The organism is Castellaniella sp. UC4447_H14 (assembly GCF_052978285.1).
Genome location: NZ_CM129666.1, coordinates 1,919,504 through 2,370,722, shown reverse-complemented (window position 1 = coordinate 2,370,722; position 451,219 = coordinate 1,919,504). Strand labels below are relative to the sequence as shown.

The following is a 451,219-nucleotide window of genomic DNA, read 5'->3' as shown; positions in this document are numbered from 1 at the left end:
TCGAGCAGCTCCTCATCGTCGACCATGTCGCACTTGTTCAGGAACACGATGATGTAGGGCACCCCCACCTGGCGGGCCAGCAGAATGTGCTCGCGCGTCTGCGGCATCGGCCCGTCGGCGGCCGAGACCACCAGTATCGCCCCGTCCATTTGCGCCGCGCCCGTGATCATGTTCTTCACGTAGTCGGCGTGCCCCGGGCAGTCCACGTGCGCGTAGTGCCGGTGCTCGGTCTCGTACTCCACGTGCGAGGTGTTGATCGTGATGCCGCGCGCCTTCTCTTCGGGCGCGTTGTCAATCTGGTCGTAGCCCTTGGCCTCGCCATGGCCGCTCTTCTTGGCCAGCACCGTGGTGATGGCCGCCGTCAGCGTCGTCTTGCCGTGGTCAACGTGCCCGATCGTGCCCACGTTCACGTGCGGTTTGGTCCGTTCAAACTTGCCTTTTGCCATGGCTGACTCCTGACTAGGGAAATAGAGAGCTAGTAGCTGAAAGTTGTGGTGCCCATGATGCGGATCGAACGCATGACCTCTCCCTTACCAAGGGAGTGCTCTACCACTGAGCCACATGGGCGGTATTTCAATCGATTACTGTCGAACCCAGTCCGCTGGAGCGGGTGAAGGGAATCGAACCCTCGTCGTAAGCTTGGAAGGCTTCTGCTCTACCATTGAGCTACACCCGCGATTCGGTACCCCGTGACAGCCCCCTGTTGTTCAGCCAGGGGATCGCCTGGTGGTGGGGGTTGGATTCGAACCAACGTAGGCGCAAGGCCAACAGATTTACAGTCTGCCCCCTTTAACCACTCGGGCACCCCACCGCAGCGAACTGTGGATTATGGGGAAATTGTGTTTCTGTGTCAAGCCGCAGGAGCGCCAGGGCCTGGCCGGCGGTCGGTCAGGCCGCTGAATCCTGGCGGGCAAGGATGTCGCCCAGGCCCTGGCGCTCCAGCAGCGCGTCCAGATGGTCCCAGTCGGTGAAGTCGATGACGAGCTGTCCGCCCTTGCGGGCGCCCGTCCGGATGCGGACTTTGGTCGCCAGGTGATCGGACAGCGCCTTTTCCAGGCGCAACAGATCGCCGTTGCCGGCCGCCTTTGCATGGGTTGTCCGAACGCCCGGCGCGGCGAGCGCCGCGTCCTGGTCGCGCAGCGCCCGGGCGACGCGCTTTTCAGTTTCGCGCACGGACAGGCGGCGGGCGATGACCTCGTTGGCCAGCAGGATCTGCAGGGCGGGGTCTGTGGCGAGCAGCGCGCGGGCGTGGCCCATGTCGATGTCGCCCGCCAGCAGCATGGTCTGCACGGGCTCGGCCAGGTTCAGCAGCCGGAGCAAATTCGTGGTCGTCGAGCGCGACCGGCCGATCGCGGTGGCGGCCTGTTCGTGCGTAAGGCCGAATTCATCCAGCAGGCGGCGCACGCCCTGCGCCTCTTCCAGTGGATTGAGGTCCTCACGCTGGATGTTTTCGATGAGCGCCATGACTGCGGCGTTCTCGTCGGCGACTTCGCGCACCAGGACCGGCACGTGGTCCAGGCCCGCCAGCTGGGCCGCGCGAAAGCGGCGTTCGCCGGCGATGATCTCGTATTGGCCGGCGGCCGCCTGGGGCAATGGCCGCACGAGGATGGGCTGCATGATTCCCTGTGTGCGAATCGAGTCGGCCAGCTCGTTGAGAGCGCTTTCGTCCATGTGGGTGCGAGGCTGATAGCGCCCGGCGAACAAGGCCGAGACGGGAAGCTGGCTCGGGGTATCGGCGGCCCGCTGCTTGCCCACGGTGGCCAATGCGTCGCTGTCGGCTCCCAGCAGTGCGTCCAATCCGCGGCCCAGGCCCTTTTTTCGAGTTGCCATGATGTTCTCCTGTCTATGCGGCGGCACGCCGGTTTGCGCCCACCCGGCGGATGAGTTCCTCGCCAAAGGCCAGGTATGCCTTGGCACCACGGGAAGAGCGGTCATAAACCACGCCGGGCATGCCGTGGCTGGGCGCCTCGGCCAGCCTTACATTGCGCGGCACGATGGCTTTGAAGACCTTGTCGCCAAAATGGGATTCAAGTTGATCGGAGACCTGCTGCTGCAGGGTGACCCGGGTGTCGAACATGACACGAAGCAGGCCGATCAGCTCCAGATCGGGATTCAGGTTCCGGTAGATGCGCTTGATGGTATTGACCAGATCGGACAAGCCTTCGAGGGCAAAGTACTCGCATTGCATGGGAATGATGACCCCGTGCGCCCCCGCCATCCCATTGAGCGTGAGCAGTGACAAGGTCGGGGGACAATCGATCAGGATGAAATCATACCGGTCACTGACCTGCAGCAGCGCCTGCTTGAGCTGGCCCTCGCGGTTCTCCATCTGGACCAGGTCGATTTCGGCGCCAGAGAGCTCGCGGTTGGATGGCAGCACGTCGTAGCCGCCGGACTCGGAGTGGACCGTGGCCTGTTCCACGGTCGTCTCCCCGATCAGCACCTGGTAAAGATTGACGGCAACACCGTTCTTGTCAATGCCGCTGCCCATGGTCGCGTTGCCCTGTGGATCCAGATCCACCAACAACACACGCTTGCGATGCTGCGCCAGCGAGGCGGCCAGGTTGATGGCCGTCGTCGTCTTGCCAACGCCGCCCTTCTGGTTGGCAATGCAGAATATGCGCGCGCCGGGTTTGGAATTGGGTTCAGTCATGGGGTTCCTTTGAGCCGAGTTCCAGCAGGCATCGTTGTGCCTCCATTTCAGGGACATGAAGCGCCAGATTGCGCTGCACTCGCCATCCCATCGCGGTTTCGAGTTCCTGTCGTTCCGCGTCGGGGAATTGTCCCTTCATCGCCAGCATCACGCCACCGGGCGCGCGATGGTGCGACGCAACGCGCACGAAGTGAGCCAAAGAGCTGAACGCACGCGAAATCACGATGTCGGCCCGCAACCCTTCCAGCGACTCCACCCTGCCCTGCAGCGCCCGTACATTGGACAGCCCCAAGACGCCCGCCGCCTGATGGATGAACGCAGTTTTTTTGCCCACTGCGTCCACACAGGTGATCTTCCAGTCGGGTTCGCAGATGGCTAGCATGATACCCGGCAAACCAGCCCCCGAGCCTATGTCCGCCACGGTCGTGTCGCGGCCTTTGCGGTAAGCTCGCAGCGCAGGGAGGATGGCCAGACTGTCGAAAACATGCTGAACCAGCATCTGCGAGGGATCCCTCACCGCGGTGAGATTGTAGGCACGGTTCCAGCGCTGGAGTTGCGCCAGATAATCCAGCATGAGCGGCGCGCGCCCTGCTTCATCCGCAAGGTCCAGGGCCTGCAGCGCATCAGCGAGTCGCCCCTGGAAGTCCGCCGCGGCCGGACTCATGCCGCCTTGCGCCCGTGGGAGTGCCGCTTCAAATGGACCAGCAGCAGAGAGATGGCCGCTGGCGTCACACCGGAGATGCGGCCCGCCTGGCCCACCGTCCGGGGCTGCGACAGCTTCAGACGCTGGCGCACCTCGATCGACAGCCCGGTGACGTCCTCATAGTCGAAATCATCAGGTATGGCTTGCTCCGTCTGCATGCGCTGGCGCTCGATCTCGGAAGACTGGCGTTCGACATAGCCTGCGTACTTCACCTGGATATCGACCTGTTCAGCCTGCACGGCATCCTGCAGCCCGGGACCGGCCAATCGGACACCGCCGGAGTCTTTCAGGTCCATCAGCGCCGCGTAGCTCACGCCCGGCCGCTTCAGGAGATCCAGCAGGCTGGGGTGCCGGTCCAGCCGGTGCACCGACATCGCCTCCTGTGCCTGTGCATCCAGGACCGCGGGGCTGACATGGGTACTGCGAAGGCGCTCGATCTCCGCCGCGACGGCGTCGCGCTTGCGGCAGAAAGCCGCCCACCGGGCGTCATCCACCAAGCCCAACGTGCGCCCGACTTCCGTCAGCCGCTGGTCCGCGTTGTCTTCCCGCAGGCTCAATCGGTACTCGGCGCGCGATGTAAACATTCTGTATGGTTCTGTTACACCTTTAGTTACAAGGTCGTCCGCCAGCACTCCCAGGTAGGCGGTACTGCGCTCCAACGTCCAGGGAGCGCGGCCGAGCGCCTGAAGAGCCGCGTTGGCGCCAGCGTACAGTCCCTGGGCGGCTGCCTCTTCGTAACCGGTGGTTCCGTTGATCTGGCCCGCAAAGAAAAGCCCACCGATATCGCGCGTTTCGAACCATGGGTGCAGGTGTCGGGGATCGAAATAATCGTATTCGATGGCGTAGCCAGGCCGCATAATGCGGGCGTTACCGAGCCCCGGCAGACTTCTGACCAGTTCATATTGCACATCGAACGGCAGGCTGGTGGAAATGCCATTCGGATAGATTTCGCACGACGACGCCCCTTCCGGCTCCAGGAAGACCTGATGGCTCTTCTTGTCGGCAAAACGGTGAATCTTGTCTTCTATCGAGGGGCAATAACGGGGTCCTATTCCCTCTATGGTTCCGCGATCACTGTACATGGGCGACCGATCAAGACCGGACCGCACTATCTCGTGCGAACGTTCCGTCGTATGCGTGATCCAGCACGGAACCTGTCCGGGATGCATATCGGCCGAGCCCAGAAACGAAAATACCGGGACGGGGTCAGTATCACCCGGTTGAACCTCGGTCTGGCTGAAGTCGATGGTCTTCGCATCGATGCGGGGTGGTGTCCCCGTCTTCAACCGGCCTTGCGGGAGCTTGAGCTCCTTCAACCGCTGCCCCAGACTAGTCGCCGGGGGGTCCCCCGCGCGCCCTGCCTCGTAATGCTCCAGACCCACGTGCATCAAGCCATTCAGAAATGTCCCTGCTGTGAGAACGACTGCCCGCGCTCGGAAGTCCAGCCCGATCTGTGTCCGGGCGCCGGCAACGCGGTCACCCACGACGATAAGGTCCACCACTGCCTGCTGAAAGATGGTCAGATTCTGCTGGCCCTGCAAGATCATGCGAATGGCTCGCCGATACAACGACCGATCGGCCTGTGCCCGCGTCGCACGCACGGCAGGGCCCTTGGATCGATTCAGAATCCGAAATTGGATCCCCGCCAGATCGGTGGCCCACGCCATTGCGCCACCCAGGGCGTCGACCTCCTTGACCAAATGTCCCTTGCCAATTCCCCCAATAGAAGGATTACAGGACATCTGGCCCAAAGTGTCCATGTTGTGGGTCAGAAGCAGGGTGGACGCGCCCATACGGGCAGCCGCCAACGCGGCCTCGGTTCCCGCATGGCCACCGCCAATAACCAAGACGTCAAATTCTTCTGGATAGATCATGGGATTGAAATCAGAGAGGTGCGGCGATTATACTTCGCGGCCCTGTGTAGACCAAGATCGGCAATGTTCCACGTGAAACGTCGGTGGTGGAACGTCCGTCATGTGTTCCACGTGAAACATCGGTCGCCCTTTCGAACGTTCCACGTGAAACAACTGCAAATGATCGCCAGTCTGATGCCACAGCACGAAGCACGCTCAAGATACGAAACGTAGCCTCTACGATTAGGCGGCACGCGCCGGTAAAGCAGGCTCGGTCCAATACGCCTGAATTGTCAGTGCAAAGTCGGCGGAAAGAGGGTCTACAACGAAGCCTGGCCGAACTTCCCGCCCTCCACCGTTAGTGGAGGCAGGGCGGGAAGCCGGCGATGTCTCTACTGTGACGTCCAGAGACATCAGAAGATCAGGGTACTGTCCAGGATCGGCGGGCAGAGCCCCCCGGGCGGCGCACGCCAAACCGACGGACATCAACGCGCCGCACCTCTTCCTGCTATCGACGCCCCGTACGTCAGCACGCACCACGCAGCCCGGCCCTAATAGCAACACCAGCGTCCCTACGCTGACCGCCGCGTCCAAATTAAATGCGAGGCCGCTTCACAAAACAAGAAGCAACACCACAGCCCCTGCGCCGGCTATTGAACGTGCCAACTACCCAGACAGGGGATAACACTGTGGACAACCCAGGTAAAACCGGCGTACAACTCTAAAGCCGACCCGATGAAAAAAGGCACCCCTCGGGGTGCCTTTCAATGCGAGTACCGCGACGCCTACAGCGGGCGGATCTCAGCGGCCTGGGGGCCCTTCGGGCCGTCCTTGACTTCGTATTGAACCGCCTGGCCTTCGTTCAGGCTGCGATAACCGCGACCCTCGATAGCGGAGAAGTGCGCGAACACGTCCGAGCCGCCGGCGTCGGGGGTGATGAAGCCAAAGCCCTTTTCAGCGTTGAACCATTTAACTTTGCCCGTTTGAGCCATGATCTGAAACGTCCTAAATGAATGAGAAAAAACAATGAATCCAGAACGCTGAAACGATACAGATCACACCCGGCGGAAACGCGATGGGCCAATCGATGCGAAACGTGCGTGCTGCTTGAATTGCATTGCAACAGGGAGCATAACCATGGGTAGACAAAAGTCAAATCATAGTTTACCCCTACTTGAAATTGTATTCGCGCCCCCGAAACGAATACAGATCAAACCGTCACATAACCCGTCAATTCGACCAATAAACAACACTTTCAGACATGAACCTGCTATCCAAACTACCAAACGTGGGCATTACCATTTTCACCGAAATGAGCGCCATGGCCTTGCAACACCACGCCATCAACTTGGGGCAGGGCTTCCCGGACTATCAACCGGCTGACGGGCTGATGCAGGCTGTGAACGATGCGATGTTGGCCGGTCACAACCAATATGCGCCCATGGCGGGCATGCCGATACTGCGGGAAGCGATCGCCAGCAAGGTGCAGGCCCAGCACGGCAGGGTCTACGACGCCGAGGAAGAGATCACGGTGACCGCCGGCGCTACCGAAGCACTGATGGCCAGCATTCAGGCACTGGTCGGACGGGGCGATGAAGTCATCCAGATCGATCCTTCCTATGACCTGTATGCGCCGGCGATCGCCCTTGCGGGTGGACATAGCGTTCGTGTCCCGATGTCGCCCCCCACGGAGGATCGGCTGGAGTTCGCGATCGACTGGGATGCCGTCCACGCTGCCGCATCGGAGCGCACACGAATGATCATCCTGAATTTTCCTCACAACCCTACCGGGCTGATCCTCAAAGATTCCGACCTGGATGCGCTCGAACAACTGATCACCCGCCATCCCAGAATCGTGGTTCTGTCGGATGAAGCGTACGAACACATCGTCTTCGACGACGAAGAGCAGCGCAGCGTGATCCGGCGTCCGGCCCTGGCTGAAAACAGCGTGCTCATCTCCTCCTTCGGGAAGACCTTTCACGCCACGGGATGGAAGATCGGCTACTGCTGCGCGCCCGAGTCCATCATGCGAGAGATCCGCCGGGTCCATCAGTTTCTTGTGTTCTCAGTGAATACGCCCATGCAGGTCGGCGTGGCTCACTATCTGAAGAATTCGAACGCCACCGCCGGCTTGTCGTCGTTCTACCAGCAAAAACGGGATCGCCTGGCTCATGGCCTGGCCGGCACACCGCTGACGCCCCTGCATTCGGCCGGGACCTTTTTCTTGCTGGTGAATACCTCAGCACTCGGGAGCGGGTCTGAGAAGCAGCTTGCCATCCGCCTGACACTCGACATCGGGGTCACCACCATTCCCGTGTCGGCATTCTACGAGAACGCAGACGATGCCCGCGCCAACCACAACCTGCTGCGCCTGTGCTTTGCAAAACAAGATTCCACGCTGGACCGTGCGATCGAGAGACTACAGGCCTTGAACTAGCCACGGCGGGCCGTAGCGTTTCCAATGACCATGAGTTCCTGCCTGGCGGTTTGCGTTCGCTGGAGGGTGAGAGGGTAAGGGTTTTACTGTTATCTCTTATATCAAACTGATAAGACTAATGGGTGCCTGTTGATAACTGGAACAACCATAATTATATATATGAATCAACAACTTGAAAGAAATTTGTCTGTGTGCAGTCGTGTGGACCCGGTGGGGACGGATTGGGGACGAAATCACTGAGCGCCAGAAACGCGTCTGTTGTGAACAAGTTGTAGACAGACAACCCACAACCGACGCCTATTGAGGTTATCCACAGGCCCTTGGGGTGGTTGCATACAGCTCTCCGTTGTCGAACAGTAGCGTACGCTCCGGCCAGTTCATGGCGGCGAGCCTGAAATGATTGGGGCTTGCTGCCCCGCCGTCGCTCTTGCGATCGCGCCATCGCGCACCGACCGAATAGTCCAGGCAAAAGGCCTGGCGGTTACGGCCATGCCATTCGGTCGGTGCAATGCCTTCGAAGAGCGTGCCGTATCGCCACGCGGTCGGGTCCGTGGCCGGGTGAAAGAGCCGCCAGTAGTGCCCGATCAGCACGGGGGTGGGATCGGGATCGTACTGCCACCAGGCGGTACGGTCCGAATAGCGCCAGCGGTTGCCTGAGAAGAAGGGACGCGGACTGCGCGCTTCAATCCCGGAAGTCAGTCGTTTGATCGGGTTGAGGCGCTGCTCCAGCGACTCGTAGTCGGCCACGGCATCAAGATACGGAGGGGGGTCGTTGCGGTTTTCCAGCTGGCCGGCCCAGCGGTCCATCTCAGCCCGGTAGCGGGCGTAGAGATTGTCCTTTTGGGCCTCTTTCGCGATACGCTGTTGCCAGTCATGAATGAGTGTCAGTATGCTGCCCGTGGGTGCCTCGGCAATGCTCGCTATGGAGGCCGCATCCCAGGCGGCGTGAACGATGCGCAAGCCCGGCATCTGCAGCGCCAGGGGCAAGGTGCACAAAAATTCGCGGATAGCCGGACGCTGTGCCGCGCTGGCCCGCGAAAAAGGCGCGTAGTAACGGGTGTCGGACTGTTGCCGGCTATCGAAGAACCAGCCTGAACCGTCCTTGGCATCATTGGCGAGCAGGTTGATTTCGTGATTGCCGAGGATGGCCATGGCGCGGCCCTGCTCGACGAGCGCCTGGACGCGGTTGATGACACCGACACTGTCCGGTCCGCGATCACAGAGGTCCCCTATGAAGATCAGCAGCCGCTGTCCGGCGCCCGGCTGCCGCTCCAGATGGACGAGGAGCTCATCGAGCGCCTGGCACTCGCCATGGATATCCCCGATCACGGCCAGCGGCCGCTCGGGCAGTGTCTGCAGAAGTGTCGTCATACCCCATTCTCCTTCTCGGCGTGATTGACGACAATGGGCATAAACATGCATAGCTTACTGAGGTGGCCATCGTGAGCCGGTACGAAATCAGCGGTTGGCAGGACAGCACGCAGCCGGGCTCTGGCGGCATGGTGCTGAAGAACCGGCTGTCCATCGTCAGTCGCCGCGACATGGACGCCGCCGAACTCGAATTGCTGCACAAGCTCTATCTGTTCGTATTGCGCGACCATTTGCCGCTGGGCCCCGTGACCGTGCGCATGATTCGGGACTGGCATCGCCGCTGGCTGGGGAACCTGTACGATTGGGCCGGACATGAACGCTCCGTGAATATGAGCAAGGGCGGGTTTCCCTTCGCGGCCGCCAGCCGCATTCCGGATCTGTTGCAGGCGTTCGAGCGCGACGTGCTGCTGCGCGAGACACCCTGCCGGGGAATGGATCATCGGAAACTGGTTTCCGCCATCGCCAGGACGCATGTGGAATTCATTCTGATTCACCCTTTTCGGGAGGGCAACGGACGAATTTCACGCCTGCTGGCGGATGTGATGGCGTCTCAGGCCGGGGTGGGGCCGCTGGATTACGGCGCCTGGGAGTCTGACCGCAACCGGTACATCCTGGCGATTCAGGCCGGCATGTCGGGCGACTACGCGCCTATGTGCGATCGCGTGGAGCGGGTGCTGCCCGGATAGCGCGGATCCAGGACGGATCCACCGGGCGGAATGCGCCGGGTGCAGCGTTATGCGGCCGTCAGCGGAACGGCGAGCTCCAGCGAACGGAACAGAGTCTCCGTTTGCAACTGCTGTTCGATTTCGCGACTGGGCTGCCCGGTTTCAATGGCCGTGGAACTGGCCACCGCACGCCGGATGCGCTGCGGGTCCACCGATCCGGTGGTCGTGGCAGAAGAGGTCACAACTGGAGAGGCGCTGGAAAGCATGGTTCATTATACTGCGCCGCCACGAACGGTTTCGGAAAGAATGATGCAGTTTCGCTACTGCGGAACTAAAATTGTCGCCAATGCGCGTCCCGGGCGGACGCGGGTGGCCCTGTTGGCTACGCAGGACTCGCCACGTAACAACACTGTCTCACAAAAAGCTTTGACGGAGATTCTCTTCATGCTGAAGATGACGGGTGCGGACACTATCCAGTTGCTCGAGGGATTGAGGGCCTATTCCCGGACAGGAATACGTGGGCTGAAGCGCGTGGTGGGCACGACCTCGCCCGGGCTGTTTCTGCGGGAATGGGTGGCACAGCCCGGAATCGTGGGAGCCATCTGGCCCAGTTCGCATCGTCTGGCACACGGCATGGCGCAACACATCCCCATTCGCGGGGATGGTCTGGTGGTGGAAATTGGCGCCGGAACGGGCGTGGTGACGCAGGCCCTCCTTGAAAAGGGTATTTCGCCGGACAGGCTGCGCGTGGTCGAACGTTCACCTTCGTTCGTTCATCACCTGCGCAAGCGCTTCCCGGCGGTTCCAGTGCTCCAGGGGGACGCAACCGCGCTGGATAGTCTGCTGCCGGAGGGGGTGCCGGTAGACGCCGTCGTCTCGAGCCTGCCGCTGCGCTCGTTGGCCCCAGCCGATGTGACGGCCATCCTGGATCAATGGTGCAACCTGGTGCGGCCTGGCGGTGTTCTGGTGCAGTTCACCTATGCCTTGCGGGGGGAGCCGCCCGCCTTTGCCGACTGTTTCGTGCAGTGTGGTCGCCAGTTCGTCTGGGGAAATCTCCCGCCTGCCAAGGTCATGAGCTTCGTGCGCCTGGCTCATTGAAGACTGCGGTTCACCCGCCGCAGGCGGCTGGCTGTCCGATCCACCCTTGGTCCAGGTAGCCCTGAATGATTGTTCGCCACCCCGCGATGGAAGCGGGGAGTTCCCGCCGGTATGTCCCGAATCTGTGGGACGTTTTTGCTTTTGCGCTCATACTGACCGCCCTTATCCTGATCTACAAAGGGGGCCACGAAACCTTTGCGCCCCTGGCCGTACTGGCGCGGCATCCGGTTTCACTCGATCCTGCCAATCTGCCGGAATACGCCTTGCGCACGACTTTGCGCATGCTGGCCGCGATGGTGATATCGCTGCTGTTCACCTTCATCTATGGATCGCTGGCCGCCAAGAATCGCCGCGCCGAGCAGATCCTGATTCCGCTTCTGGATATCCTCCAGTCAGTGCCGATCCTGGGGTTCATTTCCTTCACGGTGGTGGGCTTCATGGCCTTGTTCCCGGGGCGTGTCGTGGGTGCGGAGCTCGCCGCGGTTTTCGCCATCTTCACCAGCCAGGCGTGGAACATGACCTTCAGCTTCTATCAGTCGCTGAAAACCGTGCCGGAGGATCTTTTGGAGGTGTCACGCAGCTTTGGCTTGTCGTCCTGGCAGCGGTTCTGGCGGCTGGAAGTCCCGTTCTCCATGCCCGGCCTTGTCTGGAACATGATGATGTCCATGTCCGGCGGCTGGTTTTTCGTGGTGGCGTCGGAGGCGATCTCGGTGGGCAACACGACCATCACCTTGCCGGGCATAGGCTCTTATGTCGCATTGGCGATCGCACACCGGGATTTGCACGCCATCGGCTGGGCTGTCGTGACGATGTTGGCCGTCATTCTCGTGTACGACCAATTGTTGTTCCGTCCCCTGGTCGACTGGAGCCGGAAATTTCGTGTGGAACTGACAGGAACCGATTCCGGCAATCATTCCTGGCTGTTGGTGCTGATCCGTCGATCCAGACTATTGCCCGCAGGGTTCGCGCCCATCGGAGAACTCTTCAGCGGACTGGTGCGTCGCCGCGTGCCGACCGTGCCGATCCCATCGGCGAGCGCGCGCCTGGAGCAGGCCGGCCTATGGGCCGGACGAGCCTGGCAAGCTGCAGCTGCCGTCGTGGCCGCCATCATGATCTGGCACATCATTGCCTTTGTGGCGACGGGAGCGAGCTGGTCGGAGTTCAGCAAAGTGCTTGCGCTGGGACTCCTCACGTTACTGCGGGTTGTGGTTCTGACGATTCTGGCGACGCTGGTCTGGGTACCGGTCGGAGTCTGGGTGGGGCTTCGGCCGAAGGCGGCTGAAAGGGTCCAGCCGCTGGCGCAATTTCTCGCGGCGTTTCCCGCCAATCTGGTGTTTCCGTTTGCCGTCGTCGTCATCGTGCGCTTCCATCTGACGCCCGACGTCTGGCTGTCGCCGCTGATGGTCCTGGGTACTCAGTGGTACATCCTGTTCAATGTCATTGCCGGTGCCAGTGCATTCCCAGGCGATCTGAAGGAGGCGGCTGCGAACTTCCATGTGGGCGGCTGGAACTGGTGGCGCAAAGTCATTCTGCCCGGCATTCTGCCGTACTACGTGACCGGCGCCATCACGGCCAGCGGTGGCTCCTGGAACGCCTCTATCGTGGCCGAAGTCGCGAGCTGGGGAGACACGACATTGCGCGCACACGGCTTGGGCGCCTACATTGCCGAAGCGACCACCGCGGGAGATTTTCCCCGCGTCGTACTCGGGATCGTGGTGATGACGGCATTGGTGACCCTGCTGAATCGCGCGGTCTGGCATCCGCTGTACCATTTTGCCCATCGCCAGCTTCGTCTGGGTTAGTGTCGACACAATACAACCGAACGGGACACTAGGAATTTCGCGATGATGAATGAAACTCCGCTGCAGCCCGCAGTCGCTCCCGCCCCCCTGGTGAATCTGGAGGGCGTGCGTCAGATCTATCACAAGAGCGACAAGGCGGATCTGGTGGTGCTCGATGACGTTTCCATGAAGGTGGATGCGGGTGAAATCGTCGGGCTGCTGGGGCGTTCCGGTTCGGGAAAGTCCACGCTGTTGCGCATCATTTCGGGTCTGCTGCTGCCTACGGACGGAACGGTACGCTGGTGCGGCGAACGGGTGTCCGGACCTTGCAAGGGTCTGTCCATGGTGTTCCAGAGCTTTGCGCTGTTTCCGTGGCTGACCGTCCTGGCGAACGTGGAAATCGGACTGGAGGCTTTGGGCGTGCCCAAGGAGGAAGGGCGGCGCCGTGCGCTGGAAGCCATCGATCTGATCGGGCTGGACGGGTTCGAAAGCGCTTATCCCAAAGAGCTGTCGGGCGGCATGCGCCAGCGCGTCGGCTTTGCCCGTGCGCTGGTGGTGCATCCCCGCCTGATGCTGATGGATGAGCCATTTTCCGCGCTGGATGTGCTGACGGCCGAGACGCTGCGTACGGATATCGTGCAGCTCTGGATATCCGGCAAGCTTCCCATCCAGTCCATTCTGATGGTGACGCACAACATCGAGGAAGCCGTCCTGATGTGCGATCGGTTGCTGGTGTTTTCAGCCAATCCGGGGCGTGTGGCTACCGAGATCCGCGTGGACCTGCCGCGGCCTCGCAATCGGCTCAGCCCGCAGTTCCGGGAATTGGTGGACGATATCTACGGCTTGATGACCCAGACCGTGCCCGACGAGCGCCCGGGCCGGCGCCTGGGCGAGATACTGACGGCCTCCGGCATCGGCATGCCGCTGGTCAGCGTCTCCACCAATCGTCTGGCGGGGATGGTGGAAACCTTGACGGCGGAGCCGTACCAGGGGCGGGCCGACCTTCCGGATCTGGCGGAGCGGCTGCAAATGGAAGCCGACGAGCTGTTTCCCGCCATGGAGACGCTGCAATTGTTGCGCTTTGCAACCATGGAGCAGGGTGACGTCCATCTTACGGACGTCGGCCGGCGTTTCGCGGACTCTGACGTGGACGCGCGCAAGCGGCTGTTCGGCCAGCAACTGCTGGCCCATGTCCCGCTGGCGGCGCTGATCGGGCGGGTACTCGAGGAGCGTCCCAGTCACCGGGCGCCTTTCGTCCGGTTTTCGGCCGAACTGGAAGACACCATGTCGGAGGAGCGTGCGGAAGAGACCATGCGGGCCATCATCTCGTGGGGCCGCTACGGGGAACTGTTCGGATACGACGAACAGACGCGCGAGTTCAACCTGGAAAATCCTTGAGCGGTCTGCGCGGAAAACATACCGAGACGTGCAGACCTTGCTGGCGGCCGGGATCCGCGAAATCCAGCGCAATATCGGCGCCCAGACGGTAAGCGATGGCGCGGACGATAGCCAGACCTAGCCCGGACCCGGTCTGTCCGCTGCCCAGCGTGCGGTAGAAGGGGTCGAACACGCGTTCGCGCTCGGCCGGGGCGATGCCGGGCCCGGTGTCGCAGACGTGCAGCGTGACCGATTCCATATCCTGCGTGACGGCCAGATTCACGCGGCCGCCTTCGGGTGTGTAGCGGATGGCGTTGTCCAGGAGGTTCTTCGCCAGTGTGATGAGCTCCAGTTCGTTGACCTGGATCCGTGTGTCCTCGGTTCCTTCCAGTCCGATATCGATGTGCCGGGCCTCCGCCAGCGGCATCAGGTCTTCCAGCGCGCGCCGCAGTGTGTGCTGGACCGAGACTGGGGTGGGAGCGTGGGCCGCCGGCGATTGTGCCCTGGCCAGTGCCAGCAGTTGATTGAGCAGCTTGCGCACCCTCTCGATTCCGGCCCGCAACTCGGCCAGCCGCGCTTGCGCTTCGGGCGCCATGCCGGCCTGGGACAAGCGCTCTGCTTGTAGCGAAAGTGCCGTCATGGGCGAACGTAGCTCATGGGCCGCGTCCGCTACGAAGCGGCGCTGAGCCTCCATGGACTGGCCCACGCGTCCCAGCAGCCGGTCAATGGCGCGGGCAAATGGGCGCACTTCTGTGGGAAGCTGGTGGTCCCCGATGGGATGCAGGTCTTTGTCGTCCCGCTGGTCGATGCTGGCCGAGAGCGTTGCAATGGGGCGAAACATGTTGCGCACGAGCCATATTACGATGATGACGAGGATCGGAACGAAGACCAGCAGTGGCATCACAGTCCGGAATGCGCTGTGGGTCGCGATCTCGTCCCGGAAGTGGATTTCCTGCGCGACCGCAATGCGCTGCCCGCCGGCGGTTTTGGGTACGACAACGCGATAGGTTTCGTGCCCCAGGGCGAGCGTGTGCCGACCGGTGCCCAAATCGTTGGGCAGCGCCAGCGCATCTTCGCCGTCTTCGTGGACGCTCAGGTTCGGCTGATCCGGCCGCAGCGGCCACACCAGAACCCGGGCATCGTCGTCCCGATCGCGCACACGCAGGGCGCGGACTTCATTGATCGGCTGCTGGCGGAGTACCTCTGCGATCTGGTAGAGAATACTGTCCTGCAGCTTGTGAGCCTCGTGCCGGGCCGAGAAGAATGATACGGTACCCGCTGCCATGGCCATGAGCAGGATTGCCAGCGCGAGCACCCACGAAAGCTGGAGCTGGATCGAATCCCGGCCATGCGAGGCCACCATCCTCAAGCGCGTTTTGAGACCATCCATCCCAGTCCTCTGACATTGCGGATGATGTCGGCGCCCAGCTTGCGCCGAAGACCATGGATCAGGAATTCCACGGCGTTGCTTTCGACCTCTTCGCCCCAGCCATAGATGCGGTCTTCGAGCTCTCGACGCGACAGGATGGCTCCCGGGCGTATCAGTAGCGCGTGCAGCAGCGAGAATTCGCGCGCGGACAATGCGGCAGGCTCTCGACCCGGCACGCTGGCCATCTTGGTCACCGGGTCCAGCATCACCAGGCCATTGCTCAGTGCTGGCGCTCCGGTGCCCCCTTTGCGGCGCAGAACGGCCCGCATCCGGGCCAGCAATTCGGCCATGTCGAAGGGCTTCATGAGATAGTCGTCGGCTCCGCCGTCCAACCCCTGCAGACGATCGTCGAGCGCGTCCCGCGCGGTCAGGATGAGCAGCGGCACCGGATCACCGGCGGCACGAATGCCGGCCAGGACCTCCAGCCCGTCCTTGCCGGGCAACCCCAGATCGAGCAGTATCAGGTCGTAATGCTGCGCGCTGGCTGTGGTCAGCGCGCTCGGGCCGTCGCGCACCCAGTCGGCGGCATAAGAGGCATCTTTCAGGGCAGCCTGGACGGCCGCCCCTATCATGGGGTCGTCTTCCACCAAAAGTACGCGCATGGATTTCCTGGGCGGGCGCTGTGGGCCTTACGGCAGCATGCGGCGCAATGTGTTGTCGCGCATCCAATAGTGGTGGAACAGTGCGACCAAAGCGTGCAGACCGACGAGGTAGTAGCCGACGTTGCCGATGGTTTCATGGATTTCCTGCAATGTCTCGGCGAGTGGCTTGTCCGGCGGGACGAGCGGCATCAGATGCACGCCCAGGGGCAAGTCGAGCGTGCCTTTTGCGCTCACCACGAACCATCCAAGAATGGGCATGATGACCAGGAACGCGTAGAGCGTGACGTGCATGGCTTTGGCCATGGCGAGCTGCCAGTGCGGTGGTTCGGGAGCGATGGCCGGTGTCCGGTCGTAGAGGCGCCGCACCAGCAGGCGGGCCAGCACGATGCCGAATACCGTGATGCCCATGAGTTCGTGCCACCCCTGCATGGCGTCGCGCGCCGGGCTCTTCTTGGGGAAATATCCCTTCAATTCGATGAAGGCGTAGACGGCGATCAGCAGGAGCAGCGTGAGCCAGTGCATGAAAATGACGGCTGGCTGGTATCGGTCGCGGCGCATGGGGATTGCCGTGGCCTCAGGCCGCGACGGGCGGTTCAGAGTGTCTGTCATGGAGCTTCTCCGCAATGGTGTGGTGTTCACGCGGGACAAACGATACGGGAATAGACTTAGCCGGACCTTAGCGCATTTTCGGCCGTGGCCGCAGGGATCCGTGGCAGTTTGTTGCTTGCGCAACCCGGGATTGATGGCCTTTCTTTGACATAGGATAATTTTTACGCCCGAAAGAGCGTTGCTGTCGTTTCGCTCGCGCTCAAAAAGGATTTATACATTGCAGGTGCTGGTTGCGGTGTCAGCGCCGCCATCCTGATCGGAACGACCGGTTGGCGGATGGCCCATTCGGGTCGGACACTGGCCGCACCCTATTGCAGGATGAGATCGCATGTCAGACAGACAGAATCAAGAAAAGGCTCCGCACGCCTGGCCGGCCATGGCCAGCACGGCCTTGCGGGTTGCCTTCGGCATCATCTGGGTGGTCAACGCCGCCTTCACCTGGACCGACCAGTTCGCCGCGCATTATGTCGGCTATCTGCACAATGCGGCACAGGGCCAGCCGGCCTGGTCGGCCTTCTGGTTCAACAACTGGATCGCGATTGTCACTCCCAACGCCGGGCTGTTCATCTGGCTCACTCGCCTGATCGAAACGGCCCTGGCGCTGGCGCTGGTGCTGGGGTTTGCCCGCAAAACCGTGTATGTGGCCGGGGCGCTCTTCAGTCTGTTGGTCTGGAGCACGGCCGAAGGCTTCGGCGGCCCGTATGCCGTCGGCGCCACCAATATGGGCATCGGCATAGGCTACGTCCTCATCTTCATTGCGCTCATCGTCATCAATTACCGCTTTGGCCCCAGCCCGTACAGCCTGGACTATCACATCGAGCGGCGCTGGCGCGGCTGGCGGTCTGTGGCGGAGTGGAACCCGGACCCGGCGGTGGCGGGTGCTCACCCCGTCTCCTGGCGGATCCAGGGCTCGGTGCTCTTCGGCATCGCCCTGTTGCTGTTCTTCCTGATTGCGGGTCTGCACAGCAGTCTGAACGTGCAGGCGCCATCGCCCGCGGCCGCCGCGGCCGCCGTCTCGCCGCTGTCGCTCGCTTCGAACAAGCCGATCGCGAAGGCGCGGGACGCCACCCTGCCTCCGGTGCAGGAAGGGCCCGAGGCCACCGTCCACATCGATGCCACCGATCACTCGGTGGAAATCGCCAGCGGCGTGCAGTACCAGGCGTGGACCTTCGGCGGCACCGTTCCGGGTCCGGTGATTCACGTGCGCCAGGGACAGACCGTGAATGTGGTGTTCACCAATCACGGCACCATGCACCACTCCATCGACTTCCATGCTGCGATGACGCCGCCCAGCCTGCATTTCGTGGACATCCAGCCGGGTGAGAGCCTCAAGTTCTCCTTCGTGGCGAAGGTGCCCGGGGCGTTCGTCTATCACTGCGGCACGCCACCCGTATTGCTGCACATGGCCAACGGCATGTACGGCGCCATCATTGTGGATCCGGCCGAACCGCTGCCGCACGCGGACAAAAGCTATGTGCTGGTGCAGGGCGAGTGGTACACCCAGCAGATTTCGGGCAATGTGATGGGACCCGATTTCGGCAAGATGACCAAGGAGCAGGCCGACGAGGTCGTCTTCAACGGCGCGGCGTTCCAGTACCGCGATCACCCGCTGGCGGCGGAGCCGGACAAACGCGTGCGCCTGTACATGGTGAACGCGGGGCCCAGCCTGTGGAGCTCGTTCCATGTGATCGGCGCTATCTTTGACAAGGTCTACCCGGACGGAGATGCCGCCCACGCCTTGAGCGGCGTATCGACGTACACGGTGGGACCGGGGGCGGGTGCTGTGTTCGACCTGGTGATTCCGGACGCCGGCCATTATGCTTTCGTTGACCATTCGATGGCGCACATGGCGCTGGGCGCGGTGGGGATCCTGAACGTGCAGGCGCCAGGTGGCGCGCCGGTCGAAAAGCCTCCGGTCGAAAAAGCGCCTGTGCAACCCGTCGCGGCACCGGCGGCCGCTGCGCCGGCCACTCCGGCGGGCCCCTATGTGTTCGATGCCAAGCGCGCCGAGTCGCTGTATACCGCCAACTGCGCGGCCTGCCACCAGGCGACCGGTGCCGGATTGCCGGGCGCCTTCCCGCCGCTCAAGGGCAATCCCGTGGTGCTGGATGCGGATGCGACCAAGCACATCCACGTCGTGCTGAATGGCCTGCAGGGCGAACCCGTAATGGGAACGACCTATCCCAGCCCCATGCCGGCCTTCGGGGCGACGCTGAAGGATGCCGACATTGCCGACATCGTCAATCACGAGCGGACCTCATGGGGCAATCAGGGAAAGCAGGTCACTGCCGACCAGGTGGCGAAGGTGAGGGCGCAGAAGTAGCGCGTGCCTCTGGTCGCGTGTCAGGCGATGCCCAGCGCGCCGCCTGACACACGACCCGCCCCTGATCTCTTCGCCAGGTCGATGAGCGACTCGCAGACGGGCGACCGGGTCGAACCGCGACTGCTGATGCATACCACCCAGCGCCGCAAATCCGGGAGCGGAATGGGTTGCCTGCGAAGCTGCATGCTCAGTAGCTCGGCATCGGGTATCAGATCGGGCAGCACGCAGACGCCCAGCTTGCAGGAAACCAGGCGCAGCATCGTATCGACGGTCTCGACCTCGGCGATGACGTTCCTGTCCAGCTTTGCCCGGTGCAGCATCTGGCGCAGTGCGTAGTATTTCGGAAAAGTGATCAGCGGCTCGTCCCACGGGCGCGAATCGTCGGAAGGGAGTTCGGCCGGAGTGTCCTGGTGGTGGACCAGACACATGTGCTCCTCGAACAGATGGTCAATCGTCAGTCCGTCCACGGCGACGGCTACGTCATAGACAAATCCAAGATCGGCCTTGCCCGAACTGACCAGATCGACGACGTCCGGCGATCCGCGACCGAGCAGATAGGTGTTCACCCCGGGGTGTCGATCGTGGAATTGCGCCAGAAGCCGCGGCAAAAAATAGTGGCTGAGGGTGTGGACCATGGCGATTCTGAGGGAACCGTGCATCGTGCCTGCTTCCAGGCGAAGCAGCTCCAGTGTGTGGTCTATGGTTCCGAACGCCGGCCGGATGGCGCGGTCCAGCCGCGTGCCGATGTCGTTGAGTTCCACGCCGCGCCCCGTGCGCATGAAAAGCGGGCGGCCGATTTCGTCTTCCAGTTGCCGGAGCTGTCGGCTGAGCCCGGATTGGGAGATCCCGATCGCTTCCGCTGCCTTTGAAAGCGATCCGGTCTCGGCAATGACCAAAAAATATCGAAGTCTTTCGTCGAGCATGCTGCCTCAGTCGGGGTCCATTTTTGAACGGCAGTCCCTGACGCGCGATAAACGCATATCAAGTATGACCGTGGGTTCATGGTTAATGTACCTCCAGTTCTCAATAATTCGAATATCCGATTCATCCGGATATTTCAGAGGGGCGGCCCCGTGGTGGCGCGCTTCATAAAAAATCATGACGAGACAGGAGGACGCAATGGAAACCACTTCAAGCGGCGGCGATGAGGACAATCGAAGGACGGGCCGGCGGGAACACGTGACTGCCGCCCTGGCGAGCATGGCCGGGACCACGATCGAGTGGTACGACTTTTTTCTCTACGGAAGCGCGGCAGCGCTGATCTTCAACAAGATATTCTTTCCGTCGTTCGATCCGCTGACCGGCACGCTGGCCGCGTTTGCAACCTATACCGTGGGCTTTCTGGCGCGGCCGCTGGGCGGTATCGTGTTCGGCCACTTCGGGGATCGCGTCGGACGGAAATCGACCTTTCTGTTTACGCTGCTCCTGATGGGGATCCCGACGGTCCTGATCGGGTTCGTTCCGTCCTACGATTCGATTGGCTATGGGGCGGCCATCCTGTTGACTCTACTGAGGATCCTCCAGGGGCTGGCCATCGGCGGGGATTGGGGCGGGGCGGTATTGATCGCGGTCGAGCACGCCCCCAAGGGGAAGCGCGGATTCTTCGGCAGTCTGCCGCAGACGGGTGTGGCCATTGGCCTGCTGCTTTCGGCATTCGCGCTGGCGCTGATTTCCCGGCTGCCGGAAAAGGAAATGCTGAGCTGGGGCTGGCGCCTTCCGTTCATCGCCAGCACCGTGTTGCTGATCATCGGGTGGTATGTGCGCATCCGGGTGAGCGAGTCTCCCGCGTTCAAGAAGATGAAAGCGGCTGGCCACATTGCTCACTCTCCCGTGACGGAAACGCTGCGCAATCACATGCCCGCCACGCTCAAGGTGATGGGTGCCCGCTTCGGCGAGGTGACGTGGTTCTACACGGTGGCCACTTTTTCGCTGGCCTACGCCACCCAGACGCTGGGCTTGTCCAAGGAGTTGATCCTCCATGCGGTCATGTGGGGCGCCGCGGTGTCCATCGTGACCATACCGTTCTGCGGCCACATCGGAGACCGGATCGGACAGCGCTGGGCCTTCGGCCTGGGCGCGCTGGGGGTCATTTTCTTCAGCGGCTATTTCTTCACGATGCTGCGGTCGGGTGATTCCCTGGTGATCACGATGGCCATGATCCTGGCGATTGGCGTGATTTACGCCCTGTTGTACGGATCGGAAGGTGAGCTTTTTCCCAGTCAGTTCCCGCCCGAGGTCCGCTACACCGGAATTTCCATCGGGGTTCAGGTGTCCGGCGCAATTGGCGGCGGTCTCGCCCCGCTGATCGCGACGGCCCTGCTGAAGTTCGGGAATGGCGATCCGCAGTATGTGACGCTTTATCTGGTGGTGCTGGGCGCCATCACGCTCGTCAGCAGTTGGCTGATGAGGAAGAGTGACCGAGTTGATCACGATGTTCTGGTAGAAAAGGAGTCTATAGCATGACCAAGCCAAAGGCCGAGCTCATCAATTACAAAGAGTTCCTCAAGAAAAGCGAAGAGCGCGCGGTTCGCGCGAATATCTGGAAATGGCAGGACATCGACAAGAAGCTGAAGGAAGTCTCGAAGGACGACCCCCTGAGCGACGGCCGGTGGGCGGTGTCATTGGTCCACGAAGATACCGGCAAGGCCTATGGCGTATGCCCGAGCCTGAACATGCTGGTGCAGGTCTTCGAGCCGGGCAAGCATGCCAAGCGCCATCGCCACTCGAATTTTGCGATCTTCATCGTCCGCCAGGGGAGCGGCTATTCCATCATTGACGACCAGAAAATCGAGTGGCAGGCCGGCGACGTCTTTTTCGCGCCGCCGTGGGCGCAGCATGAGCACTGCAACACGTCCCAAACGGAGCAGGCGGTGCTTTATACCGTCCAGGACGTACCCAGCGTCACCGACATGGGCGTCTGGTTCTTCCAGGGGTCCGAAGGCGAGGGCTTTCAGCACCGGGTCACCGAGAGGAACGAGTAGGCGCGCGCCCGGCGTCTGATCTCACAGCGGCGGGATCACCCCGTTCACGCCGACTGTGACGCGGCGGGCGGTGACCCGCCCGTCGGCTTGCCGGGTAGCAAAAAAGGACACGTGTTCGCCCGGTTTCAGCGCGCCGCGGTCACTGGGCGTCAACAGGACAATGGGCGCCTTGGCCGGCACCAGGACCTTCTGTTCGCCGCCTTTGTAGCGTAGCGTCAATACACGGCCGTGGACGTCCGCCACAGCGGATTCCACCGTCGCGTTGGTCATGGTGTTTCCCTGCGCCATGGGATGGTGGCCCTCGCCTGTGCCGCGCATGTTGTCGGCAAAGATATGCACCTCGATTGCGACCAATTCGCCGTTCGGGCCGCCGGGATGGGCGGCCGTGCCGACGAATCTGCCGGGGGCGACATCGGCCAGGCTGGCCGCGGTCATTGCCATCACGGTGGCGTCGGGCTCCAGTGTGATGGCCAGGTCGCCGCCTTCGTTGGTCTTCACCGTCAAGACGGACTGGGCGAGCTTTTCGATCTGGCCATGTATCGGCGCCTTCTGCGCGAAAGACGGACCGGAAGCCGCAATCAGCAGTGCGGCGGCAATGAGGTGGGCAAATTTCACGATGAGATCCTCTACCGTCGGCGAGGGCGGCTTGTGAGGGCGGGGCTATCTGGCGCCCACCGTGCCAACGGAAGCCGGCCTCTCTGCTGGAATGCATCAGGCGATGCTCATCGGTTCCCGCCCTGAAATACTACGCTTTTGTCCGGACGGCGGCGGTATTGCGCGGACCCTTTTCTTGCGGTGGCGCCGGCCCCTGTGAAACAGTACGATGGCTCATCCGCAGGCGGCACGCGACGCCTTTCGCGGGCATTCACCATTCTGGAGGGGTTCGTGGATCCGACGGCTTTTTGCGTTCTGGACGATCCGACGCTGATCAAGCGCTCGGCGGACGGCGAGGTCGGCGCGTTCGATGCACTGATGCGCCGCTATAACCAGCGGCTCTATCGCACCGCGCGCAGCATTCTGCACGACGAGGCCGAAGCCGAAGACGCTGTCCAGGATGCTTGGTGGAAGGCTTACAGCCATTTGCGGGATTTTCGCCTGGAAGCCGCGCCGGCTACATGGCTGACCCGCATCGTGGTCAATGAAGCCCTGATGCGGCGCCGGCGAAACAAAACGCGTGAAGCGATCATCCAATCCATGGATGTTGACTTGCAGGAACAGGACACCATGTTGATGACTGACGATTCTTGCGACACGTCGCGCGGCTCCGAGCCTGACCGCCAGGCCTGGAGCGCTGAGCTGCGCGGCCTGATCGAGCAGCACATCGACGCGTTGCCCGACAAGTACCGCGCGGTTTTCATGCTGCGCGGCGTCGAAGACCTGTCCTCGGCCGAGGTGGCCGCAACCCTGGACATTCCGGAAGCCACGGTACGCGTGCGGTACATGCGGGCGCGCCGTTTGTTGCAGGATGCGCTGCGCGGCGAGCTGGATGTGCACGCGCACGATGCGTTTTCGTTTGCCGGCGAACGCTGCGATCGGATTGTGGACGGCGTCCACGCGCGCATGCGCGCCGCGGGCGTTCTTGAGCGCTGAATTTATTGGACGACGAATGAAGCCATGAGTGGCGCGCCGCGCGCGGGGGCGCGGCGGGCCATCGGCGGCAGTATGTCAGCGGCCGATGCCGTGGCCGTAGACGAGCCGGCCGCCCAGCCAGCCACCCACGGCCAAGGCTATGAACCCCAGCGCATCCAGGACCAGGGACAGCGTGTCGGGCGCCAGCGGCTGCACATGGTCCAGCCGTGTCAGCAGGCGTGCGGTGAACAGCGCGAACGCCGTCAGCATGACTCCCATGTGCAGATAGGTGTCCCGCAGGGCCGGGCCGTCCGGCACCCGGGCCAGTTCCCAGAGCCCTGCCAGCATCGCCAGCACGGCTACCGAACACCCCACCGCGAGCAGGCCGCCCGACCATTGCCAGGCCGATTCACCGAGCCAGATGCTGGCAAAGTCCGCGGCCGTGGCCAAGGACCAGCAGGCCACTGGAAAGTGGACCAGCGCGGGGTGCACAGGATGCCGCATGATGTCAGAGCACCACGCTGAGCACGGTCAGGAAGCCGATGATGGCCAGGATCGCGTGCGTGAAGACGATGGCCTTGGGCGGCAGGCGTTTGCGCAGGTGGAAGGACGCCAGGAAAAAGCCGCCCAGTGCGGCGATCAGCAGGATGATGAAGCCCACCAGAACGGGCTGCGTGGCCGAACCCTCCACCAGGCCGACGATCAGCAGGATCAGGCCGATGGCCCCCAATAGCGCGTGTACCACCGACAACGCCCAGGGCGCGAATTTGTCTCGCAGTACGCTGGACGCGAGGACCAGGCCGCCGAGGGCGCCGATCCCAAAGAACCATAAGGCAGTGATGACCATTTTGATGTTCTCCCAAGTGAGCTCCGGTCGGCGGCTGGTGCCGCCTTATTGGAGAGTCGTGCAATAGATGCGTGGTACAGGCGGGGCGTTTCAAAATCTGGAAATTCCTGGCTGTCCCCGGCGACCTTTGTCTCGCAGGCATCCGCTCCCTTAGAATCGGGATTTTGCGGAGACACTCCGATGGCATTGCGCGACTACATAGGTGAGCAGCTCCTGGGCGTGCTGGCTTCGTATCAGGAATTGGGCGTGGTGCATCACATCGGCATGGTCTATCCGCGCTCGAACAACGAGTTGCGCGTCTTCATCCCGAAAGGCCATGCGCTGGTCCCGAACACCCTGGTCACCCTGCATCTGGACAATCGCACCGGGGTGGACGAACTGGATGCCGACTTGCATGTCTACCGAACCTCGTACAAGGGCCGGATCACTGGCGTGGACGAGAACTGGATCACGCTGTCACCGGTGGAGTACATCCTGGTTCACGGTACGCGCGTCGTGGAGACCTATCGCAGGCCTGACTACGAGTTTCCCGCGGATGTGCGCCTGGAGTCGCCGCTCCCCATCTCGTCCCTGCAACGCTTGGGCCCCGTGCGCGAAAAAGAGCATGACAACAAAGTCGGCATACTGACCACGCTGGCCGAGGGGCAGCCCCACACCACCGTGCTGGCGTTCCTGAACACCGAAGCCGATGACGTGTTTCTGGTGTCGGTGCCGGGCACCTTCAAGCTGCGCCTGCTCAAGCGCGACCCGCGGTGCTTTTTCATCATCGACGAGCGCGCCAAGTTCATCTTCGAGCGGGCCATCGACTGGAACTACACCATCCTGGAGATGATCGCGCACCAAGTCCCGCCGGACTCGCCGCTGTATGAGGAGGTGCGGGCCGCCTTCATCTTGAAGAACCCCTTCGAGGCAAGCTTCTTCCTCATGGAGGGCATGGAGATGTTGCATCTCAAGTGCCGTGACGTGGTGTTCTCGGGGGAGCCGCGCCCCCGGTCATGATTTGTGCGGGATTGCCCGCGCCCACCTGTGATAGGCTGAAGGGCATCACGATGCTCTTGTGAGGCTCATGGTGCAAGATCCGTATCAGGTCCTGGGCGTGGCGCAGACGGCGTCCGCAAACGAGATCAAGAAGGCCTATCGTGGCCTGGCCAAGAAGCTCCATCCGGATCTGAACCCGGGCGACAAGGCGGCCGAAGAAAAATTCAAGCAGGTCTCGCTCGCCTATGGGCTGTTGGGCGACCCTGAAAAACGCAAACGCTTCGACGCGGGCGAGATCGACGCCACCGGCGCGGAGCAGCCTGAACGCCAGTTCTATCGGGACTTTGCCTCGGCTGATCACGGCAATCCCTATACCAACGAATCCGGTTATGCGGACTTCGCCGGCGACGACGTATTCGCCGAACTCTTGCGCCGCAGCCGCCAGGCGCATGCCAACCGGCGCGGCGAAGACTTGCTCTACAGCCTGTCCATCCGTTTTGTCGAGTCGGTCACGGGGGCGAGCCAGCGGATCACCTTGCCCGACGGCAGTACGCTGGATGTCACCATCCCGCCGGGCATTCTGGATGGCCAGACGCTCCGCCTGAAGGGCAAGGGCGCGCCCGGCCACGGCTCCGGGGCGCCGGGCGATGCGCTCATCAAGATCGAGGTGCTGCCCGATCCACGCTTCAGGCTGGAGGGCGTCAATGTGATCGTGGAGCTGCCAGTGTCCCTGTCAGAGGCGGTCCTTGGCGGCGAGGTGCGCGCACCGACCCCCGCGGGCGACGTGATGCTGGCAATCCCCAAGCATTCCAGCTCGGGCACCACGCTGCGCCTGAAAGGCAAGGGCGCCCCGCGCCGCGAAGGCGGATTCGGCGACGAGCTGGTCCGGCTGAAAATCGTGTTGCCGAAACCTCCGGACCCGGAACTTGAAGCGTTCGTGGCCGGCTGGGAAAAGGGGAGGGCACACAATCCGCGCCAAGGTGAATCATCATGATCATGACCCGTGAGGAATTCCTGATCCGCGCGAATCTTCAGGAACAGACCCTGGAGTTCTGGCTGGAACAGCAGTGGCTGATCCCGGACGAACAGGTGGCCGAAACCCGCTTTACCGATTGCGACATTGCCCGCGCCGGCCTGATCCGGGATCTGCAGCAGGATTTCGGCGTCAACGACGACGGGGTGGCGCTGATTCTGCATCTGGTGGACCAGCTTCATGGCGTGCGGGAGGCCCTGAGTCTGCTGGAGGAGACGAGGCGGGTGAAGTGAGGGCAGCGAGCTGGAGCTGCGCGAGACCGTGCGCGGCGGTCCATGCGGGTGTGGAGTTCAGTCGCCCGTGCCGCCTGATGCGCGAGCGCGGTTTGCGGCTGCTACGCGGAGCGCGCCGTCAGGATGTCCCTGAAACTCTTCAGAACGTATTCGACGTCGGCCGTATCGACCTGGAAATGCGTCACCATGCGCGCCTGTCGTTCACCGATCTTCTTGATGAGGACATGACGTGCCTTGAGTTGCTCGATCAAGTCGTCCAGGCCCGGATTGCGGGTGGTCAGCTCGATGGCGACGATGTTGCTTCGGGGCTCTGGGGTCAGCAGGCCTATCCCCGGCAGGGCCGCCAGACCTTTTGCCAGCAAACGTGCGTGCGCATGGTCGGCATGCATGTGTTCCCGCATGGTCTGAAGCCCCACCAGCCCCGCGGCTGCGATGATGCCCGACTGCCGCATGCCGCCGCCCAGCCGTTGCCGGATGCGCCTTGCTTTCTCGATGAACGCCCGAGACCCCAGCAGCAGCGAGCCCAGCGGGCAGCCCAGCCCTTTGGTGAGGCAGACCTGCAGCACATCCGCCTGCTCGGCGAGCGCGGACAACGGCACACCGAGCGCGGCGGCGGCGTTGAACACGCGAGCGCCATCGAGATACACCGGTACCCCGTGCGCCCGGGCGAGGCTGCGCACCCGGATCATGTTGTCCAGTGAACAGACGTCGCCTGCATTCAGGTTGTAGGTGTTCTCCAGGCAGATCAGACCGGTTGCCGCCGACTGGATGCTGCTGCTTCGCAAGGCGCTCTGCATCTGGTCCAGGTCGTATTGGCCATGGGGCGCGTCGATGACCCGGGGCTGAACCTGGGACAGAGTGGTGAGTCCCGCCACTTCCATGTTGTAGACGTGGGCGTCGCGTCCCACGATCACCTCATCGCCGCGCTGGGTCAGCGCCATGACCGCCACCTGGTTGGACATGGTCCCCGAAATGGTCAGCAGCGCGGCCTCCTTCCCGAAGAGCGAAGCGGCCACGGCTTGCAGTTCATTGGTGGTGGGGTCTTCTCCCAAAATGTCGTCTCCGACCGGCGCGCGCGCCATGGCTTCGCGCATGGCGTCGGTGGGCAGTGTGTCAGCGTCGCTGCGCAATTCGATCATCCGGGCCACGTGGTCATTCTCCTTGTGGATGCCGCCGGTTCCGGAGCTTGCAAAGCCTGGGCCGTGACGGGGGCGATCACTCCGACGCCGCAGTCGAAACCGTTGTTGTCGTGGGCCCTGGAAGTCTAACGCAGGGGCTTCGCCAAGTGTGGCGCCCGGGGTCCCGGTGCCGATAGAATGGCAGTGATCTTCAGGACTTCTCAAGGACCGCCATGGACGACGTTACGGTTACTCCACTTTCGGACGCGGAGCGTTCGGCGCGCAATCTCGCTACGGTCGTCTACGGCCTGCAGCTCCTGGGCGTCTTTCTGGGCGGCGTTCCCACCATCATCGGCGTCATCATCAATTATGTGAAACGCGACGATGTGCGGGGAACCCTCGGCCAATCGCACTTCCGCTGGCAGATCCGCACATTTTGGTACGCCCTGTTGTGGGCGGTGATCGGTGGGGTGCTGATGGCCGTATTCATCGGTGTGGCCATCCTGATCGCCGACGGCATCTGGGTCATCTATCGCGTCGTCAAGGGATGGCTGTATTTGAACGATCGCAAGGAGATGTACGCGTAGTTCGCGGGTTGGAAAAGAGTCGGCCATGAATGTGATCATCGAAGATCGGCCTGCGCTTCGCCTGGCGGCCGTCCCGCATGTCGGTCCGTACGACGGAATCTCCGAAGCCTTTCAGCGCCTGGGCTCCATAGTCGGTCCTGCCGGCCTTGTGCGGGAAGGCACTCTGATGCTGGCGGTCTATTACGATGACCCGCACACCACGTTGGCCGGCCAGCTTCGCTCGGATGCCTGCATTTCGGTGCCTGATGGCGTCGGCCTGCCGGCCGGCGTTGTTGAAAAGCGATTGCCGCCAGGCCGCTATGCGCGCACGACGCATGTTGGTGCGTACTCCTCCCTGGGCGATACATGGTGCCGCCTGACGCGTGAATGGCTGCCGGGTAGTGGTTACCGAAGAGGGGATGCGCCCAGTTTCGAGGTGTACCGGAACACCCCCTCCGATACGCCGGCTGATGAGCTGCGTACGGACCTGTACGTTTCGATTGCGTGATAGGCAGCGCGCGGGCGATGCAGAATTGCATCGGCTTTGCCCTGACGATCGTCTCGATCACATCGATTCGATCGTATGCAGTTTTCGACGATGCCGTTGCAGGTACTGGGCATTGCGATGGTCACTTCGCCACAGCATTGCCATCCTCAGGCTGCTCGAAAACCCGTCGGCCCGAAGACCTTTCGGCCGCGCACCGCGCTGAGGACCCATGCGCCCCCGGGTGGCATAGACGCGACGCCGGATCTACTCCCATTTGAGCAACTGGAAGAAGCGCTCGGCCAGGGCTACAAGGTAACGTAAGCGCCGGAGCTCCATAGCAGAACCTCAGAGATTACCCGAACCCACCTCCACGACAACCTTGCCAAAGGGCCCGGCTTCCAGATGGTCGAGTGCCTCGTTTAAATCGTTGAATCCATATCGACGGGCAACAATTGGTGTGATTCCCGTGCGGTCGATCGCGCGAACCAGATCTTCCAAACCGCTGCGATGTCCCACGCCAATGCCTTGCACGGAAACCTGCTTGCGCAGCAAAGGCCCCGTTGGTCCGGAGAATGAGAAACCATCGAATACGCCAATCACGGAGATACGGCCCTGGATCGAGACAGCCTCAACAGAGCGCCCGAAATTGGCACCACCAGCCATCTCCAGCACATGATCCACGCCACGGTCATTGGTCATCCGATATACCGCTTCTACCCAATCTTCGCGCAGACGGTTGATGACATGGAACGCGCCAAGCAGCTTGGCGCGTTCCAGTTTTTCATCGCTGGAGGACGTGACGATGACCGAAGCGCCGTGCGCTACTGCGATCTGCAAGGCAAACAGCGATACGCCGCCGGTGCCTTGGATGAGTACGGTCTGCCCCGCGTGCAGGTGGCCGTATCCCACCAAAGCGCTCCAGGCCGTCAGCCCGGCTACCGGCAGCGTACTGGCCTGCACATCGTCCAGACTGTCCGGCGCATGCACGAACCAGTCTTGCGGAAAAGCCACATATTCGGACAGCACGCCAGGCAGGACACCCCCCAAGGTGCGATATGGAGGGTTGCGGGCAGTGCCATACAACGGCCGTCCGCCCAGCCACTCGGCCTCAAAGCTCGAAATGACCCGCTGGCCAGGATGGAAACGCTCTACACCGGCGCCCGTTGCGATGACTTCGCCGGCAAGGTCCGATGCGGGAACGACGGGAAAGGTCGGCGGCAATCCCGCACCTTCCTCAATGGCGCTCTTGTCGCGGTAGTTGAGGGAAACGGCATTGACCTTGACCAGGATTTCGTTTTCTTCAGGTGACGGTACTGGCACGGTGATGAGTTGCAAATTCTGGCGTCCAGGCGCGTTCAGGCGCCACTGCTTCATGGTTTGATCGGACATAAAACCTTCCATTCGTTGTTTTCGTGAATAGCTGGCCAAATATTTCGTCTTCGGTGCGCTTTGGTACGGATCCAGTTCATGGCAAGATGCTGCTCTGAAGCCTGGGTCTTACTGTCGCATACCGATCGCCAGGCGATTGAAGGCACTCATCAGTGCGATGGCGAAGCTCAAGTCTGCGATTTCCGCGTCGCTGAATTGCGCCTTGAGCCGTTCAAAGTCCTCGTCGGGAGCGTGACTGTGGGCTACATCCACCAGGGCTTCCGTCCAAGCCAGTGCCGCACGTTCGCGCTCGCTGAAATAAGTACTCACATGCCAGCCTGCCAGGCTGTCCAGCTTCGCGTCCGGTATCCCACCAGCCCGCAAGGAGGCCGTATGCATCTCCAGGCAGAACGCACAACCGTTTATCTGTGAAGTTCGCAGATACACCAGATCGATCAGCTGTTTCCCAAGGTCGCTGTTTGTCAGGGCCCTTTTTGTGATACTCAGACCCCGATAGGCTTCAGGTGAAAGGGTTTGGTAGGGCAAACGTAGTGAGCTCACGAGGTATCTCCAGTAGAGAGTGAAGGGACAAGGAACGTCACGATCCACGTTGCAGCGAGGCAAGCGCGATGCATAGCACCAGCAGGCCGATTGCGGAAAACATCCCAATACGCATTCCGCCGTAATCGGCGATCGACCCACATAGCAAGGGTCCCGCTGTCTGCCCGAGCGAGAACATGACCGTCATCGCCGCGATGATCCGCGTCCATGCATGTGAGGGCACGAGTCCGCGCGCGTAGTCGAGGTGAGCGAACGCGCTGGCCATCAGCGACCCCCCGAACAGAGTTGCCGAGAGCATGACCGCGGCAATACCGTGCAGCAACAGCAGAACCAGGCCGCTTGCAATCAGTACGCTTGTGGTCAGGACCACCCCGCCGCTGCCACGCAGCCGCCCGAGCAGCGGTCCCCACACAATCATCGAAGCGCTGACCGCCAGGCCCGCGACGAGCCAGAAGTCCACGATGCGTGTCTGGCCGTAGCCAGCGGCATGAAGGTAGGCGATCACGAACGTCATCAGGGCGTAGTAGCCCGCACCGTAGAGAAAATAGGCTCCCAAAATTGGGCGCAGCCGACCCAGCGAGACACTGGCCCCGTCGGCGGTCGCAGCCGTCATTGGCGGAACGCGCCTCACCGCCGGGACCGTCAATGCGATCGCTATCAGTGTCATCAGACCGAGCACGATCCAGCTTCCGGCCCAGTTCCATCCCGAGGCCAGCACGGGTGGAAGGAGCAGGCCGCTCAGGACCATGCCGATCCCCGCGCCGGACCCGTAAATGATGGTGAACAAGCTGCTGCGGCCCGAGGCGGCACCTGCCCGCGCGGCGAGGCTGAAGCCGGCGATGAACACGCAGCCTGTGACGAAACCCGCAATGAAGCGCAGCAGGAGCAGCGCCGCATAATCGTGGAACAGCGCCATGGCCAGGAGCGATGCAGCGGTCAGGAGAAGTCCGTGCACGAACACGCGCTCCGTGCCGAGCCAGCGCTCGGCGTGTACCGTCAACAGTGACCCGAGCAAGTAACCCACCGCCATCGCGGTACCGAGCGAACCAGCCTGGGCAAAGCTCCAATGCAAGTCGTGCTGCATGGCGGGCAGCAACAAGGAGTACGCAAACCGCGCGAAGCCCAGCGCGGCGGCTGCGCCCATTGCCAGGCCAGCCGGCACCCACAGGGAAACGCCGGACGATTCGACGGCCTGTTCACGACCAGGCCGGGGGCCGAGGGTGTTGCCGCTGGAAGAGTCCATTTCGAGCTCCGCAATTCGTCAAGCAGGAATCAGCAAGGTATGCCCGCATGACATTGAAATCCAACGAGATTTTTTGACCCGATAGGTGAGCTGAGCTAACATTTCGCGATGTCGGATCGCCTCCCTTCACTCAAGGCTCTACGCATCTTCGAGGCCGCCGGGCGCCATCATGGCTACACCCGTGCGGCAGAGGAATTGTTCCTGACGCACAGTGCCGTGAGCCACCAGATCAAGGCGCTGGAGGCTGAACTCGGAACAAAGCTGTTTCGGCGTGCGGGCCACTCCATGTTGCTGACCGAGGACGGCCGGCGACTTTACCTTGCGGTGAACAAGGCGCTGACGCTTATCGCAAAAGGCGTTGCGGACGTACGTGCGGATGACAGGCCGCAGACACTGAACATCAGTGCGCCGCCTTCACTGGCGATCTGGCTGGTACCGCGACTGGTGGACTTTCGGCGTCGCCATCCGCACCTGGAAATCAACCTTAGCGGGACCATCGCGCTGGCCGATTTCGATCATGACGATGTGGATCTTGCCTTGCGGTCCGGCAACGGTGACTGGCCGGGCCTGCGCGCGGATCGGCTTCCACTGGACGGGCTCGTTTATCTGGCGGTGTGCAGCCCGACCTATCGCGACGGACGCTTGCCGCGAACGGTAGCGGAATTGCGCAAGTGCACCCTGATTCATCACCCCTTCATGTCCTGGGTCGAATGGTTCAAGAGCGCGGGGGCGAACGTGGAACCGCCCATACCGGGACCTCATTTCAATGAATACCCGCTCGCGATGCAGGCTGCGGTCTCCGGACAGGGCGTGATGCTGGCCAATTCGGTCATGATCAGCGCGGAACTCGCCAGCGGCCAGTTGGTGCGTGTGTTGCAGGCCCAGCCAGCGTCTCTCCAGTCGTACGCTTATTACATCGTCTTTCCGGAAGACCGGGCACTATCGCCCAAGGCCCGCGTGTTCTGCCACTGGCTGGTGAAGCAGTGTAATGACCCCGCGGAACCTGCACAGATCAGGCGGCTGATGCGAAGGCCTCAGCCGGGGTTTTCATGTTCAGCGCCTGGTGAGCGTGCGTGAGGCCGCTCAAGGCGTGGACATCGCCCCATCAGTCGTCGCTTGTCGGCGATGCGCTGATCTTTGCCGAGAAGCTCGACCAACCGCGACTCGCACGGGGAGATGTCATACCCTCGCCGCTGCGAGATCATGAACGTGAGAGAACCGAGGTGCCAAGCGTGACGTTCGAGCTCGACGAGCCGTCCGCTCGCCAGATCGTCCCGAACGAGGTGGCGTGGCAAGTGGCCCCAGCCCAGACCGGCGGCGAGAAGATCACGCTTGGCGCCGAGATCGTTAACCAGCCACTGGCGCTTGCCTGCTACGCCCTGTTGGGTCTTTCCCGCTCCCGGCTGGTTGTCCGTGACGACGATCTGAACGTGCCTGCCAAACTCGTCCATCGGGATGGGCTTCCGCGTTGAAGCCAGCGGGTGGGATGGCGCGCACACGGTCACCATCTCCGCCTCACACAGCCACTGGCGTTCGATGGCATCCGGGTTCACCTCGGGCACGTTCTCGATCGTGACGGCCAGGGCACACACCCTTTCGAGTACCAGGTTCTCTCCGCCTTGCATGGTCGTGATTCGCAGGTCGATCACTGCGTTGCGGAACTCCGCTTGCAGCGTCCGCAAGCAATCGATCAGGTGATGGCGCGGGAAGTAGGCATCGATCGCAACTGAAACTTGCGGCGCCCCGGTTCTGGCGATCGAGCTGGCACGGTCCTTCATCTCCTCCGTGCGTGAGATCACGGCTCGCGCGTCCGGCAAGAGGCTGCGCCCCGCCGCGGTGAGTTGAGCCTTTCGTGTGTTTCGCTCGAACAGCTCGACATCAAAGGCGCTTTCCAGCGCCTTGATGGCATGACTGATGGCCGACTGTGCGCGCCTGAGTTTCTGCGCGGCGCCTGAAAAGCTTCCCTGATCGCATACCGCGACGAATGCGCGCAGTTGGTTGATAGTGACATTGTCGAGCATGTGTCATCTAAATAGTAGATTTAATAATGCGATATTTCGTCAATTGTTTTGATATGTCAAGGAATCTAGACTGCTCTCTATCGATAAAGGACTTCATGACCGCCAGCGAAGTCGCTGTCGACGGCGGCCTGGCCCAACTCTGATAAAGGAAGATCAAATGGAACACGCTCTCAAAGGAAAAACCGCTCTTGTTACTGGAGCGTCGCGGGGCATTGGCCGCGCCATTGCCGAACGTCTTGCAAAGGATGGCGCAACGGTCGCGCTGACCTACAACGCGAGTAAATCTGGCGCAGACCAGACAGTCGCAGCCATCGAGAAAGCGGGTGGCGCTGCGTTCGCGATCCATGCAGACCTCGTTGACCCGGCGACTGTCCCGACCTTGTTCGAAAAGCTGGACGATGAGTTCACCCAGCGAAACGGAAGCAAAGCGCTCGATATCTTGGTCAACAACGCTGGCAATTCCGGGTGGGTGGGCTTCAAAGACGCCACGCCTGACAGTTGGGACACCCTGATGGCGGTCTACGCTCGCGCACCTTTCTTTATCGTTCAGTCCGCTCTGGATCGCCTCGCCGATGGTGGACGCATCATCAACATCTCTTCCGCTGCCGCCACGAAGCCTTTGGCAACCGCGCCTGTCTATTCAATGGCCAAAGCGGCCATCAATACCATGACCCAGGCGCTCGCGTCCGAGCTGGGGCCGCGCGGAATCACCGCAAACGCCGTCGCGCCGGGCTACACGCGAACGGACGCGAACGCCGCCTTCCGAGAGAATCCCGACCTCGTGAAGGCGGTCGAGGCCGACATTGCGCTGGGGCGCTTTGGCGAGCCTTCGGAAATCGCCGCCGTCGTGGCGTTCCTGGTTTCTGATGAAGGCCACTGGGTGACCGGCCAGACGATCGAGGCGAGCGGGGGCTACAAGCTCTGACCGCGCCGAGAACTCAAGCGTGCTTACGGTGCGCATCCAGCCCAGGCCTTATTGGCGCATGCTGAGCGCCAGGCGACTGAGGCGATGTAGCCGTTCACGCTGCAACGTATCGGCCAGCGGCTCCGGAGTGTGACCCAGCGCAACGGAGTCGGCGGCCACAGCCTGCACGGCAGCGTCCAGGCGCGCTGATCCCGCCCGCCACCAGTCGGCCAGCAATTGATCAGGGGAATACACGTCCAGCCTCTGGCGCCGCAATTCGGATCGATCGAAATCCTTCAGATTCCATGTCATCACATGCACCGCGGGAGGGCGCTGCAAGCCGCAGCGCGCTCGCCGCGCCAGGCCGGCCGCAATCACATGAAGATCCTTCGCGTCGCTGTAGCGCAAGCCGACTTCGTAGGGGCCGGTATTGACCTCCATTGCGCCGGGGAAGCGCTGGTTCATGGCGCTCCATTGTTCCGCCAGCTTTTCAGGCGAAATCTGCCACACGCGGGCCGCGTTGCGGCGCCATTCCTCGCCGATGCGTTCGGTCCAGATCGGCTGGAACACGCCCTGATCGGCCAGACGCAGCAGCAATCGGCGCTGCAGCGTGGACATCAGCACGCAGGCATCGAGGACGATGAAGGGAGGGGCAGAGCAAAGCATGGGGGAGTGGCGAACTTTCGTAGTGAAACTCGGTCAATCCAAACCGGCCCGAAGGTCGCTACATAAAAGTTGTTTCGAGCGGCTGTCACCCATGCACGGTGGGCCGAATCAGATTTTCGGCTGGAATTCCCAGCCCCTTGTGCAGTCGCCAGATCATGGGCAGCGTCAGGGAGCGTTTGCGATTGAGAACCTCGTAGACACGGTTACGCTGGCCAATCATGGGCTCCAGATCCTTTGCTGTCAGCCCAGCCTGCTCCATCCGAAATTTGATGGCCTCCACTGGGTCAGGCAAATCGATCGGGAAGTTTTTGGCCTCATAGGCTTGGACGAGTGTGGTCAGGACATCCAGGAGGTCCCCTTCAGGCGTGCCGGCATCGGGGTCATTCTCCATGAGTCTGGAGACCGCCTTTAGCGCTGCCTTGTAATCTGCATCAGTATGGATTGGGCGGATGTCCATGGTTCACTCCATTTCTACGGTTTCGGCGTCGATCTTGTCGTACTCCGCGTGGGTGCCGAGGAATTTGACGTAAACGATGCCCAGCTTGTAGGCGATGGCAACGATGAGTCGATAGTCGTTGCCCTTGATGTTGAAGACGATGCGTCGGTTTTTCAGCACGCTGGCGCTGCGGTATTGGGCCTTGATGTCGGCTGGTTGTGCCCATCGAGCCTGAGTGGCTTCATCGAACCAGGCCTTGAGGGGCTGCTCTGAAGCAGGGTGGACTTCCCAAAAGCGGCGCAGGGTGCTGGCGGCGATCACTCTCATGAACATAGAGTAGTCCCAAATTGGGACTAACGCAAGTTTGTTCTGGGACTTGCTGCGCAGTTCAGTCCTTGAGTGCGGTATCTCCCCAGCGCATGATGTCCTCGATGACAGGCTGTACTGCAGTGGCCCGATCCATCGGGGCATATCTTCTCCGGCTCTACGGGCAATTGCGTGGAACGTGACCCGGTTGCGCCGAGCGTGCCCAAGAAGACGGCTGCGAGGGCCTGGCCACCACCTCGCATGGCGAGACAGCTTACACTCGTTGATGCCGTTGGTGCGGCGGTTCTCATGGGGTCGATTCTGATGGTGTTGAACACTTCTGCAATGCGTTGTTGTGTCAAGCGATGGGCCCGGATGCCGGAAATCAGGGTGGTGTGGGCCAAGTACCCTGCGCTGGTTCTCTGGTGCCTGACGCTGCTGTTGCTTTCACCGGTGGGTAGCGTTCGCGCTGCAGCCCAAGATGTGTCCTTCCCGGCGCGGGTGCAGCAGGGGGCGATGGTGATCGGCAAGGTAGCCCCAAAAAGCAAGGTGATCTATGACGGGCGCACGCTCGCCGTCACCGACTATGGCACCGTGGTGTTTGGTGTCGCGCCCGATGCCACCGGCCCCCTCCATCTGCGCGTGACCCCGCCCGGCGGCGCAGCCCTGTCCGTGGATCTGGCCGTGCAGCCGCGCGACTGGCCGGTCGAGCGGATCAGCGGGCTGCCGCCCAAGACTGTCTCACCTCCGCCGCAGATTGCGGCCCGGATTCGTCGGGAGCAGGCCCGGGTGGCGGCGGCACGTGCGACCAGCGATGCGGGGATGGGTTTTGCCGAGGCCTTTATCTGGCCGGTGCATGGTCGCGTTTCAGGGCGCTTCGGTAGCCGGCGGATTTATAACGGGATTCCTGGTGCCCCACATTCGGGCATGGACGTTGCCGTCCCGACCGGCACACCGGTCAAAGCGCCAGCCAGTGGCCGGGTGGTGTTTGCCGATCCCGGCCTGTATCTGACCGGCGGTACAGTGCTGATTGACCATGGTTATGGCATTGGCTCGAACTTCCTGCACCTGTCCCGCCTGGACGTCCACGTGGGTGACGTGGTGAGCCAGGGCCAGGTCATTGGGCTGGCAGGCGCGACAGGGCGTGCGACCGGACCACACCTGCACTGGGGCATGACATGGTTCGAGATGCGTATTGATCCGTTGCTGGTGCTGGATCGCACGCGGTGACTTGCGGTCGTACTGGAGCAGGTCGTGACTGGCGGAATTGGGTACCGCGGGGCGACTTTACCCGCGCATAGCGGGATGGTCCCGGGGATGAAGGGCACGCGCACAGCGAGGCCAGCATGATGTGCGCCGCATCGCGGGCGCGCAGGGCCGCGTTTTGCAGCGTGCTCGCCATCCCGCGGGGGAGTGCTTCAGCGTTCCAGCCCTGCGCGGTGTTCCTCATAGTGGATGGCCGTGATGACCGCCGCGCGCCGGAAGGGTTCCGGCGGCATCCAGTTGGGCTCGCCGAGGCTCTGGACGTCCGAGAGTTCTTGTGACTGCTCGCCCATGATCATTTCGGCAAGGAGCTTGCCATAGATTGAGCCCTTGAGCACGCCGGCGCCGTTGCAGCCCAGTGAGGCGTAAATATCCTTGCCCACTGGCCCGAAGTAGGCGGCTCCGTTGCGGGTCAGCGCCGTCACGCCGCCCCACACGTATTCGAATTCGTGGCTCTCGAGCGCGGGGTATCGGCGGCGGTAGTAATCCGTGAGCATGGCGCGGACCTTTTCCATGGGCTGCGCGGTCTCGTAGGAATAGGCACTGCGGACCATGAAGCGCCGATTCTGGATCTTGCGCAGGGTCGTGCCCAGGCGATTGGCGGGGATGAGGCCCCACTCGACGCCTGCTCCGTGGAGTGCCAGGTGCTCGTCGTCCATCTCGGGCGTCATGCCGGCGTAGGTAAAGATGATGACGAGTCGGTCACGCGCGAAGCCCAGGCGTTTGGCGAATCCATTGTTGGCGAGCACCAGTTTTCCCGCACGCACTTGTCCACCGGGGATGTAGACATCGTAAGGGCCTTTGCCGCGAATTTCGCTCACGGGGTTGTCCTCGCGCAGTTCTACGTTGGGCGGCAGCGTGTCGGCGAGGCCCCGGACGAAGGCGGCCGGCTGGATGAAAATGTTGTGTCCGGTGCGGATGCCGTAGCGGTAGTAATGCGAACCCGTGACGGCTGCCAGTTCAGTGCCTGAGAGCTCCTGACATTCGATGGCGCAGTCCTTGTAATGCGCGGCTGCGGCTCTCAGGCCCGCCTCGCCGTGGCGCGTGGCCGCACCATGGTATTTGCCCGCGACGTTCCATGCGCAATCTATCCCGTGGGTCTGCACGATATCTTGCAGCCAGCGTACGCCGGCTTCATAGACACGGGTCTGCTTGCGCATCACTTCGGTCGGACCTGTGTGGCCTGAAAGCTTGGTGTTGTGCGGCAGGCTGATGATGAAGCCGGAGTTGCGCGCCGAAGAGCCTTCGCCCACTTCGGAGGATTCCAGCACCAGCACCTGCTTGCCCGGGTTCAGCTCGGCCAGGCGTCGAGCGGCGGCCAGGCCGGTGTAGCCGGCGCCGATGATGACGAAATCGTAAGCCGCCTCGGCAGGGCGGCCGACGGCGGGTTGCCTCTTGGGCAGAAGTGCGTTCCACCCCGATTGGTTCTCGTAGATGGGGTAGGTAGCGGTACGCGGCACGACAGACTCCTTGGACGGAAGAAATGGGCCACCCGGCGAATATTTCTGGTGCGACGCGCCCGGGGTAGGCTCAGTGGGGGGTGTCGCGATTGAAAAGTGTGCGCGGGTCAACTTTGCCGTTCGAGGCTTTTCATGACTTCCGCCTGTACCGTCGCCCAGATCCGCGATTTCAGACCGGTGTATTTCTCGCTGAGCTGCACGTCGGCATTGCGCGGATGTGGCAGGTCGTTATGGATGTCTTGCACGACACGTCCCGGGTGTGCGCCGAGAATCACGATGCGCGTCGACAGCAGGATCGCCTCGTCGATGGAGTGCGTGATGAAGACGATGGTCTTCTGGCTTTTCTCGTAGATAGAGACGAGCTGTTCCTGCAATACCTGTCGCGTCATGGCGTCCAGTGCCGCGAAGGGTTCATCGAGCAGGATCACGTCCGGGTCGTTGGCAAGCACCCGGGCGATGGAGACGCGCTGGCGCATGCCGCCCGAGAGCGCCTTCGGGAAGGCGTGGACGAAGTCCGTCAGCCCGACCATCTCGATGTACTTCATCGCGTGGGCCTCGCGTTCGCGTTTGCCGACCCCGCGCAGCTTCAGCCCGAAGGCCACGTTCTCGATGACTGTCATCCACGGGAAGAGGGCGTATTGCTGGAACACCATGCCGCTGCTCGGGTCGACGTCCTTCACCTCGTGGCCGTTGACGAGAATGCGCCCGGACGTGGGGGGCGTGAAACCTGCGATAAGATTGATGAGTGTGGATTTGCCGCAGCCCGACGCACCCAGGAGCACGAGGAACTCGCCCTTTCGCACTTCCAAATCGATGCCCTGCAGGACTTCGAGGTTGCCGAACTTCTTGCCGACGTTTTCAATGTGTATCATTGCCATGTTCGCGTTTCCTAGCGTTGCCAGGCGAGCAGCCGATTTTCGATGACGCGCCAGATGACATCGATGATGAGCACGGTGATGCTGATCATCACCATGCCGAGCACGACCGTGTCGGTCTGAAAAAACTCCTTGCCGTTCATGATCATGAAGCCGAGGCCCGTTTTTGCCGCCACGAGTTCCGCGGAGATCACGCAGGTCCAGGACAGCCCCAGGATGATCTTGAAGCCACTGATGATCTGGGCCATGCTGGCCGGCAGGATCACCTCGCGCATGACTTGCACCGGTGATGCGCCCAGATTGCGGGCGGCCAGGATCAGGACAGGGTCCACGTTGCGCGTGGCTTCGATGACATAGAGTAGGGCCGGCGCAATCGTCCCCATGAAGACAATGCTGTACTTTTGCGTCTCGGTGATCCCGAACCACAGCAATGAGAGCGGGATCCAGCTCATGGAAGGCAGGGGGCGCAACAACGAGATGAAGGGGTCGAAGACTGCGCAGAATCGCCGCGAGGTACCCAGCACGACCCCGAGCGGGATGGACACGACAACGGCGGCTAAGAAGCCCACCATCACGCGCCGAGTCGAAGCCCAGATGTTGATGGCCAGCGTACCGCTTTCGGTGTCCTGTATGCCCCGCAGCAGCACGTCTGACGGCGCGGGTAGGAAAATGGGGTCGACGAGCCCGGTGCGGCATGCGAACTCCCAGATGGCAAGAAACACCAGCACGGAAACGGCGCTGATGGTGATCAGGTTTCTCTTCTTCTCTTTCATGGTGGAGCCCAGGGCGACGTGTGGCGGCGCGATGTATTCGACGGAAGATGTTTGCGATGGATGGGGCGCCCCGTGTGAATGTGTGCCCCGGCGTCTGGATCAGACGAACCTGGGCGTAATCCAGTCACTCACCTTGGGGGCCTTGTCGATCTGCTTGTAGGTCACGAGCATGTCCGCGAGGGCCTGAAGGCCGGTCACGAATTTGCCGCTGGGGTTGAGCAGGTCCTTTTGCTGCGCAAGATCGTACCAATCTGCGTCGCGCACGGTTTTTGCCTGCTCGGCTTCGCTCAGGCTGGTGAGTGTCGTGAGAATCTTTGCGCACTCATCCGGTTTGTCGCGCAGTTGCAGGCAGGCGTTGAAGTAGGCGCCCATGAAGTGTTTCAGGCCCTGCGGGTGTTTCTTCTCGTAGGCGGTGCGCACGACCAGTACGTCGGGGCCCGGCGTGACGCCATATTTCTTGTAGAGGCTGAAGCTGGTGTCGTCGAAGAGCAGCTTCATGCTGGGCGTCGCCTTGATCGTGTTGAAGTAGGGAGTCCAGGTCGCGCAGGCGTCGATCTGCTTAGCCTTGAGGGCGGCTGGAATTTCGGGAGCGCCCACGTTCACCACGCTCACGTCCTTGTCCGGGACGAGCCCGTGGCTCGCGAGCAGATCAAGCACCAGCAGGTGGCTGCTGGAGGCGAAGGTCGTGCCGATGGTCTTGCCTTTGAGGTCTTCGATGGAGTTGACGCTGTCGTGCATGAACAGGCCTTCGACGCGCCCGAAGTTTTCGGGGATGCCGATGATCTGGAACTGTCGCGCGCCCCGCGCCATGAGTGCGATAGCCGAGACCACCCCGGTGCCGGCGATGTCGATGTTGCCGGCCATGAGCGCCGTGAGACGCGCGGACGATGTGCCGAACGATTCCCACTTGAGGTCGACCCCAGCCCGCTTGAAGCCGCCGTCCTTCATGCCGACGTAGGCCGGATAGTGGCCGAGCCAGGCCGAGCCTCCGTAGGTGACCGGTGTGGAACTCTCTTTGGCGAGCGCGGTGCGCGCAAGCCCCAGGGGTAAAGCCGCACCGGCGGCGACGGAAGCCGCGGAAGTGAGGAAATGTCTGCGCGTATAACGGTGGCTCATTGAGTGTCTCCTTGGTGGTTGGTTATGTGACATGCGGAATCTTCATCCAGGGCATGTACTGTTTGATGGCCGGTAGCACGTGTTGGTCAAGCGCGCTCCGGCTGCTGCGAAAAATTTGCTCCGCAGCCTCCTCGTTCTCGCCCTCGCGGTAGATGAGGTAGATCATGCGTAGGAGGGCGGGGCCCGGCAGGGGCAGCAGGGCGATGTGATCCAGGTGGGCGGCTCCCTGGATGACGCATAGCGGCGAGGTGATGGCCCACCCCAGGTCGTTGGCAATCATGGCGAGTACGACGTCCGCAGTGTCGATTTCGACAAAGTTCGGGACGCTCACCGCGCATCGGCGCAGATGGCGCTCGATTTTGTCGCCGAAGTGCGAACGCGCGCTGAACCGTATGAAGGGAAGTGCGCGGGCGCAGCTATTCAGATCCAGCCCCTGGAACTGGTCGGCGCGGTGACGCGGCACGGCTATCAGAAACGGCTCCTGGAAGAGCGGAAGCCTCATCAGGCCATCGACGTCGTCGTTGCGGTCCGAGGTGATGATGAGGTCGAGCTGGCGGTTCAGGAGGCCCCGCGCGTGCGTGTTTGCGAGCCCCGACCAGGCCCGGATATGGTCGGTGCTCTTCACCATGTCCTTGAGCAGATAGGGGCCCACGGTGGCCGAGAATGAGTCAATCATTCCCAGACGCACCTCGACGTGGCTCAGAAGGGCCGCTTCGCGGGTCTGCGCGATGAGCTTGTCCATGTCGGCCACGATCTGACAGGCGCTACGATTGAGTGACACCCCGGCTTGCGTGAGACGCAGGGGCCGCTTGGTGCGGTCGACGATATGGGCCCCGACAGTGCGCTCTACCGCGGAGATGGCCTGCGAGACGGCTGACTGCGTCAGGCTGAGCGTCTTTGCCGCTTCCGTGAAGCTGCCGCTCACGGCTACGGCCATCACCACGCGCAGCGCGCGGATATCCAGCGATTGAGCATCATTCGAGGTCATGGTGGACCAGCCCCCTGAAACACCGGACACAGTCACCCACTTAAAATAGCAAGTAGGCATACGACTGTGTTTATGACCAACAGCAAGCAGGAAGTGATGGAATTACTGACCCAGCCGGAGCGTCGGCGGCGCTGGTCGGTGGAACAGAAGCTGGCCATGGTGCGCGAGAGCAACGAGCCTGGTCAGACGGTTTCGATGGTGGCGCGCCGCCATGGTGTGAACCCGAACCAGCTGTTTCACTGGCGCAAACTGTACCAGGACGGCGGCTTGTCGGCAGTGGATGCTGGCGAGCAGGTGGTCGCGGCCTCGGAGCTTGCCGACGCGCTCAAGCAGATCCGGGAGCTGCAGCGCATGCTGGGCAAGAAGACCATGGAGAACGAGATTTTGCGCGAAGCGGTGGAGTACGGCCGCTCAAAAAAATGGATTGCGCGCTCGCCCTCGTTGCCAGGGGAAGACCGGTGAAGCGGGTCTGTGAAGTCCTCGGCGTGGCGCGCTCGAACATGGCAGTCAGGCTGGCACGATCAGCGGATTGGCGCGATGGCCGCACGGCCCGCCCGACGCAGGATACGAAGTTGGTCGAAGAGATTCATGAGCATATTGGTCAGTTGCCCAGCTACGGCTATCGGCGAGTCTGGGCGCTGGTGCGGCGAGAGCGGGAGCAGCGGCTGGAGCCGCCGGTCAACGCCAAACGGGTCTACCGGGTGATGCGCGACCATGGCCTGCTGCTGGAACGTCGCCGGCAGCCCCAGGCGCCTGCGCGGTGCCACGATGGGCAGATCGCCGTCCTGCGCAGCAATCAGCGCTGGTGCTCTGACGGGTTCGAGTTCCGCTGTGATGATGGCAGCCCCTTGCGGGTGACCTTTGCCCTGGACTGCTGCGACCGTGAAGCGATGAGTTGGTCGGCGACCACCGCTGGTCATAGTGGCGACGTGGTGCGCAATGTGATGCTGGCGGCGCTGGAACACCGGTTCGGCAATACCGATCGGACGCCGCAGCAGATCGAGTGGCTGAGCGATAATGGCTCGGGCTACATCGCATCAAAGACGCGAGAGTTCGCCAGACGCATTGGCCTGAAACCGCTGACCACGCCCGTGCGCAGCCCCCAGAGCAATGGCATGGCCGAGAGCTTCGTGAAGACAATCAAGCGTGACTATGTCGCCTTCATGCCCAAGCCCGATGTGTCCACGGCGTTGCAGAATCTGGCGATTGCCTTCGAGCATTACAACGAGCGGCATCCCCACAGTGCGCTGAAATACCGGTCTCCCAGGGAGTTCAGGCGCCATCAGGATTTATCAACCCAAGGGTGATTCTGTGTCCGGTAATACGGGGGCAAATCCACATGGCTTGATCCATAAGTAGATAATAATGTGAGCGAAGGTCCACCCAGTTGCTATTATCATAGTATTAGTGATTCTAATAATCATGTTTGGGTTTCGCCGTATTGGCTGCCGGCTTCGCGGACCAGACAGCAACCTCTTCCATGCGTGAGATCCGCTCATGGCCGCCACCGTCATTCTTGCGTTGCACCTTGCCGTCATCGCCTTCAACGCGGCGGGCTGCATTCTTGTCCCCGTGGGCGCGCTTCGTGGCTGGCGTTGGGTCCGTGTGTTCTGGTGGCGCATGGCGCATCTTGCAAGCCTGGCGATCGTTGCCCTGCAAGCGCTTCTGGGCCGGGTGTGCTTCCTGACGACCTGGCAGGCCGACCTGTCAGGTTCGGGCCGCACGCAGCCACTCATTGCGGGCTGGATCAACCACCTGTTCTATCTGCCGCTGCCGCTTTGGGTATTTTCCGCAGCCTATGTCGTCATGTTCGCGTATGTCGTCGGGCTTTGGGTGTGGGTACGCCCGCACTGACCGGGCACCCTATATTTAAGATTGGCCCCGGGGAGTGGGCGAACGAGTGGGCGAGCGCCTACCGTTGGCTGTGAACAACCTGCTGGGTTTAGACAGCTAGACTTCGGAAATTTCGAGTACGGGGGGAGGGGGCCATGCGCTTCTCCAAAGGAAGTCTGCTGGGAAAGTGCTGTTTCCCGGCATTGATCGCCTCTTCCTCGGGCCGCTGTTTATAACGGGTACATCTGAGATTCCATCGCGGCGATTTGCCAGGCCCGGAAATCTAATACTAGAGGGTTTGGGTCGATTCACCCGGCATCAGCAACTTGCCGTAAAGCCCGCTCGAAGGTTTCGGGGGCCTGGCCGCCCTGGATCAAGTGACGGTCGTTCAGGATGATGGAAGGGACGGAATTGATACCCTGCTGGGTATAGAAACGTTCGCGGGCTCGTACTTCTGCCGAGTACTCGTCAGAATCCAGAAGCTCGCGCGCGCGATCCTGGTTCAACCCCGACTCGCGGCACAACCTGATCAGAGTCTCGTGATGGCCGGGATTCTCGCCGTCAGTGAAGTACGCCTTCAAGAGCGCATGCTTCAAGGCCAGTTGATGGCCTTCGAGACCGGCCCAGTGCAGCAACCGGTGCGCATCGAAAGTGTTGTAGGTGCGTGTGCGTTTGTCCATGTTGAAGGTGAAGCCGACCTCGCGGCCCCGTGCCGTGATGGCTTCGCCATTGTGGTGGACCTGTTCCGGCGTCATGCCGTACTTGCGCGATAGGCGCTCGACGGTATTCTGCCCCTGGGGTGGCATGTCCGGGTTCAGCTCAAAGGGTTGGAAATGAAGCTCCGCCTCGATTTCGCCATCGATCTTGGACAATGTGGACGACGACAATTATCTTGAGCGGTTGGCGCGCACCGTAGGGACGCGGAATGTGATGGGGGTTTTACAGTGATTGCCTCGATAGGGAGGCGGTCCATGCCCGGCAAACGCATCACGGATCATCAGATGACCCAATACAAGAAATTGCGCGTGACCCACGGTCAGGAGACATCGGCCGCAAAAGTTGGTATCAGCGTAGCCAGTGCCCGGCGCCTGGAGGGGCGCGACCGCCCGCCTTCGCAGCGCACGGAACGCCATTGGCGTACACGAGCTGATCCGCTGTCCGAGGTGTGGGTCAGCGAGATCGTGCCGATGCTGCAGGCGGAGCCGGACTTGATGACGGTGACGATACTCGAGGAGCTGCAGCCCCGCCACCCGGGGCGGCTGGGCGATTCGAAGCTCAGGACGCTGCAGCGACCCCTATCGCGGACGGAGGTCGCTTTACTCCGAATTTTTGTCAGCCCCTGCCTGCCTTTCAGAAGAGCTTACGCTAGCTTGCCGGACAGGTAGTGAAACCTTGATTCGAACTCATGATGCTAATATGTAAATCCAATGTAGCGTGCCGCACACACGCAGGGTCGAATGTTGTCCGGTAAATTTGGGTCGGCAATCTTTATGCTCATATTAATAAGCTCTTTATTAGTTGTTGACGGATCTCGACGAAGGGAGCTGCGTTAGCTATTTTGGTAGTGTTGCGCTCACCCGCGTCACCAAGGCAATTCACCAATCTACGTTATATATGAATAAGAAGGAAACCTATGCGGCTTAAATATCTATCAATAAGCGGATTATTTGGAAAAAAGCATGTGGACTGTGCGTTCAACAGCGACCTTAACATATTGACTGGCCGTAATGGGTCTGGGAAGACAACAATTCTGAAGCTTGCTTGGTTCATCATGAGTGGCAACATTCTTCTCGCTTTGAAAGAGATAGACTTCAAGACCTGTTCTATTGTGACTGATAAATATTCATGCACCGTGATTAGAACAGGCCCTGTCTATTGCCGTGTCGAGCTTGAAATGAACGGAGAAAAGCGCGTCTATGAAGACGACGCGACCAGTGATGATATATTCTCCGAGTCCGCTGAAGACAAGGCAAATCCGGTAATAAGCTCTATCGGAGGCTCCATCTTCTTTCCCACCTTTAGACGAATCGAGGGTGGGTTCTCCATGAACTCCTCAGTAGCGACTCCTCGCACAAGGAGCTCACGAGCGGAGTCCGAAGTGAATGAAGCGCTCGCTGCTCTTTCGAGAAATCTGACTAACGACAATCACACTTTTGTGGCCTCGATAGCTACCCAGGATATCTCAACCCTGCTATTGCGAAAACACGCACTAATCTCTGAAGAAATCAATGCGTTTCAGGGCGAGGTTTCTAGGAGCGTAATTGATAAAATTCGACATTACGAAAGTACACAAACCGTTAAACAGGATGCGGATACTCTCCTTTCGGAAACTCGCACAGAAATCGAAAAGATAGAGCAGCACCGCTCTGCCTCGATGCAGCCGCTAGACGCGATTCGCGATCTAGCGGAGAGGCTCTTTCAGCATTCTGGAATTTCGTTTCGTAAGCGGCTTAGTTTCGGAGATGCCGCAGAGGCCGTGAGTAGCGATGCGTTATCGGCGGGGGAAAAGCAAATGTTGAGTTTCATTTGCTATAACGCATTTCATAAGAATTCTGTGGTCTTTATTGATGAACCAGAATTGAGCCTCCATGTGGATTGGCAGCGACAACTCTACTCGATTCTGAATTCGCAAGGCTCCGGAAATCAGTTTATTTTTGCAACACACTCTCCTTTTATTTATGGGAAATATCCTGATAAGGAAGTAGCTCTTAGCGAAGACAGAGGTGATAAAAATGGCGAGTGAGAAGCCGCGGCCGACGGTAGACGAACTATTTGAATTATTGAAACGCAGCGGGCTGCCAACAATACTGGTGGAAGGCAAAGACGACATAATTTTCTACAGAAATGTTGAACAAGGCCTAAGCAAACTAGGACTGGATGTATTGCCCGCGGGGAACAAAGACGCGGTACTAAAGTTGCTCTATAAGCTTCATGAACAGCATGTTAAAAATCCCATAATATTTATTGTTGACAATGATCTCTGGGTGCATTCTGGAAAGGACGTTAATGATGCAAGGTTGATAACTACGGAAGGTTACTCAGTTGAAAACGACATATTTTCCGATGGTGATCTCTGTGCCCTCTTGAACGAACGCGAGCTAGTCACATTTCAGGCTGAGCTCCAGCGTTTTATCCGGTGGTACGCTCTCGCAGTAAGTAGACAGCTTCGGGGTATCCCATGTGAATTTCGTACGCATCCAAAAAAAGTACTAGAGTCGCCTGAGTTCTGTGAGCAGCAACTTAAACTGTTCGACGGCGAAACGTACCCGGCTGATTTGTATAACGAGATTACCTCGAACTACCAGAGGCTTTTGCGTGGAAAATCTCTATTTGGCCTATTGCTTCGGCAACTCTCCGGAGCACATCGCAAGACCAAGTTCGGAGTACACCAGCTTATGGAGTTTGGGGCCTCACGCAAAGGAGAGAAATATGATCGTATCTGTACTTTGGTTCGCGAAGCATTCTCTAAATCAAAAGTAAATCCGATTTCATCCGGTGCGGCAGTAACAGAATCGGATTTTTCTAAAAACCACATAGCGTGTTGATAATTAAAATGCTAGCTGGGCTTGTGTATTATTCGCTGAGGCGGTGCAGGTTCTGCTGGGGCCTTACAATGCCACCAGGGTCGGCTTCTTCGGTACGCCGAGGTCAGAGTTCTCCTATATGAGCCGCCTCGAGAGCGTCGAGCGGCTTCAGGCTGGCATCCGCCAATACATCCACTACTACAATCACGAACGTATCAGGACAAAACTAAAAGACCGGAGTCCAGTGCAATACCGAACTCCGGCCTTGGCCGCCTAATCCGCCACCGTCCAACTTCTGAGGGTTAGTTCAAATAAGCAGACACGTATGCTCTATCGGATACCGGAACGGCTCAAGATGCGTTCTCCGGACAGATACGATTCTCTGTCTAGTTGTTTGGCACCGAGGTTCTCGGTTCAACGGAGAGTACGGGGTGTACCGATGGAGACAGGTATACACGCGCTAGATTCCTAGGCCGTGTAAACGTATGGTCGTTACCGTCCGGCGAACACACATTGACGGTCGCCGTCAGGCGGCCGCAGTTCTTTCTCAGGCGGGCTGCCAGCGATGCGGCAGCAGCTCCCCGATCCGGCTGTTCGGATGCGTGGGCAGTCGCGTGAGCACGTCCTTCAGATACGCATAAGGGTCGTGGCCGTTCAGTTTGGCCGATTGCACCAGGCTCATGACGGCGGCCGCCCGTTTGCCGGCCCGCAAGGAACCCGCAAACAACCAGTTATGGCGGCCCACGGCGATGGGCCGGATCTGCTGTTCGATCCGGTTGTTGTCGATGGGAAGCCACCCGTCGTCCAGGTAACGGGTCAATGCCCCCCAGCGCTTGAGGCTGTAGTCCAAGGCTCGTGCCGTGCCTGAGCCCTCCGGCACGCGGGAGCGCTGCGCGAGTAGCCAGGCGTGGTATTTGTCGGCCAGCGGCCTTGCAGTCCGCTGTCGCCGCGTCAGCCGTTCATCGGGGGACAGGTCGCGCACCTCGCGCTCGATGGCGTACAGGCCGCCGATGTATTCCAGCGCCTGCGCGGCCAGCGGGCTTTGGCTGGCCGCGTGCAGATCGAAGAACTTGCGCCGGGCGTGCGCCATGCAGCCCACCTCGGTGATCCCTTGGGTGAAGCACGCCTTGTAGCCGACGTAATCGTCGCACACGAGGCTCCCGGTCCAGTCGCCGAAGAACTCCCGGGCGTGCGCGCCGGCCCGTCCTTCGGTGAAGTCGTAGACGACAGCCCGCAGGTCCTCGAAGGCGCCCGACGCGTAGGCCCACAGGTACGCCTTGTGCGTGGCGCGGCTACCGGGCTTGAGCAACCTGACCGGCGTCTCGTCGGCATGCAGCACGCGGTGCGAGAGGATCTCCTCGCGCAGCGCCGCGACCAATGGTTGCAGCGCAAAGCCGCAGGCACCGACCCACTCAGCCAGCGTTGATCGCGCAATGCGCAGACCCGCCCGGGCAAAGATGCCTTCCTGGCGGTGCAGCGGCAGGTGGTCGGCGTACTTGGCCACCAGCACATGGGCCATCAGGCGGGGCGTGGCCAAGCCCTTGTCGATCACGTAGGCCGGCATCGGCGCCTGGGTGATTCGCTCGCACCGTGGGCAGGCCAGGATCGGGCGCACGTGGCGCTCGACGGTAAAGGCGCCGGGCGTGTAATCCAACTTCTCGCTCACCTCATCGCGCACGAACTTCAATTGGCAGCCACAGGTGCAGGTGGCATTGTGCGGTTCGTGGCGGATCTCGATGCGGGGCAGCTGCGGGGGCAGTGTCGCGCGCCTGGGTTGGTCCTTGGGTTCGGAGGGCGGTGTGGTCTGAGGGTTCAGTGCCGCCAGTTGCGCCTCGATCTCAACCAGGTCCTCATCGACCGCGTCTTCCAGAAGGCTGTCCTGCACACCGGGCGGCAGCTGTTCGCCGCGCTTGCCAAACCGGAAGCGGCGCAGCATCGCGATCTCTAAGGTCAGGCGCTCGTTCAGGGTCTTGGTCGAGAGCAATTCCTGCGATCTGCGCGCGAGCTCTTGATCCTTGTCCCGCAGCGTCACCATGAGGCTCGCGGCCAGCGCGCGCAGTTGCGCGGCGTCCATGTGCGACAGTGCTTCGGGTGCCTCGGTCGTCATGGCGGGCAGTATGCCAGCGGGCGTTGCGTCGCACCATTGGCATCAGCACCGATTGCAAGGCCCGTGCCAGATCAGATGCGGTCGATGACGCCCGCCGCGCCCAGGCGCTGCCAGGGCAGGCCCAGCACCAGGGCGCCGATCTGTTCGTCGGACAGTTCCATGCGGGTGGCCCCCGGCGCGGGCCAGACGAACTTGCCTTGGTTCAGGTGCCGGAGCGCGAGCCACACGCCGATGCCGTCGTGCACGAGCACCTTCACGCGGGTGGCGCGGCGGTTTGCAAAGACATAGGCGTGGTGCGGGTGCGCCGCGCCGAAGACGCGCACCACGCGGGCAAGCGTCGCCTCCAGGCCGGCGCGCATGTCCATGGGATCGACCGCCACCCAGATCCGATCGATACGGATCATGACAGGACCTGGCGCGCCCATTGGGCGAGCGACTGATGCTCGGTGGCGGGCCAGCGAATCGTCATCGATAGTCCACCGGCGGCCAGACCCACTTCAATGGTGGCCGCTGGCGGCACGGTTGAAGGCGGCTTTGCAGGCTGGGCGGCCACCAGGGGAGCTACCTGTCGAGTGGCCTGAACCGGAACGAACGGCAGCCAGCTCGCCGACTCGCGCACAGTGACCGTCTGGCCGGCGTCAATCGAGGTATCGAGTTCGTGCAGACCCAGACGCTCGTGCTCGATCACCCACCGGTGCAGCACATTGGGGTTCATGTCGTGCTCGATGGCCACCGCCGCCTGCGAGACGGTCGGATCCACGCACTGGGCCACCAGCTCGGCCTTGAACTGAGCGGTGTAGGTGCGCCGGCGGCGGCGCGGCTTGCCAATCGGATCTTCGTACATACGTGTCCACGACAAATAAGCGGACACGTATGCTCTATCGGATACCGGAACGGCTCAAGATGCGTTCGCCGGACAGATACAAATCATTCCCGGTACTGACGGGAAGGAAATCCGTGAAGGAATTCCACTTCACTCGAAAAACCGGGGACAACGGAGCTTCAGCATGAATGTTCGCCAGCGGTATTCACTTGCGTTATAGAGGAGCCTTACTTCCCTATGCCGTTGGCAGATGGTTGGCACTAGGACAGATCGCTATCATGTTCCTCTTCAGTCGCTAGACTCTGATTCTCGTGGCGCTCAATACGGCGTCGATGTCCGCCAAGAGAGATAGTTAACTCGTTGCCTTCGAGCTTCGCCTGTAGGTCTCTGAGGATGAGGCTACGTTCGACCGTATCACGTTCGATAGCGTTCTCAAAACTTGATACGGAAGCCACGGGCACGCGGACGTAGCGCTCAATGAACGACGCCATCGTTGCCCCTGCTTCATCCTTAAGGTGTCCCCAAGCTGCATCGCCCACATAAGTAGCGCCGCCCGCGTCGCGGTACGCGGCCTGGAGTTCAGTTAGTTTGCCGTTTTTTGTCGGATCCAAAACGACAAGAATTGGCTTCGCCCCTGAAGTTCTGCAATCACGGGCGAAGGAAAGCTCCTCGCCGAATCGACCCTGACCGCTGGCTGCGATAGTCACGCGCAGCTTAAGTTCGTATGCAAGCGGGGTTCCATCGGGCAGTACTTTCCAGCAGTCAATCTGCCGGCCCTTCGCCGGGTTATCGGTCCGTTTGACAACACGCTCACGCGCCGATTTTGGTTCGCCACCAATGGAAGCAGCAAGGATAGGCTCGAAGAGATAGCCCGTTTCCTGCGCAGACCGATTGTCGAGGTCATAGAAAAATTTGCGCCAGGTGAGCCAGGAAGCAAGTGCTTCCGGTGGAAAGTCCGGGCCGTATTCCATGAGCGCTCTCGGAGAGACCTGCACCATGGTCGGCATGGGCTGCTGCTGAAGAATTAGTCCATATTTGCGCCGCCGCTTGTGCAACTCGGTCAGGCACTTCAAGTAAGTCATGAAGTCCGGATCCAGTGATGTACCTGCATCAAGCATATCGACCACATCGAAGGACGTAACCGTTGCATCGTGAGCGGTGAACCAATCGACCGCTGTGTCGTAGTACTCCTGCCTCGGGGCGACCTTCGGCCAAAGTGCGGGGAAGGCGCACATCATCTCGTCGCTCTTACCGATATCGGCGGCCACAAGTGCAATTACCTTCGCCAGCTCTCCGGCCTCCATAAGCGCCCGCATGTTAGTAGTGTTTGTGATAGTAAGTAGCTTGGTGAGCTGCCGCGACCTCTCCGCGCTAAGCCGTTGCCGTGTGGCCATCAAAAACCAACCTCCCTTGATACATTTCTGTGAGCAGCGCTTCTGTTGACTTGAGGGCTGGACTCATCCCCAGCGCTTCGGTAAGAACGAATCCCAGAAGCTTCGCGGGCTTTCCATCTGCTGGCCGCGTATCCCCGCCGAACGACCCGTCGATCTCTTGTAAGTGCTTGGCAAGCAGCTCAGCAGCGAGCGGCGGAACTGCGTTTCCAATTTGTTGCATCACGCTGGCGTTGTTGCCTACCCACTGGTACTTATCAGGGAAGGTCTGGATGCGGGCGCATTCTCGAATGGTTAGTGGACGGTGTTCACTAGGATGGATAAATTCCCGAGCGGCGGCGCTCGTAATCGTAAGGCTTTGCAAACTGTCGTGCAAGCGTTTGATGCCTGACGGTGCGCCACCTCGTTTTTCGGTTGGCGTACCGTCCGAAACTCTCCGGTTTGCACGTCGTTTGTAGCTGTCATGCCAAAGCTCAGGCGGAAGGTCCTTCATCGTCTGGCCAGGCTTGAGTAGTTCCACCTGCATGCGCCCGGCAGGCTCCATTCGGATGTGGTGAGTCACGGCACCTAGGACGTTACTCTTCCGCATGCGGGCGTCAAAAGCATTGACTGGGTCAACGCTCGGATACGGCACTAGCGCATCCTTTGTACTCACTGCTGGACCGAGTCCCGCGATCGCTTCAGCGAGGCTGGGTGCCATGGGCCTGCCAGAAGACTTTTTGGCCTTGCCGCTGTTAAACGAAAACAGTTCATTGGGAAACTGGAAATTAATGCCAAGCCGGTTACCGATTATTAGCACCCGTTTGCGCGTCTGCGGCACGCCATACGAGGCGAGGTTCACCTTCTGCAGCCGAACCGAGTACCCCATGTCAACAAACTCGCGGACCAGACGCGCAAGATCTTTGCCACCGCCAGAAGTCAAAAGGCCCTCGACGTTCTCGAAGATGAACCAGCGGGGCGCTAGCGTCTCAACGATGTTGAGGTAGTTGAAGATAAGTTGGTTGCGAGGATCGGAAGAATTTCGCGGTCCAGCGGTGCTAAAACCTTGGCACGGGGGGCCACCGATAACAACAAATGGTCTGCGGCCACCAGCCAGCTTTTCAAGTTGGGTCGGTTCGACCGTACTCAGGTCGAGCTGATGACAGGGGCTGCCAATATTCAGCTGGTACGTCTGGCAGGCGTCAGCGTTAATCTCAGTCCCGAAAAGCGGCTTTAGCCCGGCCTGGGTGAATCCGGCTGAGAACCCGCCAGCTCCGGAAAAAAGAGATACAACAACGTCGTCTTTACTCATGCTGTGTCTCATTGGCGTGGCGCGATAACGCCGACGGGTTCGTAAACAGTGGTTCGAGACTCGCCATAACGACGGGCCACCTCAGCCCCCCGGATGTGTGGATCTCGCAGTAGCATTTTGATTTCACGCACTTGTGGATTGTCCAGTGTCGGTTTCGGGCCACCAACTCGACCCCTAGCGCGAGCAGCAGCTTGCGTTCGCTCTCGAATCAAACCACGTTCGAATTCGGCCAGCGCTGCGAACATGTGAAAAATTAACCGGCCAGCAGCAGAGCCCGTTAACGCGCCTCGCGGGAAATTTCATGTGGTTTGCCGTGACGCCGTTTTTTCAAGGCTCGGAGCCCACCCAAAACCTAGGGCGATTTATCCTGCGCAACACCATGGCCTGGATCATATGCCACCCCAAGTTGAACTGCGTAGCCGCGATGCGCTGTTCTCCAAGGCGCGCCGTGTTTTACCTGTGAGATTCTGTGCAACAGTCGACCAAGAGAAAAGGCTGATGAGAGCAGTAACTAAGAAAGCCCCCATCAATTTCAAGCTTCTCGAGTTCGACAGTTGGGGAGTTCCATTTCACAGCGAATGGCCAACTACTCGCACAGCACTTGGCCATCTTTTCCGAAATCCAACAAAACTCAAACGTCAATATTCCCCGCCTGCAGCGCATGCGCCTCGATGAACTTGCGGCGTGGCTCCACGTCGTCCCCCATCAGCGTGACGAAGATTTCGTCGGCGGCGATGGCGTCCTCGATGCGGACCTGCAGCAGGCGCCGCGAGGCGGGGTCCATGGTGGTGTCCCAAAGCTGTTCCGGGTTCATTTCACCCAGGCCCTTGTAGCGCTGCTTGCTGATGCCGCGTTCGGCTTCGGTGCGCAGCCACTGCATGACTTCGCGGAAGTCGGCGACGGGCTTTTCCTTCTGCTTGTCGCCCAGGCCGCGGCGGATGACGGCGCCTTCGCCCAGCAGACCCATGAAGGTCTTGGCGGTGCGGGCCAGGATGGCGTAGTCGCCGCCTCGCACGAAGCTGCGGTCGAAGAGGCTCACGCGAAGGTTGCCGAAGTGGGGGCGTATCACGGCCAGTCGCCATGCCTCTTCGGTGTCGTCATACTGCGCTTCCACGTGGACCGGGTGCGGATCCTGCGGGTCGCGCAGCGCGGCTTCCATGGCGGCGGCGCTGGCGCGTGCGGCGGCTTCGTCCGCGAGGGTGATCGTCACGCCTTCGGCCATGGCCGACAGCGCCTCGGTGTCCAGCGTACGCGACAGGCGGGCGATTACGGCGTCCGCGGTGACATACTGACGCGCCAGATCCATGAGCGCATCGCCGCTGATGACCGGTGCGTCCGTGCGCGGCAGCAGTTCCGTGTCCTTCAGGGCGAGCTGCAGCATGAACTGGCCTTCTTCGGCGTCGTCCTTCAGGTAGCGTTCCTCGCGTCCGACCTTGACCTTGTAGAGCGGCGGCTGGGCGATGTAGATGTAGCCCCGCTCGACCAGAGCTGGCATCTGACGGTAGAACAGCGTCAGCAGGAGGGTACGGATGTGGGCGCCGTCCACGTCCGCGTCAGTCATGATGATGATGCGGTGGTAGCGCAGCTTGTCGATGTTGAAATCCGGGCCGATGCTGGTGCCGAGCGCGGTGATGAGCGTGGTGATCTGTTCGCTGGAGAGCAGCCGATCGAAGCGCGCTTTCTCCACGTTCAGCACCTTGCCGCGCAGCGGCAGGATGGCCTGGAACTTTCGGTCGCGCCCCTGTTTGGCGGAGCCGCCGGCGGAGTCGCCCTCGACCAGGTACAGCTCGCACAGCGCCGGGTCCTTCTCCTGACAGTCGGCGAGCTTGCCCGGCAGGCCGGCGCCTTCGAGGACGCTCTTGCGGCGCGTCATTTCGCGCGCCTTGCGAGCGGCTTCGCGGGCCCGGGCGGCTTCGACGATCTTGCCGCACAGCGCGCGCGCGTCGTTCGGGTTCTCGAGCAGCCAGGTTTCGAGCGTGCGGCTGACCGCGTCTTCGACGGCGGGGCGGACTTCGCTGGAAACGAGTTTGTCCTTGGTCTGGCTGCTGAACTTGGGTTCGGGGACCTTGACCGACAGCACGCAGGCCAGGCCCTCGCGCATGTCGTCGCCCGTGGTGTCGACCTTGGCCTTCCTGGCGAGTTCGTTGTCGGCGATGTATTTGTTCAGGACCCGCGTCATCGCGGCGCGCAGCCCGGTCAGATGGGTACCGCCATCGCGCTGCGGGATGTTGTTGGTGAAGCACAGTACGGTCTCGGCGTAGCTGTCGTTCCACTGCATGGCGACTTCCACGCCGCAGCGCACGCCGCCCGCGTCGGATTCAGTGGACACCGCGAAGATGTTTTCGTGCAGGACGGTCTTGGAGCGGTTGATGTATTGCACGAAGCCGCGCACGCCGCCCAGGTAGGCCAGGTCCTCGTCCTGGCCGGTGCGTTCGTCCGCCAGCCGGATCTTGACCCCGTTATTCAGGAACGACAGTTCGCGCAGGCGACGGGCCAGGATTTCGTAGGTGTATTCGATGTTGGTGAAGATCTCGGCGTCGGCCAGATACCGCACGCTGGTCCCGGTGCGGTCCGTGTCGCCCGTGATCGCGAGTGGCGCGACGCGCTCGCCGCGGTGGAATTCGATCTGGTGCTCGTGGCCGTTGCGCCAGATGGTGAGCTTCAGCCATTCGGACAGGGCGTTGACGCAGGAGACGCCCACGCCGTGCAGGCCGCCGGACACCTTGTAGGAGTTCTGGTCGAACTTGCCGCCGGCGTGCAGTTCCGTCATGACGATTTCAGCCGCGCTGCGGTGCTGCTCGTCGCTCTTGTGGATCGCGGTCGGGATGCCGCGGCCGTTGTCCACCACCGAGATGCTGTTGTCGGCGTGGATGGTCACCACGATTTCGTCGCAGAATCCGGCCAGGGCCTCGTCGATGGCATTGTCCACGACTTCGAAGACCATGTGGTGCAGGCCGGTGCCGTCGGACGTGTCGCCGATGTACATGCCGGGACGCTTGCGCACGGCCTCCAGGCCCTTGAGCATCTTGATCGAGTCGGCGCTGTAGCTGGCGTCCGGGTGGCGGTGGTGGGTTTGTTCTGGCATGGAAATCCTGTGATTGAATCCGGGGCGGCGCGGGACCGGCCGGGTGTCCCGCGTGGAGGGGACGCTAGATGCGCATCGGCATGACGACGTACTGGAAGGAATCGTCGTCGGGCAGCGTGATGAGGACCGACGCGTTGACGTCCGGTTGCACCGACCAGCGGATGGTCTCGGTCTTGACGTTGGCGAGCACGTCCAGCAGATAGCTGACGTTGAACGCGACGTCCAGCGGTTCCTGGGCGTAGTCGATCTCCAGTTCCTCGCGCGCCTCTTCCTGTTCGGCGTTGGAGGCCGAGATGCGCATCAGGTTGCCGCCGAGCTCCAGCCGCACGCCCCGGAGCTTGTCCGTCGTGAGGATGGCCGCCCGCTGCAGGCAGGCCTGCAGCGATTCGCGGTTGACCGTGAAGTGGCGGGTATAGCCGGTGGGGATGACGCGCTTGTAGTCGGGGAACTTGCCCTCGACCAGCTTGGAGATGACCTCGATCTGGTCGAAGCGGAAGCGGATCTGGTTGGACGTCAGGTCGATCTGCACCATCGATTCGGCATCGTCCGACAGCAGCCGCTGCATTTCATGCACCGTCTTGCGCGGAATGATGACGTCGTTCTGTCCGGTCAGCCCCTCGATGGCGGTGGCGCTGTGGGCCAGCCGGTGGCCATCCGTGGCCACGGCGTTGATCCGCGCCGGCTCGGTGACGAAGAGCAGACCGTTCAGATAGTAGCGGATGTCCTGCTGCGCCATGGAGAAATGCACGCGGTCGAAGAGATGCTTGAGCGCCTTCTGGGACATGCTGAAGGAGGCGTCCCATTGTTCGGGTTGGGAAACAGTGGGGTAGTCGTCCGCCGCCAGCGTCTGCAGCGCAAAGCGGCTGCGGCCCGCGTGCACGGACAGTTTCGCGTCGTCCAGCGACAGCTTCACGTCGCCCGTGTCGGGCAATGCCCGAAGGATGTCCAGCAACTTGCGCGCCGCCACCGTCGTGGCCTGGGTTTCGGCCCCGGCGCCGAAATCGGCGTGGGTCGTGATCTGGACTTCCAGATCGTTGGCGATGAAGGATACCTGGGGACCCTGCTGGCGGATCAGCACGTTGGCCAGAATCGGCAAGGTATTGCGCCTCTCGACGATCCCCACCACAGTCGTCAAGGGTTTGAGCACGGCATCGCGGGTCGCTTGTATCAGTTGCATCTTCTTATCCTTTGAGGGTTTGCTCGAGTACATGGAGCGCGTGATTCAATTCGGTCTGTTTGGCGCGCAGATCGGTGATCTTGCGCACCGCGTGCAATACGGTGGTATGGTCGCGCCCACCGAACAGGTCGCCGATTTCGGGCAGGCTTTTCTGGGTGAGCTCCTTGGCCAGGTACATGGCGATCTGCCGGGGGAGTGCGATATTCGCGGGGCGCCGCTTGGAGTACATGTCGGCGACCTTGATTTTATAGAAATCGGCCACCGTCTTCTGGATGTTTTCGACCGTGATGAGGCTATTGGAGACGGACAGCAGATCCTTCAGCGCTTCCTTGCAGACTTCGACGGTCAGCACGTCGCGCCCGTGGAACCGGGCGTAGGCGGATACCTTGCGCAACGCGCCCTCCAGTTCCCGCACATTGCTGCGCAGATGCTTGGCGATGAAGAAGGCGACTTCTTCGGGCATGGTGATGCCCTCGGTCTGGGCCTTGCGCAGCAGGATCGCCACGCGCATCTCCAGTTCGGGCGGCTCGATGGCCACCGTCAGCCCCGAGTCGAAGCGCGAGATGAGCCGGCTGTCGATGTTGGCCAGCTCTTTGGGATAGGTGTCCGAGGTGATGATGATCTGCTTGCGGTGCGCGACCATCGCTTCGAACGCGTAGAAGAACTCTTCCTGGGTCCGGTTCTTGCCGGCGAAGAACTGGATGTCGTCGATGAGCAGCAGGTCCAGCGAATGGTAGTAGCGCTTGAAGTCGTCGAAGGCCCGGCGCTGGTAGGCCTTGACCACGTCCGATACATATTGGTCTGCGTGCACGTAGCGGACTCGCGTGCTCAGCCCATTGGCCAGCAGCGCGTTGCCGATGGCGTGAATCAGGTGGGTCTTGCCCAGACCCACGCCGCCGTATAGGAAGAGCGGGTTGTACGACACGCCGGGGTTTTCCGCGACCTGCATCGCGGCCGCCCGGGCGAGCTGGTTGGCCTTGCCGATCACGAAGTTGTCGAAGGTCAGTTCCTGGTTCAGGTGGGACCGGTCCTGGACGGCTTCTTCGGTCGCCGAGGCCACCGGGCTGACAGCGGCAGCGCTCGCCGGCTGGGGGACTGGCGCCTGGACCCGGATGGCGACGGCCGGCGCTGTTGCGCCGGCGGGTGCCGGGCCGCGCGCCGGTGTCGTGGCCGAGAGTTCGAACTGCACCTGGACCGATTGCGAATACCAGTCGGCCGCCAGGGATTCCAGCCGGGACGAAAAGTTCTTGCGCACCCAGTCGAGCTTGAAGCGATTGGGCGCACCGATTCTCAGGATCGCGAGTTCCTCGTCGTAACCGAGGGGGACCAGCGGCTTGATCCAGGCACTGATCTGCTGGGGGGGAAGTTCCTGCTCCAGCTGCTGGAGACAGGCCTGCCAGAATTCATTCATAACAGTCATTGGGCGAAACCTCGATTCTACCCTTTCCCGTCGCAGGTTATCCACAGGGCAGCGGCGCGACTGGCCGGTTTCCCGGGGGATAACAACATAAACGATTGACGGCACATCGAAAATTTGCTGAAATAGTGGGCTTTTCGATCCCATGGGCGTGTCTGGCCCGTGGACTTCTCGTCTTTTCCAGAGCTCTTTGGATTCACCATGAAACGCACTTATCAGCCTTCCGTTACCCGCCGCAAGCGCACCCATGGCTTTCGCGTTCGCATGAAGACACGCAGCGGCCGCGCTGTTCTGAATGCGCGCCGTGCCAAGGGCCGCAAGCGCCTGGCCGTCTAGTTCAGTGACCGGATGCGGGATCTGGCCGCATCCTTCACCGACCGCCATGCCATCCGCTTTTCCTCCGGCGGCTCGGCTGCATCGCCCCTCGGAATACGCAGCAGCCCTGAAGGGGCGACGTATCGCCCGAGGGGCTTTGTTCGTGGTCTCCAGCCCCCGCCAGCCCACGGGCACAGGCGCCGGGGCTCGTCTCGGGCTCATCGTGCCCAAGCGCCAGGTGCCCCTGGCGGTGGGCCGCAACGCCATCAAGCGTGTGGTGCGCGAGGCCTTTCGGCTGCGCCGGGCCTCGTTGCCTGAGGGTGACTGGGTGTTCCGGCTGGTGGCCCGGCCCGACGCGGGCAGCCTGACGGCGCTGAAGCGCCAGGTGCGGCTCGAAGTGGACACGCTGCTTTCCCGGATAGCGCCATGCTGATGCGTGCGTTGTTCATCGCGCCGATCCGCTTTTATCGATATTTTCTCAGCCCCTGGGTGGGGCAGCAGTGCCGCTTCACCCCGACCTGTTCGGCCTATACGATAGAAGCGATTGAAACTCACGGGGTTTTGCGCGGTCTATGGTTGGGTATCCGCCGTGTGGCGCGCTGCCACCCGGGTTGCCAGGGCGGCTTTGATCCCGTACCGCCCGCCGCGGGCGGTTCGCGCCGCCGGTGACTTCTGTCGCGAATCCGGCGCCTCAAGCGGGTGTCAGCTCCGCTACGTTAAACTAGTGAGCTTTTTGCTCCGACCTCTACGAAATTCAGGCGCCATGGACATTCGACGCACCATCCTCTGGATGATCTTCTCGTTTTCGCTCTTGCTGTTGTGGAACAACTGGCAGGTGTATCGGGGTCAGCCTTCGCTGTTTTCCCTGACCCCGCCCGCGACCCAGACGGCCAAGCCCGATGCGGCCAAACCGGCGACCGCGCCACACGCCGCGGCCGGCGAGGGGATTCCTTCGTCCGCCGCCCCGAACGCGCCGGCGTCGCAGGCCAAGGTGCCAACGCCCGAAGCGGTGCCCCAGGGCGAACAGGTGCATGTGAAGACGGGTGTGTACGACCTGACTTTCGACACCATGGGCGCGCAACTGGTGCGCGCGGACCTGCTGGCTTACAAGAATCAGGAGGCCACGACCGGGATTCTTCCCTGGTTCAAGGGTCTGATGGGACACAAGCCGCCCAAGGACGCGGGCGGCCCGATGTATCTGCTCAACAACCAGCCGGGCGACATGTATGTGGCCCAGACGGGCCTGGTGGGAGCGCCGCAGGGCAGCAGTTATCCGACGCACCTGACGCCGTTCACGCTGGTGGGGTCGGGCCCGGTCGTCAAGGGCGACACGACCGAGATTTCGTTCGAGGCGACGTCGGACCAGGTGCGGGTGGTCAAGACCTTCATCCTGAGCAAGGATGGTTATGACATCCATGTGCGCAACGATATCTACAACCTCGGCAGCCAGCCCATTGATCCGTCGCTGTACCTGCAACTGACGCGCGACAGCCACGAACCGCCCAACACCACGGGGTACTACACCACGTTCACCGGGCCGGCCGTCTATTCGCAGGAAGACAAGTTCCAGAAGATCAAGTTCGAGGACATCACCAAGGGCAAGGCCAGCTACGTCCAGCAGGCGGACAATGGCTGGATCGGGATGGTGCAGCACTACTTCGCGTCGGCCTGGGTGCCCAAGCAGGGCGTGGTGCGCACTAACCAGGCGCTGGCATTGCCGGGCGACCTGTTTGCGATCCGCACCATCGAGTCGGTGGGCACCATTGCCCCGGGTGAGCACAAGACCGTCGATGCTCAGCTCTGGGTCGGGCCGCAGGACCAGCAGGCCATGAGCGCGGTGGCGCCGGGCCTGGAGCTGGTGGTCGATTATGGCTGGGTGACGATCATCGCCAAGCCCATGTTCAAGTTCATGATCTGGCTGCACGGGCTGGTCGGGAACTGGGGCTGGACGATTGTGCTGCTCACGCTGCTCATCAAGCTGGTGTTCTACCCGCTGTCGGCCGCCAGCTACCGCTCGATGGCGAAGATGAAGCTGGTCGCGCCGCGCATGAAGCACCTGAAGGAGAAGTTCGGCGACGACAAGGCGAAGATGAACGCCGCCATGATGGAGATGTACCGGACCGAGAAGATCAACCCGTTGGGCGGCTGCCTGCCCATGGTGGTGCAGGTCCCGGTGTTCATTGCGCTGTACTGGGTGCTGCTGGGCAGCGTGGAAATGCGCGGCGCGCCGTGGGCCTTCTGGATTCACGACCTATCGGTGAGCGACCCGTGGTTCATCCTGCCGGCGTTCATGATGCTGACGATGTTCCTGCAGATCAAGCTCAACCCGACGCCGCCGGATCCTACCCAGGCGAAGATCATGATGATCATGCCGCTGGTGTTCGGCGGGATGATGTTCCTGTTCCCGGCGGGCCTGGTGCTGTACTGGTGCGTGAACAACACGATTTCCATCATCCAGCAGCGGGTCATCATGAAGCGGCTGGATCACGAGAAGGCGGCTTCGGCGTCTAGCTGAGTGTGGTTCTTCGGGCTGCCCGCTGGCGCGGCCCGGGCGTGTGGGCCTGCGTCGGGCACCGGCCAGCGGCCCGGCCGGACGGCCGGACTGCCTGGATCTGCCTCGTCCGAGCGGGCGCCGCCAGAAACCGGCGCTTTGCGCCGGTCGGCTGGCGACGAATTCCCCGCTCTCCCTTCGTCAGCCTCCGGCGCTGGCCGCGACCGTGCCGGATGCAGGTCCACACGCCCGGGCCCGGATTTCTCGGGTCGTGTGAGGGGGCTGGCGCGGCGTGGCTTTTCCGCAATGTTGGCTGCCGGTTCCGGGCCGACAAGGCGGGAGCGGCGCTATTGATTGGTATCTTTTGAGCGAAACTGATGCCGGTAAGTGACTCGGATCCCATCATTGCGATTGCCACGGCGCCGGGGCGGGGTGGAATTGGGGTGATCCGCATTTCCGGTCCCGATCTGCGCGCATGGGCACAGGCGTGGTGTGGTCAGCCGATGCAGGCGCGCCATGCCCATTTTCTGCCGTTTCGTTCGGTGGCCGGCGAGGTGCTGGACGAGGGGCTGGCGCTGTTTTTTCCGGGGCCGCATTCTTACACCGGCGAGGACGTGCTGGAGCTGCAGGGGCATGGCGGCCCGGCGGTCCTGCGGCGGGTGCTGGAGGACTGCCTGGCGCGTGGCGCCGACATCGGATTGCGCCTTGCCCAGCCGGGCGAATTCACGCAGCGGGCATTTCTGAATGGGCGCCTGGATCTGGCGCAGGCCGAGGCGGTGGCCGATCTGATCGAGGCCAGTTCCTCGGCGGCGGCGCGCAGCGCGATGGCGTCGCTGTCCGGCGCGTTCTCGACCGAGATCGATGGGCTGAGCGAGCGCATCGTGAAGCTGCGGATGCTGGTCGAAGCCACGCTGGACTTCCCGGAAGAGGAAATCGACTTCCTGGAAAAATACCAGGCCGCGGAGCGCCTGCGGGCTGTGATGGACAGCCTGGAGGGCGTGCTGCGCACGGCGCGCCAGGGCATGGTGCTGCGCGACGGCCTGCATGTGGTGTTGGCGGGCCAGCCCAACGTCGGCAAATCCAGTCTGCTGAACGCGCTGGCGGGCGATGACGTTGCCATCGTCACGCCGATCGCCGGCACCACCCGCGATCGCGTGGTGCAGCAGATCCAGATCGAGGGCGTTCCGCTGCACATCGTCGATACCGCTGGCCTGCGCGAGACGGACGACGCAGTCGAGCGCATCGGCATCGAGCGAAGCTGGACCGAGATCGGGCGCGCCCAGGTCATCATTCATCTGCAGGATGCCCGCCAGCCCGATGATCCGCTGGACGCGGACATCGTGCGGCGGCTGCCCGCGGGTGTCCCGGTGCTGAGGGTCTGGAACAAGGTGGATCTGCTGGCGCCGGGAGAACGGGGATCAGTCGCCGCCCTCGGCGACCCGATCGCGGCATCCGATACCGGGTCGGCGGCGCAGGCTGTGGACGGCTCCGCCAAGTTGCGACAGGGGGGGTCGGAACAGGAGGCATCTCCCGTTCTGATATCCGCCCACACGGGCGAGGGGCTGGACGCGCTGCGCGCCCGCCTGCTGGAGATCGCCGGCTGGACGCCGGGGGCGGAATCCCCGTGGCTGGCACGAGAACGCCATGTCCGCGCATTGGAAGAAGCCCGCAGCCACCTCGAGCTCGCGGCGGGGCACGCCGCCCATGGCGACCAGACCCTGGACCTGTTCGCCGAGGAGTTGCGCCTGGCCCACGAGGCGCTGTGCGAGATCACCGGCCAATTCACCAGCGATGATCTGCTGGGCGAGATTTTCTCGAGTTTTTGTATCGGGAAGTGATGTGAGGTGCGCGGATATCCACGGATGTCGCTGTTGCACGGATAGCGTGTTCTTCGGGCACTCCGCGGTCCAGTGACGGAATTGTGTGCCGCGCGGCGAGCGTATCGCTAGTCGATCTCCAGAATGGCCGCTTGTAGTAGGTCACTCGGTAGTTTTTGTCGTCAGAGGTAGTTGTCAACCATTGGTTTACGACTGCCTTCCTCCGGCTGCGGCATTACTGATCCGTTTTCCTCTTCAACAGCTTCTTCTTCGCTGATTCGATCTGCTGGATGCTGTTGTCCGGCACGGGCAGGCTTTCCGGCATGGTGCCTCCCAGTTCCTTGATGGTTTGGCGTACCTTGCGGCCCACGTCGAAGTGAGTCTGGTTGGCTTGCCCAGCGGGCTGTCCACGCCGGCATCCTTCGCGACAGCGGCAAGGTGCTTGTTGTGCAGTGCCAGCTCGTTGCGGATAGCGAGGCGCTTGTCATCCTCGGACAATTGTGCGAATTTCACATCGTCGGACAGTTCCTGACGACGAGTCTGGATGGCGAAGTAGGTCTGCCCGTTGGCGATGACGGCCTTGGAAGGGTCGCCGTTTTGCACGATCAGGTAACAGGCATAGCGTGACAGGCGTAGGTCGTCGACCTCACGGCGGGCACCGGAGCCGATCTCGACCATTTTGCGCGAGTCCGCAAAATGGTTGGCTACGGACTGTCCACTCATGCGGCAGGCCTCCTGCGCTTTTTCCAGGACAGGCAGGAAGTTGCGCCATTGCGGATAGTCGAGTACAGGGGCAAGGTCGCGTGCCAACCAGTATTCGTTGTCTCCTTCGTCAAGATGGCGAATACCTTCGAAGGTAGTGTCGTGTTGTTTTTCGATCTTCTTGCCGGTCATGTCCCGTATCCTTGTGAGGAAAGCCTGCGCCAGACACTCTAGGCCATGGCACGCTCTGGTGACCTGAGATCAGGTGGCATAGAGTCGCATTAAATCGGAAAGGATCCGGTTTAACAAGCGATCGCCAAATTGTCCCCGGAACGCTCTGACATCCACCCTCCGGCCGCGCGCTACACTCAACCGTTGCAGATGCAGCGCCAAAGCGGGCCAATGACGACACTCCCCACGCCGACTCCGGTTTCTTCACCCGACGATTACGTACGACCCACTCTGTTGCTGGTGCTGACCGTGGCCCTGGTCGGTGTCTTTGCGTTCATCCAGGTCTATTCCGTACAGTCCATCCTGCCCGAATTGCAGCGCGATCTGCATGCTTCGGTGGTGCAGGTGGGTAACTCGGTGGGGATGACGGTGCTCGCGGTCGCATTGATATCGCCTTTTGTCGGCATGTTGTCCGACGTGGTGGGGCGCAAGTGGCTGATCGTGGGATCGGTGTTCGCATTGGCGATTCCCACGGCTTTGATCACCCAGGTGCAGACGGTGCACGGACTGCTCATCCTGCGGTTCCTGCAGGGGCTGGCGGTGCCGGGAGTCTCGGTCGTCATCATCGCCTACATCGGCGAGGAATTCCGGGGCGCGCCCATGGTGCGCGTCATGACCATTTACGTGGCCGGGTCCGTGCTGGGCGGGTTCCTGGGGCGCTTCCTGATGGGGCATCTGACCGAATTCATGGCCTGGCGGGCCGCTTTCGGGGTGATGGCCGCGCTGAACCTGGCGGGGGCGGTGGTGGTGTGGCGCGGCTTGCCCGCGTCGCGCCATTTCGTGGCCAAGCGCGGCATCGCCAGCAGCTTGAGCACGCTGGGCCAGCTGCTGCGCAATCCCTCGTTGCAGGCGGCCTGCGCGCTGGGGTTCACCGTGCTGTTTGCCCTGGTGGGCCTGTTCACGTTCGTCAACCTGCACCTCGCGGCGGCTCCCTATCATTTCAGTTCCGGGGCACTGGCCAATATCTTTGTCGTGTACCTGCTGGGGGTGGCAATCACGCCCATGGCGGGGCGCCTGATTCCGCGATTCGGGGTGCGCCGCACGGTGCTGGTGGCGGTGGGGACCTCCGCCTTCGGCGTCCTGCTGACGCTGGTGCAGCCGGCCTGGGGCATCGTGGTGGCGTTGGCGGTTGCGGCCTGCGGGGTGTTCATCACGCAGTCGGCCACCATGAGTTTCATCGCTTATCGCATCACCAGCGGGCGCTCATTGGCGAGCGGCCTGTATTACGCGGCCTACTATTGCGGCGGGTTTTCCGGCGCGTGGGTGGGCGGGATTGCCTACACGCTGGGAGCCTGGCCGGCAACGGTTGCCACCTTGATCGCCACGCAGGCGATCGGCTGGTGGGTGGCCTGGCGGTTCATGCCCAGGACGGTGCCGGCGGTGCGTTAGCGTCAGCGGTCCGGGCGTTTCGAGCGTGGCCGAGCCGGTGGCTGTGTGCAGGTTCTCTGATTGGTTTGGTGGAGCGACGTGATGACAGACTCGACGGACAAGGCGGCGGACAAGGCGAAATCCATGAATCCCCCCGATCACTTCTCCTCGGTCGCCCGCGCGTACGCGCAGGCGCGCCCGCATTACCCGCCCGAGCTGTTCGAGTGGCTCGCCACCTTGAGTTCCGGGCACGCGCTGGCCTGGGATTGCGGGGCCGGCAGCGGCCAGGCCTCGATCGCGCTGGCGCGCCATTTTGATCGTATCGCGGCCACGGACCTGAGTGCGGCCCAGATCGCACAGGCGGCGGCCCACCCCGCGGTCACCTATCGTGTGGCGCCGGCCGAGGCCAGCGGGCTCGGGAGCGGAACCGTGGATCTGGTGGCGGTCGCCCAGGCGCTGCACTGGTTCGACCATGCGCGGTTTTTTGCCGAAGTCGCGCGTGTGCTGGCACCCGGGGGAGCTTTCGCAGCCTGGACCTATGGCACCCTGTCGGTGGAAGACGAGCCGGTGAATGGCCTGATCCAGACGTATTACCACGAGACGGTGGGGCCCTACTGGCCGCCGGAACGCCGCCATGTGGAAGACGGTTATCGCTCGATTCCGTTTCCGTTCACCCGCATTGACGCGCCCCTGTTCCGGATGGCGCTGGACTGGACGTTGCCGGAGCTGTTGGCCTATTTCCGGAGCTGGTCGGCGACTGCTCGCTACGTCCGCGATCGTGGCCAGGATCCAGTGGTGCCGTTTGGCGAGCAGTTGAGTCGGGTGTGGGGCGACGCGGATGTCCCCCGCCGCATCATTTGGCCGCTGACGGTGTTGGCGGGCCGGCCACGGTCATGATAAAAAACCGGACTTTCGCCTCCCGCTTCGGGGCGCCGTGACGCTGTCCGCACCGCCGGATACCCTGGTCACCGTTCATTCGAGCAAGCATGCCTCTCTCCATTCACAGTCTGTACAGCTATCCGGTAAAGTCCTGCGCGGGGATCGCGCATTCGAAGATCGCCGTCACGGAGGCCGGCCTGGAGTATGACCGGCACTGGGTCATCGTGGATGCCCAGGGCGTCTTCATGACGCAGCGCCAGTACCCGCGCATGGTGCTGGTTCGTCCCGAACCCGTGGCGGACGGCCTGTGGTTGCGGGCGCCGGGTCAATCGGACTGCTTCGTTCCGCTGCCGGCGGCGGATGCGCCGGCTGTGCCGGTGGCCATCTTCGGCACGGAGACGCTGGGCGCCGATCAGGGCGATGAGGCGGCGCGCTGGCTGAGCGCCTTTCTGGGGCTGCCGTGCCGGCTGCTGCATGTCCATCCGCAGGCTCATCGCCCCGCCAGTCCGAAGCATGTGACGCACTGGCTGGCACAGCATCCGGATTGGCCGCTGGCATTCTCGCCGCCTGGCCGGCACGAGTTTGGCTTTGCCGACGGCTTTCCCTTCCTGGTCGTCAACCTGAACTCGCTGCGGGAGTTGAACGGACAACTGGCGGCACAGGATTTCGCGCCGGTGGACGTGATCCGCTTCCGTCCCAACATTGTGCTGGAGGGTCTGGAGCCCTACGACGAGGACCATCTGGCCGGGTTTCGGACGGGTGGGCTGGGGTTTGCCTTCGTCAAGCCGTGCGCCCGCTGCCCCATCCCGAATGTCGACCCGCACACCGGCAGGACCGCGCCGGAGCCCGGCCGCACGCTGGCGCAGCATCGGCAATTCCCCCAAGGCGTGCTGTTCGGGGTGAACGCCATCGTGTCGCTGCCCCAGAAAACCGCCTGGCTGGCAGTGGGTGATCCCATCGAGCCCGAATACGATTTTGGCGAGACCGTCTGAGCGCCACCTGGCCGTGCGAGCGGCTCCGGCGAGCCCCGGTCGATCGCGCAATCGTCCGGGCCCGCGCGGGGACTATCAGTAAAGCTCAAGCTGGACGGGCCGGTGGAGCGCGTCCTGTGGGTCTTCGATGGGCTCCAGCTTGCTGACGCGCACGCCCAGCAGGCGCAGGCGCCGGTCCAGCGTCACCCGCTTCAGGCATTGACCGGCCGCCCGGTGGATGGCTTCCGCATCCGCCACCGGCGCGTCCAGTGTCAGATCCCGCGTGACGATGTGGAAGTCGTCGAAGCGCAGCTTGATGCCCACCGTGGCGCCGCGCACGCCCTTGCGCACGAGGTCCTGCGACAGGTGCTCGCACAGTTCCAGGAAAATTTGCGACAGCACGGCGCGGTCATGCCGTGCATGCAGGTCTCGTTCGAAGGTGGTCTCGCGGCTGATGGTCTTGGGCTCGGACTCGGTCACGACGGGGCGGTCGTCGCGGCCATGCGCCACGTCCAGCAGCCATTGCGCCGTGCCCAGTCCGAAATGCTGTTGCAGCAGGTCTGGCGCGGCGGCCGCCAGTTCCGCGATGGTGATGATGCCCAGCGCCTGAAGCTTGCGCGTCGCCTTGGGCCCGATGCCGTTCACCTTGGAGGCGGGCAGCGGCCAGATCCGGCGTTCCAGGTCGCCCGGCCCGATGATGGTCAGGCCGTCGGGCTTGTCCAGGTCCGAAGCGATCTTGGACAGCAGCTTGTTGGGCGAGATGCCTACCGAGCAGACCAGCCCGGTCGCGCCGAACACGGCCTGTTTGAGCGCGCGTCCCAGCGTGGCCGACTCCTCGTCCAGGCCCGTCAGGTCCAGATAGATTTCATCGATGCCGCGATCTTCGATGTGCGGTGCGACCGCCGCCACGGCGGTCTTGAAAAGGCGTGAGTAGTGGCGATAGGCCTGGAAGTCCACCGGCAGGACAATGGCGTCAGGCGCCAGGCGCGCGGCCTTCATCATGCCCATGGCCGAATGCACGCCCAGCGCGCGCGCCTCGTAGGTGGCCGTGGTGATGACGCCGCGGCCCACGTAGTCGCGCAGCCGTGCGTACTGGCCGTTTTCGGGCGGCGGCGCCCATCCGCCAATGACGACAGGCCGACCCCGCAGGTCGGGGTAGCGCAGCAGTTCCACCGATGCGAAAAACGCATCCATGTCCAGATGCGCGATGCGGCGTTCGCGGAGGGGTGGCGGGATCGAGACCGTCATGATGACGCCATGCTACTGCAAGGCGCCGCCCGCCACGAGTCTTACAGAACCGTCAGTTTGACGTCGACGTTGTTGCGCGTGGCGTTGGAGTACGGGCACACGACGTGAGCCTTGTTCACCAGGTCCTGCAGCTTCGCGTGGTCCACGCCGGGAGCGGAGATCTTCAGTTCCACGGCGATGTTGAAGCCCTTGGAAATGGGGCCAAAGCTGACCGAGCCGTCGATCTTGGTGCTGTCGGGCAGTTTCACGCTTTCCTTGCCGGCCACCAGCTTCAGGGCGCCCAGGAAGCACGCCGAGTAGCCGCAGGCGAACAGTTGCTCGGGATTGGTACCCGGGCCGCCGTCACCGCCCATTTCCTTGGGGACGGACAGGCTGACCGACACGCGGCCGTCAGACGATTTGGCGCTGCCATCGCGCCCGCCTGTGGCGGTAGCGTGGGCGGTGTAGAGAACTTTTTCCAAAGTCATTGCGGACTCCTCGTGGTGCGAATCGGTGGATGGCGCCGGCACCACAGACGGCGGCATCCCGGAAGCGGCGCGTTCAGTCCTGCGCCGCTGTGGTTTCGGGTTGGGTTTGCGCGCGTTGCAGCTGTGCGCGCAGCTCTTCGAGCTCGGCCTTCAGCGCTTGCGCCTGCGCGGGGGGGCAACCCGTCGCGCACAGCACGCTCTGCGGCACGCCCTGCGCGCGGGCCTTCAGGGCCTGGCCGGACTGGGTCAGGGTCAATACGACCCGGCGCTGGTCCCGCGCCGTACGATCGCGCCGGAGCAACCCGAGTGCCTGAAGACGTTTGAGCAGGGGGGTCAACGTGGCCGAATCCAGATAGAGGCGGTCGCCCAGCTCGGTAACGCTCAGCCCATCATGCTCCCACAGGACGAGCATCACCAGGTATTGGGGGTAGGTCAGCCCCAGGTCCGCCAGATGGCGCCGGTAGATCTTCCCCATGGCCAGCTGCGCGGAATACAGCGCAAAGCAGAGTTGCGCATCCAGCGCGAGGCTGGGATCGCGAAGGGTTGAAGGACCGGTGTTCGTCGACATGGATTCATTTTATATAGCGTGCTATTCAATAGCAAGCGATATAAGGGATTCCAGGCCCATGCACCGCCCATTTCGGCACCGCGCACCGTCCGAATGGAGGCGAGCGTGTGAAGCGGTTCGTTCGTCAAGGCATGCCGGGCGCCATAAGCGGCATAATGCCAATTTGTCCACGCACAGGAGCCCCCATGATTCGCGAACTCTGCCACATCGTCGTGAAACCCGGCACGCAGGCCGGCTTTGAAGCCGCCGTCCAGCAGGCCTTGGCGATCTTCAAGCGGTCGAAGGGATGTCACCAGGTGGAGCTGCATCACGTCATCGAGAAGCCCGAGGACTATCTGCTCATCATCCATTGGGACAAGCTGGAGGATCACCTCGAAGGCTTCCGCAAGTCGCCTGACTATCAGGAATGGCGCGGGCTGGTGGGCGGGTTCTTTGCCCAGGCGCCCGACGTCGTGCACGCCAACGCCGTCATCTGATTGCAGCCGGGTTCTACAGAGCCCGCACAACCGCGGCATCATGAGGCGGCCCGCGTCGCGCGACGCGGGCTTCATCCGGAGTTTCCATGCCCTTCAAGGACATCGTCGCCGCCCTGATCGTCATCGTGGTCTGGGGCGCCAATTTCGTCGTCATCAAGGTGGGCGTGGATACGGTCCCACCGATGCTGCTGGGCGCGTTGCGGTTTTTCTTCGTCGCCTTTCCAGCCGTGTTTTTTGTCCCGCGCCCCCGGGTGCACTGGAAATATGTGGTCGGCTACGGTGCGACCATCTGTTTCGGGCAATTCGTATTCCTGTTCCTCGCGATTTACCTGGGCATGCCGGCCGGCCTGGCTTCGCTGGTGCTGCAGGCGCAGGCCTTTTTCACCGTGGTGATCGCCGCAGTGGTCTTGCATGAGGGTGTCCGGCCGCACCATATCCTCGGAATGGGACTTGCCGTCGCGGGGCTGGTGCTGCTGGACACGGGGGCTGGCGCAACGACCGTCCCGCTCGTCGGCTTCGTCTTGACGCTCGTGGCGGCCCTGAGCTGGGCGGCGGGCAACGTCACGCTGAAGTGTGCCGGTTCCGTCAGCATGCTGTCGCTGGTCGTGTGGGGGGCGCTTCTGCCGCCGCTTCCATTCCTGCTGCTGTCAGCAGGCTTCGAGGGCACTGACCGGATCGTCGACGCCCTCGCGAATGCGGGGTGGCGGCTTGTCGGCGTGGTCGTGTATCTGTCGGGGATTGCGACGCTGGTGGGCTATGTATTGTGGGGGCGGCTGCTCGCCAAGCATCCGGTGGCCAAGGTGGCGCCCCTGAGTCTGCTGATTCCGGTCGTAGGCCTGCTGTGCGCCGACTGGTTTCTCGGGGAGCGCCTGGGTTTCTGGCAGTGGGCGGGCGGCTTTGTGGTGTTGATCGGACTTGTCGTCAACCTGTTTGGCGGCCGTTGGCTCGCCGGGGCTGCGGGGCGCGCTTCAACCGTCCTAAAATGAACGCTTTGTCGGCGCATGTGCGCCGTGCTTCCTGGAGTGGAAACTGACCCATGGCTATTGATCGTGCGGGGCTCGATGCCCTGATGGAAATCACTTCGCGGCCTGAACTGATCTTCGTGCGCGGCCAGGGCTCCTGGCTGGAAGACCAGGCCGGCAAGCGGTACCTGGATTTCATGCAGGGCTGGGCGGTGAACTGCCTGGGCCACAACGCTCCCGCAATGGTCGAGGCCTTGACGCGACAGGCCAATACGCTGATCAATCCCTCGCCCGCCTTCTACAACCAGCCCTCCATGGATCTGGCCCGGCGGATCGTCGGCGCGTCCTGCTTCGATCGCGTTTTCTTCGCCAACAGCGGTGCCGAGGCCAACGAAGGCGCCATCAAGCTCGCGCGCAAATGGGGCCAGTTGCACCGCAACGGCGCCTACAAGATCATCACCTTCGATCACAGCTTCCACGGGCGCACCCTGGCCACCATGTCGGCATCCGGCAAAGCAGGCTGGGACAAGAAATTCGCGCCGCAGGTCGAGGGTTTCCCGAAGGCGAATCTGGACGATCTGGACTCGGTGCGGGCCCTGATTGACGATCAGACGGTGGCGGTCATGCTCGAGCCCGTACAGGGCGAGGGTGGCGTCATTCCGGCGACGCGCGAATTCATGCAGGGTCTGCGCGCGCTGACCCGCGAACACGGCCTGTTGCTCATCGTGGACGAAGTGCAGACGGGCATGGGTCGCACGGGGCGTCTCTTTGCTTACCAGCATTCGGATATCGAGCCCGACATCATGACGCTGGGCAAAGGCATTGGCGGCGGGGTGCCGCTGTCGGCACTGTGCGCGCGCGAGGCGGTGAGCTGCTTCGAGCACGGCGACCAGGGCGGCACCTACAACGGCAATCCGCTCATGACGGCCGTTGGCGTGGCGATCTTCGATACGCTGACGGCTCCGGGGTTCATGGAAAGTGTGAACGCCCGCGCGAAGCAGCTTTCCGACGGACTGAACCGGTTGTCCACGAAGTGGGGCATGAAGGGCGAACGCGGCGCGGGCCTGCTGCGTGCGCTGATCATGGACCGGGACGACGGGCCTGCACTGGTCCTGGCGGCCCGCGAGCGCGCCCCGCAGGGGCTGCTCTTGAATGCCCCTCGCGGCAACCTTCTGCGCTTCATGCCGGCGCTGAATGTCAGCGCGGATGAAATCGACACGATGTTGCTGTGGCTGGACGATCTGGTGGCCAAAGTGCGCGGCTGATGCCGCCTCGGGCGCCATGCGGCGGGGCCGCCACGCGCCAGGCCACAAAAAGGCCGCCGGACCTAGTGTCCCGTTTGGTTAGTTTGTGCACTTATATTCGGATGCATGGGCTTGCCAGACAAGGCGCAAACCGCAGCGATAGCAGTGGCTATCGCGAGGATTTGCAACGCCGTATGGCGAGCCCAGGCGCCGAAGACAAGTATTCGAATTAGCCAAACGGGACACTAGGGGTCCAGCGGCCTTTTGCCATGGTGCCAGAATGATATCGACGCGGCGAAGCGCCGGCCCGCTCGTTCCGCGCGGACCGGCCCGATACCGTCAGGCGTGCGCCGCCTCTCCCGCCTTTTTCACCTGACGCCAGTGGTGCAGCAGCGGCTCGGTGTATCCATTGGTCTGTTCCAGGCCCTTGAAGATCAGGTCGCTGGCCGCCTGGAACGCGCAGGACGTATCGAAATGGCCGTCCATCGGCTCATACAGCGGGTCGCCGGCATTCTGCTTGTCGACCACGGCGGCCATGCGGCGCAGCGTCTTTTCGACCTGGTCGCGATGGGTAATGCCATGCAGCAGCCAATTGGCGATGTGCTGGCTGGAAATGCGCAGCGTCGCGCGATCTTCCATCAGGCCCACGTCATGGATGTTGGGGACCTTGGAACAACCCACGCCTTGATCGATCCAGCGCACCACGTAGCCCAGGATGCCTTGGCAGTTGTTGTCCAGTTCCTGCTGGATCTCTTCAGGCGTCCAGTTGGTGTTCGCCGCGACCGGTACGGTCAGGATGCGGTCGGTGTAGTCCTCGTGGTGGCCTTCCAGGGATTTCTGGACTTGCACCACGTCCACCATGTGATAGTGCAGGGCGTGCAGCGTGGCCGCGGTGGGAGACGGCACCCAGGCGGTGTTGCCGCCGGCCTTCACGTGGCCGATCTTCTGTTCCAGCATGGCGGCCATCAGATCGGGCATGGCCCACATGCCCTTGCCGATCTGGGCGTGACCGCGCAGGCCGCACTCCAGGCCGGCCTGGACATTGTTCAGTTCGTAAGCCTTGATCCACTCCTGATTCTTCATGTCGCCCTTGCGCACCAGGGCGCCGGCATACATGGAGGTGTGGATTTCGTCCCCGGTGCGGTCCAGGAAGCCCGTATTGATGAAGACGACGCGGGCTGTGGCGGCCGCAATGCAGGCTTTCAGGTTCACGCTGGTGCGGCGTTCCTCGTCCATGATGCCCATCTTGATCGTGTCCGGAGCCAGGCCCAGGACCTTCTCGACGCGGCCGAAGAGTTCGCTGGCGAAAGCGACCTCGTCCGGGCCGTGCATCTTGGGTTTCACGATGTAGATGGAGCCGGTGCGGGAATTCAGTCGTGCCTTGAGGTCATGCATCGCAATGAGCGACGTGAAGGCGGCGTCCAGGATGCCCTCGGGAACCTCTTGGCCGTCGCGGTCCAGGATGGCCGGATTCGTCATCAGGTGGCCGACGTTGCGGATGAAGAGCAGCGCGCGGCCATGCAGCACCCCCCGGCTGCCGTCGCGGGCCGTGTACTCGCGATCGGCGTTCAGGCGGCGGGTGATCTTCTTGCCGTTCTTGACCAGGTCCTCGGTCAGGTCGCCCTTCATGAGGCCCAGCCAGTTGCGGTACGCCAGAACCTTGTCCTCGGCATCCACGGCGGCGATCGAGTCTTCCAGGTCGATGATGGTGGTGACGGCCGACTCCAGCAGAATGTCCTTGATGTGTGCCGCATCGGTCTTGCCGATGGGATGCTGCGCATCGAACTCGACTTCGAAGTGCAGGCCGTTGTGGCACAGCACGACCGCGTCGGGCGCCTCGGCGCCGCCGCGATGGCCCAAAAAGGCTTCCACGTTGCGCAGGCTGGTCTTGTTGCCGTTCTTTAGCCCGATTTCCAGCACGCCGCCCACCACCTTGTAGCTGACCGCGTCGTTGTGCGAGCCGGTGGCCAGCGGGATGTTGTCGTCCAGGAACTGGCGGCCGAACGCGATGACTTTCGCGCCCCGCTTCGGGTTGTAGCCGGCCGTTTTTTCGGCGCCGCCCTCGTCCGCAATCGCATCGGTGCCGTAGAGTGCGTCGTACAGGCTGCCCCAGCGGGCATTGGCCGCGTTCAGTGCATAGCGCGCGTTGGTGATCGGCACCACGAGCTGCGGGCCGGCCTGCGCGGTGACTTCCGTGTCCACGTTGGCGGTCGTGACTGCGACATGGGCCGGCGCGTCCTTTAGATAACCGATCTTTTTCAGATGGGCACGGTAGGCTGCCGGGTCCTTCACGGGTCCCGGGTGCTGCTTGTACCACTGGTCCATGGCGCCCTGGATGCGGTCGCGTTCGGCCAGCAAGGCGCGGTTCTTCGGGGCCAGGTCGTGGATGAGGGACGCGAGACCCTCCCAAAAAGCATCAGCCCGAACGCCGGTGCCCGGTAGGGCTTCGTGTTCGATGAATTGGTGCAGCGAGGCTGCAACCTGGAGTCCGTGAGCGGCGATTCGATCTGACATAGGGCCTTCCTGTTGGAGCTTATGCGTTATCGGCCATTATAGGTAGTCTTATATAAGACTTGAACGACGGAGCGGTATATTCAGAATGTACTTAAAGTATGTATCGAGGCGGTGTCAGGGCGTATCGGTTCGTACCATTCCGGTGGGAATTCCGAAATCCGGGCAGTGCCGGCAATCAGAGGGCCTTGGTCTGGCCTGTGGCTTCGGGTGAGCCGTCGCTCGCCAGCACTCGCAGGACGGCGTCGCGCTTTTCCAGCAAATGCTGACGCAGAATGGCGGACAGCCGCTGGCCGTTACGGGCCTCCAACGCTTCGATCATGTCGCTGTGTTCGGCCATGGCCTTGTCCCACTTCGCGGCTTCGAAATTGGACCGGAAGCGCAGGGCCTGAAGGCGGCGGTTCGTCGTCAGGTAGACCTGCCGCAGCGCGGCGTTTCGGGCGGCCTGGTTGATATGGTCGTGGATGAGACTGTTCTGCTTGTAATAGCCGGGCAGGTCCTTCTTTGCATGGCAGGCCAGCATGACGTAATGCATGGCTTTGATCTGCACGACTTCTTCTTCGGTGATGCGTTCGCATGCCAGCCGTCCGGAGAAGCTCTCCAGGCAGCTCATGAGTTCGAACATTTCGCGGATCTCCGCCTCCGACATCCGATAGACGGAGGCCCCTCGATTCGGGGTGATCTCGACCAGGCCTTCGGCGGCCAGCACCTTGATCGCTTCCCGAAGGGGGGTGCGTGAAATGCCCAACGTATTGCAGAGCTCTCGTTCGTTGAGCTTCGTCCCCGCGGGAATGGAACCTTCCACCACGAAGTTGCGAAGCCGTTCGACGAGCACATCGTGCAGATGCAGCCGCGTGACTTTCGAAAGCGCAACGGGCTCATACGCCAGAGAGGAGGATATCGAATCTTGCATACAAAAACCTTGCTCTTGTTCCACCCCCAATGTTACCACATGCCTCGCCGCAGACTAGTGCCCCCTATAGGGTAATTACTGCCTTTCGAACGCTTATCCCCAATTCCATTTTGGTCGCAGGTTTGATAAAGTATTTTGCATTCAAAATCCTTTTAGCTTTCTAGATATCGAGTGCGGTGCGGTGTACGGATCATGGTCAACGGCCAAGTGGTCGATGGCCAGGTCATCGGGGCGGTCGGCGTGTCGGGCGTGAAGTCCAGCCAGGATGTCGAGATCGGCAAGGCCGGCATCGCGGCGCTCCTGGCGAGCCAGCACTAATCAGCGGTCCGCCCGCGGGCGGATTGCCCTCAACTCCATTATTCAAGGATCCACAACAATGCTGCAGCTCAGCGCTCACCCATCCGGCCGGCACTTTCTCCAGATTCCCGGCCCGACCAATGTTCCCGAGCGGATACTTCGGGCGATCGACAATCCGACCATCGATCACCGTGGTCCCGAGTTCGGCGCGTTGGGCCAATCCGTGCTTGCGGGCATGAAAAAGGTCTTTCGCACCGAGGGCCATGTCGTGATCTACCCGGCCTCCGGCACGGGCGCCTGGGAGGCGGCGCTGGTGAACACCCTGTCGCCCGGGGACCTGGTGCTGATGGCCGAGACCGGACACTTTGCCACGTTGTGGAAGAAGATGGCCGAGCGGCTGGGCATACGGGTGGAGTTCCTGCCGGGCGACTGGCGCCGCGCGGCGGACCCGCGCGACATCGAAGCGCATCTGCGGGCGGATGCGGGCCACGCGATCAAGGCCGTGTGCGTGGTGCACAACGAGACGGCGACGGGGGTGACCAGCGACATCAAGGCGGTGCGCGATGCCATCGATCGCGCGGGCCATCCGGCGCTGTTGATGGTGGACACCATCTCGTCGCTGGGGTCCATCGATTATCGGCATGACGAATGGGGTGTGGACGTCACGGTTTCGGGCTCGCAGAAGGGCCTCATGCTGCCGCCCGGGCTGTCGTTCAACGCCATCAGCGAAAAAGCGCTTGCCGCCAGCGAACGCAACACGCTGCCGCGATCGTTCTGGGACTGGCACGCCATGATTGCCAGCAACAGGACGGGTTATTTTCCGTATACGCCTTCGACCAACTTGCTCTATGGTCTTCACGAGGCGCTGGACATGCTCTTTGCCGAGGGCCTGGAGACGGTGTTCGCGCGCCACAAGCGCCATGCCGAAGCCACGCGGCGGGCCGTTCGGGCCTGGGGCCTGGAGATCCTGTGCGCGGATCCGGAACGCTACAGCCCGGCGTTGACGGCGGTGATGATGCCCGAAGGGCACGGCGCGGACGCCTTCCGCAAGGTGGTTCTGGACCATTTCAACATGTCGCTGGGCCAGGGGCTGTCGAAGGTGAAAGACAAAGTCTTCAGGATCGGTCACCTGGGCGATCTCAATGACCTGACGGTTTGTGGGACATTGGCGGGGGTGGAAATGGGGCTGGAACTGGCGCACGTGCCTCACCAAAAGGGCGGCGTGCAGGCGGCCATGGATTATCTGGCTGAAAAGTCGGAAGTTCGTTCCCGGGCTGTATAGGTTACATAGAGCTGCGCGCTGTGAGGCATGCCGACGAGCTAGATCGGAACTCTGAGGACGATGCTCACGCTACAGCCCGCTCCGGTAATGGCCTCGGGCTCTGGCCGGATGTTGGCGAATGTTGTTTTCAACTAATAGTGGGAGAAATCAGTGGAACATATTGTGCGAGAGAAGGAAGCGTACTTCGAGAAAACCCAGAGGGAGATGGAAAAATATTTCCATATGCCCGATTGGTCAATCCCACAAAAGATCGCCCTGACTTGCAGAATATTGGCCGATCAGGGGCATGAATCGGGGCTGGCGGGGCAGATCACAGCCAGGGGCGAAAAGCCGAATACTTATTGGATGTTGAGCTTCGGACTCGGATTTGATGAGGCGCGTGCTACCAACATAGTTTTGGTTGACGACGATCTAAACATATTGGACGGAGAGGGGATGGTAAACCCATCGAATCGCTTCCACCTGTGGGTCTATCGGCACCGACCGAATGTTCGCGCCATAGTTCATACGCACCCGCCCTACGTATCAGCTTTATCCCTTATTGGTGAACCGCTCGTCGCCGCACACATGGACACGAGCATGTTCTACGACGATTGCGCCTATCTACCTTATTGGCCTGGTGCCCCCGTGGGAGACGAGGAAGGAAAATTGATACACGAAGCGCTGGGCGATAAACGTGCAATCCTCCTCGCCCATCACGGGCAACTGGTCGCTACCCCGTCCATTGAGGAATCCTGCGTGTTGGGAATCTTTATCGAACGGGCCGCCCGTATGCAGATACTGGCTCGGGCTGCCGGCACAATACAAGCCCTGGATCCGAAGAATGCGAAGGAAGCGCATGACTACAGACTGAGCAAGAAATCAATAGAAGGCAACTTTCACTACTACGCCAGAAAGCTCCTCAAGAAGGAGGGCGACGAAGGGCTGCAGTGATACGTCTTCGCGAGGTACCCCTACAGGGCCAAGTAAATCCTCGTGGCGATGGGCCAGCGCTTCGGAACTGGCCCGTTGTCCCGATAGCAAGAATAGGTTGCCCTATTGTTGCGTGGAACCTCGCCATTTGGATCAGCCATCAGCCGTGAATGAATTTTCCGCCAGTCATAGGAGGGAATCACAGTATGTCGTACATAACCATCTTCATCGACCCGGAGTGCCCGACGTGCAGGAAGGCGCTTACTTTGCTGAAGGGAAGCGGTGCGCAACTCAACATAATCGAGTATATGGGGACGTCATTGACTGAACCACAGATTAAAACGTTGTTATCTGGACTTGGCTTGACTGCACGCGAGATGTTGCGAGAGAAGTCACCCCTCTATGAGCAGCTCAATCTGAAGGACCCCGCCTGGAACGAAGAGGAATTGATTGTGTTTATGTCGAAGCACCCGGAACTCATTAGTCGGCCTATCGCCGTTTCCTCCAAGGGAATGAAACTCTGCAGGCCGGCAGAGTTGGCCTTGGATCTGCTCTGACAATGGGAAGGCATGTGACGCCTGTTAGATGGACTCCAATTCCGAGTCTGCGCGTGCTAGGAGACTTAGCTTTCCAGAATAGTGGCAAACCGTTCTTGTGGTGAAGTAGTGCCATGATCCACTAGATCAACAGATACAGCAGCACTTTCATCGCATAAGGAGACAAACCATGAGACATATAAAACAACGTCGATTCGGTGGGTGTACAAAGAAACTGTTAAAGAAGATGGGTTATCTGGCGGTTGGCGCTTTGGCTCTTGCGAGCACATGCGCCCAGGCTGCGTGGGAGCCCAGCAAACCCGTGACTTTCGTGGTAACGGGGGGGTCGGGTGGTGGAGCGGACCAAATTGCGCGCCTTATCCAGACGATCGTTGCAAAACACAAGTTTTCCGACAAGCCTTTTATTGTCGTCATCGAGAATGGCGGTGGTGGTGGCCAAGGCTTTATGGACATAAAGAACAGTAAAGGGGACGCCAATAAGATAATGATCGCCCTCGCAAACCTTTATAGTGTTCCGTTAGCTACAGGACTGCCATTCAATTGGCGCGATACGACCCCTGTGGCCCTCATGGCCATGGATCAGTTCGTATTGTGGGTTAACTCGAAGTCGCCCTACGCGACTGCTGCCTCATACATCAAGGCGGTGAAGGCGAAGCCCGGGAAATTCAAGATGGGTGGAGCGGGCGCGAAGCGCGAAGACGAGATCGTCACCAAAATGATAGAGCATGCAACCGACACCAAATTCACGTTCATTCCCTATCGAGGGGGTGGCGAAATCACGGCCCAGTTGGTAGGGGGCCACATTGACTCTGACGTAAACAACCCGATCGAGCATCTCGCTACGTGGAAGGCGGGGCAGGTGCGGCCGCTGTGTGTGTTCGACAAGCAGCGCATGCCCGACAAAGAGCCCATAGCCGATGGAAAGTCCTGGAATAGCATTCCTACTTGCGAGTCCGAAGGGATAAAGGCCAGTTATCAGATGATACGGGGCATCTTCATGCCGAAAGGTGTGACCGAAGATCAAACGGCTTACTACGTCGACTTGATGAAGAAAGTGCGGGATACGCCTGAGTGGAAGGACTTCATGAAACATGGCGCCTATAAGGACAATTTTCTGACCGGTTCCGCGTTCTCCCAGTTTCTCGCGGGGGACGAGGAGAACTTGAAACAGGTAATGGAAGCAACCGGGATGATCAGCAAATAGGGCATGCTGTGGAGCTGGCATATTTAAGCGATAGCCAATGATAGCCGTAGAGCTATTCGCATTTTCGCCTTGAAGTCGCAGACGAGATGGAGCAGACAAAGATGGAAAATGGCAAGCACGGCGACCGAAATTTCGCCGTATCGTATCTTGGTGTTGAGCTTGTCGTCTCGGCAATACTCTTCCTGACCGGTCTGGCGATCATTTTCGACAGCCAACGCATGGGTGCAGGGTGGTCGGGCGGAAATCTGCAGCCGGGGTATTTCCCCATGCGGCTGGGCATACTCATTAGTGCCGTCAGCGCGGCAATATTTGTGCGTGCCCTATTCAAACGGTCCAAGCCAGCGAAGGAGTTCGTCACAAACACCGAGCTCGGGCGAGTTCTGGCTGTCTTGGTGCCGACGATTTTGTATGTCGTGGGTATCCAGTTCATTGGGATCTATGTCTCGTCTGCTTTCTTTATCGGTGCGTTTATGCGCATTGGTGGCAAACAGGGGTGGGTCAAGACCATACTGGTCAGTATCGGTACCAGTGTGGTGTTATTTGTTCTGTTTGAGGTCATTTTCCTCATCCCGCTTCCAAAGGGTCCGCTTGAAATGCTTTTAGGTTATTGAGGCCCGGCTGTTTCGAGGAAATACGTCAAGAGAGGAGTTTACGTGGAACAGCTTGATCTTCTACTTCATGGCTTCACGGTTATCCTTAGCTGGCACGCGATTGCCGCGATGTTGATTGGTATTTTGCTCGGGGTGTTGGTGGGGGTACTGCCCGGGCTGGGCGGTCCGAATGGCGTTGCTATCCTCCTGCCACTGACGTTCAGTATGCAGCCGGTACTTGGCATAGTGATGCTCTCTTGCATCTATTGGGGAGCGCTTTTCGGCGGTGCGATCACTTCCATTTTGTTTAATATCCCGGGGGAGCCATCGTCTGTGGCGACGACGTTTGACGGATACCCGATGGCACAGAACGGCAGGGCCGCCGAGGCGCTTACGTTGGCGTTCACGGGTTCGTTTATTGGTGCATTCGTAGGGGTCGTGATCATTACTTTTCTCGCCCTCTTGCTCGCAAAATTCGCATTGGAATTCGGTCCGCCAGAATTCTTCGCGGTCTACTTGCTGACCTTTTGCAGCTTTATCGGGATGAGCAAGGGGACCGCCTTGAAGACCATCGTGGCGATGATGCTGGGGTTTGCATTGGCGGCGGTCGGAATGGATTCCATGAGTGGGAATATCCGGCTGACGTTTGGTGTGACGTCTCTCATGCAGGGCATAGATTTCTTGACGGCCGTGATCGGACTATTTGGCATCGGTGAGATTTTGCTCACGGTTGAAGAGGGGCTTGTATTCAAGGGGAAAAGTACCAGGATTGGACTTGGCGTTCTGTTCAAGACGTGGGGTCAATTGCCTCGCTATTGGGCGACCGTGGTGCGTAGTGCGGCCATTGGCTGCTGGATGGGCATCACTCCGGGCGGCGCAACAGCGGCGTCGTTCATGGGCTATGGGATTTCTCAGCGCTTCTCGAAAAACGGTCCGAAATTTGGGACCGGCGAACCCGAGGGAGTGATTGCCCCCGAGACCGCTGCGCACGCGTCGGGCACCAGTGCGTTGTTGCCGATGCTCGCGCTCGGGATTCCTGGCTCGGCCACTGCTGCGGTGTTGCTAGGAGGCTTGATGATCTGGGGTCTGGAGCCTGGCCCTCTTTTGTTTGTCGAGCAGAAAGATTTCGTATGGGGTCTTATTGCGAGTATGTATCTCGGCAATATTGTCGGCCTTATCGTTGTGTTGGCGACGGTCCCGCTTTTTGCCGCTATTATGAGAATCTCATTTTCCATCATGGCGCCCATCATCATAGTGATTTGCGCAATTGGTGCCTACACCGTGAACAATTCGATGACAGATGTGTGGCTCATGCTTTTGTTCGGAATCGTCGGATATTTGTTCAAGAAGCTGCATTATCCCCTTGCACCGCTCATTTTGGCGATGGTGCTGGGTGATCGCACGGAAGATGCATTTCGGCAATCGATGTTGAGTTCACATGGCAGCGCTGCCATATTCTGGTCAAATTCTCTTGTGACTACGCTTATCGCCCTTGCTTTGCTGCTGCTGGTATGGCCGCTTGTTGCTTCGATGCTGAAGTTTTCCTCGCGCATGTTGGCGGGCCGGGGGGCATAACTTGGTAGACGTATTTTTGTCGATTCGCGGGACACGATATTCATCATGAACATGCCGGTTCCACCAAAGGTCATTCGTGCGGGCGCCAAGCGTAACGAGCTTGCCGAGCGCCTGTCGCGCGATGTTCAGGGCGAAGTGCTGTTCGATCGGGGCGATCGGGGGCGCTATTCGACGGACGCTTCGATCTACCAGGTCGACCCCATCGGCGTCCTGGTGCCCAGAACGTTCGAAGACGTCCGGGCGGCCGTCGACATCTGCGGCGAACTGCAGGCGCCTTTCGTCGCCCGCGGGGCCGGCACCTCGCAGTGCGGCCAGACCGTGGGCCAGACGGTAGTGCTGGACCACAGCAAGTACCTGAACCGGATCGTGGATTTCGATGCCGCGGCCATGACCGTGACCGTGGAGCCGGGGATCGTGCTGGATCAGCTCAATGCGTGGCTGCGTCCGCATGGCCTATGGTTTCCCGTGGACGTGAGCACCTCGGCCCAGTGCACGCTGGGCGGCATGGCCGGCAACAATTCCTGCGGGTCCCGCTCGATCGTGTACGGCAACATGGTGCATAACGTTCTGGGCGTCGACGTGCTGCTGGCGGATGGGACCGAAGGGCATTTCGGCCGGCTCGAGCACATGACGGCCGATGGTTCCCGCATTGGGCAGATCGTGCAGCGCCTGCGTGAAATCGCGGCACGAGAGCATGACGAGATCGCCCGCACGGTTCCCAAGGTCTTGCGCCGGGTGGGCGGCTACAACCTGGACATCTTCAACCCGCAAAGCGTCCGCCCCTATACCGCGGATGGCCATGTCAATCTGGCGCACCTGCTGGTCGGCAGCGAGGGAACGCTGGCCATTACGCGCCGGCTGACGCTCAAGCTCTCGCCGCTGCCGGAACACAAAGTGCTGGGGGTCATCAGTTTTCCCAGCTTGTATCGCGCGTTGGACACGGCTCAGCACATCGTGAAGCTGGGGCCGGAAGCGGTGGAGCTGGTGGATCGCACCATGATCGACCTGGCGCATGACAATCCCGCGTTTGGCCCGGTCATCGATCGCGCGCTCACCGGGGACCCGCGCGCCCTCCTGCTGGTGGAGTTCGCCGGTTCCGGCCGGGACACACAGTTGCGCAAGCTGGACCAGTTGGTGGAACTCATGGGCGATCTGGGCCTGCCGGACACGGTGGTCCGCATGACGGATGCCGCCGACCAGAAGGCGCTCTGGGGCGTGCGCAAGGCCGCCTTAAACATCATGATGAGCATGCGGGGCGACGGCAAGCCCGTATCCTTCATCGAGGATTGCGCGGTCCCGCTGGAGCACTTGGCGGAGTATGCCAGCCGGCTGACCGACGTGTTCCAGAAATACGGCACGAGCGGCACCTGGTATGCCCATGCCTCGGTGGGAACTCTGCACGTCCGTCCTATCCTGGACATGCGCACCGGCGGCGCGGAACTCATGCGGTCCATCGCGCAGGAGGCCAGTGCGCTGGTGCAGGAATACAAGGGCGCGTACTCGGGTGAGCACGGCGACGGTTTGTCGCGCAGCGAATGGATTTCCTGGCAGTTCGGTCCGTCCCTGACGAAGGCCTTTGAGGAAATCAAGGCGCTCTTCGACCCGAAGGGGCTCATGAACCCCGGCAAGATCGTGCGCAGCCCGAAGATGGATGACACCACGCTCTTCCGGTTCAAGCCGTCTTATCAGGTACTGCCCTTTGAGCCGGCGCTGGACTGGTCCGCCTGGAATGTGACGCAGGATCCCGCCCGTCAGAAAGTGGGCGCCCCCGGTTCGGGCAGCGATCCGACCAAAGGCTTCAGCAAGGCCGTGGAGATGTGCAACAACAACGGCCATTGCCGCAAGTTCGATGCCGGGACCATGTGTCCCAGCTATCGCGTGACACGCGACGAGCGCCATCTCACGCGCGGCCGGGCCAACACCCTGCGGCTGGCGCTCTCGGGCCAAATGGGGCCGGATGCCTTCACCTCGGAGGAGGTCCGCGAGAGCCTGGACCTGTGTGTAGGGTGCAAGGGCTGCAAGCGCGAGTGCCCGACCGGCGTGGACATGGCCAAGATGAAGGTCGAGTTCCTGTACCAATGGCACAAGGAACACAAGATGAGCCTCAAGGACAGGCTCATTGCCAGCATGCCGAAGTGGGCTCCGTGGGCGGCCCGTTTCCCTTCGTTCTTCAATGCGCGCGACCGGGTACCGGGAGCGGCCTGGCTGTCCGAGAAATTTCTGGGGTTCTCGGCGCGGCGCTCGCTGCCCAGGTGGCGGCACGATACCTTCCTCTCCCAGGCGCCGCATGATCATGTGGACGACGCGGACGTGGTGCTGTTTGCCGATACGTTCAACAACTATCTGGATTCGGAAAACGCCCGCTCGGCCCTCAAAGTGCTGCAGGCGGCTGGCTACCGCGTGCATGTGGCCCGTGCCGACGCGTCGGATCCGGCCAGGGACCGGCCGCTGTGCTGTGGCCGCACGTACCTGTCGGTAGGCCTGGTCGATCAGGCTCGCGAAGAGGCCCGCAGGGTCATCCAGGCCCTGCGTCCCTTCGTCGCGCGAGGTGTCCCCATCGTGGGCCTGGAACCGTCCTGCCTGCTGTCCTTGCGCGACGAGTTCCTGGTCATGGGCCTGGGCGACGATGCCAAGGCCCTGGCCCATCAATCTTTCCTCTTCGAGGAATTCCTGGCCCGCGAGCATAAGGCGGGACGGCTGAACCTGCCGCTGAAAGCCCTGCCGCAGAAGCGTGCGCTTCTGCATGGACATTGCCATCAGAAGGCATTCGACGCGGTCCGGCCCGTACAGACCGTGCTGGGATTGATTCCGGATCTGGACGTCAGCCTCATCGAGTCGAGCTGCTGCGGCATGGCGGGCAGCTTTGGCTACGATGCCGGCCATTTCGACATTTCGATGAAAATGGCGGAGCTTTCCCTGCTGCCCGCCGTGCGTCAGGCCGGCCCCGATGATCTCATCGTGGCGGACGGGACCAGCTGCCGGCATCAGATCGCCGACGGCGCGGGGCGGCAAGCGGAACACGTGGCGCGTGTGCTGGAGCGTGCTCTGGCATAGAGCCGAATTTATCAAGTTCATTTGAGGATGAGTATGAAAACGAAACCGGTGTTGGGTGTCGAAGACGTCAAGACGATCATTCAGGCGTCCAGCAAGTACGCCCTTGAACATGGCTGGAACGTGACGATTTCCGTCGTCGATGACGGCGGTCATCTGCTCGGTCTGTTGCGGCTGGATGGCGCCGCGCCCATGACCGCGGTGATCGCCCCGGGCAAGGCGCGTACGTCTGCGCTGGGTCGCAAGGAATCCAGCGCTTACGAAGAATCCATCAACGGCGGGCGTTACGCCTATCTGTCGGTACCGTCGCCGGTCATGCTCGAAGGTGGTGTGCCGATCGTGGTCGATGGCCAGGTCATCGGGGCGGTCGGCGTGTCGGGCGTGAAGTCCAGCCAGGATGTCGAGATCGGCAAGGCCGGCATCGCGGCGCTCCTGGCGAGCCAGCACTAATCAGCGGTCCGCCCGCGGGCGGATTGCCCTCAACTCCATTATTCAAGGATCCACAACAATGCTGCAGCTCAGCGCTCACCCATCCGGCCGGCACTTTCTCCAGATTCCCGGCCCGACCAATGTTCCCGAGCGGATACTTCGGGCGATCGACAATCCGACCATCGATCACCGTGGTCCCGAGTTCGGCGCGTTGGGCCAATCCGTGCTTGCGGGCATGAAAAAGGTCTTTCGCACCGAGGGCCATGTCGTGATCTACCCGGCCTCCGGCACGGGCGCCTGGGAGGCGGCGCTGGTGAACACCCTGTCGCCCGGGGACCTGGTGCTGATGGCCGAGACCGGACACTTTGCCACGTTGTGGAAGAAGATGGCCGAGCGGCTGGGCATACGGGTGGAGTTCCTGCCGGGCGACTGGCGCCGCGCGGCGGACCCGCGCGACATCGAAGCGCATCTGCGGGCGGATGCGGGCCACGCGATCAAGGCCGTGTGCGTGGTGCACAACGAGACGGCGACGGGGGTGACCAGCGACATCAAGGCGGTGCGCGATGCCATCGATCGCGCGGGCCATCCGGCGCTGTTGATGGTGGACACCATCTCGTCGCTGGGGTCCATCGATTATCGGCATGACGAATGGGGTGTGGACGTCACGGTTTCGGGCTCGCAGAAGGGCCTCATGCTGCCGCCCGGGCTGTCGTTCAACGCCATCAGCGAAAAAGCGCTTGCCGCCAGCGAACGCAACACGCTGCCGCGATCGTTCTGGGACTGGCACGCCATGATTGCCAGCAACAAGACGGGTTATTTCCCGTATACGCCTTCGACCAACTTGCTCTATGGTCTTCACGAGGCGCTGGACATGCTCTTTGCCGAGGGCCTGGAGACGGTGTTCGCGCGCCACAAGCGCCATGCCGAAGCCACGCGGCGGGCCGTTCGGGCCTGGGGCCTGGAGATCCTGTGCGCGGATCCGGAACGCTACAGCCCGGCGCTGACGGCGGTGATGATGCCCGAAGGGCACGGCGCGGACGCCTTCCGCAAGGTGGTTCTGGACCATTTCAACATGTCGCTGGGCCAGGGGCTGTCGAAGGTGAAAGACAAAGTCTTCAGGATCGGTCACCTGGGCGATCTCAATGACCTGACGGTTTGTGGGACATTGGCGGGGGTGGAAATGGGGCTGGAACTGGCGCACGTGCCTCACCAAAAGGGCGGCGTGCAGGCGGCCATGGATTATCTGGCTGAAAAGTCGGAAGTTCGTTCCCGGCCGTTGGAGGAATAAGTACACCGACAGGGCTGCCATCCCGGAAGCCCGCTGGAGCCGCGAGGCGGTTCAATCTAAAGGAGACAACGATGAAATCCCAGAAGAACGGATTCAGGAAGATGGCGCTGGCGGCACTGCCGCTGGCTCTGGCGGTCGGCTTTGCGGCACCCGCCGGCGCGGCGGGCTGGGAACCCACCCGCAATGTCGAGGTCATCGTGCCGGCGGGCGCGGGCGGCGCGTCCGACCAGATGGCGCGCATGATCCAGCACATCGTGCTGCAGCACAAGCTGATGAAGCCCTCCATGCTGGTGGTGAACGAAGGAGGCGCCAGTGGAGCCGAAGGGATCATGGACACCAAGGCGTCCAGCGGCGATCCCTACAAACTGATGGTGGCTTTCTCGGCGATCTACACGCTGCCCATTGCGGTCAAGCTGCCGTTCAATTGGCGCGATCTGAACCCGGTCGCGATGATCGCGCAGGATGAATTCCTGCTCTGGGTCAATTCCGCGACGCCTTACAAGACGGCAAAGGACTATCTGGACGCCGTGAAGGCCGCTCCTTCGGGCAAGTTCAAGATGGGCGGCACGGGCGCCAAGCGCGAAGACCAGATCATCACCGAGGCACTGGACAAGGCAGCAGGTGTCCGGTTCACGTATGTGCCCTACAAGAGCGGCGGGGAAGCCGCGACCCAGCTGGTCGGCAAGCACATCGATTCGAATGTCAACAACCCGAGCGAAAACATTGCCCAGTGGCGCGGTGGCGCGCTGCGGCCCCTGTGCGTGTTCTCGGAGCACCGCATGGTCTACGACAGCGTCGTCACCGACGGGAAGGCATGGAAGGACATTCCGACGTGCAAGGAAGCCGGCTACGACGTGCAATACCAGATGCTGCGCGCCTTCTTCCTGCCGCCCAATACCACTAAAGAACAGGCCGACTTCTACGCCGACATGCTGAAGAAGGTCATCGCCACGCCCGAGTGGAAGTCTTATCTGGCCAAGCAGGCCCTGCATTCCGACTATCGGACCGGCAAGGACTTCACGGACTTCCTGACCAAAGACGAGGCCTATCACAAGAAGGTCATGGAAGAAGCCGGCCTGGCTGCCAAGTAACTGAACCATCAGGAGACTCGAATGGATCCGACACCTAGCGATCGGCCAAGAAAGGGATTGACCTACAGCGGTGTCGGAGCACTGACGGCCGGGGTCATCTTTCTGCTTGGCGTGATCATGATGACCGACAACAGCCGTATTGGGGCGGGATGGTCGACGACCGGGCCCCAGCCCGGGTATTTCCCGTTCCACATTGGTGCCATCCTGTGCATCGCGGCACTCGCCGTCGGCTTTCAATCCTTGTTCGGGAAGAACCGGAACCTGAAGATCTTCGTCACCTGGGACCAGCTCAAGCGTGTGCTGATCGTGCTGGTCCCGACGGTGGTGTACGTCTTTCTCATCCAGTACATCGGGATCTACGTGGCGTCGGCGATATTCATCGGCGGGTTCATGCGCGTCCTGGGCAAGACCACCTGGTTCCAGACGATTGCGGTCAGCGTCGGCGTGAATCTGGTGCTGTTCTGGATGTTCGAGATTCAGTTCATGGTGCCCCTGCCAAAAGGGCCACTCGAAGCCTTGTTCGGCTACTGAGACAAGCAGGAGTCACATTTCATGGAAAACATAGAAGCACTGTTTCACGGCTTCTCCATCCTGATGACCTGGTACAACGTCGGGATGATGATCATCGGCCTGGTGCTGGGGGTGATCATCGGCGTGCTGCCGGGGCTTGGGGGGCCGAACGGGGTGGCGATTCTGCTGCCTCTGACCTTCGGCATGTCGCCGACCTCGGCCATCATCATGCTGTCCTGCATTTACTGGGGATCGCTCTTCGCCGGCGCCATCACGTCCATCCTGTTCAACATTCCCGGCGAACCCTCATCGGTGGCGACGACGTTTGACGGCTACCCGCTGGCGCAGCAGGGGCGGGCGGGAGAAGCGCTGACGACTTCGTTTACCGGCTCCTTCATCGGCGCGCTGGTGGGCGTGCTGCTGATCACGTTCCTGGCGCCGTTGGTCTCCAAGTTCGCCCTGAGATTCGGGCCGGCGGAATTCTTCGCGGTGTTTCTGCTGACCTTCTGCAGTTTCGTGGGCACGGACCGCAAGGCGCCGTTCAAGACCATCATCTCCATGATGCTGGGCTTCGGGTTGTCCGAGATCGGGATGGACACCGTGAGCGGCCAGCTGCGCATGACCTTCGGGATGCCGGGGCTGCTGCGTGGCATTGATTTTCTGGTCGTGGTCATCGGGCTGTTCGGCATTGGAGAAATCCTGGTCAGCATGGAAGAGGGTCTGGCCTTCGAAGGGAAGACCGGGAAGATCAACCTCAAGGTCGTCCTGCAAACCTGGAAAAAGCTCCCGCGTTACTGGATGACCATCATCCGCAGCACCCTGATCGGCTGCTGGATGGGGGTGACGCCGGGCGGTGCCACGGCCGCGTCCTTCATGGGATACGGGATCGCGCAGCGCTTCTCGCCGCGCCGGGACAAGTTCGGCACCGGAGAGCTCGAAGGTGTCATCGCGCCCGAGACGGCGGCGCACGGAGCGGGCACGTCGGCCCTGCTGCCCATGCTGGCGCTCGGGATTCCGGGTTCGGCGACGGCTGCCGTGCTCCTGGGTGGGTTGATGATCTGGGGTCTGGATCCTGGCCCGATGCTGTTCACCGAGCACAAGGACTTCGTCTGGGGCCTGATTGCGAGCATGTATCTGGGCAACATCGTCGGGCTGATTCTCGTGATGTCGACGGTCCCGTTCTTCGCCGCCGTGCTCCGGATCCGGTTTGCGATCATCGCGCCCATCATCATCGTCCTGTGCGCGATTGGCGCCTACACCGTCCATAACGCCCTCCTGGATGTGTGGTACATGGCGCTTTTCGGAGCCATCGGCTACGTCCTGAAGAAGCTCGACTACCCGCTCGCACCGCTGGTGCTGGCGCTCGTGCTGGGTGACCGGATGGAGGACGCCTTCAGGCAAGCCATGCTGGGACCCAACACCGGACTGCACGTTTTCTGGTCGAACGGGCTGGTGGGATCCATCACCGGACTGGCGTTGCTGCTGCTGGTGTGGCCGCTGGTGCCGTTCGTCTGGCGCCTGCTGCGGCGGCGCGGGAGGCTTTGCGGAACCGCCGCGACGGCGGGGAAGTGAGGCATGACATTGGACCCTATGAATTTTGGAGACCGCTCGAATGGCTGAACTAGTGGTGCTGGAACGTGACGGGGGCGTGGCCACCGTCACCCTCAATCGGCCCGAGAAGCTCAATGCCTTGACCAAGCCGTTGTGGCGCGATCTCGGCGCCGCGATACGCGGATTGTCCAGCGACGAGTCCGTGCGATGCGTGGTCTTGCGCGGCGCCGGCGAAAGGTCGTTTTCCCCGGGCAACGACATCTCGGAGTTCCGTACGGAGCGGGCCGACAAGGCCATGGCCATCCGCTACGGACAGGTGATGCGCGACACGCTCCAGGCTCTGGAACAGTGCCCGCATCCCGTGGTGGCCCGGATCCACGGTATCTGCGTCGGGGGCGGCCTCGAGATCGCGTCTCTGTGCGATATCCGGATCTGCGGTCAATCCAGCCGCTTCGGCGTCCCGATCAAGAACCTGGGCCTGGTCATGTCCTACCACGAGCTGGCGCCGCTGGTCGGCCTGGTGGGACCGGGTGTGGCCGGCGAAATCCTGCTGGAGGGCCGGATCTTCGACGCTCAGGAAGCTCTGGCCAAGCGGCTGGTGACCCGGGTCGTGCCGGACGACCGGGTGGCCGATGAAGTCGGCTCGACGGTGCAGCGCATCGTCGAAGGCGCCCCACTGGCCGCGCGCTGGCACAAGGCATTCATTCGGCGCATCCAGGAGCCGCAACCGCTCTCGGACGCGGAGCATGAAGTCTGCTTCGATTGCTTCGATACCCAGGATTTCCGGGAGGGCTATGACGCTTTTCTGGCGAAGCGCAAGCCCGTCTTCCGCGGACTGTAAGGGGAGCATTCAATGAGCACGCACACCAGACACACCGGGCCGCTTGCGGGAATGCGCGTCCTGGAGCTGTCACAGATCATGGCGGGTCCCACCTGCGGCATGATGCTGGCCGATATGGGAGCCGACGTCGTCAAGGTCGAGAAACTGCCGGGCGGCGACGATTCGCGCGGCTATCGCGAGCCCGCCGTCAACGGGGTCTCGGCGCCCTTCATGATCCTGAATCGAAACAAGCGCGGGATGGCCCTCAATCTGAAGGAACCCGAGGGCAAGGAGATCCTGCTGCGCATGGTTCGCGATGCCGATGTGCTCACCGAGAACTACCGGTTGGGGACCATGGAAAAGCTGGGACTGGGATATGAGGTGCTGCGCGCCGTCAATCCGGGCCTCATCTATTGCGCCGTCTCGGGATATGGCAGGACCGGGCCCTATCGCGCCAAAGCAGGGTTTGACCTGATTGCCCAGGGCTTCTCGGGACTCATGTCCGTGACCGGAGAGCCAGGCCGGGAGCCCGTCAAGACGGGCAATCCGGTGGCCGACATCAACGCCGGGCTTTTGTCGGTTTCCGGGATCCTGGCGGCCTACGTCCACAAACTGCGGACTGGCCAGGGCCAGATGGTGGACACTTCGCTCATGGAAGCCGCCATGCAGCAGACGTACTGGCAGGCTGCCAGCTATTTCGCGACGGGCGATTCGCCGGGGCCCACCGGCTCGGCTCATTTGCTGACGGCGCCCTATCAGGCTTTTCCCACTCGCGATGGCTGGGTCAACATTGGCGGGGCCAACCAGGGAAACTGGCAGCGCATTGCCGATGTCCTGGAGCACCCGGAATGGCGCAGCGACCCCAGGTTCGAGACCAATTCGAAGCGAATGGAGAATCTGCAGGAACTGTGCGCGGCCATGAGCGCCGTACTGAAAACGCAGGATACGGCTTTCTGGGTGGATGCATTCGATGCCGCCGGGGTGCCGGTGGGTCCGGTGAACACCATCGGGCAGGCGCTGAGCCATCCGCAGGCCCTGGCGCGCGACATGGTGGTCGAGCTGGATCATCCGCAGGCCGGACATACGCAGGCACTGGGCTGCCCGATCCATTTTTCGCTGACGCCCACGCGGATCGACCGACCGGCGCCGGTGCTGGGCCAGCACACGCGGGAGTTGCTGCGCGAGTATGGCTATGACGATGGCGAGATCGCGCAGTTCGTCTCCGCGGGTGTGGTGCTTGACGCGGCGGTGGCCTGACTGGCGCCGATGCTGAAGGCAATGCGAAACATTCTTCCAAGGCAGATTTGAAATGGGTTGGGATACGCCGGCTTTCTGGCTGGGTTTGCTGGAGGTCATCTGGGTCAACATTCTGCTGTCTGGCGACAACGCCGTGGTGATTGCGCTCGCCGCCCGTTCGCTTCCCGAGTCCCGGCAGGTTCCCACGATCGCCCTGGGGGCCGGTGCGGCCGTGGTGCTTCGCGTGATCCTCACGCTGGTGGCGGCTGAACTGCTGCTGTTGCCGTGGCTGAAGTTCGTGGGCGGCCTGTTATTGCTTTACATCGGGATTTCGCTGCTTCTCCCGGAGAAGGATGGGGGCGGTCCGGTCCGCGAGCAAAACGGCATGCTGGCTGCGATCCGGACCATCATCATTGCCGATCTGGTCATGAGCCTGGACAACGTCGTGGCGGTTGCCGCGGCGGCCCATGGCAGCCTGGTGCTGCTCGTCCTGGGCCTGGCCATCAGCATTCCGCTTGTGGTGTTTGGCAGTACGTTGCTCCTGAAGGTGACGGAGCGCTTTCCTTTCATCGTGTGGGTGGGCGGCGCCCTGATCGGCTATATCGCCGGCGAAATGCTGGTGTCCGATCCGGGCGTGCATGAATGGGTCACGCGCCTGTTGACGGCATCGAACGTTTCGCAGGAAGGATTGATCGTGGCTGCGGGGGGCCTGGGTGCCCTTACCGTCCTGGTCACGGGGAAGTTGATGGGGCGTGGTGCTGAATCGAGCTGCTGATGACTCGGTTCCGTCGCGAACCTGAAGGTCTGAGTCGCCCGTCTGTTCAAACAGAAGTTGGGGGTACATTGGGCAGCCGGCCGGGTTTCATGAACCCGAGCCACGATACCGTTTCGTAGGTCCGGGGTTTTTCGACGGAGGAGTATATGAGACGGAATGCACTCTTGCTCACGGCCATCCTGATGGGCGTGGCGGCGGGTCCCACGCAGGCGAAACCGGATGCGTCCGGGCTGATGGAGGCAACGATTCAGGGCACGCACGCGCAGTTCGCCGCCGGCTCGCTGACGTGCCATCAACTGGTCGCGTTCTACCTCGACCGGATCCACGCGTACGACCAGAAAGGCGCGGCCATCGACGCGATGTTGTACGTCAATCCCGAGGTGCTGAAGGAAGCCGACGGTCTGGATGCCGCTCACAAGACCGGCAGCCCACTGCCGCCGTTGTGGTGTGTGCCTATGGTTCTGAAGGACAACTATGACACCCGGGACATGCCCACCACAGGCGGCTCGAAGTCATTGCGGGGTGCCCGGCCCGCCCAGGACGCCACTGTGGTCGCGCGGCTGCGCAAGGCCGGCGCGCTGATGCTGGGCAAGACGAATCTGTCCGAATTTGCACTGACGGGCGTCACGCGGAGTTCACTGGGTGGCCAGACGAAGAATCCCTACGATCTCACGCGCACGCCCGGCGGATCTTCCGGAGGGACAGGCGCTGCCCTCGCGGCGAATTTCGCGCTGGCGGGCACGGGCAGCGACACCGTCAATTCCGTGCGCTCGCCGGCGTCCGCCAACAGCGTCGTCGGTTTACGCGCGACGAACGGCCTGATCAGCCGTGCGGGAATCATCCCCGTCTCGACGACACAAGACTCCGCAGGTCCGCTCGCCCGCACGGTCAGTGACGTGGCGATCCTGTTGCAGACAATGGCCGGGTACGATCCGGACGACCCCAAGACCGGCCTCGCGGCCGGCCACGTCGCGCCCTCCTATGTCAGCGCCCTGAAGCCGGATGGTCTGAAGAATCTGCGCGTCGGTGTCCTGAAGACTCTGTTCGGCACCGAGGAGAAAAACCAGCCGGTCAACAAGGTCATGGCCCACGCCATCGACGTCATGAAGCAGCAGGGCGCGGTCGTTACTGAAGTCGAGAATCCGGCGCTTTTCACGGACAAGCTGGGCAAGACGGATGATGTCCAGAAATTCGAGTACCAGCAGCTTCTCGACGGCTATCTCGAAGGGCAGGGCGCGCACGCTCCCGTGCATACGCTGCAGGCGGTTCTGGCATCGGGCGGTTATGACAAGCAGACGCTGCAGGGCTTCCTGACTGACGCCGAAAAACACAGCATGAATGAACCGGAGTACTGGAAGCGGATCACCAATATCCGGGACCTGCGCATTGAGCTCGCAAATTTCATGGCGAAAAACAAGTTGGACGTCCTCGTGTTTCCGGAACAGCGAGAGCTGGTCTCGGAGATCAGCACCCTCAATCAGCCTGCGCGCAACGGGCACCTTGCGGCGTTGACCGGATTTCCCGAAATCACGCTTCCGGCAGGCTTCTCGGATGCCACGCAAACGGCTCCGCTCGGTGTTCCGGTAGGGTTGTCGATTCTGGGCCGCCCGTGGTCCGAGTCCATGCTGCTGCATGCCGCTTACAGCTTTGAGCAGGCGACCCACGCGAGAAAGCCGCCCAGCTCCACACCCGCGCTTTCGGAGTGAAAACCGCAGCGGACGGTTGGGCCGCGCCTTGCAGCGCGAAGATCTGAGTCAGTGTGGGGACGGACGACCGTCGCAGGCGAAGACTCACCCGTCTCCAGCACGGCCCAATGGCTAGTTTTCGCGGCACAGCCGCCGTCATTCTTGGGCGAACAGTGCCTCGAGATCGACCTCGGTATCGATCGGATCCAGTTCAAGGCTCTCCTGAATATGATCCAGATGATGCAGAATGAGTTCGACCGCGGGGGCCTCGCCTTCCTCGGTGATGGCGTGGACGATGCGAGCATGTTCGTCGGCTCGGCAGCTGAGGGTAGTGGAGGCGCTGTAGAGACTGATGATCAGGCAGGTCTGGGTCGACAGTTCGCGTGTCGTGCGCAGCAGCGCCGAATTTTCTACCAGTTCGGCCAGCAATACATGGAATTCACCGGATAGCCGGATGATGCGGGGCTGATCGTTCTGTCGGCGTGCCTCTTCTTCTCGGGCAAGATGTTGGAGCAGCTGCGCCTTCTTCTGGTCGGTCAGGGTGTGGACCAGCTTGCTGACCGTGAATGGTTCAATCAGCCGCCGCGCTTCGAAAACATCCTTGGCGTCCTGCACGGTCGGTTTGGCCACGTAGGCCCCTTGGTGAGGCACCAGTTCGACCACCAAGTCATGAGCCAGGCGCGCCAGCACCTCGCGGATGCGGGTGCGGTTGACAGAAAAAATAGTCGCCAGCCGGCCTTCAGCCAATTTGGTCCCGGGCGGGATGCGATGTTCGAGGATCGCTGTGTACAGCCGGTCCGCGATCTCGGACGGGCCGAGGTCGTGCGACTTTTGCGGTGCGCGCATGGGTTCGTTGCCGGCGGTGTTGCCTGCCGTGTCGAGTTGCATGTCGAATATTTTAGCAGTGTGGTGTCCGTTTCATTGTGTCGCGCCGGTCGGGTTCCGGCCGCCTCGGCCGCTTCACGAACGGCGAGCCAGGAGGTCGGCAAGCGGAGCGGGAAGCCCGCTATTGGGTTTGATCGGCGGCCGTGCGAAACTGCCTTCGACAGCGCCTTGTGGCGCGAGTTTTGCGAGGGTCTCGGCGTGGCAGACGGCGCTCGAGACGCCGTCGACCACGGGGACCGGCAGCCGGTCCTTGACGCGCCGGGCCAGCCCGGCCAATGGGGCGCCCGCCAGGATGATGACATCGGCGTGATCCTGCGTCACGGCTTCCTGGCAAAGGGCGACCAGCTTTTCGGCGTGGTCGTCCTGGACCGTCCCAATGTCGCGCAGCGGGTCCTGGAGGTTCCGGATGCTGGCCAGCCGCGAGGCCAGGCCGTTGCGCTCCACGTTTTCCCGATACCATGACGTGATCCGCGAAGAGATGGCGATGATGGAGAAGCGCTGGCCGAGCATGCTGGCGGTCATCAGCGCCGCCTCGGTCAGTCCCACGACCGGAATGTCCATGGCCTCTCGCAGCCCGGTGATGCCGGGATCCCCGAAAGCCGCCACGATCATCGCGTCGTGGCTCGGAGCGTGTTCGGCTGCGAGCAGCGCGGTGGCGTAACCGGCGATCAGGGACTCGAAGCGCGTCTCGATGTAGGCGACACCGAGCTGCGCCGTCAATGTCGTGATCCGCGTATCCGGCGCGGCGACGCGGCGGGCTTCAGCGTCTATCAGTTCGCTGACGCTGGTTGAAGTGTTTGGGTTGATGATCAGTAGCCGCATGATGTTGTCTTGTGGGTATGTGGTTTTGGCGTGGATCTGACACCGTCAATCGAACAATTTCCCCCAGCCCTTTACGGTTCCGGGGGGAAATCCCATCATCTGCAGTGCTTTCCAGATGACGACTGACACTGAATCGTACAGGGGGATGCCGGTCTCGCGCTCCAGGGCGTCCGCCAGATGCGCGGCACGCAGGTTCGTGCACATGACGGTCATGGCGTCCGGGCCGGATTGGGCGATGGTTCGCAGCAACCGCGCCAGCGTGTCGGGTTCCACGAGCCCGAATTCATGATTGACCGTCAACCCGAGGTGCGCCTCGTGCGGGCACTCTATCCCCATGGCCCGGTAGTTGCCGATGATGAGCGCCTGTACTTCATCGATGTAGGGCGATACGAGTCCCAGCGTCCGAACGCCAGTGCGCTGCAGCAGTTCGTTCAGGGCCAGGACCGAGGTGGTCGCGGGGATCCCTGTTTCCCGTTCGATGGCGCGGCAAAGCGCGATGTCCTGTTCGACCCCGAGCCAACTCGCGGCCGTCCCGCTCCAGCAGATGACGCTGACCTTGGCGTCGGCCAGCAGTCGGGCTGCTTGCAGGATGGTGGCTATGTCGAATTGGCCCACCGACTGCCGCCGCATGGAGATCTCTGTCACCGTAAAGCGCGAGAAGTGGGCCGAGACACCGTCGACTCCCGCTACGATCGCGCTGGTCAGCGGCTCCAGTGCGGTATTCGAGGACGGCGTCAGGACCCCGATGAATTTTCTGGTTGTCATGCGCGGCCTCTCAGATGGGGATCTTCTTGTCGTAGTCGATCAGCAGCGTCGAGGCGAGCAGGAGTCCGAGGCCAGCGCCGGTGAACATCATGAGAGCGTAAAAATATGAACCGGTGTTCTGGACGATCAGGCCGACGATGATGGGCACTCCGATGCCGGCGACGTTGCCGCCGAGGTTCATGAACCCGCCCAGGAAACCAACCCGCCGCCGGGTGCCGATGATGGACGGGATCGCCCAGAAGACTCCGCACCAGCGCAGGAAGAACAGCGTGGCGGACAACAGGGCGACGACGGCGATGGGATTCTTTACTTCGGACACGCTGAAGATGGCAATCGTGGCAAGGATGGACGCGATCCCGAACAACGTTCGCAGGACTCGCCCCTGGCGGCCGCCCGCGCTGATCCATTTGTCGGCGATCCAGCCTCCCACGAGTTCACCGATGAAGCCGGCGAAGAACATGATGAAGACCGCTCCACCCATTTCCTTGATGTTGAAGCCGTGCACTGCGGCCAGGTAGTTCGGCATCCAGGTCAGCAGCCCGTAGAAGAGAGTATTGAAGAACATCCAGCCCAGGAACATGCCCCAAACGGAACGGTACGCGAGAAACTGGATCAGGCTTCCCCCGGACGTGTCCGGCTCCAGGGCTGCGTCGGCGGCGTGGGCGGATTCGATATATTCGGCTTCCGCATCGTTGACGTCCGGGTGCTGCCGCGGATGATCGCGGATGACGCGCCAGGCCAGCCAGCCCGCGAACATCGTTCCGACACCAGCGACGATAAAGGCCAACCGCCATGATCCGAACCAGCCGATCAGTGCCGAAATCACGAGGGCTCCCAAGGCGGACCCCAGTGGGGCGCCGCCGTCCAGCAGGGTGGCACCCCGGCCGCGTTCGGTCTGCGTCATCCAGATGCCGTTGAGCTTGCCACCGGCGGGATAAATGGGGGCCTCGGCGGCACCCAGGCCCAGACGGGTCGCGGCGAGACTGATCCACCCCGTGCAGACGCTGGCGATGGCCTGGAACAGGCCCCATCCTATCGTTGCCCCCACGATCGTTTTCCGGGGGCCAAAGCGGTCGGCCAGCATCCCGCCGGGGATCTGCATCAACGCATAAGTCCAGAAGAACGAGCTCAGCAGAATTCCTTGGGTCGCGGGACTGATCTCGAAGTCCTTGGAGATCAGAGGCATGGCGACCGAAATCGAGGCGCGGTCGATATAGTTGATCGAAATCAGCAGCAACATCAGTAGAAAGATGTGCCACCGGACTCGGGTGGGCTCAGCGGCCCCCGAGAGGGCGCCGGCGCTTGCCGGCAACGTGGTTGCTGCTTTATCCATGATTGTCTCCGTCGTGTGCGTCCAGGTGGACGCCCCTCTTGACGGTGCCATCGTACCCTTCTGTTTTCCTTGTCCAAATAAGTGTTTACACTAGTGTCAACAATAGTGTTGAGAAAATATCATCTCGGCTGTGGATCGTGCGAAACGGCTTTGCACGATCGAAAGCCGGAACGGAGCTACCGTGGATTCACCATACGATTTGCTGATTGCGAATGCCGAAGTCGTCACCGCCTCGGACCGCTTTGTGGCGGACATTGGCATCCTGGACGGAAAAATCCAGGCCCTGGGACGTGGCTTGGGCGCCGCCCGGGAAACCATTGATGCACGAGGCCTGCTCGCGCTCCCGGGCGGGGTGGACGCCCACTGCCATCTCGATCAGCCGCAGCAAGTGGGCCGAATGGCCGACGACTTCAAGTCGGGGTCGCGGTCGGCCGCCTGCGGCGGTACGACGACGATCATCCCCTTTGCGGCACAGATGAAAGGCCAATCGTTGCGGGCGGCGGTGGAAGACTATCATCGGCGGGCCGCCGACAAATCATGTCTGGACTACGCCTTCCACATGATCATCACGGATCCAACGCCTGAGGTCCTGACTCGGGAACTGCCTGGTCTGATCCAGGAGGGCTACACCTCGTTCAAGGTCTACATGACTTACGACGATCTGAAGCTCAACGACAGGCAGATTCTGGATGTGCTGGACGTCGCCCATCAGGAGGGTGCGCTGGTCATGGTGCATGCCGAGAATTCCGACTGCATCGGCTGGCTGACGGACCGCCTGACGGGCAACGGCCACACCGCGCCAAAGTACCATGCCGTATCGCGGCCGCAGGCCGTGGAGCGCGAGGCCACACATCGGGCGATCACCTTCTCGGAGCTCGCGGATGTGCCGATCCTCATTGTCCACGTGTCGGGCAGCGAGGCCATCGAACAGATCCGTTGGGCGCATGGGCGCGGCCTGCGGATCTTTGCCGAGACCTGCCCGCAGTATCTCTATCTGACGGCGGCGGACCTGGACGTGGATGGCTACGAAGGGGCGAAGTGTGTGTGCAGCCCGCCGCCGCGCGATCCGGCGAACCAGGAGGCGGTATGGCGAGCGCTTTCCCACAACGTCTTCTCGGTGTTTTCGTCGGATCATGCGCCGTATTCGTACGATGATCCGGACGGCAAGAAGCCGCACGGACACGAGCAGCACTTCCACCATATCCCCAATGGCATTCCCGGGCTCGAGACGCGCCTGCCGCTGCTGTTTTCAGGTGGCGTCGTGGGCGGTCGCATCAGCATCCACCAGTTCGTGGCGCTTACCGCGACGCAGCCTGCGAAGCTCTATGGGATCTATCCGCGCAAGGGCTCCATCATGGTCGGCGCCGATGCGGACATTGCGCTCTGGGATCCCACCCTGCAGGTCACGATCCGCAACCAGCGCTTGCATCACAACGTGGACTACACCCCCTACGAGGGGATCGATGTGACGGGTTGGCCCATCATGACGTTTTCCCGTGGACGCCTGATCAGCAAGTCGTTCGACTTTTTGGGCCAGGCGGTCGCGGGTCAGTTCATCCGCTGTGGCAAGCCGATACTTTCGTTCTGACCGGATTCCAACGGACCCTATACCCTGGCCACGTGCAGCAGGTTCGTGCTTCCGCTTCGGCCGAAGGGCAGCCCGGCGATGACGATGATGGTGTCGCCGGGGCCGGCCAGCCCCGAGTCGCGGGCGCTGCGGGTCGCGCAGGCGATCATCTCGCTGGATTCCTGAAGCTGCTCGGGGAAGTGGATCGGCCGCACGCCCCACGCCAGCGCCAGGCGCCGCGCCGTGGCAAGCTCCGGCGTCAGCGCCAGGATGGGCGTGGTGGGCCGTTCCCGGCTCGCGCGCAGCGCGCTGAAGCCTGAGGCCGTGTAGGCGACCGTGGCGGCGGGTTGCAGCAGTTCCGCCACATTACGCAACGCGTAACAGATGGCCTCGGGGATGGTGGGTTCGGCGCCGCTGTGAGTGGCATCCAGGCCAGTTCGCCAGCTCGGGTCGGACTCCACCTCGCGGATGATGTGTTCCATGATGGTCACGGCTTCGACGGGATACTGGCCCGATGCGGACTCGGCCGACAGCATCACGGCGTCCGCGCCGCTGTAGACGGCAGTGGCTACGTCCGAGGCCTCGGCCCGCGTGGGCACCGGGGAACTGATCATGGATTCCAGCATTTGGGTTGCCACGACCACGGGTTTGCCAGCGGCGCGGGCGCTGCGCACGATGCGCTGCTGCAGCACGGGGACGCGCTGCGGCGGGAGTTCCACGCCCAGGTCGCCGCGCGCGACCATGATGCCGTCGGCCTCCTCGACGATGGCGCTCAGGTGCTCGATGGCGGCGGGCTTCTCGAGCTTGGCCATGATCCAGGCGCGCTTGCCCACCAGGCTGCGGGCTTCAATGATGTCTTCCGGGCGCTGGACGAACGAGAGTGCCACCCAGTCCACGCCCAGCGACAGGCCGAATTCCAGGTCGTCGCGGTCCTTGGCGGTCAGCGGTGAAATCGGCAGGATCACGCCCGGCACGTTGACGCCCTTGCGGTCCGACAGCGGCCCGCCCACTATCACCGTGGTCTCGGCGAAGTCCGAGCCGTGGCGGTCGACGTGCAGGCGCAGCTTGCCGTCATCCAGCAGCAGGTCGGTGCCGTCTTCCAGCGCCGCGAAGATTTCCGGGTGAGGCAGGTTGGCGCGCGCGGCATTGCCGTCAGCGGGGTCCAGATCCAGGCGGAAGGCCTGTCCGGGTTGCAGCGTGACCTTGCCGCCGATAATGCGGCCCACGCGCAGCTTGGGTCCCTGCAGGTCCATCAGAATCCCGATGGGGCGGCCGATCTCCTGTTCGATCTGGCGAATGATGCCGTGGCGCTGCGCATGGTCCTCGTGGGTGCCGTGGCTGAAATTCAGCCGGAAGACGTTGGCGCCGGCCAGCGCCAGCGCGCGGATCTGCTCCGGGCTGGAACTGGCGGGCCCCAGCGTCGCCAAGATGCGTGCGCGTCGTTCGGTCGTCATGGTGGTATGTCTCCTGCGCCCCGGCTCACAAAACCAGGAAGGCGCGAAAATCGTTCACGTTGGTCAGTGTGGGGCCCGTGATCAGCGAGTCGCCCAGGCGCTCGAAGAATCCATGCCCGTCGTTGTTGTCCAGGTGGGTGCGCGGCGGCATGCCCGCAGCCCAGGCGCGAGCCAGCGTGTCTGGCGTGATCAGTGCGCCGGCGATCTCTTCCTGGCCGTCGACTCCGTCCGTGTCGCCCGCCAGTCCGTAGACGCCCGGTGCGCCGTCCAGGGCGATGGCGGCGGACAGCAGGCACTCCACGTTGCGCCCGCCTCGGCCCTGGCCGCGCACGGTCACGGTGGTTTCACCGCCCGACAGCAGAACGCAGGGCGGCGCGATGGGCTGTCCATGGGCGCGCGCCTGCAGGGCGATCCCGGCTAGAACCTTGCCCACGTCGCGTGCTTCGCCTTCGAGGCGGTCGCTCAGGATCAGCGGCGTGATGCCTGCCAGGCGAGCCTCGGCAGCGGCCGCTTCGAGCGCCATCTGGGGGGTTGCGATCAAGTGGGTTTCCACGCGGGCCAAGCGCGGGTCTCCGGGTTTGAGGGTCTCCCCCTCGCCGGATTCCAGCAGGTGCCGCGCGCCATCAGGCAGATCGATGCGGTAGCGGCGCACGATATCAAGCGCATCGGCGCAACGGGTGGGGTCCGCGACGGTCGGGCCGGATGCAATGTCGCAGGGCTGATCGCCCGGGACATCGGAGATCATCAGATTGACGACACGAGCGGGCGCGCAGGCGGCGGCCAGGCGGCCGCCCTTGATGCCCGACAGGTGGCGGCGCACGCAGTTCATCTCGGAGATCGTGGCGCCGGACTTGAGCAGGTCGCGGCTGATGGCCTGCTTGTCCTCCAGCGTCACGCCCAGCCCCGGGACCGGCAGCAAGGACGACCCCCCGCCCGAGATCAGGCAGACCACCAGATCGTCTTCGGTCAGCCTGCGCACCTCTTCGAACAGCAGTTGCGCTCCGACTTTTCCGGCCTGGTCCGGTACAGGGTGCGCGGCCTCCAGGATCCGGATGCGCTCACAGGGGACGTCGTAGCCATAACGCGTGACCACCACGCCCTGGAGCGGACCCTTCCATTGGCGTTCGAAGGCTTGGGCCATGGCGGCTGAGGCCTTCCCGGCCCCGATGACGATGGTGCGGCCCTTGGGCGCGGGCGGCAGAAATGCCGTCATGCAATGCTCAGGCTGCGCGGCGCGCACGGCAGCCTGAAAGAGTCGCGTCAGGAGCGCGCGGGGCTCGATCGTCATGGATCTGTCCGAAGAAAGGAAGGAAGGGCGCGAGTGCCCATACGGTACGTCACTTTACTGTCCGATCTCGTGGTTGGCGAGCAGTTCGAGCGCACGGACCATGCCGGAATGGTCCCAGGTGGCGCCGTTGTGCGCTACACAGGCGTTGAACAGTTCCTGGGCGACGGCGGTGCTGGGCAGCGACATCCCGAGCTGTTTCGCGGTGGACAGCGCCAGGTTCAGATCCTTCTGGTGCAGGTTGATGCGAAAGCCCGGATCGAACGTGCGCTTGATCATGCGTTCGCCATGCACTTCCAGGATTCGGGAGCTTGCGAATCCGCCCATGAGCGCCTGACGGACCTTGACCGGGTCGGCGCCGGCCTTGGATGCCAGCACCAGAGCTTCGCTGACGGCCTCGATGGTGAGCGCCACGATGATCTGGTTGGCAACCTTGGTGGTCTGGCCGTCGCCGTTCTTGCCGATCAGTGTGACGTTCTTTCCCATCAGGTCGAAGATCGGCTTGCAGGTATCGAAGGCTGCCTGGTTGCCGCCGATCATGATGGTGAGGCTGCCGGCCTTGGCGCCCACTTCGCCGCCCGAGACGGGGGCGTCCAGATATTCGCAGCCCAGCGCATTGATCTTGCGGGCGAATTCCTTGGTTGCCACGGGCGAGATCGAACTCATGTCGATGACGATCTTGCCTTCCGACAGGCCGGCCGCCACGCCGTTCTCGCCGAACAGCACCGCTTCCACGTCGGGCGTGTCTGGCACCATGATGATGATGATTTCGGCCGTTTTCGCGACTTCGGCGGCGTTGGCCAGCGGCTTGGCGCCCGCGTCCAGCAGGCTCAGCGGAGTCTTGCTGCGAGTATGGGTCACCAGCGTGTGGCCGCCCTTGATGAGGTTGGCCGCCATGGGGGTGCCCATGATGCCCAGACCGATGAAGCCGATAGTTGCCATGTGAATTCTCCTGTTCAGTGATTGTCGGAAGCGGTCAGGCCATCGCCTCGATCCAGCCCAGCCCGTCTTCAGTGCGCGTGGTCGGCTTGTATTCGCAGCCGATCCAGCCGTCGTAGCCGATGGCGTCGATGTGGCGCAGCAGCCAGTTGAAGTTGATTTCACCCGTCCCGGGCTCGTGGCGTCCAGGGTTGTCCGCCAGTTGCATATGGCCGATGGCCCCCAGGTGCCGGGATATTGTGTTGGCCAGCTCGCCCTCCATGCGCTGCATGTGATAGATGTCGTACTGAATCTTCAGATTGTCGGAGCCGACCTCCGCGATCAGCTCCACCGCCTGCTGGGTGTGCGACAGGTAGAACCCCGGTATGTCGAAGGTATTGATGGGTTCCATGACCAGCAGGATTCCGGCCTTCTTGAGTTCCCCGGCGGCGTAGCTCAGGTTCGCCACGAACGTGTCATGCACGGCCTGGGGGTCTGCGCCCGCGGGCGCCTTGCCGGCCAGGCAATTGACCCGGGGGCAGTCCAGCGCCTGGGCATATTCCGCAGCCTTCGCCACGCTCTGCCGGAATTCGGCGATGCGGTCGGGATGGCAGGCAATGCCGCGCTCGCCCGCCTCCCAGTCGCCCGCCGGCAGGTTGTGCAGCACCTGCACCAGACCATTGTCCTTCAGGCGTTGGGCCAGCTCATGCTTGTCGTAGGCGTAGGGAAACAGATATTCCACGCCTTTGAAGCCGGTTCTGGCGGCGGCCTGGAAGCGGGCCGGGAAGTCGAGTTCCGTAAAGAGCATCGACAGGTTGGCGGCAAGTTTTGGCATGGTCGTGAGTCTCCTTTGTTGAATGAGGTTGAAGCCTGAATGTCAGTCCAGCAGCGTGATGGCGGTCGGCGCGTCTTCCCCGTGCTCGGCCATTTCCTCGAATTCGTGGATGGCGTCGATGTCGTTGCCCATCGAAATGTTGGTCACGCGTTCCAGGATGAACTCAACCACGACGGGGACCCGGTACTGCCGGATCCAGGCACGCGCCTGCGCGATGGCCGGTTGGATTTCCTCCGTCTTCTTCACGCGGATCGCCTTGCAGCCCAGCCCTTCGGCCACCTTCACGTGATCGACGCCGTAGCCATCGGTCTCGGGCGAGTTGATGTTGTCGAAGGAAAGCTGCACACAGTAGTCCATGTCGAAGCCACGTTGCGACTGGCGGATCAGGCCCAGATACGCGTTGTTCACCACCACGTGAATATAGGGTAGATTGAATTGTGCGCCTACGGCGAGCTCTTCGAGCATGAACTGGAAGTCGTAGTCGCCGGACAGTGCCACGATCTCGTCGCCGGTCTCGGCGGCCACCACGCCCAGCGCGGCGGGAACCGTCCAGCCCAGCGGGCCGGCCTGCCCCGCATTGATCCAGTGGCGGGGGCCGTAGACGTGCAACATCTGAGCGGCGGCGATCTGCGACAGCCCGATGGTGGTGACGTAACGCACGTCTTTGCCAAACGCTTTGTTCATTTCCTCGTACACGCGCTGCGGCTTGAGCGGCGATTGGTCGAAGTGCGTCTTGCGCTGCATGGATTTTTCGCCCTTGCGTGCCCGGCATTTCCGGGCCCAGGCGCCGCGGTCGCGCAGTCGGCCGCCGGCCTTCAGTCGCCGGGCTTCCGCGATCATGAGACGCAGCGCCGCATCCGCATCCGATGCGATGCCGAAGTCGGGGCCGAAGACCTTGCCGATCTGCGTGGGATCCACGTTGATGTGCACGAAGGTGCGGCCCTTGGTATAGACCTGGGTCGAACCCGTGTGGCGGTTGGCCCAGCGATTGCCGATCCCCATCACGAAGTCGGAGGCCAGGAAGCTGGCGTTGGCGTAGCGGTGCGCGGTCTGCAGCCCGACCATCCCGGCCATGAGCGGGTGGTCGTCCGGAATCACGCCCCAGCCCATCAAGGTCGGCACCACGGGTACCCCGGTCAGCTCGGCGAATTCCTGGAACAACGCTTCCGCGCCGGAACTGAAGATTCCGCCGCCGGCCACGAGCAGCGGGCGCTCGGCGGCGTTCAGCATGGCAACCGCCTTGGCGGCCTGGGCAGGCGTGGCGGCGGGTTTGAAGACGGCGAGCGGCTGGTAGGTCTCGACGTCGAATTCGATTTCCGCCATCTGCACGTCGAAGGGCAGGTCGAGCAGCACCGGGCCTGGCCTGCCGGAGCGCATGAGGTGGAACGCCTGCTGGAGCATGTGGGGCACAAGTTCGGGCTCGCGTACGGTCACGGCCCATTTGGTCACGGGCTTGGCGATAGCTTCGATGTCGACGGCCTGGAAGGCCTCCTTGTGCAACTGCGCACGAGGCGCCTGGCCGGTGATGCACAGAATGGGAATCGAGTCGCCGGATGCGGAATACAAGCCGGTGATCATGTCCGTTCCAGCCGGGCCCGAGGTGCCCAGGCAGACACCGATGTTGCCGGGTCTGGCGCGTGTATAGCCCTCGGCCATGTGCGAAGCGCCCTCGACGTGGCGCGCCAGGATCGGGGTGAAGCCGCCGTGCTGGCGCAGTGCGGAATACAGCGGGTTGATGGCGGCGCCGGGCACGCCGAACAGGGTAGTGATGCCTTCTTTCCGCAGGACGGCCGCGGCGGCGTCCACTGCTCTCATCTTGGCCATGGTGGCTCCTGGTGTTTTGGGGGTGGGGACCCGTCGTACGGGCTTGGCGTCTGCCGGCCCCGTGGGTTCAGCAGGGGGCCGAGTCCAGAATACGGAGAAGCGTGGGACACGGGAATGCCAGGAGAGGACATTTCTGTACATACTTAAAGTATGTGTTAGCGAGTATCCTGTCAGTATTGCGGGGTCGATTTCGGCCGTGTGGCAAAGATCGCTCAGGCCCACCTTGTCGGAGAAATCCATTGAATCAAAAGCAGTTCACGGCCATTGCGGGGTAAAGGGCCTGCCATGAGCCGGTACACCGAAATACACAGTTTTGTATTGATTGCCGAACGAGGCAGCTTCGCAGCGGCCGCGCTGGTGGAGGGCGTCACGCCGGTGATCATGGGTCGCCGGCTGACGGCTTTGGAGAAGCGTCTGGGCGTGCAACTCATGCACCGGTCCACCCGCGGCCTGGTGCTGACGGACCTGGGGGAACGCTACCTGGAGAAGTGCCAGCAGCTCATCCAGGACTTCGACGAAGCCGACGCCAGCATTATGGTCCGGCGCCAGACGCTGACCGGCCATCTGGTCGTTTCGGCCCCCGCGTCATTCGGCCGTTTGCATGTGGCGCCGCATGCGCTGACGTTCCGGACGCATTATCCCGAGCTAGCGCTCTCCTTCAATTTCACGGATAGCGTGGTGGATCTGGTGCGCGAGGGTTACGACATGGCCATTCGGATCGGTGAAGTCACCGACCCCAATTACGTGGCAGTCCGCCTGTACCCGAATCAGCGTGTGGTCTGCGGCACGCCCGAGTATTTCGAACGCTACGGCGTGCCGCGCGTGCCGGAAGACCTGTCGCGTCACAACTGCCTGGCCTTCAACCTGCAGGGTGGGCAGCATCGCGGCTGGACCTTCCTGCGGGACGGCAAGCGATTCGCGGTGCGGGTCCGGGGCGATCTGGCCTGCAACGATGGCGAGCTGCTCTACCATTGGGTGCGCGCCGGGCTGGGGGTGGGCTGGCGCTCCACCTGGGAGATCCAGCGGGAGCTCAAGCGCGGCGAACTGGTCACTGTGCTGGATGATTACGCGCTGCCGGCCTACGACATCCAGGCGGTCTACCCCCAGCAGCGCTATCTGCCTGCGAAGGTTCGGTATTTCATCGATGCGCTCCGGAACCATTATCATGAGTCCGGTTACTGGGAAGGACAAGGGATATCTTGAAAACCGAACGCGCGCACGCTGCGGGCAAGCCGGCCGCTGCATCGGCCATGCGCGATGAAACGGTGCGGGCCGAACCCGGGGCCGACACGCGCCGCGGCAAACGCCTGGCGCTACTGGCCCTGGCCAGCATGGCAGTCGTGTGGGGCTACAACTGGGTGGTCCTGAAGAAAGTCATGGAATTCGTGGGGCCGTTCGATTTCTCGGCCTTGCGCAACCTGTTTGGCGCGCTGTTCCTGTTGGGCCTGCTGCTGGTGCGTAAAACCTCGTTGCGCATTCGAGCGTGGCCGCGCGTGCTGTTGCTGGGGATGCTGCAGACGGCCGCCTTTTCGGCGCTGATCCAGGTGGCGCTGTTGGAGGGTGGGGTGGGCAAGACTTCCATTCTGGTCTATACCATGCCGTTTTGGGTGATTCCCATGGCGTGGTTTGCATTTGGTGAGCGTATCCGGGGGCTGCAGTGGGGCGCGCTCAGCCTGGCGGCCGCGGGTCTGATCCTGATCCTGGAGCCCTGGCATAGGCAAGGCAGCGTCTTGAGCGAAGTGCTCGCCGTTGGGGCGGGGCTGTGCTGGGCGCTGGCCATGATCGTGACCAAGTGGATCCGCCGCGATTTCCCCATGGATGCTCTGCCGCTGACCGCCTGGCAAATGGTTTTCGGCGCGCTGGCGCTGTGTCTGGTGGCCTTGTGGATTCCGGAACGGCCGGTGGAACTGGCCCCGTATTTTTTCGGTGCCCTGATTTACAACGCTGTCCTGGCCACGGCGATTGCCTGGTTCTTGTGGATTTTTGCGTTGCAGCATCTATCGGCCGGAGTCGCGGGCATGGCGGCGCTGGGCGTGCCGGTCGTCAGTGTGATGTCCGGGTGGCTGCAACTGGGCGAACGGCCAAGCCATGTCGATCTGTTGGGGATGGTCCTGATTGCCGTTGCCCTGCTGGCGCTCAGCCTGCAGTCGGTCGGGAAGAAGGAATGATGCCCGCCGCTGAGATTCAAGACCCGAACTTTGTACCAACGAGGAATACTCATGAAATATCTCGGAGTTTGTTCGACACTGCTTGCCGGCCTGGCGAGCGTGATGTTCTCGGCGAATGCGCTGGCGGCGCAAGACGTCATCAAGATTGGTGAACTCAACAGCTACAAGAGCCAGCCGGCCTTCCTGGGACCATACAAGAACGGGATGGACCTGGCCCTGGACGAAATCAACAGGGCGGGCGGCATCGACGGCAAGCAGCTGAAGCTCATCATTCGCGACGACAACGCCAACACCGGTGATGCCGTTCGCGCCGCAGAGGATTTACTGGCATCGGACAAGGTGGATGTGCTCATGGGCACGTTCCTGTCCAATGTCGGCCTGGCCGTGTCCGACTATGCCAGGCACAAGAAGCGGTTCTTCCTGGCGAGCGAGCCGCTGACGGACAAGATCGTCTGGAAAGATGGCAATAAATATACCTATCGTTTGCGCGCTTCCACCTATATGCAGGTGGCGATGCTGGTGCCGGAAGCGGTGAAAATGCACAAGAAACGCTGGGCGCTGGTGTACCCGAACTACGAGTACGGTCAGTCTGCGGTGGAGACCTTCAAGGCGCTGATGAAGGAGGCGCAGCCGGACGTGGAATTCGTGGCTGAGCAGGCCACCCCGCTTGGCAAGATCGATGCCGCCAATGTCGTGCAGGCGCTGGCCGATGCCAAACCCGATGCGATGTTCAACGTCCTGTTCGCAACCGATCTGGCCAAGTTCGTTCGAGCCGGCACTCAGCGGAACTTCTTCAAGGGCTTGTCGGTCGTCAGCCTGCTGACCGGTGAGCCGGAATACCTGGATCCGCTGGGTGACGAAACCCCGGTGGGCTGGGTGGTGACCGGCTATCCCTGGTATGCCATCGACACCCCGGAACACAAGGCGTTCCTCAAGTCCTATGAGGACAAGTATCACGACTACCCGCGTCTGGGCACGATCGTGGGCTACACCGCCGTCAAGTCTCTGGCGGCGGGGATGAAAAAAGCGGGTTCCACCGACACGGATGCCCTGGTCAAGGCGTTCGCCGGCTTGAAGGTGGACATGCCGTTCGGCCCCATTACCTACCGCGCGATCGATCATCAGTCCACCATGGGCGCCTATGTGGGTACGCTCGCCAAGAAAGACGGCAAAGGCATCATGACCAACATCCGCTATGTGAATGGGGCCGATGTGCTGCCCCCCGACGATGTGGTGCGGACGTTGCGGCCCGCCTCCGCCCGGTAGCCGCATGCCGTAAGGTCGGGCGCGCAGCCTCCGGTATCCTCCGCGTGAGGCAGGACACCGGAGGTCGTGCGCAGGCCCGTGCGAAGGGATAAGAATGGGATTTTCCGGCTTGGTCGTGCAGCTCCTGAATGGGCTGGTGGAGGCCTCCTCTCTGTTCATGCTGGCGGCGGGCCTGTCGCTGATTTTCGGCGTCACGCGGATCGTGAACTTCGCCCATGGTTCGCTCTACATGCTGGGTCTGTATGTGGCCTACACCCTGGTGCATTCCTTCGGCGGCACGCCATTGGGCTTCTGGGTGGCTCTGCTGGGGGCCTCCTTGCTGGTCGGTGTCCTGGGGGCTGCCGTCGAAATCGTCTTGCTGCGTCGAATTTACCGGGCCCCCGAATTGTTCCAGTTGCTGGCCACGTTCGCCCTGGTGCTGGTGTTCAACGACATGGCGCTGTGGCTGTGGGGTCCCGAGGATTTGCTGGGGCCCCTGGCGCCGGGCCTGAGCGGCTCGATCAGGATTCTGGACCGTTACTTTCCGGGCTATGACCTTCTGCTGGTGTTCGTGGGGCCCGCTGTCCTGGGCCTGTTGTGGATGCTGCTCACGCGCACCCGATGGGGCACGTATGTGCGGGCGGCCACGCAGGATCGTGAAATGCTGGGGGCGCTGGGGGTCAATCAGGCCTGGCTCTTCACGAGCGTCTTTGCCCTGGGGGCGTTGCTGGCGGGGCTGGGGGGCGCTTTGCAGATCCCCAGAATCCCGGCTGACCTGACGCTGGATCTGAGCAGCATCGGCGATGCGTTCGTGGTGGTCGTGGTGGGTGGTATGGGCTCCATTCCCGGTGCCTATGTGGCCGCGCTGATCATTGCGGAGCTCAAGGCCCTGTGCGTGGCGCTGGGCACGGTGTCTTTCGCGGGTCTCACGTTCGCGCTGCCCAAGCTCACGCTGGTGCTGGAGTTCGTTTTCATGGCCGTGGTGCTGGTCTTCCGACCGTGGGGACTGTTTGGCCGCCCGCAGGGCGTCAGCCGCAACTCGGCCCCGGTCGAGACTCCCCTGCGGCGCCCGGGCCCGGCCTTCCGAGCATCCATGGTCGGGTTGGTGGCCGTGCTGGCGCTCCTTCCTTCGCTGTCCGGCCTGATGCCTTATGCGCCGATCCTGATGCTGGACGTGATCATTGCGGCCTTGTTTGCCTTGAGCCTGCACCTGATGATGGGACCTGGAGGCATGGCGTCCTTCGGGCATGCCGCTTTCTTCGGCTTGGGGGCATACGGGGCGGCTTTGTGCCTCAAGGCTGCGGGTTTTCCCGTGGGCTGGGCCCTCGTGCTGGGACCGGCGGTGGCAGCCATCGGCGCGCTCATCATTGGCTGGTTCTGCATTCGCCTCTCGGGGGTGTATCTGGCCATGCTGACCCTGGCGTTTGCTCAGATCGTGTGGTCGGTGGTCTTCCAGTGGGATGACTTCACCGGAGGGTCGAATGGCCTCATCGGTTTGTGGCCGCCGGCCTGGCTCGATGGGAACGTTTACTACTATTTCGTCCTGGCAGTCGTGGTGCTTTCGGCCTGGGCGATTCGCCGCATCCTCTTTTCCCCCTTTGGCTATGCCATTCGCGCCTGCCGGGATTCGGCGCTGCGCGCCGGGGCAATCGGCATCGACGTGCAGCGGGTGCAGTGGCTGACCTTCATCCTGTCGGGCGCTTTCGCAGGCCTGGCGGGCGCGTTGTTCGTGTTCTCCAAGGGGAGTGTCGGCCCGGAGGTTATTTCCATCGGCAAGTCCGTTGATGCCCTGGTCATGGTGCTTCTGGGCGGCTTGCAAACGCTGATGGGGCCAGTGGTGGGGGCGGCAGTGTTTCACTTGCTGCAAGATTATTTCATGGGCGCCACCCAGTACTGGCATGCCTTGTTTGGGGGAGTCATCCTGGTGCTGGTGTTGCTTGCACCTCACGGGATCGTGGGCTCGCTCAGGGATCTTGCAGGCCGCTGGAAGGCGCGTCACTCGGCAGTCGGGGAGAAGTCTGCATGAGCTTGCTGGAAGTCAGAGACCTGTCGAAGCAGTTTGGCGGCAACTGGGCTGTGGATGGAATCAGTTTCGACATCGCCAAAGGGGAGCTGCTGGCCATGATCGGCCCGAACGGCGCCGGCAAGACCACGACGTTCAACATGATCGATGGCCAGCTCCGTGCCACGGCCGGTTCGGTGAAGCTGCGGGGTGCCGAACTGTTGGGCCTCAGCCCGCGCAATATTGCCCGGCTTGGAGTGGGGCGCACCTTCCAGATCGCCGCGACATTTGCTTCGCTGACCGTGGTGGAAAACGTGCAGATGGCGTTGCTGGCCCATCGTCGGCAGATTTATTCCTTTTTCAGCGTGGCGGCCCGGCGCTTTCGTCGTGAGGCCATGCGCCTGCTGGAGCAGGTCGGCATGGACTCTCAGGCGGACCGTCCGTGCAGCCAGCTCGCCTACGGCGACGTCAAGCGGGTGGAACTGGCCATGGCATTGGCCAACGAGCCCAGCCTGTTGCTCATGGATGAGCCCACGGCCGGCATGGCGCCGAGAGAGCGCAACGAACTCATGGCGCTGACCAAGCGTCTGGTGCTCGAGCGCGAGATGGCTGTGTTGTTCACGGAGCACAGCATGGACGTGGTGTTTGCCCACTCCGACCGGATGATCGTGCTGGCGCGCGGCCAGATGATCGCCGAAGGCGATGCGGAAACCATTCGCAATCACCCCAAGGTACAGGAGGTTTACTTTGGCAGCGGCAAGACTTTCGGCAGAAACAAATCGCCGCGGGTGACGATATGACGGGCATGGCTTCAGGGCAGACACTGCTCAGCGTCACCGGCCTGAATGCCTGGTATGGCGCTGCGCATATCCTGTTTGATGTCAGCCTGGAGGTGGGGCGCGGCGAAGTGGTGGCCCTCATGGGACGCAACGGTGCCGGCAAATCCACCACGTTCAAGTCCATCATGGGCCTGATGGACAGAAGCAAGGGCGGGCGCTTCTTCATGGGGCATGATATCGGCGGCCTGCAACCTTACGAGATTGCCCGCCTGGGCCTGGGGTTCGTCCCGGAAGACCGGCGAATCTTCAGTGACCTGACCGTGGCCGAGAACCTGGAAGTGGGGCGGCAGCCGGCCCGGTGCTGGTCCGATGGTACGGCAGCCCTGAACTGGACGCCCGAAGCCCTGTATGCATTGTTTCCCAATCTGGGGGCCATGCAGCGGCGTCCAGCGGGGCAAATGAGCGGCGGGGAACAACAGATGCTCACGGTGGCCCGGACGCTCATGGGCAACCCCTACCTGGTATTGCTCGATGAGCCGTCCGAGGGCGTGGCGCCCATCATCGTCGAACAGATGGCCGATATGATCCTGGGGCTGAAAAAGCAGGGCATCAGCATTTTGCTGTCGGAGCAGAACGCCCCGTTTGCCGAGCTGGTGTCGGACCGCGTCTACGTCCTGGAGAAAGGCCAGATCCGCTATAGCGGCTCGATGGCTGAACTCATGGCCGACGACGGTGTGCGTCGCGCGTATTTGACGGTATAGGAAATCCGGCCCGCTCGTTGAGGAGCCAGAAGAGGACGGACCATGCCGATGTCCCGTTGTGACACGAATCCCCAGGCGGGGCTGCGTCAGCGCTGCTCCAGCGGGGGAATCATGCTGACCGCTTCCATCCCGACCACATCGCAGTTCTCGCCCGGCCCCGCGCGATCGATGATCAGGAAGTTCGACACCTGATCCAGCGCGAGCAACGGGTGGTGCCAGACGCCTTTGGCGTAGTTCACGCCCTGGCCGCCCTCGCACAGGAAGACCCGCAGATCGTCGACCGTCGGCGTGGAGGCAGGGTCGGCCACGACCACCAGGTACGGGCGATCCGACAGGGGGATGAACGCCTGGCTGGCCTTCGGGTGACGTTCCATCATGGTCACCGGGAATGGCAGGGAGCGCGGCTGCCCCCGAAAAATCGAGACGATGACGCGGCCGTCCGGGCCGGCGTCGATGTGGGCAAGATCGTGATAGCGCTCGGTATTGCCGTCGTTGATGGTGAAGTGCCGCACGGAGTCGTCCGCCTGGATGACGTCGCCAAAGGGCGCGAAGGCCTCGCGCGTCAGCGGTTCTATCGTCAGGTGAACCATAAATTGCGCGTCCAGCCGGAAGCGGGCGATCTGCGCGATCTGGTCCAGGCAGGTGGCCAGTTCGGCGTCCCTGTCATTATGCAGGCGTTCTTCGATGGCTTCCATGATCTGGTAACGGCTGCGGCCCTTGACGGCAATGATGAACGGCATTCCGTAGCGCTCGCGGTAGGCCGTGTTCAGACGGCGGAGCCGGCTGAGTTCGTCGGGACTGCATTGGTCCAGGCCCGCGCCGCGTTGTTCGCTGCTTGATGCGCTGGTGAGCGTGCCCGCGGCGGCCTCTTTGCCTGCGAGCTCGGGGTGCGCCATGATCAAGGCAAGCTGTTCGTCGTGGCTGGCCCGTTGCACGACCTCCACCATGGCCCTGTGCAGCGCCTGCACGGAAGCAAACGGACGGGCGGCCCAGGCGCGCTCGGGAATCCAGGGGGAGTGCTCGAAAATGCCCCCAAGTGCGCGGGCGAAGTCGGTCTGGGGGAGGGCGGAAAGCTCGTTCAGTGTCATGGCGGCCAAGGTAAAGGGGGCGGCGCCGCGGCGGTTCAACGGTCCGGGGCGCTCCAGTCAGCAGTCTACTGGCGTTCCGATACCGAATGGTAGGTGCGATTCTGAATAATCGGTATTCGTGTTTTCCGATACAGGCCCTCGTGCCCGGTCGGAGCGGATACGCGACTGTCCACGCATCGAGCCGGTGAAACTCCGGGCGGCGATCCCGCCGCCCGGAGCCCGGTCAGTGGCTGCCGTCCGGCACGGTCTGAGTCTCGATGTATTCCATGAGCCCTTCCAGGCCGCCTTCGCGTCCCAGCCCGGAACTGAGCATGCCGCCAAAAGGCGCGATCGCGGCGGGCCCCGTGCCAGTGTTATAGGCGCAATGGCCGAAGTGCAGGCGCGCGATGATGCGGTGCGAACGGGCCCGGTCCTTGCCGAATACGTAGGCGGCGAGGCCAAATTCCGTGTCGTTGGCTCGGCGGATCACTTCATCGTCGTCATCGAAAGGAATCAGGGGGATGAGTGGCCCGAAGGTTTCCTCGTGGCAGCAGCGCATCGTGTCGTCCACGCCGCCAACGACGGTAGGCGTGAAGAACAGACCGCGTGTGGCATCCAGCGCATCCGGCTGGCTGCCGGTCAGCAGCGTGGCGCCTTTGTCCAGCGCATCGGCCAGATGTCCCTTGACCTTGGCGAACCCGTTTGCATTGATCAGGGGGCCGATGTCGACTCCTTCCTTCATGCCGTCGCCGACTTTGAGCTTGCTGACCCGTTCGGTGATCTTTCGTGCAAAGGACTCGTAGACGCTCTTTTGCACGTAAACGCGATTGGCACAGACGCATGTCTGTCCCGCGCCGCGGAACTTGTTGATCATCAGACCGTCCGCCGCAGCGTCCAGATCCGCATCATCCAGCACGATGAAGGGCGCGTTGCCGCCTAGCTCCAGGCCGAGGCGCTTGACGCGACTGGCGGCCTGCTGCATCAGCAGTCGACCGGTGGCCGTCGATCCGGTGAATGACACCATGGCCACGTCGGGGGAATCCATCAGTTCGGCACCGATCTGCACTGCGTCGCCGATGACCAGATTGATCATGCCCTTGGGCAGATCCAGCGTTTCCGCCATGACCTGGAAGAGCGCAATCATGGTGAGCGGCGTGTCGGGAGCCGGTTTGATGACGGAGGGGCAGCCGGCGGCAAGCGCTGGTGCGATCTTCTTGGCGATCATGGCGATCGGGAAGTTCCACGGCGTGATCAGGCCCACGACCCCGACCGGCCGTTTGTAGATCGTCCAGGCGCAGCCCTTGACCTTGTCCGGCAAGGCTTCAGGGGCGGTGCCCGCTTCGACCCGTTTGGCGTAGTAGTCGAAAAAGCTCGCCGCATATTGGACCTCGCCCTGCGCTTCTTTCCAGGGTTTGCCATGCTCCAGGCAGAGGATGCGCCCTATCTCTTCCTGTTGCGCCAATAGTGCGTCGCGGGTCGCTTCCAGCCAGTGGCGCCGCGTGGCCACATCGGTGTCGCTCAGGAGTGCGCGCTTGGCCGATGCAATGGCGCGTCGTGTTTCGGCGGCGCCCATGAAAGGCACGTCGGCCAGTTTTTCGCCGGTGGCCGGGTTGAAGACATCCAGCCGCCTGCCGGAGTCGGCAGCGATCCATTGGTCGTTGACATAGCCGGAGAGGTGAGAAAGCAAATTTGAACGGATCATGTCGTACCCCTGTTATGAATCGAGCGTGATGCTATCCCGCAGCCCGGAACCCGAGGCAAGGTGGTCGAAGCCTTCGTTGACCTCTTCGAGTTTGAAGGATTTGCCCAGCAATTTGTCCACGGGCAGCTTGCCCGCCTTGTATAGCGACACATAATGGTTGATCGCGATGGCGGGAACCCCGGACCCCAGGTAGCTGCCGCGGATGTCCCGCTCCTGTCCGACCAACTGCGAGATCGGCAGACTGAACATATGCTTCGGGTGCGGGAGTCCTGTGGTCATTGTGACCCCGCCCCTGCAGGTCAGCTTGTAGGCCGCTTCGAACGCGGGTACCGCCCCCGCCGCGTCGTAGCCAATGTCGACGGGACCGCCCGCGGCATCCAGCAGTTCCTGGTCGGACTTGATGGTCCGGGGATCGATGACGTGCGTGGCGCCCAGGGTCCGCGCCAGTTCCCGTTTGCCGGGATCCAGTTCCACGCCCACGATGCGCTGGGCGCCGGCGGCGACGGCCGCCATGAGCCCGCTCAGACCCACGCCTCCCAGGCCCACGATGGCGATGGAATTACCGGCCCTGATGCCCGAGCGGTTGATGACGGCGCCCGCGCCAGTCAGCACCGCACAGCCGAAGAGCGAAGCCTCCTGGTGCGACAGCTCCGCTTCGATCTTCACGCAGGAACGTTGCGACACGACGGCGTAGTCGGAAAAGCACGATACGCCCAGGTGGTGATTGATTTCCTCTTTGCCCATGTGCAGGCGGCGCTCTCCGCCGAGCAGCACACCGTTGGTGTTGGCGGCAGCCCCCGGCTCGCACAGCGCGGGGCGTCCCGACATGCAGGGGTTGCAGTGGCCACAGCTGGGCACGAACACCGTGACCACATGGTCTCCAGGCCGAAGCTGGTCCACTCCCGGGCCGACCTCGACGACTTCGCTGGATGATTCATGGCCCAGCGCCATCGGCATGACGCGCGGGCGGCTGCCGTTGATGACCGACAGGTCGGAGTGGCACAGGCCGGCAACCTTGACCTTGATCAGGACCTCGCCGAAGCCCGGAGGCGCCAATTCGGCCTCTTCAATGTGAATCGGTCGGCTTTGCTGATACGGAGCCGGCAATCCCATTTCTCGCAGTAAAGCAATGCGTGTTTTCAAGATAACTCCTTCCGTTCTGGATCATGGGCGTCCGTTCGAGATGGCGCCACGTTCAATGTTGAATACGGTGTCGAGCAACTCCGCGGAGTGCCGCAGGTCGGATTCGGCGATGATGATCGACAGGCCGCCGCTCTTGAGATTGGCAATCACCTCCGCGATCCGGCGGGCCAGTGCCGGCGCCACGCCCTCGAAGGGCTCGTCGAGCAGCAGCAGTCGTGAGCCGCACATCAGCGCGCGGCCGATCGCCACCAGCTTTTGCTGTCCGCCGGAGAGTTGCTGGGCCTTGCGGGGGGCGAATTCCCGGACTTCCGGGATCATGCGGCAGACTTCCTCCCAACGCTCCTGGGTGTCCGCGCGCTTCATGGCCCACGAGGGGACACAAATGTTCTCTTGTACCGAGAGTTCCGGCACGAGGCGCCGGTCTTCCGGCATGTAGCCTATGCCCAGGCGTGCCCGAGTCCAGGCGGGCGCGGTAGTGAGCGGCTTGCCGTCGAACAGAATCTGACCGCGCCGCGCGGGAAGCAGCCCCATGATGCTGCGCATCAGTGTGGTCTTGCCCGCGCCGTTGCGCCCGATCAGGCCCGCCATTTCTTGCGGGGCGAGCTTCAAGGCAATCTGGCGCAAAATGCCGACAGGTCCGATCGATACGTCGAGATCATGGATTTCAAGCATGTTGGGCCTCACTCCTGTGGGCGCCGGCAGCTTTTTCCGCGAGGGCTGCCGGGCCGCCGATGACGTGCGTCAAGACTTCCGCGTCCGTCAGCACCGCCTGGGCCGCGCCGTCAGCCAGGACGCGTCCTGAATAGAAGGCCAGCACCCGTTCAGAGTAACGCTGGACGATGTCCATGTCGTGTTCCACGAACAGCACCGTGACATTCCGGGACCGCACGACTTCCATCACCCGGTCCATGATGTCGAATTTCTCTTCCGCGCTGACCCCGCTGGTGGGTTCGTCGAGAAACAGGACCTTGGGGCTGGCCACCATGGCCATGGCGATATCCAGCAGTTTGCGCAGTCCCTCGGGCAGGGTGCTGGCCTTCGTGTCGCGGTGCGCTGCGAGCCCGAATTGCTCGAGCACCTGGTCAGCGGCCTCCCAAAGCCCGCTCTCGAACCCCGGGACGCGGTGCGGCGTGCGTGCCAGCATGGATCGGCGGCTGTTGCGCAGGACGATGCCGAGTCCTATCCCCAGATTCTCGCGGACCGTCAGGCTGTCGAACAATTGGGGAATCTGGAACGAGCGACAGATGCCGATCCGTGTGACTTCGCGGGGGCTCAGCGATGTGATGTCGCGCCCGTCATACAGGATGCGGCCGGAGTCGGGCTTCAGATATCCCGTGATCATGTTGATGAAGGTGGTCTTGCCGGCCCCGTTGGTACCGATCAGCCCTACCACCGTGTGGGGGGCGATGCTGACCGTGATGTCGTCGGCCGCTGTGACGGCGCCGAATTGTTTGCGCAGGCCGGCTGCTTCGATAATGGCGGTCATTTGAGTGCCTTCGCTTGCCGGTGTTGGAACAGGGACCACAAACCGCCTGGCAGGAAAACGATGATCGCCAGCATCACGGCTCCCAGCATGAGCTGCCAGATCTCCGGTGTGTATTGGGTGGCGAGGCTGCGTACCGCTTCGAACAGGATGGCGCCGAGAAAAGGCGCGATCACGCTCCCCGTGCCTGCCAGGATCGCGACGAACAGGAATTCGCCTGAAGTCGCCCAATAGGACATTTCGGGGTCCACATGGCCCACGACGACGGCCGCGATTGCGCCGCCCGCACCCGCCAGGGCGGCGGCGATGAGATATTTGACGTAAACCGACCAGTACACGTCGGCACCCATGTATTCGACGCGGATTTCGTTATCGCGGATCGCCGTGGAAAGGCGTCCCAGCGGGGTGTGGAAATAGCGGTACATGCCGCAGACGGCCAGGAATGCCAAGACGCACACCAGGATCAGCAGGCCGAGCTGGCCGTGGCTGTCGGCCAGCGGGTGGCCGAAGAGCGCGGCGGGTTTGACGTTGACCCCGTCGGTGCTGCCCAGCGTCGTTGTCTTGACCAGGCCGCCGTACAGCACCATCGAGAAGGCCAGGCTCAGCATGGCGAAGAAGATGTTGCGATAGCGTGCCATGAGCAGGCCCAGGACTGCGGCGACGGCAACCGCGACCGCGATTCCCAGGATGATTTGCAGCAGGACGTCGTCGACACCCAGAAATTCGCTCAGGACCCCCGCGGTATAGGCGCCCAGGCAGTAGAACAGGGCTTGACCGAACGAGACCAGCCCGGTGCGCAGCAACAGCAGCAGGCCCAGGACAACCAGCCCTTTGGCGAGCGCCAGCGTGAGCAGGAATTGCCAACTGCCGAAGACGGCACCGAAGGCGATGATGGCGATGGCCAGCACGGCAAAGAGGCCGTAGTTTTTAGAGGAGTACATCATATCTTGCGCACCTCGGCACCCGCGAAAAGGCCTTTGGGCCGGAAGATGAGGACGATGGCCATCACGAGATAGACGCTGAAAAGTTCGGCCTCGGGAAGATAGTGGACGGCGGCGGCCCGGGTGATCCCCACGATGAGCGCCCCCAGGGCAGCACCGGGCAGGCTGCCCAGTCCCCCGATGACGACGACCGCAAAGGCCAGCACGATGACCTCCACGCCCATGCCGGGGACGACTGAAATCATGGGGGCCGTGATGGCGCCGCCGATCGCCGCCAGGATGGCGCCCACCGTGAAGGTCGTCAGGTAAAAGCGCCCCACGTTGATCCCCATGGCAACGCTGACTTCCCTGTCGTGTATCACCACGCGCAGGAGCTTGCCGGAGCGCGTGCGTTTGAGCACCCAGCTCATGGCGCCGCCAATCAAGAGCGCGACCGCCAGCAGCAGGAGATCGTAAGTGGGGTAGATGAGATTGCCGAATTCCAGCGTACCCAGCAGGCCGTAGGGTTCGGCGAAGAAGTACGGATCCACGCCCCACGCCAGCTTGATGAGGTCTTCCAGGATGAGCAGCAGCGCGTAAGTGGCCAGCAGCAGGGTGACTTCGTCGCGGCCATACATGAAGCGCAACAGACCGCGTTCGATGACGAGGCCGGCCGCGAGCCCCGCGACGACGGCTGCCACGATGAGAATGGCGTAGCTGCCGTATGGCGAATAGCCGTGGGCGAGCCAGACGCCCCCCAGGGATGCGGCGGCATAGGCGCCCAGCGCGTAAAGACTGCCATGAGCCATGTTCAGGATCTTCATGACGCCGTAGATCAGCGTCAGGCCCGCGGCAATCAGGAAGAGCCAGGAAGCGTAGATGATCCCATCCGCCAGCACAGCAGGAATCTGATTCATAACAAAACCTCGGTGGAGGGCGACAGGCCGAAAAAGCCTGTCACCCGGGCACTGATTCCTTATTTCTTGAAGCCGTTATTGATCCATTCCGTGCTCTTGACGCCATCGGGCGGTGTCACCTTGTCGGCCGGGAAGCGCACGATGTCGACCACCTTGAGCTTGCCGTTTTCATGCTTGACGGTGCCCACGGCTGTTCCCTGGACGGCTTGGTGGCCCTTGCCCAGACCCAGGGTCACTTCGCCGCCGGGGCCGGTCCAGGTCAGGTGCTCGAACGCAGCGATGATCTGGTCCTGTGTGGGCGTCTGGCCATTGTTGGCGGCCTTGGCCTTTTCATAGGCGGTTTTCACGCCCAGGATGGCCTGCGTGATCTTGTACGCGGGATAGCTGGGGGGAATCGAATAGCGGTCTTCGAACGTCTTGCGGAACCAGGTGTTCATTTCGGATTCCGGTGCCAGCATGTCGAACGGGCCCCGGGCGCCAATGATGGTGCCGTCGGGAATCTGTGCACCCAGTTTCTGCACGGCGGTTTCCCCCGCCGTGAGAATGACCTTGCTCTTCTTGAACAGGCCGCGTGCGGCTCCCTGCAGGATCAATGCATCGGTGTCGCCGCCCCAGAAGCTGGACATCACCACGTCGGCCTTGCTCGACAGCAGTGTGGAGATTTCGGCTCCGTACTGACCGGCACCCAGTTTCGGGAACTGGGTCGTGGCGACCTTGGCATGCGGATACAACTGGGTCATCGAGGCCTTGAAATCCGCCCAGTTGTCCTGCCCGTAGGCGTAGTTCTGGTTGATGCCGGCGTAGTTGCTGACCTTGATGCCGCGCGCCTTCAAATACAAGGCGGCACTGACGTTGTCCATGGTTCCCATGGCACCGGTGCGGAAGACGTAGTGATAGGAATTGTCCTCGAAGATGCGCGGTGTGCCGCAGTCGAACAGTACCGTGAGCTTCTTGAGCTCTTCGGCCACGGGCGCCACCGCGAGGCAATCGCCGCTGGAGATGTAGCCAACCACCATGTCCACGCCTTGCTGGCCGACCAGATTGCGGTATTCAGTCACCGCCTTGGTCGAACCGCCCGCTTCATCGATGATCTTCAGTTCGATGGGGGTGCCGCCGAAGCCCTTGGTGTTGTAGGGCGCTGGGGTGGTGCCGGCGTTGATCTGGTCGGCAATCAGCTCCGCTCCGTTGCGAGCCGGAATGCCGAAGGTGCCGGCTGCGGAACCGGACAGGAATGTCACCACGCCGATCCTGATGGGTTTTTCCGCTGCGGCAACGTTGCCCGCCACGCCTACCGATAGTGCGCCAATGGCGGCGCACAGCGCCGTTTTGCGCGTCAAGCTGTTCAAACCGAATTTCATGGAGCTCTCCTTTTGGCTTCCTTGACCTGCCCGGAACAGCCCCTGTTTGCAGGGGCTGTTCCGGGCTACTGTCCCGCGCGGGCTGGTGCCCGGTACTCGGGACTCTTTGAGTGGAATCCTTGGAGCGCAAGCGGGATGTCCTGGCGCTTCGGCGGTTCGCATGGACGATTGCAGTCTCGGTCAATCGTTCAATATAATGAACGCCGTTGCGTATAATGAACGGCGTACATCTTATGAAATGTATGGGTAAGGGTCAATCTGTTACCACAGAGGGTTATCCCTTAGGCATACCCTATCGGCGGGCCGGTTTCGGCGGTCATAGGCGTTCAGCAAGGGGGTTCTTTTGACGGCAGACAAGCTTTCCGCACCGGCTGTAGCCAGGGCTACGGCCATCCTCGATCTCATTGCCCGCTCAGGGTCCCCGCAGTCCCTGGCGGACCTGACCCGCGCCCTTCAGCTACCGAAGAGCAGCATCCACGGGTTGTGTGCGACGCTGGAGCACCTGAACCTGCTGACGCGCCTCGAAAGCGGCCAGATGACCCTCGGGCCGCATGTGGTGATGTGGTCGAATGCGTTCCTGGCCCGGATCAACATTACCCAGGAATTTTTTGCCTCCTGGGACGAAATGCGGGTCTTGCCGGAGGAGACCATCACCTTGTCCGTGCGCGACGGACAGGAGGTCGTCTACATCGCCTGCCGCAATGGCAGCCGGCCGCTAGGCTACACGTTCAAGACCGGCATGCGGATTCCCGCCGTCTACACGGCGACGGGGCTTGCCATGCTGAGCACGCTGCCGGACCAGAGCGTGAGCCGGCTTTTCGCCGGGCCCGACCTGCCGTGGCCCACACCGTTCACGATGAAGGGCCTGCGCGACTTCGAGTCGCTCATGGTGGAATTGAGCGCGGTTCGGCACCGCGGCTATTCGATCGACCGGGAAGGCGTGCGCGAGGGGATGTACTGCTTTGGTGCCCCGGTGTTCGACTCCCACAACCCGGAAGCGGTTGCGGGGGTCGCCGTCAGCATCCTGGCCAACGAAGTGGACGTCGATCTCGAAAAGCGGGCGGGTATGGCCATGCGCAAGCTGGCCGACCGCCTGTCGGAACGCCTGGGCGGGCTCACCACCGGCCGCGGCGCGTGGCACCACAAATCGAACATCAGTTAGCGGCCAACCGAGCGGGCGGTGCCTATGGGTGAATCGGATCGGGTGCCGGCGCCGCGCCGGCCGTCAGGCTGGCCTGCAGCATGGCAGCGACCTTGGCAATGCACTGGCGCAGCCATGCCACCTCCGGTGAGCCGTGACAGCGTCGGTGCCATAGCAGGTAGAAGCGCATGGGAGGAAACGGGAACGGCGAAGGCAGAATGGTGATGGGCAAATAGCGCGCGTAGTGCTGTGCGAATTGCCGGCCGGTGGTGAAGATCAGGTCGGTGCGCAGCAACATGCCGGCCACCTGGCCAAAGTACGGGATGGTCATCTGGATGTTGCGATGCAGTCCCTGGGACGCCAGGTATCCGTCGATGAAGCTCTGGCGCTCCGACACATAGGGGAACGGCGCCAGGTGCGGCAGGTCCAGGTATTGCTTCAGGCTCAGCGGGCGGCTCGCAACTGGGTTCTGGCTGCCCACCATACAGACGACTTCGTCGTCGAAGAGGCGCGCCATGTGCATCTGCAGCGGAGGCTCCAGCCAGTTGCCGATCACCACGTCCAGGCCGCCGTTTTCCAGGCCCCCGACATAGTCGTAATCCGCATTGATCGGGTGTACGATGAATTTTGCATGAGGTGCTTCGCGCCGCACGATTTCGGCGATGTTCGGCAGGAACATGGCGTCCAGATAATCCGGTGCCCCCAGATGGAACTCCCGTGCCGAGGTCGTCGGCTCGAAGGCGCCAGGCAGTTGGGTGATGCGTTCGATCGCACTCAGGGCATCGTTGGCGTGGGACAGCAGTTCCACTCCCCGTTCGGTGGGCACCATGCCTGTCTTGCTGCGCACCAGAATGGGATCGCCGGTGATTTCCCGCAGGCGCCGCAACGAATTGCTCAGCGCCGGTTGGGACAACCCCAGCTTGATGGCTGCGCGCGAGACGCTCTGCTCGGTGAGCAGGATCTGCAGGATACGCAGGAGGTGGGTGTCCATGGGTTCGCGGGCTCTTTGCATTCGGTCTATTATTCCCGGCTCGCCGCGAGCCGTCCATGGTCGGCGGCGGATCTGGAAGGCTGGCGAAGCCTCCGGTCGGTACCTGGCCCGGTCATTGCATGATGACCACCATCATTTTCCATGAATGCCCGTGCCAACCGCCCGGTGCTATCTTGACGGCATAAAGACGGGTGCGCCTTGCGCCCGCGCCAGCATGAAAGGTACTGATATGGAGACAAGCACCATCCGGTTTCATTATCGTGGCGAGGTCCACGAGGTCTCGGATCAGCCGACCACCCGCACGGTGCTGCAATATCTGCGTGAAGACCTTGGCTGCATGGGCACCAAGGAGGGATGCGCCGAAGGCGACTGCGGCGCCTGTACGGTCGTGGTGGCCGAGCCCGATGGCCACGGCGGGGTGGCGCTGCGCGCCGTCAATAGCTGCATCCAGTTCCTGCCGACGCTGGACGGCAAGGCGTTATACACCGTCGAGGATCTGCGCCAGCCGGACGGCGCGCTGCATCCGGTGCAGCAGGCCATGGTCGATTGCCATGGCTCGCAGTGCGGGTTCTGTACCCCCGGTTTTGTCATGTCCCTGTGGGGCCTGTATCTGGCGCACGAACCCCAGGGTGCCGCGCCGACGCGCATCGAGGTGGACGATTGCCTGTCGGGCAATCTGTGCCGCTGCACAGGCTATCAGCCCATCGTGCGGGCAGCTTCGGAAATGTACGCCTATCCGCGTGTGCCGTTTGATCGCGACGCGCTGGCGAAGGTGCTGGCCAGGCTGCAGCGCGACGATACCTTTGAATATGCCTATGACGGCCATACTTTCCATGCGCCGCGCACGCTTGCGCAACTGGCGAAGCTGCGACTGGACTATCCGGATGCCCGGATCCTGGCCGGCAGCACGGATGTGGGGCTGTGGGTCACCAAGCAGTACCGCGACCTGCCGCATCTGATTTACATCGGCCAGGTCGGCGAGCTGCGCGACATCCACCCGGAAGGCGACGAGCTCTACATCGGTGCAGGCGCTTCGTTGAACGAGGCCTATGACGCCCTCATCGGCTTCGTGCCGGAACTGGCCGAGCTGCGGCAGCGCTTCGCCTCCATGCCGATCCGCAATGCAGGCACGATGGGCGGCAATGTCGCCAACGGTTCGCCCATTGGCGATTCCATGCCGGCGCTGATCGCGCTGGGTGCCCGCATCGTGTTGCGCCAGGGCGAGCGGGTGCGCGAGATGCCCTTGGAAGATTTCTATCTGGCCTACCAGAAGAACGCCGCCAAACCTGGCGAATTCGTTCAGGGCTTGCGGGTGCCGGTCGAGATCGCGGGTCGGCAGTTCCGCGCGTACAAGCTTTCCAAGCGCTTCGATCAGGACATTTCGGCGGTCTGCGCGGCCTTTGCACTGGTGCTGGACGAGCACGGCCGCGTGCAGTCCCTGCGCACCGGCTTTGGCGGCGTGGCCGCCACGCCCAGCCGCGCGCGTGCGGTCGAGGCGGCGCTGCAGGGTCAGCCGTGGGACGAATCCCACGTGCGCACCGCCATGGACGCCGTGAAACGGGACTTCGAGCCGCTGTCGGACATGCGCGCCACCAGTGACTACCGGCTGCTGGCTTCGCGCAATCTGCTTTACCGCTTTTACCTGGAAACCGCCCCTGGGGCGCCGCTGGCGACGCATCAGGTCAATGTAGCCGTGCTGGCTGATATCGCCTGAGGAGGCCACCATGAACATGCGCGTCAATATTCCGGTCGAACTGGACCGGCTGGCGGTCGGCAACGATCGTATTCCCCGCCCCGTGGTGGGCGAGCCGGCGGCGGGCGCGGCCAGCCCGCACGAGTCCGCGGCGCTGCACGTCAGCGGGGAAGCTGTCTATACGGACGACATCCCCGAGTTGCGCAATACGGTCTATGCGGCCCTGGGACTGTCGGACAAGCCGCACGCCCGAGTCAAGGGCATGGACCTGGACGCGGTGCGCAAGGCGCCCGGCGTGATTGCCGTCCTGACGGCCACGGACATCCCGGGAGTCAACGACTGCGGGCCCGTGATTGCGGACGATCCCATCCTGGCCGACGGTCTGGTCCAGTATGTCGGTCAACCGCTGTTCGTCGTGGTCGCCCGTTCAACGGGTGAAGCCCGCCGGGCTTCGCGCCTGGGTAAAGTCGAATATGAGCCGCTGCCGTTCCTGCTGACGCCTGAGCAGGCGAAGCACGCCCGCTCGGGCACCACGGATGAGCTGCGCCTGATCCAGGGCGACGTGCAGCAGGCGCTGGACGGCGCGCCGGTCCGGTTGCGGGGGACATTTTCCTGCGGTGGTCAGGAGCAGTTTTACCTCGAGGGGCAGATCGCCTACGCCATTCCGCGCGAAAAAGAAGGCATGCTGGTGCAGTGTTCCACCCAGCACCCCACCGAGATGCAGCATGCGGTCTCGCACGCCCTGGGCTGGCAGCGCCACCAGGTCGAAGTCGAGTGCCGGCGTTTGGGCGGGGGGTTTGGCGGGAAGGAATCGCAGTCCGCGCTCTTTGCCTGCGTCGCGTCGGTTTGTGCGCATCGGCTGCGTCGGCCGGTCAAACTGCGCGCCGATCGCGACGACGACATGATGATCACCGGCAAGCGCCATGGCTTCTACTATGAATACGACGTGGGGTTCGACGACGACGGCCGTATCCTGGGCGTGAAGCTGGACATGACGCTGCACTCCGGATTTTCGGCCGATCTGTCCGAGGCCGTGGCCAGCCGGGCGCTGGCGCACTTCGACAACGCCTATTACATACCGGCGGCCGACATCCACACGATGTGCGGCAAGGTCAATACCCAGTCGGCCACGGCTTTTCGCGGTTTCGGCGCTCCGCAGGGCGCACTCATCACCGAAGTCCTGATCGACCGGGTGGCGCGTCAGTTGGGCAAGGATCCGCTGGACGTGCGCCGCATCAATCTGTATGGCACGGACTCGCGCAACGTCACGCCGTACGGCGAGGTCGTCGAAGGCAACCTGCTCGAGCCCATCATGAGCGAACTGGAAGTCAGTTCCGACTACCGTGCGCGCCGCGAGGCGGTGCGCGATTTCAACGCCCATAGTCCCATCCTGAAAAAAGGCCTGGCCATGACGCCGGTGAAATTCGGGATCTCGTTCAATGTGCCGGCCTTCAATCAGGCGGGTGCGCTCGTGCATATCTACCGCGACGGCTCGGTGCTGGTGAATCATGGCGGCATCGAGATGGGACAGGGGCTGAACACCAAGGTCGCGCAGATCGTGGCCAACACGCTGGGCCTGGATCTGGAGTGCGTGCGCCTGACGGCCACCGACACCTACAAGGTCATCAACACCTCGGCCACGGCGGCCTCCACGGGTTCGGACTTGAATGGCAAGGCGGCCGAGGACGCGGCGCTCACGCTGCGCGGGCGGCTCGCGGAATTCGCCGCGCGCAAGTACGGTGGCAAGGCTGAAGACGTGGTGTTTGCCTGGCGTCAGGTCAGCGTCAACGGCAAGACCCTGCCATTTGCGCAGCTGGTCGAGCAGGCCTACTGGGATCGCGTGCAGCTCTGGTCCGACGGTTTCTACAAGACGCCGGACATCAGTTGGGACAAGGCCACCAGCCACGGCCATCCTTTCTATTATTATGCCTTCGGCTGGGCGGCGTCCGAGGTCGTGGTCGACACGTTGACCGGTGAATGGAAGCTGCTGCGCGCCGACATCCTGCATGACGTGGGTGCGTCGATCAACCCGGCCATCGACATTGGCCAGATCGAGGGCGGCTATATTCAGGGAGCCGGGTGGCTGACGTCCGAGGAACTGGTCTGGCGCGACGACGGCCGTCTTATGACGCATGCGCCATCGACCTACAAGATCCCGGCGATCAGCGATTGTCCGCGCGACTTCCGCGTCCGGTTGTTCAAGACGCGCAACCATCAGGACTCGGTGCATCATTCCAAGGCGGTGGGCGAACCGCCCCTGGTGCACGGGATCAGCGTCTTCAACGCCATCAACGACGCCATTGCGGCGGTCGGCGACGGCCGGCAGTCGCCGGACCTGCGCGCGCCCGCCACGCCTGAAGCCATTCTGAACGCGGTCGAGGGCCTGCGGCAACGCAGCGCTGCGTAATGGGCGAATGGATTGACCAGGCGCTCTGGTGTCTGGATCGACACCAGCCGGTGGTGCTGATCAGCGTCGCGTCGGTGCGGGGTTCCGCGCCGCGCGAAGCAGGCGCCAAGATGCTGGTGGCGGCTGATCGCCAATGGCTGACCGTGGGCGGCGGCAATCTGGAGTGGCAGGCGGTACGAAGCGCGCGGGACTGGCTGGCGGCTCCGGCCGACAGGCCCGACCGCTGGCTCGAGGAAATGCCCCTGGCGGCCGCGCTGGGCCAGTGCTGTGGCGGACTGGTGCATCTGCTGTTCGAGCGTCTGCGCGAGTCCGACCGGGTCTGGCTGGAAGCGGCCCGGAATCGCCTGGCGCACCTCGAATCCTTTGAGCGGGAAGTGGGGCTGGGCGGCCCGGGCGTGGCGCCGTGGGTGAAGCTGCGGGACGCGGGGGCCGCCTCTCACCCTGCCAACCGTTTTCAGGCGAGCCGCCTGCTGGACGTTGCCGATTTCCGCGGCTGCCCCGTTTTCACGGAGCCCGTGCAGCCGGACGGCCTGAACATCGTGGTGTTCGGCGCGGGGCATGTGGGACAGGCCCTGGTCGGCATCCTGGGGACGCTGCCGTGCCGGGTGACCTGGGTGGATGCGCGAGAGGAACTGTTTCCGGACCGGGTGGCGCCCAATGTGATCATCGAGGCTACCGATACGCCGGAAGCCGTGATCGACGAGGCGCCGCCGCAGAGCTGCTTTGTCATCATGACTCACGATCACATGCTCGATCAGCGCCTGTGCGAGCAGCTCATGCGGCGTGACGATGTAGCATATTTCGGCCTGATCGGGTCGCGCACCAAATGGCGCCGGTTCCAGCAGCGGTTCGCGGCCAAGGGCATTCCGCCCGAGCGCTACGCGCAGGTCATCTGCCCGATCGGTGATCCCGGCATCGAAGGCAAGCAGCCCGCCATCATCGCCGTGGCGGTTGCCGCCCAGCTCATGCAGCTCAGGACCCGGCGTGCGCGAAGCGCCGTCGCGCGCTGCCTGCCACATCCTGCGTCGGTCATTACCTGAAAAAGCCGGATGCGGGCCGTTTTGCCGCATGCGATCATCATTCCTGGAGACATTCATGACCTCGACGTCGAACACCCAAGCCGTGCCTGGCGTTCAGGCCTACCGGGCGCAGTTGCTGTATTTTCGGGACACGCCGAAAGCGGAGGACGACGCCTGCGAATGGGTGTCGGACGGGCTGCTGGTGGTGCGCGACGGCCGCATTGAACAGTGTGGCGATTATGACCGCCTGGTGTCCGAGCTGGAACCAGGAACGGAAATCCACGACTGGCGCGGCCATCTGATCACGCCGGGCTTCATCGACACCCACATTCACTATCCGCAGACGGACATGATTGCATCGCCGGCGCCCGGCCTGTTGCCATGGCTGGAGCGGTACACCTTTCCGACCGAGGCGCGCTTCGAGGATCCGGACTATGCACGGGGTGTGGCGCGCTTCTTCCTGGACGAGCTGCTGCGTTGCGGCACCACGACGGCGCTGGTGTACTGTACGGTTCACCCGGGATCGGCGCAGGCATTCTTCGAGGAAAGCGATGCGCGCAATCTCCGCATGGTCGCCGGCAAGGTCATGATGGACCGCAACTGCCCGGAATACCTGCGCGACACGGCGCAGTCCGGGGCGCGCGACAGCGAGGCGCTGCTGAATCGCTGGCATGGCATCGGGCGCCAGATGTACGCGCTGACCCCGCGCTTCGCGCCCACTTCCACGCCGAAGCAATTGGCGTTGTGCGGCGAGCTGGCGCAGCAGTACCCGGACGTGTTCGTCCAGACGCACGTGGCCGAGAACCGGGACGAGGTGAAGTGGGCCATGGCGCTCTATCCGGGTCACCGCAGCTATCTGGACATTTATGACCAGTATGGGTTGCTGCGTCCGCGCGCCGTGTACGGACACTGTGTCTGGCTGGATGACGACGACCGGCGCCGCATGCGCGATTCCGGTGCCGTGGCGGCGCATTGTCCAACTTCGAACCAGTTTCTCGGCAGCGGGCTGTTCGATTTTGCGGCCGCCCGGGATTTTGGGATGCCGGTGACGCTGGCGACGGACGTGGGGGGCGGCTCGTCTTTTTCCATGCTGCTGACGATGAACGAGGCACACAAGGTCGCGCGCCTGTCGGGCCATTATCTGACGGCACGGCGCATGTTCTGGCAGGCGACGCAGGGTGCCGCTCGCGACCTGCGGCTGGATGGTCAGGTGGGAACGCTGGCACCGGGCGCGGAGGCGGACTTCATCGTGCTGGATCCCAGGGCCACGCCCTTGCTGGCGAGGCGCAGCGCCGCAGCGGGATCGCTCGAAGAGCTGTTGTTCGCGCTGGCGATGCTGGGCGATGACCGCGCGATCGCCGCCACTTACGCCGCCGGCCGGGAAGTGCATCGCCGTCAGTAGGGCGGGCGTATCGGGGATTGTCACACCGCTGTCACCTAGACCTGCCATAATCCGCCGCATGGACAAGTTCTTTGATGCCACGCGCCCCACCAGGCTGCCGGCGCTGATTCCTTTTTCCAGCTATGACGACGCCGATGCGGCGGTCGACCGGCTGCTGGAAATCTATCAGCGCAACACGGCATTCATCCGCGAGGCCTTCCGCGAATACAGTGCCGGCAGTCTGCCGCTGGGGCAGCGGATTCGCGCGTGTTATCCGGCCATCCGCATCCGTATCCACACCTATCCCGATGTGGATAGCCGCCTCTCGTACGGCCACCTGGTGGAACCCGGCCTGTACCTGACCACCGTGACGCGTCCGGCGCTATTCCATGGGTATCTGCGCGAGCAGGTCCGGCTGTTGCTGCGCAACCACCATGTCCCCGTGGAGATCGGTGAGTCCGATCTGCCGATCCCGCTGCATTTTGCCTTTCCGGAAGACGAGTACGTAGAGGGTGAATACTCGGAAGTCCCGGGACACACGCTGCGCGACCATTTCGACGTGCCGGACCTGGCGGTCACCGATGATGCGATCGTGAATGGCACCTGGCATGGGCGTCCGAACCAGCCCCGGCCGCTGGCACCGTTCACCGCGCCGCGCGTCGATTATTCGCTGCAGCGGCTGCAGCATTACACGGCGACGTCGCCCGAACACTTCCAGGACTTCGTGCTGTTCACGAACTATCAGTTCTATGTGGATGAGTTCGTCCGATGGGCGCATTCGGCGCTGCTTTCGGGCGATAGCGGTTATACGGAGCTGGTGGAACCAGGCAATTACGTCACCAGCCGTGACGGCGCGGAGCCCGAACGATCGGGCCGTCCCCCGATGCCGCAGATGCCGTCCTATCACCTGAAGCGGCCGAACCACACCGGGATCACGCTCATCAATATTGGCGTCGGCCCATCCAACGCCAAGACGATCACCGATCACGTGGCCGTGCTGCGCCCGTCGGCGTGGCTGATGCTGGGGCATTGCGCGGGGTTGCGCACGACGCAGCGGCTGGGCGACTATGTGCTGGCACATGGCTATGTGCGCCAGGACCATGTGCTGGATGACGACCTGCCGCTGTGGGTGCCGGTGCCGCCGCTGGCCGAGGTACAGGTCGCTCTGGAAGACGCGGTGGCCGAGGTCGCGGGGCTCTCGGGGTGGGAACTGAAGCGCATCATGCGCACCGGGACGGTCGCGACCATCGACAACCGCAACTGGGAACTCCGTGACCAGCAGGAGCCGGTCCAGCGCCTGTCGCAGTCGCGCGCCATTGCGCTGGATATGGAATCGGCCACGATCGCGGCAAACGGATTCCGTTTCCGGGTGCCATATGGCACCCTCCTGTGCGTGTCGGACAAGCCGTTGCACGGCGAGCTGAAACTGCCCGGCATGGCCACCGACTTTTATCGGACCCAGGTCAACCAGCATTTGCACATCGGGATCCGTGCGCTGGAGCATTTGCGCGACATGCCCAGCGAACGCCTGCATTCTCGCAAGCTGCGCAGCTTCATCGAGACGGCCTTCAAGTAATCCCCGAGCACTGCACTAGGGGGCTCGCGTGCCCCGCGCGAAGCCCTGCCATCGTTGCCGGTGCCGTCTCTTCCGGAGTGCGGCGTCAGTGGGGCGCCACCGCCAGGCGCCCCAGCGTCTCGTACTCCGCTTCGCTCAGTTCGACGCCAGCCGCCGCCACGTTCTGCGCCAGATGTTCCGGGCTGCAGGTACCGGGGATGGGCAGCATCACGGGCGAGCGCTTCAGCAGCCAGGCCAGTGCGATGGCGCTTGGCGTCACACCGTGGTGCTGTGCGACTTCCTCCAGCTTCGACCCGGGCTTGGCCAGCTGCCCGGCATTGAGCGGGAACCAGGGAATGAAGCCGATGCCGTGCTGCGTGCAGTAGTCCAGTACGGCCTCGCTCTTGCGGTCGCCCAGGTTGTATTGGTTCTGCACCGTCGAGACCGGAAAGTGATGCTGCGCCTCCTCGATGTCGGCGATCTGCACTTCGCTCAAGCCCACGTGGCGGATCAGGCCCTCCTGGCGCATGTCGGCGATGACCTGGAATTGCGCTTTGCGGGGCGTGTGCGGGTCGATGCGGTGCAGTTGCCACAGATCGATGCGTTTCACCGCCAGCCGCCTCAGGCTCATCAGCACGCATTGACGCAGATAGTCCGGGTTGGCCAGCGGCACCCATTGGTCCGGGCCGTGGCGCAGCAGCCCGCCCTTGGTGGCGATCAGCATGCCGCTGTACGGATGCAGCACCTCGCGGATCAGGTCTTCGCTCACGAACGGCCCGTAGCTGTCAGCCGTGTCGATGAAGTTCACGCCGAGCGCCGGCAGGCGTTTCAGTGTGGCGCGCGCCGCGACGAGGTCTCGGGGCGTGTCCCAGATGCCGCGGCCGGTAAGGCGCATGGCACCGTACCCCAGGCGGTGAATGGGAATGTCGCCGCCGATCTTGAAGGTGCCGGAAGCGGCTGCATTCGGGTTTTGGGTCATGAACGAAGCTCCTGTCATGAATGGTTCACGGGTGGGTCAGTATTTTCGGGTTGCCGTTTCCGTCCACGGTCTCCAGCGTGATCGGTCGGCGCCACACGAGGGCAATGTATTCCAGCACTTTTTGCGCGCGGTCCAGGTCCAATCCGCAGCCGTCGGTCGCGTGGTCGTGGCGCAGCGTCAGGCTGCCATCATTGCCCAGCCCGACGGCCTGTACGTGCGGCGCCCCGAAGTTGAACTTGGGTGCGATCAGTTGCTCCCTCAGCGTGGCGATGTCCGCGTCCTCGATCCTGACGCGTGCCCCCGCCCTCGAGTCGCCACTGATGCGATAGCTGAGCAACTGCAGCTTTTCCGCCAGGCCATCATCCAGGTGATTGCGGATGAAGCTGCAGTCGTCCTCCTCCGCTCGGATGCGCAGGGCGCTCTCCAAGCCCTCCTTTTCGATGATCTGTTCCCACATGGTAAATCCAATGTGATAGGGGTTGATGCCCAGCGCAATGTCGCGGCCCGTGGCAAAGGGCCGGATGACGTCGGAATGGGATTTGATGGCGTCCACGTACAGGTCGTTGGGCAGGAAGTCGGCCTCGCGCAGCAGGCGCGCGTGCCAGTAGCTGGCCCAGCCTTCATTCATGATCTGGCAGGCGAAAACCGGATAGAAATAGAACGATTCCTCGCGAACGGCCAGGAAAATGTCCCGTTCCCATCCCTCCATGTCCGGCGCATAGCGGGCGGTGAACCACAGCAGATCGGACTCCGGCTGCGGCGGGATCGGCGCGCGGCGCCGCTGAGGCGCGGGCGGCGGCTCCTCGCCGGGCAGCCCGGCGTAGCGGGCGCGGAAGCCAGTGGCCTTGCGGCCCGGGACAGGCTCGATGTACAGCGGGTAATCGGGCCGGTGGATCGGGTGGTCCACATCGATGTGCTGCTCCAGCGCCAGCGCTGCATCCAGCACCATCTCCACACGCCGTAGCCCGTGCTCTTCAATGGCGTCCTGGATGCTGCGGGCCCGTTCCGCGGCTTCGGTCACGATGTGGTATCCCACCTGTTGCTGCATGCGCGCAAACAGGGCATTGTTTTTGGAAAAGTCGGCGTGCCCGAGCACGTGCGCCGTGACCAGCGTGTTTTGCGCCAGACCGTTGTCGGTGACCAGGTAGGCGCGGTTCGGGTTGCCCGGAAACACGACCTCGAAGATATGCGAACCCCCCATCCGGTGCTGTACCTGCTGGTGGATGTAGCGCACGCCGAATGACCAGTGCGGCATCCGGATCGGAAGGCCGTAGACGGCGACTTCCATCATGAAGGTATTGGGGACTAGCTCGAAGTCGACCGGATGGAAGTCCAGTCCGTTGCGGGTGGCCAGCGTCTCGATCTTCTGGATGTGGCGGGTGAGTTGCTCCAGGCCCCATTCATTCTCGGCTTGCATGGCGGACCTCCGTGCCGGCCTCGGCCCGCGCCTGGAGCTGGAAGAAGCGGCGCACGGCATCCCAGACGTCACCGCGGTCATGGATGGTGTAAGTGCCCGCCGGGTAATTGCGCGATTCCAGTGCGCGAAACAGGCGGCCGGTTTCGGAGAGGCCCGATTCATGGGGATTCTGTGGTGTTTCCACGAAGCCCATGAAGTTGACGATGTCCCCCAGTTTGCACAGCAGATTTTCGGCGAGCGCCTGGTCGTCGGCAAAGTTTTCGCCATCCGAGGCATAAAACAGGTAATGGTTGTAGCGCCCGGCGGGGTAGCGCTGGGCAAAGATGTCCAGCACCAGCTTGAAGGCGCTGGAAGCGGCCGTGCCGCCGGTGGCCGCGACCTGGAAAAATTGTTCTTCGGTGAATTCCCAGGCTTCGCTGGTGTGCGCAATGAAGAGGATTTCCAGCGCGTTGCCATATTGCCGGCGCAGACCCTGTATGGCCCAGAAGAAAAAGGATTTGGCCAGCTTGCGCCGCTCTTCATCCATCGAACCGGACACATCCAGCACCAGCGCCACCACGGCATCGGTCGCCGGCCGCTGCCGCCGGGCCAGTTGCCGAAAGCGCAGGTCTTCATCGGAAAACGGCGTGGCGCCTTCGGCCTGGGCGTGGCGCCGCTTGATCGCTTCTTTCAACGTCCGGCGCCGATCCAGGCGAGCATTCGGCCCGTGCCGGCTCCAGCCCTCGCGCACCAGGTCTTCATCCCGCAGCGCATCGCTGACACGGGGCTTCAGATCCGGCAGATGCAGTTCTTCCCAGATCCAGTCGACGATGTCTTCGATTCTGAGTTCCAGCAGGAAGCGCAGCTCGCCATCGCCGTTGCCCCCCGCTCCGGCCTGACCGCCTTGGTCGCCCTCGGCCTGGCCGGGCCGGTAGACGTCGTTGGGCTGGCCGCCCCCCTGGCCCACCCCCGAGTGCTCGGCCGACGGATTCAACCGGAAGCGATAGTGTTCCAGGAAGTGGACCGGGATCCGCACGGTGCGGCCTGCGGGACGGCTCAGGATGTCCGAGCCGGCGATCATCTCCGGCAACTGCTCGCGCACGGCGCTGCGGACTTTGTAGTTGTGCCTGAGCCAGTCCCGCGCTCCGCGCGAAAACAGATCGTACCAGTGGTGCGCCTGCGCCAGGTTGGACGGTTGCCGGGGATCGGACCGGTTCATGGTGCGTCTCGTCCGGCGTCTATTCCTGCGCCAGAAGCGTGGTCACATAGTTGAGCGCTTCGTGCGCGCTGTGCGCGTCGTACCCATACTCGTTGACCAGGCGTTGTTCGACGGCGGAGATCTTTTCCAGCGTCTCCGTGTCGGCCCGAGTGGTCGAGGCGACCAGGCGCAGTACGTCGCGCCGTTCTTCGAACAAGTATTGCTCGATGGCCTCGCGCAGGCGCGCGTGATCCGCCAGCGTGAATTTGGCGCCGCGCTTGTAACTGCCCAGCGCCTTGCGCACGATCTCCTGCCGGAACGACGTTTTGCCGGAATCGGAAATTCCGATCTTGGTCTCCACACTGCGCAGGAAACGCTCGTCGGCATCGCGCTCTTCGCCCGTGATGGGATCGCTCACCTTGCGGCTCTCGAGCACCGCTTCGACTTCATCCAGGTATTTGTCCAGCAGCTCCTGGGCCTCGGTCTGGAAGGACACGAACATGGCCTTGTGCACGTCTTCCTTGACCCAGCGGTTGTAGAACTCCTTGCGCGTGGTCACCAGGAAATCGGTCCATTGCTTCTTGACCTTGGGGTTCATGCGGGCGTCCGATTCGATCGCATCCTTGAGCGCCAGCATGACTTCCATCGTGGTCAGGCTCTTCGTTTCGGACTGGCTGATGGCGCCGGCCAGCGCGTTGACGATGAAGCGGGGGGAAACGCCGTCCATGCCCTCGTCGGGCTGTTCGCGGATGATGCGTTCGGCGTCGGCGTCCGACACGCCTTCCACCGCTTCGTGCGCATGGATGCGCAGCTTCTTGCTCAGATCCAGGTCCTGGCGTTCGGAGGGTTTCAGGCGAGTGAGAATGGCGAATACGGCCGCCACGCGAAGCGCGTGCGGGTCCAGGTGCACCTGCCGGAACGAGGGTGTGGTCGAGGTCAGCTTCTGATAGATCCGCGCCTCGTCGGTGTAGCACAAGGTGTAAGGCACCTGCACGATGACCATGCGGTCCAGCAGGGCCTCGTTCTCCTTTTCCTGCAGGAACCGCCGGAACTCCGCCATGTTGGTGTGCGCAACGATGGTCTCGTCGATGTAGATGAGCGGGAAACGGGATACCTTGACGACCTGTTCCTGGGTGAGGGTCAGCAGCAGGTACAGGAACTCGCGCTTGACCTTCAGAATTTCGATCATCTCCAGCAGGCCCCGGTTGCCGGCATAGACCGCCCCGGACCAGGACCATGCGCGCGGGTCGCCTTCGTCGCCGTATTCGGCGACCTTGGAAAGGTCCACCGAACCCACCAGGTCCGCGATATCGGCCGTGGTGGGATCGTGTGGCGCATAAGTCCCCACCGCGGTGCGCCCTGCTTCGTTGATGAAAATGCGGCGGATCGGCACGCGGGTGAAGTCGCCGCCGTACTTTTCCTCCAGCAGGGCTCGCGTGAAGGGCGACGGCTCGCCGTTGATCTCGACGCCGTATGAGCTTCTGAATTCAGGCAGTTTGTCGCGCGGAATCAGCAGCAAAGGCGATTCCTGGATCGGGCTTTCCTGTATCGCGTACAGGGCGCCTTCGTCGGTGTGGCTGTAGGCCTCCAGGCCGCGCTTGAGCAGCGTCACCAGACTGGATTTGCCCCCGGACGGTGGGCCCAGCAGCAACAGCAGGCGCCGGCCAACTTCGGAACCCTCGCTGGCGGCCTTGAAATAGTTGGCCACCCGTTCCAGTGCCTGGTCGATACCGAACAGATCATCTTCAAAGAGTTTGTACCGAGCCCCGGCGCCGTCCGATTTTGCGGCCTCGATGCCGCGCCAGCAGATCATGTCCCAGATGTACTGATGGCTGGATCTGGCGGCACGCGGCGGATCGCTGGCGACAATGTCGCGCAGGTAGTCGCCGAAGCTGCCTTCCCAATGCTGGGCTTGCTGCTTGCGCGAATATTCTGTCAGCGATTCGATGAATTCAGAACGGGGTCGTCCCGTCCCTTCGTTGTGGTCGGCCACGGCTCTCCTCCCATCGTGTGATGGCAGCCCGCGGACACCGGTCATGTGCGAGTCAGTCCGTGTCAGCAGGCATGCCACCTGGAAACGTTTGACTTCGTGTGGTTGGACACCCGTCCGGCCGCGAAGTTCAGAACTTTGCGTGGCCTGGAGCATGTGCTGTGCCCGGGCGCAACCGCCGACTTCAGCCCTCCCAGATCATCTTTGCAGAGACGATGATGGCCATGGTGACCATGACAACACGAATCAGCCGATGGCCCCGATTTACCGCGATGCGTGCACCGAGGGTGCCGCCTATCCATTGGCCCGCCAGCATGGGCAGACCGAAGGCCCAGATGATGTTGCCGTGCAGACTGTAGAACACAACCGCCACCAGATTGCTCGAAAGATTCAGCAGCTTGGCGTGGCCGGTCGCCTTGGTGAGGTTCATGCCCAGCAGGGTGACGGCCGATATCGCCAAAAAAGTGCCGGTTCCGGGACCGAAAAACGCGTCGTAGAAGCCGATCAGCGGGGCGACCGTGGCAGCGTACAGCGCATGCGGGATGCGTTGTGTGCGGTCCTGGGCCCCCACTCGAGGGGACAAGAGAAAATATAGTGCGAAGCCGATCAGCAGGACAGGAATGAGCTGCTTCAGAATGTTGCTGTCAATCCGGGTGAGCGACCATGCACCCGCCAGTGCACCCGCAAACGAGGCGAGGATCATCCACCGGCTTTTCTTCAGGTCTATCTGGCGCTTGCGCAGAAACTGCAGCGTGGCCGCGGCCGATCCGGCAAAGCCGCCGGCCTTGTTGGTGGCGATGGCCGCGCCCGGAGGCAGCCCCACCGCCAGGAGCGCCGGGATGGTGATGAGGCCGCCGCCGCCCGCGATGGCATCGATGGTACCGGCCGCCAAGGCGACGAAAAACAACAGAAAAGCGGTGTCCAGTGTGATTTCCATGGCGGAATGAAGGCGGACGGGAGGCGCGTGTGGCCGGGGCCAGCTCGGGCCAAACAGGCTGACCCCGGCGAAAAGGCCGCCGTGGCGGCCCCGGTCAGGGTTCAGCGTTTGGCGATGTCGGCCTGGGCTTCCTTGACCAGATCCGGACCGATCTGCTTGGCCCACTTGTCGAATACCGGCCGGGTGACTTTGGCAAAGGCCGAGATCTGATCCGGCGAGAGGGTGGTCACTTTCACGCCATGGCCTTCGATCTCTTTCAGCAGCGAGTCGTCGGTGGACGTCACCCCCTTGCGCGCGATGACGATTTCCTGTTTGCCGGCCTCGATGGCGGCTTCGCGCACGATCTTCTGGTCTTCCGGCGACCAGGAGGCCCAGACGTCCTTGTTCACCACGAAAACCAGCGGATCGGCCACATAGTTCCACAGCGTCAGGTATTTCTGCCCGACATCGTAGAGCTTGGCTCCGGCATAGATGGACAGCGGGTTCTCCTGGCCGTCCACGGCACCGCTGGCGAGTGCCGGCTGCGCATCGGCCCAGCTCATCTGCGTGGGGTTGGCACCGAGGGCCGTGAAGGTGTCGATGTACAGCGGCGATCCCACCACGCGCAGCTTCATGCCTTTGATGTCGGCCGGGGCCTTGACCTCGCGCACCGAGTTGCTGAGCTGACGATAGCCGTTTTCACCCCAGGCGAGCGGGACCACGCCTTTCTTCGACAGGATGTCGAACAGCCTTTCACCCACCTTGCCGTGGGTCAGCGCGTCGATGGCGGGATAGTCGGGCATGAGGAACGGCAGCGAGAACAGATTCAGTTCCTTGACCTGCGGCGACCAGTTGATCGTGGAACCGATCGCCATGTCGATCACGCCCTGGCGGATGGCCGTGAATTCCCGCGTCTGGTCCCCTTGCACCAACGAGGTGCCGGGATAGACCTTGATGTTGATGCGCCCCTTGGTGCGTTCGCGCACCAGGTCCGACCAGATCACCGCGCCCTGGCCCCACGGGAAGGTCGTGCCCACGACGATGGACAGTTTGTATTCTGACTTGTAGTTGGCCGCCTGGGTGGGTGCGGCGATGGCCAGTGCGCTGACGGCGAAAGCGGCCGAAGCCATGAGTCGTTTGATGGACATGCGAGTCTCCTCTGAAAAAATCCCCGATGAATTCTGTCTGATTTGGGTGAAGCGTCAGTATCCCAGATAATGCGGCAGCCACAAGGCGAGCTGGGGGAACAGCACGACCAGCACCAGCGCCCCCATCATGCCGCCCACCATCCAGAGCACCCAGCGCACCGTGCTTTCCATGGGCACCTGGGCGATCTTGCATGACACCATCAGGTTCACGGCGACGGGCGGCGTGAACTGCCCCACGGCCACCATCAGCGTGAGGACCACGCCCAGCCACACCAGATCCCAGTGGAACGCCATGGCGACCGGCTGGATCAGCGGCACGAAGATCAGGAAGATGGAAATGCCATCCAGGAACATCCCCGCCACGATGAGCAGCAGGATCAGCAGCGCGAGCACGCCATACGGCCCCAGCCCCGAATGCACGATGGCGTTGGTCAGGGGGTCGATGATGCTCAGCGTGGACAGGGACCAGGCGAAGATGCCGGCCAGCGTCACGATCAGCAGGATCACCGCCGAGAGTTCGCCCGCTTCGCGCAGGATCGGAAACAGATCGCGCCATGACATGGTGCGGTGCACGAACATGCCGATGAACAGACCGTAGAACACGGCCACCACGGCCGCCTCGGTGGGCGTGAAATAGCCCATGCGCATGCCGCCCAGAATGATGACCGGTGCCGACAGCCCCCAGACCGCCTGGTACAGGCTGCGCCAGAACGGCGGACGGGGCTCCCTGCGGGCCTCGGCGCCCATGTTGTGCCGGCGGGCGAGCCATATGGCTGGAATGATGAGACCGATGCCCGCGAGGATGCCCGGAATCATGCCGGCCGCGAACAGGGCGGGGACGGAGGCCTGCGGCACCAGGATGGAATACACGATCATCGCGATGGAGGGCGGAATCAGGATGTCGGTCGCGGCGCCCGCGGCCACCACGCTGGCCGAGTAGGCGCGAGGATAGCCCGCCCGGTTCATGGCACCGATCATGATGGCGCCCACTGCGGCGGCGCAGGCCGGTCCCGAACCGGAGATGCCGCCCAGGAACATGGCGACGGTGATGGCGACCACCGCCAGCATGCCCGGGCCATTGCCGGTGATGGACTGGGCCAGCCGGACCAGCCGTGCGGCGACGCCGGACCTGTCGAAGATCGAACCCACCAGGACGAACATGGGGATCGCCAGCAAGGGATACTTCGCCAGCCCCGCATAGAAGCTTTGCGCGACGGCCATGAGCCCGAACCAGTGCGTGTCCGGGTTGGCCAATCCGATGGCCACTGTGCCTGCGGCCCCCAGCGCCACGCCGACCGGCGCGCCGATGGCCATCAGGACCACGAACATCGTGAAGAGCAAGGTGGGAATCATGGATGCAGTCTCCATGCGCGCTGCAGCATGCCGATCAGGCGCAGCGAGATCGTGGTGGACAGCACCGGCAGCCACATCGAATACCACCAGGTCGGTACGCCGATGGCGGGCGACGTGTCCCCCCAGTTGTAGTCGTCCAGAGCCATGCGGCCCAACAGGACCGTCAGAGTGATGAAGAACAACAGGCAGACGCCGTTGGCCGCGAGCGTGAAGCGCCGTTGGCGCGCGGGGGTGCCTCCGTCGGCCAGCAGCTCGATGCGGATGTGCAGGCGCCGCACGAAGGCGGACCCGCTGGCGCTCATGGTGAGGACAACCAGGAGAAAAATGGAGATTTCCTCGGTCCAGGCAAAAGACTCGGACGTGAGATAGCGGACGATGACGTTGGCGAGCGTGATGCAGGCCAGAATGGACATCGTGAGCACGGTGACCCAGTCTTCCAACAGCAGCGGGATGCGAACGGGGGGATCGGGGGGTGGCGTGTAGAGGCCTGCGGGGTCGGCGGCGTGGTTCTCTGGCATGGGTGCTGCGGGTGGCGAGGTTGGAGCACGGTTGAAACAAGACCCTTCATACTACAGCCAGATGCTGCTTTTGCCAGTTCGGGCATTCCCGGGACCAGCGGCCACGCGGCCGGCCCATGTGTCGTCGCCGATCGGGGGCCCGGGTGGGCGGGGACAACCCGACGGTGCCGGTGAAGGGGAAGGCGTGGATCGGTCCCGATCGTTGATAAACTGGCGTGCAGTGACGTTTTTTGTCCACGTTTACATTCCGATCATCCGAGGTTCTTTCCGGTGAATGCTTCCGTTCCTTCCGCATCCCTTTCGGCGGCGACCACGCCTTCCGTGGCTGTGGGCCGCAATGGCGCCCAGGTTTTGCTGGACGCGTTGATTGCATTGGGAGTGGACACGGTGTTCGGCTATCCGGGGGGCGCGGTCTTGCCGCTTTACGATGCGCTCTACAGCGAACCGCGCATTCGTCACATTCTGGTGCGCCATGAACAGGCCGCCATGCACGCGGCCGAGGGCTATGCCCGCACCACGGGGCGCACCGGCGTGGTGTTCGTCACGTCCGGTCCTGGCATGTCCAATACCACGACGGGGCTGCTGGATGCGATCTGCGACTCCATTCCGGTGCTGTGCATCAGCGGCCAGGTGGCGACCAGCGCGATCGGGACGGACGCGTTCCAGGAATGCGACGCCGTGGGTATCTCGCGGCCCGTCACGAAGTGGAATGCCCAGATCAAGCGCGTCGAGGACGTGGCCGGCCTTGCCGCCAAGGCGCTGCGGCTCACCCGCAGCGGTCGGCCGGGTCCCGTGCTGCTGGACTTTCCGAAGGACCTGCAGATGGCGCAGGTGCCTGCGGAATGCCGGACGGCGGCCCCGGAACCGGTGACCACCGCCGAGGCGCTGTCGCCCGTCACCGAAGCGAACCTCAAGCGGGCGGCCGCACTGATTGCCCGTGCCCGGCGCCCGGTATTCTATGGCGGGGGCGGCCTCATCAACTCCGGGCTGGACGCCTGCCACGCCTTTCGCAGCCTGGTGCAGGCCACGCGCGCGCCTTGCACGCTGACTCTGATGGGATTGGGCGCCTATCCGGCCGACAACGATCAATTTCTGGGCATGTTGGGGATGCACGGCACGCTGCAGGCCAATCTCGCCATGCACCACGCGGACCTGATCGTGTGCGTGGGAGCGCGGTTCGATGATCGCATCACCGGTCGCCTGTCGGATTTCTGCCCCTTTGCGGAAAAGATCCACCTGGACATCGATCCGGCCTCCATCGACAAGGTGGTGCGCGCCGATGTGGCGCTGGTGGGCGACTGCTATCCCTTGCTGCGAGCGCTGCACAAGGAACTGGATCCGCAGGCGCTCGATCCCCGCCGCCTGGATGAATGGTGGCAGCGCATCGGTGTCTGGCAGGCACGCGACTGCCTGAAGGTGACGCCGTCGGATCAAGTCATCCTGCCTCAGGACCTGATGCAGCGCGTGGACCGGCTGCTGTCGGGCCAGGATGCCATTGTCGCCACGGACGTGGGACAGCACCAGATGTGGGCGGCCCAGTATATCCGCGTCAATCGGCCTCAGCGCTGGCTGACGTCGGGCGGCGCGGGCACCATGGGCTATGGTCTGCCGGCCGCCATCGGTGCGCAGATCGCCCATCCCGACAAGACGGTGGTGTGTGTGAGCGGCGATGCCTCGGTGCTGATGAATATCCAGGAACTGGCGACCGCCATGCAGCATGGTGCGCCCGTCAAGCTCATCCTGTGCAACAACGGCCACATGGGCATGGTGCGCCAGTGGCAGGAACTGATTCACGAGGGCCGTTACAGCCATAGCTATAACGCGTCGCTGCCGGACTTCGTGGCGCTGGCCCGGGCGTTTGGCTGGGGCGCGGCGCGTGTCGAACATCCTCGTGACCTGGACGCCGCGCTGGCCGCTTGTCTGGCCCACGATGGGCCGTATTTCCTGGACGTCGCCGTGGTGCCGCTGCAGAACTGTTTTCCCATGATGCCCGCCGGCTGCGGGCATCAGCAAGTCATGCTGTCCGAAGACACGTGGTACGTGGAAGAGTGACTTTCCGCGCCCGGGCGAGCAGCGTGTGCCCCCTGGTTTTCTGTATGTCTGACTCGAGGACTTTTCATGGCCATTCGCATTGTTGACGTGCGAGAGGTGACCAAGCGGATCGCTTCGCCCATTCGTAACGCCTACATCGACTTCTCCCGGATGACGACCAGCCTGGTGGCGGTAGTGACCGATGTGGTGCGGGACGGTGAGCCCGTCATCGGCTACGGATTCAATTCGAACGGTCGCTACGGCCAGGGCGGCCTGATCCGGGAGCGCTTCGCCCCACGCCTGCTGGAAGCCGATCCGGCTTCCCTGATGGACGACGCTGGCGACAACCTGGACCCCGTGCGTGTCTCCGGCGCCCTGATGTCGAACGAGAAGCCGGGCGGCCACGGCGAGCGATCGGTGGCGGTGGGAACACTGGACATGGCGGTCTGGGACGCGGTGGCCAAGATTGCGGGAAAGCCGTTGTTCCGTCTGCTGGCCCAGCGTCACGGCGTGCAGCCCAATCCCAAGGTTTTCGTCTACGCGGCCGGCGGATACTACTATCCCGGCAAGGATCTTGGCGCCTTGCGGGCCGAGATGCGCCGCTATGTGGATCGCGGATACAACGTCGTGAAAATGAAAATCGGCGGGGCGCCGATCGAGGACGACCGTCGGCGCATCGAGGCGGTTCTGGACGAAGTCGGCACCGAGGCGCGGCTGGCGGTGGACGCCAACGGCCGGTTCGATCTCGAGTCGGCCATTGAGTACGCGCGCATGTTGAGCGACTACCCGCTTTTCTGGTATGAGGAGCCGGGGGACCCCCTGGATTATCGGCTGCAGGCCGTTCTGGGGCAGTTCTACGAACGGCCCATGGCAACGGGCGAGAACCTGTTCAGCCATCAGGACGCCGACAATCTTCTGCGCTATGGGGGCATGCGGCCCGACCGCGATTTCCTCCAATTCGATTGCGCGCTCAGCTACGGGCTGGTCGAGTATCTGCGCACGCTGGACGTGGTGAAAAGCCATGGCTGGTCCTGGGACCGCTGCATTCCGCACGGGGGCCACCAGATGTCGCTCAATATTGCCGCGGGACTGGGCTTGGGAGGAAACGAATCGTACCCTGATCTTTTCCAGCCCTACGGCGGGTTTCCCGATGGCGTGAAAGTCTCCGATGGGCATATCATCATGCCTGACATCCCCGGAATCGGGTTCGAAGGCAAGTCCGATCTCTATGCTGAAATGCAGGCCCTGAAGTGAAAACACATCGTATTGCAGTCATCCCCGGAGACGGGATCGGGCGTGAAGTCATGCCGGAGGCGCTGCGGGTTCTGGAAGCCCTGCGCCAGCGGTACGGGTTGTTGCTGCAGTTCGAGCCTTTCGATTGGGCCTGCGCGGAGTTCTGGCAGCAGCACGGGACGATGCTCCCTGACGACTGGTTCGAGCGCCTCCGGGGGTTCGATGCGATCCTGTTCGGGGCAGTCGGCTGGCCGGAGGTGGTGCCCGACCACGTGTCCTTGTGGGGATCGTTGCTGAAGTTTCGCCGCGGCTTCGATCAATACATCAACCTGCGCCCGGTCCGCCAGATGGCCGGAGTGCCCGCGCCGCTCGCCGGCCGCAAGCCCGGCGAGATCGATTTCCTGGTGGTGCGCGAAAACACCGAAGGGGAGTACACGAATCTCGGGGGCCGCATCTACGAAGGCACCGACCGTGAGGTCGTCATCCAGGAGTCGGTCTTTTCTCGCCACGGGGTCGATCGGGTGCTGAAATTCGCGTTCGATCTGGCGGCCCAGCGTCCGCGGCGGCACCTTACCGCAGCCACGAAATCCAATGGCATTGCGATCAGCATGCCCTACTGGGACGAGCGCCTCGCGGCCATGGCGACCCAATATCCGGGCGTGACCTGGGACAAGCACCATATCGACATATTGTGTGCCCGGTTCGTCCTGCAGCCGCAACGCTTCGACGTAGTGGTGGCGTCCAATCTTTTCGGCGACATCTTGTCTGATCTAGGGCCCGCCTGTACGGGCACGATCGGCATTGCACCGTCGGCCAACCTCAATCCCGAACGGCGCTATCCGTCGTTGTTTGAACCCGTGCATGGGTCGGCCCCCGACATTTACGGTCAGAACATCGCAAATCCGGTGGGGATGATCTGGTCGGCTGCCATGATGCTGGACTTCCTGGGCAGCACCGATGAGGGGTGCCGGGCGGCGCATGATACGCTGATGTCAGCCATCGAACAGGTGCTGGAACACGGTCCCCGCACGCCCGACCTGGGCGGGAAGGCCAGCACCCAGATCATGGGCCAGGCGATCGCGGATCTGGTTGCGGCGGCCTAGTGTCCCGTTCGGTCGGTTTGTGTCCTTGAATTCGGATGCATGCGCCATCCAGACAAGGCGCGAACCGCAGTGATGGCAAGGGCTATCACGAGGATGTGCAAGGCAGTATGGGTGGCGCAGGCGCCGAATTCAAACATCAGGATTGACCGAATGGGACACTGGCCGCCGGCGCGTCAATCGAGGCGGTTCAGCGCAGCCGCCAGGAAATCGACGAAAGTCCGCACACGCGTGGACAGCTTGTACCGCTGGGCGTAGATCGCGTAGATGTCCGCGTCGGGGGTCGTGTAGTTCGGCAAGACGGTTTGCAGGCGGCCGTCGGCCAGGTATTCCCGGATGTCCCACTCGGCCCGCATCAGGATGCCGTGGCCGTCCAGCGCCCATTTGACGGCGATCTCCCCGTCGTTGGTGGCGAGGTTTCCGTGGATGCGGACCGTCTCGGTCTTGCGGGTGGCTTCCCGCCCGCTGGAGAGACGCCACACGCCGTATGCCTGGTCGCCCTGACGGATTCCGATGCAGTTGTGGCGGATGAGGTCATGGGGGACGAGCGGCACCCCGTGCCGCTTCAGGTACCCGGGCGAGGCGCACAGCAGGCGGCGGTTGGCCACCAATAGACGGGCCACCACCCGGGCGTCCGGTGGCTCCCCGAAGCGGATGCACACGTCGAACGCATCGTCGGTCAGGGGCGGGGGCGTCACGGACAACTGGAGCCGCACTGAAACCCCGGGGTAGGCCGACACGAACTGCGAAATGATGGGCGCGACATGGCTTCGGCCGAATCCGAGAGTGGCATTGACGCGCAGCAGCCCCGTCGGGCGTTTGCGCGCGCCGCCCAGCAGTTCGCCCAGTGTGTCGATTTCGTCCAGGATGCGGCGGGCGTGTTCCAGGTAGACCTCGCCTTCCGGGGTGAGCATCATGCGCCGCGTGGTCCGCCGGATGAGAGGGATCGCGAGGCGCCGCTCCATCGCGGACAGCCGCTTGCTCACGGCAGCCGGCGTCAGGCCCAGTTCGCGTGCGGCCGCACTCAGGTTGCCGGCCGAGGCCAGCGTCGAGAAGAAGGTGAAGTCGGCCGCCTGGATCGGGTCCTGCATCGTGCTAGAGGCCGCAGGTCTCGGGCATCTCGCGGATCTCGAGATGCACGTCGGCTTGCGTCAGGTCGATGGATTGCAGGGCATAAAGCGCGTCCACGAAGCCCACGGCAAAACTGGCGGGACCCGCGGCGATCTTGCCCGCTGCTTCGCCCGCGAGCTTGAAATGGGCGTGCGCGGCGATCGTGGCCTCGAAATCGCTGGCCAGCCGGGTTCCGTCTGCGGCCCGCTGGGCCGCCAGGTAGGCCGCCGTCAGCGAACCCAGCGAACAGCCAGTGCCGATGACGCGCGGCATGAGCGGGTGGCCGCCACCCACGCGGGCCAGGCGCACGGTACTGCCGGAGACTTCGACGATGGCATCGCGCGCGCCCGAGACGGCCACCACCGCTCCCGTGGATTGGGCGAGGCTCATTGCCGCGACCAGTACCGCGTCGACCTCGTCGGTCGCGTCCACGCCGCGCCCGCCGGCGCCTTGGCCGGCCAGGGCGGCGATCTCCGAGGCATTGCCGCGGATCACGCTGGGATGGCATTCGGCCGCTTGCTGGATGCGCGTCGTCCGAAAATCGATAACGCCCACGCTGACGGGGTCCAGCACCCAGGGTTTGCCGAGTTGACGGGCGACACGAACGGCCGCGTCGGCCGCGAGCAACTGGTGGCTCGTGGCGGTGCCTAAATTGATCAGGATGCCGTCCGCCAGCCGGGCGAACTGACCGGCGTCGGCCTCGTGGTCCAGCATCGCAGGTGCGGCGCCAACGGCCAGCAGCACGTTGGCGCTGAATTGCTGGACGACCGTGTTGGTGATGTTCTGAATGAGAGGCGCAGCGGCGCGCAGCCGCGCGTGCAGAGCAGGCAAATCCAGAGCCATGACAATTCCTACGCTAGCGCTAACCAGATCAGGTTCGATGGGTCTGTTCTCAGCGCACTGTCATCGCTGTCCGGCCATGTGGCCGTTGGTGGAAGAGCAGGGAGCACCCCATGTCATGGGAGCACTTTAGCAGATTCGCGGATCTGCCGTCCCGCATGGTCTCGGAACCCCGACGCAGGCGAAGTCCGGTTTTTTCGCGCGACGGTCTATGTTTTGACAGGTAAGGACGGCCGGCTACACGCAGCGGCCGCCGTCCACTTCCAGGCAAACGCCCGTGATGAACGTGGCCTCGTCGGAAGCCAGGTACAGGCAGGCGTTGGCCACGTCGTCCGGCGTGGAGAAGCGTCCCAGCGGGATGCCGGCCACGAACGTGGCGCGATTCTCGGGGGTGTCGGGCTGTCCCATGAAGTCCGCCAGCAGGCCGGTGGCTCCGATCACCGGATTCACGCAGTTGACGCGGATGCGGTCGGGGCCCAGCTCGGCCGCCATCGATTTGCTGGTGGTGACCACGGCGCCCTTGGTGCCGTTGTACCAGGTCAGGCCGGGGCGCGGCCGGATCGCGGCGGTGGAGGCGATGTTGACGAAGACCCCGCCGCCCTGCCGCCGGAAATGCGGCACGAAGCTTTGCGCGCTCAGGAAGATGCTTTTTACGTTGATCGCGTAGATGCGGTCGAATTCGGCCTCGCTGACTTCCAGCATGGGGCGGTTGCGGTGCGTGGTGCCGGCGTTGTTGACGACGATGTGCAGGGCGGAATAGTGCGCCAGCGTCTGGTCGCGCAGCCCGTCCATGCTCGCGGCGTTCGCGACGTCGACGGCGACGAAATGGGCCCGTCCGCCGGCGGCCTGGATGCGGGCCACGGTTTCCTGGCCGGCCGCTTCGTTGATGTCGGCCACCACGACGCGGGCGCCTTCGCGTGCGAATGTTGCGGCAATGCCCCGGCCAAATCCCGAACCGGCACCTGTCACGATGGCGACTTTGTCCTGTAGACGCATGCTTCCTCCTCTAGTGTCTCAGCCGTGGTGGATCGCCACGGTTTTCAGTACGGTGAAGCCAAGCAGTGCTTCGAAGCCTTTTTCCCTTCCGTACCCGCTGGATTTGACGCCGCCAAAAGGCAGTTCCACCCCGCCGCCGGCACCGTAATTGTTCACGAAGACCTGGCCGCAGCGAAGCTGGCGGGCGAGCCTGAGCTGGCGCGCGCCATCGCGGGTCCAGACGCCTGCGACCAGGCCGTATTCGGTGCCGTTGGCCAGATCCAGCGCGTGCGCCTCGTCACGAAAAGGCTGCGCGACCAGCACGGGACCGAAGATCTCCTGGCGGGCCAGCGCGCTATCGGCCGGTACATCGCGAAAGAGCACGGCTTCCTGGTAGTAGCCGGTGGGCGGCGCCCCCTCCATGATGCGCCCGCGCGCGGCCTCCGTCAGGCGCTCCTCGCGCGCCACGTTCAGCATCTGGCGAACGCGCTCGAACTGTTTCCGGTTCACCAGCGGGCCCAGGTCCGGATGACGGGAAGGAGGGCCGGCGCGCAGCTCGCGGAAGCGTTCCGCAATCCGTGCAATGAACGTTTCGTAGATGCTTTCCTGGACGAGCAGGCGGCTGCCGGCCGAGCAGGTCTGGCCGCTGTTCTGGATGATCGCGTTCACGATGACCGGGAGCGCCTCGTCCAGGTCAGCGTCCTCGAACACGATCTGCGGCGACTTCCCGCCGAGTTCCAGTGTCACCGGGCAGTGGCGGCGGGCGGCGGCTTCGGCGACCCGTTGGCCCGTGACCGTGGATCCCGTAAAGGAAATGTGCGCGATGCCCGGATGCGCCGTCAGCGCCGCGCCGGCCTCGTGGCCGTACCCCGTGACGACGTTCAATACGCCGGCGGGGAAGCCGACCTGCGCGGCCAGCTCGGCCAGGTACAGCGTGGAGAGGCTGGCGTCCTCGGCCGGCTTGACGACACAGGCGTTGCCGGCGGCAAGCGCCGCCCCCACGCTGCGCCCGAAGATCTGCATGGGGTAGTTCCACGGGATGATGTGGCCGGTGACGCCGTGCGGCTCGCGGATCGTGAGTACCGTGTAACCTGTTTCGTAGGGCAGGGTTTCGCCGTGCAGCTTGTCGCAGGCCCCGGCGTAGTATTCGAGGTAGCGCGCCAGCGCCAGGACATCGTTGCGGGACGTGGACGGCGCCTTGCCGGTGTCGCGGCCCTCCAGTTCTGCCAGTGTGTCGGCGTGCTGCAAGACGGCCTGGCACCAGCGTGCCAGGAGACGGCCCCGGTCCCGGGCGGAGGTCACGGCCCAGGGGCCATTGAGGTGCGGGCCCATGGCGGCCTGTGCGGCCCCGACGGCGCGATGCACGTCATCGGCCGAGCCGCGCGCCAGCTCGTCGAAAGGCTGCCCGTCGGCCGGATCGATCACGGAAATCGTCCGGCCGTCGGAAGCCGGGACGGGGGTGTTGTCGATGAAATGATGGGCGGGCATGGGGCGGTTCCGGATCAGGCGGCTGAGATTCTGCGGCTCAGGGTTGCGTGATGTGCGTAGAGAGTGGAGGGAACCCCGCTATTCTAGTGTGCCGTCGGGCGCATTCGCGCGCACCGGCAAACCGGACGGCACACTAGTGTAGCGTCCGTGTCGAAGGGTGGCTTTCGCAACACGCATGCTGCAATGCGGAATTACCCTATAAGGCCGGCTCGGATGGCTATTTGCGCCGCTTTCCGCGTTGCGGGGCGGCGCGTATCGTGTTTGAATATTCCGAACTTTTTGCGCACCGTCCTGGTCGATTCAACAGGCGCGCGTCATAGCGGGAAGCTATAAAGGTCACAAGGAGACTGCGAAATGGCAAGGGGAACGGGATTGATTCGTTGGCTGGCGGCCGCCGCCTTGGTGGGCGCGGCGGCGACGCCCGTTCTGGCGCAGACCACGCTGAAGATGGCTTATGCCTTGTCGGAGACATCGCACTATGGCGTTGCGGCGGCGGCGTTTGCCAAGTCGCTGGCGGCCAGCGACCCCGCCTTCAAGATCCAGCAGTTTCCGAACAGCCAGCTCGGCGGCGAGCGCGAGGTCATCGAAGGCCTCCAGCTGGGCACCATCGACATGGCGATCGTTTCCACCGGTGCGACGCTGAATTTCGTACCGCAGACTGGGGTGTTCGACATCCCGTTCCTGTTTCGCGACCTCGCGCATGCGCGCAAGGTGCTGGACGGCAAGATCGGCCAGGACATGCTGGCGCAGTTTCCCAAGCGCGGCCTGGTGGCACTGGCCTGGGGCGAGCAGGGCTTCCGCCATCTGACCAACAATGTCCGGCCCGTGAAGACTCCGGCGGACATCAAGGGGCTGAAGATCCGTACGACGGAAAACCCGATTCACATCGCAGCTTTCCGCCAATTGGGCGTGCTGGCCACTCCGATGGCCTGGCCCGAGGTCGCGACGGCCCTGCAGCAGGGCACCATCGACGGTCAGGAAAATCCCCTTTCGGTGCTGGTGTCGGTGAAGATCTGGCAACTGCAGAAATATCTCTCGCTCACGGCCCACGTCTACGGGCCAGCGCTCATCATGATTTCGCCCTCGGTGTATGACGGGCTGTCGGATGCGGACAAGACGAAGTTCAAGGATGCGGCGCACGCCGCAGTGGTCGCCATGCGCGCCTACGTCGACCATGTGGAAAAGGATGGCGTCGAAACCCTGAAGAAAAACGGCATGCAGGTCAACACGGTGGATCACGCCGCCTTCGTGAAGGCGGTGGAGCCCATCTATCCGCAGTACTACAAGCAATTCGGCAAGGACCTGGTCGAGTCCATCCGCAATACGCAGTGATCTGCCGCGCAGCGAGGCTATGCATATCCTGGGCTTGATTGATCGCGGGCTGTTCCGGACGGTGTCCTGGGTGGCCCAGGCGCTGCTCTGGTCGGCGGTGGCCGCCGGCTTCTATCAGGTGCTGGCGCGTTTCGTTCTGGAATCCCCATCGGCATGGTCCGAGGCCTGGACGCGCGCTTCCATGATCTGGTCCGTGATGCTGGGCGTGGCGCTGGCGTTTCGCCAGGGCGCCATGCTGGGGGTGGATCTCCTGCACAACCTGCTGGAACCGCACAAGGCGCGGCTTCTGGAGCACCTGGTCCTGCTGATCGTGGCCGGGTTTCTCGTTTTCCTGGCCTGGGTGGGCGTGGACATGACGTGGCGGGTGCGGTTCCAGACCATGCCCAGCCTGTCCGTGTCGATTTCCTGGGTCTATGTGTCGATTCCCGTAGGCGCCGTTCTGTCGCTTGTCGGGGCGCTCGCCTGTTGGGCGGGTCCGCGCCGCCCCCACATCGAAACCACCTGATCCGGAGCGTGGAGCATGTCGCAGTTGATGGTCCTCTCCATGCTGCTGTTTTTCGGCCTCACCGTGCCGGTGGCGGTTTCGATCGGGCTCGCGTCCATGGTGGCGGTGGGCGCCGATGGCCACATGACGTGGCTGGTGATCGCGCAGCAGCTCTACGCCGCGATGGACAAATACCCGCTGGTCGCCGTGCCGTTCTTCATTCTGGCCGGCAACTTGATGGAGGCGGGCGGCATTTCCGAGCGGATGGTGGAATTTGCCAAGAGTGTGGTCGGCGGCGTCCAGGGCGGGCTCGCCTGCAGTTGTGTACTCACTTGCATGATCTTTGCGGCGGTGGCGGGCTCCAGCGTGGCCACGACCTTTGCCGTGGGGTCCATCCTGATTCCCGCGATGGTGAAGCATGGCTATCCGCCGCCGTTTGCGGCGTCGCTGCAGGCGTCGGCCGCGGAACTGGGCGTCATCATTCCCCCCTCCATTCCGATGATCCTCTTTGCGGTTTCCACGGACACGTCCGTGGGAGAGGTATTCATCTCGGGGATCGGCCCAGGGATCCTGATCGCGGTCGCCATGATGCTGTACGTGTGGCTCTACGCGCGCAGTCACGGTTACGGCACTCGCGACGGCGACAATCGCCTGCCGGTCTGGGCCGCCTTCAAAAAGGCGTGGTGGGCGCTCCTCATGCCCGTCATCATCCTGGGCGGCATCTACGGCGGCATCTTCACCCCCACCGAAGCTTCGGCGGTGGCGGTGGTGTATGCGCTGTTCGTCGGCACATTCATCTACCGCCGGCTGGATGCCAGGACATTGAGCCGCACGTTCCACCGCTCGGTGGTGTCCACGGCCATCATCATGTTCATCATCGCCAACGCGGGCGTATTCGGCTTTCTGCTGAATCGTGCAGGTGTGCCCATGGCACTGGGCGAGTGGCTCAGCCATCTCTTTCACAGCAGCTTCACGTTCCTGATAGGCGTGAACGTGGCCTTGTTCATCATCGGCATGTTCATCGAGACGTCGGCCTCCATCGTGGTGCTGGCCCCGCTGCTGCTGCCGGTCGCCACGCAGTTTGGCGTCGATCCCGCGCATTTCGGCGTCATCATGGTGGTGAACCTGGCCTTGGGCATGGTGACGCCGCCCTTTGGCGTGAATCTGTTTGCCGCCTGCACGGTGGCCAATGTGCCGATCGAGAGGCTGATCCGGCCGTTGCTGCCTTTCGTGGGCGTAGTGCTGTGCTGCCTGATGGCGATCACGTATTGGCCGGATCTGTCGCTCTATTTGCGCGATGTGGTGTATCGCTGAGCGGTCTTTAGCGTGGTGCTGATCAGCTTGGCCGGGGCAATCTGTCAGGGTTTCGGCTCGTGGTGGCCGCCGAAGGCGTGGCGCATGGCCGACAGCATCTGGTTGGCGAACAGGTCCTGGCCGCGGGACGCGAAACGGGAGAACAGCGCCGAGCTCAACACTGGCGTGGGGACACCTTGTTCCAGGGCCGCCTGCGCGGCCCAGCGGCCTTCACCGGAGTCGGAAACCGCTCCCTGGTAGTGCTTCAGGTCCGGGTCCTGCCGCAGCTCGTCGGCCGTCAGGTCCAGCAACCATGAGCCGATCACGCTGCCCCGCCGCCAGAGCTCCGCGATGTCCGCCAGGGGGAACTCGTACTGGTGGTGCTCAGGGTGCTCGAGGGGCGTGGTTTCGGCATCGGTCCGATGGTCGTGGCGTCCCACGTTTGCGTGCCGCAGAATGTTGAAGCCTTCGGCATATGCGGCCATCAGCCCGTATTCGATGCCGTTGTGGATCATCTTCACGAAGTGACCGGCGCCGCTTTCGCCGCAATACAAAAAGCCTTGTTCGGCGGGCGTCGGCGGCCCCTGGCGCCGTGAGGAGCGGGGGGCAGCCTCGAAGCCTGGGCTCAGCGCGGCGAGGATCGGTTCCAGGGAACGGCAGGCCTCCGCCGGTCCTCCAACCATCAGGCAGTAGCCGCGCTCTCGGCCCCACACACCGCCGCTGACGCCGACATCCACATAATGGATGCCGCGGTCCGCCGCGATTCGCGCGCGTCGGATGTCCTCGGTGTAATGCGAATTTCCGCCGTCGATCAGCGTGTCGCCCGCCTCCAGCAGGGGGAGGGTCCGTGCCAGGACCGAATCGACCACCCCGCTGGGCACCATCATCCAGACGGATCGCGGTGTGGGGAGGCCACCGATCAGGCCCGCGATGTCGTCCGCTGTGGCAATGCCCTGCGCGGCACTGCGTTCCCGGGCGGCTGCATCCGAGTCATGGCCGATGCAGGCAATGCCTGCAGCCTGCAGGCGCAGAATCATGTTGCAACCCATGCGTCCCAGGCCGATCAGGCCGAGCGTTCGGGTGAAGCGGTGGTCGCTCATGGGCAGTCAGCTCCTTCCTAGTGTCCCGTTCGGTTGGTTTGTGTCGTTAAATTCGGATGCATGCGCCATCCAGACAAGGCGCGAACCGCAGTGATAGCGAGGGCTATCACGAGGATTTGCAACGCAGTATGGGTGGTGTAGGCGCCGAATTTAAACATCAGGATTAACCGAACGGGACACTAGAATGCCGCGCCGTCGTCATCGGCAGCGGGGGTGTCCGGCTTGCCGGGTTTGGAGGATGCTTTGCCGGCGGTCTTGCGGGAAGGCTTTGCCCCGGCCGCCCCCCCGTTCGTACCGGTGGCCGTCCTGGCGCGCGTGCTCCGGGTGGCGACCTTCGACGTCGCCTTGGGCTTCTTTGCGGGGGTGTCGGTCGCTTTCGCGGCCGGGGCCCGGACGCTGGCCGGCTTTGAGCCGCCTCCTTTGGCGGCGGTGCCTGCCCTGGGCGCCCGCGCTTCGAACTCGAACCCGATCTTTCCGTCCTTCTGCCGCACCAGATATGCCTTGAACTTGCGGTTCGTGCGGCTGGAGACGAATCCCTGGAACAGGTCGGTCTTGCCGGTCTCCAGCAGCTTGGCCATTTGCGCGGCGGGAATCTCCTGTTGCAGGATCACCTTGCCGCTGCGGAACGTGCAGGACTTTTCGGGGCCGACGGAGTGTTCGCACACATAGTTCATGCCGTGTTCGAATACCCGCCCGCCGCATCTGGGGCACTGTCCCAGCGGGGTCTGGCCCGAGAAGTCCACGGCTTCGCTGTCTTCATCGTCTTTCTGGCCGAAGTCGAATTCCAGTTTGAATTCGTCGGTGATGCGCAGCAGAGCCGCAAACGGGCGTCCCATTTTGCTGATGAAACCCGTCAACGGCCCGAGTTCGCGCCGCTTCAGCAGTTCTTCGACTTCCGAAATTTCGAACGTGCGCCCGCCCGGATGCTTGCCGATGGAGAAATCGCAGTTCGTGCAGGCGTAGCGGCGGTAGTTCTCCTTCACGACCCCGCCGCATTTGGGACATGGTGTCTGCAGGGTAGCGTAGTCCCCGGGTACCGTGTCGCGTTCATATTCCTTGGTGCGCTTGACGATGACCTGGGTCATCTGCGCGATCTCCCGCATGAAGGACTCGCGGTCCAGCTTGCGTTGCTCGATGAGCTTCAACTGGTGTTCCCACTCCCCAGTCAGTTCGGGGGAGGTGAGTTCGTTGACGCCCAGGCCCGAGAGCAGCGTCATGAGCTGGCGCGCTTTCGCGCTGGGAATCAGGTCGCGCCCTTCGCGGCGCAGGTAGCCTTCGTTCAGGAGCCCCTCGATAATGGCAGCCCGGGTGGCCGGCGTACCGAGTCCGCGCTCCGACATGGCCTCGCGCAGCGCCTCGTCATCCACGAGTTTGCCCGCCCCTTCCATGGCCGAGAGCAGCGTGGCCTCGGTGAACCGCGCGGGCGGCTTGGTCGCCAGACCCCGTGCCTCGATGTCTTCGGTGCGCACGCGTTCGCTCTCCGCGACCGGAACCAGCGAGGCATCCTGGTCCTGGGATTCGCGGCCGTAGATGGCCAGCCAGCCCGGCGATACCAGGACCTTGCCCTCGGTCTTGAAGGCATGGCCCGAGACCTGCGTGATGCGGGTGGTGACGTGGAACTCGGCGGCGGGGAAGAACACCGCCAGGAAGCGCCGCGCCACCAGTTCGTAGATCTTGAATTCGGCGTCGGACAGTTCGCGCGGCACCTGCAGCGTGGGGATGATGGCAAAGTGGTCGGAAATCTTCGTGTCGTCGAAGATCCGCCGGTTGGGCTTGACCCAGCTCTGCTTCACGACCTGGGCGGCGAACGGCTGCACCGTACGGGCAGCCCCCGATTCGCTGTCGGCCAGCACCCGCATGGTCTGTTTTACCGTGTCGACATAGTCTTGGGGCAGGTAGCGCGAGTCCGTCCGTGGGTAGGTGAACGCCTTGTGGCGCTCATACAGCGTCTGGGCCAGCGACAGCGTGGTCTTGGCCGAAAAGCCGAAGCGCGAGTTGGCCTCGCGCTGCAGCGTGGTCAGATCGAAAAGCGCGGGCGACACCTGCGTGCTGGGTCTGGATTCCTCGGTCACGGTACCCGGCTTTTCGCGGCAGGCCGTGACGATGCTTTGAGCGGCGGCTTCCGACCAGAGACGCGAGTCGCGCGAGTCGGCGTCCTGATCGTTCTTTTTGAAATTCGGGTCGAACCAGCGGCCCTCGTAGAGACCGGCTGCGGCCACGAAGGTCGCGTGAACCTCCCAGTAGTCGCGCGAGACGAATCCGCGGATGCGGTCTTCCCGTTCCATGACGATGGCCAGGGTGGGGGTCTGTACCCGGCCCACCGGGGTCTTGAAGAAGCCCCCGTCTTTGCTGTTGAAGGCTGTCATGGCCCGCGTGCCGTTGATGCCAACCAGCCAGTCGGCCTCGGCGCGAGACCGCGCGGCCGCCTCCAGCGGCTTCATGGTGGCGTCGTCGCGCAGGTTCTGGAACGCTTCCCGGATGGAGGCTTGGGTCATCGACCGCAGCCAGAGGCGCTGGACCGGCTTTTTGATCCCCGCATACTGAATGATGTAGCGGAAGATGAGTTCGCCTTCGCGCCCTGCGTCGCAGGCGTTGATGACGGCGCTCACGTCCTTGCGCTTGAGCAGCTTGACCAGCATCTTCAGCCGCTCGCCCGATCGCTTGTCGGTGGGGCCCAACTCGAATTGCGGCGGAATCACGGGGAGATGAGCGAAACTCCATTTGCCGCGCACCGGGTCATTGGGCGCCACCAGACTGAGCAGATGCCCCACGCTGGAGGACAGCACGTACTGGTCGCTCTCGAAGTAGTCCCCCTCGCGGGTGAACCCCCCCAAGGCTCGGGAAATATCCAGTGCAACCGACGGCTTTTCAGCAATGATCAGAGTTTTAGTCATGAAGTTCCAGTAGCGAGCGGATGTGCCGCCGCATAGCGCGGATCATACGACGAATATATCAAACAGGTATGGCATCCATGCCCGGGCGGGCCGTCCGCAACCCGTGCGCCAGAGGGGTGGTTCAAGGGAAACGCCGCGCCCAGCGCGCGGTTGCCTCGTCCAGGAAAGCGTCCACGCCCCCAGCCGGAAAGGGTGTGAAGCCCAGCGCTGCCCAGGCTTGCAGCAGCGGCTTGAGCGGGTCCCGCGCGTCCAGCGCCGGCGCGTGGTTCTGCTTCGACAGCTTGTGTCCTCCGGCATCCAGAACCAGCGGAACGTGCATCGTGCGTGGCGCCGGCACGGCCAAGGCTCGCGCAAGCTGCCGCTGGCGGCCCGTGGAGTCCAGCAGGTCGATGCCGCGGACCACGTCCGTGATGCCCTGGGCCGCATCGTCCACCACAACCACGAGCTGATAGGCCCAGAGACCGTCGGCGCGCCGGATGATGAAATCTCCCACGTCGCGTGCCACGTCCTGGTTTTGCGGTCCGAGCCAGCGGTCCTGGAAGGACTCCCGGCCTGGCTCGACGCGGAAGCGCCACGATGGCCGTGGAGTGGCATGCGACCCGCCTGAAGTCCGGCCGCCCGTCGGCTCTGGCCGGCAAGCGCCCCGGTGGGGCCCGGACAGCCGCTGGCGCCGGCTGCAGGTGCAGGAGTAGGTGCGCCCGGCCGCCTGGAGGCGCGCGAAGGCGGCCTCATACAAGGGGTGGCGGGCGGATTGCCACACCGGTGGCCGGTCCCAGCGCATCCCGAGCGCCGCGAGCTGCGCCATGATGGTCTGGTCCGCGCCCGCGACGGTGCGCGGCGTGTCGATATCCTCGATGCGCAGCAGCCACGCGCCGCGATGGGCGCGGGCGTCCAGGAAGCTCGCCAGGGCCGCTACCAGGGAGCCCGCATGCAAGGGGCCGCTGGGACTGGGTGCAAAGCGTCCGACGTAGTCGCCCTTGGGACGCGCCGCCTCAATGGACATGGCAAAAGACGCAAGGCCGGGCTGTCGCCGGTCAATGCGCCAGGCGCGGGTCGTCGTCGGCCAGGAGTTCTTCGAAGATCAGGTGATCGACCTCGGCTTCCTGGCTCCAGAGCACCATGAGGGCCAGGACCTTGATCTCGGTCAGGCTGAGCGGCGCCTGATGGGCTGCCTGGGCGCAACCGATCAGAATTTCGCGCAGGGCCGGCGGCAGGACCCCGGAGTTTTCCAGGAACACGATGAAGCCGATGGCTTCGGTCCCCAGCGCGCGGTATTCCTTCTCGGTGTAGATCCGCGGCGCGCGCGACTCCGTGTGCCGGTCCAGGGGAGCCAGGACCAGGCATTGCTCCGTCGTATTGGCCAGTTCCCGCAGCCAACTGAGCGCGTCGTCGATGTCTTCGTGCTCGAATCCGGCCGCGGCCAGCTTGCTGGCCAGGATCTCGGCGCGCGGACAGGCTTCAGGCGTGTAGTAATTTTCGAACAGATAGACCAGGATATCGTACATGGCGTCGCATCCAGAATTGCGCCTACAGTGTACTTGATCCGCCCAACCGGAAGGGGATGCATCCACAGGGCAAAACCCACCGGCTGGACGTCAGGGGCGCAGGCGCGATTTGCCCCACATGTTTTCGATGCCATTCACGCAGGCAATCAGTTCCTTGGCGACCTGTTTCTGTCTCGCCTGTGCCATCCGGTGTTGAATGGATGCCACGAAGATGGCGGCGACGGGGGCCTGTGTGGCGTCATGGATCGTGCGTCCGATCGCTGTTACATCGAATGCGGCGCTTCCTTCATCGATGGCGATGTCTCCGCGCGCCCGGGTGGCCTCGACGGCGGCGAGCACGGCTTTTTCGGTCAGATGGTATGCGGGCAGACGTGGCGCAATGGCCCGCAGCGTGATTTCTATATCGCTGTCCTGCATGGAGGCCAGGATCGCTCCGCCGCCCGCGCCCACCCCGAGAGGGTGGCGATCACCCTCCGTACGGGTCATGGTCTGGATGGGGAAGCTGCCCGCGATACGATTCAGACACACCGTTTCGAAGCCGCTGCGCAGGATCAGGAAGACCATGTCACCGGTCGATTGGGCAAGGGCTTGCAAGGGCGCCTGACAGACCTCGCGCAGATTGGTTTCAGGCAGGGCCGACAGACCCAGCTCGTACAGCAGCGGCCCCAGACGGTAGCCGCGCGCCGGATCCCGCACCAGCAGACGTTCGATCACCAGGCGATGCAGCAACCGCTGGACGGTGGATTTGTCCAGGGCCGCCATGGTGGCGATATCCAGCAGCCGCAGGTGGCGGGACTGGCTGGAGGCGATAATGCGCAGCAGTAATGCGGCGCGTCCTACAGTCTGTGCGGGAAGGGGGGACGACGAAGGCATCGCTGTGGAATTCTCGATATGTGATATTTGCAGCCACTTTATCACTATGGAGCCGGCCGTGGAAGCATGGTATCCACCCGGCCTGGATCTCCGGAATCGCTACAGCCACCCCCTGTGGCCCATTGTTTTATATGAAGAAAATAGAACGAACGGCACTCAGCACCACGTTATCAGAGTTTGTAGGTGTTTATACCTAGATATATCAATAAATGAGAATCAAGGCGGCGTCTCGTTGACAGCGAGGATGCGCGGTTTCAGGATTGACCCATTCGCTCGTACCGCCCGGCCCCCGTAGGGAGCTGGTCGTCGGGCGTTGCGGCGCGGAACGGGCTCGATGACCCGAAGCCGACGACTCCGCGTCCTCCACCAAGAATCAGAGGTTCAAACCATGAAATCCTGGGGCATGTTCATTGGCGGCACGTATCGGCCCTCTGCATCCGGCAAGACCTTCACCATTCGCAACCCCAAGAATCAGACCGTCATCGGCGAGGTCAGCGAAGGGGATGCCGCCGACATCGATCTTGCCGTCCAGGCGGCGGAGTCCGCGCGGCTTTCCTGGGCGGGTCTTTCGGGGGCCGAGCGGGGCGATATCATGCACCGTGCGGCCGAAGCTCTGGAGACCCGCCTGCCGGATCTCCTGAGCCTCGAAGTCGACCAGATCGGGCGCCCATGGCGCGAGATGGAGGCCCAGCTCGCGCGACTGCCCGAATGGTTCCGGTATTTCGGCGCGGTCGCGCGTACCCAGGAAGGCGCGGTGCCGCCGTTTTCAGGGGATCATCTGAACTACGTGCTTCGCCTCCCGCTGGGGGTGGTCGGGCTCATCACTCCGTGGAATCATCCGCTGCTGATTCTCACCAAGAAGGTGGCCCCCGCCCTGGCGGCCGGAAACGCGCTCGTCGTCAAGCCCAGCGAGCTGGCCCCCATCACGCCGCTGATTCTCGGGGAAATCCTGACCCAGGCCGGCGTTCCGCCCGGCGTCTTCAATGTCGTTCCGGGATTCGGCGCCGGCGCCGGCGCGGCGCTCGTCAAGCATCCAGGCATCCGCAAGATCGACGTCACGGGTGGAACCGCCACCGGGAAGGTCATCGCGTCCCTCGCGGGACAGAACCTGACGCAGGTGGGTGCCGAACTGGGCGGCAAGGCTGCCGTCATTCTCTTTCCTGACGTGGACGTCGAGCGCGCCGTGTCGGCGGCACTGTTCGCGGCCTTCATCGCCAGCGGCCAGACGTGCGTCCAGGGGGCGAGGATCCTGGTGCACCAATCCGTCCATGATCAGGTCGCACAGAGACTCGTCGAGCGCTCCCGCGCCATCCGGCTGGGTGACCCGCGTGATCCCGAGACGCAGATGGGACCTCTGGTTTCCGCGAAACAGCGCGATTTGACAGAAAAATACGTCGCCATCGGACTTCAGGAGGGTGCACACCTGGCTGCCGGCGGCAAACGCTCCGAACGAGCCGATCTCCAGGACGGCTTTTATTATGAGCCCACGGTCTTTACGGACGTTACGGGCCCCATGAGGATCGCCCAGGAAGAAATCTTCGGGCCGGTGACGTGCGTCATTCCCTTCGCGACGGAGGACGAAGCCGTGTCGATTGCCAATGACATCGATTATGGCCTGGCCACCAGCGTCTGGACCCGCGATGTGTCCCGCGCGCACCGCGTGGCACAGCGGCTGGAATCGGGTATTGTCTGGATCAACGACCATCACCGCATCGGGCCGGCGTCCCCTTGGGGCGGCTTCAAGATGAGTGGGATCGGGCGCGAAAACGGCATCGTGGCCTACCAAGCCTACACGCAGCTGCAGAACATCATGGTGAATCTCTCCGATGAACCGTTCGATTGGTACGCCGACGACGGCCGGCCAAAGAGGTATAGCTGACATGCGCATCGACATTCACAGCCACGTCATTCCGCGCCGCTTCCTGGGCGCGCTGGAACGGTCGCCCGACGAATTCAAGGCACGCGTGGATCCGCAAGGCGAAACCCGCAGGATCGTCCATGAGCAGGGATATGCCTACCCCCTCTTCGAGGAATTCCACGATCCGGAGGCGAAGCTCGAATCCATGGATCGCAAGGGAATCGACATCTCTGTCATTTCGCCGGCGCCTCCAATGTTCTACTACTGGGCCGACGCCGACCTGGCCCTGAAGGTGGCCGGACTGGTCAACGATGGCGTGGCCGAGATGGCGGGCGCGAACCCGGCCCGGCTGCGCGGCATGGCCACGATACCGATGCAGCACCCGGATGCGGCGATCGCGGAAATGGAACGGGTTGCCCGTGATCATGGTTTCAGGGCCATCGAGATCGGGACCTCGATCGAAGGTGCACAGTTGGACGACAAGCGGTTCCGCCCCGTGCTGCGCCGTGCGCAGGAACTGGGTCTCTTTGTCTTTGCCCACCCCTACTATGTCGGTGCCAAGCAGGGTCTGGAGGACTATTATTTGACCAATCTGGTCGGGAATCCTCTGGACACCGCCGTCATGGTCGCCCGCCTGATGTACAGCGGGGTGCTGGACGAACTGCCCGAACTGAAGATCTGTCTGGCGCACGGCGGGGGATTCACGCCCTACCAGCTGGGGCGCCTGGTGCATGGGCACAAGGTTCGGCCAGAAGCGCACAAGGCCACCCGAACCTCGCCGAAGGAACTGATCCGTCGGTTCTATTTCGACAGCCTGGTCTTCGAGCCAAAGGCCCTGCGCTATCTCATTGATCTGGTGGGGGCGGACCGGATCTGCATCGGGACTGATGCGCCCTTCGACATGGGTGATGATCATCCCGACCAGACCATCGCAGCCATTCCTGGCCTGACGGATGTGGAAAGCCACGAGATCTGCTGCGGCACGGCCATGCGCCTGCTTGCGGAGGGGACGGGTCTTTAGCAGCACGAGCCAACAAAAAGGATTCTACGGAAGGAGCAAAAAGCATGGGAAAGATCGGAGACAGCGTACGGGATCGTGTGCCCTACGTACCCATTCACAAGCGGAAGAAACTCAAGCTGCCCGGCGATGGCAAGATCATCCTTTGGACCATCGTCAACGTCGAGAACTGGCGCCCCCAAAAGCCCATGCCCCGCGTCTTGCTTCCGCCGCCCATGCATCAGACGATGCTGCCCGACCTGCCGAATTGGGCCTGGCATGAGTACGGCATGCGGGTGGGCTTCTGGCGCTACCTGGACGCGCTCAAGAGCCGCGACATGCGGGCGACCCTGGCGATCAATGGCAGCGCCTGCAAGCTTTACGAGGAGGCTTCCGCGGCGGCTCATGAAGCGGGGTGGGAATTCATCGGCCATGGCTATGTCCAGACCCCCATGCACACGGTCGAAGACGAACACAAGGCCATTGTCGATACGATTCAGGCCATCAAGGATTGCACCGGCAAGCCGCCGCGCGGCTGGGAGAGCCCGGGGCTGACCGAAACGGACGACACGCTGGACCTGCTGGCCGAGGCCGGCATCGAGTATGTCTGCAACTGGCCGCTCGACGACCAGCCGGTGCGCATGCGGACCAAGACCGGAAGGATGACCACCCTGCCGTATCCGGTCGAAATCAATGACGTCGTCATGAGTGCCGTGCAGTTGCAGCCGTCCGACGAAATTCTCCGCCGCGGCCGCGACCAGTTCGACCGGCTCTACCAGGAGAGTGCCGACTCCACGCGGATCATGGCGATCTCGGTCCATCCCTTCCTGACCGCGGTGCCGCACCGGATCAAATATCTGGAGCAGTTGTTCGACTACATCCTGGGCCACGACGGGGTCGTTCCCATGACGGGATCGGAGATCCTCGACTGGTACGACGCGCAGGTCGAGTAAGGCGCTCCGTCCCTCTGGCGCCGGACGAGCTCCGTCCGGTGCCCCGCATTCATAAGACTCCGGACAGTTTCGGCATCCACATCACGGTCGCCGGCAGATACGTCACGATCACCAGCGCGATCAGCGCAATGATGAGGAACGGGATGCAGCCCCGGACCACCTCGGCGAAGTGGGACTTGAAGGTCACGATCCCCACGAAAAGGTTGATGCCGAATGGCGGGCTGATCATGCCGATGGCCAGATTGAGCGTCAATATCGCTCCCAGGTGGATCGGGTCGATGCCTGTGGCAATGGCGGCCGGATAAATGAGGGGCGCCAGGACGATGATGGCCGAGTTCGGGTCAATGAACATCCCGGCCAGCAGGAATATGCCGTTGATGATGAGGAGCAGCGATTCGGCCGACCCCTGGCCGATCGCCCCGGCGATCATCTGAGGCACCTGCTGGACCGTCATGAACCAGGTCATGACGGATCCCGCGGCGATCAGGATCAGGAGCATGGCGATCGTGCCTGCCGACGTGCCTGACACATCGAAGAGATCGCCGAGTTTCAGGCGCCGGTAGATGCAGACCTCCACGAAGATCGCATAGACTGCCGAGACCGCCGCAGCCTCGGTGACGGTGAAGTATCCGGTGTAGATCCCGCCAAGTATGATGACCGGCAGCATCAGGGACCAGCCCGCGCGCCGCAGGGCGTTGGCGGTGAGCGACATCGAAAAGTGCCGGGACGCGCCTATGCCGTGGCGCAGGGCGTAGAACAGCGAGTACAGGATCAACAGGAGCAGGAATACCAGGCCCGCACCAAAGGCCGACAGGAAGACCCTGGCGATGGACTGGCCGGTCTGCAGGCAGTACAGGATCACGGCCACGCTGGGCGGGATCAGCATGGCCAATGTGGATCCCGTCAGGATCAGCCCGATGGAAAACTGCTTGCTGTAGCCCTGCTTGATCAGAGCGGGGTAGACGATTGGACCCACGCTGACCACGGCCGCCACGCCGATGCCGGAAATGGCGCCGAACACCGCCATGGTGAGCGCAGTCGCAATCGCAAGGCCTCCGGGGATGTGCCCCACGAGGGCGTCGGCGACCGCCACCAGCCGATTGCCGATTTCTCCCCGCGAAATGACATCCGCCGCAAAGATGAAGAGAGGAATGGCCAGCAATGGCGCAATGTTGACTCCCTGGACGGCCCGCTGGGCAACCGACAGAGCAGGCAGGCCGAGGTCCGACACATTGAAGGCGACGATGGTCGGCAGCAGCAGCGAGAGGAAAATAGGGACTGAGAGCACCAGCAAGGCGCCCAGACCAATGAGCAAGACGGCGACAAAGGGCATTTAGTTCCTCTTCGCGATAGGGTGGGAGTGCGCTTCGCGCATGGGAATCCTTGGAGAAGGGCGATTCAGATTTCCACCTCGACGACCGGTAATCGTGAATCGTCCTTGCGCAGCATGGCGGCGAGCAGTTCCGCGTAGTTGATGAACATCAGGATCATGCCGATGCCGACCGGGAGATAGAGGTAGCCGGTCGAGATGTTCAGCGTCGTTTCCACCTGTCCCGTCGTGAAGATGAATTCCGTGAGCTGTATGCCGAGGAACGCCATGTAGACGGACGTTCCCATGCCAACGACCGCTGTGATCATCACCACGGCACGCATCAGACGCGGACCTGCTGCGCGAAGCAGCAGATCCACCGACACGTGGCCGTGATTGGGCACGATGAAGGCAGCGCCGATGAACGTCAGCCATACCATCAGGTATGTGCCCACGGCTTCCGCCCCGATGTAGGAATAGCCCAGGAAGTTGCGGGCGACGATGTTCAGGAACAGAACGAACGTCATGACGAGCAGCAGCGCGCCCGAGAACGCGCGGCTGACCGCATTCATCCGATGGATGGTTCGCAGCAGGACGTTCATTTTTCGACCTGAGCGATCACTGCATCGAACTTATCCAGATAAGGCTTGCCCTCCTGGTGCGTGAGGTTCACATAGAACGCCCGCGTGGGTTGTACGGCCTTGGCGAGAACCTGTTTCTGGTCGGGCGACATCTTGACGACCTTCATGCCCGCTTTCTCGAAAGCTTTCATCGCCACGCCGATGTCTTCATAGGTCTTGTCGAAGGAGACCTTGGACCCGGCATCGACCGCTGCCTGCACCTCCGTCTGGCAGCTCTTGGGCAGTTTGTCCCACCACTTCTTGGAGACCATGAATACCTGGTCCAGGGTGCCATGGTCGGTCAAGGTCATGTACTTCTGGACTTCGTAGAATTTCATCGCGTAGATGAGGGTGATCGGGTTGTCCTGGGCCTGTATGGTGCCGTTCTGCAGGGCGGAGTATGTCTCGCCGAAGTTCATCGAGACGTTCTGCAGCCCGAGCAGGCGATTCTGTTCGACCAGGACCTGGGAAGGCATGACCCGCGCGGTGAGGCCCTTGTAGTCCGCGGGCACCTCCATGGGTTTGGGTCCGGTCCATTCCTTGTAGCCCGTGTGCCAGACGCCCAGCGAGACGATGCCCTTGCTGCTGGTCGTCGCCAGCAGGTCCTTCATGGCCTGACTGTGGTGCACTTTCAGGAGCTTGTGCGGATCGTCGGGAAGGTAGTAGGGGAGATCCAGCAGACCGAGAAGCGGCTGGAATCCCACCAGGAACGACGCCGGCAGCAGCGTTGCCTCGACGGAACCCAACTGCAGGAGTTGAATCATGTCGTTGCTGCCGCCCAGTTGGGAGGACGGATAGACCTGGACCTTGAGGCCGCAGGAATTATGGCCGTTGAGCAGATCGGCCACTTTATGGGCGCCGACGTCGCGCGACTCGCCGGGCGCAGCCGAGTGTGCCAGCTTCATGGTGAAGCCCGCCGCACTGGCGGATGACAGCCAGGCCATGCTGACGGCCAGACACAAGGTTTTCAGACCAGCCATTTTCAGATTCATGTCTCTCTCCTTGGGATATGGGTACATGGGCCTCTTGGTGGGCTTTCTTGGTAAACCAGGGTGCTAGCGGCGTCGCTGCGCCAGTTTGAAACGGTCCGCGAGCCAGTCGCCCACTGCGTCCTGACCCAGGGTCGGGTTGTCGTGCTGGCAGTGTTCCGCGCCCGTTTCCTCTTCCTGCACGAGGCGCAGCGTCACATCGACTCCCGCCCCGCGTGCCGCGTCATAGGTGTGTCGCGCCTGGCGCACACCCAAGACATCGAATCCTCCGTGAACGATCAGATAGGGGCAGCGGATGCGCCCCACGATCCCTTCAAGCGTAAAGGCCTTGCCCATTTCGAGGGCCTCCCGCATGGATCCGGCGCCAAAGACCCATTTGATATGTCCGGCCAGCCCGTGCGTCTCGTCGGCGTCTCCCCAGATCTCGTTGACGGCCCAGACGGCTCCGTGCGAGACAGCGGCCGCCAACCGCGGTTCGAATGCCGCCGCGCGGGCGATGTAGTAGCCGCCCAGGCTGGAGCCGCTAGCGGCGATGCGGCTGGCGTCCACGTCGTCGCGCGTTTCCAGATAATCGATGCAGGCGGCTACCGGCACTTCGTAATCGAATCGGGTATGGATGCCCAGCTTGCGCAAGGTGGCCCCTTGCCCCGGTCCGTCCACCAGCAGACATGAGATCCCGCGTTCCAGTGCTCCCCGTCCGACCATGAAGTAGAGCTCTTCCTTGAAGGAATCCAGGCCGCCGAATGCAATCAGGACGGGCTGGCGCGCATCCACCGATTTCGCGGCCGGACTGCGCACGAAATAGGCGGCCAGCGTTTGTCCGTCCAGGTAAGGGACTTCGACATGCTCGATGGGCGGATCGAAACAGGCGCCAGCCGCCTGAAAGCTTTCCTCGCACTTGAGAAAGGTGGCGAGCCGGCGCTCGTCGTGGGCGCCCAGCCAGAACTCCGCCGACCGGAACTGATTGCAGGCCTTGAGCCAGTAGTGCTTGGCCGTGATGAGATGCCCGGCGGCCTCGGCCTCATACCCGCGTTGCAGGTTGGCGTGCGCGATGACGTTCCATTCCTTGTGCCAGCTCTCTTTGTCGCCGGGCTTCATGCGGCTCGCCGCGAGAAACGACTCGCTGACGCTGCCGCCGCCCTCCTGGGTCTCGCCCAGGGCGCGCCTGAACTGGTAAGAGAGCCACGGATGCTCGGGCCAGTGCTGCCAGCCGTAAGGCTCGTAGTGCGGCAGCGCGTTGGCTGCCTTTTCATCGATTAATTTCTTCTCCTGCATGTCAGCTGCTCCTCCTGAACGTAGGCCGATCGATTAGGCGCCTGCCCCTCCATCGATACTGATCGTGGTGCCCGTGATGAAGGCGCCCGCTTCCGAGGCGAGCAGCAGCGCGGCTCCCACCACGTCCTCCGGGTCCGCAATGCGCTTGATGGCTTGCATCGCCAGTACCCTGGCGACGTCCGACTCGTCGGCGAGCTGCGCGGCGGAGAATTCCGTCCGCGTCAGAATGGGTGCCAACGCGTTGACCGTGATGCCGTATTCGCCGAGCTCCACCGCAAAGGCGCGGGTCATCATGATTTCCGTGGCCTTCGTGATGGCGTATTCGCCCATTCCGCGGCGCGCCTTCTGGCCCGTGGAGGAGGCGACGTTGATGATTCTTCCCCATTTCCTGGCTTTCATGAGGCGCGCGGCGGCCAGGGTGAGCTCGTAGTAGGACAGGACGTTGACCTCCAGCAGCTCCGGCAATAAAGCTCGCTCGCGATCCAGCATGTCTCCGCGTAACGGCTTGGCTCCGGCGCTGTTGACCAGGATGTCCAGCCCGCCGAGTTCGCTCACCGTGTCGGCGATCAGTCGGGAGCGGTCAGCCGACTTGCTCACGTCGGCCGCCAGGGCCATAGCCTTTGCGCCTCGCCGTTCGAGTGCGGCGACCGCGTCTCGCAGAGGCTCGGGAGAGCGGCCCACCACGGCGACGCGGGCGCCTACGTCGGCGAAGCCTTCGGCAATGGCGCGGCCTATGCCTCGCGACCCGCCGACGACGAGGGCTACGCGGCCGCTGAGATCAAAACGGCGGGAAAGGTCGGCGTATCGATGGGCTTGTTCGGCCATGTCCATCCCCCGGTCAGGAAACCGTGAATTCGGCCAAGGCCTTTTCGGATAGCTCGAAGCCAAACCCCGGCTTGTCCGAGAGCTGGATCTTGCCGTCGGCCATTGCGATGGGTTCCTGCATCACGGGTTGCCACCATGGTTGATATTCCTGCCAGACCACGTTCGGGCAAGCGGCCGCCATGTGTGACGAATGCTCCATGAACAGGTGCGGGGTGACCATCGCGTGGCGCGCCTCGCAGGCATGAGCCACCTTCATCCACTCGGTCACTCCGGCCATGCGCATCATGTCCGGCATGAAGTAATCGGCGGCGCGATGGTTCACGAATTCGAGGATTTCGTCCTTCAGGTAGAACGATTCGCCCGTGCACAGCGGCATGGAAATCCCCTCGGTCGCACGGACGTAGTCCTGCAGCTGGTTGTAGGGCATGGGCTCTTCGAGCCAGAACACGTCGAACTCTTCGAGCTTGCGGCCCATGCGCAGCGTCTGCTTCAGGTTCCAAGCCTGGTTCACGTCAATCATCAGCTTGCAGTCCGGTCCGATCGCTTCGCGCACGCTGCGCACCCGCGCAACGTCTTCGTCCTCGTCGGGCTTCCCGGCGCGCATCTTGACGGCCTTGAAGCCTTGCTCCACATAGCTCGCGGCTTCCCGGGCAAGCGCATCCGGCGAACGGTCCAGCCACAGGCCCTGGCTGGCGTAGGCCTCCACCGCGTGGCGAAAGCCCCCCAGCACCTGATAGACCGGCAGGTTGGCAGCCTTGCCCTTGATGTCCCAGCAGGCCGTATCGATGGCCGACATGGCGGCGGCGGCCACGCCGCGCTGGCCGATGAATCCCACCGCCTTCGATAGCTTGGACCACAGCGCTTCGGTGTCGAGCGCATCGTGGCCGATGGCGATTTCCCCGAGGTCCTGCATCATGCGCACCAGGCTGGCGACGCGCCCGCGTCCGAAGGCGAAGCTCCACGCCGCGCCCTGGAGGCCACCTTCTGTGGTGATCTGCATCATGGCAGTGTCGATCGCGGGAATGGGGAATGCAGCCGTGATCAGCGGGCTTTCCAGCGGTATCGACAGGAAATGTACCTTGACCGCCTTGATCGTTGTGGTGCGAGCCATGCAATGTTCTCCTGGTCCTGACGAGTGGCCGATTGCGAGCGGGAACGCCGCCTCTCAGTCACCTGACGATGTGCCGAATTCGTTCCTGTATCTGTGCAGCGAGTCTGTTTTCCTACGAGTTGCCGTGGTGAAGCGTGTGTTGCGGTTGGGGAGCCCCGTCTGCCTGGTCGGCGGCTCGTGCGATGTCGGACCCACCCGGATGCGGCCGATTCCAGGGCTCGCTGGGCGATGCGCTCTGCCAGGGCGCCTGGAACAGGTTGTGAGGCGTGGGGTGTACCACCAGGCCGAGCAGATCGGCGCGGTTGTAATGGCCCGCAAAGTCATGGATGGAGCGCTTGCTGACCGCGACGTCGAGGTCCAGCTCCGCCACCAGGATAGTTTCCTCCGCGCCGGCCTGACCAGCGACCAGATCGCCGCCGGGCGCAATGATGCAACTGCCGCCCAGATTGGCCGCATCGTGCAGCCAGGCGCGATCCGCCTCGCTGCATGCGATCTGGTCGATCATGGATTCGGTGACGGTCCCGGCCGCATTCAATACGTAGCAGCCGCCCTGGTAGGCAATCGCCCGCGACGCCGTCAGAATGACGTCGCGCATGCGGGGCTGTGTGGGTGAAAAGTGGTTGGGCCAGAGCGCCGCATGCACGGCGGCGTATTGCGCCACGATGCTGAAGACCAGTAGCGGATTCGAGTTCTCGGCGCACAGCAGGCTGCCGATGGATCCAAAGCGCGTCCTGGGGAGCTGCAGCCCCTCGCTGCCCCCGCCCGTGTGGACCAGGCGTTCGCCCACGGTCGGGCTGATCTTGCGGTGGTTGGCTGCAATCGTTCCCTGGGGGGTGATGTGCAAGGCACTGTTCCACATGGTGCCCGTCGTGTTCGCCAGCTTTTCGCAGACGCCGATGACCACCCAGACGCCCGCGCGTTTGGCGGCTGCGCAGAGCCGGTCGGTTTCCGGGCCGCCCACGACTACCGCATTGCGAAAGAGTTCGGCGGCCATTTCCAGGCCCCTTGCACTGGTGGCCGAATGAAAATGAAACCACAGCGGATGTGCCGGAATGTAGCCCTCCGGAAAGACCGCGATCTCCGCGCCCATGGCGCCCGCCTGGGCAATGAGGGCTTCGGCTTTCTCGACGGCCCCGTCCCGGTTCAGGAAGCAGCCCGAGGATTGCACAACTGCCGCTTTGATCTTCCCTAAGGTGTCCGCCATGGCGGTCTCCCAGATTTTTCAGGCTGGAGGGTTCAAGCTCCCGAGCGTGCTTCACGGCGAGGGGCCAGGCCCGCGAAAACCTCGCTCTCGACCTGGGCTGCCATCATGGTCCAGCCAAAGGCCGTGCGGATGACGGAGAGACCTGCCGCATGGAGCTCGGGGCCGTCCATCGTATCGACGCAGTCCTCTACCACCACCGGCGCGAAATCGCGCACGTTGGCCCGGACCGTCGTGGCGAGCACGCAGCTATTGGTGTTGATGCCGGTGAAAAAGAGTACGTTGGCGCCTCTCGATCGCAGGACGAACTCGAGATCCGTGGCTTCAAAGCAGTCGTAGCGTCGCTTGGTGTCGAGGATCAGGTCGTAGTCCGGATCCAGGATGTCAGGCATGATCTCGCAACCTGGACCGCCCCTCAGTTGATGGCGTTCCACATGTTTGCGGGTTGCCTTCGGATCATCCGCGCGGGTGCGCCAGAAGGGATTGCTGCGTATTTCGCTGACGTCCGTGTACTGCGTGAGCATATGGATCACGGGGACGCCCGCCGCGCGTGCCGCTGCGAGAAAGGAAGCGTTGTTGCGGATGGTGCGGGCTTCGGTTCCCGGCGCGACGGGCATGGTGGCCACATGCGGATCCAGGTGCCCGCGGTGCATGTCGATCGTGACGACGGCAGGCCGTATGACGTCCACTCCGAATCGTTCCATTGAAGTGCCTCTTTCATCCGATGCGTGGTTTCCGCCACCGTAGAGCGACCCTGTGTGGGTGTCAACATCATTTTGGGTGAATTCTCATTTAATGAGATAATTACGTACAAACCCCGACCGCTCGTTTCAGTTCAGACTTTTGGCCATAGGCAGCGCTGGCATCGAGACTTTATCCAAATAAGACAATGGATTATCTGCATTCCCAAGCAATATGACTGCCGGCGCATGCGCCGGCGGCTCGAATCCCATGATGCCCGGAAGCGCGTCGATATGCAGGCTCAGCGTCATCAGATAATCACATATTGAGAACATGCATCAGCCTCCGGAGCGGGAACCGGCGCGGCCATGCACCGGGACCGGTTCAGCCTCGAAGCGATGCCGACGGGCGTGGACATTGTTCTCAATAACTGACACGACGAACCGTGAACCGCCCGAAAGAGAGGCATTGACATTGAGGTTTCATCCCGTTGCCCATGATTTCACAACATGGAATGGTAGATATATCTGTATGAAACCAGATGGATAGAAAAGATTTGTCAACTTCCGTACGCGCCCCGTCACTATTTTTGAAAATGCGAGGGTTTACACCTAATTATCTCAACTAGTGATTTATTGGGATCTGTCCGATTGACGCGTTTTGCACCGGGATGTAGCGTAGGTGTGATCTGACTCATTCACACGGGGCATGCCATGATCAGGTCAAGCAAGAATGAGGATGTAGCGCAACCTTTGGCTGGCTATGCGCCCTTTCGGCGCGCCGGCGATATGGTGTTTTTTGCGGGGATATTGGCGGCCGATGTCCGGGCTGGCCACATAATCACTGGCTACCGCGATCTGCCCGAGCACGCGCGGGCTGAGGCGGGGGAAACGGGAGAACTGTCCAGCGACGAGAAGGAGGGACCGATCGCCGCCCAGTCCTGGTATGTGCTGGATGCGCTTCGCCGCACGGTGGCTAGTGCGGGGGGCACCCTCGACGATGTCGTGAATCTCACCCAGTATTTTACGGATCTCCGGGACTACCCAATATATGCGCGCATTCGGGCGAAGTTTTTCGCCAAAGCACCGGCGAGTACGTGTGTACGGGTCCTCGAGTTGCTGCCCACGACCCAAACACGCCTTGAAGTGCAAGCAGTGGCCTACATTCCACAACGCTAGGCCCTGGAGCCCGGCATCATGCCATCGATTCTCGAAGCGTCCGAAATCACCAAGTCGTTTCCCGGTGTGAAGGCGCTGAATGGCGTGTCCCTGGCTCTCGAGTCGGGGCAGGTACACGCGCTGGTCGGCGAGAATGGTGCGGGAAAGTCCACATTGATCGCGATATTGGCGGGGGTGAATCAGCCTGACAGCGGGTCGCTCAAATTGCGCGGTGAGCAAGTTTCATTCGCGTCTCCCGTTTCAGCGCGTCGCAGTGGCATTGCGGCCATTTATCAAGAACTGACTATTGTTCCGTGGATAAGCGTCGCCGAGAACATCGTGCTCGGTAACGAGCCCGTCAAGTGGAAATGTGGTCAGATCGTTTCCCGCGATGTGGCTGATGAAACCGCCAGGAATGCGTTGGCGCGCCTGGATGCGGGAGACATCGACATCCACATGCAGGCGTCCAGGCTCTCGCCTGGGCAGAAGCAGCTTGTCGAAATCGCGCGCATCCTGGCTTTGGATGCTCGGGTGATTGTCATGGATGAACCCACTTCGTCGCTTCCGAGGCGGGAAGCGGAGCGTCTGCTGAATATTATTGTTCAGCTCAAGGAAAGTGGGAAAGCAATCTTGTTTGTTTCTCATCGGCTCGATGAGGTGGCGGAAATCGCGGATACCGTCACGGTACTTCGGGGCGGCCGCAGGGTCCTGACGGCGCCGATCGGGCAACTCGACCGCCATAAGCTGATTGGTGCAATGATCGGTCATGAGATCAGCGAGCTGTATCCCCCGCATGTCGAGCTTCAGAAGACGCCACTGCTGCGGGTGGATGGACTAACCAGAAGAGACCGGTTCGCCAATATTTCTTTCGAGTTGCGGCGCGGCGAGATACTGGGCTTTTACGGCCTGATCGGCGCCGGACGGACAGAGGTCATGCGAGCGGTCGCGGGGGCGGATCCGATCGACACGGGAGCGATCAGCCTGGACGGCAGGAGGCTGGCCCCAGGGTCCGTGGCGGCCATGATTGCATCGGGGATCGTCTATCTGCCAGAGGATCGCAAAGATCAGGGACTTGCCCTCCATATGTCCGTGCAGGAAAACATCATTCTTTCAATCCTGGGCCGCCTGTCGTCTTACGGTGTCATCAGGAGTCGGCGGGTCAGCGCGCTAACCGCTGAGTTGGTAAAGAAGGTCAGGGTGACGGGTGCGCTAGATCGGGCGGTTGTCAATCTCTCAGGGGGGAATCAACAAAAGGTCATTGTTGCACGTGGTTTGGCGTCGGGTGCCGACGTTCTGATCTTCGATGAGCCCACGCGAGGCATCGACGTTGGTGCAAAGTATGAAATCTACTGCCTTATCCAGGAACTGGCTCGCGAGGGCGCAGGGGTGATATTGGTTTCGTCTGAATTGCCTGAGATCATCAATGTGGCGGATCGCGCGATCGTCATGTCGAACGGATACATATACGGTGAGTTCGATCGCGCGGAATTCGACGAGCGAGCCATGCTTACGGCTGCGTTCGAGGGCTTGCGTACAGGCAAGGACGAGGTCGCGGTCTTATAAATCAAACGCAGGGAATTCATTGATCCATGAACAATATCAGACCAACGAAGGCCCCGGTGAACGAACATAATCAACAACAACGCGCCGTTGCGGGTCCATTGGGGCGCCTCGATCTGCGCCAGATCGGGCTGCCGATTGTAGTGATCATCATGGGCCTGATTTTCAGTTTCTCGTCGAGCAATTTCATGACGGCGTCGAACCTGCGAAATGTCGGTTTGCAGGCCGCTGCACTCGCCTGCGTTTCGTTTGGGCAGACCTTCGTTATCTTGACTGCCGGCCTTGACCTCTCGGTAGGTTCCACCGTGGCTTTGGTCAGCGTCGCGTCGGCGCTCGGGTTCACCCAGTATGGCTGGATGGCAGGTGTGATATTCGGTTTTTTGGCCGGATTCTTGGTGGGCCTGATCAACGGACTTGTCGTAACCAGGATGCGCGTTGCTCCGTTCATTGCAACTTTGGCCATGCTGTCGATTGCTTCCGGCGCCGCGCTGAACCTCAGTGGTGGGACGCCGATCAGCGGGCTACCGGATAGCTTCACCGCACTGGCCTATGCCACTGTCCTCGGGGTGCCTGCCCCGGTCATTGTTGCAGTTGCTCTGCTGGCCATCGGGTATTTTGTGCTCCAAAAGTCAAAATTTGGCCGGCATATCTACGCGGTCGGTGGAAACCGCGAGGCAGCCCATCTTTGTGGCATCAGCGTCGCCAGGACCGAGTTCATGGCGTATGTAGTCTGTGCGTTGTTCACTGCGCTGGGCGGTTTCATTCTGACGGCTCGGGTGGCAACGGGACAACCGTCTTTGGGGGAATCCCTCGCTCTCATGTCGGTTGCGGCAGTCGTCCTTGGGGGCATATCACTGTTTGGAGGTAGAGGAAATATTCTGGGGGTTGCTGTTGGCGTCGTCTTTGTGAGTGTTTTGGCCAATGGGCTGAATTTGCTGGGCGTTTCTTCCTATACACAGCTTATGGTGATCGGGGTTGCCATGATTCTGGCCATCGCCGGAGATCAATATATGAGCCGTGACCTTAGAGCCAGGGGCGGTGCGTAGTTTCAACGTTGATGTCTGTGTTCCATGAAATGGCGAGGAGGTAATTATGAGCACTGGACGAAGGTCTCGATTTATTCTTTCCGCGGTGGTGGCGGGTGCTGTCGGCTTGACCGCGGTGATGCCAGCGGGAGCCGCAACCAGCCACGGCACGATCGGTGTATCTGTGCCGACCGTGGAAGGTCCATTCTTTACGTCAATGCTGTACGGGATCCTGAAACAGGCGAAGGAGGAGGGTTACGCTGTGAAGATCCTTTCGGCTAATGGGTATGGCAATGTTGCGACACAGGTCAGCCAGATCGAAAATCTGATCTCGGGAAAGGTCGACATCATGTTGGTTGACCCGGCCGATCCGAATGTGACCAAGCGACCCATACAGGAAGCTGTCAAGAGCGGGATCATCGTTCTGGGGGCGGGCGATCCGGCACCGGGCGCACTGGGGTCCGTCTCCGCTTCGCATTGCACGGTCGGACAGGACTTGGCCGTCGGTGCGAAAAAGCTTCTGCCTGATGGGGGAACCGTCGGAGTGCTCGCGGGGCCTGCCGGAGCGCATTGGTCCACTGAACGTCTCAGATGTTTCAAAGAAGACCTCAAAGGCACCAAGATCAAGATTGTCGCCGAGCGCACGTCGGAGCCCGCGGTTGCCGAAGGGCTGTCGATTGCCTCGGATTTCCTGCAGCGGTTTCCTGATTTGGACATGCTGTATGGCGCGGACGACACGGTCGGAGATGGAGCTGCCAAGGCGGTTGAGGCCGCGAATCGATGCGGAAAGACCAAGGTGCTGACGGCCGTGCTCGGTGAGCAGGCCGAAGAGCTGACGCGCAAGGGCTGCATCAACTATGACGTGGCGCTGCAGCCGGTGCTGATGGGAGTCGATGCCGTCAAACTCGGCATCGCGATTCGCAATGGCAAGAAGCCGGCCGTGACTGAGATCTCTATCCCTAATCTGCCGGTTACCCCGGAGAACATCGATAGCGTGAACAAGGAATACACCCGGTCGCCAAAAGGATGGAGACCGCCTCTCTAACAGGAGCGAGCATCATGAGCGACGAAAAGGTTACTGTCAGACTCAATCAGCAGCAGATCGAGTTGCTGGACAACACGTCGAAGCGCCATTTCGAGGGAAGGAGCAGGGAGGAAATTCTGCTGACGGCTCTACGTGATTATTGTGCGAAGCACGGGATTGGCAGTTGAGCAGACCGGCGCGGCCCGCAAACTCGCCCATCTGAAGTGGTGCGGTCGCGCAGATTGCTGATGGACTGGGAGTGAATCATGACTAGGGACTTGTTGTGGGAAACGGTGCTCAACCCAGGGACGGGGAAAGCGGTAGAGGTGCTCACGGGCCAGGTTCTGCGAATCGAACAGGTGGAAGAAGGCGGGCAGTGCGCGGATTTCAATTGCTTCAATCTGCATGACTACAAGGAGCATTTCCACACTGCTCGGACGCGGCATGTTCATGGCATGACCCCCACGACGGGGGCTTTCCTATGGTCTGCGTCCCCACGTGATCGGCCAATGGCCGTGATCGTGACAGACAGTGTGGGCAGCAATGACATTATGTACGGCCGCTGCTCCGCATGGATCTACGACTATCAGTATGGGCTGCCAGTGCACGCCAATTGTCACGACATGCAGGCGGAGGCCCAGCGCGAGTACGGTTTGACGCCGGACGACGTACACGATTCCTTCAACTTCTTCATGAACACCGGGATCGACAGCCATGGCCACCCTTTCATTGGCCCGAACCTGGCCAGAAAGGGGGACTACGTGGAAGTAATGGCGCTGATTGACACGCTGATGATTGCCAACGTGTGCGGCGCTGACGTGATGTACACGAACAACTTCCAATACAAGCCGCTTCGTATTGCGATCTATCAGGGAACCGAGGCCGAATTGGCCGAGCAGCAGGGTCGCGCCGAGATGAAGAAGCTTTCAACGCAGCGTACGGTCGATCAGTTCATCAATAAGCAGATCAAAGCCACTCGCGAACTGAGTCGGGATACGTCCTATGTGCCCCAGTTTCTGAATACGCCACTCGTGCTGGAGGACGTACCGGTTTCCGTCCCGGAGGGCGATCTCGAGCTTCTGGATCGCCTCGTGCATACCGGCGAGTTTGGCAAGGATCGATCCGAAGCGTTGCGCTGGGTATTTCACCTGTGGTGGATTGAGAATTACATGCAGGGGGCAAAGCATTTGAACGAGTCTGCCTCGTGAATACCCTGCTCTTGCGTGGGGGTGGGGTCCTCAGGATGGACACTGCCTTCACCTACATCCGTAAGGGGTTCGTTCTCGTCGAGGGAAAGGCGATCATGGATGTCGGCGAGATGGCCGCCGCGCCCTCGGACGATTCAGTGGGCCAGGTTATCGATACCACCGGTTGCCTCGTGACGCCCGGGCTGATCAACATGCATCAGCATCACTGGTATAACTTGTTGAAAGGGCTTTCCCAGGGCTTTTATCTTGAGGATTGGGTCAAGAAGATCTTATTTCCGGCGACAAAAGCGCTAAGCCGTAACGACTACTTGGTCAGTATGCGGCTTGCCGCTGCCGAGATGCTTCTGAGCGGGACCAGCACCTTTTTCAATCATTCTGTAAAAGGGGTGGACTATGACTGGGTGTCCGCGCTCGCCGAGGTGTCCGAATCAACTGGCATAAGGCAGTTTTTTGGTAAAGAATTGCGTGCAAAGCCTCACGATGGAGTCGCCAGACACCGGGCGGAAGTAGAAAAGCTGCTGCAACGGTATCCGCATGACCTGAATCATCGATTCTGCGTGAATCTGGTATTTGAATCCGGTCAACACTGGCTGGAAAGCGGCGCGACGGACGTGGATCTCGCGAATTACGCGGCGTTGCTCGTCGAGAAATATCATGTGCCGCTCTCCGACCATATTACAGGAGGAACAGGATTTCGCAGCGTCAAGGATTTTCGGCTCAGAGAAGGAATGGGAGAGGTCACCTGGTTACTTCGGCACGGGCTGGTGACCCCGCAGACATTGCTCGTCCATGCCCCCTGGATCGACGAGGGAGAAGTACGTGTGGCGGCCGAGTGTGGTGCCTCGATTGTGACTTGTCCGCCCAGCAGCGCGTTCACGGCGGGTGGTGTGGCGCCTTTGGGTGCCTTTATGGACGGGGGCATCAATGTGGCGTTGGGAACGGATGGTCCGATGGTCAACGATTCGGTCGATATGCTGGATCAGATGCGCGAATGCTTCCTCTTGATGAATGCAAAATATCTCACACCGGCAAAGATCCCGATTCCGCAACTCTGGAACATGAGTACGCGTAACGGTGCGCAGGCGCTGGGGTTCCCGGGCCGGTTGGGTGAGCTGTCTCCCGGTACCGTGGCGGATGTCGCGGTGTTTGATCTTTCGGCGCCGCATTACGGGGGGGCGCTGAATCCTCCGGCGAACCTGATTCTCTCGGGAAGCTCGCGACGGGTTAAGTGGGTCCTCGTGAATGGGGACATTGTGGTCGATCCCAGTGGCATCACCACTTTCGATGTGTTGGAAACTGTTCGCGAATCCCGCGAATTAGCCCACGATCTCGCCCACCGCGCGGGTCTGCTTCATTAGGCGCCGCGCGCGGGGTGTCGTGAGGCCTCTCTCAGGCTCCTGCACCTGCCGCCGCGAAGGCCTGTTCCAGGTCCGCGATCAGGTCGGCCGGTTCTTCCAGCCCGACGTGCAGTCGCATGACGGTGCCGCCCTGCATGCGCGCATCCGCGACCTGGGACCAATAGCTGTGACTGGCCAGTGCCGCCGGCTCCACCTGGGTCACCAGGCTTTCATAGCCGCCCCACGAGTAGCCAATGCCGAACAGACGCAACGCGTCAATGACGCGGCGCACCTGTGGCTCGCTGAAATCGACGGCTACCGACAGGAGGCCGTTGGAGCCAGTGGCATCCCGCTGCCAGAGCGCGTGGCCGCGATCCTGTGGCCAGGCGGGGAAGAAAATGTGGGAAACCTCGGGGCGCTGCGCCAGCCATTTGCACACGGCGAGCGCGTGTTCCCCGCTGGCACGCATGCGCAGCCCCAGCGTGCGGGCGCCGCGGATGGCCAGCCAGGCATCGTCGGCGCTGACGGTGCTGCCCAGCGCATAGTGTGTTTCGTGCAGTTTCGCGATCAGCGCCGGATCTCGGGCAATGGCGGCCCCCAGCATCAGGTCGGAGTGGCCGCCGACGTATTTGGTCGCGGCGATGACGGAGACGTCGGCACCCAGCGCCAGCGGGCGATAGATGTAGCCGGAGCCCCAGGTGTTGTCCGCGATGACGGTCAACCCATGGCCGTGCGCCCAGCTCGACAGCGCGGGCAGATCCTGCATCTGCAGCAGCAGCGATCCTGGCGATTCCAGATACAGCACGCGGGTCTCTGGGCGCAGCGCTGCCTGCAAATGTTCGATGTCGGGCGCTACGAAGTCCATGGCGACGCCCATGCGCGCCAGGATCGTCTTGTGCAGATAGCGCACCGGGCCGTACACAGAGTCCACGACCAGCGCGTGTTCGCCCTGGCTCAAGAACGCGAGCATTGCCATGCTGATGGCCGCCATCCCGGAGGGCGCCAGAAAGGCACGCCGGCCGTCTTCAAGCTGGCACAGCAATTCCTCGAGCGCGGCGTGGGTCTGCAGACCGACACGCCCGTAGGTGGGCACCCGTTCCCCGCGCTGCTTGGCCGCCTGGGCGCGATCCAGCATGTCCATGGAGGCAAACCGCACGGTGCTGGTGCGGTACGACGGCAAAGCCACTGGACCGGACCCCGCAGTCGGGTCCAGTGGCGCCTGGCCGGTGTGCTGCAGCAGCGTGTTGATGTGATCGGAAGTGGAAGAAGTCATGATGAAAGAGGGCCTGTACGCGGTGTCAGGCTCGTTGAAAACGGTAGATGCCATCCGCGCCCAGATGGCGCGTCAATGTGCCTTCAAAGTATAGGGCGTGCAGATGGGCGATGGATTCGCCCATGGCGAATGAAAGCTGGTGCGTGTCCAGCTTTCGGTGAAACAGCACGGGCAGCAGATCATGCGCATTTTGCGGCCGCGCACAGGCCGTCAGCACTTCCGCCAGGCGGTCCGCATGGTGATCGAGCTGCTGGGTGATGCGTACCTGCAGTCCGAGGAAGGGCTTGCCGTGCGACGGCAGCACGAGCGCATCTTCCGGCAGCGGTCGCAAGCGCTTGAGCGAGGCGAGGTACAGGGTCAGCGGATTGGCCTCGGGTTCCTGGGCGAACACGCTGACATTGGTCGAAATGCGCGGCAGCACCATGTCGCCGGAGATCAGTACGCCCAGCGACGGGCACCAGAAAGAAGCGTGTTCGGGCGCATGGCCGTAGCCCCCGAAGACCTGCCATTCGCGTCCGCCGATGGTCAGCGTGTCGCCGTCCATGATGCGGTGGAAGTGAGCCGGGACGTCGGGCACCATCCCGCCGTAATAGTTGCGGCGGACCCGCATCTGTGCCTGGATGTCCGGATCGACCAGACCGTGGCGGGCGAAGTGCCGGATGGACGGCTCGTTCGAGGCCGCGTCGTCGTGCGCTGCGCCGGATTTGCCCGTGCCGCACCACAACCGTGCCAGGACGTAGTCCGTCATGGTCATCCAGAGCGGTACCCCCCAGCGTTCGCACAGCCAGTGCGCCAGCCCGACGTGGTCCGGATGCATGTGCGTGACCAGCACCCGCAGCACAGGCAGACCGTCCAGCGCCTGCGCGAAGACCGTTTCCCAGCATTCCCGGACTTCGGGGCGATCGATGCCGCAATCCACGATCGTCCAGCCGTCGCGCCCGTCGATCCGGTCGCGCAGCAACCAGAGGTTGACGTGATCGAGCGCGAACGGCAGCGGCATGCGCAGCCAACGGACGCCATCGGCGACGTCCACCGCCTCCCCGCCACCGGGCAGGGTGTCACCCAACGGATACTTCAATTGTTGTTCCTGGGGATTCATGTCGATTCGAACTCCGTGCGTTTGCCCGACTTCAAGATTATGTCAGACAATATAACTGACGTTAACGTAAACTGAAGTTGCCCGCCTCCATGGACCTGCCGATGAATCAACCCACCTGGACGATTACAGAACTGTCGCGAGAGTTCGGCGTCACCCCTCGTACCATCCGGTTCTATGAAGACCAAGGTATCGTCAGCCCGGCGCGCGAAGGGCGGCGGCGCGTCTACGCGCCCCGCGACCGCACGCGGCTGAAGCTCGCCTTGCGCGGACGGCGGCTCGGGCTGCAGCTCGCCGAGATTCTCAGTCTCATCAATCTGTACGATCGCAGCGGCGCCAGTTCGACCAAGCAGTTGCGGCACTATGCCGAGGTTCTGTCCAGCCACCGCGAGAAGCTGGAGCAGCAGCGCCGAGACCTGGACGAAACGCTGCGGGAGATCAGCCGCCAGCAGGCGGACTGCGAAGCTCTGTTGCGCGCCCGCGAGGCGCAGCGCGCGGCCGCCTCCTGATCCTGCCGCGACCCGTCCTGGCCGGCGCCTTCGGCGGATCGGCATTCGATGCATAGCCGGTCGTCGGCCGGCCATGGACCCCACCAGCGGCCTTCAGGAGTTCCCTGATTGACGTTAACGTAAACGTTATAGGAAAATTACTCTGTTTCGCTTGTGCGGGGCACCTTCTTCAGGAGACAACTCATGGACCTGCCTGGCCTGAATTTCGATCTTGGCACTGACCTGGATATGTTGCGCGATGCCGTGCGGGAATTTGCGCAGTCGGAAATTGCGCCGCGTGCCGCGGAAGCCGACCGCACCGACCGCTTTCCCATGGATCTCTGGCGGAAGTTCGGCGATCTGGGCCTGCTGGGCGTCACCGTGAGCGAGACCTACGGCGGCGCCGCCCTGGGATATCTGGCGCACATGATCGCAATGGAGGAGATCTCCCGGGCCAGCGCGTCCATCGCCCTGTCCTATGTGGCGCACTCCAACTTGTGTGTGAACCAGATTCACCGCAACGGGACCGAGGCCCAGAAACGCAAATATCTGCCGGGGCTGATTTCGGGCGAACACGTGGGCGCGCTCGCCATGAGCGAGCCGGGGGCCGGATCCGACGTGGTCAGCATGCGCCTGCGGGCCGAAAAGCGAGGCGACCGCTATGTGCTGAACGGCACCAAGATGTGGATCACCAACGGGCCGGATGCCGATACGCTGGTGGTGTATGCCAAGACCGATCCGGATGCCCGGCAGCACGGGATCACCGCATTTATCGTTGAAAAGGACTTCCCCGGCTTTTCGGTGGCGCAAAAGCTCGACAAGCTGGGCATGCGCGGCTCGCACACGGGCGAGCTGGTCTTCCGGGACTGCGAGGTCCCGGCCGAAAACGTGCTGGGCCAGGTCAATGGCGGGGTGAAGGTGCTGATGAGCGGGCTGGACTACGAGCGCGCCGTGCTGGCATCCGGACCGCTGGGGATCATGCAGGCGGTGCTGGACGTGGTGGTGCCTTACGTCCACGAGCGCCAGCAGTTCGGGCAGTCCATCGGCGAATTTCAACTCATCCAGGCGAAGCTGGCCGACTTGTACACCACCATGCAGGCCTGCCGCGCGTACTGCTACACGGTGGGCAAGAATCTGGACCGGCTGGGCGCGCAGCATGCCCGCCAGGTGCGCAAGGACTGCGCGGGGGTGATCCTGTACTGCGCCGAAAAGGCGACCTGGATGGCAGGCGAGGGCATCCAGATCCTGGGCGGCAACGGCTACATCAACGACTATCCCACCGGCCGCCTGTGGCGCGATGCCAAACTCTACGAAATCGGCGCTGGAACGAGCGAAATCCGCCGCATGCTGATCGGCCGCGAGCTGTTTGCCGAAACGGCCTGATGCCATGCGCGACGAAGGCGATCTGCGGCATATCGAGCCCGTCGCGCCCCGCGCATACGGGCCCGAGGCCGTTGCGCGCATGATTCTGGCGGGATTCGATCGCCATTACGCGCTCTTTCGCTACAGCGCACAGCGCGCCAAGTCGCTTTTCGAGTCGGCCGACTGGCGCGGCATCCAGGAGCTTTCGCGCGAGCGCATTGAATACTATGACACGCGCGTGCGCGAATGCGCCGCCGCCCTGGCACAGGCGCTGCGCGGAACGGCATCGGCGCGCACGGCGCCCGATCTGGCGCTCACGGAGGCACAGGTCGATTTCTGGCAGGCCACCAAGGCCCGCTACATCGCGCTGCTGGCCGACCACCGGCAGCCCGAATGCGCCGAGACTTTTTTCAATTCGGTTTCGTGCCGCATCCTGCATCGCAGCTACTTCAACAGCGATTTTCTCTTCGTGCGGCCGGCGGTCGCGACCGAGTACATCGACGGCCCGCGGCCATCCTACCGGTCCTACTACCCGTTGACCGAAGGCCTGCTGCCCAGCCTGACTCGCATGGTGGCGGATTTTGGCCTGGCGGCGCCTTATGAAGATCTCCCGACGGATATCCGCCGCCTCGGCCGCATGGGAATGCGGCACCTGCGTCAAATACTGCCCCGGGGGCGCGGCCGGCGCCTGGCACCGGACTGCCAGATCCAGGTCCTGAGTTCCCTGTTCTTCCGCAACAAAGGCGCCTATATCGTGGGGCGGGTCATCAACCAGACCGCCATCCATCCCTTTGCCGTGGCGCTGCTGCATACGCCCTCGAACCACATCCAGCTCGATGCGCTGCTGCACACCAGCGACGATCTCAGCACGCTGTTCAGCTTCACGCGCGCCTATTTTCTGGTGGACATGGAGGCCCCTGCAGCCTACGTGGATTTCCTGTCGTCGCTCTTTCCGCGCAAGCCCAAGGCGGAGATCTATACCGCGGTCGGCCTGCAGAAGCAGGGGAAGACGCTGTTCTACCGCGATTTCCTGCACCATCTCTCGCATTCCAGCGATGCCTTCGACGCGGCGCCGGGAATCCAGGGCATGGTCATGACCGTGTTCACGCAGCCGTCGTATCCCTATGTGTTCAAGCTCATCCGCGATCACATTGCCAAGGACGGCATGGACGAGGCCACCGTGCGGCGTAAATACCAGCTTGTGAAAAAGCACGACCGGGTCGGACGCATGGCGGATACTTGGGAATACTCACAGGTGGCGCTGCCGCGCGCGCGCTTCTCGCCACGACTGCTCGCCAGCCTGCGGGTCGATGTTCCCAGCCTGCTCGAGGAGTCGGCTGACCTCATCGTCCTCAAGCACGTCTATATCGAGCGGCGCATGACGCCGCTGAACCTCTTTCTGGCCGGTGCATCGGACGCCGCACTGGAGTCCGCCATCAGGCAGTACGGCCAGGCCATCCGTGAACTGGCGGCCGCCAATATTTTCCCGGGCGACATGTTGTACAAGAATTTTGGCGTCACCCGCCTGGGCCGTATCGTGTTCTACGACTATGACGAAATCCAGCCCATGACCGACATGCGGTTCCGCCGGATCCCGCCCGCCCCCAACGAGGAAGCCGAGCTGTCCAGCGAACCCTGGTACCCAGTGGGCGCCCACGACGTATTCCCGGAGGAATTTGCCAGCTTCCTGCTGGGAGCCCCCCGGGTGCGCGCCGCTTTCCTGAAGCACCATGCGGACCTTTTGGATGCACAATGGTGGCAGGATTGCCGCCAGCGCGTCGCCCAGGGGCGCGTCGAAGATATCTATCCCTACCCCCCCGCGCGCCGGCTGCGGTCAGCCCGCCCGTCCCGGTTCGTTCCGGGGGGTGACACCCCATTCGTACCAGGAGACCATCATGTCTGATTCCATCGTCATTGTTTCGGCGGCCCGTACCCCCATGGGGGGAATGATGGGCAGCCTGTCGCCGCTGTCGGCGCACGAACTGGGCGCCATTGCCATCCGGGCTGCCGTCGAGCGCGCCGGCATTGCCGGCGACGCTGTCCAGGAAGTCATCATGGGCAATGTGCTGCAGGCCGGCCAGGGCCAGGCGCCCGCCCGCCAGGCCACGATCGGCGCCGGCCTGCCCAAGAGCACGCCAGCCAGCACGTTGCACAAGGTCTGCGGCTCGGGCATGAAGGCGGTCATGCTCGCGCACGACATCATCAAGGCCGAATCGGTCGATGTGGCCGTGGCCGGCGGCATGGAGAGCATGAGCAACGCTCCCTACCTGCTGCTGAAGGGCCGCCAGGGTTATCGCTACGGTCATTCCACCGTCTATGACCATATGGCGCTCGACGGCCTGGAAGATGCCTACCAGAAAGGCACGGCCATGGGCGTGTTTGCCGAGGACTGTGCCAGCAAATATCATTTCACGCGCGAGGAGCAGGACGCCTTCTCGCTGGAGTCCCTCAAGCGCGCCCGCGCCGCGAACGAGGACGGCAGCTTCGAATGGGAAATGGTGCCGGTCACGATTCATGATCGCAAGGGCGACACCGTGGTGGACAAGGACGAGGCCCCGTTCAAGGCCAAGCCTGAAAAGATCCCCACGCTGAAGCCTGCCTTCAAGAAAGACGGGACGGTGACGGCCGCGAACTCGTCGTCGATTTCGGACGGGGCGGCCGCACTGGTCGTGATGCGAGGCTCGAAGGCTCAGGAGCTGGGAGCCAAGCCGCTGGCCCGCATCGTCGCCCACACGCAGCACGCCCAGGAGCCTCAATGGTTCACCACGGCCCCGGTTGCCGCCATCCAGAAGGTCCTCTCCAAGGCCGGCTGGACGGTCGCCGACGTTGACCTGTTCGAAATCAACGAAGCCTTTGCGGTGGTCACCATGGCGGCCATGAAGGAACTCGAGATTCCGCATGGCAAGGTCAACGTCCACGGCGGCGCCACCGCACTGGGCCACCCGATTGGATGTTCCGGCGCTCGCCTGATCACGACACTGATCGGCGCGCTGCGCCAATCGGGCGGCAAGCGTGGCGTTGCATCGCTGTGCATCGGCGGTGGGGAAGCCGTCGCCATCGCCATCGAAATGCTGTAAATCCGGGCAGCACTCCAGGGGCGGGCGATGCCCGCCCCTGGAGTGCTGCCCCTTTCAGGAACTGTCATGCCGGTCATTGAATCCCGCATCAATCCCCGATCACAAGAATTTCAGGACAATGCACGCGCGATGCGGGCACAAGTCGCGGATCTCCAGACGCAGATCGCCCGTACCGCCCAGGGGGGCAGTGAAGCTGCGCGCGCCAAACATGTCGCCCGAGGCAAGCTGTTGCCGCGCGAGCGGGTGGAGCGCCTGCTGGATCCGGGAACGCCTTTCCTGGAGCTGTCGCCGCTGGCGGCGCACGACGTCTATAGCAACGCCTCGCCGGGGGCCGGGCTGATCACCGGCATCGGCCGCATCAGCGGCACCGAGTGCATGGTTGTCTGCAACGATGCCACCGTCAAGGGCGGCACCTACTACCCGCTGACGGTGAAAAAGCACTTGCGCGCCCAGGAAATCGCTCAGCAGAACCATTTGCCGTGCGTGTACCTGGTCGATTCCGGGGGGGCCAACCTGCCCAATCAGGACGACGTCTTTCCGGACCGGGACCACTTCGGGCGCATCTTCTACAACCAGGCCGTCATGTCGTCCATGGGGATTGCCCAGTTGGCGGTGGTCATGGGGTCGTGCACGGCAGGCGGCGCTTATGTGCCGGCCATGAGTGACGAGTCCATCATCGTGCGCAACCAGGGCACCATCTTCCTGGGCGGGCCGCCGCTGGTGAAGGCGGCGACGGGTGAAGAGGTCTCGGCCGAGGATCTGGGCGGGGGCGACGTGCATACCCGTCTGTCGGGCGTGGCCGACCACCTGGCCGAGAGCGACACCCATGCATTGCGGCTGGCCCGGGAGGCCGTGGCACGGCTCAACCGCCCGGTGCAGCCCGACAGCGGTTCCTGGTCCGAACCGCTGTACGACCCGGCGCAGCTCGACGGCATCATCCCGCAGGACACGCGCAAGCCCTATGACGTGCGGGAAGTCATCGCGCGCATCACTGACGGCTCGGAGTTCGAGGAATTCAAGGCGCGCTACGGAACCACCCTGGTGACGGGATTCGCCCGTCTCTACGGGATGCCCGTGGGCATCATCGCCAACAACGGCATCCTGTTCTCGGAAGCCGCCCAGAAGGGCACACATTTCATCGAACTGTGCTGTCAGCGCAAGACGCCGCTCATCTTCCTGCAGAACATCAGCGGGTTCATGGTGGGCCGCAAGTACGAGAACGAAGGCATCGCGCGCCACGGCGCGAAGATGGTCACGGCGGTCTCCACGGCGGCGGTGCCCAAGTTCACCGTGCTGATCGGTGGCTCGTTCGGGGCCGGCAACTACGGCATGTGCGGGCGCGCCTTCAGCCCCCGGCTGCTGTTCATGTGGCCCAACGCTCGCATCTCGGTCATGGGCGGCGAGCAGGCGGCCAGCGTGCTGGCCACGGTGCGCCGCGACAGCATCGAACGCAAGGGCGGCCAATGGTCGGCCGAGGAAGAAGAAGCCTTCAAGGCGCCCATCCGCGCTCAGTACGAGCACGAAGGCCATGCCTATTACTCGACGGCGCGTCTGTGGGATGACGGCATCATCGCGCCGGCGGACACGCGCCGCGTCCTGGGTCTGGGGCTGGCGGCCGCACGGCACGCCCCGATCGAAGAGACGCGCTTCGGCGTATTCCGGATGTAAGGAGACAGTTCGTGTTTGATACCATTCTGATCGCCAACCGCGGCGAAATCGCCTGCCGCGTCGCCGCAACGGCCCGACGCATGGGCATCCGCACGGTGGCGGTGTATTCCGATGCCGATGCACACGCTCGCCACGTGCAGGCCTGCGATTTGGCGGTCCGCATCGGCGGGCCGGAGCCCGCCGAGAGCTACCTGCGCGTCGAGGCCATCCTGGAAGCGGCTCGCCGGACGGGGGCGCAGGCCGTCCATCCGGGCTATGGGTTCCTGTCGGAGAATGCAAAATTCGCCCAGGCTTGCCAGGATGCCGGTCTGGTCTTCATCGGCCCTCCTGCCTCGGCAATCGCCGCCATGGGCAGCAAATCGGCAGCCAAGACCCTGATGGCCCGCGCCGAGGTGCCGCTGGTGCCGGGCTATCACGGCGAGCGCCAGGAGCCTGACTTCCTGCAAGAACAGGCGCGCGCCATCGGCTATCCGGTGCTCATCAAGGCCAGCGCCGGCGGCGGCGGCAAGGGCATGCGAACGGTGGAGCGCGACGCGGACTTCCAGGCGGCTCTGGCGTCCTGCCAGCGCGAGTCCGCCGGCAGCTTCGGCAGCGCCCAGGTGCTCATCGAACGCTATTTGCAAAAGCCGCGCCATATCGAATTCCAGGTCTTTGGCGATACGCACGGACAGTGCGTCTACCTGTTCGAGCGCGATTGCTCGGTGCAGCGGCGCCACCAGAAGGTCATCGAGGAGGCCCCCGCGCCCGGCATGACTCCCGAGCGGCGCAAGGCCATGGGCGAGGCGGCAGTGGCCGCCGCCCAGGCCGTGGGGTATGTCGGTGCCGGCACGGTGGAGTTCATCGTGGAACCCGACGGGCGTTTCTACTTCATGGAAATGAACACGCGGCTGCAGGTCGAGCACCCCATCACCGAAGCCATCACGGGCCAGGATCTGGTGGAATGGCAGCTTCGTGTGGCGGCTGGCGAACCGCTGCCGCTGCGCCAGGAAGAACTGCGCATCAGCGGCCACGCCATCGAGGCGCGCATCTACGCGGAGAACCCGGCCAACGACTTCCTGCCCAGCATCGGGCACCTGGACGTGCTGACCTGGCCCGAGCATGTGAATTTCCGCATTGGCGCGTTGCGGGTCGATGGCGGCGTGCGGGAAGGCGACACCATCACGCCCTATTACGATCCGATGATTGCCAAGCTCATCGTCCATGCCGACGATCGGGAGCAGGCGCGTCAGCGCATGCAGCGTGCCCTGGGCGCCGTCTGCTGCACCGGGCTGCAGACCAATATTGCGTTCCTGGGGCGTCTGATGAGTTCCCGGGCCTTTGCCACGGCTGATCTGGATACCGGCCTGATCGAACGCGAGCATGATCACCTGTTCCCCGCTGCGCAGGCCGCACCCGACGTGGTCCTGGGCCTGGCCGCCGCCGCGCTGCTGCCGGCTGCCGTATCCCCCGCGTTCGGCAGCACGGGGACGTCCGATCCCTGGCAGCTGGCCGACGGGTGGCGGGTCGGCGCCCACTATGCCCGGACGCTGACGCTGGAGGACGCTACCGGCGCCCGCAGCCTGCATGTCCGTCGTGATGGCGGCACCTGGACGCTGACCATCGACGGGGGCGAGCCCCAGCCGTTCCATTGGCGTGCATCCGATGGTCGCGCAACGGACATCCGTATCGAGCTTGGCGCCCGCGAGGCCCAGGGGCAGGTTCATCGCCGGGCGCTGCGTCTGGATGTCTTCAGCGATGGTCAGCGCACGACCTTGCAATGGCAGGATCCGATCGCGCTGGCCAGCACGCAGGTCGATGACGTGGCGGGGGGCCTGACAGCGCCCATGCCGGGCAAGATCCTGTCGGTTGCCGTGGCCGTCGGCGACGTCGTGCAAAAGGGCACGCCGCTGATCGTGATGGAGGCGATGAAGATGGAGCATTCCATCGAGGCGCCGCACGACGGCACGGTCCAGGAAATCTTCTATGGCGTCGGCGATCAGGTCCAGGAGGGCGTGACGCTGATCGGGCTGGAGGCCTCTGGAGCCTAGGCTCCTGGACGGAGGGGCCGATCGCACGCCGTTGGTGGGAAAATGGCAGACCATCGCCTCATCATCCGGTATTCCGGCCACCAAGGAGATTCATTCGCATGCGGTCCACGAAAGAAAGTCCTGTCCGTCGCCGAGCCGCGCGGATGGATCCCGCGGAACGAAAACGCATGATCGTTCAGAAGGCTGTCGATTACTTCGCAGAGCATGGGTTTGGCGGCAGCACGCGGGAGCTCGCCCGGCAGATCGGGGTGACGCAGTCGCTTCTGTACCGCTATTTCCCGACCAAGCAGGCGCTGTTCGATGAGGTTTACAACCAGGTCTATCTGGCGCGCTGGAACCCGCAGTGGGAAGAGATGCTGCGGGATCGCAGCAAGCCCTTCGAGCGCCGCCTGAAGGCCTATTACCTGGAGTATGCGCAGAACCTCATCCAGAATGACTGGGTCAGGATCCTGATCCTGGCTGGCCTGCATCAGAAGGGCATCAACAACAAGCTTTTCGAGCTGCTTCAGAAGGGGATCTTCAAGACCGTGGTACTGGAGGCGCGTCATGAGTATGGTTTCGTCGCCAAGCCCCGCGATGACCTTGCGCTGGAAATCGAACTGGTCTGGGCGCTTCACGCCAGCATCTTCTATATCGGCATGCGGCGCTGGGTCTACCATACGGCGACGCCCCAGAATTTCAATGCGGTCATCGAGGCCCTGGTCGAAGGCTTCATGGAAAGCGTGGCGCATCTCTATCACAAGCGAATGCGCAACCGTGAGACCAAGGCGGCGCGGGGCTCTACAGGGCCCCTCAGTTCCTGAAATGCCGGGCAGTCTGCTCGGCAAAGCCGGCGGCCTGTTCTATGCACGAAATGTGCGCGCAGTGTTCGAATACATGGAGCTGCGCGCCGGGGATCCGATGGGCGATTTCCTGCATATGCTGGGCGGGTGCCGCCTGGTCCTGGTCCCCCGTCAGAAGCAGGACGGGGCAGCGGATGTCGGGCAGCTCGTCACCCAGGTTCAGGTCGCGAACCGCCGTCGCTGCCGACGTGAAGCCCTCGACGCTGGTTCCCAGAATCATCGTGCCGAGCCGGGCGACGACCGCCGGATGGTGTTGGCGGAACGGCTCCGTCAGCCATCGGGACAGTGTGCCTTCCACGATGGGCGCAATGCCGTTTGCCTCGACGTGTCGGATTCTCTGATCCCATTGCCGCTTTCCGGTTTCTCCCGCTTCGTAGCGACAGTTCGCAGCCACCAGCCGCCGCACCCGCTCGGGGTAGCGGCTGGCCAGGTGGAGCCCCAGCGACCCGCCGAGAGACAGGCCGACGTAATCGAATTGCTCGATGTCATCTGCGTCCAGGCGGCGGATGAGCGCTTCGCCCAGTGCCTGGACCGAATCGCGCGCCGGTAGCGAATCCGCATCGTCCGGCCCGTGGCCGGCGTAGCCGAGGCACACCACCTGGTACCGCGCACGCCACGATGAGATCAGGTCACGCCATATTTCGTGGGTGGCACACAGCGAGTTGGCGACAACCAGAACGGGAGCGGGTTCCCCGGAGAGCGATTCGTGCATGGTTTTCCAAGTGTTCAGTCGATCTATAAGTAAGCTAGACTATAGGCCGAAAGTCGTTCCAGTCAATGGCTCGCAGACACGGGCCACGAAGGGGTCCACATGAGTGAATTCAAGGTAGCCATTCTGGCGTTGGGCGGCACGATTGCCATGACGAAGGGCGAGGACGGCGGGGTGGTCCCGACGCTCAGCGGCGAGATGCTGGCGGCTGCGGTTCCTGGTCTGGGCGATCTGGCCCGGATCGATGCGCGGACTTTTCGCCAGCTTCCGAGCGCACACCTGAAATACGGCGATCTGGAGGCCTTGGCCCAGGAAATCATCAGCCTGGACCAGGCGGGCTATCGCGGGGTCGTCGTCACCCAGGGGACGGATACCATCGAGGAAACCGCCTTCGTGCTGGACCGGCTGGTGCATACGGAGATGCCGGTCGTCGTCACGGGCGCCATGCGCAACCCCACTGTTCCGGGGGCCGACGGGCCAGCGAACTTATTGGCATCCGTTCAGGTGGCCATCGGTCCAGAGGCGCGCGGCTGCGGCTGTCTCGTGGTGATGAACGACGAACTGCATGCTGCGCGCTTCGTGCGCAAGACCCATACGAGCCGGGTGGACGCCTTCAGCTCCCCGGCCAGCGGGCGGCTGGGTTGGGTGAGTGAAGGCCGGGTCTTCGTCGGATCCAGGCTGGACCGCCTTCCCACCATCCCGAACTCCGCGTCCGCCCAGGACCGTCGAGTGGCGCTCGTCACAGTGGCGCTGGGCGACGATGGCACGCTCATTCGTGCGCTGCCGCCGGGGCAGTTCCAGGGCCTGGTGGTGGAAGCGACCGGAGGGGGGCACGTGCCGGTCGAGGTCGCTGATGCGCTTGAATCGGTGGCACGGCAGATTCCCGTGATCCTGGCCTCGCGGACGGGAGCCGGTGAGACGCTGTCGCATACCTACGGTTTCCCGGGCAGCGAGATCGACCTGCAGCGCAGGGGGTTGATACGCGCCGGCTGGCTGGATGGCCTCAAGGCGAAAGCGCTGCTCACGCTGTTGCTCCGCCACGGCGTGACCGATATGCGGGACATCAGCGCGGCGTTCGAACCCTGGGGCGGCGGCCCGCGCCGCTGAGGGTGCTGCCGCAAGCGGCTCAGACCCCCAGGTAGCGATGCAGGGTTTCGGGGTCGCTTTCCAGATCGCGCGCAGTGGCCCGATGCACGATCTGGCCGGTTTCCAGGATGTAGACGTCGTCGGTCACGTTCAGGGCGCTGCGCAGGTTCTGCTCGACCAGCAGGATCGTGAGTCCGGTCTTTTTCAACTCCCTGACCGCGCGCTCCACCGTCTGGACCATGACAGGCGCCAGGCCTTCGGTGGGCTCGTCCATCAACAGCACGCTGGGATTGAGCATGAGGGCGCGCGCGATGGCCAGCATCTGCCGCTCGCCGCCCGAGAGTTGATTGCCGCGGTGCTTCTTGCGTTCGGCCAGCCTTGGAAAAAGCTGGTAGATCCGGGCGGTATCCCAGGCCGGCCGGCCGGCGTCCGGCGTCCGGGCCGGTACGATGCTCAGATGCTCCTGGACGGTCAGCGAAGCGAACAGGCGGCGTCCCTGGGGCACGTATCCGATGCCCATCAAGGCGACCTGGTCCGGCCTCAGACCGACGAGCTCCTGGCCGCGCCAAAGAATCGACCCCGAGTCGATCGTCGGGGGATTGACCTGCATGATGGACCGGATGAGCGTCGATTTGCCCATCCCGTTGCGGCCCAGCAGGCCCACCACTTCGCCTTCCGGTACGGCCAGGCTCACTCCGTGCAGGACCTGGGCGTTGCGGTAGCCGCTGACCAGTGACTTGATCTCAAGCGCCAATTCCCGCTCCTCCGAAATACACCTCCTGGACGCGATCATCCGCCCTGATCTGGTCCGGCGTGCCTTCCGCGAGCAGCGCCCCGTAGTACAGACAGCTGACCTGGTCGGCCAGCCCCAGTGCCAAGCCCATGTCATGTTCGATCAGCACGATGGTGAGGTTCTCCGCCAGTCGCCGGATGGTGTCCGCCATGGGTCCACGCTCCGCGGGGGACAGGCCGGCCGCCGGCTCGTCGAGCAAGAGCACCTTGGGGTCGTTGCCGATCGCGATGGACAGCTCCAGCAACCGCTGCTCCCCATAGGACATGTCGCCGGCGCGCATTTGCCGGCGGTCGCCCAGTCCGCAGCGACTGAGCGCGGCGTCCACGTGCTCGCTCATCTCCGCGTCGGGCTTGTCCCGCTTGAACAGGCTGAATCGCTGCCCACGGCGCCCCCGCACCGCCAGCATGACGTTCTGCTCGACCGACAAGTCTGCAAAGATGTTCGTGATCTGGTAGGTTCGCCCAAGGCCTTCATGCGCCCTGCGTGTCGCTGACCACGCCGATACATCCCTGCCGAAAAGCCTGATTTGCCCCTCCCCCAGCCCGAGCTCGCCGGAGATCAATGCAAACAGGGTGGTCTTTCCGGCTCCATTGGGACCGATGATGACATGGGTCGTACCGCGTTTCACAGTGATCGATACGTTGTCCACAGCCTTCAGTCCGCCGAAGCTCCGGCTGACCCCCGTCAGTTCCAGGGCGTGGTCTGTTTCCAAGAGTGTGGCCTCCTATGACTTCTTGATGCCCTGGAACGTCCGGCTGTACGGCGGTTGCTGCATGTATTTCTCCGGGTTGTACGTCCAGAACTGCGATACGTGGGGGTAAGTCTGAATCACCTCGTTGATCAGCTTTCCGTCCGCGCGTTTGCCGACCTTCCGGACATACACGTCGAAGATCGGGTTGCCGTACTTGTCCAGCGACAGCGTCTTGCCCAGCGGGCTCCCGGTCACCTTCTGGGAGATCAGGGTCTCGATGAGCTTCTCCCGGTTTTCGGCGTCGCCTTTGATGTGCTCCAGCGCGTCGGTCAGCCAGAGCGCCCCCGTGAATCCTTCGGCGGCGAAGATCCCGGGGATCAAGTGATAGGCCTGTTCGTAGCTGTGCACGAAGTCCTGGGTATTCTTGTTGTCCAGACCTTCGGCGTAGTGGGAACTGGATACGACGCCCTCGCATTCATCCGCCCTCAGATTGCGGATCACCGACTGGTCGGTCACATTCTGCGACGTCACCAGCGGGATCTGGCCCTTGAGGCCAAAGTCCGTCCACTGCTTGAGCAGCCTTGCAGCGTCCGCGCCGGTCTGCACCGTGAAGACGACGTCTGGCTTCATCGCCTGGATCCGGCCCAGGTACGGACTGAGGTCGGCCGTGCCCAGCGGATGCCAGAGCTGGCCAGCCACCGTGCCGCCGCCTTCGGTGAAGACCTGAACGAAGCCGCCCGTCTGCTGGTAGCCGAAGGAGTAGTCCTGAGCCAGCGTCGCAACCCGCTTGTACCCCTGTTTCAGGGACCAGTCCGCCAGTGGCCGGGTGAGCTGGCTGGCCGAAAACGCCCCCGTCCTCAGCACATTGTGGATTCGGCCCCTCTGGGTGAGCTCGTCATCGGCCACGGCAGGCATCAAGTAGGGCACCCCGGTCGTTTTGGCCAGTTCGGCAACGGCCAGGCCGGTGTTGGCCAGGATGTCGCCGATCAGCAGATGCACTTTCTGCTGCTGCACCAGGCGACGGGCCTTTTGCAAGGCGGTATCGGGATTCGAGCCGTCATCCTCGACGTAGATCTTGACGTCGCGGCCGGCGATCTTCAGGCCGTGCTGCTTCCAGAACAGGTTCCAGCCGTCCTGCATTTCCTTGCCCGGTGCGGCGGCCGTTCCCGTCAGGGGACTCAAAAATCCGATCCGGATCGGCCCTTCGGCCGCGAAGACCCGTGGTCCCAGGGCTGGCATGGCCAGTACCGCACCCAGCTGGGTGCTGCGAACGATGAATGTCCTGCGATTCATTTCTGTCTCCTCTAGAGGTTGTCCTGCTCCTATCTGCCGGTTCTTTGTTTCCTTGAGAAAAGCCCGATGAGTCCATTGGGCGCAAACAGCACTGCGAAGATGAACAGGAGCCCGAGGACGGTCGTCCAGCGCTCCGTGTAGAAGCTCACGATGTTTTCCAGGGCGATGATCACGATCGCGCCCACGAAGCCGCCCCACAGGGTTCCCACTCCCCCGAGGATCGCCATCAGCAGCCCCTTGACGGATTGGCCCAGGGAAACGGTGGTCGGGCTCACGAAGTTGTTGAGCCAGACATCCAGCACCCCCGCCACGCCCGCCGCGAATCCGGAGATCAGGAAGACCATCGTCAGGGCATAAGGGACGTGGTATCCCAGGGTGGCCATGCGCTGCGGGCTTTCGCGGATGGCTCTCAGCGCCAGCCCGAACTGCGAGCGCGCGACGAGGCGCAGCAGTGCGAAAACGACGGCGACGACAAACAGCACGAACCAGTAGAAGTGGTCGTAATCCTGAAGAAAGGCGGGGCGCGAGACGCCGCGCAGGCCGCTCTCGGAGCCTGTGACCGACACCCAGCGGTAGGCCACACCCCAGACGACCATGCCCAACGCCAGTGTCAGGAGCATGAAGTAGACGCCCGACGTTCGCACCGAGAGCAGCCCAAACAGCAGCGCGAGCAGACTGGCTCCCACGACGCCCAGGAGGGAGGCGGTCCATATGTCCATGCCTCCCGAGAGCTGGCACCATGCCACGACGTAGGCTCCCATTCCAAAGATCGCGCCATGCCCCAGGGTGACACGATCGACCATGCCCGCCAGCAGATCGATGGCCGCGGCAAACAACCCGAATATCAGCATCTCGGTGAGAAGCAGTTTGGGATAGGTATTGAGCACGAGCGGTGCGATCAGCAAAAAGGCGCCGATCATCGCAGTGAGCCAGGTCCTCCATTTCGTGAGCATCTCACCCTCTTCCAAAGAGGCCGTATGGCCGGAATGCCAGCAATAAGGCCATCGGCCCGAAGATGATGAAGTAGGCGAGTTCGGGGAACCAGACCTGCCCGAAGGTGGCCAGCAGGCCCACCAGAAGGCTTGCCACGGCTGCGCCTACGAGACTTCCCTGCCCGCCGATGATCACGATGGCGAGGCTGTACACGAGGATGTCGGCGTCGGCGCCGGGATACAGCGTCAGGAACGCGCCCCCCAGCACACCGCCGATGCCCGCCAGCGCCGACCCGAGCATGACCGTGAACACGAAGAGCCGGCTGATCTTGATGCCGATGGCCTCGGCCATTTCCTTGTCGTCCACGCCGGCGCGAATGAGCGCTCCCAGGCGGGTGCGGTTGTACAGTATCCACAGGAAGACGAAGATCGCGAATCCCGCGGCGATCATGAAGAGCCGGTATTTCGGATAGAACAAATCGCCGACGTGAGCGGCGCCCCGGAGGGCCGGCGGCACCGGGACGCTGAGCGCATCGCCGCCCCAGATGACCAGACACAGGTCATTGATGACGAAGGCCACGCCCAATGTGAGCAATACCTGGCGCAGCTCCTGGTTCCGGATGCGCTCCAGCAACACGCGATCCAGCAGCGACCCCAGTATTCCGATGGCCACAAGGGCGGTGAGCCCGCCGATGAAGAAGCTGCCCGTCCAGCGGGCCATCACCATCCCGACGTAGCCGCCCAGCAGGTACAGGCTGCCGTGCGCGAGGTTGACGACCCGCAGCAGGCCGAAGATCAGAGTAAACCCGCTCGATACCACAAACAGCAGGGCCGCCAGCGACAAGGCATTGCCGATCTGTATCAGATACGGCGTCATGGGCGGGCCCGACAGTTTTTATGGGCCATCAAATGTGTTGTCTCCATCTGTCCCCCTTTGACAGCGTGTCGGGTGATCCTCAGCGATTTCCGATGGCTTCGTTGAGCCTCGGCATCACCTGCTCCGCCATGAGCTGCATGGACCGCCTGCCGAGTTCCGGGTCCAGCCAGTCGTGTCCGGCGTAGAGCAGTTTTCCGAAATCACCGACCTGCTCCCGGAAGGCCAGCAGTTGATCGACGACCGAGTCGACCGACCCGGCGATCACCAGATCCCGGGTCACTGCCTCGGGCGTCACCACGCTGTCCGGCAGGCTCTGATCGGCCTTGAACAGATTGCCTCGTCCTCCTGCCGTCACCAATTTCCGGATCAACTGGGAGAAGTAGAAGTGGTAGGGACCGCCCGCTTCGTATGCGTAGCGTTTTGCGATCTTGTCATCGTCGGCCACGAAGATGCTCTTGGCCACGCGCCATTCAGACGGCAGGGCCTTCTTGCCGACGGCGTCGCGGCCCTCGACGTATTTGTCCCAGTGGGTCTTGACCCATTGAGGGAGCAGGAAATTCGCCGAGATCGGATGCCAGTCCCGCTTTGCCATCTCCGTGACGCCCTTGGAATAGGGGGCCACCACGGTTCCGACGATGGGCGGATGGGGCCGTTGGTAGGGCTTCATGATGAAGCCCTGACCGATTTCGGGGATCATCGTCCGCCCCACTGACACGTTCCAATATTTCCCATGGATGTCGTAAGGCGGCTCGGAATCCCAGATCTTCAGCACCGTGTCGATGCATTCCACGAACATGCTGTTTCGGTCCTGGTCCAGATTGCCGAAGACTTCGGCATCGGACATGAGGCCGCCGGGGCTGATGCCCATGATGAAGCGGCCCTCCAGGAGGTGGTCCAGCATGGCGACCTGCGCAGCCACCGCAACCGGGTGGCTGTTCGGCATGTTGAGGGTGCCTGTGCCCAGCCGGATCTGTCGGGTGTCGCTCAGGAGGCTGGCCAGGAACGTCATGGAAGACGTGACGGTTTCGGCCGCGTCTGTCAGATGTTCGCCGACGAATGCTTCCTTGAAGCCCAATCGGTCCGCGAGAATGATGGCCTCCCTGTCTTCCTTCAGCGTGTCCGTGACATTTCGCTTTGGCGAATGCAAGGGCATCAAGAAAATGCCGAGTTCCACTACGCTACCTCCGTCGTTGCGTTGTCGAGAATCAGTGGCCGCTTTTCTCGTGATCTTGAAACTCGTACCGGTGATTCCAGACGACGGCTCGAACTGGAGACGTGGATATCCGTCTGTATGATATGGAGTTTGCTGGATCGGGGCGAACCGGGTTTCTACTTAGATGCGAGCGCCTCTCTGTCCGGCCGGGGCAGGCACCCGCCGCGCGCGTAAATGAGCGGGCAGGCTGTGGGGCTGTAGCCAAATCGGATGACGTTGCCGAAAAAGACGATATGGTCGCCGCCATGGCACTGGGAGTCGTTCCGGCAGACGAACTGCGCCGCCGCGCCCTTCAGCAGGGGGATGCCCTCTTCGGTCAGGTCGTAGTCTACCCCGTCGAACTTGTCGGAAGCCGGCCGGGAGAATTGAGCTGACAGGCGCTCCTGGCCGCTCTCCAGGACGTTGATGGCAAAGTAGGCGGCTCGCTTGAAGACCGGATGGCTGGGCGCCGCGATCTTCTGGGACCAGAGGACAATCGGCGGATCGAGGGACACGGAACTGAACGAGTTCGCGGTGACGCCATAGAGCCGGCCTTGCTCGTCGCAGGTCGTGACGACGGTGACGCCGGTGGGGAAGCACCCCAGGGCGTTGCGCAGCTGCCGTTGCTGTGAAGGGCCCGGCCGGGCCCGCGCGTGGCCCGCCGCGACCGCGGACATGTCGACCCAGTCCGTTTGCACTGCATGCATCCATTGTCTCCACATGTCCGCAGGCGTCGCTTTCGGGCGCCTGTCACGTGATTTTTCGACTTCTTTCTATAGTGATCTGTTGATCATTATATGGATGAGTCCGTGGCCTTGCAATCGATGGCAGCGGAGCGTTGGATGCCGGTTCGTCGGGTTGCGCCCGTCTGGAGCGGGCCAGCGAGATGTATTCAGCCGTGTACTGGCGGGTCCTGCGGCGTGTCGCTGGTATGCACCTGCAGCGCCTCCAGGAAACGGGACACCATGTTGTAGGCGGCAATGGTTGCGGTCAGCTCGACCACCTGGTCTTCCGGGAACTGTGCATGGACGGCGTCAAAGACGGCATCCGGGACCTGGATGTCGCGCGTCATGGAGTCGGTGTAGGCGAGGACGGCTTGCTGGCGCCGGTCGAACAGCGTTCCGTCGGGTACCGGCTGCGCCAGGGATGCGATCTGCTCCGCCCCGATCCCGGCGCGCAGGGCGATCGGGATGTGCTGGTCGGCTTCGTAGGGTGCCCGATTCAGATGGGCAATCCGGATGATGATCATTTCCCGCACGGCCGCATCCAGCCGGGTATGGTGGCGTATCGCGCTGAGATATTCCAGCCAGCCGGCGGCGACCGGCGGGCTGTGCAGCAGCATCCGGTAAAGATGCAGCAGGCTGCCGCGCTCGGCGATGATTCGTGTGGCCAGATCCCGGGCCGGTCCCGCGCTCGGGTCGGCGTATTCAATGCGCGCCATGGGATGCGCTCATTTTTTCTCGGCCAGAATCTGCTTCACCAGCTTGTCGGTCTGGTCCACCGCGCCCTGGTAGCTGTTCATGTTGGCGGGCGACGTCAGGTAGCGGCCCCCGATGGCGAAGGTCGGCGTGCCGTCAATGTGGTAGGCCTTGGCCAGCTCATCGGCACGCTTGACCTTGGTCTGGACGCCGAAGGAGTTGAATGTATCCGTGAAGGCCTTGCGATCCAGCCCTTGCGAAACGGCCCAGTCGGTAATCTGCTTGGCTTCGAAGAGCTGCTTGTGCTCTTCGTGAATGGCCCTGAAGACGGCCGGGTGCAGATCCAGCCGGTTCATGGCTTCCAGCGTGTAGTAGAGCTTTTGCAGGTCCTGCATGCTCGCGTTGAAGGCGACCGGCACGTACCTGAACACCATGTCTTTGGGTGCCGTCTTGAGCCACTTTTCGACCAGGGGCTCGATCGCATTGCAGTGGGGGCAGGTGTACGCATAGAACTCCAGGACCTCGACCTTGCCGGGGTAATCGGTGGGCTGGACCGGGTCCACCTTGTCGAAGTCGGCGGCGTGTGCGGGCGCCATGGCCAGCGCGGCCAGGCCCAGGACCAGGCCGGAGGCAATGCGTGAAAACAAGGTGTTCATGGTGTGGCTCCTGAAGGACGATCAGGGACGGACGACAGTCGACGCGATCTTGTCGTCCCCCAGTCTGGTTCGTGCCCGGTTCATGTCGTCGATGCCCTTGAAGGGCCCGACGCGAACGCGGTTGATAGGGCTTCCGTTGGCTTCGCCTGGTTCGACGCGAACCGGCAGCCCCAGCAGGACGACGCGTGCCAGCATGGCCTCCGCTTCATCCTTGGAGCGGAACGCCCCCGTTTGCAGATAATAGGTCGTTTGGGTGCCCGGTGCTGGTCGGGCCGCCGACGGCGGCGGAGGCGGCGGAACCGGCAAGCTGGAAGGGTGGCTGGCGGAAGGGTGGCTGGCTGGCGCCGAGACGGCGGGCGCGACAGTGGCCGGCTTGGCCGACGCAACGGTGGCTGGCTTGCTGGCAGGGGCGGGTTTGGTGCCTGGGGGGTTGTTGATGCCCGCGATGATCTGCCCGATTGCATCCGACAGCGGATTGTCGGGGTTGGTCCCCGGTTCGGGCGCGGGCGCGGGCGGGTTGGTGCTGCTGCCGCCCAGTGTTTGGGACCGCGTCCCGGCAGGACCGTCTTTGCCGTAGAGCGAAATGTTGGGGTCCGGGGCGTTGGCGACATCCGGCAATAGCGTGGTGGGTGTGCTGCGGCTTGCCTTGTCCTTGAAGGGCATGGGGGCCTGGGTGACGAACAGGGCAACGGCGACGGCGGCCGCCACGCCCAGCACCATGCCCAGAACCAGGCCGAACCACGTGCCGCGTGAACGAGAGGCTTTCTTGCGGGCCATCGACTACATCCGGTCGGGGGCGCTGACCCCCAGCAATCCCAGTCCGTTGGCGATCACGCGGGCCGTGGACTGTGCCAGGCGCAATCGCGCGGCGGTCAAGGCCGGATCGTCGCCCCAGATGCGTTCGCTGTTGTACCAGGCATGGAAGTCGGCCGCGCAGTCGCGCAGCCAGAAAGCGAGCTGGTGGGGCGCGAGTTCCAGGGCAGCCTGGGTCAGCACGCCAGGGTATTCGGCCAGCCGCTGCATCAGTGCGATCTCCGTGGCCGCGGTCAGCGGTCCGGGGTCCGCGGTGGCGATGGTTTGCGGCGCGTCGTGCTGGCGCAGCAGTGAGTGGATGCGCGCGTGGGCGTACTGGATGTAGTACACCGGGTTTTCTTCGCTGTGCGACAGGGCCAGGTCGATATCGAAGACGAATTCCGAGTCGGCACGCCGCTGGGCCAGGAAGAAGCGCACGGCATCGCGTCCGACCCAGTCGATCAGATCGCGCAGGGTGACGTAGCTGCCGGCGCGCTTGGAGATCTTGACCTCTGTGCCGTCGCGCATGACGCGAACCATCTTGTGCAGCACATAGGCCGGGTAATCGACGGGGATGCCGACCTTCAGGCCCTGCAGGCCCGCGCGCACTCTGGCGATGGTGCCATGGTGATCGGTGCCCTGGATGTTGATGGCCGTGTGGAAGCCGCGTTCCCACTTGGCGACGTGGTAGGCCACGTCGGGGACGAAGTAGGTGTAGCCGCCCTCGGACTTGCGCATCACCCGGTCCTTGTCGTCGCCTGTGCCCAGTTCGGTCGTGCGCAGCCACAGCGCGCCGTCACGTTCGTAGGTATGGCCGGCCGCGATCAGCGCCTGCACGGTGCGCTCCACCCGCCCGCTCGTGTAGAGCGAGCTTTCCAGGTAGTAATTGTCGAAGCGCAGGTCGAAGGCCTGGAGGTCCAGATCCTGTTCGCGGCGCAGGTAAGCCACGGCGAAACGCCGAATGGCGTCCAGGTCCTCGATGTCGCCGGCTGCCTGGACGGGCTCGCCGTCGCTGGCCTGCACCGTGGCGCACGCCCGGTAATCATTGGCGATATCGACGATATAGTCGCCCTTGTAGCCGTCCGCGGGGAACTGTGGATCGTCGGGTGCGATGCCGCGTGCGCGCGCTTGCACGCTTACGGCCAGATTGCGGATCTGGTTGCCGGCGTCGTTGTAGTAGAACTCGCGCGTGACCTGGGCGCCCTGGGTGGTGAAGAGGCGGCAGATCGAGTCCCCCAGTGCGGCCTGTCGGGCGTGCCCGACATGCAGCGGGCCGGTGGGGTTGGCCGAGACGAATTCGACCAGGATGCGGCGGTCCTGGGGTGGCCGCCAGCCGTAGTGTTCGCCTTGCGCGCGAATGGCTTCGAGCACCGCCTGATGGGCGCCGGCCGCCAGCCGGAAGTTGATGAATCCTGGACCCGCGACTTCAGCGCTCGCGATCAATTGGTCCGCGCCCGGAAGCGCCAGCAGCGCATCCACGATGGCCTGGGCCAGTTCGCGCGGGTTGCGTCGCGCCGCGCGCGCCGCCTGCAGCGCAACGTTGCAAGCCACGTCGCCATGGGCGGCAACTTTGGGCCGCTCCAGCGTGATGTCGATATCCTGGTCGGGGACCAGGGAACGGACGGCGGAACGCAGGAAGGAAATGAGCTGGACGTGTTGCTCGGGTAGCATGAATTCGTAATGAGAGATGGCGCGTGTGCGGCCCGACGGCGGAGTCCGGAATCGGAGCGCCCCTATGGGCTCCCGAAATAATAGCCCGATTCAGGGGTGTCGCGCTCGCGTTCCGGAGCCTTCCGTCACGAGCCACCCAGTCCCGGCAGGCCGAGCTCGGTCTCCAGCCAGGCGCCATAGCCCTGCATGTCCACCGTTCCCACGACATTCCCGGGTGCGACCTGCCAGCGCTCCAGTCGCTGGATGAACACGTCGAGTGCCCGCCGCTGGTCTTCGCCCAGGCGGAGATCATGGCGTTGCAGGCCCATGGAGCGGGTGGTGGCGTCCTGCAACGCACGGTCGCTGTTTTCCAGGATGCGGTCCATCGGCAAGCGCTCGTCGTGCAGGATCGCCTGGGAGACGTGGCGGTCTGCCTCCGGGAGCGCCCCCAGGGGGACCGTCGCCGCCAAGGCTTGCCAGCGCATCCAATTGAGCGCCACGTCGGACAGGTCTCCCGATGGAACGGGCGGGGCACCCGGGCCCGGTGCCGTGCCGCCACCAATGTCCGAGTGGGCCCCGATGAACGGCGATTCCACCACGTTGCCCGGCGCGCCGCTCGTGGCGGAGACCAATGGAAACAGCGCCCGGAATTCATGCAGCGCCACCGCGTGGGCGACCCACTGCCAGGCGCCCGCGATCGTCAGGTCGTACCCGGCGTTGGCGGCGCCCAGCAGTCCGAACTGGGCGACAGTATCGAAGAGGCCCAGGAATCTCAGCTCCACACAGCGGCCGATCACCCCGCGCACGGAATCGTCATACGAGAACCAGCCGTTGCGCGTCTGCCGTGCGATGCGATTGGCAAAGTCACGGGCCAGCGCGGCACCGCGGGAGAAACCGAGGATGTCGATCGGGATGGGACGAGCGGCGTCCTGGGCTCCCCGCAGTGCTGCCAGCAGCGATTCCCATTGGGTGCGGAGGATCTGACCGCTGCTCGCGGCGGTGAGCGCATCCCAATCCAGGCGCGCGCCGTTGCCGGGACCCGGGTGGTAGAGGCTGGGGCCATCCTGGTAGATTTGTGCAAGCTTCCAGACGTTGCTTTGGTGGCCGCGGTTCAGTCTTGTCCCATCGAAGGCCAGAAGGATCAACCCGAGGGGATCGGTGTAGCGCATGGGTTGCTGCGCGGCGTATCCGAGGGCCTGTTGGCCCGGCACCGGCCCCAGCGGGTCGGGTTCCAGATACTGGCCGTGCGCGGGCAGGTAGGTCCGGAAGATGTTGTCGTGCCAGCCTGTGGCAGGGTCTTCGTCCTGGCCCGGTGCGCGCAGCGGCAGATCCAGATTCCCCCGGGTGTGGGCGCGTCCCAGTGAATCGTACGTCGCGGACCACCGCACCGTTCGCGCTTCGTCGGTCACCAGCACTGGAGCGCCCAATGAGTCGGCGTGAATATAGTACAGGTGTGTGTGCCCGTCCCGGTCCGACTGAAGCAGGCCAACGGGGACGTCATGGGCGTAAAGGTAGCGCTGCGTGACGCCGAACGTGGGTGTCGGCGCCTGTCGTGGCCCGATGACCGGTGTCGCCCCGGGGGCGCGGGAAGCTGCCGCTTCGGGGCGCTGCCAGAGGGCGACCAGTCGGTTGTCCAGATAGTAGCGTTCGGTTTCCCGGGTGCCTTCGCGCCGGCGGATGGTGTGCCCGTGTGCGTTGTGGGTGTAGTCGATGGCGTCGCCCTGTGCGGGTTGGACCTTGGCCAGCCGGCGTTGCGCCTGATAGTGCAGCCGGTACGAGCCCATCGCCAGCGGCAGGCCGGAGGCGTCCCGCCGGATTCCGGAATGTGCCTGACCGCGTCGGGCTGCCAGTGCCCCGCTGCCTTCCCACGCGAACCAGTCCGCCGGTGGCGCCGCGGCCGCCGACGCGAGGGCGGGCTCGTCGGCTTCCTGCGAGGCCACCATCCTGTCTTCCGCATCATGGACATAGCGGCGGTGCATGACCCGCCATTGACCGGGCGGATGAACCGAAGACGATTGCATCAGCGCCACGATCCGGCCGGCCCCGTCGGATTGGCGCTGTTCCCCCCAGACGGGTTGCGAGCCGTCGGACACGATCAGGGTGTGGGTCCTGCCGTCGGGCGCGCCCCAGGGTTGCAGGTGCATCCCGTTGCCATAGCGGTAACCGGCCTGGCCCGGCTGTGTTCGGATAACGGAGTGGCTGACCCGGTCGCGGGTTTCCCAGGTCAGCGCCGCCAACCGCGATCCGGCTCCCCACTCATAGTGGAGCGTCCCGCCCTCGGGAAGATCATGCCGTATCAGCCGACCCGCCGGGTCGTAGGAAAACGCCTCGCGATAGTTCAAGGCGCCTGCGGGATGGGGCCTTCGCACCGATCGTTGGGACAGACGCCCCTGCTCGTTGTATTGGCGGGACTCCTGCTCTGCGGGATGCAAGAGCCGCCTCAGGTGCGGCCCATGCCATTGCAGGCGGACGGTTGCGGGTTCCCGTCCGGGGTCGCCGGTGTAATGCAGCAACGATGGGCGTCCGGCCGCGTTGCGCGCGATATCCAGCGCGTCCCCGTTCGCGTACCGTAGGCCCGCCAGGCGATCCCGGGCGTCGAATCGCGCCGTCGATCGGCCTGTCAGCGCGCTGCTCCAGGCCGATCGGCGGCCGGCGCGGTCGTATTCGAGCGTGAGCCCGGGCCAGCCGCCGACCGGCTCCCGCAGGCTGCGAATCCGCCCATCCGGGTGGCGGCGAATGTGCAGTGGTCCGATAGCGGTCAGGCGCCCGCGGGAGTCCCGCCGGACCGCCAGGTCTGTGATGGCGGGAGTCGGAGAGGATGGGCCCGGCGGGGATGGCGATGTGTCGATACGGGTCCGCGTCCCCTCGATCCGGCCGCTTCGGATACCGAGCACGATGTCGGTCTGCGCCGATGGGCCGCGGACGCGCGTGATGTGTGTCTGCGCCGTGGTTCCCGGCAGCCCGTATTCGAACGCCAGGGTGCTGTGAGGATGGTCGCCGTCCCCCGGGGTGGCCCGGATCACGCGGCCATTCGTATCGTAGGACCATGTCCTGGCCCGCCAGGTGCCTCCCCGCGCATCGGTCAACGTGATGCCGGTGACCGCATCCCGGTGTCCGGCCTGCCGTTCCGCCTCGTAGTGATAGGTGCGGGTCATGCCGTCCGGACGGGTGACGCGGACCAGTCGAGGGTACGGCGGCCGCCCGCCCACGTTTGCTGCGGCGGTGTGCGGATCATAGTCATAGCGGAAGGTGCCCGCCGGCGTCCGCAGCGCCATCAGCACGGTAACGCCGGCGACGGTGCCGTAATCCAGCGTGAGGGCCGCACCCCGCCCGTGGACGCGGTGGATCAGTCCGGCCAACGGTCCGGAGCCGTGACGCTCGATTCGGACCGCAGAGCGCTGCGGCGCGCGGATTGCGAGCAGAAGTCCGTCGCCGTTGAAGTCCATCCGGAGGCCGTCGTCCTGGACCCATGCCCGTGTTGCCTCCGCGGGCGCGCTGGCCGGTGCCGCGGGCAGGACCAAGACCCGGCCTGTCCCATGCCCGACAACCATTCCCCGGGCGTCGAACGACAGGATCTGCCCATCTGGTAGCGCCAAGCGCCAGCCGGTCCGGTGGGGTTCCAGTCGGATGTCGTACTCGTGCGTCCAGTGTGACGGGGAGGGGCGGCCTTGTCCGGCGTTCATCCGGTAGAAGCGGATGAACGCCGGGTGGTTGCCGTCCAGCGGCGCCGGCAGATCGATGTGCTTCAGGTGCTTGGCCCCGGTGATCAGGCTGACAGGGTTGCTGAGGCCGGTGTCCAGATCGGGTTCGCCGGCGGCGGAGGGGGCCAAAGCCGCCCCGCAGGGAGTGGGGTTGGCCGGGGCGCGGCAGATGCCGGGAGCCGACCGGGCAGCCTCCATGGCTGTCAGGGTCAGAAGAAGGACTGCGAGCAAGCCGCAGGCCCGCCGAAAGCCGCGTGGAATGGGGGTCCCGGACATGCGGACGCTCCTGTCAAAGCGGATAGTTTCCGGCTTGGCAGGGTCTGGAACTTGGGGTAGTGTATGAATGTGTCCAATGCAGGAAACCCCACCATGCTCATTTTGTTCCAGTCGAAATCTGCTGCGGAAGTCCTGATGTTTGCGCAGCACGCCAAGCCTCTCCTCCAGGCGGCCGGCAAGCAGTTCGATACCCCGGATCTGCCCGAGCGCGGGGTCATCACGCGGGCACAGCTTGACATGGCCATTGCCGGGATCGAGGCGCTGGCTGCGTCCGACATGATCCCGGACCCCGACGTGTCCGGCGACCACGACGACTCCACGGAACACCCCATTTCCCAGCATGTTGGCATGCGGCGACGCGCTTGGCCGCTGTTGACGATGCTGCGGCTCGCCCGCCAGAAGGGAGAGGATGTGACGTGGGAACCGGCCCCGGTCTGGTAGCGGTCCCGGCTGAAAGAAAAACCCCGGGAACCGTCGGGTTCCCGGGGCTCGTCCGGCGCTGTTCGCGAATCAGATTCAGGCCGCCATCGCTTTCGGTGCCATCGCAACCCCGGCGGCAGCCTGGCGATTGACGGCGCTCAGGATAGCCAGGAAGGAAGACGTGACGATATCTTCGTGGATGCCGACGCCAAAGGCGCTGGCGGCGTCTCCGATGCGCATTTCGACGTACGAGGCCGCTCGGGTGTCCGTTCCCGTGCCGATGGCATGCTCCTGATAGTCCATGACGCGCGCCTCGATGCCCAGTGCGTCGACGAAGGCCGAGATGGCTCCGTCGCCGTGCCCCACCATGTGGCGTGGATTGCCGTCGATCTCGACATCGATTTCGATCGAGAACTGCTTCTGGCCGGTGGTCTTGGGGCTGCCGGTGATGCGGTGGCTGACGAGATTCCAGGGGGTCTCGCGTCCCAGGTATTCTTGCGAGAAGACCTCGAAGACATCCTTGGGCGTGATCTCCTGGCCGGTTTCGTCGGTCACCCGCTGGATGGCGCGGCTGAATTCGATCTGCAGGCGGCGCGGCAGTACCAGCCCCTGTTCGTGTTCCAGCAGATAGGAGACGCCACCCTTTCCGGATTGGCTGTTCACCCGAATGATGGCATCGTAGCTGCGGCCCAGGTCGGCGGGGTCGATGGGCAGGTACGGCACTTCCCAGACGGCTTCGGGTTTTTGCTGCGCGAATCCCTTTTTGATGGCGTCCTGGTGCGAGCCTGAGAACGCCGTGAATACCAAGTCGCCTGCATACGGGTGGCGCGGGTGAACGGGAAGCTGGTTGCAATCTTCGACGCAGCGGCGGATTTCCTCCAGGTCGGAGAAATCCAGCCCCGGGTGAACGCCCTGGGTGTACATGTTCAGCGCGAGCGTCACCAGGTCCACGTTGCCCGTGCGTTCGCCGTTGCCGAACAGGCAGCCTTCGACGCGATCCCCGCCTGCCATCAGGGCGAGTTCGGCTGTGGCGACGGCCGTGCCCCGATCGTTGTGCAGATGCAGGCTGAGCACGATATTGTCGCGCTGGGCCAGGTGGGTGTGCATCCACTCGATCTGGTCGGCGTACAGATTGGGCGTCGTGGATTCAATGGTGGCCGGCAGGTTCAGGATGATCTTGTTCTGGTCGGTGGGTTGCCAGGTATCCACCACGGCGTTGCAGACTTCCAGGGCGAAGTCCAGTTCCGTCGTGCTGAAGACTTCAGGAGAGTATTCGTAGCGCCAGCGGGTTTCGGGATGCCGCGCGACGGCTGCCTTGACCATTTTGGTCCCCGCGATGGCGATGTCGCGGATCTCTTCGCGGCTCATGCGGAAGACGATCTTGCGGAAAGCCGGCGCGCAGGCGTTGTACATGTGGATGATGGCCTGGTGGGCCCCGGCGCAGGCCTGGACCGTTCGTTCGATCAGGTCTTCGCGGGCCTGGGTCAGCACGATGATGGCCACGTCGTCCGGAATGCGCTTTTCATCGATGAGCGTGCGGACGAAATCGTAGTCGGTCTGCGACGCGGACGGGAAGCCGATCTCGATTTCCTTGAAGCCGATTTTCACAAGCTGGTCAAAGAAACGCAGCTTGCGCTCCACGCTCATGGGTTCGATCAGGGCCTGGTTGCCGTCGCGCAAGTCGGTGCTCATCCAGATCGGGGGACGGGTAATGTGGCGGCTGGGCCAGGTACGTTCGGAAAAGTCGCGCGTGAAGGGCGCGAACGGAACGTATTTGTCGGCGGGATTCTTGATCATGGCGATACCTGTCGGAGGACTAAACCCGCATCACGGGTCTGAAAACGAAAGACGGGATGTGTGGCGAGAAGAGGTTGTCGAGCTGCCACGCGGCACTAGGCTCGGCAACCGGTCGCTAGCAGCAGTAGACCCGACAGGGCCGTCAGAAAGAACGCGCCTGCATCGGCGCACGTGGGCGCACGCCCGCCCGCGGGAATCCGCGAAGCCATGGGCCAGAAGATGCGCGACGTATTCATGCTCATCAGTCAACCATATTTCTATATGGTTGGCAAGGACTTTCGTGTGCGGGCGCTTTCCAGCGCCGCCCTCTGGATGGCGGCCCGTTGCAGGCGCCCCGCACGGCCGGCGCGCAGTTCCCGCCCGGCCAATTGGAGGTCGCCGACTCGCAGCGGTTCGTCGCGCTGCTGCCAGGCCCAGAGCAGCACGTCCAGCGCCGGGGCTGAAAACTGATCGGTCAGTTGTTCGACCGAATGCGGATCCACGGTTTTCAGGCGTGCGCGGGCCGTCAGGCCCCGTACAGTCAGGGTCACCAGGTAGGCGATCAGAATCGTGCATAAAATGACCACAGCCCACCAGAAATAAGGGTTGTATCGTTGCAGAAGCGCTGAAGCTTCGGCGCCCATGAAATGGTTGCCAGCGTAGTCGATGCCCCTGCCAAAGGCCAGAAGCCGGTTGAGCAGGTCGTACCAGCCAAGCGCCACGATCACGATCACCAGAGCGCACAGAATCTTCGTGGTGGCCGTCAGTTTCAGCAGGATTCTGGCCAGCAGCAGATGGTCCTGCCGGGTAGGCGTGAGATTCTGTTCGGAAGTCATGAGCCTTAGTGTAGTGGAGTATGCAACCGCATCCGTCTTTGGGACTGTCCCAGCGCCAGCAGTTGACGCTGACGCCGCAAATTCGCCAGGCACTGCATTTTCTGCAGTGCTCCTCGCAGGAGCTTGCGCTCGAAATTGAGCAAGCCCTGGCCGCCAACCCGTTGCTGGAATCGCCCGATGAGGTGGGCGATGCACAGGCGGCGGAGCCGGCCGACCTCCCCTTGTCGCCGTGGGTGCGGGCGTCCGCCCGCGCTGTGACGGATGATATCCCGGAAGCGGTGGACGCACCGAGCCTGCCCGACCATTTGTTGCAACAGTTACACACCACGCGGGCGAGCGGGCGCGATCGTCTGCTGGTCGGCCTTTTGATCGGTGAACTGGACGAGCGGGGCTATCTGGATTTAGACCTCGCCGTGCTCTCGGCCCAGCTGCCCGACGGGCTTCGGGTCTCTGAAACGGAGTGGCGGGTCGCCCTGCGGCTGCTGCAATCGTTTGATCCGGTCGGGATTGCGGCCCGGGATTTGCGAGAATGCCTGCGGCTGCAGTTGCAGGCTCGGGCCGGCGAATGGCCGGAGCCGGTCCTGACTTTGGCTCTGGAGCTCCTGGATCATCTCGAGGACCTGGCGGCTGGGCGCTGGGGGCGGCTGTGCGAACGGCTGGCCTGCAGTCGGGAGGAGCTGGAGGCGGCACGGTCGGCCTTGCGCCGACTGGAGCCCAGACCGCTGCGATCCTGGGATACCGATGCCACCCATTATGTGGTGCCGGACGTGTTGCTCGATGCGGTGCGCGGCGGATGGCGGATCGTGCTGAATCCCGCCGCCGAGCGGCCGCTGCGTCTGAGTCCCGACCTGACGGCCCTGGCCGATGCGGGCGCCGCGCATGGCCTGCAGACGCAGCTACGCGAGGCCCGCAGCCTGATGCATAGTCTGCACCAGCGCCGCCAGACCATTCTGAGGGTGGCGCAATGCATCGTGCGGCATCAGCCCGGCTTTCTCGAGCAGGGCTTCAGGGGACTTCGGCCTTTGACTCAGCAAGAGATTGCGCTGGAACTGGATCTGCATGAGTCCACGATCTCTCGGGCGACGAGGCTGAAGTACCTGCAGACTCCGTGGGGGCTCTTCGAACTGCGGCGATTTTTCGGCGCGGGGGTGCCCACGGACTCCGGCGAGGCGGCCGCCGCAGCCGCGGTGCAGGCCTTGATGCGGGAATTGCTGGCCGCCGAGCCGCCCGCCAAGCCACTGTCGGATATGCAACTGACCCGCGCGCTGGCGCAGCGCGGGGTATCGGTGGCGCGCCGTACGGTCGCCAAATACCGGGAGGCCATGGGGGTGCTGCCGGCGAACCTGCGCAAGCGCTGAGGAGGTTTTTCGTTGTTTCTTGCGCGATCGCTTGCCATTTTCCTGAAGAATCATGATAATGATTCTCATGTATATTTGTGTGTGCAACGGGATCACTGAACGCCAGGTTCAGGAAGCCATCGCCCAGGGCGCTCGGGATCTGCCGGATCTGCGGGCCGAGCTGGGTATTGCGACGTGCTGCGGCTGTTGCGCCGAGACGGCGATGGAGTATCTTCCCGGCGGCCGCTATGCGGCCGATATCGGTGCTTTGGCAGAAACCAGCGTCAGCACGGTGGCGCACACCGTGCTGACCAGTACTGAGATTCGCCGCGTCGCCTGACGTGTTAGGCTAGCGATTCATGTTTGGCCTGCCGTCTCCCGTGGGGCGGGGGCCGCATGTCTTTCAGGAGACACCCAGCATGAAAGGCGACAAAACCGTCATCACCTACCTGAATCAGCAGCTCAAGAACGAGCTCTCCGCCATCAATCAGTACTTCCTGCATGCACGCATGATGCGGCATTGGGGTTTCGAGAAGCTCGGCCAGCATGAATACGAAGAGTCCCTGGGCGAGATGAAACATGCCGACCGGCTCATCGCCCGAATCTTCATGCTGGATGGACTGCCCAACCTGCAGGATCTGCACAAGCTGCTGATCGGCGAATCCGTGCCCGAGATCCTGGCCTGTGACCTGAAGCTCGAATCAGCTGCTCAGGCCACCGTCAAGGAGGGCATGGCGTATTGCGAATCGGTGAAGGACTATGCCTCGAGGGACCTGTTCCAAGACATCCTGAACGACACCGAAGAGCATATCGACTGGCTGGAGACCCAGATCGGCCTGGTGGATCAGGTCGGCCTGCAGAACTACTTGCAATCGCAGGTCTGATCGCCCGGCGCCCGGCGCCCAGCGTCGGTTGGCCGACCGAGTGGGGGGGGCCCGGGCTCGGGACCTAGAAGGAGGACTGCTTGGCGGGGCAGTCTTCGACTTTGCCCCAGGCGTGGTGCGGTTCGCAGTATTTGTTGCGCGCGGCCCAGGCGCACGACGGGCGCGAGAAGAAGCCGCGGCTTTCGCAGGCTTTCAGTTCGGTTGCGAAGGCCTGCCGCCAGTTGCCGTCATTCCGCACGCCAGCGGTCGCAGGCGAAGGCGGCGGAGCCGTGGTTACGTCGATGGGCTGAATGGCCTGGCCCCCCAGGTTCCCGACGGTGGCGATGCCCTGCAGACCGCCATTTCCGGTGTTCATCTGTTGCTGGGCCAGCGCCACGGCCTCGTCCATGGAAATCGAGGTGGTCGCCATCGCGATGGGCCGGTTTTCGTTCATCAGCGATTCGGCCTGTACGTGCCAGTCGGTGGGGGGCGACAGTTGTGGAACCCCCAGCCTGCCATCGGAAAGCGGCTGCGGTGCGCTGGCCACGAAAGGCTTGCCGTCGGCGTCCAGCACCGGCGTCTTGGCGGACAGCTCGGGATGAACGGGCTGGGAGGACTGAATCTGTGCCGGCCCGTGGGCGATCAGCCAGTCGCCGAGCTGCAGTCCGCCCCAGGCAGAGGCCCCCGCGGACAGCAACAGGAAGACGAAGATCAGGCGCCAGGACATGGGCAGGTTTTCCCTTCGATCATTGCGAGCGTCTCATTATAGAAGAAGCCACTCAGGCGCCCGTGTCGAACATCTGGCCCGCGTGTTCGCGCATGGTGTGGAACACGACGTCGGGATACCGTTCTTCGGCCACCCGCAACTGGGCCGCGGACGTCGCGAGGAAGGCCGTGGCGTCCACCACGTCGTAGGCAATGTTGGCGGCGTTGGCGTCCATGAATTTCTTCAACGCCTTGGGGTCGCGGGATGTGATCCACCGGGCCAGGCTGTAGCGGCTGGGCATGAGCCGCGCGTCTACGCCGTATTCCGTTTTCAGGCGATGGGCGACCACTTCGAACTGAAGCTGGCCCACCGCGCCCAGCAACAGGGCGCCCCCAGCGGTCTCGGGGCGGAAGACCTGAATGGCGCCTTCTTCTCCGAGCTGGACCAGCCCCGTGCGCAGTTGCTTGGTGCGCAGGGGGTCCTTCACCTCGACCGCCTGGAAGAGTTCAGGGGCGAAGAATGGCAGGCCGGTGAAGGTCAGGGCCTCGCCTTCGGTGAGCACGTCTCCCAGTTGCAGGAGCCCGTGATTGGGAATGCCGATGATGTCGCCCGCGTATGCTTCCTCAACGATCTCGCGACGTTGAGACAGGAAGGACACCACGTTGTTGGGACGGATTTCCTTGCCGTTGCGCGCGATCCTCAGGCGCATGCCGCGCTGGAAGTGGCCCGAGCTCACCCGTACGAAGGCCACGCGATCGCGGTGCGCCGGGTCCATGTTGGCCTGCACCTTGAAGACGACCCCCGTGAGCTTTGGCTCGTCGGGCATCACTGTGCGCTCCAGTGCCTGGCGGGGTCCTGGCGGGGGGGCCAACTCCACGAGCGCGTCCAGCACCTCGCGCACGCCGAAATTGTTGATGGCTGAGCCGAAGAAGACGGGAGTCTGGCGGCCCGCCAGAAAGGCTTCGCGGTCAAAGGCGGGAGAGGCGCCCCGAATGAGCTCGATTTCATCGTGGGCCTTGAGGTACTCGTCGCCGAACCGCGTGGCCAGCTCAGGGTTCTCCAGACCGTCCACGGTTTCGTCGTCGTCGTGGTGACGTTCCAGGCCGGCTCTGAAGACCCGCATGCGGTCGTGCGGGATGTCGAAGACGCCGCCGAAGTGCCGCCCCATGCCCACCGGCCAGGAGAAGGGGATGGCATCCATGCCCAGGTGCGCCTCGACTTCCGAGAGCAGGTCCAGCGGTTCGCGGACTTCCCGGTCCATCTTGTTGATGAAGGTGATGATGGGGGTGTTGCGCGCGCGGCAGACCTGCAGCAGGCGGATGGTCTGGGGTTCGACCCCGTTGCCGGCATCGATCACCATCAGGGCGGCGTCAACGGCGGTGAGCACCCGATAGGTGTCTTCCGAGAAATCCTGGTGGCCCGGCGTATCCAGCAGATTGATCACGCAGTCGCGGTATTCCATCTGCATGACCGACGAGGCGACAGAGATTCCGCGCTGTTTTTCAATCTCCATCCAGTCGGAGGCCGCGTGGCGGCTGGCCTTGCGGGCCTTCACGCTGCCCGCGATCTGGATCGCCCCCGAAAACAGCAACAGCTTTTCCGTCAGGGTGGTTTTCCCGGCGTCCGGGTGGGAAATAATGGCGAAGGTGCGTCGGCGGGCGACTTCTGCGGTCAGGCTCATGGGTGATGGAAACAGTCGAATTCAGCCCTTGTGGCTGAACGATGCCAGGACGGTGCCGGCCAGGATGAACAGCGTGCCGAAGCTCCGGTTCATCCAGCGGATGCGGCCGGGTTTGCGCAACAGCAGCAACATGCGCGAGGCGAGCGAAGTATAGCAACTCATCGCAATCAGATCGGTAAATGAGAGCGTTGCACCGATGAGCACATATTGCAGAGCCAGCGGGCGGCTCACGTCCAGGAATTGCGGCACCACGGCCAACAGGAACATGGTGCCTTTCGGATTGGTGATGTTCACCAGATAGCCGTGCAGGAGCTGGTCGCGCACCGGGTGCTCGTTGAGGGCTTTGCGGGCCTCGACGGCAACCGGCATGGCGTCGGTGCGGAACTGCTTCACGCCCAGGTAGACCAGATAGGCGGCGCCTATCCATTTGACGATGGTGAAGGCCAGATCGGACGCGGCCAATAGCGCGCCGACGCCCACCGCGACAATGAAGAGCTGGCAGATGATGCCGGCCTGCAGCCCCGCGATGGTCCAGATGCCCTGGCGGTACCCGTACTTGAGCCCGGAGGCCATGGAGCAGATGGCCCCGGGCCCGGGCGAGAATGAGATGGCCCAGGCCGCTGCGAAGAACGCCAACCAGGTGGAGAAGGCCATCGCAAGTGCTCCCTGGGTTCAGTCGGCCTTGTGCAGCAGCGCGGCTGGGCGGTCGGTGCCTGACGTGCGCACGTCGCGCCGCGCGGCCGGTGCGGAGCCATTCGGCCGGCTGGGGCGGGCGCCGCCTGGCCGGGAGGTTCCGCGCCGCGGCTCCTGGGTGTTGCGCCTGTCCCCCGAGGGCGACGCGTGGCGTGCACTGCGCCCTGCGGGCGCGCCGTCGCGGCGTCCTTCGCGGTTGGCGGAGGAGCCGTCCCGGCGGCCAGGTGCCCGGCCTGCGCTGCGGGAGTCGTCTTGCAGGCGCGCCAGGGCGCGCTTTTCCCGGGCATCCGGCACGGAGTCGGCCGTGACCATGGCGCGGGGGTTCCAGCCTTCGACCTCCTTGCGTTCGATCGGCTGTTTGATGAGCCGCTCGATGGCTTTGAGCAGCTTGATCTCGGAACCGTCCACCAGTGACAGGGCCGATCCCGTGCTGCCCGCGCGGCCGGTGCGGCCGATGCGGTGCACGTAGTCTTCCGGTACGTTCGGGAGCTCGAAATTCACGACTTGCGGGAGCTGCTCGATATCCAGCCCGCGCGCAGCGATATCCGTAGCCACCAGCACGGCGATCTGACCGTCCTTGAATCCGGCGAGCGCGCGGGTGCGGGCCGCCTGGCTCTTGTTGCCATGGATTGCGGCGGCCGTCAGGCCGTCCTTCGAAAGCTTTTCCGCCAGGCGGTTGGCGCCGTGCTTGGTGCGGGTGAAGACCAGCACCTGATTCCAGCCGCTGTTGCGGATGATGTGGCTGAGCAAGTCCCGTTTGTGGGCCTGTTCGGTCATCACGACGCGCTGGCTCACCAGTTCGGACGCGGTGTTGCGGCGGGCGACGGATACTTCTTCGGGGTGGTTCAGCATGTGCTGGGCCAGATCCCGGATCTCGTCCGCGAAGGTGGCCGAGAACAGCAGCGTTTGCCGCTCTTTGGGGAGCAGCCGCAACACGCGCTTGATGTCATGGATGAACCCCATGTCCAGCATGCGGTCGGCTTCGTCCAGCACCAGGATCTCGATCCCGGAGAGATCCAGCGTCTTTTGTCCGACGTGATCCAGCAGGCGCCCCGGCGTGGCCACGAGGATGTCGGGAGAGCGCTTCAGAGCCGCAATCTGCGGGTTGATGTTCACGCCGCCGAACATCACCATCGATTGGACCTTGGTGTATTTGCTGTAGAGCCGTACGGACTCTTCTACCTGTGCCGTCAGTTCTCGCGTGGGCGTGAGCACGAGGACCCGGGGACGCCCCGGCCGGCGGACGGTAGTGGGGTGCTGCAGCAGATAGTGCAGGATGGGCAGCGTGAACCCGGCCGTCTTGCCGGTGCCGGTCTGTGCGGCGGCCAGCAGGTCGCCGCCGCCCATCACGCGCGGGATGGCCTGCGCTTGAATGGGGGTGGGGTGGGTGTAGCCGGCGTCGGTAACGGCGCGCAGCAGGGGCTCTGCCAAGCCTAGCGAGGCAAAGGTGATATCTGTATCCACGAATATGACTCCAGCGACCGCCTATCGCTCAAGTCGAGGGATACCAATCGAGGCTGACGAATGAAGAGTGTCTGAGAGGAAAATGCCGGGGGTGACGGGATTTTGGACCCGACCCGGAATTACGCGCAGCGACTGGTAGGCGGCGCGAAGCTGCTGATTATAGCGTGCTCTGGCACGTCATGCGGCTTGGTGCCGCCCAGATTCCTTGCCTCCTCGGGGCCCGTGGTGATTTCTGATGCCGCCGCCGCACGGACTCTCCGTCACATCGCCGCGAACAGCGACTGGGCCATCTGGCTGACCAGCAGGTCGCGGCGCGCATCCGGTGCGTACGCTGTGCCGATGGCGGACCATTCCGGGTGGCCGCGCGCCTCGTTCAGGATCTGCTGCACGTCGGCCGGCAGGCGATGCAGCGCCTCGACCGGTTTCGGGAGTGCTTCAGGCGGCGTGCCGCCCCCCGAGGCGGCTGCCGCATCGCTCTGCTCGGAGGCGGCGGGCGCGTCCGCAGCCTCCGGCGGTGCGATCGGCCCGGCCAGGTCGCCGTCGATGGGATGCATGGCTGCGTGGCCCCGCAGTTCCAGCGCCCGCACCAACGCGACTTGGCGCAGGCCGAGCAGATGCAGGACGGGATCGTCCACCGCTATTTCGGTGAAGCCAGCGATCCGGTTCATGAGACGCTTGCCCCACTGGTTGGCACCTTGCCAGGCGCCGCCGATGACCGCGCCGACAAGGGCTGCCGCCCCGAGGCTGAGGCCGCCCGTCAGCACATCGATCGTGGCCCCCGCCATCGCTCCGGTGGCCAGGCCTTTGCTGATCTGGATACCGAAAGCCCGCAGGGCCTGGGGGTTGAAGAGATCCATGCCCCAGCGTTCGCCTTCCAGCGGCAGCGGGTGGTGCGGAAAGGTGGCCTTGCTGAATTGATACCGTTTGAGCAGCGCGTGCACGCAGTCCTGTTCACGGTCGCGCGTGCGCTTGCGCAGACTCATGGTAATGGCGGCGACGTCGGTGGGATCCTGGGAGCAGGGCAAGCGCAGCGCGGCGGCGTCCATCAGCAGATCGGCGATGAGCCGAGCCGCGTCCTGCAGCCGTTTCAAGCGCTGCCGGTCCAGATCCGTGCGCAGTGCCAGCAAGGTGGCCGCGTGCTGGTCCAGCATCAGCCCGAGCCGGTCCAGCATCTGCGCCTCGCCGTCCAGCGCAGGCGCGACCGTGTCGAAGTCCACCGTTGCATGCAGGCTCAGCCGCGCCAGGGCTTTGCGCCAGGTGCCCGTGTCGGCCTGGGCACTGCGGGTGAAGTTCAGTACCGGCAGTACGGGCCGTCCGCATGCGGACAGCAGCAGGAGCTCATCCTTGTGCTTGGGGAGCACCGGGTCACGGGCGTCGATGACGTAGAGCGCCGCATCGGTGGCGAGCACCGTCGACAGGACCCTGCACTCCTGTTCGAAGCGGCCGGCTGATTCGGGACTGTCCAGCAATCGCTGGATGCGGTCGGGGCCGTCCAGGCGCTCGTCCGCCGGCACGAGCTGCTCGATGTAGTCCAGCGCGCCCATGGCATCTTCGAGGCCCGGTGTGTCGCGCAGGACCAGGATGGCGCGTCCGTCCTGCGTCAGGAGCTGGGCACTTTCGACGTGGCGGGTAGTGCCCGGGCTGTCCGCCACGTCGCCGAAGTGCTCATCGCGCAGCAGCGTGCGCATCAGCGAGGTCTTGCCGGTGTTGGTGTGCCCTACCACGGCCAGATCGATGGGCACGGGCGTATCAGCCATGGTGATGGGGTCCGAGATGAGCCAGCCACTGCGACAGCCCCGCTGCCAGCGGGATTTCCAGCGAGGACAGCATCTTGTGCCAAGCCGTGAGCCGGCTGGGGACGCCATCCAGACACACGACCTGCAGGTCGGGACAGGTGTGCCGCAATTCCTCCAGCCAGGTGCGGCTGCCCCGGTCCGGCGTCAGCCGGGCGTCGCAGACCACCAGCAGATGGGCAGGGGGCAGAACAATCAGGCGGCGGATGCGGTTGCGGTCCTCCCGGCTGTCGCAGCGCCCCAGGTCCACGATCGAACCGGGTAGGCCGTCCGGAGGCCAGGACACGCCAGCGCCCAGTTCGTAGGCCAGGACTGCGGCCTGGTCCCGCACGGATCCCGCGGCGACCTGCAGGTTGTGAGGGGACGCGGTATCGAAAGCCGGGCGGTCTATGCCCAGATTTCGGTGCGTGGGCAAAAGGCGTTCCCGCAGCTCGAGCCAGCCCGGAAGATCCGCATCGATCAAGGGTCGCCGCAGGCGGTACCGCAGATGCAACGTGCAGAACAGCAAGGCAATCAATCGTGGAATCAACCCCCACGCCACTACGCATCCGATCAGCCACCAGGACCAGTCCGCCTGGACCGTGGCGTCCAGCGGGCGCTGGCTGACGCTGGCGGCGATGTCGAAAGATCCGGGCGGGGCGAACCCCAGTGCCTGCGGCCACCCGCTGATGAGGTGGGTCAGCGCGATGAACGTGTCTGGCGACAGGAGCGTGGTTTCCCAGTGGAAGGTGTAGCGGCGCGTGCTCAGCAACACGACGAGCGCAGGCAGCATCCCCAGGAAGGCGAGCGTCCAGGCGCCGTGGCTGATGAAGCCCAGGGCGCTGCGCCAGGCGCGTGCCCTGGCCAGCAGCGACAGAAAGGCCTGTGCGGCCAGGGCTCCATCCGGCCCGCGCGCGAGTTTGTGTGTGAGCCACAGCCAGACACGCGACAGCAATGTCCCCGGCTGTATGCCCGGCAGATAGCTGGCGAGCCAGATGAGAAACATCAGGCTGTGCAGCCCGAGAAGCGCCAGCAGCGCCAGTGACAGGTTGATCGCGCCTTGCGGCTGACCCAGGGCGGTGGCGGCCGCTCCCAAGCCGGCCAGGCCCGCCGCCAGCCAGAGCGCGGCCAGTGCGAGGCGGGCACTCGTTGCCCATTGATGCAGGCGTGTCTGCAGGCCGCTGCGCCGCGCCAGCCACTCCGCGCGGATGGCGATCCGGGCCGGCAGGTCAGCATCCTGGCGCAGGGCCATCTGGCAGGCCACTCGATCTTCCAACGGACCCCAGTGCGCTTCGCGCAGGCGCACAGCCTCGGCCTGCCAGCACCGGAACAGCGGGCTGGTGCCGGAAGGGGCGGCGGGCGGGTCGGGGTTCCTCATGATGATCTTCGGCGTCGGGTCAGCGGCCATGATAGCGCCGGTCGCGCCCGGGGGCCGGGGGTCACGGCGCACGGCCCGTCCGCAGCAAGTTCTTATGGCATGATAAAAAGCTCTTGTCCCATTGTTGTAGATCCGCATGGCATCGAGGCTCTTTCTGGTTGCGAACCCTGCGGCGACCTGGAAAATCGCTTGGTAACTTCATGAAACGGCCGCACATGCCCCGCATCGATTGGCTGGAGCCCGCTGTCATGCTGGCTACGGTGGCGCAGTGGCTGGTGCTCGCTTCGCTCACGGGGCTGGTGGTGGGACTCGGCACCAGTGTGTTCCTGCGGGCATTGTTCTACATGACGGATCGCTCACTGCTGATGCCGGCGTGGGCCTATTGGCTCACCCTGCCGTTCGCGGGACTGGCCAATGGCCTGTTGATGGGGCCCGGATATCGCGTGCTGGAAACCGCCGGCCTGAAGGATTCCATCTTCGCGGCCGTACACGAACAGTCCGGACGCATGCCGTGGCGCACGCTGTGGATCAAGCCCGTGGCCGCCATCATCACTTTGGCCAGCGGCGGCTCGGCGGGCAAGGAAGGCCCTTGCTCGCACATTGGCGCGTCGCTGGCGGCCGTGGTGGGGCGGCTCTTCGGGCTGAACGCCGAATTGCGCCAGCGCCTCGTGGCGTGCGGGGTGAGCGCCGGATTCGCCAGCGTGTTCGGTACGCCGATTGCCGGAGCGATCTACGGGGTGGAGATGCTCATCATAGGACGCATCCGGCATGATTTCCTGTTTCCCGCCCTGGTGGCCGGCGTGACTTCGTTCCAAGTCAGCAAGCGGATGGGAATTCCCTATCAATACTATTTCATGGATGCACTGCCGGCGTTTTCCGAGTCGCTGTTCCTGCGCACGATTCTGATCGGCATGCTGTGCGGCCTGGTGGCGCGCGTTTTCGTGGACATGATCTACGCCGTGCGCAACGCCTGCCACCGGTTCCAGGACCGGTACGCCGTCTGGCCTCCGTGGATGCCGGTGGGGGGTGGCCTGCTCCTTGCGCTGCTGGTGACGGTCATTCCGACCGACTATCTGGGACTGAGCCTGCCGCTCATGGATCGCGCACTCAGCGGCGAGGCGATGCCATACTTGGGGTTTTTCTGGAAGACGCTGCTGGTGGCCATTACGCTGGGGTCCGGGTTCTACGGCGGGATCGTCACCCCGCAGTTCGTGATCGGGGCGGTGGCGGGCAATGCCTTTGCGCACCTGTTCGGCATCAGCCCCGCACTGGGCGCCGCCGTGGGGCTGGTATCCGTCGTGGCGGCCGCTTCGAACACGCCGCTGGCTGCGATATTGATGGGCGTGGAACTGTTTGGGGGCGCGACCGGTACGGTCTATGTAGCGGGCGCGGCCATTGCGGCGTATCTCATCATCGGCCATCGCAGCGTCTATCCGGATCAGCGGCTGGGCTACGCCAAGTCGTCCTGGATGCGAGTCCAGGCCGAGATACCCGTGGGCCAGGAAAAGACGCATTTATCCTATGGGTTGCTCAAAAGCTGGGGCAGGATCCGAAGCCGCGGTTGGCGCGCCTGGTGGCGGGACGCCATGGTTTCAAGAGGGAAACGACATGACGCTTAGCCCGGAATTGGTGATCGCCGGCATCGGCGTGCTGGCAATGGCGGCCCAGTGGGTCGCCTGGAAGCTGCGCATGCCGGCCATTCTGTTCCTGTTGCTGGGCGGGCTTGCGGTGGGTCCGCTGGAACACTGGCTGGATCCGGACGACCTGTTTGGCGAACTGCTCTTTCCCTTCATCTCGTTGTCGGTGGCGGTGATTCTTTTCGAAGGCAGCCTGACGCTGCAGTTCCACCAGATCCGCGAACTCAAGCAGGTCGTGCGCCGCCTGGTGACGGTGGGTACGCTGATTACGTGGGGCGTGACGACGGTGACCACGCATTGGGTGATGAGCTTTCCATGGGACCTGGCATTCCTGTTTGGCGCGATCACCGCCGTGACCGGTCCCACAGTGATCGCCCCGTTGCTCAAGACGGTGCGGCCGGTCGCGCCCGTGGCGCATGCATTGCGCTGGGAAGGCATCCTGATCGACCCGATTGGCGCATTGCTGGCGGTGCTGGCGTTCCAGTTCATGGTGGCCTTGCGCTCCACGCATGACTGGAGCCGTGCGATGTGGGTGTTCGGCATCACGCTGCTGACCGGTTGCGTGGCCGGGGCGGTATCCGGCTGGCTGGCCAGCACCGCGCTGCGGCGCAACTGGCTGCCCGATTCGCTGCTCAACCTGTCTGTCCTGGCCGTGGTCTTTGCGACCTTCAGCGGCTCCAATGCCATCCATGGCGAATCAGGCCTGCTGGCGGTGACGATCCTGGGCATCTGGCTGGCGAACCAGCCCGGTGTGCCCGTGGGCGACATTCTGGAGTTCAAGGAGACGCTCAGCCAGCTCTTGCTGTCGGGCCTGTTCATCCTGCTGGCGGCCCGAATGGACCTGGGATCGCTCGCCGATCTTGGGTGGAAGGCGGGCCTGGTGCTGGCCGTCATGTTCTGGGTGGCGCGACCGCTGAAGGTGCTGTTCTCGACCTGGGGCTCCCCGCTGAAATGGAGGGAACGGGCGCTGCTGGCCTGGATTTCGCCCCGCGGCATCGTGGCCGCGGCCGTGTCGGCCCTGTTCGCCATCCGGCTGCAGGATTTCGGCGTGCCGCATGCGGAGCAACTGCTGCCGCTGACCTTTGTGGTCATCATCGGTTCGGTGATCTGGCAAAGCCTGACTGCGCGGCCGGTGGCGAAATTACTGCGAGCGACCGAGCCGGATCCCGTGGGGTTCCTGATCGTGGGTGCCAACCCTGTGGCCCGGGCGATCGGGCAGACGCTGCAGGAGCAGGGCGTGCCGGTGAGGCTTTGCGACAGCGACTGGTATAGCCTGGCCAAGGCCCGCATGCAAGGATTGCCCACTTACTACGGCAGCCCGGTCTCCGAGCATGCGCATCTGAATCTGGATACCGGCGGGTTGGGCCGGCTGCTGGCGCTGGGCGCGCGCGACCACCTGAACCAGCTCATCGTGGTGCGCGGACGCGACGAATATGGCAAGCATCACGTGTTCAGCCTGCCCCGCTCGGATGCGGGAGATGCCTCCGAAAAGCACGCACTGGACCCGGAGTACCGCGGGCGTACGCTGTTTGGCTCCGGACTGGGCTATTGGAAGCTGTCCACGTTGCTGCTGGAAGGCGCGCAGCTCAAAGCGACGCGGTTGACCGACTCTTTCGATTTCGATCAATACTGCGGGCAGGGGTCGCCGCGCACCGTGTTTCCTCTGTTTGCGCTGAACCCCAAGGGCTATGCGCTGCCCTTCACGCAGGAGCAGCCCTTACGGCCCGAGGCGGGGTGGACCGTGATCGGGCTGCACGTGCCGGCGGTCCCCGCCGCAGGCGTTGCGGCCTGAAGGCGGCGACACACGCCGAGGGTGGCGGGGGGCGCGCATTGGGCCGCGGGTGCCGCGAAATCCAGGGGGATGAAGATGGCCAGCCGACTTTTCTTTGCTTTGTGGCCCGACCCGGCCGTCGCAAACGAACTGGCGCGCTGGGCGCAGCGTGCGCAGCATCTGTGCGGGGGGCGCATGATGCGGCCCGACACATTTCACCTGACGCTGGCATTCCTGGGCCAGGTTCCGGACGATCGTGTCCCCGAGCTGCAGGCGGTGTTGCATGCCCGCCCATGGCTGGGCGGCTCGCTCAGCCTGGACTGCTATGGTCGTTTTCGCGGTCCGCGCATTATCTGGGCGGGGCCGTCTGCTTGCGTTCCGTGGCTGGCCCGGATGCATGCCGCTTTGGCGCGGGCCTTGTCCCGGCTGGGATTCGACGCGGTCGACGGTCCCTTCAGGCCTCACGTATCGCTGCTTCGTCAGGCGGGTCCCGAGGATCTTGCGGCGTTGCCTGCCCCGCGTCCGGTGGGCTGGGACGTGCGCCGGCTGGTGCTGGTGGCCTCCACCCCGCGTGACGCAGGCTCATATTATCGGGAAATTGCGGGATGTGACCTATCAGTATCGGCCGACCCGCAGGTGAAAGAATAGTCGGAGGCACCGACAGCCACTGCGATCCCGGATGACCCGGTCGTTCAGGTGCTGTAACCTTCCATTGCCGTCCGCGAGGTGGCGGCGCATGCCATAACGATAAAACCAGGACGAGGAGGAGGCGACATGCGCGTCAGTCGAACGTTGAATCTGTACCGTGGACTGGTGGCGGGGGTGGTGGGCGTCCTGGCCTGTATCGGGACGGGGCCGGCGCTGGCGGCCACGTCGCCCGATACGTTGGTGGTGGGCAAAGCGGCCGATCCGCAGACTCTGGATCCCGCCGTCACGATCGACAACAATGATTGGACCGTGGTGTTTCCGGCTTATCAGCGGCTCATGCAGTACAGGCAGGAAAAGGGTCGTGGCTCGACGGAGGTCGAAGGCGATCTGGCCAGGAGCTGGAAGGTTTCGGACGACAACCTCGTCTGGACCTTCGTGCTGAAGGACGATCAGCGGTTCGCGGACGGCTCTCCGGTCGACGCACGGGCCGTGGAGCTGTCCTTTGAGCGGCTTCTGGACAAAGGGGCGGGGCCCTCCGAAGCCTTCCCGCCCGACATGACCGTCGAGGCGGTCGATGCGCACACCGTTCGCTTCACCCTGAAGAATCCCTTTGCACCGTTCCTGAGCACGTTGGCCAACGACGGTGCCGCCATCGTGAATCCTCAGGCCATGGCCCGGCCGGACGCCGATACCTGGCTGGCAGGCCATACGGCGGGTTCGGGTCCCTACCAGCTCGCGACCTGGACGAGGGGCAGCTCGTTGGTCATGTCGCGTAACTCGCACTACGCCGGTTCGAAAAAGCCGGAGTTGACGAAATTCGTGGTGCGTATCGTGCCCGACGCCTCGAAGCGCCGCCAGCAGTTGCAAAAGGGCGATCTGGATATCGCGGCCGACCTGCCGGTGGACCAGTTGAAGGAACTGGAGAAGGACCCGTCCGTGCGGGTCGGGAAGTTTCCTTCGTTTCGGGTGACCTACCTCTACCTCAACAATGCCAGAGGGGCGTTGAAGAATGCCGGCCTGCGTCGCGCCATCGTAGATGCGATCGACTACAAGGGGATCGTCGATGGCATCATGATGGGTCAGGTTACGCAGACTCGCGGGCCGGTGCCCGAGGGCCTCTGGGGCTACGACACGGGCCTGCCGCTGCCGGCGCGGAACATTTCCCGCTCCAAGGCGGAAGTGGCCAAGGCCGGCGGGGTGGAGGAGCCGCTGTTGTTGCGCTATTCCATACGTCGCCCGGCCTGGGAGCCGATTGCGCTGACGATCCAGGCGAACCTGGCGGCGGTCGGTATCCCGGTCAAGCTCGAAAAGATGACCAATGCCACGCTGCGCGACCATCTGGATCAGGGCAATTTCGATATCTCCATCGGGGACTGGGGGCCGGATTTTGCGGACCCGTATATGTTCACCAACTACTGGTTCCAGTCGGACAAGGGCGGGCTCGCCGGCAACCGCTCGTTTTATTCCAATCCCCGGATGGACCAGTGGCTGGCGGAAGCGGCGGCCTCCAGCGATCCGGACCGGCGGATGGCGCTCTACAAACAGGTCCAGAAGCAGGCGATCAAGGACGCCGTATACGTTTATCTGTATCAGGACAACTACCTGGTCGGCCTGCGAAAGGACATCAAGGGGTTTGTCTATAACCCCATGCTGGATGACGTTTTCAATGTGGCCGATATCCGCAAGTAGTGATCCATCCCGCGGCGGCGGTTACTGGGCTGGAGTCGGAGGCGGACACGGTCCGCTTGAGTCTGTTCGACGTCGAGGGCGACGTCAGTCTGTTGGACGAGCGATGAAGAGACGTTTATTTCCCTGGCGCGGCTATCGCGAGGCGCGCAACATCACCGAGCTTGCCGGCATTGCCCGCCGGCGCGTGCCGAACTTCGTGTTCGAATACATCTACGGCGGGGCGGACGACGAGGTGAGCCTGGCCAACAATCGGGCCGTGTTCGACGGCTACCGCTTCACGCCCAGGACGTTGACGGACGTCAGCGTCCGCGACATCGGCGCGCAACTCTTTGGCCGAAGGATCGAGATGCCGGTGATCATCGGTCCCACGGGCTTCAACGGCATGGTGACCAGGGACGGCGACCTGAAGCTCGCGCGCGCTGCGGCGGCGCAGGGCATTCCCTTCGCGCTCAGCACCGTGTCTACCGTATCGATGGAAGACATCGCCGGTGTGCCGGGCGGCTGGCCCTGGATGCAGATCTACTTCTTCCGCGACCGGCAATTCGTCCGGGATCTGGTCGCACGCTGTGCCGCCGCAGGCTACGACACCATCGCGGTGACCACGGACAGCGCCATTTATGGCAATCGCGAATGGGATGCACGCAACTACTCGGCGCCGCTGGTCCTGAACTGGCGCAACAAGTTGAACGTGCTGCGCCGTCCGCGCTGGATGCTGGATGTGCTGGTCCCCGACGGCCTGCCGACCTTCAAGAACCTGGGTGACCTGCTGCCCCCGGGCGGGATTTCGCCGCAAGGTGCCGCAGCCGAGATCGGCAAGCAGCACATGCCGTCGCTGAACTGGCAGGATATCCAATGGCTGCGTGACGAGTGGAAGGGCAAACTCATTCTGAAGGGCATTCTGTCCGTCGAAGAAGCCCGGCGGGCCAGGGATTTTGGAGTGGACGGCATCGTGCTGTCCAACCACGGGGGGCGGCAGCTCGACCATGCGGTGTCCCCCATGGAGATACTGCCTGAAGTGCGCGAAGCTGTGGGTGCCGACATGGCGGTGATGCTGGACAGCGGCTTCAGGCGTGGCACGGACATCCTGAAGGCGATCATTCTGGGGGCGAATGCCGTGCTGCTGGGACGTGCGACGCTTTTCGGGCTGGGGGCCGGGGGGGAACCAGGCGTCAACCATGTGCTGGATTTGCTGCGCACGGACCTGCACCGGACGCTGGGGCTCCTGGGCTGCCGAAGCCTGGAGGAGCTCGACGGAAGCCTGATGCGGAAGGTCTGACGGGCGCCGGCCGCCGCCGGATGTGGACTCTGACGTCTCGCGACGAGGCGGGAAGATAGCCCGGCGGGCGGCGGTCTTGTGTTTTCACCACACTTCTTTGGCAAGGGGCGGAAGGTTTCTCGTATTAGGGTAAACACCTAGCTTAATACTAGGGTAAACCCTATAATTCAGATATCGAATTTTCGATGCTTCTGAAACAGGAGTCAGCCATGATTTACACGTCCGCTCACCAATCCATATTACTGTCCGACGCGCTGGAGCGCGCCTACAGTTCCGTCCTGCTGAATGCCCCGCATCCGCTGCCGATCAGCCAGGGCATCAAGGTCCTCGGGCGCGGATTGCGTCGGGCGGTGCGGGCGACCGGACATTTCGTGGCTGACGCCATCAATGCGCAGGCCGAAGCGCGCTCGCGGGACCAGCGGTACAGCCGTACGCCCTGGTAAGTTGGGCGGCCCGCGCGGCCCGGCCCGGCCCGATCCCCGCAGGAGGTCGGGCCGGGCTTTCTATTTCTTCAGCAGCGCCTTTAGAAGCCCCAGCGTCCGATCGGGGTCCATGTCGGCGGGAGCCGCGGACGGCTCCGCCTGTAGCCCCATCTCGGCAATGAACCGCGACGGCTCACAAGCGGTATCATCGCGCCCCCGCCGCCGTTTGCGGCACCAGCTCACCTGCAGCGTGCGCTGAGCGCGTGTAATGCCGACATACATGAGGCGCCTCTCTTCCTCGATGCGGCGCACCTGGGCGGCCGCCTCGCCGTCGTCGCCTTCGTCTGTACCGCCCCGGTGGGGCAGCAGTCCTTCTTCCACGCCGATCAGGTACACATAGGGAAATTCCAGTCCTTTGGAGGCATGCAGCGTCGACAATTTGACAGCGTCGGGCTCGTCGTCCTCTGATCGCTCGAGCATGGTGACCAGCGCCACGTGCTGGACCAGTTCCAGCAGGGTCATGTCCTCTTCGCCCGCTTTGCGCTTGAGCCAGTCCAGGAGTTCCAGTACGTTGGTCCAGCGCGACTGCGCCTGGCGGTCGTCCAGCAGGTCGTACAGGTGGCGTTCGTAGTCGACTGCTGTGAGCAGGTCGTCCAGGACGCGGGCGGCTCCATCGGGGGTCTCCCCATTGGCGCCGGCCGATGTGCCTCGGCTCTGGGCCCGGACCTGGAAGTTCTGGATGATTGCGACAAAGTCCTGTACGGCCTGGCGTTGGCGGGCGGCCGGAAGGATGGTCTCGGTGACTTTCGAAGCAACCGTGAAGAGCGACACATTGCGGCGGGCCGCCTCCGCGCCCAGCGCCTGAAGGGTTCCCTGGCCGATGCCGCGCCGCGGCGTGGTGGCGGCGCGGATGAATGCGGGATCCTCGTCCTCGTTGGCGATCAGCCGTAGCCAGGCCAGCACGTCGCGGACTTCGGCCTTGTCGAAGAAGCTTTGACCACCCGATACGGTATATGGAATGCGCAAGGTCCGCAGCGCCTGTTCCATGACGCGCGACTGGTGATTGCCGCGATAGAGGACAGCGAAGTCCTTCCACTGCGCTTGGCGCTCGAAGCGAGCGGCCGACAGGCGCATGGCGATCGATTCGGCCTCGACCAGATCCGAATCCATGGGCGTGACCCGGATGGGATCGCCGAGGCCCAGCTCCGACCAGAGCGTTTTCTCGAAGGTCTTGGGGTTGTGGGAGATGACCTGATTGGCGGCGTGCAGGATGCGCTGGACGGAGCGGTAGTTCTGCTCCAACTTGATCAGCCGCAATTGGGGGTAGTCGCGGGCGAGCTGCCCCAGGTTTTCGGAGGTGGCTCCGCGCCAGGCATAGATCGCCTGGTCGTCGTCCCCCACGGCCGTCAACATGGCTCGGTCGCCACAGAGCAGGCGCACCATTTGATACTGACAGACGTTGGTGTCCTGGTATTCGTCGACCAGCAGGTATTGAACACGGGACTGCCATCGGGTACGCAGCGGCGAGTCGCCGGCCAGGAGCTGCGCCGGCAGCCGGATCAGATCATCGAAATCGACGGACTGATAGGCTTTCAGGGTCGCCTGGTAGCTATGGTAGACGCGGGCCGCTTCGGCCTCGTTGGCATCACGCGCTGCGCGGGCAGCGCCGTCCGGGTCCAGGAGCGCGTTTTTCCAGAGGGAGATGGCCTGCTGGACGGCGCGCAGGCGCGCCCGGTCCGTGGTGGCCAGCAGCTCCTGGACCAGCGCCTGCGCGTCGTGGGCGTCCAGAATGGAAAACCCCTGCTTCAGTCCGGCTGTGGCGTATTCTTCTCGCAGGAACCGCAACCCGAGGGAATGGAACGTGCCTACCGTGAGCCCGCGCAGCCACTGTGGGTTGACCAGTGATCGGACGCGCTCGTTCATTTCGCGCGCGGCTTTGTTGGTGAACGTCAGTGCCACCACCTGGCGCGCCGGATAGCTGCATTCTCTCAGCAGATAGGCGATCTTCTGGGTAATGACGCGGGTCTTGCCGCTGCCCGCGCCCGCGAGCACCAGGCAGGGGCCGTCCAGATACAGCACGGCCTCACGCTGGCGTGGGTTCAGGCTTGGGTCCACAGTGGTGCCGGCCGGAAGCACCGCTCGCAGCGGCGCGGCACGGCGGGCACCATGATCGGCGTCCGTGCCGGATGCGCCGAATGCATAGGGTGGAATCTGCGTCACTTCAGATCTCCTGGGGGTCGACTTCGATCGCCCAGCGCAGGGCACGGCCCTCGGCGGGCGCGTCGATCTGCGGCAACAGTGCGCGCAAGAAGCCATGCAGCGCCGCGCGACTGTCAGATTCCATCAGAAGCTGCGCCCGCTCGATCCGAGCCACCCGCACGATGCGCAGCGGCACGGCGTCATACAGCCGTATCGTTGCCGCCTCGGGCAGGGCCAGTGCACGGGTGCGCACCGCCTGGAGAAAATCAAGCGACGTCTGGAGTTGCGCTGCCTGGGCTGTCAGCAGGGCCTGGGCGGAGAACGGCGGCAGTCCCAGCTCTTGCCGTTCCGCCAGAGTGTGGCGAGCAAAATGCGCGTAGTCATGGATTCGCAGCGCCTGGTACACGGTCTGGTCCGGGTAATCCGTCTGGACGAGCACCTCGGCGCCGCCGGTACGGCGGCCCGCGCGGCCGGCCACCTGCATCAGTTGTGCGAACAGGCGTTCCGGAGCGCGAAAGTCCTGTGCAAACAGCATCGCGTCGGCGTTGAGGACCCCGACCAGGCCCAAGCGCGCGAAGTCATGTCCCTTGGACACCATCTGGGTCCCCACCAGGATGTTCGCCTGACCCGTGTGAACCTGATTGAACAGAATCTGTGCGCTGCCCTTGCGGCGTGTGGCGTCGGCGTCGATGCGCAGTACCCGCGCCTGGGGGAAGCGCTCCGCGAGGAATTCTTCGATCCTCTGCGTGCCACGCCCGATGGGCTGTATGTCCGGGTCGCCGCATTGCGGGCAGGCGCGCGGGACGGGCTGGGCATCGCCGCAGTGGTGGCACTGCAGGCTATGGCGCCCGCCGGCATGCCGGTGCAATACCGTGTGCGCCGTGCAGCGCCGGCACTGGCTGACCCAGCCGCAAGACGGGCACCGCAGTACCGGGGCATAGCCACGCCGGTTCAGGAAGACGAGGCTCTGCTCGCCCAGCGCCAGCCGGGCTTCCAGGGCTTCCAGCAGTTGGGGGCTGAAACCCTGCTCCAGCTTGGCACGGCGGGTGTCCACCAGGCGGATTTCCGGCAGCGGCTGTGCCTGGGCTCGCTCGGGGAGCGACAGGTAGCGATACTGGCCGCGTTGGGCATGCCGCCAGCTCTCCAGTGACGGCGTGGCGGACCCCAGCACCACAGGAATGCCCAAGTCATGCGCGCGCCAGATGGCGAGGTCGCGCGCCGAGTACCGCAGCCCTTCCTGCTGTTTGTACGAGGCGTCGTGTTCCTCATCGACCACGATGAGCCCGAGGCGGGGCATGGGGGTAAACAGCGCCAGCCGCGTGCCCAACAGGATGTCGGCCTGACCACGGGCAATGCGCAGCCACGCGCGCAGACGCTCTCCTTCGGAGAGCCGGCTGTGCATGACGGCCAAGGGATCTGTGGCTGGCGTACGAATGGCGGCGGTTGCCCCGCTTGGGGGACGGCCTGCGGCGCGGGCATCCGCGTGCAAGGAGTCGTGCTGCAACCGATCGCGCACCATGCGCTCGAGCTGAGGTGTCAAGTTGATTTCCGGAACCAGCAGCAGCACCTGACGCCCTTGGCGCAGCACCCGTTGCGCCAAGCGCAGATACAGTTCCGTTTTGCCGCTGCCCGTGATGCCATGCAGCAATGCCACCCCGTGCCCCGCTTCCAACAGGGTGTGCAGCTCCCGGAGGGCCTGGTCCTGGCCTGGCGTCAGCGTAGGTATTGCGGTTTCGGCGGGCGGGGCCGCCCATCGAGACGCGGGTGCGTCGAGGCGGTCCACATCCGGGCCGATAGGGAGGACGGCAGCTTTTCTGGACGGGGCGGCCTGCGGCCGGCCGCGCCGCTGGTCGGCCCGATCCGCTCGACGGACAGGGCCGCCGGCGGCGCGGGTCCCGTTGTAGGCCGAGGATTTGCGCAGCGGAGGGGGCAGCACGGGGAGCAGGACTTCGCCAAGCGGGCGATGGTAGTAACGGGCTGCAAAGTCGGCCAGGCGCAGCCAGTCGTCAGGCAGCGGCGGCAAATCGTCCAGCACGGCGACGATGGGTTTGATACGGTCGGGTGCGACCTCCGGCTGGCTCCGGGTTTCCCAGACCATACCCACCATGGCGCGACGGCCGAACATGACCTGAACCCGCACGCCGCGCGCCAGGGGGATGGCGTGGCTGTAGTCAAACAAGCCGGGCAGCGGCACGTCCAGTGCGACCGCGAGATAGACCGTCATGTCGTGTGCCCGGCAGCCGCCTGTGGATAACTTTGTGGAGAATGGGGGACCAATTGCTTCTGCCTCAACTCGATCGAATCGTCAAGCCTATCGTGGACTGGTGGGAATCGCGATATTATTCATGCGAATCAATGATCTACAAAAATATCCGATAACGATTCTCGAATTATCAAGGTAAACCCTGAGCCCCTAAAAATTGTGCATAAGCACATGGACAGATGCGGTTGTGCGGGTGTCAGGCGTTATGGTAAGCCCGGCTGGCAGAGTGGACCTCGTCCACCAGGGCAGAGACGGCCTCGATGGGGGTGAACTGTGAGATGCCGTGTCCCAGATTGAAGACGTGTCCGCCCGACCCGACCGGCCCGAAGTCCGCCAGGACCCGCCGTGCCTGCTCGCGAACGGCCGTTTCGCCGCCGAACAGCGCCATCGGATCCAGGTTGCCCTGAAGCGCCATGCCGTCCCCGGTCGTGCGACGGGCGGCGGCCAGGTTTGTGGTCCAGTCCAGCCCGATGGCATCACAGCCGAGCCGGGCCATGTCGGGCAGCCATTGCCCGCCCCCTTTGGTGAACACGATGCTCGGTATCCGCCGGCCATCGGATTCGCGCACGAGACCGTCGAGGACCCGACGGGTATGGTGCAGGGAAAACTGCTGGAACAGCCCGTCAGCCAGGACGCCGCCCCAGCTGTCAAAGATCATCACTGCCTGCGCGCCGGCCTGGATCTGGGCATTCAGGTAGGCTTGCACCGCCTGTGCGTTGGTTTCGAGCAACCGGTGCAGCAGGTCGGGGCGCTGGTACATCAGCGTCTTGATCTGGCGGTAGTCGGAGCTGCCCGCGCCTTCAACCATGTAGCAGGCGAGCGTCCACGGACTGCCGGAGAAGCCGATGAGCGGTACCGCGCCCCCGAGCTCGCGGCGGATAAGCGAGACAGCGTCGAACACGTAACGCAGTCTATCGAGGTCGGGCGGCCGCAGTGCCGCGATTGCAGCTTCGTCGCGCAGCGGGCGGGCGAAGCGTGGTCCCTCGCCTTCGACGAAGTGCAGGCCCAGCCCCATGGCATCAGGAACCGTCAGGATGTCCGAAAAAAGGATGGCCGCGTCCAAACCGAAGCGACGTAGCGGCTGCAGCGTGACTTCGCAGGCCAGTTCCGGGCTCTGCGCCAGATTCATGAATGAACCTGCCTGTTCGCGGGTGCGGCGGTATTCCGGCAGATACCGGCCCGCCTGGCGCATCATCCAGATGGGAGTATACGGGACCGGTTCGCGCAACAGCGCGCGCAGGAAGACGTCGTTTTTCAGTTCGGGCACGGCAGGGGTTCCTATTGACAGTGCCCGATTTTACCCGGACCGGCCGGGCGGGGGAGTGCAGGATGGCGAGACCCGGTAAGGGGTTGGATCGATGTCATGCTTTTGCATCAGCGCCCAGAAGGCGCGCCGGTGCTTTTGGGCCATTTGGGCGGCGAGCGTGATATTGCCGCCGTGCCGCCCCAATGCGGCACGTATGTAGGCCCGCTCGAATCGCGCTACGACCTCGCCTTTTGCGGCACGAAAAGAGGCCCGCGAGGTAGCCCGCTGCGTCGCGAGGGCCACCGCGTACGCCTCGAGTTCGGAACCGGATCTATCCAGAATGGTCTCGCAGAGCCTTGCTTCTGTTTCGGCGGTAGGGCTGGTGGCTATCCGAATGCCCGCATGCGTGGGCGCCGGGGCGCCGTAGTCGGGCGGGATCTCCGCAACGCGGACTGGCAGCGGCCGCAGCAGATTGTGCTCGATACGGGCCCGCAGTTCCTCGACACAGAAGGGTGGTTGCATGAAGTCGGTCGCGCCCAGCGCCAGCAGGTCCCGGATCGCCTGGGCGCGCAGCGCCACGGCGTAGATCATGAGAACGGCCGGTTGGCGGGCGCCCTGGGCCGACAGAGCCACGCGCCACTGTCCCAGCGAGGTCTCGTCCACGTAGATCAGCCCGGCATCGTAGCGGCCGCGCATCAGCGCCGGATCCGTCAGCATGGCTGCCGGCGATGCGCTTTCGGGCAGTAATGCATGCAACACCAGCCGCCCGCCGATCCGGGAGCCGGCCACCGCCCCCACCCAATCCTGTTGGTCCACCGCCAGCAGGGCGCAATCCAGACGTTCTCGCATGCCTCACTCCCAGGTCGTTTCAGGAACGCTCAGGTTAGGCAAAGCGGCGAGTCTTCGATAGTCGCAAAACTACGGCAGGGTTTCCCCGGATTTTCGGAGTATCTGGCTGTCTTCCTTCTGGAAGCCGGGCCGCCAAAACGCCTGGATGCCGGCGAGGAAAGCGACGGTCCGCCCAACAAATAGGGCCGACTGCTGTCGGCCCTGTGAATCGCGTGTAGCGGCGTTGCGGTTATTTGGCGGCGTCCACCATGTACTGGATGGCGGCCTTCAGTTCGTCGTCGGTGGCCTGCGAGCCACCGCGAGGCGGCATGGCACCCACGCCGGAGATCGCCTTCTTCAACATCGTGTCCAGGCCGGTCTTGATGAACGGCTCCCAGGCGGCCTTGTCGCCGAACTTCGGCGCGCCCGCGGCGCCCACGGCGTGGCAGGCAAAGCACACCGTGTGATAGAGCTTGTCGCCGACCGCGTTCGTTGCAACACCGGAACCGCCTGCGGCCTTTGTCTCGGCCGGCTTGGCTTCGGCGGCAGCGGTCTTTTCCGCAGGCTTGGCCTGCGCAGCGGCGGCCGGAGCCGGCGCCGGCGCTGCGGCGGGTGCAGCCTGCGGCGCGGCCGCAGGCTTGGCTTCAGCGGGGCCTGCTGCTGGCGCCTTGGGTTCCGGGAAGTTGGCGCCCGAGTGGTTGGCCATGTAGACCACCGCTCGCGCAACTTCGAAATCATCGAGCGTGGAGTTGCCGCCCTTCGGGGGCATTGCGCCTATGCCGTGGATGGCGTTCTTCACGAGATCGTCGTAGCCCTGTTTGATGAAAGGCGCCCACGAAGTTTTGTCGCCGAATTTGGGTGCGCCCGACACACCGGCCGTGTGGCAGGCGGTACAGGTCGACTCGAAGACCTGCTGACCGGTCTTGAAGACCTTCGGCGCGCTGGCATCGACCAGCTTGAACCCGGCGACCGGCTGGAGGCGCTTGGCGATGGCCTCGGGCGTCTGGCCCTCGGAGCCGGCGCCGGTGCGGATGGTGGACCCGACCAGGTTGACGAGCAAGATGATGACGGTGATGGGGATCAGGAACGCCAAAATGACGGTAATGAGCAGCTGACGCGGGGTCTTGATGGCACTTTCGTTGGCACTTTCGTGATCGGGGAGACTCATGACGGGTTCCTGAAGTAATGGGCCGCAACCGGATGCCGGTCGCGCAATCGGTCGTAACAGGCCTTAACCTGCGATTATAACGACAGGCCTGCGCACCTGCAGCCGCGCCCGGCGTAGGGCCAATAAACACGCTACAATAGCGGCCCCATGCACTGCAAAGGTGCATGTTACGTCAGACATCCGCCGCGCGCCCGTATTTCAATGGATAGAATGGGAGCCTCCGAAGCTTTCGATGCAGGTTCGATTCCTGCCGGGCGCGCCAGTTTTCGGATTTTGTCGGCTTGCGTCATTCCCATTGCGGGTTCCAGACGACCTCCCAGAGGTGCCCGTCCGGGTCCTGGAAGTAACCCGCGTAGCCGCCCCAGAACGTTTCCTGGGCGGGCTTCACGATGACGGCTCCCGCCAGAGCCGCCTGGGTCATCACCGCATCTACGTCGCCCTTTGAGGCCACATTGTGTCCCAGGGTCATTTCCGTCGGGCAGGGGTGCCCCTCTGCCAGCCCGGTGTCGTGAGCGATGCTTTTGCGTGGCCACAGGGCCAGGCGCAGGCCCGGCTGGAGCTGGATGAATGCCACCGCGCCGTATTCGAACTCCTCGCCAACAATGCCCTCGGCAGGAAAGCCCAGCCCGTCGCGATAGAAGCGCAGCGAGGTTTCCAGGTTGCTCACTCCGAGGGTGAGCACAGTGATTTGTGGCCGCATTTGGTGAAATCCCGTGCGAGTGGTTGTAGACGCCCCCATACTGCCATGAAGTTGGGCGGAGGGCCTCGCGCACCCGCTCTGGAGGTGTAGGCCGATGGCTCTCTTCGTCTTGCTACTCGCGTTCGGAGTCCGGCCGCTCGTGCTGCCTGGCGACCGCCCGCGCCTCGCCGCAGGCGGGTGGGTCGTCGAGCCGCGGGATGCCGGGCACGCCCTCACGAATGACCCGGGAGTAGTCGGCGGTGTTGGCGGCGGCCAGGGCGCGGCTGGTGTAGTTTCCCACCCGGCGGCGGCTCGCGACGTCGCCCTCGCCAGCCAGAGCGTCCATACGGTCCAGGTATTCCGGCAGATACCCCGATAGCAGCAGCCGGTGGTCCATGGGCAGCCCGGGGACGATCTGGTTGGCCAGACGCCAGATGAGGGTCGTGCAATTGGCCGTGAGCGTGTTGTAGAATCGGGGCCGCTGCCGCAGGCGCGAGGCTGTCCGCACGTAGGACACAAAAAGTGCGCGGGCGCCGTCCAGCGGCATGTCGACCCGGTACAGATAGCCTTCCTCGCCGCGCACGTTGGTCCGTACGCGCAGCGAATCCTCTTCGGTGGAGGCGAGAATCGAGAGCTCGTATTTCCGGAAGAATCCGCCGATTTCAGAGAAGACATCGCCCCGCTTGCGGCGGATCTCGACCGAGAACACGACAAAGCTGCCGGCACCGAATCCGAACGACACCATGGCGTGCGCGACCGCCGGACGGCCCCATGTGGACAGCACCAGGTCCACGGATTCGAGCTGGTTCAGGTCATAGTGGCGGGTCGTCCAGCGCGCGTCGTAATCATCCCGCGTGCGCCAGCGGAAGTCGCGCACGTTGTGCAGCGTCACGACGTCGCCGGTGATGTCTCCATAGGTGAGTTCAGCGACCTCTGGCATCCAGTCACGGTCGTTGGACGGACGCACGCCCAGCCACCACCATGCGAGCAGCACTAATGAAGCGGCTCCGAACACGCTCGTCAAAGCGGTTCGGCCGGAGATGAATCCTGATGCTGCGAGCAAGGCCAGCCCGAGCCAGGTTGCGACAGCGGCCTGGTTCGCCTGTCGGTTGAAAGGGAGTCTGAACCACAGGGCGCATGCGCCCCACCCGGCCCACAGCCCGATCGCGGCAATGGCGATGGCTGCAGTCATCGACGCCTCCCGGGTGTTTCCGGCGCCGGGCGCAGGGAGGTCATGCGTCGTGCGTACCGGCCGGGTGATCCGGGGCGGGCTGGTGGGCCCGCCGGTCCTGCCTGCGCCAGCGGGCGCGCATGTCTGCCATCTGGCGCATGGCCGCCTGGCAGACGCTCCACCATGCGAAGGGCCGTGGGTCCGCCAGCATGCTCATCGCCCGCGCGTAGTCCCAGGCCAGGCCCGGTGTCCAGGCCATCGTCAGGGCCCGTTTGCGGATCTGAGAGGCCACCCACAGTTCCGGCGTCGACAGCAGGCGCAGCATGATGCGCCAGCCCGCCCGGGATCCGTGCAGCCGCCCCACGGCGCCTTCGAGGGCCGCTTCCAGCGCGCGGGCCACCGAGCTGGAGCAGTTGCGGTGCGTCAGGTTGTACGTGGCGTTCCGGCGATAATCGGCCCAGAATGCCTGCAGTTTGTCGGGGTCGTAATTGCGGATGCGGACCTTGACGTTGGAGGGGCACCAGGCCGCCGATTCGGTCGCGTAGTCCGGCTGGAAAAGGCCGGGTATGTCGTTCTCCGCAGTGGCCCGGAGCAATGTGCCGAATTGCTCCGGCGAGCGGTCGATTTCTTCGGCCGGGTAGAGGCTGATGTAGACGCCTTCCGGCGACTCCAGCGCGGCGTGGCCGGTCGATATCACGCCATTGACGTCGACGGCGGCGATGTAGCGGTCGATGACCGGGTAATGCCGCGTGGTGGCCTTGGCCGAGCCCGTCGGCGTCCAGATGTGCACCGTCAGGGCGCGCTCGTCGTCCGCAGGCGGCCCAGTGAATGTCGTCTGCAGCGGCAGGCCGGGCGTGGCCGGCGCGAAGCTCGGATGGGCACTCGTCGCCATTGCCGGGTTGGACCGCAGGTGGCGCGCGCGTCTGGCGAGGGTCTGCAGCTTCATGCCTGCCATGATGAGGAAGAGTCCGACGCAATAGGGAGCGGTGCCTGCGTAATGCGTGGGGTAGGGCTGGAAGAAAAAGATCGCCAGCGCGATTTCGACGATGCCTGCGGCGAACGAGGAGCGCCAGCGCCTGTAGCGCACCACGTAGGCCGCGACGCATTGCAGCAGTCCGTCGGCGAGAAACAGCAGGCCGAAAACCATTGACAGTGCAAAGTGCCCGTGGTGATCACCCGCCAGGATCATCCCGCCGGCAAGCAGCACGAACAGGCCCTTGAAGTATCTCAGCACGCGTTGCCCGCCGACGCCCGAGTGCGCGACCGTCAGGGTCGCCAGGCCCTCGAGCACGAGCAGCCCGGCGAAGAAGTTCATCGGGAAATAGAGCGCGCCATCGAGCGCATCCAGGAAGATCACCGCGCCCGCAGTGGCCAGCAGCCAGGCGATGATGGTCAGCGTACGGGCCCGCCTGTGCAGGTAGTCGACACCGAGCAGAAGCAGGATCAGATTGGCCATTTTGTATCCTTGTCCTTGGCGCCGGTACGGGCGGGGTACGGGTGGTCTGGCGCGGCCCGCAACGAATGGCGTTTGTCATCCCTGTTGTCCGAAGCTGATCGTGTTGCCTCGGTCCGCTGCATGGTCGGTGCATCGTAGCGCGATTATGCCGCACGATGGCCCGGCCCGGACCTTGGTCCTTTCCGATCCTAGCGGCCGCCGGCCGCGAGCAGGCTGCGTTCGATTTCGCGGTAGCCGCGCGAGCGCGCGTGCTCCAGGGGTGTGACACCCTCGCGATCGGCGAGATCGGGATTCGCGCCCGCCTTGAGCAGCATGTCCACGATCTGTCGGTGCCGCTCTCCTCCATTGCCCAGGATGATGGCCTCGAGCAGGGCGGTCCAGCCCAGATCGTTGATGTGATCCGCCGAGCGGTGACTTACTGCGCGTCGATGGCCTTGAGGCCCGCAGCCGCGCAACCCGCGTCGATATCGCCCGAAGGTGCGCCGCCCACGCCAATGCCGGCCACCAATGCCTTGCCGAACTTGATCGGCAGGCCGCCAGCCTGGATGATCATCCGCGAATCCATGTCTCGCAGTCCTTCATTGGCCGGCTTGCTGGCGATGAAGTCAGCCAGCCCGGCGGTGTCGCGCCCCAGGGCTGCAGCGGTGAAGGCCTTGCCTTGGGCGCTGCTCACTGTATGGGGACCGGAGTTGTCGGCCTTGAGCAGGACCTTGGTCGCGCCGTCGCGCGCCACGATCGCGACGCTGACGTTGTGGCCTTGATCGCTGCACGTCTTCAGCGCGGTTTGAGCCGCCTGGGTGGCCAGTTCGAGCGGCAGATAGGGGGCGCTCGGCAGTTGCGTGGCGGCAGAGGCCAGGACGGGCGCGGACAGGAGGACGGCAATGGAGATTTTTCGGAGCATGTCGGTTCCTTTCAGAGTGGACAGGGAAAGCTTACCGTGCGTGCCGCCGTGCGGATATTCGTAGGTTTAACAGTGAATTACGTAGTTTTACGGACTGCCGGCCTGTGTTCGAGCTCGCTTGAACGATGGATGCCGCGGCCAGCACAGCTTTCGCGCAGATTAGCGCGCCCTGGGCCGGATGCGCGACCTTGTCGTCAGGATCGCCAGAGCCACCACACAGAACCCCGCGGCTGCATGAAAGGTGGCCGACGCTCCAAAGTTGTCCCACAACACGCCGGCGACGACACTGGCCACCAGCATTGCCGCGCCGCTGACAAGGTTGAAAAATCCATACGCGGTGCCCCGCAGGTCGGCGGGAGCCGTGTCGGCGACCATGGTGGCGAGCAGTCCCTGGGTGGCGCCCAGATGGAGGCCCCAAAGGACGATTCCCAGCAGAACGATGGACCAGTGGTTACTCAGGGCCAGCAACAGGTCGGCGGCGATCAGGATTCCGAGACCGACCGCGAGCAGGGTGCTATGGCTCATGCGGTCGGAAAGCTTGCCAAACGGGTACGCCGAGAGGGAATAGGCCAGATTCATCGCGACTACCGCCAGAGGAACCAATGCGATGGCCACGCCGCTTTGCTGGGCTCGCAGAACCAGGAACGCTTCGCTGAACCGTGCCAGCGTGAAGATGGCACCGATCGCGACGACCCACCAGTACGCGGTATCGAGGCGCCGCAGGTTCTCACGCCGGATTGGGTGGGTGCGCTTTTCCTTGTGGGAGTGAGCAGGTTCGCGCAGCCCGAACGCCAGTAGTGCAACGCTGGCGGCGGCTGGAATGACTGCGATCCAGAAAACGGCTCGGAAATGGTCCGCCCATAAAAACATGAAAACGACTGCCAGGAACGGACCCAGCGCCGCACCGACGGCATCCAGCGCCTGGCGCAGGCCGAAGGCCGCCCCCCGGATTTCCGGCTCGGTGAGGTCGGCGACCAAGGCGTCCCGGGGCGCACCGCGAATGCCTTTACCCACGCGGTCCAGCAGGCGGGCTGTCAGGACGATTCCCAGCGTGGGTGCCAGCGCAAAGAGCGGTTTGGTCAGTGCCGCCAGGGCGTAGCCGAAGACCGCCAGTCCCTTGCGCCGGCCGATGTAGTCGCTCAACGTCCCGGAGAACACTTTCGTGATGAGTGCCGTGGCTTCCGCCAGCCCCTCGATCCATCCTACTTCCAGCGCGGTAGCTCCCAGCACTGTCACCATGAACATGGGAAGCAGGCTGTGGATGAGTTCGGACGAGACATCCATCAGGAGGCTCACCGAGCCCAGGATCCAGACTCCTGGCGGGATGTGGGGCGCCGCACGAACTTTCAGGTTTTGCATAGGGGCCGGCGCCTATCGCTGTTCCCTGCTGCGAATGAAGCGTCTCACCCGAATGAACAGATGCCAGCAGAGCAGGGCGGCGAGGACCCCCCCGAGGACCCAGAGCTCGTCATTGTCCACCCCGCCGATCCACCCCAGGACCCGTGTCAGGCCGTGGCCCAGGCCGTAGCCGACGCTTGCGACCGCGATGGCCCAGATGGCGGCACCGAGCAGGTTGAAGGCCATGAACCGGGTCCAGTGGACCCCGCTCATGCCAATGGCCATTGGACCGACCGTTCGCACGCCGTACAGGAATCGGATGGAGAGGATGACTGGCGCGTCATGGCGCTCCAGCAGGGCGCCGACCCGCGCGACTTTGGGCTGCAGGGAGGGAAAGTGTGCCACGAGGCCTCGGCCGTACCGGCGCCCCAGGAAGAAAAAGAATTGGTCGCCCAGGAAGCCACAAAAGGTGGCGACGGCCATGATCGCGGGCAGCCCGAGGTAGCCGCGCGCGGCGGCTGCGCCCGCCGCCAGCAGTACGGTTTCTCCTTCGAGGAAGGTTCCGGCGGCGACTGCCCCGTAGCCATAGGTCTGAATCAGGTTGGCGACGTCCATGAGTGGTTCGTGCGTCCTTCGGGTGATTGTCGCATGAACGGTCCTGCTACTTCCTTTCATTTTTCTCGAAATCGGTCGCGCGGAGTGCGCGCCATGCATGTGCCTCGCGGAGTCCGGCGGAACGATTCATCGGCGCGCCCAGGCGATCGGCGGCCCCGCGATGCTGACCGGACTGATGCCGCATGGTGGCTCGCGCGTGGACAGCCTTACTTCAGATAGGTCCTGACGACATCGATGAGCTCGTCTGCGCCGCGATTCCGGTCTGCTTGACTGGCGGCCTCGGAACCCGCGACGTGTCCCCGGATGTGGCTTTCGATGACTTCGCCCATCAGCCCTTGGACGGCACCTCGCACCGCAGCGATCTGGTGCAGGATGTCGGCGCATTCTTTTTCCGCGTCCAGGGACCGTTCGATGGCTTCGACCTGGCCCCGGATGCGGCGCACGCGTCCCAGGAGCCTTGTTTTGTTTTCGATCGTGTGACTCATCGCAGTCGTTTATATAGGATACCTGGGTATAGTATAAGAGCCATGAAACTTGTCGTCTCGCATTCGCCTGCCGTGTATGCGGCGCTCGGTGCGGCGGCGCTCTTCGGTCTGAGCACGCCAGTCGCCAAGGCACTCTTGCGCGATAGCCCGCCCGTTCTGCTGGCCGGACTGCTCTATCTTGGCAGCGGCGTCGGTCTGGCTCTGGTGGGGCTCGTGCGAGACCGGGGGTGGCGGCTGCCGGCGATGTCGAGGGCTGAGTGGTTGTGGTTGCTGCTGGCCGTCGGATTTGGCGGCGTGCTGGGGCCGGTGGCCTTGATGCTGGGCCTGACTCGTACGTCAGCCTCGACAGCCTCACTGCTGTTGAACCTGGAAGCCGTGCTCACGGCAGCCCTCGCCTGGCTCGTGTTCCACGAGAACTCGGGTCGGCGCGTAGTCGCCGGCATGGCGCTGATTGTCTCGGGCGCGGTTGCTCTCGCGTTACAAGAGGCGTCCGGCAAGGCCTCCGTTGACGAGGGCAGCGCCTTTGTGGCGGCGGCGTGCCTTTTCTGGGCGCTGGACAATAATTTCACGCGAAAGGTGTCGGCTACCGACGCGCTTTTCGTGGCCGGGTTCAAGGGTCTGGTGGCAGGGGCCGTGAACGTCGGGATCGCAGGGTGGATAGGTGCCGGATGGCCTCAGGCGCCACTTATCGGGCTTGCAATGATCGTCGGCTTTCTGGGCTACGGCGTGAGTCTGACGCTGTTTGTCGTTGCGTTGCGCGGCCTGGGAACCGCGCGGACCGGCGCATATTTCTCCACTGCGCCATTCATCGGCGCCGCAGTTGCGGTTCTCGGATTTGGCGAGTCCACGTCCTGGCTATTCTGGGCCGCCGCCGCATTCATGGCGGCAGGCGTATGGCTGCATCTGACGGAGCGCCATGAACACCTGCATACGCATGACCCCATGACGCATACGCACCGACACGTCCATGACGCCCATCACCAGCACACGCACGATTTTCCGTGGGATGGGCAGGAACCCCACACGCACGAGCATGCGCATACGCTGCTGACGCACAGCCATCCCCACTATCCGGACATTCATCACCGGCATCGGCATACGTGAGGCGTGTTCCACCAGACGTGCGAACGTGCCGAGGCCACGCCTTCCCGGCCTTACAACGTCAGGCCCGCCGCTATGACGGTAAGGCGGAATTGCAGGTCTTGGCCGAGGGGCGGAACAGTGTTCGCGCCCGGGCGCTGAGTGCGGTCGGTTGGCCTGATGTGGTGGATTCCCCTGGCGAAATCGTTATTGTTTGTTCCATAGAAGGCGTCGGCGGCTGCCGGCGTAATACCTTGAAATCTTGGGGATGCGCGGGTAAGGCCTTCCCCGTCCCGTCTGGGCCACAATAGCCCAGCTTGATTTTCAAAGGGACGAGCGTTGAAAAAGAACCTATCTGCTGTGGCCCTGGTGTTCGGCGTGCTGATGGCCGGGCCGGCCGCACACGCGGGGGGTGTGGACCTGAGCATTGGTATCGGAGTTCCCGGTGTCGTGTTCGGGGGGCCACCCGTGTACTACGCGCCGCCTCCGCCCCCGCCTCGGGTGGTCGTGGTTCCGGATCCCGTTTATGTGCCCGGGGTGCCGTACTACTACGACGAGCATGCCTACAAGCATGCGAAAAAGCGCTGGAGAAAGCAGCAGGAGCGCGCATGGAAGGAATATCGTCGTGCCCACTACGGCGACGACGATGATGATTGATCGCGGAAGCGATGGACGGGCTTGATTGACCGCACGGCCGGTGCTTCCTGATCAATGGGGCTATCTGTCTGGCGCATCAGGGGGTGAGCCGGGCAGGTAGCCTTCTTCTTTGCGACTTACCGCAGCGCGGCGTTGAATTGGGCGACGTACTGCTCGAATGTGACGGTATCGGACGCTTCCAGCCGGGCCTGCTCGGCGATCGAGTCGCGGGCGGCCCGATCAAAGGATTCCAGCGCTGCGGCGGGCAGTTCACGCGCACTGAGCGCCGCCCAGTGAGCTTGGCTTTGTGCCAGTGTCCAGCCGTGGAACTCCTGTTTTTCCGTGCGCAGCGCTGCCAGCAGCCGTGCCGACGGCGTCGTTTCCGGATCCGCGACCTTGGCCTTCTGGGCTTCCAGTGCGGCCCGGTGCTGTGTGTCGCCGCTACCCTCGTCCAGCAGCCGGGCATAGGGTTCGATGGCGGCAAGCGCCTGTTCGGCCCAGTCCTTCAGGGTCAGGACCTGGCCATCGCGCGTCAGCGTGAGCTCCGGGCGACGACCCTCGCGGGCGACCCGGGCAAAATTGGTACGGCTTTCGCCGCAGTTGCCGGGGGCGGGGAATAGTGGGCTGTCCTCCACCGCGCAACACAGCAGGAACGCGTCCAGGAATCGCGCCGTTTCCACGCTGATGCCGGCTGGCGCCCAGGGATCGATGTCCAGGCACCGTACCTCGACGTACTGGATGCCGCGTTCGCGCAGGATGGTGTTGGGGCGTTCGCAGCGGCCCGCCGTCTGTTTCGGACGGATGCTGGAGTAGTACTCGTTTTCGATCTGCAGGATGTTGGTGTTCAACTGAATGCGCTGGCCGTTGCGGTGCGTGCCGATCGCTTCGTAAGCCGGCCAAGGGGTGGTACAGGCGCCGTAGATACGTGCCGTGAACGTATCCAGGTCGTTGTAGCAGAGCTGCAGCTCGGATTGCGGCGGGTTCTTGTAGCCCAGGTCGCTCATGCGCAGACTGGTGGCCCAGGGCAGGCAGTATGTGTCCTGGCTCAACTGTGAGAGTTGCTCTTCGATGCCAGCGTGCTGCAGGAAGCTGCGCGACACGGCGGGCGAGGCTCCAAACAGATACATCAGCAGCCAGGAATGTCGCATGAAATTGCGGATCAGCCCCATGTACCCGCTGTTGCGGCGCTCCTGCGCCGTCTCGCCGGTGGTCAAAAAGTCCCAGGCGGCGTCGGGCAGGGAGTAGTTGTAGTGGACGCCCGCGATGCACTGCATGACTTTGCCGTATCGCCAGGCGAGGCCCTGCCGGTAGACGTGCTTCAGCATGCCTGTGTTGGAGGTGCCGTACCACGCCACCGGGATGTCGGATTCGGGTGGCAGGTGTGCCGGCATGGATTGGTTCCAGATCACCTCGCCCGAGTTGCGATGTGCCACGTAGGTGTGGATGTCGGTCAGCTCGGCAATGAGCGCGGTGGCGTCGGGTATCGGGCTGGTGATAAGCTCCAGCAGCGATTCCGAGTAGTCTGTGGTGATGTGCGGGTTCGTGAGCGCCGCCCCGAGCGCAACCGGGTGGGGGGTGGCTGCCAGGGCGCCGGTGGCATCCACCCGCAGGCCTTCCTTTTCGATGCCGCGCCGGATCGTGCGCAACAGGTCTGGGTGCGCGGCCAGTTCGGCGCGCCGTTCGGAGGCCAGGCTCATCATCAATCGGTACCAAGTTGGTCTTAATAACGGCATTTTAGACTAGAGCGTCGTAGCTCAACGCGCCATGCGGCTGAGCTTCCGCAGGGCGATGCATCAACCGGAAGGCCGATCACAAGGTCTCTGGTCAGGACGTCTTGACGAGGTGATGGGCATGACCCGGATTTTGACCGTGCTGACATGTGCGCTGCTGCTGGCGGGATGTTCGCCCCAGTTCGACTGGCGCCCCGTGGCGTTTGGCCGGCAGGGGGCCGCGGGGGTGCTGCCGGACAAGCCGCAGACCCAGACACGGCAAATCCGGTTCGAGTCTCACGATCTGCCGCTCACCATGCATTCGGCGCGCGCGGGTTCAGTCCTGTTTGCCTTGGGCGAAGCTCCGCTGGAGGCCAAGCTGGCCAATGATCCCGCGGCGCGGGAACGGCTGGCGAGCTGGGCGGTTGCGGCCATCTATCACAATGCCGGTGTCGAGCCACCAGCGATGTTGCCGGACCCCGGCACGCGCTTTACGGTGGACGGACGGAGCCCCAAAGGGCCGCTGCGTTTCGAGGCCCAGGTCAGGGTGACGGCCAGCGAATGGCTAGAGGCGGTTGTGATTGGCGCGCCCGAAGATTTCGCTCGGGCACCGGTGGGCGATTTTTGGCTGTCGCTGCGGTGGTCTGCGTCTCCGCAAACAGCAGATCGCCCCGTATCGCCGCAGTGATGGCCGCCTGCCGCGTGCGCACGGCCAGCTTGCCGCAGGAATTTGCGATGTGAAAATTGACGGTGCGTTCCCGTATGCCCAGTATGCGGCCGATCTCCCAGCTCGTTTTGCCCTGGGCAGCCCAATACAGACAGTCGTGCTCCCGTTTGGTCAGTGATGTCATCCTTTGCTCCGGGTGGCTCATGTGGCCAAATATGGTCAGGAAATGTATCACGACCTGTAAAAATGTTCTTGCGCGTCTGGATGATTTTGCGCGAAGGGCGTCCATCAGTGTGTTGAGACAGGGCCGTCGAACTCGTCGGCACGCCGCGTCCGCCGCCTTTCCGGGTGTTAGAATCTAAGCCGAATTGGCGCCGATTTGCCTGATCCGCTTGCGGGCGCCCCATAAATCCAGCTAAAGAGGTCTCATGACCAAACCTGCCGTTTCCGCCGACCCTGCGGCGTCCGCACCCACGACCGACCGGCCGCCCGTGCCGGCGGGCAGCGTGGGTTACGTTTCCCCACAGTTCCTGTCCTTCGATGAGCCGCTGACGTTGGCCAGCGGACAAGTGCTCCCTTCTTACTCGCTGGCCGTCGAAACCTATGGCGAGCTGAACGCGGCCCGCAGCAACGCAGTGCTGATCTGCCATGCTCTCAACGCGTCACACCATGTCGCCGGCCTCGAGGCCGATGCCCCGCACCAGTCCGGTTGGTGGGACAACATGGTGGGTCCGGGCAAAGCCGTCGATACGGATCGTTTCTTCGTCGTTGGCGTCAACAATCTGGGATCGTGCTTTGGATCGACCGGGCCCACGACGGTCAATCCCGCGACGGGCCAGCCATGGGGGGCGTCCTTTCCGTTGCTGACAGTCGAAGACTGGGTCCACGCCCAGGAGCGCGTGGCCGACCACTTCGGGATCGAGCGCTTTGCAGCCGTGATGGGCGGGTCGCTCGGTGGCATGCAGGCGCTCAGTTGGGCTATCACGTGTCCGGAGCGTGTCGGAGACTGTGTGGTGGTCGCCAGTACCGCGCGGCTGTCGGCGCAGAACATCGCGTTCAACGAGGTGGCTCGCCGGGCCATCCTGACGGATCCGGATTTCTGCGACGGCGACTACTATGCGCGCGGCGTGGTTCCGGTCAACGGCCTGTCCGTGGCCCGCATGGTCGGACACATCACCTATCAGTCCGATGAGGTCATGGCCTCGAAGTTCGGCCGCGCACAGCGCAAGCCCGGCCCCAATGGCCAGTACCACTACAGTTACGACGTCGAATTCGAGGTGGAGTCTTATCTCCGGCACCAAGGCGAAAAGTTCTCGCGCTATTTCGATGCCAACACCTATCTGCTGTTGACGCGGGCGCTCGATTATTTCGACCCCGCGCGCGCCTGTGGCGGCGATCTTGCGCGCGCGCTGGCTCCCGTACAGGCGCGCTTTCTGCTGGTGTCCTTTACGACAGACTGGCGTTTCGCGCCGGAGCATTCACGTGAAATGGTGCAGGCGCTGCTGAAGAATCACCGCGAAGTCACCTACGCCGAGATCGACGCGCCGCATGGCCATGATGCGTTCCTGCTGGGTGATGCGCGTTACCATGCCATCGTCCAGGGATATTACGATGGCATCGCGCGCCGCCTCGGGCTGGGAGACAGGCAGCGAACCACGGGGGTGTTGGCCCAATGAATGCGGAATCGTCAGTTTCAGCGCCACTTTCGGCGCCTGTTGCGGCATCGCAGTCGGGGGAGCCGGCCCCGCGCATCGATTTGCTGCGTATCGCGCAGTGGATCGCGCCCGGCAGCCGTGTGCTGGACCTGGGGTGTGGTGATGGGCGCCTGCTGGCTTATTTGCAGCAGACGCGCCAGGTTCGCGGGGCCGGCGTCGAAATCGATGATGAACAGGTCATCGCCGCCGTGCGCCGTGGCGTGAGCGTCATTCAGCAGAATCTCGAAGGGGGCCTGGCGCTGTTCGATGATGCACAGTTCGATACGGTGGTCCTGTCGCAGACGCTGCAGTCCATGCGTCACACCGAACACATTTTGCGCGAGATGGCGCGGGTGGCGCGCTACGGCATCGTGTCCTTTCCGAATTTCGGCTACTGGCCGCACGGCTGGTCCATTCTGGCGGGCCGCATGCCCGTCAACGACCAGATGCCTTACGAGTGGTATGACACGCCCAACATCCACCTCTGTACGTTACGCGACTTCCAGATCCTGGCTGCCCGGTTGGGGCTGCGGATCACGGATCTGGCCGCCTTCCGGGGCGAGCGCGAAATTCGCTACCTCCGTGGCTGGCGCAGCATGCTGGCGGTGTACCGCTTCGAGTCGCCAGCGGGCGCCCGTTCATGACTGAAGGCTGGCGCGTCTACGGCAGCCGTCGCGTCGCGCCGCTCCTGGCGCTGGGTTTTTCCAGCGGCTTGCCGCTGGCATTGACCTCGGGCACGCTCCAGGCCTGGGCAACGGTCGAGAAGGTGTCGCTGCAGAACATCGGCTTCCTGACATTGGCCGGTACGGCCTATACCCTGAAGTTCCTGTGGGCCCCGCTGGTGGACCGGTTCGTGCCGCCCTGGCTGGGCCGGCGTCGTGGATGGGTGTTCCTGACTCAATGGCTGCTGGCGGCGTCGATCGCCGCCATGGGCCTGTTTTCACCGGGCGGGGAGTTGCGGACGATCGCGTTGCTGGCCGTCTGGGTGGCGTTTCTTTCGGCCACGCAGGATATCGCCTTCGACGCCTACAGCACCGACGTGTTGCGCCACGAGGAACGCGCCGCCGGCGCCGCCCTGAAGGTCATGGGGTATCGCCTGGCCATGGTGGTCTCGGGCGGGTTGGCGCTGATCATCGCCGATCAGTGGCTGGGTTGGCGCGCCACGTATTGGCTGATGGGCGGCCTGATGGCGCTGGCCTCGCTGGTGACTGCGTGGGCGCCCGAACCGGAACGGGCCCCTCAGCCGCCGCGTTCGCTGCGGCAGGCGGTCGCGGAGCCGCTGCGTGAATTCTTTGGACGGCCAGGTGTCTGGCTGGTGCTGCTGCTCATCGTGTTGTACAAGCTGGGCGATGCCTTCGCCGGTGCGCTGTCGACGACCTTCCTGATCCGGGGGGCCGGCTTCGACGTGACGGAAGTCGGCATGGTCAACAAGGTTTTCGGGCTGGTGGCGACCATCATCGGTGCGTTGGCGGGCGGTACGCTCATGACGCGCCTGGGGTTGTATCGCGCGTTGATGCTGTTCGGCATCCTGCAGGGTGTTTCCAATTTCGGCTATTGGGTGCTCGCTGTGACCCCGGCACACTTGTACTCCATGGCGACGGTGGTCGCCGTGGAAAATCTGTGCGGCGGGTTGGGTACGGCGGCCTTTGTGGCGCTGTTGATGGCGCTGTGTCAGGCCCGGTTTTCGGCGACCCAGTTCGCGCTGCTGTCGGCGCTGTCGGCGGTGGGACGAACCTATCTGGCCGGCCCGTTGACGCCCGTGCTGGTGGACTGGGCAGGCTGGCCCGCGTTCTTCATCATGACCATTCTGATTGCGGTTCCCGGCCTGGCGCTGCTGTGGTGGATGCGGGGGATGATCAGCGGGCTGGATGTGAACGGTTGAGCGAGTCCCCGTCAGGCCGTCACGTGCACCAGCGTGCCGACGGCGCCCGATGAGGCGAGCTGAGGGGCCGATGGTACCGAGTTGACGAGGCTCAGGATCGTGTTGGATTGCCCGTCCAGGACCTTGCGCAGCAAAAGATTGTTCTTGTCCTGCATCGCGGCCCAATTTTGCAGGCCCGTGGCCGCACCGACTGCGCTTTCGACGGAATCCGACATGTCTGCTCCTTTTTAAGGTCCTTCAACCCTGGAGAGTATAAGGCGCATTGAGCCATTCCTGTGTGCCATGGGGCCTTCGGCTTGCACACCATTGGCGGTCAAACTAAGCTTTGCCCTTCCCGGTCTGAATCCTGCGGTATTTTCCTGGCTTATGTCTGCTGTTTCGAAACTGCGTTTGTTGTTCGACCGCTTCACCCTGACTCTGATTGCCGTCGTGGCGGCTGCCACGCTGTTGCCGGCCCACGGCGCGGGGGCGGTGTTTTTCAAATGGCTCACGACAGCGGCCATCGCCTTGCTGTTCTTTCTGCATGGGGCCAAGCTGTCCCGCCAGGCCATCATCGCCGGGGCCACGCATTGGCGGCTGCATCTCACCGTATTCATCTGGACTTTCGTGATTTTCCCGCTGCTGGGTTGGTTTCTTCGTCCGGTTCTGGTGCCGTTGCTGGGCGAGCCGCTTTATATCGGTGTGCTGTATCTGTGCACCTTGCCGGGGACCGTGCAGTCGGCCATTGCCTTTACCGCGATCGCTCGTGGAAACGTTCCGGCAGCGGTGTGCGCGGCCTCGGCCTCCAGTATCGTCGGGATCGTGATCACTCCGCTGCTGCTCCAGATGTTGCTGGGTGCCGACACCTCCGCCCTGGGTGCCGGGTCGTTGCTGCAATCGATCGGGCGCATCAGCGTGGAGATCCTTTTGCCGTTTATCGTCGGGCATCTGTCGCGTCCTCTCATCGGGCCGTGGATGGACCAGCATCGCAAGCTGGTCACCAATGTGGATCAGAGCTCCATCATGCTGGTGGTCTACACGGCGTTCAGCGAATCGGTGGTGGCCGGGCTATGGCAGAAGGTGGACTCCGTCTCCCTGCTCTGGCTGGGAGTGGTCTGCTGTGCGCTACTCGCGCTGGTGCTGGTGCTGAATACCTGGTCTACCCGCCGCCTGGGCTTCGGCCGCGCCGACGAGATCACGATCGTATTCTGCGGTTCAAAGAAGAGCATGGCCAGCGGCGTGCCCATGGCGAGCGTGTTGTTCAGCTCGGCCGTCATCGGCCCGGTGCTGTTGCCGCTGATGCTCTTTCACCAGATCCAGCTGATGGTTTGCGCGGCGCTCGCCCAGAACTACCAACGCCAGTGGGCGGCTCAGGGCGGGCCCGAGCATACGGCCGCTTAGTGACCCGTTTGGTTAGTTTGTGCACTTATATTCGGATGCATGGGCTTGCCAGACAAGGCGCAAACCGCAGCGATAGCAGTGGCTATCGCGAGGATTTGCAACGCCGTATGGCGAGCCCAGGTGCCGAAGACAAGTATTCGAATTAGCCAAACGGGACACTAGGGTCGATCAATCCTTGTAGATCACCGTCAGCGGCGCGTGGTCGCTGAAACGCTCGTCCTTGTAGATGGATGCGCCTACGGCCCGTGCAGCCATGCCGGGCGTTGCCACATGGTAGTCGATACGCCATCCTACGTTCTTGGCCCATGCCTGGCCGCGGTTGCTCCACCACGTATAGGCATCGCCCGTGGTGTCGGGGTGAAGCGCGCGGTAGACGTCCACCCAGCCCTGGCTGTCGAACAGCTTGGTCAGCCAGGCGCGTTCCTCTGGCAAAAAGCCGCTGTTCTTGCGATTGCCGCGCCAGTTCCTCAGATCGATCTCGTGGTGGGCAATATTCCAGTCGCCGCACACGACGAACTCCCTGCCCGTGTCGCGGTGTTCCTGCATCAAGCCCCGCAACCAGACCTCGAACAGGTCCAGGAACCGGTATTTGGCGGTCTGACGTTCGTCGCCGCTGGTGCCGGAGGGCAGATAGGCGCTGACCACGGTCAGGCCGGGCCAGTCGGCCCGCAGGATGCGCCCTTCGGCATCGAATTCCGGGCTGTCCATGCCGATCAAGATATTCGTGGCGGGTTGGCGGACATAGAGGCCCACACCGCTGTAGCCCTTTTTCCCGGCGTGATGGAAGTAGCCGGTGTAACCGTCCGGATGGCGCATCTCCTGGCTCAGGTCGGCATCGTGGATCTTGATTTCCTGCAGGCAGACGATATCGGGCTGCGCGGTGGCCAGCCAGCCGGGAAGGCCTTTGCGAAAGGCCGAACGGATACCGTTGAGGTTCAGAGTGGTGATGCGCGGCACGCGAGGCTCCTGTGTTCGGCGATCCCTGAACTGTAGCGCATCCGGTCGCGCGGGCCGGGCTGCCGGGCGTGGCGGCCGGATGCGCGGGTGGAGTGATTGGCCCTGTCGGTCACATGGATTCGAATGAGCCAAACGGGCCGCTAGGATCGGGTTCGCCCCATCAACGCGTCCAGGCTCCATGGGCCGGGGCCGTACAGGAAAAGCAGGAAGAAGACAAAGGCGTAAAGAATGGCCGTCTCGCCGCCGGTCAGGATGGGAAGCAGGAAGTGTCCTTTCGGGGCGACGTGGCCCACCAGATAGGCGGCCGCCCCCAGCCCCGACGCGACGAAGGCGGCGGGACGGGCGAACAGGCCCAGCAGGACCAGGGCGCCGAAGACCAGCTCGATGATGCCGGCGATGCCGAAGATAGACGTGACCTGGAGATGTTCGAACGCTGCCACGTGCGGAGTGCCGAAGAGCTTTGCGGTGCCGTGGATAAACAGCATATAGCCCGCCCCGATGCGGATCAGGCTCGTGATGCGTGGCGCCCAGGTGGCGCAGAGGGAGTTGTCCATGGTTGTCCTCGAAGCGTGACACGCGGTCACATGGAGTTGAAATCCTACACTACAAAAACCATGATCGGAACAGGGTTGTGTGACGCGAGATGGAGGGGCCCGTTCTGCCCTCTAGTTGCAGTTTTGTCCAAGGGCCCGCATGAGCCATCGGAGCGAGCCGCCGTCCTGCGGGCTAGGTGAAAGTACCTAGTCAAAATCAGCCGATTCCACTGTTCGCTGTCTAAAAATTTAGTTTAGTATAAAAAAATAGATAATAAGGCCCGCGGCGGCGTGCGCCGTTCGGCCGTGCCTCCCCTCTCATCCGGACATAGGAGTCAAACAGTGGACGCTCAACTCAACTTTGAACAACAGGGTGACGGGGCCTCCGACGCTGTGACGCCCTACGCCTGGAAGGCGCTGTGGGGATCGGCGATCGGTTATGCCATGGACGGCTTCGACCTGCTGATCCTGGGGTTCATGCTGGCCGCGATTTCGGCCGACCTGCATCTGGCGCCGGGGCAGGCGGGCGCCCTGGTGACCTGGACGCTGGTGGGGGCCGTCTGTGGCGGCATCGTCTTTGGTTCGCTGAGTGACCGCTACGGCCGGGTGCGGGTGCTGACCTGGTCCATCCTGCTGTTCGCCCTGTTCACCGGGCTGTGTGCATTTGCTCAAGGCTACTGGGATCTGCTGATCTACCGGACCGTCGCCGGGATCGGGCTGGGCGGTGAGTTCGGCATCGGCATGGCGCTGGCGGCCGAGGCCTGGCCCGCGCGGCATCGGGCGCGGGTCTCGTCCTATGTGGCGTTGGGCTGGCAGGCCGGGGTGCTGCTCGCGGCCATCGTGATTCCGTTCTTGCTGCCCCATATCGGCTGGCGCGGCATGTTCCTGGTCGGCATTTTCCCGGCCATCGTCGCCTGGGCCATCCGCCGTCATCTGCATGAGCCGGATCTGTTCGTCGAGAAGGTCGAAAAGCGCCGCGGCAGCCTGATGAATTCCTATCGCATGCTGGTCAGCGATCCGCGCACCACGCGCACCAGCGTGGGCATGTTCATCCTGTGCTCGGTGCAGAATTTCGGCTATTACGGGATCATGATCTGGATGCCCAGCTATCTGGCGAAATCCCAGGGCTTCGGACTGACCAAATCCGCAGTCTGGACGGGAGCCACGATCCTCGGGATGGCGTTCGGCATCTGGCTCTTCGGCCATCTGGCCGACCGCGTCGGCCGCAAGCCCACTTTCCTGATCTACCAGTTGGGCGCCATTGTCATGGTGCTGTATTACTCTCAATTGACCGATGCCAACACCATGCTCTGGGCGGGTGCGGTGATGGGGCTGTTCGTCAACGGCATGCTGGGCGGCAATGGCGCGGTGATGTCCGAGGCCTATCCGACAGAGGCGCGCGCCACGGCGCAGAACGTTCTGTTCAACCTGGGACGTGCCGTGGGGGGCTTCGGGCCGCTGGTGGTCGGCGCGATTGCGGCAGCCTATTCCTTCCATGTGGCCATCGCGCTGCTGGCTTCCATCTATGTGCTGGACATGCTGGCGACGCTGTTTCTGATTCCCGAACTGAAGGGAGCGGAGTTGAAGTAATGATCGTCAGGGCGCGCGAGGATCTGCCGCAGTGCGTGGACATGCGGGATGTGCAGGGTTTCCGGCGCAATGCGCAGGCTGTGGCATCGCATGTCTGCCGCGTGCGGGAACACCGCTGGGTGAACGCCCGCTACAAGTACCTGCGCCTGGAGGCCGATGCGGATCTGGCCGATGTGACGCGTCCGGGTCAGTTCTATCAGTTGAAATGCCCCGTCACGGACGCCTCGCAGCCGTTTCTGTTGCGACCCATGAGCGTCTACGGTACGGGGCCCGGAGCGGGCGGAATCCAGTTTCTGTACAACGTCACGGGTACCGGAACGCAGGCGCTGTCGGAACTGCGGGTCGGCGACACGCTGCCGATCGTGGGCCCGCTGGGCAACACGTTCACGGTGCAGCCGGCCTTCCGGCGCATTCTCCTGGTGGCCAGGGGGGTGGGCCTGGCGACGCTCGCTCCGGTGGTTCGGGCAGCAGCATCGGCAGGCACGAATATCGTGGCCGTCATGTCGGCCCGAGCGCCGGCGGACTTGATGCGCGACGAGTTCCTCGGGGATGTAGCGGCCGACGTTCATTGCGTGTATGACAGCGATGGGTCGTCATCGGTGGACCGGGTCGAAACCCTGGTGCGCCGCCTGTTGACCGAGCAGCCGGCCGATGCGGTCTACACCTGTGGATCGCAGCGTCTGCTCATGCTGCTGCAGCGCGTGCTGGGCGATTTCCCGGCGGTGCTGGGCGAGGTCGCCATGGAGCAGCGCATGGCCTGCGGCATGGGGGTGTGCCTGTCCTGTGTCCGCCTGTTCGAGGTGGACGGCGGCAAGCAGTTCCTGCGGGTTTGCCGCGATGGGCCTGTATTTGCCATCCGCGATGTCGTGGGCGAGGTGCACTATGGTTGATCTGGCAGTGGATCTCGATGGCCTATCCTTGTGCAGCCCCATCATGCCGGCTTCGGGCTGCTTTGCCATCGAATACGCCGAGGCGCTGGATTTCAATCAGCTGGGCGCGCTGGTCATCAAGAGCGTCTCGCCCAGGAGCCGGCCCGGCAACCCGACGCCGCGGGTGGCCGAGACTGCCGCAGGCATGCTGAATTCCATCGGGATTCCCAGCAAGGGGCTGGACTACTTTCTGGATCATGTGCTGCCGCCCTATCTGCAGTTCCGCACGCCGGTGGTTGTGTCCGTATCGGCTGACACTGTGGGCGAATTCGCGCAGGCGGCTGCGCGGCTGTCGGTGGCTGGCGTGGCGGCTATCGAAGCCAATATTTCCTGCCCCAACCTGGAGGCCGACGGCCTGGCGTTTGCCATGGATCCGGAAGCGACCTGCGCGGCCATGCGGGCGGTGAAGTCGGAGACGATGCTTCCCGTGTGGGCCAAGCTCACGCCCAACGTCTCGCATGTGGCGGAGATTGCCTGTGCGGCCGAATCCGGTGGCGCCAATGCCCTGGTCATGGGCAACACCGTGCTGGGAATGGCCATCGACGTCCATACGCGTAAGCCGCGGCTCGGGAATGTCATGGGCGGCCTGTCGGGCCCGGCGATCAAGCCCATCGCAGTGCGCATGGTGTACCAGTGCCACCGCAGCGTCAGCATTCCCATCATCGGCTGTGGCGGCATCGCGTGTGCTGAAGACGTCGTGGAGTTCATGCTGGCGGGTGCCAGCGCCGTGCAGGTGGGGGCTGCGTCGTTCCAGGATCCCGGGATTATGCAGAAGATCACCGATGACCTGGTCAGGTTCTGTGATGAGACGGGAGTTCAGTCCGTCAGCGGACTGACGGGCGCCCTCGCCCTGGACGCGGATCTGACCGACAGTTGGCTGCGCATGGCGCAGCAATCGGGGTAGCCCGCTGTGGCGGCTGTAATCTTGAAGGTGCTGCGCAATGACGATCGATCTCATTCGGTATCGCGGGCTGGCGGAGAAGATTTTCGCTGACGTCCGTGAGTTTTCGTTTGACGGTGTGGGTATCACCCGCGAAAGCTATGGGCGTGGTGAGTCGGCGGCCGCCGATTATTTGCGCGATTTTGCGGAATCGGAGGGTCTGACCGTACAGGCCGACCGGGCCGCCAACCTGATATTCCGTTTCCCGGAGACCCCGGTCGGCGATCCGGTTGTCTGGATGGGTTCTCACATGGATTCGGTGCCTCAGGGCGGCAACTACGATGGCCTGGCGGGGGTGGTGGCCGGATTGCTGTGTCTGGTGGCGCGTCGCCGCGAGGGCGTGGGCGGTCCGTTCGAGGTCATCGGCTTGCGGGGCGAAGAAAGCGCCTGGTTCGGAAAGGCCTACGTGGGATCCAGCGCGTTGCTCGGCATACTGTCCGAGGCCGACCTTGCGCTCAGGCGCCGCGGCGCAGAGGAATCCCTGGGCGACTGCATGCAGGGGCTGGGTGCCGACATGACGGCCATTCGGGCCGGTGAGCGGCTGTTTGATCTCGCTCATGTGAAAGCGTATCTGGAGCTCCATATCGAACAAGGACCGGTCATGGTGGCGCGCAACCTTCCGGTGGCCGTGGTGTCCAGCATCCGTGGCAATTTTCGCCACAATCACGTTGTCTGCGAGGGGGAGGCGGGGCATTCGGGGGTGGTGCCCCGCTGGTTGAGGCACGACGCCATGTTTGCGGTGGCTGACCTGCTGATGCGGCTGGATGAACACTGGCGCATGCTGCTCGAACGCGGTACGGATTTGGTGTTGACGGCGGGGATCGTGGGAACCCATCCGGCGGATCATGCTGTATCGCGCATTCCGGGCCGCGTCGCATTCAGCCTGGAGGCGCGCAGCCGCAGTACGGACACGCTGGAGGCCTTTTATCAGCTGGTGCGGGCGGAATGCTCGGCGATTGCGCACGAGCGCGGAGTGGCGTTCGAATTTGACCGGCGAGTCCTGTCGGCCCCGGCCACGATGAACGTGCGGGTATGTGATACGCTTTCCGCCGCTTGCGCGGCACTGGAACTGGCTCACGACGTGATTCCGAGCGGCGCGGGACATGACGCGGCCTTGATGGCGAATGCGGGGATTCCCAGCGGCATGGTGTTCGTGCGCAATCAGAACGGTTCGCACAATCCGCGCGAAGCCATGGAGCTGGACGATTTCATGCAAGGTGTGCAGGTGCTCAGCAATGCCCTGGAGCCCCTGTGCGCGTGAGGCCCGCGCCGAGTCCGGCCGTGCTGTTGGAGGGGTGGGAATGATGAATCCGTCGACGTTTTTTGGTCCCGATGTCTTCGGGCAGCAGGCCGACCCGGCCGTGGCTGTGGCGCGTGCGCTGCTGGACGCGGGTTGCGTCAGACTGCGCGCCGACGAGCCATTCCGCCTGCCGTCGGGCTGGGCAAGTCCTGCTTACATCGATTGCCGGCGGCTGATCTCGTTTCCGGATGTGCGCCGTCAGCTCCTGGCGCATGGTCTGCACATGCTGCAAGCGCATGGTGCGCTGGACGGACTTGTCGCGGTGGCCGGCGGCGAGGCCAGCGGGATTGCGCTGGCTGCCTGGATGGCTGAGGCGTTCGGGTTGCCCCTCCAGTATGTGCGCAAGCGGCGTACCAGCCGCAATCAGGTCGAGGGCGTCGTTGCGCCAGGGGGCAGGGTGCTGCTGGTCGATGACATGATGGCGGGTGGCCAGTCCAAGCTGCGGTTCTGTCGGGCTTTGATGGCCGCGGGCGCGCACATCGACACGCTGTTCGTCGTGTTCGACTATGGTACATTCCCGACCGATGAACTTCTGGCGCCGCTGGGGGTATCGGTCTGCGCCCTGGCGACGTGGCGGGACGTGCTGGAGGTCTGGCGAGCCGATGGCGGCCCGGACCCCTTGGCCCTGCACGATTTCGAATCTTTCCTGGCGGATCCGGCTGGCTGGTCGCAGGCGCACGGCGGGTTGGCACAGAATCCGGTCAGGCCTTGAGGGACATTGGTCATGCTGGATGCGCCCGCCTTCAGGTCCGCGATCGATTATGCCGCTCTCGGTGACCGCCTGCATGCGTATCGCATTGGCGCCGCGCTGCAGGCTGAGGACGTTGCCGCGCGCCTCGGCATTTCCCGTGCGGCGGTCTACCGCATGGAAAAAGGCGAGATCGTCAAGATCGATACGCTGGAGCGGGTCGCCGAACTGCTGGGGACGTCGCTGGCGTCGTTGCTGGGCGTGGAAGTCGAATACTATGCCAATGCTCTAGGGTTCTTTGAGCGCATGCGTCAGCTCGAACGCAGTGCCGACAGTATCTTCGCCCATTTTGAACCCGTCTCTCTCCTGCTGGCGTCGGACGACTACCCGGCGCTGCTGCGTGACATGCTGCTGGAGGTCACCGCCCGGCGGGCCGGCGGGGCGCTCACCGAGGATCAGGCAGATGCCATCATTGCGGTGATCGATGACCGACGGAGGACCTTCCGCGAACGGCGCCCCCAGGTCGTGGGGTTGATCGGCATGCATGGGCTGGAGCGTTTTCTGCAGATGGGAATGGTGGGGAGGATCCGGCTGTCGGAGACCGTCCGGCGGCGGCGCCTGGCCGCCGCGCGCCAGGAGATCAGCCGGCTGGCTGAGCTGATGGCCAATGAGCCGCTCAATGTTCGCATTGGCCTCATCGATGATGCCATGCCGGCGTCCACCTTTGAGTTTTTCTCGGGGCCTTCCGGCAAGGCAGTGGCGGTCAGTCCGTTTCGGTTGGGAGAGCTGCCCAATGTCCGCAACGGGATCGCCACCGTGACGTCGGCACCGGAAGCCATTCAGCGCTATGAGCACCTGATTGCCCGCTTGTGGAAGAGCGCTTACAAGGGTGCCACCGGCGCGGCCCACTTGCACAAATTGCTGAGCCGGCTCTGATGGCGGGAACCCTTGCAGCGATGAGCCTTTCTGACGCCGCGCCCGTTTGCGGCTATGCTATCCGACTGTTCTCATGAGAGGCGGTCGTCTGAATCTGGAGTTTCCGGTCATGACATTCAAGGAAATCACTCGGCGTTTCGCACAGTCGGAATCGGGCAGCGATTCGTTCAAGCAGTTCTACAAGGACGCCTTTCAGCTCATGAAACAGGACCCGGTCAACGCCGGGCTGTATTTCGTGGTGGGTATCGCTGCTCAGACCTACGTCATCAAATACGAGGATCAGGCCGTCGCGCCGGAATTCGCGGATCGCGTGAAGACGACGCTGGAGTCTTTCAATGCTCGGCTGCTGGCTGCGCTGGATCTGGACGCCCACGATCGCTTGAAAGTCCTGGGCGAAGTGGCCGTGGACTACGAATGGAACGAAGACGCCTTCTGATTCCGGTCCAGCTGGCGCGCCTGCAAACGGCGCGATAATGGCACGTTTATCCCATTCGAGACCTTCATCATGCCCGGGACGCCCGCCCTCGCTTTCGTTCGTTTTGCCCTGGAACGCGGGGTTTTGCGCTTTGGCGAATTCAAGACCAAATCCGGGCGTGTCAGTCCTTATTTTTTCAACGCGGGGCTGTTCAACGACGGCGCCTGCGTCGGACGGCTGGGCCAATTCTATGCCGAAGCCCTCGTGAATTCCGGGGTGACGTTCGACATGCTGTTCGGTCCCGCCTACAAAGGCATCCCGCTGGCGACGACGACGGCAGTGGCGCTGGCCGGACATCCGAGGCTGGCCGGGCGCCTGGTGCCCTTCGCCTTCAATCGGAAGGAAGCGAAGGATCACGGTGAAGGCGGGGTGCTGGTGGGGGCACCACTCGCCGGTAAGGTGGTGATTATCGACGATGTGATCACCGCCGGCACTTCCGTGCGGGAGTCCGTGAAGCTGATTCGCGCGGCCGGCGCCCAGCCGGCCGCTGTGCTGATTGCCATGGACCGCATGGAACGCGCGGGTTCGAGCAACAATCTGTCGGCGCACTCGGCGGTCCAGGACCTGGAGCAGGCCTATGGCATTCCAGTCATCAGCATTGCGTCGCTCACGGACGTGATCGGGCTGCTGGACGGCGATGAGGAACTCGCTGCGCACCGCGAGGCGGTGGTCGCCTATCGCGCCCGCTATGGCATCTGATCGGACCCTGCCATCGGCGGGGCGTTTTTGACTCGCGGTCGGGCGCCTCAGCCGCCCAGTTTCTGTTTCAGCAGCGTGTTCACCTGCTGCGGATTGGCCTTGCCGCGCGCGGCTTTCATGACCTGACCGACCAGCGAATTGAAGGCCTTCTGCTTGCCGGCGCGGTATTCCTCGACGATGGCCGGGTGCGCTGCCAGTACCGCGTCTATCATGGCTTCGATGGCGCCGGTGTCGCTGATCTGGCGCAGGCCGCGCGCTTCGATGATCGCGTCCGGATCACCGCCCGATTCGCCGGACCACATGGCCGTGAAGACGTCGCGCGCGATTTTGTTGGAAATCGTGCCGTCCTGGATGCGCTGGATGAGCGCGGCCAGGCGTGCCGGCGAAACCGGTGATCGGCCGATTTCCAGTTCGTCGCGGTTCAGTGCGGCCGACAGTTCCCCGAGGATCCAGTTGGCGGCCTGCTTGGCCTGGTCGGCCGGCAAGGCGCCAGCGGCCGCCTCGAAGTAATCGGCGATGGCGCGGTGCAGCGTGAGCTGCGCCGCATCGTAGGCCGTCAGGCCCATATCGGATTCGAAGCGCGCGCGCTTGGCGGCGGGAAGTTCCGGCAAGGCCGCTCGTACGTGCTCGATCCAGTCTTGCGACACGATCAGCGGCGGGAGGTCCGGATCCGGAAAATAGCGGTAGTCGTTGGAGTCTTCCTTGGAGCGCATGGTGCGGGTTTCGTCGCGCTCGGAATCGTAGAGGCGGGTTTCCTGGCGGACGGTTCCGCCGTCCTCGATCAGTTCGATCTGGCGACGAGCTTCGTACTGGATGGCGCGTTCGATGAAGCGAAATGAATTGATATTCTTGATTTCGCAGCGGGTCCCGAAGGCTTTCTGCCCCTTGGGGCGCACCGAGACATTGGCATCGCAACGGAAAGAGCCTTCCTGCATGTTGCCGTCCGAAATTCCCAGCCAGACGACGAGTCCGTGCAGCGCCCGTGCGTAAGCCACTGCCTCGGCCGCGGAACGCATTTCGGGCTCTGACACGATCTCCAGCAGCGGCGTGCCGGCGCGGTTCAGATCGATCCCGCTGGAGGATTCGCCGTGCGGACCCTGAAAATGCTCATGCAGGGACTTGCCGGCGTCTTCTTCCAGGTGGGCCCGTGTCAGGTTGATCGTGTGTTCCTGCTCGCCGACGAAGAACGACAGTTTGCCGCCGATCACGATGGGCAGCTCGAACTGGCTGATCTGGTAGTTCTTCGGCAGGTCCGGGTAGAAATAGTTCTTGCGCGCGAACACCGACCGGTTGGCGACCGTGGCGCCTATGGCCAGGCCGAAACGGATGGCTCGTTCCACGGCGCCCCGGTTCATCACCGGCAGCGATCCCGGAAGCGCCATGTCCACCGCATTGGCCTGGGTGTTCGGAACCGCGCCGAACTGGGTGCTGCTGCGGGAAAAGATTTTCGATTGCGTGGAAAGCTGGGTGTGGGTTTCCAGCCCGATGACGATTTCCCAATCCATTATGCGAGTCCTGGAATACGTTGATGCCAGTCGGTGACCTGCTGGTAGCGGTCGGCAATGGCCAGCAGTCGGCCCTCGTCGAAATAGCGGCCGACGAGCTGCAGGCCGATGGGCAGCCGCCCGGCCGAACCGCCGAATCCGCAGGGTACGGACATGCCCGGCAGCCCGGCCAGGCTGACCCCCAGGGTGTAGATGTCGGCCAGCCAGTCGGCGATCGGGTCCTGTTTGTTGTCGCCGATGCGGCGTGCGACGTCGGGTGTCACCGGACCCATGATCACATCGCATTCTTCTGTGAGCGCCCGCTGGAAGTCGTCCACGATCATGCGGCGCACGCGCTGCGCCTGCAGGTAGTAGGCGTCATAGTAGCCGTGCGACAGCACATAGGTGCCCACCAGGATGCGCCGGCGGACCTCGTCGCCGAAACCCTCGGTCCGCGAGCGGCTGGTCATGTCGATCAGGTCGCCGTAGTGCTCCGCGCGGTGGCCATAGCGGACCCCGTCGTAGCGCGACAGGTTGCTGGAGGCTTCGGCCGGGGCGATCACGTAGTACGCGGGGATGGACAGGCGGGTGCGCGGCAGCGAGATGTCCACGCGCGTGGCGCCCAGCGATTCGAACACTTTCAGGGCCGATTCGATCGCCTCGGCCACGCAGGCGGCCAGACCCTCGTTGAAGAATTCCCGCGGCACACCGATCCGCAGCCCGTGCAGCGGTCGTGCACCGGCCGCCTCGAAGCGGGATTGTGCCGCCGAGAAATCGGCCTGGATGCGGCCCGTGGCGTTGGGCTTGCCGTCGCACGATTCCAGGCTGGTGGAGTCGTTGGCGTCGAACCCGCTCATGGCGTCCAGAATGGGCACCAGGTCGCATGCGTTGCGCGCCAGCGGCCCGGCCTGATCCAGGCTGGACGCGTAGGCAATGATCCCGTAACGGGACACCGTTCCGTAGGTCGGCTTGATGCCGCTTACCCCGCACAGTGCGGCGGGCTGGCGCACGGATCCGCCCGTGTCGGTGCCGGTGGCCGCCATGACCAGCCGTGCGGCCACGGCAGCGGCGGAGCCGCCCGAAGAACCGCCCGGCACCCGGTCCGGGTCCCAGGGATTGCGGACCGGTCCGAAGGCGGAGTTTTCGTTCCCCGATCCCATGGCGAATTCGTCGCAACTGAGTTTGCCCAATGAGACGGTGCCGGCCGTGCGCAGATGGTCCACCACGGTGGCGTCGAAGGGACTGGTGTAGTTCGCCAGCATCTTGCTGGAGGCGGTCGTGCGCCAGCCGCGCGTGACGAACAGGTCCTTGTGGGCGATGGGGATGCCGGTCAGCGGCCCGGCGGTGCCGGCTGCCAGTGCGTGGTCAGCGTCGCGGGCCTGAGCCAGCGTCAATTCGTCGTCGATGTGCAGGAAGACGTGAGGGTCGGCGTGGCTGCGGGCTGCCCTCAGGGCGTCGGTTGCGAGTTCGACCGCGTTCACGCGATGCTCGCGCAGCGCCAGGTTCAGATCCGGGATGCTGGGAAATTCCGAAAGCAGGGTCATGGTTTCATTCGATGACGGTCGGGACCAGGAACAGGCCCTCATGGGCGGCGGGGGCGTTGGCCATGCAGGTGTCCCGAAGGACCACGGATTGCGGGGGTTCGGCGGCATCGTCGCGCAGGCGCAGGGCGATGTCCTGGTGCGCGGCCAACGGATGCGCCATGGGCTCTATGCCGTGCGTGTCGACGGCCTGCAATTCCTGGATCAGGCCCAGGATGCGGGTCAGTTCCTGTTGGGCGCGTTGCTGGTCGTCGGCGCTGAGCTGCAGCCCGGAGAGCCGTGCCAGCCAGGCGATGTCCTGTTCGGTAAGTGCCATGTCAGTATGCCTCGGTGTCCTGCCCGCATGATTTCAGCATGGAATGATCCGGGTGGGACGTGATGGATCGCCGCCGCGCCTGCGGGCGCGGCCGAACGGCCGGAATGTAACCAGAAATGGGCAAAGCAATGATTTTGCAATACATTACGGCTCTGTTCCGGCGTATCCGGAGAGGATTATAAGTTATCATTGCTGATTCGATGCGGCCTCTCCGGCCTGCACTGCCGATGAGGCGGTTGTCCTCAGCGTCGGCGGCGCCGGGTCGTTCGCGCGGATCCCCCTGTCCCCCATTTCCATTAGTGCGCCCATGTTCGGATTTCTACGCAGCTATTTTTCCAGCGACATGGCGATCGACCTCGGTACGGCCAACACGCTGATCTATGTCCGCAGCAAGGGCATCGTGCTGGATGAACCCTCGGTCGTCGCCATTCGCCACGATGGCGGCCCCAACGGCAAGAAGATCATTCAGGCCGTCGGCCGTGAAGCCAAGCAGATGCTGGGTCGCGTGCCCGGCAACATCGAAGCCATTCGTCCCATGAAGGACGGCGTGATCGCCGACTTCACCGTGACCGAGCAGATGCTCAAGCAGTTCATTCGCATGGTGCACCCTCGCAGCATGCTGGCCCCCAGCCCCCGCATCATTGTGTGCGTCCCTTGCGGTTCCACCCAGGTCGAGCGCCGCGCGATCCGTGAATCGGCGCTGGGCGCCGGTGCCAGCCAGGTCTATCTGATCGAGGAGCCCATGGCGGCTGCCATCGGTGCCGGGCTCGCGGTGTCGAATGCCAGCGGTTCGATGGTGGTCGATATCGGCGGCGGCACGACCGAAGTCGCCGTGATCTCGCTGGGGGGGATGGTCTACAAAGGCTCGGTGCGGGTCGGCGGCGACAAGTTCGACGAGGCCATCATCAATTACATTCGCCGCAACTACGGCATGCTGATTGGCGAGCCCACGGCCGAACTCATCAAAAAAGAAATCGGCTCCGCTTTCCCGGGCTCCGAAATCCGCGAGATCGAGGTCAAGGGCCGCAATCTGTCCGAGGGCGTCCCGCGCAGCTTCACGGTATCGTCCAACGAAATCCTCGAGTCCCTGACGGATCCGCTGAACCAGATCGTGTCGTCCGTGAAGACCGCGCTGGAACAGACGCCGCCGGAACTGGGCGCCGATATCACCGACAAGGGCATTGCTCTCACGGGCGGTGGCGCCTTGCTGCACGACCTGGACCGGTTGCTCCAGGAAGAAACCGGACTGCCCGTCATCGTCGCCGAGGATCCGCTCACCTGCGTGGTGCGCGGTTGCGGTGAGGCGCTGGAACATCTCGAGCGCCTGGGCGGCGTGTTTATCTACGATTGATCCGTCTGTTGCGGTCTCGCCGGCTCCCGCCTCCATCTGAACGGGATGAACGGCGCGGGCGAGACGCTCAGGCCATTGTTGCTGTCCTGTCATGCGAGAACCGGGCAAACTGACGCTCTTCAAGACTGGGCCCAGCGTGGAAGTGCGTCTGGTGCTGCTGGTGGTGGTGTGTCTGGCCCTTGTGGTGGTGGATGCGCACTGGGCGGTGATGGCGCCTGCCCGGCGCGCGGTGTCTGTGGCGATCTACCCCTTCGAGCGGGTCGTCCTGGCCCCGCGTGATGCCCTGGAGTATTTCGACAGCTGGTCGCACGCGGCGACGCTCGCGCGCGATGAGCAGGATGCGCTGCGCCGCCAGCGTATCGAGATGGCGCAGCTTTCCACGCACGCGGCGCAGCTGGCCGCCGAAAACGAGCAGCTCCGGCGCTTGTTGAATGTTTCCGAAAAAATCTCGCAGAAATCGGTGGCGGTGGAAGTCTTTTACGTGCCGCCCAATGCCTTCAGCCATCGGCTGATTTTCAACAAGGGATCTCGCGCGGGCATAGAGCCTGGCATGCCGGTGATCGACGAGGGCGGCGTGGTCGGGCAGATCATCCGCGTGACGCCGTATACGTCCGAGGCGGCGTTGCTCATCGATGACCAGGTGTCCATCCCGGTGCAGGTGCTGCGCAATGGCTTGCGGCTGATCGCCTTTGGCAGTGACGAAATTGGCAAACTGGAGGTCCGCTACCTGTCGGGCAACGTGGATATCAAGGCGGGAGATACGCTGGTCACCAGCGGTATCGGCGGATTGTTTCCCGCCGGCTTGCCCGTCGGGCGGATCGAAAAGGTCGACCATGACCCAGGCACGGGTTTTGGCATGGCCATTGCCGAGCCCTTGTCCCATCCCGAACGCTACCGGCATTTCCTGGTGTTGCGCGTGGACGTGAGCGACGTGCCCAATCCCAAGGAAATCGAGCATGAGCTCACCCACTAACCCACCCATGCGGTCCTCGCTGATGGCGTTGCAGCCCATCGATGCGGCGCCTTTCGCGCGGCCCGCACCCTCGCTGCTGGTCTGGGGATCGTTGCTCTTCGTATGGATGGCCTCCTTGCTGCCCTGGAGGCTGTGGTCTCCCGTGCCCGACATCCTCATGTTGGTGCTGGCCTTCTGGTGCCTCCATGAGCCCCATCGGGTGGGGCTGTTCACCGCCTTCGTGCTGGGGCTGCTCATGGACGTCCATGACTCGGGGCTGCTCGGCCTGCACGCGCTGTGTTATGTGCTGGTCGCCTACGGCATGCTGAGGCTGAACCGCAGGCTGCAGCACTTCGGCTTCAATCCGGTGGTGCAGATGCTGCATGTGGTTCCAGTGTTCATCGTGGCGCTCATGGCATCCCATTTGCTGGGGGCTTGGCTCAACGGAGAATGGGTGGGATGGGACTGGCTGTGGTCGGCGCTGATCACCGGGGTGCTCTGGCCACTGGCTGACGTGCTGCTGCTGCTTTACCAGCGTCGCCTGGATGGCGGGGACGTGGGCTCCGTCTGAGTCATGTTCGAATTTCGCAAGACCAGCCAGCATCAGCGCCAGACGGTGCTCTTGCGCGCCTGGGTGGCCGGGCTGTTCGCGCTGGTCTGCCTGCTGTTGCTGGTCGGGCGCCTGTGGTTCCTGCAGGTGGTGCGATATGACAACCTGTCGGCGCGCGCGGAGCAGAATCGCATCGCGATCGTGCCGATCCCGCCGAGGCGCGGCCAGATCATGGACCGCAATGGGGTGGTGCTGGCCCACAATGAGCGCGATTACACGCTCCTCGTCACCCGGGCCCAGCTCAAGGGCAATGTGGAAGCGATGCTGGATCGGCTGGGGGAACTGGTCTACATCAGCGCCAACGATCGGCGCAAGTTCCTGCGCCTCTTCCAGCAAAGCGGCCGCTACGCGCCGGTCCTCCTGCGCAACAATCTGAACGACATCGAGGCTTCGTGGTTCGCGGTGCACGCCTATCGGTTTCCGGGCGTGAGTCTGGAAGCGCGCTGGGTGCGTTCCTATCCCGAGCGGGAATCCGCCGCTCATGTGTTGGGGTTCGTCGGACGGATCTCTGAAGAAGACGAGCAGCAGCTCGAGGAATCGGGCCAGGCCGGCAATTATCGCGGCACGCAGGTGATGGGCAAAAAGGGCATCGAGAAGACCTGGGAAAAAACCCTTCACGGTCGGACCGGTGTGGAGGAGCTCGAGGTCACGGCGACCGGGCGGCCCGTCCGGGAGTTGAGCCGCACCGACCCCATTCCGGGTTCGAATCTTGAGCTCTCCCTGGATATCGGCCTGCAGAAGCTGGCCGAGTCCCAGTTTGAAGGCAAACGAGGGGCGCTCGTGGCGATTGCGCCCAAGACAGGCGAAGTGCTGGCCTTCGTTTCGGCGCCATCCTTCGATCCCAACTTGTTCGTCGACGGTATCGACGTGGAGAACTGGAAGAAGCTGAACGATTCCCCCGATCATCCACTCATCAACCGGCCGCTGTACGGAACCTATCCGATCGGTTCCACCTACAAGCCGTTCGTGGCGCTGGCGGCGCTGCAAATGGGCTTGCGCTCGCCGACCGAACTCATTCCCGACCCTGGCTATTTCGAGCTGGCCGGACAGAAGTTCCGCAATGCCGCGGGCGCCATCTATGGCCCCACCGACATGCACAAGGCCATCGTCAAATCTTCCGACACCTATTTTTTCTCGCTGGGTGCCATTATGGACGTGGACAAGCTGCACGATTTCAGCAAGCAGTTCGGCTTTGGACAAATCACGGGCATCGACCTGGATGGGGAACGCCGGGGCGTGCTGCCGTCGCGCGCCTGGAAGCGCCAAACCTATCACAAGCCATCGCAACAGCATTGGTATCGTGGCGAGACGGTGTCGGTGACGGTAGGGCAGGGTTACAACGCGTTCACTCTGCTGCAGCTCGCGCAGGCGACCTCCGTGCTGGCGGACAACGGCGTCTACATGAAGCCGCATCTGGTGCGCCGCATCATCGATCCCATTACCGGGCGCTTCAGTTATCCCGTGACGGGCCCGCAATACACCATCAAGCTGGATCCCAAAAATCTGAAAATCATCCGGGACGCCATGGTGGACGTGGTGCGGCAGGGCACCGCGCGCCAGGCCTTTCTGGGCGCGAGCTATCAGGCGGCCGGCAAGACCGGGACGGCGCAGGTCTATAGCCTGAAGGGCGCCAAGTACAAGTCCCATGCCGTGGACAAACGATTGCGCGACCACGCCCTGTTCATGGCCTACGCGCCGGCCGATGACCCGCAGATCGCGGTGGCGCTGATCGTGGAAAACGGCGGCTGGGGCGCGTCCGTGGCGGCGCCCATCGCGCGCAAGGTGTTCGATTACTGGCTGGATCCGGCTCGCGTCGCCGCGCGCCAGGAACAGCTCCGCGCCGAAGAGGCCGCGCGCGCCCAAGTCACCAAGGCGGCGGGCCAGCCGGAGACGGCCCCCGCTGCCGAGGATGAGGAGAGCCCCGAGCCGGCGCCGCTGCCCGATGGCAGCGATGAGCCGGAAGACGGTGCCCAGGAGGATACCCCGTGAAACTGCTCGTCCCGGCGGTCCGCCGCATGTTTGCCGTTCTGGATTGGCCGCTGCTTGCGCTGCTCATCGTGATGGCACTCGTTGGCATGGCGACCATGCATTCGGCTGTGGGCAACACGGATTGGCGCTTTTCCGACCAATTGCGCAATTTCGTGATCGCCTTCGTGGTGATGTGGGGCGTGGCGCTGTTGCGGCCGACGTGGATTCTGAAGATGGCGCCGTACATCTATGCGCTGGGCATTGCGCTGCTGGTGGCCGTCACGCTGTTCGGAGCGACGAGCAAGGGCGCCACCCGGTGGCTGGACGTGGGCGTGGCCCGCATCCAGCCGTCTGAAATGATGAAGATTGCCGTGCCGCTGATGCTCGCCTGGTATTTCCAGCGGCAGTCCGTGAGCCGCATCCGCATCCGCGATTTTCTGGTGGCCGGGCTGCTGCTGGCCGTTCCGGCAGTGCTCATCATCGACCAGCCCGATCTGGGAACCGCGCTGCTGGTGCTTGCCTCAGGGTTCTGCGTCATGTATTTCGGTGGGTTCTCCTTCAAGCTGCTCATCCCGGTGGTCCTGGTGGCGGCCGTGGGGCTGGGGACGCTCGTCTCCTACGAGGATCAGATCTGTCAGCCCGACGTGGACTGGGTCGTCTTGCATGACTATCAGAAATACCGGGTCTGCGTGCTGCTCAATCCCGGGATGGATCCGCTGGGCAAGGGCTTTCACACCATCCAGTCCATGATCGCCGTGGGCTCGGGTGGCGTCTATGGCAAGGGTTATATGCAGGGCACCCAGTCCCACCTGGATTTCATTCCGGAGCGCACCACGGATTTCATTTTTGCGGTGTTTGCCGAGGAATTCGGCTTGTATGGGGGGGTGGCGCTGCTGGCTCTGTATGCGTTGCTGGTGTTGCGGGGGCTGAGCATCACGGTGCGGGCTCCCACCCAGTTCGGCCGGTTGATGGCCGGAGCCATGTCCATGATGATGTTCGTCTACGTGTTCGTGAATATCGGGATGGTGACGGGAGTCTTGCCGGTCGTCGGAGTCCCGCTGCCCTTCATGAGCTATGGCGGCACGGCGCTCATCACGCTGGGGGTGGCCTGCGGGCTTCTGATGAGCATCGGATCGGACCGTCCTCGCGCGCCTTAGCGACCCGCTCCGTGGCGGGACGCCGGGCTGCAAGCCAGCCGGACTGCACGCTCGGTGCTCATGTCGGCGGAGGCTGCTCCAGATAGAGTCCTCGCAGCAGGCGGGCGATCGGAGCGGGCATCCCAAGTTCATGCAATGTGCTGATCGGGACCCAGGTGTGGCCGGGGGGCGTGTCGACGGTGGGGGCGCCCGGGAGGCGCAGCCTCCATGGCTGCAGATGCAGACGGAAGTGCGTGAAGGCGTGATCGAAGGCCGCCAGCTTTTCCAGCGGGGGCGCGTCAACGTCCGCCAGGTCCCGGCGGAATGCGGTCAGCCTGTCCTGCGCCTCGAATTGCGGGAGCGACCACAGCCCGCCCCAGATCCCGCGCTCGGGGCGTCGATGCAGGAGGACGGCCCCGCCGCACTGCACGATGATGACATGGCCGGATTGCTCGGGCTGGGGGCGGCGCATGCGCGGGCGGGGCAGTTCGTGTTGCCGGCCTTGTATCCGGGCTGCACAGTCATCCGATAGCGGGCAGCGTGGGCAGTCCGGATTCGTGCGGGTGCAGACTGTTGCCCCCAGATCCATTTGCCCCTGGGTGTAGGCCCGCATGTCCAGATCGGCCGGCGATTGTGCCAGCCATTCCCGGGCCCAGGCCCACAGTTGCCGCGTGGAAGCGCTGGCTCCCGGATCCGCCTCGAGCGCATGGTGCCGCGCCAGGACGCGGCGCACGTTGCCGTCCAGGATCGCGGCGCGCTCGCCCCAGGCGAAGGCGGCGACGGCGGCTGCGGTTGAGGGGCCGATCCCTGGCAGCGTGGCCAGATCGGCCGAACTGCGCGGGAAGTGCCCGCCGTGGTCGTCGCGTACCGCCTGGGCACAGCGGTGCAGGTTGCGGGCGCGAGCGTAATACCCCAGCCCCGCCCAGGACTGCAGCACGGCGTCCAGCGGTGCGTCCGCCAGCGCCCGGACGTCCGGAAAACGGACCAGGAAGTTCCGATAATAGGGGATGACGGTGGCGGCCTGCGTCTGTTGCAGCATGATCTCGGACAGCCAGATCCTGTAGGGATCGCGGCTGGCCTGCCAAGGCAGATCATGGCGCCCGCTACGGCGCTGCCAGGCGGCGATGCGCGAGGCGGGATCGGCCGGCTCGGCCGGTACGGGCGCGTCATGGCCGGATGGATCGCGGCGTGCTGCTGTCATCAGAACTGCGTGTGGCGGGTGACCGACAGGCGGGCGGCGACGGCACCCAGAATGATGATGAGCGCACCCCACAACACCAGGTCCGGCACCGCCGGAAGATGGATCACCCATTCGATGCCGTAGCTATGGGCGAAGTGGCCCAGGATCGCATTCAGGGGAACGAGCGCGGCGCGCGCGAGCAGTACCGCCACCCCGCTGGCCGCCAGTCCGGTCAGCGCCCCCAGGTACAGGAAGGGACGGCGCACGAACGATTCGGTGGCGCCCACAAGTCGCGCCACGGCAATTTCCTCGCGTTGTGTAAGGGCCTGCAGCCGGACGGTGTTGAAGACGGTCGCCAGCACCACAACCGCCACCGCGATCGCCAGCAGGCCCAGTCCCATGCGGACGAATGAGAGCAGCGATTCCAGCCGCCGGACCCACTCGCTGTCCATCTGCACGTGGGCGACGCCGGGCCATTGCTGCCAGGTCTGCGTGAGTGATGCCGCGTCCTGGGCGGGCGATGCCGAATCGCGCAACGTGACCACGATGGCATCGGGAAGAGGATTATCGGGCAGTGCGTCCAGCGCCTGCGCCCAGGCAGGATCGGCGCGGAGCTGTGCCATGGCCTGGTCGCGCGGGAGCAGCCGCGCCTTGGCGACGTGGTCGCCCGACTCCTTCTGGATGCGGGCGAGCAACGTCTGCTGGTCGGCGGCGCTGGTTTGCGGAGCCAGGAACAGCGTCAACTCGGGCGTGACGGCCAGTTGGCGCGCCAGCGGCTGACTGGACTCGAGGACGGCGGCGCCCAGAATGGGAACGGTCAGCATGAGCGCGATGACCACGATGTTCGCCAGCGACGAGAAGGGATGCAGACGCAGCCGATGCAGAGCCACGCGCAGAGCGTAGCGGTGATGGCGCAGCCAGCGGTTCATGCCGGTACCCCCGCGAGATCGTTGAAGCGGCCGCCGTCGATGTGCAGCGTGCGCTGTGCGTAGTGGCCCATGAGTGCGGTGTCGTGCGAGGCGATCAGGGTGGTGACGCCCACCTGGTTGAAGTCGCGGAAGACGTCCATGATGTGTACGGCGCTGTCGTGGTCCAGGTTCGCGGTCGGTTCGTCCGCGATCAGGATGGTGGGGCGTCCCACGATGGCCCGGGCGATGGCCAGCCGCTGCTGCTCTCCACCCGACATCTCGATGGGACGCAGGTCTTCCTTGCCGCGCAGGCCTACCTTTTCCATGGCGGCGCGCGCGCGGGTCGCCGCCGTGCCGCGGTCCAGGCCGGTCACATTCAGCGGCAACAGCACATTGTCGAAGGCCGTGCGGTCGAACAGCAGATGAGCGTCCTGCAGGATGAGACCGACCGTGCGCCGCAAGTAGGGCCGGGCGCGCGCGGGAAGCCGGTCGATGCGGTGGCCGTTGACGGTCACGGAACCCCGGCTTGGCGGCTCCAGGCCGCCCACGAGCTTGAGCAGCGTGGACTTGCCGGCGCCCGATGGCCCCGAGACGAAAATGAATTCTCCGGGTTCGATGTGAAAGTTGACATCGGCCAGGATGTTTCGGCTGCGCCCGAACGACTTGAAGACGTGCTGGAACTCGATCATGCGTATCCTGAGAAAGCGTCGCGACGCCGATATGCCGCAACGCAGCATCATTTGCGGTTGCAGGGATATCCCCCATGTTTTGGCAGCCGGTATCACGCTACGATTCCGGCCTGATGGAGCGACTCCACAAGATTGTATTCCGTCTCATTCAACGCCACCTGCAACGAAGACAGGAAACTCTGAAAGAAGGGAAGAAACATGAAAGTCATGAAACTGGCGGCGATAGGCGCCGCGCTACTGTTTGCCGGCACCACTGCTCAGGCGGGGGATACCTACAATACGGTCAAGCAGCATGGTTATGTGCAATGTGGCGTGAACACCGGCTTGCCGGGTTTCTCGCTGGCTGACAGCAAGGGTGTCTGGAAGGGCCTCGATATCGACACCTGCAAGGCCGTCGCGGCCATGGTCTTCGGAGATGCCACGAAATTCAAGGCCACGCCGCTGACCACCCAGCAGCGCTTTACCGCGCTGCAGTCCGGCGAAGTCGACGTATTGACCCGCAACACGACGGCCACGATGTCGCGTGACACCACATTGGGTCTGATGAGTACGGGCACCAACTACTATGACAGCCAGGGTGTGCTGGTCAAAAAGAGTCTCGGCGTCAAGAGCGCGACCGAACTCAACGGCGCTTCGGTGTGCGTGTTGCAGGGCACCACCACCGAGCTGAATCTGGCCGATTGGTTCCGTTCGCACAAGCTCGACTTCAAGCCCGTGGTCATCAACACCTCCGAAGAAGGCTTCCGCACCTTCGAGTCGGGCCGTTGCGACGTGGTCACCAGCGACAAGTCGCAGCTTGCCAGCCTTCGCGCTTCGTCGGCTACGCCTGACGATTACGTCATCTTGCCCGAAAACTTCTCCAAGGAGCCGCTGGGTCCGCTGGTGCGCCAGGGCGACGACGAGTGGTTCATGGTCGTGCGCTGGGCGCTGAATGCCATGATCGAAGCCGAGGAGTACGGCATCACATCGAAGAACGTGGACGAGATGACCAAGTCCACCAACCCCAACATTCAGCGTATCCTGGGGGTGTCGGGCGACATGGGCAAGGGCCTGGGGCTGGACAAGAAGTGGGCCTACAACATCATCAAGCAGGTGGGCAACTACGGAGAGTCCTTCGAGCGTAATCTCGGCATGAGCTCACCGCTGAAGCTGGAACGTGGCTTGAACGCCCAATGGAGCAAGGGCGGCATCCTGTACGCCTGGCCGATCCGCTGATCGGTTTCCTTTGACGGCCGGGGGGCTTCCCCCGGCGTCGTGCGCCCTTCGGGGCGCCTTTGCGTCCTGCCGCGATTCTCCTTATGAATGACACGAAACACCGCGCACCCAGGGCCCCCCGGCGTCGCTGGTCCTGGAACGATCCAGGAACACGGGCCCTGGTGTACCAGATCCTGATCCTGGGTCTGGTGGCACTGGGGGTGTGGTATCTGGCCTCCAACACGCTGCACAATCTTGCGGCGCGCAATATCTCAACCGGTTTTGCCTTCCTGCACGAGGAAGCGGGCTTCGCCATCGGCGAATCCCTCATCGAATATTCCCCCGCCGACACCTATGGCCACGCCGTATTGGTGGGCTTGCTCAACACGCTACGCGTCTCGGTGATCGGGGTGATTGCGGCGACCCTGTTCGGGACGCTGCTGGGCATCGGCCGTCTGTCGAAGAACTGGCTGGTCTCGCGCCTGGCTGGCCTCTACGTCGAGGTCATGCGCAATATTCCGCTGCTGCTGCAGCTCTTTTTCTGGTATGCGCTGATCACTGAGGTAATGCCGGGACCCAGGCAGGCGCTTACGCCGATCCCGGGCGTTTTCGTTTCGAATCGGGGCCTTAAAATTCCGTGGCTGAAGGGCGATGCCATGGACTGGATTTTCGGGGGACTCGCGCTGGCCATCGTGCTGATCGTGCTGCTGGCCCATTGGGCACGGCGCCGCCAGCAATTGACTGGACGAATCTTCCCGCTGGTGCGTGCGTCGATTGCGTTGCTCGTCGTGGTACCGCTGATTCTTTGGTGGGTCAGCGGCAGCAGCATTGTGGTCGATCGCCCGGTGCTGAAGGGCTTCAATTTCCAGGGTGGGCTGAATCTCTCGCCCGAGTTCGCGGCGTTGCTGGCCGGGCTGGTCATCTATACGTCGGCGTTCGTGGCCGAGGTCGTGCGCTCCGGGATCCAGGCGGTGGATCAAGGGCAATGGGAGGCTGCCGCCTCCATCGGGCTGCCGCGGTCGCGGATCCTGCGGCTGGTGGTCCTTCCGCAAGCCATGCGGGTCATCATTCCCCCCATGACGAGCCAATACCTGAATCTGACGAAGAACAGCTCGCTGGCGGTGGCCATCGGCTACCCGGACATCGTCGCCGTCACCAACACCATTCTGAACCAGACGGGCCAGGCGATTGAAGGCATCATGATCATCATGGCAGCCTATCTGGTGGTCAGCCTGTCCATTTCGGTGTTCATGAACTGGTACAACAAGCGCATTGCGCTGGTGGAGCGATAGATGGACAAAGCTCTCCGCTCCGGCAGCCCCGACCGCTTGCCGCCGCACACCGACGCCGGGATTATCGGCTGGCTGCGCACGCGCCTGTTCTCCTCGCCGTTGAACGCGGTCCTGACCATTCTCGCCTTGTGGCTTCTGCTCATGGCGATTCCGGCGCTGATCGACTATCTGTTCGTGAAGCCCGATTTTTCGGCAACGACCGCTGCGCAATGCCGCGAGACCGGCGGCTACTGCTGGGCGTTCGTACGCGAGAAACACCGCCTGATCCTGTTCGGGATCTATCCTTATGCCGAGCAGTGGCGGCCTTTGCTGGCGTCGGTCATTCTGGTCGCCGTGGTGATCTGCAGTTGCATTCGCTGGTTCTGGAAGCCCTTCCTGGGTGTGCTGTGGCTCCTGGCGCTGGCCGCCTTCGGTGTCTTGATGTGGGGCGGTGTCTTTGGCCTGACCTATGTCGAGAACAGCCGCTGGGGCGGCTTGCCGGTCACACTCATCCTGTCGACCTTCGGGATTGCGCTGGCATTTCCGTTCGGCCTGCTGCTGGCGTTGGGGCGGCGCTCGGACATGCCGGGGGTGAAGGCTGTCTGCGTGGTCTACATCGAGCTCATCCGTGGGGTGCCGCTGGTCAGCCTGCTGTTCATGTCCTCGGTCATGTTGCCGCTGTTCCTTCCGGAGGGCTTTTCCATCGACAAGCTGCTGCGCGCGCAGATCGCGATCATCCTGTTTGCCGCGGCTTATGTGGCCGAGACGGTGCGCGGCGGGCTGCAGGCCATGCCCAAGGGGCAATACGAGGGTGCGCAATCCATTGGGCTGAGTTATTGGCAGTCCATGCGCAAGATCATTTTGCCGCAGGCGCTGAAGATCGTGATTCCACCGCTGGTGGGGATTTTCATTTCGCTCTTCAAGGATACGTCGCTGGTTGTGATCATCGGGATATTCGACCTGACCCAGGCCGCCAAAGTGGCCGTGTCCGACGCGGTCTGGCGCGGGTTCAGCACCGAGGCCTATTTGTTCATCTCGGTCATTTATTTCATTTTCTGTTTCTCGATCTCGCGCTACAGCCTCTCGCTGGAACGTCAGCTTGATCAGGGACAGAAACGTTAGTCTTTTGCGCGGGTCCGGTCGCCGGGGCCGCAGGAGTCCTCATCCATGTCGGAACCCATCATCCGCCTGAAGAACGTCAACAAATGGTATGGCCAGTTTCATGTCCTGAAGGACCTGAACCTGGATGTCGCGCCAGGCGAACGCATCGTGATCTGCGGGCCGTCGGGATCCGGCAAATCCACGATGATCCGCTGCATCAACCGGCTGGAGGAACACCAGGAAGGGGAGATCATCGTCGATGGCACGGAACTGACCAACGACCTCAAGCAGATCGAGGCGATCCGGCGCGACGTGGGCATGGTGTTCCAGCACTTCAACCTCTTCCCCCATATGACAGTGCTTGAGAACCTCACGCTGGGACCTGCCTGGGTGCTCAAGCGATCCAAGGCCGAGGCCGAAGCGACCGCCATGAAATACCTGGAGCGGGTGCGCATTCCGGATCAGGCCCACAAATATCCCGGCCAGCTCTCGGGTGGGCAGCAGCAGCGTGTCGCCATCGCCCGGTCGCTGTGCATGAACCCCAAGATCATGCTGTTTGACGAGCCGACCTCGGCGCTCGATCCCGAGATGGTGAAGGAAGTGCTGGATGTCATGGTCGAGCTGGCCAGGGAATCCGGCATGACCATGCTGTGTGTCACGCACGAAATGGGCTTCGCGCGCAAGGTCGCCGATCGCGTGATCTTCATGGATCATGGCGAGATCATCGAGCAGAACGCGCCGGATGCGTTCTTCGACCACCCACAGAACGAACGCACCCGCCTGTTTCTCAGCCAGATCCTTCATTGATACGCATTTTCACAGATTGGCCCGCACTTCTTGTTACGCTAGTGAACCTACGTGTTGACAAGGAGCGCAAATGGGTACGATGACATATCGAGCGACTTCCACCCGGGCCATTCATCTCGTTGCGATCGGAAGCCTGGCGCTGTTGACGGCTTGTGCAAACATGTCGCCCCAGGGCCAGAACACGGCCGTCGGCGCCGGAGCCGGGGCGGCGCTGGGCGCGGGCCTCGGGGCCCTGATTGGAGACAGCAGCAGTGCCGCCTTGATTGGGGCTGGACTGGGAAGCGTCGCGGGTGGTGTGGTGGGATACAACTGGAAGACCGTCAAACAGGACGTCGAAAAATCCGGGGCCTCCGGCTTGGGCGTCGCAGTCACCGAGATGCCCGACGGTTCACTGAAGGTCAATATCCCCAGCAACGTGTCCTTCGATACGAATCAGGCGGTGCTCAAACCCCAGTTGCTGCCGGTGCTCGATAGCGTGGCCAAAGCCATGAACGAACACCCGGAACTGCGGGCCAAGTCGATCGGCTATACGGATACCAGCGGCTCCAACGCCATCAATCAGCCGCTGTCGCAGCGGCGGGCGGCGGCTGTGACCCAATACCTGTCCGGCAGGGGGGTGTCTTCCGAGCGCCTGACCGCCGAGGGCCGTGGTTCGCTCAATCCTGTCGGGGACAACAGCACGCCGGAGGGCCGTGCCTTGAACCGGCGTGTCGAGCTGTTCCTGTATGCCGTGAAACAGTGAGCGGGGGAGGCTGGCCGGCTCGGCCGTCGGGGGACTCCTGAATCGGGGCACCGTTCTCTCGCGGTCACGCAGGCAGCCGCCGTTCATCGAGCCATATCGAGGCATCCGACAGGATCATCGGGTCTCGTGGGACTCAGCGATTCGGAGCTGGAGGTGGCGTCTTGAGCAGCCCGTCGATGAAGGCGGCCAGGGCCCGCTCGGCGGCTTCCCGGTCGCGCACGGACAGCGACCAGAACAGCCGGGGGCTGATGCTGGGAAACGGCCAGGTGCTTTCGCCCAGAGTCGGCACCGGCAACATGGGGCCTTGGCCGGCGCGCAGCCAATAGGCGTTCACTTCGAGTACCTCGGCCAGGATCAGGATTTTGCTCGGGTCCTTGCGCACGCCGTTTTCGTAGCTCGAAATGGCGCTCTGCGACAGGCCGCACTTGCGCGCCAGCGCGGCCTGTGACAGATGTCGCAGGCGCCTGGCGTACTGGAGTCGGCTGGCAAAGGTATCCACCGGCTCATTGGACCCAAAACGTGAACCACATTGGTGATCGTTATTATCACAATAGTGATTGACCGGTTCCGGACCGCTGGCTACGATCGGCATCATGGACGCCGCGGATACCGAAAGCCTATGCGCATCCGCCGCCGATGCGCCCGCGGACGCGGAAACGCATCATGCCGGCGGCTGGATGCTGGTACTCGACCTGGGATCGTTGCGCCGTGACCGTTGGTTGCTGACAGACGGCTGCCGAGCACTGCCGCTGACGCGCGCCGAGCATGCCGCAATCGCCTGCTTGTTCGAGTCGCCGGACCTCCGCGCCACCAACGATGCACTGACCCAGGCCATCCTGGGGACCTGGCAGTTCCCGGGCACCGGCCGGCGACGTACCACTGTCGATCTGTCCGTCACCATCGGCCGATTGCGAAGCCGGGCTCGCCGGGCGGGAATCCGGATCGTCTGCGTGCGGGAATCGGACTCCTACCGCTGGGTGGGGTGACGTGGCTCCTGTTCCGGCGATGGGTCGGTGCGCATAATCTGCTTGATTCAAAAGCAGTTTTCCGTATAGAATGCAAGGCTTGGTCCTTGTTGCTGCCCGATGTGCAGGTGCATTTGAGGTCAATGCTGCAGACCAGGATCAATATTGCAAGCCCCTGCAAACCCATTTCAGGAATTTCCCATGTACGCGGTCATAAAAACCGGCGGCAAACAGTATCGCGTTTGCGCCGGCCAAAAACTGAAAATCGAACAGATACCGGCTGACATTGGGCAAGAAATTTCGCTCGACCAGGTGTTGTCCGTCGGCGAAGGCGAGTCGCTTCAGATCGGCGCGCCTTTCGTTGCGGGCGCCTCGGTGCGCGCGACCGTTCTTGCGCAAGGCCGTCACGACAAGGTCAAGATCTTCAAGATGCGTCGTCGCAAGCACTATCAGAAGCATCAGGGCCATCGCCAGAACTACACCGAAATCCGCATCGACGCTGTTGCGGCTTGATTCCTGTCATCGCATTTAGGAACTCATCATGGCACACAAAAAAGGCGGCGGCTCGACTCGCAACGGCCGCGATTCCGAATCGAAACGGCTGGGCGTGAAGGTCTACGGCGGCCAGCAGATCCTCGCGGGCGGCATCATCGTCCGTCAGCGCGGAACTCAGTTCCACCCCGGCGTCAACGTCGGCATTGGCAAGGACCACACGCTGTTCTCGCTGGTGAACGGCACCGTGCAGTTCTCCGTGCGGGGCGCGCTCAGCAAGCGCACCGTCTCGGTGGAAGCCGCGAGCTGAAGCGGCAGACAGCCAGCATGAGCCCTGCCGACCGGCAGGGCTTAATGAGATGGTCAGCCCGATCCCCACGAAGCGGTACGCTGAGTGGGGATTGTTCTTTCTTGGAGACCGTCATGAGCACCGTCGCGCTGATTGGCATTGATCTGGGCAAGCATAGTTTTCACCTTCACGGTCAGGATAGGGCTGGCAGGATGGTGTTTCGCAAGAAGCTCACGCGCAGCCAGATGTTCACGCTGCTAGGCAATACGCCGGCCTGTACCGTCGTGATGGAGGCGTGTGCTGGGGCACACTGGGTTGCCCGTAGAGTCCAAGATCTGGGTCACCAGGCCAAGCTGATCTCTCCCCAGTTCGTGAAGCCCTTCGTGCAGGGCAACAAGAACGATTTCGCCGACGCGCAAGCGATCTGTGAGGCAGCCAGTCGCCCGAGTATGCGGTTCGTGAGCCCGCGCAATCAGGCTCAGCAGACGGTATCGATGTTGCACCGGGTGCGCGAGGCTTTGGTACGCGACAGAACCGGCGCTATTAACCAAATCCACGCCTTCCTGCTGGAGTTTGGTGTGGGCCTGCCCAAGGGGCCGGCGATCATCCGCAAATTACCGGCGGTACTGGTCGCGCATGAACTGCCGCCGCGTTTGGTGGCGCTGCTCGAACGGCTGCAGGCGCACTTCAAATACCTTGATGAGCAGATCGCCCAGACAGAGCGAGAGCTGTCGGCACAACTGCGCCAGGACGAGCGCGGCCAGCGGCTGCTGGAGATACCCGGCATCGGGCCGATCACCGCCAGCGTGCTGACGACCGAGCTGGGCGACGCTCGACAGTTCGGTTCGGCAAGACAGTTTGCCGCCTCGGTGGGGTTGGTGCCACGCCAGTACAGCACCGGCGGCAAGCCTACGCTGTTGGGCATCAGCAAGCGCGGCGACAAGAATCTGCGACGGCTGCTAGTGCAAGGCGCGCGGACCATCATGCAGCGCGTCGACAAACGCACCGATACTTTGGGCGTCTGGGTCCGCAGCCTATTAACCCGACGCCACTCGAATGTCGTGGCCTGCGCGCTGGCCAACAAATTGGCGAGGATAGCCTGGGCCATCCTCGCCAGAGGGACGAACTACCGTAGCGAGCAGGCTGTGACAGCAGCCTGACGCACACCGTTTACACAGCAACCTTCAGCAGTACCCACTTCCTGGTTTTGCGACGCGAGATACGTGAAGACATAAACGGCTCAACGGCCGGACAACGAACCTGGCACAAAAAACAGTGCATGACACTGAGGGCTTTTTGAGGTTTGTCCGGCGCGGCTCTCATCATGGGGCGGGGGGATTCCTCCACCACGACCCCGGATAGATTTAAGCAAGCCCAATTTACGTCAACGTCGTCCCGCTTGCAAAAATCGGGCTGACCATAGATTTTTTATTAGAATGAGGACTTGGCCGCGTTCCGCGGCCTGGAACCGAATCATGAAATTCGTAGACGAAGCCACCATCGAGGTCGCCGCCGGCAAGGGCGGCAATGGCGTGGCGAGCTTCCGCCGGGAAAAGTTCATCCCCAAGGGCGGGCCCGACGGCGGCGACGGAGGGCGGGGCGGCTCCATCATCGCGGTGGCGGACCGCAACATCAACACGCTGATCGATTACCGCTATGCTCGCCTGCATCGTGCCAAGAACGGCGAGAACGGGCACGGCTCGGATCGGTATGGCGCCGGCGCGGCCGATGTCATTCTGCGCATGCCGGTCGGAACCACTATCCTGGACGCCGACACCGGCGATCAGTTGTTCGATCTGGATCACCACGATCAACGCGTGACGCTTGCGCAGGGCGGCGCCGGAGGCCTGGGAAATCTGCATTTCAAGTCCAGTACCAACCGGGCGCCGCGCCAGTTCACGGCCGGGCGCGAGGGCGAACAGCGGCGCCTGAAACTCGAGCTGAAGGTGCTCGCCGATGTCGGGTTGCTGGGCATGCCCAATGCCGGCAAGTCGACGTTCATTACGCGCGTGTCGAATGCGCGGCCCAAGATCGCCGACTATCCGTTCACTACCCTGCACCCCAATCTGGGGGTCGTACGCACCTCGCCTTCGCACAGTTTCGTCGTCGCCGACATCCCCGGCCTGATCGAGGGTGCGTCCGAAGGCGCTGGCCTGGGCCATCTGTTCCTGCGCCACCTGAGCCGCACCAGCGTGCTGCTGCACGTGCTCGACGTCCATTCCCCCGATCCGGACATCGACGCCTGCGTCCAGGCGGTGCATGACGCCCGCGCCATCGTGCAGGAGCTTGAGCGCTATAGCCCCGAACTGGCGGCCAAGCCGCGCTGGCTGGTGCTGAACAAGCTGGACATGGTAGCCGACACGGAGGCCGTGAAGGCGCGCATCTGTGCGGAACTGGGCTGGTCCGGTCCTGTATTCGGGATCTCGGCCCTGACGGGTGACGGCACCCACGCGCTCACGGGGGCGCTGCAGGCGTGGCTGGATGAGCGGAACCGCAGCGCCCATGCACGCGATGGCGACCCTCGCTTTGACGAAGGTGCGCCGCTCGATGGCTTGCCCGATACGGACTGAATTCCATGGCTGCCCACGATTCTGCTGTTTCCGTCGCTCGAGACGCCCATCGGCTGGTGCTCAAGGTCGGCTCGTCACTGGTCACCAACGAGGGCCGGGGCATCGACACAGACGCCGTGGGGCAATGGGCGGCGCAAATCGCGGGACTGCACGCCGAGGGGCGGCAGATCGTGCTGGTGTCCAGTGGCGCCATTGCCGAGGGCATGGCGCGCCTGGGCTGGCCCCGGCGTCCGGGTACCATGCCGGAGCTTCAGGCCGCCGCTGCCGTGGGCCAGATGGGGCTCATACAGGCCTATGAATCCGCGTTTGCCCGCCACGGTATCCGGACCGCGCAGATCCTTCTCACCCACGAAGACCTGTCGCATCGGCGCCGCTATCTGAACGCCCGCAGCACGCTGGCCACGCTGCTGAACCTGGGGGTGGTCCCCATCGTCAACGAGAATGATACCGTCGTCACCGACGAGATCCGGCTGGGCGACAACGACACGCTGGGAGCGCTGGTCACCAATCTGATCGAGGCCAACGTTCTGATCATCCTCACTGACCAGCCCGGTCTGTACAGCGCGGACCCGCGCAAACATGCCGATGCGACCTTCATCCACCACGGACAGGCGGGAGACCCCGCGCTGGAATCCATGGCCGGAGGTTCGGGTAGCGCCATCGGGACGGGCGGCATGCTCACCAAGGTCCTTGCCGCCCGAAGAGCGGCCAACAGTGGTGGCCACACCATCATCGCCTCCGGCCGGGAGCCGGACCTGTTGCGGCGGCTGGCGGCCGGAGAGCCCATAGGCACCGAGCTGCGGGCGGTTTTGCCGGTCCGTTCAGCACGCCAGCGCTGGCTGGCCAACCATCTGCGGCTAAGAGGCCGGGTGACGCTGGATGCCGGCGCGGTGCGCGCGCTCACGCAAGGCCACCATAGCCTGCTGCCCGTTGGGGTGGTCGCCGTCGAAGGGGAGTTCGATCGCGGCGACGTCGTGGCTTGCGTGGACGAGCACGGCGTGGAGTGCGGGCGGGGCCTGATCAATTATTCGTCGGCCGAAACCGCCCGTATTCTGCGGCAGCCCAGCGCGCGCATTGCGGAAATACTCGGCCACCTGTCCGACCCGGAGCTGATTCACCGTGACAATCTGGTGGTGATGCGGCCTCGCGCGGCAGCCACCGCTGCCGCCCCGAAGTGATTCCAGCCGCCCGGTGTACCGTTCGGGCCGCCCGGCCGGTGCGGTGCCGGCGGAGCTGAGGCTGGCCTATCTCTGGGCCGGGATGAACTGGGTTTCCTTGACCTCTTCCATGACCACGCAGCTCCTGGTCTGCGTCACGCCGGGCAGACGCAGCAAAATGTCGCCCAGCAAATTTCGGTACTGGCTGATTTCCTTGATGCGCGCCTTGATCATGTAGTCGAAGTCACCCGAGACCAAGTGGCATTCCAGTACCTGGGGCACGCAGAGGACTTCCCGCCGGAATTCCTCGAAGGTACGCTCGGACTTGCTGGACATGCTGATCTCGACAAAGACGAGAAGCCCCGCATCCAGAGCAGCGGGAGCCACCCTGGCGTGATAGCCCATGATCACGCCGTCCCGCTCCAGGCGCCTGACCCGCTCGATGCAGGGAGTGACCGTCAGCCCGACGGCGTCGGCCAGTTCCGTCATGGACAGGCGGCCGTTCTGCTGAAGCAGATCCAGGATGCGGCGGTCGATCTTGTCCAGTGCGTGGACCGATTCCTTCTGCATGCGCATGATGAGGCTCCTGTCGGGCGACTTGCCTTGGGTTGTTGACATGGCGCGGCACCGGGCTGGACCGCGCCAGCATTTCGTGCTGCAGGCTATTCATTGTGCCACCAGGCACCGATCGTATTTCATGAAAACCTGACTTTTTCATGAAAAATTAGCCAGATATATCGCCTATCATCATGAAAAATTCATTCGATTGAGGAACGTCATGAAGGTTCTGGTCTTGGGAGCCGGCGTGGTGGGTGTCACGAGCGCCTATTACCTTGCCCGCGAGGGGCACGAAGTCACCGTTGTGGATCGGGAGCCGGACGCCGCCGAGGAAACCAGCTTCGGCAATGCCGGTCAGCTTTCCTTTGGCTATTCCTCTCCATGGGCGGCGCCTGGGATTCCGTTGAAGGCCCTTCAGTGGATGTTCCAGGAACATTCGCCTCTGACCATCCGCCCTGACGGCAGCGCGGACCAGGTCAAGTGGCTGTTGCAGATGTGGCGCAATTGCACACCGGCCCGCTATGCTCTGAACAAGGAACGCATGCTGCGGATGTCCTTCTACAGCCGCGAGTGCCTGCATGCGCTCCAGGCTGATACGGGCATCCAGTTCGAAGGCCGGCGCCAGGGAACCCTGCAGGTGTTTCGAACCCCCAAGCAGATGGACGATGCCCAGCGCGACGTCGAGGCCTTGCGGGACGCGGGCGTGGCGTTCGAGCTTGTGGACGGCGACCGTCTGGCGCAATACGAGCCGGCGCTGGCCCACGTCCGCCACAAGCTGGTGGGGGGCTTGCGCACGCCGGACGACGAGACCGGAGATTGCCGTCTGTTCACGCATGCCTTGACGCGGCTGGCCCAGGATCTGGGCGTTCAATTCCGCTACAACGAAACCATTCAATCGCTGCAACGGTCAGGGCACCGGCTCACGGGGGTGCAATGCGCCTCGGGCTTGCGACAGGCCGATGCGTATGTGGCGGCGCTGGGATCGTGGTCGACCCTGTTGTTGAAGGGGCTTGTCGACATTCCCGTTTATCCGATGAAGGGCTATTCCATTACGGTTGACATCGCCGATCCCGCTTGTGCGCCTGTATCCACCCTGCTCGATGAATCCTACAAGATTGCGCTGACGCGCTTTGAGCGGCGCATTCGCGTGGGCGGTATGGCAGAGGTCGTGGGTTATGACCGATCGCTGAATCCTCGTCGGCAGCAGACGCTGGAAATGGTGCTCAACGACCTGTTCCCGGGCAGCTACCAGCCCGGCGACGTGCATTTCTGGACCGGGCTGCGCCCCAAGACGCCCGACAGCACGCCCATCGTGGGCCGCACCCCGCTGGACAACCTGTATCTGAACACCGGGCATGGCACGCTGGGCTGGACCATGTCCTGCGGGAGTGGCCAGTTGATCGCCGATATTGTGTCGGGTCGACCGACAGCAATCCGCAGCGACGATCTGGGCGTTTCGCGATACCGTTGAGCGGAGGGCGGTCAGGACCGGTAGTCGGCGTTGATGCTGACGTACTCGTGGGACAGATCGCAGGTATAGACCGTATCGGCGGCGTCGCCCCGCCCCAGGGCTACCCGAACCAGGATCTCCGCCGCCGCCATGACCCGCTGGCCGTCGGCTTCCTGGTAGCCCGGATCCCGGCCACCCTGGCTCGCCACGCGCACATCCCCCAACCAAAGCGTGATTCTGGATACGTCCAGGTCGTCGATGCCGGAATAGCCGATGGCGCACAGAATGCGCCCCAGGTTCGGATCGGACGCAAAAAACGCGGTCTTCACCAGCGGCGAGTGCGCGATTGCGTAGGCGACCTTCAACGCTTCTTCTGTGGTCGCCGCCTGCTCGACCTGTATGGTCATGAACTTGGTCGATCCTTCGGCATCCCGCACGATCTTCTGGGCGAGGTCGCGGGCGGCGTCGGTGAGGGCCTGCTCAAGCGCCGCGAAGCGGGGGTCGTCCGCGGATTCGATATGCACCCCGCTTGCGCCCGTGGCCATGATGATGAAGGAATCATTGGTCGACGTATCGCCATCCACCGTGATGCGGTTGAAGGACCGGTCCGCGATTCGCCTGACCATCGGCCGCAGCAGCGCTGCGGGAAGCCCCGCGTCCGTCCCCAGAAACCCAAGCATGGTGGCCATGTTGGGATGGATCATTCCTGCGCCTTTGCTGATGCCGGTGAGCGTGACGCTCCGGCCGCCCAGTTCGATCTTTCGCGAATGGATCTTTGGCTGGGTGTCCGTGGTCATGATGCTGTGGGCGGCCTCGAACCAATGGTCGGGCCGCGCTTGCGCGATGGCGGCCGGCAGCGCCGCAACGATGCGGTCCACGGGGAGCGGTTCCAGAATCACCCCGGTGGAAAAAGGCAGGACCTGGCCGGGAGCCAGCTCGAGCTGCCGGGCCAGCGATTCGCAGGTCTGCCGGGCAGCCTGCAGCCCACGCGCCCCCGTACCGGCGTTGGCATTGCCCGTATTGATGACCAGCGCCCGGATGCTGGAATCGGATGCCAGGTGGGCTTCGCAGACCTGGACGGGTGCGGCGCGGAACCGGTTTCGCGTGAAGACGCCGGCCACCGCGGCGCCCTCGTCCAGCAGCAGCACCGTGAGGTCCCTGTGGTGCGCTTTGCGCACGCCTGCCTCGGTCATGCCGATGCGGATGCCGGGCACAGGAAAGACGTCGTCGCGTGCGGGAATACTCAGATTGATGGCCATGTGGCGGGAACCCCTGGAATCAGGACGGCAATGCCGCACGTCGGCGGCACGCCGGAAATCAGCTGAAAGCAGCCATTCTAATGCCGAAAGCCGGCGGGCACGGCGGTGCCCTCACAGTTGCGCGAAGACCCGGTCGGCCGCATCCAGCGTGGCCTGGATGACGGTGTCGTCGTGCGTGGCCGACACGAAGCCAGCCTCGAACGCCGAAGGCGCGAAGTGCATGCCCGCGGACAGCATCCCGTGGAAGAACCGCCTGAACGCTTCGATGTCGCAGGCGGAAACCTCCGCCAGGCTCGTAGGCGGCGCGGGTCGGAAGTACAGGCCGAACATGCCGCCCTGCCAGTCGGCGGAAAAAGGTACGCCGTGCGCCCGGGCCCGCTCGATCAGGCCCTGGACCAGGGCCCCGGTGTGCTGGTGCAAAGCCTCGTAGAAGCCGGGCTGGGCGAGGCGGCGCAGCGTGACGCGGCCGGCGGCCACGGCCACCGGATTGCCCGACAGGGTGCCAGCCTGGTAGACGGGGCCCAGCGGGGCGATCTGCGCCATGATGTCGGCTCGGCCGCCGAAGGCGCCCACGGGCATGCCGCCGCCGATGATCTTGGCGAGCGTGGTCAGGTCAGGCGTGATGCCCGTCAGTCCCTGCACGCCCTGAGGCCCCACCCGGAAACCGGTCATCACCTCATCGAAGATCAGCACCGCGCCATGCCGGGTGCAGACGTGGCGCAAGCCTTCCAGGAAGCCCGCGGCGGGCCGCACCATGTTCATGTTGCCGGCAATGGGCTCGACGATGATGCAGGCGATCTCGTCCGGGTATTGCGCGAAGGCAGCCTCGACGGCGTCCAGATCGTTGTAGTCCAGCACCAGCGTGTGGTGTACGAATTCGGGCGGGACGCCCGCCGAGGTCGGGTTGCCGAAGGTCAACATGCCGGAGCCGGCCTTGACCAGCAGGCTGTCGGCGTGGCCGTGGTAGCAGCCCTCGAATTTGATGATCTTGTCGCGCCCCGTATAGCCGCGCGCCAGGCGGATCGCCGACATGGTGGCCTCGGTGCCCGAGCTGACCAGCCGGACCTGCTGGATCGATGGCATGCGTGCGATGATGGCTTCGGCGAGATCGACTTCGGCTTCGGTGGGGGCGCCGAAGGACAGGCCGTTCACGGCCGCCTGCTGGACCGCCAGCACGACTTCGGGGTCGGCGTGGCCCAGAATGGCGGGGCCCCAGGATCCGATGTAATCGATGTAGCGGGTGCCCTCGGCATCCCACAGGTAGGGGCCTTGGGCGCGCGCGATGAAGGGCGGGGTACCGCCCACGGAGCGGAAGGCGCGTACGGGCGAGTTCACTCCGCCCGGAATGACGCGGCAGGCGCGTTCGAAGAGTTCAATGTTGCGGGGCATGGTCAGTAGGCGGCATGAGGTTCAGGTGAAAAGATCCGTGCAGCGTTGTGCGGCCGCCCGGATGTCGGGGGCCTCGAAGACGGCGCTGATGATGGCCAGACTGTCGGCCCCCGCGGCCAGAACGGGGGCTGCGTTCCCGGCGGTCAGTCCGCCGATCGCCACCACGGCAGGCCGGGGGAACTGCCGTTCGGCCAGACGGCGTCCGGCGCGGATGTGGTCCAGCGTCGCGTGCTCGGCTTCCGGTTTGGTCGGAGACGGGTACAGGGCGCCGAAGGCGATGTAGTCCACGTCCTGTTGCAGGCGCTGTTCGGCGAGATCCGGCCGGTCGTAGCAGGAACATCCCAGCAGCTTGTCCGATCCCAGCGCCAACCGGGCCTGGGGGATGGAGCCGTCGTCGCGGCCCAGATGGGCCCCGTCAGCGTCCAGGTCGGCCGCGAGCCTCCAGTCGTCGTTGATGATCAGGATGAGGCCCAGCCGTGTGCAGAGCGTACGCACCTCGCGCGCCTGGGCGTGTCGCTCGGCAGCGGTGCCGTGCTTGCGGCGCCACTGCAGGGCCACCATGCCGCCGGCATGGGCCTGTTCGATGGCGGACAGCAGCCGGTCGGTGTCCGCCCAGTCGGGGGTGATGCCGTAGAGGCCGCCGGGAAAGCGCAACGGACTCATGGCGAGGTGTGCCGAAGAATGCGTTGGCCCATGCCGGGGTGGAAGTTGCGCGCCAGCATGGGGCCGGCGGCCGCCACCGCCTGCTGGGCCGCCTGGGCGGGTTCCCGCCCCTGCGCCAGCAGGCAGGCCATGATCGTGGCGAGCAGGCTTTCGCTGTCGCTCACGCGCACGTTGGGTGCAGGCCAGGGCCAGCGCCGGGACGGCAGGCCCCTGGAATGGAAGCTCAGACCATTGAAGCCGTCGCCTAGCGCGCCGTTGCCGCACAGCACGTGCGAGATGCCGAAGTCATGCAGTGCCGCGACCGGGCTGTCGGCACCCGAGGCCGACAGCAACCCCTGTCCCGCCCAACGCTCCAGCAGCCCCGCATCCACGACCGCGACCAGGGCTTGCGGGGCCAGCAGCTCCAGCATGGCGCTGACGGTTTCTTCGCTATCGAGGTCTTCCAGGTCGGGCACGGATGGCGGGCTGACGAGTTGCAAGACCAGCGGCAGTTCGCTGTAGTCCGCCGTGATCTGAGCGAGGACCGAAATGGTCTCGGGGTCATATTGCGGGCCGATCTTCAGGGCACCGATAGCCATGTCTTCGAGCAGGCATCTGGCCTGGTCGTCGATCAGGTCCGGCGGCAGCCGCTGGATGGTTTCCACGCCCGCGGTATCCTGCACGTGAATGGCGGTCACCACCGACCCGGCGTGGGCGCCAAGGCGGGCGCTGATGACTGCGTCGATGGGCAGGTTACTGGCACCGCTTGGGTCGAAAGGGCCGAAAATCAAAGGAAGTGGCGTTACGGAAGAATCAAGGGCTGCCATGTCGCGGATCGCATGCCGGTGCGGTGCCCGGCAGGTTGTGTACTATGGCCCCATTCTAATGGATGCGGCCTGCCGTGACGCGGCAGGCGCGAATGGCGAGGCAAAGTTCATGCGGACCTGGATGTGTCTGATTTGCGGCTGGATTTATGACGAGGCCGCAGGTTATCCGGAAGACGGCATTGCGCCCGGCACGCGGTGGGAAGACGTGCCCCCCAACTGGGTGTGCCCCGAATGCGGGGCCCGCAAGGAAGATTTCGAATTGATCGAGATCTGATACTCTAGGCGTATGGGCCGCGAGGCCGGGCGATTGGAGGTTGCCATGACCACAGAACCGCATGCCACTGAAGGCCATCCGCAGATCGATCTCTCCCGCCAGTTCCTGTTGGCCATGCCGGGCAGAGTCGCAGGCGAGCTGGCCAACACGGTGATCTATGTCTGCGAGCACACCGAACATGGTGCGCTGGGGCTGGTCGTCAATCGACCCACAGATCTGACGGTAGGAGACCTGCTGCAGCGCATCGACCTGAAGCTTTCGCTGGAGATCGGCCCTGTCCAGGAGTCCCCTGTGTTTTTTGGCGGTCCGGTGCAGACCGATCGCGGGTTCGTCCTCCACGTCCCTCAGCGGGCTTACAGCTCCAGCATCGCACTCGGCGAGGACGTGGCCCTGACGACCTCGCGCGACGTGCTGCAGGACGTGGCCGACGGCCATGGGCCCGAGCATATTCTGGTCACCTTGGGCTACGCCGGGTGGGGTGCGGGCCAGCTCGAGGATGAACTCGCGCGGAACGCCTGGCTCAATGTCCTGGCTACGCGCGAGATCCTTTTCGATACGCCCGCCGAGGGCCGCTACGATGCTGCGCTGGCCCAGCTCGGCATCCGCTCCTCGATGCTGACGGGCGATGCGGGGCATGCCTGATCGACAAGCCGGCCACCGCTGCGAACGGACCTTCCTGGCCTTCGATTTCGGGTCGAAGAAGATCGGCGTGGCCATCGGCAACACTCTGACGGCCCGGGCGCGGCCGCTGTGCATTCTCAGGCCGGCCACGCGGGACCAGCGCTTCGAGCAAGTCGGCGCGCTGTTGGCCGAGTGGCAGCCGGATGCGGTCGTGGTGGGCCTGCCGCTCACCCTGGAGGGCGGTGAGCAGCCCGCGTCGCAGCAGAGTCGGCGTTTTGCCCGTCAGCTCGAGGGACGGTACCGACTGCCTGTGGTGATGGTCGACGAGCGCGGTTCCAGCCTGGAAGCGCAGCGCATCCTGGGGTCCAATGCGCCCGACGACGCCGTGGCGGCCGCCGTCATCCTGCAACGCTATCTGGACAGTGTCCCCTGATTACCGGCCGCTGTACTCGGGTGGGCGCTTTTCCAGGAACGCCTGCATGCCTTCGGCGCGGTCGGCGGTTTTGAAGACTTCCGTGACCATCTGGCGTTCGAACGCGAGCCCCTGTGACAGCGGCTGTTCGAAGGCTTCCCGGGCGGCCCGCTTGGCGTATTGCACCGACAGAGGCGCCCTGGACGCAATGATGGCGGCGATCTTCGTGGCGCGCGGAACGACTTGCGCAGCGGGGACCACCTCGGCTACGAGGCCCGCCTGGAGAGCACGCATGGCCGGGATCCGTTCCCCGCTCAGGATCATGTACATGGAGAGGGCCTTGCCGACGGCGCGGGGCAGACGCTGCGTGCCGCCGTCTCCGGGGATCACGCCGATCGTGATTTCACCCTGGCCGAACGATGCGCCGTCGCCGGCCACGACAAGGTCGCACAGCAGGGCAAGTTCGAGTCCCCCTCCGATCGCCGGTCCGTTGACGGCGGCGATCAGCGGCTTGGGGAACTCCTCGATTTGGTGCCAGCGTTCCAGCCGCTGCGGATCCAGGTACCAGTCCACTCCCTGATGGACCATTCCCGAAATGTCGGAGCCGGCGGAAAAGATACGCTCGGAGCCGGTCAGGACGACACACCGGACGTCGGGATTTTCGTCGGCTTCCCGGAGATGGGCACAGAGCTCCACCATCAGTTCCGTGCTGAGCGAATTGGCCTTGCGGGGGTGGTTCAGCGTCAGCACCATGACGCCGCCTTCCCGGACTTCGGCGAGGACGAGAGTGTCGGTGGATCCGGTATTCGTTCCCGGGCCGCTCATGGCTAGGCGACCTTGGCGTACACGGATTCCGGCGTCAGGCCGGCTTCGCGCAGCCAGCGCGCGAGGCGCTCGGGGTTGTGCGTTGCCTTCAGCGGTGGGCGAACATAGGCGTTGGGCAGGCGGCCCAGGGCAACCAGCGACTCTTTCATGCGGGCCTGCCAGTCGATGTAGGGAGCCTCATAGAAGGCTTGGACGGCGGCGTAGACGCGGTCCCCCACAGCCTGGGCGCGCATCAGGTCATGCTGCTGGAACGCCTCGAACAGCGCCACCTGCAGATTCGCGATCACGCTTCCGGCGCCCGAGATGATGCCGCGCACGCCCATGGGCACCGATCCCATGAGCCAGGAAGAATGGGTCGTCAGGACACTGACCGGCCGCGCCAGCGCGTGCAGGTTGCGGATTTGCTTTTCGTGCAGTGCCGGGTCCGAGCACATGTCCTTGATGGCGACGATCTGCGGAATGGTTTCGCAGACCTTGATCAGGGTGTCGAACGAAAGCTGCAGGCCGGTCCATTTCGGGAACTGGAAGAGGACGATGGGCAGGTCGGTGGTGTCGGCCAGGGCCTGGTAGTAGTCCACGAACAGCTCCGGTCGGTCTTCGCCGCGAAACATCAGGACATTGGGCGGGAAGGCGAGCAGGCAGCGAGCGCCCCCCGCGGCGGCCATGCGCGCGAGCTTTTGGGCATAACGGGTGCTTTCGGCATAGATGCCGCAAATGATCGGCGTCTTGTCCCCGACCGTGTCCAGCGTCAGGTCCAGCGCGAGTTTCTGTTCGTCGAAGGAGAGCGTGTGGACCTCTGCAGCGTGGCCGTTGACCACGAGGCCAGTGACCCCTGCCGTGCCTGCCAGGTCCTGTACGTGACGCTGGTACGCGCCCCGGTCCATTTCCAGGTCGGCCTGGAACGGCATGAGGACGGCCGGAATGACGCCTTCGGGGGTATAGACGGAAGAAGAACCCATGATGCATGCTCCTGGATAAGGGGAAAGGCCGCCCGGGCGCGGGGGCATGAGGAGCTGAAACGTGCAAGCACGAGACGCGGCGATGCGCACCCGGCGGAGTCCAGTAGGGCAGCCACTTTGTTGGAAACCGATTTCATCAGATATTACATCAGAAAATCTGTTAGCCCTTAGTGGTTTATCCCTATTCATGAATTCCGGGATGAAAATTATGCTGCTGGAAATGTAAACGTTTTCTGTCGGATCCGGGCATTCGGTCCGAACACATCTTGCGGTGGGGCCTCTTCGGTAATGAACGACGATATGTTGAACGGAATGAAAGTGCTGGGACTGTGCCATTACCTGCAGGGCCCGGCCGCCACGCAGTATCTGGCGGATCTTGGCGCGGACGTCATCAAGATCGAACCGATTGCCGGCGCGCACGAGCGCCACTGGGCGGGGGCCGGCTCCTTCATCGACGGCGTGAGTTCTTTTTTTCTGTGTGCGAACCGGAACAAGCGCAGCCTGGCGGTGGATCTGAAGACGCCCGAGGGCCGGGACATCGTCGAGCGCCTGATGGCGCGGAGTGACGCCGTGGTCGAGAATTTCCGTCCAGGCGTTCTCGATCGTCTCGGTTTCGGCTATGAGCGCGCCCGGGAAATCAATCCGGCCCTGATCTACGCGTCGGCCACAGGCTTCGGCGCTTCCGGGCCCATGCGCGACAGCCCCGGCCAGGATCTGCTCATCCAGGCGCGGTGCGGCCTGGTGGCGGGCACAGGCGAACGCTTTTCAGCCCCGAAGGCCGTGGGAGCCGCCGTCGTGGACCAGCATGGCGGAGCGCTCCTCGCCATGGCGGTGGTGGCGGCCTATGTCAGGAAGCTCACCACCGGGCAGGGGGCCCGGGTCGAATCCAGTCTCTTCAACGCAGGGCTGGATCTACAGGCAGAGGCGCTGGCCGCGTACATCAACGCGGGTGTCCAGCGTGATCGCTACCGGCGGCATCCCGATCTGGCAACCTGGTTCCACGAAGCACCCTACGGGGTATATCGCACGCGCGATGATCGCTTTGTCGTGATTGGTTTGAACGATCCCATTCAGCTCGCACGAACGCTTGAAAGCGACCGGCTGGAAGCGCTCGCCGACTGCAACCGCTACGAGGACCGGGACGCTTACGCGACCGCGGTGGCGGAGGCCGTCCTGAGATTCGACTTTGGGGATTTCGTGGCCCGTTTTGACCGCGCCGGGCTGTGGTATGCCCCCGTCCAGGACTACTCCGACCTTCAGGCCGATCCGCAGGCGCTTCACAACGAGGTCTTCGAGACCATCGAAACCGAAGGCCTGCGCTTCACGCTGCTGAACGCGGCCGTCCGCTACGATGGCAAGAAGCTCCCGACCCGGCGCTTTGCGCTGGCAGCGGGCGCCGACACCCATGCCATTCTGTCCGATCTGGGGATGGAGACCGCGCAGATCGATGACCTGGTCGCGCGCCGTGTCGTGGCCGCGCCGCGGGGAAGTGCTTTCCGCCAGGTGCGGACCGAACCCTTCCGGGGAGTGACGCATGAGTGATCGTTCCGTCAGCCGGCGCGCTGCCATCGTGACCGGGGGCCGCCGGGGAATTGGCCGTGCCATCGCATATGCCCTGGCACAGGCGGGGTTCGATCTGCTGATCAATGACATCCGCGAAGACGATCTGGCCGTTGAAACGGTCGCCGGCCTGCAGGCTCGCGGCGCCCGCGTCGAATTCGTCTGCGGCGACATTGCACAGGCCGATACCCACGAGCGCATCGTCGATGCCGTCTACAGTCGGTTTGGCCGTCTGGATGCGCTGGTCAACAACGCCGGCGTGCAGGTGCGCAAGCGCGGTGACCTGCTCGACGTGACCCCGGAGCACTTCGACGAAGTGCTCGACATCAATTTGCGGGGCACCTTCTTTCTGACACAGACGGTCGCGCGGCGCATGCTGGCGGATGGGTCCGGCGAGCAGGGGCGCACCATCGTCGTGCTGTCTTCCTCGAACGCGCATCTGGTGTCCGTCGAGAAGGGGGAGTACTGCATCTCGAAGTGCGGCCTCTCCATGATGTCCAAGCTCTTTGCGCTGAGGCTGGCGCGGGACGGGATCTCGGTGTTCGAGATCCAGCCGGGGCTGATCCGAACGGACATGACTGCCGAAGTCCGCGACATGTACGGCGCGATGATCGAACAGGGGCTGTCGCCGGTGCCTCGCTGGGGCGAGCCCGAAGATGTGGCGCGCGCCGTGGCGACGCTGGTATCGGGGCTGGTCCCGTTCGCGACGGGCAATGCGATCAGCATCGACGGGGGGCTGATGATTCCCCGCTTGTAAACACGACACTCAGGAGGAGACATTCACGATCAAAGACTGGTGGTTGCGGTACCCCGATTCATACGAAAAAATCATTCCATCGTGACAGGAGGACCTATGAGACTGTTAAGAAACATCTGGCTGGGCGGCTTTCTGGCCGCAGTGATGCTCTTGATGAGTGCCACTGCAAGTGCCCAGTCGATCAACGATATCGTGAAACGCGGAAAAGTGCTGATCGGCGTCAACAGTGGTGCGCCGCCGTTCAGCTTCGTGGACGCGGATGGCAAGGCCAAAGGCCTGGATGTGGATCTGGCCAACCTTTTCGCCCACTATCTGGGTGTTCCCGCAGTGATCACGACCTATACGACGGCAGCGCGGATCCCCGCACTGGAAGCCGGCAAGGTCGATTTCATGATCGCCACCCTGGGGGCCACACCGGCGCGTGCGAAGGTGGTGATGTTCACCGGGTCGTACAACGTCTTTCCGCTCGTGGTTGTCGGTCACAAGGGCGCAACCTTCAAGACCATGGACGACTTGATCGGCAAGAAGGTCGCCATCGCTCGCGGAACGCCGCAGGAAGCCGCGCTGATGCGAGTGTCGCCCAAGGGCGTGACGCTGGCGCCGTTCGACGATGACCTGACGGCCACCCAGGCGCTGCTCACGCAACAGGTGGACGCCGTTGCCATCCCCGAGACCATCTACAAGGAGGTTCTCAAGTCCCGACCCGGTGCCGACCTGGCCGTGATGTTCCCGTTCCACAATGACTTCCAGTCGATTGCCGTGCGCATGGGATCCTACGAGTTGCTGCAGTGGCTGAATACGACGCTCTCGTATACCAAGAACAACGGGGAGCTGGATGCGCTCGCCATGAAGTGGGTGGGACATCCCATGCCTAAAGACATGCCGGTGTTCTGAGTGATGTATGGCTTTTGATCTGCAATTTGCGCCAGTCCTGGATCAGTCGCCTGCGCTGATCCGGGCCTTCTGGCTCACCATCAAGCTGTCTTTCGCGGCCATCGTGTTGGGTGGAACCGTGGGGTTGGTCGCAGCCAGTCTGCGCGTGATGATGAAGCGGAGATTCCGGGTGATCATCGACTTTTATGTCGAGACCATCCGGAACACGCCGTTTCTCGTCCAGCTCTACATCATCTTCTTTGGCCTTCCGTCCCTGGGTCTCCGCATGCCGGCGCTCTATGCTGGTCTGCTGGCCATGGTGATCAACCTCGGGGCCTACAGCGCTGAAATCTTCCGGGCGGGGATCGACGCCACGCATCGCTCCCAGATCGAGGCCGGCCTGTCGCTGTCGCTGACGCGCACCCAGGTCTTCCTGCATATCGTGCTCAAGCCCGCCGTCGCGAAGGTCTGGCCCTCCCTGGCGAGTCAATTCATCCTCACCATGCTGGCCTCCAGCGTGTGCTCTTTCATATCCGTCCAGGAGCTCAGCGGCGAGTCGGCGACCATACAGTCGCTCACCTTCCGCAGCTTCGAGGTCTACATCGTGGCCTCGCTGCTGTATCTGGCGCTTGCCCTGGTGTTGAAGGTCTTGCTGACATTGCTGGGGCACTATCTGTTTGCGCAGCGGTCTCCGCGCCGGCACGGATCGTCTCGGCGCGCTGCCGAAAAAGGGGTGCCGTCATGATTCGTCCCTTTGGGTGGCCGGAGTTCCTGTTCCTGCTGCAGTCGGCGGGCTGGACGTTGGTCCTGACGCTGGTGGCGTCCCTGCTGGGCGGGGTTCTGGCGATGGCGATCGCCATCGCGCGGGTGTCGTCGAACCGCGCGCTGCGCGAGGCCTCGCGGGTCTACATCGGGATCATTCAGGGGATTCCGGTCCTGATGGTCCTCTTTCTGTCCTACTACGGGCTGGCCCAGGCGGGTTTCGAACTGCCGCCGATAGTGGCTGCTTCCATGGCGCTGTCGATCTATGCGAGCGCCTATTTGGGCGACATCTGGCGCGGCGCCATTCAGTCCGTCCATGTGCAGCAGTGGGAGGCCTCGGCGTCGCTCGCGCTGACCCGGGCCCAGCAGTACCGGCATGTCATCCTGCCCCAGTCGGTCAAGATCGCGCTGCCACCGACCGTCGGCTTTCTCGTGCAACTGGTGAAGAATACCTCGATCGTTTCGATCGTCAGCGTCATCGAATTGACGCGTGCCGGGCAGCTTGTCAATAACGTGACCTTCGAACCGTTCAAGGTCTTCATCACGGTAGCGCTGATCTATCTGGCCATCTGCTACCCCATGTCGCGTTTCAGCCGTTATCTGGAGGGGAAGACCGGTGTCTATCTTGACAGTTGAAAATGTCCGCAAGCGCTTTGGCGACAACGAAGTTCTGAAGGGCGTTTCGATGAATGTGGAGCGCGGCCAGGTGATCGCGCTGCTGGGCCGCAGCGGTTCCGGCAAGAGCACGCTGCTGCGCTGCCTCAACGGACTCGAAGTCATCGACGGCGGCCGCATCGAGATATCCGGGCACACGATGGACTACGAACCGACAAAGCTGCGGGCGTTGCGCAAGGACGTCGGGATCGTGTTCCAGAGCTACAACCTGTTCCCTCATCTGTCCGTGGCCCAGAACATCATGCTGGCGCCCCGGCTGGTGAAGGGCATGAGTGAGAAAGACAACCGTCGTGTGGCGGAGCAGGTCCTGAGCCGGATCGGGCTGCTGGACAAGATCGACGCGTATCCGGACAAGCTCTCGGGCGGACAGCAGCAGCGTGTGGCCATTGCGCGCGCGTTGGCCATGGACCCCCGGGTGATGCTCTTTGACGAGGTGACCTCGGCGCTGGATCCGGAATTGACCGAAGAGGTCCTGGCCGTCATCGAGCAATTGGCCCGTGATGGCATGACGATGGTGCTGGTCACGCACGAGATGAATTTCGCGCGCCGGGTGGCCAGCACGATCGTCTTCATGCACGAGGGAAAGATCTGGGAGACGGGCGAGCCCGAGGCGATGTTCGACAACCCCAGGACGGCGGAATTCAGGACGTTCGCGAGCCGAAACGTCAAATAGGCATATTGAACCGAGGAGAATCATGGCGACTGCGGCTGACAACGGCTTCTATCTGAAAGTCGGGGATCACGTCCGCTTTTCGAAGACGGTTTCGGAAAGCGATGTCTACCTGTTTGCGGGCATCACGGGGGACCTGGCCCCGGTCCACACCAATCAGCAGTACATGAGTCAGTCGTTCTACGGACAACGGATCGTCCACGGGGTCTTGATCATGGGCTTCATGTCCACGACATCGAGCATGATGGTGGCCCGGTCCTCCGGCGAAGAGGATGGCGAAGTGCCGGTGTCGCTCGGTTATGACAGGGTCAGGTTCGTCAAGGCGGCCCTCATGGGCGACACGGTGACGGTGGACTATGAAATCACCGAAGTGGACCGGGATCGCTCGCGCACGCTGGCCACGGTGGTGGCGCGCAACCAGCATGGTGAAACGCTGGCGGTGGCCCAGCACATCCTCAAGTGGGTCAAGCGCAGCTAGCGTCAGGACTGCGGCGGCGCCGTGGTGCCCCGGAGGATCAGATTCGCTTCCAGTTCCGTGTATTCGACCTGCGACTTCCCGGACAGGCGAGCGATCAGGTGGCGGGCGGCCCCCGCCCCCATGGCGACTGCGGGCACTTCGATGGTCGTCAGCCCCGGGCATAGGTGGGCGCAGAATTCCAGGTTGTCGAATCCCACCACGGAGAGTTCGTCGGGCACCGCGATGCGCCGGCTGGCGCATTCCATGATGACGCCGAAGGCGAGCACGTCGGAAGCGCAGAAGATGGCGGTCGGGTGGGGGCGGGTGGCCAGCAGGGACCGCAGGGCCTCGCGGCCGGCTGCGACCTTGTAGGGCGCTTCGATCAGGTAGCGGTCCGGCAGCGTGAGGCCCTTCTGCTTCAGGGCTGCGCGCACGCCGGTGACGCGGTCGCCGGCGCGGTCATTGTCGTGGGTGATACCGGCAATCATCGCGATGCGGGTATGGCCCAGATCCGTCAGATGGTGGATCACCTTGGCCACGACGGTTTCGTTGTCGAAGCCGATGCAGGACCGATCGGATCCGCGCCGGTAGACGTAGGTATTGATTGCCGGGATCTTCTGCTCGCGCAGCATGGCTTCCAGGTCGGGGTGGTGGTTGCCGCCGATCAGCACCAGTCCTTCGACGCCGCGCTCGACCAGGGTTCTGGCCTGCCTCAGTTCTTCCTCGTGGTCGTAGCCGGAAGACGTGACCAGCAGTGAGTATCCGTTCTCGCTCAGCGTCCGCTGCAGGGCCGCGATCTGGTTGTTGTAGATGGCGTAGTCCAGCGTGGGCAGGATGGTTCCGATCAGTCGAGTCCGGCGCGAGCGAAGGGCTCGCGCGGCGCTGTTCGGGACATAGCCCAGCCGGTCGGCCACCGCGCAGATCGATTCGCGGGTGTCGCGCTGGACTTTGTCGGGCTCGGACAGCGCACGCGATGCCGTGGCGACCGAGACCCCGGCGGCCAGCGCCACGTCTTTGAGTGAGACCTTGCGCCGATCGGCGTGTGAAGTGCGGTTCGGCGAGGATTTGTGGGGATGCGAAAGTATCGGCATGGGGCCTGAGCTTGGTTTCTGGTGTGCGGTCCGCTGAGTGACTGTGTGATTTTATACGAGAACGTTTTCACAATAAACGTTTATACAAGTTATTGAAGGGGTTGGTGATTTCCCTTATTCCGGCCGATCATCATAAGCTCTAAGCTAGTCAAAATGTAATCGATTGCTTTGCCGTTGTGTGCTGTCATTCTGTACGAACTCCGAACGAACCTGCAAAAGGAATGAACCATGAAAACGCGTAAATTGATTGGGCCGGTAGCCGCCGCTTTGGGTCTGTGTCTATCGCTCTCGGTGGTCGGCGCAAGCCACGCCGCGAGCTCCACCGGGTCGGCGATGGTGGCCAACGTGGGACTGCTGCCGAATGCGGAAACGGCAGCCATTCGCCTCGGCGACAAGAAAGGTTTTTTCAAGGAAGCCGGGATCGATTTGAAGATCACGGACACGAGCAGCGGTGCCGCCGCCATCACGGCGCTGATCGCCGGCCAGTTCGATATTGTATTTGCGAACACGGTGTCGGTCATGCAAGGCCGTGACAAGGGGCTTCCCCTGGTGATCGTCGATGCCGCATCGACATCGACGGGAGTATCCGGGAAGGACTTTTCGGCCCTGGTGGTGAGCTCCAAGAACACCATGAAATCCGCGAAGGAACTTTCCGGAAAGACCATCGCCAGCAATACGGTCAAGAACATCGGCGAAGTGACTGCGAGGATCTCCGTGCAGAAGGCGGGGGGCGACGGTGGCAGCGTCAAGGTCGTGGAAATGCCGTTCTCGAATATGGAACAGGCGCTGGAAGAGGGCCAGATCGATGCCGCCTGGATGGTGGAACCGTTTCATACGACCGCCGTGCAGCACGGTTTGCGTGACATTGCCTCGAACTACGTGGACACTGCGCCCCATCTGACCGCCGCGGCGTTCGTGTCGACGGACGGGATCATCAAGAAAAAGGGCGACCTGATAAAGCGGTTCAGGACGGCGATGGCCAAGACGGCCGAGTACGCCAATGCCCATCCGGCCGAAATTCGAGAGCTCATTCCGACCTTCACCAAGATCACGCCTGCCATCGCCAACGCCTTCGTCATCCCGCGTTATGACGCTGAGGTCAACGTTGCTTCCCTGGAAGCCATGCTTCCGGAGATGCAACGGCTGGAGATGATCTCGAAGACCTTCAAGGTCGGCTCCGTCATTTACAAGTGAGGGCGTCGGGTGGCGGGCTCTTCGAGTCCGTCCCCGCCGCTGACCACTCCGGGGGCGCTGTCGGGCCCCGCGGTCGTGTTCACCAGGCTTTATGGAACAGAATCAATGAATCGTGCCGTTTCGGGCCGAAGGCGCGTGACCCGGCCTTCGCAATTCCGGGGGGTGATCGGCTTCGGTGTCTTCCTTTTCCTGTGGGAGATCCTGCCCGTGGCGGGTTTCCTGCCGGCGCGCTATTTCCCGCCCTTTCACGAAGTCGTCTGGGCGCTGTTCCTGGATTTCGCCAGTCCGGCTTTCTGGCACTCCGTGGCCTACACCGCACAGGCCTGGTTTGCCGGTCTGGTCATCGCCTTCGTCGCCGCCGCAGCCGTGGGCCTGGTGCTGGGCAGCGTTCCCGTGCTCTGGCGCTACACCGAGTCCACGATCGAATTCCTCCGGCCGATTCCTTCGGTGGCGCTGATCCCGCTGGCGGTGCTGATGTTCGGCATCGACATCAAGTCCGCGTTGCTGCTCATCGTCTACGCAGCCTTCTGGCAGATTCTCATTCAGATCCTGTACGGTGTGAAGGACGTGGATCCCGTGGCGCTTGATACGGCGCGGGTGTACGGACTGGGCCGCTGGAGCCGCATCCGCCATGTGTCCTGGCCGACCGCGCTGCCCTATGCCATTACCGGCTTCCGGCTGGGGGCGTCGGTCGCGCTCGTGCTGGCCGTGACGGCCGAGCTCGTCATCGGCAATCCCGGCATAGGCCACCAGGTGGCGCTGGCGCAATCGGCCATGGCCTTGCCGGAGATGTACTCCCTGGTGATCGCGGCGGGGATCATGGGGGTGCTGGTCAATGTGCTTGCGCGTGCCATCGAACGCAAGGTGCTCGCATGGCATCCTTCCGTGCGGGCTGACAGGCAGGAGGCGCCATGAAGACATTCTGGCCCAGGCTCCTTGCAACCACGCTGGTTCCCGTTGCGCTGTTCGTGCTCTGGTACGTCGCGTCCAGCGACAGCGGCAATTTCTTCTTTCCGCCGCTGGCGAAGATTCTCGCCGCGTTCGACAAGGTCTGGATCAATGCGGGCGGTTTCGGCGACATCGCCATCAGCCTCTGGCGCCTCGCCATCGGCTTTCTCGCATCTCTGATCTTTTCCTTGGTCGTGGGGGTCGTGCTGGGCCTGTCCAAGAGCGCCCGGGACTACACGGAGCCCGTGTTCGAGTTCTTCAGGGCCATCCCGCCCACCGTCATGATTCCGGTGCTCCTGGTCGTGTCCGGCATCGGGGATGCCTCGAAGATAGCGGTCATCAGCTTCGGTTGTCTGTGGCCGATGCTGCTCAATACTATCGAGGGCGTGCGATCCATCGATCCCGTCCTCAAGGACACCTGCCGGGTCTACCGGATCCATGGCCTGCGGCGGCTGTTTTCGTTGACACTGCCCGCCGCCGCCCCCCAGATCGTCACCGGCATGCGGACCGGACTTTCGATCGCCATCATCCTGATGGTGATCAGCGAGATGTTTGCTTCCCGGAACGGTATGGGCTTCATGATCATCCAGTTCCAGCGCACCTTTTCCATTCCGGAGATGTGGAGCGGCATCCTGCTGCTGGGCCTGATCGGCGTATTGCTGTCGCTGTTGATGCGTGTCGTGGAATTGTGGGTGCTGGGGTGGTATGAACGTTCGAGGGTACGCTAAACGTGGAGCTTCAGATGGCAGATGAAAGTGTGATGGAAAAGGAAAAGGCGCCGAAGGCGGCCCTGGATCGATCGGATCCCATGCTGGCGATCACGCGGTTGCGCAAGGTCTATCAGGACGGCGAGCGCTCGATCGAGGCCATCCGCGACGTGACCTTCAGTCTGGAGAAGGGCGAGCTGGTGTGCATCGTCGGTCCGTCGGGCGCGGGCAAGACGACCTTGTTGCGGTGCATCGCGGGGCTGCTCGCTCCGACGAGCGGTGAAGTCGTACTCGCGGGCAAGCCAGTCGCGGGGCCGTCCCCGGGGCTGGCCGTCGTGTTTCAGGAGTATGGCCGAAGCCTCTTCCCGTGGATGCGAGTGCGGCAGAACGTCGAGTTGCCGCTCAAGGCGAGCGGCCGGAATGCAGCCGAACGCCGCCGCCTGGTGGACGAAAGCCTGCAGGCCGTCGGCCTGGCCGGCGCGGGCGATGCCTATCCCTGGCAGTTGTCGGGCGGCATGCAGCAACGTGTGGCGATTGCGCGAGCGATTGCTTATCAGCCCCAGGTGCTGCTCATGGACGAACCGTTCGCATCAGTGGACGCCCAGACGCGGGCTGACCTGGAAGATCTGGTGCGTACGATCTGGGCCAGGATGGGAATGACGATCGTGTTCGTGACCCACGATATCGACGAGTCAGTTTACCTGGGCGGCCGGGTGGTGGTGCTGTCGGCTTCGCCGACCACCGTCATGCGGGACGTGACCATTGACCTCGGCGAAGCGCGGGATCAGCTCGAAACACGGGCGAGCCCCCGTTTCGGCCAGTTGCGCAGCGAAATCTATGCATTGATCCGCGATGCCAAGCATCATCGAGGTTGAGTCTTGTAGCCGCTTGCCCGACGGATAACAAGCGCTCACTTGCCGCTGGTATGAGGGCCCCGCCCACCCGCCTGCAGGCGGTGGGGTTGTGCCTGTGTGCGCTGTCCGCCGCGAGCGGATCCAGCCCGCCCTTTCTCGAATTTCCCCCGTCTACGCCAGCGTGGATGCCGTACGGCATTTGACGCTTTTTCAGCGCGGCCCATCGGCTCGCGTGGGCGATTTCTGAATCCTCTGAAAAGTTTTGTTCGTCTGTTGGACAACATCCTCACAGGTACATGACGCGGCAGTTAGCGAACTTAGCAAACAAAGAGCGAAAGTTGTGAAGATTAGGTAGACGATCGTGTATCAAGGCCACGCCACTCACTTATCTGATATCCGCGATTTTGTTGACACTTATCAAGTTATCCATACAATGGACTCACGTATCAGGTTCATCGCCACCTCTTGTTGTCTGATGTGGAGCAGGTGGCGCCGGTTGTCTGGTTCAAGGAATCAGCCGGATCAGGTGAGAAAGACATGGATAACTCTTCGTCATTGGAAACATGCACTGCCGCCGGTGTGTCCCCGGCCGAGGGTGACGTTCCTGTAACGCTGCTGTTTTCAGATGGTGTGACCAGGCGCGTGGACGGCAGGTTGGGTGAGAGTGTCATCAGCGCCGCCGCGAGGGCCGGGTTGAATCTCCTGACCGACTGTGCAAATGGCGAGTGCGGCACCTGCATGGCGGACCTGGTCTCGGGCGATCTGGAGCTGGGGCCGCACAGTCCGCTTGCACTGCCGGAGGATGAGCGCGCTCACGGCGCTGTTCTCACCTGTATCTCGAGGATTTCCGGCCCGTGCGCCATCGAGTTGCCGTATGACTCCTCCGAGGCTCTGGCGGCCGAGGAAGAACCGACCGTAGGCCGTATCACGAAGATCGATCGGGTGGCGGTCGAGACGATATCGCTGGAAGTTTTGGTGGATCAGCCTCTGGACTTCGAGCCTGGACAGTACGTGAGGCTGCGACCGAGAGGGTCGGATACTTGGCGGTCCTACTCGATGTCGAACCCGCCAGGAGCGCGCATGCTGCGGTTTTTCGTGAGGGTGGTCGAAAACGGTGTTTTCTCAACCTGGCTGACCAACGAGGCGGTGGCGGGTGCCGAGATCGAGGTCGGTAGCCCCAGGGGCACCTTCTTCCTCAGGCGGGAAACGAAGCCACGGCTCTTCGTGTCTGGCGGCACGGGATTGGCTCCTTTCCTGGCGATGCTGCACTGCATTGTGGCGGACCCTTCTCTTCAGCGGGCTCCCATCACGCTCCTTGTGGGCGCGCGATCGTGCGAGCACTTCTTCGCGAGAGACGAGATAGAAGCCGCTAAAGCGAAGGTGCCGCTCTTGAAGGTCCTTTTCGCGGCGGAGAAGGGAGGTTCGGGATCCTGCCACGTCGGATATGCCACTGACCTTATCGCCTCGGTGGGTATCAGTGCCAACGATCGCGTCTATCTGTGTGGGCCACCGCCGATGGTGGAGGCGGGGCGCGCTGCCCTGCGAGCTGCGGGTGTTTCGGGCGAGAACGCCCTTGCAGAACGATTTATCTAAATGAATCAGACCAGACCGCTGGATCTATTGGAGGAAGATGTGGACTCGATATCGTATGACGCGCTGATTGATTCGGAGAAAGGGGTGATCAGCCGGGAGATATTTTCCGACAAGGGGATATTCGAAGAGGAGTTGGAGAAAATATTCACGAGGGCCTGGCTCTTCGTGGGGCACGAAAGCCAGATCCCGAATCCGGGCGATTTCTTCACATCACGCATGGGGAAGGAATCGGTAATATTGACTCGGGACAAGAAAAAGACCGTGCATGTCTTCCTGAACACATGTCGGCATCGGGGCATGGAAGTATGCAAATACGATCACGGCAACACGCAGCTCTTCACCTGTCCCTATCACAGTTGGAGCTATACGACCGAAGGGAAGCTGTTCGGCGTGCCGCAGTACAAAAACCTTTACGAAGGTTCGCTGAACAAGGAAGACTGGTCCCTCATCGAGGTGCCGCGCTTGGCCACCTACAAGGGATCCGTCTGGGCGAGTTGGGACAAGGATGCCCCGAATTTTCTGACCTATCTCGGGGATGCGAAGACCCACCTGGATCTGGCGCTCGATTGCCGTGACGGCCGGGAAGGGGGATCCGAGGTCCTGTTCACCGTCCAGAAGTGGATCATTCCCTGCAACTGGAAATTTGCGGCGGAAAACTTCTTGGGCGACACCTATCACAACATCAGCCACAGATCCGCGGATCTGGTTGGTATCGGTCCCAGCGCAGAGGCGGGCGTACAGGGTCGGCGGGACAATGACCTTGCCGGCGCGCAGCACATCTGGGTGAATTTCCCGGCGGGCCATGGCATGCACAGCGCTGTCCTTCCCAAGGACGCTCCCTTCATCAATACCTACCTCGGCAACCCCATCGTCGCGGAGTACTTCCGCCATTGCCACGAGGAACGCAGGCGCCGCCTGGGGGTCGAAGGAAGCCGGTTGGTGCCCTTCGTCGGGACTGTATACCCGAATGTTTCCTTCCACGGGAATCAACCCCGGAATTTCTGCGTGTGGCATCCGCACGGACCCACCACCACGGAGGCCTGGCGGTTCTTCATGGTCGATGCCGACGCGCCTCAAGAGGTCAAGGACTTTCTGCGGACGTACTACATGCGCTATTCCGGACCGGCGGGCATGACGGAGCAAGACGATATGGAAAACTGGAATTCCGCCACCGCCGGCAGTTGCGGTGTGATTGCCAAGCGCTTTCCCTATAACTATCAGCAGTCACTGGGGAAATCGAGCAAGTCGGGGATAGTACCCGGGAATGTCAGCCTTCAGATCAGCGAAGAGAATCCTCGCCAGTATTACCGGCGGTGGCGCGACTACATGCGGGGATCTGACTGGGAGACGCTGCTGGGCAAGAGAGATGCGTGATCGTCGCGTGCTGGGACAGCGTTGGAGGAATCTTGGATAAGGTCATCATCGTATCGGGTGGCACCTACGGCCTTGGGCGGCAGATAACACTGGATCTCGCGCGCCGCGGCTGTAGTGTGGTCGCTTTCGGGCTAAGTGCGCCTCAGGTGTCCAGCGTCGCAAGTGGTTTCGACCTGCTCAGCGGCGACGTGGAGGAGGCGGGCCTGTCAGGACGTGTGGAGATCCTGGAAGCGGACGTGTCCAGCTCGCCGGAGGTGGGTCGGGTTGTCGCCAGCGCTCTGGAGCGTTTCGGCCGTATCGACGGTCTCGTCAACAACGCGGCGGTAGGGCCGCTCGGAACGGTGTTGACCACCGATGAAAGTACGCTGGACAAGGTTCTCTCGGTGAATATCAAAGGTCCGTTCCTGATGTCGAAGGCAGTCATTCCCGAGCTTGTCCGTGGTGGCGGCGGCAGCATTGTGAATGTTGGGTCGGGCGCGGGCCATGGCAAGCCGAACATGGCCGCCTATGCCGCCAGCAAGGGCGCTGTGCTCGCGCTTTCCGCCTCGATGGCATACGACCATTTTCACGATCATGTCCGCGTGAATACCGTCATCCCGGGCGGGGGCGGGATCGTGAGCGGGATGAGTCTTGGCCGGGTGGGCGGGGATGAGGCGGTCTTGCGTGCGCGTCGTGTCGCGGGGACTGCCGCTGGGCGTCCCGCCAATGGGCAAGATCTCGCCAACGTGGTTTCCTTCCTGCTTTCCGATGAGGCAGTCGCGATCAGCGGCACCGTGGTCGACGTCGGCTGCTTTGCGCAGCAGGGCGGACCTGTGCCGAATATCGGGTAATTCGAACATCTATTGAAAGGAGCTTCAGATGGCTGACGCGGAATTGAAAAGTCGGGAACAGGAGACGCATTCGCTGGCGCGTGACGAATCCTACTACCTGCTCAAGAGGGAGATAGAAGAGTTTTACTACGACGAGTCCGAGATGCTCGACACTCGGCGCTTCAATGAGTGGTTGGATACCCTGGCCGAGGACTTGGTGTATTTCATGCCGATGACGTTCAACGTGAAGTTCGGAACTCACGCCGAGTGTGAGAGAACGCATATGGACGAGGACATGAGCTGGTTCAACGAAGGGAAGTGGACCCTGACGAAACGAGTCGAACAGGTGATGACGGGTGTCCACTGGGCCGAAGAGCCGCTATCCCGTGCCTGCCGATTGGTGACGAATATCCAGCTCACCGCCATTGATAGGGATTCCGAGCGGCGGGACGTCGTGGAAGCGCGCAACCGGTTTCTCATCTATCAGAACAGAAGAGAGCGCGAGGAATATTACTTTGTGGGGCAAAGGTATGATCGCCTGCGGCGGGAGGGACCGTGCTGGAAGCTGGTGCGAAGAGAGATTCATCTGCCGCAGAACGTGCTGCTTGCAAAGAACCTGACCATGTTGTTTTAGGGGCGACTTTCATGTTGGATTTCATGCGCGTGGCGCCTGGCGAAAAACTGCGCCTTCAGGATGGACGCATTGTCGAAGTTCTCGAGAATGTGGGTGATGGCATGTGGGTCCGAGCCCGGACCGTCGGCGACGGAGTGCGGGCCGATGATGCGCCGGAAGGGGATCTCGTTCATTGCGAGGAAGTCGTGACGGTCTGCAGAGACTGACTACGCCGGTGGTTTTGCCGGATCTCATAATAAAGGAGTGAGACGTGAGAAAATTAGGAATCTTCACCGCAGTTGCACTTGCCGTGAGCTGTTCTCTGGCCGGGGTTGAGGCGAACGCAAAGGACCTGACGATAGGGTTTGTAATGTCCATGTCGGGGCCCTATGCCGATTATGGCAAGCAGATGAAGCGCGGTGTCGACCTGTTCATGGCGCAGCATGGCGATACCGTTGCCGGCCGCAAGGTCAGGATTGTCATCAAGGATGCCACCAGCATCGCGCCGCAAATCGCCAAGCGGCACGCGCAGGAGCTGATCCTCAAGGACAAGGCGGATGTGCTCGCGGGGTTCGGGTTGACACCGAATGCATTTTCCGTGGCACCGCTGGCAACCGAGGCGAAGGTTCCGATGGTGGTGATGAATGCTGCCACATCTTCGGTGACCGAGCGCTCGCCTTATGTGGTGCGGGTTTCCCACACGTCCCCCCAGGGTGCCTGGGCGATGGCAAAGTGGCTCTATGACAATAATGTGCGCAAGGCCTACACGCTGGCTTCCGATTACGGGCCAGGCCACGATTCCGAAGAACAGTTCCAGAAGACTTTCAAGGAATTGGGTGGGACCATCGTCGGGGGAGTCAGGACGCCTGTTGATACTCCGGACTACACGCCATTCCTGCACCGGATGGTGGCGGCCGGGCCGCAAGCGGCGTTCCTGTACGTGCCCCCTGGAAGCTCGATGGTTTCCCTGGCGAAGAATTTCAGGGAGTTGGGTCTGGACAAGAAGGGCATATTGGAAACCGGCCCGGGAGGAATCTCCGATGAGCAGTTGCTGCCTGCGCTCGGGGACACCGCGCTGGGCATGATTACCGCATTCCACTATTCCGCGATGCATGATTCACCCGAGAACAGGAAATTTGTCGGCGACTACCGCGCCCGGTACAACGGGGAATATCCGAATCAAATGAGCATGGCGGCTTATGACGGCATGCACCTGATTTACATGGCGTTGGAAAAGACCAAGGGCGATTCGGGGGCAGAGGCCTTCATAAACGCCGTGAAGGGCATGAAATGGGAAAGCCCCCGAGGGCCCGTCCAGATCGATCCCGAGACCCGGGACATCATTCAGAATGAATACATCCGGAAGGTGGAGAAGGTCGACGGGATGCTGCAGAACGTGGAGATCCATACGTACAAGGCCGTGAAGGATCCCGGGAAGTAGACATCGGCCATATGTCCGGAGCTGGCCGGCCCTTGCCTGCTGGCTCCGGCTGCCGGGTGGCCTGTGCTGGCTGTGCCGGATTACCGGCTTCGGGCTTTCGATGACGCCACGGGTACTTCGATGTATCCCAGTGATGCGGATAATTTCCTGGCCATTTTCACCGCGTATGCCGCGATCTGCTCGATGCGTGCGTGATCGATGCGCGCGGATGGGCCAAAGACGCCGATCGACCCCAAGACCTTCCCGTCATTTCTGAAGAAGGGCACCGCGACGGCCGCGGCCCCGGCCCTCAATTCGTTCTGGCTGCTTGCGTAGCCCTTTTCTCGTACCTTGATCAGCTTTTGCCGCAGATTGTCCGGCGTGGTCGACAGCCCCTCGCAGTATTCCTGCAATTCCTGCTCGGTCGGATCGAGCCACGCGAGGAGGGCCCGTCCGCTGGCTCCCAGCACGATGCGTTCGCTATATCCTATGCCGAGCCTGAACCCCAGCGGCTGAGTACTAGGGATCTCCGCCACGCATACGCGCACGGAGTCCTGAGGGACGAACAGCGCCACGGTTTCGCCGGTGTGCCGCCATATGTCCCTCATGATCGGGAGTGCGCATTGTGAGACGTCGATGTTGGAAGACCAGACTCTGGACAGTTTTCCAACAGACGCGCCAAGACTGAATTTCTGTGGATCACCCTCAGCGCTGATGAATCCTTTTTGCTCGAGCGTGTAGAGCAGGCGGTATAGCGTCGGCCGGCTGAGATCGACGCGGGTGAGGAGATCGGCGGCGGTCAGGTCTATATCTCCGACGTTGAATGCCAGCAGTATGTCCAGGGCGCGTTCCACGGCACGGACATTGCTGCCATGCTTGTATGTGGCGCTTTTCTTGTTGCTTTCCATATGGGTTTGTTAGAGGTTGCCCCGGAGGCTTTCCAGGGTGAGGTGCCAGAACCTGAAATCGCCCGTAGTCGCCGCTGTGGGTGCGGAATGCTTGCCGTATCGGAGTTCCTCGATTCTATCATTTGCGCATTCTGATATTTGGCGGGGTAGGCTCCCGCACCCTCGTGTCCATGGGTGGCTTTTGGGTCGGCGGTATGCGGTTATCATGGCGCATCAATCTTGGGGGGTCGGGGTGGCGCCATTCCTGTTTCTGCTGCGGGCGGTATTCGTCGTCGTCTGGATCATGCTCGGGCTGCTGATCGAACTGCTGGTTTTTCCGCTGTTGAGCCGCGGAAACAGGCGCCGCGTGGTGAATGGATGGTCGCGCGGCCTCATGGCCCTCTGCGGTGTGCGCGTCCGTGTGCTCGGCGACCCCGTGCTGAACGGTGCGGTGCTGTGGGTCGCCAACCATGTGTCGTGGGTGGATATCTTCGTCCTGAACCAGATCCGCGCGACATCCTTCGTCGCCAAGAGCGATATCCGCCGATGGCCGGTGATTGGTCTGCTGGTGGCCTGGGCCGGAACCCTTTTCATCGACCGCGGCCACCGGCAGGCCGTGCGTGAGGCCAGCGGCCAGATGCAATCCTGTTTCGCACAAGGTGACGCCGTGGGGCTGTTCCCGGAAGGCACGACGACCGACGGGCTCGACGTGCTGCCCTTCCATGCGGGGCTTTTTGATGCGGCCGTGCAGTCCGGCGCGCCCGTGCAGCCGGTCGCCCTGTGCTTTTTGCGGCGTGGGCGGCGCGCGCCGGAACTCGCTTTCGTCGGCGAGCAGACGCTGGTGGCCAATCTGTGGTTCCTGCTGGGGGCTTGGGGAGTGTGCGTGGAGTGCCAGTTCCTGCCGCCTCAGCCGGTGAGTGTGCAGTCCAATCGCGGCGAGCTGGCGCACCGCGCGCGCGCCGCCATCCGCCACGTCCTGATCACACGGTAGCACCGGCTCAGCGGCAGCCGGTGCAGTCCTGCTGCACGATGCGGTGGTCGCGCAGCCGTAGGGCGGTGAGCTTGCGGCCCCAGACGCAGCCCGTATCGAGACAGATCGTGTCGGGGCGGATATCCAGTCCCAGCGCGGACCAGTGTCCGAATACCACCGGGATGTTGCGGTCGCGCCGTGCCGGCAGGCTGAACCAGGGGACAAGGCCGTGTGGCGTATCGGCGAGCTCGCCTTTGTAGTCAAACTCCATGCGGCCGTCGTCGGCGTAGCACATCCGGATGCGGGTCAGCGCGTTGACGATGACCCGCATGCGTGCGGCCCCCTGCAGGGTGTCATCCCAGCTGAGCGGTTCCTCGCCGTACAGATCGTTCATGGCGTTGCGCCAGCCGGGCCCGCGCAGGGCCGATTCGATCTCGCCCGCCAGTGCAGCCGCCTTTTCAAGCGTCCAGGCCGGCAGGATGCCCGCATGCACCATGACGTGGCCGTAATCACGGACCAAGAGTGGCAGCCGCCGGATCCAGTCCAGCAATTCGGAGGCGTCGGGCGCATTCAGGATATCGTCCAACGTATCCGATTTGCCTCGTTTGCGTACGCCCGCAGCCACCGCCAGCAAGTGCAGGTCGTGGTTGCCCAGGACGGCCCGTGCGCGGCTGCCCAGGCCCTTGACCAGCCGCAGCGCGCCCAGTGAATCGGGGCCGCGATTGACCAGGTCACCGGCGAACCACAGCTCGGTGCCGGGGCTGGAAAGCTCCGGGTGGGCGAGCAGCGCGCGCAGCGGCGCCGCGCACCCTTGTACGTCGCCGATGACCCATACATCGCGGGACGGACTCATGAGGTTCTACGTTCCAGGCGGCGCTGGCGCAGCCAGAGCGAGAGGTGGTGCCGCCGTTCCATGGCGAGCAGAGCCAGCAGGGCGAGGGACAGCCCCGCCAGGCTGGGAACCAGGGCGGTTGCCCAGGGCGCCCAATTGCCCAGTGTGCCGGCGTTCAGGGCGAGCTGGTTGAGCATGAAGAAGCCCACGCCCAGAATGATGCCGATGAAGACCTTGGGCCCTACGCCGCCGCGCCGCGTTTGCATGAAACCGATGGGGGCCGCGATGGTCATCATGACCAGCAGCGTGAAGGGGTAGGCGATTTTCCGCCACAGGGCGACTTCCTGGCGATCCGTCTGCAGATGGTTGGCCTTCAGGTAGTGGATATAGTCCAGCAGATCGTAGATTGCCATGCGCTCGGGCGTGAGAATGCGGGCGATCAGGCGTTCGGGCGTCAGTGTGGTCCGGATGGAGCGGTCTGAAAGCCGGACTACGCTCGCAATGGGATCCTTGGGTACGTGGGCATCGGCCAGCGCGCTCGTGGGCCGGGGCTGAATGCGTGTCTCGGTCAGATCGTGCAGATCCAGGCGGCCTTGGGAGAACTGGCCGGCCTTCGCCTGTGTGAAGCTGCGCAGCGTATCGTCGCGGTTGAATTCATACAGGGTAATGCCGGCCACGTGGCCCTGGCCGTTCAAGGTGTGGATGTTGATGATGCGGTCCCCGCCTTGAGCGTCTGATTCCTTGAACCAGTAGCCGCTGCTCAACCGCCCGCCCTCTGTGCGGCCCAGCAGTGCCAGACGCGACTCGCTGCCCTGCAGATCCGCCGCTGGCGTGATGTATTCCGACAGGACATAGGCGCCCGCGACCAGTGGCAAGGTGATCAGCCACAGGGTTGCGAGCAGCCGTAGCCCGCTGACCCCCGAAGCCCGCAGGATGGTGAGCTCGTGCCGCTGCGCCAGCCCGGCCAGCGCCAGCACGGAACCGATCAGCAAGCCGATGGGCAGCAGCTCGTACAGGTGGTTGGGAAGGTCCAGCGCCTGAAGGTAGAACAGATTCAGCAGGGTCAGCCGCCGGCCTACCTGGTCCAGCCCTTCGATCAGCGCGAAAAACATGAACAGCCCGACCAGGGCGACCAAAATGATCGTCGTCGATCGGTAGATTTCGCGGGCGATGTAGCGTCGGGCCGTGCGCATGGCGGGAGGGTCGTTGAAAGCCTCAATAGTAACGCGATCGCCCGGCCGGGCCGCCTCCGGTCAGGGAGTCACGGCACTGCCACCATCGACATGCGCGCGCGGACGGTCGCAGCGTGGCCGCCCAGCCAGGCAGTCCGTCCATGATGGTCGTAATAGGCTGGGTTGGGCAGCATCGAGGCCAGCAGCGACGCCTGCGTGCTGGTGAGCCGGGCGGCATCCGTGTGGAACCAGTGCCGCGCCGCTGCCTGGGCGCCGAAGGCGGCCTCGCCCCATTGGGCCACGTTCAGGTAGAGCTCCAGAATGCGCCGCTTGTCCATCACCGCTTCTATCATGTAGGTCAGGATCAATTCCTGGCCTTTCCGCAGGTAGTTGCGCGAATTGGACAGGAACAGGTTCTTGGCCAGTTGCTGAGTGATGGTCGAGCCGCCTCGGCGGCGTGAGCGTCCCAGGTCCGCTTCCCGTTGGTTGTAGTGCCAGGCCTTGCTGATCGCGTCCCATTCGACGCCGTCATGATCGACGAAGCCGGAGTCTTCGGACGCGATGACGGCGCGCTTCAGGGACTGGCTGATCTTGTCGTAGGCGACCCATTGATAGCTCAGCGATGCCTTGGGGTTGCCGCGCCGCAGGGCGTCCAGGGTTTCCTGCATGACCGCCGTGTTCGTGGGGTTGCGGTATTTGAACCAGATCACCATGCCGAAGAGCCCCGCCTCGTACAGGAAGCCGGCGCACAGCACGGCCAGCAGCACCCGCCGGGCCCAGCGGCGCCCGCGTTTCATGGGGCGCCGGTATCCAGGCCCGCGCGCGTGAAATGCCAGGTGCGGGTGATGGCCAGGACGTCCGTTTTTGCCGCGAGCGCCGCCGGCAGAGGGTCGTACGGAGCTGCTAGTTCCACGATGCGGCGGGCCGCGCCGTTCAGGATGGCCTGGGTGGACGGCCGGTCAAAGACAATATGGTCGAGCTGGCCGTCGCGGCGGATATAGACCGTGAGCTGCAAGTCGCCGTAGATCTTTCCGCGGGCTTCGGGGGGATAGTGCTCGGTTCCGATGAGCTCGATGCGTTTGCGCCAGGCCTCGACGTATTGCGCATAGTCCACCGCCTGGGTGGCCGGACCCACGAAAGTCTGGCGGGGAAGCGCGTTGTAGTGTTCGATGCGCGCTTTCAGTGCCGCGATCCGTGCGTTCAGCACCATGCTGTCTTGCTGCCGGTCGTCTTCACCCGGGTCGCTGCTCTGTCCGAGAAGCTGGGGCGCCTGGCGTGCCGGGGCCACGTGGTCGCGGGCTTCGAGCTGGGTCAGCAACTCTTTCTGTTCGGTCTCCAGCTCCGCCTGGCGCCGGCGCAGTGCCTCCAGCACCAGCTCGTCGGGGCTGTTGTCGACCGTGCGCGGCAGCGGCGAGGCCGCCAACCCCTTGTGGTCGTTGCCACCGCCGTTGAGCGATTGCTGGGCCAGGGCCTGCGGGTGCAGCGGCGGCGCTTCACTGCGGCTGTTGACCAGGGTGACTTCCAGCGCAGCCGGCTGCGGCGGGGGCCGGACCGCGATCCCGTGCCAGAGCAGCAGCAGCGCATGCGCTGCGAGTGAGAGCGCCACGGCGGCCGCCATCCGGCCGCGGCCTTCGCGTCGATGCTCCAGCAGTTGCAGTGACAAGGTGTCCATGGCGGTGGTCGATGGCGAGCGCTATACGGCCTCGTGCAGACGGCATTCGATATCCAGACCCAGCTCATCGTAGCCCAGAATGTCCAGCACGACGGGTTCGCCGCGTTCCAGCGCCGGCAGGCCGTTGATGCGCGTGACGAACGGCGCGCAGGACAGGCGGACCAGGTTGTCGCGCAGCACGTAGGCGCCCACCTCCTTGATGCGTTGCTGTTGCAGCCAGCGGATGCACCAGTAACGTTCCATGGAAGACTGGAAGTCGCCCCACAGAGCATATTGCGCGTCGAAGGCCCCGATGATGGCATACAGGTCGGCGTCCTTGGGCTTGAAAGGGGCGACCAGCCTCGCCGATACGCCATGCTCCGCCGCCGCCAGGATCTGCCCCTGGTTGATCAGGTCGACGTAGCGGCGCAGCGGCGATGTGGACCAGGCGTACTGAGGCACGGCGATGGACTCGTGCGGCAACGGCTGCGTGGACATGCGCGTGCGGCCCATCTGCTGGGACCGGAAGATGCCCGGGACGCCGTGCCGGGCGAGCAGTGCGGCCCACTGGCTGTTGGCCAGGATCATGTATTCCGCCACCAGCCGCTCCAGCGGTGCGTTGCGCTGGCGCTGGATCAACTGGATCACGGAGTCGGGATCGTCGGCGGGTCCGTTCAATTCGAAGCTGTACTCGACCCGGTCGTTGTTCTCGGGCCGGCCACGGACCCGATCGCGGGCCGCGCCGAGCTTCAGGGCAAAGTGCCACAGGGGGCGCAGCCAGTGGGCGTACGGTACATCCGCCGTCGGGTCGGCCAGCGCTGCCTCCGTGATCTGCTCGCCCAGGAGGTTGTGGCGCAGGTTCTCGCGGATGCGGATGCGTTCGAGCCGGGTCTCCGTGCCCAGGATTTCGCCATCTTCGAGCCTCCCCGTGACGTATAGCGACAGGGCGGGACGCCATTGGTCCTGGTCCAGCGAAAAGGCGGCGATCAGCTCATGCGGCAGCATGGGAATCTTTTCGCCGGGCATGTAGACGGTCGACATGCGGCTGCGCGCCATCTCGTCGAATTCGCTGCCACGCGTGATCGCCAGGGACGGCACAGCGATGTGGATCCCCACGCGGATCGTTGCGTCGTCGGGTTGTGAGACCGACAGCGCGTCGTCGATCTCGATGGTGCTGGAATCGTCCACCGAGTACGCTTCCACATCGCATTGCGGCAGATGGGCGCCCCAGTCCTGGACGGCGACCGGCGGCCATGCCGTTCCCCTGGGGAAGTTCACCGACAGAAAGCGCTCCCGCATCATGGCCAGCGGATGCGGCCAGACGCCCAGCGACAGCAGCAGTTTCTCAGGGGTGACGCTCAGCTGCTGGAGCGCGGCGTCGAATGCCTTCCATTCCATTGTGTTCTTGTCAGGCTTGTCCAGAAAGGAACGAGCCACTTCGCGCAATGCAGGAGGCAGATGGCCGGCCACCAGTTCATCGGTCCACTGCTGCTGGCGCTCGGCCTGCACCCGCTTCTTTTCGATGGCGGCCAGAGCCGCCTGCAGGATGTCGGGCGGCGCGGGACGGTAGGTGCCGCGTCCGCGGCGGTGGAAGTAGGCGGGCGCAGCGGACAGACACAGGATCAGCGCTGTTTTTTCGATTGCCGACGGAGCGTGACCGAAGTAGTCTTCCGCCAGCGCCGACGCGTCGAATTCTTCCTGGGGCGCGCATTCCCATAGGAACCCCGCGTCCAGGCCAGCGGCCAGTGTCTCCGCCGACGGCAGCAGCGTTTCGGGAGCCGGCTGCTCGAACGTGAACAGTACGGTGTTGCGCTTGATCTTGCTGCGCTTGCCGCTGGCCGATTCCACCTGTAGGGAAGAATCCGATTCCGAGAACAGGGTTTCCGCCTTCAGTTTGCCGGCGTCTTCGTAGAGAACGTGCATGGAGATCCGAATTTCAGTGGGGGGCTAGCGACGCGCGCTGCGCCAGGCCGTCGAGCAGCTTCTGATGGATGCCGCCGAAGCCGCCATTGCTCATGACGAGAATGTGGTCGCCGGGACGCGCCGCCTCGCAGACAGCGCTCGCCAGCGCCTGCAAGTCGGATCCCGCCCACAATCGGCCGCCCAGCGGCGCCAGGACCTGTAGCGGGTCCCACCCCAGCGCCTGTTTGCCTTGACTGGCACCGTAGCAGAATACCTGGTCCGCTCCTTCGAGCGCTGCGGGCAGCAGCGCCGCCATGGTGCCCAGTTTCATGGTATTGGATCGGGGCTCGATCACCGCCAGGATGCGGGCGCCGCGCCCCACGCGGTGGCGCAGGCCATCCAGCGTGGTCGCGATGGCTGTCGGGTGGTGGGCGAAGTCGTCATAAACGGCGATGCGGTTGATGGTCCCGCGCAGTTCCAGCCGGCGGCGGACGCCCCGGAAGGCGTTCAGCGCGCCGATCCCATCAGCGGGTGCGATGCCGGCGTGTTGGGCAGCGGCCAGTGCGGCGAGCGCGTTGAGCTGATTGTGGACACCCGACAGGTCCCAGTCCAGGGTGCCTTGTGGCCGACCCTCGCAGAGGATCCGGCAGCGCCGCCCGTCGTCGGTTTCCGGCTCGGCCTGCCATTGACCGTGCGGGCCGAAGGTCTGTACGGGACTCCAGCAGCCGCGGGCCAGCACCCGGTCAAGGGACTCGCTCGTGAAGGGCCGGATGATGGTGCCGGTTTGCGGGATCGTCCGCACCAGATGGTGGAACTGGGTCTCGATCGCTCCCAGGTCCGGAAAAATATCGGCGTGGTCGAATTCCAAATTGTTCAGGATGGCCGTGCGAGGACGGTAATGCACGAACTTCGACCGCTTGTCGAAGAAGGCCGTGTCGTACTCGTCAGCCTCTATGACGAAAAGCGGCCGCTGTGCGTCGAAGCGTGCCGATACTCGCAAGTCTGGAGCGACACCTCCGATCAGGAAGTTCGCGGGCTGTCCCGCATGCTCGAAAATCCAGGCCAGCATGGCGCTGGTGGTCGTCTTGCCATGGGTCCCCGCGACTGCGAGCACGTGCTGGCCTCGCAGCACATGATCGGCCAGCCACTGGGGTCCGGAGACATAGGGCAGTCCGCGGTCCAGGATGGCTTCCATCAGCGGATTGCCCCGGCTCACCACGTTGCCCACGACGTAGAGATCCGCCTTCAGGGAGAGCTGGTCCGCCCCGAAACCCTCGACGAGTGCGATCCCCTGCTCCTCCAGTTGTGTGCTCATGGGTGGGTAGACCCCCGCGTCGCATCCCGTGACGGTATGGCCCGCCGAGCGCGCAATCAGGGCCAGGCCGCCCATGAACGTGCCGCAGATTCCCAGTATGTGTATGTGCATCGCAACCTCCGGTGCGTATTGTAGGGCCGGTGGACCCGTCGCCAAGGACGCGCCGTCCGGGCCCCGGACGCCCGGACCGTTGGCGCGGCTGGTTTGACGCGGGCCCCGTTCAGCAGGTAGTCTGCCAGACTGGGCGCTTGTGGCAGGCGCACCATCGGATCGGCCCGCAAGGTGACAGGATGGACAGGCGACGATTTTTAGGCGGCATCGGGCTTTTGGCACTTGCCGCGGCCGGGACGGGGGCACAGGCGTTTTCGCTGCCCCCCAGCCCCGTTTTTGGCCGATCCTTCGTGGATTTGCGGGGCGCTCGGGTCAGCTTGTCACGCTATATCGGGCGGCCAGTGCTGATGAATTTCTGGGCGAGCTGGTGCGCGCCCTGTGTCCGCGAAATGCCGCTGCTCGAGTCCCTGCATCATGCCCACCCGGAGCTTTCCGTGGTGGGGCTGGCCATCGACACTGCTGCGAACGTGCAGCGCTTCATCCAGAAGGTGCCGGTCTCGTATGAACTTTTGCTGGGCGGCCCCGACGGTATTTCGATCATGCGCGAACTGGGCAACAAAGGCGGCGGCCTGCCTTTCACCGCATTCTTCGACAAGCGCGGGCGCTCCCAGGGTGTGGTGCTCGGAGAACTCACGGATGGCGTCCTGGCCACGCGCTTGGGGCAGATACTGTAGCCTCTGACGCATGCGCGTAGGGTGCTGACCGGTGGCTTTTAGTGGACAAATCGAGGCGTTTAGCGTAAAAAGGCGCTTTGAAGGGCTTTGCACCCGGGCTTCAGGGCCGGGTCGCAGCACCCTATGCGGCCGTCGTGGATGCTCCCGGGAGCCGGCATCGTGGATCATATCCAGGATGCTTGGGGGCATGCCGACGGCGTCTTCATTTCCAGGGTGCTGCACGATCCCGACACAATGATTCAATGGCCTGCGATTCCGTCGGCCAGCTCACAGGACTCAACTCAACATGGATCTCAGAAAACTGAAAACGCTGATCGACCTGGTGGCCGACTCGGGTATTGCCGAACTCGAAATCACCGAAGGCGAGGGCAAGGTCCGCATCGTGAAATTTTCTCAGGCCCCCGTCCTGGCGCCTGCTCCGGTTGCAGCCGCGCCGGCTCCGGTAGCCGCCGCCCCGGTTGCGGCGGAAGCGTCGGCTGTTGTCGCTCAGGGCCATCAAGTCAAGGCGCCGATGGTCGGCACGTTCTACCGGTCGCCCAATCCGAATTCGCCATCTTTCGTGGAAGTCGGCCAGGCGGTCAAGGAAGGCGATCCGGTGTGCATCATTGAAGCCATGAAGCTGCTCAACGAGATCGAAGCCGACAAATCAGGCGTCATCAAGGAGATCCTCGTCGAAAACGGCGAGCCCGTGGAATACGGCCAACCCCTGTTCATCATCGCCTGAGCCATGTTCAAAAAGATTCTGATCGCCAATCGTGGGGAAATCGCACTGCGGGTGCTGCGAGCCTGCCGGGAACTGGGCATCAAGACGGTCATGGTGTATTCCGAAGCCGACCGTGAAGCCAAATACGTGCGGCTGGCAGACGAGGCGGTCTGCATTGGACCGGCATCGCCGCGCGACAGTTACCTGAATATGCCGTCGCTGATTTCGGCGGCCGAGGTCACGGACGCTGAAGCCATCCACCCCGGCTACGGGTTCCTGTCCGAAAGCGCCGACTTTGCCGAACGGGTCGAGAAAAGCGGATTTGTATTCATTGGTCCGCGTCCGGAAAGCATTCGTACCATGGGCGACAAGGTCCATGCCAAGCAGGCCATGATCGAGGCTGGCGTTCCGGTGGTTCCGGGGTCCGCCGGCGCACTGCCCGATGACCCCAAGGAGATCCTGCGGATCGCCGGCGAGGTCGGCTATCCGGTCATGATCAAGGCGGCCGGCGGCGGCGGGGGGCGCGGCATGCGGGTCGTTTATACCGAGGCGGCCCTGCTCACATCGGTGGCCATGACGCAGACTGAGGCGGGGGCGGCCTTCAACAACTCCGAGGTCTACCTGGAAAAGTTCCTCGAGAACCCGCGCCACATCGAAATCCAGGTCATGGCCGATGGCGAAGGCAAGGCCGTCTGGCTGGGCGAGCGTGATTGCTCCATGCAGCGCCGCCACCAGAAGATCATCGAAGAAGCGCCGGCACCCGGCATCGACCGCGCCCTGATCGAACACATCGGCGAACGCTGTGCCGAGGCCTGCCGCCAGATGCGCTACCGTGGCGCCGGCACGTTCGAGTTCCTGTACGAGAATGGCGAGTTCTTTTTCATCGAGATGAATACCCGCATCCAGGTCGAACACACCATCACCGAGATGATTACGGGGCTGGATCTGGTCCAGTGGCAAATCAAGATCGCCGCTGGCGAAAAGTTCACGCTGCGCCAGCGCGACGTCCATCTGCGCGGACATGCGATCGAGTGTCGGATCAATGCCGAGGACCCGCACAAGTTCACGCCCAGCCCGGGCAAGGTGACCAACTGGCACGTCCCGGGCGGCCCTGGCATCCGTGTCGATTCCCATGTATTCACCGGCTACACGGTGCCGCCGTACTACGACTCGCTGATCGCCAAGCTCGTGGCCTATGGCGACGATCGCGAGCATGCGCGCATGCGCATGGACATCGCCCTGTCCGAAATGATCGTCGAGGGCGTGAAGACGAACATCCCGCTGCACCGCGAGCTGCTGCAGGATACCAACTATATTGCAGGGGGTACCAGCATCCATTATCTGGAACACAAGCTGGCCCAGCAGAACGCCTGAGATCCATCATGCGCGAGTTGGTACTGAGTTGTACGGAAAATCAGGCAGAGGTTTGGTCCGATGCGCTGCTTGAAGCGGGGGCGCTCTCCGTGTCGGTCGAAGACGCGGATGGCGACACCAGCCAGGAGCGGCCGCTTTTCGGCGAGCCTGGTTCCGAGCCGGACGTCCTGGCCTGGCGGCGCAATCGGCTGGCCGCGCTGGTGGCCGATGGGGAAGATCCCGCCCATCTCGTGGCGGCATTGGCCCAGTCTGTTTCTGTCGCTTTGGACGCGATCGACTGGTCGGTCCGTGACGTCCCGGATGCCGACTGGGTGCGGCTGACGCAGGCGCAGTTCGGCCCCATTGCCGTCGGAAAGCGCATCTGGATCGTGCCAAGCTGGCACCGGGACGATGCCGGGGTGCCGGCGGCGGCCGATCATCCCGGCATCGTGCGCATCGAACTGGATCCGGGTCTGGCCTTTGGCACCGGCAGCCACCCGACGACCCACCTGTGCCTGGAGTGGCTGGCGGGGAACCTGCAGGGTGGCGAAACCGTGCTGGATTACGGCTGCGGGTCGGGTATTCTGTCCATTGCGGCCCGCCTGCTGGGCGCCGGGATCACCTGGGCGGTGGACATCGACGAGCAGGCTGTGACGGCGACGCGGCAGAATGCGGCGGTCAATGGAGTGGCGGTGTCCGCCAGCCTGCCCGACGGGCTGCCCGCGGGGACTAGCGAACTGGTGGTCGCCAATATCCTGTCCAACCCGCTGAAGGTCCTGGCTCCGATGCTGTCGTCCCGTGTGGCCGCAGGTGGCCGCCTGGTACTGTCGGGAGTACTTGAGCGCCAGGCGGACGAAGTTGCCCTGGCCTATGCGCCATGGCTCCCATTGAATGTCTGGGCGGCCCGTGACGGCTGGGTATGTCTGGCCGGGCGCAAGCCGGCTTGAGAGGACGCATGGATCTGACCACACGCTGTCCGAAATGCGGCACGGTCTTTCAGGCCAGCCTGTCGGATCTGCAGCTTCGCAAGGGCTACATTCGGTGTGTGCAGTGTTCGCATATTTTCGACGGATATGCCGAAGTGGTGCAGGACCTCGCACGGGGTGGATCGGTGCGGTCTCCTTCCCCGGCAGACCCTGAAGATTATCTGGGTCCGGACGTGTCTCGGCCGGACACCGGGCCCGTGCTCGAACCTCCGGCAGCCGGGCCCATCCAGAGCGAGTCGGCGCCCCACGTCATCCGCGCGGGGCGTCCCGCGTCTCAAGGCGCGGTCCGCTCCCGGCCCGAGTTCACGGTCGGCGTCGCGCCCTGGCCGGACGACGGGCGTTCGCGGCCTGCCGCCTGGGATGAACCGCATGTGGGCTTCGGCGCGGCGCCCGTGGCGGGAGACGAGCCTGCGGATTGGGCGGACGTACCGGCCTCGCCGGCTTCGCCCGAGGCCATCGTGGTCGAGGCGCACCCCGGCTATCGTGGTTCCGGAGGCTCAGCTGCGGCATTGCTCGACCGTGATCCGGAATCGCGTGGCGCCTGGCGCGGCATGGTGCGTTTCCTGGGGTGGCTGTTGCTGGGCCTGCTTGGTGTGGCGTTCGTCGCGCAGCTTGCCTACGTCTATCGCGGGCAGATTGCCCAGTTCGCGCCGCAGGTCCGGCCGTGGCTGGAGCAGGCGTGCGGGCCTTTGCGCTGCCGCGTGCCCTATGCGCGCAATATCGGCCAGATCTCCGTGACGGGCTCGGCGCTGCAGGTTGCCGATGCTCCGCCGGGCTCCGCACCCCCGCCCGCGGCTGCGACGCGCGGGACAGGTGCCGGCACGCCCCAGCCGATTCAGCATTTCGTGCTGCAGGTCACGCTTCGCAACCAGCTCGACCGGCCCCAGGAGTGGCCGACCCTGGTGCTGGACTTGAAGGACGGGTCGGGGGCGCTGCTGGTGCGGCGCAATCTGAGTCCTGCTGAATATCTGGGCCCCGCCATGACGGGCCGGCCGTTTGCCGCGAGCAGCGAGGCATTGCTGCGTATTCCGCTGGCGCTGGAAGGTGTCAGGATCAACGGCTATCAACTGGATCTGTTTTTTCCCTGAGGTGTGCATGTCCAAGGAAGTGCTCGTTTGCGGCTCCATTGCGTTCGATTCCATTGCTGTGTTCGAGGGCCGGTTTGGGGACCATATCCTGCCCAACAACCTGAAATCCCTGAGTGTCTCGTTCTTCGTGCCGTCGCTGCGCAAGGAATACGGGGGCTGTGCCGGCAATATCGCCTACAACCTCAGCCTCCTGGGCGAGCATCCGATTCCGGTAGGGACGGTGGGCCAGGACGCGGAGGACTATCTGCTGCGCATGCGGAACATGGGAATCGATACCCGCCTGGTCCGGGTGCTGAATGACGCCTATACGCCGCAGTGCTACATCACCACTGATCTGGACGGCAATCAGATTGCGTCGTTTCATCCGGGCGCCATGCTGAGGTCGGCGGAAAACGATCTGACCGGGCAGACAGCGGCCTGGGCGATCGTGTCTCCCGATTCCAAGGACGGCATGTTCGCGCATGCCCGGCGCTTGCATGCTGGCGGCATCCCCTTCGTGTTCGATCTGGGTCAGGCGATGCCGTTGTTCGATGGCGATGATCTGCGCCGCATGTTGGGCCTGGCATCCATCCTGACCGCCAACGACTATGAGGCCAGCGTGATCGTGGATCGGTTGGGCGAACCGATAGAATCCATTGCCAGCCGGCTGGAAGCCGTGGTGGTGACGCGGGGCGGCGAGGGCGCGAGCCTGTACACCGCGGCCGGACGTACGGACATCGCGCCCATGCCGGTGGACCACGTGGTGGATCCCACGGGATGCGGCGATGCGCACCGCGCCGGGCTGCTGTACGGTCTGGTCCATGACTGGTCGCTCCAGGATGCCTGCTGTTTGGCGAACATCATGGGCGGCTTTAAAATCGGCAGTGAGGGGCCGCAGAACCATCATCCGTCGCGTGCCGATGTGGCTGCGGCGTTGCAGGCTCATTATGCGGTCAATGCCCGTTTTTCGGCCTGACCTTCCCTTTTGTTTCCCAGGAGACCCCATGGCGATCCCCACCGTTTTCTTGTCTTCGTCGCGCGTGCTGCGCATGCTCGCCACCGCTGGATTGTCGGCGTCGGTCCTGGTGCTGGCAGGCTGCGCCAATCAGTCGGCGTCGGGTTCCGTGTACACCTACGGCCAGGCTCAGCAGGAACAGATCGTGCGCTATGGCACGGTCGTGTCGGTACGTCCGGTCGTCATCCAATCCAACCAATCCTCGGGTGTGGGGGCCGTGGGGGGCGCCGCCCTGGGCGGCGTCGCAGGTAGTGCCATCGGCGGCGGGCGTGGCCAGATCCTGACGACGATCGGGGGCGCGCTGCTGGGTGGCCTGGCGGGCAACGCCGTCGAAAACCAGGCGGGCAAGACCCAGGGTCTGGAAGTCACCGTGCGCCTGGATAACGGCGAGACCCGCGTGATTGCGCAGGCCAACGATATCCGGCTGGGCGCCGGGCAGCGTGTCCAGGTCATCAGCGGCGGCGGACCGACGCGGGTCGTGCCGATGTGACGGGGGCGCACGCCTTCGAGGCACCTGGCCATCGTGCCGGGTATTTTTGAATGCGCTGCGCCGACCCGGCCGTCAAACCCCGAAGGTCGAGAATGCCAGATGGTTCAGAACCATCATCAGCACCTGCGCAACGACCAGCAGGATCAGCGGAGAAAAATCGATCCCGCTCGTGCGCGGCATGGCTCGGCGGATCGGATCCAGCAACGGAGCCGTCAGGGTGTAGAGCACCGGCATGATGGGCGAGAGCGGGTTGATCCAGGACAGGATGGCCTGGATCAGCGTGATCCAGACGATGACGTTGAAAAGCCATTTCAGGCTGATCAGCAGACCCGTCAACAGCAATGGCACGATGGCCGATGTCGAGGGCAGCAGGCCGCCCATGGCCAATAGCCAGGTCAATGTCAGGTACACGATCGCCGAGATCCAGCACGCCAGGATGCTGGGCCAGTCGATGCGCCCGCTGGCCGGCACCACGTGGCGAATGGGCTGCACCAGCCAGTCCGTGACACGCAGGACGGCCTGGGAATAAGGATTGAAAGGATGCAGCCGGATGGCATAGATCCACGCTCGCAGAATCAATGCGATTCCAAAGAGCTGGAAGACAATATCGATCAGGAAAAGAAGGATGTTCTGTACCATGCGGTGCTCGCGCCACTGAGTGGGCCGGCGTCCCCCAGAAGCGGGAGTGCAGTCTGGCGGCATCGTGCGTTCGCACGGCGTCGGCAAGCCCTGGCCGGAATGCGTCTATTGTCGCATTCAGTAAAACGGCCCGGCAAGTTGCCGGGCCGTGGACCAATTGGCGATCCCGGAATCAGGGACGCTTATTGACCGGGAACGGCCAGGGGGAACCCGCGGGGTTCGTATCCGTGCGGGCCTCCGGTGCCGGGGTTGAAGGTTTCGCGGCGGCCTTTTTGGGAGCAGCGGGCTTCTTGGCTGCGGGCTTCTTCGCAGCGCTTTTGGCGGCGGGTTTCTTGGCCGCCGCCGGCTTGGCAGCCGCCTTTGCAGCGGGCTTGGCTGCTGCCTTGGCCGCCGGTTTTGCCGCAGTCTTTTTGGCGGCGGGCTTTGCGGCGGCCTTGGGCTTGGCTGCAGCTTTGGGCTTGGCCGTGGATTTTGGTGCCGTCGCCTTGGAAGCGGCGCTCTTTGAGGCGGGCTTGCCGGCGGTCGACTTGCTGGCGGCCTTGGCAGGTTTAGCAGCCGGTTTCTTGGCCGGTGCCTTGGTCGCTTTGGCGGCGGAGGTCTTGGCGGCAGTCGTTTTGGCAGCGGAAGTTTTTGCCGTGGTGGCGCGTGCCGCCGGTTTCTTGGCCGTGCCGGCCTTGGCCGGAGCCTTGGCTGCTGCGGGTTTTGCTGCCGTCTTCTTTCCGGCTGCGGTGGGTTTCGCAGCGCTGGATTGGGCGGACTTTGCCGTCGGTTTCTTGGCAGCGGTCTTCGTCGCCGTGCCTGTGGCCGCGGTACCGGCCGTTTTGCGGGTTGCCATTTTCATACTCCTGAGGTCGGAAGAAAACGTCCACCCATTTGACATGGCCCCCACCGTGGGGTGCGGCCCATTTCAAATGGCGCAGGCATGCAATATCACGAAGATATTGCATGTCATCCAGTCTATCGTAAGGTTTTGCATGAACCAAGCATTATTCTGGCTGGAAGGCCGCTATGGTTTGATATTCGACCGTACGTGTCTCCAAAATGACGCTTTTTTGGATTTACCAATGCAGGAAGAACATCGCCTTGGCGAGGAACACGATGAGGATCACATGCGTGAAGACGCTCACGTGAATCATCTTGAAGTGGCGCGACTTGAGCCGCCCGGTGCCGCTGAGCGTGATGGCCGTAATGAAGTGTGCCAGCACACTGAATGCCAGCACGATCTTGATCCACAGTAGTGTGGCGAAGCTGCTCGCCAGTGGATGCGCGAGTTCGGCCCGGAACTGCCACGCCATCGCCACGCCGGCACCGAACAGGGTCACGATCACGAACGGCATGATGCGCCGGGCGCGGCGCCCGATCGCGAGTTCCACGTTGCGCATGGCGTCGCGCCCCAGCGGTTGGCGGATACCTTCCAGTATCGTTACCTCAAAGAACACAGTGCCGACGAAAAAAATTGCGGCGTACAGATGCAGGGTCTGCAGTATGGAGTGGCTCATGTCAGTAGAATGGTTGCCGGCTGGCCCGGCGCCAGCTTCCGAAAAATTGTAGGCCGCATGTGGCGGACCTGGCGGGGGCCCGCCGGCTGGCTCATGTGATTGGATGACTTATGTCATGAAGGAGGACCAAACCATGCACGCTGTTCGTCGATTGCGCGGTGCTGCGAGTCTGGCGGCACTGGTGGCACTGGCCGCCTGCGCACCCGTCACCCCGCCACCCAAGGTGCAGGCTCCGGCACAGCCGCCGATCTGCGTCGCCCCCGCCTCGGGTGACTCGCTCGCTGGAAACTGGCTGTCGGTCAAGTCCGAGAAAGGGGTGGCCGGCGCGTTGCGCACGCTGTATACGCTGAACCCCGACGGCACCATGAAGTATGTGGAACAGATCAAGCGGCCGCGCACCCCGTCCCAGGGCCTCTACGAAACGGGTTGCTGGTCGCACGAGAACCAGACACTGGTTCTGCGCACGCTGCAGTCCAACGGTGTGCCGGTCAATCTGAGCGACCCGATCTACACCAACCGATACCGGGTCCAGCAAGTGACGGCTACCGAACTGCGGGTGTTGGGCCCCAACGGTCCCGTGCGCGCGCGGCGCATGTCGCCCGGATACCGGCTGCCGTTCTGAGTCACGCCGCCAGTATGCCGTCCAGGCGGCCCAGCACGGTTGCCCGGCCGAGCAGGGCCAGGACGGCGCCGATCGAGGGCGTGTGCTTGCGCCCCGTCACGGCCACCCGTAACGGGATGGCCAGCTTGGGCATCTTGACGCCGTGGTCCTTCAGGACGGCCTTGATGAGTTCATCCAGGGTGGTCTCGTTCCAGTCCGCCAGACCGCCCGCCCTGGCATGGAACTCGGTCAGCAGCGCCAGCGCGGCGGCGTCCAGTGTCTCGGCCCGCAGCGCCGCATCAGCTGGCGTGTAGGGTCCGCAGAACAGCATCGCCCCTTCGGCAAGGTCTTCGAGCGTCTCGCTGCGGTCACGCAGCAGCGCCAGCACGCTGGGCAGATCGGCGGCGTCCGGATCGCCCCCGCGCGCCTGGATGCGGGGCGCCACGCGGCGAGCCAAATCATCGAGCGGCAGCTCTCGCAGCCAATGCGCGTTGACCCAGTTCAGTTTCTTGGGATCCCACTGGGCCGCGGAGCGGCTGAGATGGGCCGGATCGAACCATTCGATGAACTGCTCGCGGTTGAAGAGCTCGTCGTTGCCGTGACTCCAGCCCAGACGTGCCAGGTAATTCACCATCGCCTGCGGCAGATATCCCAGCCGATCGTATTCCATGACGCTCACCGCACCGTGCCGCTTGGAGAGCTTCTCGCCATCGGGTCCCAGGATCATCGGGACGTGGCCGTATCGGGGCAGCTCCGCGCCGAGCGCGCGCAGAATGTTGATCTGGCGCGGGGTATTGTTGACGTGGTCGTCCCCCCGGATGACATGCGTGATGCCCATATCCCAGTCATCCACCACCACGCAGAAGTTGTACGTCGGTGTGCCGTCGGGGCGGGCGATGATCAGATCGTCGAGTTCCGCGTTGTCGATGCTGATGGGGCCTTTGATCAGATCGTCCCAGCTCGTGGCGCCGTCCAGCGGACTGCGAAAGCGCACCACCGGACGGACGCCTTCGGGCACGGGTGGTAGCGTCTTGCCCGGCTCGGGCCGCCACGTGCCATCGTAGCGCGGCTTTGCACCAATGGCGCGGGCGCGCGCGCGCATCGCCTCGACCTCCGCCGGCGTACTGTAGCAGTGGTAGGCGGTGCCTTCTTTCAGCATGGACGCGATGACCTCGCGGTATCGGTCCATGCGCTGCATCTGATAGAACGGACCTTCATCGGGTTGCAGCTCCAGCCACTTCATGCCGTCCAGAATGGCCTGCACGGCCTGCGGAGTCGAGCGCTCCAGGTCCGTGTCTTCGATGCGCAGCACGAAGGTGCCGCCGAAGTGGCGGGCGAACGCCCAGGAGAACAGCGCGGTTCGGGCGCCTCCCAGGTGCAGATATCCAGTGGGAGAAGGCGCAAAGCGGGTGCGCACGGGGCGCGAAGGAGTCACGGTCATGTTGGCGGTCATGTGGCGAAGCCGCAGTCCGGCGCTCGCCCCTGTAGAATCAAAAGACAATCTGCTATTTTAAGGGACTGCTCCCCAACGGGGGCTCCCAGGACTTCATTCATGCTGCGCCACCGTCTGGCGGCCCTGTTCGAGCCGCGATCATTGCTCATCCTGAGTTCCCGCGAACTTCCCGTGGTGCGGACGCCGCCGGATCAGCTACGGGAGCGCATCGCCGATTTCCGGGTGGGCCCGGACGGACGTTGGACGCTGCCCCCTGCGCGCCTGGCCTTTCTCCAGGACGATCAGCGGCTGGATATGGCGCTGCTCAGCGTGGATCCCGCCCAATTGCCGGCGGTGCTGGCGGCGGTGCGCGTCCACCGCCCCAGGGCTTTGGTGCTGTTGCCCCATGCGGCGGCGGCGGCCGATCCGCAGGCGACCCGGGAGGCCTGCCAGGCCTGGGGGCGGGCCAATGATTGCCTCGTGCTGGGGCCGGGCGCGCTGGGCATTCAGCGGCCGCACCTGGGTCTGAATCTGGGGCTGGATGAACGTGCCGCGCCGGTGGGGCGCGTCGCGCTGGTTGCCCAGTCTCGCATGATCGCTGCGGCGGTGCTGGATTGGGCAGGCGACATTCAACTGGGTTTCTCGGCGGTCGTGTCGGCCGGCGACGCGGAAGGTGTCACCGTGGCCGAGATCCTCGAGTATCTCTCCATGGACCCGCGCACCGACAGCATTGTGCTGTATCTGGAGGCGGCCGATTCTTCGCGGCACTTCACGAGCGCGCTGATGGCGGCCGCCAGCGTCAAGCCGGTGATCGTGCTGAAGGCCAATAAGCCGGGGGCCGATGAGGATCGGGCCGGCGATCGGGTGTTCAACGCGCTGCTGCGGCGCACGGGGGTGGTCCGGATCCGGTTCTTCGTGCAGCTTTTTTCGGCCCTGAAGGTGCTGGTCCATGCGAAGCGTCAGCGGGGACGCCGAGTGGCCATCTTCTCCAATGGCCATGGCGCGGCCCATCTGGCGCTCGATGTCATGGGCAAGAACGGACCGCTGCTCCGGGCGGATCTTGCCGGCCAGACACAGCGCGAACTGGAGGCACTGCTGGAGCCGGGCGCCAGCGTGGCCAATCCCGTCGTCAGCCACACGCCGCTGGAGCCGGCTCGCCTGCGGCAGGCGCTCGGGCTCATCGAAGGTGATGCCAATGTGGACGACGTGCTGGTGCTGCTCGCGCCGGATGCGCTCACCGACATGGCGCAGGCCAGCGATGTGCTGGCGAGCTTTTCGGAATCGGCCAGCAAGCCCATCGTTTCCTGCTTCCTGGGTGATGCCGCCATGCGTCCGCTGCGCCATCGCCTGGACGCCGTGGGGCTTCCGGCGTTTCGTACGCCGGAATCGGCCACCAACGCGCTGGGCATCCTGGCGACGTATCACTACAACCAGACGCTGGCGCAGCAGGCCCTGCCCCCCGAGATGCTCAATCGCGCGCCCCGCCTGGACGAGGCGCGCACCCTGGTGTCCGATGCCATCATGTCGGGGCGCTCCACACTGGACCGCGCAGCGAGCCGTTGGCTCCTGGACTGCTTCCATGTGCCCATCGTGCTGGGCGACTCGCCGGTGCCCGACTCGGCCCGCGAGGGCATTCCCATGGCGATCCACGTTCGTCAGGACGAACATTTCGGGCCTTACCTTCAGTTCGGCCCGGGCGGCACCTATGCGCAGCTCGTGGCGCCCAATCGTGAAATCGAGTTGCCGCCGCTGAATACCTATCTGGCGCGCCAGCTCATCCAGCGCGGCCCCTTCTGGTCGCGGGTACTGGAGCGTGACTTGAGTCCGGCGGTGTTCGAGCATCTGCGTGACACCCTGGAGCGGCTCTCGGAGATCATCAGTGAATTGCCCGGGGTGAGAACGCTCACCATCGACCCGCTATGGAGGGACGACACCAGTCTGTTCGCGCGCGACGTTCGGATTACCCTCGATCCGGATTACGACGGTGAACGTCCCGAGAATCGCGCTTACCGCCATATGGCGATCCACCCCTATCCGCGGCGGCTGGTTCGCCCCATGGTCACCACCGACCAGCAGGAATGGCTGTTGCGTCCCATTCGTCCCGAAGATGCCTCGCTGCTGCAGGAGTTCATCCGGGGTCTGTCCGATGAATCCCGCTACATGCGATTCGTCTCCATGCTCCGCGAGCTCACGCCGCGCATGCTGGCGCGATACACGCGCATCGATTACGACCGCGAGGTGGCGCTGGTGGCCACCGCCCAGGTTTCAAATCCCCAGAACCGCGGCCTTTTGCGCGAGCGCATCGTCGGTTTCGCTCACTGCCTGCGCAATGCCGATGGCCGCGGGGCCGAGTACGCCCTGGTGATTGCCGACGATTGGCAGCGGCGCGGCTTGGGTGCCCAGTTGATGCGCAGTCTGATCGAGGTCACGCGGCACCAGCGGCTCGCTTATCTAGAGGGCGTCGTGCTGGCCTCCAACCGTCCCATGCTTGGACTCATGGCGTCGCTCGGATTCAGGAACGATCCGGAGCCCTTCGACCCCGACATGCGGCGGTTGTGGCTGGATCTCCGCGCGGAGGCTGAATAGCTTTCAGGCCTGCGGCGATGGGCGGCCGCCGGGGATGGCCGGGCAAAGCGCCCGGACCAGAAATGCATGAATGTCCTCGATTTCCTGCGGATGGACGGCGTGCGGCATCGGGTACACGTGCCACTCGATGGGCTGACCCAGCGTGGTGAGGGCGTCCCGGCTGATTTCGGCGAAGGCGATGGGGACGACCGGGTCTTGCGACCCGTGTGCCAGGAATACCGGGGTGCTTGCGTTGGACGGGTGGCGCTCCGCTGCCGTAGTGTTGCGCAAGGGCAGGTACCCCGACAGGCCGATCAGGCCAGCGAGGCGGTGTTCGAATCGCAGACCCGCATACAGCGCCGCGGCACAGCCTTGCGAGAAGCCCGCCAGCACGATGTGCTCGGGCGGCACGCCCCGTTCCTGCTCACGCTCGATGAGGGCCGTGACGGCACGTCGCGCGGACCGGATGCCGTCGACATCCTCGCGGGAGTCCCGCGCCAAGCCGTGGACGTCGTACCAGGCGCGCATGGGCAGACCCTGGTTGAGCGTCACCGGGCGGACCGGCGCATGCGGGAAAACGAAGCGCAGGGCGGGAAGATCATCCAGGGCGAGTTCGGGCACGATCGGTGCGAAGTCGTGGCCATCGGCGCCCAGGCCGTGCAGCCAGATGATACTGTGTCGCGGGTCGGCGCCGGTTTCCTGTTCCAGCGTTTCCAGGTAGGTTTCCATTGGCGGTCTTACTCCTTGAATTCCAGGGCCTTCAGGGTCTGGAAGAGGGCGCGGTAATGCTTGCGCATGGGCTCGCGCCCTTCGGGCAGCGCTGTGTTGTCGTGAGCCTCTTTGCGGGCGGCGCGGATCTGAGCGCGTAACGCCTGGATGTCCAGCCCCGGAAATGTGTCGAGGAGCTCGGTCAGGGCGTCGTCGCTGTCCAGCAGCCGGTCCCGCAGGACTTCGAGGCGCTGCATGGCACGGGCCTGTGCCCGCGAACCGTTGGCCCAGAGGTCGAGCTGCGCCCGCAGCGCCTGCGCGTCCGCGTGGCGCATGAGTTTTCCCACGTAGTGGGTCTGGCGGCGTCGCCCCTCGTGGCTATGGATGCGCTGGGCCAGCGCAATGGCGTCGCGCAGCGTTTCGTCGAGCGGCAGTTGGTCAAGCTGGGCGGGAGCCAGGGCGATGAGTTCGCGCCCCAGATCCAGCAGGCCCTGCATGTCCCGCTTCACCTGGGATTTGCTGGGACCGGAATACTTCGGGCCCGAGGGCTCCTGCGGCGTGTCGTCCATGGGTTCGGGCATAAAATGGGTCGTGAACGTCTATCATAACCGGCTCTATTTTGCGGATCGCGCATGAACAACCCATCTGATGATTTTCTGGACCTCCGCACGCAGCAGGCGCGGTTTCGTGAACTGATCACCGATGCACTGGGCCGTGCCCGCAAGGCGGGGGCGTCGGACGCCGCCGCCGAAGTCTCCGAAAGCCGCGGGCTGTCGGTAGCCGCTCGCCAGTGCACCATCGAAACCATTGAACAGACCTGCGACCGATCGCTGGCGGTGACGGTTTTCGCCGGGCAGCGGCGCGGTTCGGCATCGACGTCGGATTTTTCGTCGGACGCACTGCAGCGCACAGTGGACGCGGCCTGGCATATCGCGCGGTATACCGCCGAGGACCCCGCTGCGGGACTGCCGGATCCGGACCTGCTGGCGCTGGATTATCCCGATCTGGATCTGCATCACCCGTGGGCCATCGATGCGGCGGGCGCAGCGCGCCTGGCGATCAAGGCCGAGCGGGCCGCGCTGGCGACCAGCACAGGGATCACCAACACTGAAGGCGCGTCGGTGGACACCATGGAAGGCCACTTCGTCCTGGGCAATTCAAGGGGGTTCCTGGGTGGTTATCCCTATTCGCGTCACAGTCTGTCTGTGGCCCCCATTGCCGGACGCGGCGACGGCATGCAGCGGGACTTCTGGTACAGCTCGGCGCGCCGCGCTCAGGATCTGGCTTCGCCGATCGAAGTGGGCCGCTACGCGGCCGAGCGCGCCTTGTCCCGGCTGAATGCGCGGCCTGTTCGTACCGGCCGGTTCCCCGTGCTGTTCGAGGCGCCGTTGGCGGTGGGGCTCCTGGGAACGCTGGTGCAGGCGACCAGCGGCGGCGCGCTGTACCGCAAGGCCAGCTTTCTGCTGGATTCCCTGGGCAAACCGGTGCTGGCGGATCATCTGGACGTGATCGAAAATCCCTACATCCCGGGGGCGCAGGGCAGTTCACCGTTCGACGCAGAGGGCGTGCGCCCGCAGGCCCGCCGCATCGTGGGCCAGGGGGTCCTGCAGGGTTATTTCCTGTCCACCTATACGGCGCGCAAGCTCGGCATGGCGACGACCGGAAACGCCGGTGGTTCGCACAATCTGAACCTGCGTTCGCGACTGACGCGCCCGGATGATGATCTGTCGGCGATGCTGCGCAAGATGGACACCGGCTTGCTGGTGACGGAACTCATTGGTCAGGGCGTGAACTATGTGACGGGCGACTACTCGCGCGGCGCATTCGGTTATTGGGTGCAGGGCGGCGTGATCCGCCATCCCGTCCACGAAATTACCATCGCGGGCAATCTCGCCGACATGTTCCGGGAAATCGTGGCGGTGGGTGCCGACGTCCATGCGCGCGGTGCCAAGTCCACGGGATCCATTCTGATCGAACGGATGGCCATTGCCGGGCAGTGATGCCCGTTGGGCGCCGGTGTCCCGGCTTCGGCCCGCCATTCATCCATCGGGATTCTCAGGGCGGCGCCGACCCGATCGGATCGGGGCCGCAGTGTAATATCGGTGCGACCGCAATTCCAATCAGCAAGGATCAATCAGACCAGGAGAATCGATGATCATGCAGCGACGCGCATTTCTGAAAAAGGCCGGGTTGGGCGCGGTGGCCGGTACGGCGGCTGTCGCGACTCCGGCCCTTGCCCAATCCAGTCCTCAGGTCGCCTGGAAGATGACCTCGACCTTCGGACCCGCACAGCTTGCGTTGTTCGGCACGGCGCAGCGCTTTTGCGCGATGGTCAAGGAGCTGACCGGCGGCAACTTCGATATCCGCCTGTATCCCGCGGGCGCACTGGTCCCGGGTTTCGGCGTGATGGACGCCGTCGGTAACCGGACGGTGGAATGCGGGCAAACCGCTTCGTACTACTACTACGGCAAGGATCCGTCGTTCTGCTTCGACACGGCGGTTCCGTTTGGCCTGAACACGCGCCAGATGAACGCCTGGATGTACCAGGGCGATGGCATGAAGCTGATGCGCGCGCTGTTTGCGTCGCGCAACATCGTCAATTTTCCTTTCGGCAACACGGGCACTCAGATGGGCGGCTGGTACCGCAAGGAAATCAAGACAGTGGAAGACCTGAAGGGCCTGAAGATGCGGACGGCCGGCTTCGCCGGAGAAGTCTTGTCTCGCCTGGGGGTGGTTCCGCAGCAAGTCGCGCCGGCCGACATCTATCCTTCGCTGGAGAAGGGTGCGCTGGACGCCGTTGAGTTCGTGGGGCCGGTGGACGACGAAAAGCTGGGTTTCCAGAAGGTCGCGAAGTACTACTACTATCCCGGCTGGTGGGAAGGCGAGGGCCAGGTGTCGCTCTATGTGAACGACAAGGCCTACGCGGAGTTGCCCAAGCCCTACCAGGCTGTCATCGAGGTGGCCTCGCGGGCGGCGGGCGCGGGCATGATCGAGGACTACGACGCGCACAATCCGGAAGCCCTGCGTCGCCTGATCGCCGGCGGTGCCACGCTGCGGGCGTTCCCGCGCGAGGTCATGGATGCGGCGCTCCAGGCGTCCGATGTCGTGTACAAGGAATTCGGCGAGAAGGACGCCGGCTTCAAGAAGATTCACGACAACTATATGGCGTTCCGCGACAACATTGTGCCGTGGTTCCGGGTGGCCGAGGGTTCGTTCGACAACTATATGGGTGCGGCGCTGGCGCGTCAGAACCAGAAGAAGTAGCCCGGGCTTCTGCGTTTCGGGGGGCCGGCCGTTCGCTCCGCGCGGAGGTGATGAGACCTTGCGCTACGGCGAGCGGTCCTCCCGTTGGTCGGACTACGGCCCCACGTCGTGGCCTGCAGGCCACTCCGATTCGACAGGCGCAGGACGGTCCTCAAGGACCCTCCTGCGTCCGGTCTCATCCCGGTCCTTCCTCGTCCAGCCGGGCGCGGCCCTCCGGTCTCCCTTCGGTCGGGCGGAGGGCCGCGAATGCCCCCGGCTTCCCTTCGGAAGCCACCGGCGCTCACCTACCCGCGCAAGATCTCATCACCTCCGCGCGACGGTGTGTCCTGCGAATTGCGATTAGGGGCCGGGGAGCTGTGGGGAGGCCGCGCGGGTAGGCTGGCGCCGGATGCTGACGAAGGGAGAGCGGGGGTATTCGTCGACGGACGACGACCCCAGGGAGACCGGCCGGAGACGCCCGCTCGGACGCGGCAGATCCGGGCAGCCCGACCATCGGGAGGGCCGCCAGCCGTAGCGCGGCCTCCCCACAGCTCCCTGGCCTCGGTGCGTCTAAAGAACCCAGACTCGTGTACAATGGTCGGATTTCCCTCTGGATCCGTATCCGTACGGGCTCGATTCCGTGGCTTCTCAGTCACGACCTACAAAGCCCAGACGGCCGGGATTGATCAGGCGGAAATCTTTTCATCCATTATTCATCAGGTACACCATCATGAAGACCTTTGTGGCCAAGCCGCATGAAGTCAAGCGTGACTGGTTTGTGATCGACGCCAAGGGCAAGGTCCTCGGCCGTGTGGCCAGCGAAGTCGCACGCCGTTTGCGTGGCAAGCACAAACCCGAATTCACGCCGCACGTCGATACCGGCGATTACATCGTCGTCATCAACGCAGCCGAACTCGTTGTTTCCGGCGCCAAGGCGCAGGACAAACGCTACTACCGCCACTCCACTTATCCAGGCGGGATTTCCGAAACCAGCTTCCAGAAAATGCAACAGCGTTTTCCGGGCCGTGCCCTGCAAAAGGCCGTCAAGGGCATGCTGCCCAAGGGTCCGCTGGGCTATGCCATGGCCAGGAAGCTGAAGATCTACGCTGGCGCGGAACATCCGCATGCCGCGCAGCAGCCGCAATCGCTGGATATTTGAGGACAGGCCATCATGATCGGTAATTGGAATTATGGCACTGGCCGCCGCAAAACGTCGGTGGCGCGTGTATTTCTGAAGAAAGGCACGGGCAAGATCGTCGTCAACGGCCGTCCCGTGGACGAATACTTCGCACGCGAAACGGGTCGCATGGTCGTGCGCCAGCCTCTGGCGGTAACGAACCATCTGGAATCTTTCGATTTCCATGTCAACGTCAGTGGCGGTGGTGAATCCGGCCAGGCCGGTGCCGTTCGCCACGGCATCACGCGCGCCCTCATCGACTACGACGAAACGCTGAAGTCTCCGTTGAAGCAGGCGGGGCTTGTCACGCGCGACGCCCGCGAGGTCGAGCGCAAGAAGGTCGGCTTCCACAAGGCCCGTCGGCGCAAGCAGTTCAGCAAGCGCTGATCGCAGGCAGTTCCGCTGCGACATACGACCCCGGCCTTGTGCCGGGGTTTTTGTTTCCCGACCTACTACAATAGAACCTGTCTTTCCATTCTTTGGCGGGGTGGCCTGGCCAACCTCGCCCCACACAGGATTTCCGATATGACGCAGGACGTTGCATCGCCCATCAAGGCCGGCATCGTGGGGGGCACCGGCTACACCGGGGTCGAATTGCTGCGATTGCTGTCGCAGCACCCGAATGTCCAGCTCCATGCCATCACTTCCCGCAAGGAATCCGGGCTGCCCGTGGCCGAGATGTTCCCGAACCTGCGCGGGCATGTGGACCTGCGCTTCCAGACGCCCGAAGACGCCGCCCTGGATCAGTGTGACGTGGTGTTCTTTGCCACTCCCCATGGCGTGGCCATGGAACAGGCTCCTGGATTGCTCGAGCACGGCGTGAGGGTGATCGACCTGGCGGCGGACTTTCGCCTCCAGGACGTGGACACCTTCCAGAAGTGGTACAAGATGCCGCATAGTTGTCCCACCGTCCTGCGGGATGCCGTCTATGGCCTGCCCGAACTGGATCGCGACCGCATCCGTACGGCGCGTATCGTGGGCAACCCGGGATGCTACCCGACGACCGTGCTGCTGGGGCTGGCGCCCGTGTTGCAGGCGGGGCGGCCGCTGGTGGACGTGGCGCACGTCATTGCCGATTCCAAGTCCGGCGTGTCAGGAGCCGGCCGCAAAGCCCAGGTGGGATCGCTGTTCTGCGAGTCGGCCGACAACTTCGCGGCGTATGGCGTCGCCGGCCACCGCCATCATCCCGAAATCACCGAATGCCTGAACCGCATCGCCGGGGTGCCCGTGGGGGTAACGTTCGTACCGCATCTCGTGCCCATGATCCGGGGCATGTTCTCGACTTTGTATCTGCGCATCCTGCCCGAGGCCATGCAAACCGACTTCCAGGCTGTATACGAACAGCGTTATGCCCAAGAACCTTTTGTGGACGTGATGCCTGCTGGTAGCCTGCCCCAGACGCGCTCCGTGCGCGCCTCGAACATGCTGCGCCTGGCGGTGCATCGTCCGGCCGACGGCGACACGTTGGTCGTGCTGGTGGTACAGGACAATCTGGTCAAGGGTGCTGCCGGACAGGCGGTGCAGAACATGAACCTTATGTTCGGGTTCCCTGAAACCACCGGCTTGCAGCAGGTGGCAATCTTGCCATAGGGGGTGAGGATGGCAACCTACGAAAACCGACGTGGAGGGTTCAGCCGCTGGCTGGTGCGGACTCTTTCGCGGCTCCTGGCGCTGGCGCTGGCATTTCTCGCCGGGGCCGTCGTGATGCATGTGGGCATGCACGGGGGCGACCGTGAACACATGCAGGCGCTGCAGGCGCAGAACAGCGAACTGCAGGCTCAGCTTGGCCAGTCTCAGGCGGCGCTGGGGGCACGGCATAACGAGGCAAACGTCAATGACGGCGCGCAGCAGGCGCTGCAGGACAAGATAGCCGAACTCCAGAAGACGCTCGCCGGTACGCAGGATCAGTTGTCGTTCTACGAACAGTTGCTGCCCCCGGGGCCGGCCGGCGCCGTCGCCGTGCGTGCTTTCGACGTGCGGCCCAAGGGCGATTTTCTCCAATATCGGGTGCTTTTGACGCGAAGCGTGGCGGATTCGGCCGATCCATTCAAGGGGCGGTTGCGATTCATGGCGACGGGCGTGCGGGATGGCAAGACCGTGCAGGTCGAGCTTTCCCCGCCCAGCGGCCCACGGCCCTCTGCCGACACGAGCGCAAGCGCGGCGCCTGATCCACTGGCGCTGGCGTTTGATCAGTACCAACGCACCACGGGGATCCTGCAGGATGTCCCGGGGCTGGCGATCCAGTCCGTGCGTGTCGACGTCCTGGAGGGAGGTACCGTCCGAGCCTCCCAGGACACCAGCCTGGCGGCCGCGGCCGCGTCCACAGGAGACCGCCAATGAATATGCTGAACCACTCCGACCTCCAGAAGCCGGTGGCTTCGCCTACCCTGACGGCGGCGGCGGCGACGCGCCTGCGCGCGCTCATGCACGAACAGCGCAACCCCGACCTCAAGCTTCGGGTCTATGTTGAAGGCGGCGGATGTTCCGGCTTTCAATATGGCTTTGCGCTGGAGACGGCTGCGGCAGCCGACGACGTTCTGATCGAGCGTGATGGCGCGGTGGCGCTGGTCGACGCCATGAGCGCTCCCTACCTGGCGGGCGCCGAGGTGGATTTCGAGCAGGCGCTGCAGGGCGCCCAGTTCGTCGTCCGCAATCCCAATGCCAACGCGACGTGCGGTTGCGGCTCGTCCTTCGCTCCTTGAAGGAAACTGCCCGCGTGACAGCGTCCAGGTTGCCCTGCGCCGTCCCCGCCGGCTAGGCAGGGTACACGCACCCGGCGATGCTGGGATGTCGCGCCCCCGTCACAGAGGGCCAGCAGGCAGCCTCTCCGCGCAGATGCGCCTGTGCAAGCCAGGCGAACGCCAGCGCTTCCACGGCGAGCACCGGCACCCCGTAGCGGGCGGACGTCGTCAGCGAGCAGGGAAGGGCACGCGTGAGCGCCTGCATGAAGACCGGATTGAGCGCGCCTCCGCCGCAGGCGATGACCTCGCGGGTCTGTCCCGCGTGGGCAGCGACAGCCTGCGCGATGGTGCTCACCGATAGCTGGAGCAGTGTCGCCTGCACGTCCTCGGCCGGGACCGACGTCGGCAGGGCCCGCAGATGGGTATCCAGCCAGTCGAGGTTGAACAGATCCCGCCCGGTGGACTTGGGGGGCGGCAGCGCCAGCCATGGTTCCCCGCTCAGACGCCGCAGCAGCGCGGCATTGCTGTGGCCCTGCGCAGCCCAGGCCCCATTTTTATCGTACGGTTGATCCAGATGGCGCTGCGTCCAGGCATCCATCAGCATGTTGGCGGGCCCGGTATCGAATCCCCGCACCGGCGACTCCAGGATCGTCAGGTTGGCGATTCCGCCAAGGTTCAGGACCATGCGGCCAGGCGCATGGCCGAAGCAGGCAGCATGGAATGCGGGTACCAGCGGCGCGCCCTGGCCACCGGCGGCCACGTCACGGCTGCGGAAGTCCGCCACCACGGCGATGCCGGTGTGTTCAGCCAGGCGGGCGGGGGCATTGATCTGCAGGGTATAGCCGGACTGCGGCGCGTGGCGTACGGTCTGGCCGTGGGCGCCGATGGCCCGCACGGATGCGGCCGCGGTCCCCGCCGACTGCAGCAGGCGGTTGACGGCTTCCGCGTAGCAGTCGGCCAGTCTGTTGGCGGCCAGGGCCGCCCGCGCCAGTTCATCGGGACCGGGGCTGTTCAGCTCCAGCAGCTCGCTGCGCAGCGAACCCGGCAGGGGAAGACTGGTGCTCGCCAGCACCTCGATGTGCTGGTTGGAGAGGTCGGCCAATATGCCGTCCACGCCGTCCGTGCTGGTGCCTGACATCAGGCCGATATAGAGTTCCGGCATGGGCGTGGGAGAATTGGTGGGGATAGTCGCCGCGGACTGCGCGTGGACGTCAGCGCTGTGCGATCTGGATGCGGCTGTCCTGGAGCTCGGCCAGCATCTTGATCTCGGGCTGGTAGCGCGCCACCAGCATGTTGAAGGCCTTGTGGTCGGCGGGATCCAGCGCCCGCGCGACGGGCAGATCCACGGACAGCGGATCCACCGGACGATCATTGATACGAAACTCGTAGTGCAGGTGCGGTCCCGTCGCCCAGCCGGTCTGGCCGACGTAGCCGATCAGTTGCCCCTGTTGAATGTGGTCGCCCTTCTTCAGCCCGGCCGCGAAGCGGCTCTGGTGGGCATAGAGTGTGGAATATTGGCCGAAGTTCTTCAGGATGATGACGTTGCCGTAGCCGTTTTGCTGGCCGATGAAGGCCACCGTGCCGTCCGCTGTGGCGTGGATGGGGGTGCCGGCCGGTGCCGCGTAGTCCACGCCCTTGTGGCCAACCCACTTCTTGTGGATCGGGTGCATGCGCATGCCGAATCGTGAACTGATGCGAGTGAACTTGATGGCGGTTTTCAGGAAGGCGCCCTTCAGGCTGGCGCCCGAGAAGTCGTAATAGCCGCTGATGCCGTTAGAATTGTCGAACCAGACGGCGCTGTAGGTCTTGCCGCCATTGATGAATTCCAGTGCGCGGATGCGTCCGGTGCCGACCTCCTCCCCGTCGTGCATGTAGGCGTCGTACAGAATGCGGAAGCGATCGCCCTTGCGGATGTCTTTCAGGAAGTCGATGCGGCTGCCCAGGATGTCCACCATTTCGAGCGTGATGGAATCGGGAAGATGGGCCTCGTCGGCTGCGCCGAACAGTGAACTCGAGATTTCGCCTTCTGCGATCCGCAGTTCCGGGGTCGCCGCCATGGTACGTTCATGGGCCGAGAAGCTCCCCTTGCCGTCGGGGCGGACTTCCAGCCAGGAAGAGTCCACCCCGGACTTGACGTTGGTGCCCGGGGTATGGGCGTAGCGAAGCCAGACCAGATTGTTGTGACTGTCGAGGGCCGCCTCGATCGTGCGGCCAGGATATAGCTTGTAGATGGAGCGAGCACTCGCGTCGTGCGTCAGGAATTTGAGCAGGCCGTCTTCGTCGACGCCCAGCCGGTCCAGCAGGTCGGCTACCGTGTCACCACGCCGGATGCGCGTGGAGGCCACATAGGGCTCGGACGGCCGGATACCCGAGTTCCCCATCGGCGGCAGATCCAGCGTCTGATGGGCCTGGAACACGAGTTCCGGCGGCTCCGAGGGCTTCACCACGGCCAATGCAGCGGCAGTCAGAAACAAGCCCCCGGCGGCGAACATCAAACTGCGAGTGATATGACGGTGGGCGTGTGTCTGCTGGGCGTCAGGCATCATGGGTAGATCATCCGGTGGAATGCGGCGTGCGCGAAACGGTGAGAGGCTCTGCTAACATGAGGCCCGCTCGTCCGATTCCGTGACGAATGTGTTGTACAGAAGCTGCAAAGGCACGTTATGCTAGCGCATAGTAGACGCCTTTTCGAGCTGTGTTTCAATTTTTCTAGTAAAAACATCTATCATGTCGTCCCCCTCAGACCCCGTGGATCCCCGGATCGCCCACGATCTGCGCGTTGCCCAACGGGGTTGCGATGAATTGCTCGTCGCGCCTGAATTTGCCAGCAAACTGGCCCGCAGCCGGACCACCGGCACCCCCCTTCGCATCAAGCTCGGCCTGGACCCCACGGCGCCCGACATTCATCTCGGCCACACCGTGGTGCTGAACAAGATGCGTCAGCTTCAGGATCTGGGGCACACCGTGATTTTCCTGATTGGCGACTTCACGGCGCAGATCGGCGATCCCAGCGGCCGCAATGCGACGCGCCCGCCGCTGACGCCCGAGCAGATTCGCGACAATGCCAGTACCTATTATGCGCAGGCCAGCCTGGTGCTCGATCCGACGCGCACCGAGATCCGCTACAACTCTGAATGGTGCGACAAGCTGGGTCCGCGCGGGCTGATACAGCTTGCTTCACGCTATACCGTGGCCCGCATGATGGAGCGCGACGACTTTACTCGCCGGTTCAAGGGCGGCATTCCCATTTCGGTGCATGAGTTCCTCTACCCGCTGCTGCAGGGCTACGATTCGGTGGCCCTGAAGGCCGACCTCGAACTGGGCGGAACGGATCAGAAGTTCAATCTGCTGGTGGGGCGCGAACTGCAAAAGGAATATGGTCAGGAGCCTCAGTGCATCCTGACGATGCCGTTGCTCGAAGGAACCGATGGTGTCGAGAAGATGTCCAAATCAAAGGGCAACTACATCGGGATCACCGAATCGCCTGATTCCATGTTCGGCAAGCTCATGTCGATTTCCGACACGTTGATGTGGCGCTATTTCGAGCTGCTGTCCTTTCGTACGCTGGACGAGATCGCTGCGCTGCAGGCGGAAATCACGGCGGGGCGCAACCCGCGCGACGCGAAGGTCATGCTTGCCTTGGAGATCGTCGACCGGTTCCATGGGGCCGGGCACGGCGCGGGCGCACTGGAGCACTTCAATGCGCGGTTTCGCGACGGGGAGCTTCCCGAGGACATGCCGGAGATCACGGCCGGCGCCGCGCCCATGGGCGTCCTGAAGGTCCTGCGTGAAGCGGGGCTGGCGGCTTCGGCGTCCGAGGCACAACGCAATGTGGAACAGGGCGGCGTGCGCATCGACGGTGACCGGGTCGAGGACAAATCCCTGAAGTTGCCTGCAGGCACTTATGTCATGCAGGTCGGCAAACGCAGATTCGCCCGGGTGACATTGACCTAGGCGGCACTTCCGGAGGGCCATGATCATGAAACTGCATAGCGATTCCTTCCCCGACCAGGGGACCATTCCCGAACGCAACGCCTTTGCACGCATTGATCCGCAATTGCACGTGGCCCTGGCCGGAAACCGCAACCCCCATCTGGCGTGGGCCGATGTGCCAGGCGGCACCCGCTCCTTTGCGGTCCTCGCGGTGGATCTCGATGTACCCACCAAGCCCGACGACGTGAACCAGATCGGGCGCGAGGTTCCTGCGGATCTTCCGCGCGCTGATTTCTACCATTGGGCGCTGGTCGACGTGGCGGCGGACGTGCGCGCGCTGGCCGAGGGCAGCTATTCGAACGGCATCACGCCGCGCGGCAAGGCCGGGCCGCTCGCCCTGGACGGTACCCGCCAGGGGCTGAATGACTACACGGGCTGGTTTGCCGCCGACCGCGACATGAACGGCGATTATTTTGGCTACGATGGTCCCTGCCCACCCTGGAACGACGCGCTGGTTCACCGCTACGTGTTTACCGTGCACGCGCTGGATGTGGCCGAGCTCGACGTCTCGGGACGCTTTACGGGGGCACAAGTCCAGGCAGCCTTGCAGGGCCATGTGCTGGATCAGGCCTCGATCACTGGCACCTATACCCTGAATCCGCGCCTCCACGTGCTGTAGCGTGCGGCGATCGCGATAGAATGCTTCGTTCAACCCGCCTTTCATGCCCCTCTAGGATCCTCCATGTTTGACCGCTCCATCACCCTCGATAAGGCCGACCCCGACGTCTGGGCCGCCATCCAGAAGGAAAATGTTCGCCAGGAACAGCACATCGAACTGATCGCCTCCGAGAACTACGCCAGCCCCGCCGTGATGCAGGCCCAGGGCACGCAACTGACGAACAAGTACGCCGAGGGCTATCCGGGCAAGCGCTATTACGGGGGTTGCGAGAACGTCGATGTGGTGGAGCAGCTCGCCATTGACCGTGTGAAGCAGATCTTCAACGCCGAAGCCGCCAACGTCCAGCCCAATTCCGGTTCCCAGGCCAATCAAGGGGTCTACATGGCGGTGCTCAAGCCGGGCGATACGGTGCTGGGCATGAGCCTGGCCGAGGGCGGGCATCTGACGCACGGTTCGCCGGTCAATGCCTCCGGCAAACTCTATCGCTTCATTTCGTATGGTCTGGATGACAACGAGGTGCTGGACTATGACCAGCTCGAGGCCCTGGCGCGTGAACACAAGCCCAAGCTCATCGTGGGTGGGGCGTCGGCCTATTCGTTGCGCATTGATTTCGAGCGCATGGCGCGCATCGCGCATGACAATGGCGCGTTGCTGATGATCGACATCGCCCACTATGCCGGCCTGGTGGCCGGCGGCGTCTATCCGAATCCCTTCCCCCATGCGGATTTCGTCACGACGACCACGCACAAGTCGTTGCGCGGGCCGCGGGGCGGCGTCATCCTGATGAAGTCCGAATTCGAAAAGCTCGTCAATTCCGCGATCTTCCCGGGCATCCAGGGCGGGCCCCTCATGCACGTCATTGCGGCCAAGGCCGTGGCCTTCAAGGAAGCGCTGCAGCCTGAGTTCAAGAGTTATGCCGCACAGGTTGCCAAGAACGCCCAGGTGCTGGCCAATACCCTGGTCAAGCGAGGTCTGCGCATCGTATCGGGGCGCACCGAAAGCCACGTCATGCTGGTCGATCTGCGCGCCAAGGGCATTACGGGCAAGGCTGCGGAGGCCGTACTCGGACAGGCCCACATTACCGTCAACAAAAATGCCATTCCGCACGATCCCGAAAAGCCCTTCGTCACCAGCGGCATCCGCCTGGGAACGCCGGCCATGACCACGCGCGGCTTCAAGGAAGCCGAGGCCGAACTCACGGGCAACCTGATTGCCGACGTTCTGGACAATCCCGAAGACGCCGGCAACATCGCCCAGGTCCGGGCGCGGGTCGACGAGCTCACCCGGCGCCTGCCGGTGTACCGCTGATCCACCAGGATGGGCGCCTCGCGCCCTTCACGCCATGAAGTGTCCATTCTGTAGCTGCCCCGACACCCAGGTCATCGATTCCCGGGTCTCCGAAGAAGGCGACACCATTCGGCGCCGCCGCCGTTGCTCGGCCTGTGACCGCCGTTTCACGACCTACGAGCGAGTCGATCTGATGATGCCGGCCGTAGTCAAGCGCAATGGGACCCGCGCCGACTTTGATCCGCTCAAGCTGCGGGCCAGCATGGCGCTGGCCCTGCGCAAGCGGCCGGTGAGCGCTACGGCGCTGGATGCCGCCGTGGCGCGGATCCAGGAGCGGCTGCTCACCAGCGGCCAGCGCGAGATCGCTTCCGATGCCGTGGGCGAGCTGGTCATGGCCGAGTTGCGGCAGCTTGACCAGGTTGCCTACGTGCGTTTTGCCTCGGTCTACCGCAGCTTTGGCGACATCCACGAATTCGTGCGGGCCATCGAAGAGTTTCGGGCGCATGACGACGCCGCCGACTGATCCGTCGGGCTATTCGCCAGAGGATCGCCGCTGGATGCGGCGGGCATTGACGGCCGCTGAACAGGCCCTGTTCCTGAGCAATCCCAACCCCAGGGTGGGGTGCGTGCTGGTGCGCGACGGGCGTTGGCTGGCGGAGGGTTTCACGCAGAAAGTCGGGGGGCGCCACGCTGAGGCCCAGGCTTTGCATGAGGCCGCATCCCAGGGCATGGACCTGCGCGGCGCGACGGCCTACGTTACGCTGGAACCCTGTAGCCACCAGGGGCGCACGCCCCCGTGTGCCGATGCCTTGATCCGCGCCGGTGTATCGCGCGTGGTGGTGGGGCTCCAGGATCCGAATCCCCGGGTGGCCGGTGGCGGGATTGCCCGCCTGCGGAGCGCGGGTGTCCGTGTCGACGTGGGGCTGCTTGCGTCGGACTCTCTGGCCTTGAATCCCGGCTTTTGCGCGCGCATGACGCGCGGCGTCCCTTGGCTGTGGCTGAAGTCGGCTCTGTCGTTCGACGGCCGCACTGCGCTGCCCGACGGCCGCTCGCAATGGATCACGGGCGAGGCTGCCCGTGCGGACGGCCACCGCTGGCGCGCGCGCGCCTGTCTCGTGCTCACAGGCATCGGCACTGTGCTCGCGGATGATCCGCTGTTGGACGTGCGCGCGATCGAGACCGATCGCCAGCCCATTCGCGCGGTGCTCGATACGCAATTCATGTTGGGTGAACAAGCGCGCCTCATCAACGGCGACCCGGTCTGGGTGTTCACTGCGCGGGCCGACGCCGCGAAGACCGCCCGGCTGGCTGCGCGCAACGTGCGCGTGATTGTGCTTCCCGCCGATGCCAGGGGAGCACTGTCGCTGCCGGCGCTGATGCGCTGGCTGGGCCAGCACGAGATCAACGAGGTGCACGTCGAGGCCGGTGCGCGTCTGCACGGTGCATTGGTGGCGGCGGACCTGGTGGACGAGTGGATCGGCTATGTCGCGCCGAAGATCCTGGGGGACGGACAGGGCCTTGCCGCGTTGCCCGATCCCGTGCCCGATTTGTCGTCGGCGCCGACCTATGAGTTTCTGGATGCGGTACAGTTGGGGCGCGATGTGAGGCTGCGCATGCGCCATCCGGGCCACTGGCAGGCGCTTCGGATGGCTTGTGGCCTGCCCGATTCGCGGTCGGCCTGAATCGCTGTTTTTGGTGGGACCACCATGTTCACAGGAATCGTCGCGGCTGTGGGCCGCATCATCGAGGTCACGCCGTTGGGCGATGAACCCGACGCGGGTGTGCGCCTGCAGATCGCGTCCGGCGGGCTGCCGCTGGATCGCACACGATTGGGTGACTCGATCGCCATCCAGGGAGCCTGCATGACTGTGGTGGAGCTCCGCGATCAGGGATTCGACGTGGACGTTTCGCGCGAGAGTCTGGACCGTACCTGTGGTCTGGACCGACCGGGCGACGTCAACCTGGAACATGCGCTGCGTATGGGTGACAGTCTGGACGGGCATCTGGTTTCCGGCCATGTGGATGGAGTGGGGCGCGTAACCTGCATGGATCCGGTGGGCGAATCGATCGAACTGCGGATCATTGTTCCGGCCCACCTGTCCCGATATCTGGCTTACAAGGGATCCATGACGGTCAATGGCGTCAGCCTGACGGTCAATCGCGTGGATGACCAGGAAGAAGGGACGGAAATTTCCATCAACCTGATTCCCCACACTATGCAGGTGACGACATTGCGCCATTTGCAGGTCGGGACGTCGGTGAATCTGGAAGTCGACATGATCGCCCGCTATGTCGAACGCATGGTGGGCGGGGTCACTGCGGCGCCGCGGGCTGGATTGCAGGACGCGGGTGATCTGCTAAAATAGCGGACTTTCGTTCGTGCCGCTAGGGCACGGCGTGCAGGACAGGTGGCCGAGTGGTTGAAGGCGCACGCCTGGAAAGCGTGTATACGTTCATAGCGTATCAGGGGTTCGAATCCCCTCTTGTCCGCCAGTTACACATATCGCGAGTTAGCAGCATCGTGCAACACCCGTCAAAAATCGTGTAAAAACATGGCTTTGGCGGGTTTTTTATTGAGCACCTGCGACTACTTACAATCAGCCGCAATCAACTCAACGCAGTTGTGTCGTAGGCACCGCTGTAGGCACCCGCTCTGACGGACATGACGATGCCTACATTGAACAAACTAAACGACGCACAATGCCGTTCGGCCAAGCCGGCGGAGAAGGCCCGAAAGGTCTTCGACGGTGGTGGCTTGTACCTTTTCGTCTCGCCTACGGGGGCCAAGACTTGGCGCCTCGCGTATCGGTACTCCAAAAGGCCGAAAACCATCTCGTTCGGTCCTTATCCGCAAGTGTCCCTCGCGGAAGCCAGAGCCATGCGCGATGCGGCAAAGGCCGCACTGCGAGATGGTCTGGACCCGATGACCGTCAAGCGACCCACGGCCCTCAAAAGCATTTCGCTCGCCGCAGCCAGCGACCAGTATTGGGACGGTCGCCATGATGCTTCTGCGGGCTATGTCGCAAACGCTAAGGGCGCGATTGAACGACACCTATGCCCACTTTTGGGGAAGTGGCCCATGCGGGAAATCGGACGCGAGAATCTGCTCGGGGCGCTGAACGTCATGGATGCGGCTGGACACCATGTCTACGTGCGGAAAACCCGCATGTGGGTCAGCCAGGTCTTCGAGTGGGCGATCGAGCAGGGCTATACGGAAAGCAATCCAGTAGTCCTCATCAATCCGAGAAAGGCGTTCGGCAAGGCTCGCGTCCAGCACTTCGCGGCGCTCGAGCAACGAGACATGCCCGAGTTCTTGGCGCGGATCACGCTGGAGCATGAACTAAATAGCGTCCTCGCGTGCCGACTGCTCGCGCTTACATGGACGCGCACGAAGGAACTCCGGATGATGAAATGGGAGCAGATCGAGGACCAGTACTGGAGAGTGCCCGCAGAGACGATGAAGTCAGCCGAGTACCACCTAGTCCCGCTCAGTCGGCAGGCCAAGGCAATCATCCAGAAGATGCATGAACGTAGCCGTGGCAGCGACTATGTATTCCCCGCTGACCACCGACTGGACCGCCCGATGTCGGAGAACGCCATCCTCTACCTCATGTATCGCTTGGGATACAAAGGCCGGATGACAGGCCACGGATGGCGATCTGTCGGCTCGACCTGGGCCAACGAGCGCGGATACAACCCTGATGCCATTGAGCGGCAGCTCGCCCATGCTCCCGACGATAAGACCCGCGCAGCATACAACCGCGCCGCCTACCTTCCACAGCGCAAGCAGATGCTGCAGGACTGGGCAGATTGGATGGATTCATGTGATGCGCTCGGGGAGCAATCACGTTCAGGGTAGCCGGATTCCAGCCTTATGCAGTGTTGATAACCGCCAGCCTTTCGTCTGGCGCGACAGATCCACATCCGGCTCCGGCAGCTTTTTGGCGAGCATCCAGCGGCGCATTGTGCTGCTGCTGACCCCCAGTCTCTCCGCAAGATCAGTGCGCCAGATGACGCGATCTTCCATTTGTTGGTGCGGCGTATCCATTACAACCTCAAATTGTTGGTGGCATCGCGCCCCGCGGTGGTTCAACCGCCCGCGACGTACTCTGCCAGGTTCGAAAATACTCACCCTGCGCGAGGCTTGCCTCTCGATGTCGGAACAAAGCGAAGGTCCTGGTGGGTGACGATGGGATTAGGTTGCATGGTCGCTTCGGCGCTGCGGAAATTCGGGCATGGGCTCGCCTTCGGCGGCGTCCCAGCTCCACCAGCCGGCGGGCTGGGGGCCGTGGATCTGGTCGTAATGGGCGGCCTTCTGTGCCTTGCGTTCCAGGTACTCTGGTGTGGACATCCCCCATACCTCCATTGGATAGGCTCGGCCCACGTCCTGCAGCCAGAAACCAGGAAAGGTTGCGTCGTCCGTGTCGTATCGCAGCGGCTTTGCGAACCTTCGACGGGCCTGCACCAGGGCGTCGCACGCCTGTGCCTCGTATCCCGACTCCACTGGTATCCAATCCCCGGTCACACGCATGAGCGCAATACCGAAGACCTCGGCTAGATATCGGCCGCCAGTCTGATGTTTGGGCACATCCAGCTGCATGATCGCGATCACGCGTTCGCCCTCTCGCCAAGCTGCGAGGACCGCACCGAGCTGGTCCCGCACCTCCTCCCATAGGTTCGGGTCCAAAATCAGGTAGGGAAAGCCATAAAATCCCGCGATGGGTGGTCGCTCGAGCGCGCCCTCGAACTCGGGCTTGTACCGGGCGAGAGGGGCTATGGCCACCAGGCGCCGATCCCGTTGGGCAGCGGCCGCCGTTCGCTCAGCGTTTCCGGCATCCTGTTTTCCACCGGCTTGGGGTGTCGCAAGCAGGAGGGCGGTGGACAAGGGCGTGTGTCCCGCCTTGATCTTGCGGGCGGCGACTGATAGGTGGTAGGAAATCAATCCCAGGTTGCGCTTTCCGGCCATCCCGGGCGACCACCGATTCAAATCGGCGGTCGTCCACAGGAGGTGCAGCAGGCCGAGCAACGTCATTGCCGGTTTGCCCGGCTGTGAGGGTGCGGCCTGCGGGCTCCGTGACACTTTCTTTTCCGGAGCCGCCCGGTGCTGCAAGCCCACCTTGAGCTTGATCTTCAGGCCACCATCGTCGAGTTCCTCGACCACTCCAGGTCGGTATCCGGCAAGCCCCGAGGATGCCGGGTCTGGCGAGTAAAAGGTGCACTCGGGATCGTGCTCGTGGCCGGTCCTTGGAAACCGAGCCAAGTAAAGAGTATCGCTATCTGCGCGATACCGGATCGACAGCCGCCGGGGGCGATCGTCGCCGAGGCAGCAACATCGCACGACAGCCTGGCCGTGCGCATGCAGGAGCGTGCTCTTCCATGCGTCGGCATTAGAGGGATCACGCTGGAATTCGGGGGAGAACCTGCGGCTCTCCTGGGCCAGAGTGATCATGACAGGCGAGACAATCTGTCCCATGAGGCGGAATCCTCAGGTGGTCACGGCGGGCCCATGTTGCTCTCCGTGTGTTTGACGCGAGCGGCGCGATGGATCACCGGACGCCGAGGATGCCAGCGGTGAGCAGCACAGCCGCGCGAATAAACCAATACATGCACTTCGCGGTGATCCGGGCCGCATGGTCGATCACCGTCCAGCACGTCTTGGCAGACCACAAGAATGCTCGCCCGGCAAACTGCCACGTGAGGAATTTGCTGTAGGAGGGTTGCGAGGGTGCAGAAGGAGTCGAAGCGGATGCAGGAGTTTGCATGGTGTTCCCCTCAGTATTAGATATTGCAGGGCGTAATGATTTCCCGGTAATTCCGGGCCACGCCGCCAACCGAGGCAGCGCTTGGTAGAAAGGTGCCGGGTTACCTTCGTCCCGGCAGTCACAGGCCAGCTCGCGGCGCCAGCCGGTGACGGGTGCCCCGCGCGGCGCGGGGAGACATGCAGTTGAGAAATCGGACCGCAATGTATCTTATGTGGACGGCTACTTCAGGTGGATCTTTAGTGGAGGCACATCACTAAAGAATGTGCCGGTGCGAACCTCCATCTTCACAATTCGAGGGTGCAGCATGTACAGGTGTCCGTTGCTTGTGTCTCGAAGCAACCATGTCGCGATGCGATGATCGTCGTCGCGATCTAAGATCTCGAACTCCCCGCGAATGTAGGCAGGGAGGAATGGAATATCGTCCAGGTTCATCCTGTTTGACCTTTGTTAGGTCGGCTAAGCTGTGATGGTGGCGAGCGTCGTCAGAGCTATTGCTCGTAGGGTAGGGTCTCAATGGACTTAAGGATCGATTCCAGATTCGGCCTGTCGCTCGCTTCGGCCCATCCGTCAATGCTATTGCTCCAAAAGTTCAGCACACCAAAAGCCCAGCCCGTGACCTGCAGGCGTACGGTGTTCCAGTCTTTGGCCTCCAGCCGCCGCCGGGAATTCCTGAGGAAGTCCAGGTGACCTCGGAGTGATTTTTCAGTTGCTGCCGTGAATTCCTGGGCCGTCCACTTTCCGTTCTTCATGGGGCCTCCTTCGAACTTTAGTAGGCGACCTGGATCAAGTCGCCGGCCAAAGCGGGCGCCGCTTGCGCCCTCGTGTCCGACCCGCCGAGATACCGCGACGGGGGCCGGGTGCCTTGATCGCTGCTCGTAGTGCCTGACGCGGTTACCCGGTCGAACCGGTACGCCAGGGTGCGAGAGCTGCGGTCTTTGCCGCTGTCATCGGTGGATTACGCGCCATCCATTGATAGTGGATCGCCTCACGGCGATGCCGGCGTCCTCAGCCCAGCAGGGGCGAGGATCGTCAGACGGACCACGCAGGAACCACTGGTCTCTACCAGTCAGCATGGACGTCTGATTTTTTGCGGGATTTGCTCCTACCCCCACGCGTGTCCTGCGCCGCTCGAGAGAGATCTCTGCCGGTGCAGGGTCCAGGTAGCCGCGCACTCACACCACCCACTAGGGGCAGGGCGCAGTATTCATTGGGTGCGGAAAATGTTTAAAGAGCAACGCCTATTTGCAAGGCTTTGCCAAGTTTAGCAAACAATAAATTTCTATGCAAGCAAATGCATAATAATCTGCTACCGTACCCGATCTCTTGAGAGGCGGCTGATCATACGATCGATGATGTCGCGATCTTCTGCGGGTAGACTTGCGACGACCTCAGGAGACGATGTGAATGGCCAGACTTCAGCTAATGCTGATTCCACCCCGATCTGCTCGAACGCAGAACGCTCATGATCGTGATCAAGCCAGCCAGCGGGTAACCCCAGCCGTACTTCTAGGCGTCTCGCGGACCTTTCGCTGATATTTCGCGTGCTGACGCCGTCCCCGGTGGATAGCCACTGGCTTATCTGAGACGGAGCAATACCCGTGCTGGTCGTGAAGTTCTTCTGCTTCCCGTCGAAGCGCTTCTCGATGAGGCGTTGCAGGTTCTTCCGTCGCAGGTCGATGATGCGGCTCATGTTCATCCTTGCAATTTAGCTTTTGCGAATTCTATGATTGTTCAATTATTTTTTTTGCAAAAGATGAAATCTTGGCGAGACGGTGTGCTTCTGGAGCGATCCCTGGTGTCACCGTGGCCGTGAAGTCTATGGAGCTGAGTAGGCCGGCGTTCGCAGTGACCAATTCCCAAGTGATCGCCCGTGGGCCGGGTATGATGCGGATAACGCTACAAAGTTTTACGTAGAGAAAAATGATGAATCGTCGAGGGTTCTTGTCAGCGGCCATGGTTATGGCCGTCGTGGGGTTGGCTGGCTGCAAGAGTGAGGATGGTAAAAAATTCGTGGGAAATTGGCAGGCTGTCGGCGGCGGCTCTCAAGCGCACATCGAGCCTGATGGAGATTCATACCTGATCACCATCAAGGTCTTTGGGATGACCGACCGCTATTCTGGGGTCGTTGACGGGAAACATCTGATCGTCAAGGGGGCCTCAAGCTCTGCCTGGATTATTGATGAGAAGACAGGCCACCTCGTCATTGGTGGCCTCGAAATGGCCAGAGTCAAGTAGTTCGGCAGATGGGAGGGTTGATGAACCGTCGAGCTTTCTTGTCAGTAGCTATGATCGGGTCCATCTCTGGACTAGCCGGCTGCGAGAGTCAGGATGGAAAAGAGTTTCTCGGGAGATGGAAGCGGACTGACGGGTATATGACCTTCGACATCAGTCGAAATGGCGATAAGTTCATCATGGTCGACGCTCACAGTGGGAAGAAACTTCCGGCCAAATTGAGCAAGGATGGGGCACTAGAGTTCAGCAACGGCATGACGACCATTGCTGCCACGATTGAACAGAGCACCGGCCACTTGGTCTTCGCCGGCGAAGAATACGTTCGACAAAAATAGGCGTTTGGTAGGCGACCTGGATCAAGTCGCCGGCCAAAGCGGCCTCGCCGGAGGCCTTATTCCCAGCCATCGAGATACCACGACGAAGGCTAGGTGCTTTGATCACTACCCATAGAGCGTGGCGCGGTACCCGGTCAAGCCGGTACGCCAGGGTGTGGGAGCTGCGGTCTTTGCCGCTGTCATCGGTGGATTACGCGCCATCCATTGATAGTAGGTCGCCTCGCGGCGATGCCGGCGTCCCCAGCCCAGCAGGGGCGAGGATCGTCAGACGGACCACGCAGGAACCACTGGTCTCTACCAGTCAGCATGGATGTCTGATTTTTTGCGGGATTTGCTCCTACCCCCGCACATTTCTCCCGTCCGGACAAGTATTGTCGGCGCCAGGTCCAGGTAGCCGTGCACTCGCACCACCCGCGGGGGACCCGGGGCAGGGCACGGTATTCATTGGTCGTGCATTGTTAAGGAGCGAGCATCCCCTCTGTAGCGGGGATGTCTCACATTGTATATTCAAATTCGGTTTATGTAAAAACCGTTTTCGAATGTTAGCGATGCGTCAAGCGACAGTCTATCTCGTTCAGGTTGTGATGATTTCCGTGGTGGTTAATGTGTTCTCTGGGCGCGAAGCCAGGAGCTGACTGCTTCTTGTGGTGACGGACTTGACTATCGCAATCCGTAGATATATATAGACACCTTCGACATTCAAAGTAACATTTAGTCCAAAAAAACACCGTCGGAATACACCAGATGTAGCACGCTCTTAGCCGGCTCGCTTCGCGCGAAATTTGGCCGGGTTATTGCGAACCTTCATCTCGATATACTCCCGTATCGCCTCCTTCACTTCAGGTCGGAGTGAGTGGTAGTCCTCCAGTGTCAGAAGGTCATTGAAGGGCCAAGCAGGCTTCTCGGAGTTTTTCAGTGTTGGGGGAGAGGCGATGTCCAGATCCTCCACCAACAGTTGCCATGCCTCTAATCCCACTGCGTGGGCCATGTCTTCAAGGTTGTCGATACGTATCGCACTGACGCCATTGCGCGCTCGTTGCACTGTTGTCGTTCCCACTCGTGCCCGGCTGGCGAGGGCCGCGGCAGTCGGGAACCGCCGCTCGGGACCAACGAGGCGCTCGAGATTACGCTGTAGGATTTCAACGATTTGCTTGGCCATCGGCAGATAGTGCCATGCGCTTTAAACCGAATGTGATTTCATATAAAACCGTATTTGATCCAGAATCGGCTTCACGAGCTGATCCGCTTCCTCACCAAACCACCTCGCCTCGACTCCGACAACACTCCAGCGCCACTGCCAACGCGCTAGCCTACACTCCCACTTAACACCAAAAGCACTCCGCACCGCGACCTTCTATACTGGTGAGTAACAAGGCACGGCCCTAGTCTAGGAAGATGTCATGTTCGACTTTGATGTCGTGTGTGATGACCGCTACAACTACTCGAATGGTCCACATGCGCATGTGGATGATATGTTGTTCTTGCCGATTGATGGCTTGTTTTCAATCTGCTCCTCAGACAAAAGCGATGCAGGTATCTTGGCGAACGGCAGCATATGGTGGGTCCCGGGACGTCATGTTCATCAGGTAACGGCGAGCCAGGCGCAACGCCATCTTTGCTATTACCTCGACATGCGGACACTACTGTCAGCGAACGGCGCAGAGCGTTTTCAAGAGGCAGTCACGGCCGAACGGTGGATGATGTCTCTGTACCTAGAGGACTTGCTCCGAGTACGCGTCCATCTACAGCGCCGAACCAATTCGGTGACGCTTTCGCGGGCGGAACTCGATCGCGCCATTCTTGCAGAGGCGGGTCGGATCGTAGGCTCAGTGGCAGCGACCACGGAACGACACCCCCAAGTGGTGGTCGGCGATATCAAGTCGTATGTTTGTGCCCACTTGAACGACGATCTGAGGTGCGACGTCCTTGCAGACCTCTTCTGCGTGGCGCCGCGAACGCTTGCTCGCTGGTTTCAAGTGATTGAAGGTAGATCTGTAGGCCAGTTCGTTCTTCAAACTCGGCTCGAAGAGGCCCGTATCTTGCTGCAGTCCACCTACCTTCCGGTTTCGGATATCCAGGATAGGGTTGGATTCAGCTCGGCAGCACATTTCGCCTACTCCATACGACGCGCCTATGGGCAAGCGCCGAGTCGACTGCGTGAGCAGATGTGGGGCCTGGCAAAAAAACGATAGTTCCGGCGCCCGACCTATAACGATGCCACTTCCGCGCTCCTAAGCTGGGTTTGGCGGCCGACATTGGTGGGTTCACTATGCAGTGACCAGCAGTTACTGGCGTGAATCCGGAGTTCGAGCCGCTGCCAGCTCTGTTGCCCTCGAGTGGGCTAACAAGGCTATGTCATCCGTGCACCCAGACCTCTGCAGTTCTGTGCAACGACGGGTGTGTCCGCCAGGAGCCAATGCATCATGCAACAAATTAAGCCAATCGTGGAAGCCGAGATTGATCTGGTCACGAATCCAGATGCCCGCCGTGCCTTACACGAATCGTATGAACAGGCAGGAAGCGCTATCGCTGGTATCGAGGGGTTCTTTGATCGGTTCACCTCTCATGCCTGGTCACCGCAGGCCCGGTACACGTTCTTTCGAAATTGGCGAACGCCGGGAATCGGAGCCGCCAGTTTTTGTGCACTCACCTTTCGCATGATGGCCGCAGCAGAGCATGCGAAATCGGACCAGCAAAGCACACTACTGTATCGGTGCGCCACGAGGATCTCGGAAGTGTCTCATGAGGACGTAGGTATTGGCACTACCGATCATCAACAGCTTTACGAGAATTTCGCAACGCGTTTGGCTGGCTCAGATGAATGGAAACTGGACTGCTATAGGCTGCCAGGTGCCAAGGCATTTCTTACTGCCTCTCGGAAATACCGCCAAAATGGGGAAGATCTTGGCCGGGCGATGCTGATTTCGCTTCCCGAAGAACTTTATAATCACGGGGAGTTCTCTTACGCAGCGCCACGGTTCGCCAGATGGCATCGCCAAGTTCTGGCCCGACCGGAGAGTTCTTTTAAGGACGATTTGCGCTTCATCCACGATCATCTTGGCAACACCGAACGGGGCCATTTCGCGGCGCTCGTGAAGGGGTTTGAGGACTACTGCGTGGCAAATTCGATTGACGCCGACTGGCAGGCGATGTTTCACGCAAACACCGGCCTTCTTAACGACATGGCCGAAAATTATCGGGTGCTATTTGATCGGCTTGTTTCGCTGGATGAACCGTACAAATCGGCTCAGCTCGCCAGCGCCTGATCAAGCCAGATCGTTATTCATTAATCCCGCCGACGTCCAGCGCGTACGGTGGGACTGAAGCAGGGGCCATGGGATACAGCAACTTTCGTTGGGCCATCCTTGTTATTGCCACGCTGACACAGCTAGCGGCGGCGTTGGCAAGTCAAGGCATTGGTGTGTGGGCTCCTTTCGCGCAGCAGACTTTGCATCTGTCCAACCGTGACGTTGGACTGCTGGCTGCTCTACTTAACTGCGTGCCGATTGCCAGCCTTATCGCTGTGGGCCCGCTGCTTGATCGATACGGTGACAAGCTTCCGATCTTTATTGGCTTGGTATTCCTATGCCTTTCAATGGTTTTCCTCGGAGCCTCATCGAGCTATGGTCTGTTGGCCCTCACCATGTTGGTCATGGGGCTGGGGTACACCCCGATCCAGCCAGGGGGGAGTAAGGCCGTTTATCACTGGTTTCCGGCGAAGGAACGTGGCTTGGCGATGGGTATACGGCAAGCGGCGTTGCCCTTGGGGGGCGCCTGCGCCGCAGCCTTCTTCCCCTACATGCTGACGCACACCGAATGGTCAACGGCCATGCTTGCGGCTGCGGGTGTCATCGGTTTCATGGCTTTGGTGCACATGGCGTTTTTTCGAAATGCGCCAGGTGCCAGACCAGTGAATAATTCACGACTGAGACTCTCGTATCTATTCCACTTTGCTCGATTTCGGAAGATCGCTGTTGTCGGCGCCGCAATGGTCGGCGTGCAGGCGACCATTGCAGTGTTCTGGGCGGTATTCGCACATCAACACTTTGGGCTGAGCATCTCGATGGCCGCCTGGCAGCTCTTCGTAGTGCAGCTTAGCGGCGCGTTTGGCCGAGTCCTTTTATCGGCGATCAGCGACCGCATGAAGGATGGTCGTCGGCGGATGGTCCTCATCTGTGCGCTGGTGACCCTTGCAGCGCTGGCATTGGCAGTCAATCTGCCGGCAGGCGTCGATGTGCTAGTCATTCTTACTTGCTCAGGAGTGATCGGGGCGTTTAGCTTTGGCTGGTATGGGCCTTGGGTCGTATGGCTATCGGATTGTGCTGGCCCCACTCACGTGGGCCAGGTCCTCGGTGCGGCGATGTCGATCAATCAGGTTTCCATCGCGTTGGCCCCACTGATATTTGGATTTCTCCTGGATCTCGCTCGCTATCCTGCTAGTGCCTGGTTGTCTGTGGCGGCATTGTTGATAGTCGCCGCGGCAGAGGCGATGCGCGGCATTGCGAACGATCCTTCGGAGCCGGCCCAGGATATGAGCATTCATCTGGCAGGAAGTGTGCGCGATAAGCACTGAACTGATCGCGCAGTATCAGGCGACGAGTGCCGCCTGCTTGGCCTGGGCCGCTTCGAAAGAGGGTAGCAGAACCGCCGATGCGGCATCTGCGCCTTGTCGCCAAACTTCGTACGTGTCCGCCCCGGCCACTCGGACTCTACAGATCGTCCAACCGTCGGTCTTCCAATACCACTCGTCCACCCGTACCCACTCCGTCGCCACAACTCGGCTCCTTCACACAACGTCGGCTGGGCAGAGTGTAGCCCGCACAACCTATAACCATGTCCTTCAACCCCGAACCTATGGACATACGGAAATCGGCGCCAATGGCGCCGACCAGCGGGCTCGCCTGATCGGCTCGGCCCATGGACAAACCTGATGGACAGCCCATGGACAGCTACCGCTGCCCACAGGCTGACCACAGGTATTGACCACAGGCTACTCCGCCTTTCCCACATGCCCCCAGGCTCCCAGCCAGCAACCAAATGGATACAGAGATCGAAGGTCAAGCCCGGAGCGGCTCAAAGGCCCCTATCCAGATCGTAGTTGCGACGTCGATCAAACTCGCGCTGACGGGCGGCAACGCCTGGATCTTCATATCGAGGCGTGGTTTCTGCGCCGGAGCCGCCCCAGCCGTCCAATCCGCGGATATCCGCTGCAGCCTGCAGCCACTGGTCACGAGAGATCGGCCCCGTAACAAACTGCCTCATATACGCATCGAGGTGGCCAAGATTTGGCTCCGCAATTTCCTTGCTGAGCGCCTGCAAATATCGAGCCTTGTCGGTTCTCAGCCAGTCCACCGACATGCCCGCCCGCATGCACAGTTCGGCATGCACGAGCAGCATCGTCCGGCCGTTCCCGTCGAGAAAAGGGTGGCCGTACGCGAAAATCCCCATAACGCGGCCAGGCTGCTCCGCCATGCTGCCTCCCTCTTGTGCGAGGGCGAGGCCATGACGAATCGCCCGTTCACAGTCCGCTGGGTGACAAAAAAGCACCGAGCCTTTGATGACCGCGCGGTCTGGCATCGTATGAGCCCGGTCTTGGCCAGCCCATGGGTATAAGTCGCTGAACAGGATCTTATGGACGTGCAGGAAATCCTGGTAGCTGATGTGCTTCACGCTCGCGAGAAAATCTACGGCCTTCGGAAGCTGGGTCCGATACCGTTCGTGTTCCAGTATTTTAATAATGCTCTGGTCTTTAACTCGCTGCGAATTGCGCAGATACCCCGCCGTTTCGAAATCGCCGAACGGATCAAACACGATGATGGGCGACCAGCATCCTGAGTTGCTCGGAAGCTGAGATCTTACCGGCACGCGCGAGCGCAACGAGCAGGTCATCGGTGGCATCGCTCACCACCTCGTCGTCACCCAGCCGGGTAACGGCTTCTGCCCAACGGTCTGCGAAAAGTGCCGTGTACACCACGCGCTCACGCCGTGCGAGCGCCCGCACGAACAGCGAAGTCACGGACGCCCCCGGACGCCGAACGCGAGGCCGACGCGCAAGCGTCTTGCGAACCCCCAAGTGAATCCGTTGCGGCCGCACAGGGCTGAAAGATTGCGTATCCATGTCCATCGTGAAATTATACGATTTGCAGGAAAACTATTCAATATCAATGCGTTAGTAAAGTCATGGCCGGGCTCCACGCCGCAACATCACCATAGATACTTCCCTTCCACATCGAGATCACTGCCACGCACTGCACACACACGCCCCAGCACCTCAAAGACACTTCCAAAACCCCACACCGGGCCTATGGACATATGGAAATCAGCGCCTAAGGCGCCGACCAGCGGACTCGCTGCGCTCGGCCCATGGACAAGCCTGATGGACAGCCCATGGACAGCTATCGCTGCCCACAGCCTGACCACAGGTATTGACCACAGGCAGATCCGCTTTTTCCACATGACCACAGGCCCCCAGCCAGCAACCAATTTAAAATATTCTCCGAAGCGCCACCCCGTGTGAATTTCCGACTTTGAATAATAGGCAACCGCGATACTGCCAAGGCCATCAGCTGTATTTGAATCACTGTTTATATATCCAGTAGAATACCAACATGTCCGCTCATCCAGACGCGGAGCTAGGAGTTCTCTATATGCACAAATTGATTTTCACCCTCGGCCTTTCTGCTCTGGTGGCCTCGCCGACATTCGCCGCGCAGCCCGAGAGTGTGAATTCTCCGCGGCCGGTGTCGGTCAGCATCACTGTCACTCCCGCAGATGTGTGCTTGGCCGACGGCAATGCGTACAGCCTCGGCGCTGTGCATGAGGGTCGCGTCTGTAGCCAAGTGCAGAGTCTTACGCTCGTCGCCGCGCAGGGTGGCAGCACAAAGGCGCCTGCCCTCTATTGGGCACCGAAATAGTCGCGACTGGCACGGCGATCAAAAATAGCGAGGCCCCTCTCTAGGGGCCCTCGCTATTTCTTCTCACCTCACTATTTGCAGATCGGCTTGAAATAGCCCTTGATGCAATCCGGGTTTATGATCGCAATCTGTATATGATCGTACTTGTGAAAACCTGCTCCGGGATATAGCTCCTCGGCTTCTCTGAATGGTGCGCGAACCGAATCGTATGTGGGTTGATTGTGCTTCTTGCGATAGGAGTGCACTGATTGAATGACTTGGCAGTCCAGCTCGCGACGAAGCATATCTGGCCCCCCAATATTTTTCGCCGGCTCGGTTCCAGACGCGGCATAGGCGGCCACCAGGCTCTTATAGGCTTCCTCTACCTCGTCGCGGCCCGCACGGGTTGTCAGGTCGAGGCAAAACTTGAGGTCTAGGATTGCTCCGACAGCGTCCGGTTCTCGGACCTTCGTCTTCGAATTCCCATCCTCCGCCCACTCAAGTGCTCTTTGGGGGTCATTTTCCCAAAAGTAGATTCCGTGCCCGAGCCATTCGAACTTGCCGGCGCTCGCCTTTAGGTGCGGTGTTGCTCCATTCACCAACTTGGTGACAGTACTCTTTTCTGTACCATGAAACCCCAGCACAAAAGACGGATGCGACTGGTATAGCGCCCAAGTGTTATTCACGAATTAGGTTCTTGCGTCTACCGTTCTTAGTCATAACACCCAGGTCAATGAGGAACTCTCGTGCGGCTTGTCGAGACGAAGTCACCTCTTGACGCCACTTGGCCATGTCGTTGAGCAACTCCGCACCCTCCAACACCCTCTGTTGCGTTCCTGGCGCCCCTGCACGGCGCACTCTAACTTGTGCCCTTGTGTGTGCCATCTCTAAAACTCACTGATCGTTGTCATCACCCACGGCCGCGAACATGACCCTGTACAGATCGTCGAGCCGAGAAACGAAGGCTCCCATGAAGGAGCCCCGTAGTCTGGAATCCGTTGCCACCGTTTTTGACGGTACCGATAAGTCGGCGGAAAGCGCTATTGTCAGGGACTCACCAGCTATTGCGCTTGAGTCATTCTAACGTAGAACGTCGGCGCTGAAAAACCGCGGAAGTGTTCAGTTGAAGGGAGAAACCCTGGATCCTCGAAGGGCCTCCGAGTGAGCGCTTCGCGCGTCCAGGTGCTGCACTGCACGGAGCATACTGTCGCCCCCGGCCCGGACCAGGGACGGCTCAGCCCGGCTCCCGAAGTGTAGCCGGGCCGCTCCTTCCAGCGCTTTCGCGGCATAAACGGTCTCCCCCCGCCTCTGGCGGGACCCCCCATTTATTCCACGGTCCCTGGACCCCGATCCCTTCCGGTTGCGCCCGCCTGCCCCGTGCAGTGCAGCGCGCAATCCGGCGCGCTGCTGCTATGAGGGAGCAGCATCATGAGCCGTATCATCCATGGCGATTGTCTCGCCGTCATGCCCACATTCCCGGACCGTTGCGTCGATCTGGTCGTGACTGATCCGCCGTACCTTGTCAACTACACAGACCGCAGTGGCCGCAGCATCGCGAATGATAAGAACGGCGACTGGCTGGCGCCGGCATTTAGCGAAATCTACCGGGTCTTACGCCCCAACACTTTCTGCATCTCGTTCTATGGCTGGAATAAGGTCGATCAATTCTTCAGTGCTTGGCGGGCTGCGGGGTTTCGCGCAGTGGGCCATTTCGTCTTTGCCAAGTCCTACGATTCCAAGGCGCGATTCGTGCGCTATCGCCACGAATCGGCCTACTTGCTGGCCAAAGGGATGCCCGAGCTGCCGCAGAATCCCCCGGCCGATGTCATGCGCTGGGCGTACTCGGGGAATGGCTACCACCCGACTCAGAAGCCCGTTGAAATCCTCACCACATTGATCGAGGCATTCAGCAGGCCAGGCGCAATCGTCATGGATCCGTTCGCTGGCTCTGGGTCGACAGGTGTGGCCGCGCTTCAGTCCGGCCGCCGATTCGTCGGAATCGAGCTGGATAGCCGTTACCATTCAGCCGCGATAGGCCGCTTGGCGACCGCGGGGCAGCCGGCACCCGCTCAGGCGCGGAGCCAAGAACGGATGGCAGCATAGCCCTCAGTCAAAAATGGCCGGCGCCGATGGCGCCGGCACCGAAAGGAACACAGCATGGACAATCCGAACGCCGAACACATCCTGGACTATTTGCGGGGCTATGCTGCTGCTGACCCAGAAGGATTCGCCAGACTGGCGGAAATGGAGATCCTTCCGCATCTCGCTCGGCAGGAGCTGGAACGTCGGGCGGCACGGTTTCTCGCTGTGCTGCCAGACGCGGAGCTGGCGGCCCTGGCCACTGGCCAGGTAATCTTGAAGACCCTGATTCAACGCTTGCAGGGCCTTGGCGGAGACCCCGAATCCGGTCTGCCGCGACTCACTACGAGCTGAAGGCGGAACGGGACGAGGGCGGCCTAGGATACTCGTCTTTTGTCTGGCTGGCCGGCACCACCATGGTGTCCGGCCACACTTCTCCAAAATCGATGGTGGGCTTGTCATTGCTAAGGGCGACCTCGACTGACAAAGATCCACCGTCGTTTGTAATCAATGCAGTGGCATCAAACGGGCGGTCGAGCCCAATGACCGATGAACCGATCGGAAAATCATTTTCCGCATCGTAGAAAGCGAACCGAGCCACGAACCCACAATGCGCCTGCATTTTGGTAGACACCACGAATCTCGTGGCATCTTGTCGAACAATGCTCGGCTCTGAGAAGCTCGGCGTGCCAACCTCTACACTGACGATATCAGCCAGATAGGCGAAGTCTCGGGACTCGCCCCTTGGGATAGTGTTGGACAAGAGCAGTTGCCTGAGTTGTCGCTGCATGGTGAGTACAAGATCCCCAGTTTCCAATGCGCTTATGACCTGGTGCTGTATGGCTACGGCTCGTGGGTCGTGTTGTGCCGCACTATTGAAGATCTTCAAGGCCTCGCTGAGGCTGTTCACGAAAAAGAGCCGACCACTCGTTGAACTCTCGCAGTACCGCTTCCAGTCGCCGTCACTTGATACAACCATAACCCCGCATTTCTTTGTTTGGCACCATTGCTCGATGCCGAGCAGTGCAAGGGCATCCGGGAACTCGCTACGCTTGTCTTTCGGCCCAAAAGGGGGCTTGGTAGCAAAGTACGAATCCAGGACCTTCGGCAGCAACTCTGGCTCTATCGGTAAGACGGTCGCCCCTGTCCTGGCCATGAATTGCTTCAGCTCGCGATCGGCCAGATCTTCGCCGGAAAACTGAGCGAGTGCAATCCCCATTGCCTCCACCTGGCCCGTCAACTCAGGAATATGCCCCAGCCTGTGAGCCGTAGCCCGCCAACGGCTTGTGGTTTCTTCAAATGCGGCCACGAGATGGCTCCGGATTTCTCGCACAACGATCTCCGACAGGATCATGCCAAACCTGCCGGTTTTGAACTGATCCAGCTGGGCAAAAAGACCGCTGTTTAGCGCATTCCCACAGCCGTCGCTGATGCTAGTGTCGATGGTAATCATGCTGATGCAGCCTTGCTGGACAAGATTTTCGAGCTCGGAATGATTGTCGTCGGCCATGGGGGGAGTGAGCGCGTGGTTGGGAGATCCAGTCGAATGTTACTGCACGCCATCTAGCGTGGCCCGCTGGGCCGGGCTCTTGTGCTACGCATCGAGCCCCGTCCCGAGTCTCGACCCTGCGGGCTTCCATCCCTCACGCCTTCGCACCGACCATCAGGCCGGCGCTGCGCGCTGCGCTTGCCCACGGCCTGGCGGCCGAGGATGAGCCGCGCCGAAGGGCGCGGCTGGGAGGCGCTCGCCGCGCGGCCGATGTCCGGGGACAGAGCCTCGTATCGGCCGAAGTCTCCGTCTTCCGTGAGTCCCGCCGCCTGAAACACCGACGTGTACCACTGCGCTCCGGCGTTAAGCGGGCTTTCGCGGCATAAGCGGGTCCCCCCGCTTCACGGGTCCCCCCATTTATTCCACGGTCCCGCTTCACTTGTCGCTGCGTGGTCCTCGACGGCACGGCGACGGAACTCACGGAAGACGGCGGCAACACCGGGAGCGAGGATCAATCCCCAACCTTCGACATCACGATCCGGCTCTGAATCTTCGGATCCGGTCAGCCGGAAAGAGTTTCTAAGTCATGTCACGCAATTTCTGAAGGAAGCCACACCATGAACCTCTATGAAGCCAAGCAAGCCGAACGTCGGGAACGCTACGAGGCACGCGCCGACGCCACTCGTAAGCAGGCCGTCGCTGTGGCCAATCGTGCCCAGCAAATGGCTGACGTCATCCCGTTCGGTCAGCCAATTCTGGTTGGCCATCACTCCGAAGGCGCAGATCGCCGATATCGGGCACGGATTCAGAACGGATTCGCCAAATCCTTCCATCTGCAAGACCAGGCCGATCATTACCAGCAGAAAGCGGCGGCCGTGGGCACTGGCGGAATCTCCGGCGATGATCCTGACGCGAGTGAAAAGCTGAAGGCCCAGCTCGTGCGTTTGCAGGCGCGCCAGGACCTCATGAAGAAGGTCAACGCGGCCATCCGCCACAATAGGGCAGACGCTGCCGCCCAGATCGATGCCATCGTGTCGCTGGGCGGGTTCACGGAGAGTCAGGCAGGCGAACTGATCCAGCCAGACTTCGCTGGCAGGGTCGGCTTCGCCTCCTATCAGTTGGCCAACAACAACGCAAATATTCGCCGGATTGCTGCGCGGATCAAGGGTCTGGAACGAGCGCAAGACCGGGCGCCGGTCGAGAGGCTTGGCGATGGTTTCACCTACCGCGAAGATCCCGAGGAAAACCGCGCGATGTTCTTGTTCGACGGCAAGCCCGATAAGGCCGTCCGTGGCTTGCTGAAGCGCCATGGCTTCCGCTGGAGCCCCACGCGTAGCGCCTGGGTCCGCCAGTTGACCGGGAACGCCCAATGGGCCGCCCAACAGGTGATGCGAGACCTGACCTCTGCTCAATAAAAATTCCCCCATTCAGGTTCGGTACCTGGATGGGGCGCCATCATCGCTGGTGCGGACATCAATCCGACGTCCCGGCGCTTGATGTCCGCCGGGATACAAGGCAAAAGGCCGGACGTGCTAGCGCACTGCCGGCCTTCCAGCTGTCAGGGAATTGACGTTCGACCTATATCTGCCGGGGCAGACCCAGCTGAGAGCCATGTCGCTCGCGTTGACCTGGTGCTGTGCCACCTAGACAAAGAATCTGTACGTGCCCCCGTCGCAAGCGGCGGGGTCGGGCTGTCGTGAATCAGGCCCCGTGCCGGAGCCTTCCCCTGCGGGCTTCCATCCCTCACGCCTACGCGCCGACCCGAGGCCGGCGCTGCGCGCTGCGCTTGCTCACGGCCTCGAGGCCGAGAATGAGCCGCGCCAAAGGGCGCGGCTAGGGGCGCTCGCCGCGCGGCCGATGTTTGGGGACAGAGCCTCGCACCTGCCGAAGTCCCCGTCTTCCGTGAGTCCCGCCGCCTAAAACACCGACGTGTACCACTGCGCTCCGGCGTTACGCGGGCTTTCGCGGCATAAACGGCTTCCCCCCGCTTCGCGGGTCCCTCCATTTATTCCACGGTCCCGCTCCGCTTGTCGCTGCGTGGTCCCCGACGGCACGGCGACGGAACTCACGGAAGACGGCGGCAACACCGGGAGCCAGGATCAATCCCCAACCATCGACATCACGATCCGGCTCAAGAATCTTCGGATCCGGTCAGCTGTAGAGCCAATCAAACTTCCCATCCACGGAAAACAAGGAGCATCACCATGGCATCGGTCAACAAAGTCATTCTCGTCGGCAATATGGGCCGCGATCCCGAAGTTCGCTACAACCCGGACGGCGCTGCAATCTGCAACGTGTCCATCGCGACGACCAGTCAATGGAAGGACAAGGCCAGCGGCGAACGCCGCGAGGAAACGGAATGGCATCGCGTGGTGTTCTACAACCGCCTGGCCGAGATCGCGGGCGAATACCTGCGCAAGGGGCGCTCGATCTACATCGAAGGCCGTCTCAAAACCCGGAAATGGCAAGACAAGGAAACCGGAGCAGATCGCTACAGCACCGAAGTCGTGGCTGATCAGATGCAGATGCTGGGCGGGCGTGAGGGAGGGGCGTCGGAGCCTGCGAACGGTGGGAGCGAGGGCAGCTCCCAGGAGAACCAGTACGCCAAACAGCGCGGCCGCCGTTCTCGCCGGCAGTCAGCGTCTCCCACTGCCGCATCGGCGGGAGGCGCTGCGGGCCTGCCTGACGACGACATCCCGTTCGCCCAGGCGGGGCAGGGTGCTGCATGGCGTTGCATCTGACTAGGTAGGACCAGGATCCAGGATGACCATCATGACCACAAAACAACAACCCCGCATCTTCACCGTCCACGTCTTCCGTCCTATCGATGACGAATGTGTCCGTCTCGATGTGCATTACGTCGCTGCATTCACCAGCGCGGATGCGGAATTGCGGATCAAGGCAACTGGCGCCGAAAGCCTGGAACCAGGGCGCCGCTTCATCTCAACGGACGAAATTACTGAGGCGTATGACCACACCACACGCATGTACGCCACTCAGTACAGGAACGAGAAATCGATCTCCGTCCAGGAATTCCAACGCTGGGTGGCCATAGCGACGCAGCGCCAGTGGTGTGATGGCGAGCCCAATTTGATTCCGTTCCGCGAGTTCTAACCCAATTAAAAGCCCCTGGGCGGCTCCAACCGACCAGAGGCGCAACACCGCTAAACCTTGAGGGAGCAATAGCGATGAAGAACCTTGATCTTACCAAAATCGCCAATCAGGTGAGGGCTGCACACAGCACGCATACGCCCATCCGATTTCCAGCCATGACAGTGCGCGAAGCAGGCATTCTCGCGCAGCTGCTGATGCAATCGGCCACCGAATCGAAAACTGTGCACTGAGGACCACGCCATGATAATCGGACGTACTGAAATTCTTCCCAAGAACCTCATCCTGTCGGGCCGGTATCAGGCCCGCAAGCAGCCGGGACAACAGCCATTGTCTGAGCTTGCAGATTCCATCGCAGCCCAGGGTCTGCTCCAGAATCTCGTCGTAGTGAAAGGCAAGAAACGCGGCCAGTATGAGGTCGTCGCAGGCGGCCGGCGATGGGCGGCGATCCAGATCCTGATCAAGGACGAACGCTGGCCGCAGGACCGCACGGTGCCGGTGCTCATCATCCCGGACACCCAGGGTCTAGAAGCCTCTCTCACCGAGAACTACCAGCGCGAAGAAATGCATCCAGCCGACGAGTTCGAGGCATTCTCCGCGTTGATCGATCAAGGCGCCACTATCGACGAAGTCGCGGCGCGGTTTGGCAAGACGCCGAATTTCGTACGCGGCCGCATGAAGCTTGCGCACGTCTCGCCTGAATTGCTCCAGGCGTACCGTAATCAGGAAACCTCACTTGGCGTTTTGATGGCGTTCGCAATCACCGATGACCAGGACCGGCAGCGCGAACTGTGGGCCGGAATGGATCAGTGGGATCGGAAGAACATGCAACCGAGCAGGATCCGGCAGGAACTGACGCACGAAGCGTGGACCGCTGATCACGCGCTCGCCCGTTATGTCGGACTGCAAGCGTACGAAGCGGCCGGCGGCCGCGTCACGCGGGATCTCTTCACCACCGACGATGATCCGCATGGCACCTACCTGCAGGATCCGGAAATTCTGCAGCGCCTGGCCCGCGACAAGCTGCAGGCCGACGTCGCAAAGCTTGGCGAGGGCTGGGCGTGGATCGAAGGCGTGCTGCTGGTCACGGATGCGCGCTGGGCCGGATACAACAATAAATATGGCCGGGTCTACGCGCAAACCCGCAAGCTGACAAAGGACGAGGCTGCGCAGGTGAAAGCACTCACGAAGCGCATCGACAAGATCGGCCAGGAAATGGATGCGTTCGAGGACCTTGACAACGAGGCTGATGCTGCCTCGAGGGACCGGCTAAACGATGAACTCTCCGACTGTGAGCTGCAACGCGAAGCCATCACCACGGCTGCGCGAACGTGGCCCGACGAGGCGCGGAAAATCAGCGGGGTCGGTGTCTACGTCGATGCCACGGGCGGGCTGAACGTGACGTATGGCCTCATCCGGCCGGAAGACCGGGCGGCGGCCAAGGCCGCCGCCGAGGAAACGGCAGGCGAGGGTGACGATTTCCAGGCGCTGCGCACATCGCTGCCAGCGCCGATGACGCGACCCGCATATTCTGAGCGTCTGATGCGCCAACTCACGGCGCACAAGATCGGCGCCGTGGGCGCCGATCTGGCGGGCAAGCCCACCATCGCGCTGGCCGTCCTGGTCGCACAGCTTGGCCAGGAGAAACTCGGGCCGGGGTGGGCGTCTGGGTTCGGCTTGGGGGTTTCGCTGCGAGGCGAGGCGCTCAGTACCCACGCGCCGGACTACATGGATAGTCGGGCGGCGAAGGTGATGGACGACATGCGTGAGCACTGGCTGGAAGTCCTACCCACCGACGAGGACCGGCAGGTAACGCCCGAGATACTCACTTGGGCGCTCGACCAAGATCAACAGACCCTGCTTGACCTGTTGGCGTACTGCATAGCTGGGACCGTGCAGGGCATTCAGAACCAATACGCTGCCCACGTCACCCCGCTCGACGTCCTGGCCACGACCGCCGGCACCGACATCGCGTCCTGGTGGACGCCCACAGGCCCGAGCTACTTGCAGCATGTCAGCAAGGACATGATCGCCCAGGCTGTGACCGAAGGTGCCGGGCCGGATGCGGCCCAGCCCATCGCCAAGCTGAAAAAGGCCGCTGCCGTCGAGGCCGCGACCCATGCACTCGCTGGCAAGCGCTGGATCCCCGAACCCATGCGAATCAAGCCCAATAGTTCCGAGCAGCAGCAATAGCCCATCGGTACAGCCCGGGTCCCAACCCCAGATCTTTCTTTCCACTGGCCCATCACCTTTTCAGGTGACGGGCCTTTTGCGCTCGCTTCGCGTCTCTGAGCCTCTTTCTTTCCAGCTTCCTCGCTTTAATCGTCTGACCCTGTCAGCGGCTCTCCTGGGCTGCACTGCCCCCCGCCCTGGGGGTCGGGGCCCGCGTTGGTACGCCGCGCGGACTGCGTCCCCGCAGACACCCTTAAGGCTTCCAAATCCTGCCAGATTTGTGGCCCTTAAGGGTGTCACACAGTACGCACTCTGGCGAGTGCCATAACCTATTGATTTTTATATGTTTACGTCTAATGTGGCATTTTCTAGGGGTCTACATTGTGACTACGGATTTGACTTAACCCATTGAATAATCACGAGCGATGAGTCTACATTTTTGACACAGACGGCGATGCCACGGCACCCGTACACTCCACGACACTCACACGCACCCCTCTCGTGCTCTTCCCACACTCCATATTCACTTCCCAACACACCCGACACACCCCACCCTAACTCGCCCACGCTCCTGCCACACTCTGTCAGCACTTCCTTTGCAGTGCCCGCATGGACCAGCCCCCTGAAACACCGGACACAGTCACCCACTTAAAATAGCAAGTAGGCATACGACTGTGTTTATGACCAACAGCAAGCAGGAAGTGATGGAATTACTGACCCAGCCGGAGCGTCGGCGGCGCTGGTCGGTGGAACAGAAGCTGGCCATGGTGCGCGAGAGCAACGAGCCTGGTCAGACGGTTTCGATGGTGGCGCGCCGCCATGGTGTGAACCCGAACCAGCTGTTTCACTGGCGCAAACTGTACCAGGACGGCGGCTTGTCGGCAGTGGATGCTGGCGAGGAGGTGGTCGCGGCCTCGGAGCTTGCCGACGCGCTCAAGCAGATCCGGGAGCTGCAGCGCATGCTGGGCAAGAAGACCATGGAGAACGAGATTTTGCGCGAAGCGGTGGAGTACGGCCGCTCAAAAAAATGGATTGCGCGCTCGCCCTCGTTGCCAGGGGAAGACCGGTGAAGCGGGTCTGTGAAGTCCTCGGCGTGGCGCGCTCGAACATGGCAGTCAGGCTGGCACGATCAGCGGATTGGCGCGATGGCCGCACGGCCCGCCCGACGCAGGATACGAAGTTGGTCGAAGAGATTCATGAGCATATTGGTCAGTTGCCCAGCTACGGCTATCGGCGAGTCTGGGCGCTGGTGCGGCGAGAGCGGGAGCAGCGGCTGGAGCCGCCGGTCAACGCCAAACGGGTCTACCGGGTGATGCGCGACCATGGCCTGCTGCTGGAACGTCGCCGGCAGCCCCAGGCGCCTGCGCGGTGCCACGATGGGCAGATCGCCGTCCTGCGCAGCAATCAGCGCTGGTGCTCTGACGGGTTCGAGTTCCGCTGTGATGATGGCAGCCCCTTGCGGGTGACCTTTGCCCTGGACTGCTGCGACCGTGAAGCGATGAGTTGGTCGGCGACCACCGCTGGTCATAGTGGCGACGTGGTGCGCAATGTGATGCTGGCGGCGCTGGAACACCGGTTCGGCAATACCGATCGGACGCCGCAGCAGATCGAGTGGCTGAGCGATAATGGCTCGGGCTACATCGCATCAAAGACGCGAGAGTTCGCCAGACGCATTGGCCTGAAACCGCTGACCACGCCCGTGCGCAGCCCCCAGAGCAATGGCATGGCCGAGAGCTTCGTGAAGACAATCAAGCGTGACTATGTCGCCTTCATGCCCAAGCCCGATGTGTCCACGGCGTTGCAGAATCTGGCGATTGCCTTCGAGCATTACAACGAGCGGCATCCCCACAGTGCGCTGAAATACCGGTCTCCCAGGGAGTTCAGGCGCCATCAGGATTTATCAACCCAAGGGTGATTCTGTGTCCGGTAATACGGGGGCAAATCCACCGCACACCTCCGCAACACTTCTAAATCGTCTGGTCGGCAGCGAAGGCGGCCCTTGGCCGCCCGGATGACAAAAAAAAGGCAGGCCCGAGGGCCTGCCGGTTCGATTACTGGAGATCCATCTCCGGGGTTGCTTTCGCGTGCCGAGCCCGAAAATCGTTCTCCTTTTCCTTTCGCTTCGGCACGAGGTCCAGCGCGGCCGACTTCTCTTCGCGCCGGGCGACCGCCGCCGGCAGAGCCTGCTGGTCGTTCGTGTAGATGACGGCCGCGTGCCGCGCCCGGGAGATCGCGACGTAGTACACGTCCTGCTTCGTGGTGCGGCTGAAGCTCTCGGCGTTGATGATGACGCGATCGCAGGTGAGGCCCTGGGCGCTGTGGGCTGTCGTTGCGTATGCGCGGTCCAGGTGCAGTGGCACGTCGGCGGGCAAACTTACCGTGCGCGTGCCGGCGCTCAGGACCACGCCTGATTCACTCACCGAGGCAACCTCGAACCGCTCGCCATTTGCGAGATCCAGCTCGGCGTCGTTGCGGGTCACCCGCACCCAGTCGCCGGCAGATAGTTCGGCCGTCACCGGTTGGTAGACAGACAGTTTCTGCGTGCGGGACGGCAGGAAATCGATGACCTCACCGGTGGCGAGATCCTGCGCTTTCAACTGGTGGCTATCGGCCACACCCATGACGCTGTAGAGCGCGCCCCTGGTCAGGCCGCAGGCATAGTCCCGTTCGGGCTGAATGATGTCGCCCACGGCGTAGTATTTGGCGTACCGGCGCTGGGCCTGCGTGGTGTCGCGTCGAGTGAGCAGCGTGTAGTCGCGACCTTGGCCAGCCAGCCCCCGCTCTACGTGGCACGCCTCGTTGATCGCGTTGCGCGACGCATTGGTGCCAGTCACAATCAGCGTCTCGGCCCGCTCGGCGGCCGGCATCTCGGCGTACCGGGCGGCGAGGGCCTGGTACCGTTCGCCTTCATCCTTGATTTCGACCACCTCTTCGAGGCGCGAGAGTGAGGCCTTTGCCTTGCCCGCGGCCGCGAGTTCCACCGCAGCCTTGAGTGTTGGGTTTTTCTGCCGAATGATGTCGCCCATCACCGCTGTGGCCATGCCGGCGCGCTGCATCTGCGCGAACGGCTTGCCGGCCTCGATCGCCGGCGTTTGCCCAGTGTCACCGAGGAGCACCAGGCGCGCACCCGTACGTTCGGCGAGATCCATGAGCCGGATCATCAAGCGCGATGGGACGACCCCAGCTTCATCGACGACCAAGACCGTCTTCGCATCGATCTTGTCGGAGAACCGCCGCTTGTTGGTCGCTTCGAGGCGTGACGCGATGGTGCTCGCCTCGACGCCGAGCGCACGCAGGGCGCGTACTTGAGATCCATACGAGGCCACCGCGACCATCTTGTAGCCGTTGCGCTCGAGGATACGACGAGTACGGTCGAGCATGTGTGACTTGCCGGTCCCCGCCAACCCCTGCACGCCCACGATCCGGTTGTGTGTGCCGAGAATGAGGGTGGCGGCCTCGCGCTGGCCAGGCAGCAGGGGCTCATCAGCCAGCGCGGTATCAATGGTTCGATCCGTCATGATCGGTTCCAAGGTGTTGCGCCCAGCGAGTTCCTGCGCGAGGATCTCGCGCTCGCGATCGTGGGCGGTGGGGGTCGTGTACTGCTGTTCGGCGGTGACCAGGCGCGCCGCGATGATCGCCTCGGTGACGATGCGCGCAGCGGCGGCGCGCTCTTGCCCCGCGAGCATGACGGTGTCAATCCACGCCTCCCGGGTGAGCGGTCGCGACCGCAGGTCCTCGGCCGGTGAAAAGGCCTGGGCTCCGGCGAGCAGCGTGCCGCGTGCAGCGGTCGCATGCAGCTCCTCCTGCAGGCTGGCCAGGTTCGCGCGCCCGCCCGCGTGGCGCAGCGCCGCCGCGAGAATCTCCGATTCGCCCATCACGGCCTCGCGCTCGGACAGGTGTTTGATGGCCCAGCGCACGGCTTGGATGGCGACATAGTTGGGCCGTGCCTCAGTTCGCATGTCTCCTGTTGCAGCCTGCTTCTTATCGGTACCGTGGCTTCCGCCCAGTCTGTTGTCCGTACCCACTTCCGCTGGGCTGCTTCGGACGGCATCGGCGGTGTGAGAATCGCTACCCGACGGCGCATCCTGGCCGGCGCTGCCTGTGGAAGTCGGCAATCCGGTTGCATCTTCATCGGTGATGACGGCCCGCCCGCCGGGCTTTGATGGATTCCCAGGCTCCTCACCCAATCCTTGTGGTGCGTCCGGGGGGATACCTCCTACCCCGCCGGTAGGGTATGAGACCGTATCGGGTTCGCGCGCCGCGCCGGGTTGTGGGGCGTCGGATGATGTGTCGCCTCGCGTGCCCAGGTCAAATGGGGGCAGACCTTCGCTCCCGGGGGGCGTGACTGTGCTTTCAGATCCATGATCGACGCTAGGTTCCAGCTCCTCTTTGCCTAGGCTCTTTTTCCAACCGTCGAGGTCGATTCCGAGTCCGATGGCATGCTCACGCCAGCCTTCGCGCAACTCATCGCGGCTTAACTCCTGGTCTTTCGCTTGCCGGGTGCGCAGCGCAATAACAGCCTTTTGCCCACGCGAAGCAGTCCGGCGATCAAGCCCAACTAGGTGCAGGGCCCGGTTGATGTCCAGCAACCTCTTGGAGAACCCCTCTATTTGTGGTCGCGTGTATTGGGCGATTTCGACATGGTTGTCTTCAAAGCGGAGCTCGTAGCCCAGATGCTCAAGCCCTGCGGCCAGGCTACTCATGTAGTGCGCGTCGATGAGCTTTTGCAGACGCATGATTTCTTCGTTGGAGAGCGATACCCAGGCGCCGTCCTTGCGCTGTGTGAGATTCATCATGATCGCGTGCGTGTGCAACTGCGGGTCCGGGCGCGCGTCGGCCGTGGGACGCGCTGTCTCGTGACGGAACTTCGCGACGATGAAATTCCCCGTCTGCTCGGCGAAGGCCTCACAGTCGATCTTATAGCGGCCCATGACGAGTTCGCGCTCAATGTACGCGAGTGCCTCGGTCACCGCCTCGTCGTGCGCGGCAACGACTCGGGCGTCACCCGCAACCAGCGCCTGCAGGGTGACCGACTTGGGTGCGCTGAAGGTGAGGTCCACGCCGGCGCGCGCCCGGGCATCTCGCCGGACGGTGCCAGCGGTTCGAATGCCCTGGCCGAATTCGCCCGCGAGCAGCGCCTTGAATCGCACCGGATCCACTTCACCAGTCAAGCCCAACGCCGCCGCGCCCGCTCCTTGCCAGACGGCGGACTTGCCATCGCGGCTGTAGTAGTCGTCCTTCTGCTCCGCGTAGTAGTGGGTGCTCTGAGTCGCATCGATGCGGTGCAAAACTTTCATGCTGATCATGGGTGGCTCGCGTTGGGCGTTTTTCGCTCAGGGCACCCAGCAGACGGGAAGCGGGACCTGAGCGGTAATCGCAGGGGGGGTTGTCCACAGGAAATGTGGATATCGGGAACTGCCCGGTCACGGTGCCGGGTGGATGGAGGCAAGGTTCGGCGCTAGGGGCGCCAGCTGCGTGGACTCGACGAAGGAGGGCGTCGTCTCCCGGTACGCCTGATAGCTGAGGGCGACCTTGGCGATTGGGTACCGCCCAGCGAAGGACACGTAGCCCGTGAGTTCCGGAAATTCCTGGATCTCCGAGGGCAGCACGACACGCTCGCGCACGCGCACGACCTTGTCTGACATGCTGCGCCCGCTACTGGAATGGGAAACGGAATAGTCCGGCCGCTCGACCTCGTGCTCGCCCAGCGCCTTGGAGAGGTCCTCGGCGGTCTGGGCGTCGGTCTTCGAGCCCCCGAGCACCACCAGGTTGCGAAATGACGCGCGGATGATCTGCGACATGGTGCGGCCGTAGATATAGTCGAGCTGCGCCGTGCTCTGCAGGCCAGCGAAGATCATGCCGCCGCTCTTGCGTCCCTTCGTGAGCCCATCGACCAGAGAGGAAAGCGCATCGAGCGAGGCAAGTTCGTCGAGCGAGAGGGCCCACTTCCGCGTGCGCGACGCCGGCATGGAAAGCAGCTCTTGCAGGAACACATCGACCCAGCACGAAACGAGCGGCTTCATGGCAGCAGCCATGTCCTCGCGCCAGTTGATGAAGAGATTCCCACCGCGCGGGTCCGCCATCCAGTCCCGGATGCTGAAGCCGCCGGCGGGCATGCTCATGTGCTCGGAGAGCTTGTTCGAGAGCACGAAGCGGGCGCTTGTGAGCGCCTTGCTAGCTTCGGCCGAACCGGCGAAAAGGGACTCGGCAAGCGTCCCGGTCAGGAACTTCCTCAGGTCCTTGTCGTCGGCGATCGTGCACCAGTTGAATACGTCCTGGATCCCCGTGGCGCCCGCTGAGTGAAGTTTTTTGGCAGTCTCGCGCAGCAGCAGTCTGCCGTATTCATTCCACTCCTCGGAATTTTTGTCTTGTGCCATCGGCACGACTGAGCGCGCAATCCGCTTCCAGTCGTAGTCGGCGCGCACGTCGTTGAAAAATACCCATCCCTCGGTGCGCGAATCGTAGGGGTTCAGGATGATGTCGCCAGGCCTGTAAAACTTACTCAACATGTCGCCGTTCGGGTCAACGATGAGCGCGCGGTCGCCACGGCGCAACGCCGAGTAGATGAGATTTCGCATCAGCACGGATTTGCCGGTGCCTGTGGCGCCCGCCACCAGCAGGTGCAGATTCTCGACCTTGGCGGGCATCGGAATACCGGCGACGTTCAGCTGCCGGCGGCGGCGCTGCCGGCAGCTGCGCGCGAGCCGCCTGGCGCTCACGACACGCGTGCCACGGATGAAGCGCTTGAAGCCCGCGCCCTCGAAACCGTCCGTACGATAGGTCCGGTTGATCCAAATGGTCGCGAGCAAGCCGACGGCGAATGCGGCGGCCAGCGTACCCCAGAGAACGGGATAGTCGCGCGTGATGAATGCCCACCGGAAAATGAGGTGCCAGCGCAGCCCGACGACCGGCGTGCCGCTCATGTACATGGCCATGGCAAGCCAGGCGAGGATGGGGCCAACAATCAAAAAAAAGGACGCCATGGAGCGTCGAGTTTGTGGGGACATAATGGATGCTCCTATGGTCTTGTGACGGCGGCGCGCGATACAACAGCCTTTGCTCGGCTGAGGTATTCCTCTGGAGGGCACAGGCCGTAGCTACCACCCTGCAACAGGTCGACGATGAAGTTGCGCAGGCATGGTTCAAGCGGCGCATCGCCCTTTTTCAAATCGAGCAGGAAGTCCTGCCCCCATGGGTTTGTGCCCCAGAGGTCGCCATGGCCATCGATGGGAAAGATGGTGTGTTGGTGCAGGTCCACGCTCTGGCCAGCTTTCAGCTGCGCCCGTATCAGGGCGGTGATCGTGCTCGCCACCAGATCCAAAGGCAGGCCACCATGAGGCTGCTGAAGGGTCTGCGCGATCAACTCGAGTTCCAGCTCGGAGACGCGCATGCCCAGCGCCTGAGCCAGTTCTGCTTCCTTGGTGGCCCCTTTTGAGTGTTCCCAGCCGGGCAACATGAGCATTTCGCTGCAATAGCTCACCGCGCGAACGGCAACCCGCATGCAGTCTGGCCAAGGTGTGTTCACGGGGATCCCGAATTCGGTAGGGTTGACGACGTTGCGTCCCAATGCCCGCAGCCAGGCCGCGACGGCATCGAACGATTCGTGATTCAGGCCCGGCCGGCCTGTCATGGGGCCAGCCAGGTAGATCAGCTCAGTGCCTGTAGACATCATCGCGCCTCCGTAGTGGTATTGGCCGTGGCCGGCGACTGTGGCAGCTCCAGAACGTCGATCGGCACAGCGTGCCAGGCAGGCACGCCGGCGGCGAACCGAGCCGGTTCGAAAGCCAGCCCGAAGCGTCCGTCCTCGTGCTGGTAGAGCCGGGGCCTGGTGCCACCGTCCGCCGGCGCCGCAATGGAGGTGGGGCACCCTTGATCGGCGATCCAATTCCGGATCCCGTCTCCGATCTCGGCCGGGCTCGAATGCCCATGTGCCGGCACGCAGTCGCGTAGTAGGCGCTCAACCCACGGGATTTCCGGGTCCCGTTTCATGGTGTGTGTCCTTTGGGATGAGGCGGCTAGTGCGCGTGCACTGCCGCCGAGACGGTGTCATGCACCGAATGGTCGCGTGGCGACGACCGCGACCACGAGTACCGCAGCCAGGCCGCCCGCCGCCGCGCCCACGGCGCAGGCGAGAATCGACAGCCGTCGCGTTCCGGCCTGTATCGTGCGGGCGTTTTCCTCGGCAGCGAGCATCAGGCGATCGAGGCGGTCCGAAAGCCGCCCGAATTCGCGCATGGTCTCGTCGTTCAGCCGCCGATTCGTCTCGGCTACGGCCTGGCGCGTGTCCATGGGCAGGCTTCGCGCGTCATCCATGCACTGGTTCACCGTGGCGGTGACTCGCTCGAGCATGCCGACGAGGTTGCCGACCTCGCCCAGCACCTCGCGGTAGATGACCTCAATCTTGCTGCGGGGTTCCTGGGCGTTGCTCATGCGCGTTTCCTCGCCGAGGCGATCTGGGTCACCGCCGCGGGCGTTGCGAAAAGGGCCGCAAACGCGCGATCCAGGTTGCGCGAGACTGGACGCGCAAGCGACTTCAGCGCGTGCCGACCGGCCAACCGCGAGATCTCGCCCGTGTCACCGCTGTCGGCCTCCCGCAGCAGCTGCCGGTAGTCGGTCGGATCCTCCAGCACCGCTGCGATGGTGGTCCGCTCGGCGGCGAGCATGTCGAACACCTCGTTTTCGAAGACGGCCGCCGCCTCGTTGGCGACGAAGGACCCCTTCTGGATTTGGTATCCGAAGATGGCGGCGAACTCATCCCGGGCGTCGGCGTTTACCCGGTTAAACACGACCCTGATGCGGGGCGCCTGCACACCAAGTTCGGCCAGAGTTTCGATCGTGGTGATCGTCTCGCGCTGTGCCTTGCCGGTGCCGATGACCGGCAGCACAAAGTAGTCGAATTCCAGGTGGGACTCTTCGTATTTCATGAGGTGGTCGAGGAAGTCCTCTATGTTGGATGCACCCACGTCAACGATCGCATCATCGAGCATGAGGATCTCCCGAAACAAGCGCCCGAACTGTTCACCGCGCAGCTGGTCGGCCGCAAGGCCCAGATCGCCAGCGGTCTCGTTTGTGGATTCCACTGCGAAGATTTTGGCCCCGTCCATGCGCGGGGCGAGCAGGTGGCTCGCGATGACGGTTTTGCCGACGGAACCGGAGTAGTTGAGGATGACGACTTTCATGAATTTCTCCCATTGAGTGGTTGTTTGCCCAGTTGGGCGAGAGCGATCAGATCTGGGCTGCGGCTTTTGCGCAAGCGGACGAGATCGCCCTTGTTTTGCACAGCCGCAGCTTCGGACGAAGGAGGGGGCTGCAAAGCGGGTTGTGAATCGGACGGCGCAGCCCATGGGCTGGCCGGTGGTGATACGGGGGATGGAGGGCAGGACGCTGCCGTCCAGGGTTGCCCGCGTGGCGCTCCTTGACGTTTGCGCCAGCGGTATAGGGCGTTCTCCAGGAATTTCAGGCTGACGGGAAGGCCAAGCGACTGCAGTACCTTGACGATTTCGGCGCGAGGCACGCCAGTTCGGATGCCTTCGTCAATCGCGGGTAGCAGGGGCCGCAGCTGCCCGATGATTCCCCGGGCGCGCAACGCCCGGATTTTCGCGAGCGCCTGGGCCTCGCTCAGTTGCTGGTCCATGATCGGTTTCCTGTGAAAGTGGGTGAAGAGGGGGCGCGCAAGGTGGCCCGTCGCCGGCCTGCGCCATGTTTCTTGCTAGCCGCTCACGCAGCGAGCGCAGGTGTTCCCACGCCTCCGACTTTGCGACCGGGGTTGCGGGTTGTCCGTGGGTTCTCGGCTCAGGCTGTGGCTGCGCCGGCAGGATGCGCTGGATCTCCGCGATGATCTGCGCCGGCTGTAGCGGGTAGGTGTGGGCCCCGGCACTGCTGGCTAGGTGCGCGAGGATCGCCTGGTCGACGACCTTGTACGGATAGTGGCCCAGTAGCCGGGCGAATACTGCGCATACCCGAGGCGTGGGTGGCGGGCGCCCGCGCATCTCGGCAATCGTCATGAGCCAGTCGGCCAACCTGCCGAGCTCCTCATCTGTCATCGTGGTGTGCTCCTATCGCGGGAGGGGCGCGGCGGTCGGCAGATGTCCGATCGCCGGCGAAGTGCATGGGCGTCCAGCCGTTAGCGATCCCCCGCCACGGCTGGAGCCGCGTCGGCGCGAAGCGCCGTGACGGGTGCTTGTGGGAACCTGAGCGGTACGCGCCGCAGGGCGTACTCGCGGGGGGCGCAGGCGGGTTATGCCGCTTGCGTGGCACTCGGGCACCGCCCGTGGCCAGCCCCGGGCCTGCGCTGGATTGCCCCGGTCGGTGGACGTGCAAGGGGAAGGGTCGGCGGATGCCGCCCTGGTGTTCAGCCGTGTTAGGGGGCCAACCCGTCCCCGCCCGGGAGGGCGGGGGCTCGATCCTACTGGCGGTTGATGCGGCGCGGTGGGTTCGCAAGGCGCCTTGGTGTGCGCCCGTTGCCAGGGGGGCCATGGATCCCCCGCCCGCATGGGTGGGGGACTCGCTTTTATCCAGGCCGACGCCGCAGGCGTCGGGGCGCAGGGAGCGAAGCGACCGGAGGGTAGGCGTGCGAACGCGCAAAATTCGCCGAAGCCCGTGCGCGCATGCGCCCGCCACTCCCTCTCAAAAAACCTATAAACCCTATAAACCCTATTGAGGCCCGTTTTTGGGACCGGTCCAAGTCCCGTTTTTGGGACCGGTGGTAGGCCCGTTTTTGGGACCGGTCGCCGGAAAAATTGGGACTGGCTGTTTTTGGGCCAGGCCCGTTTTCGGTACCAGCGCCTCAGCGGCCCGGTGGGGACATTATGGGGAAGGCGACGGTGGTGCTGCACGCTGCTGTGATTCGATGAACGTGCGCAACTGCGCGCCGATCGTGCCATAGTCGGGTCCCTGTTCGGGGTCCTCGCTCATACCTGGGTCAGGCGCTGCTTCGCGCTCCCGCAGCACCCACAGGCGCCATGCGGCGAACCAGTCTGGTTTCGCGGCATTCGGACCGTTTGCCGAGGTCCAGTGAGCGTGGAAAATCGCGGCGATCGAATCGATCTTTGCCTGCGGCCATTCCGGCCTCTGCTCGCGTGTCCAGGCAAGCCAGTGGGCGGGCAGCGTCCAGGTGCCCGGCAGGCGTTTACCCGGTGAACCCGCATTGGTGGCGGCTCGAAGTCCCAGCGGCGGTTCGTCGGCGGATGGGGCCGCTGCCGCCTGCGGCTGCATCGCCGGGACTTCCGATTGGGCTGCCTGGCCAGCCCCGCGTAATCGATAGACGGGTGAGCACTGGTTGATACCCGCGAAGCGCCCTGTGTCGATGATGAGCCCGGCCTCGCGCAAGCGGCGCAGCGCCTCGAGCACTGTTTTTCGGTTCAGGCTTGTCGCGCAGACGAGGTACTCGACCGAGGCGTAGATTTCCCAGTCGGGGTCATCGCGGCGGACCACGTTAGCCAGCGCAACGAGGACGAATTTGGATGTGGATCGGTCTGCTTTTTGAGAGAAAGCCCAGTGGACGGCCGCGACGCTCATGGGGTGGCTCCTGCGAGGTAGGGTTGAAGGGAGGTGGAGGGGGGGGCGGTGTCAGCTCACGAGATTGCGCTCACGGGCGGTTTCCCGGATCGTGCGATTGGAGCGGATGCCAGGCAGGTGGTTGCGTTCAAAAAACTCCCGGCGGGCCGCGAGCCAGCACTTGTAGCGCCATCCACGCCGCTTCTCCCACGGATAGGCCTGGTCGATGGCCCGTGCAACCGCGCGCGGTCGCAGCTCCTCGAGGAGCGAGGCGTCGTGGACACGCTGCATGATCGCGTAGGCCTGGGCCGCGTAGCCCACGCCTTCGAAGGGGGTATTCATTGGGGGGGGTACTCCTATAGGGACAGGCGGTTGCGGGCGTAAATCGGGTCGAAATACACTTCCTTGAGTTTGTAGTACTCGAAGGCCAGGACGATGTGAATGGTCGAGAGCAGGTATGTCTGGATGGTGGACAGGTCGATGGAGCGACCCGTCTCGGAGCTTTTGATCATGAGCGCGAGGCGCAGGTACGCATCACGCGCATTGTTGGCGTGGGTGGTCGTCACCGACCCGGGGTGCCCCGTGTTGAGTGCCTGCAGGTATTCCCAGGTTTCGTCGCCGCGCAGCTCCGCGAGGAAGATCCTCTCGGGCGTCATGCGCATGGCCGACTCGACGCACATTGCCGCCGTGATGTCGCCCGGACCCGGGTTCTTGACGTACATCATGTGCACGCGGTTCCGGTGGTCGGGCAGAAAGAGTTCGTGCGTATCCTCGATCGTAATGATGCGGGTGTCGTTGGGCACCCGCTCAATGAGCGAACGCGCGAACGTCGTTTTGCCAGCAGCCGTCGCCCCCGACACCACGATGTTGCGCCGGTAGCGCACGGCCGCATCCAGAAAGGCGGGGATATCGCCGGCGCATTTCAGTTCCAGGAGCTCTTGGTCCTCGGGCGGAAGCCCGGCATCCGAACCGCCATTGGCGGCCTCGCTGTGCGCGGTGTCGCGATAGTTCGCGAACGCCCCTTCGGCTGTGAGTTCCTCCAGCGTTTTCACGAGCATGGAGTGCTTGCGGATATTGAGCGAGAAGGTCCCCTCCACGCACGCCGGCGGGCGCACGATCTGGCCGCGCTCGCCGTCGGGGAAGCCGACCGAGAGGATCGGCAGCGCGGTGCTGAACCCGTTGTAGACCGCAAGGGCGTCGGCGAGATATCCCAGGTGCTCGAGCGTGAGGGCCGGGCACTCATGCCGCTGCCACCCTGCGCGGACCCGGGCAAAGAGCTCGCCCGGGCGCACCACGGCGATCTCCGTGACGGCGGGGGCGTCGAGGATCGCCTTCATTGGGAGCATGAAGTGCCGCACCGATATGGGGTTGCGTGTTGAACTATCGAGGGTTGAGGGGTTTGAGCTCATAGACGCTGCTGAAATCCAAGTCGCGGGCGACTGTGATGCCGATGTGCTCGCCCTGGAGTTTGTAGAGGGTGGGGGGGATGTCGATGGACTTTTCCAGGACCTTGCCCACGATGTCCTGCGTACCTTGGCGTGTGTTGTCAAACGAGATGGACGTGCCTCCGCCGTTTGAACGGTTGCCCTGCTGCGCCGCCCAGTTGCCAAAGTCGCCCACCAGGCTAAGCAGTATCGCGTTGCCGAACCGCTCGCCGAAATGCGTGTCTATGTACCCGTCGATGCCCGCCTCTCCCAGCGGGCCGGTCCCCGGCGAATTCAGGTTGATGATGACGCCGGCGGGGGTCTTCAGCCGCGACCAGGTCACGAACAGCGCGTTCTGCCCCTGCTGCAGCTCGCCCACCTTGTAGCCGGTCACCGTGGTCCCGGCTTCGATGAGGACGACCCGGCCGCTTTCGGACCATACGTCGTGCGGTACTAGGCATGTCATCATGCCCGCCTGCGTGCTGACGATGCGCGTGAGCAGCTTGCAGTCGATGCGCGTGCCCTGGGTGAGCAGCATGTCGCGATTCCCGAGCATGGTCGCGCTCGCAGGCGCAAGTTGCAGCGCTTGCAGCTTGTCGGCCATGGGGCCCACGTCGGCGCGAGGCCTTGCCTGCTGCGCGTCCGCTGGCCCCGCCGATTGGCCGTTCTGGTCATCGGCGCGCAGGGGGCTTGTCAGGCGCCGCTGCTTGATGGGATCCACCGGCACGGGCACGTTGATTTTGGGAATCGACGGCATGTGCCAGTCCGTCGCGGCCGCCGGCGGCGGTTCCACGGGCTCGAGAGGCTTTGCGACCGGCGGTTTGGGGAACTGCAGGCGCTTGAGCCCTTCGTCGAGGCGCGCAACGGGGCTATGCTGGTCCGCGTCGTTTGCCGATGCCTGCCGAAAGGCTCGGTAGGTGAACCAGGCCGAAAGACCGAGGCCCGCGGCGATCACGAGGAACATGAACACGCGCATCCCTGGCGGCAGGGCGCGGCGCGAGTCGCGCAGCTCGCTCGGGCCGCGCTCGCCGGCGACTTTGGAAAGTTCGTCGGCCGCGTCGATCTCCGATGCGGGTTTCGTGCGTTTGAACATGGGTCAGGGCTCCTTTTTCGAGACAACCAGCGAGGCGGTGCCACTCACCAGGTGCCAGTGGGCCGCGGTCGCATGCAGGGCGAGAACATTGCCCGGCTCGATATCCAGGTCCACGAACTGGTCGGTGCCCTGCGCCGACTGCACGAAAACCGCCGGCATGTTGTTGCCGCTTGCGAACTGCATCCGGGTCACACCGCCCGAGATCCAGATCTTCTTGGGCATGAGAGCGGCGTCGCCGACGCCTGCGGTAAATTCGCCGGCCGATGCACTTGCTGCCGGCTGTGGCGTGCGAACGGGCGGCGTCGCGGCCGCCGGCGCGGCCGAAGCCGGGGCCGGGTGGGCGGTGGCCACAGGAATCTGCACGGGCGCAAGCTCCACCACGGGACTAGCGGATTTCGGGCTCCGGTTGATCGCGGCCCCGGGCTGCCCAGCGGTCGCGGGCTTGGCCACTGTCGCCGGGACCTGCGGGGTTGTGGCGCTCGCCAACAACGGTGGCAGGGGCTGGGCCGGGGCTTGACCTGCAATTGGGCTTGTGCCGAGGCCGGTTCCAGTGGGAGCCAGCGCAGCATCGGTCGCCGTCGTCGGCGCCTGTGCTGGAACCGTGGCCGGGATCTGCGCGAGCGGACGGTCCTCCAGGCGCGGCGCTGCGGGCCGGGCTCCGATCACGACGCGCTCCACACGCGTGGAGATCGTGCCCGTTTGAAGTGGGATCGCGGCCTTGCCGTAGGCCTCGTTGTGCAGCGCGAGCACCGTCTTGCCCGAGCGCAGATACCAAAGCGCCGAGGTCTGGTGCAGCACCATGGTGCGCGCTCCCGCCATGTGGAAGTTCGCGACCGTTTCCTGACCGTCGGCCGTGACCCGGTATACGGTCGGTAGATCTGTGTCGGGTGCGAACTGCAGCCACGTCTGGCGTCCGTCGTCCCAGGCGTGAATTGGCGCGAGCACGCGATCGCCGCTCATGGTGTAACCCTGCCAGTTCATCGGCGCACCGGCCTTGGCCAGATCTTCGGATACTGTTTCGCGCTGCTGCGCGGCGTGATTCGCCGCCGCCTCGCTCTCCGGGTAGCGCATGACCAGCTTGAAGAGGGCCTTGGCGCGGTCCTCGTAGTAATTTACTTTGAACTGGTAGCTGCGCCGGTTCGTCAGAACAAGCAGGTTGGTGTCCGCCTGCTCGGCGATCGGCTTGAAGAACAGGTAATTGTCCTTCGTCGTGAAGCTGTACGCCTTGGAATCGCCGTAGACGTGGTAGACATACTTTTCACCGGGTTCCAGCTCGATCATCGTGGCCACGCCCAGCACCGCGTCGAGCTGGATGACGTTTTCCGGGTTATAGGTGGCATACCGCACCCGGGAATCCGCTTTGTACGAGCGCGGCACATCGAGTGCCCATGCGTTGTTGCCAACCGGCGCAAGGGCGCTTGCGAGCGCCAGCGCCAGCACATACTGCCGCAGATTTTTCATCGTTCCATTTCCCGATGAGCATGAGCCTCGCGCTGGTGCGCGCCAAGGCTGTGGTTTAGCTGCGCGCCGTGCTGCGCGACCTCACGCTGATGAGTGACCAGGCCGACCGTGCCGTGGGGGTAGCGCACATCGGCGACGTCGCCCACGGCGCGCAGCTCGTTGCGCACTCGGCGGTGACTTTGGGTGTCTTCCTGTATTACGTGATCGGACCCCACGAATAAGACGCGTCCGCGATATGAGGCACCCGGCTCGGCACGCTTCCCGGCCGCGACTTCGGCCTGGTGTTCTTCACGGTGGATCATCGCGAGAATTCCCGTTCAAAGGTCAGGCCCAGATCCTTGTGCAGCGGGGTCTTGACCAGTTCCTGCTGTTGCTGATGCTCGGCGCTGCGCTCGCGCACCAGGCCCACGGCGTGCGGCCCGGAGAATGGGTAGCGGATGCTAACGTCGTCGTGCAGGCGGCCCGGATCGATGGTGAGGCTCGCGTGGCGATGCAAGACATAGTCGTTCTCGACCTTCTGCACGACGTAGTCGGGCGTGCGGCCCACGACCTTCCCGTCGTAGGACCGTCCCGAGGCCGGGCGGGTCACCACGGCATCCGCCTCGCCGTAGATTTGCACGGGTGGGCGTTCGTCGCGGGCCCGGCCCTCGAAATGGCGCTCGATCAGCGCGGCCGCCCTGAGCGTTACGGGCTTTGCCCCGGGCTGCTCGCGCAGGGTGAGCGGCACGTGGCTGTCAAAGAGGCGGTTGGCCAGGTACAGATCCTCGCGGGCGAGCCGGGCCAGGTCGCGCCGCAATGCGCTACCCTCCGGGCCGTACAGATCGTGGATGGCGCGCAATTCCTGCAGCTGGGCCGCGATTTTGTCGATCTCTGCTTTGTTCATCTGGAGCTCCTCATTGACGGGTGAGGTCGGCATCGACCTGGTATCGCACCACCTGAAAACCGAGCGGATTCAGCCGGGCGGCCATTTCCGACATCGGCGCGTTGACGTAGTGGTAGGCGATCGTGGCCACGAGGTTTTCGGCTGGCCGGCCGCCGGCGCCCACGGTGGATTTCTCAGTGCGCGAAAACCGCACGGTCGCGACGTAAGGCTTGTTCGAATTGCCGAAGGCGCCTTCGGTTGCGAACGTGATGGAGTGAACCTTCACGTCGATATAGGAGGACTGCCCCAGGCGATTGATGATGCTTTTGGGGTCATCCTGGTCATACTTCGCGTCGTACGTTTGCCTCGGGCCCGGCGCGGAGAGCAGCTGGCACGTGTCGTGTTTCACCTGGATGGTGTACCAGTCGTAGCCCTCGCAGGTCAGGATGTAGCGGTTGATGTCGTAGCGCGCCATGCGCTCGCCGTAATCCTGCTCGGAGATCCCAAGGCGGCTGACGTGTTCAACGGCGCCCGTGGCATCATTCACTCGCAACACATACATTTCGGGCGGGGCTTTCAGCGGGGTCAGGCCGGCGACCGCGATGACGGCCGCCAGGGAAACGGCTCCCGAAAATCCGGCCACATACCAGGCAAGTTTCTTCGATTGGCTGCGCTCGGCCTCTAGATCGCGTTCAAGTCCGCGATCACGTTCTGCGAGCTCGACAGCATCAGATAGGTTCATTGGTAGGCTCCAGGTTGCGGGGCTGTCGCGTTGACCGGCACGCGGGGACCGTCGGGGGGAATGGGCGCTTGCGGGGCCACGAACGCGCAGCCGCCCAGGGCGCTGGCCAAGGCCAGCGCCAAGAGGATCGACTTCATCGGAAATACTCCAGAGAAACTGATGGGAACTTCGTGCAGGGAGCCGGCCCGAGCTACCTGCGGAAGACGCCCCTGACCATGCGTGTCGGCGTCGCGATCTGCAGGCCGAAGCCGCCGGCAAGCGCGCTGGCGATGGTGGGCAGCTGCAGGAGCAAGTACACGCTCGCCCCAGCCACAAACAGATACGCGAACATGACGGCCATGAGCGGGGTACTCGATGCGTCCTTGAGCCAGCCGGCGGATGCCTGGATGAGCTCCAGGTTGATCCCCATGACAAGCGAGAACAGCAGCGTGAAGAGCACGCCCAGAAGGACGTAATTGATCAGCTGCGACACCCATCGAGAGAACAAATCCTTGGTGTGCTCGAAAAGAGTGGTCGAAATGAATATCGGACCGATCAATACGAGTAGCGTTAATGCGACCTTGACCGTGATCACGAGCAGAGCGCTGACAATCGATAGAAACGCGGCGCTGATAATGCAAATTAAACAGAAAATGGCGATGAGAAAGGAGGTCCCAGGTTTGCCTATAGTCATTTGCGACGTAGCCTGATTGACCGGAATCATGACGAGCTCGAGTACCTTTGAGATCGTGCCGGTGATCGGTTGTTCAGGCAAAATGGCTTGAGACAGAGCATCGGGAAGCCCGACGATGACCTTGGCGATGTCGGATGCGTAATAGGAGCCGGAAAAAATCAAGCTCGAGACTACCGAGATCTTCACGACCCGCCAAAAGAATTGTGTGACGGGCTGATCGACCATCCCGCGCATTACGGCCATGGCGTAGAGCATGAGCGAGATCGTAAGCATGAGGCCCACGGGCGCGTAAATAGCCTTTGCGACGGTGGAGATGGTGCCACCGAGGCCATTGACCAGCACCTGGTCGATGACGCCGAATAGCCACCCGTCGAGATTTGTGAGCTGTGGCGGTGGGATGTTCATAGGGGCCCTCGTGGTTACTGCGTGTCTGAGGCGTCACTGGTCGCGCCGTTGGGCCGCAGCGGGGCGGAAAACCAGCCGCTGTAGACGCGCTGCGCGCGGTGCTTCAAGAGGGTCTTCTCAGATTCGATCTCTTGGCGTCCGGCATCCAACCGTTGCTGCTCGACGGCGATGTTGGACTGCTCGATCTGGATGCGTGCCTGCAGCTCTGCGATCGCTTTCGGGTCCTGGGTGGCGTCGATCTGCTGCTGCAGCGCGTCGATTTGCGCCGCACGGCGGTTCAGGTTCTCGGCGCCCTGCTGGTTCAGAGCCTGCAGGCGCGCGTCGAGCTCTTCAGAGCGATCCCGCAGGTGAGCGGTTTCGACGGTCACGTCGTTGCCGACTGGTGCTCGGACCTGGGCCAGGATCGAATTGGTCGATGCGCCTAGGCCCGAGAGGTCCCCATCAAGCTGCCCGAGCAGCGAGCGCACGTTTGTGGGCAGCGAGGCGCGGATGCTCGGGTCGTTCATGATCATGCCCAGGCCTCGGCCGCCAGTCATGGATTCCATCTGCAACTTGGCCATGTCGAGCTGTGCCTTGGCGGTCTGGATCTGTTCGATGAACTTGGCGATCGCGCCGGCGTCCACCACCGGAATGCCTTGGGCGCGCGCGGCTGCGGAGAAGATGACGGCCACGCAGGCGCACAGGCCTGCCAACATCTTGAGGTGTTGCATGGAAAATCTCCAAAAATAGCTGACAAGGTCCGGACTGCTGGCACGGACGTGTCCAGGGCCCGGAGGTGGGCGGAATGCGCGCGCCGGGTGGCGCCTCGGAATGCAGGCGGCGGCTATGAGCCCTGCAGCGCTGATTTCGCCCGTGCGAGGTAGATGGGCAGCCAGTTGGCTGGGTCATCTCCGTACTCGGCGACCGCGCCTTCAGCGATGACGGCCAGGTCTTCGCTGCCGGAGAAGACCAGCAGCTCGTCCTCGCAGCCAGGCAGTCCAATGTCGACGATGGCCACGCTCGAGCCCTGCTTTACGACCATTTGCCGGGACTGTTCGCCCAGGGACTTGATGAGCTCGAACTCCGAGCGCGTCACGCCCATCTGCGAGTATTCCTCCCATTTCGCGGTGGGATTTGGCAGAAAGCACTTGGTGGCCGACTGGTCTATCAGGGAGATGCCGGCCGGCACAGCGAGTAGCGCGGCAATCTCCTGCGTCGCGAACACGAGCACGCCGTTCTTTTTCCGTATCGTGCGGCTGTCATCCTGCAGTGAATTCGCGAAGTGTTCGTCGCCGAGCGGATGTTGGCACTCATCGATCACCTTGATGAGCCGCCGGCCGTTCGTCAAAGCTGCGATCCGGTGCTCGAGCAGCAGCGTCGCAGCGCTGCGCGCGATTGGGTCGTCCAGGTATTCGGTCAGATCGAACCCGAGGATGATCTGGTCGTGGCTCGCCTCGTCGCCAAGGTCCAGTGTGTCCTCCTGACCGTCAAACAGCCATCCGTACTCGCCACCCTCGCACCACGGCAGCAGCCGTTCGTGCACGCTGGTACGCCCCGGCTCTGTGGATAGAGGCAACAGCGTGATCAAGTTCGAGAGCCGGCGATCACCACGGTCCATGGCCATGAGTCCGCGCAGCGCCTGGTTGATCAGCTTCATGTCTGCGGTGGTGACGGGCTCTCCCCGGGAGGCCGCAAGGTGCGCAATGAGCCGGCGCATGAAAGCGAGGTTGCGAGGCGTCTGCGGCAGCTGCAGGGGCGCCCAACCGGTAGATTCGCCCAGGCGCAGGACGAAATACCTGCCGCCCATCGCCATGATGGTGACTTGCATCCCCCGGTCCTTGTCGTAGACCATGAGCGATGCGTCAAACTTCATGGCGAGGGTGGTCAAGACCCCCATGAGCACCGTCTTGCCGGTTCCGGTCTTGCCCAGGATCGCCGTGTTGCCGGGCCGCCGCTTGCCGGTTTCATCAACCTCGTCGAGCGAGGCGTGGAAGTTGAAAAAGTACGGTGCTCCGGTCCGGGTCTTGAACATCGCCACAGCCGGCCCCCAGGGGTTGCCCGCTGGCTTGCCCGAGAGTTGGTTGTGAAAACTATTCAGATCCAGGAAGTTTTCGCTGGACAACATCTCGGGACGCTGTCGCCAGCTCCAGTTTCCCGGCATCTGCGACCAGAACGCGGCCTCGAGCGCCATGCTCAGCGCTCGCGCCTGGCAGCCGCAATCCGCGAAGATCGCCTGCGCCTTGCCAAGCGCCGCGAGGACCTCGTCGGCGCCAGCGCCCAGGATCTGCAGGGTCGCCTGGTGGTCACCGATGCCGATCCGGCCCGCCGTGATGTCGTCGAGCGCCGTACTCAGTTGCTTGATCTGCGACTGCGAGTAGTCGTTAGAGTCCGCGAGTAGCTTGCGCTGCCGCTCAGCGAGCGTGAGCGCCTCGGCCTTGGTGAACGTCCCCCACGACTGAGCGAGCGTGAATTCGAACGGTGCTGAGAGGAGGGCGTCCAGATGGCCAGGCCGCACCTTTTCCGGCAGATCGCGGATCTCCAACATGCCGAATGTGCGCGTGTGGTCGACGTGGCGCAGTTCGCCCAGTTCACCCCAGCGCGAGAAAATCGGCCGTGCCGAGGGCAGGTTTTCCGCGATGCGACCGCGCGTGATGGGCATCGGGGTGTGTTCCCCGTTCAGGATCATCCCGAGGAACTCCTGTATCTCCGAATACGCGACGCCGTCGCGCTCCACGATCCCGAGGATCTCCGGATCGTAGCGAGCAAGGGAGGCCTTGAGGGCGCGTACCGCGGATTCCAGCCGCTCGATGAGTTCCTTCTGCCAGGCGTCGATCTGTGAGCGCGTCGCCTTTTCGATTTTTGCGAGTTTGCCCAGCAGCGCGTCATCCTCCGGGCGAACAAGCACCGAGAGGTATAGCGTGTTCACCATGAGCCCCTTTTCGTCGAACTGGGACTCGTACCGATCCGCGAAGCGCTGCGCGAATGGCTGCCGGTAGTGACCGTGCGGGTAATCGTAGACGCGGCGGCGGACCAGGTGGGTGTAGTAGTGGGTTGAGCCGAAGCGCTGGCCAGCGAGCGTGGTGTGCAACGCGTCGTTCCACTGGCGCTGCTCCTCGATAGGCGCGGCGTCCCAGGAGCGACCGCCCAGCGAGATCGTGCTCATGTACTCAAGTTCGCCGCACGAGATGATGTGCGGCGTTACGTGGTGGGAATAGCGCAGGTATTGGGCAACGCTGCGCTCACGAAGTTTCAATGCCGATGACATCAGCACCTCTATGTTATGAACGGCGCCGCCACGGGCGGTGCCGCGAGTAGGTCAGTGGCGTGTACGACGATCCCTGCCAGACCGCCTTGTTGCCGTTCGAGACGCGCGTCCTGATTCCGAGCCACAAGATGTGGAAGGCCCGCTCATCGTGCTTCGTGATCATCCAAAGGATGGGCCAAATCGCGCCAAGCAGCACCCACCACACGAGTCCGCCCACCAGCACGGCGAACCAAGTCAGGACCAGAGCGACGATCGCGGGCATGAGCGGCACGCCCATGAGCATCACCGACCTGCGCATGCCTTTGAAGACGCAGCTGTAGTTGGGGTCGGGTCGTTCCTGCTCGGTGCTCCGAGGAAGGTGATCCATGGTGCGGCCTATTTACTGGTGGATCGCCAGTGCGACGATCTCCGCCACCATGGAGATCAAAATCAGGCCCAGAAACCAACGCACCGCGATCTCTTTGTGCAGCACGTTGTTCATATACAGCACGAAGATGACGAGGCCGCCAATGACCGCCACGATCGGGACGATCACATAGAGCTGGCTCTTGATCTGTGTGAGCATCGACGTGGTGTCTGAAAGGCCCCCGCCCAACTGCGCCGATGCGACGCCGGAAGCAAGGGTGCCGGCGGCGCCGACCAGCGCACGGCCGGCTCTGAGCCCCGGATGGTGGCGTTGTGCGAGGGATTTCAGAATTTGCAAAATCGACATGTGCGATCTCCAAGGAAGACGTGGACCGACCAGATCAACGGGCGGGCCGCGTTGTAGAAATGTGGGGGGCTGACCGCCGGCGGCTGCTAGCGATCGTGGGGTGTGGCTTACCGGGTAATGTGGGCTGGCACGCCGGAGACGCTCGGCAGGCCAATGTGCTGCGTGCGCTCTTGCTTGGGGTCGACGAACCCGTCAGGCCGATTCTGGCTCTCAAATCCGTCCGGAATCGAATCGCTCGAAAAGCCGTCCTGGATGCCTAGCGCGACGCCTGCGGCGCCAGGTGCCACAGCTCGCGCTGCGCCGGTGGTCGTGGCACCGAGCCCCGGAAGCGGAGTGGGCAGAGGTGGCAGCGCCGCCACGCTAGGTGCTGAATCGCCACGAATGGCGGGGACAGGGACATTGGCCTGCGCGTAGACGCCCTGCACGTAGCCGTTGGCCACACCTCCCCGGAAATTTCCGGTGTTGTAGCAAGATAGGCCAGCCACCAGCGCCTGGGCACCCGGCCCAAGGCGCGCGGCGGCCCGTTCGTAGCAGTCCGTGAGGACTACCTGGGCGGCGCGCAGGTTGGTGCAGGGGTCGAACACGTTCTCCGCGTTCAACCCGAGCCACTTCCAGTTGCTCGAATTGATCTGCCCCCAACCTGCGTCGATGTTTTCGCCTCGACGAAGGGCGGCCTGCGCGAGCGCTGTGGCCTGGGCACGGTCTGCGGGCTCGAGCGTTCTGCCGCCTTTACCGTTGATGCGGATCGCGTAAGGGTTTCCGTGTGACTCCGCCTGCACCAGCGCCTGCATTGTCGTGACATGCACTTGCGGTGCGCAAGCCATGGCAAGCGCCGCGAATTCAGCCAACATGACTGTCCTCCGAGGCGGCCTCCGCGAGAGCGCTGGCCACCCGCGCCTTGTGGTAATTGACCAGGCATTCGGCGACCGCAATCATGCTGTGGTCGGGCAGGCTGAGGTACATCCGCCGGAGCCGCTCCCCCTGGACGTACCGCAGCGCGGGATCCGTGAGCAGTGCCATGCAGCGCTGCGACTCGGCAAGCAGCATCTCCGCGTCGTGCAGCGCGTCCACGGGGTCGCGGCGCAGATCCTCTCGGACGTACCGCGTATAGGCTCCGGAAAGCATGGCCGCTTCGTACTCGGCCGCGGACACGACCGTGCTAGGCAGCGATGCGCTGCCGTGATCAGAACAATGGTTCATAGGTCTCTCGTAATAGCGGCGGCCGAATCAATGGCCACCTGGCATCGACATCGAGCCGAAGGCGTCGCGAGGGTCGTTCCAAGTGAACTGCCACCCGTTCGTGAACGCACCCCCGTGGCTTGCGAGCCACGCACCGTACGCTGCCGAATAATCTTCTGCCTTCACCCACTTCCCGCCGTGGAGAGGGTCCCCCACATATTTCACTGCCAGCTCATAAGTCCAGGCGTGTTCGGTGTAGGTCACGCAGTAGCTGGGCAGCGTGTTCGGCGAAACCGTTTGGATGGGGTGAACTTCGTAGACGGGGCCCCCATCGTCCCCACCGCCCGAATACCCCAGGAGGCGCCAGCGGTATGAGGTGCGCGCGTATGCCTGGTTCAAGTATTCCGGATCGCATTTCCCAGCCCCCTGCGAGATCGCATTGATGCGATCGGCCATGCCGTCGGCCGAGGCCGACGGGCACATCTGCAGGAAGGCGCGGCGAGCGTCCACAGTCGCTCCCCAGTCCAGGCCGTGGTGATTGAAGATCTGTATGCCGAAATATCGCTCCAGGGCTGGCGCGCATTCGCCGGGCTGAAGGCCTGAGGACAAACACAGGATCGCCTCACAGGCGAGGCGTGTGTCGCCCGTGAGCAGGTCGGTACCTGGCGCACTCTGCGCGCAGGCCGTGCTGCTGACGGCGGCGATGAGGGCCGCAACGCAGGTGCGGCGAAGAAAAGACGAATGCATGGTTTCTCCACGTTTTTGATGGGTCGAGACACGCTCGGCGCGGGCCGCTACCCTTTCCAAAATCGAATCCAGCCGCCGTCCACATGGACGAAGTGCCGATTCGGGTACCAGCCAATGCCGCCGCCCCGCAGATACAGACCCAGCTTCGAGAGGTATGACGTAGGCACGCCGTCGATCAGGAAATCGACCGCGTTGTCGTGCATGTGCTGGCTGTCTTTCGCCGCGCCCTCGGTCGCGCGGTTGGTTGCCGGCGTCCGCTTGCCGGATGTCGCGATGATGAGGCGGTCCTGGCCATACGCCCTGAACCAGCCCTGCGTGCCGGCCAGAATGTCCAGCACGCGTAGCGTCATCTGGCCCGCCACGCCCGCCTGCACGTCGCGCAGCACATGGCAAATCCGTTCGTAGCCGGGACGCACGATGCGGCCGTCTGCCCAGTAGGTCTCGCGGACGGTCTCGCCCGTCTGTGCACGCTTGATGTGGAGATATCTGGGCTGCTCCCAGAACCCTTGGGCGAAGAGCACGTGGGGAAACATGGTTGCGGCAGCAACCAGGCCGCTCGCGTTCAGCAGGAACCGACGCCGGCCGGGGCTCGTGATGAGCGGGAGATTTTTCATGTCGGGGCCCTCAGATGACATAGACCAGTGACCCATCGGGAATGCCGGCGGGCAGGGTGTATCCGAGACCTCCTGCATAGGAGGGGCTTATCAGCCTGCCCCCCTGCACGATTCCTATATTGGCCCCGGGTAGGTCGTCCTTCGAGAAGACCGCGTCTGTCGGCGGGACGCCAGGGTCGCCTCGCACGATCACGAACGCTCTATGGCCATCGGCCAACACCTGAATCCTCTCGGGAATCTGAAACCACGTGGACCGAAACGGCTCCAGCATCTGCGTAGTGATCTCCCCGGCTGCTCCGGGGTGGGTGGTCATGTACTGCGAAACCATCGTCGCAACGATACGAATCGTCGCGCCTGTGACGGCCTCTTGGCTTTTCTCGACAGCGGCTTGGGCCTGGCCGTCGCCCCTCGCGGATACTCCAGCCATGATCAACAGCGCAGAGAGCGCAAACACGAGAAAAGGCATAAGAAGTCCATGAAAAACTTGAAACGGCTCGGCGACGGACTAGAACACTACCGTCTGAATGTTTCGATATTGAAGAAGGGCTATGAGCAGGAGCGCTATCGAATAAAGCGGCTCCAGCGATCAGGTCTGGCGAGTCGCTTTGTGCACGAAGTCACCAGCGTGGACATCGCGCGGTACCGCGACGACCGTCTGAGGGATCTGAACCAGAAGACGGGGAAGCCGATTTCGCCGGCCACCGTCATCTTGGAGATGTCGCTGTTGTCGAATTTCTTCGATCTGGCCCGTATCGAGTGGGGCTATACGGAAGCGGCAAACCCCTGCAGAGACGTTCGTAGGCCCAAGTTGCCGCGGGGGCGGGACCGCAGGTTCTCGCCGCGCGAAGATCGCCAGATCATGCGGTATGCCTATGCGTACCCGAACCGGGACCTGCACACGATCGTCACCCTCGCGCTCGGCACAGCGATGCGTCAGGGCGAAATACTTTCTCTGTGCTGGGAAGATATCAACACGCGATACCGTGTGGCACATCTGCCCGAGACCAAAAACGGAACCGCACAAGACGTTCCGCTCTCGGCGAAGGTCTACGACGCCCTCATGCGGATGGGTGCAAAGCCCCAAGGCAGGGTGTTCAGCTACAACGCCCATGGTCTGAAATCCGTCTGGCGCGTGATGATGGGCAGGTTGGGTATTACAGACCTGCATTTCCACGACCTGCGCCATGAAGCGATCTCGCGGCTATTCGAGCTCGGCACGCTCGACATCATGGAGATAGCAGCGATCTCCGGCCATAAATCACTGGCGATGCTCAAGCGATATACTCACCTGCGCGCAGCGCGGCTCGTCCACAAGCTCGACGGCCCCAGAGCGAAGAGCAGCCTCGCGATTCTGCGCAACCTGGTTCCGTACCCGGGTATAGTCACGACCGAACCGGAACAAATCCGCATCCACTTCCCAGATTTCGAGTCTCAAGTCGTGGCGGGGCAGGGGGCAACGCTGCAAGCTGCTGTTGAGGCCGCGCGGAATGCGCTGCTGCAGACCCTCGTAGGATCGCTGCGGTTCAATCAGAAGATCCCGCAACCAGATCAGTACCTGACGCTGTATCCGGCCGCTCAGGTCCTCATGGTGAATCCTATTGCGCAGGCGGCGTGACACTTTATTTTTGAAGCGGTAGCAGCCCATTGGTCGATATGCGCAACGAGGAGCATAGCGAGTGTGGCGCCAAGGCTATTGCTTCCAAAGTCCAGATCAAGAATTTGGACCTACCCGACCAAGGGGACAACGCGCCGTGGCGTTCACGAGATATAGAGCGCGGCGAGCCGCGAGGCAGGGTCCTTGCCGGCCCTAACATGGCTTTGCCAATCCGGAGTGTGGAAGGGAAACAGCGGCGGTCTGGGCTATGGCCAGACCTGGCAGAGGCCTCCGCGATCGTTTGGGACTACGTACGTAAACGACACTCAGCAGCCGATAATGGTTGTCGTCAGGGCGGGTGGAATCAGTAACGATACGGCGTACGCTGCAGCCAATGTCGGCGGCGTTTCTATCGTCGTGTGCACTGACAATTCGACCTACACCCCGGACTGCACCGGCAGTTTCGTAGTTCCCGTCGGAAGCACATATACAATCACTAGCAATGCGTACCAGTACGGGTGAGCCGAGTTGCGCCGGGCACCTTAGCTAGCCGCCCCTCAGTGGTGTGGGCTGAGATGGCTCTCAGTGGCCGGAGCCGCAATCAAAGAGTGCTCTGGAGTAGACGTACCCGCTGGAAAAACCGAATACTAGGTAGTTTCCGCATGGTCCGCCGCTCGTAACGGATATGACCGGGCCGTAGGGCCCAACCGAAGGCCCTGGCGGACCCTGCGGTCCTTGAGGCCCCGGGGGACCCGCGTAGCCGTCGAAATTTATCTGGGACAACCACTTGCCAACTGACCTGACGTAGGCGTCATTGATGTTGAGGCTCCCTGTAGCTGATTGGCCCGCAGCATTCAAGGATCCGGCACCATCCATCGTCACGACCGACCAATCATCATGTCGTGTCTGGAGCCTCCCCGTCATTGTGTCGCCGCTGCTTCTCACCGATCGCGCCCACACTCCGGATTGGCAAGAAAGTAGCATGCCGTTGGCGGTGCGGCCGATCGCCCCATTGGTCAAGAGCAGGCTGCTCGGGTCCCCTGCGACGGAGTAGCAGGGCCCGTTCTCGACGGCGATTGTGCCGCTGCCCATCTGCAGATACGTGCCCATCGTGTTCAACTCGGGCTTACCAGGCACCTGCTTGCGGTACAGGTAGTCGTTCACCGCCATGCCGTCCAGGAAGAACAGCGCGCTGGCCACGTGCCCCGGAGATCCGCTCGCTGCGAAGTCCGCGACCGGCCGCGTCCAGACGCCCTGCGTGCCGCACAAGACGTTCGTCGCGACCTTCGTGGTCCCGCAGTAGCCGCCAGCGGCCACCGTGTAGCCGCCCTCGGCGCCGATTGCGCGCGCGACCTGGCGGGCCAGCCTATCGGCCAGCGACGTCCCTCCCTCGCCGATGACGAGGGCCTCGATCTGATCGGTCCCGGTTCCCCGCCGCAGACGCAGCATGGGAACCTGCCCCCAGGGGTTCGTCGCCGCGATCGTCGTCGGGATGAATCCTTCGGACTGCAGCGTCGCGAACGATACCTTTTGCGTGGCCCCGGCGGCGGGCATCGCCGCCAGGAGATCGGCGTAGTGAGCGGCCACATAGTCTTGTGCAGCTTTTTCCACACGCCTGTGGTACACGCCGGCGATCTCCGCCATGCGCTCGTCATTGGATTGGGACGTCCGGTTGAGCTGGACAACGCCGAAAGCGATGAATATCGACAACACGGCTATGGCTTCAAACACGAAGCTGCCCCGCGCGAAGCGATGACGCGACAACCTGCTGGCAGCCGCGCGGCGTTGAAAACTAAGCATGAAATGCTCTCCGGTTACAGCCGCGTGGCATGCAGCGCGGCCGCCTGCTGATTCTTGATTTCGTCGCGCAGCGAGGCGAAGTTTCCCGCCTTGATCTTCGAGCGGATCGCCGTCTCGTTGGGGGCCCCGGAAACGATCAGCGTCTGGCTGAGCATGCGCGAGTCGAATCCTGCCCTGTCGCGGCGTTCGGTGCGCACAATCGACTGGTGGATGACCATGGACAGTCCCTGGCTCATGAGCTCGGCAATTTCCGCATGCCCCATTTCGATCATCGAGCTGAGGCGTATCAGGCCGTGTTCTATCGACATCCCGTGTGTAGTCGAAAAGAGCAGATGCCCGTTGCTGCCGCCCAGTAGGAAGTCGAAAGCGGTCGGGCCGTTGCGAATTTCGCCGATCATGAACATGTCCGCGTTGCTGCGCATGCCGCGCTGCAGCTCCCCTGTGTAACCGCCCGCCGCTTGCTCGACTTCGATCTGCAGGGCTCGGCCGTGCCCGATCTGCCCGGAGAGCCGGGTTTCGATTGGATCCTCGAGCACGAGCGCGAGGCCGCCCATTTGTTCCAGGCGCGTCTTGATGCTCGTGCTGATCGTCACGGTCTTGCCCGAGCTCATCGGTCCCACCACCAGCACCGCGCCGACCATGTCTGGCCGCTGCAGTGCACGCTGAGTGGCCATGGAGAGCCCCAGGTCTTCGAGCCTGCGCTCCTCGCGCTTCTTTTGCCGCAGCGTGTAGACCAGCCCCTCGCTGGACGTCTCAAAAACTGCCACACGGTACAAAACGTCGTCGCGCAGGAACGAGAACTCGCGGCGCTTGCCTGTCGCGTACTGCCGTTCGCACTGATCGCGCACGGCGGCGATTTCGTCTGCCAGCTCCGCGCCTGCAGGCGTGAATTCCGGGCTGACGCTCGACAGCCCCTTGATGTCGGCAAACTCGAGGCCATCCACGTTATGGCCGAGGTACAAATCCAGGAAGTCGATGTCGCAAAGTCGGGTCATCAGATGTGCTGTGCAATGAGGGCCAGGTAGCTGGCCAGAGTGATTGGCGGCGCAAAGGCGATGCATGTTGGATGCCGGTCGGTTCGGCGGTCGATCGCCGCTATGAGACCGTAATACGCGAGGCCGGCGACCAGCGCCCAGACTGATGCCGCTACGATGCTTGGCCAGGCCAGCCAGGCGCCGCACGCGGCGAGCAGCCGCAAGTCGCCGTCACCCAGCAGCATTGAAGGCTTCCGGCTCATGATCTGCCCGATCTTTAGCGGAACCCACCAGAGGGCCCAGCCGCCAACCGCGCCCAGCACCGCATCGATGGCACTGATCTGCAACTGGCCAAGCGAGGCCGAGACGACACCGAGGGCCAGCAGCCCATCGACTCCCGATGGAGGCAATAGGTGCGTCTCCTGGTCCACGCAGGTCAGCAGAAATAGGATGGTGGCGTATGCGACATACGGCATGCTCACCAGCCCTAGATCCTGCACAGTGATGAACACGGCGACGCTGCCGATCACCGCCAGGACGGCGCGTACCGGAAGCCTGAATGGCTCCGTGGCTGGTTTGGCAATAAGCGCTCCAATGTCGCAGGCCTTGTACTGGATGAGGTCCGCCGCAAGAGTCCGCCGCATGCCCTGAGCCACGCGCCTCGCGATGGCGGGCAATAGCGTGACCGCACAGGCTACGAATGCCACTGCAGCGATTGCGGCGGCCAGGGTTCCCGTGATCATGGTCAATTGATGGTGGTGAAAGCGATGGGCACCGCGTCACCGGAACCGCAGGCCGTCGTCGCATCGCCGATAGTGACCGGCAAGGTCGTGATCGTGGTGCTACCTGCAGCGATCGACCGGAACGAACCGGAGTTCGACAGTGCTTGCACCATCTCCGGGCATTTATTCGCGGGGACGTCGTTTTGCGTGATGGTGAAATACATCCCGTTGTCGGAGGCCTGCACCTGGATCTCGCCGCCGTACCGGTTGTAGAGCCGATCGTCAGTGCCGCGCGAGATGCTACGCGGCAGAGAATCGGTGGCTATGAGAATGGGCACCAAGTCTGTATCGGCGCCATAACCGCCCGACGCTGATTTGAGCTGCACGGTTTGCAGATAGATCGTGTTCACGTTTTGGGTCTCGTTCTGCACCCAGAATTTCTGATACAGCAAGTAGACGCCAGCGAGCGCGATGATGAAGATCACGGTGTAAATCTGCCATGCGGCCATCAGTTCGAAAATGAATGAGCCGCGGCCGCGAACCCGACGTTGATGGCGTTCGACGAGCGCCCGATTGGAAATGCCAGGGATAGGCTTGACGCGAAGTGGTTTCATGGAAATTTCCTGCAAAAAGTGCCAATGAGATAGAAGACAGAGCGGGGATGCAGTCAGACACCCAACGCACTGCGGGCCTGCTGCTGCATGTCGTTGCTGCCCAAGATGATGAAAATTGCGAGCAGCGCCACCGCGACGATGCCCATGATTCGGCTGATTTTTGCCGAGGCTTCGATCCGCTCGAGCGATGTAGCGAGCCAGTCGTCCGCGAATTCGGTGATCGCCGTCTCCACTCCCGCGCGAGATCCCAAGATGCGCAGGTGGACGATGGCGTCGCGGTCGGGAAACTCATAACCGGTGGCCTGCAGGGCTTCGCCCAGACCACTGCCGTCGTCATAGGCCCTGCGCGTTGCCACCAAGCGCTGACGCATGTACGCAGAGGCATGCTCGGCTAGAAGATCGAGCGCATCCCCCGTCGAGACGTTGGCCGACGTAAGCGCCGATAGGGATATCAAAAACGTCGTGCCCTGCATCATCCGATGTGTGGCGTAAGGCCAATGCCGGTCGAACCATACTCGCCCGGGCCCGATATAGTGACCCTTGGACCACTTGAAGCCCCAAAGAGCAGCCGCGCTGATCGCGAGTAAGGGGAGGCCTGCGTATACAACGGCCTCGGAGAGCAGGTAGAGGAGCCGGCCGAGCCCTGTGAGCTGTGCGCCCTTCATCCATAGCATCGCCAGCGGAACCAGCAGGTATGCCGTCGTCAGCAGGCAGGCGACCACGATGATCAGCAAAAATGCGTTGTAGGCGTATGCTTCGCGGCGCGCCGAGCTGATCCGCCGGCCCGCTTTGATAAGCCGCACACATTGCCGCATCGCGCCCGGCAGAGCCCCCGACCTTTCGCCCGCCATTAGCAAGAAGTATTCGGATTCGGGGATGAACCTGGAAATCCCGATTGCGAAGCTGAAGCCTTCTCCCATGTACGCGAGGATCTCGCGCACGACCAGCGCGCGCCGGTCCCGCGGCCGCTTCCCGTTCTCGCTATAGACCTTGTACATCTCGTCCAGGGCCTGGTCGAGCTGCGCAGCGCTCTTCAGAAATACCTCCAGCTGCCCGTAAAGCTGCATGCGCATGCGGTCGGGCAGGACCGATTTTTTACTGATCTCCTCGTCTGCGACCTGTTGTGCCGGTACAGCGCGCTCGCGTGCCGCTCGGCGCCGGAACACGGGTAAGAATTTCATATGCTCTCCTAGTGCCACGCCATGATCAGATCGTCGTCAAGTGGGCAGACATCCTCTTCGCCCGTCGTCGGTTCGATCAATCCTTCGTTTATCCGCGTGATCAGGTTCTGGCACTTGCTGAGGCCCCCGGCCTCCTTCGCCCAGTAGTCGTAGGCGGCGAAGGGGCTCTCTTTGTAGGCTTCCATCAGCCGCCGATCGATGCGCACGACCTCAGCGACAATGATCTGCCCGGCGATGCCGGGCCTGCGCGCGCAATGTTCGCAGCCGTCGCCGCGCAAAAAGACATGTTCCGGCTCGCAGTATTTCTCCACCCGTGCCCGAACTTCGGGTTTGACACGGTCTTTGTTGCTCAGGTAAGGGACCTTGCAATGTGGGCACAGTGTGCGGGCCAGCGCTTGGTTGCTGATGAAGCGCAGCAGCCTGGGGTTGAAGGCCAAGCTCTCTGGCACGCCCAAGTCGAGCAGCCGGGGGAACGTCGCGATCCAGTCATCGACGTGTAGCGTCGAAAGCAGTCCGTGCCCGGTCATCGCTGCCGTGAATGCCGCTGCAGCACCCGAGCGTGCCCGGATCTCGCCGAGCATCAGCAGGTCCGGGTCCAGGCGCAGCGAGTGGCTGGTGGCTTCGGCGAACTCCGCCGAGATCTTGTCGTCGTCCATCCCAGCGTGGTCCATGATCGGGGTCTGGACCGCGCCAAGGATCGGGAATTCGACTGGGTGCTCCATGGTCAGTACCCGACGGCGGTGATCCGTGCGGTCGATGTAGAGCGAAATCAGCGTTTCGAGCGACGTCGATTTGCCTGAGCCCGTCGGGCCGGTGAACAGACCCATGCCCCGCCCGCGATGAAGATACTCGTCGAAGACGGCAATCTGTTCAGGTCGAAAGCCCAGGTCGGCAAGGGAGGCGCGACCAGTTCTGCGCTTGTACAAGAGCCGCAGGACAGCGTGCAGCCCGTCATCGGTCGGGGTGGACGCGAGTCGCCCAGACCACACGTCGACGTTCTTGCAAAACTCACGACGCAAGCGGCCCTGGTACCGTGAGCGCTCTTCAAAGTGTGAAGAGTTCGCGGAATCGAGCATGGACTGGCAGAGTGATTTGATCAGCAAGCGACCCTCGTCGCTGGTGATCTCGGCGTCCACACCGAGCTCACCCAGGATACGGAATTCTACCAAGGTTTTGCCACCGCGCCGTTCCGTGAGGTGAATGTCGCTCGCGCCCTGCTCCCGCCCGCGCTTGATCAGATCGAGGATGCTTTGCTGGCGATCGCTGTCTGTCGCCGCATGCAGGCGACCCACCGCGACCTGGTCCTGGTGCGGGGCCGAGGCGTAAATCTCCTCGATCTCGCTGAGTGTCGAGGGGTGGGTCCGGACGATCCGCCCTGCCGAGCGCCGGATCTCGGACACTTCCCCCACAACGTCGATGTCCCGCATGTGAACACGGTTCACGTAGATCACACCGTCCGACGCATACACCAGCTTGTTGCGAAATTCTCCCTTGTGCGGGTAATCCGACGCGGGCGTAAGTGCTGCTGCCGCTGTGGCGGTGTCAGGGATCTCCTGAGCGAGAACATTCATGGTCTGGAACGAGGTCCTGTTAGCGCGGCATACGGGAGGGCATGCCGGTGTTGAATCCGGGAGCAAATGTTCCGGCCCCGGCTTGTGCGTCAGGCAACGGAGTCGGGGGGCTTGCGGAAAATCCCAGCCGCAGCTTTTTCCCGTCGCGTGAAAGCACGACTTGGTCAACGCCGATCGACTCGACGGTGTAGCCGCCGGTGATCACGTCGCCGACTTTCGCATCCATGGTCATGTTCCCCGGGTACGCGAAGGTCGCATACAGTCTTCCGCCAGTGCCCAGCACGGCTTTGACGGTTGGCGCATAGCTTTGGTCAACCTGTCCGTTTTTGGCCCCGGCCGCTTTCAGCTGCCCCTGCATCGTGAGTAGGTCCAGGCGTGCTTTCGCAAGCAGGCGCTCCTCTTGGATGCGCGCAAGGTCTCCCACGCGCGCGCCTTGGGCTTCGGGCACCGGAGCTGGCGTCTGGGTCGGCGCCGGCGTCGGCTTCGGCTGACTCGGTGTTGCCTGTATGGAATGCCGGGCATTCGGGGTCCCATGAGGGTGCGTGGCTGCGGCGGCGGTGGCCGCTGCTGTCGAGGCCGCGAAGGCGAGCAGGCAGGCTCGGAACTTATTGCCGTGCATAAATCACTCCATTGGTGTGCCAGACGAGCGTGGCGTTGCCGGCATCGAGTCGCGTCTCCACGGATTCGATGCGCAGCCCGGCGGGCGGGAACCCGTCCAGGACGCTCGAGGGGGCCTGCGCGCTGTCAAAGGCAAAGGTGTAGGTGCGCCAGGTCGGCTTGGGCGGCGCGAGATCCTTCGGCCAGGGCTTGCCGTTCGGGAGAACGTCGGGCCGCAGCGACACCGATTGCGTCGCCTTGACCTGCAACTTGTGATCGACCCGCTGAAAATGCGATACGAACTCGTCCCGGGCGTTCGCCCGGAGCTCGTCGTATTCGTCGCCGCCGGCGGTCATCGAAACCGGCAATGCGAATTTCGCGGTTTCGTCGGCGCTGATCGTTGTCGCCACGTGTTCGCCCGGGAAAACCTTGTTGAACTCGGCGAGGTAGTCCAGATTCGTGGTGCCGGCGCTGCGCTTATAGGTCGCGGTCATCGACGCTGCATCGCAATGCCCGCCCTCAAAGACCCATCCCCCTACCGAAAGCGGCAGTTCGTAGAGCGTCTGTTCGCAGGTCTTCAGAAATTCACGCGCGAGCGGCTTCAATGTCCAGGGGCGCGTGAGCGAGCTCTTCGCGATCATGCGGGCCTGTTCGGCCGAGAGCCTCGCCATCTCGTCAGCCCGAACGCGTGCGGCGGCGCGCTGCGACTCGAGCAAACGCGCAGTGTGTTGCTGCCAGAAGTAGAAGCCCACGCCGAACACGGCGGCGATGCCGACCGCAGCAGCCCCGAGGCGCAACCACTCTTCACGGGCAAGGCCCAGAGGCAGTGATTTCAGCCGGTGGCTTCGTTTCACTTGCGCGCGCGCCATGACCGATGCGATCGACTCTTCGTGCCCTCCCATCGCCCAGGACGCCGGAACGATCAACTGGTCTTCTGACCAGCCGAATTGCCCGGCGAGTGCCCTTGCCCAGCCTAGGGCATCTTCCTCGGTACCCACAAAATCGGTATCGGGGATCACAGCATCTTTATCGGCAGCGACCAGATAGTAGCGTCCGTCGTCCAGCAAAAATGCGGCGAGCCACGACTGTCCGAGGGTATCGATCAACACGGCTGCGGCGCTATACATCGAGCGGTCTACACCACGGGCCTTCGCCACGAACCCGGCCTGGATCACCTTGCTGACCCGGATCGCGACGATGTCCATCTGGTTTTCACGGCCGAATGCCCGGGCCTCGTCCATGTACTTCACGCTGCTGCGCAGATTCTGCCAGCGCAGGCCAGTCGCGAAGCGGCGCGATCCTATCGAGAGCACCGCAACGTCCCCGGACGCTGCCTGCGCGTGGTCTGTCATGTTGCGCTCCGTGCCGACGTCGTGGGAGACGGGTCTTGAATCACAGGTGTCACCAGGATCACGAGCACTTCCCGCTTGGATGTCCGCGAGGCACTGCCGCCCAAGGCCATGAAGCCTGGATCTCCAACGCCCGCCTTGTTTCCCTGGTCGTTGGTCTGCTCATAGCCGGAGAGCACCACGGTCTGGCCGCTACGCAACTGGACCCGCTGCTGGAACGTCCGGCTGCTCGTGTCGGGCGCTTCGGCGTATGCCCCGTTTTTGTCGATCTGCCGCAGCGTCGCCGGCGGCGAGATTGACCCGCTGATGTCCAGCTGCAGGTCATTGCTGTCAATGATGTTCGGCAGCACGCTCACGTTGAAACCCGTGGTGATGGCGCCAAGCTCCATGCTCGACTGCAGGCCAACATTGGCGGTCGCGGTCGAAGTGGAGCCCTTCACAAAATACTGCTGCTGGGCAATCTGCAGCGGCGCGGGCTGAAGGTTAAGGGTGTTGATCGTCGGCGTCGTGAGGACCGACACGGTCCCTTGCGTCGAGAGCGCGTCAAAAATCAGCTTCGTCCCGCTGAACTCCGAATTCGCGGTGTCGAGTACTCCGAGCGACGACACGACGGACCCGTCGCCGGGCGACATTCCGCCCACGATGCTCCCGCCGTACTTGCCAGCGAGCTGCTTGTAGACGAGGTTCCAGTTGATACCGAAGCGATCGCTGGAATTGAGGGTGACAACGAGCAGGTCGATGTTGATGCGCACCATGCGCTGCAGGTTCGCATTCTCGGCCGCCAGGTATGTCCCGATGCGGTCCAGAACTTCCGGGGTGTCCGTCACAGCAACCGTCCCCGTCGAATACGACATGTGCATCTGACCGTCGGCCGTGAGCATGCTCTTCACCGTCGCCTCGATGTCCTTCACGATATTGGTCGTGATGGCAACCTCGGTGCTCTGGCTGCTGCTGCCAGACAAATCGGCGGCGCCCCCCGATGCGTTGGACCCCGTGCTTGAACCGTTCGATGCCTGGCTCAGTGTCGAGCCCGTCGTCACAACGGACTTCATGGTCGTGGTGCTCGGCACCACGGTCAGGCGGTATGTGCGGGTATCGACGTGGAAGACGGAGATGGCCCCGTGCTCGTAGCGCCAGGACAGACCAAGCCGTGCCGTGACAACATCAAGCAGACCTGCAATCGGTTTGCCCGCCCATTTGATGCCGGAAATCATGCCCGATTGGCCGTATTCGGCAGCGTTCGCCATCAACTGCGGGACGATGGGCGTCGGCCCGACTGTGGGCAGGATCTTCGCAGATGCCGGCGTACGAGACGGCAGCGGGGGCACCGGCGGCAAGCCTCCCCCCGTACGGCCCGAGGCCGGCCGCGCGCCGGAGAGAAATGCGAGGGCGTCGGGCGTGACCCGCACCGGCACGCCGCACAGCTGCGTCACGATCTGACTGAATTCAAGCAGCGACACCGGCTGAACCGGTGCAAACGTGAGCTTGCAGCGCATGGACTCCGGTAGCCGTGTATCGTGCGGCACGACCGCGATGGGTTTGAGCGACACCCACGGTTTGTCCTCGACGATGACAGAAGGGGATCGTGCCGCGCGCGCGTCGTCAACCTTGCTGGTGATTGATTCCGCCGTTTTGTCGGCGGCCCTGATGGTGTCATTGGTGCGCTGGACTGCGCAGCCGGATATTGCGAGCGCGACCGCGACAGTAGTGGAAAGGCGTTTCATTTTTTCTCCTGCACGACCACCAGGTGCTGCGGCTCGTAGAGCCAGACCTTGAAGGACCGCCGCGCGGCTTTGTAGAGATCGAAGGTGGCGCTCACGATGTCGGTGAAGGCTCCCTCCATGGAAAACCCGACATCGATCGGGTAGTTCAGATCGTCCGCTTCCCACCGGACAGTCCAGCCCGCCTTGGCCGCCCAGGCTTCCACGGTCGCGCGCAGCGTCGAGCCCGTCTCGGCGTTCCAAGCGGGTTTTGCGGGCGCTGCGGGTTTTGACGCGGACGCGGCGATCTCCTTCGTGGGTTTCGTGCCGTCGTCCGCTTCTACCGCCGCGACGGGGGCCGTCTTCACCTCTTGTGCGGCCGCCACTGGTGCCTGGGTTGTACCAGGCTTCGCGGTCGTCCCCGCCACGCTGGCAGGGGCCGCGGCCGTGGGCGCCGCCGGGGTTGACGGTTGCTCCTCACCCGGGTTGATGATCTTCACCCGGATGGATGGCCTTGGGCCGGTGGTCGCGGCCATCGATGGGATGCAGAGAACCAGGGCCGCGCATGCGATCGCGACCCTGCACACGACGACGTGCATGGGGAGAACTCCTGATTGGAAGGATGACGGAAGGCGCCCAAGGGCGGCGCCTTGGCCAAGTCAGGCGGTCAAGGCCTGGTGGATGGGAACGGGGTGAGCCCGAGGCGGGATAAATCCGCGCGCACAGCTCGAAGATTTTCCGGCCTGACTAACTGGCGAATCAGCAACAGCGTTTCGACTGCCACAGCGTGAGTCATGTGGTCCGCCCCGGCGACTACAGGGCTTGCGGGAGAATCGTCATGTGCGACGATCAGCCGGCGCAGGTTGGTCAGTTCTTCGCGGATCCCGAGTCCCTGGTCGAGAACACCACGGACGAAGTCCGCGAACGGGATGCCCTCCATTTCTGCGCCGGCTTTCAACCGATGCATCTGGGATGGCGTAACGCGAACGCGAAGCGGACCACAAGACAGGATTTCGGCGCTATTTTTGACCATTCGCACTCCCTCGAGGCTTCCGAGGGACCTAATCGACCCTCAAAAACGTAGGCATTTCAGTAGGCACTCAAGAGAACTACATCTGGATCCTGGCGTATTTTCTATCCGTTCGAATCCCCTCTTGTCCGCCAGTAACCAGCCTGGTCCCTCCGTTGGTTCCGCCAAAAAATGCGCGGCCGTGCCGCGCATTCTTCAGTCTGAATCCCGGAATTCAGGCGCCACTGCCGCCCTTCAGCACGTGCTCGCTCAGGGCACGACCGTCGTGGTAGTGCTTGTAGATGTCGTTCAGCTTGCCGTTCTTCAAGTTCGTGCTCACCCACTGGTCCAGCCAGGCTTTCAGCTTCGGATTGTTCTTCGGGATGGCGATACCCAGCTCGAATTCGCGTTGGACGAACTTGGTCTCGTAAGGGTTCTGCGTCAACTTCTTGTTGATTTCGCCCATGATGGCCGGGTTGGACGACACGGCCTTGACCTGATGGCTGACGGCCGCGGTGACCAGCGTCGCGTCGTCCTCGTAGCGCCGGATGTTGGCGTCCGGCGCGTTCTTGCTGATGTCGGCATCGTTCACCGTGGCGCGCGTCAGCCCGATGGTGACGCCCTTCAGGTCTTTGTACCCCGCGATCTTGACGTCCTGTGGGGCTGCCACGGTGATTTCGATCATGGAGTACGGAAGGGAAAAGTCCACGACTTTGGACCGCTCGGGTGTGATGGACAGGGCAGCCACCGTGACATCGGCCTTGCCGGTCTGAATCGTCGGGATGCGGGCGGCGGTGGAGACCGACACCAGCTTGAGCTTGACGCCCAGGTCTTTGGCCAGCAGTTTTGCGGCGGCGATGTCAGACCCGTCGGGTTGCAGATCGGAACCCAGGAAACTGAACATCGGGAGCCCCTCGTTGATGGCCACCCGGATTTCGCCCGCCTGCTTGATCTGGTCCAATTCCAGTGCGGACGAAGGCGCCGCCGCCGCGCACAGCGCCAGTGCCACGGCCGAATACAAAATCTTTACCCCATTGTTCATTCCAGTCTCCGTGAAAGTGTCCGGTCGCAAGACGTGCAGCCTTCGACGCACTACCTTCGCGTATCTTCGGCAACGCAACAACCCGCTATAACCCTGTGTTGTATTGTGCGGGCGGGAGTGCGACAACATTGGGGCGGCGGAGACAGGCAGGGCCTCGCGTCAACGGAGGCCCTGCCTGTTTTGCGTCCGACGCGTTACCGCGGAGGGAGCGTGGGATGATGCGCCCGACAGATCACTCCATCCCGGGGACGGTGTTGGAGAACCCGCAATCCACGTGCAGGATCTCGCCGGTGACACCGGCCGCCAAGTCCGAGAGCAGAAATGAGGCGGCGTTGCCAACGTCCTCGATCGTGACGTTTCGCCGCAGCGGCGATTGGGATTCCACGTACTTCAGCATGTTCGAAAAATCGCGGATGCCGCTCGCGGCAAGCGTCTTGATGGGGCCTGCGGAAATGCCGTTGGCGCGCAGACCTTTGGGGCCCAGCGACCGCGCGAGATAGCGCACGCTGGCTTCCAGGGAAGCCTTGGCCAAGCCCATCATGTTGTAGTTGGGAATAGCCTTCTCCGCCCCCAGATAGGTCAGTGTGAGGACCGAGCCGTTGCGACCCTCGAGGAGAGGGAGCGCCGCTTTGGTGAGGGCGGGGAAACTGTAGGCGGAGATGTCGTGGGCAATGCGGTAGTTTTCGCGCGTCATGCCATCCAGGAAGTCGCCTTCCAGTGCGTCTCGCGGTGCGAACCCGATGGAATGCACCAGGCCGTCAAGTCCGTCCCAGTGCTCGTGCAATGACGAAAAGGCCGATTCGATCTGGGCATCGTCCGATACGTCGCAGGGGATGACGATGTCGCTGTCCAGTTCGCTTGCAAACTTGCGTACGCGCTCCTCGAAGCGCTCGCCCACGTAGGTGAGTGCGATCTCGGCACCCTGTTTGCGGCAGGCGTGTGCGATGCCGTAGGCGATGGAGCGGTTCGAAAGCACCCCGGTGACCAGGATGCGTTTGCCGGTTAGAAAGCCCATGATGCTGTCCTACTTGTAAGAGTGATGGTTGGGCGATAGTTTACCTATGTTGCCTGCACCGGCCCACGGCGTGGCCTGCATGCCCCGCCGGTTCGTGAGGCTTATGATCGCCCGCAGGGGCGATCATAAGTCCACACTCACCCCACCTCGCCGCTTGCATGCGGCTCCGATGCCGCTGTGCCCACGGCGTGGCCTGCATGCCCCGCCGGTTCGTGAGGCTACATCGGCCCACCTCGCCGCCTGCATGCGGCTCCGATGAGTGAGGCGCCGGACAGTCCGCAGGGACTGTCCGGCGTCCGCACTCATCCCTGTACATCGGCGCCGGGGACGCGGAGGCGTTGGCCGGTCGCCAGCGACGAGCCCTTCAGGTTGTTGAGCTTGCGCAGGGCGTCTACCGACGTGTTGTAGCGGCGGGCCAGGGAATACAGCGTATCTCCTTGCCGGATGGTGTGCGTCCGGGCAACGGGCTCTCGGCGCGGGTAGGCGCGGGTCGCGCTGCGTTCGCGGGTGGGGCGCGGACTCGCGTCCAGTCCCGGCTTGCCCGGCGGTTGAGGCTGATAGGACACGAATTGCACGCCGGCGGTGGGTGCAGCCTGCCGGGGTACCAGCAGCGCCGTGGTGACTCGGGTCGTGCGGTTGCTCAGGGCATTGGCAGCCCGAAGCTGGTCTACTGTGGTGCCGTGTTGCCGGGCGATGGTGGCCAGCGACTCGCCGCGTTTGGGCTGCACCATCTCCCAGGACGCCAGGTTGCCGTTGTATGCCGCGAGATTGCTGTTGAAGGCCTGGACTTTGTCCAGCGGCAGGTGCAAGGCCGGGTTGTGCTTGCCTAGAATGATCGGACGGTTGAACGAGGGGTTCAGGGCGCGGAAGTCGTCCAGTGGCATCTCCGCCAGGGCGGCCGCTACGGCGATGTCCATGTCGCGCGATTTGTGGACAGTAATGAAATAGGGCGCATTGGTGACTTTGGGCAGGACGATGCCGAATTTGTCAGGGCGCGCGATGATGTTTTTGATGGCTTGCAGTTTGGGCACGTAGTTGCGAGTCTCGTCCGGAAGGTCGATCGTCAGGTAGGTCGGCACGATCCCCTGGGATTCAGCCTTGTCCATGGATCGCTTGACCGCGCCTTCGCCCCAGTTGTACGAGGCCAACGCCAGATACCAGTCGCCTTGCAGGTCGTACAGGTATGTCAGGTAATTCAGCGCCGCCTGGGTAGATGCGACCGGATCGCGGCGCTGGTCGCGCCACCAATCCTGCTCCAGATTGTAGTGAAGCCCAGTGCTGGGGACGAACTGCCAGAGCCCGGAAGCCTGGGATCGCGATAACGCGTTGGGGTCGTAGGCGGATTCAACGAAGGGAAGCAGGGCGAGCTCGGTGGGCAGGCCGCGACGGCTCAGTTCGTCGACGATGTAATAGAGGTATTTTCCGGCCCGCTGGCTCATGAGAAGTACGGACTGCGGGTGCGAGGCGTAGTAGTCGGTCCAGTAATCGACCTGCTCGCTATGCAGGTTGGGGATGGCGAAGCCTCGTCGGATGCGGTCCCACATGTCTCGGGGCGGGTGAGTCAGATCGACGGTTCGAGAGGTGTCTTTTGCAATGTAGGCCCTGCCCTGGCTGGCGTCCTGTCGATGAGTGGCGCATCCCGCCAGCACCACCAGAACCAGAGGTAGAAGGAATCGCAGGATTTTCATGGGCGGATCATTTGAAATCGTTTTTCCATTGTCTCAGGCAAGCAAAGACGGCTTGGGGGCTGTCCAGGCGTCGGGCGGCCCGCTGGTCTGCGGCTGCGCGTACATCCGGGTGCCAGGTGCGCAGGAACGGATTGGTCTGCAGTTCCAGATCCAGACGCGATGGCAGCGTCGGCTGGTTCTGTGCGCGCAGCCTGGCAGTTTCCCGAGCCCGCGCCTGCAAGGCCACGTTCTCGGGTTCGACCTGCAAGGCCCAGCGGATGTTGGCGGCAGTGTATTCATGCGCGCAACAGACCAGGGTCCCTGGAGGCAACCGTCCGATTTTACCCAAGGATTCGACCATTTGTGCAGGGGTACCTTCGAACAGGCGCCCGCAACCGGCCGCGAACAGCGTATCGCCGCAAAAAATTACCGGACGTTCCGCACCGATGAGGCCCACATAACCGATGTGGCCCGCCGTGTGGCCGGGGATTTCCAGCACTTGGAATTGCAGGCCGAGACCGGGCAGATTCACGCCATCGCCCTCGGACAGCGGCACGTCGCAGGCCGGGAGATTTTCAGCGCGGGGCCCGTAGACGCGCGCGCCGGTTCGCTGCTGTAATGCCCGCACGCCGCCCGTATGGTCGTTGTGGTGATGGGTGATCAGGATGGCTTCCAGCATCAGGCCGCGCGACAACAGCAATTCGACGGGTCCCGGTTCTCCGGGGTCCACGACCAGCGCGTGGCCATTTTTCTGTACCATCCAGATATAGTTATCCGAGAGCGCGGGAATGGGAATCAGGGTCGCCGGCGCATCGTCGGTCGGTTCAATCAGTTTCATGGCAAAGGAGTCAGGGTGGCACTACAGCGCGCAATGCCGATCGAACTGGCGCAATGGCTGGAAACCCCGATGGGGCAATACGTACGAGCCTGGGAGCAGCGTCAGGTCGATGCCATGGTCACCAATGCATTCGGCTATCATGCCATACAAATCGGTCTGCCGCACTGGGACTTGCTGCAGGCCAATCGGGTGCCTCACAAGGCCTGGGCGCATAGCGCGAGTGCGCCCATGGCGGCGCGGGCGGGGCGCCTGATCTGCGAGCCGGAGCAACTCCCTTTCGACAGTCAGAGCATCGATCTCATGGTGATGCCGCACACGCTGGAATGGTGCGAAGCCCCGCACCAGGTGCTGCGCGAAGTCGAGCGAGCGCTGAGACCTGAAGGCCGCGTGGTGATCACCGGCTTCAATCCATACAGTTTGTGGGGTGTGCGCGAGTCGCTCCCGGGGCTTGGGTTGCGTCTGCCGGTGCCCGTGCCCTCGCAGGTGTCGCCTTCGCGCCTGAAGGACTGGTTCAAGCTGCTATCCTTCGAACTCGATCGGGGGCGCTTCGGTTGTTATGTCCCGCTGTGCGCGACGCAGGCCTGGTTGCAGCGCTGGCATTTCATGGAACATGCGGGTGACCGCTGGTGGCCGTCGGTCGGAGCGGTTTATGCCATTGCCGCCGTCAAGCGCGTCACCGGAATGCGCCTGGTGGGGCCGTCGTGGCGAGGCGGCGAGCGGCGCCGCCGCGGCCGGCGGCCAGCCGTCGCCCCTGTGGCCAACCAACTGAAGGACCATCATGGCTGATCCCGTCGTGGAGATCTGGACCGACGGCGCATGCAAGGGCAACCCGGGCCCAGGCGGCTGGGGCGCGCTGCTGCGCCAGGGGACGCGCGAGAAAACGTTGCATGGCGGCGAGGCACTCACCACCAATAATCGCATGGAGCTGTTGGCGGTCATTCAGGCGTTGCGCGCGCTCAAGCGCCGCTGCGTGGTGACCGTCCACACGGACTCCATCTATGTGAAGAAGGGGATGACGGAATGGCTGCCCAATTGGAAGCGCCGCCACTGGCAGACGGCTGACAAGAAGCCGGTGAAGAATGCCGATCTGTGGCAAGCGCTGGACGAGCTGGCATCCGGCCATGAACTACACTGGCGCTGGGTGAAAGGCCACGCGGGCGATCCGGGCAACGAGCGCGCGGACGCGCTGGCCAACCAGGGCGTGGCGGAATTGCTGACCGCTGCGGTCTGAATCGCCAAGGAGATTTCATGCGTCAAGTCGTGCTCGATACCGAAACCACGGGCCTGGAGCCTGGTCTCGGCCATCGCGTGGTGGAGATCGGCTGCGTGGAGATCGTCAACCGTCGGGTGACGGACCGGCACCTCCATCTGTATTTGAACCCTGACCGGGACAGCGATCCGGACGCGTTGAGGATCCACGGGCTGACGACCGAGTTTCTGTCCGGCCATCCGCGGTTCCCCGAAATTGCGGCACAGCTCGCCGATTTCGTGAAGGACTCTGAAGTCATCATCCACAATGCAGCTTTCGATGTGAAGTTCCTGGATGCGGAACTCGAGCGTGCGTCCTTGCCGGCCTTCACGACGCTATGCGCCGGGATCACCGATTCGCTGCTGGTCGCCCGCGAGATGTTTCCGGGCAAGCGCAACAATCTGGATGCGCTCTGCGAGCGCTTCGGCATCTCGCACGCCCATCGGACGCTGCATGGCGCCTTGCTGGATTCGCAGCTGCTGGGCGAGGTCTGGCTGTCCATGACCCGCGGCCAGGACTCGTTGCTCGATGACAGCGTCGATGGCACCGCCGCCGCAAACAGTGCCGGCGGTGCTGCTGCCGGATTCGACGCGTCGGGCCTGGTCGTGGTTGCCGTCAGAGACGAGGACCTGCAGGCTCACGAGGCCTACCTGGACGGGCTGGACGAGGCGGCTGGCGGACAGAGCCTCTGGCGCCGGCTCGGTGCCCCCGTTACGGATGCCTGATCGACGGCTTTTCGGGCGTTGGCTTTGCCGCGGCCGGCCCGGCGCGGGCGTTTCAGGCTACGTGTGCCGTGAGTGGTGCGGACATCGAATCGTGTATAATCGCTGTCTTTCCAGTTGGCTGCCTGGCACGCACTGTGCCATTTCCCGGTAGCGTCCAACTGGGCGGTTAGCTCAGTGGTAGAGCGCTGCCTTCACACGGCAGAGGTCACTGGTTCGAAACCAGTACCGCCCACCATCCCCCGTATGCCCGAAGCCGCCTGAATGTCTGATCAGCCGTCTGCCCTGACGCGCACGCGGCAAAAAGCCATTATCTTCATCACAAGTCAGCACGGAGAGGACGCGCGCCCACAGGCGTCTGTGATGGTCGCCAAGGTGCAAGACCGTGCTGCGCGGAAGATAGGAGTTGCCGTCATGTCCCATGTGGTCGTCAGTCAGGCTAATGCTTCATCGCCGGACGCCCTTCACGTGGACGGCCAGGCGATCAGCGGCATCCAGCCCGCAGTGTCCCCGTCGTTACCCGCCGCCTGGCCCGACCCCTCGTGCCCTGGCTTGGGAGAGCACTCGCGCGCCCTGGCGTGCTGGCCTCTTTTGGCGGAAATCGACCGGGTGTTTCCTGCGGCGATGGCGGATCCGCTTATCGACGAACCGCGACCAGGAGAGGGCCGGTGAACCTGGTTACGGTCTGTGGTATTCGCGGCGGTGTCGGGGCCAGTACGATCGTGGCCATGCTGGGCGATGCGTTGCACGCCCAGGAGCAGCGCATCCTCATGGTCGACCTGAATGCGTCAGACTTGTTGCGGCTGCATTTCAATGTGCCCTATTCCGACGATCATGGCTGGGTCAGTGCGCTGTTTCCCAAGGGCTGGCGTCAGCAGGCCTTCAGGATCGCCCCCGGGCTTTGTCTGGCGCCCTTTGGGCGCCGCGCCATCGAAAAGTCAGGTCTTTCCCATTTGTTGCGGGGCGAAGGGTTCTGGCTGGAGGCGCTGGCCGATCTGGAGCCGGATTTCGACTGGGTTCTGTTCGACTGCCCGGCGTTGCCCTATCGGATGGCTCCTGCGCTGCGATTTCGCAGCACGCTCGATATGCTCGTTGCGCACCCCGATGTGGCGGCGCATGTGCTGCTCGCCCAGCTGGGGCTGGGCGAGTCCAGCCATCTGCTCGTCAATGGCCTGGACCCCGGCAAGCGGCTGGAATGCGACATCGTGGCCGACTGGCATCACCGCTACGGCGCTCGCGTACTGCCGTTCAGTGTGTATCAGGACGAGTGCTTCCATGAGGCTCTCGCCTGCAAAACCACGCCCATGCGTTACCAGCCGGATTCGGTTCCCAGCCAGACGGCCCGGTCGTTGGCCGCGTGGTGCCTGGAAAACCGCTAGATCCCACAGCGCGAACGCGCGGTATCGCGGTTCTTCCGGCACGCGCGTGCGGGCCGGGTGATCAGGCGTGGAATCGTTTCAGCTTCTCGGGATCTTTCAGTTCCCCGTCGTACCATCCCAGCGTCGCCCCCCGCGAAAGCGCGGCATAGACCGCTGCGTTGCGGTTGTTGACGGATAGCCGCTGGTAAAGCGCTTCGGTGTGCGTCTTGGCGGTCGCAAGCGAGATGTCGAGCTCACGGCTGACTTTTTTAAGCGGCTGTCCCCGGGCGAGCAAGACCAAGACTTCATATTGCCGCGGCGTCAGATTGAGCAGCCTCGACTCCTGGTTGACGATGTCGGCGGAAAGGGGTTCGGAACCCTGGTTTTCCAGCAGCTGCGGCGTGGGGCGGACAGAAGAGGCCGAAGGCCGGATGGCCGGGGCGCGTGTTTGCAGGATGGTCGAAAGGAGATTCTGGGGGCCCGTTTCGTTGCCCGTATCGACGGGTGTCGGCTGGGTGTGATCGTACCAGCGCCGTCCACCGGAGAGAGGATCGTTGGGCCGCCCATCGCCATTCGTGGCCGGGTGGCTGTTGGTAGGGGCGGGAAAGCATTTGCCGCCCGCCAGAACCAACGTGACGGCCGAGGCGAGCACGTCGTGGCACGAGTGTTTTGAGATATACCCCGCCAGGCTCGGAGGCATGTTCAGCAGCGAATACGGAAGCGTCTGCGCCTCGGAGAGCAACAGGATGCGTTGTGGGGCGTAGCGGGCTTCCGCCGCGCTGATGAGTTCCAAGGTACGTTCGTAAGTATCGGGTACCGACAACAACATGAGATTGGTGGAACGGTTTGTCGTCGCCCCCTGGAACAGCTGCTGGTAGTCAATACCTTCGGAGGCGATGTCGTTCGTAATCTTGCGCAACAGCTGCTGGATACCCAGACGAATCAACGCGTACGGCTCAACGACTGTGACAGAAATCATGGGTATCACCTCAGCTGTCCTTTGCCTCTTGGCCGGGGACCCGTCTGGCGGGCCAGGCCATGAGGCGAATTTACACGTTCTTGGGGGCTGCTGGGTACGATATGCGGCGAAAATCGAGCATCATCGGACTTCCAAAACTGGATACCGTCTGCAACAGCCTGCTGTCTTCTCTTCACTATCTTATTCCTTGTTCAGAGCCTCGTTCCACAGGATCGTACGTTTGCCCCAGACCGTTTTCCCTAACCTCGGGAGTGGGCGAATCGGACTAGTGCCCTACATCGAATGCCTTCTGGGTTACAGGCCATCGTTTACCTATGATGCAGTCGTCAGACGATTTCAGAACGCTTGTCGGGACGAGCGGAACCAACGCAATGGCGGGGGGCGAGATGGCTTCAAGGGCGGCTGTTTATGACAATGGCATGACACGCCTGGATGCGGAAGCGGGGCTGCGGGCGTATCTGCTCGCTCTGCCCCGGACCCGAAAACGCGCGCTGCAATTGGTGGTCGATACGCTACTGATCTGGTTTTGCCTCTGGCTGGCGTTTTACCTGCGGCTGGGATCCGATCAGGCCATTGAACCGTACCTGCACGGCTGGTTGTTTGTTCTGGCGCCTGCCGTCACGCTGCCGATCTTCGTGCGCTGCGGCCTCTATCGCGCAGTGGTGCACTGTCTTGGATATCAGGCGCTGATGGCCTTGGCGCTGGCGATCAGCACCTCGTCGGTTCTGCTGATCGGGGCGATCTATGTTCTGGCGTCGCCAGCCCAGATCATGCCGCGTTCCATCATCTTCATCTACTGGATGCTTTGTCTGCTCTTCATCGGGGGGCTACGGGTCGCCATGCGTCAGTATTTCGGCCGACACCTCGGGCTCGGCCCCGGGCTGTTTTCCTTTCTGCCGGGCATTGGCGGCACAGCGGACACGGCGCAGATGCGTGTCGCCATCTACGGTGCCGGGGTGGCGGGGAATCAGCTTCTGTACGCATTGCGTCAGGGCGGCCACCGGCAGGTGGTGGCGTTTCTGGACAATGATCCACAACTGGTCGGGCGATATGTCGCGGGGGTGCTGGTCTATGCCCCTGAGGACATGGCGCTCGTGATGACGGAGCGTGATCCTGAGGAGGTTCTGCTGGCGATTCCGTCCGCACCGCGCAGCCGGCGCGCGGAGATCGTGAAGTTGCTTGCGCCCTTCCCTGTCAGGGTGCAAACGGTGCCGGGTCTGGCTGACCTGGCGAGCGGCCGCATCAAGGCGGATGAGCTTCGGGAAGTCAACATCTCCGACTTGCTGGGAAGAGATCCGGTCCAACCCGATATGCGCCTCTTTGAACGATGCATTCGCGACCAGGTGGTGATGGTCACGGGGGCTGGCGGGTCGATTGGCTCCGAACTGTGCCGGCAGATCCTTCGTTGTGCGCCGCAGACCCTGATCCTTTTCGAGCAGTGCGAATTCAATCTTTATCATATTCATCGCGAGCTGGAAGAGCTCGTGTCGGGCGCCGGGAGCAAGATTCAAATCGTTCCCATCCTCGGATCCGTCTGCGACCAGCAGCGCGCCGTCAATGTGATGGTGACCTGGAAGGTCAGCACGATCTACCACGCGGCTGCTTACAAGCATGTGCCGATGGTGGAGCACAACGTGGCCGAGGGCATCTTCAATAACGTATTCGGTACGCTGCACTGCGCCCAGGCCGCCCTGCAGGCCGGCGTGCGCCACTTCGTGCTGATTTCCACGGACAAGGCGGTACGTCCCACCAACATCATGGGCAGCACCAAGCGGCTGGCCGAGATGGTGCTGCAGGCGCTGGCTCAGGAAGTCTCGTCGATGACTAGCGCTGACGGGGGCCGGGACCCGGCCAACCGGACCCGATTCGTCATGGTGCGCTTTGGCAATGTGCTGGGGTCCTCGGGGTCCGTGATCCCGCTCTTTCGTGAGCAGATCCGCTGCGGCGGTCCGGTGACGGTGACTCACCCCGAGATCACCCGGTATTTCATGACGATTCCCGAGGCTGCGCAGCTCGTGATCCAGGCCGGCGCCATGGGCCAGGGCGGGGATGTCTTCGTGCTGGACATGGGCGCACCGGTCAAGATCGTGAACCTGGCCGAACAAATGATTGCCCTGTCGGGCCTGAGCCTGCGCACGCCGGATCGGCCGGATGGAGACATTGCGATCGAATTTGTCGGCCTGCGTCCGGGTGAGAAACTCTACGAAGAATTGCTTATTGGCGACAATGTGACTGCGACGGATCATCCGATGATCATGCGGGCCAGCGAAAAGTGCCTGGACTGGGAGACGCTCGAGGGCGCCTTGGAAAAAATCTCGGACGCGCTTGCGCAAGAAGATTTTGCACAAATCCGCACGCTTTTCTGTGAGCTGGTCGAAGGCTATCCGGAGGCGGCGAAGCTCGTCGACTGGGTCCACCAGGAAAAGCTCGTGGAGCAAGGCAGCACGCGGGCGCCGAGCCTGGTCACTCCTGCGCGGCGGTGCACCGATTGGCCTGCGAAGGCCCGTCTGGTATCGGTTTCCCAGATGCGCCGGCCGGCAGCCAATCAAGCGGAGCGGCGGGGAGCCGCGTAAGCTCTAGTGTCCCGCTCGGTTGGTTTGTGTCCTTGAATTCGGATGCATGCGCCATCCAGACAAGGCGCGAACCGCAGTGATAGCAAGGGCTATCACGAGGATTTGCAACGCAGTATGGGGGGCACAGGCGCCGAATTCAAACATCAGGATCAACCGAACGGGACACTGATATGAAAATGCCGTCGAATGACGGCAGGCCCTTTGGAGCTGACGCGGCGTCGGGGACGAATGGGGTGCCGCGTAGGCTCTCGCGGGGAATCAACCCATGGGACGCGCCGGGTTGCCGACTACAACGGCGCCCGCCGGCACGCTGCGTGTCACGACGGCCCCCATCCCGACCGTGGCGCCCTTGCCGATGATCAGGGGGTTGCCAGCATGGCCTTGCTTGATCACTGCGCCCGAACCGATGTAAGCGTGGTCCTCGATCAGGATGTTGCCATTGCAGTGCACGCCGGGGGCGAAGGTCACGAAGTCCCCTATCGTGCAGTCGTGTTCGACGTAGCTGTACAAGTTTGCCTGGAAGTGGCGACCGATCCTGATGTTGGAAGTCAGAGTGACGAACGGGCTCAGGGCGGCTCCTTCGCCGACGATGACGTCGTCCATCATGACGACATTCGCGGCCGTCACGGTCCAGGGCTCGATGCCGTCTTCCGCGCATCGCCGGGCGAGGCGTTCGCGCACGGCCCCGTCCGCAACCGCCAGTATCACGTGCCGTTCGCTGGCCTCGCAGCCCATGAAGTCTTCGTAGCTCATGACTCTTTGGCCATTGACGATCGAAGCCCACGGCTCGTCGTCGATGAAGACCAGGCGCTCCGCGGTGTCACCCCGTCCGCGTAGTTGGGCGCGCGCCAGCGGCATGATGCCGCGGCCGCAGCCGCTTGCGCCGTAGACGGCAAACAGCGGGGATTTCATACCTTGTCCTCCAGCGAGTCAGGGCCGGCCGGCAGGGGTTGTGAGCCTCTGAAGCGGGGCATGGTGGCGTCGCCTTGGGCATGGATTCCCTCACGCCTGAAGACGGTCTTGACGGTCAAAAGCAGGATCCGCAGGTCCAGCCATAAGGAGCGGTGGTCGACGTACCAGACGTCGAGTTCGAATTTCTCTTCCCAGGTGAGCATGTTTCTCCCGTTTACCTGAGCCCACCCGGTCATTCCGGGGCGGACGTCGTGCCGCCGCGCCTGCTCCGGGCTGTACAGCGCAAGATACTCGACCAGCAGGGGGCGTGGACCGACCAGACTCATGTCGCCCTTGAGGACATTCCATAGTTCCGGCAATTCGTCCAGGCTGCTGGCTCGCAGGAAGCGTCCGAAGGGAGTCAGCCGTTCGGCGTCGGTTCCATCGGTGTCCCGCATGGTGCGGAACTTGACGAGTTCGAAGGTTCGTCCTTGCCAGCCAGGGCGGACTTGCCGGAAGAAAACCGGTGTGCCCAGTTCCCGGCGTACCCGCCATGCAATGATCGCCAGGACGGGCGACAGGATCAGCAGGGCGGCTGCGGATCCCGTGATGTCGATGACACGCTTGAGGCTCGGAATCATCGAGCCGGTTCTCCGATCCCCATCTGCTCCAGGAGGGTCGCGTTGACCTTGTGAACGTCGTATTTGTCCTCCGCAATTGCGCGAGACTGCGCGCCCATCCGGGCGGCCAGCGTCGGATCGTCGATGAAATGCTGCATGGCCTGCTCCAGCCCGTCGGCGGACTTGACCGGCACCAGATAACCGTTCTGTCCGTCGCGGACCGTTTCGCGGCAGCCGGGCGCATCACAGGTGATGATGGCGCGTCCCATGGCCATGGCTTCGAGCACCGTCCGCGGCGTGCCCTCGTGGTAGGACGGCAGCACGTAGACGCTGCAGCCTGCGATGGCGGGCCTTACATCGCCCAGCCTACCCAGATAGTTCAGTGTGCCCGCTGCAAGCCATTGGTCCAGTTCGTCCTGCCGGATGGCATCCGGACTGTCATCGATCCAGCCCACCAGGTTAAAGACGATTTCCGGGTGGCGTGCGCGGATCCGGGCGGCCGCCTGTGCGTACTCCCGTACGCCTTTGTCGCCCAGCAGCCGCGCAATCAGCAGGAAACAGAGGCTTTCCGGCAATGGAGCCTGCTGATAATGACGGATATCGACGCCTGAGCCATTGATGACATACGAAGGCGTCCGTCCGCCCACGATGTGCGCCGTGCGGAAGACGGCCTGGTCGTCGGGATTCTGGAAAAAAACCTTGTTGGTAGTGCGCAGGGCCAGCGCGCAAAGCTTCCGGACGACGTTTCTAAGCAGCTTCATCCGCCGGTCCTGGCCGGCGCTGCGAAAGGCGTATCCGAGCCCGGTGATGAGCGTGAAACGAAGCGGCACGTGGGCCAGCCACGCCGCCAGCGAGCCGTAGATGACGGGTTTGATGGTATAGCCCAGGAACACGTCGGGACGTATGTCGCGCATCAAGCGCCAGAGGTTCAGGAGTGTGGCCAGATCGGCCTTCGGGTTGGTGCCGGTGCGGTGCAGTGTGATCTCGTGTGCGTCAACGCCGAGGGCCTCCAACTGCCGGCGGAGCGGGCTCGTCGCGGGCAGGTCGGGCGCCGCGACATGAACCTTGAAGCCGTCGGCTTGCAGTGCCGCAATGAGCGCGCCGCGAAAGGACATGATGGAGTCCGGGAAGCCCGCTACCATCAGGAATACCGGAGTCTTGCGCGCGCTCATCGGGTCTGCTCGGCCAGCCACGCCTGGAACATCAGCACGGGCCACAGCTGGTACTGCCGGTTGTATTGGCCGCTCAGGTGCTCCTCCCAGCGCTTGCGGATCGGCGCGGGATGGAAGTAGCCGCCGGCCTTCAAACTGTGTTCGGTCAGCAGCGACTCCGCCCAGTCCTTGAGCGGGCCGCGCAACCAGCTGTCGATCGGGATGCCGAATCCCATTTTGGGGCGTTCGACCAGCGCTTTGGGTACATGCCGGTAAAGCACCTGGCGCAACAGCCACTTGCCAGTCCCGTGGCGGATCTTCAGTTCGAGCGGCATGCGCCATGCGAGTTCCACCACCCGATGATCGAGCATGGGCACGCGCGTCTCCAGGCTGTTGGCCATGGCGGCGCGGTCCACCTTGGCGAGGACCTCTTCCGGCAGGAACATTTGGGCATCCATGGCCATCATCCAGTGTTCGAAGCGGTCGGTGATTGGCCCCTCGCCTGCCCCCGTGAGCAACGTTTTCGGTTCAGTGGCGTCGCGAACCACGAGGGCGGGATCAGGCCAGTGACTGCAGAGCCTCAGGAAATAGGCCTTTTCCTCGCTCAGCGGGAGGACATTCGCAAGCTTCTGCGCCTTGGTGCCCGGGATGGCGATTCTCAGCGCGCCGGGCAACAGTGGCCTTGCCACTGTGAAGAGCCGGTCCCAGGTGGCGGGCGGCAGTGCGCGCAACAGTGCGGCCAGGGCGGTGCGCGCGTAGCGGGGGAGACGCTGCATCGCGCGCCAGACTTTCCGCGCCGTCAGATAGCGGTTGTAGCCGCCGAACAGCTCATCGCCTCCGTCGCCACTGAGCACGACGGTGACGCTCTGGCGCGCCAGGTGGCTGATGAGGAAGATGGGAATCTGCGAATCGGCCGCAAGCGGCTCGGTGTAGATTCCCGGCAGCTTGGGAATGACGTCGAGCGCGTCGCGTGGCTGGATGCGCAATTCTGTGTGGTCGGTTCCCAGGTGGCAGGCCACTGCCCGCGCATGGCTCGCTTCGTCGTAGGTTCCATGATCCAGCCCCACTGTGAAGGTCTTGATGGGGCGCGCGCTCTGGCACTGCATGAGTGCAACCGTCGTGCTGCTGTCGATGCCGCCGCTCAGGAAAGCCCCCAGGGGGACATCCGACAGCATCTGGTCCCGGATGCTCGCGCTGAGTTGGTGTTCCAGTGCGTCGATCGCCTGCTCGTCCGAGCCTTCGAACGGGTGCCGCAGTCCTTCGGTCACGGCTTCATTGAAGGACCAGTACGGTTCCGGCTCGGCCACGGGGCGCGCGCGCTCGGGCAGGTGCAGCGTGAGCAAATGGCCCGCCGGCAGTTTCTGGATGCCCTGATAAACGCTGTAGGGCGCCGGGATGTAGCTATGGCGCAGCAGTAGCGTCAGCGCATCGCGATCGATGCGGTTCTCGAACGCCGGGTGGACTTTCAGCGCTGCCAGCTCGGAGCCGAAGAGCAGCGTGTCGCGCTGCCAGCCCCAGTACAGCGGCTTTTCACCCAGCCGGTCGCGCGCGAGCGTCAGAACCTTGTTGCGCCGGTCCCAGACCGCCAGGGCGAACATGCCGACACAGGCGCGCAGGGTGGCCGCGATGCCCCAGGCGGCAAAGCCCGCGAGCAGCGTCTCGGTGTCGGAGGTTCCGCGCCAGGCGGGCGCCTCGCCTTTTGATTCCAGGGTCTGCCGCAGCGCCCGGTGGTTGTAGATCTCGCCGTTGAAGACGATCACGTGGCGCCCGTTCTCGGAATGCATGGGCTGGTGACCTGCCGGCGACAGATCCAGCACGGACAAGCGGCGGTGTCCCAGCGTCAGCCCGCCATCAGTCCAGGTGCCGGAATCATCGGGACCCCGGTATGCGATAGCGTCCGCCATCCGCCGAACCACATCGACGGAGTTCGGCCCGCTGGGCCGTGGCTGATAGAAACCGGCGAAACCGCACATGATGACGATGACCTTCTAGTTAGGGTGCAGACTGTCCCAGACGGTGTGATAGGCGGCCGCCATTTGTCCGAGACTGAAGCGGGCGGCAATTCGGCTCCGTCCATCCGCCTGGCGCCGTTGCCACCGGCTGGGCTCGCGGTGGCGTTCTTCCAGGGCCGACAGGATAGCGTTTGCCAGTGCCGGTGGGCAGCGTGCCGGCACGACCCAACCCAGGTCCCCGACGATGGCTGCCGCATCGCCCACGTCGGTGGTGACGCAGGGCGTTCCGCACGCCATGGCTTCGGCCAGAACGTTGGGGAAGGATTCCCCCGCGCTGGAGAGCACGTGCAGATCGAGGGCATTCATGAGCGCGGGCACATCGTGCCGCGGACCCAGAAGCCGGACGTTTCCGTTGAGGCCCGTCCGAGCCAGAAGCGCGACCAGCGCAGTGTTGTCGGGGGTCATGTCGGGGCCCACCAGCAGGCAGATGAATGGGCATCGTCTCTGCTTCAGGGTGGCCAGCGCTGCCAGCAGGTTGGAATGGTCCTTCAGTGGATCGAAGCGTGCGATCATTCCGATCACCGGTTGCCGCCCATCGATCTGCAGGGCCTCGCGGGCCTTGATGCGGACGCCCGCGCTGAAGGGCAGCGCTTTCAGATCGAAGCCATTGGGGATGGTGACCATTTTTCGGGCGCAGAAGCCCGCTCGCCGGTGCAGTTGAACGGCGTGCTCGGAGCAGCAGACAATACGTGCGGGAATGAATCGCGACATCAGGGCGCTCAGGCGTATCACGAACAGGGTCATCCTGCTGTTCTTGTCCCGGTCGAGGTTCGATTGCCGCACCCCCCACACGATGGCCCGGACTCCCATGAGCCGCGCCGCGACGCCGGCCATCAGGTTGGCGTGGTACATCCACGTTTGCACCACATCCGGTTGCAGCGCCTTCATTCTCCGGTAGAGCTGGATCGCACCCCGCGCGCTGAATCGGCCCCGGGCCATGTTCAGGCAGTACACCGCGCATCCGGCCTGCTCCAGGCGAGCGGCATAGATTCCACGATCCATGAGGGAGATCACGGTGTGCTGATTGCCCGAGCCTTGGTCATCGGCCACCAGCCGGAACAGCACCGCTTCGGCTCCGCCATTGCTCAGGCCGGTGATGACGTGGAGGATTTTCATAGAGGCGCACGCAGATGCCGGGCAGTTCCGCCTTTCAGGCCATGAGCATGGGTTGCTCTCGCCCGTTGGGCGCGGTTGCCGTGCAGCGCCTCATGACGTCTTCCAGCACCCCGCAGGTCTTGTCGATCTCCGCCTCGGTGAGCGTGGGGTGCACCAGAAACATCAATGCCGACTCGCCCAGTTCCCTAGCGTTGGGCAGGCGGTTGGCGGGTCGGAAGCCGGTGTGATCGAATGCCTTTTCCAGGTAGATCTCCGAGCACGACCCGGAATAGCAGGGAACGCCGCACGCATTGATTTCGGCCATGATGCGGTCCCGGCCCCAGTTGGGCGGGAGCGCAGAGGCATCGGCGAACACGTAGCACTTGTACGCGGCGTGCTCGATGCCTTCCGGAAGGCGCGGTACGCGCAGACCGGGCAGCCGGCCTGCCGTGGCCCAGATTCGCCGGGCGTTGGCCACGCGTCGGGCGTGCCATTGTGGCATCCGGTGGAGCTGGATGCGTCCGATGACGGCTTGTGCCTCCAGCATGCGTCCGTTGGTTCCGAAGCTTTCGTGCAGCCATCTGAATCCCGTCGGGTGGTGCCGGGCGTAGACCGCGTCCCAGTTCTTGCCATGGTCCTTGAAGGCCCAGACGCGTCGCCAGACGGCCGGGTCCTGGGTGGTCACCATGCCGCCCTCGCCCCCGGTAGTCATGATCTTGTCCTGGCAAAACGACCAGGCGGCCACATGCCCGATGGAGCCTACCGACCGCCCCTTGTAGCGGGCGCCGTGCGCCTGGGCACAGTCTTCCACCACCTTCAGTCCATGCTGGCCGGCCAGAGCCATGATGGGGTCCATGTCGCAGGGCCAACCCGCGAGGTGCACGCAGATGATGGCGCGTGTGCGGGGAGTGAGGACGGCGGCGATCGATTCCGCCGTGATGTCCTGGGAATCCCGGCTGACGTCCGCGAAAACCGGGACGGCGCCTACGTTGACGATACTCGACGCGGATGCCAGGAAGGTCCGCGATGTGACGATCACCTCGTCGCCCGCACCCACGTCGATGGCCCGAAGCGCCAGATCCAGTGCCACGGTGCCGTTGCTGACGGCGACTGCGTAACGGCATTCGGACCAGTCGGCGAATTCCTGTTCCAGTTGCCGGCACTGCTCACCGGTCCAGTAATTGACTTTGTTCGAGAGAATGATGTCGCGTACCGCGTCGGCCTCTTCCTGCGTAAAACTGGGCCAGGGTGAGAATGGCGTATTGAGCATGGCTTTGACTCTTCAGGGCAGTAAGGATCTTTGGGGCTGTGGCTGGCGGATGGATTGGATGACGGGTACGGGGTGCCGCGGAGCGCTTGCCGGAAGACGGATCCGGCCGATGCGCGACAGCAGCAGGAACATCAGGACGGGAGCGAACATCCACTTCTGACGCAGCGAAATTCCGAGGTTTGCGGTTGTGACGGCCAGCACGGTCCAGGTGATCAGGACATACAGCCACATGAACGTCCGGTTCCCCAGCGGTGAACCGCGGCGGCCGAGGATCCTGTTCCACAGTCCAAGTCCGCACAACAACAGGAGCAGGACGTTGTCCATGGAGGCGATCAGCCCGAACGCGCTTCCGGCCTCGTAGGGAAGCGGGCGGAACAGGTAGGCGAAAAGTTGCATGGGCGGGCTCATGGAGGACAAGTCGATGCTCGTGGTCCCGACCTCGCTGACTGCTTGCCGGTGATCGATGTAGGCGCTGAGGTCGGTTGCATCCGCGTTTTCGCCCAGGCCCGAGTAGTTCAGGGCGTAGGGGACAATCACCACAGATGCCGCGAGCGCCGCGCCGCCCAGAAGGATTCTTCTGCCTATGGGAACCTTGCGCTTCACGACGAACGAACCGGCCAGCGCCATGACCATGATCCCGGCGATGTGCGGGCGCACCATCAGCATGAGAGCGACGGCCGCGACCATGAGCCAGAGGCGCCGTCCGAGATTCAGCGCGGCCCATAGCGTCAGGCCCATGGACAGGAATGAAATGGCGTCCTTGCCGATCAGCGATGACCAGAAGCTGATGGATGGGAGCAGCACCGTAAGCGTCGCCAGAAGCCTTGTGTAGCGGTGTTTGCCGGCCGTGGCCAGACGCAGGCTGGCATCCAGGGCCAGCAGGCCGATGAATCCCAGAGTCTGGTAGACCAGCGTGGTGCCGAGGAAGGACAGTCTCAGGGTCGAGGCGAAGAGCACGGTCACGAAGCTCACGGCGGCCGTGCCGGCGCGGAACTCGATGTCGCCGGCGAGCGCGTGCATGTAGTAGTCGAGCGCATCGGCGCCGTTCTGAAGGGCATACCAGACCGCCACGAAGCAGATGGCGGTATGCCATGCGTAAAGCATCAGGGCTCGCCGCAAAGGCGTACCGAACGCCTGCCCGGCGAATTTGGCCACGAACAGGCCCAGCACGAGCACAAGTTCCGCGCTGACGACTTGCCAGGCGGAGGAGAAGGAGTCCAGGGGGTCCATGGTGTCAGACGGCCAGCGTGGGGAGCGGTTGCGCGGCTTGCGGACTGCGCTGGGAAACGCGGGTCTCGAGCCAGCCATGCAGCCCCGCCAGCAACGACGATTTTGAAATGAAGGGCCGGGAGAGTTCGGCCACTTCGCGGCGGCCTGCGGACCGGATGGAGCGGGCATACGCCAGGATTTGTTCGATGTCGGGAGGCCCCATGCGGTAGTAGGCGAAATCGTCCGGGAACACATCCCGGTGGCTGGCGTATACGGGCAGGCCGTTGAGCAGGTATTCACGCACCTTCAGGGTGCAGGCCTGCTCCATCTGCTTGCGTTCCAGCGCAAACGAGGACAGGCCCAGCCAGCATCGTTGCGACAGCCGGTGGACGTCGGCGATATCCAGCAGGCCGTGCAGCCTGATACGAGGGTCGGCCGCCGCGCGGGCGTGATCGGCGGGGTAGAGCGTCCCCACGAGATGCAGGATGAACTTCGAATGCGAGTGCTCCAGGCTGTCCAGCAGCAGGTCCAGACCGTGCCAATGGGCGAAGTGACTCGCGATGAACAGGATCTCGGGCGTGCCGCCCCGCTCATCGCCCTCCGTGCCAGGATGCACCGGGTAGAAGATGCCGTTGGGATAGACGTATCCCGGCGTGACGGGCCCGCCCGCACGGCTTCTTTCGTAGTGCAGGATTTCATCCGTGACAGCCACGATTCCACTTGCCGCGCCGAACGTGGCCCGTCCCGATAGTTGTTCCAGCCCGACGCGGATCAACCGGCCGGCCGCGCGGTACGAATGGCGCAATTCAGGAACTTCCAGCGTGTGATGGATGGGAAACACAGGCGTGTTCGTGTGACGGATGAACCGGGCCTGCAGCGGATCGCTCGCGTTATAGCGGAGCAGGATCGCGTCGTAGCGCGGGGCCTGTTCCGCGAGCCAGCGGAAGTAGGCGCGATGCAGCCCGATCCGGTCGCCCCATCGACGTACGGCGCCTTTCCTCGACGGTGAGGATGGCGGCGCCGGAACAATGAGGCGCCCGTTCGGTGTTCCGGCGAAACGGCAGAACAGCCGTGTGTCCCAATCCATTCCATGCTCGGCAGCGGCCATGAGTTCCCATTGCATCTGGTTCATGACGCCGGGAATCGGATGGACCATGAAGGCTGCGTGCAGGACTTTCATCGTGGGACCTATCGTGCGGTGAGCGGGACGCTGCCCAGTGAGCGGGCCTGAGCCGAGCTGCCGAGCAGCGCCGCATAGAGCGTCCGCCTGCCTGTGTCGTCCAGTTCCGAGTTGTGCCACAGCAGCGTGAAGCACCCGCCGACGGCCTGGCAGGCATCCTTCAGTTGCGTGAAGACGGCGCGGGCGGATTCTCCCGCCGCCAGGTTCTGGTAGGCCGGTCCGATGACCGATTTTTCCATCGCGATGAGCGGCTGGATGCGCAGACGCAAGCGCTGGTTCTGGCGCGCATCGAAGGCCTGGTACGAGAAGCAGGTCCCGCAGCGGAAGCCGGCCGCATCCGCGTAGGTGAGTGAGTTGTCATAGTCCATGCCGGCTCGTTCCCAGCCGTACAGCGTCGTCGGCATCTCCCAGCGCAGATAGTGCATGCGCCCCCCCCATTGGGGCTGCCGGATGTTCTCCTCCGCACAGATTTGCCGCAGTCGCCGGGCTTCCTGGGCCAGCACGGAGGGCTGGCGGTAGGTGTCATAGCTCGCATGCAGCCCGATCTCGTGCCCGCGCTGGTGAATGCGCCGCATCAGATCTCGAATGGCGGCGTCTTCCGGCTCGTACCACGCATCTCGTGCTGGATCGGTGCGGCCGCAGATGAAGTAGAAGGCGCTGGTGAGTTCGTGTTGCTCCGAAAGGGTCATGAGCCAGTCAAAGGTGTTGAAGGGATCGGCCGGGTGCAATTGCCGGCGGCTGCGTTGCCAGATCAGGGGGGCGCGCAGCGCGCGCGCATCGTGGCGTTTCAGCCCGTCGGCGGCCGCCAGGCGCAGCATTTGGCGCACGCTGCCGAAACCGTACCGGCTGGGCCAGTCCACGTCGTGGGAGACCCGGATCGAGAACCGCGGCGATGCCAGGGGAAGGTTCGGCCACGTTCTTTGTGCGACCTGCCGCAGGACGTACAGCCATTCGTCCACCACGGGGCGCTGCAGGTAATCGTGCCGGTGCGCGTGCGAGGCGGTCGAGGGAAAGCGGCCGTGGCTGTCCAGGTCGGTGCGCCCGAGTTCCTCGCGCCGCGACAGCATCCAGAAACACATCCCCAGCAGGTCGTAATGGATGACGTAGCCAGTCGGTATCCGCTCAATGAGCGGGCCATAGCCGCGCACCTGGCCGGGAGCCGGCAAGGGCTGTCCTATCGCGGATCGCCAGCCTTCGGACATCGCATCCCAGCGGCCGCAGGGCAGGTCCGAGCCATCGTGCGAGAAACTGCCGAAATCCGACGCGATCCGGATGTCGGCCGGGCTGTTGGGTAGCGACAGAATCAAGTGGGTGCCGCCTGGTCCCCGCGACAGAACCAGATGGGGGCTGATCCGTTCCTTCAGGATCTCGTCGAGCCAGTCGAGGATGGCGGCAGGCATGAAAGATTGGGCCATGGATTCGCTCATTTCGGGTTCTCTGTCGTGCGGCCTCACTCGGCCTTGTGGAACAGGTGCATCAATCGCATGCTGATGAGCAGCCCCGTCGCAATCGTGCCGATGAGCCAAAGATCTCCCTCGGGCCTGAACCACAGGGCGAGCGCGAGCGGTATGCTGCAGGCCATGGACCAGGCCGCCGCTGTGAGCGTCGGTCGAATCAGCATGGTGATCGGATTGCCTGACACGATGGCGAGCCAGATCAGCGTGGTGACGCGGGCCGCGACCCCGCCCAGCGAAAACAGACCCACTGTCAGCAGGACGTCGCCCGTCCAGGCGCCGAAGATGATCGCAATCGCGCGCAGCGTGAACAGCAGGATTTCGAAATACAGCTCCAGGCGCTGGCGCTCCAGCACGTCGAACAGTACGTTGAGCGGCGACGTCACGAAGGCGACGTAGAGCCACGGAGACAGCCAGCGTGCAAATTCCCCTGCCTCGCGCCAGCTCTCGCCAAAGACGAAGGCAAATAGGTTGGGGCCCGCCAATAGAAAGACCATGGCCGGCGGCATGGCGATGTTGGCGAGCTTTCCGTAGACGTCGGCTACCAGCGGGGCGATCCGGTTTTGCCGCCGTGCTTCCGCGCCCGTGGCAAAAAGATAGGTCCCGATGGCAGAGCCGACGACGGTGAGCGGCATGCTCAGGACGCGGTTTGTCAGGACGTACAGGCCGGCGGCCTGCGGCCCGAACAGTGCGGCGAACATGAGCGAAGGCATTTGCACGCCGCCCGAGTTGAGCAGACCCGCCCAGGTTGAAAAGATGGGAAAGTGACGATACCGATGCATGGTGGCGGCCATGCCGGCCAGGCTCACGTGGCGGAATTCCCTGAATCGCAGGGCGGCTCTGCCCAGGGACAGTCCTCCCATGCCTTGCCCGGCCGCATGGGCGACCAGCAACGCGACGGGCCCGAACGAATAGCCGCCGATCTGGATGGCGATGGAAGTCAGCGATTGCTTTAATCGGGTACCGGTGATCGCACTGAAGCTTTTGGTCCGCAGCGCCCAGAGGTTGAAGACCTGATAGACGCCGACCATGATGATCCCGATGGGCAGCAGCCAGAAATAGCGTGCCAGCTTCGGCACCCCCAGCATGTGGGTGATCGGGCCGCCGGCCCAAGCCACGATCAGCAGGCTCAGCGCGCTGATGGCGACGACGATCACGAGCGCCAGCACCGCGATGTTGGCGGCCTCCTGATGACTGTCCGGCAACGGAATCGCCAATTCGTAGCAGAGGCTCGCCACCACCGTGACGATCCCCAGCAGCCCTGCATAGACAGCCAGCATCCCGAAGTCCGTCGGCGAGAAGAGGCGCATCACGACCGGTGCCGCCAGCATGGTCAAGAGCTGTGAACCTGCTGTTCCGCCGATCAGCGTCCCCACCCCGCGAGCAAAGGTCCCGCGAGGACGCAAGCCGGTCAGCGCCGCGGAGAGCCTCGAGATCAAACCGGACTCCTGGCCGAATCGAGCGGGCGCGTCGATTGTCTTGTCTGGTGAGTTGGCATATTTCAATGGGGTGTGAGCGCGCTTCATCCGGCGCTAGTGTCCCGTTCGGTTAGTTTGTGTCGTTAAATTCGGATGCATGCGCCATCCAGACAAGGCGCGAACCGCAGTGATAGCAAGGTCTATCACGAGGATTTGCAACGCAGTATGGGGGGTGTAGGCGCCGAATTTAAACATCAGGATTAACCGAACGGGACACTAGGCGTGCTCGGTCGGTGATACCAGGCTCTTGGTGAATTGCGCCATGGCGTAGAGCCTGGACGGCGTCCTGGAGATGCAGAAGTAGGGAGTCTGTTGTGGGCTGAACTCCCGCACGAAGGCCTCGACGGACTGGATCATGCTGCCTTCAAAATCGAATTGCCTGCTTTTCAGGGCCGCGAACTGAATTTCTTCCCACATCAGCAAAGCAGTGGCACCGCTTCGCCCGTGGTGCCGGTCCGTCATGCCGATCAGGTCGTAGGCGTGGTTCTGATCCCAGACCACGAACGCGGCAGCGTGCAGATTGCCGCGGGCGTCGTAAGCCGCCAATGTGCGGGCGGCATTGTTGTTGTAGCCAGCCTCGTAGATTCGCCGGAACAGATCGTAGGGGTAGGAAATGTCCGCCCCCGACTGTGCCAGGATCCTTTTGTGGTGCTCGTAAAAGGTGCGGGCGGGCAGATCGAACGTAATCCGGATGCCTTCGTCCTTCGCCTTGCGGATGCTGCGGCGCTTGCTGGCCGAAAAGTGGCAGAACACGGCCGACAGGTCGCTGAGGTTTCTCAGGATGTAGGTGTATCGGGTCGTCTGGTCGAATCCGGCCCAGTAGAAGGCAAGCCAGTTGGTCTGGAAATAATGCCAGCGCTGATAGAAGTAGTCGTACGCGGGCAGTTGCTGCAGCAGATCTGTCAGCACGCTGTGCTGGTGGGCGATCTGTTCGTGCCGTGCGCCCTTGATGGGCCTGATCCACGGCCCCAGTGTCTGCGTGAGCGGCGGGTGGGTGATCAGCGTGAAGCCCAGACGCTTCGTCATGCAGTAAGGCATGGTGGCCGCGATCCGGTCCCCTCGTCTCACCAGTACGGCATCCCAGTGATCCGCCCCGGCTGTCGCATCCAGCCACCACGGGCGGCTGAAAATGGGGATGGAGGGCTCATCTTTGGAAAAGGCTCGATAATCTGATTGAGAGCTCGTCATGGGTTGCTTGCGCAGGCTCATCGACCTGGCTGCAGCGTCGATTTCAGAAACTTGCCGGTGGCATAGAGTTTCGAGGGAATCTTGAAAATGCAAAAGTAGGGAACTTGCCGGGTGTTGAATTCGCGCACTGAGCCCTCGACCTGTTTCATCATGCTGCCTTCGAAGTCGAACATGCGGGTCCGGGTCGATACGTGGCGGATGGCCTCGCGGGTAAGGAGCACTGACGCCCCACTCTCGCGAAAGCGGCGGTCCAGCGTGTTGAGCAGCGCATAGGCGCTGTTCTCGTCCCAGATGATGAAAACGGCAGCGTGCAGATTCCCCTCGCCGTCGTAGGCTCCCGCCGTACAGGCCGAGTTGTTCTGGCATCCGGATTCGACGATGCCCTTGAACAGCTCGTAGGAGTACAGAATCTTCTTGCCCGACTGGGCCAGCGTCATCTTGTGATTCTGGTAGAAGGTCTCGGCCGGAATATCGAACCGGATCTGGATGCCGTTATCCTCGGCGCGCTTGATGTTTCTTCGCTTGCCGTGGGAGAACCCGGCGAAGACTTCCTCCAGATTCGTCAGATCCTCGATGATGTAGGTGTAGCGGGTGGTCTGCCTGTAGCCGGCCCAGTAGAACGGGAGCCAGTTCGTATTGCTGTGGTGCCACTGCTGGTGGAAATAGTCGAATGGCGGCATTTGCTCGAGCAATGCCTGCAACAGCTTGTGCTGATGTTTGATCTGCGCGCTGTAATCCCCGTGCAGAGGCTTGATCCACGGACCCAGCGTCTGGGTGAGCGGCGGATGGGTGATCAGCGTGAAGCCCAGGCGCTGCCTTTTGAGATAGGGCATTGTTGCCACGATCTCGGATCCTTGTTTTACCAGCGCGACGTCCCACTGGTCCGCACCCGCCGTCGCATCCAGCCACCAGGGGCGGCTGAAGACCGGGATTGACGGTTCGCCCTGGCAGAATGCACGGTATTCCGTGTTCGCGGCGGGGGCGGACGTTGCTTTGGTGCGGCGGAAGAGCGCGATGCGCTTCCAGTCGAAGTATTTTGATCGCGTTTGCCAGGCGGTTTCCATCACAAGGTCTGAAGGTGGGGTTTGTGGGAATCAATGGCTGTACTCAAGGCTGCGACAATTGCCGATTGGCTTTCTTCCGTCAGATAGGGATGCATGGGCAGGCTCAGCACTTCCGCGGCCATCTGGTCGCCCACAGGAAGGTTCGCGTGCTCGTCCGCGACGGCGGGCTGTCGGTTGAGGGGTATGGGGTAGTGCACGGCTGTCGGGATCCCGGCCAGCCGCAGCGCTTCGCTGACCGCGTCGCGCGCATCGGTGCGAATGGTGTATTGCGCATAGACGCTGACGTTGCCGGACGCAATGTAAGGCGCCGTAGCGATTCCGGCCTGAGCCAACAGCCCGTCGTAGGTGCGCGCGATCCGCTGGCGACGCTCGACCTCATCATCGAAGATGTCCAGCTTGGCCAGCAGGACGGCCGCCTGCAGGGTATCGAGCCGGCTGTTCACGCCCACACGGACATGGTGATAGCGGCGGTCCTGTCCGTGGCGGGCGACCTGGCGCAGCGCCTCGGCCAGCGTGCCGTCGTCGGTGAAGAGGGCGCCACCGTCACCGTAGCAACCCAGCGGTTTGCTCGGGAAGAAGCTGGTGCAGGCGATGGTGCTCAGGCTGCAGGAGCGCCGGCCGGACGACAGGGCGCCGAAGCTTTGCGCCGCATCCTCGATGACGGGCAGGTGATGGCGCTGTGCGATGGCGTTGATCGCGTCAAAGTCCGCGCATTGGCCGTAGAGTGAGACCGCAATGATGGCTTTGGTCCGGGGGCTGATGGCGGCCTCCAGTTGCGCCGCATCCAGCGTGTATGTGCGTGGCGAGATGTCGACATAGACTGGCCTGGCACCCAGTTGTGCGACTGTCTCCGCCGTGGCGATGTAGGTGAATCCGGGGCTGATGACTTCGTCCCCTGGGCCGATGCCCAACACCATTTGAGCGATCTGCAGCGCGTCCGTCCCGTTCGCGCAGGTAATGCAGTGCTTCGTGCGGGTGAACCGGGCGAGCCGCTCTTCCAGCTCGGCGACCTCCGGACCCAGGATGTACTGGCCGTGCGCCAGCACCCGAGCCATCCGCGCCTCGAGCTGCGGACGGATGCGGGCCTGTTGGGCCGCCAGATCGATGAAGTTCATCATTCTTCTCGTTCCTCTTTGTGCAGACTGCTGCCTTCCAGGATGTAGCGCGCGCCCGTGTGCGGGCAGACCGTCTGCGCGCGGCCATGCAGCGGCAGGTCGAGCCGCTCGCCAAACTCGCTTATCCATCCCGTCTGCCGAGCCGGCACGCCCATCACGAGTGCGTAGTCCGGCACGTCCCGATTGACGACGCCGCCGGCCCCCACGAACGCAAATTTCCCGATGGTGACGCCGCAGACGACGGTCGCATTGGCGCCCAGGGTTGCCCCCCGCTTCACGAGGGTCTTGCGGTACTCGCGCTTGCGCTCGATCAGTGACCGCGGATTGAAGACGTTCGTGAAGACCATGCTGGGCCCGCAGAAAACCGCGTCTTCCAGCGTGACTTCGTCGTAGATCGAGACATTGTTCTGGATCTTGCATCGGTCGCCGATCGTGGCGGTACCGCCGACGAATACGTTTTGTCCGAGCGATACGTCGCGGCCGATTCGCGCCCCGGTACAGACATGGACGAAATGCCAGATCCGGGTACCGGCGCCGATGCTCGCGCCTTCGTCCACGATGGCGCTGGGGTGCTGGTAGTGACCCATGGCAGTACTGTTCGTGTCAGGCGACAAGTGAAACCTCGGCGGAGCGATTGAGGAATGGGTGATAGTCGCCCTGCAATGGAGCGATCCTGGCGTTGCGAATGCCCGCAACAGTCGTGATGGCGGTCCGATTGTCTTCGAGGCCGAACCCTCGTCCGGCCAGGATTTCTTCGTAGCTGCGCGTGTGCAGGTCCGTGAATCCGCTGGAGAACTCGATCTCCTCCCGGTCGACCGTGATGGAGCGGTAGGTGCGCTGGCCTTTGGCGCGCAGCGCCGCCGGCACGTCGAGGATGTTGGCCGACAGGAACCAGCGGACACGGGCGTGTTGATACTCCAGGAAGCCTGCGGCCTGGGAGTCCGTCAGGCTATGGACGATGCTTTGCTGCAGGTCGCCGAATACGAAATGCAGCATGTCGAAGAAGTGCACGCCGATATTGGTGGCAATGCCGCCCGACTTCCTGGGGTCGCCCTTCCAGGATCTGAGGTACCAGTGGCCGCGCGATGTGATGTAGGTCAGGTCCACGTCGTACTTGGTGTCGCGCGCGGTCTGCCGCACCTTCTGCCTCAGGGCCAGGATGGAGGGGTGCAGCCGTAGCTGCAGGATGGTGTTGACGCGGTGCCCGGTGTCGCGTTCGATTTCCTGCAGGCCGTCGATGTTCCAGGGATTGAGCACCAGCGGCTTTTCACAGATGGCGTCGGCCCCCGACCGCAGGGCGAAGCGGGTGTGGGAATCATGCAGGTAGTTCGGAGAGCAGATCGAGATGTAGTCGATGCGCTTGTCTTGGTGAGCCCGTCGGATCTTGTCGATGTGGCGGTCGAAGCGTTCGAACTCGGTGAAGAAATCGGCGTCCGGAAAGTAGCTGTCGATGATTCCCACGGAGTCGGCCGGATCCAGCATGGCAACGAGGTCGTTCCCGGTGGCTTTGATGGCCTGCATGTGGCGCGGCGCGATATAGCCGGCTGCGCCGATCAAGGCGAAGTTTTTCATAAGGTTCTAGTTCCCCAGGGCGGGGAAGATGGGCTCTTCCCGTGTGCGGCCGCTGTACCGCTTGCCATATGGCGCATTGGTGGCGACCAGATCGTTGAAAATCACTCCCTTGATCTGCGAGCCGGATTGGTAGATCCTTTTCGCGGTTTCCTGCAGTTCGGCCAAGGTGGTGAGCTGCGTGCGCGCAACCATGAACACCGTCCCCGCCAGCGGGGTCAGCGCCAGGGTGTCGGACACGGGCAGCAGGGGGGTGGTATCCAGCAGCACGACGTCGTAGCGGGCCGACATGTCCTGCAGCAGCTCACCCACTTGTGGCGCGAGCAGCATCTCGGCCGGGCGTGCCGGCCGCATTCCTGTGGCGATGAAGTCCACGTTGGGAGTGATGTTCTCGTGCAGGGCCTCGGACAGCTCGATGTCGCCGGCAATCAGTTCGCTCAGTCCCGTGTTGGGGTTCACGTTGAAGCTCTCATGCAGCCCGCCTCCGCGCATGTCGGCGTCGATGAGCAGCACCCGCTTGCCGGCCGCGCCCAGGAGCGCCGCAAAATTGGCGCTCACGAAGGTCTTGCCGACGTTGGCGGTTGGCCCGGTCAGTATCACGATGTTGTTGGCCGCGCTATGCAGTGCGAACTGCAGGGTCGTGCGCAGACTGCGCAGGCTCTCCAGCGCGGGATCGTCGGGCGATCTCAGGGCGAGCAGCCGGCTGCGCACGGAATCGCCCGCCTGAAGGCGCACCCTCGCCTGAGCGCTCGAGTGCGGTATCGTGGCGAACACGCTCAGTCCCAGGTTCATTTCGATGTCGTCCACGTAGCGCAGACCGGGGTGGCGCCATTTGCGCAACAGGGCCAGCAGCACACCCAGCAACACGCCGGCCGTGCCTGCAATGGCGAGCGCCACGGGGCCGTTAGGCCTGACCGGGTGTCGTGATGCGACAGCACTGTCCACGACACGGACGTTCCCGACCTTGCCTTCCTTGACCAGCTGGAGTTGCTGCTCGCTGTTGAGCAGGCTCGCGTACAGGTCGCTGCTCACCTTCACGTTGCGAGTCAGGTTGGCCAGCTTCTGCTGCAGGTCCGGCAGGCTCTTGATGCGCTCGTCCATCTTGGCGATCTGGTCATGGAGTGCCGCGATCTGCTTGTCGATCACCTGCACGAGTGGGAAGGCGCTGGTGTACTGGGAGGCCAGTTCGCGGCGTTTCTGCTCCAGTTCGAACAGCTGGGTCTGCAGCGTTGCGGAGGCGGTCAGTGACAGGTTGCCCTCGGTCGACAGGTCGAATGTCCCATGCTTGTCCCGGAAGTTCGTGTATTCGCTTTCGGCCTTGTCCATCTGATCTTTCAGCTGAGGCAACTGGTGATCAAGAAATGTCAGCGACTTTTCCGCTTCCGCCGCCTTGCGCTCCACGTTCTGCCGCGCGTAGGAATCCCCGATCGTGTTCAGGACGCGGCTGATCTCCACTGGATCGGTACCCTGCAACGAGGCGGCCAGTACCCCTGAAGGCTTGCCTCTTTCGGCGATCTGCAGGCGTCCTTGCAGGCTCTTGACCGCGTCCTGCCGAGACTGGCGCATCACGGTGAACTCCGCCCCTGGTTTGGCGTGCAGCTCTTTCACCAGGATGCGGCCGCCGCCGTGGGAGAACGGGGTCATGACGCCCACGCGGCCGGACGCGAGCGATAGTCCCCGCGGTCCCCGCAGGTCGTAGCCGGTCGCCGTGGCGGTGAGTGTCAGCGCCTGTCCCAGAAGCGCGTTGGGGACTTCCAGTTCGCCGACTTTGATGGTTTCCGTACCGGAGACGTAGCCGCCGTGGCCGAACAGGCCGGGGTCGGAAAGCTGCGTGGCGTGGCGCGCCATCCATGTGCCTATGATCGGGATGTAGCGGGGACTCGCGGTAACGGACAGATTGAGCGCGTCGACCGCCTTTCCGATCACCAGGCGTGAACGCAGGATTTCGATTTCGGCTGAGGTGGAGGATTGCACGTTGAAAGCCGTGTTCAATTGGCCCAGCACGCTGCTGTCCACGGCCCCGTTCTGCTGGCTTTGTTCAACCTGGATCAGGATGTCGGACTGGTAGATGGGCCGTCCGATGATGACGTAGGCCGCGCCCACCAGCAGGGCCAACAGGGTGGTGCCGATGATGAGCCAGCGCGCGTCGGACAGGGTTCTGAAGAAGCTCACGAAGTCGACGTCGTCATGGACAGTCCTGTCCCGCGGCAATGCGTGGGCCACGGCCCCTTGTGGCGGAATGATCGGATATGTGTTCATGGTTCTGTCACCGTGGCTGGGGCACCGTTGAGGTGTAAACCACGCCGTAGCTGGGCAGCAGGTTGTTGATCACGCGATTCCACCGGACGATCGGGGCGGGATCGACGTACACCACGTCGTGGGGCTTGAGCTGGAATCCGGCTGCCAGGACATAGGCGATCGGCGATTTGGCATCCAAGTGGTAAATCTGGGCGTTCCCTTGCTCGCCTCTGCGGATCACGTAGATCTGCCGCGGGTTGGATGTCTCGGGCGTAACGCCCCCGGCCTCGCCCAGGGCTTGCGCCAGCGTGAGATGCCCATCCTGCAGAACCTCCGATTGCGCCTTGAGCGCTTCTCCCAGCACGTAGACTCGGGAATTGCTCTGATTGCCGACCCGCAGCATGTCGCCGTCGCGCAGCAGGATGGACTGCGGATTGATGCCGGTGCGGATCAGGTGGGGCAGGCTGATCCGGATGGTTTGGTCGCCTCGCGTGAGCAGAATGTCCGAGCGGTCCGAATTCTCGGTAAAGCCGCCCGCGCGGTTGATGACCTCGGGCAGGGTCGGCGGGATGTCATCGACCGTCTGCAGTCCAGGCAGACGGACCTCGCCGTCCACGTAGATGCGGTCATGTCGGTAGGCCTGGACGCGCACCGTGACCTGCGGCTGGCTGACGTAGGTCGCGATGCGCTGCATGATCAGCGAACGGATCTGATAGGTCGTCAGGTCTTTCACGAGCACCGGCCCCAGATAAGGAAACTGGATGTACCCGTCGGCACTGACGTCGTAGCCGTTGCCCAGGTCCACCTGGGTGGACGAGCCGGTCGTGACGTTGGATGTGGCCGACACCATCGACAGTTCCGGATGTCCCCAGATGATGATGTTCAGAATGTCTCCCGGCCCGATGCGATACGCCGATCCCGACCCGAACAGATCCCTGACTTTTTCGGACACGGGGTCGGCTTCCTGCTCCTGCTGCTGCCGGACCAGCGCCGGTGTGATGGTCGTGAGAGCTCCGGCAGGCGCCGCATCGCTTTTCAGAGTTTCGGAGACATGTTCCGGGCTGCCCATGTACATGCCTGGGGCCATGCTGCAGCCGGAGAGCACGGCGGCGACCAGCAGCGTGAAGCCCGCCCGAGGGATGCGTCGGCAGCGTCGAAAAATGTAAGGGAGAGTAAGATGTTTCATAATCAGACAGGTTATTGAAACGAGTCAGTCTGGCTCTTTCCCGGTGGCGTTTGTGCCGTGCACGCTACCGCAGTACCGGATGCTGGAAGGCAGGGCACTCGAAGAGCTCCAGTCCGTTCGTCTCGCCAGAGATGCCGAAAACCGCGGGGGCACTCTTTGCAAAACGACAAAATGTAAATCGGACTGCGCTTATTAATACTTGGGATAGCGGGTACCCAACAATCACCCTTTTGGCCCTCATATCAGCCATCCGGCCTAGCACTCGGACCGCCTTTTCCGGGGATTCGCAATGCTGTTACAGCGCGCTGTGACGGGCTCGCGCATTCAGGTGTAAGAGCCCGTTGCGGCGCTTGATCCGTATCGGATCAGGCGCTCAAATGAGCGAAGGCAACAGGGGATCCAGACATGTCGCATGTTGAACTTCCGGGAAGTGCGCGGCCTTTGCCGGACGACGCCCGCTGTGTCGGGCAGGCCGCTCCTGATGAACGGATCCAGCCCGTGCTCGTGCTGCGCCGTCAGCGCTCCGATGCGTTGCGCGAGGGCGGAAGCCGTCTTTTGACGGGCGCACCCTGGCATGCACTGACACGCGAGGATTTTGTCAGCGGGTTCGGGGTGGCGGCTGCGGACTTTGAGGCGGTGGACCGGTTCGCGCAGCGCTATGGACTGGCGGTCGTGCGGCGGGACGTGGCCGCCGGCATCGTGGTGCTGAGCGGCCGCGTGGCACAGTTCAACCAGGCTTTCGGGGTGGTTCTACAGCGCTACCAGCACGGTGGCCGGACGTATCGGGGGTGCGAGAGAAACGTGCGGGTACCCGAGGCGCTGCAAGGCATCGTCACGGCCGTCATGGGGCTGGATGACCGGCCCCAGGCTCGCGCGCATTTTCGGGTTCGCCCGCCGTTCCTCCCCGCCCGTGACGATGAGCGCATGAGCTACCGGCCCACCGATGTGGCCGCTCTCTATGACTTTCCGGAATCGGCGGCCGAGGGGCAGTGCGTGGCGCTGATCGAGCTGGGAGGCGGCTATCGCGCCGAAGATGCCGAGGCGTACTTTACGGAGCTCGGTATCGCCGCTCCCGCAGTCAGCGTCGTATCCATGGACGGGGCTTCCACCGAGCCGGCCGGCGACCCCGCTGGACCCGATGGTGAGGTCATGCTGGACGTGGAAATTGCCGGCGCGGTGGCGCCGCGCGCCCACCTGGTTCTCTATTTCGCCGCCAACAGCGATGCAGGGTTCATCCAGGCGTTCAACGGTGCGGTCCATGACACGCGGAACCGGCCTTCCGTCATTTCGATCAGCTGGGGAGGCCCGGAACCGTCCTGGGCGCCGCAGTCGCTGCGGGCCTTCAATGAGGCGCTGCAGGCTGCGGCGATGATGGGTATCACGGTCTGTGCCGCGGCGGGCGACAGTGGTTCCGGCGATAGTCTGTCAGGTGGCGACCACGTGGATTTCCCGGCCTCCAGCCCGTATGTGCTGGCCTGCGGCGGTACGCGACTCGAGGGTGCCGCAGGCGCCATTACGAGCGAGACCGTCTGGAACGGCGGGCCGCGGGGCGGGGCCAGCGGCGGCGGAGTGAGCGCGCAATTTGCGCTGCCCGCGTGGCAGCGCCGGCTGAGCGTCAGCACGCGGGATGGCGTTGCTCCGCTGACCCGGCGCGGCATACCCGATGTCGCCGGCAACGCGGATCCGGCCACGGGCTATCGCGTCCGGGTGGACGGGACCGCTCAAGTCGTTGGCGGCACCAGCGCGGTGGCGCCGCTTTGGGCAGGCCTCATTGCGCGGATCAACGCCCTGCAAGCGCAGCCTGCCGGCTATCTGAACGCCCGTGTCTATGGCGCTTCCGAGGCTTTCAACGACATCACCCAGGGCAGCAACGGCGGGTTCTCGGCGACAAAGGGATGGGACGCGTGCACGGGTTTGGGCAGTCCGAACGGACGGAAGATTGCCGCCGCCTTTTCCGAGGGGACGAAATGAAAGATCAGCCCTATTCTGATCCAGTGGCCTATGGCAATGGCCCTGATGATTCCGTGTCCGACGTGACGGAGCAAGCGGCGGTGACCCATCATGCCTTGCGGCTGGGCGGCCGGACGCTGACCTACACGGCGCGGGCCGGTCATCTGGTGACGGTGGATGCCAGCAGTTCGCGCCCCAATGCGAAGATCTTCTATGTGGCCTTCAACCGGGACGGCGATGTGGCGCACGAGCGGCCGATCACCTTTTTCTATAACGGAGGGCCTGGCTCGTCGTCGGTCTTCGTGCTGCTGGGTTCGTTTGCGCCCCGGCGCATCCGGACCTCCATGCCTGACTTCACGCCTCCCGCACCTTACACGCTGGAGGACAACACGGACAGTCTGCTCGACAGGAGTGATCTGGTGTTCATCAATCCGGTCGGGACGGGCTACTCGGCAGCCGTGGCTCCCGGGAAGAATCGCGATTTCTGGGGCGTGGATCAGGATGCTGCCTCACTGAAACAGTTCATCAAGCGCTATCTGACTGAGTTTGATCGCTGGAATTCTCCGAAGTTCTTGTTTGGCGAGTCTTATGGCACGGCCCGCAGCGCCGTGTTGTCCTACGCTTTGCATGAAGACGGAGTGGACCTCAATGGCGTGACCTTGCAGTCGTCGATCCTGGATTACACCCAGACGGGCAATCCGGTCGGCGCACTCCCGACAGCGGCTGCCGACGCCTGGTATCACCACAAACTCGGTGCAGGCATCGCGCCCGACAATCTGCCCGCATGGATGAACACCGTCTGTGCCTTCGCGCGGGGCGATTTTGCCAAGGCCATTCAGGCCTACCCCGAGGTGGAGGCGGATACGCTGCGACGGCTGAGCCAGTACACCGGGATCGACCGGCCGACCCTGGCCTCCTGGCATCTGGATATTGCGGCTGGGGATGATGCCGGCCATTCCCTGTTTCTGATTCGCCTGCTGCATGACCAGGGTCTGGCGCTGGGTGCTTACGATGGCCGGGTGACGGGGATCGATACGGGGATCGCCCGGCACATTTCACCCAATTCGGGCGGCAACGACCCGACGATGACGGCCGTATCGGGGGTGTACACGGCCATGTGGAACCACTATCTGAATGACGAATTGAAATTCACCTCCGGTTCGGCGTTCACGGACCTCAATGACCAGGCCTTCCAGTACTGGGACTTTCACCATGTGGATCCCACCGGAGCGGAGAAAGGCCTGGACGCCCAGGGAAATGTCCTGCTGTATACGGCTGGAGACCTGGCGGCCACGATGAGCCTGAATGTCGATCTAAAGGTGCTGTCCGCCAACGGCTATTACGATTTCGTCACGCCATTCTTCCAGACGGAGATGGACCTGCGGAATATGCCGTTGGACAGCGCTGTCCTTCGCAAGAATCTCAGCACGCGCTGTTACCCCTCCGGCCACATGATCTATCTGGACGGTGGATCACGCACCGCGTTGAAAGCGGACGTGGCCGCCATGATGGACGCCGCGGTGGCCGATCACAAGGCAGTCGCGCGTATCCGGGCGCTGCAGGCGCGGCGCGCCGGTGCGATGCGGCCCAGGCATTGAAGCGGCCCGGGCCGGGACCGCGCCTTTGGAACTCGCCATGAGCCGCGGTGGCTATTTCCCGGCGAGGTGTTCGGCGGAAAGGATGCCGCTCATCTGGCTCAGGAGCTTGTCGCCCTCGCCCATGACCGTGGCCAGGTTGTAGGCGTCGTAGGTCGCGCCAGCCAGCAGATTCACCGTATCCGTGCCTTCGACCATCCTGCGGTAGCAGCCCAGGTCCTTGCGCGCGTTTCTCATCGAGAACTGCATGCCTGTGTCGTCGCCTTCGAGCAGGCGTGACACGATCATCCCGAACGCGGCGCTGTTCGCGCCCCCGCGAGACACGACCGCATGGAGCTTGGCGAGGTCCACGCCCGTGGCGCGTGCCGCATTCACGGCTTCCGACGCCAGCACTGCATGACCCAACGACAGAAGATTGTTGATGAGCTTGAGTTTCAGGGCGCTGCCCAACTCGCCGATTTCGAAGATGTTTTCGCAAAAGGACGAGGCCACCGCGTGGACTCGGGAGACGATCTCCGGCTTGCCGGAAAGCAGGATGTTCAGGCGTCCGTCTTCGGCCTCCCGCGGCGTGCGCGTCAACGGCGCATCGACCAGATGGATGCCGCGCTCGGAGAGGCGTGCTCCCAGAGCGATGGTGGCCGCCGGGTCACCGGTCGAAGCGTCGACGACGATGAGCCCCGGGCGGCCTTTCTGGATGATCCCGTCCTCGCCGCTCATGAGTGTCTCCACGACCGCCGACGAGGTGACGCACAGGAAAAGCATGTCCACCTTGGCGGCGACCTCGCCCGGGCTATGCGCTTCGATTGCCCCTTGACCGACGAGGTCGTCGATGGGCGCGCGATTCTTGTGGCCCATCAGGACCAGGGGATATCCGGCGCGAAGAAGATTTTTTGCGATGCCGTGTCCCATCAGGCCGGCGCCAATGAATCCGAGGGTGAGCTGTTCCGCCATGAGCGACTCCCGAGGCTGTGTGAGAAGGTGGAGCGTGCCGCACGATAGATCGATGAGGCGCCTTCGGGTTATATCAGACGCGGCAGTTCGCGTAAACGAGCGGCTGGTCGGGAAGACGAAAAAGAACCGCGGCGCCTGCTGCCGTCAACCGCGACCGGCACGGCTTGCGCCTGCCTGGCTGGTTCGCATGGTCAGCCGCGCCGCATTCACGCCGTGAGACTGCGGGCTGTGCCGGACAGGAGGCGTCGTGGCCTGGGTTGGCGAGGTCGCCGTCCGTTTGAGCCTTCTGCAATTCCCGCACCGCCTGACAGCGGCTTTCGGAGTGTGCAATTACTGACTGCGCATAGTAGGGGTCGTCGTGGTCGTTGGTGCGTGTGCAATGACGGACTGCGGATAGTAGGGGTCGTCGTGGCTGCTGGTCGCCGTGCCGCTGCTTTCGGCTTGCTGGAGTTGCTGCATAACCTGAGCGCGCGTCATGCCGCCTTGTTCGACGATGTGCGGATAATACGGGTCATGGCCTACTTCGCTGCTGACGACGTCTGCCTGCATGTTTGCGGTGGTCCCGCTGGTCTCCGCGGCTTGGGCCAGTCCCATGCTGGCCAAGCCGAGTGCGACCGCTGTAAGCGTGATGCTGATCTTCATGATGGTTTCCTTCATTCAAAGTAGGTCTTGAAGCAGAGCGCCTGGGCTTTCCGGTCGACGCGTTCCTCCTGCTCCTAAATGACCAGTCTGCGCGGCCGGTGCGGTGCAATAAACCGGCCCGGTGCGAATACAGCTTTCCATTTTTGCGGGTAATCCCTCCTTGAATGCGCGACAATGTTCGGATAGGGACTTGCTGCGTTTCTCCTCATGATTCCTTCCCTGAACGATATCGAGCTGTTCGTCGAGGTCGGCCGCAGTCAGAGCTTCACCCGCGCGGGCGAGGCGCTGGACATGCCGCCCTCCACGGTGTCCAGGCGTTTGTCCCACCTGGAAAAATCCATTGGGGTCCGGCTCTTCAATCGGTCCACACGCAAGGTCGCGCTCACCCGTGCCGGCGCCATTTACCTGGAGCGCTGCCAGCCCATCGTGGAGCGCGCGCGCGTGGCGCACGAGATGCTGCTGGACGATACGCAGCAGCCGCGAGGGCGACTCAAGGTTTCACTGCCGTCCAGCCTGGCGCTGGCGTTCCTCCAGGCGGCCTTGCGCGAGTTTTCATGCCGTTATCCGGATATCGAATGCGAGTACGACCTGAGCGTACGCAGGATCGACTTGCAATCGGACGACTACGATGTCGTGATCCGGGCGTCGCGCTTGACTGATTCGGGCATCGTGACGCATCGCCTGGGCGCCCTGTTGCTGGGGCTGTATGCCTCGCCTGAGTACCTGAGAACCCACGGGGCGCCCACTACGCCCGAAGCGCTGGTGGGCCACGAGTGCCTGCGCACCAGCACGGCGCGAGAAGATACGGATTGGCGCCTGTATTCGGCGGGCGGCGAAGGACGGCTTGTTCGAGTCCATGGCCGCATGGCGATGAACCATGTCCTGATGTTGCGGCAAATGGCCGAAATGGGGATGGGGATCGTGCCGCTCTCGGTCAGCGATAAGCGGTTGAGCGCTCGTCTGACCAGGGTTCTGCCGGACTGGGCCTTCGAGCCCATTCCCCTCATGGCCTTGTTCCCCTCGAGGTTGATGCCCGCCCGTGCCCGCGTGTTCATTGATTTTTTGGCTGAACAACTGGCGCACGTCGCCCTCTTGTCGGGGGTGCCGGATGGCGGCACGCCTGTGCAAGAGGTGCCTTTGTCCCCTAACGCCTCGTCAGGCGGGAAGGAGCCACTGCGCGATGGGGCCTTCCCCGAGTAAGGCGTGGTGCCAGATCAGGCGCCCCCAGTCTTAGGGGGCGGCCGGACGATGATGCGCTCTTGCAGTTCCCCGGACAAGGCGTCCGTTGCCTCGCTTTCATCTTCATCCTCCGAGAACGCCGGCGCCGAAAAGTCTTCGGCATCGAAGGCGTGGTCGCCGTCGGCGTCAACCCGTCCCGTGGCTTGCAGGTGGGCGAAATCCATGAGCGCGGGGTCCATGAGGTGGGAGGGCACGACGTGCGACAAGGCCCGGAACACGTTCCAGGTCCGATTCGGAAAATGCCGATCCCATTCCTCCAGCATGCGGTTGATTTCCTTGCGTTTGAGGTTTTCCTGGGAGCCGCACAGATTGCACGGAATGATCGGGAATTCCCGCAGCCTGGCGAAGGCGATCAAGTCTCTTTCGCGTACATAGGCCAACGGCCGGATGACGATGTGCTCGCCGTTGTCCGACACCAGCTTGGGCGGCATGGCTTTCATGCGCCCGCCGTAGAACAGGTTGAGGAAAAAGGTGGCGAGGATGTCATTGCGGTGATGGCCTAGCGCGATCTTGGTCGCGCCCAGCTCGCGGGCCACGCGGTACAGAATTCCCCGGCGCAGGCGTGAGCACAGCGAACAGGTGGTCTTGCCCTCTGGAATCAGGCGTTTGACCACGGAATAGGTGTCCCGGTTCTCGATGTGGAACGGGATGCCGCGTGCGCTCAGGTAGTCTGGCAGCACATGCTCCGGAAAGCCGGGCTGCTTCTGGTCCAGATTGACCGCGATGACCTCGAAGCTGATGGGCGCCCGCTCGCGCAGGGTAAGAAGAATGTCCAGCAGCCCGTACGAGTCCTTTCCGCCGGACAGGCAGACCATCACGCGGTCGCCGTCTTCGATCATGTGGTAGTCGCCGATGGCGCGGCCGGTCTCCCGCAGCAGCCGCTTGACCAGTTTGTTTTCGTTCACGCTCAAGCGGGTGCGGGGGGCGGCGGTGGAGGCTTCAGTGGAGATCATGGCATGTGCTTTGGTTCAAGGCGGTGCGCGGAGGTCGGCGGTGCAGTCAGCGGCGGCGGCGAGATTGTTCAATGCACACGGCGTCGCAGTCGTCGAAGGCGCCGGGCTTGCAGATTCGCACGGTCGCCTGGAGGACGTCCGGAAAGTCCCGCAGGATCCGGCCCAACGTGCGCTCGACCAGCGTTTCCAGCAGGTCGACGTGACCTCGGGTGGCCTCGTCGATCAGCGCCGTGCGCAACTGGCGGTAATCCAGGACAGTCTTGATGTCGTGATCGTCCACGGACTGCGAGGCGTCGGTGTCGAACTCGGCGTGGATCACCACGGGCTGGGGCCGCAGACGCTCGGCTTCCAGCATGCCGATGGAGGCCTGGACGGTCAGGCCGTCCAGAATGATGCGGCGGGTCTTCATGCGGCATCCTGCGCGGCGCGCGCGAGCGCATGCTGGAGCGGCACCGGTCGACCCAGCCGGACGGTGTAGCGTCGCAGCTCGTCCCGGCGGAAGACGTGCACTGTGATCCGGTCGCCGGCCTTGTGACGGTCCAGCAGAAGGTCGAGACCTCCGGCGTCCGCGACCTTCAGGTTGTCGGCTGCCACGACCAGATCACCGGCCGACAGGCCCGCGCGGTGGGCGGGTCCGTGTTCGTAAACTGTAGCCAGCCGCAGTCCCCCTGGCTCGGCCCGGGTGCGGATGTCCAGCGTCGGGCGATCATGCTCGGGGCGTACCGTGAGTGTGATGCCCTCGCGGGCCAGTGCGGCTTTCAGCGGGATGTCTTCGCGGCCGTCGGCGTGGCGCCGGATGAAGTCGCTGACGTCCGCCCCCGTTGCCTCGGCGATCAGTGCGGGCATCCCGTCCTCGGGGATCCCGACGGGCCTGCCTTGGTAGAAGGTCCGCCCGTAGCGCCGCCAGAGCATCCGCAGCACGTCGTCCAGGCTACGGGTGCCGCCCGTCTGCCGCCGGATTTCCAGGTCCAGACCCAAGGCGACCAGCGAACCATGGGTGTAGTAGCTCGCCAGCGCGTTGGCCGAGTTTTCATCCTGCTTGTAATAACGCGTCCAGGCGTCGAATGAGCTTTCCGCGACGGACTGCTTGTGGCGGCCGCCCGCGCGGGCCACCTGATCCAGAGTTCTTGCCAGCAGCTTCAGATACGCGTTCTCGTCGATGACCCCGGCCCGCAGCAGCATCAGATCGTCGTAGTAGGACGTGAAGCCTTCGAACACCCAGAGCAGCTTCGTGTGGTTGCGGCGGCTCAGGTCGTATGGCGCAAAAGCCGCCGGCTTGATGCGCTTGACGTGCCAGGTGTGGAAGTATTCATGGCTCACCAGCCCGAGAAAGGAGGTGTAGCCCTCAGGCACCGGACAGCCCGTTGCCGGCAGGTCGCTGCGTCGCGTGGCCAGCGCGGTGCTGGCCCGGTGTTCCAGTCCGCCGTAGCCGTCGCCTGTCACCATGACGAGGAACACATAGCGCTGTGCACTATCCAGAAACGGCGCACGCCGGGTTTCGGGTTCGAACAGCTCGATCTGTGCCGAGCAGATCTTCTGTACGTCGCTGGCGATGCGCTGCAGGTCCAGCGCTGGAACCACGCCTGTAAAGACGAGGTCATGGATGGCGCCGTGCGCCTCGAAGCTGATGCACTGCGGCGTTCCGATTTCCACCGGAAAGTCGATCAGCGCATCGTAGTCGGGGGCGCGGTAGGTGCCGAAACCCAGCGGGGCGGCCGCATCGGGCTGGCCGGTCGCGGCCGGCAGGGCAGTGTGGACCTGCCATCCTCGCCCGTGCGCAGGGGGCCGGATATCCAGCAGGCACGGCTTCGATTCCTGGCCTACGACCGCCAGGAACAGGCTCGCTCCGTTGAAGAAGGCATGGCTTTCATCGAGGTGCGCGCCGCGCACCGACAGATCCCACGCATACACGGTGTATTGCACGGTAAGCGGCCCGTCCGCGGGCGCACACTGCCAGGTATCGCTGTCGGTCTTCGACACCGGGACGGTCTTGTGGTCGCAGCGCGCCTGCAGAGATTCGATCTGTCGGGCAAAATCACGAATCAGATAGCTGCCGGGAATCCAGGCGGGCAGCCGCAGTGCCTGTCCGCGCGGATCGGGTTGAGCGATGGTCAGGCGGACGGTGTAGCGGTGGCCAGCGGGATCGGCCATTTCGACCTGGTAGCGTATGGGTTCATTTTTCATCGCATTAGTTTAACTTTGGAGACATCATGAGCGAATCGCTGATCAAGGCGGAAGTCCGGGGGCGCGTGGGGTTGTTGACGCTGAATCGCCCCAAGGTCCTGAATGCGCTGAGCAATGCCGTCATCACGGAACTGGCGGCGGCCGTGCGGGTCTTCGAGGCCGACGAGAACATTGGCGCCATGGTTCTGACCGGCAACGAGAAGGCGTTTGCGGCGGGTGCCGACATCGGCGCCATGGCCGAGTGGTCCTATATGGACGTCTACAAGTCCGACTACATCGCGGGAGACTGGGATGCCTTGCGCCGCGTGCGCAAGCCCATCATCGCGGCGGTTGCGGGATACGCCCTGGGCGGCGGCTGCGAACTGGCCATGGTCTGCGATTTCATCATCGCGGCCGAGAACGCCAAGTTCGGCCAGCCGGAAATCAATCTGGGCGTGATTCCGGGCTATGGCGGTACGCAACGCCTGCCTCGCGCAGTGGGCAAGGCCAAGGCCATGGATCTGGTGCTGACAGGCCGCATGATGGATGCGGTCGAGGCCGAGCGCGCCGGCCTGGTGGCGCGCATCGTGCCGGCGGATCGCCTGCTCGAAGAGGCCATCGGCGCGGCCGAGGTCATCGCGTCCAAGTCGCTGCCCTCGGTCATGATGGCCAAGGAATGTGTCAACCGCGCGTTCGAATCTTCGCTGGCCGAATCGCTGCTCTTCGAGCATCGCAACTTCCATGCGCTGTTTGCCACCGAAGACCAGAAGGAAGGCATGCGGGCGTTTGTGGAAAAACGCAAGCCGGATTTCAAGCACTGCTGAGGGCTGCGACGGCCGCGCGTGTCGCTGGCCGTCGCAGGGGCCCCCGGCGCGGCCGCCTGAAAATTAGGTTAAAATGGTGCGCCTTTTTGGTCGGGGCGCTCGGTGGGCACCCGCAAAAACCGTTATAATCAAATGGTTTGACTGTCGTTGTCTCGGGTGCGGCCCCTGGGGCTTCTCTCTGCGGCGACAGGCGAGCATCTGGCTTTATGGATATTCGATGCAGGGTGACGCCATCGGCCGATACAGGCCGGGCGGTGGATGATCCGGTTCCCGCATTGGAGCTGTCCGACCAGGATCGGGCCCGCATCGCCAGGCGCTCGCGAATTGGCCTCTTCCAGGCGCTCGCGGCTCAGGCGGTGACCGGGTTGCTGGTGATTCTGGGGGCTTGGGGATTTGCAGGATCTGACGCTGGGGCTTCCGCCTTGATCGGGGCGGTGGCCTATTTTGTACCCAATGCATTGTTCGCCATGCGGCTGTTGCTGGGGTACTTGGGGCCCAGGCGCGCGGGTTCGCTGGTTTTTTTCTGGGGCGAGGCCCTGAAGTTGCTGGGCACGGCCTCGATCGTGGCAGTGGTGGCCTGGCGCTGGGGGGACTGGCTGGTGTGGCCGGCCTTCCTGCTGGGGTTGCTGGGTGTCATGAAAGGGTACGTGGTATTGATGGCCTTGCGCCGCCTGCCATGATTTGATTACGTTTGAAGGGTTTTCCGATGGCCGACGCAGTATCGACGCCGCAGTCCGAATACATTCAGCACCACCTGGTGCAGCTGAACAGTCTCGCGCATCCGCAGGAACACATCGTCAACTTCAACGTCGTCAATTACGATTCCTTGTTCTGGTCCATCCTCACCGGGATCGTCGTGCTGTACTTTCTCTGGCGCGCTGCGCGCCGCGCCACGACCGACGTGCCGGGCCGCTTCCAGATGGCGGTCGAGATGCTGGTCGGCATGGTGGCCGAAGAAGCCAAGAGCATCATCCCCAACGAAGTCACCCGCAAATTCGCGGCGCCGCTCGCGCTCACCATCTTCATCTGGATCTCGCTCATGAACGCGCTGGACCTGGTGCCGGTGGATCTGATGGGCGCCATCTTCCGGATGACGGGCCTGGGCGCCACCCATGCCGATCCCCTGTACTACCACCGCATCCTGCCGACGGCCGACCTGAATGTTCCGATGGGCATGTCCCTGGGCGTGCTCGTGCTGACCCTGTACTACGGCATCAAGATCAAGCATCCCGGCGGCTGGGTGAAGGAGCTTTTCACGGCCCCGTTCCATGCGCACGGTGTGGCCTCCATCATCCTGGCTCCTTTCAATTTTCTGCTGAACCTCATCGAATACGTGGCGAAGTGCGTGTCGCTGGGCATGCGGTTGTTCGGCAACATGTATGCGGGCGAGCTGCTGTTCCTGCTGATCGCCTTGCTGGGTGGGGCCTGGACCGGAGTCAATGTCACCAGCGTCGGTCTGGCGTTCGGGCATGTGATTGCGGGTTCCGCATGGGCCATCTTCCACGTCCTGATCGTGTTGCTGCAGGCCTACATCTTCATGATGCTGACTCTGGTGTATATCGGTCTGGCACACGAAGGCCACTAGAAATGCCGCCCGGGGAATCCCGGGCCGGTTTGCGGGGCTAGCCCTGAATTCCATTTTTTGATTTTTCGACTAAACAACGTTTACTTACCAAGGAGTTGTTATGACCAACGTTGCGTTCGTTGCTCTGGCTTGCGGTCTGATCATCGGTCTGGGTGCCATCGGCGCCTGCCTGGGGATCGGCCTGATGGGTGGCAAATACCTGGAAGCCTCGGCACGCCAGCCTGAATTGATGAACACCCTGCAAACCAAGATGTTCCTGCTGGTTGGTCTGATCGACGCCGCCTTCCTGATCGGTGTGGGCCTGGCCATGCTGTTCGCGTTCGCCAACCCGTTTGTGGGTTGATGACGGACAGGCCTGCACCGTTTGCAGGCCAGGGATCATCCGTCCGGTATCGGGCGAATGGTCAGGTTTGGTGCCTTGCGGGCTTGCCGCGAGGCACGAGTGGGTAAATTAGGGAAACGACCGTGAATCTGAACGCGACTCTCTTTTTCCAGATGATCGTGTTTTTCGTTCTGGGTTGGTTTACGATGAAGTTCATCTGGCCACCCATGACGAAGGCCATCGATGATCGCCGCCAGAAAATCGCCGACGGCCTGGCGGCTGCCGAAAAGGGCAAGGCCGACCTGGCCCAGGCGCAACAGCGCGCGGGCCTGATGGAAGCGGCTTCGAAGACGGAAAACCATGCCCGTCTGGCTGAAGCCGAAAAGCAGGCCGCCACGCTCATCGATGAAGCGCGCCGCGAAGCCGAGGCCGAAAAGGCCCGGATCGTTGCGCAGGCTCGCCAGGATGCCGCTCAGGAAGTGCAGCGTGCGCGGGAAACCCTGCGAGCCGAAGTCGCGGTGCTGGCGGTCAAGGGCGCCGAGCAGATCCTGCGCCGCGAGGTCGATGCCAGGACGCACGCCGAGCTGCTCGACCAGCTCAAGGCGCAACTCTGAACCAGGGCGACTCATGGCTGAACTATCTACTATCGCGCGGCCTTACGCTGAAGCCTTGTTCGAATCGGTGCGCAGCGATGCGCGTGGGCTCGAATACTGGTCCGGCGTGATGTCGTTGCTGGCGCAGGTCTCCAGCATG

At 63.2% G+C, this 451,219-nt stretch carries 433 protein-coding genes, 6 tRNA genes, 4 pseudogenes and 2 riboswitches (2 of these 445 cut by a window edge); of the genes and pseudogenes, 205 read left to right on the top strand and 238 right to left on the bottom strand.

Going from position 1 to position 451,219, the window contains the following annotated elements; genetic code table 11:
• The 9 genes from tuf to ACVCMJ_RS11375 form a co-directional block, all read right to left on the bottom strand.
• Positions 1-446: the 5' end (the start) of an elongation factor Tu gene (gene tuf, locus ACVCMJ_RS11415; protein ID WP_447081524.1), read on the bottom strand. Its footprint begins 748 nt before the window's first position; only the first 446 of its 1,194 coding nucleotides appear in the window; the start codon lies at positions 444-446; the stop codon falls past the left edge of the window.
• 46 nt (positions 447-492) lie between these two features.
• A tRNA-Thr gene (locus tag ACVCMJ_RS11410) sits at positions 493-567 on the bottom strand.
• Positions 568-602: 35 nt separating this feature from the next.
• A tRNA-Gly gene (locus ACVCMJ_RS11405) sits at positions 603-676 on the bottom strand.
• A 48-nt stretch (positions 677-724) separates the two neighbouring features.
• Positions 725-811: transfer RNA gene (locus tag ACVCMJ_RS11400), tRNA-Tyr, on the bottom strand.
• Between the two features lie 77 nt (positions 812-888).
• Complete coding sequence (locus tag ACVCMJ_RS11395; protein WP_447081523.1) at positions 889-1,830, bottom strand: ParB/RepB/Spo0J family partition protein; 942 nt, start codon at positions 1,828-1,830, stop codon at positions 889-891.
• Between the two features lie 13 nt (positions 1,831-1,843).
• Entirely contained in the window at positions 1,844-2,653 is an 810-nt protein-coding gene (locus tag ACVCMJ_RS11390) for a ParA family protein (protein WP_447081522.1), read from the bottom strand.
• Complete coding sequence (gene rsmG, locus ACVCMJ_RS11385) at positions 2,646-3,317, bottom strand: 16S rRNA (guanine(527)-N(7))-methyltransferase RsmG (RefSeq protein ID WP_447081521.1); 672 nt, start codon at positions 3,315-3,317, stop codon at positions 2,646-2,648. Before rsmG ends, ACVCMJ_RS11390 begins: the two co-directional genes overlap by 8 nt.
• On the bottom strand, positions 3,314-5,230 hold the full coding sequence (gene mnmG / locus ACVCMJ_RS11380) for a tRNA uridine-5-carboxymethylaminomethyl(34) synthesis enzyme MnmG (RefSeq protein ID WP_447081520.1): 1,917 nt from the start codon (positions 5,228-5,230) through the stop codon (positions 3,314-3,316). Before mnmG ends, rsmG begins: the two co-directional genes overlap by 4 nt.
• Before the next feature lie 764 nt (positions 5,231-5,994).
• Positions 5,995-6,201, bottom strand: a complete 207-nt coding sequence (locus tag ACVCMJ_RS11375) for a cold-shock protein (protein ID WP_291770870.1) — start codon at positions 6,199-6,201, stop codon at positions 5,995-5,997.
• A gap of 269 nt (positions 6,202-6,470) precedes the next feature.
• On the opposite strand from ACVCMJ_RS11375, the gene ACVCMJ_RS11370 reads away from it, so the two are divergent.
• Positions 6,471-7,646, top strand: coding sequence for a methionine aminotransferase (locus ACVCMJ_RS11370; RefSeq protein ID WP_447081519.1), 1,176 nt, complete (start codon positions 6,471-6,473; stop codon positions 7,644-7,646).
• Positions 7,647-7,952: 306 nt separating this feature from the next.
• On the opposite strand, the gene ACVCMJ_RS11365 is transcribed toward ACVCMJ_RS11370, so the two are convergent.
• Positions 7,953-9,017 (bottom strand): metallophosphoesterase, encoded by a 1,065-nt coding sequence (locus ACVCMJ_RS11365; RefSeq protein ID WP_447081518.1) that lies wholly within the window; start codon positions 9,015-9,017, stop codon positions 7,953-7,955.
• A gap of 71 nt (positions 9,018-9,088) precedes the next feature.
• On the opposite strand from ACVCMJ_RS11365, the gene ACVCMJ_RS11360 reads away from it, so the two are divergent.
• A complete protein-coding gene (locus tag ACVCMJ_RS11360; RefSeq protein WP_447081517.1) occupies positions 9,089-9,703 on the top strand; it encodes a Fic/DOC family protein in 615 nt (204 codons plus the stop codon).
• Between the two features lie 47 nt (positions 9,704-9,750).
• Here ACVCMJ_RS11360 and ACVCMJ_RS11355 read toward each other — a convergent pair whose 3' ends face one another.
• Entirely contained in the window at positions 9,751-9,948 is a 198-nt protein-coding gene (locus ACVCMJ_RS11355) for a hypothetical protein (RefSeq protein ID WP_447081516.1), read from the bottom strand.
• A 178-nt stretch (positions 9,949-10,126) separates the two neighbouring features.
• On the opposite strand from ACVCMJ_RS11355, the gene ACVCMJ_RS11350 reads away from it, so the two are divergent.
• The 3 genes from ACVCMJ_RS11350 (at position 10,127) to ACVCMJ_RS11340 (ending at position 13,959) form a co-directional block, all read left to right on the top strand.
• Positions 10,127-10,780, top strand: a complete 654-nt coding sequence (locus tag ACVCMJ_RS11350) for a class I SAM-dependent methyltransferase (protein WP_447081515.1) — start codon at positions 10,127-10,129, stop codon at positions 10,778-10,780.
• A gap of 65 nt (positions 10,781-10,845) precedes the next feature.
• Positions 10,846-12,582 (top strand): ABC transporter permease, encoded by a 1,737-nt coding sequence (locus tag ACVCMJ_RS11345; RefSeq protein ID WP_447081514.1) that lies wholly within the window; start codon positions 10,846-10,848, stop codon positions 12,580-12,582.
• A 42-nt stretch (positions 12,583-12,624) separates the two neighbouring features.
• Positions 12,625-13,959: an ABC transporter ATP-binding protein gene (locus tag ACVCMJ_RS11340; RefSeq protein WP_447081513.1), complete on the top strand. Its 1,335-nt coding sequence runs from the start codon at positions 12,625-12,627 to the stop codon at positions 13,957-13,959.
• Here the strand turns inward: ACVCMJ_RS11340 and ACVCMJ_RS11335 are convergent.
• The 3 genes from ACVCMJ_RS11335 to ACVCMJ_RS11325 are packed head-to-tail and all read right to left on the bottom strand — an operon-like array spanning position 13,940 to position 16,578.
• The gene (locus ACVCMJ_RS11335) at positions 13,940-15,328 is read right to left on the bottom strand and encodes an ATP-binding protein (RefSeq protein WP_447081512.1); all 1,389 of its coding nucleotides are present in this window, start codon (positions 15,326-15,328) and stop codon (positions 13,940-13,942) included. The genes ACVCMJ_RS11340 and ACVCMJ_RS11335 overlap by 20 nt on opposite strands.
• The gene (locus ACVCMJ_RS11330; protein WP_447081511.1) at positions 15,304-15,969 is read right to left on the bottom strand and encodes a response regulator transcription factor; all 666 of its coding nucleotides are present in this window, start codon (positions 15,967-15,969) and stop codon (positions 15,304-15,306) included. Before ACVCMJ_RS11330 ends, ACVCMJ_RS11335 begins: the two co-directional genes overlap by 25 nt.
• Before the next feature lie 27 nt (positions 15,970-15,996).
• A complete protein-coding gene (locus ACVCMJ_RS11325; RefSeq protein WP_447081510.1) occupies positions 15,997-16,578 on the bottom strand; it encodes a cytochrome b in 582 nt (193 codons plus the stop codon).
• 328 nt (positions 16,579-16,906) lie between these two features.
• On the opposite strand from ACVCMJ_RS11325, the gene ACVCMJ_RS11320 reads away from it, so the two are divergent.
• Complete coding sequence (locus ACVCMJ_RS11320) at positions 16,907-18,901, top strand: multicopper oxidase domain-containing protein (protein WP_447081509.1); 1,995 nt, start codon at positions 16,907-16,909, stop codon at positions 18,899-18,901.
• 20 nt (positions 18,902-18,921) lie between these two features.
• Here ACVCMJ_RS11320 and ACVCMJ_RS11315 read toward each other — a convergent pair whose 3' ends face one another.
• On the bottom strand, positions 18,922-19,824 hold the full coding sequence (locus ACVCMJ_RS11315; protein ID WP_447081508.1) for a LysR family transcriptional regulator: 903 nt from the start codon (positions 19,822-19,824) through the stop codon (positions 18,922-18,924).
• A 196-nt stretch (positions 19,825-20,020) separates the two neighbouring features.
• Between ACVCMJ_RS11315 and ACVCMJ_RS11310 the strand changes: the two genes are divergently transcribed.
• Both ACVCMJ_RS11310 and ACVCMJ_RS11305 read left to right on the top strand, forming a co-directional pair.
• Positions 20,021-21,364 (top strand): MFS transporter, encoded by a 1,344-nt coding sequence (locus ACVCMJ_RS11310; RefSeq protein ID WP_447081507.1) that lies wholly within the window; start codon positions 20,021-20,023, stop codon positions 21,362-21,364.
• Positions 21,361-21,882: a cupin domain-containing protein gene (locus ACVCMJ_RS11305; protein WP_447081506.1), complete on the top strand. Its 522-nt coding sequence runs from the start codon at positions 21,361-21,363 to the stop codon at positions 21,880-21,882. The genes ACVCMJ_RS11310 and ACVCMJ_RS11305 overlap by 4 nt, the downstream gene beginning before the upstream one ends.
• A 21-nt stretch (positions 21,883-21,903) precedes the next feature.
• Here ACVCMJ_RS11305 and ACVCMJ_RS11300 read toward each other — a convergent pair whose 3' ends face one another.
• The gene (locus ACVCMJ_RS11300) at positions 21,904-22,497 is read right to left on the bottom strand and encodes a hypothetical protein (RefSeq protein WP_447081505.1); all 594 of its coding nucleotides are present in this window, start codon (positions 22,495-22,497) and stop codon (positions 21,904-21,906) included.
• Between the two features lie 195 nt (positions 22,498-22,692).
• Between ACVCMJ_RS11300 and ACVCMJ_RS11295 the strand changes: the two genes are divergently transcribed.
• Positions 22,693-23,472: an RNA polymerase sigma factor gene (locus ACVCMJ_RS11295; RefSeq protein ID WP_447081504.1), complete on the top strand. Its 780-nt coding sequence runs from the start codon at positions 22,693-22,695 to the stop codon at positions 23,470-23,472.
• A 75-nt stretch (positions 23,473-23,547) separates the two neighbouring features.
• On the opposite strand, the gene ACVCMJ_RS11290 is transcribed toward ACVCMJ_RS11295, so the two are convergent.
• Together ACVCMJ_RS11290 and ACVCMJ_RS11285 are read right to left on the bottom strand one after the other, a co-directional pair.
• On the bottom strand, positions 23,548-23,955 hold the full coding sequence (locus tag ACVCMJ_RS11290; RefSeq protein WP_447081503.1) for a DUF2231 domain-containing protein: 408 nt from the start codon (positions 23,953-23,955) through the stop codon (positions 23,548-23,550).
• Positions 23,956-23,959: 4 nt separating this feature from the next.
• Positions 23,960-24,298, bottom strand: coding sequence for a hypothetical protein (locus ACVCMJ_RS11285; protein WP_447081502.1), 339 nt, complete (start codon positions 24,296-24,298; stop codon positions 23,960-23,962).
• Positions 24,299-24,478: 180 nt separating this feature from the next.
• On the opposite strand from ACVCMJ_RS11285, the gene ACVCMJ_RS11280 reads away from it, so the two are divergent.
• From ACVCMJ_RS11280 to ACVCMJ_RS11270, 3 genes are all read left to right on the top strand, one after another.
• On the top strand, positions 24,479-25,297 hold the full coding sequence (locus tag ACVCMJ_RS11280; protein WP_447081501.1) for a hypothetical protein: 819 nt from the start codon (positions 24,479-24,481) through the stop codon (positions 25,295-25,297).
• A 67-nt stretch (positions 25,298-25,364) separates the two neighbouring features.
• On the top strand, positions 25,365-26,270 hold the full coding sequence (locus tag ACVCMJ_RS11275) for a DnaJ C-terminal domain-containing protein (RefSeq protein WP_447081500.1): 906 nt from the start codon (positions 25,365-25,367) through the stop codon (positions 26,268-26,270).
• Entirely contained in the window at positions 26,267-26,542 is a 276-nt protein-coding gene (locus tag ACVCMJ_RS11270) for a chaperone modulator CbpM (RefSeq protein WP_447081499.1), read from the top strand. The genes ACVCMJ_RS11275 and ACVCMJ_RS11270 overlap by 4 nt, the downstream gene beginning before the upstream one ends.
• 101 nt (positions 26,543-26,643) lie before the next feature.
• Here the strand turns inward: ACVCMJ_RS11270 and ACVCMJ_RS11265 are convergent, their stop codons facing one another.
• Positions 26,644-27,681, bottom strand: coding sequence for a threonine aldolase family protein (locus ACVCMJ_RS11265; RefSeq protein WP_447082581.1), 1,038 nt, complete (start codon positions 27,679-27,681; stop codon positions 26,644-26,646).
• Between the two features lie 212 nt (positions 27,682-27,893).
• Here ACVCMJ_RS11265 and ACVCMJ_RS11260 point away from each other — a divergent pair, with 212 nt between their 5' ends.
• Positions 27,894-28,247: a DUF4870 family protein gene (locus ACVCMJ_RS11260; RefSeq protein WP_447081498.1), complete on the top strand. Its 354-nt coding sequence runs from the start codon at positions 27,894-27,896 to the stop codon at positions 28,245-28,247.
• Positions 28,248-28,272: 25 nt separating this feature from the next.
• The gene (locus tag ACVCMJ_RS11255; protein WP_447081497.1) at positions 28,273-28,734 is read left to right on the top strand and encodes an AraC family transcriptional regulator; all 462 of its coding nucleotides are present in this window, start codon (positions 28,273-28,275) and stop codon (positions 28,732-28,734) included.
• 324 nt (positions 28,735-29,058) lie between these two features.
• Here the strand turns inward: ACVCMJ_RS11255 and ACVCMJ_RS11250 are convergent, their stop codons facing one another.
• The 3 genes from ACVCMJ_RS11250 to ACVCMJ_RS11240 form a co-directional block, all read right to left on the bottom strand.
• Positions 29,059-30,102 (bottom strand): zinc-dependent alcohol dehydrogenase family protein, encoded by a 1,044-nt coding sequence (locus tag ACVCMJ_RS11250; RefSeq protein ID WP_447081496.1) that lies wholly within the window; start codon positions 30,100-30,102, stop codon positions 29,059-29,061.
• Between the two features lie 108 nt (positions 30,103-30,210).
• The gene (locus ACVCMJ_RS11245) at positions 30,211-30,642 is read right to left on the bottom strand and encodes a carboxymuconolactone decarboxylase family protein (RefSeq protein ID WP_447081495.1); all 432 of its coding nucleotides are present in this window, start codon (positions 30,640-30,642) and stop codon (positions 30,211-30,213) included.
• 37 nt (positions 30,643-30,679) lie between these two features.
• On the bottom strand, positions 30,680-31,885 hold the full coding sequence (locus ACVCMJ_RS11240) for a YbfB/YjiJ family MFS transporter (protein ID WP_447081494.1): 1,206 nt from the start codon (positions 31,883-31,885) through the stop codon (positions 30,680-30,682).
• A gap of 108 nt (positions 31,886-31,993) precedes the next feature.
• On the opposite strand from ACVCMJ_RS11240, the gene gcvA reads away from it, so the two are divergent.
• Complete coding sequence (gene gcvA / locus ACVCMJ_RS11235; RefSeq protein WP_447081493.1) at positions 31,994-32,962, top strand: transcriptional regulator GcvA; 969 nt, start codon at positions 31,994-31,996, stop codon at positions 32,960-32,962.
• Here the strand turns inward: gcvA and ACVCMJ_RS11230 are convergent.
• Positions 32,920-33,906: a LysR family transcriptional regulator gene (locus ACVCMJ_RS11230; protein WP_447081492.1), complete on the bottom strand. Its 987-nt coding sequence runs from the start codon at positions 33,904-33,906 to the stop codon at positions 32,920-32,922. The genes gcvA and ACVCMJ_RS11230 overlap by 43 nt on opposite strands.
• 157 nt (positions 33,907-34,063) lie before the next feature.
• Between ACVCMJ_RS11230 and ACVCMJ_RS11225 the strand changes: the two genes are divergently transcribed.
• Positions 34,064-34,831 carry an SDR family NAD(P)-dependent oxidoreductase gene (locus ACVCMJ_RS11225; protein WP_447081491.1) on the top strand — a complete coding sequence of 256 codons (768 nt, stop codon included), beginning with the start codon at positions 34,064-34,066 and terminating at the stop codon, positions 34,829-34,831.
• 48 nt (positions 34,832-34,879) lie between these two features.
• Here ACVCMJ_RS11225 and ACVCMJ_RS11220 read toward each other — a convergent pair whose 3' ends face one another.
• The 3 genes from ACVCMJ_RS11220 to ACVCMJ_RS11210 all read right to left on the bottom strand — a co-directional run bounded on the left by ACVCMJ_RS11220 (position 34,880) and on the right by ACVCMJ_RS11210 (position 36,239).
• Positions 34,880-35,476 carry a PIN domain-containing protein gene (locus ACVCMJ_RS11220; protein ID WP_447081490.1) on the bottom strand — a complete coding sequence of 199 codons (597 nt, stop codon included), beginning with the start codon at positions 35,474-35,476 and terminating at the stop codon, positions 34,880-34,882.
• A gap of 85 nt (positions 35,477-35,561) precedes the next feature.
• On the bottom strand, positions 35,562-35,933 hold the full coding sequence (locus ACVCMJ_RS11215) for a helix-turn-helix domain-containing protein (RefSeq protein WP_447081489.1): 372 nt from the start codon (positions 35,931-35,933) through the stop codon (positions 35,562-35,564).
• Positions 35,934-35,936: 3 nt separating this feature from the next.
• On the bottom strand, positions 35,937-36,239 hold the full coding sequence (locus ACVCMJ_RS11210) for a type II toxin-antitoxin system HigB family toxin (protein WP_447081488.1): 303 nt from the start codon (positions 36,237-36,239) through the stop codon (positions 35,937-35,939).
• Positions 36,240-36,527: 288 nt separating this feature from the next.
• Here ACVCMJ_RS11210 and ACVCMJ_RS11205 point away from each other — a divergent pair, with 288 nt between their 5' ends.
• Positions 36,528-37,448, top strand: a complete 921-nt coding sequence (locus tag ACVCMJ_RS11205) for a M23 family metallopeptidase (protein WP_447081487.1) — start codon at positions 36,528-36,530, stop codon at positions 37,446-37,448.
• Positions 37,449-37,636: 188 nt separating this feature from the next.
• On the opposite strand, the gene ACVCMJ_RS11200 is transcribed toward ACVCMJ_RS11205, so the two are convergent.
• The 5 genes from ACVCMJ_RS11200 to ACVCMJ_RS11180 all read right to left on the bottom strand — a co-directional run bounded on the left by ACVCMJ_RS11200 (position 37,637) and on the right by ACVCMJ_RS11180 (position 42,693).
• Positions 37,637-38,941 (bottom strand): NAD(P)/FAD-dependent oxidoreductase, encoded by a 1,305-nt coding sequence (locus ACVCMJ_RS11200; RefSeq protein ID WP_447081486.1) that lies wholly within the window; start codon positions 38,939-38,941, stop codon positions 37,637-37,639.
• A 107-nt stretch (positions 38,942-39,048) separates the two neighbouring features.
• Positions 39,049-39,813, bottom strand: coding sequence for an ABC transporter ATP-binding protein (locus tag ACVCMJ_RS11195; protein WP_447082580.1), 765 nt, complete (start codon positions 39,811-39,813; stop codon positions 39,049-39,051).
• Between the two features lie 17 nt (positions 39,814-39,830).
• Entirely contained in the window at positions 39,831-40,601 is a 771-nt protein-coding gene (locus ACVCMJ_RS11190) for an ABC transporter permease (protein ID WP_447082579.1), read from the bottom strand.
• An 87-nt stretch (positions 40,602-40,688) separates the two neighbouring features.
• Entirely contained in the window at positions 40,689-41,705 is a 1,017-nt protein-coding gene (locus ACVCMJ_RS11185; protein ID WP_447081485.1) for an ABC transporter substrate-binding protein, read from the bottom strand.
• A gap of 22 nt (positions 41,706-41,727) precedes the next feature.
• Positions 41,728-42,693, bottom strand: coding sequence for a LysR family transcriptional regulator (locus ACVCMJ_RS11180; protein WP_447081484.1), 966 nt, complete (start codon positions 42,691-42,693; stop codon positions 41,728-41,730).
• Between the two features lie 96 nt (positions 42,694-42,789).
• On the opposite strand from ACVCMJ_RS11180, the gene ACVCMJ_RS11175 reads away from it, so the two are divergent.
• Both ACVCMJ_RS11175 and ACVCMJ_RS11170 read left to right on the top strand, forming a co-directional pair.
• Positions 42,790-44,000, top strand: a protein-coding gene (locus ACVCMJ_RS11175; protein ID WP_447082578.1) for an IS3 family transposase whose coding sequence is annotated in 2 segments (ribosomal slippage) — positions 42,790-43,105 and positions 43,105-44,000 — 1,212 coding nt in all. Because the reading frame shifts where the segments join, the coding sequence is not laid out codon by codon here.
• Positions 44,001-44,190: 190 nt separating this feature from the next.
• On the top strand, positions 44,191-44,547 hold the full coding sequence (locus ACVCMJ_RS11170) for a DUF2784 domain-containing protein (protein ID WP_447081483.1): 357 nt from the start codon (positions 44,191-44,193) through the stop codon (positions 44,545-44,547).
• 287 nt (positions 44,548-44,834) lie between these two features.
• On the opposite strand, the gene ACVCMJ_RS11165 is transcribed toward ACVCMJ_RS11170, so the two are convergent.
• Positions 44,835-45,413 carry a DsbA family oxidoreductase gene (locus tag ACVCMJ_RS11165; RefSeq protein ID WP_447081482.1) on the bottom strand — a complete coding sequence of 193 codons (579 nt, stop codon included), beginning with the start codon at positions 45,411-45,413 and terminating at the stop codon, positions 44,835-44,837.
• Positions 45,414-45,497: 84 nt separating this feature from the next.
• On the opposite strand from ACVCMJ_RS11165, the gene ACVCMJ_RS11160 reads away from it, so the two are divergent.
• From ACVCMJ_RS11160 to ACVCMJ_RS11145, 4 genes are all read left to right on the top strand, one after another.
• Positions 45,498-45,911, top strand: a complete 414-nt coding sequence (locus ACVCMJ_RS11160) for a hypothetical protein (protein ID WP_447081481.1) — start codon at positions 45,498-45,500, stop codon at positions 45,909-45,911.
• Positions 45,912-46,159: 248 nt separating this feature from the next.
• Entirely contained in the window at positions 46,160-47,269 is a 1,110-nt protein-coding gene (locus ACVCMJ_RS11155) for an AAA family ATPase (protein ID WP_447081480.1), read from the top strand.
• The gene (locus tag ACVCMJ_RS11150; RefSeq protein ID WP_447081479.1) at positions 47,259-48,071 is read left to right on the top strand and encodes a DUF4435 domain-containing protein; all 813 of its coding nucleotides are present in this window, start codon (positions 47,259-47,261) and stop codon (positions 48,069-48,071) included. The genes ACVCMJ_RS11155 and ACVCMJ_RS11150 overlap by 11 nt, the downstream gene beginning before the upstream one ends.
• A gap of 118 nt (positions 48,072-48,189) precedes the next feature.
• Positions 48,190-48,327, top strand: coding sequence for an IS3 family transposase (locus ACVCMJ_RS11145; protein ID WP_447082729.1), 138 nt, complete (start codon positions 48,190-48,192; stop codon positions 48,325-48,327).
• A 270-nt stretch (positions 48,328-48,597) separates the two neighbouring features.
• Here the strand turns inward: ACVCMJ_RS11145 and tnpC are convergent, their stop codons facing one another.
• The 9 genes from tnpC to dnaA form a co-directional block, all read right to left on the bottom strand.
• Positions 48,598-50,157 carry an IS66 family transposase gene (gene tnpC / locus ACVCMJ_RS11140; RefSeq protein ID WP_447081477.1) on the bottom strand — a complete coding sequence of 520 codons (1,560 nt, stop codon included), beginning with the start codon at positions 50,155-50,157 and terminating at the stop codon, positions 48,598-48,600.
• A gap of 71 nt (positions 50,158-50,228) precedes the next feature.
• Positions 50,229-50,561 (bottom strand): IS66 family insertion sequence element accessory protein TnpB, encoded by a 333-nt coding sequence (gene tnpB, locus ACVCMJ_RS11135; protein ID WP_447081476.1) that lies wholly within the window; start codon positions 50,559-50,561, stop codon positions 50,229-50,231.
• Positions 50,558-51,001 carry a transposase gene (locus ACVCMJ_RS11130; RefSeq protein ID WP_447081475.1) on the bottom strand — a complete coding sequence of 148 codons (444 nt, stop codon included), beginning with the start codon at positions 50,999-51,001 and terminating at the stop codon, positions 50,558-50,560. The genes tnpB and ACVCMJ_RS11130 overlap by 4 nt, the downstream gene beginning before the upstream one ends.
• A 239-nt stretch (positions 51,002-51,240) precedes the next feature.
• Positions 51,241-52,296, bottom strand: coding sequence for a hypothetical protein (locus ACVCMJ_RS11125; RefSeq protein WP_447081474.1), 1,056 nt, complete (start codon positions 52,294-52,296; stop codon positions 51,241-51,243).
• 55 nt (positions 52,297-52,351) lie between these two features.
• Positions 52,352-53,662, bottom strand: coding sequence for a DNA cytosine methyltransferase (locus tag ACVCMJ_RS11120; RefSeq protein ID WP_447081473.1), 1,311 nt, complete (start codon positions 53,660-53,662; stop codon positions 52,352-52,354).
• 8 nt (positions 53,663-53,670) lie between these two features.
• Entirely contained in the window at positions 53,671-53,907 is a 237-nt protein-coding gene (locus tag ACVCMJ_RS11115; RefSeq protein WP_447081472.1) for a hypothetical protein, read from the bottom strand.
• 386 nt (positions 53,908-54,293) lie between these two features.
• Positions 54,294-56,747: a DNA topoisomerase (ATP-hydrolyzing) subunit B gene (gene gyrB / locus ACVCMJ_RS11110; RefSeq protein ID WP_447081471.1), complete on the bottom strand. Its 2,454-nt coding sequence runs from the start codon at positions 56,745-56,747 to the stop codon at positions 54,294-54,296.
• A gap of 64 nt (positions 56,748-56,811) precedes the next feature.
• A complete protein-coding gene (gene dnaN / locus ACVCMJ_RS11105; protein WP_447081470.1) occupies positions 56,812-57,924 on the bottom strand; it encodes a DNA polymerase III subunit beta in 1,113 nt (370 codons plus the stop codon).
• Between the two features lie 4 nt (positions 57,925-57,928).
• On the bottom strand, positions 57,929-59,335 hold the full coding sequence (gene dnaA / locus ACVCMJ_RS11100) for a chromosomal replication initiator protein DnaA (protein WP_447082577.1): 1,407 nt from the start codon (positions 59,333-59,335) through the stop codon (positions 57,929-57,931).
• A gap of 207 nt (positions 59,336-59,542) precedes the next feature.
• Between dnaA and rpmH the strand changes: the two genes are divergently transcribed.
• The 5 genes from rpmH to mnmE all read left to right on the top strand — a co-directional run bounded on the left by rpmH (position 59,543) and on the right by mnmE (position 63,985).
• A complete protein-coding gene (gene rpmH, locus ACVCMJ_RS11095) occupies positions 59,543-59,677 on the top strand; it encodes a 50S ribosomal protein L34 (RefSeq protein ID WP_447081469.1) in 135 nt (44 codons plus the stop codon).
• Positions 59,678-59,723: 46 nt separating this feature from the next.
• Positions 59,724-60,089: a ribonuclease P protein component gene (locus ACVCMJ_RS11090; protein ID WP_447081468.1), complete on the top strand. Its 366-nt coding sequence runs from the start codon at positions 59,724-59,726 to the stop codon at positions 60,087-60,089.
• Complete coding sequence (gene yidD / locus ACVCMJ_RS11085; protein WP_447082576.1) at positions 60,086-60,325, top strand: membrane protein insertion efficiency factor YidD; 240 nt, start codon at positions 60,086-60,088, stop codon at positions 60,323-60,325. Before ACVCMJ_RS11090 ends, yidD begins: the two co-directional genes overlap by 4 nt.
• A gap of 94 nt (positions 60,326-60,419) precedes the next feature.
• A complete protein-coding gene (gene yidC / locus ACVCMJ_RS11080; RefSeq protein WP_447081467.1) occupies positions 60,420-62,171 on the top strand; it encodes a membrane protein insertase YidC in 1,752 nt (583 codons plus the stop codon).
• 353 nt (positions 62,172-62,524) lie between these two features.
• Positions 62,525-63,985, top strand: a complete 1,461-nt coding sequence (gene mnmE / locus ACVCMJ_RS11075) for a tRNA uridine-5-carboxymethylaminomethyl(34) synthesis GTPase MnmE (protein ID WP_447081466.1) — start codon at positions 62,525-62,527, stop codon at positions 63,983-63,985.
• Between the two features lie 234 nt (positions 63,986-64,219).
• Here the strand turns inward: mnmE and dinD are convergent, their stop codons facing one another.
• Positions 64,220-64,858, bottom strand: a complete 639-nt coding sequence (dinD, locus tag ACVCMJ_RS11070; RefSeq protein ID WP_447081465.1) for a DNA damage-inducible protein D — start codon at positions 64,856-64,858, stop codon at positions 64,220-64,222.
• Between the two features lie 210 nt (positions 64,859-65,068).
• Between dinD and ACVCMJ_RS11065 the strand changes: the two genes are divergently transcribed.
• The 3 genes from ACVCMJ_RS11065 to ACVCMJ_RS11055 all read left to right on the top strand — a co-directional run bounded on the left by ACVCMJ_RS11065 (position 65,069) and on the right by ACVCMJ_RS11055 (position 68,136).
• Positions 65,069-66,286 carry an MFS transporter gene (locus ACVCMJ_RS11065; protein ID WP_447081464.1) on the top strand — a complete coding sequence of 406 codons (1,218 nt, stop codon included), beginning with the start codon at positions 65,069-65,071 and terminating at the stop codon, positions 66,284-66,286.
• 81 nt (positions 66,287-66,367) lie between these two features.
• Positions 66,368-67,162 carry a class I SAM-dependent methyltransferase gene (locus ACVCMJ_RS11060; protein ID WP_447081463.1) on the top strand — a complete coding sequence of 265 codons (795 nt, stop codon included), beginning with the start codon at positions 66,368-66,370 and terminating at the stop codon, positions 67,160-67,162.
• 89 nt (positions 67,163-67,251) lie between these two features.
• A complete protein-coding gene (locus ACVCMJ_RS11055) occupies positions 67,252-68,136 on the top strand; it encodes an MOSC domain-containing protein (protein WP_447081462.1) in 885 nt (294 codons plus the stop codon).
• Positions 68,137-68,211: 75 nt separating this feature from the next.
• Here the strand turns inward: ACVCMJ_RS11055 and dinB are convergent, their stop codons facing one another.
• The 3 genes from dinB to ACVCMJ_RS11040 form a co-directional block, all read right to left on the bottom strand.
• Positions 68,212-69,363, bottom strand: a complete 1,152-nt coding sequence (gene dinB, locus ACVCMJ_RS11050) for a DNA polymerase IV (RefSeq protein WP_447081461.1) — start codon at positions 69,361-69,363, stop codon at positions 68,212-68,214.
• Between the two features lie 41 nt (positions 69,364-69,404).
• Positions 69,405-69,830 (bottom strand): organic hydroperoxide resistance protein, encoded by a 426-nt coding sequence (locus ACVCMJ_RS11045; RefSeq protein ID WP_447081460.1) that lies wholly within the window; start codon positions 69,828-69,830, stop codon positions 69,405-69,407.
• 73 nt (positions 69,831-69,903) lie between these two features.
• Positions 69,904-70,398, bottom strand: coding sequence for a MarR family winged helix-turn-helix transcriptional regulator (locus ACVCMJ_RS11040; protein WP_447081459.1), 495 nt, complete (start codon positions 70,396-70,398; stop codon positions 69,904-69,906).
• A 185-nt stretch (positions 70,399-70,583) separates the two neighbouring features.
• On the opposite strand from ACVCMJ_RS11040, the gene ACVCMJ_RS11035 reads away from it, so the two are divergent.
• The 3 genes from ACVCMJ_RS11035 to ACVCMJ_RS11025 all read left to right on the top strand — a co-directional run bounded on the left by ACVCMJ_RS11035 (position 70,584) and on the right by ACVCMJ_RS11025 (position 73,101).
• Positions 70,584-70,874, top strand: coding sequence for an antibiotic biosynthesis monooxygenase family protein (locus ACVCMJ_RS11035; RefSeq protein ID WP_447081458.1), 291 nt, complete (start codon positions 70,584-70,586; stop codon positions 70,872-70,874).
• Positions 70,875-70,960: 86 nt separating this feature from the next.
• Positions 70,961-71,860 carry an EamA family transporter gene (locus ACVCMJ_RS11030; protein ID WP_447081456.1) on the top strand — a complete coding sequence of 300 codons (900 nt, stop codon included), beginning with the start codon at positions 70,961-70,963 and terminating at the stop codon, positions 71,858-71,860.
• Positions 71,861-71,910: 50 nt separating this feature from the next.
• Entirely contained in the window at positions 71,911-73,101 is a 1,191-nt protein-coding gene (locus tag ACVCMJ_RS11025) for an acetylornithine transaminase (RefSeq protein ID WP_447081455.1), read from the top strand.
• Positions 73,102-73,419: 318 nt separating this feature from the next.
• Here the strand turns inward: ACVCMJ_RS11025 and ACVCMJ_RS11020 are convergent, their stop codons facing one another.
• Both ACVCMJ_RS11020 and ACVCMJ_RS11015 read right to left on the bottom strand, forming a co-directional pair.
• Entirely contained in the window at positions 73,420-75,594 is a 2,175-nt protein-coding gene (locus ACVCMJ_RS11020; RefSeq protein WP_447081454.1) for a malate synthase G, read from the bottom strand.
• A 175-nt stretch (positions 75,595-75,769) separates the two neighbouring features.
• Positions 75,770-76,504, bottom strand: a complete 735-nt coding sequence (locus ACVCMJ_RS11015) for a GntR family transcriptional regulator (protein ID WP_447081453.1) — start codon at positions 76,502-76,504, stop codon at positions 75,770-75,772.
• A gap of 207 nt (positions 76,505-76,711) precedes the next feature.
• On the opposite strand from ACVCMJ_RS11015, the pseudogene ACVCMJ_RS11010 reads away from it, so the two are divergent.
• The 17 genes and pseudogenes from ACVCMJ_RS11010 to ACVCMJ_RS10930 form a co-directional block, all read left to right on the top strand.
• Positions 76,712-76,822, top strand: a pseudogene (locus ACVCMJ_RS11010) (heme-binding protein); the annotation flags it as partial.
• A gap of 58 nt (positions 76,823-76,880) precedes the next feature.
• Positions 76,881-78,083 (top strand): pyridoxal-phosphate-dependent aminotransferase family protein, encoded by a 1,203-nt coding sequence (locus ACVCMJ_RS11005; protein WP_447081452.1) that lies wholly within the window; start codon positions 76,881-76,883, stop codon positions 78,081-78,083.
• A 204-nt stretch (positions 78,084-78,287) separates the two neighbouring features.
• Positions 78,288-79,016, top strand: coding sequence for an aldolase (locus tag ACVCMJ_RS11000; RefSeq protein ID WP_447082763.1), 729 nt, complete (start codon positions 78,288-78,290; stop codon positions 79,014-79,016).
• 185 nt (positions 79,017-79,201) lie between these two features.
• Positions 79,202-79,552, top strand: coding sequence for an ArsC/Spx/MgsR family protein (locus tag ACVCMJ_RS10995; RefSeq protein WP_447081450.1), 351 nt, complete (start codon positions 79,202-79,204; stop codon positions 79,550-79,552).
• A gap of 169 nt (positions 79,553-79,721) precedes the next feature.
• A complete protein-coding gene (locus ACVCMJ_RS10990; protein WP_447081449.1) occupies positions 79,722-80,756 on the top strand; it encodes a Bug family tripartite tricarboxylate transporter substrate binding protein in 1,035 nt (344 codons plus the stop codon).
• 101 nt (positions 80,757-80,857) lie between these two features.
• Positions 80,858-81,367, top strand: a complete 510-nt coding sequence (locus ACVCMJ_RS10985; protein WP_447081448.1) for a tripartite tricarboxylate transporter TctB family protein — start codon at positions 80,858-80,860, stop codon at positions 81,365-81,367.
• Positions 81,368-81,409: 42 nt separating this feature from the next.
• The gene (locus ACVCMJ_RS10980) at positions 81,410-82,921 is read left to right on the top strand and encodes a tripartite tricarboxylate transporter permease (RefSeq protein ID WP_447081447.1); all 1,512 of its coding nucleotides are present in this window, start codon (positions 81,410-81,412) and stop codon (positions 82,919-82,921) included.
• 45 nt (positions 82,922-82,966) lie between these two features.
• The gene (locus ACVCMJ_RS10975; RefSeq protein WP_447081446.1) at positions 82,967-85,975 is read left to right on the top strand and encodes an FAD-binding and (Fe-S)-binding domain-containing protein; all 3,009 of its coding nucleotides are present in this window, start codon (positions 82,967-82,969) and stop codon (positions 85,973-85,975) included.
• Positions 85,976-86,008: 33 nt separating this feature from the next.
• On the top strand, positions 86,009-86,422 hold the full coding sequence (locus ACVCMJ_RS10970) for a GlcG/HbpS family heme-binding protein (protein WP_447081445.1): 414 nt from the start codon (positions 86,009-86,011) through the stop codon (positions 86,420-86,422).
• 58 nt (positions 86,423-86,480) lie between these two features.
• Positions 86,481-87,689 (top strand): pyridoxal-phosphate-dependent aminotransferase family protein, encoded by a 1,209-nt coding sequence (locus tag ACVCMJ_RS10965; protein ID WP_447081444.1) that lies wholly within the window; start codon positions 86,481-86,483, stop codon positions 87,687-87,689.
• A 71-nt stretch (positions 87,690-87,760) separates the two neighbouring features.
• Positions 87,761-88,780, top strand: a complete 1,020-nt coding sequence (locus tag ACVCMJ_RS10960; protein ID WP_447081443.1) for a Bug family tripartite tricarboxylate transporter substrate binding protein — start codon at positions 87,761-87,763, stop codon at positions 88,778-88,780.
• 21 nt (positions 88,781-88,801) lie between these two features.
• Positions 88,802-89,311 carry a tripartite tricarboxylate transporter TctB family protein gene (locus tag ACVCMJ_RS10955; protein ID WP_447081442.1) on the top strand — a complete coding sequence of 170 codons (510 nt, stop codon included), beginning with the start codon at positions 88,802-88,804 and terminating at the stop codon, positions 89,309-89,311.
• Positions 89,312-89,332: 21 nt separating this feature from the next.
• A complete protein-coding gene (locus ACVCMJ_RS10950; RefSeq protein ID WP_447081441.1) occupies positions 89,333-90,862 on the top strand; it encodes a tripartite tricarboxylate transporter permease in 1,530 nt (509 codons plus the stop codon).
• Between the two features lie 40 nt (positions 90,863-90,902).
• On the top strand, positions 90,903-91,682 hold the full coding sequence (locus ACVCMJ_RS10945) for an enoyl-CoA hydratase/isomerase family protein (RefSeq protein ID WP_447081440.1): 780 nt from the start codon (positions 90,903-90,905) through the stop codon (positions 91,680-91,682).
• 12 nt (positions 91,683-91,694) lie between these two features.
• Entirely contained in the window at positions 91,695-92,918 is a 1,224-nt protein-coding gene (locus tag ACVCMJ_RS10940; RefSeq protein WP_447081439.1) for a CaiB/BaiF CoA transferase family protein, read from the top strand.
• A 52-nt stretch (positions 92,919-92,970) separates the two neighbouring features.
• Positions 92,971-93,672: a TerC family protein gene (locus tag ACVCMJ_RS10935; protein ID WP_447081438.1), complete on the top strand. Its 702-nt coding sequence runs from the start codon at positions 92,971-92,973 to the stop codon at positions 93,670-93,672.
• A 146-nt stretch (positions 93,673-93,818) separates the two neighbouring features.
• Positions 93,819-95,378 (top strand): amidase family protein, encoded by a 1,560-nt coding sequence (locus tag ACVCMJ_RS10930; RefSeq protein ID WP_447081437.1) that lies wholly within the window; start codon positions 93,819-93,821, stop codon positions 95,376-95,378.
• A gap of 135 nt (positions 95,379-95,513) precedes the next feature.
• On the opposite strand, the gene ACVCMJ_RS10925 is transcribed toward ACVCMJ_RS10930, so the two are convergent.
• The 4 genes from ACVCMJ_RS10925 to ACVCMJ_RS10910 all read right to left on the bottom strand — a co-directional run bounded on the left by ACVCMJ_RS10925 (position 95,514) and on the right by ACVCMJ_RS10910 (position 99,069).
• Positions 95,514-96,245, bottom strand: a complete 732-nt coding sequence (locus tag ACVCMJ_RS10925; protein WP_447081436.1) for a GntR family transcriptional regulator — start codon at positions 96,243-96,245, stop codon at positions 95,514-95,516.
• A 72-nt stretch (positions 96,246-96,317) separates the two neighbouring features.
• On the bottom strand, positions 96,318-97,064 hold the full coding sequence (locus ACVCMJ_RS10920; RefSeq protein ID WP_447081435.1) for an aspartate/glutamate racemase family protein: 747 nt from the start codon (positions 97,062-97,064) through the stop codon (positions 96,318-96,320).
• A gap of 45 nt (positions 97,065-97,109) precedes the next feature.
• The gene (locus ACVCMJ_RS10915; protein ID WP_447081434.1) at positions 97,110-97,829 is read right to left on the bottom strand and encodes a maleate cis-trans isomerase family protein; all 720 of its coding nucleotides are present in this window, start codon (positions 97,827-97,829) and stop codon (positions 97,110-97,112) included.
• A gap of 10 nt (positions 97,830-97,839) precedes the next feature.
• Positions 97,840-99,069: an MFS transporter gene (locus tag ACVCMJ_RS10910; protein ID WP_447082575.1), complete on the bottom strand. Its 1,230-nt coding sequence runs from the start codon at positions 99,067-99,069 to the stop codon at positions 97,840-97,842.
• A gap of 274 nt (positions 99,070-99,343) precedes the next feature.
• On the opposite strand from ACVCMJ_RS10910, the gene hydA reads away from it, so the two are divergent.
• Positions 99,344-100,750 carry a dihydropyrimidinase gene (gene hydA, locus ACVCMJ_RS10905; RefSeq protein WP_447081433.1) on the top strand — a complete coding sequence of 469 codons (1,407 nt, stop codon included), beginning with the start codon at positions 99,344-99,346 and terminating at the stop codon, positions 100,748-100,750.
• A 17-nt stretch (positions 100,751-100,767) separates the two neighbouring features.
• On the opposite strand, the gene pyk is transcribed toward hydA, so the two are convergent.
• From pyk to gcl, 5 genes are read right to left on the bottom strand one after another with little or no spacing between them, the layout of a single operon-like run.
• The gene (gene pyk / locus ACVCMJ_RS10900; protein WP_447081432.1) at positions 100,768-102,183 is read right to left on the bottom strand and encodes a pyruvate kinase; all 1,416 of its coding nucleotides are present in this window, start codon (positions 102,181-102,183) and stop codon (positions 100,768-100,770) included.
• 25 nt (positions 102,184-102,208) lie between these two features.
• A complete protein-coding gene (locus ACVCMJ_RS10895; RefSeq protein ID WP_447081431.1) occupies positions 102,209-103,471 on the bottom strand; it encodes a glycerate kinase type-2 family protein in 1,263 nt (420 codons plus the stop codon).
• A gap of 54 nt (positions 103,472-103,525) precedes the next feature.
• On the bottom strand, positions 103,526-104,410 hold the full coding sequence (locus tag ACVCMJ_RS10890; protein WP_447081430.1) for a 2-hydroxy-3-oxopropionate reductase: 885 nt from the start codon (positions 104,408-104,410) through the stop codon (positions 103,526-103,528).
• A gap of 34 nt (positions 104,411-104,444) precedes the next feature.
• On the bottom strand, positions 104,445-105,221 hold the full coding sequence (gene hyi, locus ACVCMJ_RS10885) for a hydroxypyruvate isomerase (protein WP_447081429.1): 777 nt from the start codon (positions 105,219-105,221) through the stop codon (positions 104,445-104,447).
• Positions 105,222-105,263: 42 nt separating this feature from the next.
• Positions 105,264-107,045, bottom strand: coding sequence for a glyoxylate carboligase (gene gcl, locus ACVCMJ_RS10880; protein ID WP_447081428.1), 1,782 nt, complete (start codon positions 107,043-107,045; stop codon positions 105,264-105,266).
• A gap of 285 nt (positions 107,046-107,330) precedes the next feature.
• On the opposite strand from gcl, the gene ACVCMJ_RS10875 reads away from it, so the two are divergent.
• The 6 genes from ACVCMJ_RS10875 (at position 107,331) to ACVCMJ_RS10850 (ending at position 114,000) form a co-directional block, all read left to right on the top strand.
• Complete coding sequence (locus ACVCMJ_RS10875; protein ID WP_447081427.1) at positions 107,331-108,248, top strand: LysR family transcriptional regulator; 918 nt, start codon at positions 107,331-107,333, stop codon at positions 108,246-108,248.
• Entirely contained in the window at positions 108,245-109,213 is a 969-nt protein-coding gene (locus ACVCMJ_RS10870; RefSeq protein ID WP_447081426.1) for a DMT family transporter, read from the top strand. Before ACVCMJ_RS10875 ends, ACVCMJ_RS10870 begins: the two co-directional genes overlap by 4 nt.
• 102 nt (positions 109,214-109,315) lie before the next feature.
• Positions 109,316-110,479, top strand: coding sequence for an ABC transporter substrate-binding protein (locus ACVCMJ_RS10865; RefSeq protein ID WP_447082574.1), 1,164 nt, complete (start codon positions 109,316-109,318; stop codon positions 110,477-110,479).
• Positions 110,480-110,573: 94 nt separating this feature from the next.
• Positions 110,574-112,484: an ABC transporter permease gene (locus ACVCMJ_RS10860; RefSeq protein ID WP_447081425.1), complete on the top strand. Its 1,911-nt coding sequence runs from the start codon at positions 110,574-110,576 to the stop codon at positions 112,482-112,484.
• Positions 112,481-113,260, top strand: coding sequence for an ABC transporter ATP-binding protein (locus ACVCMJ_RS10855; RefSeq protein WP_447081424.1), 780 nt, complete (start codon positions 112,481-112,483; stop codon positions 113,258-113,260). The genes ACVCMJ_RS10860 and ACVCMJ_RS10855 overlap by 4 nt, the downstream gene beginning before the upstream one ends.
• A 5-nt stretch (positions 113,261-113,265) precedes the next feature.
• The gene (locus tag ACVCMJ_RS10850) at positions 113,266-114,000 is read left to right on the top strand and encodes an ABC transporter ATP-binding protein (RefSeq protein ID WP_447081423.1); all 735 of its coding nucleotides are present in this window, start codon (positions 113,266-113,268) and stop codon (positions 113,998-114,000) included.
• 86 nt (positions 114,001-114,086) lie between these two features.
• Here ACVCMJ_RS10850 and ACVCMJ_RS10845 read toward each other — a convergent pair whose 3' ends face one another.
• From ACVCMJ_RS10845 to ACVCMJ_RS10805, 9 genes and pseudogenes are all read right to left on the bottom strand, one after another.
• A complete protein-coding gene (locus ACVCMJ_RS10845) occupies positions 114,087-114,590 on the bottom strand; it encodes an ureidoglycolate lyase (protein WP_447082762.1) in 504 nt (167 codons plus the stop codon).
• A gap of 66 nt (positions 114,591-114,656) precedes the next feature.
• Positions 114,657-115,088 (bottom strand): annotated as a pseudogene (gene uraD / locus ACVCMJ_RS10840) (2-oxo-4-hydroxy-4-carboxy-5-ureidoimidazoline decarboxylase); the annotation flags it as partial.
• 223 nt (positions 115,089-115,311) lie between these two features.
• Entirely contained in the window at positions 115,312-116,769 is a 1,458-nt protein-coding gene (locus ACVCMJ_RS10835; protein ID WP_447081422.1) for an NAD-dependent succinate-semialdehyde dehydrogenase, read from the bottom strand.
• Between the two features lie 12 nt (positions 116,770-116,781).
• Positions 116,782-117,912, bottom strand: a complete 1,131-nt coding sequence (locus ACVCMJ_RS10830; protein ID WP_447081421.1) for an alcohol dehydrogenase catalytic domain-containing protein — start codon at positions 117,910-117,912, stop codon at positions 116,782-116,784.
• Positions 117,913-117,933: 21 nt separating this feature from the next.
• Positions 117,934-118,584: an ABC transporter ATP-binding protein gene (locus ACVCMJ_RS10825; protein WP_447081420.1), complete on the bottom strand. Its 651-nt coding sequence runs from the start codon at positions 118,582-118,584 to the stop codon at positions 117,934-117,936.
• Positions 118,577-119,398: an ABC transporter ATP-binding protein gene (locus ACVCMJ_RS10820; protein WP_447081419.1), complete on the bottom strand. Its 822-nt coding sequence runs from the start codon at positions 119,396-119,398 to the stop codon at positions 118,577-118,579. The genes ACVCMJ_RS10825 and ACVCMJ_RS10820 overlap by 8 nt, the downstream gene beginning before the upstream one ends.
• A complete protein-coding gene (locus ACVCMJ_RS10815) occupies positions 119,395-120,339 on the bottom strand; it encodes a branched-chain amino acid ABC transporter permease (protein ID WP_447081418.1) in 945 nt (314 codons plus the stop codon). Before ACVCMJ_RS10815 ends, ACVCMJ_RS10820 begins: the two co-directional genes overlap by 4 nt.
• Positions 120,336-121,232 carry a branched-chain amino acid ABC transporter permease gene (locus ACVCMJ_RS10810; RefSeq protein WP_447081417.1) on the bottom strand — a complete coding sequence of 299 codons (897 nt, stop codon included), beginning with the start codon at positions 121,230-121,232 and terminating at the stop codon, positions 120,336-120,338. The genes ACVCMJ_RS10815 and ACVCMJ_RS10810 overlap by 4 nt, the downstream gene beginning before the upstream one ends.
• A 59-nt stretch (positions 121,233-121,291) precedes the next feature.
• Complete coding sequence (locus ACVCMJ_RS10805) at positions 121,292-122,590, bottom strand: ABC transporter substrate-binding protein (RefSeq protein ID WP_447081416.1); 1,299 nt, start codon at positions 122,588-122,590, stop codon at positions 121,292-121,294.
• Positions 122,591-122,933: 343 nt separating this feature from the next.
• On the opposite strand from ACVCMJ_RS10805, the gene ACVCMJ_RS10800 reads away from it, so the two are divergent.
• Positions 122,934-123,752 (top strand): IclR family transcriptional regulator, encoded by an 819-nt coding sequence (locus tag ACVCMJ_RS10800; RefSeq protein WP_447081415.1) that lies wholly within the window; start codon positions 122,934-122,936, stop codon positions 123,750-123,752.
• Between the two features lie 22 nt (positions 123,753-123,774).
• On the opposite strand, the gene ACVCMJ_RS10795 is transcribed toward ACVCMJ_RS10800, so the two are convergent.
• Positions 123,775-124,722, bottom strand: coding sequence for a LysR family transcriptional regulator (locus ACVCMJ_RS10795; RefSeq protein ID WP_447081414.1), 948 nt, complete (start codon positions 124,720-124,722; stop codon positions 123,775-123,777).
• Positions 124,723-124,951: 229 nt separating this feature from the next.
• On the opposite strand from ACVCMJ_RS10795, the gene xdhA reads away from it, so the two are divergent.
• The 5 genes from xdhA to ACVCMJ_RS10770 are packed head-to-tail and all read left to right on the top strand — an operon-like array spanning position 124,952 to position 132,798.
• Positions 124,952-126,436, top strand: coding sequence for a xanthine dehydrogenase small subunit (gene xdhA / locus ACVCMJ_RS10790; protein ID WP_447082572.1), 1,485 nt, complete (start codon positions 124,952-124,954; stop codon positions 126,434-126,436).
• 10 nt (positions 126,437-126,446) lie between these two features.
• Positions 126,447-128,822: a xanthine dehydrogenase molybdopterin binding subunit gene (xdhB, locus tag ACVCMJ_RS10785; protein ID WP_447081413.1), complete on the top strand. Its 2,376-nt coding sequence runs from the start codon at positions 126,447-126,449 to the stop codon at positions 128,820-128,822.
• Positions 128,822-129,862, top strand: a complete 1,041-nt coding sequence (gene xdhC / locus ACVCMJ_RS10780; protein ID WP_447081412.1) for a xanthine dehydrogenase accessory protein XdhC — start codon at positions 128,822-128,824, stop codon at positions 129,860-129,862. The genes xdhB and xdhC overlap by 1 nt, the downstream gene beginning before the upstream one ends.
• A gap of 55 nt (positions 129,863-129,917) precedes the next feature.
• A complete protein-coding gene (guaD, locus tag ACVCMJ_RS10775; RefSeq protein WP_447081411.1) occupies positions 129,918-131,243 on the top strand; it encodes a guanine deaminase in 1,326 nt (441 codons plus the stop codon).
• A 58-nt stretch (positions 131,244-131,301) separates the two neighbouring features.
• Positions 131,302-132,798 carry an AMP nucleosidase gene (locus ACVCMJ_RS10770; RefSeq protein ID WP_447081410.1) on the top strand — a complete coding sequence of 499 codons (1,497 nt, stop codon included), beginning with the start codon at positions 131,302-131,304 and terminating at the stop codon, positions 132,796-132,798.
• A gap of 85 nt (positions 132,799-132,883) precedes the next feature.
• Here the strand turns inward: ACVCMJ_RS10770 and ACVCMJ_RS10765 are convergent, their stop codons facing one another.
• The 8 genes from ACVCMJ_RS10765 to ACVCMJ_RS10730 all read right to left on the bottom strand — a co-directional run bounded on the left by ACVCMJ_RS10765 (position 132,884) and on the right by ACVCMJ_RS10730 (position 142,275).
• On the bottom strand, positions 132,884-133,756 hold the full coding sequence (locus tag ACVCMJ_RS10765) for an aldo/keto reductase (protein WP_447081409.1): 873 nt from the start codon (positions 133,754-133,756) through the stop codon (positions 132,884-132,886).
• Between the two features lie 25 nt (positions 133,757-133,781).
• Entirely contained in the window at positions 133,782-135,173 is a 1,392-nt protein-coding gene (locus ACVCMJ_RS10760; RefSeq protein WP_447081408.1) for a SpoVR family protein, read from the bottom strand.
• On the bottom strand, positions 135,157-136,371 hold the full coding sequence (locus ACVCMJ_RS10755; RefSeq protein WP_447081407.1) for a DUF444 family protein: 1,215 nt from the start codon (positions 136,369-136,371) through the stop codon (positions 135,157-135,159). Before ACVCMJ_RS10755 ends, ACVCMJ_RS10760 begins: the two co-directional genes overlap by 17 nt.
• A 19-nt stretch (positions 136,372-136,390) precedes the next feature.
• Positions 136,391-138,343, bottom strand: a complete 1,953-nt coding sequence (locus ACVCMJ_RS10750) for a serine protein kinase (RefSeq protein WP_447081406.1) — start codon at positions 138,341-138,343, stop codon at positions 136,391-136,393.
• A 181-nt stretch (positions 138,344-138,524) separates the two neighbouring features.
• Positions 138,525-139,277, bottom strand: a complete 753-nt coding sequence (locus ACVCMJ_RS10745) for a TSUP family transporter (protein WP_447081405.1) — start codon at positions 139,275-139,277, stop codon at positions 138,525-138,527.
• 101 nt (positions 139,278-139,378) lie between these two features.
• Positions 139,379-140,404: a DctP family TRAP transporter solute-binding subunit gene (locus tag ACVCMJ_RS10740; RefSeq protein WP_447081404.1), complete on the bottom strand. Its 1,026-nt coding sequence runs from the start codon at positions 140,402-140,404 to the stop codon at positions 139,379-139,381.
• A gap of 54 nt (positions 140,405-140,458) precedes the next feature.
• Positions 140,459-141,757, bottom strand: coding sequence for a TRAP transporter large permease (locus ACVCMJ_RS10735; RefSeq protein ID WP_447081403.1), 1,299 nt, complete (start codon positions 141,755-141,757; stop codon positions 140,459-140,461).
• Positions 141,754-142,275, bottom strand: coding sequence for a TRAP transporter small permease (locus ACVCMJ_RS10730; RefSeq protein WP_447081402.1), 522 nt, complete (start codon positions 142,273-142,275; stop codon positions 141,754-141,756). The genes ACVCMJ_RS10735 and ACVCMJ_RS10730 overlap by 4 nt, the downstream gene beginning before the upstream one ends.
• Positions 142,276-142,596: 321 nt before the next feature.
• Here ACVCMJ_RS10730 and ilvB point away from each other — a divergent pair, with 321 nt between their 5' ends.
• From ilvB to ACVCMJ_RS10715, 3 genes are all read left to right on the top strand, one after another.
• Positions 142,597-144,327, top strand: a complete 1,731-nt coding sequence (gene ilvB / locus ACVCMJ_RS10725; RefSeq protein WP_447082571.1) for a biosynthetic-type acetolactate synthase large subunit — start codon at positions 142,597-142,599, stop codon at positions 144,325-144,327.
• A gap of 72 nt (positions 144,328-144,399) precedes the next feature.
• Positions 144,400-145,560, top strand: coding sequence for a mandelate racemase/muconate lactonizing enzyme family protein (locus ACVCMJ_RS10720; protein WP_447082570.1), 1,161 nt, complete (start codon positions 144,400-144,402; stop codon positions 145,558-145,560).
• A 50-nt stretch (positions 145,561-145,610) separates the two neighbouring features.
• Complete coding sequence (locus ACVCMJ_RS10715) at positions 145,611-146,642, top strand: tartrate dehydrogenase (RefSeq protein ID WP_447082569.1); 1,032 nt, start codon at positions 145,611-145,613, stop codon at positions 146,640-146,642.
• A gap of 173 nt (positions 146,643-146,815) precedes the next feature.
• On the opposite strand, the gene ACVCMJ_RS10710 is transcribed toward ACVCMJ_RS10715, so the two are convergent.
• From ACVCMJ_RS10710 to ACVCMJ_RS10695, 4 genes are all read right to left on the bottom strand, one after another.
• Positions 146,816-147,730 carry a LysR family transcriptional regulator gene (locus ACVCMJ_RS10710; protein WP_447081401.1) on the bottom strand — a complete coding sequence of 305 codons (915 nt, stop codon included), beginning with the start codon at positions 147,728-147,730 and terminating at the stop codon, positions 146,816-146,818.
• Between the two features lie 4 nt (positions 147,731-147,734).
• A complete protein-coding gene (gene thiM / locus ACVCMJ_RS10705) occupies positions 147,735-148,592 on the bottom strand; it encodes a hydroxyethylthiazole kinase (RefSeq protein ID WP_447081400.1) in 858 nt (285 codons plus the stop codon).
• Positions 148,580-148,713: riboswitch (TPP riboswitch) on the bottom strand. Its footprint overlaps the gene before it by 13 nt.
• Positions 148,714-148,826: 113 nt before the next feature.
• Positions 148,827-149,585 (bottom strand): SDR family oxidoreductase, encoded by a 759-nt coding sequence (locus ACVCMJ_RS10700; protein WP_447081399.1) that lies wholly within the window; start codon positions 149,583-149,585, stop codon positions 148,827-148,829.
• 18 nt (positions 149,586-149,603) lie between these two features.
• Entirely contained in the window at positions 149,604-151,052 is a 1,449-nt protein-coding gene (locus ACVCMJ_RS10695; RefSeq protein ID WP_447081398.1) for an aldehyde dehydrogenase family protein, read from the bottom strand.
• Positions 151,053-151,406: 354 nt separating this feature from the next.
• On the opposite strand from ACVCMJ_RS10695, the gene ACVCMJ_RS10690 reads away from it, so the two are divergent.
• Genes ACVCMJ_RS10690 through ACVCMJ_RS10680 form a run of 3 tightly spaced genes read left to right on the top strand, consistent with a single transcriptional unit; the run spans position 151,407 to position 154,182 of the window.
• The gene (locus ACVCMJ_RS10690) at positions 151,407-152,384 is read left to right on the top strand and encodes a TRAP transporter substrate-binding protein (RefSeq protein ID WP_447081397.1); all 978 of its coding nucleotides are present in this window, start codon (positions 151,407-151,409) and stop codon (positions 152,382-152,384) included.
• Between the two features lie 19 nt (positions 152,385-152,403).
• Positions 152,404-152,889, top strand: a complete 486-nt coding sequence (locus ACVCMJ_RS10685; protein ID WP_447081396.1) for a TRAP transporter small permease — start codon at positions 152,404-152,406, stop codon at positions 152,887-152,889.
• A gap of 15 nt (positions 152,890-152,904) precedes the next feature.
• A complete protein-coding gene (locus tag ACVCMJ_RS10680) occupies positions 152,905-154,182 on the top strand; it encodes a TRAP transporter large permease (RefSeq protein ID WP_447081395.1) in 1,278 nt (425 codons plus the stop codon).
• A 44-nt stretch (positions 154,183-154,226) separates the two neighbouring features.
• Here the strand turns inward: ACVCMJ_RS10680 and gnd are convergent, their stop codons facing one another.
• The 5 genes from gnd to ACVCMJ_RS10655 all read right to left on the bottom strand — a co-directional run bounded on the left by gnd (position 154,227) and on the right by ACVCMJ_RS10655 (position 160,533).
• On the bottom strand, positions 154,227-155,261 hold the full coding sequence (gene gnd, locus ACVCMJ_RS10675) for a phosphogluconate dehydrogenase (NAD(+)-dependent, decarboxylating) (protein ID WP_447081394.1): 1,035 nt from the start codon (positions 155,259-155,261) through the stop codon (positions 154,227-154,229).
• Positions 155,262-155,440: 179 nt separating this feature from the next.
• Entirely contained in the window at positions 155,441-158,155 is a 2,715-nt protein-coding gene (locus tag ACVCMJ_RS10670; RefSeq protein WP_447081393.1) for a DNA topoisomerase III, read from the bottom strand.
• Positions 158,156-158,276: 121 nt separating this feature from the next.
• Complete coding sequence (gluQRS, locus tag ACVCMJ_RS10665; protein ID WP_447081392.1) at positions 158,277-159,158, bottom strand: tRNA glutamyl-Q(34) synthetase GluQRS; 882 nt, start codon at positions 159,156-159,158, stop codon at positions 158,277-158,279.
• A gap of 31 nt (positions 159,159-159,189) precedes the next feature.
• The gene (locus tag ACVCMJ_RS10660) at positions 159,190-159,660 is read right to left on the bottom strand and encodes a DUF494 family protein (protein ID WP_447081391.1); all 471 of its coding nucleotides are present in this window, start codon (positions 159,658-159,660) and stop codon (positions 159,190-159,192) included.
• 90 nt (positions 159,661-159,750) lie between these two features.
• Complete coding sequence (locus ACVCMJ_RS10655; protein WP_447081390.1) at positions 159,751-160,533, bottom strand: IclR family transcriptional regulator; 783 nt, start codon at positions 160,531-160,533, stop codon at positions 159,751-159,753.
• Positions 160,534-160,921: 388 nt separating this feature from the next.
• Here ACVCMJ_RS10655 and ACVCMJ_RS10650 point away from each other — a divergent pair, with 388 nt between their 5' ends.
• The 3 genes from ACVCMJ_RS10650 to ACVCMJ_RS10640 are packed head-to-tail and all read left to right on the top strand — an operon-like array spanning position 160,922 to position 164,341.
• Positions 160,922-162,412 carry an aldehyde dehydrogenase gene (locus tag ACVCMJ_RS10650; RefSeq protein WP_447081389.1) on the top strand — a complete coding sequence of 497 codons (1,491 nt, stop codon included), beginning with the start codon at positions 160,922-160,924 and terminating at the stop codon, positions 162,410-162,412.
• 1 nt (position 162,413) lies between these two features.
• The gene (locus ACVCMJ_RS10645; RefSeq protein ID WP_447081388.1) at positions 162,414-163,412 is read left to right on the top strand and encodes an amidohydrolase family protein; all 999 of its coding nucleotides are present in this window, start codon (positions 162,414-162,416) and stop codon (positions 163,410-163,412) included.
• Between the two features lie 44 nt (positions 163,413-163,456).
• On the top strand, positions 163,457-164,341 hold the full coding sequence (locus tag ACVCMJ_RS10640; RefSeq protein WP_447081387.1) for a polysaccharide deacetylase family protein: 885 nt from the start codon (positions 163,457-163,459) through the stop codon (positions 164,339-164,341).
• Positions 164,342-164,390: 49 nt separating this feature from the next.
• On the opposite strand, the gene ACVCMJ_RS10635 is transcribed toward ACVCMJ_RS10640, so the two are convergent.
• From ACVCMJ_RS10635 to ACVCMJ_RS10595, 9 genes are all read right to left on the bottom strand, one after another.
• On the bottom strand, positions 164,391-165,674 hold the full coding sequence (locus tag ACVCMJ_RS10635) for a TRAP transporter large permease (RefSeq protein WP_447081386.1): 1,284 nt from the start codon (positions 165,672-165,674) through the stop codon (positions 164,391-164,393).
• A 65-nt stretch (positions 165,675-165,739) separates the two neighbouring features.
• Entirely contained in the window at positions 165,740-166,252 is a 513-nt protein-coding gene (locus tag ACVCMJ_RS10630) for a TRAP transporter small permease (protein ID WP_447081385.1), read from the bottom strand.
• A complete protein-coding gene (locus ACVCMJ_RS10625) occupies positions 166,249-167,262 on the bottom strand; it encodes a TRAP transporter substrate-binding protein (RefSeq protein ID WP_447081384.1) in 1,014 nt (337 codons plus the stop codon). The genes ACVCMJ_RS10630 and ACVCMJ_RS10625 overlap by 4 nt, the downstream gene beginning before the upstream one ends.
• Before the next feature lie 63 nt (positions 167,263-167,325).
• Positions 167,326-168,534 (bottom strand): alpha/beta hydrolase family protein, encoded by a 1,209-nt coding sequence (locus ACVCMJ_RS10620; protein ID WP_447081383.1) that lies wholly within the window; start codon positions 168,532-168,534, stop codon positions 167,326-167,328.
• Between the two features lie 33 nt (positions 168,535-168,567).
• Entirely contained in the window at positions 168,568-169,359 is a 792-nt protein-coding gene (locus ACVCMJ_RS10615; protein WP_447081382.1) for an SDR family NAD(P)-dependent oxidoreductase, read from the bottom strand.
• 13 nt (positions 169,360-169,372) lie between these two features.
• Complete coding sequence (locus tag ACVCMJ_RS10610; RefSeq protein WP_447081381.1) at positions 169,373-170,470, bottom strand: mandelate racemase/muconate lactonizing enzyme family protein; 1,098 nt, start codon at positions 170,468-170,470, stop codon at positions 169,373-169,375.
• 112 nt (positions 170,471-170,582) lie between these two features.
• Entirely contained in the window at positions 170,583-171,674 is a 1,092-nt protein-coding gene (locus tag ACVCMJ_RS10605) for a carbon-nitrogen hydrolase family protein (RefSeq protein ID WP_447081380.1), read from the bottom strand.
• A 32-nt stretch (positions 171,675-171,706) separates the two neighbouring features.
• Positions 171,707-172,375: a cysteine hydrolase family protein gene (locus tag ACVCMJ_RS10600; RefSeq protein ID WP_447081379.1), complete on the bottom strand. Its 669-nt coding sequence runs from the start codon at positions 172,373-172,375 to the stop codon at positions 171,707-171,709.
• A gap of 126 nt (positions 172,376-172,501) precedes the next feature.
• Entirely contained in the window at positions 172,502-172,663 is a 162-nt protein-coding gene (locus ACVCMJ_RS10595; RefSeq protein ID WP_447081378.1) for a hypothetical protein, read from the bottom strand.
• Between the two features lie 402 nt (positions 172,664-173,065).
• On the opposite strand from ACVCMJ_RS10595, the gene ACVCMJ_RS10590 reads away from it, so the two are divergent.
• From ACVCMJ_RS10590 to ACVCMJ_RS10560, 7 genes are all read left to right on the top strand, one after another.
• Positions 173,066-173,530 (top strand): RidA family protein, encoded by a 465-nt coding sequence (locus ACVCMJ_RS10590; protein ID WP_447081377.1) that lies wholly within the window; start codon positions 173,066-173,068, stop codon positions 173,528-173,530.
• Positions 173,531-173,548: 18 nt separating this feature from the next.
• Complete coding sequence (locus ACVCMJ_RS10585) at positions 173,549-175,072, top strand: sugar ABC transporter ATP-binding protein (RefSeq protein ID WP_447081376.1); 1,524 nt, start codon at positions 173,549-173,551, stop codon at positions 175,070-175,072.
• A 26-nt stretch (positions 175,073-175,098) separates the two neighbouring features.
• Positions 175,099-176,115: an ABC transporter permease gene (locus ACVCMJ_RS10580; RefSeq protein WP_447081375.1), complete on the top strand. Its 1,017-nt coding sequence runs from the start codon at positions 175,099-175,101 to the stop codon at positions 176,113-176,115.
• 46 nt (positions 176,116-176,161) lie between these two features.
• The gene (locus ACVCMJ_RS10575; protein ID WP_447081374.1) at positions 176,162-177,139 is read left to right on the top strand and encodes a sugar ABC transporter substrate-binding protein; all 978 of its coding nucleotides are present in this window, start codon (positions 176,162-176,164) and stop codon (positions 177,137-177,139) included.
• A 14-nt stretch (positions 177,140-177,153) separates the two neighbouring features.
• Positions 177,154-177,306 (top strand): hypothetical protein, encoded by a 153-nt coding sequence (locus ACVCMJ_RS10570; protein WP_447081373.1) that lies wholly within the window; start codon positions 177,154-177,156, stop codon positions 177,304-177,306.
• 78 nt (positions 177,307-177,384) lie between these two features.
• Positions 177,385-178,326 carry a DUF1989 domain-containing protein gene (locus ACVCMJ_RS10565; protein ID WP_447081372.1) on the top strand — a complete coding sequence of 314 codons (942 nt, stop codon included), beginning with the start codon at positions 177,385-177,387 and terminating at the stop codon, positions 178,324-178,326.
• 35 nt (positions 178,327-178,361) lie between these two features.
• The gene (locus tag ACVCMJ_RS10560) at positions 178,362-179,684 is read left to right on the top strand and encodes an amidohydrolase family protein (RefSeq protein ID WP_447081371.1); all 1,323 of its coding nucleotides are present in this window, start codon (positions 178,362-178,364) and stop codon (positions 179,682-179,684) included.
• A gap of 31 nt (positions 179,685-179,715) precedes the next feature.
• On the opposite strand, the gene ACVCMJ_RS10555 is transcribed toward ACVCMJ_RS10560, so the two are convergent.
• Both ACVCMJ_RS10555 and ACVCMJ_RS10550 read right to left on the bottom strand, forming a co-directional pair.
• Entirely contained in the window at positions 179,716-180,936 is a 1,221-nt protein-coding gene (locus ACVCMJ_RS10555; RefSeq protein WP_447081370.1) for a trans-sulfuration enzyme family protein, read from the bottom strand.
• Between the two features lie 25 nt (positions 180,937-180,961).
• Positions 180,962-182,035: an MBL fold metallo-hydrolase gene (locus ACVCMJ_RS10550; RefSeq protein WP_447081369.1), complete on the bottom strand. Its 1,074-nt coding sequence runs from the start codon at positions 182,033-182,035 to the stop codon at positions 180,962-180,964.
• 101 nt (positions 182,036-182,136) lie between these two features.
• Here ACVCMJ_RS10550 and ACVCMJ_RS10545 point away from each other — a divergent pair, with 101 nt between their 5' ends.
• From ACVCMJ_RS10545 to ACVCMJ_RS10515, 7 genes are all read left to right on the top strand, one after another.
• Complete coding sequence (locus tag ACVCMJ_RS10545; protein WP_447081368.1) at positions 182,137-182,541, top strand: MerR family transcriptional regulator; 405 nt, start codon at positions 182,137-182,139, stop codon at positions 182,539-182,541.
• A gap of 183 nt (positions 182,542-182,724) precedes the next feature.
• On the top strand, positions 182,725-183,903 hold the full coding sequence (locus ACVCMJ_RS10540; protein WP_447081367.1) for an isovaleryl-CoA dehydrogenase: 1,179 nt from the start codon (positions 182,725-182,727) through the stop codon (positions 183,901-183,903).
• Positions 183,904-183,907: 4 nt separating this feature from the next.
• Complete coding sequence (aceK, locus tag ACVCMJ_RS10535) at positions 183,908-185,785, top strand: bifunctional isocitrate dehydrogenase kinase/phosphatase (RefSeq protein ID WP_447081366.1); 1,878 nt, start codon at positions 183,908-183,910, stop codon at positions 185,783-185,785.
• Entirely contained in the window at positions 185,778-186,959 is a 1,182-nt protein-coding gene (locus tag ACVCMJ_RS10530; RefSeq protein ID WP_447081365.1) for an acetyl-CoA C-acyltransferase, read from the top strand. Before aceK ends, ACVCMJ_RS10530 begins: the two co-directional genes overlap by 8 nt.
• 66 nt (positions 186,960-187,025) lie before the next feature.
• On the top strand, positions 187,026-188,627 hold the full coding sequence (locus ACVCMJ_RS10525; RefSeq protein WP_447081364.1) for a carboxyl transferase domain-containing protein: 1,602 nt from the start codon (positions 187,026-187,028) through the stop codon (positions 188,625-188,627).
• Between the two features lie 11 nt (positions 188,628-188,638).
• Positions 188,639-190,654, top strand: coding sequence for an acetyl/propionyl/methylcrotonyl-CoA carboxylase subunit alpha (locus ACVCMJ_RS10520; RefSeq protein WP_447081363.1), 2,016 nt, complete (start codon positions 188,639-188,641; stop codon positions 190,652-190,654).
• 167 nt (positions 190,655-190,821) lie between these two features.
• Complete coding sequence (locus ACVCMJ_RS10515) at positions 190,822-191,457, top strand: TetR/AcrR family transcriptional regulator (protein ID WP_447081362.1); 636 nt, start codon at positions 190,822-190,824, stop codon at positions 191,455-191,457.
• Here ACVCMJ_RS10515 and ACVCMJ_RS10510 read toward each other — a convergent pair.
• Entirely contained in the window at positions 191,447-192,208 is a 762-nt protein-coding gene (locus ACVCMJ_RS10510; RefSeq protein ID WP_447081361.1) for an alpha/beta fold hydrolase, read from the bottom strand. The genes ACVCMJ_RS10515 and ACVCMJ_RS10510 overlap by 11 nt on opposite strands.
• Before the next feature lie 99 nt (positions 192,209-192,307).
• Here ACVCMJ_RS10510 and ACVCMJ_RS10505 point away from each other — a divergent pair, with 99 nt between their 5' ends.
• A complete protein-coding gene (locus ACVCMJ_RS10505) occupies positions 192,308-193,312 on the top strand; it encodes an asparaginase (protein WP_447081360.1) in 1,005 nt (334 codons plus the stop codon).
• A 19-nt stretch (positions 193,313-193,331) separates the two neighbouring features.
• Here ACVCMJ_RS10505 and ACVCMJ_RS10500 read toward each other — a convergent pair whose 3' ends face one another.
• The 12 genes from ACVCMJ_RS10500 to ACVCMJ_RS10445 form a co-directional block, all read right to left on the bottom strand.
• Entirely contained in the window at positions 193,332-194,045 is a 714-nt protein-coding gene (locus ACVCMJ_RS10500; RefSeq protein WP_447081359.1) for an ABC transporter ATP-binding protein, read from the bottom strand.
• A complete protein-coding gene (locus ACVCMJ_RS10495; protein ID WP_447081358.1) occupies positions 194,035-194,796 on the bottom strand; it encodes an ABC transporter ATP-binding protein in 762 nt (253 codons plus the stop codon). Before ACVCMJ_RS10495 ends, ACVCMJ_RS10500 begins: the two co-directional genes overlap by 11 nt.
• Positions 194,797-194,808: 12 nt before the next feature.
• Positions 194,809-196,068: an ABC transporter substrate-binding protein gene (locus ACVCMJ_RS10490; RefSeq protein ID WP_447081357.1), complete on the bottom strand. Its 1,260-nt coding sequence runs from the start codon at positions 196,066-196,068 to the stop codon at positions 194,809-194,811.
• A 29-nt stretch (positions 196,069-196,097) separates the two neighbouring features.
• Complete coding sequence (locus tag ACVCMJ_RS10485; RefSeq protein WP_447081356.1) at positions 196,098-197,021, bottom strand: branched-chain amino acid ABC transporter permease; 924 nt, start codon at positions 197,019-197,021, stop codon at positions 196,098-196,100.
• Position 197,022: 1 nt separating this feature from the next.
• Positions 197,023-197,877, bottom strand: a complete 855-nt coding sequence (locus ACVCMJ_RS10480; protein ID WP_447081355.1) for a branched-chain amino acid ABC transporter permease — start codon at positions 197,875-197,877, stop codon at positions 197,023-197,025.
• Positions 197,878-197,956: 79 nt separating this feature from the next.
• Positions 197,957-199,051, bottom strand: coding sequence for an LLM class flavin-dependent oxidoreductase (locus ACVCMJ_RS10475; protein ID WP_447081354.1), 1,095 nt, complete (start codon positions 199,049-199,051; stop codon positions 197,957-197,959).
• Between the two features lie 155 nt (positions 199,052-199,206).
• On the bottom strand, positions 199,207-199,776 hold the full coding sequence (locus tag ACVCMJ_RS10470) for a flavin reductase family protein (RefSeq protein ID WP_447081353.1): 570 nt from the start codon (positions 199,774-199,776) through the stop codon (positions 199,207-199,209).
• Positions 199,777-199,961: 185 nt separating this feature from the next.
• Positions 199,962-200,510 (bottom strand): carboxymuconolactone decarboxylase family protein, encoded by a 549-nt coding sequence (locus ACVCMJ_RS10465; protein WP_447081352.1) that lies wholly within the window; start codon positions 200,508-200,510, stop codon positions 199,962-199,964.
• 9 nt (positions 200,511-200,519) lie between these two features.
• On the bottom strand, positions 200,520-201,143 hold the full coding sequence (locus ACVCMJ_RS10460) for a thiol:disulfide interchange protein DsbA/DsbL (protein ID WP_447081351.1): 624 nt from the start codon (positions 201,141-201,143) through the stop codon (positions 200,520-200,522).
• Between the two features lie 21 nt (positions 201,144-201,164).
• On the bottom strand, positions 201,165-201,920 hold the full coding sequence (locus tag ACVCMJ_RS10455) for an SPOR domain-containing protein (RefSeq protein WP_447081350.1): 756 nt from the start codon (positions 201,918-201,920) through the stop codon (positions 201,165-201,167).
• Positions 201,921-201,923: 3 nt separating this feature from the next.
• Entirely contained in the window at positions 201,924-203,606 is a 1,683-nt protein-coding gene (gene argS, locus ACVCMJ_RS10450) for an arginine--tRNA ligase (RefSeq protein ID WP_447081349.1), read from the bottom strand.
• 125 nt (positions 203,607-203,731) lie between these two features.
• On the bottom strand, positions 203,732-207,562 hold the full coding sequence (locus ACVCMJ_RS10445; protein ID WP_447081348.1) for a phospholipase effector Tle1 domain-containing protein: 3,831 nt from the start codon (positions 207,560-207,562) through the stop codon (positions 203,732-203,734).
• Positions 207,563-207,655: 93 nt separating this feature from the next.
• Between ACVCMJ_RS10445 and ACVCMJ_RS10440 the strand changes: the two genes are divergently transcribed.
• Positions 207,656-208,003, top strand: coding sequence for a DUF1840 domain-containing protein (locus ACVCMJ_RS10440; protein WP_447081347.1), 348 nt, complete (start codon positions 207,656-207,658; stop codon positions 208,001-208,003).
• A gap of 75 nt (positions 208,004-208,078) precedes the next feature.
• Here ACVCMJ_RS10440 and leuA read toward each other — a convergent pair whose 3' ends face one another.
• On the bottom strand, positions 208,079-209,779 hold the full coding sequence (gene leuA / locus ACVCMJ_RS10435; RefSeq protein ID WP_447081346.1) for a 2-isopropylmalate synthase: 1,701 nt from the start codon (positions 209,777-209,779) through the stop codon (positions 208,079-208,081).
• A 257-nt stretch (positions 209,780-210,036) separates the two neighbouring features.
• Positions 210,037-210,594 carry a hypothetical protein gene (locus tag ACVCMJ_RS10430; RefSeq protein WP_447081345.1) on the bottom strand — a complete coding sequence of 186 codons (558 nt, stop codon included), beginning with the start codon at positions 210,592-210,594 and terminating at the stop codon, positions 210,037-210,039.
• A gap of 20 nt (positions 210,595-210,614) precedes the next feature.
• Here ACVCMJ_RS10430 and rpoN point away from each other — a divergent pair, with 20 nt between their 5' ends.
• From rpoN to bfr, 3 genes are all read left to right on the top strand, one after another.
• Positions 210,615-211,952: an RNA polymerase factor sigma-54 gene (gene rpoN, locus ACVCMJ_RS10425; RefSeq protein ID WP_447081344.1), complete on the top strand. Its 1,338-nt coding sequence runs from the start codon at positions 210,615-210,617 to the stop codon at positions 211,950-211,952.
• 49 nt (positions 211,953-212,001) lie between these two features.
• Entirely contained in the window at positions 212,002-212,271 is a 270-nt protein-coding gene (locus tag ACVCMJ_RS10420) for a (2Fe-2S)-binding protein (RefSeq protein WP_447082724.1), read from the top strand.
• A 79-nt stretch (positions 212,272-212,350) separates the two neighbouring features.
• Complete coding sequence (gene bfr / locus ACVCMJ_RS10415) at positions 212,351-212,815, top strand: bacterioferritin (protein ID WP_447081343.1); 465 nt, start codon at positions 212,351-212,353, stop codon at positions 212,813-212,815.
• Between the two features lie 64 nt (positions 212,816-212,879).
• Here bfr and ACVCMJ_RS10410 read toward each other — a convergent pair whose 3' ends face one another.
• From ACVCMJ_RS10410 to ACVCMJ_RS10385, 6 genes are all read right to left on the bottom strand, one after another.
• Complete coding sequence (locus tag ACVCMJ_RS10410; RefSeq protein WP_447081342.1) at positions 212,880-213,521, bottom strand: hypothetical protein; 642 nt, start codon at positions 213,519-213,521, stop codon at positions 212,880-212,882.
• Between the two features lie 52 nt (positions 213,522-213,573).
• Complete coding sequence (locus ACVCMJ_RS10405; RefSeq protein WP_447081341.1) at positions 213,574-215,181, bottom strand: peptide chain release factor 3; 1,608 nt, start codon at positions 215,179-215,181, stop codon at positions 213,574-213,576.
• A gap of 21 nt (positions 215,182-215,202) precedes the next feature.
• The gene (locus ACVCMJ_RS10400) at positions 215,203-215,835 is read right to left on the bottom strand and encodes a LysE family transporter (RefSeq protein WP_447081340.1); all 633 of its coding nucleotides are present in this window, start codon (positions 215,833-215,835) and stop codon (positions 215,203-215,205) included.
• Positions 215,836-215,853: 18 nt separating this feature from the next.
• Entirely contained in the window at positions 215,854-217,338 is a 1,485-nt protein-coding gene (locus tag ACVCMJ_RS10395; protein ID WP_447081339.1) for a DEAD/DEAH box helicase, read from the bottom strand.
• Positions 217,339-217,598: 260 nt separating this feature from the next.
• Positions 217,599-219,095, bottom strand: coding sequence for a GTPase/DUF3482 domain-containing protein (locus tag ACVCMJ_RS10390; protein WP_447081338.1), 1,497 nt, complete (start codon positions 219,093-219,095; stop codon positions 217,599-217,601).
• Positions 219,088-220,488 carry a DUF2868 domain-containing protein gene (locus tag ACVCMJ_RS10385; protein ID WP_447081337.1) on the bottom strand — a complete coding sequence of 467 codons (1,401 nt, stop codon included), beginning with the start codon at positions 220,486-220,488 and terminating at the stop codon, positions 219,088-219,090. The genes ACVCMJ_RS10390 and ACVCMJ_RS10385 overlap by 8 nt, the downstream gene beginning before the upstream one ends.
• A gap of 215 nt (positions 220,489-220,703) precedes the next feature.
• Between ACVCMJ_RS10385 and ACVCMJ_RS10380 the strand changes: the two genes are divergently transcribed.
• The 6 genes from ACVCMJ_RS10380 to ACVCMJ_RS10355 all read left to right on the top strand — a co-directional run bounded on the left by ACVCMJ_RS10380 (position 220,704) and on the right by ACVCMJ_RS10355 (position 227,952).
• On the top strand, positions 220,704-222,107 hold the full coding sequence (locus ACVCMJ_RS10380; protein WP_447081336.1) for a chloride channel protein: 1,404 nt from the start codon (positions 220,704-220,706) through the stop codon (positions 222,105-222,107).
• Positions 222,097-223,917 carry a cation:proton antiporter gene (locus tag ACVCMJ_RS10375; protein ID WP_447081335.1) on the top strand — a complete coding sequence of 607 codons (1,821 nt, stop codon included), beginning with the start codon at positions 222,097-222,099 and terminating at the stop codon, positions 223,915-223,917. Before ACVCMJ_RS10380 ends, ACVCMJ_RS10375 begins: the two co-directional genes overlap by 11 nt.
• Before the next feature lie 75 nt (positions 223,918-223,992).
• Complete coding sequence (gene thpR / locus ACVCMJ_RS10370) at positions 223,993-224,544, top strand: RNA 2',3'-cyclic phosphodiesterase (protein ID WP_447081334.1); 552 nt, start codon at positions 223,993-223,995, stop codon at positions 224,542-224,544.
• A gap of 126 nt (positions 224,545-224,670) precedes the next feature.
• Positions 224,671-226,233, top strand: a complete 1,563-nt coding sequence (locus tag ACVCMJ_RS10365; RefSeq protein ID WP_447081333.1) for an ABC transporter substrate-binding protein — start codon at positions 224,671-224,673, stop codon at positions 226,231-226,233.
• A 103-nt stretch (positions 226,234-226,336) separates the two neighbouring features.
• On the top strand, positions 226,337-227,509 hold the full coding sequence (locus tag ACVCMJ_RS10360; RefSeq protein ID WP_447081332.1) for an alpha-hydroxy acid oxidase: 1,173 nt from the start codon (positions 226,337-226,339) through the stop codon (positions 227,507-227,509).
• Positions 227,510-227,718: 209 nt separating this feature from the next.
• Positions 227,719-227,952: a hypothetical protein gene (locus ACVCMJ_RS10355; RefSeq protein ID WP_447081331.1), complete on the top strand. Its 234-nt coding sequence runs from the start codon at positions 227,719-227,721 to the stop codon at positions 227,950-227,952.
• Between the two features lie 60 nt (positions 227,953-228,012).
• On the opposite strand, the gene ACVCMJ_RS10350 is transcribed toward ACVCMJ_RS10355, so the two are convergent.
• The 5 genes from ACVCMJ_RS10350 to ACVCMJ_RS10330 form a co-directional block, all read right to left on the bottom strand.
• A complete protein-coding gene (locus ACVCMJ_RS10350; RefSeq protein WP_447082723.1) occupies positions 228,013-230,067 on the bottom strand; it encodes a UvrD-helicase domain-containing protein in 2,055 nt (684 codons plus the stop codon).
• Between the two features lie 85 nt (positions 230,068-230,152).
• Positions 230,153-232,354, bottom strand: a complete 2,202-nt coding sequence (locus ACVCMJ_RS10345) for a primosomal protein N' (RefSeq protein ID WP_447081330.1) — start codon at positions 232,352-232,354, stop codon at positions 230,153-230,155.
• A 235-nt stretch (positions 232,355-232,589) separates the two neighbouring features.
• The gene (gene hemE / locus ACVCMJ_RS10340) at positions 232,590-233,660 is read right to left on the bottom strand and encodes a uroporphyrinogen decarboxylase (protein WP_447081329.1); all 1,071 of its coding nucleotides are present in this window, start codon (positions 233,658-233,660) and stop codon (positions 232,590-232,592) included.
• A 30-nt stretch (positions 233,661-233,690) separates the two neighbouring features.
• Positions 233,691-234,488, bottom strand: coding sequence for a helix-turn-helix domain-containing protein (locus ACVCMJ_RS10335; RefSeq protein WP_447081328.1), 798 nt, complete (start codon positions 234,486-234,488; stop codon positions 233,691-233,693).
• Between the two features lie 229 nt (positions 234,489-234,717).
• The gene (locus tag ACVCMJ_RS10330) at positions 234,718-235,635 is read right to left on the bottom strand and encodes a c-type cytochrome (protein WP_447081327.1); all 918 of its coding nucleotides are present in this window, start codon (positions 235,633-235,635) and stop codon (positions 234,718-234,720) included.
• A gap of 187 nt (positions 235,636-235,822) precedes the next feature.
• Between ACVCMJ_RS10330 and ACVCMJ_RS10325 the strand changes: the two genes are divergently transcribed.
• Positions 235,823-235,897: transfer RNA gene (locus ACVCMJ_RS10325), tRNA-Arg, on the top strand.
• Between the two features lie 24 nt (positions 235,898-235,921).
• On the opposite strand, the gene ACVCMJ_RS10320 is transcribed toward ACVCMJ_RS10325, so the two are convergent.
• The 8 genes from ACVCMJ_RS10320 to ACVCMJ_RS10285 form a co-directional block, all read right to left on the bottom strand.
• Positions 235,922-236,335, bottom strand: coding sequence for a VOC family protein (locus ACVCMJ_RS10320; RefSeq protein WP_447081326.1), 414 nt, complete (start codon positions 236,333-236,335; stop codon positions 235,922-235,924).
• Between the two features lie 112 nt (positions 236,336-236,447).
• A complete protein-coding gene (locus ACVCMJ_RS10315; RefSeq protein WP_447081325.1) occupies positions 236,448-237,506 on the bottom strand; it encodes an Lnb N-terminal periplasmic domain-containing protein in 1,059 nt (352 codons plus the stop codon).
• A 40-nt stretch (positions 237,507-237,546) separates the two neighbouring features.
• Positions 237,547-238,941 carry an HdeD family acid-resistance protein gene (locus ACVCMJ_RS10310; RefSeq protein WP_447081324.1) on the bottom strand — a complete coding sequence of 465 codons (1,395 nt, stop codon included), beginning with the start codon at positions 238,939-238,941 and terminating at the stop codon, positions 237,547-237,549.
• A gap of 188 nt (positions 238,942-239,129) precedes the next feature.
• The gene (locus ACVCMJ_RS10305) at positions 239,130-239,396 is read right to left on the bottom strand and encodes an ankyrin repeat domain-containing protein (protein ID WP_447081323.1); all 267 of its coding nucleotides are present in this window, start codon (positions 239,394-239,396) and stop codon (positions 239,130-239,132) included.
• Positions 239,357-239,842, bottom strand: coding sequence for a GlcG/HbpS family heme-binding protein (locus ACVCMJ_RS10300; RefSeq protein WP_447081322.1), 486 nt, complete (start codon positions 239,840-239,842; stop codon positions 239,357-239,359). Before ACVCMJ_RS10300 ends, ACVCMJ_RS10305 begins: the two co-directional genes overlap by 40 nt.
• 159 nt (positions 239,843-240,001) lie before the next feature.
• The gene (locus ACVCMJ_RS10295) at positions 240,002-241,201 is read right to left on the bottom strand and encodes an MFS transporter (RefSeq protein ID WP_447081321.1); all 1,200 of its coding nucleotides are present in this window, start codon (positions 241,199-241,201) and stop codon (positions 240,002-240,004) included.
• A 12-nt stretch (positions 241,202-241,213) separates the two neighbouring features.
• Positions 241,214-241,795 carry a DedA family protein gene (locus tag ACVCMJ_RS10290; RefSeq protein ID WP_447081320.1) on the bottom strand — a complete coding sequence of 194 codons (582 nt, stop codon included), beginning with the start codon at positions 241,793-241,795 and terminating at the stop codon, positions 241,214-241,216.
• Positions 241,796-242,001: 206 nt separating this feature from the next.
• Entirely contained in the window at positions 242,002-242,280 is a 279-nt protein-coding gene (locus tag ACVCMJ_RS10285; RefSeq protein WP_447081319.1) for a metal/formaldehyde-sensitive transcriptional repressor, read from the bottom strand.
• 42 nt (positions 242,281-242,322) lie between these two features.
• On the opposite strand from ACVCMJ_RS10285, the gene ACVCMJ_RS10280 reads away from it, so the two are divergent.
• Both ACVCMJ_RS10280 and ACVCMJ_RS10275 read left to right on the top strand, forming a co-directional pair.
• Positions 242,323-243,384 carry an EamA family transporter gene (locus ACVCMJ_RS10280; protein WP_447081318.1) on the top strand — a complete coding sequence of 354 codons (1,062 nt, stop codon included), beginning with the start codon at positions 242,323-242,325 and terminating at the stop codon, positions 243,382-243,384.
• 315 nt (positions 243,385-243,699) lie between these two features.
• Positions 243,700-244,017, top strand: a complete 318-nt coding sequence (locus ACVCMJ_RS10275; protein WP_447081317.1) for a hypothetical protein — start codon at positions 243,700-243,702, stop codon at positions 244,015-244,017.
• A gap of 116 nt (positions 244,018-244,133) precedes the next feature.
• Here ACVCMJ_RS10275 and gshA read toward each other — a convergent pair whose 3' ends face one another.
• On the bottom strand, positions 244,134-245,696 hold the full coding sequence (gene gshA, locus ACVCMJ_RS10270; protein ID WP_447081316.1) for a glutamate--cysteine ligase: 1,563 nt from the start codon (positions 245,694-245,696) through the stop codon (positions 244,134-244,136).
• 151 nt (positions 245,697-245,847) lie between these two features.
• Between gshA and ACVCMJ_RS10265 the strand changes: the two genes are divergently transcribed.
• The gene (locus tag ACVCMJ_RS10265) at positions 245,848-246,393 is read left to right on the top strand and encodes a hypothetical protein (protein ID WP_447082725.1); all 546 of its coding nucleotides are present in this window, start codon (positions 245,848-245,850) and stop codon (positions 246,391-246,393) included.
• 52 nt (positions 246,394-246,445) lie between these two features.
• On the opposite strand, the pseudogene ACVCMJ_RS10260 reads toward ACVCMJ_RS10265, so the two are convergent.
• Positions 246,446-246,556: pseudogene (locus ACVCMJ_RS10260) on the bottom strand (LuxR C-terminal-related transcriptional regulator); the annotation flags it as partial.
• A 177-nt stretch (positions 246,557-246,733) separates the two neighbouring features.
• Positions 246,734-246,812, top strand: a riboswitch (SAM riboswitch).
• On the opposite strand from ACVCMJ_RS10260, the gene metX reads away from it, so the two are divergent.
• The 3 genes from metX (at position 246,801) to ACVCMJ_RS10245 (ending at position 249,948) form a co-directional block, all read left to right on the top strand.
• Positions 246,801-248,048, top strand: coding sequence for a homoserine O-succinyltransferase MetX (metX, locus tag ACVCMJ_RS10255; RefSeq protein ID WP_447081315.1), 1,248 nt, complete (start codon positions 246,801-246,803; stop codon positions 248,046-248,048). Its footprint overlaps the riboswitch before it by 12 nt.
• Complete coding sequence (gene metW, locus ACVCMJ_RS10250) at positions 248,045-248,710, top strand: methionine biosynthesis protein MetW (protein WP_447081314.1); 666 nt, start codon at positions 248,045-248,047, stop codon at positions 248,708-248,710. Before metX ends, metW begins: the two co-directional genes overlap by 4 nt.
• The gene (locus ACVCMJ_RS10245) at positions 248,707-249,948 is read left to right on the top strand and encodes a muropeptide transporter (RefSeq protein WP_447081313.1); all 1,242 of its coding nucleotides are present in this window, start codon (positions 248,707-248,709) and stop codon (positions 249,946-249,948) included. Before metW ends, ACVCMJ_RS10245 begins: the two co-directional genes overlap by 4 nt.
• A gap of 11 nt (positions 249,949-249,959) precedes the next feature.
• On the opposite strand, the gene ACVCMJ_RS10240 is transcribed toward ACVCMJ_RS10245, so the two are convergent.
• Positions 249,960-250,163, bottom strand: a complete 204-nt coding sequence (locus ACVCMJ_RS10240; RefSeq protein ID WP_447081312.1) for a hypothetical protein — start codon at positions 250,161-250,163, stop codon at positions 249,960-249,962.
• Between the two features lie 151 nt (positions 250,164-250,314).
• On the opposite strand from ACVCMJ_RS10240, the gene ACVCMJ_RS10235 reads away from it, so the two are divergent.
• The gene (locus tag ACVCMJ_RS10235) at positions 250,315-251,328 is read left to right on the top strand and encodes a bile acid:sodium symporter family protein (protein WP_447081311.1); all 1,014 of its coding nucleotides are present in this window, start codon (positions 250,315-250,317) and stop codon (positions 251,326-251,328) included.
• Between the two features lie 168 nt (positions 251,329-251,496).
• On the opposite strand, the gene ACVCMJ_RS10230 is transcribed toward ACVCMJ_RS10235, so the two are convergent.
• Entirely contained in the window at positions 251,497-252,285 is a 789-nt protein-coding gene (locus ACVCMJ_RS10230) for an exodeoxyribonuclease III (protein ID WP_447081310.1), read from the bottom strand.
• Between the two features lie 140 nt (positions 252,286-252,425).
• Positions 252,426-252,839 (bottom strand): DoxX family protein, encoded by a 414-nt coding sequence (locus tag ACVCMJ_RS10225; RefSeq protein ID WP_447081309.1) that lies wholly within the window; start codon positions 252,837-252,839, stop codon positions 252,426-252,428.
• 423 nt (positions 252,840-253,262) lie between these two features.
• On the opposite strand from ACVCMJ_RS10225, the gene ACVCMJ_RS10220 reads away from it, so the two are divergent.
• From ACVCMJ_RS10220 to pyrE, 8 genes are all read left to right on the top strand, one after another.
• The gene (locus ACVCMJ_RS10220) at positions 253,263-254,408 is read left to right on the top strand and encodes an MFS transporter (RefSeq protein WP_447082722.1); all 1,146 of its coding nucleotides are present in this window, start codon (positions 253,263-253,265) and stop codon (positions 254,406-254,408) included.
• A 41-nt stretch (positions 254,409-254,449) separates the two neighbouring features.
• On the top strand, positions 254,450-255,298 hold the full coding sequence (locus ACVCMJ_RS10215; protein WP_447082721.1) for a dihydroorotate dehydrogenase electron transfer subunit: 849 nt from the start codon (positions 254,450-254,452) through the stop codon (positions 255,296-255,298).
• The gene (locus ACVCMJ_RS10210) at positions 255,291-256,241 is read left to right on the top strand and encodes a dihydroorotate dehydrogenase (protein ID WP_447081308.1); all 951 of its coding nucleotides are present in this window, start codon (positions 255,291-255,293) and stop codon (positions 256,239-256,241) included. The genes ACVCMJ_RS10215 and ACVCMJ_RS10210 overlap by 8 nt, the downstream gene beginning before the upstream one ends.
• A 37-nt stretch (positions 256,242-256,278) precedes the next feature.
• Positions 256,279-257,538, top strand: coding sequence for a hydantoinase/carbamoylase family amidase (locus ACVCMJ_RS10205; protein WP_447081307.1), 1,260 nt, complete (start codon positions 256,279-256,281; stop codon positions 257,536-257,538).
• Positions 257,539-257,578: 40 nt separating this feature from the next.
• Entirely contained in the window at positions 257,579-258,289 is a 711-nt protein-coding gene (locus ACVCMJ_RS10200; RefSeq protein WP_447081306.1) for an orotate phosphoribosyltransferase, read from the top strand.
• Between the two features lie 12 nt (positions 258,290-258,301).
• A complete protein-coding gene (locus ACVCMJ_RS10195) occupies positions 258,302-259,201 on the top strand; it encodes a helix-turn-helix domain-containing protein (protein WP_447081305.1) in 900 nt (299 codons plus the stop codon).
• A 109-nt stretch (positions 259,202-259,310) separates the two neighbouring features.
• On the top strand, positions 259,311-259,637 hold the full coding sequence (locus tag ACVCMJ_RS10190; protein WP_447081304.1) for a hypothetical protein: 327 nt from the start codon (positions 259,311-259,313) through the stop codon (positions 259,635-259,637).
• A 69-nt stretch (positions 259,638-259,706) separates the two neighbouring features.
• Positions 259,707-260,375, top strand: coding sequence for an orotate phosphoribosyltransferase (gene pyrE / locus ACVCMJ_RS10185; RefSeq protein WP_447081303.1), 669 nt, complete (start codon positions 259,707-259,709; stop codon positions 260,373-260,375).
• A 47-nt stretch (positions 260,376-260,422) separates the two neighbouring features.
• On the opposite strand, the gene gatB is transcribed toward pyrE, so the two are convergent.
• From gatB to gatC, 3 genes are read right to left on the bottom strand one after another with little or no spacing between them, the layout of a single operon-like run.
• On the bottom strand, positions 260,423-261,880 hold the full coding sequence (gene gatB, locus ACVCMJ_RS10180; protein ID WP_447081302.1) for an Asp-tRNA(Asn)/Glu-tRNA(Gln) amidotransferase subunit GatB: 1,458 nt from the start codon (positions 261,878-261,880) through the stop codon (positions 260,423-260,425).
• Complete coding sequence (gene gatA / locus ACVCMJ_RS10175; RefSeq protein WP_447081301.1) at positions 261,880-263,403, bottom strand: Asp-tRNA(Asn)/Glu-tRNA(Gln) amidotransferase subunit GatA; 1,524 nt, start codon at positions 263,401-263,403, stop codon at positions 261,880-261,882. Before gatA ends, gatB begins: the two co-directional genes overlap by 1 nt.
• Before the next feature lie 4 nt (positions 263,404-263,407).
• Positions 263,408-263,716 carry an Asp-tRNA(Asn)/Glu-tRNA(Gln) amidotransferase subunit GatC gene (gene gatC / locus ACVCMJ_RS10170; RefSeq protein ID WP_447081300.1) on the bottom strand — a complete coding sequence of 103 codons (309 nt, stop codon included), beginning with the start codon at positions 263,714-263,716 and terminating at the stop codon, positions 263,408-263,410.
• A gap of 307 nt (positions 263,717-264,023) precedes the next feature.
• Here gatC and ACVCMJ_RS10165 point away from each other — a divergent pair, with 307 nt between their 5' ends.
• From ACVCMJ_RS10165 to rodA, 5 genes are all read left to right on the top strand, one after another.
• The gene (locus ACVCMJ_RS10165; RefSeq protein ID WP_447081299.1) at positions 264,024-265,067 is read left to right on the top strand and encodes a rod shape-determining protein; all 1,044 of its coding nucleotides are present in this window, start codon (positions 264,024-264,026) and stop codon (positions 265,065-265,067) included.
• A 91-nt stretch (positions 265,068-265,158) separates the two neighbouring features.
• Positions 265,159-266,040 carry a rod shape-determining protein MreC gene (gene mreC, locus ACVCMJ_RS10160; RefSeq protein ID WP_447081298.1) on the top strand — a complete coding sequence of 294 codons (882 nt, stop codon included), beginning with the start codon at positions 265,159-265,161 and terminating at the stop codon, positions 266,038-266,040.
• Positions 266,024-266,590: a rod shape-determining protein MreD gene (gene mreD / locus ACVCMJ_RS10155; protein WP_447081297.1), complete on the top strand. Its 567-nt coding sequence runs from the start codon at positions 266,024-266,026 to the stop codon at positions 266,588-266,590. The genes mreC and mreD overlap by 17 nt, the downstream gene beginning before the upstream one ends.
• A 3-nt stretch (positions 266,591-266,593) precedes the next feature.
• On the top strand, positions 266,594-268,618 hold the full coding sequence (gene mrdA / locus ACVCMJ_RS10150; RefSeq protein ID WP_447081296.1) for a penicillin-binding protein 2: 2,025 nt from the start codon (positions 266,594-266,596) through the stop codon (positions 268,616-268,618).
• Positions 268,615-269,754, top strand: coding sequence for a rod shape-determining protein RodA (gene rodA / locus ACVCMJ_RS10145; protein ID WP_447081295.1), 1,140 nt, complete (start codon positions 268,615-268,617; stop codon positions 269,752-269,754). Before mrdA ends, rodA begins: the two co-directional genes overlap by 4 nt.
• Positions 269,755-269,812: 58 nt before the next feature.
• On the opposite strand, the gene mutY is transcribed toward rodA, so the two are convergent.
• The 3 genes from mutY to ACVCMJ_RS10130 are packed head-to-tail and all read right to left on the bottom strand — an operon-like array spanning position 269,813 to position 272,510.
• Positions 269,813-270,934, bottom strand: a complete 1,122-nt coding sequence (mutY, locus tag ACVCMJ_RS10140) for an A/G-specific adenine glycosylase (RefSeq protein ID WP_447081294.1) — start codon at positions 270,932-270,934, stop codon at positions 269,813-269,815.
• Entirely contained in the window at positions 270,934-271,842 is a 909-nt protein-coding gene (locus ACVCMJ_RS10135; protein ID WP_447081293.1) for a cell division protein FtsX, read from the bottom strand. Before ACVCMJ_RS10135 ends, mutY begins: the two co-directional genes overlap by 1 nt.
• Complete coding sequence (locus tag ACVCMJ_RS10130) at positions 271,839-272,510, bottom strand: cell division ATP-binding protein FtsE (protein WP_447081292.1); 672 nt, start codon at positions 272,508-272,510, stop codon at positions 271,839-271,841. The genes ACVCMJ_RS10135 and ACVCMJ_RS10130 overlap by 4 nt, the downstream gene beginning before the upstream one ends.
• Before the next feature lie 198 nt (positions 272,511-272,708).
• Here ACVCMJ_RS10130 and ACVCMJ_RS10125 point away from each other — a divergent pair, with 198 nt between their 5' ends.
• From ACVCMJ_RS10125 to ACVCMJ_RS10105, 5 genes are all read left to right on the top strand, one after another.
• Entirely contained in the window at positions 272,709-273,725 is a 1,017-nt protein-coding gene (locus tag ACVCMJ_RS10125) for an amino acid ABC transporter substrate-binding protein (protein WP_447081291.1), read from the top strand.
• An 83-nt stretch (positions 273,726-273,808) separates the two neighbouring features.
• Positions 273,809-274,996 (top strand): amino acid ABC transporter permease, encoded by a 1,188-nt coding sequence (locus tag ACVCMJ_RS10120; RefSeq protein ID WP_447081290.1) that lies wholly within the window; start codon positions 273,809-273,811, stop codon positions 274,994-274,996.
• Positions 274,997-276,097: an amino acid ABC transporter permease gene (locus ACVCMJ_RS10115; RefSeq protein ID WP_447081289.1), complete on the top strand. Its 1,101-nt coding sequence runs from the start codon at positions 274,997-274,999 to the stop codon at positions 276,095-276,097.
• A 45-nt stretch (positions 276,098-276,142) separates the two neighbouring features.
• Entirely contained in the window at positions 276,143-276,883 is a 741-nt protein-coding gene (locus ACVCMJ_RS10110; RefSeq protein ID WP_447081288.1) for an amino acid ABC transporter ATP-binding protein, read from the top strand.
• Positions 276,884-276,962: 79 nt separating this feature from the next.
• Positions 276,963-277,625, top strand: a complete 663-nt coding sequence (locus ACVCMJ_RS10105; RefSeq protein WP_447082720.1) for an OmpA family protein — start codon at positions 276,963-276,965, stop codon at positions 277,623-277,625.
• 133 nt (positions 277,626-277,758) lie between these two features.
• Here ACVCMJ_RS10105 and ACVCMJ_RS10100 read toward each other — a convergent pair whose 3' ends face one another.
• Positions 277,759-278,220 (bottom strand): helix-turn-helix domain-containing protein, encoded by a 462-nt coding sequence (locus tag ACVCMJ_RS10100; RefSeq protein WP_447081287.1) that lies wholly within the window; start codon positions 278,218-278,220, stop codon positions 277,759-277,761.
• Here ACVCMJ_RS10100 and ACVCMJ_RS10095 point away from each other — a divergent pair.
• From ACVCMJ_RS10095 to proB, 6 genes are all read left to right on the top strand, one after another.
• A complete protein-coding gene (locus ACVCMJ_RS10095; protein WP_447081286.1) occupies positions 278,219-278,611 on the top strand; it encodes a hypothetical protein in 393 nt (130 codons plus the stop codon). The genes ACVCMJ_RS10100 and ACVCMJ_RS10095 overlap by 2 nt on opposite strands.
• Positions 278,612-278,791: 180 nt before the next feature.
• Complete coding sequence (rplU, locus tag ACVCMJ_RS10090) at positions 278,792-279,103, top strand: 50S ribosomal protein L21 (RefSeq protein ID WP_447081285.1); 312 nt, start codon at positions 278,792-278,794, stop codon at positions 279,101-279,103.
• A 28-nt stretch (positions 279,104-279,131) separates the two neighbouring features.
• Positions 279,132-279,392 (top strand): 50S ribosomal protein L27, encoded by a 261-nt coding sequence (rpmA, locus tag ACVCMJ_RS10085; protein WP_447081284.1) that lies wholly within the window; start codon positions 279,132-279,134, stop codon positions 279,390-279,392.
• 113 nt (positions 279,393-279,505) lie between these two features.
• Positions 279,506-280,531, top strand: coding sequence for an IS110 family transposase (locus ACVCMJ_RS10080; RefSeq protein WP_447079836.1), 1,026 nt, complete (start codon positions 279,506-279,508; stop codon positions 280,529-280,531).
• Positions 280,532-280,846: 315 nt separating this feature from the next.
• A complete protein-coding gene (gene obgE / locus ACVCMJ_RS10075) occupies positions 280,847-281,941 on the top strand; it encodes a GTPase ObgE (RefSeq protein ID WP_447081283.1) in 1,095 nt (364 codons plus the stop codon).
• Positions 281,942-281,946: 5 nt separating this feature from the next.
• Positions 281,947-283,119 (top strand): glutamate 5-kinase, encoded by a 1,173-nt coding sequence (proB, locus tag ACVCMJ_RS10070; protein ID WP_447081282.1) that lies wholly within the window; start codon positions 281,947-281,949, stop codon positions 283,117-283,119.
• A 66-nt stretch (positions 283,120-283,185) separates the two neighbouring features.
• On the opposite strand, the gene ACVCMJ_RS10065 is transcribed toward proB, so the two are convergent.
• The gene (locus tag ACVCMJ_RS10065; protein WP_447082719.1) at positions 283,186-283,674 is read right to left on the bottom strand and encodes an Lrp/AsnC ligand binding domain-containing protein; all 489 of its coding nucleotides are present in this window, start codon (positions 283,672-283,674) and stop codon (positions 283,186-283,188) included.
• A gap of 202 nt (positions 283,675-283,876) precedes the next feature.
• Here ACVCMJ_RS10065 and ACVCMJ_RS10060 point away from each other — a divergent pair, with 202 nt between their 5' ends.
• Positions 283,877-285,127, top strand: a complete 1,251-nt coding sequence (locus tag ACVCMJ_RS10060) for a D-amino acid dehydrogenase (protein ID WP_447081281.1) — start codon at positions 283,877-283,879, stop codon at positions 285,125-285,127.
• 11 nt (positions 285,128-285,138) lie between these two features.
• Here ACVCMJ_RS10060 and argJ read toward each other — a convergent pair whose 3' ends face one another.
• The 4 genes from argJ to thiD all read right to left on the bottom strand — a co-directional run bounded on the left by argJ (position 285,139) and on the right by thiD (position 289,223).
• A complete protein-coding gene (gene argJ, locus ACVCMJ_RS10055; RefSeq protein ID WP_447081280.1) occupies positions 285,139-286,365 on the bottom strand; it encodes a bifunctional glutamate N-acetyltransferase/amino-acid acetyltransferase ArgJ in 1,227 nt (408 codons plus the stop codon).
• 111 nt (positions 286,366-286,476) lie between these two features.
• On the bottom strand, positions 286,477-287,754 hold the full coding sequence (gene hemL / locus ACVCMJ_RS10050; RefSeq protein ID WP_447081279.1) for a glutamate-1-semialdehyde 2,1-aminomutase: 1,278 nt from the start codon (positions 287,752-287,754) through the stop codon (positions 286,477-286,479).
• 21 nt (positions 287,755-287,775) lie between these two features.
• The gene (thiE, locus tag ACVCMJ_RS10045; RefSeq protein WP_447081278.1) at positions 287,776-288,417 is read right to left on the bottom strand and encodes a thiamine phosphate synthase; all 642 of its coding nucleotides are present in this window, start codon (positions 288,415-288,417) and stop codon (positions 287,776-287,778) included.
• The gene (gene thiD, locus ACVCMJ_RS10040) at positions 288,414-289,223 is read right to left on the bottom strand and encodes a bifunctional hydroxymethylpyrimidine kinase/phosphomethylpyrimidine kinase (RefSeq protein WP_447081277.1); all 810 of its coding nucleotides are present in this window, start codon (positions 289,221-289,223) and stop codon (positions 288,414-288,416) included. The genes thiE and thiD overlap by 4 nt, the downstream gene beginning before the upstream one ends.
• A gap of 109 nt (positions 289,224-289,332) precedes the next feature.
• Between thiD and ACVCMJ_RS10035 the strand changes: the two genes are divergently transcribed.
• From ACVCMJ_RS10035 to ruvX, 3 genes are read left to right on the top strand one after another with little or no spacing between them, the layout of a single operon-like run.
• Positions 289,333-289,497, top strand: a complete 165-nt coding sequence (locus tag ACVCMJ_RS10035) for a rubredoxin (RefSeq protein ID WP_353134962.1) — start codon at positions 289,333-289,335, stop codon at positions 289,495-289,497.
• A gap of 45 nt (positions 289,498-289,542) precedes the next feature.
• On the top strand, positions 289,543-290,139 hold the full coding sequence (locus ACVCMJ_RS10030) for a YqgE/AlgH family protein (protein ID WP_447081276.1): 597 nt from the start codon (positions 289,543-289,545) through the stop codon (positions 290,137-290,139).
• The gene (gene ruvX, locus ACVCMJ_RS10025; RefSeq protein WP_447081275.1) at positions 290,123-290,551 is read left to right on the top strand and encodes a Holliday junction resolvase RuvX; all 429 of its coding nucleotides are present in this window, start codon (positions 290,123-290,125) and stop codon (positions 290,549-290,551) included. Before ACVCMJ_RS10030 ends, ruvX begins: the two co-directional genes overlap by 17 nt.
• Here ruvX and ACVCMJ_RS10020 read toward each other — a convergent pair whose 3' ends face one another.
• Positions 290,552-291,355: an enoyl-CoA hydratase-related protein gene (locus ACVCMJ_RS10020; RefSeq protein WP_447081274.1), complete on the bottom strand. Its 804-nt coding sequence runs from the start codon at positions 291,353-291,355 to the stop codon at positions 290,552-290,554. It abuts the gene before it with no gap.
• 2 nt (positions 291,356-291,357) lie between these two features.
• A complete protein-coding gene (locus tag ACVCMJ_RS10015) occupies positions 291,358-292,314 on the bottom strand; it encodes a dihydrodipicolinate synthase family protein (RefSeq protein ID WP_447081273.1) in 957 nt (318 codons plus the stop codon).
• 288 nt (positions 292,315-292,602) lie between these two features.
• Between ACVCMJ_RS10015 and ACVCMJ_RS10010 the strand changes: the two genes are divergently transcribed.
• The 7 genes from ACVCMJ_RS10010 to ACVCMJ_RS09980 all read left to right on the top strand — a co-directional run bounded on the left by ACVCMJ_RS10010 (position 292,603) and on the right by ACVCMJ_RS09980 (position 298,089).
• On the top strand, positions 292,603-293,856 hold the full coding sequence (locus tag ACVCMJ_RS10010; RefSeq protein WP_447081272.1) for a CaiB/BaiF CoA transferase family protein: 1,254 nt from the start codon (positions 292,603-292,605) through the stop codon (positions 293,854-293,856).
• Positions 293,849-294,631: a 3-ketoacyl-ACP reductase gene (locus ACVCMJ_RS10005; protein ID WP_447081271.1), complete on the top strand. Its 783-nt coding sequence runs from the start codon at positions 293,849-293,851 to the stop codon at positions 294,629-294,631. The genes ACVCMJ_RS10010 and ACVCMJ_RS10005 overlap by 8 nt, the downstream gene beginning before the upstream one ends.
• Positions 294,632-294,727: 96 nt before the next feature.
• The gene (locus ACVCMJ_RS10000) at positions 294,728-295,525 is read left to right on the top strand and encodes a transporter substrate-binding domain-containing protein (protein ID WP_447081270.1); all 798 of its coding nucleotides are present in this window, start codon (positions 294,728-294,730) and stop codon (positions 295,523-295,525) included.
• A gap of 7 nt (positions 295,526-295,532) precedes the next feature.
• Positions 295,533-296,249, top strand: a complete 717-nt coding sequence (locus ACVCMJ_RS09995; RefSeq protein WP_447081269.1) for an amino acid ABC transporter permease — start codon at positions 295,533-295,535, stop codon at positions 296,247-296,249.
• The gene (locus ACVCMJ_RS09990; protein ID WP_447081268.1) at positions 296,246-296,902 is read left to right on the top strand and encodes an amino acid ABC transporter permease; all 657 of its coding nucleotides are present in this window, start codon (positions 296,246-296,248) and stop codon (positions 296,900-296,902) included. Before ACVCMJ_RS09995 ends, ACVCMJ_RS09990 begins: the two co-directional genes overlap by 4 nt.
• On the top strand, positions 296,883-297,614 hold the full coding sequence (locus tag ACVCMJ_RS09985) for an amino acid ABC transporter ATP-binding protein (RefSeq protein ID WP_447081267.1): 732 nt from the start codon (positions 296,883-296,885) through the stop codon (positions 297,612-297,614). Before ACVCMJ_RS09990 ends, ACVCMJ_RS09985 begins: the two co-directional genes overlap by 20 nt.
• Positions 297,615-297,636: 22 nt before the next feature.
• The gene (locus ACVCMJ_RS09980; RefSeq protein WP_447081266.1) at positions 297,637-298,089 is read left to right on the top strand and encodes a MaoC family dehydratase; all 453 of its coding nucleotides are present in this window, start codon (positions 297,637-297,639) and stop codon (positions 298,087-298,089) included.
• Positions 298,090-298,091: 2 nt separating this feature from the next.
• Here the strand turns inward: ACVCMJ_RS09980 and ACVCMJ_RS09975 are convergent, their stop codons facing one another.
• Positions 298,092-299,159: a LacI family DNA-binding transcriptional regulator gene (locus tag ACVCMJ_RS09975; protein WP_447081265.1), complete on the bottom strand. Its 1,068-nt coding sequence runs from the start codon at positions 299,157-299,159 to the stop codon at positions 298,092-298,094.
• A gap of 228 nt (positions 299,160-299,387) precedes the next feature.
• On the opposite strand from ACVCMJ_RS09975, the gene ACVCMJ_RS09970 reads away from it, so the two are divergent.
• The 8 genes from ACVCMJ_RS09970 (at position 299,388) to ACVCMJ_RS09935 (ending at position 307,272) form a co-directional block, all read left to right on the top strand.
• Complete coding sequence (locus ACVCMJ_RS09970) at positions 299,388-300,353, top strand: ABC transporter substrate-binding protein (protein WP_447081264.1); 966 nt, start codon at positions 299,388-299,390, stop codon at positions 300,351-300,353.
• Positions 300,354-300,458: 105 nt separating this feature from the next.
• Positions 300,459-301,268 (top strand): ABC transporter permease, encoded by an 810-nt coding sequence (locus ACVCMJ_RS09965; RefSeq protein WP_447081263.1) that lies wholly within the window; start codon positions 300,459-300,461, stop codon positions 301,266-301,268.
• Positions 301,265-302,029, top strand: coding sequence for an ABC transporter permease (locus ACVCMJ_RS09960; RefSeq protein WP_447081262.1), 765 nt, complete (start codon positions 301,265-301,267; stop codon positions 302,027-302,029). Before ACVCMJ_RS09965 ends, ACVCMJ_RS09960 begins: the two co-directional genes overlap by 4 nt.
• A gap of 14 nt (positions 302,030-302,043) precedes the next feature.
• Positions 302,044-302,883, top strand: a complete 840-nt coding sequence (locus tag ACVCMJ_RS09955; protein WP_447081261.1) for an ABC transporter ATP-binding protein — start codon at positions 302,044-302,046, stop codon at positions 302,881-302,883.
• 516 nt (positions 302,884-303,399) lie between these two features.
• Positions 303,400-304,455 carry a 2Fe-2S iron-sulfur cluster-binding protein gene (locus ACVCMJ_RS09950; protein WP_447081260.1) on the top strand — a complete coding sequence of 352 codons (1,056 nt, stop codon included), beginning with the start codon at positions 303,400-303,402 and terminating at the stop codon, positions 304,453-304,455.
• A complete protein-coding gene (locus ACVCMJ_RS09945; RefSeq protein ID WP_447081259.1) occupies positions 304,456-305,829 on the top strand; it encodes an aromatic ring-hydroxylating oxygenase subunit alpha in 1,374 nt (457 codons plus the stop codon).
• 32 nt (positions 305,830-305,861) lie between these two features.
• A complete protein-coding gene (locus tag ACVCMJ_RS09940; protein ID WP_447081258.1) occupies positions 305,862-306,659 on the top strand; it encodes an SDR family NAD(P)-dependent oxidoreductase in 798 nt (265 codons plus the stop codon).
• Positions 306,660-306,687: 28 nt separating this feature from the next.
• On the top strand, positions 306,688-307,272 hold the full coding sequence (locus tag ACVCMJ_RS09935; RefSeq protein WP_447081256.1) for a 3-phenylpropionate/cinnamic acid dioxygenase subunit beta: 585 nt from the start codon (positions 306,688-306,690) through the stop codon (positions 307,270-307,272).
• Here the strand turns inward: ACVCMJ_RS09935 and ACVCMJ_RS09930 are convergent.
• Positions 307,269-307,445, bottom strand: coding sequence for a hypothetical protein (locus ACVCMJ_RS09930; protein WP_447081255.1), 177 nt, complete (start codon positions 307,443-307,445; stop codon positions 307,269-307,271). The two genes, ACVCMJ_RS09935 and ACVCMJ_RS09930, sit on opposite strands and share 4 nt — an antisense overlap.
• A gap of 77 nt (positions 307,446-307,522) precedes the next feature.
• Between ACVCMJ_RS09930 and ACVCMJ_RS09925 the strand changes: the two genes are divergently transcribed.
• Positions 307,523-308,692, top strand: a complete 1,170-nt coding sequence (locus ACVCMJ_RS09925) for an ABC transporter substrate-binding protein (protein ID WP_447081254.1) — start codon at positions 307,523-307,525, stop codon at positions 308,690-308,692.
• Positions 308,693-308,772: 80 nt separating this feature from the next.
• Here ACVCMJ_RS09925 and ACVCMJ_RS09920 read toward each other — a convergent pair whose 3' ends face one another.
• Positions 308,773-309,579 (bottom strand): IclR family transcriptional regulator, encoded by an 807-nt coding sequence (locus ACVCMJ_RS09920; RefSeq protein WP_447081253.1) that lies wholly within the window; start codon positions 309,577-309,579, stop codon positions 308,773-308,775.
• Between the two features lie 205 nt (positions 309,580-309,784).
• Here ACVCMJ_RS09920 and ACVCMJ_RS09915 point away from each other — a divergent pair, with 205 nt between their 5' ends.
• Positions 309,785-310,549, top strand: a complete 765-nt coding sequence (locus ACVCMJ_RS09915; RefSeq protein WP_447081252.1) for a lysophospholipid acyltransferase family protein — start codon at positions 309,785-309,787, stop codon at positions 310,547-310,549.
• Positions 310,550-310,556: 7 nt separating this feature from the next.
• On the opposite strand, the gene ACVCMJ_RS09910 is transcribed toward ACVCMJ_RS09915, so the two are convergent.
• From ACVCMJ_RS09910 to mpl, 6 genes are all read right to left on the bottom strand, one after another.
• Positions 310,557-311,381, bottom strand: a complete 825-nt coding sequence (locus tag ACVCMJ_RS09910) for a symmetrical bis(5'-nucleosyl)-tetraphosphatase (protein WP_447081251.1) — start codon at positions 311,379-311,381, stop codon at positions 310,557-310,559.
• On the bottom strand, positions 311,378-312,553 hold the full coding sequence (lptG, locus tag ACVCMJ_RS09905; RefSeq protein WP_447081250.1) for an LPS export ABC transporter permease LptG: 1,176 nt from the start codon (positions 312,551-312,553) through the stop codon (positions 311,378-311,380). Before lptG ends, ACVCMJ_RS09910 begins: the two co-directional genes overlap by 4 nt.
• A gap of 68 nt (positions 312,554-312,621) precedes the next feature.
• The gene (gene mtgA, locus ACVCMJ_RS09900; protein ID WP_447081249.1) at positions 312,622-313,329 is read right to left on the bottom strand and encodes a monofunctional biosynthetic peptidoglycan transglycosylase; all 708 of its coding nucleotides are present in this window, start codon (positions 313,327-313,329) and stop codon (positions 312,622-312,624) included.
• Complete coding sequence (locus ACVCMJ_RS09895; protein ID WP_447081248.1) at positions 313,326-314,204, bottom strand: energy transducer TonB; 879 nt, start codon at positions 314,202-314,204, stop codon at positions 313,326-313,328. The genes mtgA and ACVCMJ_RS09895 overlap by 4 nt, the downstream gene beginning before the upstream one ends.
• A gap of 21 nt (positions 314,205-314,225) precedes the next feature.
• Positions 314,226-316,106 carry a ribonuclease catalytic domain-containing protein gene (locus ACVCMJ_RS09890; RefSeq protein WP_447081247.1) on the bottom strand — a complete coding sequence of 627 codons (1,881 nt, stop codon included), beginning with the start codon at positions 316,104-316,106 and terminating at the stop codon, positions 314,226-314,228.
• Positions 316,107-316,119: 13 nt separating this feature from the next.
• Positions 316,120-317,511, bottom strand: coding sequence for a UDP-N-acetylmuramate:L-alanyl-gamma-D-glutamyl-meso-diaminopimelate ligase (gene mpl / locus ACVCMJ_RS09885; RefSeq protein ID WP_447081246.1), 1,392 nt, complete (start codon positions 317,509-317,511; stop codon positions 316,120-316,122).
• A 179-nt stretch (positions 317,512-317,690) separates the two neighbouring features.
• Here mpl and ACVCMJ_RS09880 point away from each other — a divergent pair, with 179 nt between their 5' ends.
• From ACVCMJ_RS09880 to ACVCMJ_RS09850, 7 genes are all read left to right on the top strand, one after another.
• A complete protein-coding gene (locus tag ACVCMJ_RS09880; protein ID WP_447081245.1) occupies positions 317,691-318,185 on the top strand; it encodes a TlpA family protein disulfide reductase in 495 nt (164 codons plus the stop codon).
• 286 nt (positions 318,186-318,471) lie between these two features.
• Complete coding sequence (gene accB / locus ACVCMJ_RS09875; RefSeq protein ID WP_447081244.1) at positions 318,472-318,909, top strand: acetyl-CoA carboxylase biotin carboxyl carrier protein; 438 nt, start codon at positions 318,472-318,474, stop codon at positions 318,907-318,909.
• Between the two features lie 3 nt (positions 318,910-318,912).
• On the top strand, positions 318,913-320,262 hold the full coding sequence (gene accC, locus ACVCMJ_RS09870; protein WP_447081243.1) for an acetyl-CoA carboxylase biotin carboxylase subunit: 1,350 nt from the start codon (positions 318,913-318,915) through the stop codon (positions 320,260-320,262).
• An 8-nt stretch (positions 320,263-320,270) separates the two neighbouring features.
• Positions 320,271-321,188 (top strand): 50S ribosomal protein L11 methyltransferase, encoded by a 918-nt coding sequence (gene prmA, locus ACVCMJ_RS09865; RefSeq protein ID WP_447081242.1) that lies wholly within the window; start codon positions 320,271-320,273, stop codon positions 321,186-321,188.
• An 8-nt stretch (positions 321,189-321,196) separates the two neighbouring features.
• A complete protein-coding gene (locus ACVCMJ_RS09860; RefSeq protein WP_447081241.1) occupies positions 321,197-322,315 on the top strand; it encodes a DUF3426 domain-containing protein in 1,119 nt (372 codons plus the stop codon).
• A 7-nt stretch (positions 322,316-322,322) separates the two neighbouring features.
• Positions 322,323-323,270, top strand: coding sequence for a carbohydrate kinase family protein (locus ACVCMJ_RS09855; RefSeq protein ID WP_447081240.1), 948 nt, complete (start codon positions 322,323-322,325; stop codon positions 323,268-323,270).
• 28 nt (positions 323,271-323,298) lie between these two features.
• Positions 323,299-323,799, top strand: a complete 501-nt coding sequence (locus ACVCMJ_RS09850) for a glycine zipper 2TM domain-containing protein (protein ID WP_447081239.1) — start codon at positions 323,299-323,301, stop codon at positions 323,797-323,799.
• Positions 323,800-323,871: 72 nt separating this feature from the next.
• Here ACVCMJ_RS09850 and ACVCMJ_RS09845 read toward each other — a convergent pair whose 3' ends face one another.
• The 3 genes from ACVCMJ_RS09845 to ACVCMJ_RS09835 all read right to left on the bottom strand — a co-directional run bounded on the left by ACVCMJ_RS09845 (position 323,872) and on the right by ACVCMJ_RS09835 (position 325,937).
• Positions 323,872-324,438: a YggT family protein gene (locus ACVCMJ_RS09845; protein ID WP_447081238.1), complete on the bottom strand. Its 567-nt coding sequence runs from the start codon at positions 324,436-324,438 to the stop codon at positions 323,872-323,874.
• 172 nt (positions 324,439-324,610) lie between these two features.
• Positions 324,611-325,273 carry a hypothetical protein gene (locus ACVCMJ_RS09840; RefSeq protein WP_447081237.1) on the bottom strand — a complete coding sequence of 221 codons (663 nt, stop codon included), beginning with the start codon at positions 325,271-325,273 and terminating at the stop codon, positions 324,611-324,613.
• Positions 325,274-325,496: 223 nt separating this feature from the next.
• Entirely contained in the window at positions 325,497-325,937 is a 441-nt protein-coding gene (locus tag ACVCMJ_RS09835; protein WP_447081236.1) for a CopD family copper resistance protein, read from the bottom strand.
• A gap of 133 nt (positions 325,938-326,070) precedes the next feature.
• Between ACVCMJ_RS09835 and ACVCMJ_RS09830 the strand changes: the two genes are divergently transcribed.
• Positions 326,071-326,559 carry a hypothetical protein gene (locus ACVCMJ_RS09830; protein ID WP_447081235.1) on the top strand — a complete coding sequence of 163 codons (489 nt, stop codon included), beginning with the start codon at positions 326,071-326,073 and terminating at the stop codon, positions 326,557-326,559.
• Between the two features lies 1 nt (position 326,560).
• Here the strand turns inward: ACVCMJ_RS09830 and gltX are convergent, their stop codons facing one another.
• Positions 326,561-327,979: a glutamate--tRNA ligase gene (gene gltX, locus ACVCMJ_RS09825; protein WP_447081234.1), complete on the bottom strand. Its 1,419-nt coding sequence runs from the start codon at positions 327,977-327,979 to the stop codon at positions 326,561-326,563.
• 111 nt (positions 327,980-328,090) lie between these two features.
• Here gltX and ACVCMJ_RS09820 point away from each other — a divergent pair, with 111 nt between their 5' ends.
• Positions 328,091-330,556 carry a GNAT family N-acetyltransferase gene (locus ACVCMJ_RS09820; RefSeq protein WP_447081233.1) on the top strand — a complete coding sequence of 822 codons (2,466 nt, stop codon included), beginning with the start codon at positions 328,091-328,093 and terminating at the stop codon, positions 330,554-330,556.
• A gap of 3 nt (positions 330,557-330,559) precedes the next feature.
• Here ACVCMJ_RS09820 and ACVCMJ_RS09815 read toward each other — a convergent pair whose 3' ends face one another.
• Both ACVCMJ_RS09815 and yjgA read right to left on the bottom strand, forming a co-directional pair.
• On the bottom strand, positions 330,560-331,264 hold the full coding sequence (locus tag ACVCMJ_RS09815; RefSeq protein WP_447081232.1) for an alpha/beta hydrolase: 705 nt from the start codon (positions 331,262-331,264) through the stop codon (positions 330,560-330,562).
• 8 nt (positions 331,265-331,272) lie between these two features.
• A complete protein-coding gene (gene yjgA / locus ACVCMJ_RS09810) occupies positions 331,273-331,824 on the bottom strand; it encodes a ribosome biogenesis factor YjgA (RefSeq protein ID WP_447081231.1) in 552 nt (183 codons plus the stop codon).
• Between the two features lie 51 nt (positions 331,825-331,875).
• Here yjgA and pmbA point away from each other — a divergent pair, with 51 nt between their 5' ends.
• The 7 genes from pmbA to erpA all read left to right on the top strand — a co-directional run bounded on the left by pmbA (position 331,876) and on the right by erpA (position 338,365).
• Positions 331,876-333,243 carry a metalloprotease PmbA gene (pmbA, locus tag ACVCMJ_RS09805; RefSeq protein WP_447081230.1) on the top strand — a complete coding sequence of 456 codons (1,368 nt, stop codon included), beginning with the start codon at positions 331,876-331,878 and terminating at the stop codon, positions 333,241-333,243.
• Positions 333,244-333,400: 157 nt separating this feature from the next.
• Complete coding sequence (locus tag ACVCMJ_RS09800) at positions 333,401-334,507, top strand: TRAP transporter substrate-binding protein (protein WP_447081229.1); 1,107 nt, start codon at positions 333,401-333,403, stop codon at positions 334,505-334,507.
• 709 nt (positions 334,508-335,216) lie between these two features.
• Positions 335,217-335,645 carry a 50S ribosomal protein L13 gene (gene rplM / locus ACVCMJ_RS09795; protein WP_447081228.1) on the top strand — a complete coding sequence of 143 codons (429 nt, stop codon included), beginning with the start codon at positions 335,217-335,219 and terminating at the stop codon, positions 335,643-335,645.
• 12 nt (positions 335,646-335,657) lie between these two features.
• Positions 335,658-336,050 (top strand): 30S ribosomal protein S9, encoded by a 393-nt coding sequence (rpsI, locus tag ACVCMJ_RS09790; protein WP_447081227.1) that lies wholly within the window; start codon positions 335,658-335,660, stop codon positions 336,048-336,050.
• Between the two features lie 138 nt (positions 336,051-336,188).
• Positions 336,189-337,253, top strand: coding sequence for an N-acetyl-gamma-glutamyl-phosphate reductase (argC, locus tag ACVCMJ_RS09785; protein ID WP_447081226.1), 1,065 nt, complete (start codon positions 336,189-336,191; stop codon positions 337,251-337,253).
• Between the two features lie 9 nt (positions 337,254-337,262).
• On the top strand, positions 337,263-338,003 hold the full coding sequence (locus ACVCMJ_RS09780) for a DUF6776 family protein (protein ID WP_447081225.1): 741 nt from the start codon (positions 337,263-337,265) through the stop codon (positions 338,001-338,003).
• On the top strand, positions 338,000-338,365 hold the full coding sequence (erpA, locus tag ACVCMJ_RS09775; RefSeq protein WP_447081224.1) for an iron-sulfur cluster insertion protein ErpA: 366 nt from the start codon (positions 338,000-338,002) through the stop codon (positions 338,363-338,365). The genes ACVCMJ_RS09780 and erpA overlap by 4 nt, the downstream gene beginning before the upstream one ends.
• A gap of 52 nt (positions 338,366-338,417) precedes the next feature.
• Here erpA and ACVCMJ_RS09770 read toward each other — a convergent pair whose 3' ends face one another.
• Both ACVCMJ_RS09770 and ACVCMJ_RS09765 read right to left on the bottom strand, forming a co-directional pair.
• Positions 338,418-339,506, bottom strand: coding sequence for an anhydro-N-acetylmuramic acid kinase (locus tag ACVCMJ_RS09770; RefSeq protein WP_447081223.1), 1,089 nt, complete (start codon positions 339,504-339,506; stop codon positions 338,418-338,420).
• 49 nt (positions 339,507-339,555) lie between these two features.
• Positions 339,556-340,890: a peptidoglycan DD-metalloendopeptidase family protein gene (locus tag ACVCMJ_RS09765; protein ID WP_447081222.1), complete on the bottom strand. Its 1,335-nt coding sequence runs from the start codon at positions 340,888-340,890 to the stop codon at positions 339,556-339,558.
• A 181-nt stretch (positions 340,891-341,071) separates the two neighbouring features.
• Between ACVCMJ_RS09765 and tyrS the strand changes: the two genes are divergently transcribed.
• From tyrS to ACVCMJ_RS09725, 8 genes are all read left to right on the top strand, one after another.
• Entirely contained in the window at positions 341,072-342,298 is a 1,227-nt protein-coding gene (gene tyrS, locus ACVCMJ_RS09760; RefSeq protein WP_447081221.1) for a tyrosine--tRNA ligase, read from the top strand.
• A gap of 25 nt (positions 342,299-342,323) precedes the next feature.
• On the top strand, positions 342,324-342,956 hold the full coding sequence (locus tag ACVCMJ_RS09755) for a YbhB/YbcL family Raf kinase inhibitor-like protein (RefSeq protein WP_447082718.1): 633 nt from the start codon (positions 342,324-342,326) through the stop codon (positions 342,954-342,956).
• A 63-nt stretch (positions 342,957-343,019) separates the two neighbouring features.
• Complete coding sequence (glyA, locus tag ACVCMJ_RS09750; protein ID WP_447081220.1) at positions 343,020-344,264, top strand: serine hydroxymethyltransferase; 1,245 nt, start codon at positions 343,020-343,022, stop codon at positions 344,262-344,264.
• Between the two features lie 34 nt (positions 344,265-344,298).
• Positions 344,299-344,766, top strand: coding sequence for a transcriptional regulator NrdR (nrdR, locus tag ACVCMJ_RS09745; protein ID WP_447081219.1), 468 nt, complete (start codon positions 344,299-344,301; stop codon positions 344,764-344,766).
• The gene (gene ribD / locus ACVCMJ_RS09740; protein WP_447081218.1) at positions 344,747-345,925 is read left to right on the top strand and encodes a bifunctional diaminohydroxyphosphoribosylaminopyrimidine deaminase/5-amino-6-(5-phosphoribosylamino)uracil reductase RibD; all 1,179 of its coding nucleotides are present in this window, start codon (positions 344,747-344,749) and stop codon (positions 345,923-345,925) included. Before nrdR ends, ribD begins: the two co-directional genes overlap by 20 nt.
• A gap of 24 nt (positions 345,926-345,949) precedes the next feature.
• A complete protein-coding gene (locus ACVCMJ_RS09735) occupies positions 345,950-346,609 on the top strand; it encodes a riboflavin synthase (protein ID WP_447081217.1) in 660 nt (219 codons plus the stop codon).
• Between the two features lie 36 nt (positions 346,610-346,645).
• Positions 346,646-346,736 (top strand) — tRNA-Ser (locus ACVCMJ_RS09730).
• Between the two features lie 175 nt (positions 346,737-346,911).
• The gene (locus ACVCMJ_RS09725; RefSeq protein ID WP_447081216.1) at positions 346,912-348,102 is read left to right on the top strand and encodes a tyrosine-type recombinase/integrase; all 1,191 of its coding nucleotides are present in this window, start codon (positions 346,912-346,914) and stop codon (positions 348,100-348,102) included.
• On the opposite strand, the gene ACVCMJ_RS09720 is transcribed toward ACVCMJ_RS09725, so the two are convergent.
• From ACVCMJ_RS09720 to ACVCMJ_RS09700, 5 genes are all read right to left on the bottom strand, one after another.
• Positions 348,094-348,291 (bottom strand): helix-turn-helix transcriptional regulator, encoded by a 198-nt coding sequence (locus ACVCMJ_RS09720; protein WP_447081215.1) that lies wholly within the window; start codon positions 348,289-348,291, stop codon positions 348,094-348,096. The two genes, ACVCMJ_RS09725 and ACVCMJ_RS09720, sit on opposite strands and share 9 nt — an antisense overlap.
• 147 nt (positions 348,292-348,438) lie before the next feature.
• The gene (locus ACVCMJ_RS09715) at positions 348,439-349,716 is read right to left on the bottom strand and encodes a DUF1173 family protein (protein WP_447081214.1); all 1,278 of its coding nucleotides are present in this window, start codon (positions 349,714-349,716) and stop codon (positions 348,439-348,441) included.
• A 73-nt stretch (positions 349,717-349,789) separates the two neighbouring features.
• Positions 349,790-350,005, bottom strand: coding sequence for a hypothetical protein (locus ACVCMJ_RS09710; protein ID WP_447081213.1), 216 nt, complete (start codon positions 350,003-350,005; stop codon positions 349,790-349,792).
• Between the two features lie 488 nt (positions 350,006-350,493).
• Complete coding sequence (locus ACVCMJ_RS09705; RefSeq protein WP_447081212.1) at positions 350,494-350,754, bottom strand: hypothetical protein; 261 nt, start codon at positions 350,752-350,754, stop codon at positions 350,494-350,496.
• Between the two features lie 557 nt (positions 350,755-351,311).
• A complete protein-coding gene (locus ACVCMJ_RS09700; protein ID WP_447081211.1) occupies positions 351,312-351,695 on the bottom strand; it encodes a hypothetical protein in 384 nt (127 codons plus the stop codon).
• Positions 351,696-351,925: 230 nt separating this feature from the next.
• On the opposite strand from ACVCMJ_RS09700, the gene ACVCMJ_RS09695 reads away from it, so the two are divergent.
• A complete protein-coding gene (locus ACVCMJ_RS09695) occupies positions 351,926-352,240 on the top strand; it encodes a hypothetical protein (RefSeq protein WP_447081210.1) in 315 nt (104 codons plus the stop codon).
• 137 nt (positions 352,241-352,377) lie between these two features.
• On the top strand, positions 352,378-352,572 hold the full coding sequence (locus tag ACVCMJ_RS09690; protein WP_447081209.1) for a hypothetical protein: 195 nt from the start codon (positions 352,378-352,380) through the stop codon (positions 352,570-352,572).
• 757 nt (positions 352,573-353,329) lie between these two features.
• Here the strand turns inward: ACVCMJ_RS09690 and ACVCMJ_RS09685 are convergent.
• Complete coding sequence (locus ACVCMJ_RS09685; protein ID WP_447081208.1) at positions 353,330-353,731, bottom strand: hypothetical protein; 402 nt, start codon at positions 353,729-353,731, stop codon at positions 353,330-353,332.
• Positions 353,732-353,972: 241 nt separating this feature from the next.
• Here ACVCMJ_RS09685 and ACVCMJ_RS09680 point away from each other — a divergent pair, with 241 nt between their 5' ends.
• The 3 genes from ACVCMJ_RS09680 to ACVCMJ_RS09670 all read left to right on the top strand — a co-directional run bounded on the left by ACVCMJ_RS09680 (position 353,973) and on the right by ACVCMJ_RS09670 (position 357,145).
• Positions 353,973-354,764, top strand: a complete 792-nt coding sequence (locus ACVCMJ_RS09680; protein ID WP_447081207.1) for a helix-turn-helix transcriptional regulator — start codon at positions 353,973-353,975, stop codon at positions 354,762-354,764.
• A 231-nt stretch (positions 354,765-354,995) separates the two neighbouring features.
• Positions 354,996-355,838 carry a hypothetical protein gene (locus tag ACVCMJ_RS09675; RefSeq protein WP_447081206.1) on the top strand — a complete coding sequence of 281 codons (843 nt, stop codon included), beginning with the start codon at positions 354,996-354,998 and terminating at the stop codon, positions 355,836-355,838.
• A gap of 68 nt (positions 355,839-355,906) precedes the next feature.
• Positions 355,907-357,145: an MFS transporter gene (locus ACVCMJ_RS09670; RefSeq protein ID WP_447081205.1), complete on the top strand. Its 1,239-nt coding sequence runs from the start codon at positions 355,907-355,909 to the stop codon at positions 357,143-357,145.
• Positions 357,146-357,645: 500 nt separating this feature from the next.
• Here the strand turns inward: ACVCMJ_RS09670 and ACVCMJ_RS09665 are convergent, their stop codons facing one another.
• On the bottom strand, positions 357,646-358,383 hold the full coding sequence (locus ACVCMJ_RS09665; RefSeq protein ID WP_447081204.1) for a Fic/DOC family protein: 738 nt from the start codon (positions 358,381-358,383) through the stop codon (positions 357,646-357,648).
• Positions 358,376-358,690 carry a hypothetical protein gene (locus ACVCMJ_RS09660; RefSeq protein WP_447081203.1) on the bottom strand — a complete coding sequence of 105 codons (315 nt, stop codon included), beginning with the start codon at positions 358,688-358,690 and terminating at the stop codon, positions 358,376-358,378. Before ACVCMJ_RS09660 ends, ACVCMJ_RS09665 begins: the two co-directional genes overlap by 8 nt.
• A gap of 529 nt (positions 358,691-359,219) precedes the next feature.
• On the opposite strand from ACVCMJ_RS09660, the gene ACVCMJ_RS09655 reads away from it, so the two are divergent.
• The gene (locus ACVCMJ_RS09655) at positions 359,220-359,486 is read left to right on the top strand and encodes a hypothetical protein (protein ID WP_447081202.1); all 267 of its coding nucleotides are present in this window, start codon (positions 359,220-359,222) and stop codon (positions 359,484-359,486) included.
• 71 nt (positions 359,487-359,557) lie between these two features.
• Here ACVCMJ_RS09655 and ACVCMJ_RS09650 read toward each other — a convergent pair whose 3' ends face one another.
• A complete protein-coding gene (locus tag ACVCMJ_RS09650; protein ID WP_447081201.1) occupies positions 359,558-360,151 on the bottom strand; it encodes a hypothetical protein in 594 nt (197 codons plus the stop codon).
• Between the two features lie 742 nt (positions 360,152-360,893).
• Between ACVCMJ_RS09650 and ACVCMJ_RS09645 the strand changes: the two genes are divergently transcribed.
• A complete protein-coding gene (locus ACVCMJ_RS09645; protein ID WP_447081200.1) occupies positions 360,894-361,568 on the top strand; it encodes a DNA methyltransferase in 675 nt (224 codons plus the stop codon).
• 54 nt (positions 361,569-361,622) lie between these two features.
• A complete protein-coding gene (locus ACVCMJ_RS09640) occupies positions 361,623-361,898 on the top strand; it encodes a hypothetical protein (protein WP_447081199.1) in 276 nt (91 codons plus the stop codon).
• Here ACVCMJ_RS09640 and ACVCMJ_RS09635 read toward each other — a convergent pair.
• On the bottom strand, positions 361,888-363,054 hold the full coding sequence (locus ACVCMJ_RS09635; RefSeq protein ID WP_447081198.1) for a PIN domain-containing protein: 1,167 nt from the start codon (positions 363,052-363,054) through the stop codon (positions 361,888-361,890). The two genes, ACVCMJ_RS09640 and ACVCMJ_RS09635, sit on opposite strands and share 11 nt — an antisense overlap.
• 596 nt (positions 363,055-363,650) lie before the next feature.
• Between ACVCMJ_RS09635 and ACVCMJ_RS09630 the strand changes: the two genes are divergently transcribed.
• From ACVCMJ_RS09630 to ACVCMJ_RS09605, 6 genes are all read left to right on the top strand, one after another.
• Positions 363,651-364,448 (top strand): DUF3560 domain-containing protein, encoded by a 798-nt coding sequence (locus tag ACVCMJ_RS09630; protein ID WP_447081197.1) that lies wholly within the window; start codon positions 363,651-363,653, stop codon positions 364,446-364,448.
• Between the two features lie 789 nt (positions 364,449-365,237).
• Positions 365,238-365,774, top strand: a complete 537-nt coding sequence (gene ssb, locus ACVCMJ_RS09625; RefSeq protein ID WP_447081196.1) for a single-stranded DNA-binding protein — start codon at positions 365,238-365,240, stop codon at positions 365,772-365,774.
• 22 nt (positions 365,775-365,796) lie between these two features.
• Entirely contained in the window at positions 365,797-366,147 is a 351-nt protein-coding gene (locus tag ACVCMJ_RS09620; RefSeq protein ID WP_447081195.1) for a hypothetical protein, read from the top strand.
• Between the two features lie 74 nt (positions 366,148-366,221).
• The gene (locus ACVCMJ_RS09615; RefSeq protein WP_447081194.1) at positions 366,222-366,377 is read left to right on the top strand and encodes a hypothetical protein; all 156 of its coding nucleotides are present in this window, start codon (positions 366,222-366,224) and stop codon (positions 366,375-366,377) included.
• 10 nt (positions 366,378-366,387) lie between these two features.
• The gene (locus tag ACVCMJ_RS09610) at positions 366,388-368,337 is read left to right on the top strand and encodes a ParB/RepB/Spo0J family partition protein (protein ID WP_447081193.1); all 1,950 of its coding nucleotides are present in this window, start codon (positions 366,388-366,390) and stop codon (positions 368,335-368,337) included.
• Positions 368,338-369,020: 683 nt separating this feature from the next.
• A protein-coding gene (locus tag ACVCMJ_RS09605) for an IS3 family transposase (RefSeq protein WP_447082717.1) occupies positions 369,021-370,231 on the top strand; the annotation gives its coding sequence in 2 pieces (ribosomal slippage) (positions 369,021-369,336 and positions 369,336-370,231; 1,212 coding nt in all).
• Between the two features lie 136 nt (positions 370,232-370,367).
• On the opposite strand, the gene mobF is transcribed toward ACVCMJ_RS09605, so the two are convergent.
• The 26 genes from mobF to pilM form a co-directional block, all read right to left on the bottom strand.
• A complete protein-coding gene (gene mobF / locus ACVCMJ_RS09600) occupies positions 370,368-373,622 on the bottom strand; it encodes a MobF family relaxase (RefSeq protein ID WP_447081192.1) in 3,255 nt (1,084 codons plus the stop codon).
• 117 nt (positions 373,623-373,739) lie between these two features.
• Positions 373,740-375,323, bottom strand: coding sequence for a type IV secretion system DNA-binding domain-containing protein (locus ACVCMJ_RS09595; protein ID WP_447081191.1), 1,584 nt, complete (start codon positions 375,321-375,323; stop codon positions 373,740-373,742).
• Between the two features lie 11 nt (positions 375,324-375,334).
• Positions 375,335-375,985, bottom strand: a complete 651-nt coding sequence (locus tag ACVCMJ_RS09590) for a DUF4406 domain-containing protein (RefSeq protein WP_447081190.1) — start codon at positions 375,983-375,985, stop codon at positions 375,335-375,337.
• Complete coding sequence (locus ACVCMJ_RS09585; RefSeq protein ID WP_447082728.1) at positions 375,985-376,305, bottom strand: hypothetical protein; 321 nt, start codon at positions 376,303-376,305, stop codon at positions 375,985-375,987. Before ACVCMJ_RS09585 ends, ACVCMJ_RS09590 begins: the two co-directional genes overlap by 1 nt.
• 57 nt (positions 376,306-376,362) lie before the next feature.
• On the bottom strand, positions 376,363-376,746 hold the full coding sequence (locus ACVCMJ_RS09580; RefSeq protein WP_447081189.1) for a hypothetical protein: 384 nt from the start codon (positions 376,744-376,746) through the stop codon (positions 376,363-376,365).
• Positions 376,743-377,495, bottom strand: a complete 753-nt coding sequence (gene stbB, locus ACVCMJ_RS09575) for a StbB family protein (RefSeq protein ID WP_447081188.1) — start codon at positions 377,493-377,495, stop codon at positions 376,743-376,745. The genes ACVCMJ_RS09580 and stbB overlap by 4 nt, the downstream gene beginning before the upstream one ends.
• Positions 377,492-377,950 carry a hypothetical protein gene (locus ACVCMJ_RS09570; RefSeq protein WP_447081187.1) on the bottom strand — a complete coding sequence of 153 codons (459 nt, stop codon included), beginning with the start codon at positions 377,948-377,950 and terminating at the stop codon, positions 377,492-377,494. Before ACVCMJ_RS09570 ends, stbB begins: the two co-directional genes overlap by 4 nt.
• Before the next feature lie 1,172 nt (positions 377,951-379,122).
• The gene (locus ACVCMJ_RS09565; protein WP_447081186.1) at positions 379,123-379,833 is read right to left on the bottom strand and encodes a hypothetical protein; all 711 of its coding nucleotides are present in this window, start codon (positions 379,831-379,833) and stop codon (positions 379,123-379,125) included.
• 51 nt (positions 379,834-379,884) lie between these two features.
• Positions 379,885-380,154 carry a hypothetical protein gene (locus ACVCMJ_RS09560; RefSeq protein WP_447081185.1) on the bottom strand — a complete coding sequence of 90 codons (270 nt, stop codon included), beginning with the start codon at positions 380,152-380,154 and terminating at the stop codon, positions 379,885-379,887.
• Between the two features lie 14 nt (positions 380,155-380,168).
• Complete coding sequence (gene virB11, locus ACVCMJ_RS09555; RefSeq protein WP_447081184.1) at positions 380,169-381,158, bottom strand: P-type DNA transfer ATPase VirB11; 990 nt, start codon at positions 381,156-381,158, stop codon at positions 380,169-380,171.
• A gap of 34 nt (positions 381,159-381,192) precedes the next feature.
• Positions 381,193-382,329, bottom strand: a complete 1,137-nt coding sequence (gene virB10 / locus ACVCMJ_RS09550) for a type IV secretion system protein VirB10 (RefSeq protein WP_447081183.1) — start codon at positions 382,327-382,329, stop codon at positions 381,193-381,195.
• A 3-nt stretch (positions 382,330-382,332) separates the two neighbouring features.
• Complete coding sequence (locus ACVCMJ_RS09545) at positions 382,333-383,790, bottom strand: TrbG/VirB9 family P-type conjugative transfer protein (protein ID WP_447081182.1); 1,458 nt, start codon at positions 383,788-383,790, stop codon at positions 382,333-382,335.
• On the bottom strand, positions 383,787-384,092 hold the full coding sequence (locus ACVCMJ_RS09540) for a hypothetical protein (RefSeq protein WP_447081181.1): 306 nt from the start codon (positions 384,090-384,092) through the stop codon (positions 383,787-383,789). Before ACVCMJ_RS09540 ends, ACVCMJ_RS09545 begins: the two co-directional genes overlap by 4 nt.
• On the bottom strand, positions 384,089-384,673 hold the full coding sequence (locus ACVCMJ_RS09535; RefSeq protein WP_447081180.1) for a KfrB domain-containing protein: 585 nt from the start codon (positions 384,671-384,673) through the stop codon (positions 384,089-384,091). Before ACVCMJ_RS09535 ends, ACVCMJ_RS09540 begins: the two co-directional genes overlap by 4 nt.
• Before the next feature lie 10 nt (positions 384,674-384,683).
• The gene (locus ACVCMJ_RS09530; protein ID WP_447081179.1) at positions 384,684-385,394 is read right to left on the bottom strand and encodes a virB8 family protein; all 711 of its coding nucleotides are present in this window, start codon (positions 385,392-385,394) and stop codon (positions 384,684-384,686) included.
• Entirely contained in the window at positions 385,391-385,531 is a 141-nt protein-coding gene (locus tag ACVCMJ_RS09525) for a conjugal transfer protein (protein ID WP_447081178.1), read from the bottom strand. Before ACVCMJ_RS09525 ends, ACVCMJ_RS09530 begins: the two co-directional genes overlap by 4 nt.
• A 53-nt stretch (positions 385,532-385,584) precedes the next feature.
• On the bottom strand, positions 385,585-386,472 hold the full coding sequence (locus tag ACVCMJ_RS09520) for a type IV secretion system protein (RefSeq protein WP_447081177.1): 888 nt from the start codon (positions 386,470-386,472) through the stop codon (positions 385,585-385,587).
• Positions 386,473-386,486: 14 nt separating this feature from the next.
• The gene (locus tag ACVCMJ_RS09515; RefSeq protein ID WP_447081176.1) at positions 386,487-387,182 is read right to left on the bottom strand and encodes a type IV secretion system protein; all 696 of its coding nucleotides are present in this window, start codon (positions 387,180-387,182) and stop codon (positions 386,487-386,489) included.
• Between the two features lie 113 nt (positions 387,183-387,295).
• On the bottom strand, positions 387,296-389,716 hold the full coding sequence (locus ACVCMJ_RS09510; protein WP_447081175.1) for a VirB4 family type IV secretion/conjugal transfer ATPase: 2,421 nt from the start codon (positions 389,714-389,716) through the stop codon (positions 387,296-387,298).
• Positions 389,717-389,729: 13 nt separating this feature from the next.
• Complete coding sequence (locus ACVCMJ_RS09505) at positions 389,730-390,083, bottom strand: type IV secretion system protein VirB3 (protein ID WP_447081174.1); 354 nt, start codon at positions 390,081-390,083, stop codon at positions 389,730-389,732.
• Between the two features lie 12 nt (positions 390,084-390,095).
• On the bottom strand, positions 390,096-390,428 hold the full coding sequence (locus ACVCMJ_RS09500; RefSeq protein ID WP_447081173.1) for a TrbC/VirB2 family protein: 333 nt from the start codon (positions 390,426-390,428) through the stop codon (positions 390,096-390,098).
• 107 nt (positions 390,429-390,535) lie between these two features.
• Positions 390,536-391,279 (bottom strand): lytic transglycosylase domain-containing protein, encoded by a 744-nt coding sequence (locus tag ACVCMJ_RS09495; RefSeq protein ID WP_447081172.1) that lies wholly within the window; start codon positions 391,277-391,279, stop codon positions 390,536-390,538.
• Positions 391,269-391,628: a hypothetical protein gene (locus ACVCMJ_RS09490; protein ID WP_447081171.1), complete on the bottom strand. Its 360-nt coding sequence runs from the start codon at positions 391,626-391,628 to the stop codon at positions 391,269-391,271. Before ACVCMJ_RS09490 ends, ACVCMJ_RS09495 begins: the two co-directional genes overlap by 11 nt.
• Before the next feature lie 27 nt (positions 391,629-391,655).
• A complete protein-coding gene (locus tag ACVCMJ_RS09485) occupies positions 391,656-392,354 on the bottom strand; it encodes a TrbM/KikA/MpfK family conjugal transfer protein (RefSeq protein ID WP_447081170.1) in 699 nt (232 codons plus the stop codon).
• A 47-nt stretch (positions 392,355-392,401) separates the two neighbouring features.
• On the bottom strand, positions 392,402-392,968 hold the full coding sequence (locus ACVCMJ_RS09480) for a YcbK family protein (RefSeq protein ID WP_447081169.1): 567 nt from the start codon (positions 392,966-392,968) through the stop codon (positions 392,402-392,404).
• Between the two features lie 10 nt (positions 392,969-392,978).
• Positions 392,979-393,434 carry a type IV pilus biogenesis protein PilM gene (gene pilM, locus ACVCMJ_RS09475; RefSeq protein WP_447081168.1) on the bottom strand — a complete coding sequence of 152 codons (456 nt, stop codon included), beginning with the start codon at positions 393,432-393,434 and terminating at the stop codon, positions 392,979-392,981.
• Positions 393,435-393,443: 9 nt separating this feature from the next.
• Here pilM and ACVCMJ_RS09470 point away from each other — a divergent pair, with 9 nt between their 5' ends.
• Entirely contained in the window at positions 393,444-394,583 is a 1,140-nt protein-coding gene (locus tag ACVCMJ_RS09470) for a tyrosine-type recombinase/integrase (protein WP_447081167.1), read from the top strand.
• A 561-nt stretch (positions 394,584-395,144) separates the two neighbouring features.
• Here the strand turns inward: ACVCMJ_RS09470 and pilV are convergent.
• The 15 genes from pilV to gloB all read right to left on the bottom strand — a co-directional run bounded on the left by pilV (position 395,145) and on the right by gloB (position 410,641).
• Positions 395,145-396,362, bottom strand: a complete 1,218-nt coding sequence (gene pilV, locus ACVCMJ_RS09465) for a shufflon system plasmid conjugative transfer pilus tip adhesin PilV (protein ID WP_447081166.1) — start codon at positions 396,360-396,362, stop codon at positions 395,145-395,147.
• A 14-nt stretch (positions 396,363-396,376) separates the two neighbouring features.
• The gene (locus ACVCMJ_RS09460) at positions 396,377-397,357 is read right to left on the bottom strand and encodes an ATPase, T2SS/T4P/T4SS family (protein WP_447081165.1); all 981 of its coding nucleotides are present in this window, start codon (positions 397,355-397,357) and stop codon (positions 396,377-396,379) included.
• Positions 397,357-398,079: a prepilin peptidase gene (locus tag ACVCMJ_RS09455; protein WP_447081164.1), complete on the bottom strand. Its 723-nt coding sequence runs from the start codon at positions 398,077-398,079 to the stop codon at positions 397,357-397,359. The genes ACVCMJ_RS09460 and ACVCMJ_RS09455 overlap by 1 nt, the downstream gene beginning before the upstream one ends.
• A 2-nt stretch (positions 398,080-398,081) precedes the next feature.
• Entirely contained in the window at positions 398,082-398,672 is a 591-nt protein-coding gene (locus tag ACVCMJ_RS09450) for a type 4 pilus major pilin (protein ID WP_447081163.1), read from the bottom strand.
• Positions 398,673-398,725: 53 nt separating this feature from the next.
• Positions 398,726-399,853 (bottom strand): type II secretion system F family protein, encoded by a 1,128-nt coding sequence (locus ACVCMJ_RS09445; protein WP_447081162.1) that lies wholly within the window; start codon positions 399,851-399,853, stop codon positions 398,726-398,728.
• A gap of 8 nt (positions 399,854-399,861) precedes the next feature.
• Entirely contained in the window at positions 399,862-401,424 is a 1,563-nt protein-coding gene (locus ACVCMJ_RS09440) for a GspE/PulE family protein (RefSeq protein ID WP_447081161.1), read from the bottom strand.
• 19 nt (positions 401,425-401,443) lie between these two features.
• Positions 401,444-402,043 (bottom strand): type IV pilus biogenesis protein PilP, encoded by a 600-nt coding sequence (gene pilP, locus ACVCMJ_RS09435; protein ID WP_447081160.1) that lies wholly within the window; start codon positions 402,041-402,043, stop codon positions 401,444-401,446.
• Positions 402,030-403,373, bottom strand: a complete 1,344-nt coding sequence (gene pilO2, locus ACVCMJ_RS09430) for a type 4b pilus protein PilO2 (RefSeq protein WP_447081159.1) — start codon at positions 403,371-403,373, stop codon at positions 402,030-402,032. The genes pilP and pilO2 overlap by 14 nt, the downstream gene beginning before the upstream one ends.
• Positions 403,370-405,094 carry a PilN family type IVB pilus formation outer membrane protein gene (gene pilN, locus ACVCMJ_RS09425; protein ID WP_447081158.1) on the bottom strand — a complete coding sequence of 575 codons (1,725 nt, stop codon included), beginning with the start codon at positions 405,092-405,094 and terminating at the stop codon, positions 403,370-403,372. The genes pilO2 and pilN overlap by 4 nt, the downstream gene beginning before the upstream one ends.
• Complete coding sequence (locus ACVCMJ_RS09420) at positions 405,091-405,669, bottom strand: toxin co-regulated pilus biosynthesis Q family protein (protein WP_447081157.1); 579 nt, start codon at positions 405,667-405,669, stop codon at positions 405,091-405,093. Before ACVCMJ_RS09420 ends, pilN begins: the two co-directional genes overlap by 4 nt.
• A 68-nt stretch (positions 405,670-405,737) precedes the next feature.
• On the bottom strand, positions 405,738-406,103 hold the full coding sequence (locus ACVCMJ_RS09415; protein WP_447081156.1) for a hypothetical protein: 366 nt from the start codon (positions 406,101-406,103) through the stop codon (positions 405,738-405,740).
• A 211-nt stretch (positions 406,104-406,314) separates the two neighbouring features.
• The gene (locus ACVCMJ_RS09410; RefSeq protein ID WP_447081155.1) at positions 406,315-407,121 is read right to left on the bottom strand and encodes a transporter substrate-binding domain-containing protein; all 807 of its coding nucleotides are present in this window, start codon (positions 407,119-407,121) and stop codon (positions 406,315-406,317) included.
• A 232-nt stretch (positions 407,122-407,353) separates the two neighbouring features.
• On the bottom strand, positions 407,354-408,136 hold the full coding sequence (gene fabI / locus ACVCMJ_RS09405; RefSeq protein ID WP_447081154.1) for an enoyl-ACP reductase FabI: 783 nt from the start codon (positions 408,134-408,136) through the stop codon (positions 407,354-407,356).
• A gap of 302 nt (positions 408,137-408,438) precedes the next feature.
• Positions 408,439-409,824 (bottom strand): transglycosylase SLT domain-containing protein, encoded by a 1,386-nt coding sequence (locus ACVCMJ_RS09400; protein ID WP_447081153.1) that lies wholly within the window; start codon positions 409,822-409,824, stop codon positions 408,439-408,441.
• Positions 409,825-409,831: 7 nt separating this feature from the next.
• A complete protein-coding gene (gloB, locus tag ACVCMJ_RS09395; protein ID WP_447081152.1) occupies positions 409,832-410,641 on the bottom strand; it encodes a hydroxyacylglutathione hydrolase in 810 nt (269 codons plus the stop codon).
• A 15-nt stretch (positions 410,642-410,656) separates the two neighbouring features.
• Between gloB and ACVCMJ_RS09390 the strand changes: the two genes are divergently transcribed.
• The 5 genes from ACVCMJ_RS09390 to bcsQ all read left to right on the top strand — a co-directional run bounded on the left by ACVCMJ_RS09390 (position 410,657) and on the right by bcsQ (position 413,991).
• Positions 410,657-411,427, top strand: a complete 771-nt coding sequence (locus tag ACVCMJ_RS09390) for a class I SAM-dependent methyltransferase (protein ID WP_447081151.1) — start codon at positions 410,657-410,659, stop codon at positions 411,425-411,427.
• Positions 411,420-411,872, top strand: coding sequence for a ribonuclease HI (gene rnhA / locus ACVCMJ_RS09385; RefSeq protein WP_447081150.1), 453 nt, complete (start codon positions 411,420-411,422; stop codon positions 411,870-411,872). The genes ACVCMJ_RS09390 and rnhA overlap by 8 nt, the downstream gene beginning before the upstream one ends.
• A gap of 17 nt (positions 411,873-411,889) precedes the next feature.
• Complete coding sequence (dnaQ, locus tag ACVCMJ_RS09380; protein WP_447081149.1) at positions 411,890-412,615, top strand: DNA polymerase III subunit epsilon; 726 nt, start codon at positions 411,890-411,892, stop codon at positions 412,613-412,615.
• 160 nt (positions 412,616-412,775) lie between these two features.
• Positions 412,776-412,850, top strand: a tRNA-Val gene (locus tag ACVCMJ_RS09375).
• Between the two features lie 430 nt (positions 412,851-413,280).
• The gene (gene bcsQ / locus ACVCMJ_RS09370; protein WP_447081148.1) at positions 413,281-413,991 is read left to right on the top strand and encodes a cellulose biosynthesis protein BcsQ; all 711 of its coding nucleotides are present in this window, start codon (positions 413,281-413,283) and stop codon (positions 413,989-413,991) included.
• 61 nt (positions 413,992-414,052) lie between these two features.
• On the opposite strand, the gene ACVCMJ_RS09365 is transcribed toward bcsQ, so the two are convergent.
• Positions 414,053-414,949 (bottom strand): LuxR C-terminal-related transcriptional regulator, encoded by an 897-nt coding sequence (locus ACVCMJ_RS09365; protein WP_447081147.1) that lies wholly within the window; start codon positions 414,947-414,949, stop codon positions 414,053-414,055.
• Between the two features lie 419 nt (positions 414,950-415,368).
• On the opposite strand from ACVCMJ_RS09365, the gene ACVCMJ_RS09360 reads away from it, so the two are divergent.
• Positions 415,369-417,522, top strand: coding sequence for a polysaccharide biosynthesis protein (locus tag ACVCMJ_RS09360; protein WP_447081146.1), 2,154 nt, complete (start codon positions 415,369-415,371; stop codon positions 417,520-417,522).
• Between the two features lie 258 nt (positions 417,523-417,780).
• Here ACVCMJ_RS09360 and ACVCMJ_RS09355 read toward each other — a convergent pair whose 3' ends face one another.
• From ACVCMJ_RS09355 to ACVCMJ_RS09275, 17 genes are all read right to left on the bottom strand, one after another.
• Positions 417,781-418,434: a NeuD/PglB/VioB family sugar acetyltransferase gene (locus ACVCMJ_RS09355; RefSeq protein WP_447081145.1), complete on the bottom strand. Its 654-nt coding sequence runs from the start codon at positions 418,432-418,434 to the stop codon at positions 417,781-417,783.
• Positions 418,431-419,054: a sugar transferase gene (locus ACVCMJ_RS09350; protein WP_447081144.1), complete on the bottom strand. Its 624-nt coding sequence runs from the start codon at positions 419,052-419,054 to the stop codon at positions 418,431-418,433. Before ACVCMJ_RS09350 ends, ACVCMJ_RS09355 begins: the two co-directional genes overlap by 4 nt.
• Complete coding sequence (locus ACVCMJ_RS09345; protein WP_447081143.1) at positions 419,051-420,205, bottom strand: glycosyltransferase family 4 protein; 1,155 nt, start codon at positions 420,203-420,205, stop codon at positions 419,051-419,053. Before ACVCMJ_RS09345 ends, ACVCMJ_RS09350 begins: the two co-directional genes overlap by 4 nt.
• Positions 420,202-422,157, bottom strand: coding sequence for an asparagine synthase (glutamine-hydrolyzing) (asnB, locus tag ACVCMJ_RS09340; protein ID WP_447081142.1), 1,956 nt, complete (start codon positions 422,155-422,157; stop codon positions 420,202-420,204). The genes ACVCMJ_RS09345 and asnB overlap by 4 nt, the downstream gene beginning before the upstream one ends.
• Before the next feature lie 15 nt (positions 422,158-422,172).
• Positions 422,173-423,312 (bottom strand): glycosyltransferase family 4 protein, encoded by a 1,140-nt coding sequence (locus ACVCMJ_RS09335; protein WP_447081141.1) that lies wholly within the window; start codon positions 423,310-423,312, stop codon positions 422,173-422,175.
• Positions 423,313-423,346: 34 nt separating this feature from the next.
• On the bottom strand, positions 423,347-424,561 hold the full coding sequence (locus ACVCMJ_RS09330) for a DegT/DnrJ/EryC1/StrS family aminotransferase (RefSeq protein WP_447081140.1): 1,215 nt from the start codon (positions 424,559-424,561) through the stop codon (positions 423,347-423,349).
• 12 nt (positions 424,562-424,573) lie between these two features.
• Positions 424,574-425,791: a hypothetical protein gene (locus ACVCMJ_RS09325; protein WP_447081139.1), complete on the bottom strand. Its 1,218-nt coding sequence runs from the start codon at positions 425,789-425,791 to the stop codon at positions 424,574-424,576.
• A 4-nt stretch (positions 425,792-425,795) separates the two neighbouring features.
• Positions 425,796-426,950 carry a hypothetical protein gene (locus ACVCMJ_RS09320; protein ID WP_447081138.1) on the bottom strand — a complete coding sequence of 385 codons (1,155 nt, stop codon included), beginning with the start codon at positions 426,948-426,950 and terminating at the stop codon, positions 425,796-425,798.
• 8 nt (positions 426,951-426,958) lie between these two features.
• Entirely contained in the window at positions 426,959-428,365 is a 1,407-nt protein-coding gene (locus ACVCMJ_RS09315; protein ID WP_447081137.1) for a polysaccharide deacetylase family protein, read from the bottom strand.
• Positions 428,366-428,400: 35 nt separating this feature from the next.
• The gene (locus tag ACVCMJ_RS09310; protein ID WP_447081136.1) at positions 428,401-429,843 is read right to left on the bottom strand and encodes a lipopolysaccharide biosynthesis protein; all 1,443 of its coding nucleotides are present in this window, start codon (positions 429,841-429,843) and stop codon (positions 428,401-428,403) included.
• 255 nt (positions 429,844-430,098) lie between these two features.
• Positions 430,099-431,091 (bottom strand): GNAT family N-acetyltransferase, encoded by a 993-nt coding sequence (locus ACVCMJ_RS09305; RefSeq protein ID WP_447081135.1) that lies wholly within the window; start codon positions 431,089-431,091, stop codon positions 430,099-430,101.
• On the bottom strand, positions 431,088-432,134 hold the full coding sequence (locus tag ACVCMJ_RS09300) for a GNAT family N-acetyltransferase (protein ID WP_447081134.1): 1,047 nt from the start codon (positions 432,132-432,134) through the stop codon (positions 431,088-431,090). The genes ACVCMJ_RS09305 and ACVCMJ_RS09300 overlap by 4 nt, the downstream gene beginning before the upstream one ends.
• The gene (locus ACVCMJ_RS09295; RefSeq protein WP_447081133.1) at positions 432,134-433,252 is read right to left on the bottom strand and encodes a DegT/DnrJ/EryC1/StrS family aminotransferase; all 1,119 of its coding nucleotides are present in this window, start codon (positions 433,250-433,252) and stop codon (positions 432,134-432,136) included. Before ACVCMJ_RS09295 ends, ACVCMJ_RS09300 begins: the two co-directional genes overlap by 1 nt.
• The gene (locus ACVCMJ_RS09290; RefSeq protein WP_447081132.1) at positions 433,249-433,836 is read right to left on the bottom strand and encodes an acyltransferase; all 588 of its coding nucleotides are present in this window, start codon (positions 433,834-433,836) and stop codon (positions 433,249-433,251) included. The genes ACVCMJ_RS09295 and ACVCMJ_RS09290 overlap by 4 nt, the downstream gene beginning before the upstream one ends.
• Before the next feature lie 16 nt (positions 433,837-433,852).
• Complete coding sequence (locus ACVCMJ_RS09285; RefSeq protein ID WP_447081131.1) at positions 433,853-434,821, bottom strand: Gfo/Idh/MocA family oxidoreductase; 969 nt, start codon at positions 434,819-434,821, stop codon at positions 433,853-433,855.
• A gap of 6 nt (positions 434,822-434,827) precedes the next feature.
• A complete protein-coding gene (locus ACVCMJ_RS09280; protein WP_447081130.1) occupies positions 434,828-437,077 on the bottom strand; it encodes a polysaccharide biosynthesis tyrosine autokinase in 2,250 nt (749 codons plus the stop codon).
• Between the two features lie 7 nt (positions 437,078-437,084).
• Complete coding sequence (locus tag ACVCMJ_RS09275; protein ID WP_447081129.1) at positions 437,085-438,242, bottom strand: polysaccharide biosynthesis/export family protein; 1,158 nt, start codon at positions 438,240-438,242, stop codon at positions 437,085-437,087.
• Positions 438,243-438,647: 405 nt separating this feature from the next.
• Between ACVCMJ_RS09275 and ACVCMJ_RS09270 the strand changes: the two genes are divergently transcribed.
• Together ACVCMJ_RS09270 and ACVCMJ_RS09265 are read left to right on the top strand one after the other, a co-directional pair.
• Entirely contained in the window at positions 438,648-440,213 is a 1,566-nt protein-coding gene (locus ACVCMJ_RS09270; RefSeq protein WP_447081128.1) for a S53 family peptidase, read from the top strand.
• Positions 440,213-441,790: pseudogene (locus tag ACVCMJ_RS09265) on the top strand (S10 family peptidase); the annotation flags it as partial. The gene ACVCMJ_RS09270 and the pseudogene ACVCMJ_RS09265, both read left to right, overlap by 1 nt.
• Before the next feature lie 51 nt (positions 441,791-441,841).
• On the opposite strand, the gene ACVCMJ_RS09260 reads toward ACVCMJ_RS09265, so the two are convergent.
• Complete coding sequence (locus ACVCMJ_RS09260) at positions 441,842-442,738, bottom strand: NAD(P)-dependent oxidoreductase (RefSeq protein WP_447081127.1); 897 nt, start codon at positions 442,736-442,738, stop codon at positions 441,842-441,844.
• Between the two features lie 330 nt (positions 442,739-443,068).
• Positions 443,069-443,380 (bottom strand): DUF4148 domain-containing protein, encoded by a 312-nt coding sequence (locus ACVCMJ_RS09255; RefSeq protein WP_447081126.1) that lies wholly within the window; start codon positions 443,378-443,380, stop codon positions 443,069-443,071.
• A gap of 207 nt (positions 443,381-443,587) precedes the next feature.
• Between ACVCMJ_RS09255 and ACVCMJ_RS09250 the strand changes: the two genes are divergently transcribed.
• Positions 443,588-444,580: a LysR family transcriptional regulator gene (locus ACVCMJ_RS09250; RefSeq protein ID WP_447081125.1), complete on the top strand. Its 993-nt coding sequence runs from the start codon at positions 443,588-443,590 to the stop codon at positions 444,578-444,580.
• 14 nt (positions 444,581-444,594) lie between these two features.
• Here the strand turns inward: ACVCMJ_RS09250 and ttcA are convergent, their stop codons facing one another.
• Genes ttcA through ACVCMJ_RS09235 form a run of 3 tightly spaced genes read right to left on the bottom strand, consistent with a single transcriptional unit; the run spans position 444,595 to position 447,756 of the window.
• Entirely contained in the window at positions 444,595-445,572 is a 978-nt protein-coding gene (gene ttcA / locus ACVCMJ_RS09245) for a tRNA 2-thiocytidine(32) synthetase TtcA (protein ID WP_447081124.1), read from the bottom strand.
• 46 nt (positions 445,573-445,618) lie between these two features.
• A complete protein-coding gene (locus ACVCMJ_RS09240) occupies positions 445,619-445,981 on the bottom strand; it encodes a dihydroneopterin aldolase (RefSeq protein WP_447081123.1) in 363 nt (120 codons plus the stop codon).
• Entirely contained in the window at positions 445,978-447,756 is a 1,779-nt protein-coding gene (locus tag ACVCMJ_RS09235; protein ID WP_447081122.1) for a M61 family metallopeptidase, read from the bottom strand. The genes ACVCMJ_RS09240 and ACVCMJ_RS09235 overlap by 4 nt, the downstream gene beginning before the upstream one ends.
• A 26-nt stretch (positions 447,757-447,782) precedes the next feature.
• Here ACVCMJ_RS09235 and ACVCMJ_RS09230 point away from each other — a divergent pair, with 26 nt between their 5' ends.
• The 6 genes from ACVCMJ_RS09230 to ACVCMJ_RS09205 all read left to right on the top strand — a co-directional run.
• Positions 447,783-448,559: an enoyl-CoA hydratase gene (locus ACVCMJ_RS09230; RefSeq protein WP_447081121.1), complete on the top strand. Its 777-nt coding sequence runs from the start codon at positions 447,783-447,785 to the stop codon at positions 448,557-448,559.
• A gap of 206 nt (positions 448,560-448,765) precedes the next feature.
• On the top strand, positions 448,766-449,239 hold the full coding sequence (locus ACVCMJ_RS09225) for an ATP synthase subunit I (protein ID WP_447081120.1): 474 nt from the start codon (positions 448,766-448,768) through the stop codon (positions 449,237-449,239).
• Between the two features lie 26 nt (positions 449,240-449,265).
• On the top strand, positions 449,266-450,144 hold the full coding sequence (gene atpB / locus ACVCMJ_RS09220; protein WP_447081119.1) for a F0F1 ATP synthase subunit A: 879 nt from the start codon (positions 449,266-449,268) through the stop codon (positions 450,142-450,144).
• A 100-nt stretch (positions 450,145-450,244) separates the two neighbouring features.
• On the top strand, positions 450,245-450,487 hold the full coding sequence (atpE, locus tag ACVCMJ_RS09215) for a F0F1 ATP synthase subunit C (protein ID WP_291773635.1): 243 nt from the start codon (positions 450,245-450,247) through the stop codon (positions 450,485-450,487).
• A gap of 122 nt (positions 450,488-450,609) precedes the next feature.
• Positions 450,610-451,080 carry a F0F1 ATP synthase subunit B gene (locus tag ACVCMJ_RS09210; RefSeq protein WP_447081118.1) on the top strand — a complete coding sequence of 157 codons (471 nt, stop codon included), beginning with the start codon at positions 450,610-450,612 and terminating at the stop codon, positions 451,078-451,080.
• A gap of 13 nt (positions 451,081-451,093) precedes the next feature.
• Positions 451,094-451,219, top strand: partial view of a F0F1 ATP synthase subunit delta gene (locus ACVCMJ_RS09205; RefSeq protein ID WP_447081117.1) — the 5' end (the start) only. It continues 414 nt past the right edge of the window; only the first 126 of its 540 coding nucleotides appear in the window; it begins with the start codon at positions 451,094-451,096; its stop codon lies beyond the right edge, outside the window.

Coding starts and splice junctions, on each gene's coding strand:
- ACVCMJ_RS09995 (WP_447081269.1), top strand. CDS start 295,533: ATGGCTTTTGATCTGCAATTTGCGCCAGTCCTGGATCAGTCGCCTGCG.
- ACVCMJ_RS09570 (WP_447081187.1), bottom strand. CDS start 377,950: ATGGACCAGCAACTGAGCGAGGCCCAGGCGCTCGCGAAAATCCGGGCG.
- ACVCMJ_RS10525 (WP_447081364.1), top strand. CDS start 187,026: ATGCCGGTCATTGAATCCCGCATCAATCCCCGATCACAAGAATTTCAG.
- thiE (WP_447081278.1), bottom strand. CDS start 288,417: ATGAGTCCGTTGCGCTTTCCCGGCGGCCTCTACGGCATCACCCCCGAC.
- hyi (WP_447081429.1), bottom strand. CDS start 105,221: ATGCCAAAACTTGCCGCCAACCTGTCGATGCTCTTTACGGAACTCGAC.
- ACVCMJ_RS09835 (WP_447081236.1), bottom strand. CDS start 325,937: ATGAGCCACTCCATACTGCAGACCCTGCATCTGTACGCCGCAATTTTT.
- pilV (WP_447081166.1), bottom strand. CDS start 396,362: ATGCTTAGTTTTCAACGCCGCGCGGCTGCCAGCAGGTTGTCGCGTCAT.
- ACVCMJ_RS11365 (WP_447081518.1), bottom strand. CDS start 9,017: ATGACGACACTTCTGCAGACACTGCCCGAGCGGCCGCTGGCCGTGATC.
- mutY (WP_447081294.1), bottom strand. CDS start 270,934: ATGACAGCAGCACGCCGCGATCCATCCGGCCATGACGCGCCCGTACCG.
- ACVCMJ_RS09350 (WP_447081144.1), bottom strand. CDS start 419,054: ATGATTCCGAGCCTCAAGCGTGTCATCGACATCACGGGATCCGCAGCC.
- ACVCMJ_RS10320 (WP_447081326.1), bottom strand. CDS start 236,335: ATGCGGCCACAAATCACTGTGCTCACCCTCGGAGTGAGCAACCTGGAA.
- ACVCMJ_RS09545 (WP_447081182.1), bottom strand. CDS start 383,790: ATGAAAAATCTGCGGCAGTATGTGCTGGCGCTGGCGCTCGCAAGCGCC.
- ACVCMJ_RS09915 (WP_447081252.1), top strand. CDS start 309,785: ATGGCGCATCAATCTTGGGGGGTCGGGGTGGCGCCATTCCTGTTTCTG.
- ACVCMJ_RS09485 (WP_447081170.1), bottom strand. CDS start 392,354: ATGCATTCGTCTTTTCTTCGCCGCACCTGCGTTGCGGCCCTCATCGCC.
- ACVCMJ_RS10580 (WP_447081375.1), top strand. CDS start 175,099: ATGAACAATATCAGACCAACGAAGGCCCCGGTGAACGAACATAATCAA.
- ACVCMJ_RS10000 (WP_447081270.1), top strand. CDS start 294,728: ATGAGACTGTTAAGAAACATCTGGCTGGGCGGCTTTCTGGCCGCAGTG.
- ACVCMJ_RS10895 (WP_447081431.1), bottom strand. CDS start 103,471: ATGACGATCGAGCCCCGCGCGCTCCTGACGCGACTCTTTCAGGCTGCC.
- ACVCMJ_RS11325 (WP_447081510.1), bottom strand. CDS start 16,578: ATGACAGACACTCTGAACCGCCCGTCGCGGCCTGAGGCCACGGCAATC.
- ACVCMJ_RS09975 (WP_447081265.1), bottom strand. CDS start 299,159: ATGCCGATACTTTCGCATCCCCACAAATCCTCGCCGAACCGCACTTCA.
- ACVCMJ_RS09345 (WP_447081143.1), bottom strand. CDS start 420,205: ATGAGCGCGCGCAAGACTCCGGTATTCCTGATGGTAGCGGGCTTCCCG.
- ACVCMJ_RS10640 (WP_447081387.1), top strand. CDS start 163,457: ATGGGAAAGATCGGAGACAGCGTACGGGATCGTGTGCCCTACGTACCC.
- ACVCMJ_RS10240 (WP_447081312.1), bottom strand. CDS start 250,163: ATGTCGGATTCCGTCGAAAGCGCAGTCGGTGCGGCCACGGGCCTGCAA.
- ACVCMJ_RS11280 (WP_447081501.1), top strand. CDS start 24,479: ATGGCATTGCGCGACTACATAGGTGAGCAGCTCCTGGGCGTGCTGGCT.
- argJ (WP_447081280.1), bottom strand. CDS start 286,365: ATGGCCATCAATCTGAGTATTCCCGCACGCGACGACGTCTTTCCTGTG.
- thiD (WP_447081277.1), bottom strand. CDS start 289,223: ATGGCAGCCCTTGATTCTTCCGTAACGCCACTTCCTTTGATTTTCGGC.
- ACVCMJ_RS11025 (WP_447081455.1), top strand. CDS start 71,911: ATGGCTATTGATCGTGCGGGGCTCGATGCCCTGATGGAAATCACTTCG.
- ACVCMJ_RS09300 (WP_447081134.1), bottom strand. CDS start 432,134: ATGGAAACCGCCTGGCAAACGCGATCAAAATACTTCGACTGGAAGCGC.
- ACVCMJ_RS09860 (WP_447081241.1), top strand. CDS start 321,197: ATGGATCTGACCACACGCTGTCCGAAATGCGGCACGGTCTTTCAGGCC.
- argC (WP_447081226.1), top strand. CDS start 336,189: ATGACGCAGGACGTTGCATCGCCCATCAAGGCCGGCATCGTGGGGGGC.
- ACVCMJ_RS10380 (WP_447081336.1), top strand. CDS start 220,704: ATGCCCCGCATCGATTGGCTGGAGCCCGCTGTCATGCTGGCTACGGTG.
- ACVCMJ_RS09830 (WP_447081235.1), top strand. CDS start 326,071: ATGCACGCTGTTCGTCGATTGCGCGGTGCTGCGAGTCTGGCGGCACTG.
- gloB (WP_447081152.1), bottom strand. CDS start 410,641: ATGAAACTGATTGAACCGACCGACGATGCGCCGGCGACCCTGATTCCC.
- ACVCMJ_RS11150 (WP_447081479.1), top strand. CDS start 47,259: ATGGCGAGTGAGAAGCCGCGGCCGACGGTAGACGAACTATTTGAATTA.
- ACVCMJ_RS11120 (WP_447081473.1), bottom strand. CDS start 53,662: ATGAGTAAAGACGACGTTGTTGTATCTCTTTTTTCCGGAGCTGGCGGG.
- ACVCMJ_RS09420 (WP_447081157.1), bottom strand. CDS start 405,669: ATGCACGTCGTCGTGTGCAGGGTCGCGATCGCATGCGCGGCCCTGGTT.
- ACVCMJ_RS11020 (WP_447081454.1), bottom strand. CDS start 75,594: ATGTCAGATCGAATCGCCGCTCACGGACTCCAGGTTGCAGCCTCGCTG.
- ACVCMJ_RS09360 (WP_447081146.1), top strand. CDS start 415,369: ATGACACGCCTGGATGCGGAAGCGGGGCTGCGGGCGTATCTGCTCGCT.
- ACVCMJ_RS10825 (WP_447081420.1), bottom strand. CDS start 118,584: ATGCTTGAAATCCATGATCTCGACGTATCGATCGGACCTGTCGGCATT.
- leuA (WP_447081346.1), bottom strand. CDS start 209,779: ATGATCAAGAATCCCGCCGACAAATACGTTCCGTTCGCGCCCTTCACG.
- nrdR (WP_447081219.1), top strand. CDS start 344,299: ATGAAGTGTCCATTCTGTAGCTGCCCCGACACCCAGGTCATCGATTCC.
- ACVCMJ_RS10700 (WP_447081399.1), bottom strand. CDS start 149,585: ATGCGTCTACAGGACAAAGTCGCCATCGTGACAGGTGCCGGTTCGGGA.
- ACVCMJ_RS10400 (WP_447081340.1), bottom strand. CDS start 215,835: ATGGCCTTCTCCACCTGGTTGGCGTTCTTCGCAGCGGCCTGGGCCATC.
- metX (WP_447081315.1), top strand. CDS start 246,801: ATGACCAAACCTGCCGTTTCCGCCGACCCTGCGGCGTCCGCACCCACG.
- ACVCMJ_RS11005 (WP_447081452.1), top strand. CDS start 76,881: ATGCTGCAGCTCAGCGCTCACCCATCCGGCCGGCACTTTCTCCAGATT.
- ACVCMJ_RS09980 (WP_447081266.1), top strand. CDS start 297,637: ATGGCGACTGCGGCTGACAACGGCTTCTATCTGAAAGTCGGGGATCAC.
- ACVCMJ_RS10740 (WP_447081404.1), bottom strand. CDS start 140,404: ATGTCCATCAAACGACTCATGGCTTCGGCCGCTTTCGCCGTCAGCGCA.
- ACVCMJ_RS10485 (WP_447081356.1), bottom strand. CDS start 197,021: ATGCTCACGAAATGGAGGACCTGGCTCACTGCGATGATCGGCGCCTTT.
- rpoN (WP_447081344.1), top strand. CDS start 210,615: ATGCAACCGCATCCGTCTTTGGGACTGTCCCAGCGCCAGCAGTTGACG.
- ACVCMJ_RS11060 (WP_447081463.1), top strand. CDS start 66,368: ATGACAGACTCGACGGACAAGGCGGCGGACAAGGCGAAATCCATGAAT.
- ACVCMJ_RS09895 (WP_447081248.1), bottom strand. CDS start 314,204: ATGGACACCTTGTCACTGCAACTGCTGGAGCATCGACGCGAAGGCCGC.
- ACVCMJ_RS10490 (WP_447081357.1), bottom strand. CDS start 196,068: ATGAATCGCAGGACATTCATCGTTCGCAGCACCCAGCTGGGTGCGGTA.
- ACVCMJ_RS09640 (WP_447081199.1), top strand. CDS start 361,623: ATGGACAATCCGAACGCCGAACACATCCTGGACTATTTGCGGGGCTAT.
- ACVCMJ_RS10005 (WP_447081271.1), top strand. CDS start 293,849: ATGAGTGATCGTTCCGTCAGCCGGCGCGCTGCCATCGTGACCGGGGGC.
- ACVCMJ_RS09945 (WP_447081259.1), top strand. CDS start 304,456: ATGAATCAGACCAGACCGCTGGATCTATTGGAGGAAGATGTGGACTCG.
- ACVCMJ_RS10065 (WP_447082719.1), bottom strand. CDS start 283,674: ATGCGCATGCAGAAGGAATCGGTCCACGCACTGGACAAGATCGACCGC.
- mnmG (WP_447081520.1), bottom strand. CDS start 5,230: ATGATCTATCCAGAAGAATTTGACGTCTTGGTTATTGGCGGTGGCCAT.
- ACVCMJ_RS09615 (WP_447081194.1), top strand. CDS start 366,222: ATGAAGAACCTTGATCTTACCAAAATCGCCAATCAGGTGAGGGCTGCA.
- ACVCMJ_RS10555 (WP_447081370.1), bottom strand. CDS start 180,936: ATGACTTCTTCCACTTCCGATCACATCAACACGCTGCTGCAGCACACC.
- ACVCMJ_RS10095 (WP_447081286.1), top strand. CDS start 278,219: ATGGACGCCGCGGATACCGAAAGCCTATGCGCATCCGCCGCCGATGCG.
- ACVCMJ_RS10445 (WP_447081348.1), bottom strand. CDS start 207,562: ATGTCCGGGACCCCCATTCCACGCGGCTTTCGGCGGGCCTGCGGCTTG.
- ACVCMJ_RS10440 (WP_447081347.1), top strand. CDS start 207,656: ATGCTCATTTTGTTCCAGTCGAAATCTGCTGCGGAAGTCCTGATGTTT.
- ACVCMJ_RS10680 (WP_447081395.1), top strand. CDS start 152,905: ATGTCGCAGTTGATGGTCCTCTCCATGCTGCTGTTTTTCGGCCTCACC.
- ACVCMJ_RS09890 (WP_447081247.1), bottom strand. CDS start 316,106: ATGCACGTTCTCTACGAAGACGCCGGCAAACTGAAGGCGGAAACCCTG.
- ACVCMJ_RS09525 (WP_447081178.1), bottom strand. CDS start 385,531: ATGAAGTCGATCCTCTTGGCGCTGGCCTTGGCCAGCGCCCTGGGCGGC.
- ACVCMJ_RS09535 (WP_447081180.1), bottom strand. CDS start 384,673: ATGAACAAAGCAGAGATCGACAAAATCGCGGCCCAGCTGCAGGAATTG.
- ACVCMJ_RS09330 (WP_447081140.1), bottom strand. CDS start 424,561: ATGCTCAATACGCCATTCTCACCCTGGCCCAGTTTTACGCAGGAAGAG.
- ACVCMJ_RS10330 (WP_447081327.1), bottom strand. CDS start 235,635: ATGAGTCTCCCCGATCACGAAAGTGCCAACGAAAGTGCCATCAAGACC.
- ACVCMJ_RS10205 (WP_447081307.1), top strand. CDS start 256,279: ATGACGATCGATCTCATTCGGTATCGCGGGCTGGCGGAGAAGATTTTC.
- ACVCMJ_RS09685 (WP_447081208.1), bottom strand. CDS start 353,731: ATGGCCAAGCAAATCGTTGAAATCCTACAGCGTAATCTCGAGCGCCTC.
- ACVCMJ_RS11310 (WP_447081507.1), top strand. CDS start 20,021: ATGGAAACCACTTCAAGCGGCGGCGATGAGGACAATCGAAGGACGGGC.
- erpA (WP_447081224.1), top strand. CDS start 338,000: ATGAATATGCTGAACCACTCCGACCTCCAGAAGCCGGTGGCTTCGCCT.
- ACVCMJ_RS09645 (WP_447081200.1), top strand. CDS start 360,894: ATGAGCCGTATCATCCATGGCGATTGTCTCGCCGTCATGCCCACATTC.
- ACVCMJ_RS10565 (WP_447081372.1), top strand. CDS start 177,385: ATGACTAGGGACTTGTTGTGGGAAACGGTGCTCAACCCAGGGACGGGG.
- ttcA (WP_447081124.1), bottom strand. CDS start 445,572: ATGATCTCCACTGAAGCCTCCACCGCCGCCCCCCGCACCCGCTTGAGC.
- ACVCMJ_RS09965 (WP_447081263.1), top strand. CDS start 300,459: ATGAATCGTGCCGTTTCGGGCCGAAGGCGCGTGACCCGGCCTTCGCAA.
- ACVCMJ_RS11000 (WP_447082763.1), top strand. CDS start 78,288: ATGGAAAAATATTTCCATATGCCCGATTGGTCAATCCCACAAAAGATC.
- ACVCMJ_RS09510 (WP_447081175.1), bottom strand. CDS start 389,716: ATGTCATCGGCATTGAAACTTCGTGAGCGCAGCGTTGCCCAATACCTG.
- ACVCMJ_RS09770 (WP_447081223.1), bottom strand. CDS start 339,506: ATGCCGGAACTCTATATCGGCCTGATGTCAGGCACCAGCACGGACGGC.
- ACVCMJ_RS10060 (WP_447081281.1), top strand. CDS start 283,877: ATGAAGGTTCTGGTCTTGGGAGCCGGCGTGGTGGGTGTCACGAGCGCC.
- bfr (WP_447081343.1), top strand. CDS start 212,351: ATGAAAGGCGACAAAACCGTCATCACCTACCTGAATCAGCAGCTCAAG.
- pilN (WP_447081158.1), bottom strand. CDS start 405,094: ATGAAACGCCTTTCCACTACTGTCGCGGTCGCGCTCGCAATATCCGGC.
- ACVCMJ_RS09910 (WP_447081251.1), bottom strand. CDS start 311,381: ATGAGTCCGTCCCGCGATGTATGGGTCATCGGCGACGTACAAGGGTGC.
- ACVCMJ_RS10625 (WP_447081384.1), bottom strand. CDS start 167,262: ATGAATCTGAAAATGGCTGGTCTGAAAACCTTGTGTCTGGCCGTCAGC.
- gshA (WP_447081316.1), bottom strand. CDS start 245,696: ATGATGAGCCTGGCCTCCGAACGGCGCGCCGAACTGGCCGCGCACCCA.
- gatA (WP_447081301.1), bottom strand. CDS start 263,403: ATGACCCTGCTTTCGGAATTTCCCAGCATCCCGGATCTGAACCTGGCG.
- ACVCMJ_RS11185 (WP_447081485.1), bottom strand. CDS start 41,705: ATGAGCCACCGTTATACGCGCAGACATTTCCTCACTTCCGCGGCTTCC.
- ACVCMJ_RS09365 (WP_447081147.1), bottom strand. CDS start 414,949: ATGATTTCTGTCACAGTCGTTGAGCCGTACGCGTTGATTCGTCTGGGT.
- gatC (WP_447081300.1), bottom strand. CDS start 263,716: ATGGCACTTACCGAACAGGACATCGCCTGGCTGGCACGGCTCTCCGGG.
- ACVCMJ_RS11230 (WP_447081492.1), bottom strand. CDS start 33,906: ATGCTCGACAATGTCACTATCAACCAACTGCGCGCATTCGTCGCGGTA.
- ACVCMJ_RS10695 (WP_447081398.1), bottom strand. CDS start 151,052: ATGCCCGCCCATCATTTCATCGACAACACCCCCGTCCCGGCTTCCGAC.
- ACVCMJ_RS11275 (WP_447081500.1), top strand. CDS start 25,365: ATGGTGCAAGATCCGTATCAGGTCCTGGGCGTGGCGCAGACGGCGTCC.
- ACVCMJ_RS11155 (WP_447081480.1), top strand. CDS start 46,160: ATGCGGCTTAAATATCTATCAATAAGCGGATTATTTGGAAAAAAGCAT.
- ACVCMJ_RS10990 (WP_447081449.1), top strand. CDS start 79,722: ATGAGACATATAAAACAACGTCGATTCGGTGGGTGTACAAAGAAACTG.
- pmbA (WP_447081230.1), top strand. CDS start 331,876: ATGAACAACCCATCTGATGATTTTCTGGACCTCCGCACGCAGCAGGCG.
- ACVCMJ_RS09315 (WP_447081137.1), bottom strand. CDS start 428,365: ATGGCCCAATCTTTCATGCCTGCCGCCATCCTCGACTGGCTCGACGAG.
- ACVCMJ_RS09970 (WP_447081264.1), top strand. CDS start 299,388: ATGAAAACGCGTAAATTGATTGGGCCGGTAGCCGCCGCTTTGGGTCTG.
- ACVCMJ_RS10460 (WP_447081351.1), bottom strand. CDS start 201,143: ATGAACACCTTGTTTTCACGCATTGCCTCCGGCCTGGTCCTGGGCCTG.
- rplM (WP_447081228.1), top strand. CDS start 335,217: ATGAAGACCTTTGTGGCCAAGCCGCATGAAGTCAAGCGTGACTGGTTT.
- ACVCMJ_RS10385 (WP_447081337.1), bottom strand. CDS start 220,488: ATGAGGAACCCCGACCCGCCCGCCGCCCCTTCCGGCACCAGCCCGCTG.
- ACVCMJ_RS11305 (WP_447081506.1), top strand. CDS start 21,361: ATGACCAAGCCAAAGGCCGAGCTCATCAATTACAAAGAGTTCCTCAAG.
- atpE (WP_291773635.1), top strand. CDS start 450,245: ATGACCAACGTTGCGTTCGTTGCTCTGGCTTGCGGTCTGATCATCGGT.
- ACVCMJ_RS09720 (WP_447081215.1), bottom strand. CDS start 348,291: ATGGATACGCCGCACCAACAAATGGAAGATCGCGTCATCTGGCGCACT.
- ACVCMJ_RS09445 (WP_447081162.1), bottom strand. CDS start 399,853: ATGAAATTCTTACCCGTGTTCCGGCGCCGAGCGGCACGCGAGCGCGCT.
- ACVCMJ_RS11345 (WP_447081514.1), top strand. CDS start 10,846: ATGATTGTTCGCCACCCCGCGATGGAAGCGGGGAGTTCCCGCCGGTAT.
- ACVCMJ_RS09855 (WP_447081240.1), top strand. CDS start 322,323: ATGTCCAAGGAAGTGCTCGTTTGCGGCTCCATTGCGTTCGATTCCATT.
- ACVCMJ_RS10875 (WP_447081427.1), top strand. CDS start 107,331: ATGAGCCGGTACACCGAAATACACAGTTTTGTATTGATTGCCGAACGA.
- ACVCMJ_RS10550 (WP_447081369.1), bottom strand. CDS start 182,035: ATGAATCCCCAGGAACAACAATTGAAGTATCCGTTGGGTGACACCCTG.
- ruvX (WP_447081275.1), top strand. CDS start 290,123: ATGCGGGGCATGCCTGATCGACAAGCCGGCCACCGCTGCGAACGGACC.
- ACVCMJ_RS11030 (WP_447081456.1), top strand. CDS start 70,961: ATGCCCTTCAAGGACATCGTCGCCGCCCTGATCGTCATCGTGGTCTGG.
- ACVCMJ_RS09590 (WP_447081190.1), bottom strand. CDS start 375,985: ATGTCTACAGGCACTGAGCTGATCTACCTGGCTGGCCCCATGACAGGC.
- ACVCMJ_RS10755 (WP_447081407.1), bottom strand. CDS start 136,371: ATGAACCGGTCCGATCCCCGGCAACCGTCCAACCTGGCGCAGGCGCAC.
- ACVCMJ_RS11255 (WP_447081497.1), top strand. CDS start 28,273: ATGAATGTGATCATCGAAGATCGGCCTGCGCTTCGCCTGGCGGCCGTC.
- hemL (WP_447081279.1), bottom strand. CDS start 287,754: ATGCCCCGCAACATTGAACTCTTCGAACGCGCCTGCCGCGTCATTCCG.
- ACVCMJ_RS10560 (WP_447081371.1), top strand. CDS start 178,362: ATGGACACTGCCTTCACCTACATCCGTAAGGGGTTCGTTCTCGTCGAG.
- ACVCMJ_RS10855 (WP_447081424.1), top strand. CDS start 112,481: ATGAGCTTGCTGGAAGTCAGAGACCTGTCGAAGCAGTTTGGCGGCAAC.
- glyA (WP_447081220.1), top strand. CDS start 343,020: ATGTTTGACCGCTCCATCACCCTCGATAAGGCCGACCCCGACGTCTGG.
- ACVCMJ_RS11330 (WP_447081511.1), bottom strand. CDS start 15,969: ATGCGCGTACTTTTGGTGGAAGACGACCCCATGATAGGGGCGGCCGTC.
- rsmG (WP_447081521.1), bottom strand. CDS start 3,317: ATGAGTCCGGCCGCGGCGGACTTCCAGGGGCGACTCGCTGATGCGCTG.
- ACVCMJ_RS09735 (WP_447081217.1), top strand. CDS start 345,950: ATGTTCACAGGAATCGTCGCGGCTGTGGGCCGCATCATCGAGGTCACG.
- dinB (WP_447081461.1), bottom strand. CDS start 69,363: ATGACGGTCTCGATCCCGCCACCCCTCCGCGAACGCCGCATCGCGCAT.
- ACVCMJ_RS09850 (WP_447081239.1), top strand. CDS start 323,299: ATGGCGATCCCCACCGTTTTCTTGTCTTCGTCGCGCGTGCTGCGCATG.
- rpmA (WP_447081284.1), top strand. CDS start 279,132: ATGGCACACAAAAAAGGCGGCGGCTCGACTCGCAACGGCCGCGATTCC.
- fabI (WP_447081154.1), bottom strand. CDS start 408,136: ATGGGCTTTCTAACCGGCAAACGCATCCTGGTCACCGGGGTGCTTTCG.
- ACVCMJ_RS10925 (WP_447081436.1), bottom strand. CDS start 96,245: ATGCAACTCGACACGGCAGGCAACACCGCCGGCAACGAACCCATGCGC.
- ACVCMJ_RS11160 (WP_447081481.1), top strand. CDS start 45,498: ATGCCCGGCAAACGCATCACGGATCATCAGATGACCCAATACAAGAAA.
- ACVCMJ_RS11225 (WP_447081491.1), top strand. CDS start 34,064: ATGGAACACGCTCTCAAAGGAAAAACCGCTCTTGTTACTGGAGCGTCG.
- dnaQ (WP_447081149.1), top strand. CDS start 411,890: ATGCGTCAAGTCGTGCTCGATACCGAAACCACGGGCCTGGAGCCTGGT.
- ACVCMJ_RS11130 (WP_447081475.1), bottom strand. CDS start 51,001: ATGTACGAAGATCCGATTGGCAAGCCGCGCCGCCGCCGGCGCACCTAC.
- ACVCMJ_RS10805 (WP_447081416.1), bottom strand. CDS start 122,590: ATGAAATTCGGTTTGAACAGCTTGACGCGCAAAACGGCGCTGTGCGCC.
- ACVCMJ_RS10430 (WP_447081345.1), bottom strand. CDS start 210,594: ATGACTTCCGAACAGAATCTCACGCCTACCCGGCAGGACCATCTGCTG.
- ACVCMJ_RS10470 (WP_447081353.1), bottom strand. CDS start 199,776: ATGCATGCAGTGCAAACGGACTGGGTCGACATGTCCGCGGTCGCGGCG.
- ACVCMJ_RS10670 (WP_447081393.1), bottom strand. CDS start 158,155: ATGACTAAAACTCTGATCATTGCTGAAAAGCCGTCGGTTGCACTGGAT.
- lptG (WP_447081250.1), bottom strand. CDS start 312,553: ATGCGCACGGCCCGACGCTACATCGCCCGCGAAATCTACCGATCGACG.
- metW (WP_447081314.1), top strand. CDS start 248,045: ATGAATGCGGAATCGTCAGTTTCAGCGCCACTTTCGGCGCCTGTTGCG.
- rpsI (WP_447081227.1), top strand. CDS start 335,658: ATGATCGGTAATTGGAATTATGGCACTGGCCGCCGCAAAACGTCGGTG.
- ACVCMJ_RS10265 (WP_447082725.1), top strand. CDS start 245,848: ATGACCCGGATTTTGACCGTGCTGACATGTGCGCTGCTGCTGGCGGGA.
- ACVCMJ_RS10225 (WP_447081309.1), bottom strand. CDS start 252,839: ATGGACAACTCCCTCTGCGCCACCTGGGCGCCACGCATCACGAGCCTG.
- ACVCMJ_RS10310 (WP_447081324.1), bottom strand. CDS start 238,941: ATGGCCAATCTGATCCTGCTTCTGCTCGGTGTCGACTACCTGCACAGG.
- ACVCMJ_RS10655 (WP_447081390.1), bottom strand. CDS start 160,533: ATGCCTTCGTCGTCCCCCCTTCCCGCACAGACTGTAGGACGCGCCGCA.
- gluQRS (WP_447081392.1), bottom strand. CDS start 159,158: ATGTCCATTGAGGCGGCGCGTCCCAAGGGCGACTACGTCGGACGCTTT.
- ACVCMJ_RS10955 (WP_447081442.1), top strand. CDS start 88,802: ATGGATCCGACACCTAGCGATCGGCCAAGAAAGGGATTGACCTACAGC.
- tnpC (WP_447081477.1), bottom strand. CDS start 50,157: ATGACGACCGAGGCACCCGAAGCACTGTCGCACATGGACGCCGCGCAA.
- stbB (WP_447081188.1), bottom strand. CDS start 377,495: ATGAAAGTCGTCATCCTCAACTACTCCGGTTCCGTCGGCAAAACCGTC.
- ACVCMJ_RS11040 (WP_447081459.1), bottom strand. CDS start 70,398: ATGTCGACGAACACCGGTCCTTCAACCCTTCGCGATCCCAGCCTCGCG.
- mpl (WP_447081246.1), bottom strand. CDS start 317,511: ATGCACATACACATACTGGGAATCTGCGGCACGTTCATGGGCGGCCTG.
- ACVCMJ_RS09275 (WP_447081129.1), bottom strand. CDS start 438,242: ATGAAACATCTTACTCTCCCTTACATTTTTCGACGCTGCCGACGCATC.
- ACVCMJ_RS09920 (WP_447081253.1), bottom strand. CDS start 309,579: ATGGAAAGCAACAAGAAAAGCGCCACATACAAGCATGGCAGCAATGTC.
- ACVCMJ_RS10590 (WP_447081377.1), top strand. CDS start 173,066: ATGATCAGGTCAAGCAAGAATGAGGATGTAGCGCAACCTTTGGCTGGC.
- ACVCMJ_RS10630 (WP_447081385.1), bottom strand. CDS start 166,252: ATGAACGTCCTGCTGCGAACCATCCATCGGATGAATGCGGTCAGCCGC.
- ribD (WP_447081218.1), top strand. CDS start 344,747: ATGACGACGCCGCCGACTGATCCGTCGGGCTATTCGCCAGAGGATCGC.
- ACVCMJ_RS10080 (WP_447079836.1), top strand. CDS start 279,506: ATGAGCACCGTCGCGCTGATTGGCATTGATCTGGGCAAGCATAGTTTT.
- ACVCMJ_RS09305 (WP_447081135.1), bottom strand. CDS start 431,091: ATGAGCCTGCGCAAGCAACCCATGACGAGCTCTCAATCAGATTATCGA.
- ACVCMJ_RS09710 (WP_447081213.1), bottom strand. CDS start 350,005: ATGCAAACTCCTGCATCCGCTTCGACTCCTTCTGCACCCTCGCAACCC.
- virB10 (WP_447081183.1), bottom strand. CDS start 382,329: ATGTTCAAACGCACGAAACCCGCATCGGAGATCGACGCGGCCGACGAA.
- dnaN (WP_447081470.1), bottom strand. CDS start 57,924: ATGCAACTGATACAAGCGACCCGCGATGCCGTGCTCAAACCCTTGACG.
- mtgA (WP_447081249.1), bottom strand. CDS start 313,329: ATGAAACGCGGGCGCCGCTGGGCCCGGCGGGTGCTGCTGGCCGTGCTG.
- ACVCMJ_RS11180 (WP_447081484.1), bottom strand. CDS start 42,693: ATGACCTCGAATGATGCTCAATCGCTGGATATCCGCGCGCTGCGCGTG.
- ACVCMJ_RS10515 (WP_447081362.1), top strand. CDS start 190,822: ATGATCGTTCAGAAGGCTGTCGATTACTTCGCAGAGCATGGGTTTGGC.
- ACVCMJ_RS11055 (WP_447081462.1), top strand. CDS start 67,252: ATGCCTCTCTCCATTCACAGTCTGTACAGCTATCCGGTAAAGTCCTGC.
- ACVCMJ_RS11115 (WP_447081472.1), bottom strand. CDS start 53,907: ATGTTCGCAGCGCTGGCCGAATTCGAACGTGGTTTGATTCGAGAGCGA.
- gltX (WP_447081234.1), bottom strand. CDS start 327,979: ATGACCGTGACTCCTTCGCGCCCCGTGCGCACCCGCTTTGCGCCTTCT.
- ACVCMJ_RS09470 (WP_447081167.1), top strand. CDS start 393,444: ATGAAAAACTTGAAACGGCTCGGCGACGGACTAGAACACTACCGTCTG.
- ACVCMJ_RS10585 (WP_447081376.1), top strand. CDS start 173,549: ATGCCATCGATTCTCGAAGCGTCCGAAATCACCAAGTCGTTTCCCGGT.
- ACVCMJ_RS09285 (WP_447081131.1), bottom strand. CDS start 434,821: ATGAAAAACTTCGCCTTGATCGGCGCAGCCGGCTATATCGCGCCGCGC.
- pilM (WP_447081168.1), bottom strand. CDS start 393,434: ATGCCTTTTCTCGTGTTTGCGCTCTCTGCGCTGTTGATCATGGCTGGA.
- ACVCMJ_RS10960 (WP_447081443.1), top strand. CDS start 87,761: ATGAAATCCCAGAAGAACGGATTCAGGAAGATGGCGCTGGCGGCACTG.
- ACVCMJ_RS11205 (WP_447081487.1), top strand. CDS start 36,528: ATGGGGTCGATTCTGATGGTGTTGAACACTTCTGCAATGCGTTGTTGT.
- mrdA (WP_447081296.1), top strand. CDS start 266,594: ATGTTCGAATTTCGCAAGACCAGCCAGCATCAGCGCCAGACGGTGCTC.
- gnd (WP_447081394.1), bottom strand. CDS start 155,261: ATGAGCGACCACCGCTTCACCCGAACGCTCGGCCTGATCGGCCTGGGA.
- aceK (WP_447081366.1), top strand. CDS start 183,908: ATGCGCGACGAAGGCGATCTGCGGCATATCGAGCCCGTCGCGCCCCGC.
- ACVCMJ_RS11170 (WP_447081483.1), top strand. CDS start 44,191: ATGGCCGCCACCGTCATTCTTGCGTTGCACCTTGCCGTCATCGCCTTC.
- ACVCMJ_RS09635 (WP_447081198.1), bottom strand. CDS start 363,054: ATGGCCGACGACAATCATTCCGAGCTCGAAAATCTTGTCCAGCAAGGC.
- ACVCMJ_RS10360 (WP_447081332.1), top strand. CDS start 226,337: ATGAAGAGACGTTTATTTCCCTGGCGCGGCTATCGCGAGGCGCGCAAC.
- ACVCMJ_RS10285 (WP_447081319.1), bottom strand. CDS start 242,280: ATGAGTCACACGATCGAAAACAAAACAAGGCTCCTGGGACGCGTGCGC.
- ACVCMJ_RS11390 (WP_447081522.1), bottom strand. CDS start 2,653: ATGACTGAACCCAATTCCAAACCCGGCGCGCGCATATTCTGCATTGCC.
- ACVCMJ_RS10130 (WP_447081292.1), bottom strand. CDS start 272,510: ATGATCGAGTTCCAGCACGTCTTCAAGTCGTTCGGGCGCAGCCGAAAC.
- ACVCMJ_RS09580 (WP_447081189.1), bottom strand. CDS start 376,746: ATGAGCAACGCCCAGGAACCCCGCAGCAAGATTGAGGTCATCTACCGC.
- ACVCMJ_RS10010 (WP_447081272.1), top strand. CDS start 292,603: ATGAACGACGATATGTTGAACGGAATGAAAGTGCTGGGACTGTGCCAT.
- ACVCMJ_RS11290 (WP_447081503.1), bottom strand. CDS start 23,955: ATGCGGCATCCTGTGCACCCCGCGCTGGTCCACTTTCCAGTGGCCTGC.
- ACVCMJ_RS10195 (WP_447081305.1), top strand. CDS start 258,302: ATGCTGGATGCGCCCGCCTTCAGGTCCGCGATCGATTATGCCGCTCTC.
- xdhB (WP_447081413.1), top strand. CDS start 126,447: ATGAACATGCGCGTCAATATTCCGGTCGAACTGGACCGGCTGGCGGTC.
- ACVCMJ_RS10615 (WP_447081382.1), bottom strand. CDS start 169,359: ATGGCCGAACAAGCCCATCGATACGCCGACCTTTCCCGCCGTTTTGAT.
- ACVCMJ_RS10290 (WP_447081320.1), bottom strand. CDS start 241,795: ATGGACGTCGCCAACCTGATTCAGACCTATGGCTACGGGGCAGTCGCC.
- ACVCMJ_RS11265 (WP_447082581.1), bottom strand. CDS start 27,681: ATGATCGAATTGCGCAGCGACGCTGACACACTGCCCACCGACGCCATG.
- ACVCMJ_RS10300 (WP_447081322.1), bottom strand. CDS start 239,842: ATGCTCCGAAAAATCTCCATTGCCGTCCTCCTGTCCGCGCCCGTCCTG.
- ACVCMJ_RS09225 (WP_447081120.1), top strand. CDS start 448,766: ATGGATATTCGATGCAGGGTGACGCCATCGGCCGATACAGGCCGGGCG.
- ACVCMJ_RS09655 (WP_447081202.1), top strand. CDS start 359,220: ATGCACAAATTGATTTTCACCCTCGGCCTTTCTGCTCTGGTGGCCTCG.
- ACVCMJ_RS10920 (WP_447081435.1), bottom strand. CDS start 97,064: ATGCGGCTACTGATCATCAACCCAAACACTTCAACCAGCGTCAGCGAA.
- ACVCMJ_RS10100 (WP_447081287.1), bottom strand. CDS start 278,220: ATGATGCCGATCGTAGCCAGCGGTCCGGAACCGGTCAATCACTATTGT.
- ACVCMJ_RS09280 (WP_447081130.1), bottom strand. CDS start 437,077: ATGAACACATATCCGATCATTCCGCCACAAGGGGCCGTGGCCCACGCA.
- ACVCMJ_RS11065 (WP_447081464.1), top strand. CDS start 65,069: ATGACGACACTCCCCACGCCGACTCCGGTTTCTTCACCCGACGATTAC.
- ACVCMJ_RS09725 (WP_447081216.1), top strand. CDS start 346,912: ATGCCTACATTGAACAAACTAAACGACGCACAATGCCGTTCGGCCAAG.
- ACVCMJ_RS11090 (WP_447081468.1), top strand. CDS start 59,724: ATGCCATCCGCTTTTCCTCCGGCGGCTCGGCTGCATCGCCCCTCGGAA.
- ACVCMJ_RS10865 (WP_447082574.1), top strand. CDS start 109,316: ATGTTCTCGGCGAATGCGCTGGCGGCGCAAGACGTCATCAAGATTGGT.
- xdhC (WP_447081412.1), top strand. CDS start 128,822: ATGGGCGAATGGATTGACCAGGCGCTCTGGTGTCTGGATCGACACCAG.
- ACVCMJ_RS09960 (WP_447081262.1), top strand. CDS start 301,265: ATGAAGACATTCTGGCCCAGGCTCCTTGCAACCACGCTGGTTCCCGTT.
- ACVCMJ_RS10215 (WP_447082721.1), top strand. CDS start 254,450: ATGCGGGATGTGCAGGGTTTCCGGCGCAATGCGCAGGCTGTGGCATCG.
- ACVCMJ_RS10480 (WP_447081355.1), bottom strand. CDS start 197,877: ATGACGCCGTATCTGATACAGATCGGCAATGCCTTGTCGCTGGCGGCC.
- ACVCMJ_RS10965 (WP_447081444.1), top strand. CDS start 86,481: ATGCTGCAGCTCAGCGCTCACCCATCCGGCCGGCACTTTCTCCAGATT.
- ACVCMJ_RS09880 (WP_447081245.1), top strand. CDS start 317,691: ATGGACAGGCGACGATTTTTAGGCGGCATCGGGCTTTTGGCACTTGCC.
- obgE (WP_447081283.1), top strand. CDS start 280,847: ATGAAATTCGTAGACGAAGCCACCATCGAGGTCGCCGCCGGCAAGGGC.
- ACVCMJ_RS10610 (WP_447081381.1), bottom strand. CDS start 170,470: ATGGCTCGCACCACAACGATCAAGGCGGTCAAGGTACATTTCCTGTCG.
- ACVCMJ_RS10540 (WP_447081367.1), top strand. CDS start 182,725: ATGGACCTGCCTGGCCTGAATTTCGATCTTGGCACTGACCTGGATATG.
- ACVCMJ_RS10030 (WP_447081276.1), top strand. CDS start 289,543: ATGACCACAGAACCGCATGCCACTGAAGGCCATCCGCAGATCGATCTC.
- ACVCMJ_RS09500 (WP_447081173.1), bottom strand. CDS start 390,428: ATGTCGATTTTGCAAATTCTGAAATCCCTCGCACAACGCCACCATCCG.
- ACVCMJ_RS10355 (WP_447081331.1), top strand. CDS start 227,719: ATGATTTACACGTCCGCTCACCAATCCATATTACTGTCCGACGCGCTG.
- ACVCMJ_RS09950 (WP_447081260.1), top strand. CDS start 303,400: ATGGATAACTCTTCGTCATTGGAAACATGCACTGCCGCCGGTGTGTCC.
- ACVCMJ_RS11215 (WP_447081489.1), bottom strand. CDS start 35,933: ATGGACATCCGCCCAATCCATACTGATGCAGATTACAAGGCAGCGCTA.
- ACVCMJ_RS10465 (WP_447081352.1), bottom strand. CDS start 200,510: ATGGCGCGCATTGAATACGCCGACCCGAGCGCGGGACCGGCCCGGGAT.
- dnaA (WP_447082577.1), bottom strand. CDS start 59,335: ATGAATGAATTCTGGCAGGCCTGTCTCCAGCAGCTGGAGCAGGAACTT.
- ACVCMJ_RS09295 (WP_447081133.1), bottom strand. CDS start 433,252: ATGATGAACTTCATCGATCTGGCGGCCCAACAGGCCCGCATCCGTCCG.
- ACVCMJ_RS11370 (WP_447081519.1), top strand. CDS start 6,471: ATGAACCTGCTATCCAAACTACCAAACGTGGGCATTACCATTTTCACC.
- ACVCMJ_RS10820 (WP_447081419.1), bottom strand. CDS start 119,398: ATGACCGCCATTATCGAAGCAGCCGGCCTGCGCAAACAATTCGGCGCC.
- ACVCMJ_RS10235 (WP_447081311.1), top strand. CDS start 250,315: ATGTCTGCTGTTTCGAAACTGCGTTTGTTGTTCGACCGCTTCACCCTG.
- ACVCMJ_RS10410 (WP_447081342.1), bottom strand. CDS start 213,521: ATGTCCTGGCGCCTGATCTTCGTCTTCCTGTTGCTGTCCGCGGGGGCC.
- ACVCMJ_RS09935 (WP_447081256.1), top strand. CDS start 306,688: ATGGCTGACGCGGAATTGAAAAGTCGGGAACAGGAGACGCATTCGCTG.
- ACVCMJ_RS09540 (WP_447081181.1), bottom strand. CDS start 384,092: ATGATCCACCGTGAAGAACACCAGGCCGAAGTCGCGGCCGGGAAGCGT.
- ACVCMJ_RS09530 (WP_447081179.1), bottom strand. CDS start 385,394: ATGAACCTATCTGATGCTGTCGAGCTCGCAGAACGTGATCGCGGACTT.
- ACVCMJ_RS10035 (WP_353134962.1), top strand. CDS start 289,333: ATGCGGACCTGGATGTGTCTGATTTGCGGCTGGATTTATGACGAGGCC.
- ACVCMJ_RS11240 (WP_447081494.1), bottom strand. CDS start 31,885: ATGGACTCTTCCAGCGGCAACACCCTCGGCCCCCGGCCTGGTCGTGAA.
- ACVCMJ_RS09610 (WP_447081193.1), top strand. CDS start 366,388: ATGATAATCGGACGTACTGAAATTCTTCCCAAGAACCTCATCCTGTCG.
- ACVCMJ_RS09560 (WP_447081185.1), bottom strand. CDS start 380,154: ATGAATACCCCCTTCGAAGGCGTGGGCTACGCGGCCCAGGCCTACGCG.
- ACVCMJ_RS11320 (WP_447081509.1), top strand. CDS start 16,907: ATGTCAGACAGACAGAATCAAGAAAAGGCTCCGCACGCCTGGCCGGCC.
- ACVCMJ_RS10985 (WP_447081448.1), top strand. CDS start 80,858: ATGGAAAATGGCAAGCACGGCGACCGAAATTTCGCCGTATCGTATCTT.
- ACVCMJ_RS10710 (WP_447081401.1), bottom strand. CDS start 147,730: ATGCAGGACCCGATCCAGGCGGCCGACTTCACCTTCTTCTCGACGCTG.
- ACVCMJ_RS10605 (WP_447081380.1), bottom strand. CDS start 171,674: ATGGCGGACACCTTAGGGAAGATCAAAGCGGCAGTTGTGCAATCCTCG.
- gyrB (WP_447081471.1), bottom strand. CDS start 56,747: ATGCCAGAACAAACCCACCACCGCCACCCGGACGCCAGCTACAGCGCC.
- mreC (WP_447081298.1), top strand. CDS start 265,159: ATGCGAGAACCGGGCAAACTGACGCTCTTCAAGACTGGGCCCAGCGTG.
- ACVCMJ_RS09680 (WP_447081207.1), top strand. CDS start 353,973: ATGTTCGACTTTGATGTCGTGTGTGATGACCGCTACAACTACTCGAAT.
- ACVCMJ_RS11335 (WP_447081512.1), bottom strand. CDS start 15,328: ATGGATGGTCTCAAAACGCGCTTGAGGATGGTGGCCTCGCATGGCCGG.
- ACVCMJ_RS11045 (WP_447081460.1), bottom strand. CDS start 69,830: ATGACTTTGGAAAAAGTTCTCTACACCGCCCACGCTACCGCCACAGGC.
- ACVCMJ_RS09335 (WP_447081141.1), bottom strand. CDS start 423,312: ATGAAAATCCTCCACGTCATCACCGGCCTGAGCAATGGCGGAGCCGAA.
- thiM (WP_447081400.1), bottom strand. CDS start 148,592: ATGGCTCTGGATTTGCCTGCTCTGCACGCGCGGCTGCGCGCCGCTGCG.
- ACVCMJ_RS09460 (WP_447081165.1), bottom strand. CDS start 397,357: ATGACCCGACTTTGCGACATCGACTTCCTGGATTTGTACCTCGGCCAT.
- ACVCMJ_RS09715 (WP_447081214.1), bottom strand. CDS start 349,716: ATGGGACAGATTGTCTCGCCTGTCATGATCACTCTGGCCCAGGAGAGC.
- rpmH (WP_447081469.1), top strand. CDS start 59,543: ATGAAACGCACTTATCAGCCTTCCGTTACCCGCCGCAAGCGCACCCAT.
- ACVCMJ_RS09620 (WP_447081195.1), top strand. CDS start 365,797: ATGACCATCATGACCACAAAACAACAACCCCGCATCTTCACCGTCCAC.
- ACVCMJ_RS10455 (WP_447081350.1), bottom strand. CDS start 201,920: ATGGCCCGCAAGAAAGCCTCTCGTTCACGCGGCACGTGGTTCGGCCTG.
- ACVCMJ_RS10280 (WP_447081318.1), top strand. CDS start 242,323: ATGAAACTTGTCGTCTCGCATTCGCCTGCCGTGTATGCGGCGCTCGGT.
- ACVCMJ_RS10860 (WP_447081425.1), top strand. CDS start 110,574: ATGGGATTTTCCGGCTTGGTCGTGCAGCTCCTGAATGGGCTGGTGGAG.
- ACVCMJ_RS11355 (WP_447081516.1), bottom strand. CDS start 9,948: ATGCTTTCCAGCGCCTCTCCAGTTGTGACCTCTTCTGCCACGACCACC.
- ACVCMJ_RS10835 (WP_447081422.1), bottom strand. CDS start 116,769: ATGATCCGTTCAAATTTGCTTTCTCACCTCTCCGGCTATGTCAACGAC.
- ACVCMJ_RS10810 (WP_447081417.1), bottom strand. CDS start 121,232: ATGAATCAGATTCCTGCTGTGCTGGCGGATGGGATCATCTACGCTTCC.
- ACVCMJ_RS10600 (WP_447081379.1), bottom strand. CDS start 172,375: ATGGAACGATTCGGAGTGGACGTCATACGGCCTGCCGTCGTCACGATC.
- ACVCMJ_RS09440 (WP_447081161.1), bottom strand. CDS start 401,424: ATGAATGTTCTCGCTCAGGAGATCCCTGACACCGCCACAGCGGCAGCA.
- ACVCMJ_RS10650 (WP_447081389.1), top strand. CDS start 160,922: ATGAAATCCTGGGGCATGTTCATTGGCGGCACGTATCGGCCCTCTGCA.
- ACVCMJ_RS10660 (WP_447081391.1), bottom strand. CDS start 159,660: ATGTACGATATCCTGGTCTATCTGTTCGAAAATTACTACACGCCTGAA.
- accB (WP_447081244.1), top strand. CDS start 318,472: ATGGATCTCAGAAAACTGAAAACGCTGATCGACCTGGTGGCCGACTCG.
- ACVCMJ_RS09930 (WP_447081255.1), bottom strand. CDS start 307,445: ATGAACGAGATCCCCTTCCGGCGCATCATCGGCCCGCACTCCGTCGCC.
- gatB (WP_447081302.1), bottom strand. CDS start 261,880: ATGGATTGGGAAATCGTCATCGGGCTGGAAACCCACACCCAGCTTTCC.
- mobF (WP_447081192.1), bottom strand. CDS start 373,622: ATGATCAGCATGAAAGTTTTGCACCGCATCGATGCGACTCAGAGCACC.
- ACVCMJ_RS10770 (WP_447081410.1), top strand. CDS start 131,302: ATGGACAAGTTCTTTGATGCCACGCGCCCCACCAGGCTGCCGGCGCTG.
- ACVCMJ_RS09705 (WP_447081212.1), bottom strand. CDS start 350,754: ATGAAGAACGGAAAGTGGACGGCCCAGGAATTCACGGCAGCAACTGAA.
- ACVCMJ_RS10245 (WP_447081313.1), top strand. CDS start 248,707: ATGACTGAAGGCTGGCGCGTCTACGGCAGCCGTCGCGTCGCGCCGCTC.
- gcvA (WP_447081493.1), top strand. CDS start 31,994: ATGTCGGATCGCCTCCCTTCACTCAAGGCTCTACGCATCTTCGAGGCC.
- ACVCMJ_RS10595 (WP_447081378.1), bottom strand. CDS start 172,663: ATGACGCTGAGCCTGCATATCGACGCGCTTCCGGGCATCATGGGATTC.
- ACVCMJ_RS09780 (WP_447081225.1), top strand. CDS start 337,263: ATGGCAACCTACGAAAACCGACGTGGAGGGTTCAGCCGCTGGCTGGTG.
- ACVCMJ_RS10935 (WP_447081438.1), top strand. CDS start 92,971: ATGGGTTGGGATACGCCGGCTTTCTGGCTGGGTTTGCTGGAGGTCATC.
- ACVCMJ_RS09415 (WP_447081156.1), bottom strand. CDS start 406,103: ATGGTCAAAAATAGCGCCGAAATCCTGTCTTGTGGTCCGCTTCGCGTT.
- ACVCMJ_RS10815 (WP_447081418.1), bottom strand. CDS start 120,339: ATGATGTACTCCTCTAAAAACTACGGCCTCTTTGCCGTGCTGGCCATC.
- ACVCMJ_RS10760 (WP_447081408.1), bottom strand. CDS start 135,173: ATGCAAGCCGAGAATGAATGGGGCCTGGAGCAACTCACCCGCCACATC.
- ACVCMJ_RS09845 (WP_447081238.1), bottom strand. CDS start 324,438: ATGGTACAGAACATCCTTCTTTTCCTGATCGATATTGTCTTCCAGCTC.
- ACVCMJ_RS11210 (WP_447081488.1), bottom strand. CDS start 36,239: ATGAGAGTGATCGCCGCCAGCACCCTGCGCCGCTTTTGGGAAGTCCAC.
- ACVCMJ_RS11340 (WP_447081513.1), top strand. CDS start 12,625: ATGATGAATGAAACTCCGCTGCAGCCCGCAGTCGCTCCCGCCCCCCTG.
- ACVCMJ_RS09990 (WP_447081268.1), top strand. CDS start 296,246: ATGATTCGTCCCTTTGGGTGGCCGGAGTTCCTGTTCCTGCTGCAGTCG.
- ACVCMJ_RS10845 (WP_447082762.1), bottom strand. CDS start 114,590: ATGGTTCACCTGACGATAGAACCGCTGACGCGCGAGGCCTTCGCGCCC.
- ACVCMJ_RS09630 (WP_447081197.1), top strand. CDS start 363,651: ATGAACCTCTATGAAGCCAAGCAAGCCGAACGTCGGGAACGCTACGAG.
- ACVCMJ_RS10125 (WP_447081291.1), top strand. CDS start 272,709: ATGAAAGTCATGAAACTGGCGGCGATAGGCGCCGCGCTACTGTTTGCC.
- mreD (WP_447081297.1), top strand. CDS start 266,024: ATGAGCTCACCCACTAACCCACCCATGCGGTCCTCGCTGATGGCGTTG.
- ACVCMJ_RS09765 (WP_447081222.1), bottom strand. CDS start 340,890: ATGATGCCTGACGCCCAGCAGACACACGCCCACCGTCATATCACTCGC.
- ACVCMJ_RS10335 (WP_447081328.1), bottom strand. CDS start 234,488: ATGCGAGAACGTCTGGATTGCGCCCTGCTGGCGGTGGACCAACAGGAT.
- ACVCMJ_RS10295 (WP_447081321.1), bottom strand. CDS start 241,201: ATGCAAAACCTGAAAGTTCGTGCGGCGCCCCACATCCCGCCAGGAGTC.
- ACVCMJ_RS10645 (WP_447081388.1), top strand. CDS start 162,414: ATGCGCATCGACATTCACAGCCACGTCATTCCGCGCCGCTTCCTGGGC.
- virB11 (WP_447081184.1), bottom strand. CDS start 381,158: ATGCTCCCAATGAAGGCGATCCTCGACGCCCCCGCCGTCACGGAGATC.
- ACVCMJ_RS10120 (WP_447081290.1), top strand. CDS start 273,809: ATGAATGACACGAAACACCGCGCACCCAGGGCCCCCCGGCGTCGCTGG.
- ACVCMJ_RS09755 (WP_447082718.1), top strand. CDS start 342,324: ATGAAACTGCATAGCGATTCCTTCCCCGACCAGGGGACCATTCCCGAA.
- gcl (WP_447081428.1), bottom strand. CDS start 107,045: ATGGCCAAGATGAGAGCAGTGGACGCCGCCGCGGCCGTCCTGCGGAAA.
- ACVCMJ_RS11395 (WP_447081523.1), bottom strand. CDS start 1,830: ATGGCAACTCGAAAAAAGGGCCTGGGCCGCGGATTGGACGCACTGCTG.
- ACVCMJ_RS10390 (WP_447081338.1), bottom strand. CDS start 219,095: ATGGCTGATACGCCCGTGCCCATCGATCTGGCCGTGGTAGGGCACACC.
- ACVCMJ_RS09700 (WP_447081211.1), bottom strand. CDS start 351,695: ATGAGCCGCATCATCGACCTGCGACGGAAGAACCTGCAACGCCTCATC.
- tnpB (WP_447081476.1), bottom strand. CDS start 50,561: ATGATCCGTATCGATCGGATCTGGGTGGCGGTCGATCCCATGGACATG.
- ACVCMJ_RS10635 (WP_447081386.1), bottom strand. CDS start 165,674: ATGCCCTTTGTCGCCGTCTTGCTCATTGGTCTGGGCGCCTTGCTGGTG.
- ACVCMJ_RS09585 (WP_447082728.1), bottom strand. CDS start 376,305: ATGAAACGGGACCCGGAAATCCCGTGGGTTGAGCGCCTACTACGCGAC.
- guaD (WP_447081411.1), top strand. CDS start 129,918: ATGACCTCGACGTCGAACACCCAAGCCGTGCCTGGCGTTCAGGCCTAC.
- xdhA (WP_447082572.1), top strand. CDS start 124,952: ATGGAGACAAGCACCATCCGGTTTCATTATCGTGGCGAGGTCCACGAG.
- ACVCMJ_RS10530 (WP_447081365.1), top strand. CDS start 185,778: ATGTCTGATTCCATCGTCATTGTTTCGGCGGCCCGTACCCCCATGGGG.
- ACVCMJ_RS09815 (WP_447081232.1), bottom strand. CDS start 331,264: ATGGAAACCTACCTGGAAACGCTGGAACAGGAAACCGGCGCCGACCCG.
- ACVCMJ_RS10730 (WP_447081402.1), bottom strand. CDS start 142,275: ATGCCAGAGAACCACGCCGCCGACCCCGCAGGCCTCTACACGCCACCC.
- ACVCMJ_RS10930 (WP_447081437.1), top strand. CDS start 93,819: ATGAGACGGAATGCACTCTTGCTCACGGCCATCCTGATGGGCGTGGCG.
- ACVCMJ_RS09325 (WP_447081139.1), bottom strand. CDS start 425,791: ATGGACCCCCTGGACTCCTTCTCCTCCGCCTGGCAAGTCGTCAGCGCG.
- ACVCMJ_RS10970 (WP_447081445.1), top strand. CDS start 86,009: ATGAAAACGAAACCGGTGTTGGGTGTCGAAGACGTCAAGACGATCATT.
- ACVCMJ_RS09255 (WP_447081126.1), bottom strand. CDS start 443,380: ATGAAGATCAGCATCACGCTTACAGCGGTCGCACTCGGCTTGGCCAGC.
- ACVCMJ_RS11250 (WP_447081496.1), bottom strand. CDS start 30,102: ATGTCCGATCAAACCATGAAGCAGTGGCGCCTGAACGCGCCTGGACGC.
- ACVCMJ_RS10110 (WP_447081288.1), top strand. CDS start 276,143: ATGTCGGAACCCATCATCCGCCTGAAGAACGTCAACAAATGGTATGGC.
- ACVCMJ_RS10510 (WP_447081361.1), bottom strand. CDS start 192,208: ATGCACGAATCGCTCTCCGGGGAACCCGCTCCCGTTCTGGTTGTCGCC.
- ACVCMJ_RS09410 (WP_447081155.1), bottom strand. CDS start 407,121: ATGAACAATGGGGTAAAGATTTTGTATTCGGCCGTGGCACTGGCGCTG.
- dinD (WP_447081465.1), bottom strand. CDS start 64,858: ATGACCGGCAAGAAGATCGAAAAACAACACGACACTACCTTCGAAGGT.
- ACVCMJ_RS09955 (WP_447081261.1), top strand. CDS start 302,044: ATGGCAGATGAAAGTGTGATGGAAAAGGAAAAGGCGCCGAAGGCGGCC.
- ACVCMJ_RS10715 (WP_447082569.1), top strand. CDS start 145,611: ATGCCGGAGGCGCTGCGGGTTCTGGAAGCCCTGCGCCAGCGGTACGGG.
- ACVCMJ_RS09250 (WP_447081125.1), top strand. CDS start 443,588: ATGATTCCTTCCCTGAACGATATCGAGCTGTTCGTCGAGGTCGGCCGC.
- ACVCMJ_RS09520 (WP_447081177.1), bottom strand. CDS start 386,472: ATGAACATCCCACCGCCACAGCTCACAAATCTCGACGGGTGGCTATTC.
- pyrE (WP_447081303.1), top strand. CDS start 259,707: ATGCCCGGGACGCCCGCCCTCGCTTTCGTTCGTTTTGCCCTGGAACGC.
- ACVCMJ_RS10735 (WP_447081403.1), bottom strand. CDS start 141,757: ATGATTCCCACCTTGCTCTTCACGATGTTCGTGGTCCTGATGGCCATC.
- ACVCMJ_RS10890 (WP_447081430.1), bottom strand. CDS start 104,410: ATGGCAACTATCGGCTTCATCGGTCTGGGCATCATGGGCACCCCCATG.
- ACVCMJ_RS10910 (WP_447082575.1), bottom strand. CDS start 99,069: ATGTTGCTGCTGATTTCGATCAACTATATCGACCGCGCCTCGATTTCG.
- argS (WP_447081349.1), bottom strand. CDS start 203,606: ATGCTACCCGAGCAACACGTCCAGCTCATTTCCTTCCTGCGTTCCGCC.
- ACVCMJ_RS10545 (WP_447081368.1), top strand. CDS start 182,137: ATGAATCAACCCACCTGGACGATTACAGAACTGTCGCGAGAGTTCGGC.
- ACVCMJ_RS10915 (WP_447081434.1), bottom strand. CDS start 97,829: ATGACAACCAGAAAATTCATCGGGGTCCTGACGCCGTCCTCGAATACC.
- ACVCMJ_RS10345 (WP_447081330.1), bottom strand. CDS start 232,354: ATGACGGTCTATCTCGCGGTCGCACTGGACGTGCCGCTGCCCGGCTTG.
- ACVCMJ_RS09840 (WP_447081237.1), bottom strand. CDS start 325,273: ATGGCAACCCGCAAAACGGCCGGTACCGCGGCCACAGGCACGGCGACG.
- ACVCMJ_RS09675 (WP_447081206.1), top strand. CDS start 354,996: ATGCAACAAATTAAGCCAATCGTGGAAGCCGAGATTGATCTGGTCACG.
- ACVCMJ_RS10315 (WP_447081325.1), bottom strand. CDS start 237,506: ATGACTGCAGCCATCGCCATTGCCGCGATCGGGCTGTGGGCCGGGTGG.
- ACVCMJ_RS10685 (WP_447081396.1), top strand. CDS start 152,404: ATGCATATCCTGGGCTTGATTGATCGCGGGCTGTTCCGGACGGTGTCC.
- ACVCMJ_RS09400 (WP_447081153.1), bottom strand. CDS start 409,824: ATGAAAATCCTGCGATTCCTTCTACCTCTGGTTCTGGTGGTGCTGGCG.
- thpR (WP_447081334.1), top strand. CDS start 223,993: ATGGCCAGCCGACTTTTCTTTGCTTTGTGGCCCGACCCGGCCGTCGCA.
- ACVCMJ_RS09800 (WP_447081229.1), top strand. CDS start 333,401: ATGCAGCGACGCGCATTTCTGAAAAAGGCCGGGTTGGGCGCGGTGGCC.
- ACVCMJ_RS10995 (WP_447081450.1), top strand. CDS start 79,202: ATGTCGTACATAACCATCTTCATCGACCCGGAGTGCCCGACGTGCAGG.
- ACVCMJ_RS10135 (WP_447081293.1), bottom strand. CDS start 271,842: ATGAACCGCTGGCTGCGCCATCACCGCTACGCTCTGCGCGTGGCTCTG.
- pilO2 (WP_447081159.1), bottom strand. CDS start 403,373: ATGACAGACCACGCGCAGGCAGCGTCCGGGGACGTTGCGGTGCTCTCG.
- yjgA (WP_447081231.1), bottom strand. CDS start 331,824: ATGCCCGAACCCATGGACGACACGCCGCAGGAGCCCTCGGGCCCGAAG.
- ACVCMJ_RS10190 (WP_447081304.1), top strand. CDS start 259,311: ATGACATTCAAGGAAATCACTCGGCGTTTCGCACAGTCGGAATCGGGC.
- ACVCMJ_RS11285 (WP_447081502.1), bottom strand. CDS start 24,298: ATGGTCATCACTGCCTTATGGTTCTTTGGGATCGGCGCCCTCGGCGGC.
- rplU (WP_447081285.1), top strand. CDS start 278,792: ATGTACGCGGTCATAAAAACCGGCGGCAAACAGTATCGCGTTTGCGCC.
- ACVCMJ_RS09565 (WP_447081186.1), bottom strand. CDS start 379,833: ATGAGCGTCGCGGCCGTCCACTGGGCTTTCTCTCAAAAAGCAGACCGA.
- ACVCMJ_RS09270 (WP_447081128.1), top strand. CDS start 438,648: ATGTCGCATGTTGAACTTCCGGGAAGTGCGCGGCCTTTGCCGGACGAC.
- ACVCMJ_RS09515 (WP_447081176.1), bottom strand. CDS start 387,182: ATGCAACACCTCAAGATGTTGGCAGGCCTGTGCGCCTGCGTGGCCGTC.
- ACVCMJ_RS10405 (WP_447081341.1), bottom strand. CDS start 215,181: ATGAGCCTGACCGCAGAAGTCGCCCGCCGACGCACCTTCGCCATTATT.
- yidC (WP_447081467.1), top strand. CDS start 60,420: ATGGACATTCGACGCACCATCCTCTGGATGATCTTCTCGTTTTCGCTC.
- ACVCMJ_RS11315 (WP_447081508.1), bottom strand. CDS start 19,824: ATGCTCGACGAAAGACTTCGATATTTTTTGGTCATTGCCGAGACCGGA.
- tyrS (WP_447081221.1), top strand. CDS start 341,072: ATGTCGTCCCCCTCAGACCCCGTGGATCCCCGGATCGCCCACGATCTG.
- prmA (WP_447081242.1), top strand. CDS start 320,271: ATGCGCGAGTTGGTACTGAGTTGTACGGAAAATCAGGCAGAGGTTTGG.
- ACVCMJ_RS10505 (WP_447081360.1), top strand. CDS start 192,308: ATGAGTGAATTCAAGGTAGCCATTCTGGCGTTGGGCGGCACGATTGCC.
- ACVCMJ_RS09695 (WP_447081210.1), top strand. CDS start 351,926: ATGATGAATCGTCGAGGGTTCTTGTCAGCGGCCATGGTTATGGCCGTC.
- ACVCMJ_RS09490 (WP_447081171.1), bottom strand. CDS start 391,628: ATGAACCATTGTTCTGATCACGGCAGCGCATCGCTGCCTAGCACGGTC.
- ACVCMJ_RS09455 (WP_447081164.1), bottom strand. CDS start 398,079: ATGATCACGGGAACCCTGGCCGCCGCAATCGCTGCAGTGGCATTCGTA.
- ACVCMJ_RS11125 (WP_447081474.1), bottom strand. CDS start 52,296: ATGCGGGCGCTTATGGAGGCCGGAGAGCTGGCGAAGGTAATTGCACTT.
- atpB (WP_447081119.1), top strand. CDS start 449,266: ATGGCCGACGCAGTATCGACGCCGCAGTCCGAATACATTCAGCACCAC.
- ACVCMJ_RS11015 (WP_447081453.1), bottom strand. CDS start 76,504: ATGCAAGATTCGATATCCTCCTCTCTGGCGTATGAGCCCGTTGCGCTT.
- ACVCMJ_RS10975 (WP_447081446.1), top strand. CDS start 82,967: ATGAACATGCCGGTTCCACCAAAGGTCATTCGTGCGGGCGCCAAGCGT.
- ACVCMJ_RS10795 (WP_447081414.1), bottom strand. CDS start 124,722: ATGGACACCCACCTCCTGCGTATCCTGCAGATCCTGCTCACCGAGCAG.
- ACVCMJ_RS11260 (WP_447081498.1), top strand. CDS start 27,894: ATGGACGACGTTACGGTTACTCCACTTTCGGACGCGGAGCGTTCGGCG.
- asnB (WP_447081142.1), bottom strand. CDS start 422,157: ATGTGCGGTTTCGCCGGTTTCTATCAGCCACGGCCCAGCGGGCCGAAC.
- ACVCMJ_RS10020 (WP_447081274.1), bottom strand. CDS start 291,355: ATGAGCGGCCCGGGAACGAATACCGGATCCACCGACACTCTCGTCCTC.
- ACVCMJ_RS09660 (WP_447081203.1), bottom strand. CDS start 358,690: ATGGATACGCAATCTTTCAGCCCTGTGCGGCCGCAACGGATTCACTTG.
- ACVCMJ_RS09480 (WP_447081169.1), bottom strand. CDS start 392,968: ATGAAAAATCTCCCGCTCATCACGAGCCCCGGCCGGCGTCGGTTCCTG.
- ACVCMJ_RS10945 (WP_447081440.1), top strand. CDS start 90,903: ATGGCTGAACTAGTGGTGCTGGAACGTGACGGGGGCGTGGCCACCGTC.
- ACVCMJ_RS11035 (WP_447081458.1), top strand. CDS start 70,584: ATGATTCGCGAACTCTGCCACATCGTCGTGAAACCCGGCACGCAGGCC.
- ACVCMJ_RS10210 (WP_447081308.1), top strand. CDS start 255,291: ATGGTTGATCTGGCAGTGGATCTCGATGGCCTATCCTTGTGCAGCCCC.
- ACVCMJ_RS09505 (WP_447081174.1), bottom strand. CDS start 390,083: ATGGATCACCTTCCTCGGAGCACCGAGCAGGAACGACCCGACCCCAAC.
- ACVCMJ_RS09495 (WP_447081172.1), bottom strand. CDS start 391,279: ATGTTGGCTGAATTCGCGGCGCTTGCCATGGCTTGCGCACCGCAAGTG.
- ACVCMJ_RS10765 (WP_447081409.1), bottom strand. CDS start 133,756: ATGACCCAAAACCCGAATGCAGCCGCTTCCGGCACCTTCAAGATCGGC.
- ACVCMJ_RS11220 (WP_447081490.1), bottom strand. CDS start 35,476: ATGCTTTGCTCTGCCCCTCCCTTCATCGTCCTCGATGCCTGCGTGCTG.
- ACVCMJ_RS11350 (WP_447081515.1), top strand. CDS start 10,127: ATGCTGAAGATGACGGGTGCGGACACTATCCAGTTGCTCGAGGGATTG.
- ACVCMJ_RS09240 (WP_447081123.1), bottom strand. CDS start 445,981: ATGAAGACCCGCCGCATCATTCTGGACGGCCTGACCGTCCAGGCCTCC.
- ACVCMJ_RS09235 (WP_447081122.1), bottom strand. CDS start 447,756: ATGAAAAATGAACCCATACGCTACCAGGTCGAAATGGCCGATCCCGCT.
- ACVCMJ_RS09320 (WP_447081138.1), bottom strand. CDS start 426,950: ATGAAAGTCCTGCACGCAGCCTTCATGGTCCATCCGATTCCCGGCGTC.
- ACVCMJ_RS09260 (WP_447081127.1), bottom strand. CDS start 442,738: ATGGCGGAACAGCTCACCCTCGGATTCATTGGCGCCGGCCTGATGGGA.
- ACVCMJ_RS10165 (WP_447081299.1), top strand. CDS start 264,024: ATGTTCGGATTTCTACGCAGCTATTTTTCCAGCGACATGGCGATCGAC.
- ACVCMJ_RS09230 (WP_447081121.1), top strand. CDS start 447,783: ATGAGCGAATCGCTGATCAAGGCGGAAGTCCGGGGGCGCGTGGGGTTG.
- ACVCMJ_RS11145 (WP_447082729.1), top strand. CDS start 48,190: ATGAGCCGCCTCGAGAGCGTCGAGCGGCTTCAGGCTGGCATCCGCCAA.
- ACVCMJ_RS09355 (WP_447081145.1), bottom strand. CDS start 418,434: ATGAAATCCCCGCTGTTTGCCGTCTACGGCGCAAGCGGCTGCGGCCGC.
- ACVCMJ_RS09690 (WP_447081209.1), top strand. CDS start 352,378: ATGACCTTCGACATCAGTCGAAATGGCGATAAGTTCATCATGGTCGAC.
- ACVCMJ_RS10850 (WP_447081423.1), top strand. CDS start 113,266: ATGGCTTCAGGGCAGACACTGCTCAGCGTCACCGGCCTGAATGCCTGG.
- ACVCMJ_RS09595 (WP_447081191.1), bottom strand. CDS start 375,323: ATGTCCCCACAAACTCGACGCTCCATGGCGTCCTTTTTTTTGATTGTT.
- ACVCMJ_RS10105 (WP_447082720.1), top strand. CDS start 276,963: ATGACATATCGAGCGACTTCCACCCGGGCCATTCATCTCGTTGCGATC.
- ACVCMJ_RS09820 (WP_447081233.1), top strand. CDS start 328,091: ATGCTGCGCCACCGTCTGGCGGCCCTGTTCGAGCCGCGATCATTGCTC.
- ACVCMJ_RS10365 (WP_447081333.1), top strand. CDS start 224,671: ATGCGCGTCAGTCGAACGTTGAATCTGTACCGTGGACTGGTGGCGGGG.
- ACVCMJ_RS10200 (WP_447081306.1), top strand. CDS start 257,579: ATGATGAATCCGTCGACGTTTTTTGGTCCCGATGTCTTCGGGCAGCAG.
- ACVCMJ_RS10375 (WP_447081335.1), top strand. CDS start 222,097: ATGACGCTTAGCCCGGAATTGGTGATCGCCGGCATCGGCGTGCTGGCA.
- ACVCMJ_RS10745 (WP_447081405.1), bottom strand. CDS start 139,277: ATGGAAATCACACTGGACACCGCTTTTCTGTTGTTTTTCGTCGCCTTG.
- ACVCMJ_RS09670 (WP_447081205.1), top strand. CDS start 355,907: ATGGGATACAGCAACTTTCGTTGGGCCATCCTTGTTATTGCCACGCTG.
- ACVCMJ_RS10015 (WP_447081273.1), bottom strand. CDS start 292,314: ATGGGTTCTTCTTCCGTCTATACCCCCGAAGGCGTCATTCCGGCCGTC.
- mnmE (WP_447081466.1), top strand. CDS start 62,525: ATGCCGGTAAGTGACTCGGATCCCATCATTGCGATTGCCACGGCGCCG.
- ACVCMJ_RS10115 (WP_447081289.1), top strand. CDS start 274,997: ATGGACAAAGCTCTCCGCTCCGGCAGCCCCGACCGCTTGCCGCCGCAC.
- rnhA (WP_447081150.1), top strand. CDS start 411,420: ATGGCTGATCCCGTCGTGGAGATCTGGACCGACGGCGCATGCAAGGGC.
- ACVCMJ_RS10950 (WP_447081441.1), top strand. CDS start 89,333: ATGGAAAACATAGAAGCACTGTTTCACGGCTTCTCCATCCTGATGACC.
- ACVCMJ_RS10620 (WP_447081383.1), bottom strand. CDS start 168,534: ATGCAGGAGAAGAAATTAATCGATGAAAAGGCAGCCAACGCGCTGCCG.
- ACVCMJ_RS09450 (WP_447081163.1), bottom strand. CDS start 398,672: ATGAAACCACTTCGCGTCAAGCCTATCCCTGGCATTTCCAATCGGGCG.
- proB (WP_447081282.1), top strand. CDS start 281,947: ATGGCTGCCCACGATTCTGCTGTTTCCGTCGCTCGAGACGCCCATCGG.
- ACVCMJ_RS10220 (WP_447082722.1), top strand. CDS start 253,263: ATGGACGGCTTCGACCTGCTGATCCTGGGGTTCATGCTGGCCGCGATT.
- ACVCMJ_RS11195 (WP_447082580.1), bottom strand. CDS start 39,813: ATGATACACATTGAAAACGTCGGCAAGAAGTTCGGCAACCTCGAAGTC.
- ACVCMJ_RS10690 (WP_447081397.1), top strand. CDS start 151,407: ATGGCAAGGGGAACGGGATTGATTCGTTGGCTGGCGGCCGCCGCCTTG.
- accC (WP_447081243.1), top strand. CDS start 318,913: ATGTTCAAAAAGATTCTGATCGCCAATCGTGGGGAAATCGCACTGCGG.
- ACVCMJ_RS10570 (WP_447081373.1), top strand. CDS start 177,154: ATGAGCGACGAAAAGGTTACTGTCAGACTCAATCAGCAGCAGATCGAG.
- pyk (WP_447081432.1), bottom strand. CDS start 102,183: ATGACGACCGAACGACGCGCACGCATCTTGGCGACGCTGGGGCCCGCC.
- ACVCMJ_RS10940 (WP_447081439.1), top strand. CDS start 91,695: ATGAGCACGCACACCAGACACACCGGGCCGCTTGCGGGAATGCGCGTC.
- ACVCMJ_RS09290 (WP_447081132.1), bottom strand. CDS start 433,836: ATGGGTCACTACCAGCACCCCAGCGCCATCGTGGACGAAGGCGCGAGC.
- ssb (WP_447081196.1), top strand. CDS start 365,238: ATGGCATCGGTCAACAAAGTCATTCTCGTCGGCAATATGGGCCGCGAT.
- ACVCMJ_RS11270 (WP_447081499.1), top strand. CDS start 26,267: ATGATCATGACCCGTGAGGAATTCCTGATCCGCGCGAATCTTCAGGAA.
- ACVCMJ_RS11375 (WP_291770870.1), bottom strand. CDS start 6,201: ATGGCTCAAACGGGCAAAGTTAAATGGTTCAACGCTGAAAAGGGCTTT.
- pilP (WP_447081160.1), bottom strand. CDS start 402,043: ATGCACGGCAATAAGTTCCGAGCCTGCCTGCTCGCCTTCGCGGCCTCG.
- ACVCMJ_RS10575 (WP_447081374.1), top strand. CDS start 176,162: ATGAGCACTGGACGAAGGTCTCGATTTATTCTTTCCGCGGTGGTGGCG.